The following is a 340,709-nucleotide window of genomic DNA, read 5'->3' as shown; positions in this document are numbered from 1 at the left end:
CCCTACACGCTTACACCAGTACTACCACTAACTGGCCCAGCTACCTTCCTGCGTCACCCCATCGCTTGGCTACTACCAGCTCAGGTTCCGTGCATCCACACCCAGGTTCCCCGAAGGGAAGTAAGAGCGCTTCAGGACGGTTAGTATCACTGATTCACCATTGACGCGTTCACACGGGTACGGGAATATCAACCCGTTGTCCATCGGCTACGCCTGTCGGCCTCGTCTTAGGTCCCGACTCACCCTGGGCGGATTAACCTGGCCCAGGAACCCTTGGTCATTCGGCGGACAAGTTTCTCACTTGTCTTTCGCTACTCATGCCTGCATTCTCACTCGTGCAGCCTCCACAGCTAGTTCACACTGCTGCTTCCATGGCTGCACGACGCTCCCCTACCCATCCACACACCTGGCTCGACCCCCGTAAGGATCAAGCGGGCTTATGTGAATGCCGCGGCTTCGGTGGTGTACTTGAGCCCCGCTACATTGTCGGCGCAGGATCACTTGACCAGTGAGCTATTACGCACTCTTTCAAGGGTGGCTGCTTCTAAGCCAACCTCCTGGTTGTCTTCGCGACCCCACATCCTTTTCCACTTAGTACACGCTTAGGGACCTTAGCCGGCGATCTGGGCTGTTTCCCTCTCGACTACGAAGCTTATCCCCCGCAGTCTCACTGCCACGCTCTCACTCACCGGCATTCGGAGTTTGGCTGATTTCGGTAAGCTTGTGGGCCCCCTAGACCATCCAGTAGCTCTACCTCCGGNGAGAAACACGTGACGCTGCACCTAAATGCATTTCGGGGAGAACCAGCTATCACGGAGTTTGATTGGCCTTTCACCCCTACCCACAACTCATCCCCTCAGTTTTCAACCTAAGTGGGTTCGGGCCTCCACGACGTCTTACCGTCGCTTCACCCTGGCCATGGGTAGATCACTCCGCTTCGGGTCTAGAACATGCCACTAAAACGCCCTATTCGGACTCGCTTTCGCTACGGCTACCCCACACGGGTTAACCTCGCGACATGCCACTAACTCGCAGGCTCATTCTTCAAAAGGCACGCCATCACCCCCAGCAGCAAGCTGCTCGAAGGCTCTGACGGATTGTAAGCGCACGGTTTCAGGTACTATTTCACTCCCCTCCCGGGGTACTTTTCACCTTTCCCTCACGGTACTAGTCCGCTATCGGTCACCAGGGAGTATTCAGGCTTATCGGGTGGTCCCGACAGATTCACAGCAGATTTCACGGGCCCGCTGCTACTTGGGCATCACCTACGACAGTCACCATGTTTTCGTCTACGGGACTCTCACCCTCTACGACAGGCCGTTCCAGACCACTTCGACTAACACGATGATTTCTTACTGTCGGCCAATCCGGCAGAATTGACAAAGATGACCCCACAACCCCACGCACACAACCCCTGCCGGGTATCACATGTACATGGTTTGGCCTCTTCCGCTTTCGCTCGCCACTACTCACGGAATCACGGTTGTTTTCTCTTCCTGTGGGTACTGAGATGTTTCACTTCCCCACGTTCCCTCCACACACCCTATATATTCAGGTGCGGGTAACACGACATCACTCGTGCTGGGTTTCCCCATTCGGAAATCCTCGGATCTCAGCTCGGTTGACAGCTCCCCGAGGCTTATCGCAGCCTCCTACGTCCTTCATCGGCTCCTGGTGCCAAGGCATCCACCGTACGCTCTTCATTACTTACAACAAAGATGCTCGCGTCCACTGTGCAGTTCTCAAACAACACACAAACAAGAAACCAACCTGCAGACACCAGACCAGTGAAGGCTCACACCCTCACCGCGGTTTGACCTGCGGCTTCCCGCTCGTCGTTTACCCTAGAGACAAACACTCGCGTGTTCTCTCAGGACCCAACAGTGCACCGATATAACTCTCTTCCCACCAGCACTCGGGCCGGCGGTAATGAAGAAAATGNTTGTCAGCGTTCCACCCATGAGCACCACCGGATTACATGTGAATCCGAAGTGGCTCTGCCCTCACACGCTCCCCGACTCTTCGGGGTGTGTGGGGAGATGCTCCTTAGAAAGGAGGTGATCCAGCCGCACCTTCCGGTACGGCTACCTTGTTACGACTTCGTCCCAATCGCCGATCCCACCTTCGACGGCTCCCTCCACAAGGGTTAGGCCACCGGCTTCGGGTGTTACCGACTTTCATGACGTGACGGGCGGTGTGTACAAGGCCCGGGAACGTATTCACCGCAGCGTTGCTGATCTGCGATTACTAGCGACTCCGACTTCACGGGGTCGAGTTGCAGACCCCGATCCGAACTGAGACCGGCTTTAAGGGATTCGCTCCACCTCACGGTATCGCAGCCCTCTGTACCGGCCATTGTAGCATGTGTGAAGCCCTGGACATAAGGGGCATGATGACTTGACGTCGTCCCCACCTTCCTCCGAGTTGACCCCGGCAGTCTCCTGCGAGTCCCCGCCATTACGCGCTGGCAACACAGGACAAGGGTTGCGCTCGTTGCGGGACTTAACCCAACATCTCACGACACGAGCTGACGACAGCCATGCACCACCTGTATACCGACCACAAGGGGGGCCGTATCTCTACGGCTTTCCGGTATATGTCAAACCCAGGTAAGGTTCTTCGCGTTGCATCGAATTAATCCACATGCTCCGCCGCTTGTGCGGGCCCCCGTCAATTCCTTTGAGTTTTAGCCTTGCGGCCGTACTCCCCAGGCGGGGTACTTAATGCGTTAGCTACGACACGGATCCCGTGGAAGGGACCCACATCTAGTACCCACCGTTTACGGCGTGGACTACCAGGGTATCTAATCCTGTTCGCTACCCACGCTTTCGCTCCTCAGCGTCAGTTACTGCCCAGAGACCCGCCTTCGCCACCGGTGTTCCTCCTGATATCTGCGCATTTCACCGCTACACCAGGAATTCCAGTCTCCCCTGCAGTACTCAAGTCTGCCCGTATCGCCTGCAAGCCAGCAGTTGAGCTGCTGGTTTTCACAGACGACGCGACAAACCGCCTACGAGCTCTTTACGCCCAGTAATTCCGGACAACGCTCGCACCCTACGTATTACCGCGGCTGCTGGCACGTAGTTGGCCGGTGCTTCTTCTGCAGGTACCGTCACTTTCGCTTCGTCCCTGCTGAAAGAGGTTTACAACCCGAAGGCCGTCATCCCTCACGCGGCGTCGCTGCATCAGGCTTTCGCCCATTGTGCAATATTCCCCACTGCTGCCTCCCGTAGGAGTCTGGGCCGTGTCTCAGTCCCAGTGTGGCCGGTCACCCTCTCAGGTCGGCTACCCGTCGTCGCCTTGGTAGGCCATTACCCCACCAACAAGCTGATAGGCCGCGGGCCCATCCTGCACCAGTAAACCTTTCCACCAAAAGCCATGCAGCCTTTGGTCATATCCGGTATTAGACCCAGTTTCCCAGGCTTATCCCGAAGTGCAGGGCAGATCACCCACGTGTTACTCACCCGTTCGCCGCTCGTGTACCCCCGAANGGGCCTTACCGCTCGACTTGCATGTGTTAAGCACGCCGCCAGCGTTCGTCCTGAGCCAGGATCAAACTCTCCGTTGAAGACTCTAGATTTCGCGGCAAGCCGCTAATCAGTCATAGACATCGAGTCAAATCACTAGCATTCAAAAACTCAAACTAGCATTCAAACACTGACCCCGAATCCGACGGAAGAAGGACCGGAGCCAGCAATACCCACCCCATACAAATGATGGAGTGGAGTACCAAAAAATTTGGCACTGACATTCATCGGCACACTGTTGAGTTCTCAAAGAACACGCACACACCATCACCACCNAGAAACTCGNTCTCGGCCGCTCCGGGGCAACTGTTCCAGCCTAACCCATCTCCCCCACCGGCGCAAACCGTTGAAGTCGAGACAATTGATTGAGGCTTTGTCAGGCGCCTTCGTCCAACCTCGTGTCCGGCCCTTCCGGGCTGGTCGGTGTCCGTGTCGCTCTGACTCGACAAAAGTTACGTGGCCGTGAACGCCACCGCAAATCCGCTGGTCACACCACATCACGCCACCCAAAGACGCAGGTCAACACCCCGCCAACCGACCCAAACCCCCAAATCACGTCCATGTGACGCCCGACACCATGCCCGTCCGCCGCATACGAGAAGGGCCTCGGCGCCTCGCTTACGCGAGGCGCCGAGGCCCAAAGGTCATGGTTGCCGGCTGGTCGTCACTCCGTTCCCGGCACCCGCTCGATGTCTCCCCCGAGCTCGCTGAGGTCCTCGACGAACCTCGGATAACCCCTGTCGATGTGGTAGACGTCGTGCACTTCGGTCGTCCCGTCGGCGACCAGTCCCGCGAGCACCAGACCGGCACCCGCGCGAATGTCCGAGGACCACACCGGCGCACTGGACAGGCGTGGGATTCCGCGCACCACCGCATGGTGGCCATCAGTCCGCGCATCCGCACCGAGCCGAATCATCTCCTCGACGAACCGGAACCGCGCTTCGAAGACGTTCTCGGTGATCATCGACGTGCCGTCGGCAACCGCCGCCAATCCGATGGCCATCGGCTGCAGGTCGGTCGGGAATCCGGGGAACGGCAACGTCGCGAAGTTGACGGCGCGCGGACGCTCGGCCTGAACGACGCGGAATCCGTCCGGTTCGCTCGTGACATCGGCGCCTGCAGCCCGCAGCTTGTCTAGGACGAGCGCGAGATGTCGCGGGTTGACGCCGCGAACCCGTACGTCACCGCGGGTCATCGCGGCCGCGACACCCCACGTTGCCGCGACGATGCGATCGCCGATGACGCGGTGCGTCGTCGGACGCAGGGTCCGCACACCTTGGATCGTCAGGGTCGACGTTCCTGCGCCCTCGATCTGCGCCCCCATCCGGCCGAGCATGTTGCACAGGTCGACGATGTCGGGTTCGCGGGCAGCGTTGTCGATGACGGTCTCGCCGTTGGCGAGAACCGCCGCCATCAGGATGTTCTCGGTCGCCCCGACCGACGGGAATGCAAGCCGAATACTCGCTCCGTGCAGGTCCGCGGCTTCGGCGACGACGCATCCGTGCTGAATTTCGCTGGTCGCACCCAGCAGGCGCAGTCCGCTCTGATGCATGTCGAGCGGCCGTGAACCGATTGCATCGCCACCCGGTAGTGCAACGACTGCACGCCTGCACCGTGCGACGAGCGGCCCGAGGACACACACCGACGCCCGGAACTGGGTGACTGCGGGAAAGTCTGCGTGGTACTCGGGTTCCGCCGGCGTCGTGATGGCGACCTGGTCGCCTTCCAGGACGACTTCGCAGCCGAGTCCCCTGAGAACCTCCGCCATCAAGGGCACGTCGAGGATGTCCGGACAGTTCGTGATGGTCGTCGTGCCCTCGGCGAGCAACGCCGCTGCCATCAACTTCAGGACGCTGTTCTTTGCGCCGCTGACCGAGACCTCACCCGACAGTCGGTTGCCGCCGGTGACCAGAAAGCGTTCACTCACAGTCGCACAGCCTAGTCAGGCCGCCTCGGCGGTCCGTCGGGGCGCGGTACGGTGACCCCATGGCAGTCCACCTGACCCGCATCTATACGCGCACCGGCGACGACGGAACCACCGGTTTGAGCGATTTCTCGCGGGTGTCGAAGAACGATCCCCGGCTCGTGGCGTACGCGGACTGCGACGAGGCGAACGCCGCGCTCGGAGTTGCGTTGGCCGTCGGAAACCCCGACGAGAAACTGGCCGCGGTCCTCCGCCAGGTCCAGAACGACCTCTTCGACGCGGGGGCCGATCTCTCGACGCCGGTTGTCGAGGATCCGAAGTATCCGCCGCTGCGGATCACCCCGGAGTACATCGAGCGACTCGAGGGTTGGTGCGACGAGTTCAACGAGCAACTGGCTCCACTCAACTCGTTCATCCTGCCGGGCGGGACCGCGCTCGCCGCGCAGCTCCATGTCGCCCGCACCGTCGTACGCCGCGCCGAACGCGCCGCGTGGGCCGCGGTCGACGCCGCGCCCGAGGACACCAACGTCGCCCCCGCGAAGTACCTCAACCGCCTGTCGGACCTGCTGTTCATCCTCGGCAGGGTCGCAAATCCGGATGGGGACGTGCTCTGGAAACCGGGCGGCGAACAGTCCTGAGACGACGAAACCCCGGCCCATCGGGCCGGGGTTGTTCGTATCCGGACTCAGTCGCCCATTCCAGGTGGGCGTCCCCGCAGCGATCTACCCGACGGACGGGATTCGATCCACGACAGGAACGCCGTCAGCGAACCTCTGTCGAGCGCGAACTCGAACGCGCGTTCCGAGTCCTCGTCGCGCACCGAGACGATGACGATGTCGTCGGTCATGATGTCGAACTCGGTGTCCTGCGGCGATCGCCTGCCTGCGATCTCGATGCCCTGCCGCGAGATCCTCGAGTCGGGTCCGGGACGCAGGCTCGACAGCTTGAAGAACTGCAGCGTCTCCTCGCCGTAGCGGATGATCCCGTGACGCCACCCGAGGCCGGCATCGTTCGGAAGGCACCGCAGGATCGCGGCCGTCCCACCTCGACGCAGCACCACCAGTCGATACACGAAAGCCGCGACGAGGGCCGCGAGCAGCGCAACCAGAATCGAAAGAACGATCACTCCGGTGGTCACTACTCGTCGGCCTACTCGTCGCGGCTTGTCGTAATACCTGTCAGGCCCGCTCGACAGCGCGGAGCTGGCCCTTGGCGACTGCGATCGCCTCGTCGCTTGCGGTGGTGTCGGCGAGGACGGCCTTCGCGGCGTCGACGTCGATGTCTCCGGAGAAGTCCGCGGACTCCGCCAGGATCGTCACCGTCTTGCCGGTCACCGAGAGGAAGCCACCGTGCACCGCGACGACGAGACGCTCGCCCTCGGTGGTGATGGCAACGGTCCCACCCTCGACCAGCTGGCCGAGGACGGGCTCGTGGCCGTACATGATGCCGATCTCACCCTCGGTGGTCTGGGCGCTGACGAGAGTCGCCTGCCCCGACCACAGCCGCCGCTCGACGGCGACGAGCTCAACGGTCATCTCAGCCATCGTCGACTACTTTCCGGCGATCTTGGCGGCAGCGGCCTCGACGTCGTCGAGTCCACCACAGCTGTTGAACGCCTGCTCGGGCAGGTGATCGAACTCGCCCTTGCAGACGCGGTCGAACGCCTCGATGGTGTCACGCAGCGGCACCACGGAGCCGGCCTCGCCCGTGAACTTCTCGGCGACGATGAAGTTCTGGCCGAGGAACTTCTGCAGACGGCGGGCGCGGCCGACGAGGACCTTGTCCTCTTCCTGCAGCTCGTCCATACCGAGGATCGCGATGATGTCCTGCAGTTCCTTGTACTTCTGCAGGATCCGCTTGACCTCGTTCGCGACGCGGAAGTGCTCGGCACCGACGATGCCGGGTTCCAGGATGCGGGAGGTCGAGCTCAGCGGATCCACAGCGGGGTAGATACCCATCTGCGAGATCGGGCGCGAGAGCTCGGTGGTCGCATCGAGGTGCGCGAAGGTCGTGGCCGGCGCCGGGTCGGTGTAGTCGTCGGCGGGGACGTAGATCGCCTGCAGCGAGGTGATCGAGCGGCCACGGGTCGAGGTGATGCGCTCCTGGAGCTCACCCATCTCGTCCGCCAGCGTCGGCTGGTAACCCACGGCCGACGGCATACGACCGAGCAGGGTCGAGACCTCGGAACCGGCCTGGGTGAAGCGGAAGATGTTGTCGATGAACAGCAGCACGTCCTGGCCCTGCACATCGCGGAAGTACTCCGCCATGGTCAGTGCGGACAGGGCGACGCGCATACGCGTTCCCGGCGGCTCGTCCATCTGACCGAAGACAAGGGCGGTGTCCTGGAGGACGCCCATCTCTTCCATCTCGAGGTGAAGGTCGGTGCCCTCACGGGTGCGCTCACCGACGCCTGCGAACACCGAGGTTCCGGAGAACTCGCGGGCGATACGGGTGATCATCTCCTGGATCAGAACGGTCTTGCCGACGCCGGCGCCACCGAACAGACCGATCTTGCCGCCCTTGACGTACGGGGTCAGCAGGTCGATGACCTTGATGCCGGTCTCGAGGATCTCGGTCTTGCCCTCGAGCTGGTCGAAGGCCGGGGGCTTGCGGTGGATGCCCCACTGCTCGCCGTCGCGACCGAGGCCCGGGGTGTCGAGGCAGTCACCGAGGGCGTTGAACACGTGGCCCTTGACGACGTCGCCGACGGGAACCGAGATCGGACGACCGGAGTCGACGACCGCGGCGCCACGGACCAGGCCGTCGGTGGGCTGCATCGACACCGTGCGCACCAGGTTGTCGCCCAGGTGCTGCGCAACCTCGAGGGTCAGCGTCTTCGCGACAGTCGGCAGAGTGATCTCTGCGTTCAGCGCGTTGAACAGGGCGGGAACGGCGCCACGCGGGAACTCAACGTCCACAACGGGACCGATGACCCGCACGACCCGGCCGGCCGTGGCGGCCGCACCGTTCGCGTTGGTTTGGGTTACTGCTGCGGTCATGTGCTAGTCACTTCCTGCGCTCGAGGCCAGCGCATTCGCGCCACCGACGATCTCGCTGATTTCCTGGGTGATCTGGGCCTGGCGCACCTGGTTGGCCTCACGGCTCAGGGTGTTCACCAGCTCATTCGCGTTGTCGGTGGCCGCCTTCATGGCGGTACGACGCGCGGCCGACTCCGACGCCGCGGCATCGAGCAGCGACGAGTAGATCCGGGTGTTGATGTACTTCGGCAGCAGGGCGGACAGCAGCGTCCCGGCCTCCGGCTCGAAGTCGTACTGGGCCGTCGGCTCAGCACCGTTCGAGTCGGAGAGCATGTCCTCGCCGAGCTCGAAGTTCGAATCCTGGTAGCTGACCTCCAGCGGCGCCATGCGGCGGACCTCGGGAGACTGCGTCAGCATCGACACGAACTTCGTGTAGACGATGTGCAGCTCGTCGACGCCCTCGACCGTGCCCTCGCCGTTGTAGGCCTGGATCGTGTTACCCGATCCCGCCATGAACAGCTCGACGAGGTGCTTGCTGGCGCGTGCCGCGTCGGCGTAGCCGGGATCCTGGGAGAACCCGGTCCAGGCACCCTTCACGTCACGGTCGCGGAACGTGTAGTAGGTCAGGCCCTTCGTGCCCAGCACGTAGAGCACCGGCTCCTTGCCCTCGCTGCGCAGCAGCTGGAACAGCTCCTCCGCTTCCTTGAGGACGTTGGAGTTGTAACCACCACACATGCCGCGATCGCTGGTGACGACCAGCACGGCGGCACGCTTCGGGTTCGCCCGCTCGTTCAGGAGCGGGTGATCGAGAGATCCCGAGGCACTCGCCAGCGCGGAGAGCACCTTGGTGATCTCCTCGGCGTACGGCTTGGAGGCCGCGACCCGAATCTGCGCCTTGGTGATGCGGGAGGTCGCAATGAGCTCCTGCGCCTTGGTGATCTTCTTGGTCGAGTTGACCGACTTGATGCGGGAGCGCAATTCGCGCAAGTTCGCCATCTACTCAGTCCCTCCTTCCCAATTGGTGTCCGTCACGGCCGCCGCGCTCACTTGGCGACGTGCTTGCGGGTGACGGAAACCTGCTCCTGGCTGACCTCGTCGGCACCGAGAGCGGCAGCCTCGGCCTCGTTGACCACACGGCTGCCGTCGGAAGCGAGGAAGCCCTGCTTGAACTTGTCGGTCGCGGCGTTGAGCGCCTCGATCGAGTCGCCGTCGAGCGCCTTGCCGCCAGCGATCTGCTCGTACACGCCGGCGGCGTTGCGGTGCAGATCCTCGAGCAGCTCGGACTCGAACCGACGGACGTCGCCGACCGGCACGGAGTCGAAGACACCTTCGCCCGCGAGGTAGATCGAGATGATCTGGTCCTCGACGGCGATCGGGCTGTACTGGTCCTGCTTGAGCAGCTCGACCAGTCGCTGGCCGCGCTCGAGCTGAGCCTTCGAGGCGTCGTCCAGGTCGGAGGCGAAGGCGGAGAACGCCTCGAGCTCACGGAACTGAGCGAGCTCCAGACGCAGCGAACCGGAGACCTTCTTCATGCCCTTGGTCTGCGCGGCGCCACCGACTCGGGAGACCGAGATACCGACGTTGATCGCGGGGCGGATGCCCTTGTTGAACAGGTCGGACTCGAGGAAGACCTGGCCGTCGGTGATCGAGATGACGTTGGTCGGGATGTACGCCGAGACGTCGTTGGCCTTGGTCTCGATGATCGGCAGCGCCGTCAGCGAGCCGCCGCCGAGCGCGTCGGACAGCTTGGCCGAGCGCTCCAGCAGACGGGAGTGCAGGTAGAAGACGTCACCGGGGTAGGCCTCACGTCCCGGCGGACGACGCAGCAGCAGCGAGATGGCGCGGTACGCCTCGGCCTGCTTGGTCAGGTCGTCGAACACGACGAGGACGTGCTTGCCCTGGTACATCCAGTGCTGGCCGATGGCCGAACCGGTGTAGGGAGCGAGCCACTTGAAGCCGGCCGAGTCGGAAGCCGGGGCAGCGACGATGGTGGTGTACTCCATCGCGCCGTTCTCCTCCAGAGCCTGCTTCACGCCGGCGATGGTGGAGCCCTTCTGGCCGATCGCGACGTAGATGCAGCGGACCTGCTGCTTCGGGTCGCCGGTCGCCCAGTTGGCCTTCTGGTTGAGGATCGCGTCGATGCAGACCGCGGTCTTGCCGGTCTTGCGGTCGCCGATGACGAGCTGACGCTGTCCGCGGCCGATCGGGGTCATCGCGTCGATGGCCTTGATGCCGGTCTGGAGCGGCTCCTCGACGGGCTGACGCTCGAGCACGGTCGCGGCCTGCAACTCGAGGGCGCGGTTCTCGGTCGACTCGATCTCGCCCAGGCCGTCGATCGGCTGGCCGAGCGGGTTCACGACGCGGCCCAGGAAGGCATCGCCGACGGGGACGGACAGGACGTCGCCGGTCCGCTTGACCTGCTGGCCCTCTTCGATGTCCTGGAAGTCACCCAGGATGACGGCACCGATTTCGGTGGCATCCAGGTTCAGCGCCACACCGAGGACGCCGCCGGGGAACTCCAGCAGCTCGTTGGCCATCGCCGAAGGCAGGCCGGTGACGTGCGCAATGCCGTCGCTGGTGTCGGACACCGTGCCGACCTCCTCACGGGAGGCCTCCGGGGAGTAGCTCGCGGTGTAGTTCTCGATCGCGCTACGGATCTCGTCGGAGGAGATCGTCAGCTCCGCCATGTTCTTCCTGCTCTCGGTATCTGGTCTCGAAAATGGTTCTGGGTGGGTGCTGCGGGGCGCAGCGTGGACGCCGGCTACTTGAGGTTCTTGCGCAGCGATGCGAGTCGTCCCGCGGCGCTGCCGTCGATGACCTCGTCACCCACGCGGACCACGAGTCCACCGAGGAGTTCGGGGTCGACCTCCACGTGCACCGTGACCGGCTTCCCGTAGGTCCTGGTCAGCGTCTCGACGAGCCGTTCGGTCTGGGCCTCGGACAGCGCGGTGGCGCTGCGCACGTGTGCGACCGCCTTGTCACGCCGCGCCGCGGCCAGCTCGGACAGTTCGTTGAGCGCATCCGCCGGAGCCGACTCGAGTCGGCCGACGGCCTGGGTTGCCAACGCCTCGGTGACCGCCGTGACCTTGCCGTACAGCAGCTTCGACAGCAGCTCACGCTTCGCCGATGCAGGACGGGCACGGTCGGACAGGCTCTGCTCGAGGTCGGGGTTACCCGCCACGATGCGTCCGAGCCGGAACAGCTCGTCCTCGACGGTGTCGAGCTGGTTCTGGTCGTCCGCTGCACGCAGCAGCGACTCCCGCCCCAGCAGGACCAGCGAGTTGCGCAGGTCTGCGGTCGTCGACCAGTCCTGACCTGCTGCGGCGTCGATCGTCGCCAGGGTCTCGGCGGAAACCTTGCCCGAGAACACCTGGCCGGCGAGTGCCTGCCGGACGGACGCGGGAGCCGACGGATCGGCCAACGCGGCGCGGAGCGTGCGCTGGCCGTCGAGAACCTCGACCGCCGTGAACAGCTCCGCGCCGGTCTGTGCCGCAGCCGCAGTCGCCGCACCGGCCGAAACCCCGGCCAGCGCTGATTCCAGGGCGCTCCTCGTCTGAGTCAGCGCCTCACGGCTTGCTGCGTACATGGGTGCTCACTTTCCGTTTGCGGAGTCAGCGCTGACGGTGTCCAGTTCACTGAGGAAACGGTCGATCGTGCCTGCCCGCTTGACGTCGTCGGCGAGGGACTCGCCGATGACCTTCTCGGCCAGGTCGACCGCGGTGCGGCCGAGGTCGCTGCGGAGCTCCGCAACGATCTGCTGACGCTGTGCGGCGAGCTGGCTGCTGCCTGCGGCGACGATCCGGTCGCTCTCCTCCTGAGCCTGCACCTTCATCTCGTTGATGATCTGCTGACCCTGGGTGCGGGCATCCTCGCGGATGGCCGCTGCCTCGGTGCGCGCGTCGGCGAGCTGGGCGCGGTACTGCTCGAGTGCCGCCTTCGCCTCGGTCTGCGCTTCCTCAGCCCGCTTGATGCCGCCTTCGATCTGGTCGGAACGATCGGCGAGAACCTGCTGGAACTTCGGAAGGATGTACTTCCAGAAGAAGAAGCCGATGACAGCAACACAGACCAGCGACCAGACGATGTCATAGGTCTCGGGGAGCAGAGGGTTGATGTCCTCGCTCTCCGAGGCCGCGATCACGGTGATGTTCGACATCGCGTGATCAGGCGAAAACGAAGCCGGCAACGAGGCCGATCAGCGCCAGGGCCTCGGTGAACGCGATACCGAGGAACATGTTGGTACGGATCTGGCCGGAGAGCTCGGGCTGGCGCGCGATGCCCTCGATGGCCTTGCCGACCACGATGCCCACGCCGATGCCGGGGCCGATCGCCGCGAGGCCGTAGCCGATGGCGCCGAATCCGTTACCGGTGACCTCGGAGGTGGCCTGGGCCAGGTACGAGAGGCTCATGTGGTTTTCCGTTCCCTTTCTGTTGCCCGTCGCCGGGTTCGGCGCAGGGTCAGTATGTGTGGTGCTAGGTGGTCGATGCCCTCAGATGCCGACAGTGCGGCGTCGGAGGTCAGTGCGAGTCGGCGTGCAGTGCCAGGTCGATGTAGACGGCGGTCAGCAGGGCGAAGACGTACGCCTGCAGGAAGATCACCAGCATCTCGAACAGCGTGAAGCCGAACCCAGCCGCCAGTGAGAAGATCCCGAAGACCTTCATTCCGGCCGCGGCCTCGAAGAAGAAGTACTGGGTGGCACTGAAGAACAGCACGAGCATGACGTGACCGGCCAGCATGTTGGCCATGAGTCGGACGGTCAGCGTGAACGGCCGCAGGATGAACGTAGAGAGAAACTCGATCGGGATCAGCAGGACGTGCATCGCGATCGGCACATTCGGAACGACGATGCTCGACTTCACGTACTTGAAGAAGCCGTACTTCTTGATTCCGACGTAGTTGAACACCACGTACGCGAGCGCGGCGAGCACGATCGGCATGCCGATGCGGGCGTTCGAGGAGATGTTCAGGAACGGGATCACACTCGACGCGTTCAGGAACAGGACCGTGAAGAAGATCGTGACCAGGACGGGCAGGAACCGCTTGCCCTGTTCCTTGCCGAGGACCTCGTCTGCGATCTGGTCCTTGACGAACGCCAGTCCCATCTCGGCGACGTTCTGCGCGCCACGGGGGATGAGCTTCGGGCTGCGCATCGCAACCGCGAAGAAGCCGAGCAGGACGACCGTCATGAGGATGCGGATCAGCATCAGACGATCGAGTTCGAACGGCGTGCCCTCGAACAGCACGGCGGGAGGGAAGAAGTCTGTTAGTGACGGCGGATGGAATTCCGCGGCCAGGGTGGTGACGCTCAGCGGTCTCTCCCGTAGTCGTGGCCGCAGGCGGCATCGCCTACGGTTCGATCGGACATTGACGAACTAACAAGTCGACCAGGTCGGCTCGCTTATTCGTCAGCCGCTGCGGCTCGCCCGGGCACGTGGAAGTGCTCGAGTGCGTTGCGTCTGTCGGTGTCGGCGACTGTCGTCGACTCGGCGGTCCCACGATGTGCGGTTTCGATGCTCGAAACACCCAGTATGGGAGTCACCTTCGCGGCTGCCAGCCCGGTGCAGATTCGTCTGATTCGCACCGTTCCAGCACTCACGTGACCCTGACCTTATCAACACAACTACGACGTTGTGTAGACGGGGTCTTCGGGCCCAGGAAAACTACTGGTCGTAGTACTACCTCGTATCGGATTCGGGGTCCGTGGAGTCGACGTACGGCACTTTCACACGAACCAGTCCGATCGTCTCGGCTCCGAGCACGATGATCAGCGCGAGCACCAGGACCGCGACCAGGGCACCCTTGCTGTAGAAATCCATCCCCCTGAGCACACCGAGGACCACGACCGCCAGAATCATCTTGAGCAGCCAGCTGCCCAGCAGGATGAGGCCTGACGTCGCAGGAGGCATCTTCTCCGTGAACAGCACTGCCAACGCCGTGCAGAGGACGAACCCACCACCGACCGCGACACCGATCAGCGCTCCCCACAGACCGGCCCACCCCGCGAGAAGCGAGGCGACGATCGAACCCACGACAGCGAGCGCGATCAGGCCGACGATTCCCCACCGCACAGCGGCGCGAAGGGGTGCAGACGGGTCGGGCAGGGGTTCGGGAGAGAAGCTCACAAGCGTCCAGGGTAGCTGGCGGTCACGGCGAGTCGCCCCATACCTCAGGCGGCACCGCCGCCGTATACCTCAGGCGGCACCGCCGCCGTACACCTCAGGCGGCACCGCCGCCGTACACCTCAGGCGGCACCGCCGCCACCACCACGAACCTTCTGCACCCGCAGCGACGGGACCGCGGTGACGACCAACGCGAACACGAGCCCCCCAGCGACGAGGAGCACGACCATCCTCCGGTCGAACAGGGCCGTCCCGACCGCGCCGAATGCGAGCACGCCGACCCACAAGTAGATCAACAGCACGACCCGGCGGTGCGAATGTCCGATCTCGAGGAGCCGGTGGTGCAGGTGCATCTTGTCGGGGGCGAACGGGCTGCGCCCCGCCATCGTCCGCCGCACGACGGCGAGGAGCAGGTCGAGGATCGGAATGAACATCACGGCGCCCACCAGCAGCAGCGGCGACAGCAGGCCGAGCATGTCGCGAGATCCGTACGCGTTCAGCGTGATCCGGCCCGAGGCACTCGTCGAGATCGCGGCGAGCATCAGCCCGATGAGCATGGACCCGGAGTCGCCCATGAAGATTCGTGCGGGCTGGAAGTTGTGCGGCAAGAACCCGAGGCACGCCCCGGCGAGCGCTGCCGCGAGCATCGCGGGCGGATAGGCGCTGACGTCGCCGCCCTGTTCGTGGAGAAGACCGACCGAGAAGACCAGGATCGCCAGCGCTGCGATCAACCCCAGCCCGGCGGCGAGTCCGTCGAGTCCGTCGACGAAGTTCATCGCGTTGATCATCACCACGGCGACGAGCACGGTGAACAGTCCGCCCTGGAGCTGGTCGAGCACCCAGGTCGTACCCCCACCGAAGGGCACGTAGACCACCAGCCAGCTGACACCCATCACGACCATCACGCCGGCCGCAGTGACCTGGCCGACGAACTTGGTGAGGGCGTCGAGGCCCCACCGGTCGTCGACGAAGCCGACGGCGACGATCACCGTCGCCGACACCAATGCGGCGGGGATGTCCTTGGTGTTGTACTCGAATCCCCTGGTCAGCGCTGGCAGCTGCTGCGCGAACAGGAGCGCGGCCGCGAAGCCGAAGTAGATGCCGAGTCCACCGAGCCGCGGGGTCGGCGTGACGTGGACGTCGCGGTCACGAGGAACGGCGACCGCACCGAACTTGAGTGCGAACAGTCGCACTCCCCCGGTGGCGAGAAACGTGATGACTGCAGCGGTGAAGAGCACCAGAAGGAGCTCGCGGAGCGGCACACCCGCCCCTCGAGCCGCCGGTGCCTCCGCCGCGAGCATGAGCGTGGCATCGGCGACGGTCACGGTGCGGTGCTCATCCTCGCGCGCTTCCGAGCAGACTCTCGACGGTTACGCCGAGAACCTCGGCGACGTCGGCTGTCGGGACGGCGCCCTCGCGAAGAACCCGCGGGACGTCGGAGGTCAGGTCGACGATCGTCGACGCGACGGCGTGCACGGCGGGCCCGCCGTCAAGGTAGACGGCCGCGCCGCCCCCGAGCTGATCACGCGCCTGCGCGACGGTGGTGGCCGGCGCGTGACCCGAGATGTTCGCGCTGGACACCGCCAGCGGGCCGACCTCGCGCAACAGTTCGAGTGCGACGGGATGCAACGGCATGCGCAGCATCACCGTTCCCCTGGTGTCCCCGAGATCCCATGCCAGCGACGGCGCCTGCTGGACGACGAGACTCAGGCCACCCGGCCAGAACGCGCGAACGAGCTCCCGCGCCTCCGGCCGGACCGTGAACACCAGCCCGTCGATGGTGTTCCAGGAACCGACGAGCACCGGTACCGGCATGTCACGTCCGCGACCCTTGGCCCGCAGGAGGCCTGCGACGGCATCACTGTCGAACGCGTCCGCGGCCAGGCCATACAGCGTGTCGGTCGGCATGACGACGAGACGCCCTGCCTTGAGCGCGTTTCCGGCAGCCCGGATTCCGGCCTCGCGTGTGTCTGGTTGCCCGCAGTCGTAGACGATGCTCACCTGTTCATCCTTTCACCCGGCTCGTTGAACCGGTGTCGCCGCCACCGGTGAGGTGGCCGGGCCGCCGCCGTGGTAGGTCAGTGTCCTCGCGCAGCTTCCGTGGCAGTCGCGACGCGCCGGGCGACGACGAACCGCGGTTTGCCCGCCAGGTCGTTGTGTTCCGAGACCTCACCGAACACGCGACGTTCCCGCAGGAGTGCCGCCACCTGCGCACCGTTGGAATCGTCGTGCTCGATGGCGAGGGCACCGCCGATACGGAGCCAGCGCGCGATGTTCGACACCATCGGTGTGATCACCGAGAGCCCGTCCGGACCGCCGAACAGCGCGGTCGACGGGTCGTGGTCCGCCACCTCCGGCTCGAGCTGCGCTCCCACGGGGATGTACGGCGGGTTCGACACGACCAGATCGACCCCACCCTCGAGGTCGGGCAGCAACGCACGGTCGGTGACGTCGCCGTGGTGGAGCACGATCGGCGTGTCCCCCATCGCCGCACGGGTGTCGGCGTTGCGCCGTGCCCACGCCAGTGCCGCGGTCTCGAGTTCGACCGCATGGACGACGGCATCCGGCCGCGCCTGGGCGATCGCGAGCGCCAACGCACCGGATCCCGTGCACAGGTCCAGGACCACCGGCGGTCTCGTCGGGGTGGCCTCGAGTACCGCGATCGCCCACGCGAGAAGCAGCTCGGTCTCCGGACGCGGGACGAACACCCCCGGACCGACCGCCAGGTCAATCGCACCTATCGCCGCGACACCGGTGATGTGCTGCAACGGAATTCGCTCCGCACGACGCGCGACGAGGCCTCGGTAGGTCTCGATCACATCGGGATCGACCAGCGGGATAAGGCCAAGTCGTCCGCGGTCGACGCCGACGACGTGCGCAGCGAGCAGTTCCGCGTCCGTGCGCGGGCTGGGAACCCCTGCATCCTCGAGTGTGCGAGTGGCGTCGAGGATCGCCAGGCGCAACGGTTGTCGTGTCACGCGTTCAGCCTGCCATGTGGTGTCGGAACGGATGCGACGACCACCGTGCCTCACCCGTCATTCGGCGGCGAGTCGCGCTTCCCGGTCGGACTTGCCGAGAGCGTCGAGCAGCGCGTCCATGTCGCCGTCGAGGACCGCGTCGAGGTTGTGGGCCTTGAACCCGATCCGGTGATCGGTGATGCGGTTCTCGGGGAAGTTGTAGGTCCGGATCCGCTCGGACCGGTCCACGGTGCGAACCTGGCTGGCGCGGCCTGCCGACGCCTCCGCGTCTGCGGCCTCCTCCGCGGCGGCCTGCAGCCGAGCCGCGAGAACCTGCATTGCGCGGGCCTTGTTCTGCAGCTGGGAACGTTCGTTCTGGCAGGTGACGACGATGCCGGTGGGCAGGTGGGTGATGCGGACCGCGGAGTCGGTCGTGTTGACGCCCTGACCGCCCTTGCCGGAAGAGCGGTAGACGTCGATGCGCAGGTCGCCCTCGTCGATCTGAACTTCCTCGACCTCGTCGGGTTCGGGGTAGATGAACACGCCCGCCGCCGAGGTGTGGACGCGGCCCTGCGATTCGGTGACCGGAACCCGCTGCACGCGGTGCACGCCTCCCTCGAACTTCAGCCGTGACCACACGCCGTCGCGGACGTCGCCCTTCGACTTGATGGAGAGCGTGACGTCCTTGAATCCACCGAGATCGGAGTATGTCGCTCCGAGAACCTCGACGCGCCACCCCGCGTTCTCCGCGCTGCGGGTGTACATCCGCGCGAGGTCGGCCGCGAACAACGCGGACTCCTCGCCACCTTCACCGGACTTCACCTCGAGCACCACGTCGTCGCCGTCGTGCGGGTCACGAGGCGCGAGCAGGTCGGTGAGCGTGACGTCGAGTTCCTCGACCAGCGCCTCGAGTGCGGGCAGTTCCGCAGCGAAGGACGCGTCATCGGCCGCCAGTTCGCGGGCGGCGTCGAGGTCCTCACGTGCGGCGACCAGCTTCGCGTGGGTCGCCATGATCGGCGCGAGCTCGGCGAATCGCTTGCCCACCCGTCGTGCTGCGGCCGGATCGTTGTGCAGCGACGGGTCCGCCAGCTGCAGTTCGAGGCCGGCGTGCTCGGCCAGGATGTCGTCGATCGCCGAGGGCTGGGTGGTGCCCGCCATGATGCGCTCCAGGTGTGCGTTCGAATCGGGTTAACGAAGGTGGGGATGCAAAAAAGCCGACGCCCGGCCTGCAAGGTGCACAGGACGGGCGTCGGCGATGTCGCTAGCTGTCGGCGTCGGCCTTCTTCGACGCGCGCTTGCCGTAGCGAGCCTCGAAGCGGGCAACGCGTCCGCCGGTGTCGAGGATCTTCTGCTTGCCGGTGTAGAACGGGTGGCACTGCGAGCAGACCTCGACGGTGATCCGTCCGGACTCCTTGGTGCTGCGGGTCTCGAACGTGTTCCCGCAACCGCAGACGACGGTGGTCGCCACGTACTCGGGGTGGATTCCTGCCTTCATGGTGTCCCTTTCGTGGTCGCCGGGTCGGCTTCGCGAATCGAAGCCGTGAACCGGAACCGGACATTGAGTTTCCAACATTCGGCGAACGCCGGATGCGCGGTCGTTCATTCTGCCAGAGGCTGCCGACGTTCTCCTAAACGCCGTCGGCAGCCGATCTGTTCCCTGCTAGTCGTTGCCCATCGAGCCCGGCGCGGTCTTGGTGACCTGCATCAGGAACTCGACATTGCTCTTCGACTTCTTGAGACGATCGACGAGGAGGTCGATCGCCTGGTGCGTGTCCAGACCCGACAGCACCCGGCGCAGCTTGTGCACGACGGCGAACTCGTCCGGGCTCATCAGCAGTTCGTCCTTGCGGGTACTCGACAGGTTCACGTCGACGGCCGGGAAGACGCGGCGCTCGGCGATCTTGCGGTCGAGCTTGAGCTCCGCGTTACCGGTGCCCTTGAACTCCTCGAAGATCACGGTGTCGCCGGTGGAACCGGTCTCGACCAGCGCCGAAGCGATGATCGTCAGCGAGCCGCCGTTCTCGATGTTGCGGGCAGCACCGAGGAAACGCTTCGGCGGGTACAGCGCCGTCGAGTCGACACCACCGGACAGGATGCGTCCGGACGCGGGCGACGAGTTGTTGTAGGCGCGGCCGAGTCGGGTGATCGAGTCGAGCAGGACGACCACGTCGCGGCCGTTCTCGACGAGCCGCTTCGCGCGCTCGATGGCCAGTTCGGCCACCGAGGTGTGGTCTGACGGCGGCCGGTCGAAGGTCGAGGCGATGACCTCACCCTTCACCGAACGCTGCATGTCGGTGACCTCTTCGGGCCGCTCGTCGACCAGGACCACCATCAGGTAGCACTCGGGGTTGTTGACCGAGATCGCGTTCGCGATGTCCTGCAGGACCGTCGTCTTGCCAGCCTTCGGCGGGGAGACGATCAGCGCACGCTGCCCCTTGCCGATCGGCATGACGAGGTCGATGACCCGGGTGGTCAGGATGTTCGGCGTGGTCTCGAGACGCAGCCGCTGGTTCGGGTACAGCGGGGTGAGCTTGTTGAACTCGGGACGACGCTTCGCTGCCTCGACGTCACCGCCGTTCACCGTGTCGATGCGAACCAGCGGGTTGAACTTCTGACGCTGCGAGCCAGCGGACTCCCCCTCACGGGCGACGCGGACGGCACCGGTGATGGCGTCGCCACGACGAAGCCCGTTCTTGCGAATCAGGTTCATCGACACATAGACGTCGTTCGGTCCGGCGAGGTAGCCCGACGTGCGCACGAACGCGTAGTTGTCGAGCACGTCGAGGATGCCCGCGACCGGCTGCAGGACGTCGTCCTCGCGGATCTCGACGTCTCCGCCGCCACCGCCGACTCCGCCTTCGCCGCGGTCACGTCCACGCCTGCGCTCACGGAATCGGCGACCGCGGCGACCGCGTCCCTCGCCGTCGTCGTCGCGGTTGTCACGCGAATCGTTGCGGGGACCGTTCCCCTGACCACGCTCGTCCTGGTTCCGGTCCTGGCTGCGGCCACCCTGACTGCGGTCGCCCTGGTTGCGGTCGCCCTGGTTGCGGTCGCCCTGGTTGCGGTCGCCCTGGTTGCGATCACCACCCTGTCCACGCTCCCGGCGCGGACGGTCACCGCCCTGTTCCTGGCGCGGCTGCTGCTCCTGGCGCGGCTGCTGCTCCTGGCGCGCAGGCTGCTGCTCGGAGGACTCCGCCTGGTCGGGGGCCGCACCGCCCGCGGGCCTCGACGCACCGCGACGCTGCCTGCCGCGGCGACCGCCCTGGTCGCTATCGGCCTGCGCGTCCGTGATCTCGATCGCGGTCTGCTCACCTGCGTCGGCCGACTCGGCCTTCGAGGACGTGGCGGGCGCGGTCTTCACCGGCGCTTCGGTCTTCACCGGCGCTTCGGCCTTCGCCGGCGCATCGGCCTTGGCCGTCGTGTCCCCCTGTGGGGCCGCCTTCTCGGACTTGGCGGACTTGGGTGCGGCGCCGCCCGTCTGCCGCTCCTTGATGGCTGCGATCAGGTCGCCCTTGCGCATCCCGGAGGTGCCCTTGATGCCGAGCTCGCCTGCCAGTACACGCAGTTCGGTCAGCACCATGCCGGAGAGTCCGGCACCGCGGCGAGCGTCGGCGCGCTTCGTCGCGGCAGTGACGGCCGAAGCCGTCGAAGAAGTCTGTGAACCGCCGGTCGTGCCCGACGCGGTGGACACCGCATCGTCGAGCGCATTGGTGGCGATCAGGTCCGTATCGGTCACGGAGGTCCTTTCCTTCCCTCGCCCGCGCGGCGCTGAGTCGAGGGTTCGTTCCGCAGTTCAGTTACTGAACTCGGATGTGCCGGACATGTTTCGGAAAATGTCGGGCTGTTCGCCGGCTCCGGCACAGGCACCTTCCGCGCCTTCTCCACGAACGATTCCACCATTGCCTCGACGACCTCGAAGCACACGGATTCGGGCGGAAAAAGCGCAGTCCGGAACTCGGGGCTGATCCGTGAATTCCGAGCTTCGCGACCGCGAAGGCACGGTCAGGAAGCTCCTGCATCGGGAGTTGATTGCCCTATAGAGCACCGGCGACTGATACGCACGATGGGCGAACGCCCTCAGGATAGCCGTGAACGCGAATACGGGCAAGAACAACCGGGGTGGTGTGCGTCATCACACCACCCCGGTCGGTCAGACTGTGCGAACGCCGTCCGCGATCTCGAGATCGAGGACTCGCAGGCCCTCCGACTCGGCCGCCGCGCGCAGGTCGGCGGGGAACGGCGCGGTGGTCAGCGCGAGCACCGTCGGCCCTGCTCCCGACACCACGGCGGCGATTCCGCGTTCCCGCAACGCCGCGATCCATCGGGTCGTCACGGGCAGTGCGGCAGCACGCTGCTGCTGATGCAGTCGGTCCTCGGTCGCAGCGAGCAGCAGATCCGGGCGAGAGGTGAGGGCCACCACGGCGAGCGCCGCCCGGCTCACGTTGAAGGCCGCATCGCCGTGCGGAACCGTCTCGGGCAACAACCCACGCGTGTGCGACGTCGACGAGCGATCCTCCGGCACCAGTGCGACAACACCGATGGACGGATGCACATCGAGCCGAACAGCTCCGAACCGACGCGGGCAGTCGTCGTCGACGAGGTCGGCGCTCCACGAGACGACAGCGCCGCCGAGGACACTCGCCGCGGCGTTGTCGGGGTGACCCTCGAACTCGGACGACAGTTGCACCATCTGCGCTTCGTCCAGCGCGAGGTCGGGATCGAGCAGCGCGACGAGGCCGTTCGCGGCGGCGAGGCCACCGACTGCGGCGGACGCCGACGAGCCCAGTCCCCGCGAGTGCGGAATGACGTTGCGGCACACCACGTCCAGCCCGCCTGCCCACACGCCCGCGGCCTCGAGCCCACGCTCGATCGCACGCACGACCAGGTGCGACGGCCCCCAGGGAACGTCTTCTGCGCCCTCGCCCTCGACGCGAACGGACAGTCCCGACTCGGTTGTGGTCACGGAAATCTCGTCGTACAGACCGAGCGCCATACCCAGCGAGTCGAAACCCGGGCCGAGGTTGGCCGTGGACGCGGGCACGCGCGTCGTCACGGTCAACCCCACCGGCAACGTCTGAGTCATCGCTGTGTCGTCGATTCGCGTAGGTGCCACTACACCAACTCGAGAGCCGTAGCCACGGCGACCGGGTCGACCGGGATCGGCTGGACCGCAGGCATTCCCAGCAGCGCCGTATCCGGGTCCTTGAGCCCGTTGCCGGTGACGGTACAGACGACGGTCTGGCCTCGGTCCAGCCAGCCTTCCTTGTGGGCGGCGAGGAGGCCGGCGACGGACGCTGCGGACGCGGGCTCGACGAAGACACCTTCGGTCCGTGCGATCAGGCGGTACGCCTCGAGGATCTCGTCGTCGGTCGCGGCGCGGAAGGCGCCGTTCGACTCCTCCTTGGCGGAGACGGCCCCGTTCCAGGACGCGGGCGAACCGATCCGGATGGCGGTCGCGATGGTCTCCGGATCCTTGACCGGCGCACCGTGCACGAGCGGCGCGGCACCTGCAGCCTGGACTCCGAGCATCCGCGGCCGCGACGAGGAGATGCCGTCGGCGTGGTACTCCGAGTAGCCCCTCCAGTACGCGGTGATGTTGCCCGCGTTACCGACCGGCAGGGCATGGATGTCGGGGGCCTTGCCGAGCGCGTCGACGATCTCGAACGCCGCCGTCTTCTGTCCCTCGATGCGCACCGGGTTCACCGAGTTCACGAGACCGATGGTCGGGAACTCGGCCGTGGTCTTGCGTGCCAGTTCGAGGCAGTCGTCGAAGTTGCCCTCGACCTGGATGATCTTCGCGCCGTGCATGACGGCCTGGGCGAGCTTGCCCATGGCGATCTTGCCCTGCGGCACCAGGACCGCACACGTCATCTTCGCGACAGCGGCGTATGCGGCCGCCGAGGCCGACGTGTTGCCGGTGGAGGCGCACAGAACGGCCTTCTGGCCGCGAGCGAGGGCGTCGGTGACCGCCATCGTCATTCCGCGGTCCTTGAACGAGCCGGTCGGGTTGAGACCTTCGACCTTGAGGTACACCTCGCAGCCCGTCAGCTCGGACAGGTGCCCGGCGGGGATGAGCGGGGTACCACCCTCGAGCAGGGTGACTGTCTTCCAGTTCTCGCCGATCGCGAGCCGGTCACGGTACGCCTCGATCAGGCCCGGCCAGGGCGTGTGAACGGGGGTGTGCTGACGGGGGCTATTCACTGGAACCTTCCAATCGGAGAACGCTGGTGACCGCGGTGACGAAATCGAGTTGGGCAAGCGACGCAACGGTTTCCGACAGTGCGGCGTCGGTCGCACTGTGCGTGACGACGATCAGCCTCGCTCCGTCGCCCGCGCCCTCCTGCCGAACGGTCGAGATCGAGACGTCGTGCTTGGCGAACTCGGCGGCGACGGCGGAGAGCACGCCTGCGCGGTCTGCGACCTGCATGTTGACGTAGTAGCGAGTCGGGATCTCCCCGATCGGTGCGATCGCCAGGTCTGCGTAGCTCGACTCACGAGGACCGCGTCCGCCGTTGACCTTGTTGCGGGCCGCCATCACCACGTCGCCCATCACGGCGGATGCGGTGGGGGCGCCACCTGCGCCCTGCCCGTAGAACATGAGCCTGCCCGCGGCCTCGGCCTCGACAACGACGGCGTTGAACGCCCCGTTCACGGAGGCCAGCGGATGGTCGAGGGGAACCAGCGACGGGTAGACGCGCGCCGACACTCGCTCGGTGCCGTCCGCGGCGACGATCCGCTCGCAGATCGACAGCAGCTTCACGGTGCAGCCCAGCGACTTCGCGGCCTCGAGATCCGCAGAGGTGATCGACGAGATGCCCTCGCGGTACACGTCGGCAGCGGTGACGCGGGTGTGGAAGGCGATGGACGCCAGGATGGCGGCCTTCGCCGCGGCGTCGAAGCCTTCGACGTCCGCGGTCGGGTCGGCCTCCGCGTAGCCCAGGCGACCCGCCTCGGCGAGGGTGTCGGCGTAGTCCGCACCCGTCTCGTCCATCGCGGACAGGATGAAGTTGGTGGTGCCGTTGACGATTCCCGCGACCTTGTTGACGCGGTCACCCGCGAGTGACTGCGTCAGCGGTCGGATCACCGGGATTGCACCAGCGACCGCGGCCTCGAAGTACAGGTCGGCGTTCTGCTTCTCGGCGGCCTCGGCGAGCTCGCCGGTGTACTCCGCCAGGAGCGCCTTGTTCGCGGTGACGACCGACTTCCCGGAGTTCAGTGCGGCGAGGATCAGCTTGCGCGGCACCTCGATACCACCGATGACCTCGACCACCAGGTCGACGTCGGACCGGGCGACGAGCGAGTCCGCGTCGGTGGTCAGCAGTCCCTCGGGCACGCCACGGTCCCCGTCGATCCGACGAACCGCGATACCTCGCACCACGAGTGGCGCGCCGATCCGCGACTCGAGATCGGCAGCGTTCTCGCGGATGATCCGCACGACCTCGCTGCCGACGTTGCCGAGGCCGAGGACCGCCACGCCGATCGCGGCGGTGTTCGGTTCAGTCATCTTGCTGTACCTCCAAGCTGAGCAGGTCTTCCACAGTTTCCCTGCGCAGCACGAGGCGGGACTTCCCGTCGCGTACCGCAACCACCGCGGGGCGGGTGAGCAGGTTGTAGCGGCTGGACATCGAATAGCAGTATGCGCCGGTGGCGGCGACCGCCAGGAGATCCCCGGCGCCGACGTCCTCAGGCACCCAGACATCGCGGATCACGATGTCGCCGCTCTCGCAGTGCTTCCCCACGACGCGTGCGACAACGGGCTCCGCTCGACTGTCCCGCGAGACCAGCCGACAGTCGTACTCGGCTTGGTACAGCGCAGTGCGGATATTGTCACTCATTCCGCCGTCGACGCTGACGTAACGCCGAGTTGCGTTGCCGTCCAAGCGGACATCCTTCGTGGTGCCCACCTCGTAGAGGGTGACGGTGCCCGGGCCTGCGATCGCGCGACCCGGCTCGACCATCAGCGTCGGAACGGGGAGTCCGGCTGCGGCGGACTCGGTGGCGACGATGTTCGTGAGCTTCGCGGCGAGGTCGTCCACCGGTGGCGGGTCGTCACTCTCGAGGTACGAGATACCGAGTCCTCCACCGAGGTCGATGATGTTGACCTGCGAGCTCTTCTCGACACCGAAGCCGTCGACGATCTGACGCAGCAGCCCGATGACGCGGTGCGCCGCCAGTTCGAAGCCGTCGACGTCGAAGATCTGCGATCCGATGTGGCTGTGCAGGCCGACGAGCCGCAGGTTGTCGGTCTCGAACACCCGGCGCACGGCGTCGAGCGCCGCGCCACCGGACAGCGAGAACCCGAACTTCTGGTCCTCGTGGGCGGTGGCGATGAACTCGTGGGTGTGTGCCTCGACACCGACGGTGATCCGGATCAGCACGTCCTGCACGACGCCGAGCTCGCCCGCGACCGCGTCGAGGCGGTCGATCTCCTGCGTCGAGTCCAGCACGATGTGTCCGACGCCCGCAGCGACCGCGGCGTGCAGTTCGGCAACGGACTTGTTGTTGCCGTGCATGGTGATCCGCTCGGCGGGGAAGCCGCCGTGCAGGGCCACCGCCAGCTCGCCACCGGACGCGACGTCCATCGACAGTCCCTCGTCGGCGACCCAGCGCGCGATTTCGGCGCTCAGGAAGGCCTTCGACGCATAGTGCACGCGCTCGGCGGACCCGAAGGCCCGTGCCATGTCCCGGCAGCGGGACCGGAAGTCGTCCTCGTCGATCACGAAGAGCGGAGTCCCGTACTCGGCGGCGAGCTCGGTGACGGGAACGCCCGCGAGCCGGACGACGCCGTCGTCGCCGCGAGCCGCGCCACGGGGCCACACCGCGGTCGGGAGGGTCGTCATCTGCGCGGGGTCGGTCGGCCGTGGGGGCAGTCCGGGGGCGTGCTGGATGTCCGCGTGCCGCGGACCGGCAGGGTGCGCGCTCACATCCGCTCCGGTGCGCTCACGCCGAGCAGGCCGAGGCCGTTGGCGAGGACCTGGCGGGTGGCTCCGCACAGCGCCAACCGCGCGGTGTGCAAGTCGCCTGCGGGCTCGTCACCCTGCGGCAGGACACGGCAGTCGGTGTAGAAGCGGTGATAGGTGCCCGCGAGTTCCTCGAGGTACCGGGCGATGCGATGCGGTTCCCGCAGGTCCGCGGCGGCGGTGACGACCTTCGGGAAGTCGCCGATCGTACGGATCAGGTCGCCTTCGCGATCGTGGGTCAGCAACTCGAACCTCGGGTTCTCGGTGGTCAGACCGAGATCGGCGGCGTTGCGGGCCAGGGACGCGAGCCGGGCGTGCGCGTACTGCACGTAGTACACCGGGTTCTCGCTGGTCGTGCTCGCCCACAGTTCGAGATCGATGTCGAGGCTGGAATCGACCGACGACCGGATCATCGCGTACCGGGCGGCGTCCACGCCGATCGCCTCGACGAGGTCGTCGAGCGTGATGACGGTGCCTGCGCGCTTGCTCATCTTCACCGCGACACCGTCACGGACCAGGTTGACCATCTGGCCGATGAGGACCTCGACCGTCGCCGGGTCGTCGCCGAACGCGGCGGCCGCGGCCTTGAGCCGGCCGATGTAGCCGTGGTGGTCGGCGCCGAGCATGTAGATGCACAGGTCGAAGCCGCGGGAGCGCTTGTCCTGGAAGTAGGCGATGTCGCCTGCGATGTACGCGGCGTTGCCGTCGGACTTGATGACGACGCGGTCCTTGTCGTCACCGAAGTCGGTGCTCTTGAGCCACCAGGCGCCGTCCTCCTCGTAGAGGTTGCCGCTGCCCTTGAGGGTCGCGACGGCCTTCTCGACGGCTCCGGACTCGAACAGCGAGTTCTCGTGGAAGTAGACGTCGAAGTCCGTGCCGAACTCGTGCAGGGTCCGCTTGATGTGGTCGAACATCATCGCGACGCCAACCGAGCGGAACGTCTCCTGCTGCTCGTCGGCGGCCAGCTCCAGAGCGTCGGGCCGCTGCCGCAGCACCTCGGCGGCGATGTCGACAATGTAGGCGCCCGCGTAACCGTCCTCGGGCGTCGGCTCGTTCTTGGCCGCCGCGATCAGCGACCGTGCGAACCGGTCGATCTGGGCGCCGTGATCGTTGAAGTAGTACTCGCGGGTGACGTCGGCGCCCTGCGCGGCCAGGATGCGGCCGAGCGCGTCGCCGACGGCGGCCCATCGGGTGCCACCGAGATGGATCGGACCGGTCGGGTTCGCGGAGACGAACTCGAGGTTGATGCGCGTTCCGGCGAGCTTCGACGCGCTTCCGTACGCCTGACCTGCGGCGATAGCCTTCTCGACGATGGCACCCTGGGCTGCGGCGGCGAGCCGGATGTTCAGGAAGCCGGGACCGGCGACCTCAGCGGAATCGATGCCCGCATCGGCCGTCAGCGCATCGGCGATCCACGTCGCCAGCTCGCGGGGGTTCGTGCCGGCCTTCTTGCCGACCTGCATTGCCACGTTGCTCGCGTAGTCCCCGTGTTCGGGGTTGCGGGGCCGCTCGACGGCCAGTGTCGCGGGTAGCACGGAGGCGTCGAGGTCGTGCTCGGTGAGGACCTTCGCAGCGGTGACGCGAAGGAGTTCGGCAAGGTCTGCGGGAGTCACGGGTATTCATCCTATGGGCTGGCCATTCAAACCCTGCGCTCAGGCACGGAACGTACAGTGGTGCGACCGCGGGTACGCCCGTCACGCCGGCCGCATCATCCGTCATCCGACGAGGCGCCCGGCGTGGTGCGACCCCGAGACAGTCCCGACGTCCACATCAGCGAAAGAGCCTCACAGATGCCGAGCGGTTCGGAAAATCGCGGCGCCAAGAGCGGCGCCAAGTCAGCCAAGGCCATCAAGGCAGCCAAGAAGAGCTCCGGCGGATCCGCAAAGGGCGGCCTGCCGAAGCAGCGCAACATCCCCTGGCTGACGATCGGCGCCATCGCCGCAGTCGTCGCGCTCGTCGCACTGCTCGCCGTGAACCTCGTGCCGAAGTACCAGGACAAGGCGGAGGCCGACAAGTTCGCGCCGAGCACGTCGAACACCGATCCGTCCACCGGGATCGACGGCGTCGTCAAGATCGACTACGAGGCCGCTCTGCACGTGTCCGCGGACCAGCGAGTCGCATACGACCAGACGCCCCCCTTCGGTGGTCCGCACGACGGGACGTGGGCGACGTGCACCGGCGTCGTGTACCCGGACGCGATCCGCACCGAGAACGCCGTCCATTCCCTCGAACACGGCGCCGTGTGGATCACCTACAACCCTGACACCGTGTCCGACGACCAGCGAGAACTGCTCGCCGACCGGGTCGACGGCAAGTCGTACATGCTGATGTCGCCGTACCCCGGCCAGGACACTCCGATCGCGCTGCAGAGCTGGGGACACCAGCTCAAGCTCGACAGCGCCGACGACGAGCGCATCAACCAGTTCATCGCCGCATTGCGCCTGAACAACTTCGGCGTGTACCCGGAGATCGGCGCGTCCTGCTCGACGATTCCGGGGGCATTCGACCCGGACAACCCGCCGGCGTTCGATCCGTCCGATCCCGGCCCGAACGCCGTCTCGATGGACGGTGCGGGCCTGACCCCGGATCCCTCGGAGATCGGCGGTACCGGACTTCCGATGGCACCGCAGCCGGCACCGGCGAGCTGATGGTTCGACTGTGTCGACCGGATCCAGCGAGGACAGTAAGGACGTGGACATGACCTCCACCGACACGGCAGGCTCCGCGCCACGCAGCCAACGCACCGCGCTCGCGATTCTCGGGCTCGTGGCGGCGATCGCAGTCGGCTTCGGACTGGGGTTCCTGGCCAACCAGTTCCTGCACGACGATTCCGTCACCCCGGTGGCCGGTTCCGTCGACGTCGGGTTCGCGCAGGACATGATCGAGCACCACGACCAGGCTGTGGAGATGTCGGCGATCGCGATCGCGAACGCGTCCGACCCGCTGGTCCGCGACTTCGCCTACGACCTGCTGACGACGCAGCAGAACCAGATCGGTCAGATGACCGGGTGGCTCGCGCTGTGGAATCAGCCGGTGGTGTCGACGGCCGACCACATGGCGTGGATGAGCGACGAGCACGGTGGCATGGACCACGGCACCGGGACGACCGAAACGGAGGCGGCCACGTCGGGCAGCGCGCAGATGCCCGGTATGGCGACGTCCGCGGAGATGTCGGCGCTACGGCAGGCCAGGGGCGAGGCGGCAGACGTGATGTTCCTGCAGCTGATGCTGCGGCACCACCAGGGTGGACTCCAGATGATGGAGTACGCCGCACAGAACGCCGAGGTCCCGGCCGTGCGCACCCTGGCGCAGACCATGGTGAACACCCAGGCGAGCGAGACAACCCGGATGACCCAGATGCTCGCCGAGAAGGGCGCCGCTCCGCTCCCCTTCCCCTGACCGGTCCGCTGTCGTCAGTGGGACTCGGTGGATCCCCACGTCCAGTCGCGCACCTCGGGCATGTCCTCGAGGTGCGCGACGACGTGGGCGCGGTGCCGATCCAGCTGAGCCCGGCAGTACGCCTCGAGTTCGTCCCCACGCTCGGGGACCCGCCTGCTTCGGCGGAGCGCTTCGAGCACCAGGTGGTAGCGGCTCATCCTGTTGAGCACCACCATGTCGAACGGTGTGGTCGTGGTGCCCTGCTCACTGAAGCCGCGGACATGGAAACGCGCGACCTCGGGGCGCCCGTGGAGTAGTTCGTGCACCGCTCGCGAGTAGCCGTGGAACGCGAAGACGACGTCGGTGTCGGCGGTGAACAGGTCGACGAAGGTCGCATCGGAGAAGCCGTGTGGGTGTTCCCCGGGTGGGAGCAGCGCCATGAGGTCGACGACGTTGACCACCCGCACCCTCAGATAGGGAACCCAGACCCGGAGCAGTTCCGCGGCGGCGAGCATTTCTTGTGTGGGAACGTCCCCGGCCGCGGCCAGGACGACGTCGGGTGGGTCGCCGGCATCCGCCTCCGTTCCCGCCCAGTGCCACACCGACGCTCCGGCGGCGCAGTGCTCGGCGGCCTCGCTCAACGTGAGGTACTGCAGGTGCGGCTGCTTGTCGACGACGATCAGGTTGACGTGGTCGGTACTGCGCAGACAGTGGTCGGCGATCGACAGCAGGGTGTTGGAGTCAGCTGGCAGCCAGATCCGCACGACGTCGGGTGCGAGCGGGATCGCGGAGTCGATCATGCCGGGACCCTGGTGACTGAAGCCGTTGTGGTCGTTTCGCCAGCAGGTGCTGGTGAGGAGCACGTTCAGCGAGGACACCGGCTCGCGCCACGGCAGCGTCAGCGCGTGCTGGAGCCACTTGGCGTGCTGGATCAGCATCGACACGCTCACCATCGCGAACGCCTCGTAGCTGGCGAAGACACCGTGTCCGCCCGCGAGCAGGTAGCCCTCGAGCCACCCCTCGCAGAGATGTTCGCTGAGCACCTCCATCACGCGCCCGTCGGGGCCCAGCCCGTCGTCGTGGTCGGTGACGGGCAGTTGCCAGCAGCGGTCGGTGACCTCGAAGACGGCTCCGAGGCGATTGCTGGCGGTCTCGTCGGGGCAGAAGAGCCGGAAGTCGCCGCCACCGTCCGGACGAGTTCCGTCGGCGTACAGGTCGCGCATCAGTTCGCCGAACACGCGCGTCGTTTCGTGGAAGGTGGTCCCGGGGGTCGTGATGTCGAGCGCATAGCGTTCGAGGGCAGGGATGCGGAGCGGCCGGCGCAGGCGACCGCCGTTGGCGTACGGCGTCGAGCCCATTCGCTTGTCCCCCACTGGCGCGAGACCGGCCAGCTCCGGCACCAGCGTCCCGTCGGTGTCGAACAGGGCCTCCGGCTCGTAGGACCTCATCCATTGCTCGAGCAGCGCCAAGTGGTCCGGGTTGTCGCGCACCCCGGACAGCGGCACCTGGTGAGCGCGGTGGGTGCCCTCGACGAGGACCCCGTCGACGGTGTGCGGACCGGTCCATCCCTTCGAGGTGCGCAGCACGATCGCCGGCCACCGCCGGTGGCTGCCTTCCCCGCCGGAGCGCGCGACCTCCTGGAGCCCGGTGATCGCGGTGTAGGCGCTGTCGACTGCTGCTGCGAGGGCACGGAACACCGTCCTCGGATCGTCGCCCTCGACGAATATCGGGGCCCATCCCTGCCCCGCCAGGTACGCCGCGACGTCCTCGTCGGTGCTGCGCCCCAGGACGGTGGGTCCGGCGATCTTGGCGCCGTTGAGGTGCAGGACGGGTAGCACCGCGCCGTCGCGGCGTGGGTTGAGAAACGCGGGGAGCTTCCACGACGCGGACAGTGGCCCGGTCTCGGCCTCGCCGTCCCCGATGACACAGGCCACCAGCAGATCGGGACGATCGAACGCGGCCCCCGCCGCGTGCGCGAGCGCGTAGCCCAGTTCGCCGCCCTCGTGAATGCTCCCGGGAGTCTGCACGCTGACGTGACTGGGTATTCCGCCCGGTGTCGAGAACTGCCTGCAGAGCCGTTCGACGCCGGCGGCGTCGGTGCCGATGTGGGGGTATGTCTCCGAGTAGGTGCCCTCGAGGTAGGTCGCGGCGACGAGGGCGGGTCCGCCGTGACCGGGACCGGTGACGTACAGCCAGTCCGCGTCGGTGCGGCGGATGTGGCGATTCAGAACGGTGTATATCGCGGACAAGCCGGGGCTGGTCCCCCAGTGACCCAGCAGTCGCGGTTTGACGTGTTCGGCGGCCAGTGGGGCACGCAGCAGGGTGTTCGCCTGCAGGTAGATCTGTGCGACCGTGAGGTAGTTGGCCGCGGCCCACCATCGCAGGTCCAAGTCGAGTTCGTCGTCGGTGTATTCGGCTCCGGTCTCGTCGACCATCGGCTCGCGCCTTCCCTCGGTACCGTCGTGGGATCTCGACTGTCGGCTTCATGCTGCGGGCTACCTGGGACTTTGTCCACACGACGGGTGCGAATGTGGATTCCGCCTCGGCATGCGCTACGCTGAGCCAGCCCAACAGGCACACCGGGTGTTGTTTCTCGGTGCGCCCCCGTAGCTCAGGGGATAGAGCGTTCGCCTCCGGAGCGAAAGGCCGCAGGTTCGAATCCTGCCGGGGGCACTCGCATTTCGAGTGCACCACTTCACGAGAGAACCCCGGTCGACCACGTCGACCGGGGTTCTCTCGTTGTACGGCGTTCAGCCGAGTGCGCTGAGCGGTGCCATGTCGAAGTAGTCGCGCCATCCGGCGATCTTGCCCTCGTCGGTGACCTCGAAAACCCCCATCACGGGCAGTTCGATGGTGGTGCCGTTGATGGTGAAGACGTCCGTGCGTTCGTTCATGACGACCGAGCCACCAGACACCTGCCGGTGCACGCGGAAGTCGATGCCGCCGAACTGGCCGAGGAACCCGGTGAGGAAGTCCTTGATCGCGTCCTTGCCGACGACCGGCGCCATCGGAATGTTGTGGTACACCGCGTCTTCGGTGAAGTACTCGGCGAGGGTCGCGGCGTCGGCGTCCTTCCAGCGGGCGCAGAACTCGGTGACGATGCTGTCGGCGTTCATGCCGGGTCTCCTTCGTGTCGATGTGGTGGTGCGGTCTTCTGAAGTTCGGCGACGACCCGGGCCATCAGGTGGTCGTCGGCGGGATCGACGGGCAGGGCGAGAGTGACGCCGTCGACGAGGCCCCCGACTCGTTCGGCGACGACCCCCGCGAGGTCCACGTACCGGGCCGTCGGTACCAGTGCGGCGAGCACGTCGTCGGTCACGACGTCGGGCAGGTCGGTCCAGTCGTCCTGGCGAACCATCCGGGCGAGGTTCGCCTGCAGGTGGCCGATGCCTGCGTGGTCGAGTGCGACCCGGTAGGCAGGGGTGGAGTACAGGAAGGCGAACTGACGTCGCTGCCGTTCCCGTGCCCGGGACAGTACGTCGTCGGTGGCTCCGGTGATCACCTGCACACCCGCGACCACCTCGAGGTCGGCGAGGCGGCGACCCGCACTCGCCGCTCCCTCCGCCAGTGCGGGCACGACGTCCGCGACGAGGACGGCGCGTCCGGAGTTGGTGGGGTGACCGATGTAGCCGTCGGCGACCTCCCCCGCCGCCCGGCACATCCTGCGGCCGACGCCGCCGAGCAGGATTCGCGGATCCGGCGGCGGGGCGACGCCGTCGTCGGGGTTGAAGTACGGCTGCATGCGGGTGAACCGGTAGTGCTCGCCGACGAACGGCACCAGGCTGCCGGTACGGAAGGTCGCGAAAGCGGCCCGGACCACCTGCACGTACTCACGCATCCGCGATGCGGGCTCCGACCACGGCATCGCGTAGCGCTCTTCGACGTTCTGCCGGATCTGGCTGCCGAGGCCGAGTTCGAAGCGTCCGCCGGACAACCGGGCCAGGTCCCACGCCGTGTAGGCGACCGCGACCGGGCTGCGGACGAACGCCAGCGCGACCGAGGTTCGTACGACGATGCGGGACGTCGCCTGCAGCGCCGACATGGCGAGCAGGAACGGGTCGTGCACGGTTTCACTGACGTGCATTCCGTCGTATCCGGCGCCCTCGACGCGGCGGGCGAGGTCGGCGATCTCACGCGGCCCGAGGCGCGGGTCGGTGTTCGCGTAGACCCTCACCGCGCGCCGGGTTCGATGATCGCGGTGATGGCGGCGATCTCGGCTCCGGGGATGGCGAAGTGCTCGGTCAGCGACACCGTGTGGGTCTCGTCCCCGACGCTCATGTCGAGCTGGAAGCGCGCGACCACGTCGGTGCCGAATTCGCTGAAGCTCAGGTCGCGGATCGCGGTCAGCGGCAGGTACTGCGCACCGGTCTCGAGCTCGCGGACGATCTCGGATCCGGATTCTCCTGTCCTTCGGCCGTTCTCGACACGGAAGCAGTCCGCGGCGAGACGCACCTTGCTCGCGTCGTGGCTGAGCAGCGACCCGAGGTACTCACGCGCCATCGCCACCCGAGGGCTGTCGGCGGCGCCACCGGTCAGGTCCGCGATCCCGGACAGCAGCGCCGAGGCCAGGTCCGGCCGGCAGATCAGCAGATCCGGCAGGTACGGGTGCGGTTCGTTGTAGAGCAGCGGCGTTCCGTCGATCCGCGAGCAGTGCAGGCCCGCGGCGAGCGCGACACCGACCGGTGCGGCGGAGTCCCACTCCCACTGTCCCCCTGCGTGCACGTAGGCGTCGGCCTCGCCGCGCAGCACCGCCATCGCCTTCGCACCTGCCGACCCCATCGGCTCGAGTTCTCCGGCGATCCGCTCGGCGAGCGGTGCGGCGAACTCGGGTGGGCGACTGTCGCTGACCAGGATCCGCGGCCGCGTGCGCTCGCCGACCGCCGCGCTGCACGTGTCACTGCGGTACACCCGGCCCAGGGCGGGTTGCGCGACCGCGGCGGCGGTGATGCCCCGGTCCCGTTCCCACAGCGCGACGTGAACGGCCCAGTCGACGCGTCCGGGCAGCCCGAACTCGCGGGAGCCGTCGAGGGGGTCGATGATCCAGACCCGCGGCGCTGCCAGGCGGGCGGTGTCGTCGGCGGACTCCTCGGACAGCACGGCATCGCCCGGCCGGTGCTCGGCGAGCATCCGCAGCAGCAGGCCGTTGGCGTCGGTGTCGCCGCGGCGGCTCAGGTCCCGGGCGGCCTCTTTCGACAATGGGGTCTCGGCGAGTTCGCGCGCGCGCAGCTCGAGCAGCAGGTCGCCCGCTCGGGCCGCGAGATCGGCCGCGAGCTGGGCGTCGTCGAGTTCGTATTCGGTGCTCATCGAGTCAGATACTCCATGATCGCGGCGGCCTGTGCGACGGGATCGCCGTCGTCAGGCGTCAGGACGAGTTCGGCGCGCTCGGGACGTTCGTAGGGATCGTCGATTCCCGTGAATCCGGTGATCTCCCCCGCCCGCGCGCGGGCGTACATGCCCTTCGGGTCCCGGGCTTCGCACTGCTCGAGCGGGGTGTCGACGAACACCTCGACGAATCGCAGGCCGGCGGCCTCGTGCGCCGCGCGCACCCGGTCGCGGTCCTCGCGGTACGGGCTGATGAGTGAGGCGACCGCGACCATGCCCGCGTCGGCGAACAGTTGTGACACGGCGCCCACCCGGCGCACGTTCTCGGCGCGGTCGTCGGCCCCGAATCCCAGATCGGCGTTGAGTCCGTGACGCAGGTTGTCGCCGTCGAGGCGGTACGCGGGGATTCCGGCGGCGACGAGTCGGCGCTCCAGTTCCGCGGCGACGGACGACTTGCCCGACGCCGACAGCCCGGTCAGCCAAACGGTGGCGCCCGCGGTGGCGCGGTCGCTGCGATCGATGGTGGCGCTGTGCCAGACCACCGCGGACTCACGCAGTGTCGGTCCGGTGATCATGCCCGCGGCCACCGTGTTGCCGGTGGCGTCGTCGACGAGGATGAAGCTGCCGGTCACCCGGTTGCGCCGGTAGGGGTCGAAGAGCAGCGGCTGCTGGGTGCGCAGCTGAACTCGTCCGATTTCGTTGAGCCGCAACGACTGCGCCGACTCGTCGCGGTGCAGCGTGTTGACGTCGAGGCGGTAGTCCAGGCGCTGCACCCTGGCCTTGGTGGAGCGTGTCGTGTGCAGCAGCGTGTAGTTGGCGTCCGGCGAGAGCTCGGACTGCTCGGTCAGCCAGCAGACCATGGCGTCGAGTTCCTGACCGACCTGCGGACGATTGTTGGGACGACACAGGGTGTCTCCGCGCGCGATGTCGATGTCGTCGGTCAGCCGGACACAGACGGCCGCGGGTGCGAACGCCTCCGCGAGTGGCGCACCACCCGGTGCGTGGATCTCCGCAATCCGCGAGGTGTGGCCGGACGGCAGCACGACCACCTCGTCACCGGGCTTGAACACTCCGCTGGCGATGGTGCCCGCGTACCCGCGGAAGTCGTGCAGGTCGGCATCGGTCTGCCGCTGCGGCCGGATCACGTACTGCACCGGGAAGCGGGCATCGATGAGGTTGCGGTCGGACGCGACGTGCACCTCCTCGAGCAGATGCAGCAGCGAGGAGCCCTCGTACCACGGCATGCTCTCGGTGCGCGTGACGATGTTGTCGCCCTTGAGGGCGGAGACGGGGACGAAGGTCAGATCGTGCACGTCGAGTTTGGCTGCGAACTGACGGAATTCTTCGCAGATCGTCTCGAAACGCTCCTGCGACCAGTCGACGAGATCCATCTTGTTGACGCACACGACGAGGTGGGGAATCCCGAGGAGGGTGGAGAGGAACGCGTGCCGCCGAGTCTGTTCGAGGATGCCGTTGCGGGCATCGACGAGGATGAGCGCGAGGTCGGCCGTGGACGCACCGGTGACCATGTTGCGGGTGTACTGCTCGTGACCGGGGGTGTCGGCGATGACGAACTTGCGCCTCGGCGTGGCGAAGTAGCGGTGCGCGACGTCGATGGTGATGCCCTGCTCACGCTCGGCGCGGAGTCCGTCGGTGAGCAATGCCAAGTTCGCGTGCTCGTCGCCGCGTTCGCGACTGCTGCGTTCGACCGCTTCGAGCTGGTCTTCGAAGATCGACTTCGAGTCGTAGAGGAGGCGGCCGATGAGCGTCGACTTGCCGTCGTCGACACTGCCCGCGGTGGCAACCCGAAGTAGCTGCTGTTCGTGCGTCATCAGAAGTACCCCTCCTTCTTGCGGTCTTCCATGCCTGCCTCGGAGATGCGGTCGTCGGCGCGGGTGGCGCCCCGTTCGGTGATGCGGCTCGCCGCGACCTCGAGGACGACGTCGTCCGGTGTGGTGGCGGTGGATTCGACGCAGCCGGTGCAGGTGGCGTCGCCGACGGTCCGGAAGCGGACGAGCTCCTCGTACGACTCCTCCCCGGGGAGAAGTGTCAGGAACCTGGTGTGCGCCAGCAGCATCCCGTCCCTCGGCACGACGGGTCTGCGGTGCGCGTAGTAGATCGACGGCAGCTCGATCCGCTCGGCGGCGATGTACTGCCAGATGTCGAGTTCGGTCCAGTTGGACAGCGGGAACACCCGGATGTGCTCGCCCTTGCGGTGCCTGCCGTTGTACAACTGCCACAGTTCGGGACGCTGGGCGCGCGGGTCCCACTGCCCGAACTCGTCCCGGAAGCTGAACACGCGTTCCTTGGCCCTGGCCTTCTCCTCGTCCCGGCGGGCGCCACCGAACACCGCGTCGAAGCCGCCGTCGCGGATGCCGCGCAGCAGGGCGTGGGTCTGCAACCGGTTGCGGCTCGCGCGCGGCCCCGTCTCCTCGACGACGCGGCCCGCGTCGATGTCGTCCTGCACGCTGGCCACGACCAGACGCAGTCCGCGCTCGGCGACGACGCGGTCGCGGAACTCGATCACCTCGTCGAAGTTGTGTCCGGTGTCGACGTGCATGACGGCGAACGGCAGGGGCGCGGGCCAGAAGGCCTTGACGGCGACGTGGAGCATCACGACGGAGTCCTTGCCGCCGGAGAAGAGCAGGACGGGTCGTTCGAAGGTCGCGGCGACCTCGCGGAAGATGTGCACCGCTTCGGCTTCCAGCGCCTCGAGGTGGGTCAGCTGGTAGCTGGGCGGCGAACTGGCAGGCGGGGACTGTGTCGTCATCGGGCCTCCGAGGCTACGGTCGGTACATTTTTGTACCGCATCGGTACCAAAGTGGAATTGTGAAGCCGACTGTAGAACGCGTTCCAGTACCGGTCAATGCCGATCAGCGGCCCGATTCGGCGCCCGCCCACCGAGCTCGGCCGTCACTGCGTCCGCCACACCGACCAGGGCCAGTCCCCTACGTTCGATCTCGGCACCGCTGATCGACCCGCCGACGTCGAGGGTGAGCACCATCGACTGCCCTCCGTCCGCGTCGTAGGTCGGAGCAGCGATGAGGCTGACCGGATAGTCCGAGTCCGCCGCGGTCTCACGCCCGAGATAGACCCGTTCACCGAGACTCGAGACCATCTCCCCCACCAGTTCACGCAGTTCGGCGGGGAGCGTGCGATCGGCGACCCCCGCCATCAGCGAGAACAGCCGGCGACCGGTCGGTGTGAGCCGCTCGACGAGATATCCGGACTCCCGGCAGTCGTCGACGACGCGGCGGAGCAGATCGTGGTCCAAAACCACCGGGAACGCCGGATCACGTCGCAGCCAGCGCGCAAATTCGTCGTCGTGGCTCCACAGGACGTACATCAGCCCCACCGGTGGCGCGAAGGGGTACACCTGCCCCACCCTGGCGGCGGCGCGACCCGCCGCGGCCCCGGGCGGGGGCGCGACCTCGAGGATCATCACCTGGTCCCCGACCACGGCGGACGCGGTGCACACCGAACCGAATTCGCGGGCGAGCGCGTCGAGATGCGGGCGGACGATCGATCCGACCGCGAACCCTCGCTGCGCCGCCCGGCCCGCCGCGATCAGCGCCGGGCCGAGCCCGTAGCGGGCGTCGGGATCACGGGTGAGATACCCGCCGCCGACGAGCGCGGTGAGGATGCCGAGGCAGGTCGGCTTGCTGATCCCGAGGTCGCGGGCGAGCTCGGAGAGCCCGAACCGGCTGTCGGGCCGGGCGACGAGATGGTCGAGCACCTGGATCACCCGCTCGGTCGGGGGTGAGCGACGCCCGGTCACACTGTCCGGTTCGGCGGCCATTGACCACTCCTTAGAACACGTTCTATGGTCGGAGCACAATTCTCCTACCACTTAGGTACATATTTGTACCACCAGCACGCGAGGAGCGGGAGCGTGACAGATCAACTGGGTGCGACGGCGCCGTCCACGGCCACCAGCACACTGACGGGGCCACTGACGGACGCGATCGCCGAAGCCGAGGCGCTCGTCGCCGCGGCGCCCCACATCCGTTCGGAGCAGGACCTGCTCGAGGGCTACCAGTACCTGGCGGGCGGGATCCTGGCCTGCACACACGCGGCATGGGCGACCGAGAAGACCCACCCGAGTTTCATCCAGGGCACCGGGCCGTACACGAAGATGGGCCTCGACAACCCCGACACGCTGTACTTCGGCACCCGCGTCAACGACGACGCCGAGTACGTCGTCACCGGCGTCCGCGGCAGCACTTGCGATCTGAGCTTCCAGGTACTCAGCGGCAACTACACCGACTCGAACGTCCCCGGCAGCGAGTCCGCCTTCGACGACCGCGCCATCGACATCGACCCGGACGGGCACTTCGAGGTGCGCTTCGGCCCGGCACAGGCGGACGGGTCGCCGTACGGCGGTGGCCGACGGAACCACTTCACCCTCGCCCCCGGGGCGTCCCAGCTGGTGGTCCGCGAGGTGTACAGCGACTGGTCCCAGCGACGCGGATCGATCCGCGTCGAACGGGTGGACCGCATCGGCGTCGCCTTCGACGCGCTGACGCCCGAGGAGACGGCGAAGCGCTTCGCGCGCGCGGGCAAGGCCCTCGTCAGCCGGGTCAAGACGTGGCTGCAGTTCCCGGAGTGGTTCTACCTCAAGCTGCCGGTGAACACGATGACGGCGCCGCGGCCGACGCCGGGCGGACTTGCCACCCAGTTCTCCTCGGTGGGTCACTACGAACTCGGCGACGATCAGGCGATGATCATCACCGTCCCGAAATCCGATGCGCCGTATCAGGGTTTCCAGCTCGGCAGCATGTGGTACATCTCCCTCGACTACACCGGGCACCAGACGTCTCTCAATCACAACCAGGCCCAGGTCGACCCGGACGGCATGATCCGCATGGTGATCTCCGAGCGCAATCCCGGGATCACCAACTGGATCGAGACCGTCGGGCACCCCCGCGGCATCCTGCAGTTCCGCTGGCAGCGGACCTCCCGCGACCTGACCCCCGAGGACGGTCCCACCGTCGAGGTCGTCGGCATCGACGAGGTCGCCGCGAAACTCCCCTTCCACGACCAGAACCGGATCACCGACGAGGACTGGGCCACGCGCATCGGAGCCCGTCAGGCTGCGATCGCCGACCGGATGCTCGGCTAGACAACACGACTCGACAGAAACCAGACAAGGACAAGCATGTCTTCACTTCTGCAGGACAAGATCGTCGTCATCTCCGGTGTCGGCCCGGCACTGGGCCGTACGCTGGCGCTGCGCTGCGCCGAGGCGGGCGCCGATCTGGTGCTCGCCGCCCGCACCCAGTCGCGCCTGGACGAGGTCGCGAAGGAGGTCGCCGACCTCGGCCGCCGCGCGGTGACCGTCGCCACCGACATCACCGACCAGGCCTCGGTGGAGAACCTCGTCGCCGCCACCGAAGACGCGTACGGCCGGGCCGACGTGCTCATCAACAACGCCTTCTCGGTTCCGTCGATGAAGCCGTTGGAGCGCACCGACTTCCAGCACATGCGGGATGCGGTCGAGCTGACGGTGTTCGGCGCGCTACGCATGATCCAGCTGTTCACCCCGGCACTGGAGGCGTCGAAGGGCGCGGTGGTGAACGTGAACTCGATGGTGCTGCGGCACTCGCAGGAGCGGTACGGCAGCTACAAGATGGCCAAGTCCGCTCTGCTCTCGGTCTCGCAGTCGCTCGCGACGGAATTGGGCCCCAAGGGCATTCGGATCAACTCGGTCGCACCCGGCTACATCTGGGGCGACACGCTTCAGCAGTACTTCGCGCACCAGGCGAACAAGTACGGCACGACCGTCGAGCAGATCTACGAGCACACCGCGGCGAGCACCGACCTCAAGCGCCTGCCCACCACCGACGAGGTGTCGGATGCGGTGATCTTCCTGGCGTCCCCGATGGCGAGCGGCGTGACGGGGCAGTGCCTCGACGTCAACTGCGGCGAATTCCACCACTAGAGGATCCGGGACACATGACTGACAGCACCGAACGCACCACGGTCGGCACCGTCGAGGACTTGCACGCCTCGGCCACGAAGATGACCGGCATGACCGACTTCGGCGTCGACGACTACACCGAGGCCCTCGGAGTCCTGCTCGACTCGTATGCCCGGGACGAGGACCTGACGCCGTTCGGCAGCAAGATCTCCCGCGTGTTCCTGCGGGGCGCCCTCGTTGCGCGACTGCTGTCCGAGGCGGCGTGGAAGGCGAATCCCGAGCATGCCGACGTCGCGATCGAGCGCCCGATCTTCGTCACCGGATTGCCCCGCACCGGCACCACCGCACTGCATCGCCTGCTCACTGTCGATCCCGCGCATCAGGGGCTGGAGATGTGGCTGACGGAGATGCCGCAGCCCCGTCCCTCACGGGACACCTGGGAGTCGAACCCGGTGTTCCAGGGCATCGAGTCGCAGTTCAGCCAGCATCACATCGAGCATCCCGAGTTCATGGGTGTGCACTACATGTCGGCCGCGGAGGTCGAGGAGTGCTGGCAGTTGCTCCGGCAAACCTTCAAGTCGGTCTCGTACGAGTGCCTGGCGAATTTGCCGACGTACTCGAAGTGGCTCGAAGGCCAGGACTGGACGAACGCCTACGCGCGACACAAGAAGAACCTGCAGCTGATCGGCCTGCCCGACCAGGATCGGCGTTGGGTGCTCAAGAACCCGAGCCACCTGTTCGCGCTCGACGAGTTGATGGCGGTGTACCCGGACGCGTTGATCGTCCAGACCCACCGTCCGCCGAGCACGATCATGGCATCGACCTGCAGCCTGGCGGAACAGGCCACCGAAGGCTGGTCGAACACCTTCAAGGGTGACGTGATCGGCCGTGGTCAGCTCGAACTGTGGGCGCGTGGACTGGAGACGTTCACCGCGGCGCGCTCGAAGTACGACCCGGCGCAGTTCGTCGATGTCGACTTCGGCGACTTCCACGCCGATCCGCTCGGCACCGTCGAGGGCATCTACTCGAGCTTCGGGATGTCGCTGAGTTCGGCGGCGCAGCAGAACATGGAGGCCCTGCACGCGGAGTCCCAGACGGGTGACCGCAAGCCGGTGCACCGCTACACGCTCGAGGAGTACGGCCTCACGGCCGAGGAAGTGGACGAGCGCTTCGGCGTCTGATCCCACCCGCCAAAAGGTGAGGGGAACCCTTGACCGGTCCGCCCGGTCGAGGGTTCCCCTCACCCGTCGGTGGCCGCCGTTTCAAGATCAAAAAATTGGGTTAGCCTAGCCTTCCCCTGTGCGCCGTCATTAGTGTAGCCTCACCTGAGGAAGCAGGGTTGGAGGATCACGACGATGTACGTCTGCGTATGTGAGGGCACCACCGAGGAAGTGGTGCACCAGTGCATCTCGGCCGGCGCGAGCACGCCCAAGCACGTTGCGATGGGCTGCGGCGCGGGGCGTGGGCGCGGCTGTGGCCTGTGCCGCGACCGCATCAAGTCGATGATCGAACAGCACTATTCCGCCGTGGAATGCGACCCGGAACCGATCAGCGCCTAGGAGCGACACCAGACCGAGACGACGCGCGCAAAAATTACACCGTGTGAAACCACCCGGTGAGGGTTAGGCTGATTTGACTTCCAGCCCACCCCCATCGGAGGTGTCATGCGCGGCGACGACGAGGTCATTGCTCTGCTCAACGAGCAGCTGACAAGCGAACTCACGGCCATCAACCAGTACTTCCTTCATTCGAAGATGCAGGCGAACTGGGGCCTCACCAAGATTGCGGAGAAGACTCGTCAGGAGTCCTTCGAAGAGATGCAGCACGCGGAGATCCTCACGGACCGCATCCTCATGCTGGAGGCGCTGCCGAACTACCAGCGCATCCTCCCCCTCCGGATCGGCCAGACCATCCGAGAGCAGTTCACCTCCGACCTGGCGATCGAAGTCGAGGTCGTCGAACGGCTCCGCCCCGGCATCACGCTGTGCCGGGAGAAGGGCGACCACACCACGGCGGGCATCTTCGAGCGAATCCTCGCCGAGGAGGAGGACCACGTCGACTACCTCGAAACCCAGCTGGAACTGATCGACAAGCTCGGCGAGCAGCTGTACCTGGCCCAACTGGTAGACCAGCCCCCGTCGGCAGGGTAGTTCGAGACCACTCGAGCCCGGCAGGTCGGTGACCTGCCGGGCTCGTCGAGCGGATGACGGGATTCGAACCCGTGTGAACGGCTTTGCAGGCCGGTGCCTGACCACTCAGCCACACCCGCATCACCGATGACAGTGCCGGAGCGCCACGCCTGCCGCGAGGGTTGCGCTCACCGTGATTCGAACTCTCAGCTGCGATGTGTCGCGAGCAGCGCACTGAACCCGGCGGCGAGCAGCGCGAACGCCACCGAACAGGCCGCGAAGGCGGTGCTGCCGAGGGTCGTGAATCCGAGGATCGTGGTACCTGCGCCCGTGCCGATGTAGAGCACCGAGTTGTTCCACGACACCGCAGGCGCCCGGCGTTCCGCCATCACCGTCGTCAGGTACACCTGCGCGGTACTGAAGAAGCCGGTGCCGGAGAAGAACGACAGCACGAAGCCGGCCAGCGCGAGTTGCCACGTTGTGGCGGTCGTCGCGACACCGAGCCCGACCGCCATGAGCAGACCCCAGCCGACGGTGAGAACCGAGACGTGCCGACCGGCCGAGGTCCATCGGTCGATCAGTGGCCCCGACACCAGCGACCCGATGAGCGACCCCACCCCGACGACCATGCCGACGAGTCCGAGCACGCTGGTTCCGAACCCGAACCGGGTGGAGAACAGCGCACCCGCGTAGGCGTACGTGCCGAGCCGTGCGGCCTGGACGAAGAAGTTGCCGGCCATGATCGTGCGGAACACCCCGACCCGCCACAGCGTGAGCGACGACGCGAGCGCGGCGAACGGACTCTTCCGGGTACGGGCGGCTGGGACCGATTCGCGCAGCCGCAAGGCGATCAGGCTGCCTGCCACCACGAGTCCCACCGCGACGGCCGCGAAGGCGAACCTCCAGCTCAGCGCCGCCGCGGCAACCGTCGCGAGCGGCACACCGACGATCTGTCCGCCCGCGTACGCTGCGGTGCCGCCCGCGATGGCGCGACCGCGTTGCCGCGGTGCTGCGGTTTCGGCGAGGTATGCCCACATGGCCGGACCGACGAGCGCGCCCCCGACACCGCCGACGGCGCGGGCGGCGAGCAGCCAGCCGAGTCCCGGCGACAACGCGCACAGCATCTCCCCGACCGCGAACACGGCGACGCCGGCCAGGATCACCCGCTTGCGGGGCAGGTGTTCGGTGAGCGCCCCGAGCACCGGGCTCGCGACCGCGTAGGCCAGGCCGAACACCGTCACCACGCAGGCCGTCGACGCGATCGTGGTGCCGAAGTCCGCGGAGATCGTGGGCAGCAGCGGCGACGCGAGAAAGAGTTCCGCGCCCATCAGGAAGAACACGGCCTGGATCAGGGCGTGCTGAGCCCAGGGCGTACGGGTGTCACTCAACTGCTTACCTCCGCGAAGGAAGGTACCCCGGCGACCTCGTGGGATGATGACGGGCATGCCGTCACAACCGTTGCCGCTCGACCCCATCGAGGAAGCCCACCGCCAGTGGGAAGCTCACGGCTGGGGTGACGTCGCCGACGGGATGGCGGCCGTGACGTCGGTGATGCGCGCACAGCAGATCATGATCGCCCGCGTCGAAGAGGTCCTCAAGCCGACCGGGCTGACGTTCTCACGCTACGAACTGCTCGCCCTGCTGACCTTCACCCGGACGGGTGCTCTGCCGATGGCGAAGGCCAGTGCGCGGCTGCAGGTTCACCCGACCTCGGTGACGAACGCGGTCGACCGGCTGGAGAAGGCCGGCCTGGTCCGACGCGTCCCCCACCCCAGCGACCGACGAGCCACGCTGGTCGAGATCACCCAGGAGGGAAGGGATTTGGCGGTCGAGGCCACCGAACTCCTGAACAGCAAGGTGTTCGCGAACCCCGGCCTGCCCGCGGAAAAGCTCGACACCCTGGTTCGCATCCTCGCGGAACTGCGCCGGGACGCAGGCGACTTCGACACCGGCGACGCCCCCACCAGGTGGTGACCCGCCCTCCCGCCTGAACATAGGCGCTCCCTAACGATCCGTGCGGCGTCACGTCTTTGCCGACGGCAACGGTCCGGTGGTCGACTGGGGTGCGGGCGCGGTAGCGCTTCGCACTCAGCGACGAGGAGCGTGATGTGACCGGCCTGCATCTTCCCGAACGTGTGCGCGCCCGCGCGGCGGACGCACCGACCGCACAGGCAGTCAGCGACGGCGACCGCACCCTGACGAACGCCGAGTTCGACGCGAGCACCACCCTGCTCGCGTCCGCGCTCGCGTCCGTCGCGGCGCCGCGGGGCCGGGTCGGAGGGCTGCTCCGAATGGGTGTCGAGGGCGCCGAGACGTTCGTCGCCTCCGCCAAGGCGGGGCTGGTGTTCGTCCCGCTGAACTGGCGTCTGAACCCCGACGAGGCGGCCGCCATCGCGGTCGACGCCGAGCTCGACGTCCTGATCGCGGACCCCGAGTTCGCCGCCGCGGCCGGCGCGATCGTCGCGGCGTTGCCGACGCTGCGGGTGGTGGTCCTCGGACCCGATCCCCAGGTGGTGCCCGGGGCGCGCACCTGGGGCGACTTCGTCGCGACCGGCGACGGCGTCGACCCCGGGCACGGCTCCGATCTCGACGCCGAAGTCCTGCAGCTGTACACGTCGGGGACAACGGGTCGTCCGAAAGGTGTTGTGTCGACGCATCGCAACCTGCACAACGACCCCGAGGGTCTGACGATCTATCACTTCGGCGCCGATTCGGTTGCGCTGGACGCCATGCCGCTGTTCCACATCGCGGGCGCGGGCTTCCTGAGCACGTGCCTGTCCGCGGGGGTACACGTGGTGCTGCTGGGCGAGTTCTCGCCGTCGGCCGTCGCGGCCCTGATCGAGCGGCACCGCATCACGCATGCGTTTCTGGTCCCGACGACGATCGCAGCGATACTCGACCTCCCCGACCTCGCGGACCACAACCTGTCGAGCCTTCGGGTCGTCGCCTACGGATCCTCCCCGATCACGCCCGCGCTGCTCCGGCGGGCCATCGACGTCCTGAAATGCGGATTCGTCCAACGGTACGGAATGACGGAGACGACGGGGTCGGTGACGGCGCTGCCCGTCGAGGACCACGACCCGACCGGTGACCGCGCGGGCCTGCTGCGTTCGGCCGGCCGTGCGATGCCGGGAACCGAGGTCGAGATCCGTGACCTGGTCACCGGCGAGCGTCTGCCGGTAGGCGAGACCGGCGAGATCGTGTGCCGGTCCCGCAACAACGTGGCCGGCTACTGGCGGCGCGGCGACGACGGACTCTTCACCGACGACGGTTTCCTGCGCACCGGCGACGCCGGACATCTCGACGAGGACGGCTACCTCTTCGTGACGGACCGGGTGAAGGACATGATCATCACCGGCGGTGAGAACGTGTATCCCGTCGAGGTCGAGGCCGTGCTCGCCGAGCATCCGGCGGTCGCGGAGGTCGCGGTCGTCGGAGTGCCGGATGCGCGCTGGGGAGAGTCGGTGACCGCGGTGGTGCGACTGGCCGAGGACGAGAAGCCACCCACCGAAGCCGAACTCGTCGCGTTCACCACGGCCCGCCTGGCGTCGTACAAGAAGCCGCGGCGCATCCATTTCGTCACCGCACTGCCGCGCAATGCGAGCGGGAAGGTGCTCAAGAAGTCGCTGCGCGAATCCCTCGGTGCCGGGAGCGGATCGTGACCGCCCCGGCCGTGGTCGGTACCGCCCAGCGGGAATCGTGGCTGAGGGGTGTCCTACCGCCCGTGGAGCAGGTACGCCCCGGACTGTGGTCGATTCCCGTGCCGATGCCGCGAAACCCGTTGCGGTACGTGCTCGTCTACGCTCTCGCCCTCGACGAAGGCCTGGCGCTGATCGACGTCGGCTGGGACGCCGAGGAATCGTGGCGGGCTCTCGTCGACGGCATCCGCGCGACCGGGCACGACATCACCGAGGTCCGGTACGCGGCGATCACACACCTGCATCCCGACCACTTCGGACTCGCACCGCGTCTGCGCGCGGTCAGTGGCGCGACGCTGGCGATGCACGCCGCGGACGCGACTCTGCTCGGCCACCACACACCGACCGATCACTCGCACACCGAGGAGGCCTGGGCTCGGCAACTCACACGCCTCGGAGCGCCGCGTCCGGTGATCGACGCCGACCCCGTCGACCTGGTTCGGTTCGGTCCGGGCGAATCGGTGGACGTCGTCCTCGGGGACGGTGACGACCTCGGCCTGCCGGGATGGAACCTGCGGGCACTGTGGACGCCGGGCCACACGGCCGGGCACCTGTGCTTCGTCGACGACACGGCCGGTGTGCTCGTGAGCGGGGACCACATGCTGCCGCGGATCAGCCCGAACATCTCCACCGTGCCAGGCGAGTTGGAACATCCACTGCACCGCTATCTGCTCTCGCTCGCCGCGACGGCGACCCTGCCCGACCACGAGGTGCTTCCCGCGCACGAATACCGTTTCAGCGGCCTCGCGGACCGGGCCCGCGGCCTGCTCGGGCACCACGAGGAGCGGTTCGCCGAGATCCTGGCGGATGTGCACGCGCACCCGGAGTCGACCACCTGGGAGGTCACCACCCGCATCACCTGGTCGCGACCCTTCGACGAGATGCGTCCGCGACTGCACCGACTCGCGGTGCGCGAAACCGACGCCCATCTGCTCGTCCTCGCGGATCGCGGCGAGGTACACCGAACCGGGTGCGACCCGGACCGGTGGACCACGGCGGCTCCCGTTCCCGCACCGTGACGGGGGACGAGAGCAGCCGGCCGCGGCGTGCACGACCGTAGACTGGCCGGGTGGACCTGCACCTCGTGACCTACTTCGTCGCCGTCGTCGATCACGGTGGGATCACGAAGGCCGCTCAGGCCCTGTACATTTCGCAGCCGTCACTGTCTCAGGCGATCCGCACCCTCGAACGTCGACTCGGGACCACCCTGTTCGACCGGTCGGGACGCCGGCTGGAGCTCACGGAGGACGGCAGACGACTCGACGTGGCCGCCCGACGCATCCTCGCCGACGTGGATCGAGCGAAGGCGACGGTCGCCGCGGTCCGCGAGCTGGAATCCGGGCGGGTGGACGTGGTGACCTACTCCGCGTTCTCCCTCGACCCGCTCGTCGACCTCATCAGCCGATTCCGCTTGCGGTACCCGGGAATTCTGGTGAACGTCGTCGACGCCGAAGGGCCCGCAGCGGTGCACACCGCGTTGCGTCGCGGTGCGGCCGAAGTGGGCGTGACGGACCTGTCGGTCGAGTACCCGGGGATGGTGACCATCCCACTCGCAGAGCAGGAACTGGCCCTCGCCATGCACCGTGACATCGCCACCGAACTTCCGAACCCTCTTCCCCGTGAACGGATTCGGGACGTGCCACTGATCGTCGACCTCAGCGACACGGCGTCGTCCATGCGTGTCGGGTCCCTCGTCGGCGACGGCGCACCGAACGTCGTGGTGGACTGCGCGCACCCGATGGCGGCGTCGGAACTGATGCTGCGGGGCACCGGGGCGATCTTCACGTCGAGCCGTATCCCGCAGGGGCGGTCCGCCGACGTGGCACTGCTGACCTTCGAACCTCCCCTGCGCAGGCCGATCGGCCTCCTCCTGCGGTCCGGCGAGCCGTCCCCCGCGGCGGCGGCCTTCGTCACCACGTCCACTGCCGGCCCCCTGGAGGTATGACCGGTGGATTTCCGTCAGCTCGAGTACTTCCTCGCCGTCGTCGAACGCGACGGCATCAACGGCGCAGCCTCCGGGCTCGGTGTCGCGCAGCCGACGGTGTCGCAGTCGCTCCGTGGGCTCGAACGTGAACTCGGCGTGGAGTTGTTCCACCGCATCGGACGGGGCATGGTCCTCACCGCGGCGGGACGCAGCCTCGTCGGTCCGAGCCGGCAGGTGCTGCGCGACGTCGTCGCCGCGCGGGACACGCTCACCGGCGGGTCCGCGGAACTCGCGGGCCGACTCGACGTGATGGCCTTTCCCGCGCTCGCCACCGGGACGATCGTCGACCTCGTGGCTCGCTTCCGTGCCGAGCACCCGAAGGTGACCGTCCAGCTGTCCGAGCTGCGGGACGAATCCGCGACCGCGACCGTGATCCGGGACGGGCACAGCGAATTCGTGGTGGCGCACCTGCCCTTCGACGGCCACGACAGCCTCGAGGTCGTCGAACTCGGCGAGCAGGAGTTCTGGCTCGTGTACCCGGCGGGCACTCGGCTTCCGGAGGGCGCGGTGAAACTCTCGGAGCTACCGGACATTCCGATGGTGTTCGTACCGCGCGGCGGGTCACTCGGCGACACCATCGAGGAGGCGATCCGCGACGCCGGTGCTCGCCCGCCTCTGGCGGTGCTGACCGAACACCGGGAGGCCCGACTGCCGCTCGTCCTGGCGGGTGTAGGCGGGTCGTTGATGGAGCGGTGTGTTGCCGAGTCGGTCCGCGACCGCGCGGTGGTGCGACCCTGCGACCCCAGCTTCACCCGGGCGTTCGCGTTGGCGTTCGACCCGGCCACCCTCTCGCCCGTGGGCAGGGCCTTCGTCGACTTCGTCCGCGCCGCACCACCCGACCTGTGACGCGAGACCGGTACCGGACGGCGCCCGGTACCGGTCCACTGTCAGTGCGCGACCGCCTCCTGCAGTATCGCCCGCAGATCCGTCTTGAGCACCTTGCCCGCCGCCGACGTCGGCAGCGCATCGATCACGACGACCTCGCGAATCTTCTTGTACGGCAGCACCTGTTGCGCCACGAACGCCATCAACTCCGCGGCATCGACCGCGACACCGGGCACCGCGACGACGAACGCGACGGGCTCCTCCCCTACTGCTCCTGCGCCGCGCCCGATCACCGCCGCGGTCGACACCGCCGGATGGGTGGCCAGGATCTCCTCCAGCTCGCGCGGATACACGTTGTAGCCCTTGTAGATCAGCATGTCCTTCGCACGATCGCAGATGTAGAGGTAGCCGTCGGAGTCCCGGTACGCGATGTCTCCGGTGTCCAGCCAGCCGTCCACGAACTGCTGCGCCGTGATCTCGGGGTGCCCCAGGTAGCCACCGGTCACCTGGGGTCCGCGCACCCACAGCGCGCCGCGTTCGCCCGCGGCCAGCTCGGTAGCCGGGTCGTCCTGGGCACGGATCTGCACCTCGGTGTCGAACACCGGCAGCCCGACGCTGCCGAGCCGGTACGCGGTGCCGACGCCGAGCGGGGCGGCGGTCACGACACAGGTGGCCTCGGTCAACCCGTAGCCCTCGGTGACGCGGGCCTGCGGAAACGCCACCGACAGCGCTTCGAGGGTCACCCGGTCGATGGGAGCGGCGCCCGACGCGACGACGCGAACCGAGGTGGTGTCGCGTCGGGCGGCGTCGGGGTGCGTGGCGAGGGTGTGCCACATCGCGGGGCTACCCGTGACGTAGCTGGCTCGGTGCCGTTCGATCAGCTCGAGCATCCGGGCCGGATCGAAGCGGCCCGCCATCACCTGGGTGACGCCGCACAGCAGCAGGAACGACGCGTTGATCAGTGCGTGGGCGTGGAACAGCGGCGACACGACGATCGTGCACCCGACGCCCGGCGTCACCCCGTAGACGTCCAGGTCGGGGATCGGCCGGAGGTCGACGAGGCCCCCGTCGGTGCTCACCACCGCCTGGCCGGCCCTCCACCCACACATCTGGGTGACGTTGGCGACCACGTTGCGATGCAGTACCCGGACGCCCTTGGAGATGCCGGTGGTGCCACCGGTGAACGCGACGTGGGCGACGTCGTCGCCTCTCACCTGCACCGGTGCGAACACGGTCTGGCGGCCCTCGAGGAACCGCTCGAAGCCGATCACGCCGACGCCCGTGTCCCCGGGCGAGCCCCCGACCAGGACGACGGTGCCGACGGTCGTTCCCGCAGCCGCGGCTCGGAGGGTGCCGAGCTGCGGCGGCTGCGTGACCGCGACGACCGCCGACGTCTCCTCGATCTGCCTGCGCAACCCCGGCTCGGGCTGCAACGGGTTGACGAGCGTAACGGTCGCCCCCGCACGGAGCGATCCGTAGTACGCGACGAAGAACTCGATCCCGTTGCCCAAGTGCAGCAACACGACATCGCCCGCCTGCACGCCTGCGGCGACGAGGCCCCCGGCGAACTGCGCCGACCGCTCGTCGAGCTCCAGGTACGAGCAGGATCGGTCACCGTCGACGACGGCGGCACGGTCACCGTGGACAGCGGCCATGCTCGGTGCCCACACCGCCATCGACACGTCCGGGTAGGTCAGGTGGAGTCCGGCGAAGGTGTTCGCATCCATTGCGTGATTCGTTCCTTGTCTGAGGAGTGCGGTCAGAGCAGTTCGAGGATCGTCGCGTTCGCCAGTCCACCCGCCTCGCACATCGTCTGGAGTCCGTAGCGAATCCCGTTGTCCCGCATGTGATGCGCCAGCCTCGTCATGAGGACGGCGCCGGAACCGCCGAGCGGGTGCCCGACGGCGATCGCACCACCGAGGGGATTGAGCCGGTCGGCGGCGGCGCCCGTTTCGATCTGCCACGCCATCGGGACCGGAGCGAACGCCTCGTTCACCTCGAACGCACCGATGTCGTCGATGCCGAGGCCGGCTCGCGTCAGCGCCTTGGCCGTCGCGGCGATCGGACCGGTGAGCATGACGACGGGGTCGTCGCCCGCGACGACAGCGGTGTGGATGCGCGCGATCGGCGTCCACGCCCGCGATGCCGCGTACTCGCTGGTGGTGACGAGCAGGGCGCCGGCGCCGTCGGAGATCTGCGAGGAGTTCCCGGCGTGGATCACCCCGTCCTCCTTGAAGACGGTTCGCAGCGTGCCGAGAGATTCGAGTGTGCCGCCGCGGCGGATGCCCTCGTCCTGCGTGAGGCCGGCGATCGGCGCGAGCTGCCCCTCGAACGCACCGGCCACCGTCGCGGCGTCGGCGAGCTCGTGCGACCGCAACGAGTACTCGTCGAGCGCGGTTCGCGACAGCCCCCACTTCTCGGCCATAATCTCGGCGCCGGTGCCCTGGCTGAATCCCTCGACGCCGTACCGGTCCAGGACCGACGCCGGGAAGTGCTCGCCGTTCTTGCTGGCGGAGCCCATCGGGACCCGCGTCATCATCTCGACACCACCGGCCACCACGACGTCGTACTGCCCGGACATCACGGTCGCCGCGGCGAACGACACCGCCTGCTGGCTGGAACCGCACGCTCGGGTGAGGGTGGTGCCGGGCACCGACTCGGGCCACCCCGCGGCGAGGACCGCGGTGCGGGCGACATTGCCCGCCTGCTCACCGGTCTGACTGACGCATCCCCACACGACGTCGTCGACGAGTTGGGGGTCGATCCCCGTACGCGCAGCGAGCGCCGTCAGTACGTGCGCGGACAGGTCGGCGGGATGAACGTCGGCAAGGGCGCCTCCCCGACGTCCGATGGGAGTGCGGACTGCATCGACGATGACGGCATCGCGCATGGTTACCTCCAGAACTGGAATGGACGGCCGACCGAACGGGCCTCGACATCGAGTCGATCACGTGCCCGGCCGTCGGACAAAGACTTTCGGTGGATACCACCGACAGCCGGACGCTATGTCGGTCAGGCGAGGTGGCGAATCCGGGCACGGTCGCGATCGGGGTTCGCGAAGACCAGCACCAGGACCGCGGCGATCGCCGCGAGGACACCGATCGACTGGAACGCCATCGCGTAGCCGTCGGCCTTCGAGGCGGCGTTGTCGACGACGATGCCCGTCGTGTACGGCGCGACAAGGCCGCCGATCGCCATCAGCGCGAGGAAGACGCCCATCGTTCCTGCGGTCTGCTGCGGCGGGCACAGCTCGGAGATGGCGGCGTTGACGAGAGGGAACACGATCGCACCGAAGCCGTAACCGACGGACAGTGTCAGCACCGCCACGATGGGCGCGTCGATCATCGGGAGCATGGTCAGTACGCCACCGCAGATCAGCACACCGACGCAGGGAACGATGATGCGGACGACGCGGGACTTCGCTCCGCGCTGGATCATTCGGTCGGTGACGGCACCGGAGACGATCATCAGCACCAGCCCGACGATGGAGGGCAGCGCGAACATGGAGCCGGCCTGCAGCGCCGAGTAGCCGAGACCCACCTCGAAGTACGACGGCAGCCAGGTCAGCACCACGGTGGTGAGCGCGTACACGACCATCACCAGGAAGGCACAGCTGAGGAATGTTCCGCTGATGAAGATGGACCGCCACGGAACGCTCGGTTCGGCTTCGACGGTCGCCGGCTCACCCGCGGTCGCCCCTTCCGCGTCAGCTTTGATCGCCTTGGCGGTGAACGGCCCCTCGGACCACCCGGTCAGCCACACCACCACCCAGGCCGCGCCGAGCAGTGACAGCGAGACGATCGCCGCGCGCCACCCCCACTGGACGGTGACGTAGGCGAGAACAGGTGCGAGGGCGATCTTGGCGACCGACGCGGACCCGACGAGGAACGCACCGGGGAGTCCGCGCTTGGCCGGCGCATGCCACGAGTAGGTGGCGGTGTGCATGAGCGCCGAGCTCGGACCCTCTGCGAGGCCGAGCAGCATGCGGCAGACGATCAGCATGACCAGGCTCGCCGACACCACCAGCGGCAGCATCACGACGGACCACGTGACACCGAGCACGAGCAACGCCCACCGCAGTGTCAGGTACTTGTTCATCGGTCCGGCGAGGAAGCCGCCGATCGTGAACGTGAGGAAGAACAGTGAGCCGACGAGTCCGATCTGGGCCGAGGTGAGGCCGAGTTCGCGCGCCAGCGGCTGCGCGATGATGCCGAGCACCGCCTTGTCGGCGTAGTTGACGACGTAGAGGAAGACGACCAGTCCGGTCATCCCCCAAGCCCGCTTGCTGCTGACGAGTGAGGTGGCCGCGGTGCCGACGGAGGAGGCCGGTCGACCGGGTGCCAGATTGCCTGTTGTCACGAGAATCCTTCGAAGTCGAGGACGTGGACGGACGCGCTGAGGAGGTGGGGTGGTCGGCGTGGGCGCCACACTCACCGACCACTCCATTCAAGGTGACCCAGATCACTCCCGCAATCCGCACTTGGTGAACCGTTCGATAGCCGAAACCTATGCAGACCCGGTATGGGCCGAAGCAGTCATTGGCTACCGCGATGAGTGCCATAGCCGATCGGTCCTGGTACCCGAACACCACGCGAGGCATGCTGATGCGAGCGCGCCCCGCGACACTGCACCACCCGGACCCGAACAGGAGATTCCCGTGCAACGAACCATCTTCGGCGAGGACCACGAAGCATTCCGCAAGACCATTCGTGAGTTCATCGCCAAGGAGGTCGTACCCGTTCACCACGACTGGGAGGTCGACGGCCACCCCCCGCGCGACTTCTACCGTCGCCTCGGCGATCTCGGCATCCTGGGTATCCAGACTCCCGAGGAGTACGGCGGTGGCGGCGAAGCGAGCATCAAGTTCAACGTGGTTGTCGCAGAGGAGGTTGCGGCCGCAGGAGCGTCGTTCGGCAGCTACTCGGTGCACAGCAATCTGATCCTGCCGTACCTCGTCGAGCACGCGACCGAGGAGCAGAAGCAGCGTTGGCTCCCCGGATTCGCGTCCGGCGACCTGATGTTCGCGATCGCGATGACGGAGCCAGGCACCGGGTCGGACCTCGCGAACATCGCGACGGCCGCAAAGCTGTCCGACGACGGCAGCCACTACGTCCTGAGCGGCGCCAAGACCTTCATCACCGGCGGCGCACTCGCCGACCGGATCCTGGTGGTGTGCCGCACCGCGGCCAGCACCCCGGAGGACCGGCGCGCCGGCCTGACGATCCTGGTCGTCGACACCGCGTCCGAGGGTTTCGCGGTGGGCCGCAAGATCGAGAAGATCGGCCTCAAGACCTCCGACACGGCCGAACTGTCCTTCACCGACGTCAAGGTTCCCGTCACCGACCGGCTCGGCGAGGAGGGTGCCGCCTTCTCGTACCTGACGCACAACCTCGCGCAGGAGCGGCTGACGATCGCGTTCGGCGCAGCGGCCACCGCGACCGCCGCGATGTCGCACGCCCTCGCCTACGTCAAGGAGCGCACCGTGTTCGGCAAGCCGGTCGCGGCGTTCCAGAACACGAAGTTCGTGCTCGCCGAGTGTGCGACCGAGGTGCAGGCGATCCAGCTGATGGTCGACCGCGCCATCGAACTGCACGATGCCGGTGAACTCACCGTCGCCGACGCCGCGAAGGCGAAGCTGTTCTGCACGGAGGCCGCCGGACGCGTCATCGACAAGTGCCTGCAGTTGCACGGCGGCTACGGCTACGTCACCGAGTACCCGATCGCGCGCCTCTACGCCGACACCCGGGTCACCCGGATCTTCGGCGGCACCAGCGAGGTCATGAAAACGATCATCGCGAAGGATCTCGGTCTCTGATCCGTCTACGGACACTGCGGCGGCGCTGGTCCGGACAGCCCGAACCGAGAGCCCGGACGCGACGAGGGTCCGCGAAGCGAGCGCTTCGCGGACCCTCGTCGGTATGGCAGAGGAATGTCAGCCGTTCACGAACTTGGGGGCGCGCTTCTCGACGAACGCCGCCATGCCTTCCTTCTGGTCGGCGGTCGCGAACGTCGAATGGAACACGCGCCGTTCGAACTTCACGCCCTCGGCCAGGGTGGTCTCGAAGGACCGGTTGACGGCCTCCTTCGCCATCCGCGCGATCGGCAGCGACATCGACGCGATGGTGGTGGCAGCCTCCAGCGCAACGGTCTGCAGTTCCGCGACCGGAACGACGCGGGCGACGAGTCCGGCGCGCTCGGCTTCGTCGGCGTCCATGTTGCGTCCGGTCAGGCACAGGTCCATCGCCTTCGCCTTGCCGACGGCACGGGTGAGTCGCTGCGATCCGCCGATGCCGGGGATGACGCCGAGCTTGATCTCCGGCTGACCGAACTTGGCGGTGTCCGACGCGATGATGAAGTCGCACAACATCGCCAGTTCGCAACCGCCGCCGAGCGCGTAGCCCGACACCGCGGCGATGATCGGGGTGCGTACCGACGAGAGCCGATCCCACTGGGAGAAGAGATCTTCCGCGTAGACCTCCGCGAAGGTCTTGGGCTGCATCTCCTTGATGTCGGCGCCCGCCGCGAAGGCCCGCTCCGACCCGGTGAGCAGGATCGCGCCGATCTCGGTGTCCGCGTCGAACGCCTCGACCGCGGCGACCACCTCGGCCATCAACTGGCTGTTCAGCGCGTTGAGCGCCTTCGGCCGGTTCAGCGTGACGACGCCGACGCGACCATTTCGCTCGGTCAGGATGGTTTCGTACTCGCTCACTTGTTTCCCTCGGATCGGGTGCGGATGTCGTTGACGATGGCGGAGAAGTCCAGTCCCCCATTGCCTTCGGCGTTGAAGCGGTGATAGAGCTCGGCCGCACGCAGACCGAGGCCGTCCTCGACCCCGTTGGCGCGCAGCGCGTTCGACGCCAGGCCGAGGTCCTTGTCCATCAGCGCAGCCGCGAAGCCCGGCTGGTAGTCGTTGTTGGCGGGGCTGGTCGGCAGCGGCCCGGGCACGGGGCAGTAGCTGGTCAGGGACCAGCACTGACCGGACGCGTTGGACGCGACGTCGAAGAGCGCCTGGTTCGTCAGCCCCAGCTTCTCGCCGAGCACGAACGCCTCGCTCACGGCGATCATCGAGATGCCGAGGATCATGTTGTTGCAGATCTTCGCGGCCTGCCCGACACCGGAACCACCGCAGTGCACGACCTTCGCGCCCATGACGTCGAGCAGGGGCTTGGCGGAGTCGAAGTCGGCCTCGCTGCCGCCGACCATGAACGCCAACGTGCCCGCAGCCGCACCCGCGACACCGCCCGAAACGGGTGCGTCGACCGCCCGGTGCCCGGCCGCGTGCGCTTTGTCCGCGGCGGCCTTGGCGTCAGCCACGTCGATGGTCGAGCTGTCGACGAACAGCGTGTTCGCCTTGGCCAACGGCAGGATCTCACCGTAGAGGTCGAGGACCAGTTTGCCGTTCGGCAGCATCGTGATCACCACGTCGGCATCCGCGACGGCGGCGGCGGCGGTGTCGGCGACGGTGAGTCCGTCCTTGAACGCCTGTTCCTGTGCCGCGGGGACGGGATCGAACCCGGTGACGTCGTAGCCCGCCTTGACCAGGTTCGCGGCCATCGGGCCACCCATGTGGCCGAGACCGAGGAACGCGACGGTGGGAAGTGTGCTCATGGTCGGACCCCTTCGAGGTCGGGTGCGGCGAGCCCGAGGTCGAGGTCGCCGAGCGGCTGGAAGTAGCGGTCCACGTCGGCCGCGGTGACATCGGCCAGGGTGGCGGGTGCCCACTGCGGGTTGCGGTCCTTGTCGATGACCTGCGCCCGGATGCCCTCGACCAGGTCGTGGGATGCGAGAGCCGCGACGGAGACCCGGAACTCCTCGTTGAGTACCTCTTCGAGGCTGCCGAGTTCGCGTGCCTGACGGAGCGAGCGCAGCGTGACCTTGAGCGCGACCGGCGACTTGCCGAGGATCTGGTCGGCGGCCTTCGCGGCCTCCGGCACGTCGGCTGCCTGCAACCGGGCGACGATCTCCTCGACGGTGTCGGCGGAGTACGCCGCGTCGATCCAGGACCGCTGCGCGAGCAGCGGCGATTCGGGTGCGGGCTGGGCGAACCGGGAGAGAGCGTCCTCCACCGAGACGGACGCGATCGCGGCCACGAACTCCGGCAGCGACTCGGACGGCACGAAGTGGTCGGCGAAGCCGAGCGCGATCGCGTCACCCGCGTTCAGTCGCCCGGTCGTCAGGGCGATGTGGGTGCCGATCTCGCCGGGTGTGCGCGAGAGCAGGTGGGTGCCGCCGACGTCGGGCACGAAGCCGATGCCCGTCTCCGGCATCGCGATCGTCGACCGCTCGGTGACGACGCGGACGCTGCCGTGCGCGGAGATACCGACACCACCGCCCATGACGATGCCGTCCATGATCGCGACGTACGGCTTCGGATACCGGCCGATCGCGGCGTTGAGGACGTACTCGTCACGCCAGAACTCGCGCGATCCGGTGCCTCCGAACTTGGCATCGTCGTGGATCGCGACGATGTCGCCGCCCGCGCACAGTCCGCGCTCGCCCGCACCGTCGACGACGACGGCCGTAACAGTGGGATCCGACTCCCACTCGAGGAGCGCAGCGGCCATCGTCCGCACCATCGCGTGGTTGAGGGCGTTGATCGCCTTCGGCCGGTTCAGGGTCAGTCGCCCGACCCCACCGGACCGTGTGACGAGAACTTCCTGTTCGTCGGCCTGGCTCATACGGTTCCCACCTTTCCCGCAATGACACTGCGGGCGATGACCACCCGCATGATCTCGTTCGTGCCCTCGAGGATCTGGTGCACACGCAGATCCCGGACGATCTTCTCCAGACCGTACTCGGAAAGGTAGCCGTAGCCACCATGCATCTGCAGGGCCCGGTTCGCGACCTCGAAGCCGGTGTCGGTGGCGAATCGCTTCGCCATCGCGCACAGTTCGACCTTGTCCTCGGCGTCGGAGTCGAGCGCGTCCGCGGCTCGCCACAGCAGGGTGCGGGCCGCTTCGAGTTCGGTGCGCATGTCCGCGAGCTGGAACTGAAGAGCCTGTGAATTCACCAGCGGCGCACCGAATGCGCGACGCTCACCGAGATATGCGACGGCCTTCTCCAGTGCGGCCTGCGCACCGCCCACCGAACACGCAGCGATGTTGAGACGACCGCCGTTGAGCCCCGCCATCGCGATGCGGAATCCGTTGCCCTCACCGCCGAGCAGGTTCGCCGCGGGCACCCGGACGGCGTCCATGATCACCTGGCGGGTCGGCTGGGCGTTCCAGCCCATCTTCTTCTCGTTCGCGCCGAACGAGAGCCCGTCGGAGTCCTTCGGAACGATGAACGCCGACACCCCGCGCGCACCGGAGTCCCCGGTCCGCGCCATGACCACGTACACGTCGGAGGCGCCCGCACCGGAGATGAACTGCTTGACACCGGTGAGCAGGTAGTCGTCGCCGTCGCGGACCGCCTTCGTCGACAGGGCCGCGGCGTCCGATCCGGCTCCCGGCTCGGTCAGGCAGTAGCTGCCGAGCCGTTCCATCGAGCACAGGTCGGGCAGCCACTGGTGGCGCTGCTCGTCGGTGCCGTAGGTGTCGATCATCCACGCCACCATGTTGTGGATGGAGATGTACGCGGCGATCGACGGGTCACCGGTCGCGAGCTGCTCGAAGATGCGAACCGAGTCGAGCCGCCGCAGACCCGAGCCGCCCACGTCCTCCCGGATGTAGATGCCGCCCATGCCGAGCGCGGCGGCCTTGCGCAGCACGTCCACCGGGAAGTGCTTGGCCTGGTCCCACTCGATGGCGTTGGGAGCCAGGTACTCGTCGGCGAAGTCGCGGGCGGTGTCGCTGATCGCCCGCTCGTCGTCGGTGAGGGTGAACATCGACTCGCCCCTAGTTCATCGTCGGGATGACGAAGTGGTTGGTCTCTTCCTTCTTGCCGGAGGGCCAGCGCTGCGTGACCGTCTTCGTCTTGGTGTAGAAGCGGAACGAGTCCGGGCCGTGCTGGTTGAGATCGCCGAAGCCGGACCGCTTCCAGCCACCGAACGTGTGGTACGCGATCGGGACCGGGATCGGGACGTTGACGCCGACCATGCCGACGTTGACGCGGGCGACGAAGTCGCGAGCGGTGTCGCCGTCGCGGGTGAAGATCGCGACGCCGTTGCCGTACTCGTGCTCGGTGGGCAGGCGCAGCGCCTCCTCGTAGTCCGCGGCGCGGGCGACGAGCAGGACGGGACCGAAGATCTCCTCCTTGTAGACACGCATGTCGGTGGTGACCTTGTCGAACAGGGTCGCGCCCGCGAAGAAGCCGTCCTCGTGGCCGTCGAGGGTGAACCCGCGGCCGTCGACGACCGCCTCGGCGCCCTCGTCGATGCCGATCTGGATGTAGCTGTTGACGCGGTCGAGAGCGTCCTTGCTGACCAGCGGACCGAAGTCGGCGGCCTCGTCGTCGGAGCGGCCGATCTTCAGCTTCGCCACCCGCTCGGTGAGCTTCGCGACCAGCGCGTCGGCGGTCTCCTGTCCGACCGGGACGGCGACGGAGATCGCCATGCAGCGCTCACCGGCCGACCCGTAGCCGGCCCCGATCAGGGCGTCCGCGACGTCGTCGAGGTCGGCGTCGGGCATGACGATGGCGTGGTTCTTCGCGCCGCCGAAGCACTGCGCGCGCTTGCCGTGCGCGGCCGCGGTCTCGTAGATGTACTGCGCGATCGGGGTCGAGCCGACGAACCCGACGGCCTTGATGCGGTCGTCGGTGAGCAGGACGTCGACGACCTCCTTGTCGCCGTTGACGACGTTGAAGACGCCCGGCGGCAGTCCGGCCTCGAGGAACAGTTCGGCCAGACGCAGCGGCACGGAGGGGTCGCGCTCGGAGGGCTTGAGGATGAACGCGTTGCCCGCGGCGAGTGCCGGGCCTGCCTTCCACAGCGGGATCATCGCGGGGAAGTTGAACGGGGTGATGCCCGCGACGACGCCGAGCGGCTGACGCATCGAGTAGACGTCGATGCCGGTGCCCGCGGACTCGGTGTACTCGCCCTTGAGCAGGTGGGGTGCACCGAGCGCGAATTCGATGACCTCGAGGCCGCGCTGGATGTCGCCCTTGGCGTCGGGGACGGTCTTGCCGTGCTCGGACGAGAGCAGGCGCGCGAGCGAATCCATCTCCGCCTGCGCGAGCTGCAGGAACTTCATCAGGACGCGGGCACGCTTCTGCGGGTTGAACGCCGCCCATTCCCGCTGCGCGGCTTCAGCGTTGGCGATGATGGCCTCGGTCTCGGCCTTGTCCGCGAGCGGCACGCGGGCCTGGACCTGACCGGTGTTGGGGTCGTAGACGTCGCCGAACTTGCCGGAAGTACCGGGGACGCGCTTGCCGTCGACGAAGTGGGTGAGTTCCTGAACCATTTTTCCTGTCCTGACCGATCGAAGACCAACTGCGGACTCCGCGCCCGGTCCCGGGCACGGCTGAACGTCTCGAATATGTCGCTCATCCTATAGTTGGATGTCCATGTATGTCTAGGGGTGAGTCCCCTGTAACCGATGTCGGCGGGCCCTCCGCAGTCCATCGCAAGGCTCCACCGGCCCCCGATCATGGCGAGAACCCGTGCCCGCACTCAACGCGTCACGTTCACCTAATCGAAACCGGATCGCGGCAGTGTTTCCGTCGCGCGTGTCGCCTGCGGGGTGGGAAAATGTCGACGCTGATCCGGGTTGTTCGCCGCTCCTCGAGGCGGCGAGTGCCGTTCGACGTGTTTCGCTCGTGTCGTCGGTGAAAGGTCAAGACAGTGACGAGAACCTGTTTCGACATCGCACGACCCAGCCTCCATCCCGGGTCTCGGCGCATCTCCCCCGGTTGCCGGGGCCGAGGCCGGAGGCCGATCTCGGGACGATCCCATCGCGAGGACGGTGATCGGGATGAGTGACACCCAGGTTCCGTCGGAGTCGGTCCCCACCGGGGGTCGACCGCCCGCAGTGACATGGATTTCGTGGATCGCCCTGGCGCTCATGACAACCAGTTCGGTTGCCAGCCTTCGGCCGTCCCCGACGATGGCGGTCTACGGACTCGCCTGCGTCTTCCTGTACGTGGTGCCGGCGATCGTCTTCCTGCTCCCCACCTCACTGGTCTCGGCGGAGTTGGCCTCGGGCTGGAGCGGCGGTGTCTACAACTGGGTCGCCCTCGGAATCTCCAAACCCATGGGCTTCCTGGCCGTGTGGTGCCAGTTCGCGATGACGATCTTCTACTACCCGAGCCTGCTCGGATACGTCGCAAGCACCCTCGCGTACGTCATCAACCCGAGCCTGGCGAACAACGGCGTGTGGACCGCGTTGGTCATCATGATCGCCTACTGGGCCGGCGTGTTCATCTCCTCCCGCGGAACGAAGGGGGTGGCCGGGCTGGCCAGCGGCGGACTGATCATCGGCACCCTCGTTCCCGGGGCACTGCTGGTCATCCTCGGCATCGTCTTCCTCGGACAGGGAAACCCGTCGGCAGCACCGATGACCGCGGACAACCTGCTGCCCGCCTGGGCCGGAATCGCCAGCCTGGTCCTGATCGTGAACAACTTCCTGTCCTACTCGGGCATGGAGATGAACGCGGTGCACGTCTCGTCGCTGCGGAATCCGGCCAAACAGTTCCCCCGGGCGATGTTCTTCGCGATGGCGTTGGTGCTGCTGATCTTCATCCTGCCCGCACTTGCCATCAGCTGGGTCGTCCCGGCCGAGCAACTGTCCCTGACCGCAGGAGTGATGCAGGCGTTCGATGCGGTGTTCGCCCAATTCGGCTGGCAGTGGCTCACTCCGGTGATCGGCATCATGCTGGTGACGGCCTCGCTCGGAGGAATGCTGACCTGGCTCGCCGGGCCGTCGAAGGGCCTGCTGCTCATCTCCCGCCAGGAAGGTTATCTGCCACCATTCCTTCAGCGGGTCAACAAGCAGGGTGTGCAGCAGAACATCCTCGTCACCCAGGGGCTCGTCACCACCGTCATCGCGCTGCTGTATGCCTTCATCCCCGACGTGTCGAGCGCGTACTGGATCTTCTCGGTGATCACCACGCAGTTGTACCTGATCATGTACCTGCTCATGTTCGTCGCCGCTGTCCGGCTCCGCCGCAAGTTCCCCGACCACCCGCGCGGCTACCGGGCCCCGATGCTCGTCGGGCTCTGCGGAGTCGGGTTCGCGGCGTCCCTGGCCGCACTGCTCATCGGATTCGTTCCGCCCTCCCAGTTCGGCGGTGGCAATGCAGGGGTCTACTTCCTGTTCGTCGCCGCAGGCGCTCTGGGGCTCGGTCTCCTGGTGCCCTTCCTGTTCTACCGACTGCGCAAGCCCTCCTGGAAGCAAGCAGAGTCGACGGAAGGGAGCCCGTCATGACGACCGACACCGAATTCTCGCCACCCAGCGAGCGAGCAGCGCTGTACATCTCGGTCGGCGTCATCATTCTCGTCCTGCTGATCATCGCGCTACTGACCTATAGCGCAGCGGAATCCTCTCAGCAGGCCGACGACAAGGCGGACCAGCTCACCTCCGAACTCCAGGCGGCAGGCCTGACCGCTCCGTCGCACGATCAGATCGTCCGGGTGCTCGGGGACGACGGCGGTGCGGTGTGCGAGAACCCGAACGGGTCCCTCTCGCGAGCCACGCTCGCGGCGCAGCTGGCCAACGGTTCGGGCGGACCCGGAACCCGCCCGGTCATCGCCGACAGCCGATTGCTGCAGGGACAGCTCCTCGTGATCAAGACCTACTGTCCCGACGAGCTCGCAGACTTTCAGCAGTTCGTCGACGAACTCAAGACCGCAGGCGTCGTGAAGAACTGAGCAGGGCAGACGGTCATGCGCGGCGCGCTCGTAGCCGATCCCAGACCAGTTCGAGGATCGCAGCCAATGCCAGGATCGCCACCATGCCTGCGAACGTCTGCGGCGAGGTCCGCAGGGTCTGCACTGCGAACACGGCGAGGACGACCGCGGTCAGCACGATGCCCACGACCAGGATCGACGTGTTGGCCCCGATGTCCTTCCTGAGCCGGAATGCGCCGATCGACGTCACCATGAAAATCGCCAGGGCCACCACACTCCCGAGCGACGCGATCGCCGTCAGATCGACGAACAGGGACAACAGCATGATCAGCGCGGCCGTGATGACCAGCCCACCCGTGGCCCCGAACCGAACAGACCTGCCGAATACCGGTGGGAACGAACCGGACTCGGCCAGTTTGGCGGTCGAACCGACCGCCGCGTAGAGGTTGGCATTCGCAGAAGACGAGGTCGCGAGGAGCGCCGCGAAAGCCATGATGGCGAACCCGGCGTCTCCGAGCGCGGGCTTGGCCGCGACGGCGAGGGCGGTCTCACCGTTGGCGATCACCTCGTCCACCGTCAGTGTGCCGAACACGCCGATCGAGATCAGGACGTAGAGGGCGATGGTGATACCCAGCGCCAGGTACATCGCGCGCGGCAGGTTCCGGCTCGGATTTGGCAGATCGCCGCCGGTGAAGCTGACCACGGTGAAGCCGAGGTACGCGAAGAAGGTCAGCGCCACACTAGAGACGATGTCCACCGCCGGCGGATACGTGGAGCGGGCCAGCAGAGCAGGATCGACCTGCGCGAGCGTGACGACGACGAAGACCGCGAACACCGCCAGCAGGAGCACGACGATCGTGGTCTGGACGCGGTCGAGGAGTTTCGTACCGACGATGTTGACCGCGGCCACCACGACGACAACCGCAGCCGTGAGGATCCTGCTCCACGCCACGGAGTCGTCGAAGAGGAGCGCAGCGCCGTAGCTGCCGAACGACACGGCAACCATGGCGGTGACGATGACGGCGGCAAAGTAGAGCAGCCATGAAGCGATCGCAGTGGTGTGACCACGACCGTAGGCCTGCAGCAGGAAGGTCACGATGCCACCCGAGGACGGGTACCGCGCACCCAGCTTCGCCACGGCGTATCCCTGGAGGGTCGCAACGATCCCCGCGACGAGGAACGAGACCCACACCGCAGACCCGGCCACCGCTCCGGCTTCCCCGAGGAGAGCGAAGATCCCCGCACCGACCATCGAGCCGACGCCGAGGAACGCGGCTCCGCGGACGGTCATCGCCTTCGACGCATCGCTCGCCTCTCGACCGCCGAGACGATCGGCCCCGTCGCCGATGCCGCCAGGCCCATCGGAACCCTGGCTGTCCATACCCATCATTTTCCCCGTTCCCGCTCATCGTGGGCCGAACTTCGACGGATCTTTCGCAGCGGCGGCTGTCGAAGCAGGCGGGCCGATCGACGCGTCACCGTGGCGACCGGACCCGTCCCCTTTCCCACGACCGATCGGTCCCGTGCACGACCCCCTCACGCGCCCACCTATTGTCCGGCGCCGTCGATCAAATGTCCTGTTGTCGAGACCGTTTCGTTCTTGACCCCCCCTTGCCTGCCGCGGACCATGAGGTGATGACGGGCGACAACGAGATGATCGAGATCGAGCGGATCATCGGCCGGATGATTGCCCGGTACCCCGAGCTTCCGCCCGATACCGTCGAGCACACGGTGTTGGCGATCTACGGACGACTCGAGGGTGGCCGCATCCGCGACTACATCCCACTCCTGGTCGAGAAGGCCGCTCGCAAGGCCCTGACCGAACCCCGGACGTCCACGGCGCACCTCGAGACCGGACTCCAACCGACTCCCGTCCCGCACTGACACCGGCATTCCGCTGACGCGCCGGAGCAACTCGTCCACCTGGGTTGCCGCGCGGAACGCTGCACTCGGGTTGTCGCGCTGGTCGACGCCTAATCGCCGGCCAACGCCCGATACAGCGCGTCGAGGTCTCGGACGGCTCGGCGGGCAGCGTCCTCGTCGGGGGTGATCGCCCGCAGCGCGGCACGCAGGTGCACCGGGTTGAGGTCCTGCGTCGCCGGCACGACCGCGGGCCGCGGCAGTGCGGGGAGCACGGCGTCGTCGCCGAACCAGTCCGCCGTGTCGTCGTCGACCTCGACGCCCTGGTCCACCCCGCCGATCAGGGTGTCGAGGTCGATTCCCCGCAGGGTGAGCAACAGCGTCGGATCGTCCTCCAACCGATCCGCGATGACCGTGACCAGCGCCGCCGCGTGCCTGCACGGCCAGCCCTCGTCGGGGCACGTACAGCCGAAGTCGACGTCCGACGAACCGGACGGCAGCAGCAGCTCGCCGAGTTCGAGAGGCATCGTGCCGCCCGCGACGGCGGCGAGCACCCCGGGCGTCCCCCGTACCCGCCCCACGACCGCGTCGATCGCCTCCCCGTCCAGGACACGCACCGTGACGGTCGCCGTGAACGGCTCGTTCTGGCTGCCCTGCACCTCACCGATCACCAGTCCCGGCGCGACGCGGAACGACAGCACCTGCCCGGCCCGCACGTGACTGCGGCCACGACCCAACCGCGCACCGCCGGAAGACTTCTCGACGGCCGCCGTCAGCGCGCGGCCCCAGCCCTCGCCCGCGCCGCGCCGCGCCACCCGTCTCACTCGCCCACCGCCCTATTCACCGACCGCATCGTCGCCGAGCATCATCAGCGCGGCCAACTCGTTGTCGCTCATCTCGGTGATCCACTTCTCCCCGACGCCGACCGCGAGATCCGCGAGTTCCGCCTTGCCGGTGAGCATCGCGTCGATGCGCTCCTCCAAGGTACCGACGCACAGCAGCTTGCGGACCTGCACGTCTCGCCGCTGACCGATGCGGAACGCGCGGTCGGTGGCCTGATTCTCGACGGCAGGGTTCCACCAGCGATCCAGGTGTACAACATGATTCGCTGCCGTCAGATTCAAACCGGTGCCACCGGCCTTGAGGGAGAGCAGCATGACCGGCGACGGCGACCCGTCGCGCTGGAAGTCGCGGACCATCTCGTCGCGCGCGGTCCGCGCCACCCCACCGTGCAGGAACGGCACCTCCACCCCGAACCGTTCCGCCAGGTAGGGGGCCACGATCGACCCGAACTCACGGAACTGCGTGAACAGCAGTACCCGCTCGCCGTCGGCCAGAACCGACTCGACGATGTCCTCGACCAGCGCGAGCTTCCCCGAGCGGTGCCGACCGCGGCGGATCGCGGGCGAACCGTCCGCCAGGAAGTGCGACGGGTGGTTGCACACCTGCTTGAGCCTGGTCAGCGCAGCGAGCACGACGCCCTTACGTGCGCGCGGATTGTCCGTGTCCCGCAGGCGCCGCGTCATGTCGTCGAGCACCCCGCGATACAGACCCGCCTGCTCGGCGGTGAGATTGGCCCGCACCGTCATCTCGAACTTCTCGGGCAGGTCCGCGATCACCGTCGGATCCGTCTTGACCCGCCGCAGCACGAACGGCGACGTCACCGCCTTCAGCCGCGCCAACGCGCCCTCGTCCTGCAGTCGTTCGATCGGCACGGCGAACCGAGCCCGGAACTGCTGCGGCGACCCGAGCAGGCCGGGGTTGGCGAAGTCGAGGATCGACCGCAGTTCCTCCAATCGGTTCTCGACGGGGGTGCCGGTGAGCGCGAGACGATGCCGCGCAGGGATGGCACGCACTGCCCGCGACTGCGCCGTCGCCGCGTTCTTCACGTGCTGGGCCTCGTCGAGAACAACTCTCCCCCAGCCTGTTTCCCGCAGCATCTCGACGTCGCGCGCCGCGACCGCGTAGGTCGTGACCACCAGGTCCGACCCGGCGACCACAGCCGCGAACCCGTCGCCGCGCAACCGGGCGGGACCGTGGTGGACGTGCACCCGCAGTCCCGGCGTGAACGACGCGGCTTCGCGCTGCCAGTTCCCCACCACCGACATCGGGCACACCAGCAGGGTCGGCGCCACGGTGCCTGCACGCTCCCGCTCGTGCGCCAGCAACGCCAGCAACTGCACCGTCTTCCCGAGCCCCATGTCGTCGGCGAGAATCCCGCCGAGCCCGAGATCGCTCATGAACGCGAGCCACTCGAGGCCGCGCTGCTGGTACGGGCGCAGCGTCGCGTTCAGTCCGTGCGGCGTCGGAACGGGATCGGGACGCGACGCACCACCGAGCAGCGCCGACACCCACCCGGTCGAGGTGATCGCGTCGACGGGGACCGGCGGCGGGTCGGCCGCCGTCAACAGCGCCAGCAGCCCGCCGAGCGTCGAGGCATCGCCCAACTCGTGGGCGCCGACATACTTCGCTGCCTTCGCGAGCGCCGCGCCGTCCGCCTGCACCCACTGCCCCCGAAGCTGCACCAGGTCCGCCGCCGACCGAGCCAGCCGCTCGATCTCGGTGGCCGTCAGTACCAGGTCGCCGATGGCGAGTTCCCAGTTGTAGGACAGCAGTTGGTTCATCCCGACGTCGCGTTCATCGGTGTCGAGGAGCACGGGCGGGCTGGCGACTGCCAACCGCAGCGACGGCGCCGCCACCACCCACGCCCGCGGCAGCAGCAGCGTCACGCCCGACGCCGCCAGCGCCCGCGCCCCGTGCGCCACCAGGTCCATGACCACCGCGAGCGGCAGCAGCAGATCGAGTCCGTCGGGATCCGACGGAACCGCGCGCAGTCGCGGGTACGCCTCCATCGCCTTCCCGAGCAGCCGCAGGGCCACCCGCAGCCCCTCGGGGTCCGAGTGGCGGACCGGCATCGGCGCCTCCCCCGAGGGTCGCAGGCACACTTCGAGACGCCACAGCAGTACATCCGAGCCCGGCTCGGCGAGGTCGTCGGATTCGTCCGGCTCCACTAGCCGCAGGACGAGGTCCGGTTCCTCCACGGCAAGCGATTCACGCCACCGCTCGAGCCGTGACTCCGCGACTGCGACACCCCGGATCGGTCCGTCCTCGGGCTCCGGGATCGGCGTGTCGGTCAGCAACGCGTGCAGCATCGGGTGGTCGCTGTCGCGGCCGCCGAGCCGGTCGCGCACGATCGGATCGGTCAGCGCGAGGACGAAGTCGTCGAGGGCCTGCCTGCCTCCGGCGCGGCGAAGCATCCCCGGCATCGCGGCGCCAAGTTCCGCGAGCCACGCCCGCTGCCGATCGCCGCCGAGCAGCCGCCACCGCACCCACCACCGGCCGTCCTCGCGTCCCAGTTCGGGGACCACCCGGCCCGCCTCCGCCCAGCGTCGGATGCCGCGCGCGACATGGACGAGGTAGCGCAGGTCGCCGGGCAGCCGGGGGTCCGCCGCGGGCAGGTCGAGGAGCAGCGATGCGGCATCGGCAGGCGCGAGCGCCAAAGCAGGCACCGTGGTCTCGGAGAGGCCACCGAGCGCGTCGGGCACGGTGACGGTCACGCGATGCCGGAACCGCCGTCCGAGCAACCCGGGCAGCGGCGACGGCAGACCGTCATGGTCGTGCGGCGCATCGGAGGCAGCGGTCCACAGCATCAGCCCCGAGCCGGGAGACCACACCGCATGCACCACCGGACCATCCAACCACCCGACTCGGACAGCCTGGCTTCACGGCGCCGACCAGCGGAATAATGGGCGTCGACACCGTTCGCAGACGGGAGGTTCGATGACCATCCTGATCCAGGTGCTCGAACAGGGGTACTCGCTCAGCACCCCGTGGGAGCAACGCAAATACCAGTACGTCGACGTCGCCCACATCCTCGGGATGCGGCTCGACGGGAACAAGGGTGTGTGGCTGGACATGTCCCGGCCCGGCGAATCCCATCAGCTTGCGCTGGCACCGACCGCGGAGGACGCGATCCTCTTCATGCTGAAGGCGTTCGACGCCGTCGCCACCTGCCGGCAGCAGGGCGGTTCGTGGATCGTCGGGCACGACGGGACCGAATACGGCTCGATCGCCGCGACCCGCTTCCCCCTGCCCTGACCGTCAGACGTACTCGACGACGACGGTCTCGATGGTGCCCTCGAACGGGAACGGTGCCCGGTCGAAGTAGTCCAGCGACACCGGCGAACCCAAGCAGGTGCCGATGTCGAGGCAGTCGTTGGCGGTGAAGAGCAGCGGCGCGCTCACCGGCACCGTGGACCGACCCACCTCCTGCCCGTCGACCGACAGCACCACGTCGAGCGGACCACCCGGCCGCTCCTGCGCGTACACCGTCGACACCTCGACGGTGTGGGCACCGGGGACGATCGGCTGCGCGGATCGGATCTTGGTCCGCATGAGAATGAAAAGGTTGTACTCGAAGCAGAGGTAGCCGTCGTCGAGGTAGCAGGTCAAGCCACCGCCGTTGCCACCGAGTGCGTACAGGACACCCGAACCGGACTCCGGGACCGTCAGTTCGATCGTCACCCGATTGTTCTTGTTGCCCAGCGCCGGAGCGCAGAACTCGGGCATGCGGGTGACGTCACCGGTGAACCGCCAACTCGTGTACGGGGTGGAGATGCGCTGCTCCGGATGCATCGCGACCACCCACAGCCCGCCACCGACGGGCAGGACCTTGTTCTTGGCCGCCTCGATCGCGAACAGTTCACGCAACTGCGCCAGCTTCTTCGGATGCTCGTCCGCGAGGTCGTTGTTCTGCGTCCAGTCCTCGTCGAGGTGGTAGAGCTCCCACGTGTCGTCGTCGGGGTTCCAGTCGTGGATGCCTGCGGGCATACCTGTCGCCCACGGGGCGCGCGGTCCGAACGCGGACGCCATCCAACCGTCGTGATAGATCGCCCGACTACCCATGATCTCGAAGTACTGGGTTGTCTTGCCCGCCTTCGCGTCCCGATCGACGAGCGTCGCCGCGAAACTGGCACCGTCGATCGGGTCCTGCGGAATGCCGTGCACCATCCGCGGCGGCGTGATGCCGAGCAGGTCGTACAAGGTCGGCACGAGATCGTTGCAGTGCAGGAACTGCGTTCGCGGAACTGGGTCCGGTGCGACCTTTTCGGGCCAGCGGACGACCATCGGGTTCCGCGTCCCACCGAGGTGCGAGGCGAGGAGCTTCATGCCCTTGTACGGCGTACTCCCCGCCCACGCCCACCCCGCGTGATACATGTTGTCGGTCTTCGGGGAGCCGAGGACATCGAGTCCGCCGAGTTCCTCCAATGCCGCGATGTGTTGAGCCGTGGTGGTCGGAATGCCGTTCTGGGCGAGCAGTTCGCTGATCGTGCCGTTCTGCCCCTCGCCCGACGAGCCGTTGTCACCCCAGATGTAGAGAACCAGCGTGTTGTCCCGGTAGCCGAGGCTGTCAAGTTCGTCGAACAGGCGCCCCACCTGCACGTCGCAGTGCTCGGCGAAACCCGCGGCGACCTCCATCAATCGCCGCTGGAACGGCTTCTCGTCCTCGGGGATGTCGTCCCACGCCGTCATCGTCGGGTCACGATCGGTCAGTTCGGATTCCGGCGGAATCCAGCCCGCCTCCTTCGCCCGCGCGAAAACCCTCTCGCGGTAGGCGTCCCAGCCGTCGTCGAACTTGCCGGAATAGCGGTCCGCCCACTCCTTCATGATGTGGTGCGGACCGTGCAGGCAGCCGCTGGCCCAGTACATGAAGAACGGCCGGTCCGCGTCGAGGGCCTTGTGCCTGCGGAGCCACCCGATCGCGTCGTCCGCGAGGTCCTCGCTGAGGTGATAGCCCTCCTCCGGCGTCTTCGGCGGCAGCACGACCGTGGTGTTGCGGACCAGATGCGGTTCGTACTGGGACGCCTCCCCGGCGAGGAAACCGTAGAAGTAGTCGAAGCCGACACCGGTGGGCCAGTTGTCGAACGGTCCGGCCGCCGTCGTCTCCTCGGCGGGAGTGTTGTGCCACTTACCGAACGCGGCCGTCGTGTAGCCGTACTGCCGCAGCACCTCGGCACCGGTCGCGCTCGACTTCGGAATGTGGCCGGAGTACCCGTCCCAGTCGTTGGCGAGTTCCGCGATCTGGCCGTTCCCGACCCGGTGATGGTTCCGACCGGTGAGCAGTGAGGCTCGGGTAGGTGAGCACATCGCGGTGGTGTGGAAGCGGTTGTAGCTGACGCCCTCCCCCACCATCTGCGACAGCGTCGGGGTGTTCACCTCGCCGCCGAACGCGCTCGGCAGACCCGGGCCCGCGTCGTCGATCAGGACGACCAGGACGTTCGGCGCGTCGTCGGGCAGCCGCCGCGACTTCGACCGCGGGCTGTACACCGACTCCTGCATCGTGCGACCCGCGACGCTCCCCGACGGTGTCGGCGGGAAGGGAAGCGAGTCGCCGCCCGGTATCCGCTCTCCCCTGACGTCACCGTTCACGTGCGGACTCCCTTCGCTAACGGACGAGACCGCACCCAGTGCAGCATTCGCACTCGGCCGGTGGCCTCACCCTGCGCGGGTGAAAGCCCGGCTACCCCGCGATTTCGGCATGTTCGGGGTCGTCGGCCGACTCGGTGACCCGCGGTCGAACGAAACGCAGGTACGCGGCCGTCAGGCCGGCGAGCCACACCGCGCCGACGATCAACGCGACGCGGGTATCCGCGTCGAAGGCCAGCACGACGATGACGAAGCCGAGGAACGCGAGCGCGGCGAGTGGCGCGTACGGCCAGAACGGAACGGGGAACTGCAGCTCCGCCTGCTCCTGCGTGCTCATGCGCCGACGCGCCCGGTACTGCGACAGCAGAATCATCACCCACACGAACACCGTCGCGAAGGTCGCGATCGACGCGATGACGAGGAACACCGACTCGGGAATCAGGTAGTTGAGAAGGACCGCGAGCAGCAACGCCACCGTCATCACGACCACCGTCATCCACGGCACGCCGTTGCGCGACACCTTCGTCATCACCGCGGGCGCCTGACCGCGCTGCGCCATCCCGTACATCATTCGGCCCGCACCGAAGACGTCACTGTTGATCGCGGACAGCGCCGCGGTGATCACGACGACGTTGAGCACGGCCGCGGCCGGTCCGACTCCGATCGCCTCGAAGATCTGCACGAATGGACTGCTGCCGGTGCCGATGGTGTGCCACGGGATGATCGCCATGATCACGGCGAGGGTCGCGATGTAGAAGAGCATGATCCGCACCGGAACCGTGTTGACGGCCCGGGGAATGGTGCGGGCGGGATCTTCCGCCTCACCCGCGGTGATACCGATGATCTCGCTGCCCCCGAACGCGAACATCACGATCGCGAAGCAGGCGACGAACCCGCCGAATCCGCCCGCGAAGAAGCCGCCCTCGCTCCACAGATTGCTGACGCCCTGCGAGGTGTCGTGCACGCCGAACCCGAAGATCAGGATGGCGACACCCGCGGCGATCATCGCGAGAATCGCAGTCACCTTCACAACGGTGAACCAGAACTCGAGCTCACCGAACACCTTGACGCTGAGCAGGTTCAGCGCACCGATGAAGAAGACGATCGCCAGCACCCAGATCCAGCGCGGCACGTCCGGGTACCAAAACCCCATGTAGACGCCGAACGCCGTGACGTCGGCGAGGCAGACGACGATCATCTCGAACGTGTACGTCCAGCCCGTCATGAATCCGGCGAGAGGCCCGAGGTTCTTCGCGGCGTACTCGCCGAACGAGCCGGAGACGGGATTGCGGACGGCCATCTCACCGAGCGCACGCAGCACCACGTACACGGCGGCACCGCCGATGAGATACGCCAGCAGGACCGACGGGCCCGCCTTCTGGATCGCCCCCGCCGAGCCGTAGAACAGGCCGGTGCCGATGGCGGATCCGAGCGCGATGAAGCGGATGTGACGGGCCGACAGACCTCGGGTCAGCGCCGTGGCGGCGTCTTTCACTTCGGGTCTCCCAGCTCGTCCTGCACGATTGCGACCAGCAGTTTAGTGCTGTTGCGCAGGTCACTCGCGGTCGGGCCACGCGGCGAGGTGCCGTGGCACCGTCCCCGTTTCGGTGAGGGCGGACACAGCGGTTAAGATCGCTGCCAGGTCATGAGTGCCAGCATCAAGCCCCGGCTCGCTGGCCGGCAACCCTCCATCCGCGGTGGGGTGCCCCGGGTGATGACCTGGTTCTCCGCACAGTGGAGGACAAGCGCGGGTCCGCTGGGACGGACCCACCAACAGGGCCACGACCCACCGGAGGTTTCACCATGTGTTGCTGTCGCAGATAGGCCCCATCAGCCAGGGCGCCCCGTCGCGCCTCATCTTCGGAACACAACCTGGAGCAGAGCCAACCCATGAGCGAGAACACGATCGATCCGACCGCGAGCTGGAGCTTCGAGACGAAGCAGATCCACGCGGGACAGACGTCCGACGCCACGACCAAGGCCCGGGCACTGCCGATCTACCAGACCACCTCGTACACGTTCGACAACACCGATCACGCTGCAGCGCTGTTCGGCCTCGCCGAGCCCGGCAACATCTACACCCGAATCATGAACCCGACGCAGGACGCCGTCGAGCAGCGGATCACCGCTCTCGAGGGCGGCGTCGCCTCGCTGCTGCTGTCGTCGGGGCAGGCAGCGTCGACGTTCGCGATCCTCAACATCGCGAGCGCGGGCGATCACGTGGTGTCGAGCCCGAGCCTGTACGGCGGCACGTACAACCTCTTCCACTACAGCCTCGCGAAGCTGGGCATCGAGGTGACGTTCGTCGAGGATCCCGACAACCTCGACCAGTGGCGTGACGCGATCCGCCCGAACACCGTCGCGTTCTACGGCGAGTCGATCTCGAATCCGCGCAACGACATCCTCGACATCCCCGGCGTCTCCGCCGTCGGACACGAAGCGGGGATTCCGCTGATCGTCGACAACACCGTCGCGACGCCGTACCTGCTGCGCCCGCTCGAGCACGGCGCGGACATCGTCGTGCACTCGGCGACGAAGTACCTCGGCGGCCACGGCACGGCGATCGCGGGCGTCATCGTCGACGGCGGCACCTTCGACTGGACGCAAGGTCGCCACCCCGGCTTCACCACCCCTGATCCCAGCTACCACGGCGCGGTGTTCGCCGACCTCGGCGCTCCCGCGTACGCACTCAAGGCGCGGGTGCAGTTGCTGCGCGACCTCGGGTCGGCCGTCTCCCCGTTCAACGCGTTCCTGATCAGCCAGGGCATCGAGACGCTGAGCCTTCGGGTCGAGCGTCACGTGCAGAACGCGCAGCGGGTCGCGGAGTTCCTGGAAGGACGCGACGACGTCGTCCGCGTCGCGTATGCGGGGCTGCCGAGTTCACCGTGGTACGAGCGGGCGCAGAAGCTCGCACCGAAGGGCGCAGGCGCCATCGTCGCGTTCGAGCTGGCGGGCGGCGTGGATGCGGGCAAGAAGTTCGTCGACGCCCTCACCCTGCACAGCCATGTGGCTAACATCGGCGACGTGCGTTCGCTCGTGATCCACCCCGCTTCGACCACCCATTCGCAGCTGACACCCGCGGAACAGCTCGCGTCCGGCGTCACCCCGGGCCTGGTGCGTCTCGCGGTCGGCATCGAGGGCATCGACGACATCCTGGCCGACCTCGAGGCCGGTTTCGCGGCGGCGGCGTCTTGACAGTCGGTTCCGTCTCCAGCCCCCGTCCGGCCGGGTCCCGAGAGGTGTTCCCGTTGCCGGACGGGCGGCTGACCACAATTCCCATCGGTTCGCTGACGCTCGAGGACGGGACCCTGTTGCCCGACGTCACCCTCGCCGTTCAGGCGTGGGGCGAACCGAGCGCGACCCGGGACAACGTGGTGCTCGTCGAACACGCATTGACCGGCGACTCGCACGTCACCGGACCGGCGGGCGAGGGTCATCCCTCGCCCGGCTGGTGGGACGGCATGGTCGGCCCCGGCGCACCCATCGACACCAACGAGTGGTGCGTCCTGGCCACCAACGTGCTCGGCGGCTGCCGCGGCACCACCGGACCCGCCTCCCTCGCGCCCGACGGACGGCACTGGGGATCCCGGTTCCCCGGCATCTCCATTCGCGACCAGGTCGCCGCCGAGGCGGCCCTCGCGGATCTGCTCGGCATCGAACGGTTCGCCGCCGTCCTGGGCGGATCGATGGGCGGCATGCGTACCCTCGAGTGGATCATCGAGCACCCCGAAAGGGTAACGGCCGCACTGGTTCTCGCTGTCGGCGCACGGGCCAGCGCCGACCAGATCGGAACCCAGACCACCCAGATGGCGGCGATCACAGCGGACCCGGATTGGCAGGGCGGGGACTACCACGGCACCGGACGTAGCCCCGATGCCGGCCTGAGCGTCGCACGCCGCATCGCGCACCTGAGCTACCGCACCGAGGGTGAGCTCGACGCCAGATTCCACAACGATCCCCAGGACGGCGAAGACCCGCGCACCGGGGGCCGTTACGCGGTGGACAGCTACCTCCAACACCAGGCGTCCAAACTGGTGGCCCGCTTCGACGCGGCCACCTACGTGCTCCTCACCGAAGCAATGAACCGGCACGACGTCGGACGCGGGCGCGGCGGGGTCGAGGCGGCACTGGCGTCGTGCACGGTGCCGACGATCGTCGGCGGCGTCGACTCGGACCGCCTGTACCCGCTGTGGCAGCAACGTGAGATCGCGACCCACCTCGCGGGGTGTGAGGGACTTCGAGTGGTGAACTCGAAGGACGGCCACGACGGCTTCCTGACAGAGGCCGCGTGGGTGACCACCCTGCTCGGCGAGACGATGGAGTTGGCCAGGACCCACCGTGATGCGCGGAGCGTCCACCGCACATCACCCGATCGCGATTCGTGATCCCAGTTTCGCCATTGCCCCCATCGGCCGTGTTTCAAGTCGATAACATCGCGCCGTGCTCCCTATAGCAACAGATTCGACCACGACACCCTCGCTCTCCGGCGGCATTGACCTGCGCCCCGCGGGGGCCGCCGGATCCTCCGCGGCTACCACCACGTCGCCCGACACCCGGCCCGTCCTGGAGTTCCCTCCGACCGACGGGACCATGGTCCATCTCTCGATCGGCACGCTGGCCCTCGAGTCGGGCGACCAACTGCCCGACGTCACGGTCGCCGTTCAGTGTTGGGGCGAGCCGAGCCCCGAACTGGACAACATCGTGTTGATCGAGCACGCACTCACCGGGGACTCCCATGTGGTCGGCCCGGCCGACGACGTGCACCCGACCCCCGGCTGGTGGGAGGGCATGGTCGGCCCTGGTGCGCCGGTCGACACCGACGAATGGTGCGTGCTCGTCACCAATGTGCTCGGCAGCTGCCGCGGCACGACCGGTCCCGCCTCACCCGCACCGGACGGCCAGGCATGGGGCTCTCGATTCCCCGCGATCTCGGTGCGCGACCAGGTCGAAACGGAACGCGTACTCGCGGACAAGCTGGGGATCGATCGGTTCGCGGCCGTCATCGGCGGCTCACTCGGCGGCATGCGCGCCCTCGAGTGGATCATCGCCCACCCGGACCGGATCGCCTCGGCCCTGCTCCTCGCGGTCAGCCCCCGCGCGACGGCGGACCAGATCGGCGGCCACACCGCCCAGATCGACGTCATCTCCGCCGACGTGAACTGGCACGGCGGCGACTACTACGGCACCGGCACCTCCCCGGACAACGGGCTGAACATCGCCCGCCGGTTCGCCCACCTGACGTATCGCGGCGCGGCCGCCCTCGACGACCAGTTCGAGAATGCCCCCCAGAATGGCGAGGACATCTGGAACGGCGGCCGGTACGCGGTCCACAGCTACCTCGACTACTGCGCGAACAAGCTCGTGGCGACCTTCGACGCGGGCTCGTTCGTCGCCCTGACCCACTGCGCGAACAAGCACGACGTCGGCCGTGGCCGCGGTGGCATTGCCGCCGCTCTCTCCTCGACCGCGGTTCCGACCATCGTCGGCGCCATCGACTCCGACCGGATCATGCCACTGCACCAGATCATGGAGATGGCGGAGCTGCTCCCCGGTTGCGACGGCACGCGGATCGTGAATTCGCCCGCCGGGCACGACGGCTTCCTCACCGAGGTCGAGTGGGTGACAGGTTTGATGGGCGAGACCCTCTCCATGGCCAGGGCTGCACGCGCGGACCGCTAGTCGACGCCCGGCCGGTGCCGTCACGCCGACGACACCGGCCGGGTAGTTCGACAAGACCGGAGCGGCTCAGCCGGTCCCGAGCGGGTCGATGGACACCGCGAGCCACACGATGGCTCCGCCGACGAGGGTCAACGCCGTGACATCGAACGCCTGCCCGCGCACGGCGAGCAGGCCGACCTCCTCGGTCCTGAAGCAGAGCCGGAACCCGGCTGCGACGAGGGTCGCGATCCCGAACACGAAAGCTCCACGCCGCCACCGGTCCGCAAGCACGAACCCGATGGCGACCAGGACGATCACCGCGACCACGATCAAGGGCAGGTTCCTCCGCGCGAACCGAAGCCACCGGTTCGCCGGCTCCGCGGCGGCCGTCACCGTGGTCAGGCCGACTCGGCCGCGAGCTGTTCGGCGCGCTCGACCACGTTGCTCAGTAGGAACGCGCGCGTCAGCGGTCCGACACCACCCGGATTCGGGGAGATGAACCCGGCGACCTCGCGAACGTCGTCGGCGACGTCACCGCGCAGGCCGTCGGGGGTGCGGCTGACTCCGACGTCGAGGACGGCGGCACCCGGCTTGACCATGTCGGCGGTGATCAGACCCGCGACTCCGGCGGCTGCGACGACGATGTCGGCACGGCGGACCTCAGCGGCGAGATCCTTGGTGCCGGTGTGGCAGAGGGTGACGGTGGCGTTCTCACTGCGACGCGTCAGCAGCAGACCGATCGGCCGGCCGATGGTGACGCCGCGACCCACGACGGTCACGCGTGCACCGTCGATCGGGACGTCGTAGCGACGCAGCAGGTGCACGACACCGCGCGGGGTGCAGGGCAGCGTCGCTTCCTTGCCGAGAACCAGACGGCCCAGGTTGACCGGGTGCAGTCCGTCCGCGTCCTTGTCGGGGTCGATGCGTTCGAGCGCGGCGTTCTCGTCGAGGTGCTTCGGCAGCGGCAGCTGCACAATGTAACCGGTGCACTCCGGGTTTGCGTTGAGTTCGTCGATGACGGCCTCGAGCTCGGCCTGGGTGATGTCGGCGGGCAGATCGCGGCGCAGCGAATTGATGCCGACCTTCGCGCAGTCGGCGTGCTTGCCACGCACGTAGGACGCCGAACCGGGGTCGTCGCCGACGAGCACCGTGCCCAGTCCGGGGGTGATGCCCTTGGCCTTCAGTTCGTCCACCCGAGCCTTCAGGTCGACGAAGATCTCGTCACGGGTTGCCTTGCCATCGAGAATCGTCGCAGTCACGGCGCCCATTCTTTCAGGTAACACTGGACACATGGCACACAGTCCTGAACTCGCGCCCGAATTGCGCGGTCCGCGGGTCGTGTTGACACCCCTTCGGCCGGAGCATCGTCGACGACTGCGGGAGATCCACCGGGAGCCGGAGGTCCGGCGCTGGTGGCAGATGCCCGACGACGACTGGCCGGAGGCCCTCGAGCCCGACACCACCGGCTACACCGTCTTGACGGACGACCGGATCGTCGGGTTCGCGCAGTGGTACTTCGAGGCGGACCCCCAGTACCGGCACGCCGGCCTGGACCTCTTCCTGTCCGCCGAGGTGCACGGCCGCGGGCTGGGCACGGAGGTGATCCGGGTGCTGTGCACGCACCTGATCGACGACCACCACCATCACCGGCTCGTGATCGATCCGAACGTCGCGAATGCCGCGGCCATCGCCTGCTACCGCAAGGTCGGGTTCACAGAGGTCGGGGTGATGCGGGAATACGAGATGCGCCACGACGGCACCTGGGATGACGGACTGCTGATGGACCTGTTGGCCCGCGAGTTCGTCCGCTGACCCGCCCGGTCACGCGAGCACCGCGGCCAGCGCCCGCCAGCGCCGGTGGCGGTGCCGGAACAACAGGTGGGCAACAGGGCCGACCACCGCGCCGCGCCAGCCGTCGTCGATCTCGATCTCGTCGGTGTACCGACAGGAGTGCTCGCCCGTCGGAGTGAACGTCAGGTGGTGATTCCACGTTCGAACGAGACCGCCGTGTTCTCGGGTGAGGATCTCGGTGGCGTCCAGTCGCAGCAACGTCAGGTGATGGGTCCACGCGGGGATCACCCCGAACCACCACAGCCGGCCCGAGACTCGGGAGCCGGGCCCGATGTGGTCGGGCCGCTGCAGTGTGCGAATTCGGAGGATCGGCCGGAGTACGAAGTCGAACAGTTCGGGTTTCTGCGCGAGCGCGCACGCTGTATCCGCGGCGATCGGCAGGTCAATGGACCTCGTGACCGTTCCCATTGCCACAGCATGGTGGCGTCCGCGGGCCCGGGCAACCCGTCACTGCTCGACAACGAGTCCGTTGGCCGCGGCCATCGCGACGGCCTGGGTGAGGTCGATCTTCGCGCCGGTCAGCTTCGCGGAAGTCCACAGCGACGCGTCGACGTGGGCACCTCGCAGGTCCGCGTCCTCGAGGCGAAGCCCGAAGGTCCGGGCGCCGTGCAGGTCGACGGCCCGCAGGTCCGCCTTGCGCAGATCCGCCTCGACGAGGTTCGCCTCGCGCAGCCGGCAGTCGGTGAAGTCGATGCCGCGCAGGTCTGCTCGCCCGAGGGAGGCGAGCGTGAAGTCGACCTCGTCGAAGTCGACGGGCCGCATCCGACACTGCTCGAACGTCGACCCCATCAAAGTTGAGCTTCGAAACTGGCTGTGCCACAGGGTTGTCCGAGCGAACGTGCAGGATCGAAATGCCGTCACGGTGTGCACCCCGTCGCTGAGGTCGGCGCCGGTGAAGTCGCAGTCCGTGAAGACCACGTGCTCGGTCCGCAGCTCGCTCAGGTCCGCGTCGCGGAACGTGCACCCCGTGTAGTGCCGCCGAATCCAGTGCTGCCGCGGCAGCCGCGCATCGGAGAAATCCTCACCGACGAACTCTTCGATCTCCTCAGCCATACCCCGATCCTGCCCGCCGCCCCCGACACGGCACAGCCGTGCACGTCAGCGGCCCGCAGCGGGTCCCCTGGTGCCCCATCGGAGGTTGCCGAGCGACCCACACGCCGGAGGTCGTGCCTGGTCCGCACGCCTGACCCGGGTCGGCAACCGGCCGGGCAGGGCGGATGGCAAGCTTGTGCCGTGTTCCGTCTCCTGTTTCACGAGCCCCGCATCCCCCCGAACACCGGCAACGCCATCCGGTTGGTCGCCGGGACGGGAAGTGAGCTGCACCTGGTGGAGCCGCTCGGCTTCGACCTGTCCGAGCCGAAGCTGCGGCGGGCGGGCCTGGACTACCACGACCTGGCTTCGGTGACGGTCCACGCGGACCTCGAGGCGGCATGGGCGGCGCTGGCGCCGGAACGGGTGTTCGCGTTCACCGCACACGCCGACACCTCGTACGCCGACATCGAGTACCTGCCCGGCGACGTGCTGCTGTTCGGTCCGGAACCGACTGGCCTGTCGGACGAAGTGCTCGCCGACCCGCACGTCACGAGCCGGGTGCGGATCCCGATGATCCCGGGACGGCGGTCACTGAACCTGTCGAACGCCGCTGCCGTGGTGACGTACGAGGCATGGCGCCAGCACGGGTTCGCCGGCGGCGTCTGATTCAGAGCACGGCCAGCCGTCGGCGGAGGTCGACGCCCCCCGATTGTCGGGACAGGGTCGCCCTGCCTCACCCACGGGCGCCGTCGCGGCTCAACTCGACGCGCATCTGACTGAACCGGAACAGTCCCGGCCTACCCGCGACCGCCTCGTACGCGGCGACGACGTCGGCCATGAACCGGGCGGCACGGTCGGGTTCGAGGCGTCGCGTCCAGTCTGTGGACCCCACCGTGCACCACCGCAGGAAATCCCAGCGAGAACCGAAGTCCCACTCCACTTCCCACGTCCGTCGCCCCGTCACCGCTAATCCCGCCGCCTCGGCGAGCGCCGCGTACTCGTCGGGCGCGGGGTGCACGTAGGGCGCCTCGAACCCCACGAAATCCGTCGCCCACTCAGGCCGGCGGGCGACCTCCATCTCGATGCCTTCGACACTGGAACGCTCACTGGCACAGACCATCTGGACCACCGCCCGGCCACCCGGCCGAAGCGCGTGCGCAAGGGACTCCAGAGCGCGACGCTGCTCGGGTACCCAGTGCAGCGCATTGAACGACACCACCAGGTCGAACTCGTCGGCGAACGGCAGGTCGCGGGCATCGCCGACCAGGAACCGCGCCGACGCACCCGCCGGAACCGGGCGTGCAGTGGCCGTCTCGATCATCCGCGGTGACGCGTCGATCCCGACGACCGACCCCCGCGGCACCCGCGCCGCCAGTTCGAGACTGACCAGGCCGTCCCCGCAACCGATGTCGAGGACCTGCTCGTCGCCGCGCAGGCTGAGGCCGGCCAGCGCCTGCCCGGCGAGCGTGCGTTGCAGCGCACTCACCTCGGCGTACTCGTGTCCGTCCCACAGGGGCACGGACTCAGCATACGGAGGATTCGCCGCAATGACGGCCTATCGCTCCTGGCCTCGGCCCGCCTCGTACCGGCCGAGGACGTCGAGTACGCGTCCGGCCAGGTCGTCGATGTCGGCGCCGGTCGTATCGACTCAGCGCAGACCCCGGAATCCTCGACGTCGTGCAGAGCGACGGCTGACGCCGACCTCGGTGTGTCTGCGGTGCAACGGCATCACCGCGCACCGGCCGCGATGTCGAGGAACTCCCGTGCGGAGCCCCGCAGCCCGCTGGCGTGATCCCACACGGCGAGCAACCGTCTCGGCAGACGAAGTCCCTCGAGTTCGACGGCGACGAGCCTGCCGTCGACGATGTCGGCGGCCACGGCGAGCGACGACACGACGGCGGGCGCGTTGCCTGCGACAACGGCAGCCTTGACCGCGGTGCAGGACGTCAGCTCGAGCAGCGGTGCCACACATCCGGGGACGGCCCGCTCCAGGGTGTTGCGGGTGCCCGACCCGAATTCACGCTGGATCAACGGCGTTCGCGCGAGTTCGGCAGGCGCGATCGGCCCCGATCGCGCCCACGGGTGTGCGGGCGGGACCACCACCACCAGTTCGTCGCGCGCAACTTCCCGGGAATCGAGACGGGCGGGCACCTCAGGCCCCTCGACGAATCCGAGTTCGGCCTGTCCGGAGAGCACCTGGGCGACGACGTCGGTGGAGTTGAGCAGGCGGACGGAGGTAACGACCGTCGGATGCTTGCGTCGCATGGTGACGGTCCAGCCGGGCACCAGGTACTCGGCGATGGTCATGCTCGCCGCGACGGTCAGGTTCGCTTCCCTCTCGCCGCGAAGGGCGGAGATTCCGGAGGCGAGTTGCTCTGCGGCGGTCAGGGTTCCGGCGGCCCATTCGAGGACCAGTCCCCCCTCGTAGGTGGGGGTGACACCAGTGGTGGCGCGGTCGAACACCTTGATGCCGAGCTGACGCTCCGCGGACCGGACGCGAGCGCTGATCGCCTGCTGACTGAGTCCGTGTTCCCGTCCCGCGGCGCCCATGCTGCCGAGTCGCGCAACGGACAGGAGCACGTCGAGTGCAGCCAGTTCGGGGACGCGCGGAGACAGGGGCATGCGGCACACCCTACCCGGCCACAAAGCCTCATTGTGGGGAGACAAGGTGCCGTGGTGCCCGACGTCAGAGCAGCAGGAAGACCACGACAGCTGCCACGAGCGCGAGCAGGGCGACCACGACCAGCACCCTCAGCACTGTTCGTCCTGCCGAACCCCCGCCCTCCTCGGCTGTGTCCACTGCGGGCTCGGTGACGACCTCGACGACACCGGCCTCGGCCGGGTCCTCGATCGGGCCTTCGGCGACCTCCACCGCGGCGGACGCCGCCGAGAGGACTGTGTCGCCGTCCGTCACGACGTCGGCGGGCAGCAGTGGCCCGCGGATGGCCGTCAGCACCTCGGTGACGTCATAGGACGGCGGCAGCCCGATCGGCTTGTTCGGCCGAGTCGCACTGCGGAAGCCGGCTGCGACGATGGCGGCGCCGAGCGCTGCGGCCTGCTCCGGACCCGGACCCACCACGACGTGCACCCCGAACTTCGTGGCGAGTGCATCGGCGACGCCGCGCAACGCGACGACGTCCCGCGCGACGATGCCGTCACCCGTCACCACCACGGCGTCGAGGTTGGACGGTAGCCAGCCGAATGCGCCCAGGGCCGTGGACAACTGGGCCGTCGGCGACGAGCCGCGGGATGCGGCGAACCGAAACGACCGACCGCTGGAGACACCGGAACGCACGAGCGTGACCGTGGCCCCCGCGTCGTCCACGTGATAGGTGCCGATCAGCTGCCCGGGCTTCGCCGAGACCTCCGATTCGAACCACGCGCACACCGCTTCCGCGTCGGACAGCAGTGAAAGCTCGCCCAGTCCCGAATAGTTCAGCGAGTTACGGAGGTCTGCGATCTGGTCCGCCTCCCACATCGAGGGGTAGGACGCGACGACCGTCGGTGTGCCGCCGTCGCGACCACCGAAGGTGGGCAGCGGCTCGCACTCCCGCACCAGCGAACGCATCGCGGAGGCCACGACGTCCTCCGCCCGGTAGCGGGTACCGTCGCTGGCCGCCACACCTTCGGGATCTCCGACCCGGGCCACGAACCCCGTCACGGTGCCGACGAACTCGCCGCCCTCCGGTGGGTCACCGCCGCCGAGAAGAACGTCACCGTCGGAGCCGACGTAGAGGACGGTGTCACGGACGATGACTATCGGGTCGGGAGTGCCCGGTTCGTTCGAGGCAACGACGAGCGTCGAGACGAGGCTGCCGATGCGGAGCCCAATTCCCACAGACATGCGTACTCCATTCGAGCGACGAACATCAAAGCAATCTACGCGCTCGGCGGAGCCATTCCCGAAACCCGGACGCCGGGACACTCCCTGTCGCGCCGAACATCTCGTACGCGACCCCGGAGAGTCAGGAAGTCAGCGAACCGACGGCGGCCCGCAGCAAACCGGCAGCTTCCTCGGCGACGGCCGCCAGCTCCGGATTGCCCGTCACCTCGACCATCAGTTGCGGGTTCATCGCTTCCACGACGACGGCGGATGAGCCCTCGGACCGCACCACGACGTTGCACGGCAGCAACAGCCCGATCTGCGGATCCGCACCGACGGCGCGGTTCGCGAGCCCCGGATTGCATGCGCCGAGGATCAGGTACCTGTCCAGGTCGGCCCCGATCTTCTCCTTGAGCGTCGTTTGCAGGTCTATCTCCGTGAGCACACCGAATCCCTGCTCCTGCAGTGCTGCACGTGTCCGGGCCACCGCATCGTCGAAGTCGGCGGTCAGTGTGGTTCCGATTCCGAGTTCCATGTGTGCGATCCCTTCCCTTGGTTCCGTTCGGTATGCCGTTCAGCGATGCTCGAGCAACTGCCAGGGCGACGCGTCGAGCAGGACGTCGACGGCAGTCCCGTCACCCTGCGGGCGCAGTACGTGCTCGAGCGCGTGGATGCGCAGACCCGCCGAGGCCGACGCGAGATCGGAGATGCCCGGCAGGATCGCCGGGTCGGGCGGCCCGCCGACCCCGCGGTGATAGTTCTCGATCGAATGCCCGAGATACAGCAGGCGACCACCCGGGGCGAGCCAGCCCGCGGCCCGGGCGACGAGCGCCCGCAGATCGTCCGTCGGCAGGTGCAGGAAACTGAGCAACGCCAGATCGACCTGCCGGCCGGGCGCCCAGTCCGTGACGTCGGCGACCCGCCAGTCGATCAATCCGTCGGCGTCCTTCTCCCGGGCCTGCTCGATCGCGACCTCGGAGTGGTCGACCGCGGTGACGGTCCACCCCATGCGGGCCAGCCACCGAGCGTGCCTTCCGTCTCCACACGCCAGGTCGACAGCCGTGCCGGGCGTCGCCCCGCCGAGGCGCTGCCGGATCGTTTCGGCGGGTTCACTGCCCCAGGGGTCGGGGCGGTCGCGATAACGGGCGTCCCAGTCCGAGGCGTCCATCGTCACGCCAACGCCAGGAAGAGCTTCTCGAGCTCCGCCTCGGTCATCGGTTCCTGATTGTCGCGCGTGGTCCCGTCGAGGCAATCACGCAACCCTGTGGCGACAATCTTGAATCCGGCCCTGTCCAGCGCACGGGACACCGCCGCCAACTGAGTCACGACGTCCTTGCAGTCACGTCCCGCCTCGATCATCGAGATCACGCCCGCAAGCTGCCCCTGCGCGCGGCGCAGCCGGTTCAGGACCTGCGCGATACTTTCTTCGTCGCCTGTCATCGACACACCTGCTCTTTCTCGACACGCATTCGGATCGAACTCCTTCAGTTTACCCCTCGGGGTATATCCCGGGTTTCGTGGCGAAACCGGGGTCCACGCGGCCACACTGGAAGGTGAAGCGGGCGACACCGCCCACCCACGACAGGAGAAGTCCATGAGCGAGAACCGGCCCTTCGGCTTCGACCCCGAGGATCTCGACCGCATGGCCCGCCAGGTCGGGGAGGGCATCCGCGACACGGTCGACAGGATCGGCAGCATCATCAGCGACGCCGGCTTCGAGATCGTCACGGAGTCCCGCCCCGGCGTGACGTATGCGTACCCGCGCCGTAAGCAGACCCAGACCACCGGCGACACCGGCGGCGGCGTGTGGGCGATCTTCGTCGTCGACGACGACGGCACGGCCACCGTCGAGCAGGTGTACGCCACCGAACTCGACGCGTTGCGCGCCAACAAGACCAATACCGACGCCCACCGCCGCGTCCGCTTCCTGCCGTACGGCATCACTGTCAGCGCGCTCGACGCCGACACCGACGGCGGCTCCGGGCTGGACGCGGATGTCGAACCAGACCCGGAGCACTGACCGCCCGTCAGCCGTGCGAGAAGCTGATCTCGGGTAGCAGCCGGCGCAGCCACGCCGGTGACCACCACGCTGCCCGGCCGGCGATCCGCAGCAGCGCGGGCAGCAACACCAGCCGGATCAGCACCGCGTCGAGCAGGACCGCGACGCCGAGGATGATGCCCATCTCCTTCGGCGGCAACGGCTCGGCGAGCGCGAAGCTGAAGAACACGCCCACCATCACCGCGGCGGCGGCGAAGATCACTCGGCCCGAGTGCGCCATGCCCTCGACCTGCGCGGCGGCGGCGTCACCGGTGCGCTCGTAGTGCTCCTTGACGGTCGAGAGCAGGAACACCGTGTAGTCCATCGCGATCGCGAAGATCATCGCGAAGAAGAACACCGGCCCCCAGCCGTCGAGGAAGCCCTGCGGCTCGAAGCCGAGCAGTCCCGCGCCGTGACCGTCCTGGAAGATCAGCTTCGCCACTCCGAACGCGGCACCGGTGGACAGCAGGCTGACCACGGTGCCCATCAGCGCCACCAACGGCGCGCGCAGCGCGATCAGCAACAGCAGGAAGCCGAGCACCAGGATCACCGCCATCACGATCGGCAGGTAGTCGTTCAGCGCCTGCTGCAGGTCCAGGTTCTCGGCGGGGGCGCCGCCGACGATCGCGGACTCGGGCAGGTCGGCCCGCAGCCGGTCCAGGGTACCGGCCAGTGCGGGATCCGACGGGTCGACGTCCGGCACCGCCTGCAGCAGCACGTGATCGGAGCCGTCGAGGGAGGACATCGGCGGACTCACCATCGCGACGCCCTCGGTGGCGGCGGCGACCCGCGCGACCTCGTCGGCATCCTCAGCGGCAGCGACGATCTGCAGCGTGCCGGGCACACCGGCACCCATCTGTTCCTGCACGATCTCGTAGCCCTGCCGCACGGCGGCATCCTCGGGCACGACCTGGATCGACGGCATGGCCACCTTCAGGCCGAACACCGGGATCGAGAGCAACACCAGGACGATCAGCGCGCCGATGGCGAGCGGCCACGGCCGACGGTTCACCAGCGCACCCCAGCGGAAGAACACCGGCGACCGGTGCTCCTGACGCTTCGCGTACGGCAGCGCCCCCTTGTTCACCTTGCCGCCCAGCTTGCCCAGGACCGCGGGCAGCAGGGTCAGCGTCGCGGCGAGCACGAACAGCACGGCCAGCATGATGCCGACCGCCATGGTGCGCACCGCGGGGGCGGGCACCAGCAGCACCGCCGACAGGCTGACCAGCACCGTCAAGCCGGAGAGCAGCACCGCCTTGCCCGCGGTTGCCATCGTCTCGGCGACGGCCATCCGGGAGCTCGCGCCGTTACGCAGGGCGTCCCGGAAGCGGACGACCAGGAACAGCGCGTAGTCGATACCGAGGGCGAGGGCGAACATCATCGCGAAGTTCATCGCCCACACCGAGATCGGGGTGAGCTCGTTCAGCAGCACCAGCGCGCCTGCGGACGCGACCAGACCTGCCATCGTGAGCAGCAGCGGCAGACCCGCCGCGACGAGCGAGCCGAACGCGAGCACCATGATCGCGAGGGTGACCGGCCAGGAGAACAACTCGGCCTTGATCATCGCGTCGTGATTGGCGGCATTGAAGTCGCTCCACAGCGCGGACGCGCCTGTGGGGTGGATCTCGACCCCTTCCCCGGCGACCGCGGCCAGCGGGTCCGCGAGGTCGCCTGCGGCGGTGACCATCGTGTTCGCGTCGGCGCCCGCGCCGCCGAGCACGATCGCGGTGTGCCCGTCGGGACTGATCGTCATGCCCGGCTGCGGCGGCACCACCTGGGAGATCCGGGAGTCGGCGTCCAAGACGCCGGTGACGCCCGCGATCGCGGCGGCCATCTCGGGATCGTCCACGGTGTGCGTCTCGGAGTGCACGACGACCTGCAGGGCGTCGGACCCGGTGCCACCGAAGTGCTCCTGGGCGAGCTCGCGGACCTGGACGGACTCGGAGCCGTCGGCCTGCCAGCCCGCGCCGGCGAGTGAGCTGAACACGCTGGGCGCGGCGGCACCGAGCGCGACGACGACGGCAATCCAGGCGATGACAACGAGCTTGAAGCGGTCGGCCATCGTGGCGCCGAGTCGCGCCATCAGGCCGTGCACCTGCTCCCGCGGCGGGGTGTGCTTGTCGGTGTCGGTGGTGGTCATGGCATCGAACATCCTTCTCGGAAATACGGGTGGGGGTATATGAGCGGGCCGAGAAAACCCCCGGAGGCCGGGGGTGTTCTCGAAAGGTCAGACGAGGAGGTCGGCGTGGGCGCGACCCGCGAGCCAGGTGCGGTAGCCGCCGTCGAGGTTGCGGACGTCGCAGCCGAGCTGACGCAGGATGCGGGCCGCGGTGTGCCCGCGCTGACCTACCTGGCAGGTCACGACGATCTCGCCGCTGGGCAGTTCGGCAGCCCGCGACCGGAGCGCGTCGAGTTCGATGTTGACGGCACCGGGAATCGTGCCGGCCGCGAACTCGGACGGTGTACGAACGTCGACGAGCACCGCACCGGCGGCGTCCAGTTCGTGCCACTGAATGGTGGCAGCGGTGCCCACTCGCAGGTTGTCCGCGATGTAGCCGAGCATGTTCACCGGATCCTTCGCGGAACCGAACTGCGGCGCGTACGCCAGTTCCAGATCGGCGAGCTCCGACGCGGTGATGCCTCCGACCATGGCGGTGGCGATCACGTCGATGCGCTTGTCCACCCCGTCGCCACCGACACCCTGCGCGCCCAGGATGGCGTCGGTGTCCGGATCGACGAGCAGCTTCAGCGACATGCCCTGGGCTCCCGGGTAGTACCCGGCGTGCGACTGCGGATGCGTGTGGATCGCCCGGTAGGACCTGCCCGCAGCGCGCAGGCGCTTCTCGTTCCAGCCGACGGCGGCGGCCATGAGGGAGAACACTCCGACGATCGCCGTGCCGACGACGGGACGCGGACGCACCGGCAGTCCGGAGATCACGTCGGCGACGAGCCGACCCTGCCGGTTCGCCGGATTGGCGAGCGGCACGAGGCCGGGCTGCCCGGAGATCGCGTCGAGCTTCTCGACAGCGTCACCCACCGCGTAGACGTGCTCGGCGGAGGTCCGCATCTTCTCGTCGACGGCGATGCCGCCGCGCGGGCCCGTCTCGATGCCGGCCGCGACCGCGAGCGCAGACTCGGGCCGCACGCCGATCGCCATCACCACGACGTCTGCGGGCAGGACCCGGCCGTCAGTGAGGGTGACGTCGTCGGTACCGATCGAAGCGACCTGGGTGCCGAGTTCGATCCGGACCCCGTTGGAGCGCAACTCGTCCGCGACGGGCGCGGCCATCTCGGGGTCGAGCGGCGCGAGCACCTGATCGGCGAGTTCGACGACCGTGACGTCGAGGTCGCGGCGGCGCAGGTTCTCGGCGAGCTCGATCCCGATGAACCCGGCGCCGACGATGACGGCGGAACGCGCGGTCGATTCCAGCGCGGCGACGAGGCGGTCGACGTCCTCGACGTCGCGCAGGACCAGCGCACGGTCGACGCCGGGCAGGTCGGGGACGATCGGGCTCGCGCCGGGGCTGAGGACCAGTTCGTCGTAGGTCTCGACGGCCTCGACACCGGTGACCAGATCGCGCACGGTGACCGTGCGAGCGTCCGGGTCGATCGAGGTGACCTCGGTGCGAACACGGACGTCGAGTTCGAACCGGGCGGCCAGCGAGTCCGGGGTCTGCAGCAGCAGTGCCTCGCGCTCCCCGATCACTCCGCCCGCGTAGTACGGCAGTCCGCAGTTCGCGAACGAGACGTGTGCGCCCCGCTCGAACACCACGATCTGCGCATCCTCGTTCAGCCGGCGCAGCCTGGTCGCCGCGGACATTCCACCGGCGACGCCACCCACGATGACAACCTTCACGTCGACTCCCTTCGTCACAGCCAGAGGCAAGCATACCCCCTGGGGTATAGGAACCTGCTCGCGGCGAGAACTGTTCCCCCACCTCCCCGACCGTGGCGCGAGTCACCGCCGCGTCGCGCCCGATTCGGCGGTGATTCTCCCGTCGTGTGTTCCGTTGGCCGATCGACCTACGACCACCACAGTGCGACTCCAATCGGTGAGTCCGCTGTCAATCCCTGCGGATCCAGGCGGGCGTGATTCGTATCCCGCTGAGGCGCCAACCCGCAGTCATCCGTATTGCCGTGCAGGTCTGCCGGAGGCTGCCCGTCTGGTGGGGCGGCCGGCCGTCACGGTAGTAGTAGACAATCGAGTTCGACGAGGCGGTGGCCTGGTCGCCATTCACGTTCACCAGCAGGTCGGTGGTCGTGTGCTGCGTGTGTTCCCCATCGACCTCGGCCTGTCGCATGTAGTCGACGACCTTGTCGACACCACGGACTTGAATTCGGGGTGAGTCGACTTTCAGATCGTCGGCGAATACGGTTCCGACATCGTCCCGCCGTCGCTCGTCGAGCAGGCGGGCGAAGCGCGTGAACAGGTCGGCGATCTCGATGCGGTCGGCGGTCGAACTCGGGGTGGACATGGCATCCTCTTTCGTTGGCGTGGTGGTGATCTGGCTGTCGGTGCCGCGGCCGGCGGCGGCATCTCGGTTCAGGCGCGGGCAAGTTCCTCGGCCATCCGGGCGGTGATGATGGTCAGCACCCGGGCGGCGGTGGCCAGATCCTCGGGGGCGACCGCGCCGTAGGCGGCGGCCACGATCGCGCCCGATTCGCTCCGGACCTTGCCCGCGAGCGCCGTACCGCCCTCGGTGGGCTCGACCAGCTCACCGGAAGTCGATCGCAGCAGGCCGCTTTCGAGCAGTGCGGTCAGGGCGGCCCCCGTGTCGGCGGGATTCCACCGGGTCATGGCGGCGACGCGGGTGATGTGGACGGCCGGATCAACCGGCGCCCCGGCGGCCAGGGCCTGGTTGAGCACGATCCACTGCTTTTCGTCCAGCGAGGTACCGGCCAGTGCGCGAGCCAAGACCGCGGTGTGGTGCTTCTCGGCCTGACCGATGACCGACGGGTTCAGGGTGGGCGGGGCGGTGGTGTTCATTGCGATCTCCTTGTTCGGGTGGTGCTCGTTCACGCAACTGATTCTGCGATTCTGACACTGCGTCTCATAACTGCACAAGTATCAATTGCGACTGAGTGTCTTACGTGCTCGAGGTTCACATCGAGCTAGGATTCCGGCATGCCCATCGACGACCACGCTCTACCGCTGCGTGAACGCAAACGGCTCCGTACCCGCCGCGCCCTGGCCGACGCCGCGCTGCGGTTGTTCACCGAGAAAGGTTTCGCCGCGACCACCGTGGAGGAACTGGTCGATGCGGCGGAGGTCTCGCGCAGCACTTTCTTCCGGGCCTTCCCCACCAAGGAGGCCGTGGCCGTCGAGGCCGAAACCGAGCTGTGGACCGGCTATCTCGACGCCTTGACCGACCACGACCTCGCCGGCCCGGTGCTCACCGCGCTACGCGACGTCCTCACCGGCGCGGTTGCCGAGCTCCCGGACGACTGGGACGTCCGCTACGTCGCCACCCGCAAACTGGTCCTCACCGCCCCCAGCCTGCTCGGCCACGTCGACTACACCCGTTCCGGCGTGGAAACCCAAGTAGCCCAATGGATATCAGAGAGGCTGACCCTCCCCGACAGTGACCCGCGCCCCCGCGTCCTCGCCGAGCTGACCACGACGGCATGGAGCAGCGCGGGCCGCGGCTGGGTCGCCGCCGATGCGAGCGGGGGCCGAGCCGATCTCCTCGAACGCCTGCACCAGGCATTCGCCGTCATCCCCGAGGCACTTCAACTGTCGGCGTGAACAGGTGCCGCCCAGGCGAACGGGAGTCGGCAATCCGCCACGGCTGCCTGTCGATCCGGTCGCCACGCGGGGCGGTGGACCTGGTCCAACGTGCGTGGTGTGCTGGCCGACTCGAAGCACACCGGCCACCAGGTGGGGTTGGTCACCGAACTGCGGTAATACCCCACGTGATGTCGTGAACGGCAAGGGAATTCAGGAACTCAATGGGGTCGAAGGCTTCGGCGGGGGCCAGCGCACCGGGTGTGACGTCGCCGGCCGCGAGGCGGGTGGCCGCCTCGACCGCCATGATCGCGGTGTCGCGGTAGGCGTCCGGGCCGGTGAGTACACCGCGTACCGCAGTGCCGTCGGCGCCGATGGCGTCGACCACCAGCTCGTAGCGGAGGTCGGTGCTCGGCTCGGGTAGTGCATCCAGCAGTTCGGGGGTGAAACCGGCGAGCTGGGCGAGCATGTCGGCGTCGACGACGCCTGCCACGAAGGACACGTCGGTGTGGCGGGGGATGGTGAGAACCGGAGGCTGCTGGAATTTGGCGACCACGGTCGGCGCCGGGTCACCGGGGAAGGTCATCAGCGTGTGCCGGTCGATCGGACCGGTGCGCAGCGCGCCGTCCGCGTAGTGCCAGCCGCCCGAGCGGAACCAGTCCATCCCGGCCAGAACGGTTTCCGCGCTGCCCCGCGATCCTCCGCCCTCACCCCGGGTGACCAGGCTCATCACGACCTCGGCCGGCGCTGCCACCTGCGTCGCGGCCAGGTGACCGAGCAGGTCGCCGGGCAGGTTGCTGTTGGTGATGCCGCCGAGGATCGTCACACCGGCGGCTTCGGCGCGTGGGCCGTACTCGTCGAACACCTTCTGTAGGAACAGTTGCTCGCCGGAGGTATCGGTGTAGTGCGCACCGGCCGCGATGGCGGCGGCCAGCACCGGTTCGCCAAACGCGACGTAGGCGGGCAGGGTGCTGATGACCACGTCGACCTCGGCGAACGCGGCGGTCAGAGCGGCCAGGTCATCCAGGTCGGCGAGCCGGGTATCGGCGTCGGGCAGGCCCGCGGCGATGGCCGCCGCCTGCAGACGGGTTTCGTGGCGGCCCACAAGAAGCGGAGTGATGCCACGACGGCGGAGTTCGTGCAGGGCGTATCCGCCGGTGTGGCCGGTAGCTCCGTACACGGCGATGGTGGGGCGGTGGAGGTTCGAGTGCTGCGCGGTGTTCGTCATGCGTACGAAGTTATGGGGAAGCTGACGGCGATTGAATGGCTCATCGACTCACTCTGATGCCCGAATGACTCACTGGTCGATCGATCAGTAGATTGGCGGCGTGGACGTGCTCAGTGACACCATCACCGCCATCCGTACAGGTGCTCCGACCTGCGGCGTGTTCATTCGGCACGCCCCCTGGGGGCGCGGCTATCCCGCGGTGCCGGGCACCGGATTCCACGTGGTGCTCGCGGGTTCGTGCTGGCTGGTGCCACCCGCCGGTGCGCCGATCGCACTCGGCACCGGGGATGTGATCCTGATGCCGCGCGGGTCCGACCATGTGCTGGCGGACAATCTCGACAGCGAGGTGACCGAGCAGGCCCACATCGGAGAACCCCGCGAGATCAGCGGCCCCGGTGCGCGTAGCGAATTGATGTGCGGCGCCTACGCATTGGGTCGGCAGCGCAGTCATCCGCTGCTCGACGAGTTGCCCGATTTCGTGCACATCCCCGCGCGGCCGGGCGCCGATCCGGGGCTGCGAGGGCTCCTCGACATCTTGGCCGTGGAGCTGACACGGCCGCGCGCTGGAACCGATGCCGCCGTTCCGGCGCTGCTGGAGACGCTGCTGCTGTTCGCGTTGCGCGCCTGGTTCGAGAGTCACGCTCCGACCCCGACGGGCTGGGCCGGAGCGTTCACCGATCCGGGAGTGCTGGCCGCGCTCCGTGCCATGCACGCTTCGCCCGAACGCGCCTGGACGGTGCCCGATCTCAGCGCCGTAGCCGGGGTGAGCCGGGCGACCCTGACACGCCGATTCGCCGCCACGGTCGGTGAGCCGCCACTGTCCTATCTCACCCGCTGGCGCATGCTCACCGCGGCTCGACTGCTCCGCGACACCGACACCCCGTTGGCCGGCGTCGCACGCAAAGTCGGCTATCAGAGCGAGTTCGCCTTCGCGAAGGCGTTCAAGCGCGAATACGGGCTCGCGCCCGGACAGTACCGGCGCGGCGACGACGCCCCTGCCGTCGTCGCCGTCTGAGAACACAACTGCCCCAACACACGATCCGAATGCCCTGCCGGCCCCTGAAGGCCGGCGATCGGGCGGCGGGAACTGTGGTGGGGCACGTACGTCATTGACACTCCTCACTTCGGCGCCTCAACGGAAGTCCCTCGACTTCCCCGCCATCCGCAGGTCCATCCGCTGCAGCCGGTCCGCGACCACCGTCACCGCCCCCTCCGCGTTCTGCACCCGACCGCGGACCAGCAGCGCAGGCGCGGTGTGCGCGAGGGTGCGGTAGCGGGCCCACAGACCCACCGAGCAGACGACGTTCACCATCCCGGTCTCGTCCTCCAGGTTGATGAAGGTCACTCCTGCCGCGGTCGCGGGACGCTGCCGATGGGTGACGGCGCCGCCGACGAGTACCCGGTCCCCGTCCGGGACCGACAGCAGCCGCGACGCCGGGACCACTCCGAGCGCGTCGAGTTGCGGCCGCAGGAACTGGGTGGGGTACGAGTCCGGCGAGACCCCGGTCGCCCACACATCGGCCGCGGCCAGTTCCACGTCGCTCATCCCGGGCAGGGTCGGCGCGGAGACCGAGGCCCCGGTGCCGGGCAGCCGGTCCGGCCGCTCCCCCGCCGCCGCCCCGGCCGCCCACAGCGCCTGCCTGCGAGTTCCTGCGACACCGGCGAGCGCACCCGCCGTCGCCAGCGCCTCCGCCTGCGCCGTGGACAGTTCCACCCGGCCGGTCAGGTCGAGCAGCGAGGTGAACGGTCCCCCCTCCTCGCGCGCGGCGACGATCTTCTCCGCCAGCGCCGTCCCGATGTGCCGCACCTCACCGAGCCCGAGCCGGACCTCCATGCCGCCGGACTCCAGGCCCGCGTGGGCGAGGCTACGGTTCACGTCCGGGCCGTGCACCACGACACCGTGCCGCCGGGCGTCGGCGACGAGGGATTGCGGTGAGTAGAACCCCATCGGCTGCGCGCGCAGCAGTCCGGCACAGAACGCCGCGGGATGGTGCAGTTTGAACCACGCCGAATAGAAGACCAGGGAGGCGAAGGATTGTGAATGACTCTCGGGGAAACCGAAATTCGCGAACGCGTACAGCTTCTCGTAGATCCGGTCCGCGACCTCTCCGGTGATGCCGTGCAATTCCCGCATGCCGTCGTACAACCGACCCCTGAGCCGTTCCATCTTCTGCGGAGACCGCTTCGAGCCCATCGCGCGACGCAATCGGTCGGCCTCCGCGGCGGTGAACCCTGCGACGTCGACGGCCATCTGCATCAACTGTTCCTGGAACAGCGGCACGCCGAGGGTCCGCTCGAGCGAGTGCTCCAGGCTGGGATGGTCGTAGGTGACGGGTTCACGGCCGTTGCGACGCCTGATGTACGGGTGCACGGACCCGCCCTGGATGGGACCCGGCCGGATCAGTGCCACCTCCACCACAAGGTCGTAGAACGTGCGCGGCTTGAGTCGCGGCAGCGTCGCCATCTGGGCACGCGACTCCACCTGGAACACGCCCACCGAGTCGGCGCGGCACAGCATCTCGTAGACCGCGGCCTCGGACAGGTCCAGGTGCGCAAGGTCCACCTCGATGCCCTTGTGCTCGGCGACCAGGTCGATCATGTAGTGCAGCGCGGAGAGCATGCCGAGACCGAGCAGGTCGAACTTGACCAACCCGACCGCCGCGCAGTCGTCCTTGTCCCACTGCAGGACGCTGCGGTTCTCCATCCGCGCCCACTCGACCGGACACACGTCCGCGATCGGCCGGTCGCAGATCACCATGCCTCCCGAGTGGATACCCAGATGTCGTGGAAAACCCTCGATCTCACCGGCCAACTCGAGGACCGCCGGCGGAATACCTCGGGCGGAGCCTCGGGAAATGTCACCGTCGGTTCCCTTCTCGCCCTTGACACCGGTCCACCGGCTGACCTGCTTGCTCCACGCGTCCTGCTGTCCCGGCGAGTAGCCGAGAGCGCGAGCCATGTCGCGCACCGCCATCTTGCCGCGGTAGGTGATGACGTTCGCGACCTGCGCGGCGTACTCGCGGCCGTATCGGTTGTAGACGTACTGGATGGCCTCCTCACGCCGGTCCGACTCGATGTCGACGTCGATGTCCGGCGGACCGTCCCGCTCCGGCGACAGGAACCGCTCGAAGAGCAGTCTGTTGCCGACCGGGTCCACGTTGGTGATGCCGATGGCGTAGCAGACAGCGGAGTTGGCCGCCGAGCCGCGGCCCTGGCAGAGGATGTCGCTGCGCTTGCAGAACGACACGATGTCGTGGACCACCAGGAAGTAGCCCGGGAATCCCAGCTGCGCAACGATTCCCAGTTCGTGTTCGATCTGCCGGTAGGCGTCGGGCCGCTCACCGGGGGTGCCGTAGCGGCGTCGGGCACCGGCCATCGTCAACTCCCGTAGCCAGCTGTCCTCGGTGTGCCCGTCGGGGACATCGAACGGCGGCAGCTTCGGCGCGATCAGCGCGAGATCGAAGGCGCACTCGCGACCGAGTTCGGCGGCCGTCGGCACCGCGGAGGGGTGCGCGGCGAACAGTCGCGTCATCTCGGCCCCCGACCGCAGGTGGGCACCACCCGTCGGAGCGAGCCACCCGGCGGCCTCGTCGAGGGACTGCCGGGCCCGGACCGCGGCCATCGCCATCGCCAGCCGGGACCGGTCCGGTGCGGCGAAGTGGGCGGCGGTGGTCGCGACCACGGGAACCCCACAGCGGTCGGCGAGCCCGGCGAGCGCCGCGTTGCGCTCCTCGTCCTCGACCACCCCGTGCGCGGTGAGTTCGACGGCGACGCGGTCCGGGCCGAATCTCTCCGTCAGTTCTCGCAATTCGGTTTCGGCAGCGGAGGCTCCCCCGAGCACGAGCGCCGCACGCACGTGCCCCTTGCGGCATCCGGTGAGGATCTGCCAGTGCCCGCCTGCGGCCTCGGTGAGCGCGTCGAGATCGTAGGTCGGCTTCCCCTTCTCCCCACCGGCGAGGTGCGCGGCGGCGATCTGCCTGGACAGGCGCCGGTACCCCTCCTGGCCGCGAGCGAGCACCAGCAGGTGCACCCCACCCGGGTCGGGGGTTCCGGTACGCGGCGGAGCGAACGCGGCATCGACTGCGGGTAGGGACAATTCGGCTCCGAACACGGTTCGCATGCGCAGTTCCCTGGCCGCTTCCGCGAACCGCACCACCCCGTAGAGGCCGTCGTGGTCGGTCAACGCGATCGCCTCGAGTCCGAGCCGGACCGCTTCCTCGACCAGCTCCTCGGGCCCGCTGGCGCCGTCGAGGAAACTGAACGCGGAGTGGGCGTGGAGTTCGGCGTAGGGCACGACCGGACCACCGTCCACGGCGATCTCCTCTGCACGGTAGGCACCGCGCTTGCGGGACCACGCCGGACTGTCGCTGCCGTCGCCGGGGTACATGGCCTCCGGAGGATTTCGACCGGAGCGCCCGGAAAGGACCCGTTCCAGCTCCGACCAGGTCGGCGGCCCGTTGTTCCAGCCCACCACACACTCCTCCCACACCACTGACACGACCACGACCGAGCGGGGGAAGGACGCTTCGAACGTATGTTCTACCTTGCATCAGCGAGGCCCGCGTCGTCAACCGACACGAGCGCCCACATGTCCGATATGCACCTTGCGGAATTCTTCTCAACTCGGGGCTGCAGTCGATGGATTCCATTTGATGTAACTCGAATTCTTACCGCCCGGTAGCAGATCAATTCTGCTATCAAACCAGTCGAATAATTCTCATCGTGCCCATATATCAATCACACATATGCCAATTGCACATACCAGGAGGCCACCCCCCTTGGCCTCCCCAAGTGAAACCGATCCCATCGCAGGAACCCGACTTGAAGTGGACATATGTTCAATCAAACGGTTGAGCGCGCCCCCTCCATCCGTGAATTCCGTGCGTATATGCTGCGCTCGATCGAACCCGCGGAAAGCAATTGTCGTGAAGCCGGGTAACCGTAACCGGAACCGATTGATTGAATTGTTTACCGGGATCGATCAGTGCAATTCCTGGAACAGTTCACCAGTTCGGGTACCACTCGAACCCAAATGCAGGGACATGGGATGACCAGCGATACCACCACCAGCAGCAGCCGGGCGACGCGACGCGTCACCATGGCGGAGCTACCCGGACTCGTCGGCACGAGCCTCGGGTCGTCGTCCCGAGTCGTGATCACCCAGGAACAGATCAACCTGTTCGCCGATGCGACCAACGACCACCAGTGGATCCACGTCGACCCCGCACGAGCCGCCCGCGGACCGTTCGGGGCACCGATCGCACACGGCTACCTCACCCTGTCGCTGGCCGTCGACCTCTACTCGCAGCTGCTCGATGTCACCGACTGCGACCAGTTGATCAACTACGGACTCGACAAGGTCCGCTTTCCCGCCCCGGTACCCGTCGACTCGTCGGTCGGTGCCGTCGCCGAGGTGACCTCGGTCGAACCGTGTTCCGGCGGCTATCAGATCGCGGTCACCCTGACCTTCGACGCGCTCGGCGTCGATCGCCCGGTCTGTGTTGCGCAGATGATCCTGCGCTACCTCGGCAGCGCGGGCCAGGCCACGGGAGGCGACAATGCTTGATCAGGCCTTCCGTCAGGTGTCCGCCCGAGTCGACCCGGTCGGCTGGCTCGCCGCCAGTACCTCGGTCGCCAAGAGCGCGGCGCGCAACCCGGCCGGGGTCGCCGCCGCCACCGGCAGACTCGCGGTCGAACTGGCCCGGATCCCGACCGACGCCGCGCGAGTCGCGATCGGGGCGGACACGGACCCGCCTGCGCCGAACGACCCGCGTTTCCGCAACCCCGCGTGGCAGGAGAACCCGGCGTACTTCGCGCTCCTCCGCGCGTACCTGTGCGCTCGGTCCTACGTGGACGGACTGGTCGACGCGGGAACCGAGGACGCCTTCACTACGGCAAAGGCCCGCCAGTTCGCCCACCTCGTGCTCGACCTCGCCGCCCCGACCAACAATCCCGTCACCAACCCGGCGGTGCTCACGCGCGCATTCACCACCGGCGGCAAGAGCCTGACCAGGGGTGCGGCCCATCTGGTCGAGGACATCGTGACGCGACGCGGGCTGCCGAAGCGGGTCGACCCGAACGCGTTCACCGTCGGCGAGAACATGGCCGCAACCGAAGGCAAGGTCGTCTTCCGAAACGACCTGATCGAGCTCATCCAGTACGCACCCAAGACCGACCAGGTGCACGAGATTCCGCTCCTCGCCTGCCCGCCGTGGATCAACAAGTACTACATCATGGACATCGGCCCGGGGCGCAGCTTCGTCGAGTGGGCGCTCGAGCACAATCGGACCGTCTTCCTGATCTCCTACCGCAATCCGGACGAGACGATGAGCGAGGTGACGTTCGACGACTACCTCACCCACGGCGTTGCCGCGGCGATGGACATCGTCGGCGAAATCACCGGGGCACCCCGGATCGACATCGTCGGACTGTGCCTGGGCGGCGCGATGGCGTCGATCGCGGCAGGCCACCTGGCAGGCTCCGGTGACCACCGTCTCGGCACGCTGACGCTGGCGAACACCCTGCTCGACTACAGCAACCCCGGCGCGCTCGGACTGATGACCGACCCGGACACCCGCGCGAACCTGGACGTCCTGATGGCGGACAACGGCTACCTGTCCGGTGAGGACATGGCCCTGACGTTCGACATGCTGCGGGCCAACGACCTGATCTTCCGCTACTGGGTCAGCCGATGGATGCTCGGCGAGGAACCCGAGTCGTTCGACCTGCTGGCATGGAACGACGACTCGACCAGGATGCCCGCCGCGATGCACAGCACCTACCTGCGCACGCTCTATGCCGAGAACCAGCTGGCGCGTGGCGAGTTCGTCGTTGCCGGACAAGCGATCTCGCTGTCGAAGGTCGACAGCGACGTGTACCTGGTCGGCGCGATCGACGACCACATCGTGCCCTGGGAGTCGTCGTACGCGGGCGGCCGACTGTTCGGTGGACAGGTGCGCTTCGTGCTCGCGAACGGCGGGCACATTGCCGGCATCGTCAACCCACCGGGCAAGAAGAACTGGATCGAGGTGCAGGGCGCGCCCGACGAGTCGACGCAGGCACTGCCGTCGGACCCGGCGCTGTGGCGATCGTCGGCTCGACGCCAGTCGGTCTCCTGGTGGGAGGACTGGGCGCTGTGGTCGCAGCAGCGAGCGGGCGACCTACAGGCACCGCCGACCATGGGGAGCGAGCTGAACCCGGTGATCGGAATCGCCCCCGGCACTTACGTGTTCAGCTGAGGACCCGACTCCACCTAGCGCGTTAGCATTCATCGTGCTAACTTGCTAACAGCCGGGCATCGACCCCGACAGAAACCGAGGAGACATCCGATGGCAGCACGGACCACCACCACGAGCGACGCGGGCACCGCGACGACGACCGTCGCCGACGGCGTCGAATCACTCACCAAGTCGTTCGACGAAAACCTCGAACGGGTACAGGGATTCAACGAGAAGTTCGTCGACGCCGCAAAGTTGAGCGGCAACCTGACGGTCAACGCCTACGAGAAGACCGTGACCTCCGTGGTCGACTTCAACCGGTCGATCGCCGAGGCCACCCGGTTGGACTGGGTCACCGCGATCGTGGACGCACAGAGTTCGTTGATCACGGGCATCAGCACGGCAGCCACCACCGCGGCCCGCGAGATCCTCAAGTAGGCAGGCATCATCCGCATCGGCCCCGGACGGTCAACCGAACCGTCCGGGGCCGACGTGCGTCGCGACCCGGGGCTCCCTCAGGCGTCGTCCTGGCCGCCGGTGTCCGGGGCGGCGGCCCGATCGCCTGCCGCCGCTCCGCGACGCCGCTTCGCGACGGTCACCTCCCGGAAGGTGTCGTACATCTCCTCGAGTGCCGCCCGCTGCGCCTTCGTCAGATCGGGATCCCGGCGGATCGCGGCCACCACCTCCGACGCATCGCCGGAGTCCTCGCGGCGCGCCTGCGCTGTCAACATCTCCGCCGACATGTGCAGGTGCTCGGCGATCGCGTCGAGCACCTGATCGCTCGGTGCGCGCAGATTCCGTTCGATCTGGGAGAGATAGGGATTCGAGATCCCGACCATCTCCGCGAACTTGCGCATCGGGACGGCCGCGAGCTCGCGCTGCTGTCGGATCAGCTCACCGAGAGTCGGGGCCCGGCTGTCGTCCACCATGGCGTCAGCGTACTGAACCTCGGCGCCGCATCCGCTCGGCCGGCTGTCGAACACCGCTGGGCGATCGCCTCGGCCCAACCACACGGATCACCCGATCCGGGTGATCCGGACGCGACCGATCCGGAGACACACTTGCAGGACGGCCGCCGCGAGGCTGCCACCGTGACGAGAGCGGGGGCCGAACGAGATGACCAACGAAACCCGAGCCGTCGGCCCGGACACATCATCCCGTCGACGTTGGGTCTCACTCGGGGCGATCTGCACCACCGCCGGCCTCGTGTGGCTGGCGTTCGCCGACCTCGGCGTGGCCATCCCGACGATCGCGGACGACTTCGGCGCCGACATGTCCTCCCTCTCCTGGGCCAACAACGCGTTCAGCCTCGTGACAGGCGCGCTGGTGATCGCCGCGGGCAAGTTCGGCGACGTCTTCGGTAGACGCCGAATGCTGCAACTCGGTGTTCTGCTGTTCGCGGCGTGCTCCGTCGTCGCGGCGCTCGCCCCGAACGTCGAAGCGCTCATCGTCGGCCGCGGCCTGATGGGCATCGGAGCGGCGATGATCCTGCCCGCGACTCTGGCGCTGATTCCGCCCCAGTTCTCCGGGAAGGCCCAACTGACGGCATTCGGAGTGTGGCAGGGCGTCGCCTGGGGCGGGCAGGCGGTTGCCCCCACGATCGGCGGCGTCGTCACCGACACGGTCGGCTGGGCGTGGCTGTTCTGGATCAACGTTCCACTGGGGCTGATCGCGTACGCGGTGATCCGTTCGACCACACCCGAATCCGCGGACCCCGACGGGTCACGTCACGTCGACTGGCTCGGCCTGACCACGATCGGGCTCGCCGTGTTCGCCCTGTTGTACGCCCTGACCGACGGCCCCAGCGCAGGCTGGACGTCCCCGCTGATCATCACGCTGCTGATCGTGACGGTCGTGCTCGGCATCGCCTGGGTGGTGATCGAGAGCCGCGTTCGCGAACCACTGGTCGACCTCTCACTGTTCCGGCTGCGTTCCTTCGACGGAGCCCTGACCGCGAACCTCTCGATGAACCTCTCCTACGCCGGCCTGTCCTACCTGCTGGTGCTGTGGCTGCAGAATGCCCGCGGCTACAGCGCCGTGCAGGCCGGACTGCTGATGCTGCCTGCCGTCGTCGGCATCTTCGCGTTCATCCCGCTCGGGGGCAGGCTCGACGAGCGACTCGGCGGCCGCACCCCCGTCCTGGTCGGCCTGGGGACCATGGTGGTCGGATTCCTGATCCTCGGTCCACTGAACGCCGATTCCGGACTGTGGCTCGTCGCCGCAGGACTCGTCGTCATCGGCCTCGGCCTCGGCCTGCTGTCGACCCCCATCTCGAACGCCGCCGTCGGCGAGGCCCCGGCCTCGCTGTCGGGCACCGCGGCCGGGGTGTTCAAGATGTCCAGCATGGTCGGCGGGGCGCTCGGCGTCGCGATCCTCACCGCGTTCGCCCGCGGCTTCTCGATGGCCGACAGCGAGAACGCGATCGACACGGCGGGCCTGACACCCGGCGACGTCGACCAGGCCCACCAGGCACTGGTCAACTCGTCGTCCTTCGCGGACGCGCTCGCGTCACTCCCCGCCGACCTGCGTGACCATGTCACCGCTGCGGCAATCGACGCCTTCTCCACCGGCGTCGGCCGAACGATGCTCGTCACCGCGGCGGGAATGCTGGTGGCCACCGTCGGGGTCGCGTTCGTTTGGCCACGCCGCAGGGCTACCGTCGCCGACGCCGTCACCCTCCACGGCGTCTCGGAGTAGCGAACCTCGACGTCTCAAGGACTGTCGCGGCGCCGGAACCCGGCGAACCCGACAACCAGGAACGCGACGGTGACCAGGCTGATCCACCAGAGTCCCGACCAATCGGCGGCGCCGGACGCCACCTTCGGGACGTGATAGAAGGGGCTGATCCCGAGCGCCCAGTCGGGCAGTTTGAAGCTGGGACCGAGCAGGGTGAGCACGAAGGAAACGATCACTCCGAGCCAGGACGCCAACTGAACCTGCGGCCGGGCTCCGATGACCGCGGCCGCGAGGGCGACGATCGTCCACACCGCGGGCACCGTCCCCAGCGCCTGCAGCAGTGCGTCACCGAAACCGATGCCGATCTTCGCGGTGGCGGCGAAGACACCGATCACGGTTCCGGCGATGAGCACGAACACGGCGGGTGCGGCGAATGCCACGAGCACGTTGCCGCCGTAGTACCGATTGCGGGTGATCGCGGTGGCGAGCACGGGTTCGGTGCGGTCGTCGAGTTCTTCGGCGCGGACGCGGTTCACGATCTGCACGCCTGCGACCGAGGCGATGATCCCGACCAGGCTGAGGATGGTCGCGAGGAACGCGGAAACCAGGGTGGCGGGTGACGTCGCACCGGACGCGAATATCTGGGCCAGCGCCGGATTCGCGGCGAACAGATCCTTCACCGACCGCGTGAAGTACCCGAAGATCACGCCGAGTCCGACGAACGCGAGCGACCACGAGACGACCGGAGAGCGATTCAGTCGCGCCGCCAATGCCAGTGGGGTACGGGCGGTCCCGCGGCCCGGCCCGGGCCGGGGTGCGACGAGGCCCTGACCGAAGTCCCGCGAGGTCTGCAACACGAACGCGATCGCTGCGACGACGCAGGCCAACACCACGGCGAGCAGCAGCGGCCACCAGTGATCCCCGGTGGCCGGGCGCGTTTCCTCCACCCACCCGAGGGGGTTGATCCAGGTGGTCCAGCCGGGCGCCTCGACCGAGTACAGAAAACCCCGCAGTACGAACAGCACCCCGAGTGTCGCAACCGCGATCGACGTCGCGGTCCTGGCATCGGCGCCGATCTGGGCGCAGAGCGCAGCGACGGCGGCGAACATCCATCCGGTGACCGTGAACCCGGCGCCGAGCAGCATCGACGACTCCCACGCGCCACCGCACAGGCTGGTCGCCACACCCGCGACGATGCCGACCGCGACGGACAGGATCGCGGCCATGACCAGTGCGGTGAGCAGTCGTGACTGCCGGCCGAGCACCCCGGAGGCGAGGAGCTCGGCCTGACCGGAATCCTCCTGCCCGCGACTGGCTTTCACGGTGGTGAAGATCGCACCCAGCGCGGTGACGAAACCGCCGAGCGCGAGACTGCGCCAGGCGGTGAACCCGTCGACGGTCGACAGGTCGAACGCCGGACCGAAGATCAGGCCCAGCGCCGGGTTCGCGCCCACCGTCGCGGCGAACGCCTGACGTTCCTGCGGCTCGGGGAACAGCAGCGGATAGGCGATCACCGACGACACAGCCAGCAACGTGGGGAGCAGCACCCACGGCGCGAACGAGTGGGCTTCGTGCCGCAGCGACGCCCGCAGCAGCGGCCGCGTACCGACGAGTGCCGCGGGCGCCGTCATCGGGTGGTCTCGGTCTCGTCGTCATGCTCGTAGAGGCGCAGGAACAGGCTCTCCAGTGATGGTGGGGTGACGGTCAAACTCCGTAGACCGCACGCGGTGAGCGCTTCCATCGCCTCGCCGATCCGATCGGTGTCCACCGTCGCGGTCAGGTGGTTGCCGTCGAGGTGGACCTCGTGCAGCACCGCCACACGGTCGATGTCGTGAACGGTGGCCAGTTCGGCGCGCACCGTGGTGCGCATGTGGCCGCGCAACTCCGACAACGTCCCCGTCTCCACGATCACGCCGTCCCGGATGATGCTGAGTCGGTCCGCGAGGGTTTCGACCTCGGCCATGATGTGGCTCGACAACAGCACCGTGGTTCCGCGCGCCACGGCTTCCCCGACCACCTCCTGGAAGACGTTCTCCATCAACGGATCGAGCCCGGAGGTCGGTTCGTCGAGGATCAGCAGTTCGACATCGGAGGCCAGCGCCGCGACGATCGCCACCTTCTGCCGGTTTCCCTTCGAGTACTGGCGGCCGCGTTTGGTCGGATCCAGTTCGAAGCGCTCCACCAGATCCGCACGACGAGCTTCGTCGATGCCGCCGCGCAGCGACCCGAGCAGGTCGATCGCCTCACCACCGGTCATGCTCGGCCACAACGACACATCGCCGGGGACGTAGGCGAGCCGCCGGTGCAGGTCGACGACGTCACGCCACGGGTCGCCGCCGAGCAGTCGCACCCGACCACTGTCCGCGCTGAGCAGCCCGAGCAGGACACGAATCGTCGTGGACTTGCCCGCCCCGTTGGGGCCGAGGAAGCCGTGCACCCGACCGCGTTCGACCTGCAGGTCGAGACCGTTCAGCGCCCTGAACTTCCCGAACGACTTGTACAGTCCCGCAACATCGATAACGAGATCTCCGCTGACCACGGCGTCCTCCAGACCGACGGTGTTACCCCGATGGTTCCACGACGGTACAACCGAGTCCACGACGGCGACGGGAATCCGATCGCCGATGTTCGTCACCCGGCAATGAGCACCGCCGCCCCCACCACCCGACCCTCCCGGAGATCGGTGAGCGCACGGTCCGCCTCGTCGAGGGTGTAGGCGTTGGCGGTGACGAGCAGCCGGTGCCTGCCCGCGAAGTCGAGGAACTCACGGGCGTCGCTTCGGGTGTTGGAGGTGACCGAACGCAGCGTCCGCTCCTGGAACAGGTGCTCCTGGTAGTGGAGGCGGGTGATGTCGGTGAGGTGAATCCCCGCGACAGCGAGGGTGCCGCCGCGGTCGAGCGCGGAGAGGGCCGGTGGGACGAGCGTGCCGACGGGCGCGAACAGGATCGCCGAATCCAGCGGTACCGGCGGCGGGTCCGCCGGTCCCTGCACCGACGCCACCCCCAGTTCCTGGGCGAGACGCGTCGCTCGCTCCCCCCTCGTCATCACGTGCACCTCGATGCCGCGAGCCATGGCGACCTGCGCGGTCAGGTGGGCGCTGCCACCGAACCCGTAGATGCCGAGCCTGCCGCCGTCGGGCACGTCCGCCTTCTTCAGCGCGCGGTATCCGATGATCCCGGCGCACAGCAGCGGCGCGAGTTCCTCGTCGAGATAGCCGTCGGGCAGCCGGTGCGCGAACGCGGCGGGCACCACCGCGTACTGCGCGTACCCGCCGTCGACATCCCATCCCGTGTAGCGGGATTCGGGACAGAGGTTCTCGTCACCGCGCACGCAGTAGCGGCACACCCCACAAGTGGCCCGCAGCCAGCCGATGCCGACCCGATCACCCAAACCGAATCCGTCACCGACCCGATCACCCCACGCGACGACCTCGCCCACCACCTCGTGGCCGGGCACCACCGACACGCGGTGCACGGGCAGATCCCCTTCGGTGACATGAAGGTCGGTGCGGCACACTCCGCACACCCGGACCCGCACCAACAGCTCGTCCGGCCCCGGTTCCGGGACCGGCATGGTCAGCTGTGCGAGCGGCCGCGAGCGCATCGGGCCGGGCTCGCGAACCCGCCAACCCGTCATCGTGCCGGGGAGGTCCACCCGTCCACTGTCCCCTGTTCGTCGACCGTGCGCCACCGGAGAAGGTATGCCTCAGGTTCACCTCAGGATCGCGTCGGTAGAGTCGTGGCGCTCGAGCCCCTGACCTGACTCATGACACCCCTAGGATGCCGATTCAATGACGCGCTGGGCCGCTTTCGTCGTCGCGAGAAAATGGTTGGTTCTGGCTCTCGCCGTGATTGCCGTACTGGCAGCCGGAGTGTGGGGTCTCGGGGTGTTCGGGAAGATGAGCCAGGACGGCTACTTCGACCCGAACAGTGAATCCGCGCAGGTCAGTACCCTCATCAACCGGGAACTGGGTCAGCAGAGCCCGGACATCGTCGCGATCTACACCGCCCCCGAAGGCCGCACGCTCGCCGACATCGGCCCCGAGGTGCAGCAGACGCTGAGCGACTTCCAGGAGGATTGGCCGACACGTTCGGTCGTGTCCTACTGGTCCGTCGGGTCGAACGCCTCGCAGCCACTCGTCTCCGAGGACGGCACCAAGGCGCTGGCCACGGTCTTCGTCGACTGGGACGCCGGGCCGAAGCTCGCGGATCTCGACGCGATGACGGCCGCGCTCGACCCCCCGGGAATCGACGCCGAGTTCGCAGGCGGCACGCTGGTCGGGAACTCGTTCAACCAGCACCTGCAGCAGGACCTCGTGAAGGCCGAGGCCATCGCCATTCCGATCACGCTCCTGCTACTGGTGGTCATCTTCGGCACCGTCACCGCCGCCGCGGTCCCCGTGTTCGTCGGCATGCTCGCGGTTTTCAGCGCGCTGGGCACACTGCGGCTGCTCACCGAGATCACCGAGGTCTCCTCGTTCGCACTCAACGTTGCCTCCCTACTCGGGCTCGGTCTCGCCATCGACTACGGCCTGTTCATCGTCAGCCGGTTCCGCGAGGAACTCGCGTCGGGTAGCGAACCCGGCGAGGCGGTGCGCCGCACCGTTCTGACCGCGGGCCGCACGGTGATGTTCTCGGGCCTGCTGCTGGTGTGCGCGTTCGCGGGCATGCTCGTGTTCCCGCAGCCGGTGATCAAGTCGCTCGGCTACGGCGCCATCGCCGCGGTGACGAGCGCGGCGGTCCTGTCCCTGACGGCGGTGCCCGCGCTCCTGGCGATCCTCGGCCGACGGATCAACTCGCTCGCGTGGCGCCGCGGCGCCGTCGAGCGCGGCGAGGCTCGCGCCGAACGGTTCTGGGGCGGCGTGGTGACGAAGGTGATGAAGCGGCCGGTCGTCTTCTCCGTCACGATCATCGCGGGCCTGCTGGTGCTCGCGTCCCCCTTGCTGAAGGTGATGCTCGGCGAGATCACCTACACGGCGCTGCCGCCGAACGATCCTTCCCGCATCGCCACCGAAACCCTCGCCACCGAGTTCTCCTCCATGGGCGTCGGCGCCGGCGTCCTGTTGCGCGGCGAGGACGGCGCACCGCCGACCACGCCGCAGCTCGCCGAATTCACCCGCGACCTGCGTGCCCTCGACGGCATCGAGCAGGTGTCCCTGGTCGCGACCACCGGCGACGCCTCGGTCCTGAACGCGGTGTTCACCAACGGCGCAAATCCGGGCGAGATGGTGGTGGAGATCCGGGCGATCGATCCACCCGAGGGCACCGGCGTGATGGTCGGCGGCTCCGCCGCCCTCACCCACGACACGAACACCTCCATCGTCGACCATCTTCCGCTGATGATCACGATCATGGTGGTCTCCACGCTCGTGTTGCTGTTCCTCGCGTTCGGGTCCGTGGTGCTGCCGATCAAGGCGGTCGCCATGGCGGGCCTGAGCCTCGCCGCGACGTTCGGCATCCTCACCTGGATCTTCCAGTTGGGCCACGGCGCAAGCCTGCTCGGCGTCACCCCGAACCCTCTCGAACCGACGTTCGTGGTGTTGATCCTCGCGGTCGTCTTCGGCCTGTCCACCGACTACGAGGTATTCCTCATGTCGCGGATGGTCGAAGCCCGCGCGAACGGCGCCACCACCGAGGAGGCGGTGCGGATCGGCACCGCCCGCACCGGCCGAATCGTCACCGCGGCAGCGGCGTTGCTCATCGTCGTCACCGGTGCGTTCACCCTGTCCGGGCTGACGATCATGCGGTTCCTCGGCGTCGGCATGATCGTCGCGCTCATCATCGACGCCACCGTCGTCCGGATGCTCCTCGTCCCGTCGTTGGTGAAGCTCATGGGCGAAGCGAACTGGTGGGCGCCGGCGTGGATGAAGAAGATCCACGAGAAGGTGGGAATCGGGCACTGAGCCGCAGCGGTCCCGCGCTGCGCCGGACACCGGAGAAGCAGGTAGTCGACTACCCGTGCGACCGACATGGGTGTCACCGACAATGGAACCCGACCCCGAGTACTGGCTCGAACCTGGAGATCGGGAGGACCACCCATGACCGGATCGTCGGCAGAACTGACACAACCGAACTTCGTCCGTTACAGCGCCGAACTCGAACGACGCGATCCCGACGAGGACGCCCTGATCGAGACTATCGTTCGGTCCCTCCGCGGCAACAACGAATGGGCGGCCGCGAAGCACAAACATGCGATCCGCGACGCTCATGCCAAGGGGTTCGGCATCCTGCGGGGAGAACTCAGCGTGTATCCGAACCTCCCCAGCCACCTTCGGCAAGGATTGTTCTCGGCACCGGCAACGTTTCCGGTGGTCATCAGGCTTTCCAGCACGGCAGGCGCGATCCGTAGCGACCAGATCAGCGGAGTGCGGGGCATGGCGATCAAGGTCCTGGGTGTCGGCGGTGCACGAATCCGCCCCGACGACGGGAACTCCAACCAGGATTTCGTGATGGTCAACAGCGACACCTTTCCCTTCGGCGATGTGCGCTCGTACGCAGGCAAGGGAATGCGTCTCGCGACGATCCTCGCTCGCACCCCCGACCCGATCCTCAAGGCATCCTGCGTGCTCGCGCGTGTCGCTTCACGAGCACTCACTCCACTGCACGTCCGCATTCCCGAAGCGGTGCAATTGTTTGCACGTCCGAACGATCACGTTCTCGGCGAGACCTACCACTCCGCAGCGCCACTCCGGTACGGCGACCACGTCGCCAAGATCTGCGTCGCGCCACTGTCCGAATCGCTGACTAACCTTACCGGACAACATATTCCGCGTAGTGCCGGCGACAACGCCCACCGCACGGCCGTCGAAGGATTCTTCGCTCAGCACAGCGCCGACTACGAGGTGCGGGTGCAGCTGTGCACCGATCCCGCGCGGATGCCGATCGAGAATGCCACCGCCCGGTGGTCCGCCGAGGAGTCACCACACGTCCCGGTCGCCAGGATCACGCTGCCCCGTCAGGACACCACCAGCGACGCGCTCCGCACCTACGCCGAGGACGTGCTGTCGTTCAACTCCTGGAACGGACTCGCCGACCATCGCCCGCTGGGTTCCATCAATCGTCTCAAGCTCCGGGTGTACGACGAGTCGAGTAAATTCCGTCATCGCACCAACAAGATCGACGAAGTTGAACCGACGAGCTTGTCCGACGTCCCCGACTGAGCCACGTCAGCGACCACCGGACATCCTTCAATGGGCATTCTCGCATGCACCGCACTTATACTGATTCATTGTGATAGCCGACTGGCGGCTGATCGATCGTCCCGACGAGTTTGACGCGATCAGATCCGCCATGACGACCAACGGTCACGGGGCGATCCTGATCGGCGCCGCAGGCGTCGGCAAGACCACCCTGGCCCGCGTCGTCACCGAGTCGCTCGGTTCACCGGTGCAGTGGATCGCGGGTACCGAGTCTGCGCGGAGCATTCCACTCGGCGCATTCGCTCCCTTCATCGGCCCGTCCGGTGCGCACGATGCCGTCACCCTGGTCGCATCTGCGCGCGAATCTCTGCTGGCGAAAGGCACTGTCGTACTCGGCGTCGACGATGCGCACCTGCTGGACCAGCTCTCGGCCACCCTCCTCCAGCAACTCGCCATCGACCGCGCCGTACGGATCATCGCGACGATCCGTACGGGTGAGCCCGTCCCGGACGCGGTGACGGCGCTGTGGAAGAACGAGTACCTCGACCGCATCGAGCTACGTCCGTTCACGAAGGAAGAGAGCATTCGACTCGTCCAGTCGGTCCTCGACGGCCAGCTCGAGGATCTGAGCGCCGATGTCATGTGGGACATGTCGGGAGGTAACGCACTGTTCCTTCGACACCTCGTGGAAGGTGCTCTCGACACCGGTCACCTGATCCAGGTCGCCGGCGTATGGCAGCTTCGCGGGCAGACCACCGCGACCCCCGGACTCACCCAACTGCTGGAGCACCGCCTCGACCGAGCCGGACGGGAGGCACAGAGCGCACTCGGGCCACTCGCCCTGTGCGAGCCACTCGATATCGACATCCTGTGCCACCTGGCCGGGGAGGAAGCCGTGGACACGGCCGAGTTGCGCGGTCTGATCCGCATCGAGCCCGCGGGCTCGAGGCTCGACGCCCGATTCTGCCATCCCCTCCTGGGGGATGTGGTGCGCGGACGCCTCGGCACCGCGTCCGCCCGCAAGCTTCGTGGGCGACTCGTCGATGAACTGCAGCAGCGGGGAGCGGCCACCGCAGCGGAACGGATCCGGCTGGCCGAACTGTACATCGACAGCGACTGCCCACCCGACACCGAGCTTCTCGTCACGGCCGCGAAAGACGCGATTTCCCTGTCCAATCTTCCGCTCGGAGAACGCATTGCGCGTCGCGCGGTCGAGCGCGGCGGCGGCGTGGCCGCCGCCGAACTGCTGGCACGTGCACTCCTGTGGCAGGGCCATCCCGCGCTGGCGGAGAGAACTCTCGCCGCGTTCGATCCGGACGACCTGAACGAGCTCGAACTCGTCCAATGGGGCATCCCCCACGTATCGATCCTGTTCTGGTCCCTGGGCGATGTCCAGCACGCACACGAGATCCTCGGACTCCTTCGTGAACGCACACACCACCCTGCCCTGCAGTTGCTCGCAGAAGCCGTGGCGTCGGCGATCGCCGTCCACGAGAACCGGCTCGACGAGGGACTCACTCTCGCCGAGCGAGTCCTGTCGAACCCCGACTCCCCCTCACAGGCCATCGAGTGGGCCGCGTTCAGCACAGGCCTCGGTGCGCCGCTCGCCGGGCGTGGCAACGCGTTCGAGGCCATAGCCGCCCGCTGCCGCAACTCACGGAAATCGACCGACGGCATGATCCGGGCGATGATCCGGTACGGCGAGGTCCGCGCGCTCACTCAGGTCGGCAATCTGACGCTCGCGGAGCGGCGCGTCGCCGAGTACTCCAATTTCTCATCGGCAGGCCAGTTCCTGGCATGGGCAATCTCCAAGATCATGGCTGCCATGGTGGACACCAGCCGCGGCTGCTTCCCGGACGTCATATCCGAGGTCGAGCAGGCATTGGCAGCGTTTCGGGCCGAGGTTCCCCTTCCGTGGCGGTTGCCTGCGACGATTCTGCTGGCAAAGGCCTACGCCGCACTCGGACAACCGGAGCGAGCCCGCATCGTTCTCAACGCTGCACATGAACACACCGGCGAGCACATGGCGCTGCACAGGCCCAGCCGGCTGATCGCACAATCGTGGCTGGCCGCCGCCGAGAACTCCGCACGCCGCAGTGTCGAACTGGCCAACCTGGCCGCCGAGGCCGCGCACGCGTCCGGCCAATACGCCATCGAAGCGGACGCTCTCCACGATGCTGCCCGATTCGGCGATCGCACTGTCGCGGACCGCCTTGCCCAACTCGTCGAGCGTGTCGACGGACCGATCGTGTCCATCCTGGCACGCCACGCCGCGGCGGCGGCGGCCGCAGATGCCGCGTGCCTGGACACCATCAGCGACGATTTCGAGCGGCACGGCCTGCTCCTCCATGCCGCGGACGCCGCGGCTCTCGCTGCCGCTGCACACACTCACGACGGGAGCCGCAGGAAGAGCACGGAGTCCGGCGCCCGGGCATTCAGCCTGGCTGCACGCTGCGGCGGTGTTACCACACCAGCCATTCAGGTAGCGGCCCATCCGCTTCCGTTGACGGTCCGGGAACGGGAGATCGCCATGCTCGTCGCCGCCGGCCTGACGAACAAGCAGATCGCCGAGCGTCTGGTGGTGTCTGTTCGTACTGTCGAGGGTCACATCTACCGGGCGTGTATCAAACTCGACGTGACCGATCGGGATCAACTCGGGCGCCTGATGCGCGACGAGTAATGCCCTACTCACGACACCACGAGAACCGACCCGCACCCTGGATACTCGAGACCGAGCCGCACACGTCCGCGGCCGGTGACGCGGATCCCCGGGGAGTGCACATGATCACCGTCGCGACGTGGAACGTGGAGAACCTGTACCGGCCGGGAACCGTGTTCGGTCCCCTCAACGACGAGATCTACCGGCGGAAGCTCGATGTTCTCGCCGACACGGTCACCGAGATCGACGTCGACATCCTCGCTGTTCAGGAGGTCGGCGATCCCGATGCGCTCGCCGACCTCGTCGACTTGCTACCCGGCCGTTGGCACCATCGTCTGTCGGCATACCCGGACGCACGCGGAATCCGAGTCGGATTCGTCTCGCGCCTCTCGTTCCTCGACGGAGTCGACATCGTCGACCTCCCCGCACCGCTGTGCCCGGTGCGAACAGCCGATTCGCCGGCCGGCGGCAGTGCCATGAGGCGCATGGGGCGCGGCGCCCTGCAGGTTCACACCGAGACGGAGATAGGCACTGTTCACCTGATCAACGCTCACTTGAAGTCGAAGCTCCTCACGTTTCCCGGCAACCGGTTCGCGCCTCGCGACGAGGACGAACGGGCGCGATTCGGGGCGTACGCCCTCCACCGGCGCGCCGTCGAAGCCTCCACCGTGCGTATCGCAGCGACCGCCGCGCTCGGGGAGTCCACAGACGATCTGTCACCGGCACTCCCACCAGCGGTCATCGTGCTCGGCGACCTCAACGACACCGCCGACGCCGCAACCACTTTGATGCTGGAAGGGCCGCCAGGCTCGCGCATCGGAACCAGCGGACCGGACTCGCCGCGCCGCGACGAGGGCGTCCGCCTGTGGAACGTCGCCCCACTCATCCCGAGCGAACATCGATACTCGCGGATCTCGGAGGGCAGGTACGAGCTGATCGACCACATCCTGATCAGTCGTCGCCTCCTCGACCACATGCACTCCGCGGCCGCCGTCACTGCCGGTGTCGACGACATTTCCGCAGATCCGACATGTCGACGGGGTGCCACCGCCTCCGACCATGCACCTGTCGTCGCACGCTTTCTCTGACCTGCCGAAACCGGCTCACTCGACACGGAAGCTCGCGTACGCCTCCCGTGGATTCTGCGAGTTGCGAGCGACGATCTGCTGCAGGCAATGGGTCTGGTCGATGATCTCCTTGCCCACCTTCGTGAATGTCCGGTCGTTGTAGACGCGGCGAGCGAGCAGCGGATTTGTCAACGCCTGAGTGAACGCATCGTGGGCGACCATTGTGGTCATCAGGTTGCCCATCATGCGGTGCTCGGGGTAGTCCTCGGCGAAGATCCCGACGTACCACTCGACATTGTCGATATCCCCGTAGAGCGACTCCATCGTCTTCTGCAACGCGACGTCCTTCGTGAGGTCGGCAAAGCTTGCCAGTGCGCCGAGGCCGAACTCCTTGCGGTACGCGTTGTATGGACGCAGTCGCGCCTCGCGCATCAGGTGAACGGTCCGCTCTTCAACCGACGGGTAGGCGGGGAACCCCGGATGACGGTCCACCAGGAAGGCGGGCGTGTTCCGGAGACCGATCTTCGACGCCTTCTGCCGCGAGAACTGCGCGATGACGGTGTCGATCCCGCGGTCGAGCACAAACGGGTTGTTGTCGACGAGTTCTCGGGTGCTCATGCGCTTCGAGTCGAAGACAGTCGAATCCGGAATCAGCGAGTGCCACCGGTACAGAAGGTTGAATTCTATTGCACACCAATTGGTTCGATTCCAGCGTTCTTCCTCGGCAACGAACGGCACGAGCTCGATCGGGAAGTCGAACGGGCCGATGTGCGTGATGTACTCTTCGACGACGATCTTCAGCAGGAGCACGATCATGATGTTGCGGGTCGTTTCGAACAGCCGGTCGTCCTCCCACTTCGGGTACTGCTGCACCAACCGACGTGCGATCCGGTTGTGTTCACGGAGGAACAGCACGTTCAGAACCGTGTTGCCGATGGTGCTGTTGCCGTGTTCGAGGCCCACTGCGAACACCGAGTCCTTTCGTTCGTCCGGACACGCTCGGAGAATCGTGTTCAGGAGGTACTCGCGGTCGTGCAGGCCTTCGAACTTGGGATCGAAGAACAGTTCGCCACCCGGTTCCCGTTCTGCGAAAAGGAACTTCGGGAACTCCTCACCGTTGACGAACTGGCTGTCGAGGAGGCCTTCGTGTCCGGCCCGCAACATGTTCGTCTTGTGTTCGTTCACCCCGTAGATCTGGCAGAGGTCGATCTCGTGATTCGAGTCGTTCTTCCTCGGATCCAAGCGGTTGGTGCGCAGGAAACTGTCGGTGAACCACTGCGCGAAGAACGCGAACATCAGGCTGGTGTCGGTCGACGGGATTTCTTCCGACCGACGGAACAGTGCGACGACATCCTGCTCGGCCGGCAGTTCTTCGGGCGGCGCAGTGGACGGCGGGAGGTGCCGTCCGCTGTAGGTGCGGTCGGTCAGGCTCTTCCAGCTCGTGTAGTCACCGGCAAGCGTCAGCGGACGAGGACGGGGCGCGACTGCGTAGGCGTACTTGTTGATGGCGATTCTGCTGACGAGGCGCCGGGCCTGCGGAATCCGCCCGATCAGCCCGGCCGCGATCCATGGAATCGGCCTCGGGAGCCGGCCGAGATGCCGACGCGGGTCCAGCAGCGGAAGGAGCGTGTCCGTGAGCATCGTCTGTCCGATCGTCGAGGGCGAAGGCCAGGCGACACCCGGGTGGCGCTCGCATCGATCATCCGGTGCAACCGATGGACGTCGGCGCTCGAGGACTGCCCCGAATCCCACGTGCCGTCGGCGCGGTCGCCGATCTTCTTGGTCATGCGCCGATCATCTCGAGCCACTCGTAGGGGTGTCACGAGTAGAGCGCTACCTGCCTCTCGCCGCACGTTGATGCGATCTGCCGGTTAATTCGCGTAGCGCACTACTCGCGTCATCGCCGCAACGGAGATTCACCATCGATTCATGGCACCGGAATTTCGGTGGTGAGTGCTCCGCGCCAACCTCGACCGTCGCCACCCCCGCGACGGAACCCTCGGATTCTGACGGCCCGGGACCTGTAGGCAGTGCGGTCGAAGGCCCCGAACTCGAAGCCGAGGCGGTCACCGACGAGTTCGGGAGCACGCCGTGACCGAGTTGCGCTCCTGCGCAAGCGAATTCGTTCTCCAACTCGAGACCTCCTCGGAGACGGTCGTCCACAGCACCGAGAACCTCCCTGCACTCGGGTAATGCGCTACTCGCGACCACGGATGATCCGCTGCGGAGGATGAGATACCACCCATTCATACCGCGCCACCAGGAAGCGAGGGACCGTCATGCCTACCCCGTTCACCGGTGAATTGTTCACCTTCCACAACCCGGACGGGTCGGAGATCACCGTCCGCGGTTGGGGCAATCAGTTCGAAGCAGTTTTCGAGACGCTCGATGGTTACACGGTCGTCCAGGATCCCGGCACCGGCTTCTATCACTACGCCAGACTGTCGGAGTCGGGAGACGAACTGATCGCCACCGACACCCGTGCCGGAACCGACGATCCGCGAACTCTCGGCCTGCCCCGGCACGCCCGATTGTCTCGCACTGCCACACGTGCCCGCGCCGATGCGGCCCGGACCGAACTGGGACGACAACCACGTTGGATGAGCAGGCGCGCCGAGAGCCGCGCACAGCGCCAGGCCGAGGCCGATGGAGACGGGCCGAACCCGGCTCCACCACCTGCCGGAACGATCGGCGACTACGTGGGACTGCTTCTGCTCGTCGAGTTCCCGGATGTGCCCAGCACGATCAGCAGGCAGGAGATCGACGACTTCTGCAACAAGATCGGCTACCACGGATTCGGGAACAACGGGTCGGCCTACGACTACTTCCTCAGCGTCTCCGACGGCAAACTGCGGTACAAGAACATCGTCGCCGCGTACCACACCGCCAGTCACCCACGTGCCTATTACACCGACAGCACGGTCAAGTATGGGAAGCGAGCACAGCAACTCATCAAGGAAGCGCTCGATGCACTGGGCGCCAGGGGCTTCGACTTCTCGGAGCTGAGCAGCGATAGTGACGGCTTCGTGTACGCGCTGAGCCTGTTCTACGCGGGCAACCGGGTGAACAACTGGTCCGAGGGCCTGTGGCCGCACTCGTGGGCGCTGGCGAACCCGTACGCGGCGTCGGCCACGAAGTCGTTCTCCGACTACCAGATCACCGATATCGGCACCCAGTTGACGCTACGTACGTTCTGTCACGAAAACGGTCACATGGTGTGCGATTTCCCTGACCTGTACGACTACGACGCCGTCAGTGTGGGCAACGGTATCGGACACTACTCACTGATGTGTTTCGGCGGGTCCGACAAGAATCCCACACAGGTCGAGGCCTATCTCAAGCACGCGGCCGGGTGGACGTCCAAACTGACCACGCTCACTTCCGGTGTCTCCGCCACCGTCGAAGCCGGGAAGAACGATTTCCTGATCTATCGCCGGAACGCGACCGAGTACTTCATTCTGGAGAACCGGCGTCAGTCGGGCCGCGACGCGTCGCTTCCCGATGCAGGCCTGGCGATCTGGCACGTCGACGAGAACGGCAACAACAGCTTCGAACAGATGACGCCGAGCCAGCATTACGAATGCTCGCTCGAACAGGCCGACAACCGTTTCGACCTCGAACGCCGAGCCAACGGCGGCGATGCCGAGGACCTCTACGGAGGAATCGCGTCGACGTTCGGCCGCGCAACAGCGCCGAACAGCAATTGGTGGGACGGCAGCGCTTCGGGACTCGAGATCGAGCAGATCTCGGCGCCGAGTGCCGCCATCAGCGTCACGACGAAGGCATCGACACCCGGGCCGGACTGACGCCGCGTGATACCCGGACCAGCGTCACCGGAACCCGACAACACACGAAGGAGCAATGAGATGACATCCGAACAAAGCCCGGACACACCGCAACTCGGCGGAGGCGGCGACATGTTCACTGCAGGTCCCGCCGCGGCGGGAATAGTCGTGAGTCGGGACGATGCACTGAACACCGTGGCAAGCGAGGCACTGACCGCCCTCGCGTCTGCGGGCAGTGACGACGCCGAACGGAATTACCAACGGGCGCTTGCGGCGTTGCGTGAACGCGACTCGCAGGCAGGACCCTCGTTGGCCGACGCCTACCGAAGACTCGACGAGGACAGATACCAGGAACGATGGGCCGTGGTCCAACTCGTCACGGATCTGCGGACCCCAGCAGCAGTGGACTTTCTGGCGGACGTCCTCGCCGAACCGATCCCGGAGGAGCACGGGAGCGACCCGGTGCACGGACTCAGCACCGTCGCCGAGGAGGTCGTGATCCGGACGACCGCCCTGGAAGCCCTGTCCCGGCTCATTGCCGGCGGTAGTCCTGAAGCCGCTGCCGTCGTCTACCGCCAACTCGACAGCGATGTGCGGTCGATTCGGCGGGCGGCAGTGCAGGCGGCTACCGATGCCGCAGATGCGGACCTTGTCCGACGCGTGCGTGAACGTCTCACCGGCACGGACGACGAATGGATGCTGCGGGTCCGCCGGGTCGGCGTCGGCTCGGTGCCCCAGCCGAACCCCGACGGCGATCCGCATGCCGGCGGCGGCACGACGATCCCACCCGAACCGTTCAGCAAGTGAAGGCGAGAAGACAATGACAACGTGCAGCGCAAGTGCTCCCGACAAGAACGCGAGTGGCGACAACTTCTACGGTGCATCGATCTGCAACCAGACGTACATCGACTACTTTTGGAACACATACGGATTCGCCGGCAACAAGGAGTACTGGGACGACGGATTCGGCTGGGACGATTCGTGCAACACCGATCTGCCGCTGGCGCGGACGTTCAACGCCTGCTACGCGCTGACCTATTCGGCCGAGAACTGGCAGAACGACGACTATGCCGGCGCGATGCTGAACTGGGCCCGCCGCTATGTGCGCGAACACATCAAGAATCTGCGTGCCAAGTGCGGCAACGGCGGGGCAATCGCTGCCTCGTTCGGCGGCGGACTGGTCGAGTTGTATCTCGGTTGCTGGTTCGGCAAGGACGTTCCGGGACGCGTCGAGACGCTCGTTCACGAGTCACGGCACGAGGGCGGAAAACCACACAATGCCAACTTCCCGGCGGGGTCGGTTTTCGGCAGTGGTGGCGGCGCCGACACCACGTGGGCGTACGAGGGCGCGTGGATGTACGGCGCGCTGTACCTCTGGTGGTACTTCGCACAGGGCGCGCGGACGACCTCGGCGCTGCGCGAACGCGCGCGCCAGCGCGGAAATCTCGTAATCGACAACGCGTTCGCGACGCACCCGGGGTTCTCCATTTGAGCTGAGCCAAGGCGTCGTCCCGTGTGACCCGGGCACTGTGTCGGGCGGGTCAGACTACGCGGGCAGGATTGCGCGGAGTGCGTTCACGGGTTTGGGGTCGGCGCCGCAGCTCGCGGGGCGGGGCGGCAGGGCGACGGCGGCGACCGGGACGGTCCACGTGCGGCCGTCCCGATGCCGAACTACCGGACGGTCCTCCGGGCCGTCGACGGTGAGGTCGTCGGATCCCACCGAGACCCGTTCCCGGACCGCGGCTTCCGCGACCTGCCCGGCAGGAGACCAGCAGCTGCGACCGCGCAGCCCCGACAGGTGCACCTCACCCCGGCCTGCTGCCTCGATCGCCAGGACGGACTCCTCGACGCCGAGGCGCCCGTACGTGTAGCCGGTGGGGAGCAGGATCATCGACGGCGCAAACCGGTGTCCACCGGTGTGGGAGCACTCCCACACCGCGTCCCCGAACCGCTCCGCCAAGCCTGCCGCGACGGGCCTGCCGAGCACCGCGCAGCACTGGTCGCGTTTGCCGTGCGCGCACACCAACGCCACCGGCGCGGTGACGGACTCACCGAGGCCCGGCGGTTCGACAGCGGCGGTGAGGTCGAGGTCGAGCAGGTCGGCAGGCGAGGACACCTCGAAGCTCTCGCACCATGTTCCGTCCGGCGCGGACCGTGCGAACAGCACCGTCCGGGTGTGTTTCGCCGCCGCACGTCCGGGCCTGCGGATCAACAACAGTCGGACTCCAGCGGCGTCCACGTGTGCCTGCAGTCGTTCCGACAGCTGCGGACCGAACGCCTCGCCGGCGAACACGTCGCGGCCCCACGCCCCGGCATGTTCGAGACACAGCCACGCGGTCACCTGCGCGGCCGTCCCCGCCAGCGGTTCATCGAGGGCGGAGAGCGCCGAGCAGGTGTCCGCCTTCAGCGCGGTCGGTGCGGCGCTCATGCGATCCCCGGCGCGAGCCACCGAGTGAGGAACGCCCGCAGGTCGTCGTCGTCACGCAGCGCGGCGTCGTCGAAGCAGACCACCGACAGGCCGAGGTGGACGGCGATCTCGGCGAAGTCGTCGATCCGGTCGACGACATTGGGGAACAGCTCACCGATGGGCTGGAGCAGGACGCGCGCAACAACTTTCGCTCGAGTGACGGCACCGTCGTCGAAGAGTGGATTGTTGGTCTCGGATCGCAACAGTGCGGTGAGGACGGGATCGCTGCGCACGGCCCCGCGGCACGCGACGATGAGTTCGACGAGATACTCGCAGGGGTCGGCCGCGGAGGTCAGCTCGCGCTGGATCTCGGTGGCGACCTCGGTCAGGCGACTGACCATCGCCTGCGAGACCACTTCCTCGCGGCTGCCGAAGTTCGTGTACACGGTCTGCCTGGTCACGCCGGCCGCCTGCGCGACCGAGGCGATGGTGATCCCCTCGAAGCCGTTGCACCCGATCAGATCGAGCGTGGCATCCAAGATCCTCTTCCGTGACCGCATCGCGTCATTATCCCCGTCCGTCGTTGGCCAGGAACCCGACTACGGTCGATTCGAATTCGCGGGGCCGGTCACGGTGAACGCTGTGGCCGACCTCGATCGTCACGGCACGACTGTCCGGGATCGCGGCGACCGCAGCGTCCAACCGGGCCGGGTCGACCATTCCCCTCGGCCCACCGGTGATCATCAGCGTCGACGCGGTCATCGACGGCAACGCCGACCACCACGCGGGGTGCGGTGTGCGGAACTGTTCGAGCGCCGACCGCGTCATCGATCGGTCGAAGGCGAACGACGCCCGGGGGCTGCGAAGCAGGCTCGTCCCCGCATGCCACAGTTCCACCGGGCTCGGCAGTCGACGCGCGAGCGACCCCAACTCCTCACCTGTCCGCAGCGGCAGCGGTGCCTCCTCGAGGACGAGACGCCGCACGAGGTCGGGGCGCGACTGAGCGGCCAGCGACGCCGCGTGCCCACCGAGCGAATGCCCGACGACGTCGACGCGATCGAGGGCCAGGTGATCGCACAGTGCGAGCAGGTCCGCGCCGAACTCGTGGAAGCGGTAGCTCGGGGCGTGCGCGCTACGGCCGTGTCCGCGAAGGTCCGCGACGATCACCCGGCGTCCACGCGTGACGAGCGCCCGGGCGAAGCGGTCCCACGTCGCGCCGTCCCCGCCCATGCCGTGCACCAGCAGGACCGGCACCGGATCGGCGCCACGCGAGTCGCGGTAGTGGATGTCGACGTCGTCGAACGTCGCCGTCGCCGTCGTCATCATCGAGTCGTACCTGTCCTTCGCGCTGCTCAGCTTCTCTGCCGAAAGGGTAGTCGCCATCCCGCGGGACGGTCGCGGTGGGCTTCACTCGTACACCCCCTCGACACGCCAACCGGACCCGTCAAACCGCACCAGCAGCGCACGGGGGCCGCCCTCCCCTCCTGCGGGCGCGAGCAGAACCTGGGCGCGGGCGAGCCTGCGTGCGGAGGCCGGATCCCACCACCGCTCCTCCACCGGCCAGGGACCTGCGCACCCGAGCAGATCCCAACTCCGCCTCCCCCACCGCAGTCGGGCCGGTCGGGAATCGAACTCGCCGCGATCGGTGACCGACACCGGGCACCCCGCAGAATCCTCGAGCACGACGGGCGGCGGCTCCGGCAGCACCGCGGTGGGCGCCGGTTCGGGGAGACGCCCCGGCCACGGAGCCGCCGGGTCGGCGGCAGGCACCGGCTCGTCACCGAGAGGCACGACCGTGACCCGCTCCCCGGGTCCCCGGCCGCCACTGAGCACCCCGACCCGGACGGCGTCACCGCCCAGGAGTCCCTGCACCCGGACCAGGGCGCGGCGCGCGCGCTCGTCCTCGGCCCCGACCCCACCCCACAGGCCGAGTTGCAGCGCACCGGCCGCCACCACCTCGACCGGCTCCAGTCGCAGTACCTCGATTCCCGCGGTGGGCCTCGCCTCGCTGCGTCCGGTCAGCCAGCCGTCCAACTGCCAGCGCACCCGGTCCGCGGTGCCGTCCGGTGTCAGCGGCTCGGCGCACCGCCAGATCCGCGAAAGGCTTTGTCCGTGACCGGTACTCGCGTACACCTCCAGCCGTGTGCACGCCACCGAGGCGGCTGACAGTCGGGCGTGCAGTCGTTCGGCCAGAGTGCGGCCCGCGAACGCGGCCGCGTCCACCCGATCGACGGGCGGGTCGAGTTGCAACTCCACCGCCAGATCGGGCGGCAGGGCACGCGCCGACGGCGGACGCTCCGGCTGCGCCCGGGCACTGCGATGGGCCACGGCCGCGTCCGCCCCGAACCGGGAGGCCACCGCGACCGGGGTCAGCGCGGCGAAGTCCCCGACCGTGCGCAGACCGAGGCGACGCAACAGATCGATCAGATCGGTGCGGCCCTGGCCCGACAGCGCTGGCTCGGCCGCGAGTTCCGCGACGGGAAGTGGGGCCAGGAACCGCGCCCCCTCTCCGGGCGGGACCAGCACCCCTCTGCGCGCCGCGACAACCGCGGTGGACAACTCGTCGGCAATCCCGATCTGGCATTCCGTTCCCACCGCGGCCACCTCGTCCACCAACCGCTCCGCGGCAGCCTCCTCCGATCCGAAGTACCGGGCCGCGCCCCGCGCGGCGAGGACCAACAGCCCGGGACGCATCACCTCGACCCCGGGTGTGGCTGCGTCGACCGCCGCGGCCACCGGCTCGAACATCCGGGCATCACGCGCCTCGTCCGCGGCCAGCACGTGCAGTCGTGGGCATCGCCCCTGCGCGTCCCGGCGCCGCAGCCCCGGCACCACCCCGTCCGCCCTGGCCGGGGCGGTGCACGCGACGACCCGGCTACCGGCGAGCACCGCCACCGGTTCGGTCGGCGGCAGATCCTCGGACGCCGCCGCCGCGACCGCGGGCCAGTCCGCGCACCACAGCGCCAACACCCGCGGCGAGCTCACGCCGCACCACTCGGGACAAGCGAGATTGGCTGCGGTTCAACAGATTCAGGGAACCACTCCACACGACCGCGGCGCGGACACAGGTCGACGCGGGCGGTACGACGCTGAAACGCCCGCCCCTCGGCTCCGACCGACAACCGCAGTCCCCGCAGCCTGCCGCACCCCCTACCGAGCCCGTCGTACTCGTGCACGGTCGCATCGAGACGGATCTCCGCGCCGCCCCAGCCACCACCGGTCACCAGCAGGGTCGCCCCTTTGCTGCGGGCGCGCGCGACGACCGCCCGCGCCCGCGACGGCGGCACCACCAGAGCGCCGAGACCGAGCACCACCAGGTCGAGCCCGTCCAGGAGCACTGCCGCCACCTCGACCGGATCGGGACCCGGGTCGGGGATCACCGCCAGCCGTCCGAGTTCGGCACCCATCTCGGACGCCGCGAGCAACCCGAGCCGAGGGTGCCCGACCACGGCCGCGTGCCCACCGGACGCCGTCACCGCGGCGATGAGACCGACCAGCAGCGACGCCGCGCCCGAAACGGCGACAACCGATCCCCGAGGCAACCCGCCCTGCGGAAGCAGCACGGCCAGCGGCTCGGGCACGGGCAGCACCTCTCGCTCGGCTCCCGGAGCCAGGTCCGGACGAGTCGCGACGGACTCGCCACGCGCGGGCACTGCGGCGATCCGACTGCGCAACAGCTCGATTCGTTCCCGCCGGGAGAGCCCCGACGCCTCGAGTACCACCGGAACTTCCGGCGCGGCACCACTCGTCCCACCCACAGGCACACTCCGTCCACACATCCGCCCACGCACGACATCCACGACCATCGGTCGAGGCACCGCCGCGGGGAAGACGCGGACCACCCGAACCATTATCGAACACACATTCGATACCCGTTCAGTAAAGCCCGTCCCGACTGCGCCGTCAAGGCGTGGAGTATCCCCAGTTCAGGGCTCCGGGGAGCGGCCCCGACGACGCGTCGTCTACCCTCGCGGTGTGGCGCAGCAGGGGCAGCGAATCGTCGGACCGGACCATCTCGTGGCCGGGCGCTACCGACTGCGCTCGAAGCTCGGCGGGGGCGGTATGGGCTCGGTGTGGTTGGCGCACGACACCCGACTCGACCGCGACGTCGCCGTCAAGCAGATCTCCTTCCCCGCCGACCTCACCGAGTCCGCGGTGAAGGAGGCCCGCGCCCGCGCCATGCGCGAGGGCCGACTCGCGGGACGCCTCACCCACCCGCACGCCACCGCGATGTACGACGTCACCCTCGAGGGCGACGACCCGTGGCTGGTCATGGAGTACATGCCCTCCCGCAGCCTCGCCCAGGCATTGAACGTCACCGAATCACTGCCCCCGCTGCAGGTGGCCCAGATCGGGGCCCAGGTCGCCGATGCGCTCGCCGAGGCACATGCCGCGGGCATAGTGCACCGCGACGTCAAACCGGGCAACATCCTGATCGCCGATCGCGGCCCCACCGCGGGAACCGTCAAGATCAGCGACTTCGGCATCTCCTACGCCAAGGGCGAGACCCAGACCGGCTCGACCTCGGCGATCGTCGGTACACCCGCGTACTTCGCGCCGGAGGTGGCCCGCGGAGGCGACCACACCGAGGCCTCCGACGTGTTCTCGCTCGGCGCCACCCTGTACACCGCGACCGAGGGGCAACCCCCGTTCGGCATCGACGACGACGCCATCGCACTCCTCCACCGGGTCGCCAAGGCCGAGATCATGCGGCCGACGCGCAGCGGCCCCCTCACCGACGTCCTGCTGCGCATGCTCGAACCCGACCCCAGCAGGCGGCCGACGATGGCCGAGGCGCGTGACCTGCTGGCGTACAGCACGTCCGGTCCGGGCACCAGCATCGCGTACGTGCTCGGCGCACCCCTACGTGACCCGGACGGCACCGTTCCGTTCTGGGCAAGGCGCGGCGCCGCACCCGCCGCGCGCCGCCCGCATCACAGCACCGTGAGCGGGCTCCCCGCCGCACCTCAGACAGAACCACTGCACTCCGTTCGCCGGCCCGGCCCCGGCCTGCCGCAGCCTCCCGCGTTCGAGCCCAAGCGCGACACCGCGGGCCTGCCCACACCACTCGTCGTCGCGCTCGCCGTCGCGGCCATCCTGGTCGTCATCCTGGCAGTCGCCATCCTGGCCTGACGAGAACCACTTCAGCGCAACACATTTGACCACAGTGCTCCCACCCTGAGAACTGTGACCCACGTCCCATTCCTCTCGGGACCTTCGACTCTTTCACGCGCCGTCGATGCCGACGACCATTTCGTGTCATGCGTGAGCACAGAAGACCCGGGAGTCCGGCAGCAGTTCGACGCGGCCGAGTGAGCGTGCGGCATGGTTGATCTCGCCCCCCGCCCCGCCGCCGCGATCGACCCGGTCGATCCCACCCGACCCGCACCCACCGGCTCCGCGCCGAAGGGCTCGGCAATCGTCAAACTGCTCACCACCACCGATCACAAGACGATCGGTGTCATGTACATCGTCACCTCGTTCGCCTTCTTCCTCATCGGCGGACTGATGGCCCTGCTCATCCGCACCGAACTCGCCGTGCCCGGCATGCAGTTCCTGTCGAACGAGCAGTACAACCAGCTGTTCACGATGCACGGCACAGTCATGCTGCTGCTGTATGCGACACCGATCTTCTTCGGCTTCGCGAACTACATCATGCCGCTGCAGATCGGCTCCCCCGACGTGTGCTTCCCGCGCCTCAACGCCGTCAGCTACTGGATGTACCTGTTCGGCGGGTTGATCGCCTCCGCAGGCTTCGTCACCCCCGGCGGTGCCGCCGACTTCGGTTGGACCGCATACGTTCCCCTGACCGACGTGGCGTACTCCCCCGGAGCGGGCGCCGACCTGTGGATCATCGGCCTGACCCTCGGCGGCCTCGGCACCATCCTCGGTGCGGTCAACCTGATCTCGACGATCGTCTGCCTGCGGGCACCCGGCATGACCATGTTCCGCATGCCGATCTTCACCTGGAACACCCTCGTCGCGAGCCTGCTCGCCCTGATGATCTTCCCACTGCTCGCAGCGGCGTTGCTCGCGCTGTTCGTCGACCGTCACTTCGGCGCGCACATCTTCGATCCCGCCAACGGCGGAGTCATGTTGTGGCAGCACCTGTTCTGGTTCTTCGGACACCCCGAGGTGTACGTGCTGGCGCTGCCGTTCTTCGGCATCGTGTCGGAGATCTTCCCGGTCTTCTCGCGTAAGCCGATCTTCGGTTACAGCGGCCTGGTCTACGCCACGCTCGGCATCGCCGCCCTGTCCATCGCGGTGTGGGCGCACCACATGTACGCCACCGGCGCGATCCTGCTGCCGTTCTTCTCCTTCATGACGTTCCTCATCGCGGTTCCGACCGGTGTGAAGTTCTTCAACTGGATCGGCACCATGTGGAAGGGCCAGTTGACGTTCGAGTCACCGATGCTGTTCTCGGTCGGCTTCATCGTGACGTTCCTCTTCGGTGGCCTGTCCGGTGTGCTCCTGGCCAGCCCGCCGCTCGACTTCCAGCTGCACGATTCGTATTTCGTCGTCGCGCACTTCCACTACGTGCTGTTCGGCACGATCGTGTTCGCCACCTACGCGGGCATCTACTTCTGGTTCCCGAAGATGACGGGCCGGCTGATGGACGAGCGTCTCGCGAAGTGGCACTTCTGGTTGACGTTCATCGGCTTCCACGCCACGTTCCTCGTGCAGCACTGGCTCGGCAACGAGGGCATGCCCCGTCGCTACGCCGACTACCTGCCCACGGACAGCTTCACCACGTTGAACGCGATCTCCACGATCGGTGCGTTCGTCCTCGGTGCCTCGACGCTGCCGTTCATCTGGAACGTCTTCAAGAGCTACCGCTACGGCGAGGTCGTCACGGTCGACGATCCGTGGGGCTATGGCAACTCGCTCGAGTGGGCGACGAGCTGCCCTCCGCCGCGTCACAACTTCACCGAGCTGCCCCGGATCCGTTCGGAGCGCCCGGCGTTCGAGCTGCACTACCCGCACATGGTCGAGCGGATGCACGCCGAGGCCCACGTCGGACGCGGCCACACCCCCGTCGAGGCTGGGCGATGAGGGCGGGTCCGGCCCCGACCTGGCTGGACCAGCAGGTCGTACCGACCTACCGCCCCCACCCCGGTGCACTGCTGGTGCCGATGCTCGTCCTGGTGGCGACGCTGGCCTCGCCCCTGCTGATCCCCGTGCCCGCCGCACTGGCCTTCGCGGCCACGGCGCTCGCGTGGGTCGTGTGCCGCGCCCGCGCCGGAGGAACCACCACCGAATAGTCCCGATCGATGGTACGAACGGGCCGTTCAGTCCCTCCGGGGACTGAACGGCCCGTTCGCATCCCGCGTTGGAGGACATCGGGATTGGCGGACATCGGGGATCCTCGACCGGCCGCCGTCACTCGATGCGACGTCGGTGCGCCCAACGGGTGAGCGCGTTCCGGTTGGACTGCTGTGTCTTGCGGAGCACGTTGGACGCGTGCGTCTCGACGGTCTTCACGGAGATCACCAGCGTCTCGGCGATCTCCCGGTACGTGTAGCCGCGAGCGAGCAGGCGCAACACCTCGAGTTCACGCGGAGTGAGCGAATCGAGTTCCGGGTCGAGCGGCGGCTCGGGAACGGACGATCGCCCGGTGAACGAGTCGAGGACGAACCCCGCGAGACGCGGGCTGAACACCGCGTCTCCCCCGGCGACCCGCCGGACACCGTCTGCGAGTTCACGACCCGAGATCGTCTTGGTGACGTAACCCCGGGCACCCGCCCGGATCACCGCGATCACGTCCTCCGCCGCATCGGAGACGCTGAGCGCCAGGCACACCGGGCCCGGCGCGATCCCGGCCAGCACCGCGACGCCACCGCCGTCCGGCATGTGCACGTCGAGCAGGACCACGTCCGGTGAGGTGGCGTCGATTCCCGCGATCGCCTCCGCGACTCCGCCGGCCTCACCGACCACCACGATGTCGGGTTCCGTTGCCAGCTCGGCCCGCACCCCAGACCGGAACACGGCATGATCGTCGACGAGAAACACCCGGAAAGCGGTGTCAGAGGAAGCGGATTCGGGATTGTTTCCGGATGACGTCACCGAGGCTGCTCCTTGGGTCGGGCCGACTGCTCCGACCACTCTAGGTCGTCTGTGTCCTGGGTACCGAGCGGCATGTGGATGCGGATCTCGGTCCCCCGGCCGACGGCGGAATCGACGGTCACCTCTCCGCCGCGCCGCTCGACCCGCGCGCGAATCGACTTCGCCAGCCCCTGGCGGTCCCCCGCGATGGCGTCGACGTCGAATCCGACGCCGCGGTCGCGGACGAAGACGTTCAGCTCGGTGGATTCCGCCTCCGCGAAGACGTCGACGTTCGATTCACCGGAGTGCTTCGCCGCATTGACGAGCGCCTCGCGCGTGGCACCGAGGACCGCCGTGACCGCCTCCGGGGTGATCCCCGAATCGGCCTCGGGCAGGTCGAGTCGCACATCGCCGACGGTGACGGTCTCGACCGCGACCCCGTACTGGTCCTCGACCTCACCCGCGATCGTGCGCAACGCCTCCGCGAGACTCGCGTGCGCGGTCTCGCCCTCACCGAACAGCCACTTGCGCAGCTCCCGCTCCTGGCTTCGGGCCAAGCGCTGCACCTGCAGCGGCGAATCGGCCTGCTTCTGGATCAGCGCGAGTGTCTGGAGGACCGAGTCGTGCAAATGCGAGGCGATCTCTTCCCGCTCCTCGGTACGGATCCGCGCCGCCCGCTCGCGTCCGAGATCGCGCCACATCCGCAGCCACAGCGGCACGGTCAGCAGCCCGATCCCGACGAGGGTCACCACCACCGCCAGCACCGAGGACCGCAGCGACGCCAGGTCGACCTGCGCCAGAATCACCACACCGAGGCCGAGGACGATCAGCGAGATGCCACCGAGGACCCGCGCCCACGTGAGAACGGTCGGCCTCTGCGGCAGCCCGAACACCGAGCGCGGACCGTCGGAGTCGTACTCCCGCCACACCAATGCCGCACCGACCGCGACCACGACGACCGGGACCAGCACCTCGGCGGCGGTACCGCTCGCCAGCGCGCCCAGTACCGCGGCCAGCGCGAGACCGAGGACGGCGAGGCCGAGTGCCCGCTGCCGCTCGGCGCGGCTGGGACGTTCCGTGTCGGTGCCGGGCGGGGTGAAGATCCACAGCAGGCCGTATGCCGTGATCCCTGCGCCCGCGAGCGCACCGAGCAGCACGAACGCCACCCGAACCTTGAACACGTCGACCCCGAGGTGATCGGCAAGCCCACCGGCGACACCACCGATGACCCGGCCACCGACGCGTCGTTCGAGCCTGGGCGGCCCCTCCGGCGATGCCGGAGCGGTCACCGGCGTCTGGGCATGTGGGATCGGCTGCACACCTTCGATGGTGGCACGCGGTCGCCGCCGCGCGCATCAGGGTGCAACCCTGACAACAGAGCGTCCTCCGCGACCGAATATCAGGGTCGGTCCCTGATGTGCACGCACCCCCACGGGGTCGACGATGGACGGCATGAGCACAGCGACCTTCTCCGAACAGCTGAACCAGTTGTGGCGAACCCGGCCCGTGCGACTTCCCCGCCGAGGCCCGATCGCAGGCGTCGCGGCGGGCATCGGCCACCGCTACGACGTCGACCCCGTCCTCATCCGAGTCGCGTTCGTGGTCTCGACGATCTTCGGCGGCGCGGGGATCGTCCTCTACCTGGCGGGATGGCTGCTGCTACCGCGTGCAGGTGACGACGCGTCCGCTGCCGAGTCGCTGCTCGGTCGTGGGCGGAGTTCGGCATCGAGCACGAAGACCATCGTCCTGGTGGTCGCACTCGCTATCGCGGTCAGCGCCTTCGGTCCGATCGGCGTCGGATTCGGCGGGTCCGGGATGTTCAGCATGGCGCTGATGCTCGGCGGGCTGTGGCTGCTGTTCCAACGCCGGCCGAATCCGCCGGCCACCATCCCCGACGCGGAGCCGTGGGCGGGCATCCCGACACCCGGGTTCCCGCACGCCAACCCACGCGCGTGGTATGGCGACCACACCGGCTGGCCCGGCGCCACTCACACACCGCCAGGTGTCTTCGCGACGCTGCCGAAGACCTACGACCCGGGCTCCGCCACACCGTCCCCCGACGCGCCGACGACCGACGCCGCGACGGATCCGGACGTCGCGGTCACCCCGTCCTCCGACTCGAGTGCGGCCGGCGGTGTCCCACCGACCGACGTCACGACGCCGCCGGCGTGGGATCCGCTCGGAGTGGCACCGTTCGCCTGGGATCTGCCCGAGCCCACGCCCGCACCGAAGCCACTCGTCCCCGCCCCCGCCCGACCGAAGTCTCGGCTGACGTCGGTGGTGCTGGGATTGGCGATCCTCGCCACCGCCGCAGCATGGGCACTCGCCGCGGCGACCGGATGGGACTGGTTGTCGCCCGGCCGGATCGGCGCCGTCGGCCTCGCCGTCGTCGGTGTCGGACTCGTCATCGGTGCCTTCCTGCGACGCGGATACGGACTGCTCGTCGTCACCGGACCACTCGTCGGCTTCGTCATCCTCGCCTCGCTCGTCGGCCCCGTCGACTGGGAATCCGAGAACGTCGGCACCCGCACCTGGGCACCCGCCGCCGCCAGCGAGCTCGCTCCCGAATACACCGGGCAGCTCGGCGAGTTCACGCTCGACCTGCGTCAGATCACGCTGTCCGAGGACAAGACCGTCGACGTCACCTCAGGAGTGGGCAGCTTCACCGTGCTCGTCCCGGAGAACATGAACGTCGTCAATCACTGCTCGATCGCGGTCGGAGACACTTACTGCCTTCCGGACGGGTTGAGCGGCGGCGCCGACGGCACCGACGGACCGGTACTGACCCTGAACATGAACGGCCGCATGGGAAATCTGGAGGTTCACCGTGGCTGACAACACCGACACCGACACCGCCGCGACCGCCGGCACGCGCCGACGGCCGTCACCGGGCCTGCTGCTCGCCGGCCTGGCCGCGCTGCTCGTCAGCGTGTGGGCATTCATCGGACCGGACCGGCTCGGCGCCATCGGCGAAGGTCACCTCAAGTGGCTGTTCATCGCGGTCGCCGTCGTGGTCGGTGTGGTCCTCGTCATCTCCCCCGGCCGGCGGCGATGAGGGCCAGGGGCGCTACCCGCAGACGCGGACGTTCCGGAGCTTCTGCAGGGCCGAGTGCTGATCGCGGTGCACCTGCTCGACCGAACACCCCAACGCCTCACCTGCCTGGGCGGCACTGAGCCCCACGGCCGTTCGCAACACGAGCACATCCCGCTCGTGTCGCGCCAACCCGTCCATCGGGCCCGGCGGCGTCACGTACGGCCGGACGGCCTCCACACCGAGAACCGTCTCGGTGTAGACCACCCGCAGCGGAGATCGCGCCCGGTCGCTGAGCACCGCGGCGATCGCAACCGGAAGAACTCCCGCCGCAACGGAATCCGCAGCAGGCACGCCCAGCGCCGGGGCCAACTCGGCACGGCACATTCGCGTCACCAGCGCCCGGGTCGCGTCGCAGAGCAGGGTCACCGCGCCACGATCACCGACCCCCGTGCGGTGTGCTCCCCAGACACCGCGCTCGAGCACCCGGTACGCCGTACCGGAGCCTTCCCCCGTCATGTCGTTCTCCTCGCGACTCGCATCGAACAAGTGAACCCCGCGAACCTTGGAGCCCGCGGGCAGAACTCACAGCGTTACACAGCCCATTGACAGGGAGAATCCGTCCCACCACCGACGAGGGCCGCCGACGCTGTGCGTCGACGGCCCTCGCAGGCGTCAGTGGGTCACTCCCACTCGATGGTTCCCGGCGGCTTGCTCGTCACGTCGAGCACGACGCGGTTGACGTCGGCCACCTCGTTGGTGATCCGGGTGGAGATCCGTTCGAGAACGTCGTACGGCAGACGCGTCCAGTCCGCGGTCATCGCGTCCTCACTGGACACCGGGCGCAGCACGATCGGATGCCCGTAGGTGCGTCCATCGCCCTGGACACCGACACTGCGCACGTCCGCGAGCAACACCACCGGGCACTGCCAGATCTGGCCGTCGAGACCGGCCGCGGTGAGCTCCTCACGCGCGATCGCGTCGGCCTGGCGCAGCAGTTCGAGCCGCTCCCGCGTCACCTCACCCACGATGCGGATCGCCAGACCCGGACCGGGGAACGGCTGCCGGGCAACGATCTCCTCGGGCAGGCCGAGCGCGCGGCCGACCGCGCGAACCTCGTCCTTGAACAGCAGACGCAGCGGCTCCACGAGCTTGAACTGCAGGTCCTCAGGCAGGCCACCGACGTTGTGGTGGCTCTTGATGTTCGCGGTACCCGCGCCGCCGCCGGACTCCACGACGTCGGGGTACAGCGTGCCCTGGACCAGGAAGTCCACGGCCTCGCCGTGCGCGACGGACTCGCCGAGCACCTCCGTCACGGCACCCTCGAACGACCGGATGAACTCGCGCCCGATGATCTTGCGCTTGGCCTCCGGGTCGGAGACGCCGTCGAGTTCCGACAGGAACGTGTCGACCGCGTCGACGGTGATCAGCTTGGCACCCGTCGAAGCGACGAAGTCCTGCTGCACCTGCTCCCGCTCACCCGCACGCAGCAGGCCGTGGTCGACGAACACACACGTCAACCGGTCGCCGATGGCCCGCTGCACGAGGGCGGCCGCGACCGCGGAATCGACGCCGCCGGAGAGGCCACAGATCGCCTTGCCGTCGCCGACCTGCTCCCGGACCTGCTCGATCAGGGCCTCGGCGATGTTCGCCGCCGTCCACGTCGGCGCAATGCCCGCGATCTCGCGCAGAAAGCGGGTCAGGACCTGCTGGCCGTGCGGCGAGTGCAGGACCTCCGGGTGGTACTGGACGCCCGCCAGTCGCCGCGCCCGATCCTCGAATGCGGCGACCGGCGCGCCCGCGCTGGTCGCCGTGACCTCGAAGCCGTGCGGCGCGTCGGTGACGGCGTCGCCGTGGCTCATCCACACCGGCTGGGTGGTCGGCAGGCCCTCGTGCAGGACACCGCCGTCCACACTGAGCTGGGTGCGCCCGTACTCACGCGTGCCGGTGTGGGTGACCGTGCCACCCAGGGCACCGGCCATGGCCTGGAAGCCGTAGCAGATGCCGAACACCGGGATGTCGTGGTCGAACAGGCGCGGGTCGAGCTGCGGCGCGCCGTCGGCGTACACGCTGGACGGTCCGCCGGACAGGATCACCGCCGCAGGCTTGCGTGCCACGATCTCCTCGACGGTCGCCGTGTGCGGCACCACCTCGGAGTAGACGCTGGCCTCACGGACCCGACGTGCGATCAGCTGCGCGTACTGCGCCCCGAAGTCGACGACGAGTACCGGATTCTGCTGGCTGGGGCCGGAATGCTGGGTGTCTGCCACCCGCCCAGTCTAATGTGTGGCCGCGCCCACCCCGTCCTCACGCCCGCAGCTTCGCCCGCAGCTCGTGTTTGCGGGCCTTGCCGGTCGCGGTCTTCGGCAACTCGTCGACCACCAGGACCCGCTTGGGCACCTTGAACCCGGCGAGGTGTGCCTTCGCGTGAGCGATCACCGTCGCCTCCAACTGCTCGTCGGTGACGGCCGGATCCGATCCGACGACCACCGCGGTCACGGCCTCGCCCCACCGCTCGTCCGGCAGCCCGACCACCGAGCACTCGACGACGCCGGGAGCACCGGCGACGATTCGTTCGACCTCGACCGACGAGACGTTCTCGCCGCCCGACTTGATGATGTCCTTGAGACGGTCGGTGAACCACACGACCTGCTCGGAGTCGAGGTGACCGACGTCGCCGCTGTGGAACCAGCCGTGCGCGAACGCGGCCGTGTTGGCGTCCGCGTTGTTCCAGTAGCCGCTGCACACGTGGGGGCCGCGGTAGACGATCTCGCCGGTCTCCCCGACGGGCGTCAATTCGCCGTCAGCCATGATCCCGACCTGGACGGTCGGCGTCGCGGGCCCCCAGGAGTCGGGCTTGGTGTCGCGGTGCTCGGGCCACTGCAGCACGGTCGCGGGCACGACCTCGGTCTGACCCGACCCCAGGATCACTGCCGCATTCGGGAAGGCCGCATCGACCTGGTCGAGCAGGGTCGCGGGCATCGGGGCCATCGCGTAGATGGCCAGGCGCACCGACGACAGGTCGCGGGCCTGCTGCCCCTGCGCGGCAAGTGCGGCCGCGTACATGATCGGCAGCATCATCACCGTGGTCACCCGGTGCGTCTCCATCGCGTCCAGAACCGCACCCGGATCGAACGGTCCCGGCAGCACGACGGTGCCACCGATGAACAGCGTCGGCATGACCAGCGTGTTCAGTCCTGTGGTGTGGAAGAGCGGCAGCACGTTGAGCAGCACCGCGGGCTCGCTGCCCCACCCGGCGCCCTGCATCAGCGCATTGGTCAGTCCGCCGATCATCAGAGAGGTATGACTGGTCAGGACGCCCTTGGGTCGCGAGGTCGTGCCCGAGGTGTAGAGACACTGCGCGGTGTCGCGGTCGTCGACGAGGACTTCGAGCGGCCCGTCCACGGCGCGGGAGGCGATCTCCGTCCACGACAGGACCGGCCGCCCGGCGATCTCGGCGGGCGCACCCTCACCGGAGACGACGACGGTCGTCACCGCGTCGAGAGCCGGGAGGATCCTCTCGATCAGCGGCACGAAGGCGACGTCGGTGACGATCGTGGTGGTGCCGGAATCACGGAGGATCCAGACGATGTCCTCCGGCGCGAGGACGAGGTTGACGGGCATCGCGACGAGTCCGGCCTTCGCGCAGCCGAAGTAGGTGGCCAGGAACTGCCACGAGTTGCCCATCAGCATCGCGACCGGCTGCTGCCGCTCCAGGCCGGCGTCGAGCAGAGCCCGGCCGACGGACTCGGCGGCCGTGTCGAGGTCCCGGTAGGTGACGGTGGTGCCACGGTCGAGGACCGCAGCTCGCGCCCCGAACATCCGTGCGGAACGGGTCAGCGCGTCGCCGACCGACACGCGGCTCGCGAGATTGATCTCGAGCTCGGACAGTCCGGACATATCGGGCTTCATGGGTGCCAGCCTCCGCATCGATGGGTTGTTTCGGTCACTAAGCCATCACCGAGTGATGTCGGTCACTCGCGACTGTAGGGCCGGACGCCGAAACAATCAAGCATGATTGCTTGATTTCTGGTCAAAGAGACGAAGAAGGCCCCCGACCTCACCAGTCGGGGGCCACTCCTCCGAGGCAGGGTCAGGCCACGTCACTGCTGTTCGGCGACGCGGGCTTCCCGGAGCGGATCTCCACGATCGGCAGCACCAGCGCAGCGGGAGCACCGGCCGGGACCACCGGGGCGTTCGGCGCCACCGGCGCGAGACGCCGGTAGCCCTCCCCCTGCGCCGGACGCTCGTCCTGCTCGCCCTTGTTCGGCCACAGCGACGCCGCGCGCTCGGCCTGTGCACTGATGGTGAGCGACGGGTTCACGCCGAGGTTCGCCGACACGGCGGCACCGTCGACGACACTCAGCGTCGGGTAGCCGTACACCCGGTGATAGGGATCGATGACGCCCTGCGAGGCGTCCGCGCCGATCGCGCAGCCGCCGAGGAAGTGCGCGGTGAGCGGAATGTTGAACACCTCGCCCCACGTGCCGCCCGCGACGCCCCCGATCTTCTCCGCGATCCGCCGCGTCGCCTCGTTGCCGACCGGGATCCACGTCGGGTTCGGCTCACCGTGACCCTGCTTGCTCGTCACCTTGCGGCGCCCGAACAGGCCACGCTTCGTGTACGTGGTGATCGAGTTGTCGAGGTTCTGCATGACGAGCGCGATAATGGTCCGCTCGCTCCAGTTCTTGACGCTCAGCATGCGCAGCATCTGCCCCGGGTTGGCGGCAATCGTCTTGAGCAACTTCACGAACCGCGGAGTACTGCCGCCGCCGTCCGTCATCAGGGTCTGCAGCAGACCCATCGCGTTCGAGCCCTTGCCGTAGCGGACCGGCTCGATGTGGGTGTCGGAGGCGGGATGGAACGAGGAGGTGATCGCGACGCCGCGGGTCAGGTCCATGCCGGGGTCGACCGTCAGCTTGGCCGCGCCGAGCAGCGCCTCGGAGTTGGTACGCGTCAGCTCGCCGAGCGTCGGCGACAGCCTCGACAGTGCGCCGCTGTCCTTCATCGCGTGCAGCAGATGCTGGGTGCCCCACGTGCCCGCGGCGAGCACCACGTTGTCCGCGGTGAAGGTCCGATGCCCCTTGCGCAGCTTGGCGCCGGTGCGGCGGGTCTGCACGTTCCAGGTCCCGTCGGACGCCTCGGTCAGTCCGGTCACCGTCGTCATCGGGATCACCGTCGCACCCGCCCGCTCGGCGAGCCCTAGGTAGTTCTTGACGAGGGTGTTCTTGGCACCGTGGCGGCAGCCGGTCATGCACTCACCGCATTCGATACATCCGGTCCGCGCGGGACCCGCACCCCCGAAGTACGGATCGGCGACCGTCTCCCCCGGCTCACCGAAGAACACCCCCACCGGCGTCTGGATGAAAGTGTCGCCGACACCCATGTCGTCGGCCACGGACTTGATCACGTCGTCGGCGGGCGTCATGTGCGGGTTCTGCACGACACCGAGCATCTTGCGGGCCTGGTCGTAGAACGGGCTGAGCTCGGCGTCCCAGTCGGTGATGCCCTGCCACTGCGGGTCCTGGAAGAACGACGACGGCGGCTTGTAGAGGGTGTTGGCGTAGTTCAGCGACCCACCGCCGACGCCCGCACCGGCGAGGATCATCACGTCACGCAGCAGGTGCACCCGCTGAATGCCGTAGCAGCCGAGAGCGGGCGCCCACAGGAATCGCTTGAGGTCCCAGCTGGTCTTCGCGAAGTCGGAGTCGGCGTAGCGGCGTCCGGCCTCGAGGATTCCGACCCGATAGCCCTTCTCGACCAGGCGCAACGCGGTGACGCTGCCCCCGAATCCGGAACCGACGATCAGCACGTCGTAATCCGTCGCACGCTTACCCATCAGGAGACCTCCACTACCGTGAACCTGGTTGTTACCCGTCAGTATGCACCCCGGAGCTGTGACCGATCCCACAAGGGTGCCCTAACCGTAACGGGACGTACCAGAAACCCTGCGCATCACGACCCCGACAGACGTGAACGGACCGTTCGGACCCTCAGCGGGTCCGAACGGTCCGTTCACGACGAGCAGGCGGCGGGTCAGGCGCGGACCGTCAGGCCCACCTTCTGGAACTCCTTGAGGGTCGAGTAGCCCGACTTCGCCATCGAGCGGCGCAGTCCGCCCACCAGGTTCAGCGAACCGAACGGGTCGTTGGACGGACCCGTCAGCACCTGGTCCAGGCTCGGACGATCACCGAATGCGACGGGCAGCAGCGCGCCACGCGGCACCGACGGATGCGCAGCCGCCGACGGCCAGAACCAGCCGCCTCCCGCCGCTTCCGCCGATGCGGCGAGCGGGGCACCCAGCACGGCCGCGTCCGCGCCACACGCGATCGCCTTGGCCAGATCACCCGACGTCGCGATGTCGCCGTCCGCGATCACGTGGACGTACCGGCCACCGGTCTCGTCCAGGTAGTCGCGTCGCGCAGCGGCGGCGTCCGCGATGGCGGTCGCCATCGGGACACCGATGCCGAGCACCTCACCGGTCGTCGTCGCACCCTCGGTCGAGCCGTAACCGACGATGACGCCGGCAGCGCCGGTGCGCATCAGGTGCAGCGCCGTGCGGTGATCGCTGACGCCACCCGCGACCACGGGCACGTCGAGCTCCGAGATGAAGGTCTTGAGGTTGAGCGGCTCGCTCCCGCTGTTCGCGACGTGCTCGGCGGAGATGATCGTGCCGTGGATGACCAGCAGGTCGATACCGGCCTTGATCAGCTCGGGAGTGAGCGCACGAGCGTTCTGGGGGCTGACCCGGACCGCTGTCGTCACGCCCGCGTCACGCACCTGTGCGACCGCGGCCGCCAGCAGGTTCGCCTGGATCGGCGCGGCATGCAGCTCCTGCAGACGAGCGATCGGCGCATCCGGATCCTCGTCCGTCTCCGCGAGGTGCACGAGTTCGGCGAGCTTCGCCTCGACGTCCGCGTGCCTGCCCCACAGTCCCTCGCCGTTGATGACGCCGAGGCCACCGCGGCGACCCATCTCGATCGCGAACGACGGCGACACCAGCGCATCCGTCGGATGCGTCAGAACCGGGATGTCGAACCGGTAGGCATCGAGCTGCCAGGTGGTCGACACCTCCTTCGACGAACGGGTCCGACGGGACGGAACGATGTCGATATCGTCCAGCTCGTAGGTGCGACGGGCGGTTCTGCCCATACCGATCTCAACGAGGTCGCGCACGCGCGCCCCTTTCTTCGATGTGTAGTTGACGCAAGTGACGTGGGAAAGGGTCCGGTTACCGGGCCGCGTAGTTCGGGGCCTCGACCGTCATCGTGATGTCGTGCGGGTGGCTCTCCTTCAGACCCGCCGCGGTGATCTGCACGAACTGCGCTTCCTGCAGGTGCTCGATGGTGGTCGATCCGGTGTACCCCATCGCCGCGCGCAGGCCGCCGGTCAGCTGGTGGATGACCGAACCGAGCGGGCCGCGGAACGGAACCCGGCCCTCGATGCCCTCCGGCACCAGCTTGTCCTCGGACAGCACGTCGTCCTGGAAGTAGCGGTCCTTCGAGTAGGACTTGCCCTGACCGCGGCTCTGCATCGCGCCCAGCGAGCCCATGCCGCGGTAGCTCTTGAACTGCTTGCCGCCGACGAGAACCATCTCGCCGGGCGACTCCGCCGTGCCCGCCAGCAACGAACCGAGCATCGCCGTCGACGCGCCGGCCGCGAGTGCCTTCGCGATGTCTCCGGAGAACTGGAGGCCGCCGTCCGCGATGACAGGGATGCCGAGCGGCTTGCACGCCGCGACGGCCTCGAGGATGGCGGTGATCTGCGGTGCACCGACACCGGCGATAACGCGGGTGGTGCAGATCGAGCCCGGACCGACGCCGACCTTGACGGCGTCGACGCCCGCCTCGACGAGCGCCTGCGCGCCCCCGCGGGTCGCGACGTTTCCACCGATGATCTGTACCCGATCGCCGACCTCGGCCTTGATCTTCGCGATCATCTCCAGCACACCGACGGAGTGGCCGTGCGCGCTGTCGACGACGAGGACGTCGACGCCCGCGTCGGTCAGCGCCATCGCGCGCGCCCACGCGTCGTCGCCGACGCCGACGGCCGCACCGACCAGCAACCGGCCGTCGCGGTCCTTGGTCGCGTTCGGATGCTGCTCGGTCTTGACGAAGTCTTTGACCGTGATGAGTCCGGTGAGCTTGCCCTGGCCGTCGACGATGGGGAGCTTCTCGATCTTGTGACGACGCAGCAGCCCGAGCGCTGCGTCCGCCGTCACGCCTTCCTGGGCGGTGATCAGCGGGGTCTTGGTCATCACCTCGGACACCGGACGGCTGAGGTCGACCTCGAAGCGCATGTCGCGGTTGGTGATGATGCCGACGAGCTGACCGGCGTCGTCCGTGACGGGCAGACCGGAGATCCGGAACCGGGCGCACATGGCGTCGACCTCGGCGATGGTGTTCGTCGGCGAACAGGTCACCGGGTCGGTGACCATGCCTGCCTCGGACCGCTTCACGGTCTCCACCTGCGACGCCTGCGCATCGGTCGAGAGGTTGCGATGCAGCACGCCCATGCCGCCCGCGCGGGCCATGGCGATCGCCATCCGCGCCTCGGTGACGGTGTCCATCGCCGAGCTGACCAACGGCACCCGCAGCCGGATGTCGCGCGTGAGCTGGCTGGACGTGTCGACCTGACTGGGGATGACGTCCGACGCGGCGGGCAGCAACAGCACGTCGTCGAAGGTCAGTCCGAGCATCGCGACCTTGTCGGCGCGGTCTCCACCGGTGTGCACGTGCCCTCCGGAATTAGTCATGCGGCTGTCGAACCTTTCCATCGAACGTCGGTTGCACTGGACCGTCGGCCCCGGCGGCGCGCGTGGGAAACCCCGTGCAGCCACTCGCCCATGGGCCGAAATGTCGCGATTCTTCGGACAGAATCAATGCTCGATCCCCAGCGAAGTATTCCCTCGGACCGGTCACCATGGTATCGGCTGCGCGCGTGTGCAGGCGAACCCGGTTGACTCAGACGGGTGGCGCAGAGTGCCCCGCGCTGCGTACCGTGGTGCTGTGCGTGATCAATTGCCTCCCGGTCTGCCGCCGGACCCGTTCGCCGGCGACCCGTCCGACCCGTCCGCCGCGCTGGATGCACTCGAGCCGGGCCAGCCCCTCGACCCCCATGAGCGCCTCGCCGTCGAAGAAGACCTGGCGGACCTCGCGGTCTACGAGGCACTGTTGGCGCATCGCGGAATTCGCGGCCTGGTCGTCTGTTGCGACGACTGCCAACAGGACCACTACCACGACTGGGACATGCTGCGAGCGAACCTGCTCCAGCTGCTCGTCGACGGCACGGTCCGCCCCCACGAGCCCGCATACGATCCGGTCCCCGAGGCCTACGTCACGTGGGACTACTGCCGCGGCTACGCCGACGCGTCGATGAACGAGGCACTCCACGGAGACGGTTTCGACGCCTGACCGGGACGCGCACTCCGGCACTCGAACCGAGAACGGCCCGACGAGCAGTGCTCGTCGGGCCGTTCTCGGTTCTAGCTCGTGGGCGCCTCGGGCGACAACTGCCGCGTCTCGCTCTGCGTCTTCTCCGTCGTGGGGACCGCAGTGGTCGGCTTCGGTGCCGTCGAGCCGGTATCCGGGGTGAGAACGATCTCGGGTCCCGGGGGCGGCGACGTCGTCACGGGCGGAACGCCCGTGACGGTTGTCTCGAGGGGAAGCTCCGTCACCGGCAACGTCGGCCTGACGAGAGCGTCCGTCGGATACTCCGGCACCGTGGTCGGGGGGATCCCCGGCAGCGTCGTGACCACCGGAACCGGCAACGTCGTCGTGACGCCGGGAACCAGCGGAGGCGGAACGGGAAGCGCACTCGTGGCGGTGGCGGTGGCGTCGGCCATCAGACGGTCGTGCCAGGCGTTCAACTCGTCGCGCTTCGCCGAATCACTCACGGCACCGACGCGCTTGCTCGCGGACTCCAGCACGGCCATCGCACCCTCGGAGTCGCCGGAGCGGATCATCCGCTCGGCTTCCTCGAGGTTGTTCTTCGTGTCGATGCCGGCGACGGTCGAGTTGGCGCGCTCCGTGAAGACGACCGACTTGACCTTCCACAACGGATCACCGGGCTGGGCGTTGTACGACCCGACGGTGATTCCTGCCATCACGACCGCGATCGCCGCTGCGGCGCCCGCGACCGGGCGCAGCAGTCGGAGCGAACCGCGCCGCGGGGTCTGCTCGCGCGCGATCTCGGCGTCGACGGCCGCAGCGACCTCGTCGAGCGTCGGGCCCGCAGGGAGTTCGGGGGCCACTATCTCGGCCCTCCAGCCGGCCAGCAGCGAGGCGAGCCGGTACTCCTCCGCAGTGGCGGTGGGGACGTCACCACCGCTCGCGAGAGCGTCGATGAGGGCGTCGTCACGCTGTACCGCTGCAAGGTCGAACGGCTGACCGCCCGTCGTCTCCTCGGCAAACGGATCACCCTGCGACGGGGTGAGGTCGGCGTCGGACGCATTGTGTTGCCGTGACCACTTACCGTGGCCACGCCTGTTCCCCCTAGCCATACATCTCACCCGCTTTCGCTACTTCGGTCTTCAATTTCGCGAGCGCCCGGTGCTGGGCTACTCGTACTGCTCCCGCCGTACTCCCGACGGCGGCCGCCGTTTCCTCCGCGGACAGACCCACTACCAGTCGAAGGATGACGATTTCTCGATGCTTGTCGGACAGTGTGGCGAGCAGGGAGTTGACCTGCCTGCTCGTCTCGGAATCGAGGGCGAGTTGTTCCGGCCCTTCGTCAACCGAGACCACATCTGGTACTTCGGCCATCGACTCGGATCGGTTACGTCCCGCGCTTCGGTGTGCATCGGCCACCTTGTGCGAGGCAATCCCGTACACGAATGCCATGAACGGCCGCCCCTGGTCCCGATATCGGGGTAGGGCCGTCATCACAGCCAGGCACACCTCCTGCGCCACATCGTCCGCGGACAGGTGTCCCCGTTCCGCGGCTCCGACCCGTGATCGGCAATAGCGCACGACCATGGGTCGGACAAACTCCAGAACTCGAGCCAAAGCAACCCGATCGCCCTGCGCTGCCGCAGCGACGGCTGAGTCCAACTCCTCGCTCGTACTACTCATCGACAGACAAAGTCCTGGCGTTACAGTGGCGCGCCTGTGACGGAGCGCTCCCGACCGGATGGCGGAACGCTTGAAGGATAGCGACCTTCCGTCACGATTCTCGGAATCGCCCGCCTGCGGCCACAACCGAGGCCTCGGCGCGTTGGCGAACCTCCAGGAAGCGGGGCGCCGGCGCGACCCCGCACAGCAGCATCGAGGCGGCCCAGCGGAGAGGGACGAGATCGTGTTCGTCGCAGCGCGCGAGGACGCGGAGAGCCGGGTCGACGGCCGCGGCAGTGTCGGGTCCGGCACTGACGGCGGCCGCGACGAGCAGTTCCGACTTGACCTGGTGCCGCACCGAGGGTGACCCGTTCGCGAATTCGAGTGCGCGCCTCGCGTTCACGAGACCCTGGACCGCGTCGCCCGAGGCGAGGGACATCTCGGCCGTCACCCAGTGCAGTCTGATCCGTTGGCGCCACAGGTCGGGGCTTGCGTCGGCGAGGAGGTCTGCGCACCGTTCGAGCAGACGGAACCCGAGATCCAATCGGCCACATCCGAGGGCGTCGGCGGCCAGTCCGGTCACCGCGTCGCAGCGCGCGGCCCTGGCACCCGGAGCCTGCGAATCGCCGAGGACGGCGAGCGCGCGGCCGTCGTGGGCGGACGCGAGCCGGTGCCATCCGAGTTGCCGCAGCAGTGATGCCTCGGTACTTGCCACGAGCGAGTCGAGGACGGCACCGGCCCGACTGCGGCGCAGCACGGCGAGTTCGGTGCGGGCGGCGGCGTAACGACCCTGCCCACCCAGCGCGACGGCGCGCAACCACCGGTCGTGCGGCGCGACTGCGGGCGGGACGGCGCCACCCGGCACCGGTCCGAATGCGATGGCGTCGAGCGAGTCGACGGCGAGGGTTGCGAACACGACGTAAGGGTAGAGGTGCGTCGCAGCGAACCGACGCGGACACCGCGCCGTCACCAATTGTTACCGATGCGTTCTTCGACAGTTTCGGTCACATTACGATTTCGACTTGCGTAAATATTGAGCACATTTTATGGGGAGCCAATTGCCGATAACGACCAGGGCCGCCTCGGCAGGCGATCTCACCCGCAGGAGCGTCCCGAACACGTCGCTCGACGCCTTTCGGCTCGAGAACCCCGACGAACTCCCAGTACAGCGGCGGAAATCGTGCAGTACGCACGTACCGGAGGCGCACCCTTGGCGCCTCCTCGAAGAATCACGAAATAGTGTCAATGTCGATGAACAGAGCGTTAATTCCTCGCTGTGGAGGTATGTAAATCACCACGCGCAGAACTGTTGACTCGATTTCCACGCCGACTATAACGTTGCTGTTGAAATTGAGTACTTGTGTGAACGACCTTCACAGTCGTACTCGCGAACTGGGTTCCGCACCCACCGGGAGCACTCGCTGTGATGCAGGTGCAGACCCAGCCACGGTGAGAGCAGTGCCCGAGCCGCCGACGTCAGGAGATGGAATGCCGCAACCAAATCACCTCCCCGGCCCCAATGCCGACATCTGGGACTGGCAGATGCACGGACTCTGCCGCGGCGTCGACTCCGCGATGTTCTTCCACCCAGACGGCGAGCGAGGCCGTGCCCGCGCGCAGCGCGAGATGCGGGCAAAGGAGATGTGCAGGCAATGCCCGGTCCTGACCCAATGCCGCAACCACGCCCTCACCGTCTGTGAGCCCTACGGCATCTGGGGTGGGATGTCCGAAGCCGAGCGGGAGGCGCACACGCGCCGCTTCCGCCAGAAGATCGCCTCCTGACGAGCACCTGAACAACGACGAAGCCCCGGACGGTCGAACCCGTCCGGGGCTTCGTCGTGGTGAAACTTAGTGGCTGTGGCCGTGGCCGTGGCCTGCAGCCTCGTCGACGACGGGCTTGTCGACGACGGCAGACTCGGTGGTGAGCACCATCCGCGCGACGGACGCCGCGTTCACCACTGCCGAGCGCGTCACCTTGACGGGGTCGACGACACCGTCCGCGAGCAGGTCGCCGTAGGTGAGGGTTGCGGCGTTGAAGCCGTGTCCCTTGGGCAACTCTGCGACCTTGCTGACCACGACGGAGCCGTCGACGCCTGCGTTGGTCGCGATCCAGAACAGTGGCGCCTGAACGGCGGTCCGCACGACCTCGACACCGGTCGCCTCATCACCCGAGAGCGACGCGGCGAGCGCGGTCAGCGACTGCGCGGCCTGCACGATGGCGGAACCGCCACCGGGCACGATGCCTTCCTCGACCGCGGCCTTGGCTGCGTTGACGGCGTCCTCGACCCGGAACTTGCGCTCCTTGAGATCCGTCTCCGTCGCGGCGCCGACCTTGATGACGGCGACGCCGCCGGCCAGTTTCGCGAGACGCTCTTCGAGCTTCTCCCGATCCCAGTCGGAGTCGGTGTTCTCGATCTCGCGCTTGAGCTGACCGACGCGAGCGTCGATGTCGGCCTCGGTGCCTGCACCGTCGACGATGGTGGTCTCGTCCTTGGTGACGACGACGCGGCGCGCGGAGCCGAGCAGCTCGAGGCCGGCGTCCTTGAGCGTGACGCCCATGTCGGCGGTGATGACGGTGCCCGCGGTGACCACGGCGAGATCCTCGAGGAACGCCTTGCGGCGGTCACCGAAGAACGGCGCCTTGACGGCGACGGCCTTGATGGTCTTGCGGATGGAGTTGACGACGAGTGTCGAGAGGGTCTCGCCTTCGACGTCCTCGGCGATGATCAGGACCGGCTTGCCGGACTCGGCGATCTTCTCGAGCAGCGGCAGGAAGTCCGGCAGGGAGCTGATCTTCTCGCGGTACAGCAGCACCAGCGCGTCCTCGAGCACGGCCTGCTGCGCATCGATGTCGGTGATGAAGTACGGGGAGAGGTAACCCTTGTCGAACTGGACGCCCTCGGTGACCACGAGCTCGGTCGCGAGGGTCGAGGACTCCTCGACCGTGACGACGCCGTCGATACCGACGCGGGTCATGGCCTCGCCGACGAGTTCGCCGATCTCGGCGTCGCGCGAGGAGACGGTGGCGACCTGCGCGATCGCCTCCTTGCCCTCGACCGGGGTGGCCGCGGCGAGCAGGGCCTCGGCGACCGCGTCGGCCGCCTTGGAGATGCCGACGCCGAGCGCGATCGGGTTGGCGCCTGCCGCGACGTTGCGGAGGCCGGTCTTGACGAGCGCCTGGGCGAGGACGGTCGCGGTGGTGGTGCCGTCACCCGCGACGTCGTTGGTCTTGGTGGCGACGGACTTGACGAGCTGGGCGCCGAGGTTCTCGAAGGGATCCTCGAGCTCGATCTCGCGCGCGATGGAGACGCCGTCATTGGTAACGGTCGGACCGCCGAACGCCTTGGCCAGCACGACGTGCCTGCCGCGGGGGCCGAGGGTCACCTTGACCGCGTCCGCGAGCTGGTCGACGCCACGCTCGAGAGCGCGGCGGGCGGTCTCGTTGAATTCGATCTGCTTGGACATATGTGCTGTTACTCCTGGGAAGGTCGGCGAGCCGTACCTGCTGAAGGTGCTCCTGAACGCGATCCGCCCCGGGTCCGTGGACGGAACACCGGGGCGGATGCATGTGGCTACTTGGAGACGACAGCCAGCACGTCGCGAGCCGACAGGATCAGGTATTCCTGGCCGGAGTACTTGATCTCGGTTCCGCCGTACTTGCTGTAGATGACGGTGTCGCCCTCCTGGACGTCCAGCGGGATGCGCTTCTCGCCATCTTCGTCCCAGCGGCCGGGGCCGACTGCGACAACGGTGCCTTCCTGCGGCTTTTCCTTCGCCGTGTCAGGAATGACCAGGCCAGAGGCCGTCGTCGTTTCAGCCTCGTTGGCCTGGACGAGGATCTTGTCCTCGAGCGGCTTGATGTTCACGCTCGCCACGATGAGCCTCCACTTTCGGGGGATTCAGGCGCCCCGGGGCTGTTCCCCTGGGCGTGTCGTCTTTTCACGCATGTGGCCCTGTCCCCCGATCGCGTCGTCGCGGGTGCCGTGACCGGGTCAGCGCCAACTAGCACTCTATACATGCGAGTGCCAGCACTCAAGGGAGGAGTGTGCGGATGTGGCCCACCCGGGGTTCCCGACGTGTCCCGAAACGAAGAGACCGGTCCGCGCGACGTCCACTCGGGTTGCCAGAGGGTGACCTACAGTCATCCGAATGGTGAACGTGAACAGACGTGGTTTCCTCGGCCTTGCCGGTGTCGGCGCCGCGAGCGCACTCGGCGTCGGGGCGTTCGGAACCGCCCTCGGGCGCTCCCCGTGGGGCACGTGGCACGCCGGTGCAGCGGAATTGCCCGCGTCGTTCGCGGGCACGACGCTGGAAACCGTGGCGACCCCGGTCGGGTCGGGCGGCTACCGCAGGCTCACCGCGGGACCGGGGTGGCCGACGATCGTCCGAGGCGAACTCGCGGAGCCGAGATCCGGACGCGAGGATCGCCGGACGGCGATGGCGTCGCTGGTCCAGCTCACCGACGTCCACGTGATCGACGCGCAGTGCCCACTGCGGTTCGAGTACATCGCGCCGTTCAACGGTTCGGCGTTCCGCCCACACGAGACACTGACCACTCAGGGTCTGGTGTCGTTGGTACAGCGCGTCAACTCGGTCGCGGCCGGTCCGCACACCGGTCGCGCATTCGATGCGGTGGTGTCGACGGGCGACAACACCGACAACCACGAGCACGCCGAACTCGGCTGGTTCCTCACCGCGCTGAACGGCGGCACCTTCATCCCGAACACGGGGGCCGCGGACCGCTACGAGGGCGTGCAGAACTCGGGTTCGGACCTGTACTGGAATCCCGAATCACCGATCCCGGACGTGTACAAGCAGGCCGGCTTCCCCGAGATTCCGGGATTGCTCGGCGCGGCGCTGACGCCCGTGACGAGCCCGGGCCTCGACACCCCCTGGTTCAGCGTCTTCGGCAATCACGACGACTCGGTGTCAGGCACGCTCCCCAGCGGGATCGGGCCACTGGACGCCATGTACACCGGCAACCTCAAGATCGAGGTGCCCGGCTCGCCCGAGGAGGCGATGTCCGTCGCGATGGCCACGAAGTCGGGGCCGGGCGCCGTCCTGAACGCGCTCGCCGCGATCACCTCTCCCCCGCGCCACGTCACCCCGGACCCGTCCCGGGCGCCGTTCACGCCGCGTGAGTACATCGCCGCGCACCTCGATCCCGCCCAGACCGGCCCCGGTCCCGTCGGGCACGGATTCGCGCTGGACGCCGCCGAGACCGGAATCGGCTACTACTCCTTCGAGATCGCGCCCGGCGTCGTGGGGATCGGCATGGACTCGACGAACCCGGCGGGATTCGTCGACGGCTCGCTCGGCGAGGCCCAGTTCCGATGGATCGAACGGACCCTGATCGAGGGCAGCAGCCGGTACTTCGGTGTCGACGGGCGTGCGGTCGAGCAGAGCCGCGAGGACGTGCTGTTCCTGCTCTTCAGCCACCACACCAGCACCTCGATGGACAATCTGATCCCTGATCCGGCCCGCCCGCTCGAGGCGCGGCACAGCGGCGGCGAACTGGTGGCGCTGCTGCAGCGATTCCCGAACGTCCTCGCGTGGGTCAACGGACACACCCACGACAACCGGATCACGCCGCACCCGGGCCCGACACCCGCGCAGGGGTTCTGGGAGATCAACACCGCTTCACACGTCGACTTCCCCCAGCACGCGCGGATCGTGGAGGTCGTCGACAATGCGGACGGAACGCTGTCACTGCTGACCACGTTGATCGAGGCGGACAGCCCCTACGAGGCGAAGCACGGCGACTTCTCACCGGCGGGGCTGGCGTCGTTGTATCGCGAATTGTCGTTCAACGACATCCATGCCGATCCGGCGCGGTTGGGCGGCACGGTCGACCACAACACCGAGTTGCTCCTGTCCTCCCCCCGAGCGTGACCAGCGCAGATCACACTCGCCGAATGTTGCACGCAGAATGCAAGTAATATAGCGTTCTTAGCGTGCAGCTCACCAAGTTCACAGATCTCGGGCTGCGCGTGATGATGCGGCTTGCCGTGGCTCCCGGGGGCGGTGGCCTGACGACCGGTCAGGTGGCGGACGAGATGTCGATTCCGTATACGCACACCACCAAAGTGGTGCTCCGACTCAAGGAACTCGGCATGGTCGAAGCCCGCCGCGGCCGGGGCGGCGGGCTGAACATCACCGAAAAGGCCAGGACCACCTCCGTCGGCTGGCTCACGCGGCAGCTCGAGGGCAACGACGAAGTCGTCACGTGCGAAGGCACCACCCCATGCCCGCTCCGTCACGGCTGCCGACTGCGCGGTGCGCTCCGCCGCGCACAGGACGCGTTCTACTCCACACTCGACGACATCACTGTCGACGATCTGGTCCGCGAACCCGACGCCCGCGTCCTCCTCAGCCTCTCCGTCAGGCCCGCCCAGCAGGCCTAGGTTCCCAGGCGGGTTGCGAACCGGACCTCGGCGAGGTCAGCGCTGCCGCAGGGAGCCGAGCAGACGGTCGAGCGTCGCCAACGCCGAGTCCCGGTCCGGGTCGGGGGTCTCTGATTGCGCCACCCAGAGCACCGTCTCGTTCATCGCCCCGGACAGCAGGTGTGCGGCTGGCGCGGCGAGCCCGCGAGCGATCGTGCCCTCCGCCTGCAGCTCGTCGAGCACCTCCTTCAGCAGGCGACCCGAGTTGGCCGCGTCGAGTTCCCGCCAGCGTTGCCATCCGAGCACGGCGGGCGCGTCGATCAACATGATCCGATGGACTCTCGGGTCCGACCCGGCGCGGACGAACTCGTGGCAGCCCTCGACGAGTGCGTCCCACAGGTTCTCCGCCCCGGCCGCGGCGTGGCTCACCCGGTCGGCCACCTCGCGCTGCACCTGATCCACGACGGCGTCGAACAACCCGGCCTTGCTGCCGAAGTGGTGGTAGACCGCCCCGCGAGTGAGGCCGGACCGCTGCGCGACATCGTCGAGTCCAACCGCGCCGTATCCGCGATCGGCGAACATCTCGACGGACACCGCGAGCAGAGTTCGCGTCGTCGTAGCGCTCTGTTCCTTCTTCGACGGACTCAAGCCCACCCCTTCGATGACCCATTGATACGTACGCAGTGTATGCGTATGTTCAGATACATACATTGTGTACGTATCTATCTTGAACGGAGAGCTTCATGGCCAAGACGAGCTTCTATCCGGTGATCTGCACCGACACCGTCGCCGAGTCGGCGGAGTTCTTCCGCCGCTGGTTCGACTTCGAGTCGACGTTCGAATCCGATTGGTACGTGAGCCTTCGACGCGAACCCGACCTCGAACTCGCGATCCTCGACCACACCCACGAGACCATTCCCGACGGGCACCGATCGCGCGCGCAGGGCCTGATCCTCAATTTCGAGGTCGACGATGTGGACGCCGAGTACAAGCGGCTCGTGACGCTCGGGGGTCGCCGCGCGGTGCTCGACCTCCGAACGGAGGATTTCGGGCAACGGCATTTCATCATCGCCGGCCCCGACGGCGTCCTGATCGACGTCATCACACCGACCCCGCCGACCACTGAGTTCGCGCACCAGTACGTCGAGTAGGACCGGCCCGCGTCCAGCTTTCACCGACGATCGCAGGCGGGGCGTGCCGTTGATTCGTGCGTCCCGCCTCGTCTTCGTGGCCAAACCGTGATCGCTTTCGCTTTCGCGGCGTTCGTCATCGTCGGCGGCTTCTTCGCCCAGAGTTCAAACGGTCGATCTTCAGCCACGACTACCCGAACCCTTACGGGACCGAGTGGCTGACCGATCCCCGCTTCCTGATCGGCGTGGTGATCTGCCTGAGGCAGCCGGGCTTCTACGCGTTCTCGGTACCGCGACGCCGTTGGCCCGCCCGCACTGCGGCAGTGATGACCTTCACACCGATCCCCAGCAACACCAGGTTGAACACGATCTGCGCCGTGACCACCGCCCGCGCCACCTCCGTCTCGGCGACGATGTCGCCGAATCCGACCGTGGAGAAGCAGACGAGCGAGAAGTACAACGCGTCGAGCCTGGACAGCGGTTCGTTGAAGCTGCCCGCCGACGTCAACGACATCAGGTGGTAAATCGTGGCAACCACCAGCAGGTAGGTCGGGACCGTCACGGCCAGCGCCTCGACCGACTGCACAGCGGGATACTTCGCGTGGACGATCCGGCGGACCTGCCACACGAACAGTACGGACACCAGGACCGCGCACAACACCAGTGCGCCGATCGCGCCGACCGAGGCGATGTCGTTCATCGGGACCACGAAGTACACGACGAGCAGCAGCACCGCGGACATCACGGGCCGCAGGATTGCCCGCCGAATCAGCTCACGCTGCTCGGTTCTCGGCAGCGAGGCGAAGGCAAGCCTCGGCCCTTCGGCAGCGCCTTCAGTGGCCATCGCCGCGCACCGACGACTGGCTGACCGTGACGGACAGTCCTGGATCGGTGGCGACGGACAGCGGCGACGGAGTCGCGCCTCCGGCGATGACGTGGGCACCCAGTGCGGCGATCATTACGCCATTGTCGGTGCAGAGACGCGGTTTCGGGATGCGAAGCGTCAGACCGGCCGCGTCACACCGCTCCTGCGCGAGCGACCGGATGCGGGAGTTCGCGGTCGCACCGCCACCGAGGACGAGGGTGTCGACGCCGACATCGGTGGCCGCACGCACCGCCTTCATGGTCAACACGTCCGCGACGGCTTCCTGGAACGACGCCGCGACATCGGGGATGGACACCGGCTCACCGGCCCGCTCCTTGGACTCGACGTACCGCGCGACGGCCGTCTTCAGTCCGGAGAACGAGAAGTCGTGCCTGGCGTCGCGGGGCCCGGTCATTCCGCGGGGGAACGCGATGGCCTTCGGGTCGCCGTCGCGCGCGGCGGCGTCGAGCGCGGGCCCGCCGGGGAACCCGAGTCCGAGCAGGCGGGCGACCTTGTCGAATGCCTCCCCCGCCGCGTCGTCGACCGTGGTGCCGAGTTCCTCGATCGGCTTCCCGAGGTCGCGCACGTGCAGCAGGTGCGTGTGCCCGCCGGAGACCAGGAGCGCCACGCACGGCGGCATCGGTCCGTGTTCGAGGGTGTCGACGGCGACGTGCCCGCCGAGGTGGTTGAGCGCGTAGAACGGCACGTCCCACGCCGCGGCGTAGGCCTTCGCGGCAGCGGCACCGACGAGCAACGCCCCGGCCAGTCCGGGGCCGATGGTGACGGCGAGCGCGTCCGGCTTGGCGATCCCCGCCTGCGCGAGTGCGCGTCGCATCGTCGGCACGATCGCCTCCAGATGTGCGCGCGACGCGACCTCGGGAACCACACCGCCGTAGCGGGCGTGCTCGTCGACGCTGGACGCGACCTCGTCGGCGAGCAACTCACAGGTGCCATCGGCGTTCCACCGGACGATGCCGACTCCCGTTTCGTCGCAGGAGCTTTCGATTCCCATCACGATCACGACTGCTGCTCCTCGGGCACGGCGGAGGGGTGCGGACGGCGCATTGTGTATGCGTCCGCCCCACTGGGTTGGTAGTAGTTGCGACGGGTTCCCACGACCTCGAAACCCTCCCGCTCGTACAGCGCGAGCGCGGCATCGTTGTCGGTGCGGACCTCCAGGAACACCGGACCGCCGTGACGGTCGGCGAGGCGCAGCAACTCGGCGAGTAACAGCGACCCCAGTCCGCGTCGGCGATGCTCGGGGTCGACGCCGATGGTGTGCACGTCCGACTCCGGCGCGAACGTGTTGCCCAGCAACGCGATCCCGGCGTAGCCGATGACGACGTCGCTCTGGTCGCGGATCACGACGTACCGGTTGTGGGAATGGTCCAGTTCGGAGCGGAACGCGTCCGCGCTCCACGGGCCGTCGCCCGCGAACAGCAGCGACTCGAGTTCGGCGCAGCGCTCCGCGTCGGCGGGACGCATCGGGGAGAGGGTGTCGCTCATTTCTTGCGATCCGCGATCGCGACTGCGTCGGGCCGCCGAAGGTACAGCGGCACAAGAGGTTCCGGATCGGCGCCGGCGAGAATGTCCGATGCGGCCACCGCCACCAACCCGGCGGGCGACGGCGACGGCGCGCCGACCACGGGAAGATCGAAGAGTGCGGCGTGCGCTTCCGAACCCGCCACGACAACCGACGGCTGCGGCTCGAGGTCGGCAGGCTTGTCGACACCGGGGCCGGTCGCCCGGACGCCACCCGAGTACCGGGCCCAGTACACCTCGCGACGCCGGGCGTCGGTGACCACCAGGAGATCTCGTTCGTCGGCGGCGTCCACGGCGATCGCGTCGAGGCTGCACACCCCGTACACGGGGCGGCCGAGCGCATCGCCGAATGCCGCCGCGGTCGCCATTCCGACACGCAGGCCCGTGTACGGCCCGGGTCCGATCCCGACAACGACGGCATCGAGGTCGGCGGGCTCGACGCCCGCCTCACCGAGGCATTCCATGATGTGCGGGGTCAGGACCTCGGCGTGGGCACGAGCATTGACGGTGACCCGCGACGCCAGTGCGCGGGGGACACCGCCGTCCAGGCGGACCACCCCCGCGGTGACGGCAGGGGTGGCGGTATCGACGGCGAGTACGAGCACGGTTTACCAGAATACCCGCACGTCAATGTGGGTATTCACGAGACCCGACCCCATTGCGCCGTCCGGACGTCGGACTCGGGTTCGCGGCGCAGCCGAACCAGCAGGTGCCGGTCGGTGAGGTGCTCGACGATCCCCTCGCCCCACTCGACGACGACGACCGCGTCGGCGAGGTCGGTGTCGAGGTCGAGCGCGTCCAGTTCGTCGAAGGTCGCGGCGCGGTCGGCGCCGAGACCGAGGCGGTACGCGTCGACGTGCACCATCGCCACCGGCGCTCCCCCGCCGGGACGCTCCCCCGCCCGGTGTTCGCGCGCGATGATGAAGGTCGGCGAACTTACCCGGCCCTGCACCCCGAGTCCCGCGGCGATCCCCCTGGCCAGTGCGGTCTTGCCGGCACCGAGGGGACCGTCCAGGACGACCAGGTCACCTGCGACCAGGTCGACGGCCAGTCGACGGCCGAACGCCTCGGTGTCCTCGACGGTCGGCAGATGGATCACCGCGTGCTCACGCACGGCATCGTCCTCGTGCGCACGCACGGCGTCGTCCCGGTCAGCCACCGATCCCCACCTCCCACTCGTTGTCGCCGGCCTCGATCGCGCGCGTGACCAGTCGGTCGATCGCGTCGGTACATCGGATCGGGAACTCCAACTGCACCAGGTGACCAGCCGAAACCACCCGCACGAGTTCGCTGTTCGTCAACGCACCGGCCAGCGCCTCCGACTGGGCGAACGGGATGACCATGTCGGCATCGCCGCACAGCACGAGGGCGGGCAGGTCCGCGATCACGGGCAGCGCCGCCGACTCGTCGTGCAGTTCCAGGGACTTGAGGAAGTTGACGATGGTCGTCACCGAGGTCTCGTTGAGCATCCGGTCCGAGAACCCGTGCAGCGACGGACTGACCACGGTGCCGAACGACGCGGCGCGCATGATCGGCGCGATGATTGCGCGGGCCGCGCCCCTGCCGAACTGCACCAACCCGGGTGCGGTGCGAACGGCGAGCCGGAACGCGTCGATCACCGGGTTGTCCAGGTTGCGGCTCAGGCCCGTCTTGTTCAGGCCGGCTGCCGCCGTCGCGAGCAGCCCGACGCCGATCACCTGGGTGCCGAACAGTTCCGGTACCTGCCGCGCCATCGACAGGATGGTCATGCCGCCCATCGAGTGCCCGACGAGAACCACCGGGCCCGTCGGAGCCACCGCCCGCAGCACCGCGTGCAGGTCACGCCCCAACTGTCCGATCGTGCACGACTCGGCACTCGGGGTACCGGAGCGTCCGTGTCCGCGCTGGTCGTAGAACACCATCCGCACCGAGTCGCCCCACCGGCGCTGCAGGTGCTTTCGCTGGAAGTGCCAGGAATCCATCCGGAGGCAGTACCCGTGGACGAACACCACCGTCAGGGGCGCAGTCGCCGGCCCGACCTCACGAATCGCGAGCGTGACGCCGTCATCGGCGACGACGAGGCTGCCGCGGTCGCTGTCGAGCAGGCCGAAGTCCTCGTCAGCGTGCCTGTCACGGCGCCGCCGCGACGGCTCGGGCTTGGTGCGAACGGCTCGCACTCCGGCGAACGCGCCCACCGCGGTGGCCACACCCGCACCGCCGAGGACGCCCCGGCGACCGTGCGGCGTCACCGGACGCCCTCGTCGCCACCGACGTAGGTGCGCACGACCCGACCGCGCACACCCGTGACCACCTCGTAGTGGATGGTGTCCAGCATGTCGGCCCACTCCTGCGCAACGGGCCCACCGTCGTCGCCGGGACCGAACAGGATCGCGGTGTCTCCCTCCGCGATCGAACCGGGATCGGCGCCCAGATCGACCACGACCTGGTCCATGCACACCCGGCCGATCTGAGGGAACCGTCGAGAGCCGATCTGGACTTCGAATCGTCCGCTCAGCGACCTCGGCACCCCGTCCGCGTAGCCGACCGGCAGCAGCGCGACGGTGGTGTCGCGAGGCGCGATCCAGGTGTGCCCGTACGACACACCGGCCCCGGCCTCGACCTTCTTGACCAGGGCGATACGGGTTCGCAAGGTCATCGCGGGACGCAGGTCGAATCCGCCGAGCTCGGGCACCGGCGACAGCCCGTACAGCGCGATACCGGGCCGGACCATGTCGAACCGCAGGTCCGGCCGGGTCAGCGTCGCGGCGGAATTGGACAGGTGAACCCGGTCGGGGTGCAGTCCGAGCCGAGCCGCCCGCGCCACCGCATCGCGCAGTACGTCCGCCTGCCGGTCGATGACGGGGTGGTGGGGTTGGTCTGCGTGGGCGAGGTGGGAGAACACTCCACCGAACCTGACCGATCCCTCGGCCTGCGCACGGGCGAGCCCGGCCAGGACGTCGTCGAGTTCGACGGCGGAGACGCCGTTGCGGTTCAGCCCGGTATCCACCTTCATCGACACGACCGCCGTCGACCCGGTCGCGCGCGCGGCCAGGATCACCGAATCCAGGTGTCGCGGCGACGACACCGCGATCTCGACGCCGGCGGCGACCGCGGCACGGAAGTCGGTGTCGGGGGTGTGCAGCCAGGACACCACCGGCGCGGTGATCCCGGCCGCACGCAGCGCGACAGCCTCGTCGACGGTGGTGACACCCAACTCCGCGGCGCCTGCTGCCAGAGCCGCACGCCCGACCGCCACCGCCCCGTGGTTGTAAGCGTCGGCCTTGACGACCGCCATCACACCCGCGTCGCGCGCATGCTCACACAGCAGGCCGACGTTGTGGGCGATGGCGTCGAGGTCGATCAGGGCTTCCGCTTGCGGTGCAGGGTTGGGTGATCCCACCTGCGGCGCGGGTGCCGACGAGAAGGCACCCGCAGCGGGGGCGGGTGCCGTTCGGTCACTGTTCACGGCGATGATCATGATGCTTCGATACTGCCACCGAGGGCTGTTTCGCCCCAATGGCGTGGCTCACCGAGCTGGTCACATTCCGAGAACCTTCTGCGCGCGAAGAACTCGGATCGCGGACCTGACCTGCGACAACAAGGTTCCGGCCGAGATCGGTGCGGCCACCTCGGAGCCATCGCCCGCCGCGAGGGCCGCTGCCAGCGCATGCGCTCGGGCGCCCATGGCGGCAGCAGTCGCGGGGCTCGGTCCCGTGGACAGCAGCGCCCCGATCACGCCGGCGAGGACGTCACCCGAACCGGCTGTCGCTGCGGCCGACCCGCCTGCGTCGTTGACGAGAACCCTTCCGTCGGGGTCTGCGATCACGGTGGCGCGCCCCTTGAGCAAGACCGTCACACCCCACTCTGCGGCGAGGTCGCGGGTGCGCCCGACACGGTCGTCGGCGGGGTCGATGCCTGTCAGACGCTCGAACTCGCCTGCGTGCGGGGTGAGCAGGGTCGGCGCGGTGCGCTCACGCACGAGTGCGGGGTCGGCCGCGAGGACGGTGAGCCCGTCGGCATCCACGAGGACCGGAAGATCGGTCGCGAGTACGTCGCGCACCACCTCCTGCGCGCTCTTTCCCGTTCCGAGGCCAGGGCCGACCACCCAGGCCTGGACGCGGCCCGCCTCCGCGAATCCGTCGGCGGCGACGACTTCCGGCCACTGCGAGAGCACATGCGGTGCAACCGGTCCCACATAGCGCACCATGCCCGACGTCGCGGCGACCGCGCCGCCGCAACACAGGACCGCGGCACCCGGATAGCCGGCGCTGCCCGCCGCGACGCCGACAACTCCCTGGCTGTACTTGTCATCGACGGCGCCGGGAATCGGCCACCGCTCCCCCACCTCGTTCGGGGTGAGCGCGGCAATCGTCGTGACCGGAAGGTCCAGACCGATGTCGACCAGTTCGATTCGTCCACAACGACTTCCGGCCAACGCATGAACCGGCTTCAGTGCACCGAACGCCACGGTCACCGCTGCGGTGACCGCGGGCCCCGACACGGTTCCGGTGTCCGGATCGACGCCGCTGGGCAGGTCGACGGCGACGATCGGCGCGGTGATCGACGCGACGAGTGCGGCGGCGCCGGGACGAAGCGGCCCCCGCCCGGAGATCCCGACGATGCCGTCGAGCACGAGGTCCGGGTTCCCCACGTCGGCGACGATCCGGCCACCTGCCGACCGGAACGCCGAAAGCCCGGCAGCATGGGCCCGCGACGGGTCGAGCAGGACCGCGGTCACCGCGACCCCACGTCGTCGCAGGATCGCGCCTGCCCACAGCGCGTCACCGCCGTTGTCACCGGACCCGACGAGCAGCGTCACCGTCCGGCCCGCGACACCGCCGGTACACCCGCGGAGTTCGGCTGTCACGACCCGGGCGAGTCCGTGCGCGGCCCGCCGCATCAGCGTCCCCTCGGGCAGGGAGGCAAGCAGCGGAGCCTCGGCCGCACGAACCTGCTCGACAGTGTGGAACTCGCGCACGGACGTCCTCCCGATCGGTGTGTGAGTGATTGTCACCCCGATCGGGGTGACAATCACTCACAGGCGGCGGAGCCGCACGTCACTCGACGGTGACGGACTTCGCCAGGTTGCGCGGCTTGTCGACGTCGTAGCCGCGGGCGCGGGCGATCTCCGCCGCGAACACCTGCAGCGGCACCGTCGACAGCAACGGCTGCAGCAGCGTCGGCGCCGCGGGGATCTCGATCAGGTGATCCGCATGCGGACGCACCATCTCGTCGCCCTCCTCCGCGATCACGATCGTCCGGGCACCACGCGCCTTGATCTCCTGAATGTTCGAGACCAGCTTCGAGTGCAGGACCGCACGGCCCTTCGGCGACGGCATCACGACGATGACCGGCAGGCCCTCCTCGATCAGCGCGATCGGACCGTGCTTGAGCTCACCGGCCGCGAAGCCCTCCGCGTGCATGTACGCCAGCTCCTTGAGCTTGAGCGCACCCTCGAGCGCGACCGGGTAGCCGACGTGCCTGCCGAGGAACAGGACGGTCGACGCGTCCGCGAACTCCCGGGCCAGCGCACGCACCGGTTCGACGGTCTCCAGCACCCGCGTGACGAGGGCGGGCATCGCCTCGAGCTCGGCGTACTCGCGGGCCACCTCATCGGGGTACTTGGTGCCGCGCGCCTGCGCGAGGGCCAGCCCGACGAGGTAGTTCGCGGTCACCTGGGCGAGGAACGCCTTCGTCGACGCGACGGCGATCTCCGGACCGGCCCGCGTGTAGAGGACGGCGTCCGCCTCGCGCGGAATCTGGGCGCCGTTGGTGTTGCAGATCGCGAGCACGCGCGCCTTCTGATCCTTCGCGTGCTTGACGGCTTCGAGGGTGTCGGCCGTCTCGCCCGACTGGGAGATCGCGACGACCAGCGTCGAGCGGTCGAGGACGGGATCGCGGTACCGGAACTCGCTGGCCAGTTCGACCTCGACGGGCAGCCGCGTCCAGTGCTCGATCGCGTACTTCGCGAGGAGACCGGAATGGTAGGCGCTGCCACAGGCGACGACGAACACCTTGTCGACATCGCGCAGCTCCTGGTCGGACAGTCGCTGTTCGTCCAGGACGATCCGGCCGTTCTCGAAGTGCCCCAGCAGCGTGTCGGCGACCGCGGCGGGCTGCTCCTCGATCTCCTTCAGCATGAAGTAGTCGTGGCCGCCCTTCTCTGCGGCCTCGAGATCCCAGTCGATTCGGAAGGGGCGCCCGTGCGACTCGTTGCCCGCGAAGTCGGTGATCCGGTAGTCGTCTGCCGTGATGACGACGACCTGGTCCTGACCGAGCTCGATGGCATCGCGCGTGTGCTCGATGAACGCCGCGACGTCGGAGCCGACGAACATCTCGCCCCGGCCCACCCCGACGACGAGCGGCGTCGACCTACGGGCGGCGACGATCGTGTCGGGATGGTCGGCGTGCGTGAACACCAACGTGAACGCGCCTTCGAGGCGGCGCAGCACCTTGTGGGTGCTCGCGACGAAGTCTCCGGCGGTGTCGCCCTGGGCGTAGGCCTGGGCGACCAGGTGGACGGCGACCTCGCTGTCGGTGTCGCTGAGCAACTCGACTCCGGCCGACTCGAGTTCGTGTCGCAGCGGGGTGAAGTTCTCGATGATGCCGTTGTGCACCACCGCCAGCTTGCCGCTGGCGTCGCGGTGCGGGTGCGCGTTCCGGTCCGTCGGACGCCCGTGCGTCGCCCAACGGGTGTGTCCGATGCCCGCGTTGCCTGCGAACCTGTCGGGACCGGACTCGTCGAGTTCGGCGGTCAGGTTGTCCAGCTTGCCCGCCTTGCGTTCGACTGCGAGCCCGCCGACTCCGTCCAGGACCGCGATCCCGGCCGAGTCGTATCCGCGGTACTCCATCCGCCGCAGCGCCTTCACGACGACGTCGAGTGCCTGGCGGTGGCCGACGTATCCCACGATTCCGCACATGGTGGTCAAGCGTACTGGGAGGAACCGCCCGTGACCGCGTCGAGGTGGGAGGGCTGCGCCACAGGCGGTCAGCGTGGTCCTGCGGACCCCTTGGCGAACCGCGCGGTGCATACCCCGTCCTTGAGCGTGACGGCGATTTGCAGGATGTTCGCTCCGCCGTCGACCGGCAGCAGCGGCGAGCTGTAGTTCGCACAGGTGTTCGACTGCGGATCTGTGACGGGAACCGGGGCCGCGATCTCGAACCACGGACCCGACCCGAGGGTGTCGTTGACGAAGAGGACCTTCCCGCTGCGCGGATCGCGCTTACCGTCACGATCGACCAGTGCCTGTCCACCGAGGACGAGACGGGTGCCGAGGGCGCCACCTGCCAGTGCGGTCAGGTAGGGCGAGTGCTTGAGCTTGCTACCGTCGCCCGCCATGACCTGGATGCCCTGGTCGAGAACACCGTTGCCCCACCACAGGCCGGTGTCGGAGAACCTCAGGTAGGGCGTGCACCGATCGCGGCCGACCTCGCACATCTCGTGTGTGGATGCCAGGCGCCCGTCGGGCAGGCGCGCGATCGTGGCCATTCCGGGCCGTAGGCTGTGCTCACCGTTCGCCTGGACGACGTGCCTGCCCCACCAGTTCACACCGTCGATCGTGGCGACCCGGCTGATCACCTGCGAGTGGGCAGCCTCGGTCTCGTCGGCGTAGTACAGCCACAGCAGGCCTGCATCGACGGTGAACTCGGGTTCCCACACACCGCCGCCGCCGGCCGAGCGGGCCGCGACACCGAGCGGCGCCCAGGTGCGGCCGCCGTCGCCGCTGGACCAGACCTTGATGCCCACCTTCGCGGCAGGCCCGGGCAGATAGCCGACGGTTCCCGCCCACAGCAGCGTCCCCGCCGGAAGAGTACCGACCTGCTGCGGCATCTCGAAGAGGGTCGAACAGCACTGCCCCTGCACGGCCTCCGGGTCGCGGACCGCACCGATCGGATGGAAGCTCGCACCTTCGTCCGTGCTCTCCATGATCTGGGTGAAGTCGCCCTGCGCGTCACGTGTCGTCAGGGAGGCGACGATGGCGCCGGTGTCGAGACGAGCGAGGCGTGGGTACTGCCCGACTCCGAGCACCGCAGGTTCCGGCGGCGCCGGCTGCGCCTTGGCGGGAACCGCGGGTGCGGCGATCGCGGGCGCCGAGAGGGCGGGCGACGCGACGGCCGCACATCCGAGCGCAAGAACCAGAGCAAGACCACGAAGCACTCGCCGCATGTCCACCGTCTTTCACGTCCACGGCCACCGAAAAGTCGAACAGCCGCGTCATTCAAACAAAAGCGCGGATGCCACGGTGCCGTAACAGCGAATTCACCTCAACGCGAGTGTGTTTCGGACCCCGCCTCACAGTCGGCGAGAAAGCCCACGTAGGCAGGCCACATCGTGTCGCGGGCACTGCGCCCGGTGAGGACCCCGAGATGGCCGCCGGGGTACGCGCCGTACCGAACCTCCGGCGCACCGCCGACGAGATCCACGAGGTGCCGTACCGCGGATTCGGGCGCGAGGCCGTCACCCGTGCCGGCGACCACCATCACCGGTACGTCGATCGCGGTGAGGTCGACCGCTCGTCCCGCGATCTGCATACTCCCGGTCGCGAACTCGTTCGACCTCATGATGACGTGGTACAGCTGCCCGAAGGTACGGCCCGGATACGCGTACATGCTGTTCATGAATCGGTCGACCGCCTCGATCTGTTCGAGATGGTCCCGGTCGTCGAGGTTCGTCAGCACCACCCACGGCCGGGTGAGGTACTTGTCCACGCTGGCGATCTTGAAGCCGAGACTGGTGAGCGGGGCGGGAACGATACCGAGGAGCCGATAGAACGGGGCGACCGTGTACGGCCCGAACACCCGGTCCAGGGGACGCAACGTCGCGAACAGCGGCACGCGACGCAGGTCGAACGGGCTCGCGATCGGCGTCACCGATTTCAGCGGCAGATCAGGGTGCGCCGCCGCGGTGAACACCGCGAAGATGCCTCCGAGAGACCAGCCGGCCAGGTGCACGTCGACCCCACCCGCGTCGGCACTGACCACGCGGACGGCGTCCGGGATCACGTCGTCGACCCAGTGCTCGATGCCACGGGACCGGTCCGCGAAGTTCACCGGCCCGTAGTCGACGACGTAGACGTCGTGTCCCGCCTCCTTCAGGAATGCAACGAAACTGCATCCCCTGCGCAGGTCGAACGCGATCGACGTGGCCGCCAGCGGCGTCACCAACAGGATCGGCGCGCCGGTGATCACGCCGTTCGACGGCCGGAACCTCCGGATCGTCCGGTCGGCGGTCGAGTGGACCACCTCGGATTCGGTGGGACGAAGGTCCGCGAGCCCGTCCGAGCCGATTCGGGCACGCACGTTCGCCGCCGCCCGCGCCACGTGCCGGGGCACCGGAACCGTCAGTCCACCCACCGTGGTCACTCCTCCCTGTACTGCCGTCCAAACCATAGGACACGGGAACCCGGCCGCCACCGGCGCAGGCGCGTGGGGCCTCGCACCGTCGGTCGTGCATCGGATACGGTTTTGTTCGTGGCGCCGACTCCGAAAAACCTGGTCAACAGTTTGTCCAAGCGCGGACCGCATCCGGTTTTGCGCGGCGACCTGGCGCTGGCAGGACTGCCCGGGTCGGTATACACCCCTGCCGAGGGATTCTCGTTGCCCGCGGTGGTGTTCGGGCACGGGTGGATGACCCGCGCCGACCGCTATCGCGACACCCTGATCCACCTGGCGTCGTGGGGCATCGTCGCCGCGGCCCCGGACACCCAGCGTTCCCCTGTCGCATCACATCTCGCGCTCGCCGCGGACCTGCGCACCGCCGCCGACATCGTGACCGGGGTCCGTCTCGGGCCGGGAATGATCAGCGTCGCGGCCGACCGGGTCGCGTTCGCGGGGCACGGCATGGGCGGCGGCGCCGCGATCATCGCCGCCGCCGACCACGGCGCACCCGCGGTCGCCGCGGTCTTCCCCGCCCCCACCGCACCGCCGGCAGAAGAGTTCGCTGCCCGCCAGAACGGCCCCGCACTCGTCCTCGCCCCCGCCGAGGACCTCGACTCGATGAACTGCAACGCGCGCTCGCTCGCCGCGGCCTGGGGTGGACAGGCGATCCTGCGCAGCGTCGACAAGGCGTCGACCAGCGGCCTGCTCGAGGGTCGCGCGCTGCTCGGCGCGGTCGGGCTCGGACGGTCGGAGCGCGGAACCCAGCGCGTGACGCGGGCACTTCTCACCGGGTACCTGCTCTACCACCTGACCGGCGACACCCAGTACGCCCTGTTCGCGACGCCCGACGCCGCGATCCCGCACACGACGCTGGTTCCCGAAGAGCACGACGAGGATCAGACGAGCCAGCTGCTCCGGGGATAGTCCGTACCTGGGTCTGGCACCTCCTGCGGGGCGGCGGTCTCGTCCGCCTCGGCGGCGACGCAGACGAGGGCCGCCCTGTCTGCTTCCTCGATCGCCGCTTCCGCACGCCGAACGGCGGACGCCAGCGCCGAGCGCAACTCCTCGATGGTCACAGCGGACCTGCTCCGGCCAGTTCGGCGCCGGAATCGGTACCTGTTGCTGCGGTTGTGCCCGCAACGTCGTTCGCGACCGCCCCGGGAGCGCCGCGCCGGTCCCGCTGCGGGGACGATCCGGATCCCGGACCGAATGCGGACGATCCCCCACCGAACACGTCGGCGACGGGCGGGACAGGCGGAGCTGACGGGGCTGACGGGGCTGACGGGTCGATGCGGTGGACCGGAGCAGGAGGAGCCAACGGAGCGTCGACCGTGGGCCGCGCCGCCTCCGCGGGAGGCACCTCCGCCTGCCCGCAGATCGCGTCGATCGCCGACTCCACCGCGCATCGCGCCCCGTCGACGACGTCCTCGACCGCCGCAACGAATTCCGTCAGCGCGGTCAGACAGGCCTCGACATGCGCGGCGAGAACCGGACGCGGCCACCCGGCACCCGGTTCGTCCACCCGCTGCCCGAACGCCCTGCTGACGAATTCCGTTCTTGCGAGGGATGACTCGCGGATCAGGTCACCCGCCTCGTCGAGCGTACGCGCGGCTGCGAGAACGGCGACGCAGTCGGCACGGGCGAGGTCGAGATGCAGGCCCAGTGCGGCGAGCGCGGTGTCGGCCGCGTCGCCCGACCACGCCACACGCAGGCGCTCGACCGCTTGCTCCTGCGCGAGGAGGTGCGCACGCATGACCGCTGCCGTGGAGCGCAGGACATCGGCGTCGCCATGGAGCGCGTCCGGGTCGAGCGACAATGCGGCGCGGTAGCGTGCGACGACGCGGGCCATGTCGTCGTTCATCCCAGCGAGGCCGCCGAGGCGGGTGAGGTAGTCCAGACCCGACGATTCCCCGGCGAGCAGCGCGTCGTTCACGGGTCGACCCGCCCGATACTCTCCGCGGCGGCCCGGTCCTGCTCGCGGTAGCGGTCGGCTGTGGCCGACAGACGTGCCGCATCGGTCGCGGCTCGCCGAGCCCACGCCCGGATGCCCTCGGCCAGGACGCCACTCCGGTACTCCACCGTTGCGTCGACCCGGTCCGCGAGGAGCACGAGTTCCCCCGCCGAATCGACGAAGGCGGCGGCGACCGACCTCACCGTCTCGTCGTCGAACTTCAGTTCTCCGCCCACGTTCCACTCCCCTGCCTGCCGGTCACCGGTTCAGACGCAGCGGGAGCGGATTCGGTTCCGCAAACGGGTCGACACCTCGGACCGAGGCGACCGACAGAAACCTCAGACCGACGCGACTCGGTCCGCGAGCCCGTCGGCGAGAGTGCGCGCGATCTCGATCTCCGTCGCCTCGACCATCACGCGGACCAGCTGCTCGGTGCCGGACGGACGCAGCAGGACCCGGCCGGTGTCGCCGAGTCGACGCTCGGCGTCGGCCACCGCGGCGAGCACCTGCGGTGCGACGGCGACAGCTGCCTTGTCACTGACCTTCACGTTGACGAGGACCTGCGGGAGGGTCTGCATCACTGCAGCGAGCGCGGCGAGTGTGGAGCCGGTCTGGGCCATCCGCGCCATCAGACGCAGGCCGGTGAGCACTCCGTCGCCGGTGGTTCCGAAGCCGGGAAGGACGACATGCCCGGACTGTTCTCCGCCGAGACTGAAACTGCCCGAGCGCAGTTCCTCGAGGACGTACCGGTCGCCGACGGCGGTCGTCCGCACCTCGATGCCTGCTTCCCGCATCGCGATGTGCAGGCCCAGGTTGCTCATGACGGTGGTGACGAGGGTGTTGCCCGCCAGCTCGCCCGACTCCCGCATCGCGACCGCGAGGACCGACATGATCGCGTCACCGTCCACGATCGCACCGGTCGCGTCGACGGCGAGGCATCGGTCGGCATCCCCGTCGTGGGCCAGGCCCAGGTCGGCGCCGTGCGCCAGCACGGCGGCCTGCAGGTCCTCGAGGTGCGTCGACCCGCAGCCGTCGTTGATGTTGTAGCCGTCCGGGGTGTTGTGGAGCTCGACGACGGTGGCGCCTGCCGCGCGGTAGGCGGCGGGCCCGACGTCGGATGCGGCGCCGTTGGCGCAGTCCACGACGACGGTGATCCCGTCGAGGGCGCGGCTGTCGATCGCGCGGCCGAGGTGGGCCAGGTAGCGGGAGGCCGCGTCGTCGGCGTGGACGACACGACCGATCGCGGCACCGGTGGGCCGCGGGATCAGGTCACGGTCCGCGAGCGCCGCCTCGATGCGGTCCTCGGACTCGTCGTCGAGTTTGTGGCCGCCCGCGGCGAAGATCTTGATGCCGTTGTCGGGCATCGGGTTATGGGACGCGGAGATCATCACGCCGAGTGCGGCGTCGTAGGCGCCCGTGAGGTGGGCGACCGCAGGGGTGGGGAGAACTCCGACGTCGATGACATCGACGCCGGCGGAACACAGCCCTGCGGTGACGGCGGCTGCCAGCATCTCGCCGCTGGCACGAGGGTCACGACCGACGACCGCGGTCGGACGGGGAGCGCCCCGCTCGGACAGCGCGAGCACCGATGCTGCTGCCCCCGCGATGCGCAGCGCCAGTTCCGCGTCGAGGTCTGCGTTGGCGAGACCCCGCACACCGTCCGTACCGAACATTCGACCCATGAATGAAGACCCCTTGCCGTTCGTGGTGTTTCGGCGATTGTCGCTTTCCTACGCCAAGAGCAGGCGTCCGGTGTTGCTGGACGCCTGCTCTTGGTGAACAGGTCCCGGCCGCCACCTCGGAGGGCGGGGCCGGTGCCACATCAGCGCTTCGAGTACTGCGAAGCCTTGCGGGCCTTCTTCAGGCCGTACTTCTTGCGCTCGACGGCGCGGGCGTCACGGGTGAGGAAGCCGGCGCTCTTGAGAGCCGGACGATCCTCGGGGGTGACCTCGATCAGGGCGCGGGCGATGGCCAGACGCAGTGCGCCTGCCTGGCCGGACGGGCCGCCACCGTGCAGGAGCGCGGTGATGTCGAAGGACTCGGTCCGCTCGACGGTGACCAGCGGAGCCTTGATCAGCTGCTGGTGCACCTTGTTCGGGAAGTAGTCCTCGATGGTGCGGCCGTTGAGCTTGAACTCACCGGTGCCGGGGGTCAGGCGGACGCGGACGACCGCTTCCTTGCGACGACCGACGGTCTGGATCGGGCGATCGATGTAGATCGGGGCAGCGGGGGCGACAGCCTCCTCGACCACGTACTCCTCGACGGCCTCGGGCTCGGCGGCGAACTCCTCGACGACGACCTCTGCGGTCTCGACCTCGGGGGTCTCGTTCTGCTCGCTCACTGGGCCACCTGCTTGATCTCGAACGGAACCGGCTGCTGCGCGGCGTGGGGGTGATTCGGGCCTGCGTAGACCTTCAGCTTGCCTGCGATCGCGCGGCCGAGCTTGTTCTTCGGGATCATGCCGGTGACGGCCTTCTCCACGAGGCGATCGGGGTTGTTCGCAAGCACCTCACCGACGGAGCGGGACTTGAGGCCACCCGGATGTCCGGAGTGGTGGTGCAGGAACTTGTCCGTGCGCTTGTTACCGGAGATGGCAACCTTGTCGGCGTTGATGATGACGACGAAATCGCCTCCGTCAACGTTGGGGGCAAAGGTGGGCTTGTGCTTGCCGCGCAGCAGGGTCGCTGCCTGGACGGCAAGGCGGCCGAGCACCACGTCGGTGGCGTCGATGACGTACCACTGCCGGGTGACGTCACCAGCCTTCGGGGCGTAGGTAGACACAGCTACTTCCTCGTCAACTCGTTCACTGCTGGCCGTGGCGGACGATGCGGAGTCGCTCCCGGCGGCCAGTGGAGACCCGGGAACCCGCGGGACGACGGCACCCGAGAGTGCGCGACGTATCGCACGCCAGCAGACGACCTTACCGTCCAGGTCAGGGAGGGTCAAAGCGAGGTAGCGCGGCTCACGTCGAGGAATCGAGCCGACTTCGCGAATCGGCACGCAACTTCAGCAGGTAGAAGCCGGACAGCGTGGCGACGACGAGCCAGACGACGGCGGCAACGACGTCGAGTGTGTAGATGCCGACACCGGCGCCGACCAGGCCGACGAGGAACACCACGGTGCCGAGGATCTTCTTCGCGGGGGGAGGGTTTGTGGCCATCGAGAGCACCTACTCGGACGTTTCGGTGGGATGTATCAAACGGTAACGCGTGTCACTGTGCCATCCGGGGAGGCGCGCCAGGGACGGATCGCGCGACCGCAGGCGCGCCCGAGCCGCGTCATCTCGGGGCTGTCGCGCCGCGTTCCGCGAGCATCACCGTCAACAAACCGATCTCGCCGCCCTGCTCCTGGACTGCAGCGCGAGCGCTCTGCTTGACCGGACCGTCGACGAGCAGCGCGTCGGCCGCGCGGGCCATCTCGACACCTCCGAGGTGGTGGCGGAGCATCAACTGCAGGAACACCACCTCGGCGTCGCGTCCGTGCGCCGCGGACAGTGCGTCGAGTTCGGCCATCGACGCCATCCCCGTCATCGATGCACCCGGTTCTGCCGCGCTGCCGTCGTGTCCGGCGTGATCGGGTGCGATGTTCCAGGCCATCGGCCGAGGATTGGTCGGCGGTGCATCGGCCAGGCGCAGCCAGCCCAGCAGCGTGCCGATCTCGACTCGCTGGGTGTCCCCGATCTGCCGCGCCAGGGCGGCCACCGCGGGATCGACATCCGGGGCGAGCCGGAGCGTCATCGCCAACGCCTGCTGGTGGTGCTCGGCCATGTCCTGCACGAACCCGATCTCGGCGGCGCTCAGGACGGGTTCGGCAATGGACTCCACTGGCACGACGACCGGTCGAAGCGCGGCACCGACCACCAGCAGCAACACCGCCAGTGACGCCAACGCGCCCGCCCGAATCGCCGTGCCGCTCGTCATGACCCGATCGTCGATCGCTGGTTCGTGGGCGGCGTGTAGACGGACTCGTCGAGATGCAGGGCCATGAACCCGTTGTCGGAACACGTCACCCACAGCTCGTTGCCCCGCCATTCCGGAGGCGAGAGGCACCAGTCGGTGGAGAGATCGCCACCGACGACCATGCCTGCGCGAGAGGTGATCGCCTGGCCGAGGTCGAACTGTCCACCGGCGGCCGCCTGGAAAGCCGCGGGCGCGCTGAGGAGTGGCACGCCGAGCACCGAGGCGAGGGCGTGCGGGGAGTTCACGCGCTCCAGGTTGCGGTCCGTCATCGCGGGCGGGTTGTAGTAGGCGATCTCCCGGACGTCGAACGGGTCGCTGACGTCGAAGACCCGGATGCCGGACGAGATCCAGCCGCAGGCCAGTGCCGTCGGATTCGTCGGCCGGTCTGCCGCGCAGTAGTGCGACTCGTAGGAGAACGCCGAGCCGCCCATTCCGGAACCGATCTGGCTGTCGATGTTCTCCGGGAGGTTGATCTCGAGCTTGACGGAATTGACGATGCCCGGCTTGGTGTCGTCCTCGATGTCGATCAGCTTGACCCCACCGGACCCGCCCTCGTTCACGGTGAAGAGGTACGGATGCCCGTCGTAGGTGACGGGGATGCTGTGCTGGGTGGCCCAGCCGTCCGTCCACGACAACTGCGACACCTGCGGCACCCGAGGATTGGGGTCGCGCCGCTGCACGGCGCTGGTGTCGAGGACGGTCACGCCGCCGAAGTTGTTGGACACGTACATGCGGTTGCCGTCGGGACTGATCCCGAATCCGTGTGCGGAGATGCCGATCCAGCCCTGCCAGACCACACGCGGCTGCGACGGATCCGTGAGATCGACTGCGCTCACGACCCCCTCGGTGCCGGTCGACCAGTAGGTCTTCCCGTCCGGGGAGAAGCCTGCCTCGTGGGCGGTGATGGGCAGCGGCATCTGCAGACTGGTTCCCGGACCGGGATTGAGCAGTCGCGGATGCGCGCAGTCGGTGATGTCGTAGACCGACAGCAAGCCGGCTCCGACCAGGGCGGGAACACCGGTGCCCACGAGCAGCTTCCGGCCCGGGTGGACCTTGAGGCTCTCCCAGGTTCCGGCCATCATGGCCGGTTCGGTGAGGGTGACGGTGGGGACCGGGTTCGCAGAGTCGGAGACGTCGAGGACCTGCACGCCCTTGGAGTCCCCCACCACGCTGCCGGGGAACGTGGTGCCCATGTAGGCGCAGTCGTCGTACGAGGCGGAGACGATGCCGCCGCCCTTTCCTGCGAACCCGCCGACGCGGGAGATGTTGCACTGGTAGCCGTCTCGGCTTCGTCCGCTGTCCCGGTCGGCGGCGGGCACGTCGCCCTGCAGTCCGGTTTCGGGTCGCGAGCCGGGACCGCAGTCGGCGCGTGCCGCGGCGACGCGTCCGACGTCGTGGACTTCCCGCACGACTCCCGCGGTGTCCACTGCCGGGGCGGCGGCGACGTGACCGACCGGAATCAGCAGCGCCGCTGCAACGGCGACCACGGTCGATCGACGACCCCGAAGACCGTGTCCCCACAGCACATTGCCACCCACAGCACGGTTTCCCCACAGCACGATGACTCCCCCAATCGTCGGAGCATGGCTCCGGTCAACGGTAATCCGCGTCCCGCACGGCGCGGCGCGGATTCGACCACATCCGTTCGGACATCGGCGCCGGTCAGAAGACGGTGCCGACGTCCTGCGCGATGACGTTGTCGATGGCGCGTTCGGCGACCGCGGCGATCGTCATCGACGGGTTGCAGGCACCGGTCGTTCCCGGGATCAGGGCCCCGTCGAGAACGTAGAGACCGGGCTGTCCCTCGACGCGACCGTCGATGTCACAGACGGTGCCCATGGGGGCTCCGCCGAGCGCATGCCAGGTGGACGGCACGATCAGGTTCGTGTCGGTGAGCACGCTGCCCGGACCGGCGATCCTGTTGACGCTCGGACCGATCGAGCCGTTCTGGATGACCGAATCGCCGTCTGCGGGCCAGAACAGCGTCGCTTCGTCGCGCCCGGCGTCGTATCGGAACCGCCCGCGGCTGTCGCTGACTCCGAATCCGACGAGCATCGTGCTGGCCATGTCCCTCGAGATCGACGGAATGGACGCCTGGATGACGGAGTGCGCCCGGGTCGGGTCGTCCCAGTTCAGGCTGCCGTAGACTACGGGTCCGCCCTGCGTCACACCGAAACCCGCGGCCGGATTCGTCCACACGTAGATCCGGTCGGCGTTGGTTCCCCAGCCACCGCCGAGACCGTCCGGCATGTCCGGAATCTTCCCCGTCGCGGCCGACCGCACCAGCAGCTTCGTGGTGTTGACACTGCCCGCGGCCATGATCAGCGCATCCGTGGTGAGGACCTTGTTCTCGAGGACATTGCCCGCGGTGTCGATCCGGTTGACGTGGACCCGCCATCGACCGCCCCCTGCGCGCTCGATGTCGGTGACCTCGTGCAGCGTTTCGACGGTCACGTTGCCCGTCGCCTCCGCCGCGGCGATGTAGGTGACATCGACGGAGTGCTTCCCGCCGTTGTTGACGCCCATCGCTCCGGAACCGTCCGTGTAGGACGGCGCCATCTCGCCGCGAAGCTCGGCGAGGGCGTAGTTCCAGTCGATCGGCATCGGGATCTTCGACAGCGGCATTCCCGCGCGCCGCACGTGCTCGGCGAACACACGCGGAGCCTTGTACTGCTCACTCTCGATGAGTTCGTCGGGTGCCGTCGCGAGCTGGAGCATCTTCGCGACGCGGGGGTAGTGCACCCGGTTCATGGTCTGCCAGTCGAGCTCGTTCGGGAAGTAGGTGTTGAACACCGCCTCGGAGGGCTGTAGCGACATTCCCTGGTAGACAAGCGAACCGCCGCCGACGCCTGCCGGGCACAGCGCGGTCATGTTCTCACCGACGACGGCTTCCACGAGGCCGACGTACGGGTCGAACGCGACGGGCTTGCCGAAGAGTTGCGGTGCGGAGCGGTACCAGAGCAGGCGCTTGTCGGGCGCGGTCGGGTTCGGGAAGGTCTTCGCGTTCGGCCCGGTGTTCCACCGGATGCCGCGCTCGAGGACGAGAACCTTGACGCCTGCCTGGGCGAGGCGGAGGGAGGCGACGCCGCCGCCGAATCCGGAGCCGATGACGACGACGCGGTGATCCTCGTGTGTGAGCGGAACTCGCCGGACACCGCCGGCGGTACCGGTTCTCGTCGGAGCGGCATTGCCGGCCTGCGCCGTTGCGGTGGGTGCGGCGGCAAGCGCAGCACCGGCGGCCGCCGCCGCGGCGAAGAAGGACCGACGGTTTATCCCGGACACAGGTGTACCTCCCGAAGCGCGTGTGACATGACCCCCCGGAACGGATACGGCGTGAATGCCGTCACAGTCGATCCGAGACGGCTAAAACTAGACACTCTGACGCGAGAGTGTCAATAACCTGCTCAGGAAGTCGAGGCCAATCGGAGCAGGAGCACGGGCCGGTCGCCCGAGAGCGGTTGCAGTACCCGATCTCGTCGACGTCGAACGGGTCACCGAGCGGATGGCCGAGAGGCGGTACGTGGGGGTCGGCGGAGAAATCCGCCGACCCCCACCGTTGCGTCAGCCGCTAGACCAACTCGGCAATCCTCCCCTCGGCCACCGGATCGACGGGCGGAGTGCTCTGCTTGCGGCCGGTGAACCATTCGATGGCGATCACGCAGACCAGGGCGGCGGCGGCCCAGATCAGGAACGTGACCGCATGGCCTCCGACGCCGTCGCCGCCGAAGTAGAGGATCGAGCGGGCCGACTCGACCGCGGCGGGCATCGGCAGGACGTCGTGCAGCACCCGGAAGATCTCCGGCGACATGTAGATCGACAGACCGCCGCCGGAGGCGGGGACGCCGAGGAACATGACCACCAGGATCACCGGAAGCACGGCGAGCATGCCGAGCAGTCGCGCGAAGACGGCGGTGAACAGCGAGATGGTGAACGTCGCGAGTGCACCGATGCCGATCAGCTGCCACGCGTGTCCGGAGACGGCTCCGATGATCGGGCCCGCGATCGTCCACACCACAGCGGACATCGCGACGGCCCATCCAGCCATGATCGGTAGCAGTTTGCGCAGCGCCAGCAGTTCCGGCGCCGCCGTTCCCATGACGATGATGAGCATGAAGCCGGACATCATCCAGCCGATCGCGAGGTACATGCTCACGGTGCCGACGGTGTCGTTGGAGCTGAGCGGGGTGACGTCCTGCTTGGTCAGCGGCATGCCCTGCTGCTGCGCCACCTGCGTGAACACGGTGGTGACGGCCTGCTGCTGACTCATGCCTGCAGCGCCGGCGGTGATCAGCGTCGCCGTCGGGCGGTCCGCACTCGGCAGGACGAACGCGCCGACAACCGTGCGGTCGACGACCAACTGCTCGGCATCACCGGGTGCGGTGACCTGGAAATCGAACATGCCCTCCATGGACCTGTCCAGACCTGCGGCCATCTGCTCGGCCTGCGCCGGGTCGGACGCGGCCACGGCGACGGGCAGTTCACGCGGCGACGGCTGGTACATCGACGACGTCATGATCGACATCATCATCACGACCATGGCGAGCGGGAACAGCACGATGGTGGCGTAGCGGGCGCGGGTCGACTGCGGCCGGTTGCCGGTGAAGGACGCGAGCGTCGGTTCGGGCAGTGCCGCCTCGGGGTTCTTGCGTCGTTTGAGGGCGTCGACGAGCACCGTCAACGCGATGCCGACGAGGGCACCGACCGCGAGGACGACGAGGTGTCCGGCCAGTCCGTTGCTGCCGAAGTACAGGACCGAGCGCAACGCCTCACCGATGGCGGGTGACGGCAGGAATGTGTACAGGACGGAGAAGATTCCGGGCATCGTGTGCACCGACATGCCCAGGTTGGAGGCCGGGATGCCGAGCACCATCAGGAACAGCATGCCGACGAGCACGGCGAGCGGCCCGACGATGCGGGTGAGGAACAACTGCACGCACGAGATGGCGAACACGCCGAGCCAGCAGATGACGAGGACCGCGGCCGTGTGACCCTCGATGGCCCCGAGGATCGGGTTCGCAATGAACCAGACGACGGCCGAGATCAGGGCGGCCCAGCCTGCGAGCAGTGGGTAGATACGGCGCTTGCGCAGCAGTTCCGGAGCCGCCGAGAGGATGAGGCTCAGGGGCATGTATCCGGCGAGCACGAGTGCCGTGGTCATGAACATGACGCCGAGTCCTGCGCTGTCGTGGGCGGGCAGCGGCGCCAGGTCGTCGGTGGTGACGGCGGCGTCCTGGGATGCCACGAACGGCACCAGCAACTGGTTGACGGTCGACGCCTGGGATGCACCCGCGGCGCCCGCAGTGAGGACGGTGGCCTCGCCGGAGCCGGAGAACACGACGGCACCGACGACCTCACGGTCGGTGACGAGTGCCCGTGCCTGGCCCGCGCTGTCGGCGACGCGGACGTCGAGCGCCGGCCGATTCGAGGCCTCGAGAGCGTCTGCGAGTCGTGTGGCGTCGGCCTGCGAAGCCCCGACGACGGCGACGGGCAGATCGTGCGGCGTCGGCGCGTGCATCGCCCCGAGGTAGCCGGTCACCATCATCGAGACCATCAGGAACGGGAAGATCAGCATGCCCACATAGCGCGCGATCTTCTCCTTACGTGCCCGCGCCGCGTCCGCGGCCGCGGCATCCACCTGGTCCACCTCCTCGACAGGCGGTTGCACTTGGTTGCTCACAGCCACTCCTCAGTTCGCGTCACCAATGCCCGGCCGATGCCGAGCACTGAATCAAAATTACGCCACATGACTTAAAATGGGCAATGTGAGACCGGCATGACGTTGGTCTCAGCGCGCGCGAGATCATGGAATCCGGGCCATATCGGCGGACACATCAGCCGGTTTCACCGACGACGGGAGCGAGATGGCGCGCAAGAGCGAGCAGGCGCGTACGGCACTGATGGACGCGGCCGAGGAACTGTTCGGCCGATACGGCATCGACCAGGTCTCGAGTCGGCGCATCGCCGAGCGAGCGGGGAACTCCAACCACTCCGCGGTCGCCTACCACTTCGGTGACCGTGACGGACTGATCCGGGCCCTGTTCGAGCGGCAGGCCGAGAGCACCGACGAGTTGCGTGTCGCGATGTTCCGCGAGATCGGTCCCGGGGGCAGCCTGACCGATCACCTGCGCTGCATGATTCTCCCTGCCACGCAGTCTTTTTCGGATCTTCCGGTACCGTCGTGGCGCGCCCGGTTCATCAACCAGGCACGCCACAACCCGACCGCGGCCGCACTGCTCGCGCAGCGCGCGACGACCGTGTCGACCGCGTCGGAGGAGGTCCGGACGCTGACCATCGCCCATCTCGGCCACCTCGACCGCGATGTGCTGATCGGGCGCGCCTGGATCCTGAGCCGCATGATCTTCGAGGTCTGCGCCGAGTACGAGGCCGGCATCGCCGCGGGTAATCGCGAGGCAGACTGGGCGGCCCTCGGCAACTTTCTGACCGACGCGGCAGCCGGACTGCTCGCGGCGCCGGTGACCGAGCCGAGCCCCTTCCGCCCCACCCCCGAGTCGATGCCGTAGAGATCCTGACCGGACGAGATTCCGGTCGCGTCACAGACGGCGCGAAACAGAGCGCCCCCGCCGACCTGTCGGTCGGCGGGGGCGCTCTGTGAGGGGGAACCCCTTGCGGGTGAGCCTACTTGGCGAGCTCGACCATCTCGTGGTCGGCGACGACACCGGCGAGTACCCGCAGGTGGTCGTCGGCGCTGCCAAGAGTGTGGCCGATGGCCGTCAGACGGGACACGTAGTGCCCGACCGGGTACTCGGCGGTCATGCCGATGCCACCGTGCATCTGAATGGCCTCGAGACCGATGTGCCGGGCGGCACGGCTGACCTGCAGCTTGGCCCGCGAGGCGATGATCGGGTCGACGATGCCGTCGGCCAGGTTCATCGTCGCGTACAGGCTCATGCTCGACGCGAGTTCGAGCTCGACGTACATGTCGGCGGCGCGCTGCGTCAGCGTCTGGAACCGCGCCAACGGAACCCCGAACTGCTTGCGCTGCTTGAGGTACTCGGTGGTCAGGCGCAGCGTCTCCTCCATCGCGCCCACGGCCTCGGCACAGAGGGCGGCCTGGGTACGAACCTGGGCGGCGGTGATTGCGGCGGAGGCGTCGCCGCCGTCGCCGAGCTGCTGCGCCACGGCACCCGCGAACTCGACCTGCGCGGCGCGCAGCTCGTCGTGGGTCGCATACGGCTTGCGGGTGACGCCTGCCGCGCCCGCGGCGACGAGGAACAGGCCGATGCCGCCATCCGGAAGAACGGCGCTGACGACGAGCGTCTCCGCGCAGTCACCGTGCAGGACGGGGTTCTTCGTGCCGGTGAGCGTCCAGTCGTCGCCCGACTTCACGGCGGTGGTCGCGACGACCTCGTTCGGCCAGCGGCTACCGGGCTCGGCGTGTGCGAACGCCAGCAGGGTGTTGCCCTCGGCGAGCGCGGGCAGGATCTTCGCGCGCTGGTCGGCGGACCCGACCTCGGCGACGAGACCACCGGGGGTCAGGACACCGTCGAGGAACGGCTCCGGCGCGAGCGCGCGACCGATCTCGTTCATCACGGCCATCGTCTCGACGGGTCCGGCGCCCATGCCGCCGTCCTCCTCGGAGAACGGGAGGCCGAGCAGACCGATCTCGGCGAGCTTGCCCCACACGTCGTCGCTCCAGCCCTTGCCGTCGGCGGTGACGGCGTTGCGCTTTTCGGCGTCGTAGCTGCGGCTCAGCAGTTCGCGGGTGGTGTCCCGCAGCATGACCTGTTCGTCATTGAGTTCGAAATCCATGGCTGCTACTCACAATCCGAGAATCGAGGAGGAGATGATGTTGCGCTGAACCTCGCTCGAGCCGCTGTAGATGGACACCTTGCGGTAGTTCAGGAAGACGGGTGCGCTCCGCTGAGCCCACTCCGGGGACGCGATGTCGTCGCCGGCGTCGAACGCCAGCGAGTCGGGGCCTGCGACATCCATGAGGATCTCGGTTGCGGCCTGCTGCAGTTCGGAGCCGCGCAGCTTGAGCAGCGACGACGCCGGGTTCGGCTTGCCGTCGGCGGAGCTGGCGACGACCCGCAGCTGGGTCAGCTCGAGTGCGACGAGCTCGTTCTCCAGTTCGGCGAAGCGGGCGGCGAACAGCGGGTCGTCGAGGAGCGAGCCGTCGCCGACCTTGGTCTCGGCGGCGTACTTCTTCGCCTTCGCGAGCTTGGCCTTGCTGGCACCGGTGCGGGTGACGCCCGTCCGCTCGTTTCCGAGCAGGAACTTGGCGTAGGACCAGCCGGCGTTCTCCTCACCGACAAGGTTCTCGGCCGGCACGCGCACGTCCTCGAACCACACCTCGTTGACCTCGTAGCCGCCGTCGATCAGCTTGATCGGGCGGACGGTGATTCCCGGGGTCTTCATGTCGATCAGCAGGAACGAGATGCCCTGCTGACGCTTCGGGGCATCGGGGTCGGTGCGCACGAGGCAGAAGATCCAGTCGGCGTGCTGACCGAGCGTGGTCCACGTCTTCTGACCGTTGACGATCCAGCTGTCACCGTCACGGACGGCCTTGGTCTTGAGCGACGCCAGATCGGAACCCGCCTCGGGCTCGGAGAAGCCCTGGCACCACCAGATGTCGAGGTTCGCGGTACCGGGGAGGAACTTCTCCTTCTGCTCCTGCGAGCCGAAGGCCGCGATGACCGGGCCGACCATGTCGGCGTTGAAGGCCAACGGGTCCGGGACGGACGCGAGCTGCATCTCGTCGAGGTAGATGTGTCGCTGGACCGGCGTCCAGTTCTTGCCACCCCACTCGGCAGGCCAGTGCGGCACCGCGAGTCCGTTGGCGTTGAGGATCTTCTGCGTCGTGACGAAGTCGTCCTTCGTCAGCTCGCCGCCCGAGGCGCGCTCACGGATCTCCGCCGGGATCTCGGTGGCGAAGAAGGTGCGCAGTTCGTCGCGGAACTTCAGTTCCTCGTCGGTCAGTTTCAGATTCATGGCGTGCTTTCTGTGTCAGATCGAAGGCTGCCTTCGCCGGGGACGCGAGGGGCGGCCGCGTTTCGCCTGCCGGTGAGCGCCGAAAATAAGCGCTCGCTCATTATCTAAGCGCATGCTTATACTCACCCTGCAGTCTGCCGTTGTCAAGGCCGACAGGCGGAAGGGAGGGACCCGTGAGCGACACGAGCGCGGCGAGCACGAATGCGCATCACCTCACGACACCCAACACGGTGGTCAGTACCTCGAAGGCGGCCGCGCGCATCCGCGTCGCCGCCGCCGAGGCGTTCGCGGAGAACGGCTACGGAGGCACCACCACCCGCGACATCGCCGCCCGCCTCGGACTGTCGCCCGCCGCGATGTACCCGCATTACAAGTCGAAGGAAGAGCTCCTCTTCGCGATCAGCTACGAGGGCCACCTCAAATGCGTCGAACTCCTCACCGAGGCCGACGAACCGGGCGCCGCGCCCGCCGCCCGGCTGGTCTCCGTGGTCAGCGCGTTCACCAGCTGGCAGGCCACGCACCACATCCGCGGCATGGTCGTCCAGTACGAACTCACGGCGCTGTCCCCCGAGCACTACCGCGAGATCCTGACCCTGCGCCGGGAGATCAGCCGCATCATCGAACGGATCATCCGCGAGGGCGCGCGGGACGGCTCGTTCGTCGTCCCCGACGTCGCGGGCGTGAACCTCGCGATCAACTCCCTGTGCGTCGACGTGTGCCGCTGGTTCCCCGGCGGCGGGTTCACCGACCCCGATGCGGTCGCCGACCTCTACGCAGAACTCGCACTGCGACTGGTCGGCGCGACGCGCTGAGGCCAAGTCCGATCAACGGCCGGAGCGGGCCTGCAACGCGATGATGTCGCCGTGCAGCAGGGCCTGGTATCCGAGGATCAGTTCGTCGACCCCGCCAATCTGGTCGCCGACGTGATGTGTGTTCTCCGTGGACAATTCGCGATTCCCCGCGCGCGCGACGAGGTCGTCGATCCGCGAGTCCAGACTCATGGACCGCTGCACCGCGGCCACCGACCGCAGCTGCTCCTCGGCCTCGCCGAGCAGGTCACCGATGCGGGCGAGCGCGGCGACCCGTTCGACCAGCTGGTCCCACACCGGCGCGAGTGCCTGCTGCCGCGACCGGATCTGGTCGCGGGCCGCGTCGCCCCGTACCGCGGCCAGTGCCGCCGTCAGCTCGGCCCCGATCCCTCGCAGCGCGACGGTGTCGACCGCGATCTGCGTCAACTCGTCGGCGAGGTCGAGTTGCACCCGCTGCACCATGAAATGGTCGGAATGCCAGGCCGCCGAACCGTCGATCCGGTCGTACAGCGCGCCCGCCAGGAACAGCAGCGCATCGAAGCGGTCCTCGAACCGTTCCGGCTGACCGACGCCGACCGCACCGCCGAGCGCCTCCGCGGCGCGACGCCCCGCCGCCGCCCACGGCGTCCGTTCCGCCAGGCCCGCCAGGCGTTCCGCCGCGACCGTCACCGCGGCGGCCGTCGCCTGATCGGTCCGCTGCTCCGACACCGGCGCGGGCGTTCGCGCCAACGCGTCGAACAGGACTTCACGCTGCCGCGGCTCGAGGTGCACCTGATCCCGTCGGTCCCGCCGGATCGTCCGGACACCCGTCGCGTAGTGCGCGGGTGAGTGCACGAACTTCGCGCGCGCGGTGAGCAGCTTCCGCTCGACGTCGCCCGCCCGCGCCGCGGCCAGCACCTGCATGACGCCCGGACGCATCGACTTCGCCTTGTCGTCGAGCCGCACGTAGTCGTCCGCGAGCGCGCGCAGGCGACCGAAGCCTCCGATGTCGGGCAGGGGGCGGCCCTGACGGCGACGGTTGGCGAGCACGTCACGGGTGGGCTCGTCCAGGTAGCCGGCGGCGAGGAGCACCGCCGCGTCCGCCGACAGGTCCTGCCGGAAGCCGTCGACCCGCGCCTCCTCGCACCAGCTTCGCACCTGTGCGGTGATCCGCGCCCGCCGCTGCGTCGCGTCCATCGGTCCTCCCGGAGTCCATGCGTGGTCACTCCACTGTTCCAGAACTCGGCGACGGGCGCCCGTGCGAACTCCGGCCGGACGTCGACTCAGTCGCCGGGCAGGCGACGCCCGGCTCGCGCAGCCAGGACCATGTCGCATCCGAGGACATCCGCCACGGCAACCAGGACGTCCAACTGAACGGTGGCCCGGCCCGATTCGATGGCCTGCACACTCGAACGCGACACACCGGCCATCGCCGCGAGCCGGGTCTGGGTGAGGCCGAGTTGCAGGCGCCGTGACGTGAAGCCGTCGGCGATCTGGCCCGCGGGCGGCCGTGCACTCCGCCTCGGACGTGACTTCGTCGCCGCCGTCGGCGGGCCGGGTTCGGTCACCGCGAACCATCTCCTTGCGTCGATTCGTGCAGTCTGCGCCGGTCCTCTTCCCGTGTCCAGGTGCTAACCTGCGGCGACCATGACTTTTCTGGCGCTGGTCCGGCACGGCGAGACCGAGTGGAACGCGGAGCGACGACTGCAGGGCTCGTCCGACATTCCGCTCAACGACACCGGCCGCGCCCAGGCAGCGGAGGCCGCCGCACTGCTGACCGGAAGCACCTGGGACCTGCTGGTCAGCTCGCCGCTGTCCCGGGCAGCGGAGACCGCGGACATCATCGGCACCCATCTCGGTCTCACCCGGTCGGCCACCTTCCCCGGCCTGGTCGAGCGTCATTTCGGCGAGGCCGAGGGCGCCACCGACGAGGACCTGTGGGACCGCTGGCCCGATGGCCGCTACCCGGGGATGGAATCGCGGACCTCGATGACGAACCGTGGGCTCGGCGTCCTCGACGACCTCGCGACCCGGCATCCAGGGGCGTCGGTCGTCGCCGTCAGTCACGGCGGACTGATCCGGTCCGTGATCGGCGCGGTCAGTGGACTGTGGGCGCCGCGGATCCCCAACGCGGGCATCACCACCTTCCACCACGACGGACGGCAGTGGAACCTGCGCACCGTCAACGGATACGGCGTGGCGGAGCGCGCCCCCGCCGAATCGTGACCTCCGCGTGGGACACTCGTGCGGTGCGCCGAGTCCCCCTGGCCGCAGCGGCGGCCCTCCTGGCAGCGTTGTCGTTCACCCCGCCCACGTCGGCAGCCCCGGCGTCGACCCCTGCGGGCTGCGTCCCGTTCGGTACCGCACAACTGCCGCCGGGCGTCCCGTCCGGTGGCGGGCACCTCGGTCTGACCGCCCTTCCCGAGCATCTGGGCGCCGACACCCCATCGAGTGTCGAATTGCGCACCCCGACAACGCAGTTCAACAGGTTCTTCGACTTCGTCCTCGTCGGCAACGCTCTCCTGGTCAGGCCACGCGAATCCACGGAGCCGTGGCGATACGTGCCGATGCCGGAGTGCCTGCGTGGGCGCCTCGTCGGTATCTCGCTGGACGACGACGAACTGGTCGCGGTGGACGAGTCCGGGTGGATGTACACGATGGACAACGCGTCGCAGGACCCGATCTGGTGGAACTGGACGTCCGCGTGGGGCGCACCGCTGTGGCTCGACTCCGGGCAGCAGGTGCCGGACGCGCGGCCGGGCAGGTGGGCGCTGAGCGTCTCCTCCCCCACCGACAACCAGACGTACACCGACATCGCGGGCCGCATCCACTACGTCGGGTTGGGCAAGATGACGATGGTTCCGGCGCTGACTGGGGACGGCAGCCGCATCACCTATGCCGATCCGTGGCTGCCCAACGACGACAGTTACGAGATCGGCGGACCGCTCGGTGGCCGGTTCCGCGCGACCGCGCTGTCCGCGGCGGGATCGACCACCTTCGTGACCAACGAGTTCGGCGACATGTACACCCGCACCTTCGACTTCGACTCCTCCGGCTCCGACTCGATCTTCTTCCGCTACAGCTGGGACGACCAGAGCGGCAAGCCCACCGCACCGAACCTGATCGTGGAAACGCTGGACCGCAGCACCGCGGCCATCCAACTGCCCGCCCCGGCCTGGGTTCACCAACCGAAGATCCCCGGCGAGATCACGTCCGCGATCAGCGTGCACTCCACCGGGCCCGGCCCCGGTCGGCGCGAACTCCGAGTGGAGGGCAGCCGGGACGGCGAGGACGGGTTCTGGCACAAGGATCTCGACGCCCCCGCCTGGGAGTTCACCCCGACCGGCGCTGCCCGGCTCGGCACGCCGCTGCAGAACTCGCCGCAGGACCGATCCGCCGACACCCTCGCCCCGCCCGCTCCCTGGAACCTGAGCGGGTCGCTGCCTGCGCGGGACGGGGCCATCGACGCACAGGTGCTGGTCGACATCGGATTCCCGTACTCGGTGGTCGATCCGAGGATGCTGGACGCGGTGGGCAGCCACGCGACGCCGTCCGGATACCGCCTGGAGGTCACGGCCTTCGACCCCGCCGCGACCACCCGCCCGGCGACCGTCGTCGCGCCCAACGGTTCCCGGATACCGGTGCTGATGCACACCGCGGACGGCCTGCGGATGACCCCACGCGGGCCGGGTCTCGACGACGATCCGCGTCACCTGATCGGTGCGATCGAGATTCCCGAGGACAGCGAGGCAACCCCGGCACACGATGCGTTCGTCCGAGACTGGATGCGCGGCAAGATGATCGCCCCGATCACCCTCAGCGCCACCGACTCGGACCTGGTCGTGCGGTGACGAACCGGTGGTGTGCTGACGTCGTGCGGCCTACCCTGGACGGATGAGCGGACGGAATCTCCGTCTGTGGACGGCGATCACGGCGGCGGCACTCCTGGTTCCGATCGGGTGCGGCTTCGATGCCGACGGCGCCGTCGCCGATCCGAGCACCGGTGTCGCCGACCCGAGCACCAGCGTCACGGACCCGAGCACGACGGACCCGCCCACCACCGATCCGACGTCGAGCGAACCTGCTCCGACGACGCGCACGACCTCTGCGCCGAGAACCACGACCAGGAAGCCGACGACCCTCGAGCGTCCCGTCCTCCCCACCGGCCTGCCCGTGGTCGCCAACGCGTTTGCCGCACCGTCCGAGGCGGCCGCGTTGACGGTGACGGACATGCGAGTGGAATCGCAGGCGGGCATGGTCCGCGTCGTCTACGTGTTCGCCGGCACCGGAGCGCCCGGGTGGAACGTCCGCTACGTCGACAGCGCGGTCCAGGACGGCAGCGGCAACGTCCTCGACCTGGCCGGCGAATCGGTCATCGAGGTGTCGTTGACCGGGACGGGCTATCCGTTCGACACCGGCGTCACCCCGTACGCCGGTCCGAATCCGTTGCCCGGCACCGGTGTGGTGTCCGAGGTCCGGCTCGCGACCGTGTTCGAGGGCGTCACCCAGTCGTTCATCGGAGTCGAGACGTCCCCTCGCCCCGCCTCCGTGTCGATGGCGACCGACCCGGTACGGGTGGTCGTCGAGATTCAGCCGTAAGTTCGGAGTGTCAACACATTTCGTGGCGCTTCAGGCGGGTTCCGCGGGTTTCGCGAAACGAGTGTGCGCCGGCTCCGGGACGCCCGCTAGGGTCCACCCGTGGACAAGATCTCAGACCTGGATCGCTTCGTGCCCGTACCCGACCCGCGCCCGGTCGACGGCCCGTGGCCGGAACTGACGTGGCCGATCCCCGCCGATGCGGAGCTGACGGGCGACGTCGTGCACCTGTCGGTGCCCGACCCGGACGCCGATGCCGCCGAGTTGTTCCGGGCCCTCGACCACGACGTGGTGTGGGCACACATCCCCCTTCGGCCCGGCTGTGCCGAGGAACTCGCGGAACTGCTCACGACGTGGGCGGCGGCACCGGATTGGCACGCGTGGATCGTGCGTCTGAGGCGCGACGTCGGGGACACGCGCGCGGGTTCGATCGTCGGCATGACGTCGTACCTGAACGCGAATGTGCGCGACGCGGGCCTCGAGATCGGGGCCACGACCTTCACTCCGGCGGTGTGGGCGAGCGGTGAATCCGGAGTCCAAGCGGCTGCTGCTCGGCTACGCGTTCGACACCTTGCACGCCGGGCGTGTCCAACTCAAGACCGACACCCGGAACCACCGCTCACAGCAGGCCATCGCCCGGCTCGGCGCGCAGTACGAGGGAACGCTGCGGCGCCACTTCCGCCGCACGGACGGCAGCGTCCGCGACACCGTCATGTTCTCGATCACGGCGGAGGACTGGCCACAGGTGGACGAGCGCCTGGCCGCCCGCCTCCACAACCTGGCCTAGACGACGGTGCCGGCGGACGATTCGTCCGCCGGCACCGGTCGTGCATCGAGAACTAGACTCCCGCAATCGCTTCCAACGGCTTGGTGCGTGCGGCGCGAACGGCGGGCCACACGGCCGCCAGGACGCCGACGACGCCGGATCCGAGGAGCATCGCGACGACCTGACCCCACGGCACCGCGACGGTGCCGAGGCCCTCGTCGGCGAGGGTGCGGACGAAGCCCCACCCGAACGCGAGTCCCAGGAGCACGCCGACCGCGGCACCGAACACGGCGATGAGCACCGACTCGAGGTAGATGATCCGGCGAACCTGCGGGCGCTGCATGCCGACGGCGCGCAGCATGCCGATCTCGCGACGACGTTCGACCACCGACAGTGCGAGCGTGTTGACGATGCCGAGGACAGCGATCACCACCGCGAGTGCGAGCAGCCCGTAGAGGACCGCCAGCAGGGTGTTGATCTGCTGGGCCTGCTCACCCTTGAATTCCTCGCGGTCCTTGACCTGCACCACGAGGAACGGGTCGCTCACCTTCTCGAGTTCACCGCGCAGGGCCGGGATGTCGGTGCCCGGCGCCGCCTTCACGAGGACCGCCAGGTCGGCGCGCATCACGGCGGGCACCAGCTGCTCGTACACCGACTCGGACGTGAACCAGTTCCCGAGGATCTGATTGTCGACGAGGATTCCGGTGACGGGGGCGGTGACCACGACGCCGTCCTTGTTGGACATCGTGACGGGGGTTCCGAGGGCCCACCCCTTCTCGGCCGCGAACGACTCCGACGCGACGAGGACGTCACCGTCGAGTGCGGCGCTACCCGCACGAAGTTCGTAGTCGATGACGCCGTCCAACTGGCCACCGATTCCGGTGCCGAAGGTGTCCTCGTCGTCGATGGTGACGGGCAGTCCCTTCAGTGCCACCGCGTCCGCGACTCCGGGAACCTCGGCGACGGCGTCGGCGGCGCCGACCGGAACACCGATCTGCGGCGGCCCGGTGAGGATGTAGTCGGCCGAGATTCCGCTGTCGACGAGTTCGTCGACACTCGCCTTCGCGGACGAGCCGAAGACGCCGATCACGGTGACCAGCATCAGCCCGAGGGTGAGGGCGAAGGCGGTCGCGGCGGTGCGGCGCGGGTTGCGGACGGCGTTGGTCCGGGCCAGCCTGCCGACGGCCCCGAACGGCCGGGCGAACACCGCGCCGAGCGCGCCGACCACGGGGCGCGACAGTGCGGGCGAGCCGAGCAGGACCGCGAGGATCAGCACCGCGGCGCCCGCTCCGACGGTCGCTGCCGCACTGCCGCCGGTCCCCTGCGAACCGAGCACCAGCAGCGCGCCGCCGAGAACGGCGAAGACCACACCGACTCCGGTGCGCATACGCAGCGAGTCGCCCGTGGACGCGTGCTCTTCGCGCATCGCGGCGACCGGGGGGATTCGTGACGCGCGTCGCGCAGGCGCGTATGCGCTGACGACGGTGACGAGGACACCGATGACGATCGCGACGATGACCGTGCGGGGCTCGAGTTGCAGTGAGCCGGTGGGCAGTCCGACGTCGAACGCGTTGAGCATGGCGCGCAGGCCGTACGCGAGCAGGACGCCCGCGCCGATACCGATCAGGCTGCCGAGCAGACCGACGATGAAGGCCTCGGTGACCACCGACCGTCCCACCTGTCCGCGACTGGCACCCACCGCGCGGAGCAACGCGAGTTCGCGGAGCCGCTGAGCGACGATCATCGAGAAGGTGTTGTAGATGATGAAGGTGCCGACGAGCAGCGCGATCGCACCGAACGCGAGCAGGAAGTAGTTCATGAACTTGAGCGCGGAGGTGACCTCGGCCTTGACGTCCTCGCGGACCTCGGCGCCGGTCTGCACCTTCGCATCCGGCAGTGCGGCGGCGAGCTCGTCGCGCAACTGTTCCTGGCTCAGACTGCCGTCCCCCGCGACATCGACGTAGTCGACATGCGCGCCGTCGGTGAACAGTTCGGTGGCCTGGGCCGCCGGGAACAGTGCTCCGACGAATCCGCCGGTGTCGGTGGGTACGGAGTAGATGCCGCTGATCGTGACCCCGAGAACGCCGTGGGCGGGGACGAGCACCTGGGTGGTGTCACCGACCGTGAGACCGGCGCGTTCGGCACCGCCCTCGTTGAGCGCGATCTGACCCGGCTCGGTGGGCGGGGTGCCCGCGACGAACGTCTCGGGCTCGCCGAGCGCCTGGTCCGGGGGGATGTAGGAGGAGCCCATGCTGGGTGCGCCACCGGTCTGAACCGGGGCCTTGTCGGCGCCGAGCAGGACGATCTGGCCGTCGACGGCGGGCACGACTGCCCGCACCGACGGGAGCGCCTCGACGGTCGCGACGTCGGTCAGCGGGACACCGATCGACCCCTGCTCCTGGGCGGACACGCGGACGTCGACACCCTTCGCGGCATCCTCGAAAAGTCCGTTGAAGGTGCGCTGCAGGGTGTCGGTGAAGACGAACGATCCGGTGACGAATGCGGTGCCGAGAACGACGGCGAGCACCGTCAGTACGAGCCGCACCTTGTGGGCGGCAAGATTGCGCAAGGACACCTTGCGCATGGGGTTCTGCGTCAGGTTCGCCACGACTCAGCTCCGCACCCGGGCCCGGTCGTCGAGGCCCTTCATCCGGTCGAGCACGGTTTCGGCGGTCGGCTCGCGCAATTCGTCGACGATCTGACCGTCCGCGAGGAACACGACCCGGTCCGCGTAGCCCGCGGCACGGGGGTCGTGGGTCACGATGACGACGGTCTGGCGGAATTCGTCGACCGCCGCCCGCAGGATCGAGAGCACCTCACCGGACGAGTGCGAGTCGAGGTTGCCCGTGGGTTCGTCACCGAAGATGATCTCCGGCTGACCGGCCAGTGCGCGGGCGCACGCGACGCGCTGCTGCTGTCCGCCGGACAGCTCGCTGGGCCGGTGCCCGAGCCGGTCGGTCAGTCCGAGGCGGGTCAGGACGGAGTCGAGCCACTCCTGGTTGACCTTGCGCCCCGCGATGTCGAGCGGCAGCGTGATGTTCTCCAGTGCCGTCAGCGTCGGGACGAGGTTGAACGACTGGAAGACGAAGCCGATGCGGTCGCGGCGCAGCGCCGTCATCTGCTTGTCGGACAGTCCGGTGAGGTCGGTGTCGCCGATCACGACCGATCCCGACGAGGCTGCGTCCAAGCCGGCGAGGCAGTGCATCAGGGTGCTCTTGCCGGAGCCACTCGGTCCCATGATCGCGGTGAACTCGCCGCGCGCGAAGTCGACGTCGACACCGCCCAGTGCGGTGACGGCGGTTTCACCCGACCCGTACGTCTTGGTGAGGTTCACCGCGCGTGCGGCGACCTCCTCGGATGTCGGGTCGGGTACGGCGTGCGCGCTCATGACGGCCTTCCTGAAAGTCCAGGGGTCGCCGGACCGGCCGGCCCGACCCGTCCATCCTTACCGGCGACACCGACAGCCGCCATCGGGGACCACCCTGATCTTCGGGATCGGGGTGGCCCCCGGCCGGGTCAGGCCCGCGGCCGCAGCGTGGCGTAGGCGACGCCCGCCGACACGACCATGAGGACCGCACCGATTCCCGAGGTGAAGACGACTCCCGTGTCGAATGCGGCGTGCGCCGAGTCGAGCAGCGCGGAACCCTCCGCGGCCGGGAGTCCGGTCGCGACATGGTGCGCGCCGCCGAGGGTCTCGGCCGCGAGCGACGCCGCAGCGTCGTCGACGCCGGCGGGCACCGTCAGGTGCGCCCGGTACGCAGCCATGAGGATCGACCCGAGCACAGCGGTGCCCAGCACCGCGCCGAGCTCGTACGCGGTCTCGGAGACGGCCGACGCTGCGCCCGCCTTCTCCGGCGCGACGCTGGACACGATCATGTCGTTCGAGATCGTCTCGGCCGCACCGATGCCCGCACCCAGGAGCGCGAACGCAACCACGATCGCCGTCGTCGAGGTCGGCGACACGAACGCGAGCACCGTCAGGTACCCGAGCGACGACATCGACAGTGCGATCACGACCACGATCCACGGCTTGACGTGGCGGACCAGCGGGACGACGGCGAGTCCGACCGCAACGGTGAGAGCGAGGCCCGGCAGCAGCGCGACGCCGGCCTGCATCGGGCTGAGTCCGACCACCAGCTGGAGGTGCTGGGAGGTGAAGAACAGGAAGCCGACGAGGGAGAACACGCTGAGCAGGTTCACCGCGACGGCACCCGAGAACGTCGGAACCCGGAACAGGCGCACGTCGAGCATCGGGATGTCGCGCTGCAGCTGACGCCGGACGAACAGGATCGACGCGACGACACCGACGGCGGCGGGGATGACGGTCTGACCGAGCGGTCCGCCGTGGGCAAGGTTCTTGACCGCGTACACGATCGGGGCGAGGGCGACCAGTGACAGCAGGATGCTCGTCGGATCCACCGGACCCGGATTGGGGTCCTTGGATTCGGGTACGAAGATCGGCGCGAGGATCAGGAGCGGGATCAGGACGACCACGGCGAGCAGGAACACCGAGCCCCACCAGAAGTGCTCCAGCAGGAATCCGCCCACGATCGGACCGAGCGCGCCGCCTGCCGCGAAGCACGCCGCCCAGACGGCGATGGCGAGCCGGCGCTGGTTCGGCTCGAGGAAGATGTTGCGGATCAGCGAGAGCGTCGGCGGCATGATCATGGCGCCGAAGAATCCGAGTACGGCGCGCGCGGCGATCAGCGCCTCGGGCGTCGGCGCGTACGCGGCGAGGACGGAGACGGCGGCGAACCCGGTGGCGCCGATGAGCAGCAACCGGCGTCGACCGAAGCGGTCACCCATGCTGCCCATCGAGACGAGCAGGCCCGCGAGCACGAGCGGGTAGATGTCGACGATCCACAGCTGCTGGGCTCCGGTCGGGCCGATCGACGACGAGATCGACGGCAGGGCGAAGGCGAGAACGGTGTTGTCGACCGACACGAGCAGCACCGGCAGCATGAGCACTGCCAGCGCGACCCAGCCGCGCGCGCCCACCGAGGGTGCGTTCGTGGTCTGTTCGCGATGAATGAACGTGGTCGACATACTGTTCGGCTTTCTTCTTCGTGACGGCGCCCGACAGCGGCGAATCAGACTTCGTTACTGTACCAGCTGGACGGTACAGTAACCCGCTCGCAGCGGGGCAGTGTGGGTAGCATCTCCATTCGTGCCCCGTCCACCCGCTGCCCGCGCCAAGCTCCTCGACGCGTTCGTCACGATCCTCAACGAGCAGGGCGAGCGCGCCGCGACCCTCGAGGCCGTGGCCACCGCGGCGGGCGTCTCCAAGGGCGGACTGCTCTACCATTTCGGCTCCAAGGACGCCCTCGTCGACGGACTGATCGCGTACCTGATCGACCTGGCCGACGAGGATGTGGCAACGATGCGGCAGGCGCCCGAGGGCGCGGCCGTCTATTACGTCCGCAGCTCCAACTTCGAGGATTCCGCGCTGGACCGGGCCATCGTGGCCGCCACCCGGCTCAGCCAGGGCGACAACGCCGCCGCCCAGCAGGCACTGCTCCGCATGCAGCAGGGCTGGTTGGACGCACTCACCGACGAGGTCCGGGACCCCGCGATCGCCCGGGCGATCATCCTCCTCGGCGACGGCCTCTACTACCGGGCCGCGTTCGGCGGCAAGGCCCTCGTCGCGTCCGCCGAGGAGATGGACGACCTGCTCGGGATCGTCCGCCGGATCGTCGGCGGAGGCGCCACGGCCTAGGCTGGACGGCATGCGCATCGGAGCCCACGTACGCCAGGACGACGACCCGATCGGTGCCGGCGAGGCCCTCGGGGCCGACATCGTGCAGCTGTTCCTCACCGACCCGCAGAAGTGGAACAAGCTGACTCCGCACCCGAGGACGGAGCAGATCCTCGCCTCCCCCATCGACGTGGTCGTGCACTCGTCGTACGTCATCAACGTCGCGTCGCTGAACAACAGGATCCGCATCCCGTCCCGCAAGTCGGTCACCGAGCAGGCGAAGGCCGCCGCCGACATCGGCGCAATCGGACTGGTGGTGCACGGCGGTCACGTTCGCGACGGAGAAGACCAGGCCGAGGGATTCGCCAACTGGCGCAAGCTGTTCGAACGCGAAGCCGACAAGGGCGGGTTCGCGGTGCCGATCCTCATCGAGAACACCGCGGGCGGGGATGCGGCCATGGCGCGGCGCTTCGACGACATCGCCCGGTTGTGGGACGAGGTCGGCGACTTCGGCGCAGGCTTCTGCCTCGACACCTGCCACGCGTGGGCGGGCGGCGAGGACCTCGTCGGGGTCGTCGAGCGAGTCAAGGCGATCACCGGACGCATCGACCTGGTGCACCTGAACAACTCTCGCGACGAGTTCAACTCGGCGCGGGACCGACACGCCAACCTCGCGGACGGCACGATCGACGCGGAGGTGCTCGCCGAGGTCGTGCGGACCGCGCAGGCCCCGGTGATCCTCGAGACCCCCGCCGACGGCATCGCCGACGACCTCGCGTACCTCCGACGCTGACACGCGTGTGCGCCTTGTCGGTAGCTCCTGCCACCGACAAGGCGCACACGCACCGAAGACTCCTACAGGTTTTCGGCGATCTCCTTGATGCGTGCCAGTCGGGTGTCCCACTGCGCGCCGATGGCCTCGAGCCGCCTGCCGACCGCGCCGAGCACCGAGCCGAGCGCGCGGTAGCGGATCTCGCGGCCCACCGGAACCCGCTCGACCAGGCCCACCCCTTCGAGTGCGACGAGGTGTTTGGCGATCGCCTGCCTGCTCACCGGGAGGCGATCCGCCAGGGCCGACGCGGACAGGTCCTCACTGCCGAGCAGTTCGAGGATCTCCCATCGGGTGTCGTCGGCGAGCACCGCGAACACCGCCGTGGGCGAGTCCGACGCGCTCACACCGATGCGGCTTCCAGATAGGCGACGAGTTCGTCGAGTTCGCCGTCCCAGCCCTGCCGGTTGCTCTCGAGCTGACCGCGGCGAGTCTCCTCTTCGTCGCTGAGCCGGTCGAAGCCGGTCTCGACAACCGTGAGCACCGTGGTCTCCCCCTCCTCGACCAGGGTGAAGCGCGCCTCGGTGGCCCGGTCGAAGTCGAAGTCGCCACCCTGTGTGAACCACCGGTAGGCGAAGGTCTCCGGCTCGTCGACCTCGGTGATCTCGAGCGGGAACTCGCCGTGGCCGTCCCAGCCGAAGCTGCCGCGGGCGCCGACCTCGAGTGCGTCGATGCGCGCGGTCTGGCCGAACCACTTCGCGATGTGGGCGGGGTCGGTGAGTGCGCGCCAGACCTTGGCGCGTGGTGCGCCGACGACGACGGTGCGGCTGACGGTGTACCGATCGGTGTCGACGACTGCTGCCTGGGTGTTCGTCATGTCGTTCACTCCTGCCGTGCATGGGATGCGGACATTGAATGCAACCCAATGGTTGCACTTGACCGGACTATCCGCAACCCCCCGGTTGCATCAAATCTGCGACGGCGCCCCGGCATGTCCCTGTGCCCGGACGAGATCGGCATAGACGCCTGCCGCGGCGAGCAGGCTGTCGTGGTTTCCCCGCTCGACGATCCGGCCACCATCGAGGACGACGATCAGGTCGGCGTCGCGAATCGTGCTCAGCCGGTGCGCGATCACGATCCGGGTCTGATCGAGCTCGGCCAGGTTGGCGGTCACCGACGCTTCCGTCACCGAGTCGAGCGCGCTCGTCGCCTCGTCCAGCAGCACGATCCGCGGGTCGGCGAGCACCGCCCGCGCGATCGCGAGCCGTTGCTGCTGACCTCCGGACAGTCCGCCCCCGTCCCGGAGGACGGTGTCGTACCCCATCGGCATGGCGTCGATCTCGGTGTCGAGGCACGCAATCCGGGCCGCGGCGACGACGTCGGCTCGACTCGCAGCGGGCCGGCACAGGGCGATGTTGTCGGCGATGCTGCCGGTCAGCAGCGCGCACTCCTGCGTCACCACCCCGAATTGCGCACGCAGGGAACGCACGTCGAGGGTGGCCGCGTCGACACCGTCGTACGCGACGCCGCCGTCGGTGGGGGGCACGAGCCCGAGAAGGAGTCGCGCGAGGGTGCTCTTGCCGGATCCGGACCGCCCGACGAGGGCCACTGTCGACCCCGCGGGGACATCGAGGTCGAGGTCGCGCAACACCCACGGGGCGCGCGGGTCGTAGCGAAAACCGAGCCCGCGAACGGTGATCGCGCCCCGTAGCACAGGCGCCGGGCGGGTGTCGACACCGTGCTGTTCCGGCGGAGCGTCCAGGATGTCGCCGAGCCGGCGCAGATGCGCACCGGCGATCTGCAGTCTCTGCAGTGCCCCGACGAGCGACCCGATCGGGGCAAGTGCCGCGAGCGCAATTCCGTTGAGCGCGATCATGTCTCCCAGCGATCGCGTTCCCGCGACGACCTGGAGCGCACCGAGCGAGATGAGCACCGCGGGCGCAGCAACGCGTAGTGCCTGCAGGACGGCGTCGAGCCTGCCCTGCAGTCGCGCTCCCGCCGCCGCGTCACGGATCGACACCTCGAACAGCCACGCCCACCGCGCCGCGACGGCGTCCTCCGCTCCCGATGCCTTCACCGTCTCGATGCCGCTCACCGCTTCGATCAGACTGCCCTCCGCGGCCGCCGCAGACGCCAACTCCCGGTGCCCGGTCTCCGTGACGCGGCCCGCCGTCGCGAGCAGCAACGCGGCCTGGACCAGTGCGAACACGCACACGCCGACTCCGAGTAGCGGGGACCACCACAGCAGCACCACGATGTAGCCGACGGCGATCGGCGCGTCGAGGAGCGCGGCGAGCACCGGACCGGTGACGAGTTCCCGCAACGCCCCGGCGGAGGCGATCCGTGCGGTCACGTCACCGGTTCCCCTGCGCGTGAACCATCCGAGCGGCAGCCGCATCAGACGGTCGACGACGGTGGCGGTCAGATCGGTGTCGATTCGGGTGCGCAGCCGGACGAGAAGCGCACTGCGCACGAGTGCCGTCGCGAGATAGGCGGCCACCGCAACCGAGACGACGGCGACCACCACCCACCACAGGGTCAGGTCCGCGTCGGGAATCACGTGGTCCACGAGCACTCCGGCCGTCAACGGCAGTGCCATGCCGACTGACTGCAGGGCGAGCGACGCGAAGACCACCCCAGCCAGCAGGGCCCGGTTGCCGAGCATCATCTCGAGTACGCGACTGCTCCACGGCCCTCGCGCCGCGCGTGCCCTCGGTTCGACTGTCCCGCAGCCGAATTCGAGCACGACTCCCGAGTACCGGTCCGCGAACTCCGCGTGTGTCAGGCGGCGACGCCCACGCGCCGGATCGACGACGTGCACCACCTGCCGGGTGACGCGTTCGACGACGACGAAATGGTTGCCCGTCCAGTGCACGATCGCGGGGAGCGCCGCACCACCGTCGAGGATGCGCTCGGCGGGTGCCCCGACACCGCGGGCCTGCAGCCCGTACCGGCGAGCGGCCTGCACCAGCGCCAGCGCGGTCAGCCCGTCACGTCCGGCTCCCATCTCGTCTGCGACCTCCCCGGCGGTGGCGCGGTGGCCGTGATGACCGAGGATCATCGCCAGACATGCGGCACCGCAGTCCGTGAGCCCGTCCTGCACGACGACCGGCACGCTCACGGCGACACCACGGGCCCGGTGGGCGTCTTCGCCGCCGCCCCCCAGAACCATTCGATCCGCGCGTCCCGCCTGCGGTCGGCGACCCACCGCTCGAAGGCCATGTCGGCGAGAAGTTTGTCGGTGCGCGGACCCGAGGTCGCCGGGATCACCGCGACCACCTGGGTGACCGACCACCCGTCCCCGTCCGCGGTGGGGCCGAGGACGGTGCCGGGTTCGGCGCCGTCGACCGAGTCGGCCGACACCTCCAGGAATTCCGTTCCCGTCACCGCGGATGCCACGGCGAAGGCGCCTGCGGCCGCGGATGCGACCGCCCGGACGTCGGTGGGTTCGGATCGCCGCCCGACCATGTCGACGAACGCGTCCGCGAGGAGGCGTTCCGTGAAGCGGACGCGCACCACCCGTGCTCGATCGAGTTCGGTGGGATCGAGGGGACGCTCGGCGAGGATCCGGGCCTTGAGTTCCGCGATGGCGGCTTCGTGTTCGACGAGATCCTCGAACGCGTCCACACCGAGTCCACGTTCGCGCATCCACTGCTCGGTCGCGGCCGGTGTGAGCAGTCCGCGGGCGCGACGGAACGCGTCCATCGCGTGTTGCAGCGCGGCCGGCTCGATGCGCACGGGATTCTCGGCAAGTTCCTGCCGCACGAGGCACACCGTGACGAGGCGTTCGAGCAGTTCCGTCTTCTCCCACAGGACGTCGAGGTACCCCATCGCCTCCTCGATCGCGAGCGGTTCGCCGTTGACCCGCAACAGCATCGACTCGGCGGTGCGTTGACTACCCCGCAGCGACCACGGCACCGTCGACGTCGGCGTCCAGGACAGCGAAGTGGTGCCGACACCGGGTTCGGTGATGAGAAGCCCGTAGTGCACGGATTGATCGAGTGCCTCACGGTGCCGGAGCAGGCGCAGGCGACTTCCCGTGTGGCGGGCGCGCAGCGGCTCGAGTGCACGTTCGGCGGCGGGTTCGGCGGCGTCGAGCCCGCGCAGGATTCCGAGGGCGTCGGCGAGCAGGGTGTCGTGTGTCGTCGTCGGGTGGGTCATGACAGCGCTCCGCTCACGGGGTTCGGTAGGTGTCGGTCGGCGCCGGACCGCAACAGGTCCGCGATCGCCTCGGAGATGGGGAGGCCGGTGGCGTCCTCGATCCACAGCCACTGGCCGGACGGGTTGACCTCGAGGAACACGTAGCGGCCGTCCGGCGTGAGGATCAGGTCGATCGCCCCGTACCGCAGGCCGAGTTCCGCGACGAGCAGAACGCACCGCCGCATCACGTCACCGGGTAGTGCGTGCACACCGTGACGGGTGGTCGACGGGTCGTAGCAGCGCCAGTCGAGGCGGGTGTGATTGCTGTCCTGACTGTGGATCTCGGCTGCGAAGACGCGGGTGCCGACGACGGTCACCCGCAGTTCGACCCGTTTGGGGACGTAGGCCTGCACGATCAGCGGGCACAGTCGCATGGACTCCGCCGACGCGACGTCGACGGTGGTCGCGGATTCGGCCATCCGCGCATAGCTCTCGTCGCCGCGGATCAGCCACGACCGCTGCAGTGGCTTGGTGACGACCCGGCCCTCGTGGGCGTCCCAGAAGTCGAGGAACTCGTCGGGGTCCGTCGTGAGCAGCGTGGGTGGCAGTTCGAATCCGAGCCGGCCCGCGAGACGCAGTTGCGTCTGCTTGCGGCCCGCGAGCCGGATGTCGGCGCGGGTTCCGGGGACGGCGAGCGCGTCCAGGTCGTCCCACAGCGCTCCCGCGAATGCCTCACACTCCTGCTCGACGTACTCGCGGACCTCGGGATCGGTGATCTCGTCGTGGGGGCGCGGATCCTGCGGGCGACGGAACCACACCGCATCGACGCGATCGAGGTCGACGCGGTCCCGTCCACGCAGCAGCGTTCGGCGGATCGCACCTGCAGGCGACAGGTGCAGCGACAGTGTTGCCGCCGAGGGGAACTCGGCGGGATCGAAGGTCGTGACGGAAGCTCCGGACGCCACCAGTCGCCGCGTCACCGCGTCGGCATGAGTGTCACCGGGCTGGGTCAGGACGAGGACGTCGGTGGACATCGGTGTCTTCCTCGCAGTTGGTCGGGAACGGTGGGGCGGCAGCGGGCCGATCGGCGCCCGCCGGGAGCCGGGCCCAGGGGGTGCCACCCTTTCGGGCGGCACCCCCCGACGGTGCCTACCGATCAGAAGTCGGCGTCGGTTCCGGTCCAGCCGTCGACGACGTCGATCACCTTGCTGGAGCGGCCGCGGTCGCGCATGCCGCCTGCCACGGACGCCAGCTGCGCCTCGTTCAGCTCGGCGCCGGCCGGGGTGATCTCGGTGATGGTGGTGTTGCGCATGTCGTTCTCCTTCGTTGGACGGTGTCGGCGTTTCCGACACGACAGACGATGCCCGGCACCGTTTGGAATCGACTGGGCGTGCGCTTCGCCCCACTTGCAGTCCACTTGCAGTTCACTGGCAGACCGAAATCTATGCTGATCGCCATGTCCGAACCGAGTACTCCGCTGCCGCCACCGACCTCGGTCTACCTGCAGGTTCTCGGACCGGTACGGGTTCTGGTCGGCGACGCGGACGTGTCGGTCGGCGGGCCCGTCCCCCGGGCCCTGTTGTCGCGGCTGGCGGTCGCTGGCGGGGACGTCGTCACCGACGACGCCCTGATCGACGACCTGTGGGGCGAGGCGCCGCCGCGGACGGCGAAGCTGACATTGCAGGGGTACGTCGCGCGAATGCGCAAGGTGTTCGACCCGGCCCGTCCCGGTGCACACTCCCGCGTGCTCGTGCGACGCGGCAACGGATACGCACTCGATCCGGACGCCACCGACTGGCAGCAGTTCACCGCGCTTGCAGGTGAGGGACGAAACCTGTTGGCGCGGGGCGAGTCCGGCGCAGCCGCGGACACCCTCGACGCTGCACTCGACCACTGGCGCGGCGATGCCTACGCGGATGTCACCGAATCGGGCACGGTCACGACGGAGGCACGCCGACTCGACGCGCTCCGACTCGACGCCACCGAGGACCGCATGGAGGCGGCCTTGAAACTCGGTGAACATGCTTGGGCAGCAGCACAACTCGATGTCGTGACGCGCAGTCACCCACTCCGCGAGCGCGCCTGGGAACTGCTGGCGCGGGCGCACTACCTCGCGGGACGCCCCGGTGACGCGCTCGACGCTCTACGGCGGGCCCGGGAAACCCTCGCCGAGGAACTCGGCACCGATCCGAGGCCCAGCCTGCTCGCACTGCAGGCGTCGATCCTCGCCCACGACGCCCACCTGACACACCCGAACCCGGCACCCGTCACAACCCCGGTGCCAGTCACGACCCCGGCAACCGTCGCGGAGCCCGCCCCCTCACCGGCCCGGGCTCCGGATCCGTTCGCCCACAACATCCCGCTCGCCCTGACCCCGCTGGTGGGACGGCACACGCAACTCCGCGAACTGGCCGATCTGCTCGGTACGCACCGCCTCGTCACGCTCACCGGGCCCGGTGGCATGGGGAAGACGCGACTGGCGCTCGAACTGGCCAGGGCCCGGACCGACGCGGACGGTCCCTGGCTGGTGGAACTGGCGGGCGCCCGCGACACAGACCAGGTTGCCGACGCGCTCGCGACAGCGCTCGGGCTCACCGTGTCCGGCGGTGTCGACGGCATCGCCGAGGTCCTTCGTGGCCGCGACACGATCCTCGTTCTCGACAACTGCGAACAGGTCGTGGCCGAGGTTGCCGACGTCGTCACCGCGATCCTCACCCGCTGCCCGACCATCCGTGTCCTCACCACCAGTCGCGAAGCGCTGTTCGCCGCTGGGGAATTCGCCTACGAGGTCCCTCCCCTGGACGGCGGCGACGACGTCGCACTCTTCGTCACCCGCGCCGCCGCCCACCTCGGCACCTTCGACCCCGACGACACCGAGCGCGCACTGCTGACCCGGCTCTGCGCCGAACTGGACGGCATGCCCCTGGCGATCGAGCTCGCCGCCGCCCAGTGCCGCACGCTGTCGGTGCGGCAGCTGGTCGAACTCGTCGACGACCGATTCGCCCTGCTCCGCGGCGGCCCCCGTACCACCGCGCGCCACACCACGATGCTCGCCGCCGTCGAGTGGTCGTACCAGACGCTCACCGAACCGGAGCAGCGACTGTTCCAGTCGCTGGCAGTCTTCGAAGGCGGCTTCGATCTCGATTCCGCGCGGGTCGTCGTCGGCGATACCGGGTTGCTGACGAATCTCGCTTCCCTCGTGGACAAGTCGCTGGTCTCGGTGGTGGGCGGCGACCCCCGCCGATACCGGATGCTCGAGACGATGCGCGGCTACGCGGCACTCGTCCGCGCCCCCTCCCTGACCACCACCCTGCGTCGCGCGCACATCGACTGGATCTGCGAACTCGCCGATGCCGCCTTCGTCGGCCTCCGCGGACGCGACAGTTCACGGTGGATGCACCGGATGGAGCGGGAGATCGCGAACGTCCGTGCCGCGTTGACTGCCAGCGAGGACGAGATCGACACATACCTGCGTATCGCCGGCGGTGTCTACTGGTACTGGTACCGGGGCGGACACGTCGCCGAGGCGATCCGGTGGCTTGCCCCCGCGATGACGCCGCACGGCGCGGCATCGGCCGCGCTGCCGGTCCATGCGCGGGCCGTCGCGGGCGCGGTCGTCATCCACTACCTGGCAGGCGACCTCCCCGGCCTGTTCACCGCGTTCGGACTGCTGACCGACCTGGCCGCGCAGGTCACCGATCCGGTGGCCCGCGCCGACGCCGAGTCGACGCTCGCGTTCTTCGAAGCCGGTTCGGGCCTCGTCGACCAGGCTCGCGCGCACGCGAGGGCGTCGCTCGACTTCGGACTGGGTGCGGAGCGGCCGTTCACCGCCGCCGAGGCCCTGATGTGCCTCGGCACCGTCGACTTCCGGGCGGGCGACCACGCCTCCGCCGCACTGCACCTCGACGAGTCCGTCGCCGTCGCCGCCGGATGCGGCTACGGCTGGTGCGAGGCGTCGGCCCTGTGGATCGGTGCGAAGGTGGACCTCGCGCAGGACCGGCACGGCGGACCGGCCGAGGAGAAGCTCGCTCGCATGGTTCGCGTGTGCGTGGACAACGAGGACGTCACGTCGTGGCTCGTCGCGGTGGCGACACTCGCCTACGCAGCGCTACGCCGCGGCGATCGCGACCGGGCCGCGTTGCTCACAGGAGTCGTCGAGAACCGCGGTGCACCGATCGGGTACCGGCCCGCCGCGATGGATCCGATAGACCTGGCCCGCTACGACGCCGAGATCCGCGCGGCCCTGTCCCCCGCCGAACTCACGAACGGCTGGGAACGGGGTGCCGCGCTGACACGAGACGAGGTGACTGCGCTGGTGGCGACGACCCCGGTGTGACCCTCCGAGAGGTCAGTAGCGGTCGCGCTTGGGCTTGCCCTTGTCGAAACGCGGCTTGCCCTTGCCGTGCTGCGGCCGCTGCCCGGGCGGACCCGAGTCGGGGGTGAGCTGGATCAGGACACCGGAGATCCGGGTGCTGCGCAGCGCCTCGAGGGTCTCGTTCGCGAGGTCCGCGGGCAGTTCGACGAGGCTGTGGTCCGGCCGGATGCTGATGTGCCCGAAGTCGCTGCGACGCAGACCGCCCTCGTTGGCGATGGCACCGACGATCGCGCCCGGAACCACCCGATGCCGCTTGCCGACCGCGATCCGGTACGTCGCCAGCTCCTGACCGTCGCGGTTGATCTTCGGTCCCTCGTCGAACTTGCGCGGCGGTCGCTCGCGAGGTTCCCGTTCCTTGCGCGGCGGGGCCGGCGGCTCCGGTTCCATCAGGAACGCGTCGCCGTCACGGGACTGCACGGCGAGTGCCGCCGCGATGTCGGCGAGCGGGACGTCGTGCTCGCGCTCGTAGTCCTCGATCATCCGACGGAACAGTGCGAGGTTGTCGGAGTTCAGGGACGCGGTGATCGAGTCACCGAACTTCGAGACACGCTGCGCGTTGACGTCCTCGACGGTCGGCAACTGCATCTCGGTCAGCGGCTGCCGGGTAGCCCGCTCGATCGCCTTGAGCAGGTGCCGTTCGCGCGGAGCCACGAACAGCAAGGCGTCGCCGGTGCGCCCGGCTCGGCCGGTACGGCCGATGCGGTGCACGTACGACTCGGTGTCGTGCGGGATGTCGTAGTTGACGACATGCGAGATGCGGTCGACGTCGAGGCCGCGGGCCGCGACATCGGTGGCGACGAGAATGTCGAGGGCACCGGACTTGAGCTGGCCGATGGTCCGCTCACGCTGCGCCTGAACGATGTCGCCGTTGATCGCGGCGGCCGAGAATCCGCGTGCACGAAGCCGTTCCGCGAGGTCTTCGGTGGCCTGCTTGGTGCGGACGAAGATGATCATCGCCTCGAACGCCTCGACCTCGAGGATCCGGGTCAGGGCGTCGAGCTTGCGCTGGTGCGCGACCTGCACCCACCGCTGCGTGATGTTCGTTGCGGTCGACGTCTTGCCCTTGACGGTGATCTCGACCGGATCGTGCAGGTACTGCTTGGAGATCTTGCGAATCGCGGGCGGCATCGTCGCGGAGAACAGCGCGACCTGCTTGTATTCCGGGGTTTCCGCGAGGATCTTCTCGACGTCCTCCTGGAAGCCCATCTTCAGCATCTCGTCGGCCTCGTCGAGCACCAGGTAGTCCAGGTGCGAGAGGTCGAGGGTGCCCTTCTCCAGGTGGTCGATCACGCGACCGGGCGTGCCGACGATGACCTGCGCGCCGCGCCGCAGGCCGGACAGCTGGACTCCGTAGGACTGACCGCCGTAGATCGGCAGCACCTGCAGGCCGGGAATGTGCGCGGAGTACTTGCCGAACGCCTCGGCCACCTGCAGCGCCAGCTCGCGGGTCGGTGCGAGCACCAGCGCCTGCGGCCGCTTCTGGTCGGTGTCGATGCGGGACAGGATCGGGACGGCGAACGCGGCCGTCTTACCGGTTCCGGTCTGGGCGAGGCCGACAACGTCGTTGCCTGCCATCAGCGGCGGGATGGTGGCTGCCTGGATCGGCGACGGCGACTCGTACCCGACGTCGCTCAGTGCCCGAAGCACCCGATCGTCGATGCCGAGGTCGGCAAAGGTTGTGCTGTCGGTTTCCGGCTCGGGGTTCTGCTCGGTGTCACTCATTTCACCTGGAGTTTAGTCGATCGACCGGAGTGCGGCCGACTCGAAGCCACCCACCCCCGTTAACCCTGATCACGAACACCGGCACAATGCGGGTCAGCATCCGCCTCTCGACCACCCCCAGGAGCGCCCGTGTCCGACACGCCGATCCCCACCCACTGGTACAACATCGCGGCTGACCTGCCGGTCCCGCCGCCGCCGCACCTGCACCCGGGGACCAGGGAGCCGGTCACGCCCTCGGATCTCGAGGCCCTGTTCCCGTCCGCGCTCATCGCGCAGGAGGCGGCCACCGAGCAGTACATCGAGATCCCCGAGCCGATCCGTGAGGTCTACAAGACGTGGCGTCCCGCGCCGCTGATCCGGGCTCGCGAATTCGAGAAGGCGCTCGGCACCCCGGCACGGATCTACGTCAAGTACGAGGGCGTGAGCCCCGTCGGCAGTCACAAGACCAACACCGCGGTCGCGCAGGCGTACTACAACGCCCAGGACGGCGTCACCAAGATCACCACCGAAACCGGCGCGGGCCAGTGGGGCTCCGCACTGTCGTTCGCCTGCGCGAAGTTCGGCATCGACCTCGAGGTGTGGCAGGTGCGGGCGTCGTACGACTCGAAGCCCTACCGCCGCTTCCTCATGGAGACCTACGGCGGCACGGTGCATCCGAGCCCCTCGCCCCTCACCGCGTCCGGCCGCAAGATCCTCGAGGAGTTCCCGGACACCCCGGGCAGCCTCGGCATCGCCGTGTCCGAAGCCATCGAGGTCGCGGCATCGGACCCGCAGACCCGCTACGCACTCGGCAGCGTCCTCAATCACGTTGTCCTGCACCAGACCGTCATCGGCCTCGAAGCGGTCGAGCAGCTCCGCGCCGCGGGCGAGGAGAACGCCGACGTCGTGTTCGGGTGCGCAGGAGGCGGTTCCAACCTCGCCGGCCTGGCGTTCCCGTTCATCCGCGAGGTCCTGCACGGCCGCGCGAACACGCGGATCATGGCCGTCGAGCCGGCCGCGTGCCCGTCCATCACCAAGGGTGAGTACCGCTACGACCACGGTGACGTCGCGGGACTGACGCCGCTGATGAAGATGCACACGCTCGGCCAGGACTTCGTCCCGGACCCGATCCACGCGGGCGGGCTGCGCTACCACGGCATGGCGCCGCTGCTCAGCCACACCGTCGAGCTCGGCTACGTCACCGGCCAGGCCGTCGACCAGACCGACTCGTTCGCCGCGGGCGTCCAGTTCGCCCGTGCCGAGGGCATCGTGCCCGCTCCGGAGTCGTCGCACGCCATCGCGGCCTGCGCCGAGTACGCCAAGACGCTGACCGAACCCGAGGTCCTGGTCATCGGCCTGTCCGGACACGGCATGCTCGACCTGCCCGCGTACCACGCCTACATGGAAGGCAACCTCGTCTCCACTGCCGAGTGAGTGCCCCACCCGGATGAGCCTCGCTGCCGGGCGACCGACGACGGTCGCCCGGCAGAATGGGTCCATGGTCGAAATCGCAGTGGCCCAGTTCTGCTCCGGCACCGACAAGCACGAAAACCTCGCAGCGGTGCGCAACCTCGTCGGGGAGGCCGCGGCCCGCGGCGCACAGGTGGTCATCGCACCCGAGTACGCGATGTACACCGGAGCCCGGGTCGACGAACAGCTCGTCACGTCCGCCGAACCCCTGGACGGCCCGTTCGTCACCGGAATACTCGGCATCGCATCCGAGTTCGGCGTGCACGTCGTCGTGGGTGTCAACGAGTCGCTACCCGGTGACGACCACGTGTCCAACACCCTCGTGGCCGCCGCACCGGACGGCACGATCGCGGCCGTCTACCGCAAGATCCACCTCTACGACGCATTCGGCTACCGGGAGTCGGATGTCATTCGCGCCGGCGAGATCGCCACCCCGGCCACGTTCACCGTCGACGACCTCACCTTCGGCATGCAGACCTGCTACGACCTGCGATTCCCCGAGGTGACGCGGCGCATCGTCGACGCCGGCGCCGACGTCCTCGCACTACCCGCCCAGTGGGTTCCCGGTCCGCTCAAGGAAGACCACTGGACGACACTCGTCCGCGCCAGGGCGATCGAGAACACCATGTACGTCGCCGCCGCCGACCAGAGCGCCCGCGGCGGGTCCGGCAACTCGATGATCGTCGACCCGATGGGAGTGGTCCTCGCCTCGCTCGGCGAGCAGGTCGGCACGGCCCGCACCGAGGTGAGCGCAGCCCGGATCGCCGAGGCGAGGGCGAAGAACCCGGCGCTGGAACTGCGCCGCTTCGACGTGGTCGAACGGTAGGCACAGCGACGTGGTCGAACGTCGGGCACAGCGGCGTCGTCGAACGATAGGCCGCACACCCCGCGCGGCGTAGCGTCGAAGGCGACATGCTCTACGCGACCCGCGCCGAGGCCGGCCGCGAACTGGCCGCCTCCCTGACGCACCTGCGTGACACCCAACCGCTGGTGCTCGGGTTGCCGCGTGGCGGCGTCCCCGTCGCCGCCGAAGTCGCCCGCGCGCTCGGCGGCGACCTGGACGTGATCGTCGTCCGCAAACTCGGTTTGCCGTGGCAACCGGAGCTCGCGATGGGCGCGATCGGCGAGGAACACGTCCGCGTACTCAACGCGGACGTGATCGCGCAGTCACGCGTCGCCGAGTCGGCACTCGCAGACGTCGAGGTGTCGGAGCGACGCGAACTCGACCGCCGCGTGCGACTGCTCCGCGGTGACCGGCCTGCCGTCCCGGTCGCCGGACGGCTCGTGGTGATCGTCGACGACGGCATGGCGACCGGCGCGACCGCCGTCGTGGCGTGCCGGGTCGCGCGAGCTCGAGGCGCCGACCGGGTCGTGGTCGCGATGCCGGTGTCATCGGACGAGGCAGTGACGCGACTCGAGGACGAGGCCGACGAGGTCGTGTGCCCGCTCGTACCGCGCTGGCTCGGCGGCGTCGGCGGCGCCTATCGGGATTTTCACCAGCTCACCGATGCGGAGGTGAGGTCTGCATTGCGTTTGTGATCTACACCTCGCCCGACCTCGCCGAACGGGCCAACATGCCAGTTCCCGAGACTTTCAGTAACAGTAATCTCGTTTCTTCGAGATTACATCCGGTCAATCCGGACAACGAAGACTGTGCACCGTCCCCTACGATGTGATCCAATGCACACCCGTACCGATCAGTAGTTCCTGGAGGGATCCTCAGTGCGAGAGTTCGAAGTTCCGCAGTCGTTTACCGTTCCAGACGACATCTCGATGGCTGACACGGTGTTCCGCTACGAGAAGGAATGCCCGCAGCACGTCCCCTTCAAGAAGTTGGTGGGCGGCAAGTGGGTCAACGTCACCGCCGCCGAGTTCGCGGGCGAGGTCGCGGGCGTCGCCAAGGGCCTGATGGCGTCCGGCATCGAACTGGGCGACCGGGTCGCGATCCTGTCGGCCACCCGCTACGAGTGGGTCGTCCTCGACTACGCCATCTGGACCGCAGGCGGGTGCACCGTCGCGATCTACGAGACGTCCTCGCCCGACCAGGCGCAGTGGATTCTCGAGGACTCCGCGACCGCCATCCTCGTGGTCGAGACCGCGAAGCACGCCGAGGCCGTCAAGGACGTCGCCGAAGCGGCCCCCGCGTTGCGCGAGATGCTGCAGATCGAGGCGGGCGCCCTCGACGAGCTCACCTCCCGAGGCGCGACGATCACCGACGAGGCGCTGCACGAGCGTCGCGCGCAGGTCAATGCGTCCTCCCCCGCGACGCTGATCTACACCTCCGGCACCACCGGCCGCCCGAAGGGTGTTCAGCTCACCCACGGCAACTTCAACGCCGAGGCGAAGGCCGTGAAGTTGGCGCTCGACGACGCGATGGCCGAGGGCCAGTCGACGCTGATGTTCCTGCCGATGGCACACGTGTTCGCCCGCGCGATCTCGTTCGGTGCGTTCGAGAACAAGGTGACCGTCGGCCACACCGCGGACCTGACGACACTCGTCGACCAGTTCGCCGTGTTCAAGCCGAACTTCATCCTGTCCGTGCCGCGCGTGTTCGAGAAGGTCTACAACTCGGCCAAGCAGAAGGCCGAGGACGGCGGCAAGGGCAGCATCTTCGCCAAGGCCACCGAGACCGCCATCGCGTACAGCGAGGCGCTCGAGACGGGCGGCCCCGGCTTCGTCCTCAAGCTCAAGCACGCCCTCTTCGACAAGCTCGTCTACGGCAAGCTGCGCGCCGCTCTCGGTGGCGAGTGTGACCGCGCGGTCTCCGGCGGCGCGGCACTCGGCGCCCGTCTCGGCCACTTCTTCCGCGGCATCGGCGTTCCCGTCTTCGAGGGCTACGGACTCACCGAGACCAGCGCCGCGATCACCGTCAACACGACCACCGCGCAGAAGGTCGGCACCGTCGGCAAGCCGATCAACGGCCATGCCGCGAGGATCGCCGACGACGGCGAACTTCTGGTCAAGGGCCCGGTCGTGTTCAACGGCTACTGGCACAACGACGCCGCCACCGCCGATTCGATCAAGGACGGTTGGTTCCACACCGGCGACCTCGGGTCCATCGACGACGAGGGCTTCGTCTCGATCACCGGCCGCAAGAAGGAAATCATCGTCACCGCGGGCGGCAAGAACGTCGCCCCGGCTGTACTCGAGGACGCCCTGCGCGCCCATCCGCTGATCAGCCAGTGCCTCGTCGTCGGCGACGCGAAGCCGTTCATCGGTGCGCTCATCACCATCGACCAGGAGGCACTGCCCGGCTGGTTGGAGCGCAACAACATCGCGACCGACCTGCCGATCGCCGAGATCGTCAAGCACGCCGATCTGGTCGCAGAGATCGACGCAGCGGTCGCCGAGGGCAACAAGAAGGTCTCCAACCCGGAGCAGATCAAGAAGTACCGCATCCTCGATGTCGACTTCACGATCGAGACCGGTGAGCTGACGCCGACGCTCAAGCTCAAGCGCAACGTCATCCACGACTCGTTCGGAACCGCCATCGAGGCGATCTACTCCTGACGTTTCGCCCCGCACCGGGGCGGTGGTGTGACTGAATGGGTCGCCTCCCTCGGGAGGCGACCCATTCCCCGTTTCATGTGAGGAGTTCGGATGCTGACCCTGCAGGACATCCTGGTGTACGACCCGAAGGTCGAGTTCTACAACGCGCTCATGACCGCATTTGGATCGAGCGACAAGGTGATCAACACCTAGGGCGGCGGCGGCCGCTACGCGGCGACGAGAACCTCGTCCCGCGTGGCGCGCCGCGCGGACAGCGCGACGAGCGCCAGACCGACTGCGATCCACCCCCCGAGCACCACGAGTGCGGGCCCGGCCCCGGCGCCGTCGAAGAAGGCCGCCGAACGGATGGCGGTACCCGCGGCGCCGATCGGCAGGAACTGACCGATCGCACCCCACGGCTGTGGCAGCCACCAAGGACCGGTGGCGAGGCCGGACAGCGGGTTCGCGACGAAGACCATGATCACGGCACCGATCCCGAGGCCCGGATACCCGAACAGCGATTCCAACCCGAGGACGACGAGCGAGATCGCGGCGATGCCGAGTGCGACACCTGTCGCCGTGAGCCAGAACGAGCCGTCGATCGAGCCGAGCCAGAACTGCAGGATCGCTGTGATGGTGACGCCCGCGACCGCGGAGAACCCGATCGAGCCGACGACGCGCAGCGTCCGGCTGTGCTTGAAGAGGGTGACGAGCCCGACCGCCGAGATCATGCCACCGAAGGCGAGCGGGAGGGCGAGCGCCGACAACCCGGAGCCGGCCGGGTCGTCCTCGGTGAGCGGCACCAGGTCCGTGTACGTCATCGGCTGCCCCTTCGCCGCGAGGCCGGCACCGATGGACCGCAACAGGGGCGCGTACGGCGCTCCGGCCGCGGCCGCGGTCTGGATCAGGACTCCGTCCGGCGTGATCGAGATTCCACCGACCGCGTCACGTGCGGTGATCGCGTCGGCCACCGCGGCCGCGTCGGCGTAGCGCGTGACGTCGAAGCCGCCAGGACTGCTGGCGTCGAGTGCCGCCTCGAGATTCGCGAGCGCGGGGTCGGGGCCGGACACGGCGACAGGCAGGTCGTGGGCGCCGGAGTTCACGGCTGGGGCGGCGAATGCCAGCAGCATCAGGGACACGGCCAGCGTCAGCCCGGCGACGACCACGACGAGTACGCGCGGGCCGGGTGTCCGCTTCGTCCCCGAAGCAGAGGAATCATGTGCTGCGGTCATCACTGCTCCATAAGTGATAGATGTTTACTCCGATTAAGTGGGAGTGTAATACTCCGCTTGCGAGGTCACAATGGTGTCGTGGAGAAGAGGTCGACGTGAGAGCCGATGCGCAGGCCAACCGCGACGCCGTCGTTGCCGCTGCCCGCCGACTCGTCGCGTCCCGGGGCACGACGGTGTCCGTGAACACCATCGCCGCCGAAGCCGGAGTCGGAGTCGCCACTCTCTACCGGCACTTCGCCACGCGCGACGACCTGCTGTACGCGATTGCCGTCGACACCCGCGAGCGCATCGCCGCGATCATGGATCGGTACTGCACCGAGGTGACCCCCGACCCGGAGACGTGGTGGACGTCGTTCGTCCGCGAGGTCGCGGCCCTGCGCCCCGGCGCACTGATCTCGGTGGTGACGGATGCCCTCGCCGAGGGCGTCGACGTGTCGAAGTTCGTGGCACTGCGAACCGAGGCACTCACGTCCATCGACGCGGTCGTGTCACTCGCCAAGGACGCGGGAGTGGTGCGCGCAGACCTGACGGCCGTGCAGTTCCAACTGGGGCTGGCCACGATCACCCGGCCGCTGCCGACCGGCGTCGACCTTCCCGACCTCGCCGAACACGAGCGCTGGCTCGTCGAGATCTACATTCGCGGACTGCGTCCCTGACCCACCGCGGCGAGCACCGGCAGCGCCTGCGCAGCGGTGGCCCGCCACGAGTGGGTGACCGCGGACGACAGATCGGTTGGCTCGGGGTTGATCTCGACGACGGTCGCACCCGCTCGCAGCGCCCGCAGCGGCAGCTCGGCTGCCGGGTAGACCACCGCCGAGGTTCCGACCACGAGCATCAGGTCGCAGTGCTCCACCGCGTCGACGGACGCCTGCCAGGCGTCGGCGGGAAGTTCCTCCCCGAACCACACCGCACCGGGGCGGACCGGGGCCGTGCAGGACTCGCACGACGGCGGCGTGATTCGCTCCGCAGGCTCGTCGCGCAGGTCGGCGAAGCGGGCGTCGTCGAGGTCCGCGGCCAGCCCGCAGAGGCAGCAGCGCGGCGCGTAGAGACTGCCGTGCAGGTGCGCCGCCACCGTGGATCCGGCTCGCTCGTGCAGGTCGTCGACGTTCTGGGTCAGCACCGTCACCTCGGCTGTGTCCGCCCACTCGGCCACAGCCCTGTGCCCCGCATTCGGCTGCACCCGTCGCACCAGCGCGGCGCGCCACTCGTACCACGCCCACACCAGCGCCGGATCCTTCTCCCACGCCTGCGGCGTCGCCAGTTCGGTCGGGTCGAAACGTTCCCACAGCCCTGTCAACGCGTCCCGGAACGTCGGTACCCCCGACTCCGCGGACATCCCCGCACCGGAGAACACCGTGACCCGCTCGACGGAACGGACGACGTCGAGGAGTGCCGGGTCGGGTTGAATGAGCGCCATGTCGACGATTGTGCACCCCGTCCCCGAGGGCGACCGACCACTCGGGTTCGGCGACGGGTTCGCCAAGCTGCTGCTGGTGTCCCCCGATCCCGGTGCCGAACCCCGACTGTTTCGGGCCCTGCACGTGGCGGGGGTCGCCGCCAGGTCCGGCGGCCGCGATGACGCGGGCCAGAAGCTCTTCGGTGCCCGCATCGTCGGTGATCCGATCGCGGAGTGGCCGGAACTGCATCGGTGGGTGCGGGCGGTGGTGGCATTCGGTCCGGAGGCGTGGGCGGCGACGCTGGACGCCATGTCAGTCGACGGGCCCACATTCGCGCCCGGCAACTCTGTGTCCGACGGCGGGGTGACGATTCTCGGGCACGCGGCCCTCGACGACCCCGAGTTCACGGACTCGGCTCTCGCCGACGCCCTCTCCACCGCCCAGGACCGCGCCGGACTCACCTGGGGCTGCGGAGGCAGCTCCGTCCCCCGCAACCGGGAGGTGCCCCCAGCCCTCGCCTGATCTCGAAGCCCGAGGTGACCACACCCGCACACAAGCTAGGGGCCCCGAGCCGGCCCGCTCAGTTCGCCTGTCGGAGCAGGTCGGCCGCCTTCTCCCCGATCACCACGCACGGTGCGTGGGTATGGCCGCGGATGATGGTCGGCATGATCGACGCATCCGCCACACGCAGCCGGTCCACCCCGCGCACCCGCAGCTCGGGATCGACGACGCTGGCCGCGTCCTTGCCCATCCGGCAGGTTCCGGTGGGGTGATAGAGCGTGTGCGAGGTGCGCTCGAGCGCGGTTGCCAGCACGTCCTCGAGGGGCGTCGGGGAGGTCACGGCGGGCCGGATCATTTCGCCGAGCAGGGATTTCAGTGCCGGAGCGGAGGCGAGCGCCTCGCACAACCGCAGGCCCTCGAGCATCGCGCGGCGGTCGATGCCGCCCGCGTCGCTGAGGTAGCGCGGATCGATGATCGGCTTGTCCGCGTGGTCCGCCGACCGCAGCGTGATCTCCCCGCGGCTCTCCGGCTTGAGCAGGATCGCGCCGAGGACCGCCGCGTGTTCGGCGGCGGGCACGAGGCCCTCGTCGAAGAACGGCGCGGGCGCGAAGATCATCTCCAGGTCGGGCAGCGCGAGTTCCTCACGGCTGCGGGCGAACCCGTACGCCTCGCCCACATTCGACGTGAGCATCCCGCGACGCCGGACCAGGTAGTTGGCGAGCTCGGGGAGCTTCTCGGCCGCGAAGAGTGTGTCCGATTCGACGCGGTAGCCGAGCATCGACACCAGATGATCGGACAGGTTGCGTCCCACCTCCGGCAGGTGGTGCCGCACGGCGATGCCGTGCCTGCGCAGCTGCTCCTCGTCGCCGATGCCGGACAGCATCAGCAGCTGCGGTGTGTTGATCGCACCGCCTGCGAGTACCACCTCCTTGCGGGCGCGGACAGTGCGACGCACGCCGCCCTGCAGGTACTCGACCCCGACGGCAGCGGATCCCTCGAACAGCACCCGGGTTGCGGCGGCCTCGGTGAGCACGGTGAGGTTGGCGCGCTTTCGCGCGGGCGCAAGGTATGCGTCGGCCGTGCTCCATCGAGCGCCGCGCCTCTGGGTCACCATCGTCTGCGAGAAGCCCTCAGGCGCAGCGGCGTTCGCGCGCTCGACCGGGAACCCCGTCTCGCGCGCCGCCTCCAGGTAGGCACCGGTCAGCGGGCGTGGGCTGCGCTGGTGGCTCACCGTCAGCGGGCCGGTGGTGCCGGCGTCGTCGGCGCCCGCGCCGCCCTCGACGTTCTCGATCCTGCGGAAGTACTCCACCACCTTGCCGAAGGACCAGGAGTCGTCGGAGAGCTCGGCCCACTCGTCGTAATCGGCGGCGAACCCGCGCACCCACATCATGGCGTTCATCGACGAGGAACCGCCGAGGGTCTTCCCTCGTGGCCAGTAGATGCTGCGGCCGCCGAGCCCGGGCTGGGGCTCGGTCAGGTAGTCCCAGTCGACCTCGCTGCGGAACAGCTTGGAGAAGGCCGCAGGAATGTGGATGAACTTGTCCTTGTCCGGCGGCCCGGCCTCGAGGAGGACGACCTCGGCGCGCGGGTCGGTACTGAGCCGGCCGGCCAGCGCGGCGCCGGACGATCCCGCACCGACGATGACATAGTCGGCGACCGACGATTCCTGGATCATGCGTTCATCTCCACATCGAGAAGTGTTGGGGGGAAGTGCTTCCGCCGCGGTACGGAACCGTCGGCCCTCAGCCGCGCAGCGCCGAAACGAAGATCGCGGGCAGACGGGTCCACGACGGCTTGCCCGCGAACTCGGTCAGCCGCCGACCGGTACCGGCCGCGGTGCGGTTGGTGACGAACCACGGCGGCTTCGGCGAGATCGACCACTCCCGGTGCATTAGCGACCGCGGCGACGGCCGGAACGGGCCGCGCACCACGGTGCGCTCGGGCCGGTCGATCAGCAGCGCATTGTGGACCACCCCGATGCCGCTCTGCACGTCGCTGAGGGTGTGGCCGGGGAACGCGCCCCAGGTCGCCGCGGGGGTGAGGTAGCCGACCCCGGTCCACGCGTTCACCGCGATCGTCCCGTACCGCAGCGACTCGAGCAACGCGTCGAAGCGCGTTCCCATCGAGTCGATGGTGCCGGGCTCGGCGATGATGTTGACCCCGAGCGTCCCGACGAACTGATCGTTGACCACCTCGGCCGCGCGGGTCGCGAACTGCTCACCGTCGTGCGGCAGCTCGATCACCCCCAGCACCGGCCCGAAGTACTCGGTCTGCACCAGCGGGGCGAACTCGTCGGGCTGCAGGCCCGACACCAGCACCCGGCCGCCGCGCTCGCCCAGCCGCTCGGCCTTCGGGTAGGACTGCGCGGCCGAGGCGACCCGGTCGTCGCTGCCCGGGTAGTAGGCCGGGCGGGCGGGGGCGCGGTCGACGGCGGCGCGCAGCGCGGCGACGAACTCGTCGCGCTGCGGCCACCGCGAGGACAGCACGACCACCTGTGACGCGATGCAGTTGTAGCCGCCGTTGTGCAGACGCTGCGTCGCGATGTGCTCGGCCTGGAACTCGATGTCGGCGCGGCTCCAGGCGCCGGGCAGCACAATGGTCGGCGACACGCCGCCCAGCTCGCTGGTCATCCCCTTGTCGAGGACGGGCTCGCCCGCCGCCTTACGGCGCGCGCCCTCCTCGCCGGTGCCGAAGACGATCGCATCGTGGGTCAGCGCGCTGCCGGTCATGTGCACGTGGTCGACCAGCCGATGCCGGGTCAGGTAGGTGCCGACGTCGGCGCCGCCGGTCAGTATCCGGACCGCGCCGATCGTGATGAACGGCTCGAGCACCTTCTCGAAGACCGGCAGCATCCGATCCATGATCGGGTTGAGCTTGAGCGCGACGACGCGGTTGTGCGCGAACAGTTCGTACAGGGTGTCGAGCGGGGCGATCGAGGTGATGTTGCCGGCGCCCAGTACCACCCCGACGCCCTGCGTCCGGGTGGGATCGAGCTGGGCTAGGCCCGCCTCGCGTTGTGCCGTCGCACGATCGACGCCCGGCTGCAGCCAGACGTCGGCGCTGAACCCGCTCAGCAGCAGCCTGTCGAAGACGCTCATCGGCAGCGCCCGCACGGTGGTGCGACCGCCAGGGGCGGTGCCGAAGGTGGCGTCGGCGAGCGGACTGGTACCGGACTCGAGCCTTTCGAGGCTGGCGGACAGCGTCGTCGCGCCGGTGGCCACCGAGTACGGACCGGATATCCACTCCTCGCCGACCAGCGCGGAGTCGGGGTCGAGCCCCTTGATCTGCACTGCCGCTGCCACCCATAGGGCCGCGTGTCGCACCGTGAGATCGCGGACTCGGTCGAGCAGTTGCCGTCGGCGGCCCAGGGACAGGCCTGCCCAGGTCTTCTCGCCCTCGACGAGGTCGGCCAGGGCCTGATCGATGGCCGGGTGCGTGCTGGCAGGGTCGTGGTCGGACACTGGACAACTCCGTTCGATTCGAGGCAGGCGGGGGCCGGACTCGTCGGATCTTCTCCTGTGATCCTCGTCGCATCGTGGGCCGCGCGCCATAGGCGGACGGCGCCGAAGTCGACGACCCGCTTGTGCAGCCGCACAAGACCCTATGGCGTGGGTCACTTCAGGACGGCTACCCTGGGGCGATGTCCGTCAGTCCCGAACTCCTTCCGCCCGCGCCGACCGAGCTGCTGCACGACATGCGCGCCTCCGTGGACGATCTCGCCGACGAGCTGGTCGCTCGCATCGTGGCGGCCGAGCAGGATTACGCCGACGCCTCGCTGCTGACGCCGGAACAGCTGAGGTTCGCGTGCTGGGACAACCTGTCCTCGATGCTCGCGAACCTCGACGGCAGCGAGCCGGTCCGCCTGGAGTCGGCCCGCACGGCCGGGCGGATGAAGGCGGAGCAGGGCGTGTCGCTGGCCGCGTTGCTGCACGCCTTCCGGCTCGGCGGGCGGTTGATCTGGGAGGAGCTGACGGTGCGCTCGGACGGGCGCGCCAGCCAGTGGCTGCTGGACATGGCCGCGCAGGTCTGGGCGCTGGTCGACGTCTACTCGGACGCCGCGGCCGACGCTTACCGGGAGGCGGCCGACAGGCGGGCGCGCGAGGACGTCGAGGCGAGCAGGCGGCTGATCCGGACACTGTTCGCCGACAGTTCCGCCAATCCGGCAGGCACAGCGGATGCAGTGCGGGCGTTCCGCATACCCGAGCGGGCAGCTTTTCTCGTTGTCTCCGTTCGAGATTCGACGTCATGCCCGTCGGCGGACACGTTGCGATCGAGGCTGACCGGGATCGGTATCGACTCGGTGTGGGACACCGAGGTCGACGGCCTCCTCGGCCTGCTGTGGGCGCCGGCCGAGGAGGCGCTGGACGCAGCGCTGAGCGAGATGGGCGGTGCAGCGATCGGGGTGAGCCGCGGGTTCGGTCGGCCGGGCGGCATCGGGGAGGCGGTGGAGCAGGCCCGGCAGGCTCGGAGCTGCGCGCCCGACGGTGTGGGCGGACCGACGCGCTTCGACTCGGTTCCGGTCCCACTGCTGGTGATCCGGCAGCCGGACGCGGGGAAACTCGCCGCCCGTCAGGTCCTGGGTCCGGTGCTGGCCCTGCCCCTCGAAGAACAGCACCATCTCCTGACGACCCTCGACGCCTGGTTCGCTGCCCGCGGATCGACCGCGGCCGCCGCCGCGAAGCTGCACTATCACCGCAACACCGTGCTGTACCGACTACGCCGGATCCAGGAGCTGACGGGGCGAGATTTCGTCGATCCGGTGCATGCCGCCGAGTTGTACGTGGGCCTGTGCGCCCACCGGCTGCTCGGCACCGGGCAGGAGTGAGCGCGAATCCACGACAGCACGGTGAGGCGACCACCTGACTCGGTGGCGGACTTCTCGCAGCGCTGCTCGTTCACTCACCAGGAATCCGTCGCCGACGGACAGGCTCTACATGACCGCGGCGTCGACCATCCGGTGTGCGACGTCGATGTCGCCAAACATCTCCAGCGTGGCCAGGGGGCGGCGCCGCCACATCGTCAACAGCAGCTCCTGGGCGGTGCCGCGGATTGCGACGTCACCCTTCGCATGTCCGGCCTCGACCTTCACACCGTCCGGGCCGAACGTGAGCAACCACTCTGCGTCCGGGGTGTCGGTTCCGTGCAGGTGGACCGTCTTCCCGTGCAGTGGGGTGGGCACCTCCGGGAGTGCGCGGATCAGGACGAGCCGCGCCCATTCGTCGACGCCGTCCGCGGCACCGAGCGAGTCGACGGGTTCGGGAGCAACGCCACCAGCGGCATGGACCGCGTCCGCGGCGTCCACCCGGTGCACCGCGACTTCGTGCGCCTGCCTGCGCGCCCAGAATCGGACGGCTCCAGGACCGGTGAATGTCGGTGCGGGCCGATCGAAATCGTGCTTGTCGAACTCCGCGAGCAGTTCGTCGAGCGCGTCCCGGTACGCGGGCAGACAGTCGCGCCCGCGTGGCAACGACTCGGCCGATGCGGACGTCGCCATCGACGCATCCGGGCCTGCCGCGAGGGTTGCCGACACCCAGCGGTGCACCCTGCCCGTGTGCCGCACGACCCGCTCCAGCGTCCATCCGGGGACGGTGGGCACGGGCGCGTCGAGAGCATCGGGCGGCATCGCCGCGAGGCGCATGCCCTCGGTACGCAACATTGCGAGGTGTTCGTCCGGAGTCATGCCTGCACGCTAGACCGGATGAACGCGGCGACGTCGGACGTGACGCGGCGATGTACCGGCTCGTGCAGCAGATCGTGACCTGCGTCCTCGTACTCCCGCAGTTCGGCACCCGGCACCGCCGCCGACCATGCCCTGGCGCCGTCGATCGGGGCGCGTCGGTCGTCGACGCCGTGGACGACGAGAACCGGGGACCGGACGCCCGCGACCGCGTCGGGGTTCGCGGCCGCCGCGCGGGGCAGCCCGCACAGGACGACTGCCGCGAACCGCAGCGGCGCCCGGTTCACCGCCGCCACGGCAGTGGCGGCGCCGAGGGAATGCCCCATGATCGCCAGCGGCAGTCCGGGGCGGTCGCCTTCGGCGATGTCGGCGAGCAGCAGCGCGTTGGTGGCGAGGTCGTCGATCGGTCCCGGTTCGCCGGGTTCGCCTTCGCTGAGCCCGTGCCCGACGTGGTCGAGCGCCCACATCTCGATCCCGTCGGCGCCCAGTGCTCGCGCGAATCGGTGGTAGTGCCCGGTGTGCTGGCCCATCCCGTGCAGGAACACGAGTCCGGCGACGGGATCTGCGCACGGCCAGCGACGGTGGTGAACCTGCCCGGATGCGCCGTCGAAGAATCGGGAGCCGGTCACGAGACGTCCCTCGCGCGGACGGTCCACGTGCTCGCTGCCACGGTCCGGTCTCCCTTCGTCGGGTCCGGGGGTCCGGACGCTCCGTCACCGTACCGTCGGTGGTCTCTGCCATAGTCGGTCCGTGTTCCTCCTCGACGATCACATCGTGCACAGCACCAGCGACCTGGCGCGGGCAGCGGACTGCGAGTTCGCGCTGCTCCGCCGGTTCGATGCGAAACTCGGCCGCGGCGAGGCGGAGGACGCCGCCGACGGCGCCGACCCGATGCTGGCCCGGACGTCCGCGCTCGGCGACGCGCACGAGCATCGACGTCTGGTCGGGTATCGGGAGCGGTTCGGCGACGGCGTCGTCGTGATCGAGCGACCGAAACTCGTCGGCTCGGCGCTGACGGCCGCCGCGACCGCAACCCTCGACGCCGCGAACGCAGGCGCGGACGTCATCTACCAGGGCACGTTCTTTCAGCGCACGACTCTGGGCGGCCGATTCCTCGGGTTCTGCGACTTCCTGGTCCGCGGCGAGGACGGCTACCAGGTGATCGACACCAAACTGTCGCGGCATGCGCGGGTTCCCGCACTGCTGCAGCTCGCGGCATACGCGGACGCCCTCCGACGGTCCGGTATCCCGACGGCGCCGACGGCCGGCCTGGTCCTGGGTGACGAGACCACCGTCAGCGTCCCCCTCGCCGATGTGACGCCCGTGTTCGAGCGGCGCCGTGACGCCCTGGTTCGGCTTCTCGACGACCACCGACGCGGTGGGACGCCGGTGTCGTGGGGCGCGGTCCGCGCCTGCGGGCGCTGCGAGTCGTGCACGCCGGAGGTGACGCGCAGCCGCGACCTGGTACTGGTCGCGGGGTTACGGTCGACGCAGCGCGAGACGCTGATTCGCGGCGGTATCACCACGATCGACGCGCTGGCGACGGCGGATCGGCCGGTCCACGGAATGACATCGGCGACGTTCGACTCGCTGCGCGCTCAGGCGGCCGTGCAGGTCCGATCCGAACCTGGCGAGCCCGACTTCGAGGTGATCGGTGGCGGTGCGGCGCTCGCCGGAGTGCCCGCACCGGACCCGGGCGACGTCTTCTTCGACTTCGAGGGCGATCCGCTGTGGGCGGAGAACGGCTCAACCGACTGGGGTCTCGAGTACCTGTTCGGCGTGATGGAATCGGACGGGACGTTCCGGCCGTTCTGGGCGCACGACCGCGAGCAGGAGCGGCGCGCGCTGCTGGACTTCCTGGACTACGTCACAGAACGCCGGAAACGTTTCCCGCACATGCACGTCTATCACTACGCCGCCTACGAGAAGACGGCGCTGCTGCGGCTGGCCGGACGGTACGGGGTCGGTGAGGACGCCGTCGACGCCCTGCTGCGGGACAACGTCCTCGTCGACCTCTACCCGGTGGTGCGGGGTGCGGTCCGGGTCGGTGCGCCGTCGTACTCGATCAAGAAGCTCGAACCGCTGTACATGGGCGACCAGCTGCGCAGCGGCGATGTCACCGACGCAGGCGCATCGATCGTCGCGTACGCCGACTACTGCGATCTGCGGGATGCGGGCCGCGGCGACGACGCCGCGGTCCTGCTGAAGGGCATCGCGGCCTACAACGAGTACGACTGCCTGTCGACGCTTCGGCTGCGAGACTGGCTGCTCGGTCTCGCCGCCGACCGCGGGGTGCGGCCGCACCCGGCGCAGGAGGCGTTGGACGTCACCGTCGAGGAGCCCGATCCGAGCGAGGTGGCGCTGCGTGCGCACGTCGGCGATGCACTGGCGGGTGCGCGGTCGTCGGACCAACAGGCGGCCGCACTGATGGCGGCCGCGCTCGGCTACCACCGCCGCGAGCGGAAGCCGTTCTGGTGGGCGCACTTCGCGCGCCTGACCGCCCCGACCGACGAGTGGTCGGGCACCGCCGACGTGCTGGTCGCCGAGTCGGCGACGGTCGCCGAGGACTGGCACAAGAGCTCGCCGCGTCAGCGCAAGCTCCGCCGCCGGATCCGGCTCGTCGGCACGTGGGGCACCGGATCGACGACACGGGTGGGGGACGCGCCGTTCGCGCTGTACGACGCCGCGACGGGTGTCGGCTTCGGCGAGGCCGGCTCCCGCGGCACCGCGGGCGTCACCGTCGTGGCACTCGACTCGGAGCCGGGACCGGACGGAAGCCCGCGGGACGTGGTGATCGTCGAGGAGCTGCAGGGCGAGGGCACCCACGATCCCGTCCCGATGGCACTGGCGCCCGGACGCCCGGTACCCACCCGCCGGATCGAGGCGTCGATCGCCGAGCAGGCGTCCGCGATGGTGGCCGCGCTGCCGTCGATGCCGGGCACGGCGGCAGTGGACATTCTGCGGCGGATTCCGCCACGGACCCGGTCGGGTGCGGCGTTGCCCGTCGCCGATCCCGACAACCGCGCTCCCGCGATCGTCGCGGCGCTGCTCGACCTCGACGATTCGTACCTGGCGGTGCAGGGCCCGCCCGGTACCGGCAAGACCCACACCGGCGCAGCCGTTGTCGCGGACCTGGTGAGCCGGCACGGTTGGCGGGTCGGTGTTGTCGCGCAGTCGCATTCGGTGGTCGAGAACATGCTCGACGCCGTCGTCCGGTCGGGTGTTCCGGGCGACCGGGTCGCGAAGAAGCCCGGTTCCGGTGTCACCGCGGCCCCGGAGTGGACCGAGCTGGATCCGAGCGGGTTCCCGGAGTTCCTCCGTCAGCACGCGTCGACGGGTTGCGTGATCGGGGGTACCGCATGGGATTTCGCGCATTCCGACCGCGTTCCCCCGGGAAGCCTGGATCTGCTGGTCGTCGACGAGGCGGGACAGTTCGCGCTCGCCAACACGGTCGCCGTCGGGAATTCGGCACGGAACCTGCTGCTGCTCGGCGATCCGCAACAGCTGCCGCAGGTCAGTCAGGGCATCCATCCCGAGCCCGTGGACACGTCGGCGCTCGGCTGGCTGGCCCACGGGGACACTGCTGGGGAACTCGGCCTGATCCAGCACGGCGCCCTGCCGCCGGAACTCGGCTACTTTCTCGACGTCACGTGGCGAATGCACCCCGATGTGTGCGCGCCGGTGTCGGCGTTGTCGTACGACGGCAGGCTGCACTCCAAGGAATCGGTGACCAGGGCGCGGCATCTCGACGGAGTGGAGCCGGGCGTGCACGCCCACCTCGTCGACCACGTGGGTAACTCGACCTCGTCGCCGGAGGAGGCGGTGGCGATCACGGCGGCGGCGACCGCACTGATCGGCGCCCGGTGGACCGCGTCCGCAGACGCGGAGCCGCGTCCACTCACAGCGTCGGATCTCCTGGTGGTGGCGCCGTTCAACGCCCAGGTCACGCTGATCCGGGAGCATTTGACGGCCGCCGGACTCGGAGACGTCCTCGTCGGGACCGTCGACAAGTTCCAGGGCCGCGAGGCCGCGGTCGTGTTCGTGTCGATGACGGCGTCGTCGGCCGCGGACGTTCCGCGCGGGATCGGCTTCCTGCTGTCGCGAAACAGGTTGAACGTCGCCCTGTCCCGGGGCATGTGGCGCGCGGTGATCGTCCGCTCCCCCTCACTGACCGACTACCTGCCGACGACACCTGCCGGGCTCACCGAGCTCGGCGCGTTCCTGCGCACCCACCCCAGCGCCTGACGGAGGCGTTCGCGGATGGCTACGCCATCAGCCCGGTCACTCGGGGACGGCCGCGAGAACGAACTCGCACCAGCGCACGTTCTCGGCCTCGAAGGCGATCCCTCGGGTCAGTGTCAGGTAGGACCCGATGCTCACACCGTCGGCGAGGAACGCATTCTCGGTCCGGCCGGCCAACAGGTACTCGCGTCGCTTCTCGTATCGCTCGAGCTTCGCCTCCGACGCTTCGAGCATGCGCTGGACGTTGGCCCGCACCGCGGGGGCGGTCTCGGTGTCCATCGCCTCGACCTGAACCAGCAACTCGTCGCGGATGGCAGTGGGTTTCGGTGACCGCGAGGCGAAGTCACGCAGCGCGGTTCTGCCGGCCTCGGTCAGCGTGTACATCCGCTTGTTGGGCCGCTTCTCCTGCTCGACGGTCCGGGCGACGATGAGGCCCGCTTCCTGCATCTTGTCCAGTTCGCGATAGAGCTGCTGGGGGGTGGCGGTCCAGAAGTTCGCGACGGTCACGTCGAACGACTTGGCCAGGTCGTATCCCGAGTACTCGCCCGTGGTCAGGGCGGCGAGGATCGCGTCTTGGAGCGCCATGCCCTCATGGTAGGCGACCAACGGTGACTATTCACCAAGTTGAATAGGCACCCTGCTGGACAGGATGTTCCCGCCGCCATATCTCGGTCAGCCGAAGCACTGCCCCTCACCGCGGTAGGTCGGGACCGTGGTGACGGCGCCACCCGCGTCGACGAGGTGGACGGTGGTGAACCGCTCGCACAGCTCGCCCGCCTTGGCGTGACGGAACCACACCCGGTCGCCGATCCGCAGCGCGGACGCCGCGAGACCCGTCACCGGCGTCTGCACCTCGCCCGCACCCTCGTTGCGAAGCAGCTTGAGGCCCGCGGGCCACACCGGGGTCGGCACCCGGGACGCACCCGCCGGACCGGACGCGATGTAGCCGCCGGAGAACAGCGTCGCGATCTTCGGGGTGGGGCGGCGCACCGCATCGAGCGCGAAGAACATCGCCGGGCGCGGCGTGAACGCCCGGTACCGGTCGAAGAGGGTGGGAACGAACAGGCCCGATCCTGCGGTGACCTCCGTGACCGCAGGGTCGGCCGAACTCACTTCCAGCGAACCGGTGCCGCCACTGTTGACGATCTCGAGCCGACCCACCACGGAGGTCACGGCGTCGACGACCGCGCCCCGGCGGGTGGACAACTCGGACGCGGACGCCTTCTTCACCAGTCGCACGGCGGCGCTGGAATCGGGCAAGCCGGCGATCTGAGCCTCGTAGAACATCACGCCGACGACCTTGAAGGCCCGGGACGCCGCCACCCGCGCCAGCGTGGCGGCGGCGTCGGGGGTGCGCAGCGGCGAACGCCGGACACCGAGGTGCACGGGTCCGATGCGCAGTGAGGCGTCCACGTCGAGGCAGAGCCGGGCGCCGGTGGCCCCCGCGGCGGCGATGACGTCGAGGTGCTCGGCGCAATCGACCATCAAAGTGATCGCCTGCCGGGCGTCCGCGTCGGAAGCGAGGTCGGCGAGGGCCGCACGGTCGACCGTCGGATAACCCATCAGGACGTCACGGGCGCCCTTCTCGACGAGCCACAGCGCTTCCCGCAGCGAATAGGCCATGATTCCGCGGAAGCCACCGGATTCGGTGAGTCCGGCCCCGAGAGCACGTTCGAGGACCGCGCGGGCGCGTACGGACTTGCTGGCAACCCGGATCGGGGTCCCCGACGCGCGCCGCACGAGGTCGGCGGCGTTGGCGTCGAGTGTCGGCAGGTCGACGGCGGCGAACGGCGCGTCGAAGGCGCTGGTCGCGGCGTCGAGCCGGGCGACGACCGCCTCGGTGGTCGTTTCGGCAGGGGCAGGGCGGTCGATTGTCGCGGACACGGAAGCAGTCAACCATCGAGTTGGACGACTGTCCATGACGAGTTGTCCTCTCAGACCTCGACGGCCTTTCCGGTGACCAGCTGCACCAGGTCGTCCAGCTCCGCGATCACCGCTTCACTGTCTCGTTCGACAAGCCACCGCAGGACGATGCCGTCGATGACGGCAAGCGCGAAGGTGGCCAGGTGGCCGACCGGCTCTGTCCACCGCATCCCGACATGTTCAACGGAGCGCTCGAGGAACTCGACGGCCTCGGCGTCCATCGTCGCGTACTGCTTCGCGGCGATCGAACCGGCGAGTTCGGCGCCCGCGGCCTGCTGCCGCAGCCCGTAGGCGGTGATCTCGTAGGTGAGCAACTGCCGGTTCGGCGTCGCCTCGATGATCGGCCACATGGCCGACAGTCCGCTGTGCAGGAGTTCCCGCAGTCCGCGCGGACCGCTCTGCGCCTCCTCGGTGCGCGCCTGCCCGAACGCGTACCGCAGTGCCTGGCTCAGCTGCAGGACGAGCGCCTCACCCATCGCCGCGACCAGCGCTTCCTTGCTCTCGAAGCAGTAGTGCACGACACCGAGGGACACCCCCGCATCCTCGGCGACAGCACGGATGGTCACGGAGCTGACTCCGCCCCGTTCCGCGATACCCATCGCCGATTCCACGAGTTGTGCGCGGCGTTCGTCCGCCGGGAGCCTGTTCAGCATTCGACAATCGTAAAACGTCCGGATGGGAATCCGTGCGAAGTGTTGACCTGGACGGACGTCCAGGTAATAGTGAGTGAATGGATTCACAGACCTGGCACAACTGGGCCAACAGCGCCGGTGCCACCCCGCGGCGGTTCGCCACTCCGAGTTCCGTCGCGGAACTGAGTTCCGAGATCACCCGAGCCGCGAGCGAGGGCCTGCACGTCAAGTGCGTGGGCGCGGGCCACTCGTTCACCCCCATCGCGGTGACCGACGGCGTGATGATCAGTCTCGACAACCTGCAGGGCATCGAATCCGTGGTGCCGAACGCCGACGGCGCCCTCGTGACTGCGCTCGCGGGCACCCGCCTCCACGAGCTCAACCCGCGACTGTGGGACCTCGGCCTCGCGATGATCAACCTCGGCGACATCGACGCCCAGTCGATCGCAGGCGCGATCGCCACCGGAACGCACGGAACCGGCGCCCAGTTCGGCGGCCTCGCCACCCAGGTCCGCGCCCTGCAGATCGTGCTGGCCGACGGCGCGATCGTCGACTGCTCACTCGAGGACAACCCCGAGCTGTTCCACGCCGCCCGCATCGGACTCGGTGCGATCGGCGTGATCGCCAAGATGACCCTGCAGTGCGCACCGGCCTACATGATGCGTGCCGTCGAGGCACCCGCGCGCCTCAGCGAGACGATGGCGAACCTGGACGAGCACGTTCAGGGGACCGACCATTTCGAGTTCTACTGGTTCCCGCACACCGACCGGGTGCTCACCAAGCACAACACCCGCCTGCCCCTCGACGCCTCACCCCGGCCGGTGAGCGCGGTGCGCTCGTTCATCGACGACGAACTTCTGTCCAACACGCTCTTCGAGGGTGTCAACCGGGTCGCCGCCCGCGTGCCGTCGGCGATCCCGAAGATCAACGACGTCACCTCCCGCGCGCTCGGCGCCCGCGAGTTCGTCGATCGCAGCTACCGGGTGTTCGCGTCGCCGCGACGTGTGAGGTTCCGGGAGATGGAGTATGCCGTCCCCGCAGAGGCCCTGCCCGAGACCCTGCGCGAGATCGACCGGTGGCTGGAGACGTCCGGATTCACCGTCGCCTTCCCCGTCGAGGTGCGCTTCACCGCAGCCGACGATCTCTGGATGTCGACGGCGTCGGGCCGCGACACGGCGTACGTGGCCGTGCACCAGTACCACCGACGCGACCACCGCCCGTACTTCGACGCGGTCGAGGCGATCGCCCGCGCCGCCGACGGGCGCCCGCACTGGGGAAAGATGCACTCGCGCAACGCAGCCGACCTGCGTCCGACCTACCGTCACTTCGACGAGTTCCGCTCGGTCCGCGACAAGTACGACCCGGAGCGGGTTTTCGACAACACCTACCTGCAGCAGGTACTCGGCTGAGAATCAGCCGCCGAGGAGTTGGGCCTTGCGACCCTCGCTCGCGAAGGACGCATGGATCGAGTTGTGCGCCAGCGTCTCCCGCTCCTCGGCAGTGAGGCCGATCGCGGCGACGAGGCCGGCGAAGTTGTCGTCGACGTAGCCGCCGAAGTAGGCCGGGTCGTCCGAGTTGACCGACACGTTCAACCCGGCAGCCAACATCGCCCGCAGCGGGTGGTCGGCGAGCGTGTCGATCACCCGCAGACGCACGTTCGACAGCGGACATGCGGTGAGCGGAATCCGCTCCCGGGCGAGGCGCCGCACCAGATCCGGGTCCTCCAGGCAGCGGATGCCGTGGTCGATCCGCTCGACACCGAGCAGGTCGAGCGCTTGGACGATGTAGTCCGGCGGGCCCTCCTCCCCGGCGTGTGCGACCACGTGCAGCCCGGCGGCGCGGGCCCGCGCGAACACGTCGACGAACAGGGACGGCGGATATCCGACCTCGGCCGAGTCCAACCCGATCCCGATGATCGGCGCTCCCACCGCCAGCAGGTCGGTCAGCAGAGCGTCGGCTTCCGGGACGGGACGGTCACGCAGGATCCCCGCGATGAGACCGCTGGTGACACCGAATTCGGATTCGCTCGACGAGACCGCGTCCGCGAGACCGTCGAGGACCTCGGACAGCGGAACGCCCCGCGCCGTGTGTGCCTGCGGGTTGAAGAAGATCTCCGCATGCCCCACCCCGGCGCGGGCGGCGCGCTCGAAGTAGGCGCGGGTCATGTCGGCGAAATCCTGGGCGGTCCGCAGCACCGCCATGTTCGCGAAGTACAGGTCCAGGAACGACTGCAGGTCGGTGAACTCGTAGCGGGAGCGCAGGTCGTCGAGGTCCGCGTACGGCAGCTCGATCCGATTACGCTGTGCCAGTTCGAGAATCAGCTCGGGTTCGAGCGATCCCTCGATGTGCATGTGCAGTTCTGCGAGCGGTGTCATCACGGGTTCCCGTCGTGTCGGTTCGAATGGTCGTGTCATTCGGCGGGCTGCACGACCGGTGGCGACCAGGACCGGTCGGTCGGCAGGTAGGCGCGCAGCATGAGGACGAACTCCCCCTCTGGTGCGGGCAGCCAGTTCGTCCTCCCCTCCGGCGGCGGCGAACTGGAGATCCAGACGTCGAGCGAGCCGTCGTCCCCGCGGACCAGGCCGGGGGTCCGGTCTCCGATCGCGTAGCGGGCAATGCTGTTGGGCACCAGGAACATGTCGGGCCCGTACAGCGTGATCGACCAGAATCCCCTCGGGTCGACCGGCGGCAGCTGGTCCGCGTCGAAGTGCAGCGCGTAGCCCGTCGACCCCCGCAGCGTCTCGCCGTCCGTGTCCTCGCGGGTGACGTGGTACATCGACTCCTCGGGCACGTTCGCTCCGAGACCGATCTTCGCGACCGTAGCCCGGTGCAGGTAGTCGGTGCCGTACCGCCCGGCGTCCTCGAGAGAGGTCCACGATCCGGCAGGGCCGTCCGAGCCCTCGGCGATCAGGTCGTCGAGGCGCTGACCGCCGATCTCCACTCCGGACGCGAGCGCGGCGACGTCCTCGGGATCACCCGTGCTCGGCGTCGCTCCGGGTGTGACGCCGAGCTGCGCGATCTCGTCGAGCAGCGGCGCATCCGCCTCGGGCGCCGGGTTGGCGGCGAGCACCGCGGCCAGCTCGTCGAAGAACTCCGGACCCGACGCCGCCACTGCCTGCGGAGCAGGGTTGTTCCCGCAGTCGTTCGGCGGCAACGGCGGGGGCGTCGTCGTGGGTGCGGGGCCGACCACCCGCATGGAGTACTGCTTCTGCGCGGCCTGCGCGGCGGGCTGGTCGTCCATGGACTCGACCAGGGTCCGTCCGATCATCCACGCGTCCCAGGTCGGCGACTCGACGACGGCGGTGCCGTCCGGTGTGACGGCGGCGGCGGCACCGTCGGGCGCCAACCCCGTCCATCCCGGCGGCACGATCAGGAACGACCCCGCGGACGAGCCGGTCTCCCTGGTCCCGATGTTTGCGAAGACGTTGCTGTAGATGTCGAGGAGCTGGAATCCGAAGTACCGCTCCCCCATGTCCGGATGCGCGAGCAGGATCGGCCCCGACCTCAGGTCGAGCCAGGCGACGGAGTACAGGGTGTCGACGTTGGGCGCGACGACGGTCCGCGAATCCGGTCCCGACATCTGCGGCTGGTTGTAGAGCTGGTTGATCGGCAACAGGCAGGTCATGTTGGCCCGCGTCCTGGTCAGCACCACCGGCGCGTACCCGTAGACGAAGCCGTCGGCGGCGGTCTCGGCGCGGTCGCGTTGCTCAGTTGCCGCGGCGTCCTCGGGGGACGACCCACACGCGGCGATCATTGCAGCACCGAGGATTCCGGCCGTCGTCGCCGCCACCATCCGGATGAACGACCGCCGTCGCACCTCACAACCCATGGTGACACTCTAGATTCACCGGCCCGTGTAGTGCGCCTTTCCCGGCCCCACCTTGAGGAAGCTGCGCACGGCACCGCGCAGGTCCTCGGTGCCGAACAGTGCGCCGGACACGTCGGGAGTGATCGAATCCGCGTGCGCCACACCGCCGGACCGCCACGCCTCGATGATCCGTTTGGTCGCGGCGTGCGCACGCGTCGGCCCGTCCGCGAGCCGCACGACGAGCGCCTTCGCCGCGGCGTCGACGTCGTCGTGGATCGCGTTGACCACACCCCAGGACCGCATCGTCTCGGCGTCGTAGAGGTCGCCCGTCATGACGAATTCACGCGCCCGGCCCGACCCCGCGCGTTCCGCGAGGCGCTGCGGGCCACCCATCGACGGCGTCAGCCCGACGACGGTCTCGACGAGGCCGAACTTCGCCTTCGGCGCGGCGAGGAGGATGTCGCATGCGAGGGAGATCTCGAACGCCGCTGTGAGCGTCAGGGCGTGCGCCGAGTAGACGACGGGGCACGGCAACGCCTCGATCTGGTGGATGATCTCGGCGAACAGGGTCCGCCACAGTTCGGCGCCCTGCTCCTCGGTGAGCCCGTCGAACAGGTGCACGTCGACACCCCCGGACACGACCCGACCCTCGGCCCGTAACAGCACGGCTCGCGGCGGCGCCGCCGTGAGCGCGTCGAGGTCGGCGGTGAGCGAGTCGAACATCGCGCGATCGAAAAGGTTCAGCGCCCCGTCGTCGAACGTCAGGACGGCGACCTCCGCGCCTGCGTCGGTGGTGATGCGTTCGAGCCGGGTGGGGCGTGCGGTGTCGGTCATGGATGTCAGCCTGCCACAGGGTCGGGCCGATCCTCCGATTCCCGGGCCGGGGCCCAGCCTGCGTTGTTCGTGGGACGCGAGAAGCACAGTGACGCAACGAAACCGACCAGCAGGACCGCGGCGGGAAGGAGCACCGACTGACTCATGGCCGAACTGAATCCGTCCTTGATGAAGTCGGGCATCGCGGTGGCCATGCCCTCGTGCGCGCCGCCACCGGAGGGCACGCCGTTCGCGGTGAGACGGGAGGTGATGAGCGCACCGATGCCTGCGCTGCCGAGCACCGCGCCCACCTGCCGTGTCGTGTTGTAGACGCCCGATCCCGCGCCCGCCTGATGCTGCGGCAGATTCCTGGTCGCGGTCGCCGCGAGCGGCGACCAGATGAACGCGTTGGCGACGCCCATCAGCGCGATCGGCAGCAGCAACTCCCAGATCGCGGTGTCCGGCTTCATCACCACCGCCAGCCAGGCCAGCGAGATCGAGAGCATCAGGAAGCCGGGCGCGGCGATGTAGCGCGGATGCGTGCGGTCGACCAGCTTGCCGACGTTCGGCGCGAGCACGCCCGTCAGCACCGCCATCGGCACCATCAGCAGTGCCGAGCCTGTCGGGGACAGGCCACGCACCGCCTGCGCGTAGAACATCAGCGGCAGCACCATCGCGGTGATCGCGAAGCCCATCGACGTGATCGCGATGTTGGCGAGCGAGAAGTTCCGGTCCCGGAACAGGTCCAGGGGCAGGAGTGGTTCGTCGTGGTTGCGGGACTGATTCCAGACGAACACGCCGAGCAGCAGGACACCGCCCGCGATCATCAGCCAGATCCGCGCCGACCAGTCGTAGGTGTTGCCCTCCTGCAGACCGAACACCAGGAAGAACATGCCGGCGGCACTGAGGATCACACCGGGGATGTCGAACTTGTGCTCGTGCGTCTCGAGCGTCGGGACGAACCGCATCGCGGCCACGAACCCGATGATGCCGACCGGCACGTTGACGATGAAGATCCACTGCCACCCGAGACCGTCGACGAGAACGCCGCCCGCGAGCGGGCCGACCAGCGTCGCGACGCCCGCGACAGCGCCCCACAGACCCATCGCGGTTCCGCGCTTGTCGGGCGGGAAGATTCGCGTGATGACCGCCATCGTCTGCGGCGTCATCAACGCGGCACCGAAGCCCTGGAACACGCGTGCGACGATCAGCATCTCGATGCTGCCGGACAGGCCGCACCACAGCGAGGCCGCGGTGAACAGGGTCAGGCCGAGGAGGTAGAGGCGTTTCGGCCCGAAGCGGTCACCGAGGCGGCCGGTGATGAGCAGTGGCACCGCATAGGCGAGAAGGTATGCGCTGGTCACCCATACGACGCTGTTGATGTCGGTCTCCAGGCTTTCCATGATCGCCGGGTTCGCGACCGCGACGATCGTGGAGTCCACGAGGATCATGAAGAAACCCAGACACAGCGCCCACAGCGCGGGCCACGGCCTGATGTCTGTGCGCTGGGCGATCTCGGTCTCTGTCATGGTTCGTTCCCTGTCTGTCGGGTGAGGCGGGTCAGGTCTGTTGCGGGGCCGGCGTCGGACATCCGTCCGATCCCACCCACGGCAGCGCGCCGCTGCGGAGTTCGTCGACGGTGGCCAGCAGCCAGTCGATCTCGGTTCGCGTCATCGCACGCTGGTAGTCGACGTGGAACCAGAAGGCCCGCGGTTTGCCCGGCGCGACAACCGCGGCACGGTAGGCGTCGAGGGTGTCGAGATCGTGTTCGAGCAGCGCGATGCGTTCGAGGAGCAGTCGGGCGACGGTGTCGCCGTCGAGGTTGTGCGCTTCGGCGAGGGCGAGCGGGAACTGCGGATACTCGCGGGCCGGTGTTCCGAGCATCTCCGTCACGTGCGCTGTCAGGGTGCCGCGCCCGGTGTCGGTGATCGTGTACGTGGTGCGTTCCGGCCGGTTGCCGTCGCGATCGGTGCCGATCACGGTGACCAGTTCGTCGCGGTCGAGGCGGGCGACCGTGTGGTACAGCGAGCCGGGTCGGAGCTTGACGAGACGGTCCCGGTGTCGCTGCCGGAGGAGCTGGACCATCTCGTACGGATGCATGTCGCGCTCGTTGAGGAGTGCGAGGACGGTGATCGCGAGAGGCGTGACCGTCACGGTCACCTCCCTTCCATCAAATAGTCCAGACGGAATATACGGCGTGGAGCAACTGGGCGGCAAGCCCTCCGACTCCGGTACCGATAGCGTCGACGTGTGGACTCGCACCAACTCGACATCGTCTCCCTCGCCTGGTGCCGGGAACTCGGCCTGCCGCACGACGCACTACGCCGACCCGGTACCCGCACCGTACGACCGGACACCGACACCGTCCGGTTCGTCCGCCTCGGCGACGCGAGTGCACTCGTCGGACCCGAATGGCTGCTCGACCGTGCCGCCGACCTTGACGACGACACCCTCGCGGCGCGCGCGACGCTCGTCGAACTCACCCGGGACCACCGCGGCCGCGTCGCCGGCCCCCGCCTGCTCTCGTTCGCCGGACAGGTCGGCGGCGACGTCGACGCCGAGGACCCCCTCGTCTCCCACGACCTGCAGCACGTGCAGGCACTGGAGGCGCTGTGCCCACCCGACGACGTCGCCGAAGCACGCCTCACCAGTCGTCGCGCCTGGTTCACCGTCGTCGACGAGACCCGCAGGCCGCTCGCAGGCGCAGGCTACGACGAGTGGCAGGGCATCGTCGCGCGCATCGGAGTCCTGACCGCACCGCAGTTGCGGCGTCGCGGCCACGGATCGGTCGCCGGGCGACTGTGCACCAACGACGCCATCGACGAGGGCATGATCCCGCAGTGGAGCAGCCACCCCGAGAACACCGCGTCCCGTCGGCTCGCCGCACACCTCGGATACGAGGAACTGGGCTCGGTCACCGAAGTCGCGCTGCCCTGAACACACGCGTCATCACCTGACGGACCACCTCGTGCGCCGTAACGTAGCCGGGGTGACCGAAGAGAACAGCACCAGTGGCGCCTACGTCGAACCCGGCAAGGAGTTCGTCCGGGACACCCGGTACATCGAAACCCGGATCACCGCCGACGGACGCGACGGCTACCCCGTCGAACCCGGCCGCTACCGACTCGTCGTCGCTCGCGCGTGCCCGTGGGCGAACCGGGCGATCATCGTCCGCCGACTGCTCGGCCTCGAGGACGTGCTGTCGATGGGCATGTGCGGACCCACTCACGACAAGCGCAGCTGGAGCTTCGATCTCGACCCGGGCGGCGTCGACCCGGTCCTGAAGATCCCCCGACTCCAGGACGCCTACTTCGCCCGCGACCCGCAGTACCCGCGCGGCATCACCGTCCCCGCGATCGTGGACGTCCCGACCGGCAAGGTCGTCACCAACAACTACCCTCAGATCACCCTCGACCTGTCGACGGAGTGGAAGCAGTATCACCGCGCCGGTGCCCCCGACCTCTACCCCGAGCACCTGCGCGCCGAGATCGACGAGGTCGCCGACCTGGTGTTCCGCGACGTCAACAACGGCGTCTACCGGTGCGGGTTCGCCGGGTCGCAGGAGTCGTACGAACGCGCCTACGATCGCCTGTTCGCGCGACTCGACTGGCTGACGGACCGCCTCGCCACTCAGCGATTCCTGGTGGGCGACACCATCACCGAGGCCGACGTCCGCCTGTTCACGACCCTCGCGCGGTTCGACCCCGTCTACCACGGCCATTTCAAGTGCAACCGGTCGAAGCTCGACGAGATGGACGTCCTGTGGGCGTACGCCCGAGACCTCTTCCAGACACCCGGATTCGGCGACACGATCGACTTCACCCAGATCAAGCAGCACTACTACATCGTGCACACCGACATCAATCCGACGCAGATCGTGCCGAAGGGCCCCGACCTGTCCGGCTGGCTGACGCCCCACGGCCGGGAGTCGTTGGGCGGCAGGCCGTTCGGGGACGGCACCCCGCCACCTCCCCCGAAGCCCGCCGAGGTCGTGCCCGCGGAGCACTGGGCGCGCTGAGCGACTGCCCCATCCCGACCGCCACCCCACCCTCGCCCGACGTGGTCGGGTGGCGCAGGGATGCGGCGGGCGGAGCGGAGTGCGATACGGGCGGACGGACTACTCGCCCGCGTAGGTGCCGAAGCTCCAGAACACGCCTTCCGGGTCGCGGCAGGTGAACCCGCGTGAGCCGTAGTCCTCGTCGGTGAGGCCCTTCACGATCGTCGCACCCGCGGCGCGGGCGCGGTCGTGAAGCTCGTCGGGGCGGTCGGTGACGAGGTAGACGGACCCGACGCCGGTCGGCAGTTCGGCGAGAACCGAGTCGTCGCGACGGCTGCCGAGCATGATGCCGCCGCCCTCGGGCCAGTCGAGTTGGGCGTGATCGACGCGATCGCCTTCGCCGTACACGGCCTTCTCTACGAATCCGAACACGCCGACGAGGAACGCGATGGCCGTTCGGGCATTCGCGTAGGTGAGCGTGGGCCAGACGTGGGTGACGGTCATTGTGGTACTCGATTCTGTGGTCATGCCCTCGACGATGCGCGCTGCAGGTCCTCGGCGTCTTGTACGAGTGGGAACTGTTCGTCGGCCCGCCAGGTCGACGGGGGAACACCGGCGAGTGAGCGCCACTCGCGGGCGAGGTGGGACTGGTCGGCGAATCCGCAGTGCGCAGCGACTGCGGCGAGGGTCATGCCGGGCGACCTGCGCTGGAGCCGTTTGGAGCGGTCGAATCGGGCGACCCGCATGGCGTCCTTCGGTCCGATCCCGTACTCGGCGGTGAACCGGGTGATCAGGTGACGTCGACTCCAGCCGACGTCGTGGGCCACGTCGGTGACGCGCGGGGCGTCTGGGCCGGTGAGCAGGTGCCAGGCCCGTTGCAGGTGGGGGTCGATCGACGACTCGCCGCCGGACGCTCGGCGGAGCAGGATCTCGTCGAGGATCGCGAACCGCCGTGGCCACAGCGGCTCAGCTGCGATCCGGTCGACGAGTTCGGTTGTGTCCGAACCGAGTACATCGCCGAGATCGACGATCCAGGCACCGAGCGCTGCCGAGGGAACGCCGAGCAGCGCTCGGGACCCGGCCGGCGTCAGCGCGAGTTGGATGCCGTGCTGATTGCCGTCGTGCGCGATGGTGACGGCGGTGGTCGCGAGCCCGCTGGCGAGCGCGCCCCACGACCCTTCCGACTGATCGGGATGAGAGGTGGTGGTGATGACGACGGGCGCGTCCAGGGACAGTACGACCGTCACCTCCGGGGCGGGTGTACCCAGATGAAGGCCCGGCCCGTACCCGACCAGTCGGTAGCCTTCGTACGGCCCGAGGTACGGCCGCAACGGCGTGGCGGGCGCGGCCCGCATCCCCTCGGAGACACCGGTCACCCTTCCGAGGCTAGCCGGGTGTCCGGAACAATCGCGACAAGCCGGGCGTTGGGATTGTGTTCGGCGGCCGCCCGTGCGCATCCGAACAGGAGGATGGACCCATGAACATCACCGAACGCGTGGAATCGGCGATCGCGTCCCTACTCGACAACGGCACCCGGCTGCAGGGGCCTGCCGTCGAGACGTATGTGTCGCGGTTGCGGCGCGCACATCCCGACGAGACGCCGCAGCAGATCGTCGAGCGGCTCGAGCGGATGTTCCTGACGGCGGTCACGGGCAGCGGCGGTGCGGTCGGTGCCGCGGCGGCGGTCCCCGGGATCGGAACCGTGGGGTCCATCGCGGCCGTCAGCGCTGAGACGGCCTTCTTCCTGGAGGCGAGCGCACTGTTCACCCTCGCGGTGGCGTCGGTCCACGGAATCCCGGTCGAGAACCACGAGCGCAGGCGCGCACTGGTGCTGTCCGTCGCGCTGGGTGCAGCGGGCATGGAGATCGTCGAGAAGGCAGTCGGCACCACCACGAAGAACTGGGGACTGCTGCTGTCGGGGAAGCTGCCCGCGCAGACGATGACCGGCATGAACCAGACCCTGCTGCGGACGTTCGTCACCAAGTACGCGGCCAAGCGCAGCGCGTTGATCCTCGGCAAACTCGTTCCCGCGGGTATCGGCGCCGCGATCGGCAGCATGGGCAACCGGACGATCGGCAAGGGGGTCGTCGCGAACGCCCGTGACGCGTTCGGTCCCGCGCCGGCCCACTGGGTGATCACCGTCGAGGCATATCCCGATGCCTACCCCCAGGGGGTATGATCGTGGCATGACCCGGGACATTCAGTCGAGTACGGGGCCGCGCCGCGCGGTCCTGTTGCTCGCCATGATCCTCGGGATACTGGCCATGCACCATGTGGCGACCGCGATGCCGGTGTCGAGCCACGACTCCGCCCACGACATAGCCGCCGCGGCCGTCGTCGACGCCGTCACCGACCCCGCGATGCCCGACCACGAGGGCGGCGGAGGCCACGGCGGTGACCAGCACATGTTCGCCGCGTGCCTGGCCGTCGTGTCGGCGGGCGTTGTCCTGGTTCTCGTTCTGCTGCTGTTCGGGACGTTCACCGGTACCGGCATCGGGGGCGACCGACGACGCGTGATCCCGGTCCGCTCGGGACGTGGACCGCCGTTCGCTCGGCCGACCTCGACCCGTCTCGCAGCTCTCTGCCTCCTTCGGGTCTGACAGGGCCACTGCGCCGTGCGCGCAGTCCGGTCCCATCGGAAACACTCGTAAGTAGAAGGCAGACAAATGAACACACGTACCAGGACCGCCGTATTCGTCGCAGCCGTTGCCGCGGGCGCGCTGATCGTCGCGGGCTGCAGCAACGACGACAACCAGGGTCATTCGATGGACTCGATGGACTCGATGGGCTCGATGTCGATGACCATGTCGGCGCAGCCCTCGGAGAATTCCTCCGACCGGAATGCCGCCGACGTGATGTGGACTCAGATGATGATTCCGCATCACCAGCAGGCGGTGGAGATGGCCGCGCTTGCGCAGGGGCGCACCGACAACGCGGAACTGCTGGAGTTGGCCTCGCAGATCCAGGCCGCGCAGGACCCCGAGATCGAGCAGATGACCGGCTGGCTCACCGCATGGGGCGAGCCGACGATGATGAACGAGGGCATGGACCACTCGTCGATGGGCACCATGGGTCAGATGGGAGACATGGGCGGCATGATGACCGCCGAGGACATGGCCCGTCTCGAGAACTCCACCGGCGCCGAGTTCGACCGGGCGTGGCTGGAGATGATGATCGCCCACCACCAGGGCGCGATCGACTCCTCGCAGCAGATCCAGGCGAACGGCCGCAGTGAACAGGTCGACGAACTGGCAGGGAAGATCATCTCCGGCCAGCAGGCCGAGATCGAGCAGATGAAGTCCATGCTCGGGCAGTAGCAGTCAGGTGGCGCGTCCCCAGGCGAGTGCACGAAGGCGAACCCAGTCCAGGGTCACCTTCGGGGGACGCGCCCCCGGCCGGTTCCGCGGCACCCGCACCCGCAGTGCGCCGGGGACGACGACGCAGTGGACCGGCGTCCGGATCATCAGGGACTCCCCGTCGACACCCACCGGGATCTCGTCGACGTCGGCGTCGATCTCGGCGGCGGTGACGGCCAGCTGCGTCAGGCCGCGTTCGTGCGTGCGACCGAACAGGCCGACGGCGTCCCGGGCGCTGTTGACGGACACCGTCACCACGCCGAGCACACCGTCGTCCAGCGCGGTCCGCTGTCCGAGCCCCGCGAGATCGTTCGTCCGGTACGTGCCGTTGCTGACCAGAATCGCCTTCGGGCCGTCGACGGTGACATTGCCGGCTCGCACCGTGAGCCGGGCGCCGCCACCCTCACCGAGGAGATCCGGCAGCATCCGTAGCACGGTGCCGCGCTTGTCGTCCCGGTAGGCGGGGCTGCGCACGATCTCCGCGTACACCCCGAACGAGGCGTTGTTCACGAACGCCCGGTCCCCGAGCTTGCCGAGGTCGACGCGGATCTCGACGCCGTCCCGCAACGCGTCGAGGCAGGCGACGGGGTCGCCGCGGTCGAGGCCGAGATCGAGTGCGAAGTGGTTGCGGGTGCCCGCACTGACAACGAGGAACGGCAGGTCGTGCTCGGCGGCGACCGCGGCGACGAGGGCCTGCGTGCCGTCGCCGCCCGCCGCGCCGAGCAGGTCGGCGCCTCGGGCGACCGCCTGCCTGGCCAATTCCGCGACATCGATGATCTCGGGTCCGTCGAGGAGCGCCACCTCCGCGCCGAGTTCCTCGGCCCGTCGGACCAGATCATGCTTGACGACGGTGCCGCCGCCGGAGTGCGGATTCATCACCAGGAAGGGACGTTTCGGTGGCGGAACGTCGTGCTCCACCACCAAGCGCTCCTGCCCGCCTTCACCGAGCGCGAGGCGACCGCACGCGCCCGCGACGACCACGGCTGCCGCGACCACCAGCACGACCCACAGCAGGTTCTGCTGAACGAACAGAATCAGTACCGCGATCGGCGTCAGCAACGCCACCGCGAGGCAGATCCATCGCGCCACGCCATGGCCCGTGAGGAACCAGTAGCCGAACGCGACCATGATGGCGACCCCACCGAACGCCGACGCGAGCAGAGCCAGCGTGCCGAACAGTCCGGCAACGACGACGGGCAGCAGAACTGCGACGATCAGCGCGGCGAAGGCAACCCGCGCCCACCAGCGTCGTGCTCGGATGGAGCGCTCTCCCGTGATGGTTCCCATCGGACGATTCTCCGCCGCGGGTAGCGGTGCCGCACCCCGACGCGCGGACCCGCTCAGGATGAAACGAGCGGACCTTTGCGTCGCAGCAGGGTTGTCCGATTCCGGACCGCGGGAGCCTCGGCGGTGCGTGCCAGTGCGACGAGTTCCGCCTCGTCGGTGATCTTCACCCGGACCCGGCCCGACTCCGCGCCCCGGCGGCGTTCCTCTGCGTCGATGACCTGCCATCCGGCCCGGTCGATGACCGCGGGCTGCCGCTGTCCGACCAGGTTGCGGAGTGCCGCCGCGTCCGCCGTCGGTCGCGCCAGCAGTCCGGCGTTGAAGTCGTCGACCAGGTGCCGCACCGTGACCTGCGCGCAGGACTTGTTCGTGCCGATGAATCCGCTGGGACCCCGCTTGATCCAGCCGGTGGCATAGACGCCCGCGGCGATGGCACCTCCCGGTGCATCGAGGACGCGGCCGTCCTCGTTGGGGACGACTCCCCGGCTGTCGTCGAACGGCACCCCGTCGATCGGCACCCCGCGATAGCCGATCGAGGTGAGGACCAGTCCGGCGTCGATCGTCTCGGTGTCGGCGGTCGCCTTGACCTGGACGGTGCCGTCGTCGCCGACGACGATCTCGTTGCGGGCGAACGTGATTCCCGTGACGTGATCGTCGCCGACGATCTCCGTGGGTGAGAGCAGGTAGCGGAAGACGATGCGGCGCCGTCCCTCGGCGGGCTCGGTGAGCTTCGCGAGGAGTCGCAGCTTCTGCGTCACGGCGTGGTCGAGTTCACCGCGCTCGGCGAGCCCCTCCGAAACCGGATCGAGCCCGGCCTCGTCCGCCGGGACGACAACGTCGACGTCCGGCGCGTCGAGCAGGCCCGCGAACTCCGGAACGGTGAACGCCGACTGCGCGAAACCGCGACGCGCCACGATCACGACCTCCTCGACGCGACTGGCCCGCAACGCTTCCAGCGCGTAGGGCGCGATGTCGGTGCCCGCCAAGGTGTCGGGGTCGGTGGTCAGGATGCGGGCGACGTCGAGCGCGACGTTGCCATTGCCGACGATGACGGCCCGACGATGTGAGAGGTCGTAGCGGTCGTCCGCGTGATCGGGATGCCCGTTGTACCAGGCGACGAAGTCGGTGGCCGAGGTACTGCCCGGCAGGTCCTCCCCCGGCACACCGAGGGTGCGGTCACGGGACGCACCGACCGCGTAGATCACCGCATGGTGGTGCGCCAGCAACTCGTCGTGGGTGACGTGCCGACCGACCTCGACGTTGAGGAAGTACTCGAAACCGGCCTGCTCGGAGATCGTGTCGTACAGCCGGGCCACCTGCTTGGTCTTCTGGTGGTCGGGCGCGACCCCGGCGCGAACGAGCCCGTGCGGCACGGGAAGTCGATCGAACACGTCGACCGTGACGCCCGGCTGGGTGAGCAGTTCGTCGGCCGCGTACATCGCCGCCGGACCCGACCCGACGATTGCCACGCGCAGTGGGCCGCGCTTCGCGTCGACCCGAGGCGCCGCGGTGACCCTCGCGAGCGCGGGACGAGTCGCGCTGCCACCGATGCGGGACCGGTCCTCGTGGGGTTCCTTGTAGTAGTCGGCGTTGATCTGCAGGTACTGAACCTGGGGCTCGGTCAGCTTCTTCTGCGGCACGATCGCGTCGACCGGGCATGCCGACACGCAGGCACCGCAGTCAACGCACGCGGCCGGGTCGATGTGCAGCATCTCGGCCGTGAGGAAGTCGGGTTCGTCCGGCGTCGGGTGGATGCAGTTGACCGGGCAGGCGTAGACGCACGAAGCGTCGCTGCAGCAGGACTGGGTGACGACGTGGGGCATGGCGAGGTGTTCCGATCTGGTGTGGTCGGGTGCGGCGGGCGGTCAGGCCGCGCGGCGGACCGGTTCGCTGCGGAAGCGCGAGACGTCGCCGTCGATCTTGCAGGCCTTCCACACCCGCTTCGAGAAGCGGTTCATCAACCCTGCGTCCTGCGCGAGCATGCGCACGTCGCCGAAGTAGTTGCGCAACATCGCCCGGGTCTCGGGGCTGCCCCAGAAGAGTTCCTTCCGCACCGACTTCGGGATGTCGAACCGCTTCCAGAACGACTTCGGCGGCACCACGATCGCGTCGCAGAGGATACGCATCGTGATCGGCATCGCGATGGAGAGCGCGAAACGTCCGACGCGGGACATCTGCGGCACCCGGCGATTCAGGTACTGATGGGCGAACGAGATGTGGCGAGCCTCTTCGGCGACGTGGATCGCCATCACGCTCTTCATGATCGGATGCATGTTCCCGCTGCCACGCAGGAACGTCTTCTGGATGTGGTCGATGGGCTCTTCACCGGCGAGGACGCCGACGAAGAACAGCTCGGGCAGAGGTCCCGCCGCGAGCGGGATGAACGGGGACAGGCCCCGAAGCACCGGACCCATTCCGGGGGCGTCGACGCCGATGCGGTTGACCATCTCCTGGAACATCAGGGTGTGGTTGCCCTCTTCGATGCACTCGTGGGTGCAGTACCGGTACTCGGCGGAACCGTTGGGCAGGGAGAAGACGTACTGGGTCATGCCGCGAATGAGGATGTTCTCGAACTGCAGACCGACCTTCGCGACGTTGGCCTGCCGCCACATGCCGATCTCGATCTTCTTCTCGTCGGGCAGGGCCTGGTACCAGGGGTGCGAGCCGAGAGGATCGTCCTGCGGGTTGAGGATCCAGCGCGGGTCGTTCGGGGTGACCGCGAACTCGGGCGAGTCCCAGGCGATGTCGACGTAGGGGTCGAAGTGCTTGTCCACGGATGCCTCGGACAGCCGACGCAGGACGTCGTCGTAATCGGCCTGGTCGAGGTCGTTCCGAGTCGTAGACAGTGTCATCGCTACTCCCGTGTGTGGTGCCGAGCAGTGGATGGGCCGGTGGCCCGCAACACGAGTAACTGTAACTGCTAGTTTCATTCAAATCCAGGGGTCGGCCGAAATCCCTGCGACCAGCGCCTACACCGCGCGATCGGCTCGCAACACCGGAATCATGCAGAGGGCTCCCGCCGCGATCACCGCCGCCGCGAGGCCGAGCGCGGCGGCATAGCCGCCACCGAGCAGGGGCGCGACGGCCAACGGCCCGAGCACCTGCCCGAGCCCGTAGACAGAGGTGAGGATCGCGGCAGCACGCGGTCCGGCCAGTCGCGCACCCTCCCCCAGCGCGAGCATCACGATCGCGATCATGGTGCCGCCGAAGCACAGGGCGGCGACCATCTGGACCGCGCCGTCGCCGATCACCGCGGACACCGCGACCGCCGCGGCCTGCACGACCAGTGCCACCGTCATCATCGACGCGGGCGAGTACCTGCGGGCCAACCGCATCCACAACACGCACGAGGGCACCACCGCGACACCGACCGCGATCCACACCGCCGACCCGAGCCAGTGCGCCGATCCGGAGGCGGCGACCGCGGCGACCAGGAACGTCGCGGACACGATGTATCCCATGCCTTCGCAGAAGTAGGCCGCGGTCAACCACACGAAGCCGCGCCGCCCGGCCCGGGACTCCGCGGGCCGCGGCGCCGCCGTGTGCTCCACCGTCCGAGGTTCCCCCGGCAACGTCCAGGCAGCGACAGCGAGGACAGCCGCGAGGACGGCCGACACCAGCCACGCGACCCGCCAGTCCGCGGTCTCCCCCAACACCAGGACCGCTGCCGCCGACAGCACGATTCCGCCGCCGACACCGCCGAACACCCACCCGACCCCGTCGCCGTCGGCGCGGACCCGTTGGTGCGCGACCCGGGTCGTGAACACGAACACCGCGGCACTCGCCGCGCCCGCCACGAACCGCAGCACCAGCCACGCCGTCACCGACTCGGTGGCCGCCATCACGGCGATCGTGGCGACCAGCGTCACCAGCGAGATCCGAAGCGACAGCACGGACTGCGCGATGCGGTGCACCGCGATGGCGGCGACCGCGCCCGCCAGGTAGCCGAGGTAGTTCGCGGTGGCCAGCGTCGCGGCCGACTCGGGACTCAGGCCCGCCTGGTCGAGCATCAGCGGCAGGATCGGAGTGAAGGCGAACCGACCCAATCCCATCGCCACCGACAGCGCGACGAACGCCCGCGCCACCACGAACCGATCACGCATGCCAGCCTCGACCATTCGTCACACGCTACGACCGGAATGAGTTTCGGCCGACGGCGGTTACAAGTGATCGTGACCACCACCACACCAACACCCGACCTCGGACGATTCGGCGTCTGGCGCCACGCCTACGGCCTGACACCCGATTTCGTGTCGACCCTCGAGAGCTTCGGCTACGGCACCTTCTGGCTCGGCGGATCACCGCCCGCGGATCTGAAGATCCCCGAGCAGGTCCTCGACGCGTCCAGCACACTCGTCGTCGCCACCGGCATCACCAACATCTGGACCGCGCCAGCGGCCGAGGTCGCCGAGTCCTTCCACCGACTCGAGGCCAAGCACCCCGGCCGATTCCTCCTCGGCATCGGCGTCGGCCACCCGGAGGCGTCGCAGGACGTCTACCGCAAGCCCTACGACGCGGTGGTCGAGTACCTCGACGTCCTCGACGACGCGGGCGTTCCAGCGTCGCGCCGCGTCCTGGCCGCCCTCGGTCCCCGCATGCTGAGACTCGCCGCCGACCGCTCGGCGGGCGCACACCCCTACCTGACCACGCCGCAGCACACCCGGGAAGCCCGCGAACTCCTCGGTCCCGGTGTCCTGCTCGCACCCGAGCAGAAGTTCGTGCTCGACACCGATCCGGTCGCGGCCCGCGAGGTCGGCCGCCCGCCGGTGGCCAATCCGTACCTGCACCTGCGCAACTACGTCAACAACCTCAAGCGCCTCGGCTTCACCGACGCGGATGTCGCGAACGGCGGCAGCGACGCCGTCATCGACGCCCTCGTCGCGCACGGTGACGCCGTCACCGTCGCCGCCCGAATGCACGACCACCTCGACGCGGGCGCCGATCATGTCTGCGTGCAGTCGCTTCCGCCCACCGGTGACGCGCTGCCCCCGCTCGGCGAACTCGCCACCGCACTGGGCCTGCGCGGGTAACCAGCGCCGATCGACCCGGCCGGACACATTAGGGTTCTGGCATGAATGCTGGAGTTCCGGCCATCGAGGCCGTGGGCCTGACGAAACAGTTCGGCCCCTCGCATGCGGTCTCGAACCTCAGTTTCCAGGTTCCCGCCGGGTCGATCACCGGGTTCGTCGGCCCGAACGGTGCCGGGAAGACGACGACCCTGCGGATACTGCTCGGTCTCGTCGCACCCACCTCGGGCCACGCCACGATCGGCGGCGTCCCGTTCCGAGACCTGACTCACCCGGCGCGAACACTCGGTGCGGTGCTCGACTCCCTGAGCGTGCACCCCAAGCGCACCGCGCTCGACCACCTCCTCATCTATGCGGCGGCGATCGGCGTCCCCGACGGGCGGGCCCACGAGGTGCTGTCGCTGGTCGGACTCGCCTCCGCCGCGCACCAGAAGGTGGCGACGCATTCCCTCGGCATGCGGCAGCGACTCGCGCTCGCGACGGCACTGCTCGGCGACCCGCAGATTCTCGTCCTCGACGAACCCGCCAACGGCCTCGACCCCGAGGGGATGGCCTGGCTGCGCGAGTTCATGCGCGCCTTCGCCGCTGCCGGCCGCACCGTGCTGGTGTCGAGCCACCTGCTGCGAGAACTCGAACAGTCGGTGGATCGCCTGGTGATCGTCAACCGCGGTTCGCTCGTCTACCAGGGCGAGATGGAGGAACTGCGGGCACGCCACAGCGCGCGGGTGTTCGTCACCAGCTCCGATCCGTCGGCACTGGCACTCGCGCTCGCCTCGCAGGGCCTCACCGACGCGCAGATGATGCCCGACGGCCGGCTGGCGGTCCGGGGAGCGCCGGTCCCGACGATCGCCGCCGTCGCGGTCTCGGCGGGGGTGACGGTGTTCGGTGCCGACACCGAGAACGTCGACCTCGAACAGGTCTTTCTCGCGATGACGTCGGGACAGTACGCGGCGCAGCAGTTCGCGGCACCCACCCAGTTCCCACCCGCACAGTTCCCACCCGCACAGTCCCCGCCTGGCGGATATCCGCAGGTGCCGCCTCCCGGCTACCCGACTCAGGGGCCGCCACCCGGCCAGTACCCGCCCACCACCCATCCCGGAGGTCCTCGATGAGCACCCTGGTCACCTCCGAACTTCGCAAGGTCCTGACGCTGCGCTTCTGGTGGGCGCTCGCGTTGCCGCCCCTGTTCATCGCCCTCTTCACGGGGGCGATCTACGGCACCGTCGCCGAAGGTCTCGATTCGCTCGACTCGTCGGACCCGGTCGCCGCCGCGACGATCGCCCTGATGATCGCGATGATGGCCACCTCGCTGGCCGCCGCGGTGTTCGGTGCGGTCAACGCGGGCACCGAGTTTCGTCACCACACCTTCACCCCCACCTTCCTGACCACCCGCGGACGCGATTCGGTTCTCGCCGCGAAACTCGGCGTGACCGCCCTGTTCGGATTCGGCTACGCCGTCGCGGTCGAAATCGTCACCGTCGCCTGCATGCTCGTCTTCGGCGGCGACAACGTCAGCATCGGTTCGGAGATCCTCGCGCTGCTCCCAGTCGCCGCCGTGGTCACCGCCCTCTGGGCCCTGATCGGGGCGGGCCTGAGCCTGCTGTTCGCGTCGTCCACCGCGGCATCGGTGACACTGCTCGCCTGGTTCCCCGTCGGGGAACTGATCGCGGGAGCGATCCTGCGCAACGTCGGCGCCGAGGACACCGTCGGCTGGCTACCCGGGGCACTGACCCTGTCGACGCTGACCTTCCCCGCCGGGATCGAGTGGTTGCCGCCGTGGCAGGCATCGCTGGTCGGGCTGGCCGTGTGGACGGCCGCCGCCGTGGGGCTGGGTTGGTGGACGACGAGGCGCCGCGACATCACCTGACTCCGTCGGGGCGTCCGACACGAGGTTTACGGTGGGAAGCAATGGCTTCCACCACGAATCACCCCGGCTGGATCCGGCGGCTGACCGCCGAGTGCTGGCGGCACCGATCACTGACACTCGGTGCCCTGGCGGTCACCATGGTGGCGGCGGTCATCGACATCACCTTCCCGTTGCTGACGCGGACGGCCGTCGACGACGCGAGCGCGGGCATCACCGACGGCATCGCCGCGATCGCGGCCACCATCGCCGCCCTCGGTGTAGTCCGCTTCGGCTGCCAGTTCGGACGGCGAATGCTCGCGGGCCGGCTGTCCCTCGACGTCCAGCACGACCTTCGGCTCGGACTGCTCGCGTCTCTGCAGCGACTCGACGGCGCCGGCCAGGACCAGATCCGCACCGGCCAGGTGGTCTCGCGCTCCATCACCGACCTGCAACTCGTCCAGGGCCTCCTCGCGATGGTGCCGCTGTCGGCGGGGGCGCTGCTGCAGTTCGTGCTCACGCTGGTCGTGATGGCCTGGCTGTCGCCGCTGCTCACCGTCGTCGCGCTCCTCGTCGTGCCTGCTGTGTCGCTGGTGGTGTGGCGGATTCGACCGACCCTGTTCGCCGCGACCTGGTCGTCGCAGCAGCGTGCCGCCGACCTCGCCCAGCACGTCGAGGAGACGGTGACGGGTGTGCGCGTCGTCAAGGGGTTCGGGCAGGAGACCCGCGCCGTCGGCAGGCTCGAGACACTCGGTCGCACCCTCTACGCGGAGCGCATGCGGGCCGCGCGCATCAATGCCCGCTTCACCCCGACGATGGCGGCGCTGCCGCAGTTGGGGCTGGTCGGGGTCATCGCGCTCGGCGGGGTACTCGCACTGAACGGCGTCATCACGATCGGCACGTTCCTCGCGTTCGCCACCTACGTCTCGACCATGTCGAGCGTGACGCGGTTGCTGTCGTCGGTCGTGATCACCGCGCAGATGACGAGGGCCGCCGTCGAGCGGGTCCACGAGGTGATCGACACCGAACCCGGTGTCGCGGATCCACCACACCCGACACCGCTGCCGGACGGACCGCTCGGTGTCCGGATGCGCGATGTCACCTTCGGATTCGACGCGGACCGCCGCGTACTGGACGGGTTCGACCTCGACATCGCACCGGGCGAAACCCTCGCCGTCGTCGGCCGCGCCGGATCCGGCAAGACCACGCTGTCGCTGCTGCTGCCACGGTTCTACGCACCGAGCGCGGGCAGCGTCGCGCTCACCGTCGGTGGTCGCGCCCACGACCTCGCGACGCTGAGTGCCGATCAGCTGCGCGAGGCCGTCGGGCTCGTGTTCGACGAGCCGTTCCTGTTCTCCGACACCGTCTCCGCGAACATCGCACTTGGTAGGCCCGACGCGAGCGCCGAGGAGATCCGGACCGCGGCACGGATGGCCCAGGCCGACGAGTTCATCGCGGGCCTCTCCGACGGCTACGACACGGTTGTCGGCGAACGGGGCCTGACACTCTCGGGCGGGCAGCGGCAACGTGTCGCACTGGCCCGGGCGCTGCTCGTCGATCCGCGCCTGCTGATCCTCGACGACGCGACGTCCGCGGTCGACGCCGCCACCGAGGCCGCGATCTTCGACGCTCTTCGGGACCGCCGGGACCGCACCACCCTGATCCTGGCGCACCGCCGTTCGACGCTCTCGCTCGCCGACCGGGTCGCGGTACTCGACGGGGGCCGCGTCATCGACACCGGCACCGTCGCGGAACTCGACGACCGCTGTTCCCTCTTCCGGGAACTGCTCGCCGACCCCGAGGTCGACGCCGAACCCGAGCCCGTGCCTGCCCCGATGCCCGCGGCGGAACCGGACCCGTCGCGACTGTGGCCGGACACCGTCCCCGGCTTCGCGTTCGACGCCGTCGTCACCGACGCGGTGCCGAACCGGAGTCTCACCGCGGGGGCCGGCCGCGGCGGCGGACTCGGCGGCCGTGGTGGACCGACGACGATGGGAGACGTCGCCGCCACTCCGGAACTGCGCGCCGCAGTCGCCGAGCTGCCACCCGCCACGGAACAACCGGGCCTCGACGACGCCGAATTGCGTCGCCCTCACACGGAATTCAGGCTGACGTCGATCCTGCGACCTGTGCGCTGGATCCTCGTCGCGGTCATGGCGTGCCTGGCCGTCGACTCGCTCATCGGCATCGCGTTCCCGTCGATCGTCCGCTTCGCGATCGACCACGGCGTCACGCCCGATGATCCCGCCGCACTCTGGTCGGCGACGGCGGCCGGAGTCGGCCTGGTCGCGGTCGGCTGGGCGGTCGTCGCGGTCATGACCGTGATCACCGCACGCGCCGGTGAGAAGGTGCTCTACGGACTGCGCGTGCGCAGCTACGCGCACCTGCAACGACTCGGCCTCGACTACTACGAGCGCGAACTGTCCGGCCGGATCATGACCCGCATGACGACAGACGTCGACGCGCTGTCGACGTTCCTGCAAACGGGTCTGTCAACCGCCGTCGTCAGTGTGTTGACCGTGGTCGGGATCTCGGTGGCGCTGCTGCTGACGGACGCGGTGCTCGCGCTCGTCGCACTCGCGGCCGTGCCACCCCTCGCGGTGGCGACGCTGGTGTTCCGGAAGGTGTCGTCGACCGCGTACACGGTGTCGAGGGAGAGGATCTCGGTGGTCAACGCCGACTTCCAGGAGAACGTCACCGGACTGCGGGCGGCCCAGGCCTACCGCAGGGAGGACTTCGCGGCGCAGCGGTTCGCGGAACGCGCGGACGACTACCGCCGGGCCAGGATGCGCTCCCAGACCGCCATCTCCCTGTACTTCCCGCTGATCACGCTGCTGTCCGATCTTGCCCTCGCGGCGGTGGTGTACGTCGGCGCGACGCAGATCGCGGACGGCCACACCACGGCCGGAGTCCTGGTGGCGTTCGTGCTGTACCTCGGGTTGCTGTTCGGTCCGATCCAGCAGCTCTCCCAGGTGTTCGACGGGTACCAGCAGGCCCGCGTCGGGTTGCGTCGGATCGGCGATCTGCTGCGCACCCCGAGCTCGATCGAGACCGCCGCAAGCACCGACGCGACGGCGATCGAAGGCCATCTGGCGGGAACGGTCGATTTCGACACTGTGACGTTTCGGTATCAAGGTGCTGACACCGATGCACTGGACGCCGTGAGATTGCGAATCGAGCCGGGCACCACCGTCGCCCTGGTCGGCCGCACCGGCGCGGGCAAGTCCACGGTCGTCAAACTCCTCGCCCGCTTCTACGACCCCACCGCGGGCGAAGTCCGGGTCGACGGCGTCGACCTGCGGCGTTACCCCCTCCACGAGTACCGCGGCCGACTCGGGGTGGTTCCGCAGGAAGCACACCTGTTCTCGGGGGACGTCGCCTCGAACATCGCGTACGGCCGGCCGGACGCCACCCGGGACGACATCACCGCCGCCGCCCGCGCCGTCGGCGCCCTCGACACCATCGCAGCGCTGCCCGGCGGAATGCTCACGCCGATCGGCGAGCGCGGGCAGGGGCTGTCCGCGGGGCAGCGGCAGCTCGTCGCGCTCGCCCGCGCCGAACTCGTCGACCCCGACCTGCTGCTTCTCGACGAGGCGACCGCGACCCTCGATCCCGCCACCGAGCGCACCGTGCTGGACGCCGGGAGCAGGCTGACCCGCAGGCGCACCGCGGTGGTGGTGGCGCACCGTCTCGCCACCGCGGCACGCGCGGACGTCGTCATGGTGGTCGACCGCGGACGCATCGTCGAGATCGGATCGCACTCGGCACTGCGTCACACCGGCGGACCGTACGAGGAACTGTGGCAGGCGACGCTCGACCGCGTGGGGAATAAACGTGTCGCCGAAGCTGTCCTCGAATAGGAGAGCTGAATGTGCCCCAGTGACGCAGCTCACTCGTATCGCGCCCGGTGCGCAGGCGTCACGCCGGGGGACTAGCCTCGAAGTACATGCGCCGTTCGGGGACAAGAGAGAAACGAGGCGAACACCTGCCGTGAGCAGCAGTTCTACGTCACAATTCGGACAGAACCAGTGGCTTGTCGACGAGATGTACCAGCGCTTCCAGGATGATCCCTCATCCGTGGACGCGAGCTGGCACGAGTTCCTCACCGACTACAAGCCGGAAGCGCCGGCCGCGAACGGGCAGATCCCCGTGACCGCCGCCGCTACCACCACCAGCAACGGATCCGCCACCAACGGTGCCGTCACCGCACCGGCGCCGGCCGCCGCCCCGCCGGTCGCCACGCCCGCTGCGACTCCGCCGCCCGCTCCGGCCCCGACTCCCCCGGCCCCCGCGGCTGCCAAGCCCGTCGTGGCTCCGGCACCGGCCGCGAAGCCCGCCGCCGCGAAGCCCGCGACCACCGCCTCCGAGCCCGACTCGAAGGTCCTGCGTGGCGCTGCCGCCGCGGTCGCGCGCAACATGTCCGCCTCGCTCGCGATCCCCACCGCCACCAGCGTGCGCGCCATCCCCGCGAAGCTGATGTTCGACAACCGGATCGTCATCAACAACCACCTCGCCCGCACGCGCGGCGGCAAGATCTCGTTCACCCACCTGCTCGGCTACGCGATCGTGCAGGCGGTCAAGGCGTTCCCGAACATGAATCGGCACTTCGCCGAGATCGACGGCAAGCCGAACGTCGTCACCCCCGCGCACACGAACCTCGGTCTGGCGATCGACCTGCCCGGCAAGGACGGCAGCCGCGCGCTGGCCGTCGCCGCCATCAAGGGCACCGACGAGATGAACTTCGTGCAGTTCTACGGCGCGTACGAGGACATCGTCCGCCGTGCCCGCGACGGCAAGCTGACCGCCGAGGACATGTCCGGCGTCACGATCTCGCTGACCAACCCCGGCGGCATCGGCACCGTGCACTCCGTGCCGCGCCTCATGCAGGGCCAGGGCGCGATCATCGGTGCCGGCGCGATGGAGTACCCGGCCGAGTTCCAGGGGTCGAGCAACGAGAAGATCGCCGAGATGGGCGTCGGCAAGCTGATGACCCTGACGTCGACCTACGACCACCGGATCATCCAGGGCGCCGAGTCCGGCGATTTCCTGCGCACCATCCACAACCTGCTGATCAGCGACGAGTTCTACGACGAGATCTTCCACTCGCTGCACATCCCCTACGAGCCGGTCCGCTGGCGTCAGGACGTGCCGGAGGGCTCGGTCGACAAGAGCACCCGCGTACTCGAGCTGATCGCGGCGTACCGTCACCGCGGCCACCTGATGGCCGACACGGACCCGCTGCAGTTCGTCAAGGACAAGTTCCGCAGCCACCCCGACCTCGACGTCACCACCCACGACCTGACGCTGTGGGACCTCGACCGGGAGTTCAACGTCGGCGGCTTCAACGGCAAGGACCGCATGAAGCTGCGGGACGTGCTGTCGATCCTGCGCGATGCGTACTGCCGCCACATCGGTGTCGAGTACACGCACATGCTCGACCCCGAGCAGATGAAGTGGCTGCAGGAGCGGGTCGAGGCCAAGCACGTCAAGCCGACGGTCGCGCAGCAGAAGTACGTGCTGAGCAAGCTCAACGCCGCCGAGGCCTTCGAAACCTTCCTGCAGACCAAGTACGTCGGCCAGAAGCGCTTCTCGCTCGAGGGCGCCGAGTCCGTGATCCCGATGATGGACGCCGTCATCGACCAGTCCGCCGAGCACGCACTCGACGAGGTCGTCATCGGCATGCCGCACCGCGGTCGCCTCAACGTGCTCGCGAACATCGTCGGCAAGCCGTACTCGAAGATCTTCACCGAGTTCGAGGGCAACATGAACCCGGCGGCCGCCCACGGCTCCGGCGACGTGAAGTACCACCTCGGCGCCGAGGGCACCTACATCCAGATGTTCGGCGACAACGACATCAAGGTCTCGCTCACCGCGAACCCGTCGCACCTCGAGGCGGTCGACCCGGTCCTCGAGGGTCTGGTCCGCGCCAAGCAGGACATCCTCGACAAGGGCGAGGGCGGTTTCACCGTCCTGCCGCTGATGCTGCACGGCGATGCGGCATTCGCGGGCCAGGGTGTCGTCGCGGAGACGCTGAACCTGTCGCTGCTGCGCGGCTACCGCACCGGCGGCACCGTGCACATCGTCGTCAACAACCAGGTCGGCTTCACCACGGCGCCGGAACACTCGCGTTCGTCCGAGTACTGCACGGACGTCGCGAAGATGATCGCGGCACCGGTGTTCCACGTGAACGGTGACGATCCCGAGGCCTGTGTGTGGGTTGCCCAGCTGGCCGTGGACTTCCGTCAGAAGTTCAACAAGGACGTCGTCATCGACATGATCTGCTACCGCCGCCGCGGCCACAACGAGGGCGACGACCCGTCGATGACGCAGCCGGCGATGTACGACCTGATCGACACCAAGCGCAGCGTCCGCAAGAGCTACACCGAGAACCTGATCGGTCGCGGCGACATCTCGCTCAAGGAAGCCGAAGACGCCCTGCGCGACTACCAGGGTCAGCTGGAGCGGGTGTTCAACGAGGTCCGTGAACTCGAGAAGTTCAAGCCGGAGCCGTCGGAGTCGGTCGAGCTCGACCAGACCCCGCCCGCGCGTCTGCAGACCTCCGTCGACAAGGAGACGCTCGCCCGGATCGGCGACGCGTTCGTCAACGTCCCCGAGGGTTTCACCGTGCACCCGCGCGTCAAGCCGGTCATCGAGAAGCGCCAGGAGATGTCCCGCGAGGGCAAGATCGACTGGGCGTTCGCGGAACTGCTGGCATTCGGCTCGCTGGTCGAGCAGGGTGCGCTCGTCCGTCTGGCCGGGCAGGACTCGCGTCGCGGCACGTTCACGCAGCGGCACTCGGTGCTGATCGACCGCAAGACGGGCGACGAGTACAACCCGATCTCCCGGGTCGCGGCGGACGCCGACAATGGCGGCAAGTACATGGTCTACGACTCCGCACTCACCGAGTACGCCGGTGTGGGCTTCGAGTACGGCTACTCGGTCGGCAACCCCGACGCCCTGGTGCTGTGGGAGGCGCAGTTCGGCGACTTCGTCAACGGCGCGCAGACCATCATCGACGAGTTCATCTCGTCCGGCGAGGCCAAGTGGGGTCAGCTGTCCGACGTCGTGCTGCTGCTGCCGCACGGTCACGAGGGTCAGGGCCCGGACCACACCTCCGGCCGCATCGAGCGCTTCCTGCAGCTGTGCGCGGAGGGCTCGATGACGGTGGCGGTGCCGTCCACCCCGGCGTCGTACTTCCACCTGCTGCGTCGCCACCACCTCGACGGCATCCGTCGTCCGCTGATCGTGTTCACGCCGAAGTCGATGCTGCGCAACAAGGCCGCGGTCTCGGACCTCGCGGACTTCACGACCGGCAAGTTCCGCTCGGTGTTCGAGGAGCCCACCTACGAGACCGGCGGCGGCGACCGCAACGCGGTCAAGCGGGTGCTGCTGGTCAGCGGCAAGCTGTACTGGGAGCTGCTGGCACGCAAGCAGAAGGACGGCCGCGACGACGTCGCGATCGTGCGGATCGAGCAGCTGTACCCGCTGCCCGCCCGCCGTCTGCGCGAGACCCTCAAGCAGTACCCGAACGCCACCGAGTTCCGCTGGGTCCAGGAGGAGCCGGCGAACCAGGGTGCGTGGCCGCTGTTCGGCCTGGCCCTTCCGGAGCTGCTTCCCGAGGTGCTGAGCGGCATCAAGCGGATCTCGCGTCGCGCCATGTCGGCGCCGTCGTCGGGTTCGAGCAAGGTGCACGCCGTCGAGCAGCAGGAGATCATCGACGAGGCGTTCCGCTGAACGCCTGAGTGATCCAGTGCTTCCACTGAGCCGGGTCGAGTTCGCTCCACAGGAGCGGTTCGACCCGGCTTCGTGGTATCTGGAGGTCCCCGCGATCGCCGAACTGTGCCGTCGCGGCATCGAATTCACCAGTCCGGTGACGGTGATCGTCGGCGAGAACGGGGCCGGGAAGTCGACCCTGGTCGAGGCCGTCGCCGGCGCATGGCAGGCCGGGTTCACCGGTGCGCAGGACTTGATGTGGTCGGCGGGTGGCAGCGCCGAGGACACCGACCTGCCGTGGCACCTGCGGTGCGTCGGCGCCCGACCACGTCCGCACGGCGGCTGCTTCCTGAGGGCCGAGTCCATGCACGCGATGTTCTCCGCCGCGGACGCCAACCGCATCCGTGTCTCCGATCAGGGCTTCAACGAGCTGTCGCACGGGCAGTCATTCCTGCACTACGTCGCCGAGCGGCCGGTCGGCGTGGGCCTGTGGATCCTCGACGAACCCGAGGCAGCGCTGTCGTTCCAGTCCTGCCTGGCGTTGCTCGGCGTCATCGGCGACCTCGTCGCGGAGGGCTCACAGGTGATCATGGCAACGCACTCCCCAGTCCTCGCGGCCTGCCCCGGAGCCGAGATATGGGAGCTGACCGAGGACGGCATCGAGCACGCAGCCTGGCCGGAACTCGACCTGGTCCGGAGCTGGCGGTCGTTCCTCGACGCGCCGGATCGCTTCCTGCGGCACCTGTGACGCGACCCGTCACAGCCGCTTGAGCGCCCGCAACACCTTCAGGAACGGACCCGCCGTGAGCATGCCGGCGCGCACGCTCGTGTGGCACATCGGCCCGGCGTTCAGCAGGACGGGGTAGCGCAGTCCGTGATCGTGCCATTCCGCGAACTGGTCGAGGATGTCGGCAGGCGTCCCGCAGATGGCGCACTCCCGAAGCAGCGATTCCGGAACCTGGTTCGCACAGGCGAGCGCCTGCTCCTCGCTCAACGTCTGCGGCAGGAGATCCTGCACGCCACTGAAATTCGCACCCATCGGATGCTCGGCGCCGTGCCGAGCCCACACGTCGGCGGAGACGCACAGCGCGAGGACCCTTGCGCCCACGGACCCGAGCATCTCGTCGGCCTCGGCGCGGGAACGTGCCGGGGCGACCGCGAACCATCCCGCAGGCGTGATCGCGTCCGGGGACCGCCCCGCATCCGATGCGGCCGTCCGTATCCGCGTCAGCTTCGCGCCGTAGTCCTTGGGTCGCTGCGGAAACCCCGGGAACCACGCGTCCGCATACCGGCCCACAGACCGGAGCATCCGGGAGCCGTGCGCGCCGATCCAGATCTGGGGCCGGGTCCCGCGGTGCGGCGGGACGTCGAACACCGCGTCGCGCAGTGGGAAGAAGTCCGAGTCCCGGCTCACCGGCCGTCCACCGGAATCCCACAGCAGCCGAATCGTCGCCAACGCCTCCTCGAACCGGGCAACCGGCTTCGACCATTCGACTCCGTAGGGCTGGTTTCCCTCCCGCTCTCCCGGTCCGATGCCGAGAATGGCCCGGCCACGGGTCAGCAGATGCAGGGTCGCGGCGGCCTGGGCGGTCACCGCCGGATTGCGGCGACCGCTGTCGGTGACGCCCACCCCCAGTCTCAGCCGTGAAAGTCGGTTGCGCGCCGCCAGGTATCCGAGCGCGGTCCACGGCTCGTAGTAGCCGTCGCCGCGCTGCACCACGCGGGCGACGGCCATGTGCCGTGGTGCCCAGATCGACGCGGGCACGATTCCGATCAGATGGTCCGGAAGCCACATCGAATCGGCGCCCGCCGCCGTAGCGAGCAGTCGGCTCGCGCGCAGCAGGGAGTCCGGAGCTCCCCGCGGGTGAAGCCCCATTTCCACGATTCCGGTTCGCATGATGTCGCACTCCTTCGAGCACGAGCGCCGCGCCGTGTGCCGACGCCGGTCCGTCGTGCCCTTCCGACTCTGCTCCGGGGTCGTCGGCCGGGCGCGAGTAGCGGACTACCCGATATCCGCCCGACGAGTCGTGTACTCGGACCAATCCAGGTCAGTCACCGCGCTCGACCTCCCGCAGACGCACTCGCAGGTGGTCCCGCTCTGGGTCGGTGCCTGCCAGTTCGAGGGCGTCTCGGTAGGCCACGGCGGCCTCGGTGTTCCGGCCGAGCCGGGCCAGCAGCTCCGCTCGGGCCGCCGGGTACGGGTGGTGGCCGCGCAGCTGCGCGTCCCCTGCCAACGTGTCGAGCAGCTCCAGCCCGGCCTCGGGCCCGTCCTGCATCGCCACCGCGACCGCGCGGTTCAGCTCGACGATCGGCGACGGCGCCAGCGTGCGCAGCACGTCGTACAGCGCGACGATCTGCGGCCAGTCCGTGCCGGGGACGTCGGGCGCCTCGTCGTGCAGGGCGGCGATCGCGGCCTGTACCCCATACTGCCCGGCCGGACGACCGGTCAGTGCGGTGACCACCAGCCCGGCACCCTCGTCGATCATCGCGCGATCCCAGCGGCCCCGGTCCTGGTCCGCCAGCAGCACGAGTTCGCCGCCGCTCCCGGTGCGGGCCTCCCTCCTGGCGTGGATGAGCAACATCAGCGCGAGCAGTCCCGTCACCTCGCCTTCCTCGGGGAGCAGGCGGTGCAGGATCCGCGTCAGCCGGATCGCCTCCTCCGCGACGTCGGGGCGCTGCAGGTCCGGTCCCGCACTGGCGACGTACCCCTCGGTGAAGATGGAGTAGAGGACCCGCAACACCCCCGGAAGCCGACCGGGCAGCTCGTCCGCTCCCGGCACCCGGAAGGGTATTCGCGCGAGCCGAATTTTCTTCTTCGCCCGCACGATTCGCTGCGCCATCGTCGCTGCGGGAACCAGATACGCCCGAGCGACCTCCGGAGTCGTCAACCCCGCGAGGCACCGCAGGGTCAGGGCGCCGCGATCCTCCTCGGGGAGTGCGGGATGAGCGCAGGTGAAGAACAGTTGAAGCCGCTCGTCGGGCAGGCCCCCGTCGGCATCGGCAGGCGGCGCCGGATCGGCGCGGTCCGCCTCGACCTGCAGCACCGCCAGCCGCGCCGCGTAGGTCTGGTCGCGGCGCAACCGGTCGACGGCCCGACGCCTCGCCGTGGTCACCAGCCAGGCACCGGGCTTGGTGGGGACGCCGTCGACCGGCCACCGCACCAACGCGACCTCGAGCGCGTCGGACGCGACCTCCTCCGCCAGGTCGAGGTCACCGAACCTGCGGACGAGGGTCGCGAGCAGCCTGCCGTACTCCTCACGGAAGACGGCTTCCACGGATGCCCGCGCCCGCGTCTGCTCGGCCATCGGGTCAGCCGAAGTCGGCGACCGGACGGACGACGACGGTGCCGCCGCCACGGGCACCCGGGCAGCGCGCCGCCCAGTCCAACGCGACGTCGAGATCGGGGACGTCGATGACGTAGAACCCACCGAGCACCTCGCGGGACTCGGCGAACGGCCCGTCCGTCGTGATCGTGCGCTCCCCCGACGCGTCGACCCGAACGGCGGTGGCCGTGACGAGGTCGGCGAGGGATTCACCGGAGACGAAAATCCCCGCGTCGTGGACCTGCTTGTCGTAGGCCATCCAGTCCGCGGGCGTGCAGTCGGCCGAGCCGCCAGCCTGCTCGTCGATCTGATCGGCGGCTGCGTTGATGAGCATCAGGTACTTCATGGTTCGACTCCTGTCGTGTCCGTGAGCGTGCGGCGGTTGCCGTACACCATGACGACGAACGAGATCCGGCCGAATCGACCGGCCCTGTCGAAAACTCTCCCATCCCGACCGTAGACCGGCCGGATCACCGCGCGGCCAGGAGCGCCTCCAGTGCCGCGGCCGTCGCGGGGTGCTCGGTGAGGAGGCCGACGCTGCGGGACGGTTCGGAGTCCTGCGCCCACGCGCCGTCGTAGCCGAGCAAATCCGCGGCAGCGTCGCACGTCGCGGGGTGTGCCGCGAGCAGGGCCACCCTCTCCCCCGCCGCGGCGCGCACCGGGACGGCCTCGCTCTGCAACCACGGCGGAATCCACGCGTCGAGCGCGGGTAGTGCGGCGGGGAACGTGCGGGCTGCCTCGCGGGTGAGCCGGGGCGCCAGGTGCGTCCCGCTCTTCCGGAGAGTGGTGATCAGGGTGGGCAACCACGGGATCAGCACACCGTCGGGCAGCCGCGCGAAGGCGGTGGAGACGGCTTCGACCACGAAGTCGACGAGACCGGGGACCGGGTCGAGTGCGTGGACGAATCCACTGAGGTAGCGCGGATACGCGGGCAGCGTCAACAGATTGGCCAGCAGGTCGTCACATCGGTCACGCAGCTCCGCGCGGGTCAGCTCACCCAGCTGAATCTGTGCCGCCCACAGCAGGGCGATCCGGCTCGGCTCATCCGGATGCGACTGCCGGACAGCCAGTTCCAGCTGGCTGCGGTCGCAGCCGAGGGAGAGGGCGAGCGACTCCATGCCGAACAGGAAGCCGAGCATCGCGGCCACCTGCGGTGCGGTGGCGTCCTCATCGGTGAAAGCGGTCGGCAACAGGGTGCAGTAGTGCGCGTAACCGGCCTTGACGAACGCCTCGATCCACGCCGGAAGCACGGGGTCGGCCGTGCGGTGGTACGCGAGCAGACGCCGGATCCGAACCAACACCTCCGGCGCGCCCTCCACCCCGCGTTCCGTGGACAGCGCCTCGAGCGCGCGGGCGCCCAGCTCACCGGCGAGACGGGGACTTCGCAGGTACAGCGTCGCGTCCTCGACCGTCCCCAGAACCACCGCAGCGGTCGCGCGGGGGTCGTGGGCCGTGCGCCGCAGCCGCTGCTCCAGCACCTGTTCGATGCTGACACCCTCGTAGCCGAGTTCGATCAGTGCCCGCTGGTGGGTACCGAGCGCCAGATCCCAGGACTCCTGAATCGGCCGCTCCCCCAGCCTCCGCTCGCCCATGATCGGGCGGGCCGCTCCGTGCGGCATCAGGTACCGGAGCATCCAGAGCAGGTCCGAGCACCGTTCCAGCTGCGGGTTCGCGGCGATGTCGAGCAGGGCCCGGCGCACTCCGCGCTGCTGCAGCGGCAGGTTCAGCGGGGCCAACCTGTCGTGAACGTCCCGGGCGAGCGGCGGCAGCGCGTCGTAGCCGACCCGGCCGACCCGGTCGCCGCCCATCATGATCTCGACGAGTCGCCGCACGTCGCGGCGCCCGGGAACCACATCCTTCTCGATGCAGGTGATCGCCGCGTCCTGGAAGTCGTACGGCGTCGGCTTCGCGCGGTCACGCATACCGGCCAACAGGATCGACGTCTCGAACACCGCGATGGCGTCCGCCGTGGATGCCAGATAGCCGTTGCGACGTGCGGCGCGCACGATCTCGACCGACCAGCCGAGCAGTTCGGTCTCGTCGAGATGGTCGAGCGCCGGCGGACGCTGCAGGAACCCGGTGAGCGCATCCGCGGGGACCGCGTCCGGGATCGGAGCCGGAAGCTCCTTCTGCGGAACACGTTTCGTCCCCGCCTGCCCATCGAGGCGGAACGGACGGACGCGCGTTCGCTTCACGTTCTTCGCCCACTCGGTCGCGGCGATCGACACCGAGCCGCCCGCGAGGCCGAACTGCGCCTCGATCGCGGCGTGACTCGACGGGATGAGTCCGTGCTGCCACACGCTTCCGCTCGGCGGGGAGATCTCGAAGGTGTCGGTGCCCTCGACGCCGAACTCGGCCACCCTGCTGGCGGCGTGGAAGGCGCCGCACACGTACAGGCAGTCCGCGGGGTCGGTGCCCGTCGCGGCGAGGTGCTCGCGCATCCGCGTCCACATGTACCGTTCCCGGTCCTCGTCGACCCGGACGCTGCGCGCGTCACCGGGGGCGAGGCGCCGGAACAGGCTGCCGATCAGCGTCATGACCTGCCGGTACGTGTCGTGGTCACTGTCCCCGAGCGGCACCTCCACGTACTGGTGCCACCACTCCGACCAGTGCCGCACCTTCCCGTGCCGCAGCAGGTGCTCCTCGAGTTCCGCGAAACGCGGTCGCAGGTCGCCGATCTCGATACCGATCGCATCGCCGTGCAGGACCGCCTCCTCCTCGGGCGGCGCTGCGTCGGGGTCCGATTCGGCGCTCTCCTCCGGCGGAGTGTCGCGGGGGCCCCACTGGAAGACGTGGTCGGACGATCGGTCCACCAGCACCAGTTCGACGCCAGGGGTGTCGAGTGCGTAGGCGATCGCCTGGTACTCGGCCGACGCCTCGGTGATGGGGGCAACCACCGACAGCGGCGCCCAGTCCTGCGGGAACCCCACGACCTCGGTCGCGAAGGCCTGCACCGCGACCGGCAGCCGGCAGTTGCGCAGTTCCGTCAGCAGCGGCGCCATGTCCTCGCACAGCTCCAGGTACACCACCTTCGGCTGCTTCTCCCGCAGACGCCGCGCCATCGCGATGGCCGAGGCCGGTGAGTGGTGACAGACCGGAAAGATCTCCAGGGGCTCCGCGACCGCCCGGTCGACGTCGTCGACGATGCCGAGGAGGATTCCGGACAGTGCATCGGAACCTCCCGCGAAAGCGTCTGCAGCGCTCCGTAACTGGGTGCGGAGCGCATCGAACTCCCCCCGAACGTCCGGAACGTCGATCGACCCGGTCACGACAGAGTGGCGATGGTGTCGCGGCCGCCTTCGAGGAACTCCGGCCACTGACCGCCCTCGTCCTTGCTACGCGGCTCCACCACCCCGTGCAGGTACTTGTTGAGGATCGCGAGATCCTCCGGCTGGCGCCGGGCCAGCGACCCGACGAGCGATGACGCCAGTGTGCGGGCGGACAACTCGCTGTCGCCGAAGAAGTTGCTGTGCAGGATCGCGTCCTCGAGGACGCCGATCTGCTCGGCGGTGGACAGCGCGGACTCCAACTTCTCGTCGTCGCTGCCCGCGGCGGTCGCGGCGGCACGCAGGTCGGCGAAGCTACGCAGCAGCACGTCGAGGAGCGTCGGAGGAACGTCGAGTTCGATCTCGTGGCGGCGCAGGAGCTCCTCGGTACGGAAGCGGACGATCTCGGTTTCGCTCTTCTTGTTGGTCACCACCGGGATCCGGACGAAGTTGAAGCGCCGCTTGAGGGCCGACGAAAGGTCGTTGACGCCGCGGTCGCGACTGTTGGCGGTCGCGATGATCGAGAAGCCGGGCTTGGCGAAGACGATGTTGTCGCTGTCGAGTTCCGGCACCGAGATGTACTTCTCCGACAGGATCGAGATGAGGGCGTCCTGCACGTCGCTGGTGGAACGGGTGAGCTCCTCGAACCGGCCGATCGCGCCGGTCTCCATCGCGGTCATGATCGGCGACGGGATCATCGACTCCCGTGACTGTCCCTTCGCGATGACCATCGACACGTTCCACGAGTACTTGATCTGATCCTCGGTGGTGCCCGCGGTGCCCTGCACCACGAGCGTCGAGTTGCGGCTGATCGCGGCGGCCAACAACTCGGCGAGCCAGCTCTTTCCGGTGCCCGGGTCGCCGATCAGCAGCAGTCCACGGTCGGACGCGAGGGTGACGATGGCGCGCTCGACGAAACTGCGGTCACCGAACCACTTCTGGGCGATCTCGCGATCCAGTCCGTCGGAACGGTCGGAGCCGAGGACGAACAGCCGCACCATCTTCGGGGACAGTCGCCACGCGAACGGTTTGGGGCCGGTGTCGATGGACTCGAGCCAGTCCAGCTCCTCGGCGTATTTGTGCTCGGCGGGGGCGCGCAGCAGGTCGGACATGTCGTTGCCTTTCTAGGTCAGGAAAGTCTTGAGCTCGTGGACGAGCTTGCCGATGTGGCCGGAGACGACCGGGGCACCGAGGTCCTTGAACCGGTCCCGGAACCACGGGTTGACGTTGCCGCGGCCCCCGCTGGTGACCGAGCCGACCGGGATGAACTTGGCGCCGGAGCGGTGGATCGCGGCCATGGACTCGAAGAGTTGCTCGACCCTGGTCTCGTAGAAATCGGAGATCCACACCACGACCGTGTTGCGCGGTTCGGCGATCTTCGGCTGGGTCAGCGACATCGCGACCATGCCGTCGTTTCCGCCACCGAGTTTGGTGCGCAACAACATCTCGAACGGGTCGCGCACCCACGGGGTGAGGTCGAGTGCCTGCGTGTCGTATGCGATCAGGTGCACGTCCACCTTCGGCAGACCCGCGAAGATCGACGCGAGGATCGCGCAGTTGACCATCGAGTCGACCATCGACCCGGACTGGTCGACGACCACGATCAGCCGTTGCGGCGTCGTCCGCCGGGACGTGTGACGGTAGTAGAGGCGGTCGACGTACAGCCGCTCGTCCTCCGGGCTCCAGTTCGGGAGGTTCTTCCACACGGTGCGGTCGAGATCGAGATTGCGGTAGACGCGTTTGGGTGGGATCGAGCGGTCGATCGTGCCCACCGTCGCACTCTCGACCTCGTTGCGAAGCACCTCGGCGACCTCGTCGACATACCGGCGGATGAGGGACTTCGCGTTGGCCAGCGCGACACCGGACAGGTTGCTCTTGTCCCGCAGCAACTGCTCGATCAGCGACATGCTCGGTGTCAGCCTCGCGGCGAGGGCAGGGTCGGCGAGCACCTCGCGCAGCTGCATCCGATTCACCAGATCGGCCTCGAGGGAACCCAATTCGGGTCCGAGCGGACCGCCGCGGTCGCCGGGCGCCGCTCCGAGCGCGCGCTGGAGCCACCCGGCATCGGACTGCCACCGGCCCAGTTGCTGTGCGGTGACGTTGCCGGACCCGGTCGCGAAGACGTTCAGGAGCACCTTCGACACCAGCGCGGCGCGGCGCACCTCGGCCTCCCCGTCCCGCTCGGTGTCGGTGTCCGCGACCATCAGCCCGTCGAACTCGGTGGCCAGGTCCGGGTGACGCTGCACCACGGAGTCCACGGACGCCTGTGGGTCGAGCAGGGCGGCCGGCAGACCGATGTCGTCGACGACGGCGAGGCTCGCCGATTCGAGCGACGCCTGCTCCTCGGGGTCGAAGAGCCGGGAGAGCAGGCGCCAGTAGAGAACCTGACGGCGATTGTCGTCGGCGGTCATGCGCGCAGCAGCTTTCCGGCCCGCTCGCGGAGCGCGTCGACCGCTGCAGTGGCGGCCTTCTCCGCCTTCGCACCCACCTTGTCGGTGGTGCCCGCGGCCCAGGCGCCTGCGTGGACGGCGACCGTCTTGCGCTTCACTACGGCGAGGACGGCCAGCGGTTGCACCACGAACGAACCGTCGTCCCACCGGAGAAGACCGATGCACGCGGTCGACGCCGCGACCGCCGAGGGCGTCAGCGGGCTCGCCGCGGGAATGCGATCCGTGTCGACCGGAATCCGTTGTCCGGCAACGGCGAATGTCAGTTCCTCCGGTTCACCGTCCACGGTGTAGCCGTCCAGGAAGACCGGCTCCGCGATCCGCGCGGGGTGCCGGTCGAGCGGCGCGACCGCCGCCGCGGTGGCGGTGGGCAGGACGAGCCGGGCCGTGGCGAACGGATCGGCGGCGGCGCCGCGCGTGGCCAACTCGTCCTGCCAGAGCAGGTCCCCCTCCGCGGTGATCGGCATGTCCGCGACCTCGACCGCGTGGTGGTCGCCGGCAGCGGCGAGCAGGGACAGGTGCGGCCGGAGCAGTTGCCACACACCGGCACCGACGACCGTTTCCGGTTTCGGCACCGACACGCTCGCCCGCACCAGTCGCGGTGCGCCCCCGTCTGCGGGTTCGAACACCGCGTGAACCTGGGCCTGCGCCGCCGTCGCGTGCTCCTGCAGGTCGACGCCGAGCGGGAGGAGACGGCCCGAGACCGTTCCTGCGGCGGGCGAGTCGGCGACACCGGACCGGGTCAGGAGCATCGCCCGGGACCACAGGTCGCCCCACCGGCGGGCCGGAATCCGATCCAGCGACGCCCCCGGACACGAGGCTGCGAGTTCGCCGGCGAAACCGTCGAGGACAGTGGCGAGTCGTCGCAGTGCCGGGTCCGGCAGCATCGCGCTGACGACCGGCGTCGCGCCCGCGACGAGATCGGAGTCGATGCCCTGCCAACCGGTGCGCGCCAGGTCGGACAGCCACGCGCAGGCGGCGTCCTGCAGATTCGACGGGATGGCCGCGGCGGGGGGTGCGGACTCCCACTCGCCCACCACCCTGCCGATTGCGGCAGCGACCCTGTCCGTCAGCGCGTCGTGGACGGAGCCGAGCAGCGCGGTACGCGCGGCGGCAAGCGCGAGAAGGTGTTCCGGGCCCGCGGTGCCCGCCGCGGCCTTGTCCGCTGCCTCCGCGACGCGTGCGGCCAGCGGCGTTCCGGCGACACTCGCGGCGAGCCGGGTGAGGTCGGCGGCCTGCGCGGGCTGGGGCCGCAGCAGACCGGCGACGAGCACCCGATCGACGGCGTCGACGACAGCCAGTGCGTCGTCCAGACCCGCGACGGCGAGGAGGTCGGCGCGCATCAGCGCACCGCCCCGGCCGTCGGGAACCAGTGCAGTTCCGGCACCGGCGTGGTGGTCGGCGGGTGTTCCAGGTAGGTGAGGTGACGCAGGAACTGGCTGAACACTGCGGCAGCGGCAGTGCCGTCGGCGCGAGCCGGGCCCGCGTCACGCATCCGCTCGGCGATGTCCCGGCCGGTCGGCTGCTCGCCGGACACGTCGCCGGTGACGTCGACTCGCAGGTAACGCGCCACCCGGTCGACGCCGTACTGGAGCGCGGCCTCGTCGATCAGGGTCGCGATGTGCTTGCAGAAGGTGCCCCGGGCCCCACCACAGGGTCGATTGTTGTTGGTACTGCACGCGAATTCGTAACTGCCGGCGGACACCGACGAGACGTAGACCCGTCCAATGTCCGAACCACTCGACACGACCCCCTGCAGACGTCCGTCGGCGAGTTCGACGAAGGGCACCTTCGCCAACGTCCGGGGACGGGCGGGCGGCAGCACCCGCGCCATGCTGGAGGACTCCCAGTCGGTCAACACACCACTCCTCGGCTCGGTTCGGCGAACTCCCGCAACGTAGCGGAGTCGTCCGACAACTCAGCCGAGGAGTCCGATCGCCGCCGAGGCACCGAGCGCGACGGCGGGTAACGCGGCGACGTGCAGATCGATCAGTTCGTCGCGCGGAATCCGCGGGTCTCGAAGCCAACTGATGGTGGCCTCCTCCACGAAGGCGATCCAGCCGCGCACAGCGAGGACGATGCGGGCGTCGGGTTCGATACCGAGTCGCGGCAGGTGGGTGACGATGCGCTCAGCCATCACGGCGCGGGTGTTCTCGAACTCCTCGCGCATCGCCTCGTCGCCGCTCGCGCTGCCCCGCAGCATCGAGACGTAGGTGCCGCGGTTCTCGGTGACGTAGTCGACGTAGGCCGTGACGGCGCCGCGAAGCATGTCCATCGGTTCGAGTGTGGGGTCGGGTTCGGTGTGAGCGAGCATGTCGGCGCTGGTGTACCGGACGATCGCCAGGTGGAAGTCGTGCTTGGAGGAGAAGTAGTGGAACAGCAGTCCGCGTGACACACCTGCCTGGTCGGCGATCTCCTCGACCGAGATCTGTTCGAGCGGCCGCTCCGCGAGCATCCGGGCGCCGAGGTCGAGGAGCTGGGCACGCCGCTCGTCCGGGCTCATGCGCGTGCGCTTGATCGCCTCCATGACGCAGAATCCTACTGAACAATGCTCAACAGACTGTTGACCAACGCTCAGTAGCCCCATATCCTTCGATACATGAGTCTTCCAGTTACAGGTACTGCCGCGACGCCGGAGACCACACCGCGCGAGGTCGACACTCTGATCATCGGCAGCGGATTCGCCGGCCTCGGCGCCGCCGTCAAGCTCAGCCAGGAGGGCAAGACGAACTTCCTCGTCCTCGAACGGGGCTCGGACGTCGGCGGCACCTGGCGCGACAACACGTACCCCGGCGCAGCCTGCGACGTCCCGTCGCACCTGTACTCCTACTCGTTCGCGCTCAACCCGGACTGGACGCGCTCCTTCTCGCCGCAGCCCGAGATCCAGCGCTACATCGAGTCGGTTTCCCGCAAGTACAACGTGCTCGACAAGCACGTCTTCAACTGCGACGTGCGGTCCGCGATCTGGAACGCGGACACAGCGCGGTGGGTCGTCGAGACGTCGAAGGGCACCTTCTCGGCGAAGATCGTGGTCAGTGCCGTCGGTGCGCTGTGCGAGCCGTCCCTGCCCGACATCAAGGGCATCGAGGGCTTCACCGGCGAGATCTTCCACTCCGCTCAGTGGAACCACGACTACGACCTCACCGGCAAGCGCGTCGCCGTCATCGGCACCGGTGCATCCGCCATCCAGATCGTCCCGCAGCTGGCGGCCAAGGTCGGCCAGCTCGACGTCTATCAGCGCACCGCGCCGTGGATCCTGCCGCGTGCCGACCGCGAGTACACCGCCGTCGAGAAGTTCGCGTTCAAGTACGTGCCCGGCTTCCAGCGCCTGTCGCGCCTCGGCATCTACCTGATGCGCGAGACGCAGGTCGTCGGACTGGCGAAGGCCCCGGTGTTCATGAAGCCGCTGCAGATCGCGGCGGAGCAGCACCTGCGCAAGCAGATCAAGGACAAGACACTGCGGCGCAAGGTGACCCCGAACTTCCAGATCGGTTGCAAGCGCATGCTGATCTCGAACAACTACTACCCGGCGCTCGCGCAGCCCAACGTCGACCTCGTCACCGACGGCATCACCGAGGTGACCGCCACCGGCGTCATCGACGGCACCGGCCGCACCCGCGAAGTGGACGCGATCGTGGTCGCGACCGGCTTCCACGTGACGGACTCGCCCACGTTCGCAGGGATCTTCGGCCGGGACGGCCGCTCGCTCGCCGAGGTCTTCGACGCCACCGGCCAGCAGGGCTACAAGGGGTCGAGCATCGCGAACTTCCCCAACATGTTCTTCCTGGTCGGCCCGAACACCGGCCTGGGCCACTCCTCGATGGTGTTCATGATCGAGTCGCAGCTGAACTACGTCGTCGACGCGATCAACGTCATCGAGCGCAACGACATCGGCACGATCGAGGTGCGCCAGGACGCGCAGGACCGCTACAACCGCGAGGTCCAGGACAAGCTCGGATCCAGCGTGTGGAACAACGGGGGCTGCGCCAGCTGGTACCTCGACAAGCACGGCAACAACACCACGCTCTGGCCCGGGTTCACCTTCGAATTCCGCAACATCACACGGAAGTTCGACCTCGAGGCGTACGACAGCGTCAACGTGGCCGACCTTCCCGCCCCCTCCCCGGTCGCGGTGCCGACCGCATCCGACAACGACGACGACAAGGTGAGTGTCCAATGAGTGAGTTCGCAGGCAAGGTCGTCGTCATCACCGGCGCCGGATCCGGCATCGGCCGGGCGCTCGCGCTGAATCTGGCGAAGCAGGGCGCGAAGCTGGCCCTGTCCGACCAGAACAGCGTCGGACTCGCCGAGACCGTCACGCAGGTCAAGGCATTGGGCGCCGACGTCAAGGCCGATCACCTCGACGTCACCCAACGCGAAGCCGTCCTGGAGTACGCGGACGCGGTCATGGCACACTTCGGCAAGGTCAACCAGATCTACAACAACGCGGGCATCGCGTACCACGGCGAGTTCGTCAAGTCCGAGTTCAAGGACATCGAACGCGTCATGGACGTCGACTTCTGGGGAGTCGTCAACGGCACCAAGGCCTTCCTGCCGCACCTGATCGCATCCGGCGACGGTCACGTCGTCAACGTCTCCAGCCTGTTCGGCCTGCTCGGCATGCCGGGTCAGAGCGCGTACAACGCCGCGAAGTTCGCGGTCCGCGGATTCACCGAGTCATTGCGCCAGGAGATGCTCATCGCGAAGAACCCCGTCAAGGTGACTTGCGTGCACCCGGGCGGCATCAAGACGGCCATCGCCCGGAACGCGATCGCGGGCCCGGGCGAGGATCTCGCGACGTTCTCCGAGTTCTTCGATCGCAAGCTCGCGCGCACCTCCCCGGAGGAGGCGGCGAACGTCATCGTCAACGGCGTGCGCAGGGGCAAGGCGCGGGTGCTGATCGGTGCCGACGCCAAATTGCTCGACGCGTGGGTGCGTCTGGTCGGCTCCGGCTACCAGCGGATCGTCGCCGACATCGCGGGACGCGTCATGCCGAAGGGACGATAGGCGATGGTGTATCTGCCGTTGCCGCTGGTGGCCGCCTCGCTCGCGCCGTTCTACCGGCTCGCACTGCACCCGTCGCTCCCCGCTACGGCGGCGCGACGCGTCATCGATGCCGGTTCGGCGCTGCAGGCCCTGCCGCGGGACACGGTGGTCCGGAAGCTGACCCTTGCGGGTAGGCCCGCAGAGCGGATCACGGTCGGCGCGACGGAACGTCGCTCCGCGATCCTCTACCTGCACGGCGGCGGGTACACCCTCGGATCGCTCGCGACGCACCGGTCGGGGGCCGCGCACCTCGCGAAGGAATCGGGTGCGGCGGTCTTCGTTCTCGAATACCGGCTCGCACCCGAGAATCCGTTCCCGGCCGGTCTCGAGGACGCGGTCGCCGCCTACCTCGAGCTGCTCGGCGAGCACGGCTTCACGCCGGACACCCTTGCGATCGCCGGGGATTCGGCAGGCGGCGGACTCACGCTCGCCACCGCGAGGCGACTCGTGGACCGGTACACGGTGAAGCCCGCGGCCCTCGGCCTGATCGCGCCGTGGGTCGATCCCGGTGCGCGCGATGCCCCGTTCGACCGCGACACCGTCATCAACACGGGATGGTCATACAAGGCAGCGGAGGCCTACCTCGGCGGCGGTGACGCCACCGACCCCGGGTACGCGCCACTGCTCGGAGACCTGTCCGGACTACCGCCGACGATCATCCACGTCGGCACAACCGAGGTGCTGTACCCGCAGGTCGTCGAACTCGTCGCCAAGATGCGGGCGGCGGGAACAGCCGTCGAGTTCACCGAGTACCCGACGCTGTGGCACGTTGCGCATCTGCAGGCGTCCCTGGTCCGAGAGGCCGCGGAGGCGGTGCACGAGATGGGCGACTTCCTCCGGACCCGGCTCGCGTCCCAGCCCGTCTGACGGATCAGCGCGCGGCGAGCCAGTCACCGGCCACCTGGCCGGGGCTGCGCTCGCCGCCGCGGACCTCGTCACCCATGTCGGCGAGGTCCGTCGACGTCAGCTCTCCCGCAACGACATTGAGCGCCTTGATCTGCGTCGTCGTCAGCGCACCGGTCCGCATCAGTGGTACGACGTTCTCCGCCGCCCGGTCCCCCACCTCGCCGGTCACCGAGGGATCCTCCGCCAGTCCGTAGTCCGACACCGAAACCCCCTGGGGAAGAGACCTGTTCAGCTCGTCGAACACGTCGTCGGGGTCGGTCACGGTAGCGGACGGATTCAACTGCAGGAGCAGCGACCCGGTGTACTCGGGCACCAGCGTCACCTCCCCGGAGTCCAGCAGTGCTAGGGTCTCCTCGTCGCCGAGGCCGAGCCGGGTCTGCACCGGCGAACCGGTCCCCCGCAGCACGCCGGCGTAGATCTCGGCGAGGACCCTGCTCTCGGCGGACTCGCCGGAGCCGACGGTGATCGAACCCGGCGCTGGGTCGTCGGTGAGCGCACTGCCGGAGCACCCGGCGACGGCCGCCGCCACGACCAGCGCCCCCACCACCACACTCAACGCCCGCATCTCCACCGTCCGTCACGCCCCTCTCGTCACCGTGCGCGGTCCTACCCCGGGTCCCGTCGCTCTGCTCGCCCACCATCGTCGCACCGCGCCTGCTCTGCGAGAAACGCCAGTATGCGTTCGTTGACCGCCCCCGGCTGCTCCAGGTGCAGGAAGTGACCCGCTCCGCGAACGAGGTGAACCTGGCTGCCTGCCGGGAGCGATTCGCCGACGAGCGCCGCGAATCGGGGATCGATGCAACCGTCGTCGGCTCCGTGCAGGTAGAGGGTCGGGACCACCGGGAGCCGCATCTCCGCACCGGCCCAGCGCCGGTAGCGCGCGGGAACCCGAGGCAGCGGCCGCGCCACGCACCGGTAGTAGCCGATGACCGCGCGGCGGTGGGCGGCGTCGTCGATCGCCGCCATGACCGCGGGCAGATCGGCGCATGCGTCGTAGCCCGGCGACCAGTCCGACCACAGCCGGCGAATCAACGGTTGCGCGTAGCGTTCGGGAAGTACCGGGATCTGGTTGAACAGCGTGTACCAGCTGTTGCGCACCTGCCGCGGAAGCATCGGCAGCGCGGCCCTCTTCCGCAGCGATTCGAACGGCGGGACCGCGAGCGCCACCGATGCCACGAACGGCGAATCGGGGTGTGCGGCAAGCGCATTCGCGGTGATCGCACCCCAGTCGTGGCCGACGACCACCGCATCGGTTCCGCCACCGAGATGCGCATGGATCGACGCGGCGTCGTCCATCAGCGCGGCGATGTGTCCGCTGCGGTCGGCAGGCACCGCCGAGGGTGCGTAGCCGCGGGTGAAGGGGGCCACCACCCGCCGGCCCGCGTCGGCCAGCGCAGGGCCCAGGTGCCGCCAGGTGTGCGCGGTGTCCGGGAAGCCGTGGAGCAGGACGACCAGGCGCCCCGTCTCGGGGCCCCAGGTGAGGGCGCGGAGACGGACGGCGTCCAGATCGAGGGTGATCTCGCGCATGACAACCATCCTGATGCCGCATGCACCGACGAGTGAGGGGAATCCTCGACCCGGATCACGCCGGACGAGGATTCCCCTCATCGTGTGGTTGCGCCGGAACCGGGCGCACCCTGGAAGTGCTACTGCGCGGCGACACCCTCGTCGCGGGCCGCCTTCGCGACGGCCTCGGCGACCGCCGGAGCGACCCGCGGGTCGAGCGGGCTCGGGACGATCTTGTCGACGGCGAGCTCGTCCGCGACAACGGACAGGATCGCCTCGGCGGCGGCGAGCTTCATGCCCTCGGTGATCCGGCGAGCGCCTGCATCCAGGGCGCCCTTGAACACGCCGGGGAAGGCCAGCACGTTGTTGATCTGGTTCGGGAAGTCGCTGCGGCCGGTCGCGACGATCGCGGCGTGCTTGCGCGCGATGTCGGGGTGGATCTCCGGGTCCGGGTTGGACATCGCAAAGATGATGGCGTCGTCGGCCATCGTCGCGATGATCTCCTCGGGCACGGTGCCCGCGGAGACACCGAGGAACACGTCGGCGCCGTCGAGGGCCTCGACGATGCCACCGGTGCGGCCTGCCGGGTTGGTGCGAGCCGCGAGGTCCGCCTTGATCTCGTTCAGGTCGTCGCGACCGCTCGAGACGATGCCCTTCGAGTCCAGCACCGTGATGTCGGCGATCCCGGCGAGGAGCAGGATGTTCGCGCAGGCCACACCGGCTGCACCTGCGCCGGAGATGACGACGCGCAGCTTCGTGATGTCACGGCCCTGGACCCTGGCCGCACCCTTGAGTGCGGCGAGCGCGACGATCGCGGTGCCGTGCTGGTCGTCGTGCATGACGGGGCAGTCGAGTGCCTCGATGACGCGCTTCTCGATCTCGAAGCAACGCGGAGCGGAGATGTCCTCGAGGTTGACGGCGCCGAAGCTCGGGCGCAACCGGATCAGGGTCTCGACGATCTCGTCGGGATCCTTGGTGTCGAGGACGAGGGGGATGGAGTTCAGGCCCGCGAAGTTCTTGAACAGGGCCGACTTGCCCTCCATGACCGGCAGCGACGCGCGAGGACCGATGTCGCCGAGGCCGAGGACGGCGGAGCCGTCGCTCACGACCACCACGAGGCGGTTGGTCCACGTGTAGCGGTCGGCGAGCGTCTCGTCCGCGGCGATGGCGCGGCTCACCTGGGCGACGCCCGGGGTGTACGCGATCGACAGCGCGCGCTGGGTGTCGAGGGGGGCAGTCGTCTCGACCGAGAGCTTGCCGCCGACATGGCCGGAGAAGATCTCTTCGTCGGTCAGCTCAACCTTGGCCGGGGTGGTTGCTTCAGTCACGAGAGACACGATGACACTCCTACTTACGGCGCCACCACTCGGGGGCGGGTTACTGGGAAGTAGCAGCGGCGAAGGGTGTTTTTCGACGCAGCCGCAGGTTTTCGTACTTTCTGGTGAACGCTCAGAGGGTGCATGATCGGAGCCCGATCGGTCTACTGGATGGGCACGCGCCAGTGAGGTTCGATGACGCCGAGCGGGGTGGGCTCGGGTACTGAAATCTGCTGCTTGTTGAAATCGACTTCGCGCCCCCGCCGGGCGGTGGCACCGGCTCTGGGGTGCAACAAGTCTGCCATCGACTGCTCACCGCTGGCAAATCTCACTGGTGAACACGGAATTCGGTGAGCTAACCCCACCACTGCGTCCACAGCAGGGCCCCTGTGACCAAGAACACCAGCAGTGACCCGATGACGGCCACGCCACCCCGGCGATGGTCGGCGTACCGCTGGGCCACGACGACCGTGGCCGCCGCGACGACGTGCGCGACCACCGACTCCGTGCCCGGCCCCGGAAACCCGCGACGCGGGCCCAGCCAGGCCGTCACCACGACCACCAGTGCGAGCACCACGACGCCCGCCGCGACCGAGCCGCTGAGCCCCTGCAGTGCGCGGGCCGGGCCACTGCGTCGACGCGCCCCGCCCCCGGCCCGGCCCGGCGCAGGCCGTCCGGGGGTGCGAATGACATCTGTCGGCGGCTCGCGGTCGGGGTCGTACTCGTCGACCCGGTACCCGTTCATCCGGTCACCACGTCGACCCCGGACGCCGACGTCACGATCCGGTCGTACTGGTCGGGGTCGGTGACGAACTCACCGAGGACCACCGACTTGTTACGGCCGTGGTAGTCCGAGGAACCGGTCACGATCAGGTCCAGGTCGGCCGCGATGCCGCGCAGAATCCGCTGGTCCGCGGCACCGTGGTCGTGGTGCGCGATCTCCACCCCGCCGAGCCCGTCGGCGACGAGTTCGCCGATCTGGTCCATGTCCATCAGCCTGCCGCGTGACGACGCCCGCGGGTGGGCAAGGACGCTGACGCCGCCTGCCTGCGCGACCATCCGGACCGCGTCCCGCAGCGGGGTGTCGTCCTTGTGCACGTAATACCGGCCACCGGTCCGCAGCAGGTCGGCGAACGCCTCGTCGACGGACCCGACGACACCCGCGTCGACCAGCGCACGGGCCAGGTGCGGGCGCCCCACCGCCGGGCCCGCGGCGGCCATCACCGCGGCCGGGTCGATCGGCAGTCCGTCCGCCGCCATCTTCTCGGCCATCGCGCGCAGCCGCGAGGTCCGCTCGGCGCGGAGCCGCTCACGTTCCCGGGCGAACGCGTCGTTCGTGGGGTCGAACAGGTATGCCAGCAGGTGCACGGCGACCGGCCTGCCGTCCTCGCCGCGTCCCGTGCAGGACATCTCCATGCCCCGAACCAGGGCGACTCCCGACGGGAGGGCCGCAGCCGCCTCGGCCCATCCGGCGGTGGTGTCGTGATCCGTCAGCGCGACCACGGCCAACCCTGCCTCCGCGGCACCGCGAACCACCTCGGCGGGGCTGTCCGTGCCGTCCGAAGCGGTCGAATGGGTGTGGAGGTCGATACGCACCCCGCCATTGTTCCAGGCCGGTCGGCCCGGCCGCCCGGCGCCGCACCGCGACACTGCGCGACATAGGATGAGCAGCAACAATCCCCGCGACCGGGAGGTGCCGCCCGTGCCGTCCATGCCGCCGATCTCGTCGCTCCGGTCGTCGCGCAGCGCAGCGCGTCCTCCCCTGCCCGCCATCCGCGTTCCCGCCGCCCGCGCCATCGTGGACTGCGGGGTCTACGTCGACGGACACCGCCTGCCCGGACGGTTCACCCACTCGGCCGCGCTCGCGGAGGTGCGTGAGCGCAGAGCCGGCTTCGTCTGGGTCGGCCTGCATGCTCCCGATGTGCACCAGATGAATTCCGTCGCAGAGGTTTTCGGACTGCACGAGCTGATGGTCGAGGATGCGGTGCACGCCCACCAGCGACCCAAGCTCGAGGTGTACGACGATGTGCTGTTCCTGGTGTTGCGCACCGTGAACTACGTCGAGCACGACTCCATCTCCACGGCCCGGGAGATCGTCGAAACCGGGGAGATCATGATCTTCCTCGGTCGCGACTTCGTCGTCACCGTCCGGCACGGCGACCATTCCGGGCTAGCGGGGGTGCGCGCCGCGATGGACGCGGATCCGTCCCGGCTCTCCCGTGGCCCGAGCGCCGTCCTGCACGCGATCGCCGACCACGTCGTCGACAGCTACCTGGCCGTCACCGATCTCGTCGAACACGACGTCGACCTCCTGGAGGAGGACGTGTTCAGCGTCCGCCAGATCGACGTCGATTCGATCTACCTCCTCAAGCGGGAGATCGTCGAGTTGCGCAAGTCGGTCACACCGCTCGGCACACCACTGCAGCGACTGAGTCAGGAACCGAGTCTCGGTGTGCCGAAGGAGGTTCGGCGATACCTGCGCGACGTGCAGGACCACCACACGATCGTCGCCGAGCGGGTTTCGGAGTTCGACGAGATTCTGAGCACCCTGGTGGAGGCGGCGCTCGCGAAGGTCGCGGTGCAGCAGAACACCGACATGCGCAAGATCTCGGCATGGGTTGCGATCGCGGCGGTCCCGACGATGCTCGCGGGTATCTACGGCATGAACTTCGAGCACATGCCGGAGTTGGGGTGGACGCTGGGCTATCCCGCGATCCTGACGATCATCGCCGCGTCGTGCATCGGACTGTTCGTCACCTTTCGGCGCAACAACTGGCTATAGGGACGCCTGGCCACGTCGCGGATCGCGGACGTCGATCCCCGCTTCTGCCCATGCGTCGCGGAGCGCCGCCGCACCGCGCAACCGAACCCATGCCGCCTCGGTTCCCGTGATCGGCACCGCGTCCAGGAACTGCACCGGGTCCGCAGGCTCCGGCAGGGAAAGCGGTTCGACACCACTGTCCCCCAACAAAATTGCGGTGAAGGGGGCGCCCTTCCACAGCGGCTCGCCGAGGTCGAGGAGCCCGTCGACGGCGAGGACGACACCCTCCACCGCAGGCGCCGCGGCGAGTATGGCGAGGGACCGGTGCACACCCGACGCCACGTCGAGTCCGCCGCGCAGGGTCAGGACCAACTCGGCCCTCGGGCCGCGTACCGGATCGGCGACCAGGTCACTGGGATCGGCCATCGGGTGCCGGGAGCAGCCGAGGGTGGCATAGCGGACGACGTCCTCGGAATCGGCGGGGAACCGGAGCACCTCGAGCGGTTCGAGGCCGAGGAACGTCACCGAGGCCGCGGACGGCTCGGGTCCACCGAAGCTCTCGACCAGGTGAGCGCGCACTGAGGTCAGGACGTTGTCGATCACCATCCCATCTAACACCCGGTGACCGTTTTGCCCGCTCACGGGCGGTGTGACCCGCATCTCACAGCGAGGCGGCCGGCACGTGAGGTCATACCGAACCCACGCGCACCTCGTGATCGAGCCCCGGATGGGCGAACGCGAGCAAACGCAACGCCTCTGCTTCGACCGACGCCACCACCCGCGCCGACAACGACCGCAGGGGCGTGACGTCGACGGCCGCACTGCTCCGGTTCGCGCTCAGCGTGACGTGGCCGGCGACGCTGCCGTCCACGAGCAACGTCGGTTTCACGATGCCGTTGACGGTGAACAGAACCCGACGGTACGCGTCGTCGAACACCCGGGAACGGTTCGCGTGCGAGAGCAGCAGACTGTCGAACGGTGCGAGAATCCGGACCGGCGCGGGAACGTCCCCGCCCGGACGCGGCGCGTCGGGCAGGTCGAACAGTTCGGCACCGTCCGGGCCGCCGAACATCCGCAGCCGGGCACGTAACCTGTCGAAAACCTCACCGAGACGCGTCAGACCCGACCACGCCTGCGCATCGGCCACCGATGCCGGACCGTACGACGCGAGGTAGCGGAGCACGATCCGCTCCGGATCCGGTTCGGCGAGAACAGATCCCGTCCAATGCTCCAACGTCGTGCAGGCCGGCTGCCCCGACCGACCCCACAGTCCGCGCGGCGGAACCTGCACCAGCGGGAGCACATCCCGCACGGCGTGGGCAAGCGCCGCCGGGTCGCGGTCCGGCCACCGCTGCGCGAGTTGCGGCCGCAGGGCCGCCAGCGTCGACGGGGTCTCCTCCAGCAGTGCCCGCGACCAGGACTCCAGTGCCTCGCGGTCGAAACCGGCCAGGGCCTTGGAGTGCTGCGTGTTCGTCCTGAGGTCGCGGTCCATGATCGGCTGCGTCCAGGGCCGCAGTTCCAGTGCATCCGCTGCCGTCAGCGCGTGCACCGTCCCGCGCATCGACACCATGCGCACGACCGCGCGGTCCTCGATCAACCCCGACAGCTGCTCGGGGCGGAAACCCGCCACCCGCGCCCACAACGCGAAGTACGGCGCGGTCGGCGACTGTGCCTGCAGGCCGTACAGGTGCCGCACCACCTTCTCGACCGGCGTGTCCGTCGGTTCGAGCAGGTACTGCCGCGCGAGGGTCGCTCGACCCAACTCACGGACGTCGAGTGTGGTCCGCACGCCGCTCCCCACGCGCCGTCAGAGCGCCAGCTTGGCCAGCATGTCGCGGGCCCGTTCCGCCGTCTTCGGTTCACAGAGCACGTCGTAGCGTCCCGCCACCAGTTGCATGGTCGAGGCGAAGTCGCGGGTGCCCCGCGTCGCCGCGTACGGGATGGTCGTCGAGATGACACCGAACACGATGCCGCCGAGGATGCCCGCGATCAGCGGACCGAGCAGGTTGTCGGTGAACAGGCCGAGAAGCAGGCCGAGGAACACGCCGAGCCAGGCACCCGAAACGATGCCGCCACCAATGACTTTCGCCCAGCTGAGGCGCCCGAGCACCCGCTCGACCTGCATCAGGTCGACACCGACGATGGTCACATCCTCGACCGAGAACTGCTGATCCGACAGGTAGTCGACGGCGCGCTGCGCCTCTGCGTACGTGGGATAGGAGCCGATCGGCCAGCCCGTGGGCGGCGTCGGAAGTCCGCCCCGTCCGGGCTGATTCGGCGTTCCGAGTGGATTGGGCATCGACTCCTGCTTTCGTCCGGGCGGACACACCCCGGCGGGCGTGCCCATGTCCAGTTTACGGAGATTCCGGATCGAATCGCGTCGTGCGTGTCATCCGGGCGGCGCGGCCTTTCGCAGCGATCACCTGAGCCATCTTCGCGCTCGCCTCGTCGATCATCTCGTCGCCGAGCATGGCGGCACCGCGCGCACCACCCGCGGCGGAGGTGTGGAACTCGTACGCTTCCAGGATCATCTCGGCCTTGTCGTAGTCCTCCTGACGCGGACTGAAGACCTCGTTGGCGGCGTCGATCTGCGTGGGATGCAGCACCCACTTGCCGTCGAAGCCGAGCGCGGCCGACCGGGCAGCGGCCCGCCGGAACGCATCGACATCACGAATCTGCAGGTAGGGACCATCGATCGCCTCGAGGCCGTGTGCCCGGGCCGCCATGAGAATCGTCATGAGGATGTGGTGGTACGCGTCACCGGTGTCGTAGCCCTCGGGCTGCTCGCCTACGACGAGGGTGCGCATGTTGATGCTCGCCATGAAGTCGGCGGGTCCGAACACCAGCGTCTGCACCCGCGGGCTCGCGGTCGCGATCCGGTTGATGTTGGTCAGGCCGATCGCGTTCTCGATCTGCGCCTCGATCCCGATTCGTCCGACCTCGAGACCGTTCTCCTTCTCCACCTGGGTCAGCAGCAGGTCGAGTGCCTGTACGTGGCTGGCGTCGACCACCTTCGGCAGCAGGATCGCGTCGACGTGCGCACCGGCCGCCGACACCACGTCGACCACGTCGCGGTGGGTCCACTGCGTCGTCCAGTCGTTGACGCGCACCACCTTGATCTGGGAGCCCCACCCGTCCGACGCGAGCGCGTCCGCGATCTCGGTGCGCGCCTGCGCCTTTGCGAGCGGCGACACCGCGTCCTCGAGGTCGAGGAACACCTCGTCGGCGGGCAGGCCCTTCGCCTTCTCGATCATCTTGCGACTGCTGCCGGGAACGGCGAGTACCGATCGCCGCGGACGTGCCTGCACCATCGTGGACCTCCGACCGTGAACCGTGGCAGCGTCCGCGATCCCACGATCGGACACCGCGCCAATTAGCCTTGTCATCATGGCAGCAGTCAACAAGGTCTTCGCAGCCAGGCTCGCAGGCCTGGTCGTGCTCGGACCCGACGGCGAATCCATCGGCCGCGTCCGCGATGTCGTCATCACCATCCGCGTCGGACGCCAGCAGCCCCGGGTACTCGGGCTGGTCGTCGAACTGGTGACGAGGCGTCGCATCTTCGTCCCGATGCTGCGTGTCACCGCCGTCGAACCCGGATCCGTCACGCTGACCGGCAGCGTCAGCCTTCGCAAGTTCACGCAGAAGCCCGGTGAGGTCCTCGCGCTCGCCCAGGTCGTCGACACCAGGGTCCGCGTCGACGACCCCGAACTCGACGATCTCGCCGGCGTCGACGTTCTCGTCGTCGACCTCGGCATCGAGCTGACGCGAACCCGCGACTGGGTGGTCAACCGCGTCGCCGTCCGCAAGCCGAGAGCCGGGCTGGCCCGACGCTCACCGATCCACGTCGTCGCGTGGCAGCACGTCCAGGGCCTGACTAACTCGCAACTCGACCTCCCGGGGCAAGGAGTGTCACAACTACTCGCGCAGTTCGAGGGCATGCGCCCGGCGGACGTGGCGAACGCGATGCGGGACCTGCCCGACAAGCGCAAGCACGAGGTCGCACTCGCACTCGACGACGAGCGCCTCGCGGACGTGCTGCAGGAGCTCCCCACGGACGACCAGACCGACCTGCTGACACACCTCGAAGTCGAACGCGCCGCCGACGTCCTCGAGGCGATGGACCCGGACGACGCGGCCGACCTGCTCGGTGAACTTCCGGAGACCGAAGCCGAATCGCTGCTGCAGTTGATGGACCCGGAGGACTCGGAGCCGGTGCGCAGGCTGCTCGAGCACTCCCCCGACACCGCGGGCGGCCTGATGACCCCGGAGCCGGTGATCCTCACCCCCGCGACGACGGTCGCGGAGGCGTTGGCCAGGGCACGCCACCCCGACCTGACGCCCGCGCTGGCGAGCATGGCGTTCGTGGTGCGCCCGCCGATCTCCACCCCGACCGGACGCTATCTCGGCTGCGTGCACATACAGCGGTTACTGCGAGAACCGCCCGCGTCGCTGGTCGGCGGGCTGCTCGACACCGACCTGATCCGACTCTCCCCCGAGGATCCCCTGGCACAGGTGACGCGCTACTTCGCGCGTTACAACCTCGTCTGTGGGCCCGTGGTCGACGACGAGGGCCACCTCCTCGGCGCCGTCGCCGTCGACGACGTCCTGGACCACCTGCTGCCGGAGGACTGGCGCGAGGAGGAGAGCGTCGATGAGTGACAAGCGTCCGTCCGCGTCGCAGAGCGCCCGGGCCCGCCTCGAGACACCGGGCGGGGGCTGGCGCGGGTTCCACATCGACGTCGAGGCCGTGGGCCGCGTCAGCGAATCCATCGCCCGATTCCTCGGCACGGGCAAGTACCTGCTGATCCAGACGGTGGTAGTGATCGTCTGGATCATTCTCAACGTCGCGGCGATCGGCCTGCAGTGGGACCCGTACCCGTTCATCCTGCTGAACCTCGCGTTCTCCACGCAGGCGGCGTACGCGGCGCCGCTGATCCTGCTGGCACAGAACCGGCAGGAGAACCGGGACCGTGTCTCGCTGGAGGAGGACCGGGCGCGGGCCGAGCAGACGAAGGCGGACACGGAGTTCCTGGCGCGCGAGCTGGCGTCGCTTCGCCTCGCGGTCGGGGAAGTCGCGACCCGCGACTACCTGCGCCGCGAGCTGGAAGAGATCAAGTCGCTCCTCGCCGCACGCGACGACGACGAGGAGCCCCGGCCGAGCCGGTGAACCCCGAGGCTTCGCCCGAACGTCCGGCGAGCAACGTTTCCGTTATGTAACCTCGGTCACATAACGGGTGGGGTGCCCGGCGCGACGAGACCCGGGGGATTGCGAATGCAGGTGAGGAGCCTGGCGGGAATCGCCACGGCGGCGCTGCTCTGCGGCGTGACGGTGGGCATGTCGGTCGTGGGAGCCGCGGGGACCGAGGTCGCGCCGATGGCGGTCACCTCCGTCGCATCCGCTGACACCCCGCCCGGGGGCGTCGTCGGGGTGCTCGAACCCGCGCCGCAGCTTTCTCGCGCACCACATGCCTACACCCCGCCACCACCTGTGACGTTCAGCCTGCCGCCCGCGGTCGCGGAACGGCTCGCATCGCCGAGCGGCTCACTGACGCCGATTCCGGTAACCATCGGATCGCTCGGCATCCCCGAACTGGTGCTCGGCGCCTACCGCTCGGCGGAGGCGACGCTCGCGGCGGACACGCCGGGCTGCGGCGTCACCTGGCATCTGCTGGCGGGCATCGGTCGCATCGAGTCGGGTCATGCGGGCGGCGGCCGCACGGATGCCGCAGGGACGACGGTGACGCCGATCCTCGGTCCGCGGCTCGACGGGACCCTCGCCGGCAACAACGTCATCCTGGACACAGACCGCGGCGCCGTCGACGGCGATCCGGCACACGATCGCGCGGTCGGGCCGATGCAGTTCATCCCCAGCACGTGGGCGCGGTACGCCGCGGACGGCAACGACGACGGCCGCGCCGACCCGAACAACGTGTTCGACGCCTCGCTCGCCGCCGCCCGCTACCTGTGTTCGGGCGGACTCGACCTGCGCGAGCCGGACCAGGAGCAACGGGCCGTGCTGCGCTACAACAACTCCCTCGCGTACGCCTCGAACGTGATCGGGTGGTCGTCGGCCTACGCCGACGGCGGTACGCCGGAGCCCGGTGAGATCCGTGACGTGCCTGTCGAACCGGGACTGCCTGCCGAACCGACACCCACCCCGGCGCCGGCTCCGGCGCCGGCTCCGGCTCCGGCTCCGGCTCCGGCTCCGGCTCCGAACGATCAGGACCTGCTGCGCGACGCCGCCGCGGCGCCGGGTGCCGCGGCGCCGCCGCTGATTCCGGGGCTCCCGGCGCTGCCGACGCTGCCACCCCTGCCCTGCCTGGCCTTCTGCCCGCCGGCCTGACGACGACGTCGTAATCTCTGCGTCATCGGAAACGCGCGTGTCGAGATAATTTTGAGACCCTAGTTTTTACCGTCTCAACCTGGAGATTCGTGGCGAAATTCCGCGCGGAAAGGTCACGACTACATAACGGCAATGTTGCGAATCGGGTAGCGTCGCCTGCGTTCACCAACGACTGGCCCCGTACCTGCGGGAGCCCCAGGAGGTACGACGTGGGTCGCCACACCAAACCGACGGAGTCGAAGGCAAAACGCAACTCGGTCATCGCACTCGCCGGACTCGTCCCGACCGGACTGGTCACGGCGGCCAATGCCGGCGGCGCGACCATCACCCTGCCGTTCCTCACGACAGCGAAGGCGTCGCCACTGACCGACGCTCCCGCGGAACAAGCACCGGCACCGGAGCCGGAGGCCATCGTTCCGGAGCCCGCTACCGCGACTCCCGCATTCGCCGCCGCTCCCGCGCCCGCCCCGGCAGCCGCGCCCGAACCGCTGCCGGAGGGCCCGCTGGGAATCCCCGCGATCAACTACGACGCCTATCGGTCGGCGGAACGCGTACTCGCCGAACGCAACCCCACGTGCGGCATCTCCTGGATGCAGGTCGCCGGCGTCGGCCGGGTCGAGTCGAGCCACGCGAACGGCGGCAAGGCCGACGAGCGCGGCAACCTGATCGAACCCATCATCGGCCTGCCCCTCGACGGCAGCCTCCCCGGCCAGGCCGTCATCATGGACACCGACGGTGGCGCGCTCGACGGCGACACCGTCTACGACCGCGCAGTCGGCCCCACCCAATTCATTCCGTCCACGTGGGCCCTCTACGGCACCGACGGCAACGGTGACGGCGTCGCCGACCCCCAGAACCTCTACGACGCGGCCGCGTCCACCGCCACCTACCTGTGCGACGGCGGAACCAACATGCGCGACATCGTGTCGGCCACCAAGGCGATCCTGCGCTACAACAACTCGATGGCCTACGTCGCGAACGTGACCGCCTGGTCACTCGCCTACTCGACGGGCGTCAACCCGAGCTCGGCCGACCTGCCGCGAATCCACTGAGAGGGCGGCACCTACCATTGGTGGCATGTCTGCAGTGACCGAGTCCGACGTTCGTGGTGCCCTCGCCAAGGTGCTCGACCCGGAGATCCGCAAGCCCATCACCGAACTGGGCATGGTCAAGAGCGTCACGCTCGAGGACGACGGCAGCGTCGACATCGTCATCTACCTGACCACTGCGGGCTGCCCGATGCGCACCGAGATCACCGAACGGGTGACGAAGGCCGTCGCGGACGTCGCGGGCGTCGGCGCGATCCGCGTCGAACTCGACGTGATGAACGACGAGCAGCGCACCGAACTACGCAAGTCGCTGCGCGGGGAGTCGACCGAGCCGGTCATCCCGTTCGCGCAGCCCGGATCGCTCACCCGCGTCTACGCGGTGGCGTCCGGCAAGGGCGGTGTCGGCAAGTCGTCGGTCACCGTCAACCTCGCCGCCGCGATGGCCGCCAAGGGCCTGTCCGTCGGCGTCCTCGACGCGGACATCTACGGTCACTCGATCCCCCGCATGCTCGGCACCGATGCGAAGCCGACCCAGGTCGAGCGGATGATCATGCCGCCCATCGCGCACGACGTGAAGATGATCTCGATCGCGCAGTTCACGCAGGGCAACACCCCCGTCGTGTGGCGCGGACCCATGCTGCACCGCGCGCTGCAGCAGTTCCTCGCCGACGTGTTCTGGGGCGACCTCGACGTCCTCCTGCTCGACCTGCCGCCGGGTACCGGCGACGTCGCGATCTCCGTCGCGCAGCTCATCCCCGGCGCCGAGATCCTCGTGGTCACCACGCCGCAGCAGGCGGCCGCCGAGGTTGCCGAGCGGGCGGGTTCGATCGCGCTGCAGACCCGTCAGCGGATCGTCGGTGTCGTGGAGAACATGTCCTGGATGGAGCTGCCGGACGGCACCCGCATGGACGTGTTCGGGTCCGGAGGAGGTCAGACCGTCGCCGATCGCCTCACCCGCGCGGTCGGCGCGCAGGTGCCGCTGCTCGGTCAGATTCCGCTGGAGCAGTCCGTACGTGAAGGCGGCGACGCCGGCGTCCCGATCGTTCTGTCGGAACCCGACTCCGCCGCGGGCGCCGCACTGCGCAGCATCGCGGACAAGTTGTCCGTCCGCGCCCGCGGCCTGGCGGGCATGTCCCTCGGCATCGACACCACCCGGCACCTGTAGCCCGAAACCTGATATCCCGAGAAACTGTTACCTCTCGACACCGACAAATGTCCGATTCGCTCCCTGCGAATCATCGTCATTGTTACCTTCTGTTCCGAACCATCGGTCGATGGTTCACTCCACGGTGTCGCGGCGATCGCGACATCCAGCGACAAGGAACGGATCGGGTATGACGACACTCCTCGTGCGCACGGCTCTCACCGCAGCCGCGGCCGCACCCTTGCTCCTGCTCTCCACCGGCGCCGCGTCGGCCGCGTCGATCACCTCGACCGCCGACGTGATCGAGAACGACGTGACCGCATCGGTCGAGGGTGTTCCGCTGGGCACCCTGTGCGGCGCGACGCTGTTCGATCAGACCACCGGGAACGTCGTCGAGGACGTGGCGCCCACCTCCCCGGGTGACGACGGCTGGCAGGGGTACTCGTGGGGCGGCGTGCCTGACGGCACCTACGAGGTTCGGCACGTGTGCACCGTGGACGACGAGGTGGTCTACACGATCACCTACCGCGACCTGGTCGCCCCCGCGGAAGTCCGTCCGCTCTTCGGCTCGCTCGACACTGGTAGCGGCTGGGTCGGCGAGCCGGGCCTGATCGAGCAGCTGTTCGGCTCCTGATCCCCAACATGCGACGAGCCCCGTCCCGGTTGCCCGGGCGGGGCTCGTCGCATGTCGCGGGACGCCGTCAGGTGGCGTCGACGTCGATGGGGGGCGTGTCGCCCTCGGCGAGCGGAGTCGTCGGCTTCTGCTTCGGCGCGGATCCCGATCCTCCGGACGACGTACCGGACGACTTCGTGTCGTCGAAGTTCCCGGTGAAGATCGAGTCGTCACCGTCGAGGAGATGCTTGGTGATGGCTGCGCGCGGCGTCATACCGCGCAGCTGGTTCAGTTCGGAGAGCGGCTTGCGCAGGTCGTCGAACTCGGGACCGAGTTCGTCCTTCAGCTGCGCCGTGGCGCCGCCTGCGTAATCGCGCACCTGACGCAGCGCCTTGCTGACCCAGGAAATGGCGCCAGGAAGGCGCTCGGGTCCGAGGATCACGAGCGCAGCGACGAGCAGGATCATGAACTCGCCCCAGCCGATATTGCCAAACACGTGACCAGACTACGTGCCACCCGGCCCGGACGTACCCCCGAACCCGGAATTCACCGGAGAGTCACAGCCGACGCCCGGGGTGTCAGTCCGAGACGGGCGTGACCTGGACCTCGACTTCCCGACCCGACCGGATCAGCTTCACCGCGACCGGCTGGCCCGCTTCGGTGCTGTGCACCGCGACGACCAACTCGTCGGCATTGGCCACGTCGCGGTCGCCCACCCGCACGATCACGTCGCCTTCGACGATGCCCGCCTGCTGCGCGGGACTGCCCGACTGCACGTTCGCCACCTGGGCGCCCGTGGTCTGCTCGTTGGTCACCGATCGCGCGTTGACGCCGATCTCGGGATGGTGCATCACGCCGTTGCGGATGAGTTCCTGGGCGACGCGGGTGACGTCGTCGACCCCGATCGCGAACCCGAGGCCGACCGAACCGCCGCTCTCGGAGCGGATCGCCGAATTGATGCCGATGACCCGGCCCTCCGCGTCGACGAGCGGTCCACCCGAGTTGCCCGGGTTGATCGCGGCGTCCGTCTGGACCGCGTCGATCACGGCGTCGGTGTCGGTGCCCTCTCCGCCGAGCCGCACCGGCCGGTGCAGTGCGCTGACGATGCCGCTGGTGACGGTCTTGCTCAGGCCGAGAGGCGAGCCGACGGCGACGACGTCGTCACCGACCTGGATGTCCGAGGACTTGCCCAGCTGCGCGACTGTCAGGTTCCCGACGTCGACCTTGAGGACGGCGAGGTCCGTCTTGGTGTCGCGGCCGACGATCGTCGCGGGCGTGCGGGTTCCGTCGGAGAACACCACCTGGAGGGTGGCGTTGGCGGTATCCGTCGCCGCCATCGAGATGACGTGATTGTTGGTGACGATGTAGCCGGCGCCGTCGACGACGACACCGGAGCCGGTGCCCGCCTGGTCCCCCAGCGCGACCTGGATCGACACCACCGACGGCAGCACCGCTTCGGCAACCTTCGCGACCTGCCCCATCTCGCGGTCGTCGCCGGTCGACTGCGTCAGCTCGACCTTCTGACTGGTCAACGCACCGACGTTCTCCGCCGTCATCCGCCCGACGATGCCACCCGCCAGCCCGATCACGAGTGCGACCCCGGCGAGCGCCGCGAGTGCCCGCGGTGCGACACGGTCACCCAGAAGCACTTCCCGCACACCAAGTTTCGGGCCAGGCGCCAGCGGAGCCGGTGCGGGAGTGTCGACCGCCGCACCGCCGAGGCGGACCGCGGCGGTCGGGTCACGCCACGGATCCGCCGGCGGGCCGGCGACGTCGCCGTGGTCGTCGGCGGCGGGTCCACGTTGAATCGTCTGTGTTTCGCCTTCGGGACGGCCGTACGCCTCCGCGATCGACGGGTCCGGCGGGCGGACCGCCAGGTTCGGTTCGGTTGCGGGGCGGGTGGGGGCGAACGAGTCCGCGACGCCATCGGGACGCCCGAACGCGGCGGCCGAAACAGGGTCGACGGTGGGCCGGTACAGCGGCCGCGGTGCCAGACGCCGGGATGCCCCGTCCTCGGCCTCGGTCGTCGCGTTCACCGGACTCGCATCGGGCTGCTCCGACTCGGGCGCCCGCGATTGCGTCCCCTCCGGCTCCATGGCGTCAGTCACGGCACCCAGTATCACCGACGTGCCCGGTGACACAGACCAGCGCCAGGTCCCCGCGGTGCACGGTGTGCCGCGTCAGCGGCGCCGACGCCACGTCGGCAGCGAATAGGAGGATGCGGTGAACCCCGCGCGGCGCCTGGTCCGGGCGGCATCGGCGGCCGGTTCGTCGGCGGGCTGGCAGGTCGGAATCCGGCTGAGAACACCGAGCAGGGACACCGGCATCGTGATCTCGCCGGACTGCCGGAGCGCGACCCGGGCATGTTGCTGGGCATCGACCGCAGCCGCGCACTCCGCGCACTCGGACAGGTGCTGGGAGGCCCGGAGGTAGGCGTTCATCTGCAACTCGCCGTCGACGTACGCGGCAACGGCCTCGCTGGCCAGATGTTCTGTCGAACCGAACCGGCGCGGCCCGCGGCCCTGCGTCATCCGCTCCTCCTGCACACTCACGCGACTGTCGTCCCTGCCTCGAGTTCGCGCGCCACCTGCGCCGCGGACAGGTGGTCCCGCAGCGCCTGGCGGCCGCGGTGGATCCGGCTGCGCACGGTCCCGAGCTTGACGCCCAGTGTGGCACCGATCTCCTCGTAGGACAGGCCTTCGACGTCACACAGTACGACCGCGGCGCGGAACTCCGGCGCGAGGGAGTCCAGTGCGGCCTGCAGGTCGGGGTCGAGCCGGGCGTCGTGGTAGACCTGCTCGGGGTTCGGGTTCTGAGACGGCACCCGCTCGTAATCCTCGGGCAGCGCCTCCATCCTGATGCGGTTGCGGCGCCGAACCATGTCCAGGAACAGGTTCGTCGTGATGCGGTGCAACCACCCCTCGAAGGTGCCCGCCTGGTAGTTGGACAGCGAACGGAACACCCTGATGAAGGTGTCCTGGGTCAGATCCTCGGCGTCCTGGGCGTTGCCGGACAGCCGGTAGGCCAGCCGGTACACACGGTCTCCGTGTTCGCGAACGAGGTCGTCCCAGGACGGCATCGCCGACTGGTCTCCGCTGGCGTCGAACGCGGCGGTGCCGCTGAGGACCTCACCGGCGGTGCTGCTCAGGAACTCAGCGGCGGTGCTGCTCAGGACCTCGGAGTCGATGTCGGCGGATGTGGTGTCGACGTCGGACGGGGCGTTGACCATCGAGATGGATGACCTCCTGCTCGGGACAGCTGGAAGCGAAATGCGCGGGCGTCGCGCTACGTGACCTGACAACTCCTGGAGTGTCCGTTTTGTTCCCGGCGCTGCGATTCCTGCTGTCTGCCGATCGGCGGGTGTGCTGATCAGCGTGTGCCCTCACTGTTGTCGACCGGCGTATGTGGGACGTGTGAGCAACCTGAGTTCCGGCTGAGAATGTGCGGCCGCACGTCCCGTCCAGCAGCGCGAGCATGCGCGCCTCGACACGCCCGAACCTCGACAGCGATAACCTCGTGCTCGTGTACACCAACGGCGACCAGATGCTGGCCCACACCGAGGAGTCCGTCCTGGAGGACGACGTTCTCGTTTCCGCACGTGAGCGGGCCGAAGACCTCGGTGCCGACCCGGTACCCCCGTCGGTAGGCGCGCTGCTGAGCCTGTTCGCGCAGATGCTGTCCGCGCGGACCGTCGTCGAGATCGGGACCGGCGCAGGTGTGAGCGGGCTGTGGCTGCTCGACGGGATGCGTCCTGACGGCGTACTCACCACCATCGACCCCGAACCGGAGCATCAGCGCGCCGCGAAGGAGGCGTTCCGGTCCGCGTCGATCGCGACGGGCCGCACGCGTCTCATCAACGGCTGGGGGCTCGACGTGCTGCCACGGCTCGCCGACAGCTCCTACGACCTGGTGTTCGTCGACACGGTGCCCGCCGACCATCCGCTCTACGTCGAGCAGGGTGTGCGCCTGCTGCGTCCGGGCGGGGTGATCGTGTTCCACAACGCGCTTCTCGGCGGGAGGGTCGCGGACCCCGCAGCACGCGACGCCGTCACGCTCGCCGTGCGGGCCGCGGCGCGCGCCATCGCCGAGGACGACCGGCTCACCAAGGTGCTGCTGCCCGTAGGCGACGGCCTGCTCTGCGCATCACGAGGCTGACAACACGTTGACGACATCTTGACGCGGCGAACCCTTCCCCTGGGCTGAACGCTCGTTTAACGTCCTGAACATGCGTTCAAGCCTGAACGGATACACCGCCATCGGCACACCGGACCCGGACCTGACCACTCGGGCCCGGATCAGGGACGCAGCGATCGTCGTGTTCGGCGACCGCGGCTTCCGCACCGGTGTGCGGGAGGTTGCGGCCGCCGCCGGGGTGTCGCCGGGCCTCGTCAACCACCATTTCGGATCCAAGAACGGCCTCCGCGAGGCCTGTGACGAGTACGTCCTCGGAGCGATCCGGGCGGCCAAGACGGAGACACTGACCCGGCCCAGCGCCGCCGGACTCCTCCATCAGCTCGCCGACATCGAGGAGTACGCCCCCCTGGTCGCCTACCTCGTCCGCAGCTACCAGTCGGGCGGTGATCTGGCCCGAACCATGTTCGACCACCTCGTCGCCAACACCGAGCAGTACCTCGAGGAGGGCGTCACCGCCGGAACCCTCAGACCGAGCCGCGATCCGGCGGCTCGTGCCCGGTACCTCACCATGCAGTCGTTGGGCAGCACCATGCTCTTCCTGCAGATGCGCGGAGAACAGGACGGCCCCGTCGACTGGGGCCGCGCCCTCCGCGAACTCACGGACGAGGTCATGCTCCCGGCCCTCGAGCTCTACACCGAGGGCCTCTTCACCGACACCACCTTCCTGGACACGATCGTCGCCCAGCGTCCCGACAACGCCGGCGACACCAACCACGAGGAGTTTCGATGACCGGAATCATCGAAGTCCGTAACCTGCACAAGCACTTCGGGCGCACCCGCGCACTCGACGGCCTGGACCTGAACGTCGGTGAGGGCGAGGTGCACGGATTCCTCGGCCCGAACGGCTCGGGGAAGTCGACCACCATCCGGATCCTGCTCGGCAGTCTGCGCGCGACGTCCGGAACGGCGACCGTGTTCGGACGTGATCCGTGGTCCGACGCTGTCGACCTGCACCGCGACCTCGCGTACGTGCCCGGTGACGTGACGCTGTGGCCGTCGTTGACCGGCGGCGAGACCGTCGACCTGCTCGGCCGGATGCGCGGCGGCCTCGACACCGCCAGACGCGCCGACCTGATCGCGCGATTCGAACTCGACCCGACGAAGAAGGCCCGTGCCTACTCGAAGGGCAACCGGCAGAAGGTCGCGCTGGTGTCCGCGTTCTCGTCGCATGCCCGCCTGCTGCTGCTGGACGAGCCGACCTCGGGCCTGGATCCATTGAAGGAAGAGGTCTTTCGCGAATGCATCGCCGAGGCTCGCGGCCGCGGCGCGACCGTACTGCTGTCGAGTCACATACTTTCCGAGGTCGAGGCGCTCTGTGAGCGGGTGACGATCATCCGCGCGGGCACCACCGTCGAATCCGGATCGCTCGCAGACATGCGGCATCTGCGGCGCACCTCCATCACCGCCGAATTGCTTGGCGATCCAGGCGATCTCGACCGGCTCCCCGGGGTCGCCGACGTCCACCTCGACGGCACCACCCTGCGGTGCCAGGTCGACGCCGACAACCTGGGTGCACTGATCCGGGTACTCGGCGACACCGGCGTCCGCAGCCTCGTCTCCACGCCGCCGACGCTCGAAGAGCTCTTCCTGCAGCACTATCGGACCGAGTCGGGCCCGGAGCGGGACACGGAAGCGGAGAGGGTGAGGGCATGACCACCACCGCGACTCGCCCCGCTCCCCCGCCACGCACGACCACGACCACCCGTGACCTGACCGGTACCACCGCTCTGCTGCGCCTGTACCTGCGCCGTGACCGGATCTCCCTACCCCTGTGGGTGCTGCTGTTCGCCGTCGCTCCGTCGCTGTACGTGGCCAGTATCGAAGGGATCTACACCACTCAGGCCGAGCTCGCCCGGTTCGCCGCCGCGACGAACGCCAGCCCCGCGCAGCTCGCGATGTACGGGCCGGTCTTCGGCACCGACATCGGGTCGGTCGGAATCTGGAAGGCGAGCGCCTACTTCACGCTGATCGCGATCGCCACGATCCTGACGGTGGTCCGGCACACCCGCGCCGAGGAGGAGACCGGACGCGCCGAACTGCTCGACTCCACCGCGATCGGACGGTTCGCCGGCCTGACGGCAACACTGGTGATGACGTTCGGGGCCTGCGTGGTCACCGGTGTGCTGTGCACTGCGGCGCTGCTGGCCAGGGGCCTGCCCGTCGGCGGATCCGTCGCATTCGGTGTGTCACTGGCGCTGTCCGGTGCGGTGTTCGCCTCGGTTGCCGCGGTGGCCGCCCAGCTCAGTGCCAGCGCCCGGATCGCCCGGGGCATCGCCTTCGCGGCGCTCGGCACCGCATTCGCCCTGCGTGCGGTGGGGGACGCGGGCAACGGGACGCTGTCCTGGTTCTCACCGCTCGGGTGGGCAATTCGGATGCGCCCGTATGCCGACGAGCGCTGGTGGGTGGTCACGCCCCTGCTCGCCACTGCGGTCGGGCTCACCGCACTCGCATATCTGCTCGCCAACCGGCGTGACCTCGGCGCGGGAATGATCGCGCCCCGACTGGGCCCGCCCAACGCTGCGCCCGCCCTCGCCGGACCGCTCGGCCTGGCGTGGCGCATGCAGCGCGGCACCCTCGCCGCGTGGACCGCGGGGCTGGGGCTGTACGGACTGCTGATCGGCGGCGCGGCGAAAGGCGTCGGCGACCAGCTCGGCGACAGCGAGACGATCCGCGACCTGGTCATGCGCATGGGGGGGTCGGAGTCGCTCGAGCTGTCGTTCATCGGGTACGCGATGGTCATGCTCGGCATCGCCGGCTCCGCCTACGCGATCTCCGCGGCGTTGCGCCTGCACTCCGAGGAGTCCGCAGCGCGCATCGAACCGGTCCTGGCCGGACCGGTAGGCCGAATCCGTTGGGCCGCAGGGCATACACTCTTCGCAATCCTCGGTCCCGCGGTGGCGATGACCGTGGCCGGACTGGGCGCCGGACTGGCATACGGAGCCGCCGTCGGCGACATCGGTTCGGTGCTGTGGCGAATCCTCGGCGCGGCGCTGGTGCAGCTGCCCGCGATCTGGCTGCTGGCGGGCGTCACGGTCGCCCTGTTCGGTCTGGTGCCCCGGTTCGCCCCGGTCGCGTGGGGCGTTCTGGTCGCGTTCCTGACGGTGTTCCTGGTCGGCTCCGTCGCCGACTTCCCGCAGTGGGCGCTGAACCTCGAACCCTTCAGCCACGCGCCGAAGTTGCCCGGCGGCGAGTTCAGCGCGACTCCGCTGCTCTGGCTGACCGCGATCGCGGCCACCCTGATCGCGGTGGGATTCCTCGCCTTCCGCCGCCGCGACCTGCGTTAGGGCGGTGCGCGGTCAGATCCAGACGCCCTTGCCGACTGTGACGACACCGCCGTTGCTGACGGCGAAGCGTTGCTTGTCGCGTTCGGTGTCGACACCGATGATCTCGCCCTCACCCACGACGACGTTCTTGTCCAGGATCGCGCGGCGGACGACGGCACCCTTGCCGATACGCACGCCCGGCATCAGGACGCTGCCTTCGACCGTCGCGCCGTCCTCGACCATCACGTTGGAACTGAGGACCGAGTTCCGGACCGTCGCCGCGGACAGGATGCACCCCGACCCGACGATCGACTCCTGAGCCAGGCCGCCCTTCACGAACTTGGCGGGGGCGAGGTTCTCGGCCGCGCCTCGGATCGGCCAGCGACGGTTGTAGAGGTTGAACACCGGGTGCACCGACACCAGGTCCATGTGCGCATCGTAGAACGCGTCGATGGTGCCGACGTCCCGCCAGTAGCCACGGTCGCGGTCGGTAGCACCCGGGACTATGTTGTCGGCGAAGTCGTAGACGTGCGCGGCGCCCTCGCGGACGAGTTTGGGGATGATGTCGCCGCCCATGTCGTGGTCGGAGTCCGAGTCCTCCGAATCCGCCCGGATCGCGTCGACGAGAACCTTGGTCGTGAAGACGTAGTTGCCCATCGACGCGAACGTGACGTTGGGGTCGTCGGGAGTTCCCGGTGGGTGCGCGGGCTTCTCGAGGAACTGCGTGATCCTGCCCGACTCGTCGGAGTCGATGCAGCCGAACGCGAATGCCTCGCTGCGCGGCACGCGAATGCCTGCGACGGTGACTCCCGCCCCGGACTCGATGTGGTGGCGGACCATCTGCTCGGGGTCCATCCGGTACACGTGGTCGGCACCGAACACGACGATGTACTCGGGATCCTCGTCGTAGACGAGGTTCAACGACTGCAGGATCGCGTCGGCGCTTCCCGTGTACCAACGAGGGCCGAGGCGCTGCTGCGCGGGTACCGGAGTGATGTACTCCCCCGCGAACCCGGACAGCCGCCACGTCTGCGAGATGTGGCGATCGAGGGAGTGCGACTTGTACTGCGTGAGAACACAGATCCGGAGGTAGCCCGCGTTCACCAGGTTGCTCAACACGAAATCGATGAGCCGATAGGCCCCACCGAACGGGACGGCGGGCTTCGCCCGGTCGGCTGTCAGGGGATACAGACGCTTCCCCTCGCCGCCGGCGAGCACTATTCCAAGCACGTGCGGCTGACTCCTCACCCTGTCAACCTATCGGCACCGGGGTGCCCCCGCCACAGCAACCACGATCAACTCGGGGGCGTGCCCGGTGCGGTGGCCGGTTACCCGCCCGACGGTTACGTTAGGCGCGTGCGTGTGGCGATGATGACCAGGGAGTACCCACCGGAGATCTATGGCGGGGCGGGGGTCCACGTCACCGAACTCGTCGCACAACTCGCCCGACTGTGCACAGTTGACGTGCACTGCATGGGTGCGCCCCGCGAGGGCGCACAGGTACACGACCCCGATCCGGTACTGGCATCGGCCAATCCATCGCTCGGCGTGCTGTCCGCGGAACTGCGGATGGCAGCGGCCGCGGCGGGCGTCGACGTGGTGCACTCCCACACCTGGTACACCGGCCTGGCCGGGCACCTCGCCGGACAGCTCCACGGGTTGCCACACGTCCTCACCGCGCACTCCCTCGAACCGCGGCGGCCGTGGAAAGCCGAGCAACTCGGAGGCGGCTACCGGGTCTCGTCCTGGTCCGAACGCAACGCTGTCCAGTACGCGGACGCGATCGTCGCGGTCAGCGCGGGCATGCGATCCGACCTGCTCGACGCCTACCCCTTCGTCGAACCCGGCCGAGTACACGTGGTGCGCAACGGAATCGACACCGACGTCTGGTACCCGGAGGAGGACCCGTGGGCGTCCGAGGTGCTGCGCGACCTCGGCGTGGACCCGGGACGGCCCCTGGCGGTGTTCGTCGGCCGCATCACCCGACAGAAGGGTCTCGGACACCTGGTCGCGGCGGCGCACCGGTTCGACCCGGACATTCAGCTCGTGCTGTGCGCGGGAGCACCGGACACCCCCGAGATCGGTGCGGAGACAGCGCGCACCGTCGAGGAGTTGCGCGGCGCCCGCGACGGCGTCCACTGGGTTCGCGAGATGCTTCCGACCGCATCGGTCCGTCAGATTCTCTCCGCTGCAACCACATTCGTGTGCCCTTCGGTGTACGAGCCGTTGGGAATCGTGAACCTCGAGGCGATGGCCTGCGAGACGGCCGTCGTGGCGTCCGATGTCGGCGGCATTCCCGAGGTCGTCGAGGACGGATCGACGGGGCGACTCGTGCACTACAACGAGTACGAGCCGGAGGCGTACGAGGAGACGCTCGCCGCCGCGGTGAACGCGGTGTGCGCGGACCTCACCGGTGCCGCCGCGATGGGCCGCGCGGGACGGAAGCGGGCGATCGCGGAGTTCTCGTGGGCCGAGATCGCCCGCCAGACGCTCAGCGTCTACGAGAGCGTCGTCGACGACTACCGGGGTCGATAGCGGCTCACGGTGACCGACGCCGTCACCGTCACCGGTTCGGGGAGCTCGCCGATCGCGTCGGCGAGCGCCACTGGCCCCAGATGCCGCGCCGACGGACCCATCCCGACCAGGTGCCGGGCCTCGGCGTGCGACAACGTCATCGGGTACTCGACGGCGACACGCGAGACCCGGTCGAAGTGTCCGGCCAGGGCCGCACCCAGACGTTCCGTCTTGTTCTCGTCGACCCGCACCATCGACAGGTGGGCGACCAGCTCGTGCAGGTGCCGGTCCGTCGGCGTCAGGACAACGAGTTCGCCGTCCGCCCGGAGCACACGGTGCAGTTCGCCCGCATTACGCGGAGCGAAGATCGACAGCGCGTGGCTGACCGCGCCGTCCTGCACGGGAAGCTGGGTCCAGACGTCGGCGACGACCGCCGCTGCTCGGGGGTGGCTGCGGGCGAGTCGGCGCGCTGCCGCCTTGGACACGTCCACGCCGATGCCGACCGCACCGGGCAGGGCGTCGAGAACCGTCGCGAGGTAGTGGCCGGTTCCGGCGCCGACCTCCAGTACTGCGGGGGCGTCCACCCCGGCAGCAGCGGTCGCGTCGGCGACCGCGGCGCGCAACCCGTCGAAGTGACCCGCGTCGAGGAACTCGGCCCGGGCGGCGATCATCTCGGCGCTGTCCCCGGTGATCTTCGAGGCCCCGGCCAGCAGACTCACGTAGCCCTGGCGGGCGATGTCGAAGCTGTGCCCGCTGCCGCAGAGCAGGGCAGCGTCGGCCTCGTCGAGGTGAGCACCACAGTGCGGGCAGGCGAGCAGAGTCACGGCGTCGGCGAGCATCGTCCGCCTTCCTTCCGGATTCTCGGGTGTAGGCACCGGGTCATCTCAGCACCGGGTCATCTCAGCACCGGGCCCCGCCCGCCGATGTGGCGATGCGGGGCCAGGTTGGTCGAACCCTGCGGGAGGTCAGCTGGTGACGCCCTTGAGCTCGTCGCCGAGCGCAGCGGCTTCCTCCGGGGTCAGCTCGACGACCAGTCGACCTCCGCCCTCGAGAGGAACCCGCATGACGATTCCCCGTCCTTCTTTGGTTGCTTCGAGGGGACCGTCCCCAGTCCGGGGCTTCATGGCCGCCATTCCTGCTCCCTCCAGATCTGCATCGTCGGACCCGGGCTTTTTCCGGGTCCACTCGTTCATTCTTCCCTATCGTCCAAATCGCCGGGAACCGGAGTCGCCATTTCGGTGCCCGCGACGTGCCCGGACGCACCCGTGATCACCGTGTCGGCACCCAGCAGTCGGCCACGTGATCGTCGACCATTCCCGTCGCCTGCATCAGCGCATACGCCGTGGTAGGGCCTACGAATCGAAATCCGCGACGCTTGAGTTCCTTCGCGAGCGCAACCGACTCGTCGGTGACGGCAGGCACCTCCTGCACGGACGTCACCCGGCTCGGGCGTGGCGGCGGCGCAAACGACCACAGCAGGGAGTCGAGATCGGTGTCCCCCAGAGCCAGCACGGCACGCGCATTCGAGATCGAGGCCTCGATCTTCGCCCGGTTGCGAACGATGCCCGCATCGGCGAGCAATCGCTCGACGTCCGCCTCCCCGAACGCGGCAACGGCGTCCACCGAGAACCCCGAGAACGCGGCCCGGAACGCCTCCCTCTTGCGCAGCACCGTGATCCACGCCAACCCGGACTGGAATGCCTCGAGGCAGATCCGCTCGAACAGCGCGTCCCGGCCGTGAAGCGGAACACCCCACTCGTAGTCGTGGTAGTCGCGGTACAGGGTGGAGCCCGCCGCGTCGACGGCCCACGGACACCGGAACCGGTCCTCGCTCATGCCGGATCCTTCGGGGTGGTCGCCGCACCCGCGGGCTCGACGTCGGCGGCCGCGCTGCCTTCGACCGGAATGCCCGCCGCGCCCCGGGTGGCCTCGGCGAGCTGGGCGCGCAGCACGTCGATCTCGGTTCCCAGCCGGTCGAGCGCCCAGTCCACCTCACTGGCCTTGTACCCGCGCAGCGTCTGCTGGAACCGAAGCTCCTGCACGTCCGCGCCCGTCACCCCATGCGACGGCAGCGCCGTCACCGTGGTCGCGGGTGGCAACGCCGCCATCTCCTCGCCGCGTCCGAACACGACGGACGCCGCGAAGAACAGTGCGCCGCCGACGAGAGCCATGACGATCAGGTACAGGAGGACGGTGAGCATGCCCCGATCCTGTCACGGCACTGCGACACGGTCGCCCTGCGGACGACACCGACACGGTCGCCCTGCGGACGACACCGACACGGTCGACCTATGGACGGGCGGCGCTCCGAGGGCGAAGTGTGTTCATCGCCGGCCGGTCGGCGAGCGAGACGTCCGTGGTGACGGGCAGGAAGGTGTCCCCCTCCGACCGGAACTGTGTCAGTCCCGCACCGGAGTCGGGCACGCCGCAGCGGTTCAGCATCGTGCCGATGATCTGCCTGCTCATCACGCCGAGTTCGACGAGCGGCCGGTTGCGATGCTTGCGGACACCGAGGTTGACCTGCCCGATCGCACTCAGCCCCAGCCGGTCGTAGGTGTCGAGCAGCAGTCCGATCTCTACCCCGTAGCCGGGCGCGAACGGGACCGCGGACAGCAGTTCACGGGTGCCTGCGTACTCGCCGCCCAGCGGCTGCAGCACCGACGTCAGTTCCGGACGCAGTGCCGACAGGAGCGGTCGCGCGACGAGTTCGGTGACCCGGCCGCCGCCGTTCGCGTCCTCGGTGCCGCTGACCCGCAGCGGCCTGCGGTAGTAGCCCTTGACCAGGTGGATGCCGTCCACGGTGAGCAGTGGGCCCAGGAGCTTCGGCACGAAGGCCGGGTCCGGGTTGATCAGATCGGAGTCGACGAACGCGATGATGTCGCCGCTGGACGCGGCGATCGACCGCCACAGGACCTCACCCTTGCCCGCGACCGGGGTCAGTTCGGGGACCGCCTCCTCGCGACTGACGACGGTGGCCCCCGCCGCCCGCGCACGGTCCGCCGTCTCGTCGGTCGAGCCGGAGTCCAGCACGATCAACTCGTCGACGAGCCCACCGAGCAGCGGGTGGATGCTGTCCACCACCGCTGCGACGGTCTTCTCCTCGTTCAGTGCGGGCAGCACCACCGACACCGTGCGGCCCGCCTTGGCGGCCTCCAGCTCGGCGACGGTCCACTCCGGGTGATCCCAGCTGTTCGCCTCCGACCAGACCCGCTCCCCGATCCTCGGTGCACTCATGCCAGCCCCCGTACGGTCCGGACCGGGGCCCTGGTGCCGGTGATCGCCGCGATCATGTCGACGACGCGCCGCGTGGACGCGACCTCGTGTACGCGGAAAACTCGGGCGCCGTTCGATGCCGCCCATGCAGTCGCTGCCAACGTGCCCTCCAACCTCTCGGCGAGTTCCACACCCAAAGTCTCCCCGATGAAGTCCTTGTTGCTCAGTGCCATCAGCACTGGCCACCCGGTTTTTACGAGATCGTCTATTCGACGCAACAACTCGAGCCCGTGGAAGGTGTTCTTCCCGAAATCGTGGGTCGGATCGACGAGGATTCCGTCGCGGGGCACCCCGAGTGCCAGTGCCCGTTCCGCCGCCGGAACCACCTCGGCGACCACGTCGGCGACCACGTCCGCGTACCGAACGCGGTGCGGCCGGGTCCGCGGCACCGCTCCCCCGGTGTGGGAGCACACGTAGCCGGCGCCGAGTTCCGCAGCGACCGCGACGAGGTCCGGGTCGGCGCCCGCCCAGGTGTCGTTGACCAGGTTGCCGCCGACCGCGCACGCCAGCCGTGCAACCTCGGAACGCCAGGTGTCGACCGAGATGATGAGGTCCGGGTATCGGCTGCGGATCGCCTCGACGAACGGCACGACGCGGCGGATCTCCTCGGCAGCGTCCACGACGTCACCCGGACCGGCCTTGACGCCACCGATGTCGACGAGGTCGGCGCCCTCGTCGACGGCCCGCGACACAGCAGCCATCGCGGCCTCGTCCGTGAAGGTCGCCCCCTGGTCGTAGAACGAATCGGGGGTGCGGTTGACGATCGCCATCACCAGCGCACGGTCCGTCGCGACGGGCCGACCGCACAGCGTCGGCGAGGGCACCGGCGCGGGTCGGTGCCCGGACTCGGTGCCGGACGTGAGCTCGATCATGGCTTCATAGTGGCATGCAGGCGTCGAGCGCCCGACCGACGTCCTGGGTGACGACGAGGGCATCCAGCGCCCGCTGCTGCACGAAGCCGCCTTCCCGCAATCCGTCCAGCCATTGCAGCAGTCCGGTGAAATGTCCGACGGGGTCGAGGAGAACCATCGGCTTGTCGTGCATGCCCAGGTAGCCGGCGGTCCACGTCTCGAAGAGTTCCTCGAGGGTTCCGATGCCGCCGGGCAGGGTGATGAACGCATCCGCCCGGTCCTCCATGACCTTCTTGCGTTGACGCATGGTGTCCGTGACGATCAGCTCGTCCGCGTCGACGTCGGCGACTTCCCGGTGCACCAGCGCCTTCGGGATGACTCCGACGGTCCAGGCACCGTGCCGTCGGGCCGATTCGGCGACCGCGCCCATCATCGACACGTTTCCGCCGCCGGACACCAGCGTCATGCCGCGGCGACCGATCTCGGCGCCGACCTCCGTGGCGAGCGACAGGAACGACGCGTCGACGGGTCCGGATGCGCAGTAGACGCACACCGCGACCGGGCGCGGCGTCACCATTCCTCCACGCCCTCGCCGACCTCGTCGAACTCGTCGAGTTCGTCCGGCTCGGCCGATTTCTGCGACTCCACCACGATGCGCACCGCCTCGTCGACGCTGTCCGTGACGTGCAGGAGGTCGACGTCGGTGGCGGAGATCTTCCCCGTGGCGACCAGTGTGGTGCGGATCCAGTCGACGAGCCCACCCCAGAACTCGGTGCCGAACAGCACGATCGGGAATCGGGTCACCTTGCCGGTCTGGACGAGGGTGAGTGCCTCGAACAGTTCGTCGAGGGTGCCGAACCCGCCGGGCAAACAGATGAACGCCTGCGAGTACTTGACGAACATCGTCTTGCGGGCGAAGAAGTAGCGGAAGTTGATACCGAGGTCGACCCACTCGTTGAGGCCCTGCTCGTGGGGTAGCTCGATGCCGAGGCCGATGGAGTAGCCGTCGTTCTCGACCGCCCCTCGGTTGGCGCCCTCCATGATCCCGGGACCGCCGCCGGTGATGACAGCGAAGCCCGCGGCCGCCAGGGCCGAACCGAGTTCCCGGGCGGCGTCGTACTCGGGCGACCCGTCAGGTGTGCGCGCCGACCCGAACACGGTGACCGCCCGCGGCACCTCGGCGAGCGCCCCGAATCCCTCGATGAACTCACTCTGGATACGCAGTACCCGCCACGGGTCGGTGTGTACCCAGTCGCTGGGTCCGCGCTGGTCGAGCAACCTGCGGTCGGCGTTGGCGACCTCGGCCTTGCGCTCGCGCCGCAGCATGATCGGTCCGCGATGTTTCACCGCGGATGCGCTGCCCCGCTTTCCGGTGCCGCGCGGTCCGCCTGGAATCTTGTCCGGTGCCATGCCGCCAGGCTATCGGCCGCCGGCTCGACCGCGGGCAACCGTCAGTTGCTGAGGTAGCCCCGCAGCACCGCCGCGACATCGGTGATCTGCTGCACCGGCACGCGCTCGTCGCGCTTGTGGGCGAGGTTGGGGTCGCCGGGACCGTAGTTCACCGCGGGAATGCCGAGCGCCGCGAATCGCGATACGTCGGTCCAGCCGTACTTGGCCCGCACCTGGCCACCCGCCGCGGCGATGAGTTCCGCGGCAGCGGGCGCGGACAGGCCCGGCAGCGCGCCGGGCGAGCTGTCGGTGACCTCGAAACCGAGCCCCAGTCCGTCGACGACTTCCCGCACGTGGTCGACGGCCTGCGCGACGCTGCGGTCGGGCGCGAAGCGGAAGTTCACGTCGACCTCGGCCGCGTCGGGGACCACGTTGCCCGCGACCCCGCCGGAGATGCGGACCGCGGACAGGCCCTCGCGGTAGACGCAGCCGTCGATGTCCACGGAACGCGGCTGATACTCCGACAACCGCTGCAGCAGCGGTGCGAACTTGTGGATCGCGTTGTCCCCCAGCCAGGATCGCGCCGAGTGCGCACGGGTTCCGCTCGTCGACAGCCGGACGCGCAGCGTGCCCTGGCAGCCGGCCTCGATGAATCCGCCGGACGGTTCACCGAGGACCGCGACGTCGGCCCGCAGCCAGTCGGGCAGCTCCCGCTCGATGCGACCCAGCCCGTTGTACTTCGCGGCGATCTCCTCGCAGTCGTAGAACACCAGTGTCAGATCGTGTGCCAGGTCCTCCACGGTCGCCGCCAGGTGGAGGAACACCGCGTCACCGGACTTCATGTCGACGGTGCCGCAGCCGTGCAGCACGTCGCCTTCGGCGGAGTCGCGCTCACGGCGACTGGGGACGTTGTCGGCGATCGGGACGGTGTCGAGGTGCCCGGCGAGCATCACCCGGCTCGGCAGTCCCAGGCCGGTGCGGGCGAGGACGGCGTTGCCGCTGCGGATCACCTCGAACCCGATGGTCTGCTCCCGCAACGCCAATTCGACGGCGTCCGCGATGAGCGCCTCGTCGTGGGACACGCTCGGAATGTCCACGAGTGCGGCGGTCAGGTCGATCGGGTCGGCGTGCAGGTCCAGGTACGGCAGCGCAGTCACGCATCCAAGACTATGCGGCTTCGCCTACACCTCGAAGATCTGGCCGTCGAAGCCGGAGCGGAAGAGTCGTCCGGTCGAGAACCCGGCGTCGCCGTTGCCATGGGTGAGGACACTCGACATCGGCAGCCCGGAGGCGATCGCGCAGTACCGGTCGGGGCCGTCGACGCGCAGGATCTGCCCCGAGACGTCGGTCGGGACGATCGGCCGGCCCTGCGGGTCGAGGGTCAGCCCGTCGGGCGCGGCGAACACGTCCCCGCCGGTGAAGGTGACCACCGATTCGGGGGCGCCGGGGTTCGCCGTCGGGATCCGGCTCACACCCGGGTTGGTGAAGGTTCGCGACACGTAGAGGTACCGGTCGTCGGCGCTCAGTGCGGCGCCGTTGGCGCTGGGCAACACCGCCCAGTCCGGCTGGACGACGCCGTTCGGCAGCACCCGCCCGACGAGCGAACCGAAGTCGTTGGTGGCGTACACGGTGCCGTCGCGGGCGACGGCGAGCCCGTTGGCGGCGCTCAGCCCCGACGCGAACGGGCGGACCGCGCCGGTGTTCACGTCGACGGCCACGATCCCCGCGGAGCGCGTGACATCGCCGGTGAAGACCCGCGCGTCCGCGCCGTACCCGACCAGCAGCGACCCGTCGCGCGCCCACGCCAACGCGCCCGCACCGCCGCTGGGGACCGTCGCGATCGGGACGGCAGGCGCACCGGGCCGGTCGAGCCGGAACACGCGGCCGGAGATCAGGTCGGTGACGTACATCCGGCCCGCGCCGTCGACGGCGGCGCCCTCGAGGATGGCGCCGGGGACGCTGCCCACGAGCACCGGGGACCGGGCATCCGGGCAGGCCGGCGCAGCAGCGGCGGTCGGGGTGGTGATCGTGGCGGTGACAGTGACGACGAGCGCGCTCAGAGCAGCGGCGACGATCGAACCTCGGCGCATGGAATCCACGTCCCTTCGGGTGCGGTGACTCCTTCGTAGCGTTGCACAGAAATACCGTCGGGCACAGGCGTCGAACTGAGCGGGGTTGCGCCGCACGCCAATGACCGATTCGCCCCTGCCGCTCAGCCCGGGTTCCGCCGGTCGCGCGTGGTTGGCAGGTCCCCGAGCCCGCCAACCACGCACGAACGCGATACGTCTCGCCTAGTTGTTGGTGATCTGGAAGCCGCTGCCTGTGATGCCGCGCGGGTTCAGGTCATCGAGGATCGTCTTGGCCGAGGTGGCGGCACCGTACTCGAAAAATGTTGGGTTCACCCAGAAGTTCCTGTACCGCCAGGAAGTGATTCCGGCCCACTCGTTCGGGCGACTCTTGTCAATTACGGGACCTCCGGAGTCGCCGCCCGGCATGGAAACATCAGCCAACATCACACCAGGGGTAACAAGTCCGTCAGTCCCCTGAGCCGGGAGCCCGCCACCAGTGCTGATGAACTTGAGGGGGCCACACTGCATGTTGAAAGCCGAGTCCGTCTGAACATACCTTTCATTCGTGGTGGAACCGATATTGCAGATGGTGGAGCCGACCGGCGGGATCTGCACCACTCCGGCGGAGTTGGAGTAGATCGTGTTGATCTTGTGCAGAGGCTGAGCAGGAACAAGTATTTGGCTGCGGTCGAGTTTACCGTCGGATGCCTGGAAGTACTTCGGTGCGCGCATCAATTGACTCGACAAAACGACATGGGGCGCGAACTCGATCACCATGTAGTCGAGTTTCCCGAGGTATCCATTGTTCGTCTGCCTGCCGTCATTGGAGACCCAGCGGATCCATCCAATAGGGCCACCATTTGGGTCGCGCCAGTCCCACACCTTGTAGTCGTTGGTGAGGGTATGGGTCCGCACCGGGGCACCGTCATAGGTCGGGTCCCCGTGATTGTCTGGATTTTCGTTGTACTTCTGATGCGAGTTGCAGTGCCCAGCCGTGATACCGACTTTGCGTCCAGCGGAGTCGGTGCCGACCGCGCCGAGAGTGCACAATCCCTGATAGTCAGGGTAGGTGACCGGGTCGAGGAAGGTGATCCGCATCCCCGGCATCACCGTCTTCGCGGTCGAGGCGGGAACTTCGTCCGCTTGAGCAGTACCGACGCCCAGACTGGCGACAAGACTGGCAGCGGCAAGCAGACCGGTGAGGTACCGGATCGTGCGTTTCACGTGGTGCTCCTTGATCGTTCGTGCGGCCATTACAAACGCGGACCGTAAACCACGCGGTTGGTTTGTATCTGGTTTCAGCGGAAGTCAAGTCAATCGGCATCTGACGAAGCTCGACGGAACCGTTGTTCACCGCCGTCGGTACAGGTTCAGCGCTGCCTGGTCCCCGCTCACGACAACGTCGCTCGACCGAGCCCACAGGCATCAGCCGAGACAGGCGGCCACACAGGTTCACCTGGCCGGACGGTAACCTGGACGCCCGTGAGCATTCAGGGAGCTACCGCAGTCGGTATTGCCAACGTGACCACGGGCGGGGTCGTCCTCGACACCTGGTACCCGGAACCCGCGCTCGGCGAGGTCGCCGAGACCGGCACCGTCGTCCTGACCGGCGCCGATGTGCCCGCCGAGTTCGCGGCGCTGACCGGAGAGGACGCCGATCGCGGCGTCACCCGCGTCGCTGTCCGCACCTCGATCGCGGACCTGTCCGCCGCACCGGTCGACGCCCACGACGCCTACCTTCGCCTGCACCTGATCTCCCACCGCCTCGTGCAGCCGCACGGCCTGAACCTCGACGGCGTGTTCGGCCTGCTCGCGAACGTCGTGTGGACGAACTACGGCCCGTGCGCCGTCGACGGCTTCGAGCTGGTCCGCGCCAAGCTGCGCGCCCGCGGTCCCGTCACCGTCTTCGGCGTCGACAAGTTCCCCCGCATGGTCGACTACGTCGTCCCGTCGGGCGTCCGCATCGGTGATGCCGATCGTGTCCGCCTCGGTGCCCACCTCGCGTCCGGCACCACCGTCATGCACGAGGGCTTCGTCAACTTCAACGCGGGCACCCTCGGCAATTCGATGGTCGAGGGCCGCATCTCCGGTGGCGTCGTCGTCGACGACGGTTCCGACGTCGGCGGCGGCGCCTCGATCATGGGCACCCTGTCCGGTGGCGGCAAGGAGGTCATCTCCGTCGGCAAGCGCTGCCTGCTCGGCGCGAACTCCGGCCTGGGTATCTCCCTCGGCGACGACTGCGTCATCGAGGCGGGCCTCTACGTCACCGCGGGCACCAAGGTCACCGGCCCGGACGGCACCGTCGTCAAGGCGAAGGAGCTCAGCGGCACGTCGAACCTGCTCTTCCGCCGCAACTCGGTCACCGGTGGTGTCGAGGTGGTCGCGAAGTCCGGCACCGGTGTCGAACTGAACGCGGCGCTGCACGCGAACGACTGATTCACCCAGGCCGTCACCACGGGCGGCTGTCTATTCGAACGTCTGGATTCATGAAGCACTCCCAGGAACACTCCCCGTCCTCCGCCAGTTCCACAGCCGAGGAGGGGGATGCGTCCCACCTCGGTCACGGACTCAAGGTTCGCCATCTGACGATGATGGGCCTCGGGTCCGCGATCGGGGCGGGGCTGTTCCTCGGCACCGGCGTCGGCATCGCCAAGGCGGGCCCGGCGGTGCTCGTCTCGTACGTCATCGCGGGCATCATCGTGATCGCCGTGATGCGGATGCTCGGCGAGATGGGCGCCGCGATCCCGGCGTCCGGCTCGTTCAGCCACTACGCCCGGATCGGCATCGGCGAATGGGCCGGCTTCACCCTCGGATGGCTGTACTGGTTCATGCTGATCATGGTGCTCGGCGCCGAGATCACCGGCGCCTCCGCGATCGTGCACAGTTGGCTGCCCGGCCTCCCGCAGTGGGTGGTGGCACTGGTGTTCGTGACCTTCTTCGCGGTGGTCAACCTGTCCAAGGTCCGCAACTTCGGCGAGTTCGAATTCTGGTTCGCCGCAATGAAGGTCACCGTCATCATCGCCTTCCTGGTGATCGGTGTCCTGCTGGTGTTCGGACTGCTCCCGGGCACCGACCCGGTCGGCACCACCAACCTGTTCGGCGAGGGCGGTTTCATGCCGAATGGTGTCGCGGGTATCGCCGCGGGACTTCTGGTGGTGGCGTTCGCGTTCGGTGGAATCGAGATCGTCACCATCGCCGCGGCGGAGTCGAAGGACCCGGAACGCTCCATCGCGTCGGCGGTCCGCAGCGTGGTGTGGCGGATCAGCGTCTTCTACCTCGGCTCCATCGCGATCATGGTGCTCGTGCTGCCGTGGAACTCCGAGCAGTTGCAGAGCGGCCCGTTCGTCGCGGTCCTGAACGAGGCGAGCATCCCGTACGTCTCCGGGTTCATGGAACTGGTCGTCGTGGTGGCGTTGCTCTCGGCGTTCAACGCCAACGTGTACGGCACCTCGCGGATGGCGTTCGCCCTCTCCCGGGACGGCGACGGACCGTCCGCGTTGGGCAAGCTCTCCCCGACCGGCGTGCCGACCAACGCGGTGCTGGTGTCGGTGTTCTTCGGCTTCGTGTCGGTGCTGCTGAACTGGCTGCTGCCCGACTCGCTGCTCGAGATCCTGCTCAACGCCGTCGGCGCCGCACTGCTGGTGGTGTGGATCTTCATCGTGGTCGCGCAGCTGCGACTGCGCCGACGCCTCGAGGCCGAAGGCAGGTTGACCGTGAAGATGTGGGGCTTCCCGTACCTGAGCTGGCTGACGCTCGCGGCACTCGGCGGCCTGATCCTGCTGATGCTCACCGACACCGACGCCCGCAAGCAGTTGATCTCGACGGCGATCCTCACCCTGTTCATCGCCGGGTTGTCGGTGCTCAACGCGAGGCGGCGCAAGGCCGCGGTCTGATCGCTTCGCCGGACGGATCGTGCATGCGGCCCGGACCGGACTCCGGACCGGGCCGCATGTGGCGCGTCCGGCTCAGCGCGCGGTGAAGCCGCCGTCGATCGAGAGAGCCGCGCCGGTGACGAACGATGCCTCGTCGCTCAGCAGGAACGCGACGAAGGGTGCGATCTCCTCCGGCCGTGCGACACGGTTCACCGGGTGCAGGGCAGCTATCTGCGCCATCGCCTCGTCGGTGGGGGCCATGGACCCGCGGGAGAGCGGAGTGTCGACCCCTCCTGTGGTGATGGCGTTGACGCGGACGCCCCGCTCGGCAACCTCCAGCGCGACGGACCTGGTCAGGCCCACGACGGCGTGCTTGGCGGCAACATAGGGCGCGACCTCGGGCAGCGCGACGACACCCATGTTCGACGCGTTGTTGACGATCGCCCCGCGGGTGTCGAGGACTGCAGGAATCTGGTGCTTGAGGCAGTTGAAGACACTGGTGAGGTTCTGCGCGATCTCTGCGTCCCAGTCGGCACCGTCGATTCCGCACACCGAGCCGGACGCGTTGATGCCGCCGGCGTTGTTGAATGCCCCGTCCAGTCGCCCGAACTCGGCGACCGCGGCGGAGACCAGTGCCGCGGCATCCGCTTCGACAGACACGTCCGCCGGTACGAATGTCGCCGTGCCGCCCGCGGCGCGGATGCTCGCCGCAGCGTCCTCCCCGACGTCCTTGCGGCGAGCACCGATCACGACGGCGGCGCCCTCCGCCGTGAGCCGCCGGGCAACAGCGAGACCGATGCCGGATGTGCCGCCGGTGACGATGAAGACCTTGGAGTCGAGGCGCGAAGACATGACGAGTCCTTTCGGAAGTTCTGCTGGAGGTGGCGACGTGGTCGCCTGAATCAGACTGCAGAATCACGAGACTCGGCGCTGGCGGGAATCGGACGACGCGTTGGGCGTGCGATTCTGTCGAGTGGCCTTCGCTCCGACGACCGTCAGGACAGCAGGCTCGCGGTCGGCTGCACCCGGCCGGTCAGTGCCGAGATCAGCGTGAGCGCGACGGCGTGCTGACGCTTCGTGTAGTCGGCGGTCGACTCGACACCGACGAAGCACTGGATGTCGCGGGCGAATGCGTCGTAGCTGGTGGCCAGGACGCCTGCCGTGGCGAACACCCCGGCAACGATCAACTGGTCGCGTCCGCGTCGACGCAGTTCCTCGGCCAGATCCGTTGCGAAGAACGCGCTGTAGCTGCGCTTCTTGACCCACACGACGTCAGGCGAGACGAGCTCGTCGAGCGCCGTCTCCTCCGCCTGACGCGGGTCGGGCCCCAGCCCCCACATCGAGCCGAGCAGTCCGCGCTGCACGGGCTCGGTGGCCGGCCGAGGACCGCTGCCGAGGATCGGAACACCAAGGTCCACTGCACGTTTCAGAAGGGCCGACACCTCCGACAGGAGCCGCGACCTGACCTGCGCAGCGAGCACATCCAGGTAGTAGGGCTGCATGTCGTGCACGAGAATCGCGACCCTCGTCGGGTCCGGTGTCCAGTCGGGACCGCCGGCCAGCTCGACGAGATCACTCGCGTCGTAGTCCTCCACCTCGGCCTTGAACGTTGCCATGGAGACATTGTCCGCGACATCCCGAAGGGCTGTGCTCATCGCCGATCGTTCGACCCGTCGAGGCCCAGCACCGAACCGGTCGAGGCGACTGACTCGGCGACCTCGGCGGCGTCCCGGTCCGCGGCACCACAGGCCGGCATCGCCTCGGTCATGGTGGCGCTCCAGGAGGTGTGCCACCGGTCAGGAAAGCACCGCTCGAGCAGTTCGAGCATGATCGGTACGGCCGTCGACGCCCCTGGCGAGGCTCCGAGGAGGCCGGCGATGGTCCCGTCCCCTCCGACGACGAGTTCGGTGCCCTGATGGAGTACGCCGACGCGGCGCCGGTCCGGCGTCACCAGCTGCGCGCGCTGGCCTGCCGGCACGAGCTCCCACTGACGAATGTCCGCGTTCGGGTAGAAGCGCTGCAACTTGGCGAACTTCTTTCGGGGCCTCGCCGCGAGTTCGCCCACGAGATAGCGCACCAACGACAGGTTCTGGACGAGTGCGGCCACGATGACGAGCAGGTTGTGCCACCGGAGCGTCGTGAAGACGTCGCTCAGGCGTCCGTGCTTGAGCAGTTTGGTACTGAACGTCGCGTACGGACCGAAAAGGAGGTGCTCGGTTCCCTCGATGAACCGCCGGTCGAGGTGCGGCACCGACATCGGCGGCGCTCCGATCGCGGCCTGGCCGTAGACCTTCGCCTCGTGACGAGTGACGACGTCCGGTTCCGAGCAGCGAAGGAAGGCCGCGCCGACCGGCAGCACGGCGTACCCGCGAACCTCGGGAAGGCGAGCTCGCTGCAGCAGACGCAGTGCCATTCCGCCTGCACCCACGAACACGTGCCGCCCGCGCAGCTCGAACGTGCCGGAACCGGAACTCCCTCCCACAACCCACGCTCCGCCGGGTGACCGACGCAGCGAACGCACCTCGTGTTCGAACAAGACCTCCCCACCGGCGTCGGCGACGATTCGCGTCAACCCCTCTGTCAGAGAGCCGAAATCGACGTCGGTCCCTCCGGCATGTCGCGTGGCCGCCATCGGCTCGCCCGGAGTTCGTCCCTCGATCAACAGCGGTGCCCACCGGCCGATCGTGGCGGGGTCGTCGCTGTACTCCATCCGGTCGAACAGTGGGTCACACGTCAGCGTCTCGAATCGCTCACGGAGGTAGTCGATGTCGCGACGCCCGAAGACGACGTCCATGTGCGGGGTCGCGTGAACGAAGGCATCCGGGTCCAGCAACCCCCTGGCCGTGAGGTACCCCCACCATTGGCGACAGACATGGAACTGCCGCGCGATGGTCGATGCCTTGCGTCCGTCTTCCGGGTCGGGCATGTAGTTCAGCTCGCAGAACCCGCTGTGCCCGGTGCCGGCGTTGTTCCACGGCCCACTGCTCTCGGTGGCCAGCCCGGTTGCCCTCTCCAGCAGGACGATCCGCCAGTCGGGCTCCAGGATCGCGAGCATCGATCCCAACGTTGCGGACATGATTCCGCCACCGATCAGGATCACATCGGCATCCCGCCCATCGGGCGAGTCCGGCACGGCATTCGACGGTCGACCCATGTGACGCACACTCCCGACGTAGAGGGTTGGTGCAGCCAGAATTCGCCCGCGACACACCATCCGTCCAATGAACGAGTGCGGTATTACGATCCAGTTATGGATCAGTGGACGAATCGACTGGCCCCACAGCTGCGGGCGCTGGTCGAACTGGCCGCGCACGACGGTCACATGACCCAGGCAGCGGCGGCACTCGGCGTGCCGCAGTCGTCGATGAGTCGGCGCATCCACGCCCTGCAAGAGGACTTGCGGGTTCCGCTGCTGATTCATGACGGCCGGATCGTCCGCCTCACCGCCGCCGCCGAACGCTTGGCGCGACAGGTCCGTGACCCGCTGCACCAACTGGATCTGGCGATCGCCGAGGTGACCGGAGCAGCCGATCCCGACCAGGGGACCGTTCGATTCGGGTTCCCCCTGACGATGGGATCCGGTCACGTTCCCGACCTTCTCGCCGCGTTCCGTCGCCACCATCCCGGCATCAAGGTGATTCTCAAGCAGGCGCACGGATCAGCCCTCGGCACGGATCTCGTGACCGGAGAACTCGACCTGGCGATCGTCATCCCCGCGCCCGACCGCCTCAAGCACGTCCGCATCGGTTCCCAGCAGATTCACGTGGCGGTTCCCGAAGATCACCGCCTGACGACGAGGAAGCACGTCGAACTCACGGACCTGAAGAACGAGACCTTCATTGCCAACCCACCGAGCTATAACCTTCGGCAACTCACCGAGAGCTGGTGTCACGACAAGGGATTCGAGCCGGACGTCGCGTTCGAGGTGACCGAGTTCGCCACCATCCGCGAGCTGGTCAGCCGTGGCCTCGGAATCGCACTGCTCCCCCACGACGAACGAACAACGCCGGGCCTGGCCGAACTGCCACTGACCGGCACGCGATACAGGCGAGACGTCACCCTTGCCTGGGGCTCGACAACCGAGGCGCCTGCGACACAACGCCTCAGCAGCTTCCTCCTCCGCCATTTCGGCTGAGGACGCGCGCGTCCGCTACTCCCCCGGCAGTACTCGAGCACGGGTGGAGACGGCACCGACGACGGCGGACACGAGCCTGTTGGCCTGGACGAGGCGTACCGATTGGGGCATGGTCGATGCATGGGCTCCGACGATCACGACATCGGCGAGGAAAACACGCGGCCGGTCGAGCCGGGGATCGTCACCGACTTCCGGGACCGGATGAGCTACGGGTCCTACCTCGACCTCGGCACGCTGCTCGGCGCGCAGCATCCGGTCAGTGCGCCGGAGCATCACGACGAACTGCTGTTCATCATTGCGCACCAGACGAGCGAACTGTGGCTGAAGCTGACGCTGCACGAACTGAGTGCGGCGAAGGCGGCGCTCGCCCGGGACGACATCTCGGTCGCGCTCAAGTGCATCGCCCGCGTCAAACACATCCAGAAGTCGTTGACCGAACAGTGGTCGGTGCTCGCGACACTCACTCCGACGGAGTACTCGCAGTTCCGTGGCTTCCTCGGCAACGCGTCGGGATTCCAGTCGTTCCAGTACCGGGCCGTTGAATTCATCCTCGGCAACAAGAACGCCGGGGTGCTGCCGGTGTTCGAGTCGGACCCCGAGGCGCATGCCCTGCTGTCGCGGGTGCTGGCGGAACCGAGCCTGTACGACGAGTTCTGGCGACACCTGCACCGGGTCGGACTTCCGGTGCCGGAGTCGGCATTGCAGCGGGACCCCGCGAGCGCGTACACCCTCAACCGCGACCTCATCCCGCTGGTCAAGCACGTCTACGAGAACCCGCACGAGAACTGGGAGGCGTACGAGTCGTTCGAGGAGTTGGTCGATCTGGAGGAGAACTTCCAGCTGTGGCGGTTCCGGCACATGCGGACGGTGCTGCGCGTCATCGGAACGAAGCCCGGCACCGGCGGTTCGAGCGGCGTCGGGTTCCTCCAGCGCGCCCTCGACCTCACGTTCTTCCCCGAATTGTTCGCGGTCCGAACCGAAGTCGGTCGGTGACGTGCCGACTGGAACGGTCGCAGCCGACGAGTCCTGGCTCGGGCGGTGGAGCGGACCGATCGGATTCACCCTCGACGGCGGACGGATGCGGCCGGGTGCGAGCGGCCGCGACGCCGACCTGCACCTCGGCGGCACCGTGTTTCCCGGGTTCCGCGACGCCCACGTCCACCTGGAACTGGTCGATGCCCGAGCACTGTTCGCGGGCGGCCTCGACGAGGTGTACGACCTGGGTGCCGGGCTCGACGCCGTCGCGACGTGGCCGTCACCGGACGGTCGCCCGGTCGAGGGAATGCCGCGGGTGCGCTTCGCCGGCCAGTTCCTGACGGCGCCGGGCGGCTACCCGAGCGACCGGCCGTGGGCGCCCGCGGGCTCGGTCCGGGAGGTCGACTCCGCCGAGGATGCGGCAGCGGCGGTACGCGAACAGGTCTGTGCGGGATCAGCTTTCGTGAAGGTCACTTTGAACGCTGCCGCGGGACCGGTGTTCGATGACGACACCCTGACGGCGGTGGTCTCCGCCGCCCGCGCCGCGGGCCGCGGGGTGATCGCGCACGCCGAGGGGCCGGGACAGGCAGCCCGTGCCCTCGCTGCGGGCGTCGACGTCCTCGCGCACACCCCGTGGACGGAAGCTCTCGACGATTCCGTCATCCACACGGCAGCACGGTCGATGCTGTGGATCAGCACACTCGCCATCCACCGCGGCCCCGAACTCAATGTGGCCGTGGACAATCTGCGCCGGTTCCACGCCGCTGGCGGACGCGTCCGGTACGGAACCGATCTCGGAAACGGTGACCTACCCGAGGGGCCGAACCCGGCGGAGGTGCTGTCGCTGCTCGACGCCGGACTCGGCCGTGCGGAAGTTCTGGACGCGATGATCGACGGTGGCGCCGCCGCGCGGTTCGCCGCGGGCCTGCAGCGGTTCACCTGGATCCCCGGGACCCCGCCCGCGGCTGACGCCGATTTCGCCGACTGGCTGGCGGGCGCGCGGATCGTGGCCGTCAGCGATCTCGACCTCGCCCCGGACATCGAACGAGGAGGCATGCAGTGACCGTCGACGACCTGGACCGTGACGCCGCCGCGCGAGATGCGGCAGATCCGTTGGCCCACTACCGCTCCCTCTTCCACTCGACCGAAGGCTCCGATCTGGTCTCCTACCTGGACGGCAACTCGCTGGGCCGCCCGACGATCGCGGCGACGGAGGCGATCACCGCTGCCGTCGCACAGTGGTCGGGGCGACTGATCCGGGGTTGGGACGAGCAGTGGATGGACCTGCCGCTCACCATCGGCGACCGGCTCGGCGCCGCGGCACTCGGCGCCGCACCGGGACAGACGACGATCGGCGATTCGACGACCGTGCTGCTCTACAAGCTCGCCCGCGGCGCCCTCGCGATGCGGCCGGGCCGAACCGAGATCGTCCTCGACAGCGACAACTTCCCCACCGACCGCTACGTCCTCGAAGGCATCGCGGACGAGCTCGGCCTGCACCTGCGTTGGATCACGGTCGATCCCGCATCCGGTGTCGAGGTGGCCGCCGCTCGCGACGCGATCACCGATCGCACGGCACTGGTGGTGCTCAGTCACGTCGCGTACCGGTCGGGCTTTCTCGCCGAGGTGGACGCGATCACACGCTGCGCCCACGATGCAGGCGCCCTGGTCCTGTGGGACCTGTGCCACTCCGTCGGGAGTGTCCCGATCGAACTCGATTCGTGGCACGTCGATTTCGCGGTCGGCTGCACCTACAAGTATCTGTGCGGCGGTCCGGGATCGCCCGCGTTCGCCTATGTGCGCACCGAGCACCAGGACGACTTCCGGCAACCGATCCAGGGGTGGATGGGTCGCCGCGACCCATTCGAGATGGGTCCGGGTTACGTGCCCGCCGAGGGTGTCCGGCGGGTTGTCAGCGGCACTCCGGCGATCCTCGGGATGATCGCGATGCAGTCGACGATCGACATGATCGAGCGCGCGGGCATCGACGCGGTGCGCGCGAAGTCGGTGCAGTTGACCGAGTACCTGATCGACCTGGCGCGCGAACTCCTCCCCGGCGTCGCGATTTCGTCACCCCTCGATTCCGGCCGCCGCGGCGGGCACGTCACCCTCGACCACCCCGGATTCCGCGACGCATTGTCGCGACTGTGGGCTCGCGGCGTGATCCCCGACTTCCGCGCACCGCAGGGCCTGCGCCTGGGACCGAGCCCCCTGAGCACGGGGTTCGCCGAATCCCTGGCAGGGGTCCGGGCGATCGCGGACGAGGTGGAACGCTAGGGGAATCTCACGATCACCGGCTTTCGCGGCGGGCAAGCTCGCCGAACACCAGGGTGGCCACCATGAAGAACACCGCACCGACCCACGGCGCGAGCAGCAGCGCGGCGAGCAGTCCGCTGATCGCGAACAACACCACCTCCGCCGCGAACCGGCGTGGATTCGCGAGCCGACGCACGGACGTCGGCGCCATCCACACCGCCCAGATCGCCGCGGCGACAACGGGAAGCGCAACGGCCGCCAGCACCTGAACCACCAGGCTGTCGCTGGACGCGGCACCGGACAGCGCCAGGATCGTGAGCATCATCAGTTCGAGGAGAAACGCCGCCGCGTGCAGCGGACCGTAGTCGGAACGCTCGCGCGCCGAGCTCGTCACTGCGCGACCTTGATCAGCAACTTTCCGAAGTTCTGACCTTTCAGCAAACCGATGAAGGCGGCGGGAGCGTTCTCGAGACCGTCGACGACGTCTTCCCTGTGTTTCACGCGGCCGTCCGCGATCCAGCCGGACATGTCGGCCAGGAAGTGCACGAACTGATCCTTCACGAACTCCGACTGGATGAAACCCCGCACGGTGAGGCTCTTCGTGAGGATCCGACCCATCAGTGCCGCGGACCGGTCCGGGCCCTCCGGCGCCGACGTCAGGTTGTAGTTCGCGATCAGGCCACAGACCGGCACCCGGGCGTAGGTGTTCAGCAGCGGCAGCACCGCGTCCCACACCTTGCCGCCGACGTTCTCGAAGTACACGTCGATTCCGTTGGGGCAGGAAGCCTTCAGTTGCGCCGCGAAGTCGGGCGCACGGTGGTCGAGGGCCTCGTCGAAGCCGAGCGCACGCAGGTGCGCGACCTTGTCGGGCCCACCGGCGATTCCGACGGCGCGGGCGCCCTTGATCTTCGCGATCTGCCCGACCGCGGAGCCGACGGGACCGGTGGCCGCCGCAACCACCACGGTCTCGCCGCGCGCCGGCTTGCCGATCTGGAGCAGCCCCGCGTACGCCGTGAAACCCGGCATGCCGAGTACCCCGAGCGCCGTCGACAGGGGCGCCGCCGCCGGATCCAGCTTCCGCACGTGCCGCGCGTCCGCGATCGCGTGGGACTGCCAGCCCGAGAACGACAGCACCACATCACCTTTCACGAACGAGGGGTCCTTGGACTCGACGACGCGACCAACCGTGCCGCCGACCATCACGGCGCCGAGCGGGACGGGGTCGGCGTACGACTCGGCCTCGCTCATGCGGCCGCGCATGTACGGATCGAGCGACAGGTAGAGGGTTTCGAGGAGCAGTTCACCGTCGGCAGGCTCAGGGAGGGGCGCCGTTTCGATCCGGAAGTCGGACGGGGTCGGCTCGCCTACGGGGCGGGCGGCGAGCACGACGCGAGTGTTCTCGGCAGGCAGGCTCATGCCTGTCGAGGCTAGTCTTCTGTGACGGAGGTCGCACTCGACGCGCGGAGAGCATGGAGGACCGACGATGAACGCCGTCAACCTGAGCAAGCAACATCCGAGCCTCTATCAGCAGTTGCTGACCCTGAGCGCTCAGGCCGACGCCGCGATCATGGACGCGGGGCTGGACCCACTCCTCGGCGAGCTGGTCAAGATCCGGGTTTCCCAGATCAACGGCTGCGCATTCTGCCTGCGTATGCACACCCGTGACGCTGTCGCGAAGGGCGAGACCACCGATCGCCTGGCGGTCGTGGCGGCGTGGTGGGAGTCGCAGTACTTCACGGAACAGGAGAGGGCTGCGCTCGCGCTGGCCGAGCAGGTCACCGAACTTCCCGTGCCGGCACGCCAGGGCTGGCGCGACGGCTCCCTCACGGACGCACAGGCGTCGGCGGTCAGCTGGCTCACCGTGGTGATGAACGCATGGAACCGTGTCGCGGTCACGAGCCACTATCCGGTTGCACCCTGACCCCTGGAGTTTTATACCCCCTGGGGGTATGGTCGGGGCATGAGCATGCGACCCGAACACCCTGTATCGGCCGCCCCGCACACGCACCACGACGCAGTCGGGACGCATCATGAGCACACCAACCATTCCGGCCACGACCACATGGGCCACGGCGCGCCCGATGCCGCGCACGATCCAGGCGCGGGACACTCCGGGCACGGGGATCATGGTGGCCACGCCGGACACGGCAATCACGTCGACCAGTTCCGCCGGCTGTTCTGGATCATGCTTGTCCTCGCCGTCCCGACCGTCGCGTTCAACGACATGTTCGCGGACCTCATCGGGTATCAGCTGCCGGATGCCGACTGGGTGCGGTGGGTCTCGCCGATCCTCGGCACGGTCATCTACTTCTGGGGCGGTCGCCCCTTCCTGACCGGCGCGGTCAGTGAAATCCGTTCACGCAAGCCGGGAATGATGCTGCTGATCGCCCTCGCGATCACCGTCGCCTTCGTCGCCTCATGGGGTTCGACACTGGAACTGCTCCACCACGAACTGAACTTCTGGTGGGAGCTGGCGCTTCTCGTCGTGATCATGCTGCTCGGGCACTGGATCGAGATGCGATCTCTCGCCCAGACCACCTCCGCGCTGGATTCGCTCGCCGCGTTGCTGCCCGACGAGGCCGAGAAGCTCGTCGGGGAGGACGTCGTGACGGTCTCCCCCGCCGAACTGACCGTCGGCGACATCGTGATCGTGCGCCCCGGCGCATCGGTACCGGCCGACGGCACCATCGTCGACGGCACCGCGAGCATGGACGAGGCGATGGTGACCGGCGAGTCGAAGCCGGTCCAGCGTGAGGCCGGCGACACCGTCGTTGCGGGCACGGTCGCCACCGACTCGGGTCTGCGCGTTCGGGTCACGGCCACCGGGGACGACACGGCACTGGCCGGCATCCAGCGACTGGTCGCCGACGCGCAGGCGTCGTCCTCGCGCGCACAGCGCATCGCCGACACCGCCGCCGGTTGGCTGTTCTGGTTCGCCCTCGGCGCCGCCGCGATCACCGCGGTCGTGTGGACCGCGATCGGTATGCCCGACTCCGCGGTCGTGCGAGCCATCACCGTCCTCGTCATCGCCTGCCCCCACGCCCTCGGCCTCGCGATTCCGCTCGTGGTGTCCATCGCGACCGAACGCGCCGCCCGCGGAGGCGTTCTCGTCAAGGACCGACTCGCGCTCGAGTCGATGCGCACCGTCGACGCGGTCCTCTTCGACAAGACCGGCACGCTCACGAAGGGTGAGCCCTCGGTGCTCGCCGTTGAACCGGTCGCCGGGTACAGCCCGGACCGGGTGCTGGCCCTCGCGGCCGCCGCCGAATCCGACAGCGAACACCCCCTCGCGAGGGCCATCGTCCGGAAGGCGGAGTCGAGCGGCATCACCGTCCCGGCGTCGTCGGACTTCTCCTCTTCGCCCGCGGTCGGCGTAACGGCCACCGTCGACGGTTCCCGCATCCGGGTCGGCGGCCCGCACCTGCTCACCGAGCACGACCTCGCCGAACTGCCGGTCGCCGACGAATGGCGCAGGACCGGCGCGATCATCCTGCACGTGCTCTCCGGCGACGACGTGATCGGCGCGCTGCGCCTCGCCGACGAGATCCGCCCGGAGTCGCGTGACGCCGTCGACGCGCTGCACGCTGCCGGAGCACAGGTCGTGATGATCACCGGTGACGCGCAGGCGGTCGCCGAGAGCGTGGCGGCGGACCTCGGCATCGACCGGGTGTACGCCGGCGTGCGACCCGAGGAGAAGGCGGCGAAGGTCGCCGAACTCCAGCACGAGGGTCGCAAGGTCGCGATGGTCGGCGACGGCGTCAACGATGCTCCGGCGCTCGCGCAGGCCGACGTCGGCATCGCCATCGGCGCGGGCACCGACGTCGCGATCGGATCGGCCGGCGTGATCTTGGCGTCGTCGGACCCCCGCTCGGTGCTGTCGGTGATCGAACTGTCCCGCGCGAGCTACCGCAAGATGAAGCAGAACCTGTGGTGGGCAGCCGGTTACAACCTCGTTGCCGTACCCCTGGCCGCCGGCGTCCTCGCCCCGATCGGGTTCGTGCTGCCGATGAGTGTCGGTGCGATTCTCATGTCGGCGTCGACGGTCGTCGTCGCGCTCAACGCGCAGTTGCTCCGACGCCTCGATCTGACGCCGCAGCACAGCACCGACCGGTTCCTCGGGCGGAGAGGAGTCCGCGAGGACGATCGCGGCTCCCGGTGACCCGGGCCGACGACCTCCGAGACCGAATTCGAGCGCCTCTCGGCCGACACCGGCGCGGTACCCGTGAAGTCCGCGTGGGTCCCGGTCCCGCCGCCACCGCAGTAGGGTCGTCTGGTGTCGCGATTCACTGGATGAGCCGCGGCGCAGCTTCGAAGAGGTGACCTTCTGCCGAAACGAGGAAGACATGCCGCTCGTGAACGCCGGAACACGAATCGTGGTCGGGGTCGACGGATCCGACACCTCACTGGGGGCCGCGAAATGGGCCGCCGTGGTGGCAGAGAAACTGGGGCAGCCACTGCATGTCGTGCATTCGGCGCCGAAACCCAAGCGTACGTCCGGCCGCGGCGAGCCATCCCCCTCTCAACAGCTGATCGACAGTCTCGACGCGGAGGGAGTCGAAGTTCTCTCCTCTGCGGTCGACGCCATTCGTGAACACGCCTCCGACATTCGTATGACGACGGAACTCGACAACGAGCCTGCCGCAGCCGCACTGCTCACTGCCGCGAACGACGCCACCATGATCGTGCTCGGCGCCACGGGACGAGGGACGGTCGAGCGGTGGCTGCTCGGATCGACCGCGGTGCGGGTGGCCAACCAAGCCCCCTGCCCCGTCGTCGTCTGGCGAGGCGACCCTGCCGATCCCGGGCCCGACACGCGCCCGCTCGTCGTCGGCATCGACGGCAGCACCATCTCCGCAGCCGCAACCGAGCTGGCATTCACGTTCGCGGACCTGCTCGGTGCACCCGTCACTGCGGTGCGGTCCTGGACGGACGAGTACGCGATCGGTGCGGCCACCCCCGAAATGCTGCGCCAGTCGGGACCGACGGCACTGCTGGTCGACTGGGAGGCAGTCGCTCGTGCCGAGGAGCAGCATCTGGCGGACATCCTCGCCCCGTTCCGGGACCGCTTTCCCGGCGTGACCGTCAACGCGGTGTCGTCCCGCGGATCGGCACCCCGAGAACTGCTGCGTGCCCTTGATGACGGCCAGCTGGCCGTGGTGGGGAGCAGGGGCCTCGGCCGAGTCGCAGCGGCCCTGCTCGGCTCGACGAGTCAGAACCTGCTGCATCGCGCCGACAGGACCGTCATCGTCCACCGCGATCCGGACGCGTCGTAGGCAGAGCGCTGCCGGGTCGACGGCGGGCAGGGACGAACGCCGGACTGCGCCTCGGCGTTGCCTGCCCGTGCATAGCTCAGGGGGTATCGGCCTGCGCAGCCTGGCGGGTAGGCAGCAGTGGCCGCCACGGCCAATGCCGAGCGAGGCGCGCGCGGGCCCGCAGAAATCCGAGACCGAGGACGAGCCCGAAGATCAGGTGCCCGATCAGGGACAGCACGATCGTGGTGGGAGTGAGCGGGAACATCTTCTGCTGTCCGCCCGGTGACAGCGCGACCGTGCCGATCAACCCGGCCCACACCGGGGCCACCGCGAAGGCGACGAAAGCGACCAGGACGGTGCGGCGCGATCGGTGCTGCAGGCCGAAGGTGAGGGCCAGGAGGAAGAACCCGATCCCGATCCCACCGCCGTCGCCGAGGTACCGCCACAGGTAACCCACGATCGCACCGGTGCGGGCGTCGCTGCCCGCGTGCACCCACGTGCCCATCCGCGGGATGAAGTCGCCCCACAACCCGAGCAGGTACACGGTGTCGAGGCGGAACACGTCGTACACCAGGCACGCGAACATGCCCCAGAAGAGACCGTGTCCGACGATCCGGTCAACCGGGTGCGGCGCGAAAACGCACAGCACGACGAGGATCGCGGCGAGCGGGATGATCACCAGCGCACCCGTCGCGTTCATCGAGACCACCCCGAACACCTGCGCCGAGATCGCCAGCAAAGGCAACGACGCCAGGAGGAGGTACAGCCCGATGCGGGTGAACGCCCAGTGATGGCGGACCCTGCCGGTCGAGGGAGGAGCGTGCTCCAGCTCGTCGGGGACGGTGGGATCGAGGATGTGCGGCATGGTGCGGTGTCCTTCCAGTCCGGTGGCCACCTCGTCGGGTGGTCCTGGTCCAGACCAGCGTCCGCCGGGCGCCGCGGCGCCGACAGGCACCCGAGGGTGAGGAAAGACGCCACCCTCGACGTGGGGCCATCCCGGCAGCCCCGACTTCGCTGCCCGAGGCCGTCCACTCCCCGCAGAACTACAGACCGGTTCCTCGGTCGTCGGAACCGCCTGACTGGCGACGGCGATGTTGTCGAGACGAGGATCGTCCTTCCGAGAGGCGGTCAGATCCGCGTGTCGACGTCGACCCAGTAGTTGTCCCGCAACGACCGCTTCAAGACCTTGCCGGCGCCGCTGCGGGGAAGACTGTCGACGAAGTCGATCCGCTTGGGTGTACGTACACTGCCCAGCGCGTCCTTCACCAGCGCGATGAGTTCCGACTCGCCGACGTCACGACCGGGCGAGAGCTCGACGACGGCGATCACCTTTTCGCCCCAGTCGGGGTCGGGTACGCCGATCACGGCACAGTCGCCGACGCTGGGATGTCCCCAGATGACCTGCTCGATCTCACTGGGATACACGTTGAAGCCGCCAGTGATGATCATGTCCTTGGTCCGGTCGGTGATGTAGAGGTAGCCCTCGTCGTCGAGGTGTCCGACGTCACCGGTGCGGAGCCAACCGTCGATGATCGTCTCGGCGGTCTTGTCGGGCTGCTTGTAGTAGCCCTTCATCACCAGATCGCCGCGGACGCAGATCTCACCGCTCTCACCGCGCGGTACGGCTTTGTCGTCCGTGCCGCGGATCTCGACGGTGATGAGCGGGTACGGGCGTCCACAGGAGTCGAGTCGACTGTCCGACACCGGGATTCCGTCGCGGATGCGTTCGTCGGGACGCGCGAACGCGACTCCGGCGAACGCCTCGGTCTGTCCGTACGCGGCCATCATCACCGGGCCGAAGACCTCGATCGCTCGCTTGACCTTCTCCACCGACATGGGCGCAGCCCCGTGCACGAAGTAGCGCAACGAGGAGAAGTCGAAGTCACGTCCGGCCACCCAGTCCAGCATGCGATAGATGACCGTCGGAGGCAGGAACAGGTCTGTGACCCGATGCGACTCGATCGCCTCGACGATCGACGCGGGGTCCGCTCGCGGAACGATCACGACGGTGCCGCCGCGCGCCGTGGTCGGGAGGGTGATGATGCCCGCCGAGTGCGTGAGGGGCGCCGCCGCCAGATTGACGATCGACTCGGCGTGGCCGTATTCGAACGCCATCAGCAGATGCGCGCACGTGTTGGCAAGCGTGCGATGGGTGTTCATGACGCCCTTCGGCAGCCCCGTGGTGCCACCGGTGGGAGAGATCATCACGACGTCGTCCATCGAGTACGGGACGGCCGGTCGGGTGACCGGCCGGCCGTGGATCCACGTGGCGAGCGACGGGTACGAGCCGTCGAGGTCGGAATCGATGCAGATCATCAGGGCCAGGTCGGGCACCGACGCACACAGCTCCTCGGCCTCGGAACGCATCGAGCTGTGGAAGAAGAGAGCTTCGCAGTCGAACTGCCGGATCAGCCCCGCCGACGTGCTGGGCGGCTCGCCCGGGTGCAGCGGCACCCAGGCTCGGCCGGCACGCCATATGCCGAGGACACACAGCCACGCCACGGGATCGTTCGGGGAGAGCACGGCCGCGTGTCCGGTCGACGTCACTTCGGTGTCGAGGAGCGCCGATGCGATCTGGCAGGTGAGTTCGCCCGCTTCCTGATAGGTCCACGAGCGCTCGCCCATGATGAAAGCGGTACCGGAGGCATTCTGATCCCACCCGCGGTCGAAGAAGTCGATGATCGCCATCAGACCGCCTCGAGGACGGTCACCACTGCGACGGCTTCCTCACCTGTCGAGAACGGGCTGAATCCGCCGCCGTTCTCGGCGAGAGCGATCCGTGCGCCCTCAACCTGACGACTACCTGCTTCGCCACGCAACTGGCTGACGAGCTCGAAGATCTGGCCGAGACCGGTCGCAGCGAGGGGATGCCCCTTCGATTCGAGGCCGCCGGAGGTGTTGATCGGGATGCGTCCTCCGATCGAGGTGACTCCCGACTCGGCGGCCGCGCCGCCGCCCCCCAACTCGACGAAACCGAGGAGTTCGCTGATGAACAGTTCGCCGAAGGCGGTCGCGTCGTGGACCTCGGCGACGGAGACATCGCTCGGCGCGATGCCGGCCCGCTCGTAGGCACGCTCGCCTGCGAGCTTCGTGACGTGCCTCGAGTAGTCGGTCATCGCGCGCTCCACGCCGGTGCCGACGACGGACGCGAGCACACGGACCTGCCGCTTCGACCCCACCCGCGCGGCCACCTCTGCGTTGCAGACGATCACGGCCGAGGCGCCGTCGGTGAGGGGCGAGCACATCGGAACTGTCAGCGGGAAACTCAGCGCGCGTGCCGCGAGGATCTCGTCGACGCTCATGTCCTTGCGGAAGTGCGAGAGCGGATTGTCGACCGAATGCCGGTGGTTCTTTGCCGACACCGCCGCGAGCTGGCGCTGCGTGGTGCCGAACCGGTCCATGTGGGCTCGGGCCATCGCCGCGTAGATGTCCATGAAGATGCTGCGCCGGCCCGCCTGACTGGCGTCGACGGTGCCGCCGAGTTGGTCGAGCGTCCGCTGCAGTGCGGCGGGGTCGGAGAGATCGTAGGCGCCGTCGAAGACGCTCATCGTCTTCGCGCGGTCGCCGGTGTTCATCTTCTCCGCGCCGACCGCCAGCGCGACGGCCGACTCCCCGGCCCGCACGCTCGTGACCGCCAGACTCAGCGCCGACGACCCGCTCGCGCACGCGTTCTCGACGTTGAAGACGGGGATCCGCTCGAGTCCTGTTCCGCGCAGCGCGATCTCGCCGGCGATCATGGCCTGGCCCTCCAGCGGGCCCTGGGTGGTGTTGCCGAAGTAGGCGCTGTCGACCTCGGCGGGATCGACGCAGGCGTCGGCGAGTGCCTCTCGGACCGCCCGAGTGGCCAGGCTCGGGACGGTCTCGGACGGATGCACTCCGAACGGGGTCATGCCTACCCCGATGATGAAGACGTCGTTCATGTTTCGCGTCATTCCTGCGTGCTCACAGGCCCGAGGGACGCCGTGAGGGAATCGGTGGGATGCCGGTGCACGGACTCCACCATCCGTTCGGCGCCGAGCACCTGGAGGGTGTCGCCCGCGGCCTTGAGCAGTCCGGTCGGCATGTCGGCGCGACCGACGAACGAATGGCTCGCCAGGATCGCCGGGATGTCGAAGATCGGACTCTCGGCGATGATGTCCTGCGCGCTCAGGCCTGCGCCGTCTCGTTCCCGAACCGTGTCGAGGGTCGCCAGCAGCATGGTGCGCCACGTGTGCAGGTCCTCTCGCCGCATCGGATCCATGTGTCCCTGGACGTACCAGTCGACGTCGAGCGTCTCGAGCAGCGCGAGAGTGGTGAGCCAGGCGACGGGATCACCGGACTGGATGGCCGGGGTCATTCCGAGGTCGGCGATGAAGGCCACGCGGTCGTCGACCGCATGCACCACCGTCGAGCCCATGGTGTGGCCGGGCGCCTCGAAGAGGACGAAGCGCTTGCCGCCGAGCTCGAGGTTGAGGCGCCCACGGTAGGTGAGCGTCGGGTACGCCATCGTGTAGTTCTCGACAATCGCCGGATCGACATCCGGGTACTCGCCCCAGGTGCGCAGCGCCTCGCGGGCCATCTCGTCGGTGTCCATCACACCGCGCGTCGTCTCCGAGGAGATCAGGACCTCGGGCTCGAGGTAGGGCGCGGAGATGGTGTGGTCGGAGTGGTGTTCGCAGTACACCTGGTAGCGCAGCGGGCCCTTGCTGTCGATGAACTCCTTCCACGGTGCGCAGATGTTGACGGACATCGGGCCGTCGACGGCGATGCAACCTTCGTCGGTGACGATCAGGCCGCTGTACGGGTACGTGCCGAAGACGTAGACGTCGTCGGAGAGCTGGAGGAGGCGCGGGTCGCCGTCGAGGGCGAGGCGGGACGTGGTCATGGTGTGTGTGCTCGCTTCTTCGGTGGGATCAGAGTTCGGGGACGACGTAGTGCGAGAGGACGCCGATGCGCTCGATCTCCAACTCGACGAACGCCGGCCGTGGCAGGTGCTTGCCGAGTTCGAAACTGGAGCCGTCCGGGACCGTTCCGGTGCCCCACACCTCGCCTGCGACGATCTCGTCGCCCTTGCTGAGCGAGACGACCGCGTCGTCGAAGCCGTGGAGCATCTCCGACGTCGAGCCCTCGCCCCACACCTGTCCGTTCACACGCACCGTCATCGCGAGATCGCGCACGTCCGGGATCTCGTCCTTGGTGACGACGCACGGTCCGAAGCTGTTGCCGTTCGGGAAGTCCTTCGAGTCGCCGTGGATCGAGCCACTGCCCGCGATGATGCGGGCCTGGACGTCACGGAGCGTCCAGTCGTTGTAGACGGCGTAGCCGAAGATGTGGTCGTCGGCGACGCTCGGGTCGATGTCGCGCCCGGACCTGCCGATCACCGCACACAGCTCGAGTTCGTAGTCCAGCCAGTCACTTCGACCCGGCCAGGTCAGGACGCTTCCGGGCGCCGAGACGGTCCCGGCGTCGCGTTCGGCCGCGAACGGCGGAGCGGTGGGCTCGTAGAGCAACGACACGAGCGGGTCGACCGCCGCCATGATCTCGGCGACGGCTCGCGGATCGTCGGTGTTCGCGGCGATCCACTGTGCCGTCCTCGCCACGCTCGGACGGAGGTGGTTGACGATCAGCGAGACGTCGCGCAGGCGGCGGGGACGGAAGGGAGCCAGGAGGCCGGCGGTGCGCTGCTCGACGAGGTGCGCCGCGTCGAGCGTGGTGTAGGCGGCCCACGCCTTGTCGAGTGCGGCCTGCCCGCCGTCGATCAGCGCCAGCATGGACGCGAAGTCGGGATCATCGGGGAACCGGCTCGTCAGGTCGGTGTAGCTGTGGTTGTCGCGGTTGTCGATGCCGAGCCGCGGAGTGGGGTCGTCGGGGGTGCGGAAGGTGACGAATTTCATCGGTTCTTCTCTCGAAAGTGGTTCGGTGTGAGGGTGATTCGACCGAAAAGGCGGCGGGCGCCATGGGCGCCGCCGAAGGCTTCCGTCCGCGCTGGTCAGATGCGCGAACGCCGATCAACCTCGAAGCTAGTGCGCTGCATCACGCAGGTGTTATCGATTCATATCGATAGCCGGTATCACTGCTGTTGATAGTTGAGGGCCTCGGCGGCGTCGCGCATGCGCTGTCGCAGCCAGCGGTGCGAAGGGTTGTCGTCATGGCGGGCCGACCAGAACATCGTTTCGGTCAACGGGGCGAATGTCATCGGTGGCTCGACGAGCCGGATGCGAGCCTGCGGGGCGAGGCAGTACGCGAGCCGCTCCGAGATCACGGTGAAGAACGGGGTGTCGCGGAGGAACAGCGACGCCGCGGAGAAGCTCTGAGTCGAGACGTCGACGGGGCGGTCCATGCCCATCGCCCGCATCTGGAGTCGCGCGACCGTCTGCACCGCGTGGCCCTCGTACCCCAGGTAAGGCAGAGTGAGGAACTCCTCGGCGGTGAGTGCGTCCCCGACCTCGGTGTTCTCCGAATCGACCGCACAGACCAATCGATCACCGAACAGGTCTTCACTGTTCAGTGGAACACCCGACGGCTGGAGTTCCCGTGGCGCGATCAGCAGGTCGAAACGGCCCCGCTGCAGGAACTCCGCGTAGTCCTCGGTCACAGGGCGGACGTGGATGCTGACGGCGGGCGCTTCGCGTCGCAGATGGGCAAGGAGCGGCCGCAGGAACACCAACAGGACGTAGTCGCTGGCGACGATCGTGAAGGTCCGATGCTCGCGGGTCGGATCGAACGCGCGACGCTGCCCCAGGGCGTTCTCCATCAGCGCGAGCGACTGTTGGATCGGGCCGATGAGCGATTCGGCCACCGGAGTCGGCACCAGGGTGCGTCCCTCCCGGACGAGCAGGGGATCGTCGAACAGCTTGCGCAGACGCGCAAGGGATGCGCTCATCGCGGGCTGGCCCACCTGCATCCGCTCGGCGGCACGCGTCACACTGCGCTCCGACATCAGGGCGTCGAACGCGACCATCAAATTCAGGTCGACGCTCTGTAGATCCCGGGAGGTCACGACGGGACTCCTGCATTCGGGGGACAGGTTCTCCACATGGTAGAACCCGCCTGCCGTCCTCTCCCGTGGGCTACGCGACGAGTCCTCATTCCCACCGTCTGGTTCTCGGCCGTGGTACGTCGAGATACTCGCCGCCCCAACGCTTCACATCCCCACTACCCCAGCAGCTTCTTCTGGACCTTCCCCATCGCGTTACGGGGCAGCGACTCCACGAACCGCACCTCCCGCGGGCGCTTGTGCACGGACAGTTCGGACGCGACGTGCGCGATCAGCTCGTCGGGGTCGGTGTCCGGCCCGACGACGAACGCGACGATCCGCTGCCCGAGGTCGTCGTCGGGCAGTCCGACGACGGCAACCTCCTTGACGCCGGGATGTCCGAGCAGACTGGTTTCCACCTCGCCCGCGCCGATCCGGTAGCCGCCGGACTTGATGAGGTCGGTCGACGCGCGGCCGACGATGCGATGGAAGCCGCCGTCGTCGATCGCGGCGACGTCGCCGGTGACGAACCAGCCGTCCTCCGTCCACGATTCGGCGGTCGCGTCGGGACGGTTCAGGTAGCCGTCGAACAGCATCGGACCGCGTACCTGCAGCCCTCCGATGGATTCGCCGTCATGCGGAACGAGCGTCCCGTCCTCGGCGACGAGCCGCGTCTCGACTCCTTCGACCGGCAGCCCGACCCATCCGGGCCTGCGTTCCCCGTCCGCGCGGGTACTGAGGGTGATCATCGTTTCGCTCATGCCGTACCGCTCGACGGGCGCGAGTCCGGTGAGCGCGGTGAGCTTCTCGAACACCGGAACCGGTAGCGGCGCACTGCCCGACACCAGCAACCGGGCTCCGGACAGTGCCCGAGCGGATGCCTCGTCCTCCGCGATCCGCGACCACACCGTCGGAACACCGAAGTACAGGCTGCCCCCCGCCTCCGCATAGGCGGCGGGCGTCGGCTTGCCGGTGTGCACGAGCCTGCTGCCGACGCGCAGCGGTCCGAGCAGCCCGAGGATCAGACCGTGCACGTGGAACAGGGGAAGCCCATGGACCAGAGTGTCCTTGCCGGTCCAGTGCCAGGCCCGCGCGAGCGCGTCCAGCCCGGCCGCGATGGCGCGACGTGACAGCAGCACACCCTTGGGGGCGCCGGTCGTACCGGAGGTGTACAGGACGAACGCCGTCGACGACGGATGTGGCTCGGGGTGTCCGTGCCAGTCTCGGGCGTTCACCCGCACCGGCACGACGGGAAGGTCGCTCCCCTCGGGCGCCTTCCCCAACCACGCCTGCGCGCCCGAGTCGGTCAGGATGTGCGCGAGCTCCGCCGGTCCGGAGTCCGGCGGCACCGGAACCACGGTGACCCCGGCGAAGAGGCAGCCCACGATCGCGACGACGGTCGCGGGAGTGGGTTCGGCGAGCACGGCGACGCACCGAGCACCGGCGATGCGACGCGCCAGCGCGCCGGCGCCACCGACGATGTCACTGCGCGAGAGGGTGTGCCCGTCGATGCGCACGGCGTCGGGGAGGTCGTCGCCCTGGGCGACGGCGAGGGGGTTCAGGGAGCTCAGCAGCACGCCTGCCAGCGTCTCACATCAGGTCCGGCGCCCGTCACGTCCGCGTCGTCAGCGACCGTAGGAAGAACGTGAGGTTCGCGGGACGTTCCGCGAGGCGGCGCATGAAGTAGCCGTACCACTGCGCGCCGTACGGCACGTACACCCGCATGCGGGCGCCACTGTCGGCGAGACGCTGCTGCTCGACGTCCCGGATCCCGTACAACATCTGGTGCTCGTAGCGATCCGGGCCGCGCCCGGTGCGCCGGGCCTCGGCCGTCGCGGCGTCGATCATCGCCGGGTCGTGGGATGCGACCATCGGGTAACCGTCGCCGTCCATGAGAATCGCCAGGCACCGACGGTACGAGTCGTCCACCTCCGCCGCCGACTGGAACGCCACCGACGCCGGCTCCCGATAGGCGCCCTTGCACAGCCGGACTCGTGACCCCGGTCCCGCGAGATCACGGCAGTCGCTCTCCGTGCGGCGCAGGTACGCCTGTAGCACCGCCCCCACCCACGGATAGTCGGCGCGGAGCGCGGAGACGATCGACAGCGCCCCGTCGGTGGTGGTGTGGTCCTCCGCATCGACGCTGACCCACACACCCGCGGCCAGCGCGGCCTCGCACAGCTCCCGCGCGTGGTCGAGCGCGATCTTGTCGCCGTCGACGGGCAGCGCCTGCCCGAGCGCCGAAAGTTTCACCGACACTTCCAGCCTGTGCGATCCCGGCGCCTCGTCCAGCTCGGCGAGATCACCCAGCAGACTGCGGTATTCGGCGACGATCGCGCGCGCCTGCTCGGCGTCGGTGGTGTCCTCGCCGAGGTGGTCGATGCTGACGGCGCGTCCGGAGTCGAGCAGGGCACGCGTCGCGACCAGCACATCGTCGCGGGCCTCCCCCGCGACGAATCGGGTGACCAGCGAGCGGGTTCCGGGGGCATGGGTGATCGCCGACTTGATCCGAGACGAGCGCGCTGCGGCCAGGATCGCGGGCCGCAGCAGGTTCGCCATCGCTACACCTCCGGTCCCATGTGCGGGTAGCGGTGGTCGGTGGGCGGCACGAACGTCTCCTTGATCGTGCGAGCCGACGTCCAGCGCAGCAGGTTCAGCGGCGAGCCCGCCTTGTCGTTGGTACCGGACGCCCGCGCCCCACCGAACGGCTGCTGCCCCACCACGGCACCGGTCGGCTTGTCGTTCACATAGAAGTTTCCCGCAGTGAATCGCAGTGCCGCCGTGGCCTTCTCCACCGCAACCCGGTCGTCGGCGATCACCGCCCCGGTCAGGGCGTACGGCGCGGTCCTGTCGACCACGGTGAGCACGTCTTCGAACGCGGTCGGGGCGGCGTCGTCGTACACATGCACCGACAGGATCGGCCCGAAGTACTCGGTCGCGAACGCCTCGTCGCCGGGGTCGTCGGCGAGCAGAACCGTCGGTCGCACGAACCAGCCGACGGCGTCATCGTAGGTGCCACCGACCGCGACCTTGACGCCGGCGGCTCCGCGCGCCCGCTCGATGGCCGCGACGTTTTTGTCGTAGGCCCGCTGATCGATCAGTGCCCCGCCGAAGTTCGCCAGGTCGGTGACGTCCCCATAGGCGAGCTCGTCCGTCTCGGCGAGGAAGTCCTCCCCCATCTCCTCCCACACCGACCGCGGCACGTAGGCGCGAGACGCCGCCGAGCACTTCTGCCCCTGGTACTCGAACGCGCCGCGAATCAGTGCGGTACGCAACGTGTCCGGGTTCGCCGAGGAGTGCGCGACGACGAAGTCCTTGCCTCCGGTCTCGCCTACAAGTCGGGGATAACCGTGGTATCGGCCGATGTTCGACCCCACCTCCTGCCACAGGTGCTGGAAGGTGCGGGTCGAGCCCGTGAAGTGGATGCCTGCGAGGCGAGGGTCGGAGAGGACGACGTCCGACACCGCGGGACCCGTCCCGGTGACGAGATTGATCACCCCAGGCGGCAGCCCGGCCTCCTCGAGAATCCTCATCGTCCAGTACGCCGAAAGCGTCTGGGTGGGAGACGGTTTCCACACCACGGTGTTCCCCATCAACGCGGGCGCGGTCGGCAGGTTTCCGGCGATCGCGGTGAAGTTGAACGGCGTCACCGCGTAGACGAAACCTTCCAGCGGCCGGTACTCCATCCGGTTCCACACCCCCGGACTCGACACCGGCTGCTCGGCGAGAATCTGCCGCGCGAAGTGCACGTTGAACCGCCAGAAGTCGACCAGTTCGCACGGCGCGTCGATCTCTGCCTGCTGCACGGACTTCGACTGTCCGAGCATCGTTGCCGCCGCGAGGGTTTCGCGCCAGGGGCCGGACAGCAGGTCGGCGGCGCGCAGGATCACCGCGGCGCGCTCGTCGAACGGCAGCGACCGCCATCCCGGCGCCGCTGCGACGGCCGCGGTCACGGCGTCGTCGGCGTCCTCGTGGGTGGCGTCCGTGATCGTGCCCAGGACCGCGGTCCGGCGGTGCGGCTGCACGACGTCGATCCGCTCCCCCGCACCCATCCGGTGCACGCCACCGATGACGTGTGGGAGGTCGATCGGAGCCCCGGCGATCTCGGCGAGCTCGCCGGCGAGGATGATGCGCTCGCGACTGCCCGGAGCGTACGAGTGCACCGGCTCGTTGGCCGGCGCGGGAACCTGCGTGACGGCGTCCATGCTGCCTCCTGTCCCGAGGTGGGACCGGGGCGGAACCCCGGTACCGAGGAACTGAAGTCCAGCGTAAGGCGCCGTCGGCGCTCGTGCGTGTTGTGGAGGTCCACAGACCCCCGAAACGCACACGAGCTGGGGCACCTCCCGCTTGCGGGAGCCGAAGCTGCCTACAGGCGGGACGCGGCCGCGGCGATGCGCTCGTCGGTCTCGGTCAGCGCCATCCGCACGTGGCGGCGGCTGCCGGGACCGTAGAAGTCGCCGGGGGCGACGAGGATGCCACGCTCCGCGAACCAGTCGACGGTGTCACGGCACGCCTCCTCGCGGGTCAGCCACAGGTAGAGGCCGGCCTCGGAGTTGTCGACGGTGAATCCGGCGCCGCGGACGGCACCCAGCAGAACCTCACGACGCTTGCGGTACCGCTCACGCTGCTCGTTCTCGTGCTCGTCGTCGTTCAGTGCCGCCGTCATCGCGGCCTGCACGGTGAGCGGCATGATCATGCCCGCGTGCTTTCGCACCTCGAGCAACTCGGCAACGAGTGCCGGGTCGCCGGTGACGAAGCCGGCCCGGTAGCTGGCCAGGTTCGACGTCTTCGACAGCGAGTGCACCGCAAGCAGATTGGTGTGGTCGCCGTCGCAGACGCGCGGATCCAGGATCGAGTACGCCTCGGCCTCCCAGGTCAACCCCAGGTAGCACTCGTCGGACACGACGATCGCGTTCCGGCTGCGCGCGAACTCGACGACCTTGCGGAGGTGATCGATACCGAGCACCTTGCCGGTCGGGTTGGACGGCGAGTTGATGAAGATCAGCTCGGGCCGCTCGGGACCGAGACGCGTCAAACCGTCCGCCCGCAGCACGCGGCAGCCTGCCAGCAGCGCGCCCACCTCGTAGGTCGGGTACGCGACCTCGGGGATCACCACCAGATCACCCTTGCCGAGCCCGAGGAGGGTCGGCATCCAGGCGATCATCTCCTTCGTCCCGATCGCGGGCAGCACCGCCACCGGATCGACACCGGTGATGCCGTACCGCCGGGCGAGCGCCGCCACCGCGGCCTCCCGCAGCGCGGGTTCACCGTGAGTGGTCGGGTACCCGGGCACCTGGGACACCGACGCCAACGCGTCCCGGATCAGGGGCGCGACGGGGTCGACCGGGGTACCGACGGACAGGTTGACGATGCCGTCGGGATGCGACTGCGCCGTGGCCTTCGCGCCGGCGAGCGAGTCCCACGGGAAGTCGGGCAGGCCGCGAGAGACGGCGTTACGGGGCACGGTCGGGAACCTCGACGCTCAGTGCTCGCCCATGGGCGGGAGCGCCTTGATGAACGGCGGGTCGTAGTCGACCTTCCCGAGCTTGGCGGCACCGCCCGGTGATCCGAGCTCGACGAAGAAGTCGACGTTTGCGGAAACGTAGTCGTTCCACTGATCCGGGACGTCGTCTTCGTAGAAGATGGCTTCGACGGGGCAGACGGGCTCACAGGCGCCGCAGTCCACGCACTCGTCGGGGTGGATGTAAAGCATCCGGCCGCCCTCGTAAATACAGTCGACGGGGCATTCTTCGATGCATGCCTTGTCGAGCACATCCACGCACGGTTCAGCAATCGTGTAGGGCACTGCCGCTGCCTTTCTGACACGGACCTTCTTTGCAGGACACCACGAGGCGTGGTACCCGGGTAACAAGTATCACCCCTCCCCCGGACGACGGTCAGGTAAGGGTGCCCTCAGACAGTGGTGATTCCGTGCACACCCTGCCCCGCGACAGCGGTCCGCACGGTGTGCCCGTCGATCCACCGTTTCCCCTGCACCGCGGCATCGAACAGGGCGCCCCGCTCGCCGAGATATCCGGCGATCGCACCCACCAGCGGCACGTGACCGAGTACCCGAAACACCCGTATCGGCTGGGGCCTGCGGTGCAGTTCGTCGGGGATGGCCCGCACCGTCCGCGCGGTCGACCACAGACCGCCGATCGCGGCGAACGGTCGCCAGCCGGCGGGCTGGTCGTCGACGCGTTCAGCGGTGTCGGCGAGCAGGGTGCGTGCATCGATCTCCCGACCGCAGAGCACCGACGCCAGCAACTCCACCTGCGCGGTCCGGTCGGTGACGCCCAGTTCACGGGCGACCGCCACGAGAACCAGTGTCTGGTTCGCGAACCCGAGCAGGTCCTGCAGCGGCAGACGCTTCGCAACCGGTCCGAGGACACCCGGGAACGCCACGACCATCGTGTTCAGGGTCCCGAGGCGTGTCAGCCACCAACTCGCCCGACGCTCGTCCCCGGCCCGCTCCCACGCCGCGGTGCCCGGCACTTCGGCGAGGTCCAGCAGCCACGCCACCCCGTCGAGGACGCGGTCGAGCGCCGACCCGCCCTCGACCGGGGGCAGGAAGGTGCGCGCCTTGATCCCGAACGGGTCGACGGACGCCAGATCGAGAATCGGATTCACGCCCCACGCCGCGCGGTCGAGAACCGCGACGACCCGCTCGTCGCCGATCGGGTCCCCGCCGCTCATGACACGACCACCCGCTCGGCGTAACTGGTCGTGCGTTCCCGGGCGGGCCTGCCGATGCCCTCCGCGATGGAGCGCAGTTCGGCGACGGTCTTCTCCGACCCGTGCTGCGAGCCGGCCATGCGGGATATGGTCTCCTCCATGAGCGTGCCTCCGAGATCGTTGGCACCGCCCTGCAGCATCGCCTGGGTGCCCTCGATCCCCAGTTTGACCCAACTCGTCTGAATATTGTGGATACGGCCGTGCAGCATCACCCGCGCCAGCGCGTGCGCGGCCCGGTTGTCCCGCATTGTCGGCCCCGGACGCGACGCCCCCGCCAGGTACAGCGGCGACGACTGGTGCACGAACGGCAGCAGCACGAACTCGGTGAAACCGCCGGTGCGGTCCTGGATTCCGCGGAGCACGTTCAGGTGGCCCACCCAGTGGTGCGGTTGGTCGACGTGGCCGTACATCATCGTCGAACTCGACCGCAGACCCACCTCGTGCGCCGTCGTGACCACGTCGACCCAGGTGCTCGTCGGCAGCTTGCCCTTGGTGAGGACCCAGCGGACCTCGTCGTCGAGGATCTCCGCTGCCGTTCCGGGGATGGTGTCGAGGCCCGCTGCCCGCAGTTCCGTCAGCCAGTCCCGCACCGACTGCCCGCCGCGCGAGGCGCCGTTGACGATCTCCATCGGGCTGAACGCGTGCACGTGCATCGACGGAACCCGTTCCTTGACCGCGCGCACCAGGTCGGCGTACCCGGTGACCGGCAGTTCCGGGTCGATACCACCCTGCATGCAGACCTCGGTCGCCCCGGCGACGTGCGCCTCCCACGCCCGGTCCGCGACCTCGGATGCCGACAGGGTGAACGCGTCCGCGTCCCCCTTGCGCTGCGCGAACGCACAGAATCGGCAGCCGGTGTAGCAGATGTTGGTGAAGTTGATGTTCCGGTTCACCACGTAGGTGACGTCGTCGCCGACCACCTCGCGACGCAGGCCGTCGGCCAGCGCGACGAGGGCTTCGAGGCCGGCACCGTCGGCGGTCGCGAGTGCGCGGTAGTCGTCGTCGGAGCAGCCCGCCGGGTCGCGCTCCGCGTTGCGGAGCGCGGTCAGCACGTCCGAATCGACCTTCTGCGGGGCGCTGAGCGAGAGCACCTGCTCGCGGACCGTGTCCCAGTCGCCGAACGCGCTGCCCAGGTCGCTCCGGGTCTCGGTGTTGCGGCCGTCGGTGTCGATGGCGGTGTTCAGGTCGATGCGGCCGCTCGACGACCACATCTCGTCCGGTTCCTGCCACGGCAGGCCTGCCGGAATCACGTCGACGCGGGCCATGCCGGTGGCCGGGTCGGCGAGTGCCTGGACGTGCCCGGCGATGCGCGGGTCGATCCACGGCGAGCCTGCCAGCACGTACTGCGGCTGGGCGGCCGTGCGCTCGACGAGCGTGTATCCGGCCTCGGCGGTGATCGCGGCGAGCGTGTCGAGGTTCGGCCATGGGCGTTCCGGGTTGACGTGGTCGGGCGTCAGCGGCGACACCCCGCCCCAGTCGTCGACACCGGACGCGATCAACGCCAGGCACTCGTCCGCCGACACCAGGTTCGGCGGCGATTGGATCCGCATCGCCGGTCCGAGCACCAGCCGGGTGACGGCGATCGCGGCCCGGAACTCCTCGATCCCCGCGTCGGGCGTCTCCCGCATCGCGGTGTCGTCCTTGGCCAGGAAGTTCTGCACGATCACTTCCTGAACGTGACCGAACGCCTTGTGCGACTTGCGGATCGCCATGATCGTCTCTGCGCGATCGACCATCGTCTCGCCGATCCCCACCAGCAGTCCGGTGGTGAATGGCACCGACAGCCGACCGGCGTCCGTCAACGTCCGCAGGCGAACCGCCGGATCCTTGTCGGGGCTGCCGTGGTGACATTGCCCCTTCTCGGTGAACAGCCGCGTCGACGTCGTCTCGAGCATCATGCCCATCGACGGCGCGACGGGCTTGAGCCGCGAGATCTCCTCCCAGCTCATCACGCCCGGATTCAGGTGCGGCAGCAGACCGGTCTCCTCGAGCACCCGGATCGACATGGCCCGCACGTAGTCCAGGGTCGAGTCGTACCCCCTCGATTCGAGCCACTCCTGTGCCTCTGGCCACCGTGCCTCCGGACGGTCACCGAGCGTGAAGAGCGCCTCCTTGCAGCCCAGTTCGGCGCCCCTCCTGGCGATGTCGAGCACCTCGTCCGGGTCCAGGTACATCCCGTGTCCCTCGGCGCGCAGCTTGCCGGGCACGGTGACGAACGTGCAGTAGTGGCACTTGTCGCGGCACAGCCGGGTAAGCGGGATGAACACCTTGCGGGAGTAGCTGACGGTCTTCGGCCTGCCCGCCGCCTCCAGGCCGGCGTCCCGGACACGCGCCGCCGAGGTACACAGATCGTCGAGGTCGCCGCCCTTGGCGTGCAGCAGCACCGTCGCCTCGTCGACGTTGAGCGTCGCCCCGTCCCGGGCACGTCGCAGCGCACGTCGCATCGCGGACGCCGGCGGTGCCGGCAATTCACGCACCGTCGACGGTGCCGCGCCCGGCATCGTCGGGTCGGGCAGCATCGAGGAAGTGGCGTCGTCAGCAGTCACGCAGTCGATCATGCGCCATTGCCGGAGATCTACGCCAGGGCAGGTCAGCTGCGGGGGTAGTCCTCGTCGTCGGGAACCGCACGGGACTGCTCCACCGCGTCGGCCTCGTCGACCTCCCTGGTGCCGACCGTCTCGACCTGCGCCGCATCGTCCTGCTCGTCGTCCGGCACCACCGGGTCCGCCTGCTCGGCGCGGTCGACGTCCGGTACCTCGTTCTCGAGTCGATCCACGGCACGCTCCTTCCGCTCCTGTCCAGGTTAGGCGCCTTCGGCGCTCGTGCGCGGTTCACGGGTCCGGTGACACGCAAAGCGCCCACGAGCGCCGTTGGCGTCCGGTGCGGCAGTGTGGAGGGGTGATGAGCACCCCGGCCTTCTCCTCCCCCGTCACGATGGCCGACCCGCGGTGGAAGCCGAGCTCGCGGGCTCCGCTGCTGTGGGCGGTGAACGCTGCCCTGATGTGGATCCCGGTTTTCGCCGCGCAGGCCGTCTGGGCTGTCGTCGACGGCGCGTGGACGTCGTGGCCGCACGTGACGGTGTTCGCGGCGTCGGCGGCGCTGGCGCTGGCGCACGTGCTGGTCGTGCCCGGCTGGCGCTACCGGGTGCACCGCTGGGAGGTCAGCGACACCGCCGTCTACACGCGCTCCGGGTGGTTCACCCAGGAACGTCGCATCGCGCCGATCAGCCGCGTCCAGACCGTCGACACCGAACGCGGCCCGGTCGACCGCCTGCTCGGACTCGCCACGGTCACCGTCACCACCGCCTCGTCCGCGGGTGCGGTGCGGATCGCGGCGCTCGACACCGAGATCGCCGACGCCACCGTCACCCGACTCACCGAGATCGCCGGACACAATCGCGGGGACGCGACATGACCGTGCCGCGGTCACCGGCCCCCGGCACCGCCCCGCCGGAACAGTCGGGTCCGGACGCCCTCGCCGCCGAACAGGAGCAGCCGTGGCTGCGCCTCGACAAGCGGATGTTGCTCGTTCATCCCGTCGACGAAGCGGTCAAACTCCTCCCGGTGCTGCTGATCTCACTGGTCGTCGGCACCCAGAGCGGCAACCACTACTGGGGTCTGCTCGTGCTGACCGGGCTGGTCGCGTACGCGATTGCACGGTGGTTGACGACGAGTTACCGCATCGGACCCGTCCACGTGCAGTTGCGGACCGGGGTGTTCCAACGCAAGGTCCTGTCCGTTCCGCGGAACCGGATCCGCTCGGTCGATGTCGAGGCCGGACTGCTGCACCGCGTCCTCGGTCTCTCGGTTGTCCGGATCGGGACGGGGCAGCGGGCCGAGAAGCCGGGCGAGTCGGCCAGGTTCGAACTCAACGCCCTCGACGCCCGGCTCGTCCCCGCGCTGCGCGAGGCGCTGCTGTTCGCACACGGGAGCACGGACTCCCCCGGGGCATCCGAACCCGCGCCGGCACCGCCTGCCGTCGAGATCGCACACTGGTCACCGTCCTGGGTTCGGTACGCCCCGCTCTCGACGACGGGCGTCCTCACCGTCGCCGCCGCCGTCGGCCTGGTGTTCCAGTACGGGTTGGGCCAACGCGTCGCCGACTCCGACACGATCTCCGAGGGCCTGGACGTGCTGCGCGGCTGGGGTGTCGCGGCGGCGGTGACGATCGGCGTGGTCGCACTCGTCGCGATTGCGAGCGCGCTCGCCTGCGTCCGCTACCTGCTGACCTTCGGCAACCTGACGGTGACCGACGACGGACGAGTCCTGCACGTGAGTCACGGACTGCTCCGCACCCGGCAGACGACACTGGACCGGGCACGCCTGCGTGGCACCAGCCTCCGTGAGCCGCTGCTGCTGCGAATGGCGGGTGCGGCGCGACTCGACGCCGTGATGACCGGGGTCTCCGCGGATCAGAGGTTCTCCTCGATGCTGCTGCCGCAGGCGCCGCACGCCGAGGTGCGGCGCATGGAGTCCCTGGTGTTGCGCGCGGACGACTCCACGCCACTGAGGATGCACGGACCGGCCGCGCGGCGCCGCAGATACAGTCGCGCGCTCCTGCCGTTCGCCGCCCTCGCCGCGGCGGCCGGTGTCGCGGGCGCGGTCGGTGCGCCCATCGGCTGGCCGGTGTGGACCGCGGTCGCGATCCTGGCCGTCGCCGCGGGCCTGCTCGCCCACGACCGGTATCGCGGTCTCGGGCACGCCACCCCGCCGGGCCGGTTGGTGACGCGGCACGGATCACTCGACCGCGGCAGGCACACGGTCGACGCCGACGGCATCGTGGCGTGGACGGTGCGGCAGACGTTCTTCCAGCGCCGCGCCGGGGTCGCGACTGTCATCGCGGCCACCCCGGCAGGGACGGGCCACTACGACGTGATCGACCTGCCGGCCGACGAGGCGTGGGCACTGGTGGAAGCAGTCACCCCGGGCGCCGGTGACGCCTGGACCCGGTCCGTGTGACGCCGACTCGATCCGCGGCATCTCACCGGCGTCGTGACGGACTAGTCACCCTGTTCTGCCTCGCCGATCTCGTCCGTGCTGCTAGATATGACCGCTGCACCTATTCCAGCTTGCACGACCATCCACAGGGGGACTCGAGTGACACAACGGAACCGCACTTCCGCGACCGGCCTAACGGCCCTCGCCGCACTCCTGCTTGGGTTCTCGATCGTCCCGGGGGCGGCGACGGCATCGGCGCAGTCCTCGAACCCGGTGATCGTCGAGAGCTTCAAGAACCTCACGGGGTCGGTGATGAGTCAGGAGTTCGTCCAGGGTGAACTCCCGGGTGTGAACGAGGAATGCACGCCGTCGCCGGAACACCCTCGGCCGGTCGTACTCGTTCACGGCACAGGGCTGAGAATGCAGAAGACGTGGGGGAACGTCTTCGATCCCAGCCTGCCTGGGCCGATGGTCACGGCGCTTCGCGACGACGGGTACTGCCTGTACGCGTTGAACTACGGATACGACACGGTGATTCGGATCGCCGGGTTCGCGGGCCCCAGTGGGTGGGGAAACGGCTCGATCGCGGAGTCCGCGAAGGAACTGTCGACGTTCATCGACTCGGTGCGGGACCTGACCGGCACACCCCAGGTCGATATCGTCGGGCACTCACAGGCTGGGCCGCTCACTCGGCGGTACCTCCTCGCCGAGGGCGGAGCAGACCCGGCGAACCCCGAGAACAACAAGGTTCACAGCCTGGTCCTGCTCGCGCCCAGCACCAACGGCACGACGTTCTGGGGTAAGACCGAGGAAGGGGCCAAGAAGGGGGGGCACTCGATCGCCGCTCAACAGCAGACCGTGGGATCGTCGTTCCTGACCGAACTCAACGCCGGCCCGGGAACATTGCCCGGAATCGAGTACACCGTCATCGCGTCGACCAACGATGATCGGATCTTTCCGTACGAGAACTCCTTCTTCACTCCGGCGCCGGGCACCGAGCAGTCTGTCCGTCAGATGACAGTGCAGGACGTGTGCGACGACCCGGATCTGGCCATCTCGCACGGCAGGTACTTCCCGCCGGGAGCGGGCAACTCCGTCGGCCTCCTCGACCATGAGGTCCCCCGTTTCCTCGTCCGCCAGGCCCTCGATCCGACGTTGCCCGGGACGGCACCCTGCTGAAACCCGGTGCGGGGGTAGCGTCGAATCGATGGAACGTCACTCCACTCTCACCTCGATGGACGCTGATCTCATCGAGTGCAGACGCTGCCCCCGCCTCGTGGCGTGGCGAGAGAAGGTTGCACGCGAGAAGCGGGCCTCCTTTCGTGACGAAACCTATTGGGGCCGTCCGGTACCCGGGTTCGGACCCTCCGACGCCTCACTCCTGATCGTGGGGTTGGCACCCGCCGCCCACGGCGCCAACCGAACTGGGCGCATGTTCACCGGAGACCGCAGCGGTGACGTGCTCTACGCGGCGCTGCACGCCGTGGGCCTGGCGAATCAGCCGACCGCGGTGTCCATCGACGACGGACTCGCCCTGCTCGGCACCAGGATCACCTCGCCCGTGCACTGCGCACCTCCGGACAACAAGCCGACCCCCACCGAGCGCGACACCTGCCGCCGCTGGCTCGACGACGAGTTGCGCCTGCTCTCCCCGACGTTGCGGTCGGTGGTCGTGCTCGGTGGATTCGGTTGGCAGGCATTACTTCCCGTATTCGCCGACGCCGGGTGGACGATCCCGCGTCCACGACCGAGATTCGCGCACGGCGCCCATGTCGAACTCGCGGGCAAGGGCAGCCCGCTGCATTTGTTCGGCTGCTATCACGTCAGCCAGCAGAACACCTTCACCGGCAGGCTCACCCCTCCCATGATCGAGAGCGTTCTCCGGGATGCGGCGCGCGCCGCGCATTTACCTGTCCGATAGCCGAATTCGTTCGCACCCTTAACAAGGTGGCACCGCGCTCGAGTTGTCGCCCACGATGTTCGGCGCGACAATTGCGGTAGTCAGGGGCCCTTACCTCCAATGAGGGATTGCCATGTCGAAACGACTCATCGTGTGCTGTGACGGCACATGGAACAGCGCGGACGACGAGAACCCGACCAACGTTTCGAAGATTGCTCTGGCCGTCGCCGCACAGGACGGCACGGGGAAAGAGCAGCGCACGTATTACCACCGCGGCGTCGGAACGGACAAGAGGGAGAGAGTTCGCGGAGGCGCATTCGGTGTGGGTCTCTCTCGCGACGTCCGGAACGCCTATCGGTTCCTCGTCGAGAACTACGAGCCGGGCGACGAGATCTACTTCTTCGGCTTCAGTCGCGGCGCCTTCACCGCGAGAAGTACCGCCGGCTTCGTCGGCAACTGCGGCGTCCTGCGCCGAGAACACACCCACCGCCTCGACGAGGCGTACGCGCTGTACCGCAACAAGAGCAAGACCACCATGAGGAAGGGAACCGAGGCCATCCTCTTCCGGCGCTCCTTCTCCCACGAAGCCCACATCGAGTTCATCGGCGTTTTCGATACGGTGGGATCGCTCGGAATTCCGCTTCACCTGTGGAATCTGACCAGGATGATCAACCGCCGCTGGGCGTTTCACGACACCACCCTGAGCCCGACGGTCCGCTCGGCCTACCACGCCCTGGCGATCGACGAGAAGCGCAGACCCTTCCGTCCGACGCTGTGGACCCCGAACACGGATGCGGCACCCGGGCCGAAGGATCCACCTCCCGAGAACCAGGAGGTCGAACAGGTCTGGTTCGCCGGGGTCCACAAGGACGTCGGCGGCGGCTACGAAGTGCACGGCCTCAGCGACATTTCACTGTTGTGGATGGTCGACCGCGCCCGCGCATGCGGCGTGAAATTCCGACCCGATGCCTTTGTGGACGCCTCGTCGCGCGAGGGCGCTCCACCAGTGGGCGATCCGGCCCTCCGTGCGTACACCGCCGTCAACCCCAACACGTTCGGCAAACTGAACGAGTCCCGCAAAGGGCTCTTCAAGATCTTCCCGGGGTACAGCCGGCGGTTCGGCGAGGGCCTACCTGGAACCGAGTACCTCTCGTCGACCGCGGAGGCCCGATACGACAGGAATGACGGCTACGCTCCGCGAGGCCTGGTCGACTATCTCGAGGGCGCGCCGCAGTTCAAGACCGTTCGTTAGGGACACCGACCTCAGCGCCGCGTCGCCTGCCCACGCTCCACCGCGGCGTCGGCTCCCCATTTGAACAGCATCGCGATCGGCGGAAGCAGCCCGACGGCGAGCAGCAGTAGCGTGCGCCAGTCCGCAGGGAGCAGTCGGTCCCCGCCGGGACCACCGACCATGCACACGAGAAACCCCACGAACCAGGCGACGAGCGGCCACGTCGCCTGCCCGACGCTGCCGGTGACGGACCTCGCCCCGCGGACGAGCAGCACATTCACGACACCCGCGACCAGAGCGCTCACCGGCACCGCCACCGCCCCGATGTGCGTCGGCAGGAACAGCACGGCCAGCAGCGCCGTCAGGAACCCGTCGAACACCAGCAACGCCAGGATCAAGCGGTCGACGGTCCCGTGGTCGGCGGCGGGTGCGGTGGTCATGCCGTCGATCGTAGGCGCCGGGCACTCACCCCACGGGCGGGTACCCGAGCATCGTCAGGAGGTTCGACTGCATGTGGACGAATCCGTGCAGCGCGTTCATGTACTGATCGTGATGCATCTGCGAATTGGGCCGCAGTGAGTCCACGAACTCCACGATCTGGTTCTGCACGCTCCAGTTCACGCCGGCACCTCCGAGCCATCCCCCGCAACTATGATCCAGATCACAGACTAGAGGGAATGGCGCTGCCCGTCACCTGCCCGGCGAGAAATCGACTCAGTGATGGAAACTCGTGCGCTCGCTGGCCGTGGGGGCCCCGCCGCCACTCAGCGTCGCGACCGTCTCCTCGATGTCGCGGGCGAGCAACTCGATCACGTCACGAGAAATGCCGTGCCGCACCAGAACCCGCTGGATCACCGTGTTCTCCCGGTTCGCGGGCAACGGATAGGACGGCACCTGCCAGCCACGCATCCGCAGGCGGTCGCTCAGGTCGTACAGCGAGAATCCCGCGTTCTCCGGATCGGTGAGCGTGTACGACACCGCAGGCAGTCCGCCGGTGCCGTCGTAGAGGATGGTGAACGGGCCCATCTCCCGGATCTCGTCGGCAAGGTGCTTGGCCGTGTCCGCGCACGCCTGCTGGATCCGGCGGTAGCCCTCCCGCCCGAGACGCAGCAGCAGGTAGTACTGCGCGACGATCTCCCCGCCCGGCCGGGAGAAGTTCAACGCGAAGGTCGGCATGTCACCGCCGAGGTAGCTGACCCGGAACACCAGGTCCTCTGGGAGCAGGTCCGCGCTCCGCCAGATCGCCCAGCCCACTCCGAGCGGCGCCAGCCCGTACTTGTGACCGGACGAGTTGATCGACGCGACACGCTCGATCCTGAAGTCCCACACCAGCTCCGGCTGAACGAACGGCGCAATGAAGCCACCACTCGCGGCATCCACGTGGACAGGAACGTCCCAACCGTGATCCGCCTGGATCGCGTCGAGTTCGGCGGCGATCTCCGCGATCGGCTCGTAGTCGCACGTGTAGGTGACGCCCAGGATCGCGACGACACCGATGGTGTTCTCGTCCACGTACTCCCTCAGCTGGTGCGGCTGCATTCCGGTCGCACCCTCCTCCACCGGGACCTGCCGCAGCTCGACGTCGAAGTAGCGGGCGAACTTCTCCCAGCACACCTGCACCGGACCGCACACCAGGTTCGGGCGGTCGGTCGACTGCCCTGCCGCGCGCCTGCGTTCCCGCCACCGCCACTTCAGTGCCAGTCCGCCGAGCATCGCGGCCTCGCTGGACCCCGTCGTCGAACACCCGACCGTGTTGCGGCCGTCCGGACTGTTCCACAGGTCGGCGAGCATGTGCACACAACGCGACTCGATCTCCGCGGTCTGTGGGTACTCGTCCTTGTCGATCATGTTCTTGTCCATGCACTCGTCCATCAGACGATGCACCTCGTCCTCCGACCACGTGGAACAGAAGGTCGCGAGGTTCTGCGAGGAGTTTCCGTCGAGGGCCAGTTCGCCGTGGATCAACGCTCGGACGATTCGCGGATCCGACGACCCCTCGGGCATTCGATACTTCGGAAGCTCCGCTTCACTCAGCGGCGTCGAATAGATGTCGTCCGTGATGTCGGATCGGTCACCGACCTTGTGCAGTGCCATCAGCACTCGTCCCTTCGTGGGTGAAGCTCACACACACTTGGAAGTCACACAGGTGAATCGACCACAGCGTAGCCCGCGCAAGGCCGTTTCACAGTCCGGAGAACAGATCCCGTTCGCGTCCGTCGGCGGCCACGTCACCGAGCGTCCCGCGCACCAGAACGTAGTGCTCGTCGACGAGGATCGGCTGCACGATGTCGTTCGACAGCGCGTACTCCGTCCCGCTCGGCGACACCGTCACCTGCGTCGCATGCGCCTCGAAGGCCGCCACCTTCGCCGCCAGGTGCTCACGAACGTCGACCGTCGTCGTGACCTCGGAGTCCGGAACGCACGGCAACTCACCGGGTTCGGGCAGACGCCAGCTCGCCGGGAACTCGGTGATGCACTCGAGACCGGCAGCCAGAGACGTCTCCTCGGTCACGGTCCAGTACAGCTTCGCCACGTCCCACGGAGCCCCCGCTCCAGCATCCGACGCGGCCGACTCGACAGCCGCCGTCACGACGTCGTGCACCCGGATGTGGTCGGGATGGCCGTACCCGCCCTGCGGGTCGTAGCAGACGACGACCTGCGGTCGACGCTCCCGGATCACCCGGACCAGCGCCTCGACCACCTCGTCGGCATCGGCGTTCACGAACGCCCGCGGATTCCGTGCGGCCGGGGTGCCCGCCATCCCGGAGTCACGCCATCGACCGGCGCCGCCGAGGAACAGCGGCGAGGACACCCCGAGGCGGCCGAGTGCCGCGGTCAGTTCCAGGATCCGGTATCCCCCGAGTTGGTCGGCCTGATCGGCGACGAGACCGGCCCAGCTCTCCCCGATGACCTCGCCCTCCTCGCCGAGAGTGCAGGTCACCACCGTGACCTCGGCGCCCTCCGCCGCGTACCGGGCGATGGTGCCGCCGGTCGTCAGCGACTCGTCATCGGGGTGCGCGTGCACCAGCAGCACACGTCGGGCCGGCGTCGAATCGTCCACGGCAGTCATGTGTTGCGTCGTCATCCCTGAGTCCTCGACCAGTTCGCAGCGTCACCGAAGATGCCGACCTCGATCGCCCCGGACAGCGTCACGCCGTCCACGTCCGGCCCCGCCGCGACCACCGTCGTGTCCTGCAGGATCGGCAGCACCGCAGCAAGTTCCCACAGGCGCGGCTCGGCCTGGGAGATCACCTGCCCGACGTCGCCGACGCCACGCAGTGCGGCATCGATCCCCTGCTGCAAGGCGGGATCACACAGGCCCGAAATGTTGCTCGGGGCTTCGAGATTCGGAGCGTCTTCCGAATCCTCGTCGGAAGCTTCCGGCGCTTCGGTCGCCGCGGTGCCTGCGGCTGCACTCGGCTCGCCCGTCGGCTCCGCCTCGGGTGCAGCGGGCAGGGGGCACCCGTATCGGGACGCCAGCACGGTCGCGGGATCCGCGCCCGCACGCGCCCAGCCGACGACCGCGTCCACACGACCCTCGACCAGTGCCTGCCCGTACAGTTCCTCCGCACGCATCGTCGTGACGTCGACCAGGACACCCGCGCCGCGCAACTGGTCGGCAACCGTGTTCGCAACCGCGATCGCGGAGTCGTCACCGGTGGTCGCACCGATCGTCAACGCCAGCTGTTCGCCGTCGCGAACCAGACGCACCTCGTCCTCCCGACCGTCCGCGGAGTCGTCGGGCTGCGCCTGCGGGACGTCGAGAATCCACCCGGATTCCGCGAGCAGACGCAGCGCGTCGTCCCGGGTGAGCGCGGGCGGAGCCGTCGGAACGTAGCCGGGTGCGGACGGTGCGAGCACCTGAGCTCGGGCGACCGTCGCATTCGCGCCCGACGGCGACCCCACCGATGCGAGCAGATCCGTGTTCAGCAGGCCGGTGAGGGCACGCCGCACACGCTGATCCGCGACGGCATCGGTGCGGCCGTTGAACGTCAGGTCCAGGACTCGCGGTTGCGGTGTCGTGCCCGCCCGCACCCCGGGGACCGCGGCGAGCTGCGCCTGCAGGGAACCGGCCCCGCGCACCTGCACGACCTGGGTGTCACCGGACCGGACGGAATCGGTGAGCTGGGCGTTCGATCCACCGCGCCGCATCAGGATCTGATCGGGCGTCGCAGGCGTTCCCCAGAAGCGGTCGTTGCGTTCGAGCAGGATCTCGTCACGCCCACGGTCGACGCTCTTGATGTGGAAGTGCCCACCGGAAACCGGGATGTTCTCCGCGAGCCCACGGGCGAAACCGCCCGGGGTGTCCTTGACGAGATGCGACGGCAACAGGTCCGTGAAGAGTTCGCGCCATGCCGGATAGGGCGACGTCAGGGTGACGGTGACGGTCTTGCCGCCCGCCGACGAGGCGATGTCGTCGATCAGCGCGTAGCCGGCGGGGTCGACGACGCCGGGCTGGCTGATCATCTGCCGCCACAGGTAGCGGAAGTCCTCGGCAGCGATCGGTGCGCTGTCCGACCACTGGGCTTCGTTGCGGAGTTGATAGGTGATCGTGAACGGCGCCTGCGACGTCACGTCCGCTGTCACGACCAGCGACTCGTCCGGCACCCAGTCCGTCCCGCCCGGCACGGTCGGACTCTGGATCGGCCGGAAGGGACTCGGCAGCACCATCGAGGTGACGGCCGCATTGACCGGCGACTGGTCCGACAGCAGGTGCGGGTTGAAACCCTGCCCGATCTCGTCGATCCCGACGACGACGGTGTTCTTGGTGGGAACGGTGGTGGTGGGTTTCGGACTGTCCGTGCTCTCCACCGGGGGTGGAGGGTTCGCCGTGCAGCCCGCCAGGGCCAGTCCGGAGACCAACACGGTCACCATCCGCAGGATCGCTCGCACCCACCGTTCCCTTCGTAAGCGGCTACGTCGCCTGTGCGCCTTCGCGGTAGTCGGAGCTACCGCGAAGGCGCACAGGCACGTCAGCGCACTTTACAGCGCAGCCTTGTCACGGGACTTCGCGCGCGAACGCTCGCGGGCGCGCTCGGTCGCGTTCAGGTGCACCTTGCGGACGCGGATGGCCTCCGGGGTGACCTCGACGCACTCGTCGCCTGCGCAGAACTCCATCGCGGACTCGAGGGTCAGCTCGATCGGCTTCGCAAGAGTCTCCGTGACGTCGGCCGTCGCCGAACGCATGTTGGTGAGCTTCTTTTCCTTGGTGACGTTGATGTCGAGGTCCTCGGCACGCGGGTTGATGCCCACGACCATGCCCTCGTAGGTGTCGGCACCCGGGTCGACGAAGAACGTGCCGCGATCCGACAGCTGGATCATGGCGAACGGGGTCACGGTGCCGCTCCGGTCCGAGACGAGCGAGCCGGTGTGGCGCGCGCGGATCTCGCCGGCCCAGGGGCCGTAACCGTGCGAGACGGCGTTGGCGATGCCGGTGCCGCGGGTTTCGGTGAGGAAGTCGGTGCGGAACCCGATCAGGCCACGCGACGGGACGATGAACTCCATACGGACCCAACCGGTTCCGTGGTTGGTCATCTGGACCATCTTGCCCTTGCGGTTGGCGAGCAGCTGCGTGATCGCGCCGAGGTGCTCTTCCGGGGTGTCGATGGTCAGCTCCTCGAACGGCTCGTGCAGCTTGCCGTCGACCTGACGGGTGACCACCTGCGGCTTGCCGACGGTCAGCTCGAAGCCCTCACGGCGCATCTGCTCGACGAGGATGGCCAGCGCCAGCTCGCCTCGGCCCTGCACCTCCCAGGCGTCCGGGCGGCCGATGTCGAGGACGCGCAGCGACACGTTGCCGATCAGCTCGGAGTCCAGGCGCGTCTTGACCATGCGCGCGGTGAGCTTGTGGCCCTTCACCCGGCCGACGAGCGGCGAGGTGTTGGTTCCGATGACGACCGAGATCGCGGGCTCGTCGACGGTGATGGTCGGCAGTGCGACCGGGTTCTCGGTGTCGGCGAGGGTGTCACCGATCATGATCTCCGGGATGCCCGCGACGGCGACGATGTCGCCTGCGCCTGCGCTCTCGCCGGGCTCACGGGTGACGCCGACCGTCTTGAGCAGTTCGGTGATCTTGACGGTCTTCACGCCGTCGGCATGCATCCATGCGACGTTCTGGCCCTTGCGGAGCTGGCCGTTGTGGATGCGGACCAGCGCGAGACGACCGAGGAAGTCGGAGGCGTCGAGGTTGGTGACGTGGGCCTGCAGGGGTGCGTTCTCGTCGCCCTTGGGCGCCGGGACGTGCTCCATCAGCACGTCGAAGAGCACGTTGAGGTTCTCGGTGTCGGGCGCCTGGCCGTCCTCGGGACGGTTCAGCGACGCCTTGCCCTCACGGCCCGACGCGTACAGCACCGGGAGGTCGAGCAGCGCCTCGGCGGCCTGAGCGGCCTCGTCGTCGAGATCGGACGCCAGGTCGAGGAGCAGGTCCTGGGCCTCGGTGACGACCTCCTCGATACGGGCGTCGGGGCGGTCCGTCTTGTTCACGACGATGATGACCGGCAGGGACGCCGAGAGGGCCTTGCGGAGCACGAATCGGGTCTGCGGCAGCGGGCCCTCGGACGCGTCGACGAGCAGGACGACGCCGTCGACCATGGACAGGCCGCGCTCGACCTCACCACCGAAGTCGGCGTGGCCCGGAGTGTCGATCACGTTGATGACGGTGACGGTGCCGTCTTCGTTGTGGCGGTGAACCGCGGTGTTCTTCGCGAGGATGGTGATGCCCTTTTCGCGCTCCAGGTCACCGGAGTCCATCACGCGGTCGACCAGCTCGGCGCGCTCGGCGAAGGCGCCGGACTGGCGCAGCATCGCGTCGACGAGGGTGGTCTTGCCATGGTCGACGTGCGCGACGATGGCGACGTTGCGGAAATTGGTGGTGCTCACGCGGGGCGTTCTCCTGGCTGCTGATGGGGCCACACGAATTTGGGGTCGCACGGCTTCTGGCTGCCGCTACGCGCATGCGTGATTTCCATTCGCGACCCCCGTCAAACCGAACGTCGCGTGCCAAATCGACATTTTGCGCTGGTGCAGGGACTGCGGCCAGCGAACATCCTACCCGCCCGCGCCCCGGTTCCACACATCACAATCCTCGATCACGGCCCCTGACCAGGGAATAGTGATCTGCGACACTGGTGGCGTTCAGGGCTGGGCGAACCACCCGGACGGCCCCACCCGGGAGTCCTTACGTGGGGCGTAGTGGTCGAAGAACACCCGAGCGCTGAGTTCCTTCCGGTTCGAGACGCCGGCCTTGTCGAAGACGACCTTGAGGTGGTCCTGCACCGTGTACGGGGACAGATGCAGTGCTTTGGCGATCTCGGCGGTGCTCGCCCCGCGCAGAACCCCGTCCACGACGTCGCGTTCCCGCGGCGTCAGCCCGAACGCCGCCACCACCAGCGGCACCACCTCGGGTGCGCCTGCCGGCTCGATCGTCACCACGACCTGCGTGGGATGACCCGCGCGCCCGGTGAGCGCGGCGGCGTGGACGGCCAGCCACTGGCCGGTCCCCGAGCGGACCCGCACACGCGGAGGAGCCGACGTCCGCCCCGCCGCGAACGCCCGCGCACCCGCCAGCGTCGCCAACACCGGCTGGGGAAGCTCCGCCCAGAGGTCCCCACCGAGTTCCTCGACGCGCGCTTGCGCGGCCTGGGTGGCCTGGCACAGCT

306 protein-coding genes, 2 tRNA genes, 2 rRNA genes and 1 riboswitch (1 of these 311 only partly in view) are annotated in these 340,709 nt (G+C 68.5%); of the genes, 107 read left to right on the top strand and 203 right to left on the bottom strand.

Annotated elements, in window-relative coordinates; all coding sequences use genetic code 11:
- The 3 genes from RHCRD62_RS04345 to murA all read right to left on the bottom strand — a co-directional run.
- Positions 1-1,713: ribosomal RNA gene (locus RHCRD62_RS04345) — 23S ribosomal RNA — on the bottom strand; the annotation flags it as partial.
- Between the two features lie 337 nt (positions 1,714-2,050).
- Positions 2,051-3,568: ribosomal RNA gene (locus RHCRD62_RS04340) — 16S ribosomal RNA — on the bottom strand.
- A gap of 623 nt (positions 3,569-4,191) precedes the next feature.
- A complete protein-coding gene (gene murA / locus RHCRD62_RS04335) occupies positions 4,192-5,454 on the bottom strand; it encodes a UDP-N-acetylglucosamine 1-carboxyvinyltransferase (protein ID WP_172670994.1) in 1,263 nt (420 codons plus the stop codon).
- Between the two features lie 59 nt (positions 5,455-5,513).
- On the opposite strand from murA, the gene RHCRD62_RS04330 reads away from it, so the two are divergent.
- Entirely contained in the window at positions 5,514-6,089 is a 576-nt protein-coding gene (locus tag RHCRD62_RS04330) for a cob(I)yrinic acid a,c-diamide adenosyltransferase (RefSeq protein WP_050063358.1), read from the top strand.
- 47 nt (positions 6,090-6,136) lie between these two features.
- Here the strand turns inward: RHCRD62_RS04330 and RHCRD62_RS04325 are convergent, their stop codons facing one another.
- The 21 genes from RHCRD62_RS04325 to argS all read right to left on the bottom strand — a co-directional run bounded on the left by RHCRD62_RS04325 (position 6,137) and on the right by argS (position 28,076).
- Positions 6,137-6,589 (bottom strand): DUF2550 domain-containing protein, encoded by a 453-nt coding sequence (locus RHCRD62_RS04325; RefSeq protein ID WP_050063357.1) that lies wholly within the window; start codon positions 6,587-6,589, stop codon positions 6,137-6,139.
- A gap of 40 nt (positions 6,590-6,629) precedes the next feature.
- Entirely contained in the window at positions 6,630-6,995 is a 366-nt protein-coding gene (locus RHCRD62_RS04320; protein WP_050063356.1) for a F0F1 ATP synthase subunit epsilon, read from the bottom strand.
- 6 nt (positions 6,996-7,001) lie between these two features.
- Positions 7,002-8,450: a F0F1 ATP synthase subunit beta gene (gene atpD, locus RHCRD62_RS04315; protein WP_050063355.1), complete on the bottom strand. Its 1,449-nt coding sequence runs from the start codon at positions 8,448-8,450 to the stop codon at positions 7,002-7,004.
- A gap of 3 nt (positions 8,451-8,453) precedes the next feature.
- Positions 8,454-9,425 (bottom strand): F0F1 ATP synthase subunit gamma, encoded by a 972-nt coding sequence (locus RHCRD62_RS04310; protein ID WP_050063354.1) that lies wholly within the window; start codon positions 9,423-9,425, stop codon positions 8,454-8,456.
- Positions 9,426-9,472: 47 nt separating this feature from the next.
- The gene (gene atpA, locus RHCRD62_RS04305; protein WP_050063353.1) at positions 9,473-11,116 is read right to left on the bottom strand and encodes a F0F1 ATP synthase subunit alpha; all 1,644 of its coding nucleotides are present in this window, start codon (positions 11,114-11,116) and stop codon (positions 9,473-9,475) included.
- Between the two features lie 74 nt (positions 11,117-11,190).
- Entirely contained in the window at positions 11,191-12,015 is an 825-nt protein-coding gene (locus RHCRD62_RS04300) for a F0F1 ATP synthase subunit delta (RefSeq protein ID WP_050063352.1), read from the bottom strand.
- A gap of 6 nt (positions 12,016-12,021) precedes the next feature.
- Entirely contained in the window at positions 12,022-12,582 is a 561-nt protein-coding gene (locus tag RHCRD62_RS04295) for a F0F1 ATP synthase subunit B (RefSeq protein WP_050063351.1), read from the bottom strand.
- A 7-nt stretch (positions 12,583-12,589) separates the two neighbouring features.
- Positions 12,590-12,835 carry an ATP synthase F0 subunit C gene (locus tag RHCRD62_RS04290; protein WP_050063350.1) on the bottom strand — a complete coding sequence of 82 codons (246 nt, stop codon included), beginning with the start codon at positions 12,833-12,835 and terminating at the stop codon, positions 12,590-12,592.
- A gap of 109 nt (positions 12,836-12,944) precedes the next feature.
- Entirely contained in the window at positions 12,945-13,721 is a 777-nt protein-coding gene (gene atpB / locus RHCRD62_RS04285; protein ID WP_253277194.1) for a F0F1 ATP synthase subunit A, read from the bottom strand.
- A 381-nt stretch (positions 13,722-14,102) separates the two neighbouring features.
- Positions 14,103-14,549, bottom strand: a complete 447-nt coding sequence (locus tag RHCRD62_RS04275) for a Cg1360 family ATP-synthase-associated protein (protein ID WP_050063347.1) — start codon at positions 14,547-14,549, stop codon at positions 14,103-14,105.
- Between the two features lie 119 nt (positions 14,550-14,668).
- Entirely contained in the window at positions 14,669-15,847 is a 1,179-nt protein-coding gene (locus tag RHCRD62_RS04270) for a glycosyltransferase family 4 protein (RefSeq protein WP_050063494.1), read from the bottom strand.
- Between the two features lie 34 nt (positions 15,848-15,881).
- Complete coding sequence (locus RHCRD62_RS04265) at positions 15,882-16,547, bottom strand: L-threonylcarbamoyladenylate synthase (protein WP_050063346.1); 666 nt, start codon at positions 16,545-16,547, stop codon at positions 15,882-15,884.
- 77 nt (positions 16,548-16,624) lie between these two features.
- Entirely contained in the window at positions 16,625-17,524 is a 900-nt protein-coding gene (gene prmC / locus RHCRD62_RS04260; protein ID WP_050063345.1) for a peptide chain release factor N(5)-glutamine methyltransferase, read from the bottom strand.
- A 57-nt stretch (positions 17,525-17,581) separates the two neighbouring features.
- Positions 17,582-18,661, bottom strand: coding sequence for a peptide chain release factor 1 (prfA, locus tag RHCRD62_RS04255; RefSeq protein ID WP_050063344.1), 1,080 nt, complete (start codon positions 18,659-18,661; stop codon positions 17,582-17,584).
- Between the two features lie 103 nt (positions 18,662-18,764).
- On the bottom strand, positions 18,765-18,998 hold the full coding sequence (gene rpmE / locus RHCRD62_RS04250) for a 50S ribosomal protein L31 (protein WP_050063343.1): 234 nt from the start codon (positions 18,996-18,998) through the stop codon (positions 18,765-18,767).
- A 165-nt stretch (positions 18,999-19,163) separates the two neighbouring features.
- Positions 19,164-21,194 carry a transcription termination factor Rho gene (gene rho / locus RHCRD62_RS04245; protein ID WP_253277193.1) on the bottom strand — a complete coding sequence of 677 codons (2,031 nt, stop codon included), beginning with the start codon at positions 21,192-21,194 and terminating at the stop codon, positions 19,164-19,166.
- Between the two features lie 459 nt (positions 21,195-21,653).
- The gene (thrB, locus tag RHCRD62_RS04240) at positions 21,654-22,586 is read right to left on the bottom strand and encodes a homoserine kinase (RefSeq protein ID WP_050063493.1); all 933 of its coding nucleotides are present in this window, start codon (positions 22,584-22,586) and stop codon (positions 21,654-21,656) included.
- A 29-nt stretch (positions 22,587-22,615) separates the two neighbouring features.
- A complete protein-coding gene (gene thrC / locus RHCRD62_RS04235) occupies positions 22,616-23,704 on the bottom strand; it encodes a threonine synthase (protein WP_050063341.1) in 1,089 nt (362 codons plus the stop codon).
- On the bottom strand, positions 23,697-25,007 hold the full coding sequence (locus RHCRD62_RS04230) for a homoserine dehydrogenase (protein WP_050063340.1): 1,311 nt from the start codon (positions 25,005-25,007) through the stop codon (positions 23,697-23,699). Before RHCRD62_RS04230 ends, thrC begins: the two co-directional genes overlap by 8 nt.
- Complete coding sequence (lysA, locus tag RHCRD62_RS04225) at positions 25,000-26,427, bottom strand: diaminopimelate decarboxylase (RefSeq protein WP_050063339.1); 1,428 nt, start codon at positions 26,425-26,427, stop codon at positions 25,000-25,002. The genes RHCRD62_RS04230 and lysA overlap by 8 nt, the downstream gene beginning before the upstream one ends.
- Positions 26,424-28,076, bottom strand: a complete 1,653-nt coding sequence (gene argS, locus RHCRD62_RS04220) for an arginine--tRNA ligase (protein WP_050063338.1) — start codon at positions 28,074-28,076, stop codon at positions 26,424-26,426. The genes lysA and argS overlap by 4 nt, the downstream gene beginning before the upstream one ends.
- Before the next feature lie 177 nt (positions 28,077-28,253).
- Here argS and RHCRD62_RS04215 point away from each other — a divergent pair, with 177 nt between their 5' ends.
- Complete coding sequence (locus RHCRD62_RS04215) at positions 28,254-29,111, top strand: thioredoxin-like domain-containing protein (RefSeq protein WP_050063337.1); 858 nt, start codon at positions 28,254-28,256, stop codon at positions 29,109-29,111.
- 49 nt (positions 29,112-29,160) lie between these two features.
- Entirely contained in the window at positions 29,161-29,862 is a 702-nt protein-coding gene (locus tag RHCRD62_RS04210; RefSeq protein WP_050063492.1) for a DUF305 domain-containing protein, read from the top strand.
- A gap of 14 nt (positions 29,863-29,876) precedes the next feature.
- On the opposite strand, the gene RHCRD62_RS04205 is transcribed toward RHCRD62_RS04210, so the two are convergent.
- Complete coding sequence (locus RHCRD62_RS04205) at positions 29,877-32,276, bottom strand: phosphoketolase family protein (RefSeq protein ID WP_050063336.1); 2,400 nt, start codon at positions 32,274-32,276, stop codon at positions 29,877-29,879.
- Positions 32,277-32,441: 165 nt separating this feature from the next.
- On the opposite strand from RHCRD62_RS04205, the gene RHCRD62_RS04200 reads away from it, so the two are divergent.
- Positions 32,442-32,514 (top strand) — tRNA-Arg (locus RHCRD62_RS04200).
- Between the two features lie 77 nt (positions 32,515-32,591).
- Here the strand turns inward: RHCRD62_RS04200 and RHCRD62_RS04195 are convergent.
- The 6 genes from RHCRD62_RS04195 to RHCRD62_RS04170 form a co-directional block, all read right to left on the bottom strand.
- Positions 32,592-32,957 (bottom strand): limonene-1,2-epoxide hydrolase family protein, encoded by a 366-nt coding sequence (locus RHCRD62_RS04195; RefSeq protein WP_050063335.1) that lies wholly within the window; start codon positions 32,955-32,957, stop codon positions 32,592-32,594.
- Entirely contained in the window at positions 32,954-34,015 is a 1,062-nt protein-coding gene (locus RHCRD62_RS04190; RefSeq protein ID WP_050063334.1) for a TIGR03617 family F420-dependent LLM class oxidoreductase, read from the bottom strand. The genes RHCRD62_RS04195 and RHCRD62_RS04190 overlap by 4 nt, the downstream gene beginning before the upstream one ends.
- Complete coding sequence (locus tag RHCRD62_RS04185) at positions 34,012-35,145, bottom strand: 3'(2'),5'-bisphosphate nucleotidase CysQ (RefSeq protein WP_050063333.1); 1,134 nt, start codon at positions 35,143-35,145, stop codon at positions 34,012-34,014. Before RHCRD62_RS04185 ends, RHCRD62_RS04190 begins: the two co-directional genes overlap by 4 nt.
- The gene (gene cysC / locus RHCRD62_RS04180) at positions 35,142-36,995 is read right to left on the bottom strand and encodes an adenylyl-sulfate kinase (protein ID WP_050063332.1); all 1,854 of its coding nucleotides are present in this window, start codon (positions 36,993-36,995) and stop codon (positions 35,142-35,144) included. Before cysC ends, RHCRD62_RS04185 begins: the two co-directional genes overlap by 4 nt.
- Positions 36,995-37,933 carry a sulfate adenylyltransferase subunit CysD gene (cysD, locus tag RHCRD62_RS04175; RefSeq protein WP_050063331.1) on the bottom strand — a complete coding sequence of 313 codons (939 nt, stop codon included), beginning with the start codon at positions 37,931-37,933 and terminating at the stop codon, positions 36,995-36,997. Before cysD ends, cysC begins: the two co-directional genes overlap by 1 nt.
- A gap of 93 nt (positions 37,934-38,026) precedes the next feature.
- Positions 38,027-38,962: a helix-turn-helix domain-containing protein gene (locus tag RHCRD62_RS04170; protein WP_050063330.1), complete on the bottom strand. Its 936-nt coding sequence runs from the start codon at positions 38,960-38,962 to the stop codon at positions 38,027-38,029.
- A 141-nt stretch (positions 38,963-39,103) separates the two neighbouring features.
- On the opposite strand from RHCRD62_RS04170, the gene RHCRD62_RS04165 reads away from it, so the two are divergent.
- The 5 genes from RHCRD62_RS04165 (at position 39,104) to bfr (ending at position 43,233) form a co-directional block, all read left to right on the top strand.
- Entirely contained in the window at positions 39,104-40,285 is a 1,182-nt protein-coding gene (locus tag RHCRD62_RS04165) for a hypothetical protein (RefSeq protein ID WP_050063491.1), read from the top strand.
- Between the two features lie 36 nt (positions 40,286-40,321).
- Positions 40,322-41,104 carry an SDR family oxidoreductase gene (locus RHCRD62_RS04160; protein ID WP_050063329.1) on the top strand — a complete coding sequence of 261 codons (783 nt, stop codon included), beginning with the start codon at positions 40,322-40,324 and terminating at the stop codon, positions 41,102-41,104.
- Positions 41,105-41,118: 14 nt separating this feature from the next.
- Positions 41,119-42,264, top strand: coding sequence for a sulfotransferase family protein (locus RHCRD62_RS04155; RefSeq protein WP_050063328.1), 1,146 nt, complete (start codon positions 41,119-41,121; stop codon positions 42,262-42,264).
- Positions 42,265-42,438: 174 nt separating this feature from the next.
- Entirely contained in the window at positions 42,439-42,642 is a 204-nt protein-coding gene (locus RHCRD62_RS04150) for a (2Fe-2S)-binding protein (protein WP_050063327.1), read from the top strand.
- A gap of 105 nt (positions 42,643-42,747) precedes the next feature.
- Positions 42,748-43,233 (top strand): bacterioferritin, encoded by a 486-nt coding sequence (bfr, locus tag RHCRD62_RS04145; RefSeq protein WP_050063326.1) that lies wholly within the window; start codon positions 42,748-42,750, stop codon positions 43,231-43,233.
- Between the two features lie 48 nt (positions 43,234-43,281).
- Here the strand turns inward: bfr and RHCRD62_RS04140 are convergent.
- Both RHCRD62_RS04140 and RHCRD62_RS04135 read right to left on the bottom strand, forming a co-directional pair.
- A tRNA-Cys gene (locus RHCRD62_RS04140) sits at positions 43,282-43,352 on the bottom strand.
- Between the two features lie 66 nt (positions 43,353-43,418).
- Positions 43,419-44,600, bottom strand: a complete 1,182-nt coding sequence (locus tag RHCRD62_RS04135) for an MFS transporter (RefSeq protein WP_050063490.1) — start codon at positions 44,598-44,600, stop codon at positions 43,419-43,421.
- A gap of 55 nt (positions 44,601-44,655) precedes the next feature.
- Between RHCRD62_RS04135 and RHCRD62_RS04130 the strand changes: the two genes are divergently transcribed.
- The 5 genes from RHCRD62_RS04130 (at position 44,656) to RHCRD62_RS04110 (ending at position 49,740) form a co-directional block, all read left to right on the top strand.
- The gene (locus RHCRD62_RS04130) at positions 44,656-45,186 is read left to right on the top strand and encodes a MarR family winged helix-turn-helix transcriptional regulator (RefSeq protein WP_050063325.1); all 531 of its coding nucleotides are present in this window, start codon (positions 44,656-44,658) and stop codon (positions 45,184-45,186) included.
- A 134-nt stretch (positions 45,187-45,320) separates the two neighbouring features.
- Entirely contained in the window at positions 45,321-46,874 is a 1,554-nt protein-coding gene (locus RHCRD62_RS04125) for an AMP-binding protein (protein ID WP_050063324.1), read from the top strand.
- Complete coding sequence (locus RHCRD62_RS04120; protein WP_050063323.1) at positions 46,871-47,929, top strand: MBL fold metallo-hydrolase; 1,059 nt, start codon at positions 46,871-46,873, stop codon at positions 47,927-47,929. The genes RHCRD62_RS04125 and RHCRD62_RS04120 overlap by 4 nt, the downstream gene beginning before the upstream one ends.
- A gap of 50 nt (positions 47,930-47,979) precedes the next feature.
- Positions 47,980-48,855, top strand: a complete 876-nt coding sequence (locus tag RHCRD62_RS04115) for a LysR family transcriptional regulator (protein WP_050063322.1) — start codon at positions 47,980-47,982, stop codon at positions 48,853-48,855.
- Positions 48,856-48,858: 3 nt separating this feature from the next.
- On the top strand, positions 48,859-49,740 hold the full coding sequence (locus RHCRD62_RS04110; protein ID WP_050063321.1) for a LysR family transcriptional regulator: 882 nt from the start codon (positions 48,859-48,861) through the stop codon (positions 49,738-49,740).
- Between the two features lie 41 nt (positions 49,741-49,781).
- Here RHCRD62_RS04110 and RHCRD62_RS04105 read toward each other — a convergent pair whose 3' ends face one another.
- The 3 genes from RHCRD62_RS04105 to RHCRD62_RS04095 form a co-directional block, all read right to left on the bottom strand.
- On the bottom strand, positions 49,782-51,446 hold the full coding sequence (locus RHCRD62_RS04105) for a class I adenylate-forming enzyme family protein (protein WP_050063320.1): 1,665 nt from the start codon (positions 51,444-51,446) through the stop codon (positions 49,782-49,784).
- A gap of 32 nt (positions 51,447-51,478) precedes the next feature.
- Positions 51,479-52,609, bottom strand: coding sequence for a thiolase family protein (locus RHCRD62_RS04100; protein WP_050063319.1), 1,131 nt, complete (start codon positions 52,607-52,609; stop codon positions 51,479-51,481).
- Positions 52,610-52,731: 122 nt separating this feature from the next.
- The gene (locus RHCRD62_RS04095; RefSeq protein WP_050063318.1) at positions 52,732-54,078 is read right to left on the bottom strand and encodes an MFS transporter; all 1,347 of its coding nucleotides are present in this window, start codon (positions 54,076-54,078) and stop codon (positions 52,732-52,734) included.
- 298 nt (positions 54,079-54,376) lie between these two features.
- On the opposite strand from RHCRD62_RS04095, the gene RHCRD62_RS04090 reads away from it, so the two are divergent.
- Positions 54,377-55,534, top strand: coding sequence for an acyl-CoA dehydrogenase family protein (locus RHCRD62_RS04090; RefSeq protein WP_050063317.1), 1,158 nt, complete (start codon positions 54,377-54,379; stop codon positions 55,532-55,534).
- 117 nt (positions 55,535-55,651) lie between these two features.
- On the opposite strand, the gene RHCRD62_RS04085 is transcribed toward RHCRD62_RS04090, so the two are convergent.
- From RHCRD62_RS04085 to RHCRD62_RS04065, 5 genes are read right to left on the bottom strand one after another with little or no spacing between them, the layout of a single operon-like run.
- The gene (locus RHCRD62_RS04085; protein WP_050063316.1) at positions 55,652-56,428 is read right to left on the bottom strand and encodes an enoyl-CoA hydratase; all 777 of its coding nucleotides are present in this window, start codon (positions 56,426-56,428) and stop codon (positions 55,652-55,654) included.
- Positions 56,425-57,327 (bottom strand): 3-hydroxyisobutyrate dehydrogenase, encoded by a 903-nt coding sequence (gene mmsB / locus RHCRD62_RS04080; RefSeq protein ID WP_050063315.1) that lies wholly within the window; start codon positions 57,325-57,327, stop codon positions 56,425-56,427. The genes RHCRD62_RS04085 and mmsB overlap by 4 nt, the downstream gene beginning before the upstream one ends.
- Positions 57,324-58,397, bottom strand: a complete 1,074-nt coding sequence (locus tag RHCRD62_RS04075) for an enoyl-CoA hydratase/isomerase family protein (protein WP_050063314.1) — start codon at positions 58,395-58,397, stop codon at positions 57,324-57,326. Before RHCRD62_RS04075 ends, mmsB begins: the two co-directional genes overlap by 4 nt.
- On the bottom strand, positions 58,394-59,545 hold the full coding sequence (locus tag RHCRD62_RS04070) for an isobutyryl-CoA dehydrogenase (protein ID WP_050063313.1): 1,152 nt from the start codon (positions 59,543-59,545) through the stop codon (positions 58,394-58,396). The genes RHCRD62_RS04075 and RHCRD62_RS04070 overlap by 4 nt, the downstream gene beginning before the upstream one ends.
- 10 nt (positions 59,546-59,555) lie before the next feature.
- A complete protein-coding gene (locus tag RHCRD62_RS04065; protein ID WP_050063312.1) occupies positions 59,556-61,058 on the bottom strand; it encodes a CoA-acylating methylmalonate-semialdehyde dehydrogenase in 1,503 nt (500 codons plus the stop codon).
- Positions 61,059-61,568: 510 nt separating this feature from the next.
- Between RHCRD62_RS04065 and RHCRD62_RS04060 the strand changes: the two genes are divergently transcribed.
- Entirely contained in the window at positions 61,569-63,020 is a 1,452-nt protein-coding gene (locus RHCRD62_RS04060) for a glutamate/gamma-aminobutyrate antiporter GadC (RefSeq protein WP_050063489.1), read from the top strand.
- On the top strand, positions 63,017-63,463 hold the full coding sequence (locus tag RHCRD62_RS04055) for a hypothetical protein (protein WP_050063311.1): 447 nt from the start codon (positions 63,017-63,019) through the stop codon (positions 63,461-63,463). The genes RHCRD62_RS04060 and RHCRD62_RS04055 overlap by 4 nt, the downstream gene beginning before the upstream one ends.
- Before the next feature lie 13 nt (positions 63,464-63,476).
- Here the strand turns inward: RHCRD62_RS04055 and RHCRD62_RS04050 are convergent, their stop codons facing one another.
- A complete protein-coding gene (locus RHCRD62_RS04050; RefSeq protein ID WP_084734057.1) occupies positions 63,477-64,823 on the bottom strand; it encodes an APC family permease in 1,347 nt (448 codons plus the stop codon).
- A 254-nt stretch (positions 64,824-65,077) separates the two neighbouring features.
- On the opposite strand from RHCRD62_RS04050, the gene RHCRD62_RS04045 reads away from it, so the two are divergent.
- Positions 65,078-65,326: a three-helix bundle dimerization domain-containing protein gene (locus RHCRD62_RS04045; RefSeq protein WP_050063310.1), complete on the top strand. Its 249-nt coding sequence runs from the start codon at positions 65,078-65,080 to the stop codon at positions 65,324-65,326.
- Between the two features lie 89 nt (positions 65,327-65,415).
- Here RHCRD62_RS04045 and RHCRD62_RS04040 read toward each other — a convergent pair whose 3' ends face one another.
- Together RHCRD62_RS04040 and RHCRD62_RS04035 are read right to left on the bottom strand one after the other, a co-directional pair.
- Complete coding sequence (locus RHCRD62_RS04040) at positions 65,416-66,126, bottom strand: SWIM zinc finger family protein (RefSeq protein ID WP_050063309.1); 711 nt, start codon at positions 66,124-66,126, stop codon at positions 65,416-65,418.
- 12 nt (positions 66,127-66,138) lie between these two features.
- Positions 66,139-68,952, bottom strand: coding sequence for a DEAD/DEAH box helicase (locus tag RHCRD62_RS04035; protein ID WP_084734081.1), 2,814 nt, complete (start codon positions 68,950-68,952; stop codon positions 66,139-66,141).
- 130 nt (positions 68,953-69,082) lie between these two features.
- On the opposite strand from RHCRD62_RS04035, the gene RHCRD62_RS04030 reads away from it, so the two are divergent.
- Positions 69,083-69,400, top strand: a complete 318-nt coding sequence (locus RHCRD62_RS04030; RefSeq protein WP_050063307.1) for a hypothetical protein — start codon at positions 69,083-69,085, stop codon at positions 69,398-69,400.
- Positions 69,401-69,403: 3 nt separating this feature from the next.
- On the opposite strand, the gene RHCRD62_RS04025 is transcribed toward RHCRD62_RS04030, so the two are convergent.
- Together RHCRD62_RS04025 and RHCRD62_RS04020 are read right to left on the bottom strand one after the other, a co-directional pair.
- On the bottom strand, positions 69,404-71,731 hold the full coding sequence (locus RHCRD62_RS04025) for a sulfatase-like hydrolase/transferase (protein ID WP_050063306.1): 2,328 nt from the start codon (positions 71,729-71,731) through the stop codon (positions 69,404-69,406).
- A 91-nt stretch (positions 71,732-71,822) separates the two neighbouring features.
- Complete coding sequence (locus RHCRD62_RS04020) at positions 71,823-73,223, bottom strand: amino acid permease (protein WP_050063305.1); 1,401 nt, start codon at positions 73,221-73,223, stop codon at positions 71,823-71,825.
- Positions 73,224-73,369: 146 nt separating this feature from the next.
- Positions 73,370-73,482: riboswitch (SAM riboswitch) on the top strand.
- A 136-nt stretch (positions 73,483-73,618) separates the two neighbouring features.
- Here RHCRD62_RS04020 and RHCRD62_RS04015 point away from each other — a divergent pair.
- The 3 genes from RHCRD62_RS04015 (at position 73,619) to RHCRD62_RS04005 (ending at position 77,407) form a co-directional block, all read left to right on the top strand.
- The gene (locus RHCRD62_RS04015) at positions 73,619-74,923 is read left to right on the top strand and encodes a bifunctional o-acetylhomoserine/o-acetylserine sulfhydrylase (protein ID WP_050063304.1); all 1,305 of its coding nucleotides are present in this window, start codon (positions 73,619-73,621) and stop codon (positions 74,921-74,923) included.
- A 53-nt stretch (positions 74,924-74,976) separates the two neighbouring features.
- Positions 74,977-76,113 carry a homoserine O-acetyltransferase MetX gene (locus tag RHCRD62_RS04010; RefSeq protein WP_050063487.1) on the top strand — a complete coding sequence of 379 codons (1,137 nt, stop codon included), beginning with the start codon at positions 74,977-74,979 and terminating at the stop codon, positions 76,111-76,113.
- A gap of 205 nt (positions 76,114-76,318) precedes the next feature.
- The gene (locus RHCRD62_RS04005) at positions 76,319-77,407 is read left to right on the top strand and encodes a homoserine O-acetyltransferase MetX (RefSeq protein WP_050063303.1); all 1,089 of its coding nucleotides are present in this window, start codon (positions 76,319-76,321) and stop codon (positions 77,405-77,407) included.
- Positions 77,408-77,473: 66 nt separating this feature from the next.
- Here RHCRD62_RS04005 and RHCRD62_RS04000 read toward each other — a convergent pair whose 3' ends face one another.
- Positions 77,474-77,779 (bottom strand): DUF3017 domain-containing protein, encoded by a 306-nt coding sequence (locus tag RHCRD62_RS04000; protein ID WP_050063302.1) that lies wholly within the window; start codon positions 77,777-77,779, stop codon positions 77,474-77,476.
- Between the two features lie 5 nt (positions 77,780-77,784).
- Positions 77,785-78,645, bottom strand: coding sequence for a bifunctional methylenetetrahydrofolate dehydrogenase/methenyltetrahydrofolate cyclohydrolase (locus tag RHCRD62_RS03995; RefSeq protein ID WP_212744383.1), 861 nt, complete (start codon positions 78,643-78,645; stop codon positions 77,785-77,787).
- Between the two features lie 31 nt (positions 78,646-78,676).
- On the opposite strand from RHCRD62_RS03995, the gene RHCRD62_RS03990 reads away from it, so the two are divergent.
- Complete coding sequence (locus RHCRD62_RS03990) at positions 78,677-79,198, top strand: GNAT family N-acetyltransferase (RefSeq protein ID WP_050063300.1); 522 nt, start codon at positions 78,677-78,679, stop codon at positions 79,196-79,198.
- 9 nt (positions 79,199-79,207) lie between these two features.
- Here RHCRD62_RS03990 and RHCRD62_RS03985 read toward each other — a convergent pair whose 3' ends face one another.
- Complete coding sequence (locus tag RHCRD62_RS03985) at positions 79,208-79,645, bottom strand: hypothetical protein (RefSeq protein ID WP_050063299.1); 438 nt, start codon at positions 79,643-79,645, stop codon at positions 79,208-79,210.
- 39 nt (positions 79,646-79,684) lie between these two features.
- Complete coding sequence (locus tag RHCRD62_RS03980; RefSeq protein ID WP_050063298.1) at positions 79,685-80,290, bottom strand: pentapeptide repeat-containing protein; 606 nt, start codon at positions 80,288-80,290, stop codon at positions 79,685-79,687.
- 180 nt (positions 80,291-80,470) lie between these two features.
- Between RHCRD62_RS03980 and RHCRD62_RS03975 the strand changes: the two genes are divergently transcribed.
- Positions 80,471-80,935 carry a tRNA (cytidine(34)-2'-O)-methyltransferase gene (locus RHCRD62_RS03975; RefSeq protein WP_050063297.1) on the top strand — a complete coding sequence of 155 codons (465 nt, stop codon included), beginning with the start codon at positions 80,471-80,473 and terminating at the stop codon, positions 80,933-80,935.
- A 67-nt stretch (positions 80,936-81,002) separates the two neighbouring features.
- Here RHCRD62_RS03975 and RHCRD62_RS03970 read toward each other — a convergent pair whose 3' ends face one another.
- From RHCRD62_RS03970 to RHCRD62_RS03945, 6 genes are all read right to left on the bottom strand, one after another.
- A complete protein-coding gene (locus RHCRD62_RS03970) occupies positions 81,003-81,788 on the bottom strand; it encodes a class I SAM-dependent methyltransferase (protein WP_050063296.1) in 786 nt (261 codons plus the stop codon).
- Between the two features lie 209 nt (positions 81,789-81,997).
- On the bottom strand, positions 81,998-82,891 hold the full coding sequence (locus tag RHCRD62_RS03965; protein WP_050063295.1) for a LysR family transcriptional regulator: 894 nt from the start codon (positions 82,889-82,891) through the stop codon (positions 81,998-82,000).
- 64 nt (positions 82,892-82,955) lie between these two features.
- Positions 82,956-84,113: a hypothetical protein gene (locus RHCRD62_RS03960; protein WP_050063294.1), complete on the bottom strand. Its 1,158-nt coding sequence runs from the start codon at positions 84,111-84,113 to the stop codon at positions 82,956-82,958.
- Between the two features lie 121 nt (positions 84,114-84,234).
- Entirely contained in the window at positions 84,235-84,627 is a 393-nt protein-coding gene (locus RHCRD62_RS03955) for a DUF302 domain-containing protein (protein WP_050063293.1), read from the bottom strand.
- A 39-nt stretch (positions 84,628-84,666) separates the two neighbouring features.
- Positions 84,667-85,260 carry a class I SAM-dependent methyltransferase gene (locus RHCRD62_RS03950; protein ID WP_050063292.1) on the bottom strand — a complete coding sequence of 198 codons (594 nt, stop codon included), beginning with the start codon at positions 85,258-85,260 and terminating at the stop codon, positions 84,667-84,669.
- Positions 85,261-85,262: 2 nt separating this feature from the next.
- On the bottom strand, positions 85,263-85,532 hold the full coding sequence (locus RHCRD62_RS03945; RefSeq protein ID WP_050063486.1) for a metal-sensitive transcriptional regulator: 270 nt from the start codon (positions 85,530-85,532) through the stop codon (positions 85,263-85,265).
- Between the two features lie 154 nt (positions 85,533-85,686).
- Here RHCRD62_RS03945 and RHCRD62_RS03940 point away from each other — a divergent pair, with 154 nt between their 5' ends.
- A complete protein-coding gene (locus tag RHCRD62_RS03940; protein ID WP_050063291.1) occupies positions 85,687-86,112 on the top strand; it encodes a hypothetical protein in 426 nt (141 codons plus the stop codon).
- A 7-nt stretch (positions 86,113-86,119) separates the two neighbouring features.
- Here RHCRD62_RS03940 and RHCRD62_RS03935 read toward each other — a convergent pair whose 3' ends face one another.
- The 4 genes from RHCRD62_RS03935 to RHCRD62_RS03920 form a co-directional block, all read right to left on the bottom strand.
- Complete coding sequence (locus RHCRD62_RS03935) at positions 86,120-88,270, bottom strand: MMPL family transporter (protein ID WP_084734080.1); 2,151 nt, start codon at positions 88,268-88,270, stop codon at positions 86,120-86,122.
- Positions 88,271-88,357: 87 nt separating this feature from the next.
- Positions 88,358-89,986, bottom strand: coding sequence for an FAD-dependent oxidoreductase (locus RHCRD62_RS03930; RefSeq protein WP_050063289.1), 1,629 nt, complete (start codon positions 89,984-89,986; stop codon positions 88,358-88,360).
- A gap of 208 nt (positions 89,987-90,194) precedes the next feature.
- Positions 90,195-90,605, bottom strand: a complete 411-nt coding sequence (locus RHCRD62_RS03925) for a nuclear transport factor 2 family protein (RefSeq protein WP_050063288.1) — start codon at positions 90,603-90,605, stop codon at positions 90,195-90,197.
- Between the two features lie 68 nt (positions 90,606-90,673).
- On the bottom strand, positions 90,674-91,117 hold the full coding sequence (locus RHCRD62_RS03920) for a hypothetical protein (RefSeq protein WP_157050790.1): 444 nt from the start codon (positions 91,115-91,117) through the stop codon (positions 90,674-90,676).
- 138 nt (positions 91,118-91,255) lie between these two features.
- Here RHCRD62_RS03920 and RHCRD62_RS03915 point away from each other — a divergent pair, with 138 nt between their 5' ends.
- A complete protein-coding gene (locus RHCRD62_RS03915; RefSeq protein ID WP_050063286.1) occupies positions 91,256-91,876 on the top strand; it encodes a TetR/AcrR family transcriptional regulator in 621 nt (206 codons plus the stop codon).
- A 142-nt stretch (positions 91,877-92,018) separates the two neighbouring features.
- On the opposite strand, the gene RHCRD62_RS03910 is transcribed toward RHCRD62_RS03915, so the two are convergent.
- Positions 92,019-93,083 carry a saccharopine dehydrogenase NADP-binding domain-containing protein gene (locus RHCRD62_RS03910; RefSeq protein ID WP_050063285.1) on the bottom strand — a complete coding sequence of 355 codons (1,065 nt, stop codon included), beginning with the start codon at positions 93,081-93,083 and terminating at the stop codon, positions 92,019-92,021.
- A 100-nt stretch (positions 93,084-93,183) separates the two neighbouring features.
- Between RHCRD62_RS03910 and RHCRD62_RS03905 the strand changes: the two genes are divergently transcribed.
- Positions 93,184-94,098 carry an AraC family transcriptional regulator gene (locus tag RHCRD62_RS03905; protein WP_050063284.1) on the top strand — a complete coding sequence of 305 codons (915 nt, stop codon included), beginning with the start codon at positions 93,184-93,186 and terminating at the stop codon, positions 94,096-94,098.
- 117 nt (positions 94,099-94,215) lie between these two features.
- Here the strand turns inward: RHCRD62_RS03905 and RHCRD62_RS03900 are convergent, their stop codons facing one another.
- Positions 94,216-97,554, bottom strand: a complete 3,339-nt coding sequence (locus RHCRD62_RS03900) for an error-prone DNA polymerase (protein ID WP_050063485.1) — start codon at positions 97,552-97,554, stop codon at positions 94,216-94,218.
- Positions 97,555-98,130: 576 nt separating this feature from the next.
- Between RHCRD62_RS03900 and RHCRD62_RS03895 the strand changes: the two genes are divergently transcribed.
- From RHCRD62_RS03895 to RHCRD62_RS03885, 3 genes are all read left to right on the top strand, one after another.
- Positions 98,131-98,649: a MaoC family dehydratase gene (locus RHCRD62_RS03895; RefSeq protein ID WP_084734054.1), complete on the top strand. Its 519-nt coding sequence runs from the start codon at positions 98,131-98,133 to the stop codon at positions 98,647-98,649.
- Entirely contained in the window at positions 98,642-100,321 is a 1,680-nt protein-coding gene (locus tag RHCRD62_RS03890; protein ID WP_050063283.1) for a PHA/PHB synthase family protein, read from the top strand. Before RHCRD62_RS03895 ends, RHCRD62_RS03890 begins: the two co-directional genes overlap by 8 nt.
- Before the next feature lie 90 nt (positions 100,322-100,411).
- Positions 100,412-100,738 (top strand): hypothetical protein, encoded by a 327-nt coding sequence (locus RHCRD62_RS03885; RefSeq protein ID WP_050063282.1) that lies wholly within the window; start codon positions 100,412-100,414, stop codon positions 100,736-100,738.
- Positions 100,739-100,815: 77 nt separating this feature from the next.
- Here the strand turns inward: RHCRD62_RS03885 and RHCRD62_RS03880 are convergent, their stop codons facing one another.
- Positions 100,816-101,229 carry a helix-turn-helix domain-containing protein gene (locus RHCRD62_RS03880; RefSeq protein WP_050063483.1) on the bottom strand — a complete coding sequence of 138 codons (414 nt, stop codon included), beginning with the start codon at positions 101,227-101,229 and terminating at the stop codon, positions 100,816-100,818.
- Positions 101,230-101,416: 187 nt separating this feature from the next.
- Here RHCRD62_RS03880 and RHCRD62_RS03875 point away from each other — a divergent pair, with 187 nt between their 5' ends.
- Complete coding sequence (locus RHCRD62_RS03875) at positions 101,417-102,997, top strand: MFS transporter (protein WP_050063281.1); 1,581 nt, start codon at positions 101,417-101,419, stop codon at positions 102,995-102,997.
- A gap of 14 nt (positions 102,998-103,011) precedes the next feature.
- Here the strand turns inward: RHCRD62_RS03875 and RHCRD62_RS03870 are convergent, their stop codons facing one another.
- The 3 genes from RHCRD62_RS03870 to RHCRD62_RS03860 form a co-directional block, all read right to left on the bottom strand.
- Positions 103,012-104,607, bottom strand: a complete 1,596-nt coding sequence (locus tag RHCRD62_RS03870; protein WP_050063280.1) for an ABC transporter permease — start codon at positions 104,605-104,607, stop codon at positions 103,012-103,014.
- Entirely contained in the window at positions 104,604-105,515 is a 912-nt protein-coding gene (locus tag RHCRD62_RS03865; protein WP_157050806.1) for an ABC transporter ATP-binding protein, read from the bottom strand. The genes RHCRD62_RS03870 and RHCRD62_RS03865 overlap by 4 nt, the downstream gene beginning before the upstream one ends.
- Positions 105,516-105,607: 92 nt before the next feature.
- Positions 105,608-106,612 carry a zinc-binding alcohol dehydrogenase family protein gene (locus tag RHCRD62_RS03860; RefSeq protein WP_050063481.1) on the bottom strand — a complete coding sequence of 335 codons (1,005 nt, stop codon included), beginning with the start codon at positions 106,610-106,612 and terminating at the stop codon, positions 105,608-105,610.
- A 154-nt stretch (positions 106,613-106,766) separates the two neighbouring features.
- Between RHCRD62_RS03860 and RHCRD62_RS03855 the strand changes: the two genes are divergently transcribed.
- The 4 genes from RHCRD62_RS03855 to RHCRD62_RS03840 all read left to right on the top strand — a co-directional run bounded on the left by RHCRD62_RS03855 (position 106,767) and on the right by RHCRD62_RS03840 (position 113,861).
- Positions 106,767-108,878 (top strand): MMPL family transporter, encoded by a 2,112-nt coding sequence (locus RHCRD62_RS03855; RefSeq protein ID WP_050063279.1) that lies wholly within the window; start codon positions 106,767-106,769, stop codon positions 108,876-108,878.
- Positions 108,879-109,013: 135 nt separating this feature from the next.
- Entirely contained in the window at positions 109,014-110,135 is a 1,122-nt protein-coding gene (locus tag RHCRD62_RS03850) for a catalase family protein (protein ID WP_050063278.1), read from the top strand.
- A gap of 130 nt (positions 110,136-110,265) precedes the next feature.
- Positions 110,266-112,794, top strand: coding sequence for a helix-turn-helix transcriptional regulator (locus tag RHCRD62_RS03845; protein ID WP_050063480.1), 2,529 nt, complete (start codon positions 110,266-110,268; stop codon positions 112,792-112,794).
- Between the two features lie 101 nt (positions 112,795-112,895).
- Entirely contained in the window at positions 112,896-113,861 is a 966-nt protein-coding gene (locus RHCRD62_RS03840; RefSeq protein ID WP_050063479.1) for an endonuclease/exonuclease/phosphatase family protein, read from the top strand.
- Between the two features lie 15 nt (positions 113,862-113,876).
- On the opposite strand, the gene RHCRD62_RS03835 is transcribed toward RHCRD62_RS03840, so the two are convergent.
- Entirely contained in the window at positions 113,877-115,481 is a 1,605-nt protein-coding gene (locus RHCRD62_RS03835; protein ID WP_084734053.1) for a peroxidase family protein, read from the bottom strand.
- A gap of 638 nt (positions 115,482-116,119) precedes the next feature.
- On the opposite strand from RHCRD62_RS03835, the gene RHCRD62_RS03830 reads away from it, so the two are divergent.
- From RHCRD62_RS03830 to RHCRD62_RS03820, 3 genes are read left to right on the top strand one after another with little or no spacing between them, the layout of a single operon-like run.
- Entirely contained in the window at positions 116,120-117,646 is a 1,527-nt protein-coding gene (locus RHCRD62_RS03830; RefSeq protein ID WP_050063277.1) for a M6 family metalloprotease domain-containing protein, read from the top strand.
- A gap of 60 nt (positions 117,647-117,706) precedes the next feature.
- Positions 117,707-118,432 carry a hypothetical protein gene (locus tag RHCRD62_RS03825; RefSeq protein ID WP_050063276.1) on the top strand — a complete coding sequence of 242 codons (726 nt, stop codon included), beginning with the start codon at positions 117,707-117,709 and terminating at the stop codon, positions 118,430-118,432.
- Between the two features lie 13 nt (positions 118,433-118,445).
- On the top strand, positions 118,446-119,117 hold the full coding sequence (locus RHCRD62_RS03820; protein WP_050063275.1) for a hypothetical protein: 672 nt from the start codon (positions 118,446-118,448) through the stop codon (positions 119,115-119,117).
- Positions 119,118-119,171: 54 nt separating this feature from the next.
- Here the strand turns inward: RHCRD62_RS03820 and RHCRD62_RS03815 are convergent, their stop codons facing one another.
- From RHCRD62_RS03815 to RHCRD62_RS03795, 5 genes are all read right to left on the bottom strand, one after another.
- Positions 119,172-120,053 carry a ferredoxin family protein gene (locus tag RHCRD62_RS03815; RefSeq protein WP_050063477.1) on the bottom strand — a complete coding sequence of 294 codons (882 nt, stop codon included), beginning with the start codon at positions 120,051-120,053 and terminating at the stop codon, positions 119,172-119,174.
- Positions 120,050-120,592, bottom strand: a complete 543-nt coding sequence (locus RHCRD62_RS03810; RefSeq protein ID WP_050063274.1) for a TetR/AcrR family transcriptional regulator — start codon at positions 120,590-120,592, stop codon at positions 120,050-120,052. The genes RHCRD62_RS03815 and RHCRD62_RS03810 overlap by 4 nt, the downstream gene beginning before the upstream one ends.
- Before the next feature lie 7 nt (positions 120,593-120,599).
- The gene (locus tag RHCRD62_RS03805) at positions 120,600-121,358 is read right to left on the bottom strand and encodes an alpha/beta fold hydrolase (protein ID WP_050063476.1); all 759 of its coding nucleotides are present in this window, start codon (positions 121,356-121,358) and stop codon (positions 120,600-120,602) included.
- A gap of 81 nt (positions 121,359-121,439) precedes the next feature.
- Positions 121,440-123,017, bottom strand: coding sequence for a DNA polymerase Y family protein (locus RHCRD62_RS03800; protein ID WP_050063273.1), 1,578 nt, complete (start codon positions 123,015-123,017; stop codon positions 121,440-121,442).
- On the bottom strand, positions 123,014-123,790 hold the full coding sequence (locus RHCRD62_RS03795) for a hypothetical protein (RefSeq protein WP_157050788.1): 777 nt from the start codon (positions 123,788-123,790) through the stop codon (positions 123,014-123,016). The genes RHCRD62_RS03800 and RHCRD62_RS03795 overlap by 4 nt, the downstream gene beginning before the upstream one ends.
- Before the next feature lie 217 nt (positions 123,791-124,007).
- Between RHCRD62_RS03795 and RHCRD62_RS03790 the strand changes: the two genes are divergently transcribed.
- The 3 genes from RHCRD62_RS03790 to RHCRD62_RS03780 all read left to right on the top strand — a co-directional run bounded on the left by RHCRD62_RS03790 (position 124,008) and on the right by RHCRD62_RS03780 (position 127,294).
- Positions 124,008-125,165 carry a serine/threonine-protein kinase gene (locus RHCRD62_RS03790; RefSeq protein ID WP_253277178.1) on the top strand — a complete coding sequence of 386 codons (1,158 nt, stop codon included), beginning with the start codon at positions 124,008-124,010 and terminating at the stop codon, positions 125,163-125,165.
- A gap of 192 nt (positions 125,166-125,357) precedes the next feature.
- Positions 125,358-127,085, top strand: a complete 1,728-nt coding sequence (gene ctaD / locus RHCRD62_RS03785; protein WP_050063272.1) for an aa3-type cytochrome oxidase subunit I — start codon at positions 125,358-125,360, stop codon at positions 127,083-127,085.
- Positions 127,082-127,294 (top strand): hypothetical protein, encoded by a 213-nt coding sequence (locus tag RHCRD62_RS03780; RefSeq protein WP_050063271.1) that lies wholly within the window; start codon positions 127,082-127,084, stop codon positions 127,292-127,294. The genes ctaD and RHCRD62_RS03780 overlap by 4 nt, the downstream gene beginning before the upstream one ends.
- 118 nt (positions 127,295-127,412) lie before the next feature.
- Here the strand turns inward: RHCRD62_RS03780 and RHCRD62_RS03775 are convergent, their stop codons facing one another.
- Both RHCRD62_RS03775 and RHCRD62_RS03770 read right to left on the bottom strand, forming a co-directional pair.
- Positions 127,413-128,096, bottom strand: coding sequence for a response regulator (locus RHCRD62_RS03775; RefSeq protein ID WP_050063270.1), 684 nt, complete (start codon positions 128,094-128,096; stop codon positions 127,413-127,415).
- A complete protein-coding gene (locus tag RHCRD62_RS03770; RefSeq protein WP_050063269.1) occupies positions 128,093-129,394 on the bottom strand; it encodes an ATP-binding protein in 1,302 nt (433 codons plus the stop codon). Before RHCRD62_RS03770 ends, RHCRD62_RS03775 begins: the two co-directional genes overlap by 4 nt.
- 133 nt (positions 129,395-129,527) lie before the next feature.
- Here RHCRD62_RS03770 and RHCRD62_RS03765 point away from each other — a divergent pair, with 133 nt between their 5' ends.
- Positions 129,528-130,910: a PspC domain-containing protein gene (locus RHCRD62_RS03765; RefSeq protein WP_050063473.1), complete on the top strand. Its 1,383-nt coding sequence runs from the start codon at positions 129,528-129,530 to the stop codon at positions 130,908-130,910.
- The gene (locus RHCRD62_RS03760) at positions 130,903-131,130 is read left to right on the top strand and encodes a hypothetical protein (RefSeq protein WP_050063268.1); all 228 of its coding nucleotides are present in this window, start codon (positions 130,903-130,905) and stop codon (positions 131,128-131,130) included. Before RHCRD62_RS03765 ends, RHCRD62_RS03760 begins: the two co-directional genes overlap by 8 nt.
- Positions 131,131-131,142: 12 nt before the next feature.
- Here RHCRD62_RS03760 and RHCRD62_RS03755 read toward each other — a convergent pair whose 3' ends face one another.
- From RHCRD62_RS03755 to guaB, 6 genes are all read right to left on the bottom strand, one after another.
- Positions 131,143-131,625, bottom strand: coding sequence for a sigma factor-like helix-turn-helix DNA-binding protein (locus RHCRD62_RS03755; protein WP_050063267.1), 483 nt, complete (start codon positions 131,623-131,625; stop codon positions 131,143-131,145).
- Positions 131,626-131,789: 164 nt separating this feature from the next.
- Positions 131,790-133,376: a glutamine-hydrolyzing GMP synthase gene (gene guaA, locus RHCRD62_RS03750; RefSeq protein WP_050063266.1), complete on the bottom strand. Its 1,587-nt coding sequence runs from the start codon at positions 133,374-133,376 to the stop codon at positions 131,790-131,792.
- Positions 133,377-133,413: 37 nt separating this feature from the next.
- Positions 133,414-135,018 (bottom strand): AMP-binding protein, encoded by a 1,605-nt coding sequence (locus RHCRD62_RS03745; RefSeq protein ID WP_253277177.1) that lies wholly within the window; start codon positions 135,016-135,018, stop codon positions 133,414-133,416.
- Positions 135,019-135,199: 181 nt separating this feature from the next.
- Positions 135,200-136,945 (bottom strand): FAD-dependent oxidoreductase, encoded by a 1,746-nt coding sequence (locus RHCRD62_RS03740; RefSeq protein ID WP_050063264.1) that lies wholly within the window; start codon positions 136,943-136,945, stop codon positions 135,200-135,202.
- A gap of 197 nt (positions 136,946-137,142) precedes the next feature.
- Entirely contained in the window at positions 137,143-138,282 is a 1,140-nt protein-coding gene (locus RHCRD62_RS03735) for a GuaB3 family IMP dehydrogenase-related protein (protein ID WP_050063263.1), read from the bottom strand.
- Positions 138,283-138,337: 55 nt separating this feature from the next.
- Positions 138,338-139,861, bottom strand: a complete 1,524-nt coding sequence (guaB, locus tag RHCRD62_RS03730) for an IMP dehydrogenase (protein ID WP_050063472.1) — start codon at positions 139,859-139,861, stop codon at positions 138,338-138,340.
- A 253-nt stretch (positions 139,862-140,114) separates the two neighbouring features.
- On the opposite strand from guaB, the gene RHCRD62_RS03725 reads away from it, so the two are divergent.
- A complete protein-coding gene (locus RHCRD62_RS03725) occupies positions 140,115-140,519 on the top strand; it encodes a DUF5319 domain-containing protein (protein WP_050063262.1) in 405 nt (134 codons plus the stop codon).
- A gap of 71 nt (positions 140,520-140,590) precedes the next feature.
- Here the strand turns inward: RHCRD62_RS03725 and RHCRD62_RS03720 are convergent, their stop codons facing one another.
- The 3 genes from RHCRD62_RS03720 to RHCRD62_RS03710 form a co-directional block, all read right to left on the bottom strand.
- A complete protein-coding gene (locus RHCRD62_RS03720; RefSeq protein ID WP_050063261.1) occupies positions 140,591-141,607 on the bottom strand; it encodes an anti-sigma-D factor RsdA in 1,017 nt (338 codons plus the stop codon).
- On the bottom strand, positions 141,600-142,178 hold the full coding sequence (locus RHCRD62_RS03715) for a sigma-70 family RNA polymerase sigma factor (RefSeq protein WP_050063260.1): 579 nt from the start codon (positions 142,176-142,178) through the stop codon (positions 141,600-141,602). Before RHCRD62_RS03715 ends, RHCRD62_RS03720 begins: the two co-directional genes overlap by 8 nt.
- A gap of 91 nt (positions 142,179-142,269) precedes the next feature.
- Positions 142,270-143,073 (bottom strand): hypothetical protein, encoded by an 804-nt coding sequence (locus RHCRD62_RS03710; RefSeq protein ID WP_050063471.1) that lies wholly within the window; start codon positions 143,071-143,073, stop codon positions 142,270-142,272.
- Between the two features lie 572 nt (positions 143,074-143,645).
- Here RHCRD62_RS03710 and RHCRD62_RS03705 point away from each other — a divergent pair.
- Positions 143,646-143,939 (top strand): WhiB family transcriptional regulator, encoded by a 294-nt coding sequence (locus RHCRD62_RS03705; RefSeq protein WP_050063259.1) that lies wholly within the window; start codon positions 143,646-143,648, stop codon positions 143,937-143,939.
- Between the two features lie 66 nt (positions 143,940-144,005).
- Here the strand turns inward: RHCRD62_RS03705 and groL are convergent, their stop codons facing one another.
- On the bottom strand, positions 144,006-145,622 hold the full coding sequence (gene groL, locus RHCRD62_RS03700; protein WP_050063258.1) for a chaperonin GroEL: 1,617 nt from the start codon (positions 145,620-145,622) through the stop codon (positions 144,006-144,008).
- 107 nt (positions 145,623-145,729) lie between these two features.
- On the bottom strand, positions 145,730-146,032 hold the full coding sequence (gene groES, locus RHCRD62_RS03695; protein ID WP_050063257.1) for a co-chaperone GroES: 303 nt from the start codon (positions 146,030-146,032) through the stop codon (positions 145,730-145,732).
- A 274-nt stretch (positions 146,033-146,306) separates the two neighbouring features.
- Between groES and RHCRD62_RS03690 the strand changes: the two genes are divergently transcribed.
- Positions 146,307-148,049 (top strand): TIGR03767 family metallophosphoesterase, encoded by a 1,743-nt coding sequence (locus tag RHCRD62_RS03690; RefSeq protein ID WP_050063256.1) that lies wholly within the window; start codon positions 146,307-146,309, stop codon positions 148,047-148,049.
- Between the two features lie 62 nt (positions 148,050-148,111).
- On the top strand, positions 148,112-148,561 hold the full coding sequence (locus tag RHCRD62_RS03685) for an RrF2 family transcriptional regulator (protein ID WP_050063255.1): 450 nt from the start codon (positions 148,112-148,114) through the stop codon (positions 148,559-148,561).
- Between the two features lie 36 nt (positions 148,562-148,597).
- On the opposite strand, the gene RHCRD62_RS26585 is transcribed toward RHCRD62_RS03685, so the two are convergent.
- On the bottom strand, positions 148,598-149,188 hold the full coding sequence (locus tag RHCRD62_RS26585; RefSeq protein WP_050063470.1) for a TetR/AcrR family transcriptional regulator: 591 nt from the start codon (positions 149,186-149,188) through the stop codon (positions 148,598-148,600).
- Positions 149,189-149,283: 95 nt separating this feature from the next.
- On the opposite strand from RHCRD62_RS26585, the gene RHCRD62_RS03675 reads away from it, so the two are divergent.
- Complete coding sequence (locus RHCRD62_RS03675) at positions 149,284-149,691, top strand: VOC family protein (protein WP_050063254.1); 408 nt, start codon at positions 149,284-149,286, stop codon at positions 149,689-149,691.
- 253 nt (positions 149,692-149,944) lie between these two features.
- On the opposite strand, the gene RHCRD62_RS03670 is transcribed toward RHCRD62_RS03675, so the two are convergent.
- The 11 genes from RHCRD62_RS03670 to RHCRD62_RS03620 form a co-directional block, all read right to left on the bottom strand.
- Positions 149,945-150,514 carry a potassium channel family protein gene (locus tag RHCRD62_RS03670; RefSeq protein WP_050063253.1) on the bottom strand — a complete coding sequence of 190 codons (570 nt, stop codon included), beginning with the start codon at positions 150,512-150,514 and terminating at the stop codon, positions 149,945-149,947.
- Entirely contained in the window at positions 150,504-151,556 is a 1,053-nt protein-coding gene (gene tsaD, locus RHCRD62_RS03665) for a tRNA (adenosine(37)-N6)-threonylcarbamoyltransferase complex transferase subunit TsaD (RefSeq protein WP_050063252.1), read from the bottom strand. The genes RHCRD62_RS03670 and tsaD overlap by 11 nt, the downstream gene beginning before the upstream one ends.
- Entirely contained in the window at positions 151,553-152,041 is a 489-nt protein-coding gene (gene rimI / locus RHCRD62_RS03660) for a ribosomal protein S18-alanine N-acetyltransferase (protein ID WP_050063251.1), read from the bottom strand. Before rimI ends, tsaD begins: the two co-directional genes overlap by 4 nt.
- Entirely contained in the window at positions 152,038-152,682 is a 645-nt protein-coding gene (gene tsaB / locus RHCRD62_RS03655; protein WP_050063250.1) for a tRNA (adenosine(37)-N6)-threonylcarbamoyltransferase complex dimerization subunit type 1 TsaB, read from the bottom strand. The genes rimI and tsaB overlap by 4 nt, the downstream gene beginning before the upstream one ends.
- Before the next feature lie 35 nt (positions 152,683-152,717).
- A complete protein-coding gene (gene tsaE, locus RHCRD62_RS03650) occupies positions 152,718-153,215 on the bottom strand; it encodes a tRNA (adenosine(37)-N6)-threonylcarbamoyltransferase complex ATPase subunit type 1 TsaE (protein WP_084734079.1) in 498 nt (165 codons plus the stop codon).
- Between the two features lie 13 nt (positions 153,216-153,228).
- A complete protein-coding gene (locus tag RHCRD62_RS03645) occupies positions 153,229-154,305 on the bottom strand; it encodes an alpha/beta fold hydrolase (RefSeq protein ID WP_050063249.1) in 1,077 nt (358 codons plus the stop codon).
- Positions 154,302-155,534 carry an alanine racemase gene (gene alr / locus RHCRD62_RS03640; protein WP_084734051.1) on the bottom strand — a complete coding sequence of 411 codons (1,233 nt, stop codon included), beginning with the start codon at positions 155,532-155,534 and terminating at the stop codon, positions 154,302-154,304. The genes RHCRD62_RS03645 and alr overlap by 4 nt, the downstream gene beginning before the upstream one ends.
- Positions 155,535-155,594: 60 nt before the next feature.
- Positions 155,595-157,034, bottom strand: coding sequence for an NAD(P)H-hydrate dehydratase (locus tag RHCRD62_RS03635; RefSeq protein ID WP_050063467.1), 1,440 nt, complete (start codon positions 157,032-157,034; stop codon positions 155,595-155,597).
- Between the two features lie 79 nt (positions 157,035-157,113).
- Complete coding sequence (glmS, locus tag RHCRD62_RS03630) at positions 157,114-158,976, bottom strand: glutamine--fructose-6-phosphate transaminase (isomerizing) (RefSeq protein WP_050063466.1); 1,863 nt, start codon at positions 158,974-158,976, stop codon at positions 157,114-157,116.
- A 68-nt stretch (positions 158,977-159,044) separates the two neighbouring features.
- Positions 159,045-160,223 (bottom strand): hypothetical protein, encoded by a 1,179-nt coding sequence (locus RHCRD62_RS03625; RefSeq protein ID WP_084734078.1) that lies wholly within the window; start codon positions 160,221-160,223, stop codon positions 159,045-159,047.
- A 98-nt stretch (positions 160,224-160,321) separates the two neighbouring features.
- The gene (locus RHCRD62_RS03620) at positions 160,322-161,419 is read right to left on the bottom strand and encodes an alpha/beta fold hydrolase (RefSeq protein ID WP_253277176.1); all 1,098 of its coding nucleotides are present in this window, start codon (positions 161,417-161,419) and stop codon (positions 160,322-160,324) included.
- Between the two features lie 108 nt (positions 161,420-161,527).
- Between RHCRD62_RS03620 and RHCRD62_RS03615 the strand changes: the two genes are divergently transcribed.
- Positions 161,528-162,358 (top strand): dienelactone hydrolase family protein, encoded by an 831-nt coding sequence (locus RHCRD62_RS03615; RefSeq protein WP_050063247.1) that lies wholly within the window; start codon positions 161,528-161,530, stop codon positions 162,356-162,358.
- On the opposite strand, the gene RHCRD62_RS03610 is transcribed toward RHCRD62_RS03615, so the two are convergent.
- The 11 genes from RHCRD62_RS03610 to RHCRD62_RS03560 form a co-directional block, all read right to left on the bottom strand.
- Entirely contained in the window at positions 162,331-162,510 is a 180-nt protein-coding gene (locus RHCRD62_RS03610) for a hypothetical protein (protein ID WP_050063246.1), read from the bottom strand. The two genes, RHCRD62_RS03615 and RHCRD62_RS03610, sit on opposite strands and share 28 nt — an antisense overlap.
- Positions 162,507-163,367, bottom strand: a complete 861-nt coding sequence (locus tag RHCRD62_RS03605) for a hypothetical protein (protein WP_050063245.1) — start codon at positions 163,365-163,367, stop codon at positions 162,507-162,509. Before RHCRD62_RS03605 ends, RHCRD62_RS03610 begins: the two co-directional genes overlap by 4 nt.
- On the bottom strand, positions 163,364-163,621 hold the full coding sequence (locus RHCRD62_RS03600; protein ID WP_050063244.1) for a hypothetical protein: 258 nt from the start codon (positions 163,619-163,621) through the stop codon (positions 163,364-163,366). Before RHCRD62_RS03600 ends, RHCRD62_RS03605 begins: the two co-directional genes overlap by 4 nt.
- 102 nt (positions 163,622-163,723) lie before the next feature.
- Positions 163,724-165,067 (bottom strand): phosphoglucosamine mutase, encoded by a 1,344-nt coding sequence (gene glmM / locus RHCRD62_RS03595; protein WP_050063243.1) that lies wholly within the window; start codon positions 165,065-165,067, stop codon positions 163,724-163,726.
- Positions 165,068-165,207: 140 nt separating this feature from the next.
- Positions 165,208-165,726, bottom strand: a complete 519-nt coding sequence (gene rpsI / locus RHCRD62_RS03590) for a 30S ribosomal protein S9 (RefSeq protein WP_050063242.1) — start codon at positions 165,724-165,726, stop codon at positions 165,208-165,210.
- Positions 165,723-166,166, bottom strand: a complete 444-nt coding sequence (gene rplM / locus RHCRD62_RS03585; protein WP_050063241.1) for a 50S ribosomal protein L13 — start codon at positions 166,164-166,166, stop codon at positions 165,723-165,725. Before rplM ends, rpsI begins: the two co-directional genes overlap by 4 nt.
- Before the next feature lie 181 nt (positions 166,167-166,347).
- Positions 166,348-166,545: a hypothetical protein gene (locus RHCRD62_RS03580; protein WP_137875371.1), complete on the bottom strand. Its 198-nt coding sequence runs from the start codon at positions 166,543-166,545 to the stop codon at positions 166,348-166,350.
- 118 nt (positions 166,546-166,663) lie between these two features.
- The gene (locus RHCRD62_RS03575; RefSeq protein WP_050063239.1) at positions 166,664-167,305 is read right to left on the bottom strand and encodes a DUF305 domain-containing protein; all 642 of its coding nucleotides are present in this window, start codon (positions 167,303-167,305) and stop codon (positions 166,664-166,666) included.
- Positions 167,302-168,771: an LVIVD repeat-containing protein gene (locus RHCRD62_RS03570; protein WP_253277191.1), complete on the bottom strand. Its 1,470-nt coding sequence runs from the start codon at positions 168,769-168,771 to the stop codon at positions 167,302-167,304. The genes RHCRD62_RS03575 and RHCRD62_RS03570 overlap by 4 nt, the downstream gene beginning before the upstream one ends.
- A gap of 235 nt (positions 168,772-169,006) precedes the next feature.
- A complete protein-coding gene (locus RHCRD62_RS03565) occupies positions 169,007-170,626 on the bottom strand; it encodes a GMC oxidoreductase (protein WP_050063238.1) in 1,620 nt (539 codons plus the stop codon).
- A gap of 286 nt (positions 170,627-170,912) precedes the next feature.
- Complete coding sequence (locus RHCRD62_RS03560) at positions 170,913-173,021, bottom strand: hypothetical protein (protein WP_050063237.1); 2,109 nt, start codon at positions 173,019-173,021, stop codon at positions 170,913-170,915.
- A 184-nt stretch (positions 173,022-173,205) separates the two neighbouring features.
- On the opposite strand from RHCRD62_RS03560, the gene RHCRD62_RS03555 reads away from it, so the two are divergent.
- Positions 173,206-173,865 (top strand): TetR/AcrR family transcriptional regulator, encoded by a 660-nt coding sequence (locus RHCRD62_RS03555; protein ID WP_050063236.1) that lies wholly within the window; start codon positions 173,206-173,208, stop codon positions 173,863-173,865.
- Between the two features lie 115 nt (positions 173,866-173,980).
- Here RHCRD62_RS03555 and RHCRD62_RS03550 read toward each other — a convergent pair whose 3' ends face one another.
- On the bottom strand, positions 173,981-175,114 hold the full coding sequence (locus RHCRD62_RS03550; RefSeq protein ID WP_050063235.1) for an acyl-CoA dehydrogenase family protein: 1,134 nt from the start codon (positions 175,112-175,114) through the stop codon (positions 173,981-173,983).
- A 9-nt stretch (positions 175,115-175,123) separates the two neighbouring features.
- Complete coding sequence (locus tag RHCRD62_RS03545; RefSeq protein WP_050063234.1) at positions 175,124-176,296, bottom strand: acyl-CoA dehydrogenase family protein; 1,173 nt, start codon at positions 176,294-176,296, stop codon at positions 175,124-175,126.
- Between the two features lie 173 nt (positions 176,297-176,469).
- Between RHCRD62_RS03545 and RHCRD62_RS03540 the strand changes: the two genes are divergently transcribed.
- Positions 176,470-177,108 carry a TetR/AcrR family transcriptional regulator gene (locus RHCRD62_RS03540; RefSeq protein ID WP_050063233.1) on the top strand — a complete coding sequence of 213 codons (639 nt, stop codon included), beginning with the start codon at positions 176,470-176,472 and terminating at the stop codon, positions 177,106-177,108.
- Positions 177,109-177,120: 12 nt separating this feature from the next.
- Here RHCRD62_RS03540 and RHCRD62_RS03535 read toward each other — a convergent pair whose 3' ends face one another.
- Both RHCRD62_RS03535 and RHCRD62_RS03530 read right to left on the bottom strand, forming a co-directional pair.
- Positions 177,121-178,281, bottom strand: a complete 1,161-nt coding sequence (locus tag RHCRD62_RS03535) for a hypothetical protein (protein WP_050063232.1) — start codon at positions 178,279-178,281, stop codon at positions 177,121-177,123.
- Positions 178,282-178,367: 86 nt separating this feature from the next.
- Positions 178,368-178,652 (bottom strand): helix-turn-helix transcriptional regulator, encoded by a 285-nt coding sequence (locus RHCRD62_RS03530; RefSeq protein ID WP_050063231.1) that lies wholly within the window; start codon positions 178,650-178,652, stop codon positions 178,368-178,370.
- Positions 178,653-178,731: 79 nt separating this feature from the next.
- Between RHCRD62_RS03530 and RHCRD62_RS03525 the strand changes: the two genes are divergently transcribed.
- The 3 genes from RHCRD62_RS03525 to RHCRD62_RS03515 all read left to right on the top strand — a co-directional run bounded on the left by RHCRD62_RS03525 (position 178,732) and on the right by RHCRD62_RS03515 (position 181,683).
- Entirely contained in the window at positions 178,732-179,310 is a 579-nt protein-coding gene (locus RHCRD62_RS03525) for a histidine phosphatase family protein (protein WP_050063230.1), read from the top strand.
- A gap of 68 nt (positions 179,311-179,378) precedes the next feature.
- Positions 179,379-180,935 carry a hypothetical protein gene (locus RHCRD62_RS03520; protein WP_084734077.1) on the top strand — a complete coding sequence of 519 codons (1,557 nt, stop codon included), beginning with the start codon at positions 179,379-179,381 and terminating at the stop codon, positions 180,933-180,935.
- A gap of 43 nt (positions 180,936-180,978) precedes the next feature.
- Positions 180,979-181,683, top strand: coding sequence for an AMIN-like domain-containing (lipo)protein (locus RHCRD62_RS03515; RefSeq protein ID WP_050063229.1), 705 nt, complete (start codon positions 180,979-180,981; stop codon positions 181,681-181,683).
- A gap of 111 nt (positions 181,684-181,794) precedes the next feature.
- Here the strand turns inward: RHCRD62_RS03515 and RHCRD62_RS26295 are convergent, their stop codons facing one another.
- Positions 181,795-182,058 (bottom strand): hypothetical protein, encoded by a 264-nt coding sequence (locus RHCRD62_RS26295; protein ID WP_253277175.1) that lies wholly within the window; start codon positions 182,056-182,058, stop codon positions 181,795-181,797.
- Positions 182,059-182,203: 145 nt separating this feature from the next.
- On the opposite strand from RHCRD62_RS26295, the gene RHCRD62_RS26290 reads away from it, so the two are divergent.
- Positions 182,204-182,467: a GNAT family N-acetyltransferase gene (locus RHCRD62_RS26290; protein WP_253277174.1), complete on the top strand. Its 264-nt coding sequence runs from the start codon at positions 182,204-182,206 to the stop codon at positions 182,465-182,467.
- Positions 182,468-182,519: 52 nt separating this feature from the next.
- Here RHCRD62_RS26290 and RHCRD62_RS03505 read toward each other — a convergent pair whose 3' ends face one another.
- The 3 genes from RHCRD62_RS03505 to RHCRD62_RS03495 form a co-directional block, all read right to left on the bottom strand.
- Positions 182,520-185,030 carry an ABC transporter permease gene (locus RHCRD62_RS03505; RefSeq protein ID WP_050063462.1) on the bottom strand — a complete coding sequence of 837 codons (2,511 nt, stop codon included), beginning with the start codon at positions 185,028-185,030 and terminating at the stop codon, positions 182,520-182,522.
- A gap of 27 nt (positions 185,031-185,057) precedes the next feature.
- Positions 185,058-185,834, bottom strand: coding sequence for an ABC transporter ATP-binding protein (locus RHCRD62_RS03500; RefSeq protein WP_050063228.1), 777 nt, complete (start codon positions 185,832-185,834; stop codon positions 185,058-185,060).
- A 128-nt stretch (positions 185,835-185,962) separates the two neighbouring features.
- On the bottom strand, positions 185,963-187,492 hold the full coding sequence (locus RHCRD62_RS03495) for an MFS transporter (RefSeq protein ID WP_050063227.1): 1,530 nt from the start codon (positions 187,490-187,492) through the stop codon (positions 185,963-185,965).
- Between the two features lie 121 nt (positions 187,493-187,613).
- Between RHCRD62_RS03495 and RHCRD62_RS03490 the strand changes: the two genes are divergently transcribed.
- Both RHCRD62_RS03490 and RHCRD62_RS03485 read left to right on the top strand, forming a co-directional pair.
- Positions 187,614-188,162: a TetR/AcrR family transcriptional regulator gene (locus RHCRD62_RS03490; protein ID WP_050063226.1), complete on the top strand. Its 549-nt coding sequence runs from the start codon at positions 187,614-187,616 to the stop codon at positions 188,160-188,162.
- A gap of 10 nt (positions 188,163-188,172) precedes the next feature.
- Positions 188,173-188,934, top strand: coding sequence for a deoxyribonuclease IV (locus RHCRD62_RS03485; RefSeq protein ID WP_050063225.1), 762 nt, complete (start codon positions 188,173-188,175; stop codon positions 188,932-188,934).
- Between the two features lie 62 nt (positions 188,935-188,996).
- Here the strand turns inward: RHCRD62_RS03485 and RHCRD62_RS03480 are convergent, their stop codons facing one another.
- The 6 genes from RHCRD62_RS03480 to RHCRD62_RS25340 all read right to left on the bottom strand — a co-directional run bounded on the left by RHCRD62_RS03480 (position 188,997) and on the right by RHCRD62_RS25340 (position 194,362).
- Positions 188,997-189,317, bottom strand: coding sequence for an ArsR/SmtB family transcription factor (locus RHCRD62_RS03480; RefSeq protein ID WP_050063224.1), 321 nt, complete (start codon positions 189,315-189,317; stop codon positions 188,997-188,999).
- Complete coding sequence (locus RHCRD62_RS03475) at positions 189,314-189,787, bottom strand: SRPBCC domain-containing protein (protein WP_050063223.1); 474 nt, start codon at positions 189,785-189,787, stop codon at positions 189,314-189,316. The genes RHCRD62_RS03480 and RHCRD62_RS03475 overlap by 4 nt, the downstream gene beginning before the upstream one ends.
- Before the next feature lie 90 nt (positions 189,788-189,877).
- Positions 189,878-192,031, bottom strand: coding sequence for a peptidase domain-containing ABC transporter (locus RHCRD62_RS03470; RefSeq protein WP_253277173.1), 2,154 nt, complete (start codon positions 192,029-192,031; stop codon positions 189,878-189,880).
- Positions 192,028-193,071: a TIGR04500 family putative peptide maturation system protein gene (locus RHCRD62_RS03465; RefSeq protein WP_050063221.1), complete on the bottom strand. Its 1,044-nt coding sequence runs from the start codon at positions 193,069-193,071 to the stop codon at positions 192,028-192,030. Before RHCRD62_RS03465 ends, RHCRD62_RS03470 begins: the two co-directional genes overlap by 4 nt.
- Positions 193,068-194,084 carry an MvdC/MvdD family ATP grasp protein gene (locus RHCRD62_RS03460; protein ID WP_050063220.1) on the bottom strand — a complete coding sequence of 339 codons (1,017 nt, stop codon included), beginning with the start codon at positions 194,082-194,084 and terminating at the stop codon, positions 193,068-193,070. The genes RHCRD62_RS03465 and RHCRD62_RS03460 overlap by 4 nt, the downstream gene beginning before the upstream one ends.
- A 122-nt stretch (positions 194,085-194,206) precedes the next feature.
- A complete protein-coding gene (locus tag RHCRD62_RS25340; RefSeq protein ID WP_084734049.1) occupies positions 194,207-194,362 on the bottom strand; it encodes a putative ATP-grasp target RiPP in 156 nt (51 codons plus the stop codon).
- A 144-nt stretch (positions 194,363-194,506) separates the two neighbouring features.
- On the opposite strand from RHCRD62_RS25340, the gene RHCRD62_RS03455 reads away from it, so the two are divergent.
- A complete protein-coding gene (locus tag RHCRD62_RS03455) occupies positions 194,507-197,386 on the top strand; it encodes an AfsR/SARP family transcriptional regulator (protein ID WP_172670993.1) in 2,880 nt (959 codons plus the stop codon).
- A gap of 12 nt (positions 197,387-197,398) precedes the next feature.
- Here the strand turns inward: RHCRD62_RS03455 and RHCRD62_RS03450 are convergent, their stop codons facing one another.
- Positions 197,399-199,147, bottom strand: a complete 1,749-nt coding sequence (locus RHCRD62_RS03450) for a DEAD/DEAH box helicase (protein ID WP_050063218.1) — start codon at positions 199,145-199,147, stop codon at positions 197,399-197,401.
- A 129-nt stretch (positions 199,148-199,276) separates the two neighbouring features.
- Between RHCRD62_RS03450 and RHCRD62_RS03445 the strand changes: the two genes are divergently transcribed.
- From RHCRD62_RS03445 to RHCRD62_RS03430, 4 genes are all read left to right on the top strand, one after another.
- Positions 199,277-200,560: a TrpB-like pyridoxal phosphate-dependent enzyme gene (locus tag RHCRD62_RS03445; protein WP_050063217.1), complete on the top strand. Its 1,284-nt coding sequence runs from the start codon at positions 199,277-199,279 to the stop codon at positions 200,558-200,560.
- A 64-nt stretch (positions 200,561-200,624) separates the two neighbouring features.
- The gene (locus RHCRD62_RS03440; RefSeq protein ID WP_050063216.1) at positions 200,625-201,422 is read left to right on the top strand and encodes a carbon-nitrogen hydrolase family protein; all 798 of its coding nucleotides are present in this window, start codon (positions 200,625-200,627) and stop codon (positions 201,420-201,422) included.
- Positions 201,423-201,508: 86 nt separating this feature from the next.
- Positions 201,509-202,135, top strand: coding sequence for a phosphoribosyltransferase (locus RHCRD62_RS03435; RefSeq protein WP_050063215.1), 627 nt, complete (start codon positions 201,509-201,511; stop codon positions 202,133-202,135).
- Between the two features lie 183 nt (positions 202,136-202,318).
- Positions 202,319-204,106 (top strand): AMP-dependent synthetase/ligase, encoded by a 1,788-nt coding sequence (locus RHCRD62_RS03430; RefSeq protein ID WP_050063214.1) that lies wholly within the window; start codon positions 202,319-202,321, stop codon positions 204,104-204,106.
- Positions 204,107-204,312: 206 nt separating this feature from the next.
- Here the strand turns inward: RHCRD62_RS03430 and RHCRD62_RS03425 are convergent, their stop codons facing one another.
- Complete coding sequence (locus RHCRD62_RS03425; RefSeq protein WP_050063213.1) at positions 204,313-205,317, bottom strand: hypothetical protein; 1,005 nt, start codon at positions 205,315-205,317, stop codon at positions 204,313-204,315.
- 95 nt (positions 205,318-205,412) lie between these two features.
- Here RHCRD62_RS03425 and RHCRD62_RS03420 point away from each other — a divergent pair, with 95 nt between their 5' ends.
- On the top strand, positions 205,413-205,973 hold the full coding sequence (locus tag RHCRD62_RS03420) for a TetR/AcrR family transcriptional regulator (RefSeq protein ID WP_050063212.1): 561 nt from the start codon (positions 205,413-205,415) through the stop codon (positions 205,971-205,973).
- Here the strand turns inward: RHCRD62_RS03420 and RHCRD62_RS03415 are convergent.
- The gene (locus tag RHCRD62_RS03415) at positions 205,949-206,734 is read right to left on the bottom strand and encodes an SIR2 family NAD-dependent protein deacylase (RefSeq protein ID WP_084734046.1); all 786 of its coding nucleotides are present in this window, start codon (positions 206,732-206,734) and stop codon (positions 205,949-205,951) included. The two genes, RHCRD62_RS03420 and RHCRD62_RS03415, sit on opposite strands and share 25 nt — an antisense overlap.
- On the opposite strand from RHCRD62_RS03415, the gene RHCRD62_RS03410 reads away from it, so the two are divergent.
- The gene (locus RHCRD62_RS03410) at positions 206,733-207,236 is read left to right on the top strand and encodes a uracil-DNA glycosylase family protein (RefSeq protein WP_050063211.1); all 504 of its coding nucleotides are present in this window, start codon (positions 206,733-206,735) and stop codon (positions 207,234-207,236) included. The genes RHCRD62_RS03415 and RHCRD62_RS03410 overlap by 2 nt on opposite strands.
- Positions 207,237-207,294: 58 nt before the next feature.
- Here RHCRD62_RS03410 and RHCRD62_RS03405 read toward each other — a convergent pair whose 3' ends face one another.
- Together RHCRD62_RS03405 and RHCRD62_RS03400 are read right to left on the bottom strand one after the other, a co-directional pair.
- The gene (locus tag RHCRD62_RS03405) at positions 207,295-208,890 is read right to left on the bottom strand and encodes a GMC family oxidoreductase (protein ID WP_050063210.1); all 1,596 of its coding nucleotides are present in this window, start codon (positions 208,888-208,890) and stop codon (positions 207,295-207,297) included.
- Between the two features lie 67 nt (positions 208,891-208,957).
- Complete coding sequence (locus tag RHCRD62_RS03400) at positions 208,958-210,676, bottom strand: aldehyde dehydrogenase family protein (protein WP_253277172.1); 1,719 nt, start codon at positions 210,674-210,676, stop codon at positions 208,958-208,960.
- A 179-nt stretch (positions 210,677-210,855) separates the two neighbouring features.
- Here RHCRD62_RS03400 and RHCRD62_RS03395 point away from each other — a divergent pair, with 179 nt between their 5' ends.
- Positions 210,856-212,040: a PucR family transcriptional regulator gene (locus tag RHCRD62_RS03395; RefSeq protein WP_050063209.1), complete on the top strand. Its 1,185-nt coding sequence runs from the start codon at positions 210,856-210,858 to the stop codon at positions 212,038-212,040.
- Positions 212,041-212,145: 105 nt separating this feature from the next.
- Here RHCRD62_RS03395 and RHCRD62_RS03390 read toward each other — a convergent pair whose 3' ends face one another.
- Both RHCRD62_RS03390 and RHCRD62_RS03385 read right to left on the bottom strand, forming a co-directional pair.
- Positions 212,146-212,895, bottom strand: a complete 750-nt coding sequence (locus RHCRD62_RS03390; protein ID WP_050063208.1) for a maleylpyruvate isomerase N-terminal domain-containing protein — start codon at positions 212,893-212,895, stop codon at positions 212,146-212,148.
- The gene (locus RHCRD62_RS03385; protein WP_050063459.1) at positions 212,892-213,521 is read right to left on the bottom strand and encodes an alpha/beta hydrolase; all 630 of its coding nucleotides are present in this window, start codon (positions 213,519-213,521) and stop codon (positions 212,892-212,894) included. The genes RHCRD62_RS03390 and RHCRD62_RS03385 overlap by 4 nt, the downstream gene beginning before the upstream one ends.
- Positions 213,522-213,642: 121 nt before the next feature.
- Here RHCRD62_RS03385 and RHCRD62_RS03380 point away from each other — a divergent pair, with 121 nt between their 5' ends.
- The gene (locus tag RHCRD62_RS03380) at positions 213,643-217,137 is read left to right on the top strand and encodes a TM0106 family RecB-like putative nuclease (protein WP_050063207.1); all 3,495 of its coding nucleotides are present in this window, start codon (positions 213,643-213,645) and stop codon (positions 217,135-217,137) included.
- A gap of 36 nt (positions 217,138-217,173) precedes the next feature.
- Here the strand turns inward: RHCRD62_RS03380 and RHCRD62_RS03375 are convergent, their stop codons facing one another.
- The 3 genes from RHCRD62_RS03375 to RHCRD62_RS03365 form a co-directional block, all read right to left on the bottom strand.
- Positions 217,174-217,719 carry a PadR family transcriptional regulator gene (locus RHCRD62_RS03375; RefSeq protein WP_050063206.1) on the bottom strand — a complete coding sequence of 182 codons (546 nt, stop codon included), beginning with the start codon at positions 217,717-217,719 and terminating at the stop codon, positions 217,174-217,176.
- 87 nt (positions 217,720-217,806) lie between these two features.
- Positions 217,807-219,018 (bottom strand): amino acid deaminase/aldolase, encoded by a 1,212-nt coding sequence (locus RHCRD62_RS03370; protein WP_253277171.1) that lies wholly within the window; start codon positions 219,016-219,018, stop codon positions 217,807-217,809.
- Between the two features lie 50 nt (positions 219,019-219,068).
- Positions 219,069-219,710, bottom strand: a complete 642-nt coding sequence (locus tag RHCRD62_RS03365; RefSeq protein WP_050063205.1) for a TetR/AcrR family transcriptional regulator — start codon at positions 219,708-219,710, stop codon at positions 219,069-219,071.
- A gap of 77 nt (positions 219,711-219,787) precedes the next feature.
- Here RHCRD62_RS03365 and RHCRD62_RS03360 point away from each other — a divergent pair, with 77 nt between their 5' ends.
- Positions 219,788-221,098 (top strand): D-arabinono-1,4-lactone oxidase, encoded by a 1,311-nt coding sequence (locus RHCRD62_RS03360; RefSeq protein WP_050063204.1) that lies wholly within the window; start codon positions 219,788-219,790, stop codon positions 221,096-221,098.
- A gap of 3 nt (positions 221,099-221,101) precedes the next feature.
- On the opposite strand, the gene RHCRD62_RS03355 is transcribed toward RHCRD62_RS03360, so the two are convergent.
- From RHCRD62_RS03355 to RHCRD62_RS03335, 5 genes are read right to left on the bottom strand one after another with little or no spacing between them, the layout of a single operon-like run.
- Positions 221,102-222,067, bottom strand: a complete 966-nt coding sequence (locus RHCRD62_RS03355; protein ID WP_050063203.1) for an adenosine deaminase — start codon at positions 222,065-222,067, stop codon at positions 221,102-221,104.
- A 32-nt stretch (positions 222,068-222,099) separates the two neighbouring features.
- Positions 222,100-223,518: a DUF1254 domain-containing protein gene (locus RHCRD62_RS03350; RefSeq protein ID WP_084734043.1), complete on the bottom strand. Its 1,419-nt coding sequence runs from the start codon at positions 223,516-223,518 to the stop codon at positions 222,100-222,102.
- Positions 223,519-223,533: 15 nt separating this feature from the next.
- The gene (locus RHCRD62_RS03345; RefSeq protein WP_050063201.1) at positions 223,534-224,331 is read right to left on the bottom strand and encodes an enoyl-CoA hydratase/isomerase family protein; all 798 of its coding nucleotides are present in this window, start codon (positions 224,329-224,331) and stop codon (positions 223,534-223,536) included.
- Positions 224,332-224,336: 5 nt separating this feature from the next.
- On the bottom strand, positions 224,337-225,839 hold the full coding sequence (locus tag RHCRD62_RS03340) for an MFS transporter (protein ID WP_050063200.1): 1,503 nt from the start codon (positions 225,837-225,839) through the stop codon (positions 224,337-224,339).
- Positions 225,840-225,870: 31 nt separating this feature from the next.
- Complete coding sequence (locus RHCRD62_RS03335) at positions 225,871-226,464, bottom strand: PadR family transcriptional regulator (RefSeq protein WP_157050787.1); 594 nt, start codon at positions 226,462-226,464, stop codon at positions 225,871-225,873.
- Positions 226,465-226,560: 96 nt separating this feature from the next.
- Here RHCRD62_RS03335 and RHCRD62_RS03330 point away from each other — a divergent pair, with 96 nt between their 5' ends.
- The gene (locus tag RHCRD62_RS03330; protein ID WP_050063198.1) at positions 226,561-227,247 is read left to right on the top strand and encodes a GNAT family N-acetyltransferase; all 687 of its coding nucleotides are present in this window, start codon (positions 226,561-226,563) and stop codon (positions 227,245-227,247) included.
- Between the two features lie 52 nt (positions 227,248-227,299).
- Entirely contained in the window at positions 227,300-228,328 is a 1,029-nt protein-coding gene (locus RHCRD62_RS03325) for a glutathione S-transferase family protein (RefSeq protein WP_050063197.1), read from the top strand.
- Between the two features lie 99 nt (positions 228,329-228,427).
- On the opposite strand, the gene RHCRD62_RS03320 is transcribed toward RHCRD62_RS03325, so the two are convergent.
- Together RHCRD62_RS03320 and RHCRD62_RS03315 are read right to left on the bottom strand one after the other, a co-directional pair.
- Positions 228,428-228,835, bottom strand: a complete 408-nt coding sequence (locus RHCRD62_RS03320; protein ID WP_050063196.1) for a VOC family protein — start codon at positions 228,833-228,835, stop codon at positions 228,428-228,430.
- Positions 228,832-229,683 carry a helix-turn-helix domain-containing protein gene (locus RHCRD62_RS03315; RefSeq protein WP_050063195.1) on the bottom strand — a complete coding sequence of 284 codons (852 nt, stop codon included), beginning with the start codon at positions 229,681-229,683 and terminating at the stop codon, positions 228,832-228,834. The genes RHCRD62_RS03320 and RHCRD62_RS03315 overlap by 4 nt, the downstream gene beginning before the upstream one ends.
- Positions 229,684-229,784: 101 nt before the next feature.
- On the opposite strand from RHCRD62_RS03315, the gene RHCRD62_RS03310 reads away from it, so the two are divergent.
- From RHCRD62_RS03310 to RHCRD62_RS03300, 3 genes are all read left to right on the top strand, one after another.
- Positions 229,785-230,486 carry a YbdD/YjiX family protein gene (locus tag RHCRD62_RS03310; protein WP_050063194.1) on the top strand — a complete coding sequence of 234 codons (702 nt, stop codon included), beginning with the start codon at positions 229,785-229,787 and terminating at the stop codon, positions 230,484-230,486.
- A gap of 7 nt (positions 230,487-230,493) precedes the next feature.
- On the top strand, positions 230,494-230,907 hold the full coding sequence (locus tag RHCRD62_RS03305) for a DUF6153 family protein (RefSeq protein WP_050063193.1): 414 nt from the start codon (positions 230,494-230,496) through the stop codon (positions 230,905-230,907).
- Between the two features lie 66 nt (positions 230,908-230,973).
- Positions 230,974-231,624: a DUF305 domain-containing protein gene (locus tag RHCRD62_RS03300; RefSeq protein ID WP_050063192.1), complete on the top strand. Its 651-nt coding sequence runs from the start codon at positions 230,974-230,976 to the stop codon at positions 231,622-231,624.
- Between the two features lie 3 nt (positions 231,625-231,627).
- Here RHCRD62_RS03300 and RHCRD62_RS03295 read toward each other — a convergent pair whose 3' ends face one another.
- From RHCRD62_RS03295 to RHCRD62_RS03280, 4 genes are all read right to left on the bottom strand, one after another.
- Positions 231,628-232,950 carry a diacylglycerol/lipid kinase family protein gene (locus tag RHCRD62_RS03295; protein ID WP_050063191.1) on the bottom strand — a complete coding sequence of 441 codons (1,323 nt, stop codon included), beginning with the start codon at positions 232,948-232,950 and terminating at the stop codon, positions 231,628-231,630.
- 53 nt (positions 232,951-233,003) lie between these two features.
- Complete coding sequence (locus RHCRD62_RS03290; RefSeq protein ID WP_050063190.1) at positions 233,004-234,770, bottom strand: FAD-dependent oxidoreductase; 1,767 nt, start codon at positions 234,768-234,770, stop codon at positions 233,004-233,006.
- Positions 234,771-234,812: 42 nt separating this feature from the next.
- Positions 234,813-235,799 (bottom strand): AurF N-oxygenase family protein, encoded by a 987-nt coding sequence (locus RHCRD62_RS03285; RefSeq protein WP_050063189.1) that lies wholly within the window; start codon positions 235,797-235,799, stop codon positions 234,813-234,815.
- 117 nt (positions 235,800-235,916) lie between these two features.
- Entirely contained in the window at positions 235,917-237,065 is a 1,149-nt protein-coding gene (locus RHCRD62_RS03280; protein WP_050063188.1) for a YbfB/YjiJ family MFS transporter, read from the bottom strand.
- Positions 237,066-237,116: 51 nt separating this feature from the next.
- Between RHCRD62_RS03280 and RHCRD62_RS03275 the strand changes: the two genes are divergently transcribed.
- From RHCRD62_RS03275 to RHCRD62_RS03250, 6 genes are all read left to right on the top strand, one after another.
- Positions 237,117-237,977 carry an LLM class F420-dependent oxidoreductase gene (locus RHCRD62_RS03275; RefSeq protein WP_253277190.1) on the top strand — a complete coding sequence of 287 codons (861 nt, stop codon included), beginning with the start codon at positions 237,117-237,119 and terminating at the stop codon, positions 237,975-237,977.
- A gap of 41 nt (positions 237,978-238,018) precedes the next feature.
- A complete protein-coding gene (locus tag RHCRD62_RS03270) occupies positions 238,019-239,086 on the top strand; it encodes an ABC transporter ATP-binding protein (protein ID WP_050063186.1) in 1,068 nt (355 codons plus the stop codon).
- Positions 239,083-239,841, top strand: coding sequence for an ABC transporter permease (locus RHCRD62_RS03265; RefSeq protein ID WP_050063185.1), 759 nt, complete (start codon positions 239,083-239,085; stop codon positions 239,839-239,841). Before RHCRD62_RS03270 ends, RHCRD62_RS03265 begins: the two co-directional genes overlap by 4 nt.
- Before the next feature lie 41 nt (positions 239,842-239,882).
- Positions 239,883-243,677: an ABC transporter ATP-binding protein gene (locus tag RHCRD62_RS03260; RefSeq protein WP_050063184.1), complete on the top strand. Its 3,795-nt coding sequence runs from the start codon at positions 239,883-239,885 to the stop codon at positions 243,675-243,677.
- Between the two features lie 130 nt (positions 243,678-243,807).
- Positions 243,808-247,551, top strand: a complete 3,744-nt coding sequence (locus RHCRD62_RS03255) for a multifunctional oxoglutarate decarboxylase/oxoglutarate dehydrogenase thiamine pyrophosphate-binding subunit/dihydrolipoyllysine-residue succinyltransferase subunit (protein WP_050063183.1) — start codon at positions 243,808-243,810, stop codon at positions 247,549-247,551.
- Positions 247,552-247,576: 25 nt separating this feature from the next.
- On the top strand, positions 247,577-248,278 hold the full coding sequence (locus tag RHCRD62_RS03250; protein ID WP_253277189.1) for an AAA family ATPase: 702 nt from the start codon (positions 247,577-247,579) through the stop codon (positions 248,276-248,278).
- Positions 248,279-248,287: 9 nt separating this feature from the next.
- Here RHCRD62_RS03250 and RHCRD62_RS03245 read toward each other — a convergent pair whose 3' ends face one another.
- From RHCRD62_RS03245 to RHCRD62_RS03205, 9 genes are all read right to left on the bottom strand, one after another.
- Positions 248,288-249,427, bottom strand: coding sequence for an LLM class flavin-dependent oxidoreductase (locus RHCRD62_RS03245; protein WP_050063181.1), 1,140 nt, complete (start codon positions 249,425-249,427; stop codon positions 248,288-248,290).
- Positions 249,428-249,578: 151 nt separating this feature from the next.
- Positions 249,579-250,835, bottom strand: coding sequence for an RNA polymerase sigma factor (locus RHCRD62_RS03240; protein ID WP_050063457.1), 1,257 nt, complete (start codon positions 250,833-250,835; stop codon positions 249,579-249,581).
- A gap of 4 nt (positions 250,836-250,839) precedes the next feature.
- On the bottom strand, positions 250,840-251,199 hold the full coding sequence (locus RHCRD62_RS03235) for a YciI family protein (protein WP_050063180.1): 360 nt from the start codon (positions 251,197-251,199) through the stop codon (positions 250,840-250,842).
- A 124-nt stretch (positions 251,200-251,323) separates the two neighbouring features.
- A complete protein-coding gene (locus RHCRD62_RS03230; RefSeq protein WP_216596606.1) occupies positions 251,324-254,122 on the bottom strand; it encodes a DUF5682 family protein in 2,799 nt (932 codons plus the stop codon).
- Complete coding sequence (locus tag RHCRD62_RS03225; protein WP_050063179.1) at positions 254,119-255,231, bottom strand: ATP-binding protein; 1,113 nt, start codon at positions 255,229-255,231, stop codon at positions 254,119-254,121. Before RHCRD62_RS03225 ends, RHCRD62_RS03230 begins: the two co-directional genes overlap by 4 nt.
- Before the next feature lie 12 nt (positions 255,232-255,243).
- On the bottom strand, positions 255,244-256,530 hold the full coding sequence (locus RHCRD62_RS03220) for a vWA domain-containing protein (protein ID WP_050063178.1): 1,287 nt from the start codon (positions 256,528-256,530) through the stop codon (positions 255,244-255,246).
- Positions 256,527-257,909 carry a hypothetical protein gene (locus RHCRD62_RS03215; protein ID WP_050063177.1) on the bottom strand — a complete coding sequence of 461 codons (1,383 nt, stop codon included), beginning with the start codon at positions 257,907-257,909 and terminating at the stop codon, positions 256,527-256,529. The genes RHCRD62_RS03220 and RHCRD62_RS03215 overlap by 4 nt, the downstream gene beginning before the upstream one ends.
- Positions 257,909-258,424, bottom strand: a complete 516-nt coding sequence (locus tag RHCRD62_RS03210) for a hypothetical protein (protein ID WP_253277170.1) — start codon at positions 258,422-258,424, stop codon at positions 257,909-257,911. Before RHCRD62_RS03210 ends, RHCRD62_RS03215 begins: the two co-directional genes overlap by 1 nt.
- Positions 258,425-258,484: 60 nt before the next feature.
- Complete coding sequence (locus RHCRD62_RS03205) at positions 258,485-259,093, bottom strand: TetR/AcrR family transcriptional regulator (protein ID WP_050063176.1); 609 nt, start codon at positions 259,091-259,093, stop codon at positions 258,485-258,487.
- Positions 259,094-259,165: 72 nt separating this feature from the next.
- Here RHCRD62_RS03205 and RHCRD62_RS03200 point away from each other — a divergent pair, with 72 nt between their 5' ends.
- Genes RHCRD62_RS03200 through RHCRD62_RS03190 form a run of 3 tightly spaced genes read left to right on the top strand, consistent with a single transcriptional unit; the run spans position 259,166 to position 262,479 of the window.
- Complete coding sequence (locus RHCRD62_RS03200; RefSeq protein WP_050063175.1) at positions 259,166-260,746, top strand: flavin-containing monooxygenase; 1,581 nt, start codon at positions 259,166-259,168, stop codon at positions 260,744-260,746.
- Positions 260,743-261,573, top strand: a complete 831-nt coding sequence (locus tag RHCRD62_RS03195; RefSeq protein ID WP_050063174.1) for an SDR family NAD(P)-dependent oxidoreductase — start codon at positions 260,743-260,745, stop codon at positions 261,571-261,573. The genes RHCRD62_RS03200 and RHCRD62_RS03195 overlap by 4 nt, the downstream gene beginning before the upstream one ends.
- 3 nt (positions 261,574-261,576) lie before the next feature.
- Positions 261,577-262,479, top strand: coding sequence for an alpha/beta hydrolase (locus tag RHCRD62_RS03190; RefSeq protein ID WP_050063173.1), 903 nt, complete (start codon positions 261,577-261,579; stop codon positions 262,477-262,479).
- 4 nt (positions 262,480-262,483) lie between these two features.
- Here RHCRD62_RS03190 and RHCRD62_RS03185 read toward each other — a convergent pair whose 3' ends face one another.
- The 5 genes from RHCRD62_RS03185 to RHCRD62_RS03165 form a co-directional block, all read right to left on the bottom strand.
- On the bottom strand, positions 262,484-263,083 hold the full coding sequence (locus RHCRD62_RS03185; protein WP_084734075.1) for a glycine betaine ABC transporter substrate-binding protein: 600 nt from the start codon (positions 263,081-263,083) through the stop codon (positions 262,484-262,486).
- Between the two features lie 41 nt (positions 263,084-263,124).
- Positions 263,125-264,045: an alpha/beta fold hydrolase gene (locus tag RHCRD62_RS03180; protein ID WP_050063171.1), complete on the bottom strand. Its 921-nt coding sequence runs from the start codon at positions 264,043-264,045 to the stop codon at positions 263,125-263,127.
- A 119-nt stretch (positions 264,046-264,164) separates the two neighbouring features.
- Positions 264,165-265,361, bottom strand: coding sequence for an NAD(P)-dependent malic enzyme (locus RHCRD62_RS03175; protein WP_050063170.1), 1,197 nt, complete (start codon positions 265,359-265,361; stop codon positions 264,165-264,167).
- 334 nt (positions 265,362-265,695) lie between these two features.
- Positions 265,696-266,085 (bottom strand): hypothetical protein, encoded by a 390-nt coding sequence (locus RHCRD62_RS03170; RefSeq protein ID WP_172670992.1) that lies wholly within the window; start codon positions 266,083-266,085, stop codon positions 265,696-265,698.
- The gene (locus RHCRD62_RS03165; RefSeq protein WP_050063453.1) at positions 266,082-266,936 is read right to left on the bottom strand and encodes a PHP domain-containing protein; all 855 of its coding nucleotides are present in this window, start codon (positions 266,934-266,936) and stop codon (positions 266,082-266,084) included. The genes RHCRD62_RS03170 and RHCRD62_RS03165 overlap by 4 nt, the downstream gene beginning before the upstream one ends.
- Before the next feature lie 115 nt (positions 266,937-267,051).
- Between RHCRD62_RS03165 and RHCRD62_RS03160 the strand changes: the two genes are divergently transcribed.
- Complete coding sequence (locus tag RHCRD62_RS03160; RefSeq protein ID WP_050063169.1) at positions 267,052-268,122, top strand: magnesium and cobalt transport protein CorA; 1,071 nt, start codon at positions 267,052-267,054, stop codon at positions 268,120-268,122.
- On the opposite strand, the gene RHCRD62_RS03155 is transcribed toward RHCRD62_RS03160, so the two are convergent.
- The 4 genes from RHCRD62_RS03155 to RHCRD62_RS03140 form a co-directional block, all read right to left on the bottom strand.
- The gene (locus tag RHCRD62_RS03155; protein WP_084734041.1) at positions 268,117-268,707 is read right to left on the bottom strand and encodes a suppressor of fused domain protein; all 591 of its coding nucleotides are present in this window, start codon (positions 268,705-268,707) and stop codon (positions 268,117-268,119) included. The two genes, RHCRD62_RS03160 and RHCRD62_RS03155, sit on opposite strands and share 6 nt — an antisense overlap.
- A gap of 82 nt (positions 268,708-268,789) precedes the next feature.
- A complete protein-coding gene (locus tag RHCRD62_RS03150) occupies positions 268,790-269,890 on the bottom strand; it encodes a winged helix DNA-binding domain-containing protein (RefSeq protein WP_050063168.1) in 1,101 nt (366 codons plus the stop codon).
- An 18-nt stretch (positions 269,891-269,908) separates the two neighbouring features.
- Positions 269,909-270,400, bottom strand: coding sequence for a YflT domain-containing protein (locus tag RHCRD62_RS03145; protein WP_050063451.1), 492 nt, complete (start codon positions 270,398-270,400; stop codon positions 269,909-269,911).
- A 55-nt stretch (positions 270,401-270,455) separates the two neighbouring features.
- Positions 270,456-271,412: an HpcH/HpaI aldolase/citrate lyase family protein gene (locus tag RHCRD62_RS03140; RefSeq protein ID WP_050063450.1), complete on the bottom strand. Its 957-nt coding sequence runs from the start codon at positions 271,410-271,412 to the stop codon at positions 270,456-270,458.
- 76 nt (positions 271,413-271,488) lie between these two features.
- On the opposite strand from RHCRD62_RS03140, the gene RHCRD62_RS03135 reads away from it, so the two are divergent.
- From RHCRD62_RS03135 to RHCRD62_RS03110, 6 genes are all read left to right on the top strand, one after another.
- Entirely contained in the window at positions 271,489-272,760 is a 1,272-nt protein-coding gene (locus RHCRD62_RS03135) for a magnesium transporter MgtE N-terminal domain-containing protein (protein ID WP_050063167.1), read from the top strand.
- A complete protein-coding gene (locus RHCRD62_RS03130; RefSeq protein ID WP_050063166.1) occupies positions 272,753-273,268 on the top strand; it encodes a DUF1003 domain-containing protein in 516 nt (171 codons plus the stop codon). The genes RHCRD62_RS03135 and RHCRD62_RS03130 overlap by 8 nt, the downstream gene beginning before the upstream one ends.
- A 105-nt stretch (positions 273,269-273,373) precedes the next feature.
- Entirely contained in the window at positions 273,374-274,444 is a 1,071-nt protein-coding gene (locus RHCRD62_RS03125) for a lytic transglycosylase domain-containing protein (protein ID WP_050063165.1), read from the top strand.
- 209 nt (positions 274,445-274,653) lie between these two features.
- A complete protein-coding gene (locus RHCRD62_RS03120; protein ID WP_050063164.1) occupies positions 274,654-275,496 on the top strand; it encodes a lytic transglycosylase domain-containing protein in 843 nt (280 codons plus the stop codon).
- A 25-nt stretch (positions 275,497-275,521) separates the two neighbouring features.
- Positions 275,522-276,658 carry an Mrp/NBP35 family ATP-binding protein gene (locus tag RHCRD62_RS03115; RefSeq protein ID WP_050063163.1) on the top strand — a complete coding sequence of 379 codons (1,137 nt, stop codon included), beginning with the start codon at positions 275,522-275,524 and terminating at the stop codon, positions 276,656-276,658.
- 169 nt (positions 276,659-276,827) lie between these two features.
- Positions 276,828-277,271: a hypothetical protein gene (locus tag RHCRD62_RS03110; RefSeq protein ID WP_050063162.1), complete on the top strand. Its 444-nt coding sequence runs from the start codon at positions 276,828-276,830 to the stop codon at positions 277,269-277,271.
- Positions 277,272-277,338: 67 nt separating this feature from the next.
- Here the strand turns inward: RHCRD62_RS03110 and tatB are convergent, their stop codons facing one another.
- The 4 genes from tatB to sigE all read right to left on the bottom strand — a co-directional run bounded on the left by tatB (position 277,339) and on the right by sigE (position 280,479).
- Positions 277,339-277,746 carry a Sec-independent protein translocase protein TatB gene (gene tatB / locus RHCRD62_RS03105; protein WP_050063161.1) on the bottom strand — a complete coding sequence of 136 codons (408 nt, stop codon included), beginning with the start codon at positions 277,744-277,746 and terminating at the stop codon, positions 277,339-277,341.
- Between the two features lie 82 nt (positions 277,747-277,828).
- Positions 277,829-279,346, bottom strand: coding sequence for a S1C family serine protease (locus RHCRD62_RS03100; RefSeq protein ID WP_050063160.1), 1,518 nt, complete (start codon positions 279,344-279,346; stop codon positions 277,829-277,831).
- A gap of 84 nt (positions 279,347-279,430) precedes the next feature.
- Positions 279,431-279,781 (bottom strand): anti-sigma factor, encoded by a 351-nt coding sequence (locus RHCRD62_RS03095; protein ID WP_050063449.1) that lies wholly within the window; start codon positions 279,779-279,781, stop codon positions 279,431-279,433.
- A gap of 17 nt (positions 279,782-279,798) precedes the next feature.
- Positions 279,799-280,479, bottom strand: a complete 681-nt coding sequence (gene sigE, locus RHCRD62_RS03090; RefSeq protein ID WP_253277169.1) for an RNA polymerase sigma factor SigE — start codon at positions 280,477-280,479, stop codon at positions 279,799-279,801.
- 287 nt (positions 280,480-280,766) lie between these two features.
- Between sigE and RHCRD62_RS03085 the strand changes: the two genes are divergently transcribed.
- The 4 genes from RHCRD62_RS03085 to RHCRD62_RS03070 all read left to right on the top strand — a co-directional run bounded on the left by RHCRD62_RS03085 (position 280,767) and on the right by RHCRD62_RS03070 (position 284,728).
- Positions 280,767-281,405: an O-methyltransferase gene (locus tag RHCRD62_RS03085; protein ID WP_283235420.1), complete on the top strand. Its 639-nt coding sequence runs from the start codon at positions 280,767-280,769 to the stop codon at positions 281,403-281,405.
- Between the two features lie 70 nt (positions 281,406-281,475).
- Positions 281,476-282,174, top strand: a complete 699-nt coding sequence (locus tag RHCRD62_RS03080) for a TetR/AcrR family transcriptional regulator (RefSeq protein WP_050063159.1) — start codon at positions 281,476-281,478, stop codon at positions 282,172-282,174.
- Positions 282,171-283,097 carry an ABC transporter ATP-binding protein gene (locus RHCRD62_RS03075; protein ID WP_050063158.1) on the top strand — a complete coding sequence of 309 codons (927 nt, stop codon included), beginning with the start codon at positions 282,171-282,173 and terminating at the stop codon, positions 283,095-283,097. Before RHCRD62_RS03080 ends, RHCRD62_RS03075 begins: the two co-directional genes overlap by 4 nt.
- Positions 283,094-284,728: an ABC transporter permease gene (locus RHCRD62_RS03070; RefSeq protein WP_050063157.1), complete on the top strand. Its 1,635-nt coding sequence runs from the start codon at positions 283,094-283,096 to the stop codon at positions 284,726-284,728. The genes RHCRD62_RS03075 and RHCRD62_RS03070 overlap by 4 nt, the downstream gene beginning before the upstream one ends.
- Positions 284,729-284,740: 12 nt before the next feature.
- Here RHCRD62_RS03070 and glgC read toward each other — a convergent pair whose 3' ends face one another.
- A complete protein-coding gene (gene glgC, locus RHCRD62_RS03065; protein ID WP_084734040.1) occupies positions 284,741-285,955 on the bottom strand; it encodes a glucose-1-phosphate adenylyltransferase in 1,215 nt (404 codons plus the stop codon).
- 108 nt (positions 285,956-286,063) lie between these two features.
- Here glgC and glgA point away from each other — a divergent pair, with 108 nt between their 5' ends.
- On the top strand, positions 286,064-287,242 hold the full coding sequence (gene glgA / locus RHCRD62_RS03060; protein ID WP_050063155.1) for a glycogen synthase: 1,179 nt from the start codon (positions 286,064-286,066) through the stop codon (positions 287,240-287,242).
- Here glgA and RHCRD62_RS03055 read toward each other — a convergent pair.
- The 11 genes from RHCRD62_RS03055 to RHCRD62_RS03010 form a co-directional block, all read right to left on the bottom strand.
- Complete coding sequence (locus RHCRD62_RS03055) at positions 287,227-288,060, bottom strand: putative RNA methyltransferase (protein WP_050063154.1); 834 nt, start codon at positions 288,058-288,060, stop codon at positions 287,227-287,229. The two genes, glgA and RHCRD62_RS03055, sit on opposite strands and share 16 nt — an antisense overlap.
- Before the next feature lie 126 nt (positions 288,061-288,186).
- Positions 288,187-288,354: a DUF3117 domain-containing protein gene (locus RHCRD62_RS25335; protein ID WP_003931055.1), complete on the bottom strand. Its 168-nt coding sequence runs from the start codon at positions 288,352-288,354 to the stop codon at positions 288,187-288,189.
- A 136-nt stretch (positions 288,355-288,490) separates the two neighbouring features.
- Positions 288,491-289,057 (bottom strand): DNA-3-methyladenine glycosylase I, encoded by a 567-nt coding sequence (locus tag RHCRD62_RS03050; protein ID WP_050063153.1) that lies wholly within the window; start codon positions 289,055-289,057, stop codon positions 288,491-288,493.
- Positions 289,054-289,422, bottom strand: a complete 369-nt coding sequence (locus RHCRD62_RS03045) for a DivIVA domain-containing protein (RefSeq protein WP_050063152.1) — start codon at positions 289,420-289,422, stop codon at positions 289,054-289,056. Before RHCRD62_RS03045 ends, RHCRD62_RS03050 begins: the two co-directional genes overlap by 4 nt.
- Before the next feature lie 88 nt (positions 289,423-289,510).
- Entirely contained in the window at positions 289,511-290,455 is a 945-nt protein-coding gene (locus RHCRD62_RS03040) for a glucosyl-3-phosphoglycerate synthase (protein ID WP_050063151.1), read from the bottom strand.
- Positions 290,452-291,366, bottom strand: coding sequence for a dihydropteroate synthase (folP, locus tag RHCRD62_RS03035; RefSeq protein ID WP_050063150.1), 915 nt, complete (start codon positions 291,364-291,366; stop codon positions 290,452-290,454). The genes RHCRD62_RS03040 and folP overlap by 4 nt, the downstream gene beginning before the upstream one ends.
- Before the next feature lie 4 nt (positions 291,367-291,370).
- Positions 291,371-291,919, bottom strand: coding sequence for an LOG family protein (locus tag RHCRD62_RS03030; protein ID WP_253277168.1), 549 nt, complete (start codon positions 291,917-291,919; stop codon positions 291,371-291,373).
- The gene (locus tag RHCRD62_RS03025; protein WP_050063148.1) at positions 291,916-292,755 is read right to left on the bottom strand and encodes an LOG family protein; all 840 of its coding nucleotides are present in this window, start codon (positions 292,753-292,755) and stop codon (positions 291,916-291,918) included. Before RHCRD62_RS03025 ends, RHCRD62_RS03030 begins: the two co-directional genes overlap by 4 nt.
- A 41-nt stretch (positions 292,756-292,796) precedes the next feature.
- Complete coding sequence (dapE, locus tag RHCRD62_RS03020) at positions 292,797-293,882, bottom strand: succinyl-diaminopimelate desuccinylase (protein WP_157050800.1); 1,086 nt, start codon at positions 293,880-293,882, stop codon at positions 292,797-292,799.
- A 33-nt stretch (positions 293,883-293,915) separates the two neighbouring features.
- Positions 293,916-294,824, bottom strand: a complete 909-nt coding sequence (locus tag RHCRD62_RS03015) for an SMP-30/gluconolactonase/LRE family protein (RefSeq protein ID WP_050063446.1) — start codon at positions 294,822-294,824, stop codon at positions 293,916-293,918.
- Positions 294,825-295,025: 201 nt separating this feature from the next.
- Positions 295,026-296,027 carry a trypsin-like serine protease gene (locus RHCRD62_RS03010; RefSeq protein ID WP_172670991.1) on the bottom strand — a complete coding sequence of 334 codons (1,002 nt, stop codon included), beginning with the start codon at positions 296,025-296,027 and terminating at the stop codon, positions 295,026-295,028.
- A 258-nt stretch (positions 296,028-296,285) separates the two neighbouring features.
- Between RHCRD62_RS03010 and dapD the strand changes: the two genes are divergently transcribed.
- Both dapD and RHCRD62_RS03000 read left to right on the top strand, forming a co-directional pair.
- On the top strand, positions 296,286-297,239 hold the full coding sequence (gene dapD / locus RHCRD62_RS03005; protein ID WP_050063145.1) for a 2,3,4,5-tetrahydropyridine-2,6-dicarboxylate N-succinyltransferase: 954 nt from the start codon (positions 296,286-296,288) through the stop codon (positions 297,237-297,239).
- A 152-nt stretch (positions 297,240-297,391) separates the two neighbouring features.
- Positions 297,392-298,696, top strand: a complete 1,305-nt coding sequence (locus tag RHCRD62_RS03000; RefSeq protein ID WP_050063445.1) for an amino acid permease — start codon at positions 297,392-297,394, stop codon at positions 298,694-298,696.
- 72 nt (positions 298,697-298,768) lie between these two features.
- Here RHCRD62_RS03000 and RHCRD62_RS02995 read toward each other — a convergent pair whose 3' ends face one another.
- From RHCRD62_RS02995 to mqo, 3 genes are all read right to left on the bottom strand, one after another.
- The gene (locus RHCRD62_RS02995) at positions 298,769-299,527 is read right to left on the bottom strand and encodes an SDR family NAD(P)-dependent oxidoreductase (RefSeq protein WP_050063144.1); all 759 of its coding nucleotides are present in this window, start codon (positions 299,525-299,527) and stop codon (positions 298,769-298,771) included.
- 143 nt (positions 299,528-299,670) lie between these two features.
- Complete coding sequence (locus tag RHCRD62_RS02990; RefSeq protein ID WP_172670990.1) at positions 299,671-300,291, bottom strand: isochorismatase family protein; 621 nt, start codon at positions 300,289-300,291, stop codon at positions 299,671-299,673.
- 35 nt (positions 300,292-300,326) lie between these two features.
- Positions 300,327-301,829: a malate dehydrogenase (quinone) gene (mqo, locus tag RHCRD62_RS02985; RefSeq protein WP_050063142.1), complete on the bottom strand. Its 1,503-nt coding sequence runs from the start codon at positions 301,827-301,829 to the stop codon at positions 300,327-300,329.
- A gap of 96 nt (positions 301,830-301,925) precedes the next feature.
- Here mqo and RHCRD62_RS02980 point away from each other — a divergent pair, with 96 nt between their 5' ends.
- The 4 genes from RHCRD62_RS02980 (at position 301,926) to kynU (ending at position 306,062) form a co-directional block, all read left to right on the top strand.
- Complete coding sequence (locus RHCRD62_RS02980; protein WP_050063141.1) at positions 301,926-302,810, top strand: LysR family transcriptional regulator; 885 nt, start codon at positions 301,926-301,928, stop codon at positions 302,808-302,810.
- A 141-nt stretch (positions 302,811-302,951) separates the two neighbouring features.
- Entirely contained in the window at positions 302,952-303,803 is an 852-nt protein-coding gene (locus RHCRD62_RS02975; protein ID WP_216596610.1) for a tryptophan 2,3-dioxygenase, read from the top strand.
- Position 303,804: 1 nt separating this feature from the next.
- Positions 303,805-304,848 (top strand): amidohydrolase family protein, encoded by a 1,044-nt coding sequence (locus RHCRD62_RS02970; RefSeq protein WP_050063139.1) that lies wholly within the window; start codon positions 303,805-303,807, stop codon positions 304,846-304,848.
- Positions 304,845-306,062, top strand: coding sequence for a kynureninase (gene kynU, locus RHCRD62_RS02965; protein ID WP_050063138.1), 1,218 nt, complete (start codon positions 304,845-304,847; stop codon positions 306,060-306,062). The genes RHCRD62_RS02970 and kynU overlap by 4 nt, the downstream gene beginning before the upstream one ends.
- Positions 306,063-306,075: 13 nt before the next feature.
- Here kynU and RHCRD62_RS02960 read toward each other — a convergent pair whose 3' ends face one another.
- A complete protein-coding gene (locus RHCRD62_RS02960) occupies positions 306,076-306,435 on the bottom strand; it encodes a YrdB family protein (RefSeq protein WP_253277167.1) in 360 nt (119 codons plus the stop codon).
- The gene (locus tag RHCRD62_RS02955; protein WP_050063137.1) at positions 306,432-307,457 is read right to left on the bottom strand and encodes an NADP-dependent oxidoreductase; all 1,026 of its coding nucleotides are present in this window, start codon (positions 307,455-307,457) and stop codon (positions 306,432-306,434) included. Before RHCRD62_RS02955 ends, RHCRD62_RS02960 begins: the two co-directional genes overlap by 4 nt.
- A 67-nt stretch (positions 307,458-307,524) precedes the next feature.
- Between RHCRD62_RS02955 and RHCRD62_RS02950 the strand changes: the two genes are divergently transcribed.
- The 3 genes from RHCRD62_RS02950 (at position 307,525) to RHCRD62_RS02940 (ending at position 311,314) form a co-directional block, all read left to right on the top strand.
- The gene (locus RHCRD62_RS02950) at positions 307,525-307,962 is read left to right on the top strand and encodes a carboxymuconolactone decarboxylase family protein (protein WP_050063136.1); all 438 of its coding nucleotides are present in this window, start codon (positions 307,525-307,527) and stop codon (positions 307,960-307,962) included.
- A gap of 141 nt (positions 307,963-308,103) precedes the next feature.
- The gene (locus tag RHCRD62_RS02945) at positions 308,104-310,200 is read left to right on the top strand and encodes a heavy metal translocating P-type ATPase (protein ID WP_050063135.1); all 2,097 of its coding nucleotides are present in this window, start codon (positions 308,104-308,106) and stop codon (positions 310,198-310,200) included.
- A 184-nt stretch (positions 310,201-310,384) separates the two neighbouring features.
- Complete coding sequence (locus tag RHCRD62_RS02940; RefSeq protein ID WP_050063134.1) at positions 310,385-311,314, top strand: universal stress protein; 930 nt, start codon at positions 310,385-310,387, stop codon at positions 311,312-311,314.
- A gap of 76 nt (positions 311,315-311,390) precedes the next feature.
- Here RHCRD62_RS02940 and RHCRD62_RS02935 read toward each other — a convergent pair whose 3' ends face one another.
- The 14 genes from RHCRD62_RS02935 to RHCRD62_RS02870 form a co-directional block, all read right to left on the bottom strand.
- Positions 311,391-312,158, bottom strand: a complete 768-nt coding sequence (locus tag RHCRD62_RS02935; RefSeq protein WP_050063443.1) for a hypothetical protein — start codon at positions 312,156-312,158, stop codon at positions 311,391-311,393.
- Between the two features lie 263 nt (positions 312,159-312,421).
- Complete coding sequence (locus RHCRD62_RS02930; protein ID WP_050063133.1) at positions 312,422-313,981, bottom strand: class I adenylate-forming enzyme family protein; 1,560 nt, start codon at positions 313,979-313,981, stop codon at positions 312,422-312,424.
- Positions 313,981-315,213, bottom strand: a complete 1,233-nt coding sequence (locus RHCRD62_RS02925; RefSeq protein WP_050063132.1) for a thiolase family protein — start codon at positions 315,211-315,213, stop codon at positions 313,981-313,983. The genes RHCRD62_RS02930 and RHCRD62_RS02925 overlap by 1 nt, the downstream gene beginning before the upstream one ends.
- Positions 315,214-315,221: 8 nt before the next feature.
- Positions 315,222-316,157 (bottom strand): MBL fold metallo-hydrolase, encoded by a 936-nt coding sequence (locus tag RHCRD62_RS02920; protein WP_050063131.1) that lies wholly within the window; start codon positions 316,155-316,157, stop codon positions 315,222-315,224.
- Positions 316,158-316,185: 28 nt separating this feature from the next.
- The gene (locus RHCRD62_RS02915; protein WP_050063130.1) at positions 316,186-317,166 is read right to left on the bottom strand and encodes a fumarylacetoacetate hydrolase family protein; all 981 of its coding nucleotides are present in this window, start codon (positions 317,164-317,166) and stop codon (positions 316,186-316,188) included.
- A gap of 176 nt (positions 317,167-317,342) precedes the next feature.
- The gene (locus RHCRD62_RS02910) at positions 317,343-318,272 is read right to left on the bottom strand and encodes a LysR family transcriptional regulator (protein WP_157050782.1); all 930 of its coding nucleotides are present in this window, start codon (positions 318,270-318,272) and stop codon (positions 317,343-317,345) included.
- Between the two features lie 155 nt (positions 318,273-318,427).
- Positions 318,428-319,825 carry an acyl-CoA synthetase gene (locus RHCRD62_RS02905; RefSeq protein WP_050063128.1) on the bottom strand — a complete coding sequence of 466 codons (1,398 nt, stop codon included), beginning with the start codon at positions 319,823-319,825 and terminating at the stop codon, positions 318,428-318,430.
- A gap of 34 nt (positions 319,826-319,859) precedes the next feature.
- The gene (locus RHCRD62_RS02900) at positions 319,860-320,807 is read right to left on the bottom strand and encodes a proline dehydrogenase family protein (protein WP_050063127.1); all 948 of its coding nucleotides are present in this window, start codon (positions 320,805-320,807) and stop codon (positions 319,860-319,862) included.
- A gap of 2 nt (positions 320,808-320,809) precedes the next feature.
- On the bottom strand, positions 320,810-322,453 hold the full coding sequence (gene pruA, locus RHCRD62_RS02895) for an L-glutamate gamma-semialdehyde dehydrogenase (protein WP_050063126.1): 1,644 nt from the start codon (positions 322,451-322,453) through the stop codon (positions 320,810-320,812).
- A 161-nt stretch (positions 322,454-322,614) separates the two neighbouring features.
- Positions 322,615-323,712, bottom strand: coding sequence for a succinyldiaminopimelate transaminase (gene dapC, locus RHCRD62_RS02890; RefSeq protein ID WP_050063125.1), 1,098 nt, complete (start codon positions 323,710-323,712; stop codon positions 322,615-322,617).
- 18 nt (positions 323,713-323,730) lie between these two features.
- Positions 323,731-324,054 (bottom strand): ferredoxin, encoded by a 324-nt coding sequence (gene fdxA, locus RHCRD62_RS02885; RefSeq protein ID WP_050063124.1) that lies wholly within the window; start codon positions 324,052-324,054, stop codon positions 323,731-323,733.
- Between the two features lie 107 nt (positions 324,055-324,161).
- Positions 324,162-324,944 carry a hypothetical protein gene (locus tag RHCRD62_RS02880; protein WP_050063123.1) on the bottom strand — a complete coding sequence of 261 codons (783 nt, stop codon included), beginning with the start codon at positions 324,942-324,944 and terminating at the stop codon, positions 324,162-324,164.
- Positions 324,941-327,541 carry a bifunctional FO biosynthesis protein CofGH gene (locus RHCRD62_RS02875; RefSeq protein WP_050063122.1) on the bottom strand — a complete coding sequence of 867 codons (2,601 nt, stop codon included), beginning with the start codon at positions 327,539-327,541 and terminating at the stop codon, positions 324,941-324,943. The genes RHCRD62_RS02880 and RHCRD62_RS02875 overlap by 4 nt, the downstream gene beginning before the upstream one ends.
- A gap of 32 nt (positions 327,542-327,573) precedes the next feature.
- Positions 327,574-327,759 (bottom strand): hypothetical protein, encoded by a 186-nt coding sequence (locus RHCRD62_RS02870; RefSeq protein WP_050063121.1) that lies wholly within the window; start codon positions 327,757-327,759, stop codon positions 327,574-327,576.
- A 125-nt stretch (positions 327,760-327,884) separates the two neighbouring features.
- Here RHCRD62_RS02870 and RHCRD62_RS02865 point away from each other — a divergent pair, with 125 nt between their 5' ends.
- From RHCRD62_RS02865 to RHCRD62_RS02845, 5 genes are all read left to right on the top strand, one after another.
- A complete protein-coding gene (locus tag RHCRD62_RS02865) occupies positions 327,885-328,397 on the top strand; it encodes a PH domain-containing protein (RefSeq protein ID WP_050063120.1) in 513 nt (170 codons plus the stop codon).
- Entirely contained in the window at positions 328,394-329,941 is a 1,548-nt protein-coding gene (locus RHCRD62_RS02860) for a PH domain-containing protein (RefSeq protein ID WP_050063119.1), read from the top strand. Before RHCRD62_RS02865 ends, RHCRD62_RS02860 begins: the two co-directional genes overlap by 4 nt.
- Before the next feature lie 138 nt (positions 329,942-330,079).
- Positions 330,080-331,099, top strand: a complete 1,020-nt coding sequence (locus RHCRD62_RS02855) for an esterase/lipase family protein (RefSeq protein ID WP_050063118.1) — start codon at positions 330,080-330,082, stop codon at positions 331,097-331,099.
- 28 nt (positions 331,100-331,127) lie between these two features.
- A complete protein-coding gene (locus RHCRD62_RS02850; RefSeq protein WP_050063117.1) occupies positions 331,128-331,841 on the top strand; it encodes a uracil-DNA glycosylase in 714 nt (237 codons plus the stop codon).
- 112 nt (positions 331,842-331,953) lie between these two features.
- The gene (locus tag RHCRD62_RS02845; RefSeq protein WP_050063116.1) at positions 331,954-333,072 is read left to right on the top strand and encodes a DUF2235 domain-containing protein; all 1,119 of its coding nucleotides are present in this window, start codon (positions 331,954-331,956) and stop codon (positions 333,070-333,072) included.
- A gap of 11 nt (positions 333,073-333,083) precedes the next feature.
- Here the strand turns inward: RHCRD62_RS02845 and RHCRD62_RS02840 are convergent, their stop codons facing one another.
- The 7 genes from RHCRD62_RS02840 to RHCRD62_RS02815 all read right to left on the bottom strand — a co-directional run.
- Positions 333,084-333,491, bottom strand: coding sequence for a hypothetical protein (locus RHCRD62_RS02840; RefSeq protein WP_050063115.1), 408 nt, complete (start codon positions 333,489-333,491; stop codon positions 333,084-333,086).
- A 25-nt stretch (positions 333,492-333,516) separates the two neighbouring features.
- Positions 333,517-333,672, bottom strand: coding sequence for a hypothetical protein (locus RHCRD62_RS26025; RefSeq protein WP_171018704.1), 156 nt, complete (start codon positions 333,670-333,672; stop codon positions 333,517-333,519).
- A gap of 93 nt (positions 333,673-333,765) precedes the next feature.
- A complete protein-coding gene (locus tag RHCRD62_RS02835; RefSeq protein WP_050063442.1) occupies positions 333,766-335,145 on the bottom strand; it encodes a glutamate decarboxylase in 1,380 nt (459 codons plus the stop codon).
- 88 nt (positions 335,146-335,233) lie between these two features.
- Positions 335,234-336,136, bottom strand: coding sequence for an N-acetyl-1-D-myo-inositol-2-amino-2-deoxy-alpha-D-glucopyranoside deacetylase (gene mshB / locus RHCRD62_RS02830; RefSeq protein WP_253277166.1), 903 nt, complete (start codon positions 336,134-336,136; stop codon positions 335,234-335,236).
- Entirely contained in the window at positions 336,133-337,926 is a 1,794-nt protein-coding gene (locus RHCRD62_RS02825; RefSeq protein WP_050063441.1) for an ABC transporter family substrate-binding protein, read from the bottom strand. Before RHCRD62_RS02825 ends, mshB begins: the two co-directional genes overlap by 4 nt.
- 108 nt (positions 337,927-338,034) lie before the next feature.
- On the bottom strand, positions 338,035-339,930 hold the full coding sequence (gene typA / locus RHCRD62_RS02820) for a translational GTPase TypA (protein ID WP_050063113.1): 1,896 nt from the start codon (positions 339,928-339,930) through the stop codon (positions 338,035-338,037).
- A 255-nt stretch (positions 339,931-340,185) separates the two neighbouring features.
- A protein-coding gene (locus tag RHCRD62_RS02815; RefSeq protein ID WP_050063112.1) for a LuxR C-terminal-related transcriptional regulator crosses the window boundary here: on the bottom strand, positions 340,186-340,709 show its 3' end. 625 nt of this gene lie beyond the right edge of the window; only the last 524 of its 1,149 coding nucleotides appear in the window; its start codon lies off the right edge, out of view; it ends in the stop codon at positions 340,186-340,188.

The organism is Rhodococcus sp. RD6.2 (assembly GCF_001040705.1).
Taxonomy (GTDB): Bacteria; Actinomycetota; Actinomycetes; order Mycobacteriales; family Mycobacteriaceae; genus Rhodococcus_G.
Note: the sequence above shows the minus strand (reverse complement) of the source record. Positions and strands in the feature narration are given on the sequence as shown.

Excerpts from the sequence above, each read along its gene's own strand:
- RHCRD62_RS03130 (WP_050063166.1), top strand. The coding sequence starts at position 272,753 with ATGAGTGACAAGCGTCCGTCCGCGTCGCAGAGCGCCCGGGCCCGCCTC.
- glmS (WP_050063466.1), bottom strand. The coding sequence starts at position 158,976 with ATGTGCGGAATCGTGGGATACGTCGGCCACCGCCAGGCACTCGACGTC.
- RHCRD62_RS04050 (WP_084734057.1), bottom strand. The coding sequence starts at position 64,823 with ATGGACAGCCAGGGTTCCGATGGGCCTGGCGGCATCGGCGACGGGGCC.
- RHCRD62_RS03860 (WP_050063481.1), bottom strand. The coding sequence starts at position 106,612 with ATGACGGGTTGGCGGGTTCGCGAGCCCGGCCCGATGCGCTCGCGGCCG.
- mmsB (WP_050063315.1), bottom strand. The coding sequence starts at position 57,327 with ATGAGCACACTTCCCACCGTCGCGTTCCTCGGTCTCGGCCACATGGGT.
- RHCRD62_RS02945 (WP_050063135.1), top strand. The coding sequence starts at position 308,104 with ATGGGCCACGGCGCGCCCGATGCCGCGCACGATCCAGGCGCGGGACAC.
- RHCRD62_RS04045 (WP_050063310.1), top strand. The coding sequence starts at position 65,078 with ATGACGGGCGACAACGAGATGATCGAGATCGAGCGGATCATCGGCCGG.
- RHCRD62_RS03225 (WP_050063179.1), bottom strand. The coding sequence starts at position 255,231 with ATGTCCGACCTGCTGCGCGCCCCCGCCGAGCACAAATACGCCGAGGAG.
- RHCRD62_RS04320 (WP_050063356.1), bottom strand. The coding sequence starts at position 6,995 with ATGGCTGAGATGACCGTTGAGCTCGTCGCCGTCGAGCGGCGGCTGTGG.
- atpD (WP_050063355.1), bottom strand. The coding sequence starts at position 8,450 with ATGACCGCAGCAGTAACCCAAACCAACGCGAACGGTGCGGCCGCCACG.
- RHCRD62_RS03375 (WP_050063206.1), bottom strand. The coding sequence starts at position 217,719 with ATGGCGCTCCAAGACGCGATCCTCGCCGCCCTGACCACGGGCGAGTAC.
- RHCRD62_RS03880 (WP_050063483.1), bottom strand. The coding sequence starts at position 101,229 with ATGGTGGACGACAGCCGGGCCCCGACTCTCGGTGAGCTGATCCGACAG.
- RHCRD62_RS04060 (WP_050063489.1), top strand. The coding sequence starts at position 61,569 with ATGAGTGACACCCAGGTTCCGTCGGAGTCGGTCCCCACCGGGGGTCGA.
- RHCRD62_RS04330 (WP_050063358.1), top strand. The coding sequence starts at position 5,514 with ATGGCAGTCCACCTGACCCGCATCTATACGCGCACCGGCGACGACGGA.
- RHCRD62_RS04310 (WP_050063354.1), bottom strand. The coding sequence starts at position 9,425 with ATGGCGAACTTGCGCGAATTGCGCTCCCGCATCAAGTCGGTCAACTCG.
- RHCRD62_RS03180 (WP_050063171.1), bottom strand. The coding sequence starts at position 264,045 with ATGCGCGAGATCACCCTCGATCTGGACGCCGTCCGTCTCCGCGCCCTC.
- RHCRD62_RS02915 (WP_050063130.1), bottom strand. The coding sequence starts at position 317,166 with ATGAAATTCGTCACCTTCCGCACCCCCGACGACCCCACTCCGCGGCTC.
- RHCRD62_RS03115 (WP_050063163.1), top strand. The coding sequence starts at position 275,522 with ATGTCTGCAGTGACCGAGTCCGACGTTCGTGGTGCCCTCGCCAAGGTG.
- RHCRD62_RS03475 (WP_050063223.1), bottom strand. The coding sequence starts at position 189,787 with ATGACGAACACCCAGGCAGCAGTCGTCGACACCGATCGGTACACCGTC.
- RHCRD62_RS04005 (WP_050063303.1), top strand. The coding sequence starts at position 76,319 with ATGGTCCATCTCTCGATCGGCACGCTGGCCCTCGAGTCGGGCGACCAA.
- RHCRD62_RS03720 (WP_050063261.1), bottom strand. The coding sequence starts at position 141,607 with ATGGCTAGGGGGAACAGGCGTGGCCACGGTAAGTGGTCACGGCAACAC.
- rimI (WP_050063251.1), bottom strand. The coding sequence starts at position 152,041 with ATGAGCGACACCCTCTCCCCGATGCGTCCCGCCGACGCGGAGCGCTGC.
- RHCRD62_RS03095 (WP_050063449.1), bottom strand. The coding sequence starts at position 279,781 with ATGACGCAGGGCCGCGGGCCGCGCCGGTTCGGTTCGACAGAACATCTG.
- RHCRD62_RS03405 (WP_050063210.1), bottom strand. The coding sequence starts at position 208,890 with ATGATCCAGGAATCGTCGGTCGCCGACTATGTCATCGTCGGTGCGGGA.
- RHCRD62_RS02880 (WP_050063123.1), bottom strand. The coding sequence starts at position 324,944 with ATGAGCGGCGGGGACCCGATCGGCGACGAGCGGGTCGTCGCGGTTCTC.
- RHCRD62_RS02930 (WP_050063133.1), bottom strand. The coding sequence starts at position 313,981 with ATGGCGATCATCGACTTCTTCGACCGCGGGTGGGATCAGAATGCCTCC.
- RHCRD62_RS03170 (WP_172670992.1), bottom strand. The coding sequence starts at position 266,085 with ATGAACGGGTACCGGGTCGACGAGTACGACCCCGACCGCGAGCCGCCG.
- RHCRD62_RS02835 (WP_050063442.1), bottom strand. The coding sequence starts at position 335,145 with ATGGCACTGCACAAGGTCGGTGACCGATCCGACATCACGGACGACATC.
- RHCRD62_RS03390 (WP_050063208.1), bottom strand. The coding sequence starts at position 212,895 with ATGACTCCGGACGAACACCTCGCAATGTTGCGTACCGAGGGCATGCGC.
- RHCRD62_RS04210 (WP_050063492.1), top strand. The coding sequence starts at position 29,161 with ATGACCTCCACCGACACGGCAGGCTCCGCGCCACGCAGCCAACGCACC.
- RHCRD62_RS03625 (WP_084734078.1), bottom strand. The coding sequence starts at position 160,223 with ATGCGGCGAGTGCTTCGTGGTCTTGCTCTGGTTCTTGCGCTCGGATGT.
- RHCRD62_RS03575 (WP_050063239.1), bottom strand. The coding sequence starts at position 167,305 with ATGACGAGCGGCACGGCGATTCGGGCGGGCGCGTTGGCGTCACTGGCG.
- RHCRD62_RS03875 (WP_050063281.1), top strand. The coding sequence starts at position 101,417 with ATGACCAACGAAACCCGAGCCGTCGGCCCGGACACATCATCCCGTCGA.
- RHCRD62_RS03855 (WP_050063279.1), top strand. The coding sequence starts at position 106,767 with ATGACGCGCTGGGCCGCTTTCGTCGTCGCGAGAAAATGGTTGGTTCTG.
- RHCRD62_RS04070 (WP_050063313.1), bottom strand. The coding sequence starts at position 59,545 with ATGTTCACCCTCACCGACGACGAGCGGGCGATCAGCGACACCGCCCGC.
- RHCRD62_RS03715 (WP_050063260.1), bottom strand. The coding sequence starts at position 142,178 with ATGAGTAGTACGAGCGAGGAGTTGGACTCAGCCGTCGCTGCGGCAGCG.
- RHCRD62_RS04030 (WP_050063307.1), top strand. The coding sequence starts at position 69,083 with ATGACCATCCTGATCCAGGTGCTCGAACAGGGGTACTCGCTCAGCACC.
- RHCRD62_RS03055 (WP_050063154.1), bottom strand. The coding sequence starts at position 288,060 with ATGCTCGCCGACGCCGTGACTCTGCTCGCCTGCCCGCACTGTGGTGCT.
- mqo (WP_050063142.1), bottom strand. The coding sequence starts at position 301,829 with ATGGGTCGACCGTCGAATGCCGTGCCGGACTCGCCCGATGGGCGGGAT.
- RHCRD62_RS03000 (WP_050063445.1), top strand. The coding sequence starts at position 297,392 with ATGATGGGCCTCGGGTCCGCGATCGGGGCGGGGCTGTTCCTCGGCACC.
- RHCRD62_RS03205 (WP_050063176.1), bottom strand. The coding sequence starts at position 259,093 with ATGGAGGCGATCAAGCGCACGCGCATGAGCCCGGACGAGCGGCGTGCC.
- RHCRD62_RS03410 (WP_050063211.1), top strand. The coding sequence starts at position 206,733 with ATGTCGACGATTGTGCACCCCGTCCCCGAGGGCGACCGACCACTCGGG.
- RHCRD62_RS03980 (WP_050063298.1), bottom strand. The coding sequence starts at position 80,290 with ATGGCTGAGGAGATCGAAGAGTTCGTCGGTGAGGATTTCTCCGATGCG.
- RHCRD62_RS03455 (WP_172670993.1), top strand. The coding sequence starts at position 194,507 with ATGTCCGAACCGAGTACTCCGCTGCCGCCACCGACCTCGGTCTACCTG.
- RHCRD62_RS02865 (WP_050063120.1), top strand. The coding sequence starts at position 327,885 with ATGAGCACCCCGGCCTTCTCCTCCCCCGTCACGATGGCCGACCCGCGG.
- RHCRD62_RS03815 (WP_050063477.1), bottom strand. The coding sequence starts at position 120,053 with ATGAGCGCCGCACCGACCGCGCTGAAGGCGGACACCTGCTCGGCGCTC.
- RHCRD62_RS03535 (WP_050063232.1), bottom strand. The coding sequence starts at position 178,281 with ATGGACGCGACGCAGCGGCGGGCGCGGATCACCGCACAGGTGCGAAGC.
- RHCRD62_RS03145 (WP_050063451.1), bottom strand. The coding sequence starts at position 270,400 with ATGCCCAATCCACTCGGAACGCCGAATCAGCCCGGACGGGGCGGACTT.
- RHCRD62_RS03235 (WP_050063180.1), bottom strand. The coding sequence starts at position 251,199 with ATGAAGTACCTGATGCTCATCAACGCAGCCGCCGATCAGATCGACGAG.
- RHCRD62_RS03580 (WP_137875371.1), bottom strand. The coding sequence starts at position 166,545 with ATGGCCACAAACCCTCCCCCCGCGAAGAAGATCCTCGGCACCGTGGTG.
- RHCRD62_RS04215 (WP_050063337.1), top strand. The coding sequence starts at position 28,254 with ATGCCGAGCGGTTCGGAAAATCGCGGCGCCAAGAGCGGCGCCAAGTCA.
- RHCRD62_RS03465 (WP_050063221.1), bottom strand. The coding sequence starts at position 193,071 with ATGACCCACCCGACGACGACACACGACACCCTGCTCGCCGACGCCCTC.
- RHCRD62_RS03285 (WP_050063189.1), bottom strand. The coding sequence starts at position 235,799 with ATGACACTGTCTACGACTCGGAACGACCTCGACCAGGCCGATTACGAC.
- RHCRD62_RS04150 (WP_050063327.1), top strand. The coding sequence starts at position 42,439 with ATGTACGTCTGCGTATGTGAGGGCACCACCGAGGAAGTGGTGCACCAG.
- RHCRD62_RS03845 (WP_050063480.1), top strand. The coding sequence starts at position 110,266 with ATGACGACCAACGGTCACGGGGCGATCCTGATCGGCGCCGCAGGCGTC.
- RHCRD62_RS03280 (WP_050063188.1), bottom strand. The coding sequence starts at position 237,065 with ATGGTCGAGGCTGGCATGCGTGATCGGTTCGTGGTGGCGCGGGCGTTC.
- RHCRD62_RS03910 (WP_050063285.1), bottom strand. The coding sequence starts at position 93,083 with ATGACGAACACCGCGCAGCACTCGAACCTCCACCGCCCCACCATCGCC.
- atpA (WP_050063353.1), bottom strand. The coding sequence starts at position 11,116 with ATGGCGGAGCTGACGATCTCCTCCGACGAGATCCGTAGCGCGATCGAG.
- RHCRD62_RS03835 (WP_084734053.1), bottom strand. The coding sequence starts at position 115,481 with ATGCTCACGGACACGCTCCTTCCGCTGCTGGACCCGCGTCGGCATCTC.
- RHCRD62_RS03515 (WP_050063229.1), top strand. The coding sequence starts at position 180,979 with ATGAGCGGACGGAATCTCCGTCTGTGGACGGCGATCACGGCGGCGGCA.
- RHCRD62_RS03075 (WP_050063158.1), top strand. The coding sequence starts at position 282,171 with ATGACCGGAATCATCGAAGTCCGTAACCTGCACAAGCACTTCGGGCGC.
- RHCRD62_RS03525 (WP_050063230.1), top strand. The coding sequence starts at position 178,732 with ATGACTTTTCTGGCGCTGGTCCGGCACGGCGAGACCGAGTGGAACGCG.
- RHCRD62_RS04055 (WP_050063311.1), top strand. The coding sequence starts at position 63,017 with ATGACGACCGACACCGAATTCTCGCCACCCAGCGAGCGAGCAGCGCTG.
- RHCRD62_RS03920 (WP_157050790.1), bottom strand. The coding sequence starts at position 91,117 with ATGAACACCACCGCCCCGCCCACCCTGAACCCGTCGGTCATCGGTCAG.
- RHCRD62_RS03890 (WP_050063283.1), top strand. The coding sequence starts at position 98,642 with ATGCTTGATCAGGCCTTCCGTCAGGTGTCCGCCCGAGTCGACCCGGTC.
- rpmE (WP_050063343.1), bottom strand. The coding sequence starts at position 18,998 with ATGAAGGCAGGAATCCACCCCGAGTACGTGGCGACCACCGTCGTCTGC.
- RHCRD62_RS03310 (WP_050063194.1), top strand. The coding sequence starts at position 229,785 with ATGAACATCACCGAACGCGTGGAATCGGCGATCGCGTCCCTACTCGAC.
- RHCRD62_RS03705 (WP_050063259.1), top strand. The coding sequence starts at position 143,646 with ATGCCGCAACCAAATCACCTCCCCGGCCCCAATGCCGACATCTGGGAC.
- guaB (WP_050063472.1), bottom strand. The coding sequence starts at position 139,861 with ATGACTAATTCCGGAGGGCACGTGCACACCGGTGGAGACCGCGCCGAC.
- RHCRD62_RS03395 (WP_050063209.1), top strand. The coding sequence starts at position 210,856 with ATGTCCGTCAGTCCCGAACTCCTTCCGCCCGCGCCGACCGAGCTGCTG.
- RHCRD62_RS03050 (WP_050063153.1), bottom strand. The coding sequence starts at position 289,057 with ATGAGCGAGGACCGGTTCCGGTGTCCGTGGGCCGTCGACGCGGCGGGC.
- ctaD (WP_050063272.1), top strand. The coding sequence starts at position 125,358 with ATGGTTGATCTCGCCCCCCGCCCCGCCGCCGCGATCGACCCGGTCGAT.
- RHCRD62_RS04300 (WP_050063352.1), bottom strand. The coding sequence starts at position 12,015 with ATGTACGCAGCAAGCCGTGAGGCGCTGACTCAGACGAGGAGCGCCCTG.
- sigE (WP_253277169.1), bottom strand. The coding sequence starts at position 280,479 with ATGGTCAACGCCCCGTCCGACGTCGACACCACATCCGCCGACATCGAC.
- RHCRD62_RS03825 (WP_050063276.1), top strand. The coding sequence starts at position 117,707 with ATGACATCCGAACAAAGCCCGGACACACCGCAACTCGGCGGAGGCGGC.
- RHCRD62_RS02925 (WP_050063132.1), bottom strand. The coding sequence starts at position 315,213 with ATGAACGACGTCTTCATCATCGGGGTAGGCATGACCCCGTTCGGAGTG.
- RHCRD62_RS03200 (WP_050063175.1), top strand. The coding sequence starts at position 259,166 with ATGAGTCTTCCAGTTACAGGTACTGCCGCGACGCCGGAGACCACACCG.
- RHCRD62_RS03840 (WP_050063479.1), top strand. The coding sequence starts at position 112,896 with ATGATCACCGTCGCGACGTGGAACGTGGAGAACCTGTACCGGCCGGGA.
- bfr (WP_050063326.1), top strand. The coding sequence starts at position 42,748 with ATGCGCGGCGACGACGAGGTCATTGCTCTGCTCAACGAGCAGCTGACA.
- alr (WP_084734051.1), bottom strand. The coding sequence starts at position 155,534 with ATGATCATCGCCGTGAACAGTGACCGAACGGCACCCGCCCCCGCTGCG.
- RHCRD62_RS03550 (WP_050063235.1), bottom strand. The coding sequence starts at position 175,114 with ATGGATTTCGAACTCAATGACGAACAGGTCATGCTGCGGGACACCACC.
- RHCRD62_RS03435 (WP_050063215.1), top strand. The coding sequence starts at position 201,509 with ATGCTCTACGCGACCCGCGCCGAGGCCGGCCGCGAACTGGCCGCCTCC.
- RHCRD62_RS03870 (WP_050063280.1), bottom strand. The coding sequence starts at position 104,607 with ATGACGGCGCCCGCGGCACTCGTCGGTACGCGGCCGCTGCTGCGGGCG.
- RHCRD62_RS03290 (WP_050063190.1), bottom strand. The coding sequence starts at position 234,770 with ATGCCCCACGTCGTCACCCAGTCCTGCTGCAGCGACGCTTCGTGCGTC.
- RHCRD62_RS03820 (WP_050063275.1), top strand. The coding sequence starts at position 118,446 with ATGACAACGTGCAGCGCAAGTGCTCCCGACAAGAACGCGAGTGGCGAC.
- RHCRD62_RS03070 (WP_050063157.1), top strand. The coding sequence starts at position 283,094 with ATGACCACCACCGCGACTCGCCCCGCTCCCCCGCCACGCACGACCACG.
- RHCRD62_RS03195 (WP_050063174.1), top strand. The coding sequence starts at position 260,743 with ATGAGTGAGTTCGCAGGCAAGGTCGTCGTCATCACCGGCGCCGGATCC.
- RHCRD62_RS02825 (WP_050063441.1), bottom strand. The coding sequence starts at position 337,926 with ATGGTGACCGTGTTGGTCTCCGGACTGGCCCTGGCGGGCTGCACGGCG.
- RHCRD62_RS03670 (WP_050063253.1), bottom strand. The coding sequence starts at position 150,514 with ATGGCCACTGAAGGCGCTGCCGAAGGGCCGAGGCTTGCCTTCGCCTCG.
- groL (WP_050063258.1), bottom strand. The coding sequence starts at position 145,622 with ATGTCCAAGCAGATCGAATTCAACGAGACCGCCCGCCGCGCTCTCGAG.
- RHCRD62_RS03505 (WP_050063462.1), bottom strand. The coding sequence starts at position 185,030 with ATGCGCAAGGTGTCCTTGCGCAATCTTGCCGCCCACAAGGTGCGGCTC.
- RHCRD62_RS03080 (WP_050063159.1), top strand. The coding sequence starts at position 281,476 with ATGCGTTCAAGCCTGAACGGATACACCGCCATCGGCACACCGGACCCG.
- RHCRD62_RS03320 (WP_050063196.1), bottom strand. The coding sequence starts at position 228,835 with ATGACCACAGAATCGAGTACCACAATGACCGTCACCCACGTCTGGCCC.
- RHCRD62_RS03160 (WP_050063169.1), top strand. The coding sequence starts at position 267,052 with ATGCCGCCGATCTCGTCGCTCCGGTCGTCGCGCAGCGCAGCGCGTCCT.
- RHCRD62_RS03675 (WP_050063254.1), top strand. The coding sequence starts at position 149,284 with ATGGCCAAGACGAGCTTCTATCCGGTGATCTGCACCGACACCGTCGCC.
- RHCRD62_RS03135 (WP_050063167.1), top strand. The coding sequence starts at position 271,489 with ATGGCAGCAGTCAACAAGGTCTTCGCAGCCAGGCTCGCAGGCCTGGTC.
- RHCRD62_RS03810 (WP_050063274.1), bottom strand. The coding sequence starts at position 120,592 with ATGCGGTCACGGAAGAGGATCTTGGATGCCACGCTCGATCTGATCGGG.
- pruA (WP_050063126.1), bottom strand. The coding sequence starts at position 322,453 with ATGGACGCCGTCACGCAGGTTCCCGCGCCGGCCAACGAGCCGGTGCAC.
- RHCRD62_RS03450 (WP_050063218.1), bottom strand. The coding sequence starts at position 199,147 with ATGAGTGACACCGAGCAGAACCCCGAGCCGGAAACCGACAGCACAACC.
- RHCRD62_RS02950 (WP_050063136.1), top strand. The coding sequence starts at position 307,525 with ATGAACGCCGTCAACCTGAGCAAGCAACATCCGAGCCTCTATCAGCAG.
- RHCRD62_RS04230 (WP_050063340.1), bottom strand. The coding sequence starts at position 25,007 with ATGACTGAACCGAACACCGCCGCGATCGGCGTGGCGGTCCTCGGCCTC.
- mshB (WP_253277166.1), bottom strand. The coding sequence starts at position 336,136 with ATGACGACGCAACACATGACTGCCGTGGACGATTCGACGCCGGCCCGA.
- RHCRD62_RS03295 (WP_050063191.1), bottom strand. The coding sequence starts at position 232,950 with ATGGGAACCATCACGGGAGAGCGCTCCATCCGAGCACGACGCTGGTGG.
- RHCRD62_RS03440 (WP_050063216.1), top strand. The coding sequence starts at position 200,625 with ATGGTCGAAATCGCAGTGGCCCAGTTCTGCTCCGGCACCGACAAGCAC.
- RHCRD62_RS03045 (WP_050063152.1), bottom strand. The coding sequence starts at position 289,422 with ATGCTCACCGTCCTCCTGTACCTGATCGTCATGGCTCTCGTCGGCGGC.
- RHCRD62_RS03300 (WP_050063192.1), top strand. The coding sequence starts at position 230,974 with ATGAACACACGTACCAGGACCGCCGTATTCGTCGCAGCCGTTGCCGCG.
- RHCRD62_RS25340 (WP_084734049.1), bottom strand. The coding sequence starts at position 194,362 with ATGCGCAACACCACCATCACCGAGATCACCCCGGCCGGCGCCGAGCTG.
- RHCRD62_RS02845 (WP_050063116.1), top strand. The coding sequence starts at position 331,954 with ATGTCGAAACGACTCATCGTGTGCTGTGACGGCACATGGAACAGCGCG.
- RHCRD62_RS03885 (WP_050063282.1), top strand. The coding sequence starts at position 100,412 with ATGGCAGCACGGACCACCACCACGAGCGACGCGGGCACCGCGACGACG.
- RHCRD62_RS04035 (WP_084734081.1), bottom strand. The coding sequence starts at position 68,952 with ATGCTGTGGACCGCTGCCTCCGATGCGCCGCACGACCATGACGGTCTG.
- RHCRD62_RS02920 (WP_050063131.1), bottom strand. The coding sequence starts at position 316,157 with ATGACCACGTCCCGCCTCGCCCTCGACGGCGACCCGCGCCTCCTCCAG.
- RHCRD62_RS04155 (WP_050063328.1), top strand. The coding sequence starts at position 41,119 with ATGACTGACAGCACCGAACGCACCACGGTCGGCACCGTCGAGGACTTG.
- RHCRD62_RS03265 (WP_050063185.1), top strand. The coding sequence starts at position 239,083 with ATGAGCACCCTGGTCACCTCCGAACTTCGCAAGGTCCTGACGCTGCGC.
- RHCRD62_RS02900 (WP_050063127.1), bottom strand. The coding sequence starts at position 320,807 with ATGGCGAACCTGCTGCGGCCCGCGATCCTGGCCGCAGCGCGCTCGTCT.
- RHCRD62_RS04100 (WP_050063319.1), bottom strand. The coding sequence starts at position 52,609 with ATGCGCGATGCCGTCATCGTCGATGCAGTCCGCACTCCCATCGGACGT.
- RHCRD62_RS03190 (WP_050063173.1), top strand. The coding sequence starts at position 261,577 with ATGGTGTATCTGCCGTTGCCGCTGGTGGCCGCCTCGCTCGCGCCGTTC.
- RHCRD62_RS03545 (WP_050063234.1), bottom strand. The coding sequence starts at position 176,296 with ATGAATCTGAAACTGACCGACGAGGAACTGAAGTTCCGCGACGAACTG.
- RHCRD62_RS04295 (WP_050063351.1), bottom strand. The coding sequence starts at position 12,582 with ATGTCGAACATCACCGTGATCGCGGCCTCGGAGAGCGAGGACATCAAC.
- RHCRD62_RS02940 (WP_050063134.1), top strand. The coding sequence starts at position 310,385 with ATGCCGCTCGTGAACGCCGGAACACGAATCGTGGTCGGGGTCGACGGA.
- RHCRD62_RS03260 (WP_050063184.1), top strand. The coding sequence starts at position 239,883 with ATGGCTTCCACCACGAATCACCCCGGCTGGATCCGGCGGCTGACCGCC.
- RHCRD62_RS03960 (WP_050063294.1), bottom strand. The coding sequence starts at position 84,113 with ATGTCTGTGGGAATTGGGCTCCGCATCGGCAGCCTCGTCTCGACGCTC.
- thrB (WP_050063493.1), bottom strand. The coding sequence starts at position 22,586 with ATGACTCAGACGTTGCCGGTGGGGTTGACCGTGACGACGCGCGTGCCC.
- glmM (WP_050063243.1), bottom strand. The coding sequence starts at position 165,067 with ATGGGTCGAATGTTCGGTACGGACGGTGTGCGGGGTCTCGCCAACGCA.
- RHCRD62_RS03360 (WP_050063204.1), top strand. The coding sequence starts at position 219,788 with ATGGATTCACAGACCTGGCACAACTGGGCCAACAGCGCCGGTGCCACC.
- RHCRD62_RS03140 (WP_050063450.1), bottom strand. The coding sequence starts at position 271,412 with ATGGTGCAGGCACGTCCGCGGCGATCGGTACTCGCCGTTCCCGGCAGC.
- RHCRD62_RS04065 (WP_050063312.1), bottom strand. The coding sequence starts at position 61,058 with ATGGTTCAGGAACTCACCCACTTCGTCGACGGCAAGCGCGTCCCCGGT.
- RHCRD62_RS03755 (WP_050063267.1), bottom strand. The coding sequence starts at position 131,625 with ATGACGGGGGAAGGCTCCGGTACGGCGTACCGGGTGCTCGAGCGCGGT.
- RHCRD62_RS04290 (WP_050063350.1), bottom strand. The coding sequence starts at position 12,835 with ATGAGCCTCTCGTACCTGGCCCAGGCCACCTCCGAGGTCACCGGTAAC.
- RHCRD62_RS03740 (WP_050063264.1), bottom strand. The coding sequence starts at position 136,945 with ATGGGTAAGCGTGCGACGGATTACGACGTGCTGATCGTCGGTTCCGGA.
- RHCRD62_RS02980 (WP_050063141.1), top strand. The coding sequence starts at position 301,926 with ATGGATCAGTGGACGAATCGACTGGCCCCACAGCTGCGGGCGCTGGTC.
- RHCRD62_RS02850 (WP_050063117.1), top strand. The coding sequence starts at position 331,128 with ATGGAACGTCACTCCACTCTCACCTCGATGGACGCTGATCTCATCGAG.
- RHCRD62_RS02955 (WP_050063137.1), bottom strand. The coding sequence starts at position 307,457 with ATGAGCCTGCCTGCCGAGAACACTCGCGTCGTGCTCGCCGCCCGCCCC.
- RHCRD62_RS03985 (WP_050063299.1), bottom strand. The coding sequence starts at position 79,645 with ATGGGAACGGTCACGAGGTCCATTGACCTGCCGATCGCCGCGGATACA.
- RHCRD62_RS03950 (WP_050063292.1), bottom strand. The coding sequence starts at position 85,260 with ATGGACGCCTCGGACTGGGACGCCCGTTATCGCGACCGCCCCGACCCC.
- RHCRD62_RS03460 (WP_050063220.1), bottom strand. The coding sequence starts at position 194,084 with ATGTCCACCGACGTCCTCGTCCTGACCCAGCCCGGTGACACTCATGCC.
- RHCRD62_RS03945 (WP_050063486.1), bottom strand. The coding sequence starts at position 85,532 with ATGACAGGCGACGAAGAAAGTATCGCGCAGGTCCTGAACCGGCTGCGC.
- RHCRD62_RS03125 (WP_050063165.1), top strand. The coding sequence starts at position 273,374 with ATGCAGGTGAGGAGCCTGGCGGGAATCGCCACGGCGGCGCTGCTCTGC.
- RHCRD62_RS03025 (WP_050063148.1), bottom strand. The coding sequence starts at position 292,755 with ATGGCACCGGACAAGATTCCAGGCGGACCGCGCGGCACCGGAAAGCGG.
- RHCRD62_RS03155 (WP_084734041.1), bottom strand. The coding sequence starts at position 268,707 with ATGGTGATCGACAACGTCCTGACCTCAGTGCGCGCTCACCTGGTCGAG.
- RHCRD62_RS03895 (WP_084734054.1), top strand. The coding sequence starts at position 98,131 with ATGACCAGCGATACCACCACCAGCAGCAGCCGGGCGACGCGACGCGTC.
- RHCRD62_RS03955 (WP_050063293.1), bottom strand. The coding sequence starts at position 84,627 with ATGGAACTCGGAATCGGAACCACACTGACCGCCGACTTCGACGATGCG.
- RHCRD62_RS04130 (WP_050063325.1), top strand. The coding sequence starts at position 44,656 with ATGCCGTCACAACCGTTGCCGCTCGACCCCATCGAGGAAGCCCACCGC.
- RHCRD62_RS03495 (WP_050063227.1), bottom strand. The coding sequence starts at position 187,492 with ATGTCGACCACGTTCATTCATCGCGAACAGACCACGAACGCACCCTCG.
- RHCRD62_RS03245 (WP_050063181.1), bottom strand. The coding sequence starts at position 249,427 with ATGCGAACCGGAATCGTGGAAATGGGGCTTCACCCGCGGGGAGCTCCG.
- RHCRD62_RS03110 (WP_050063162.1), top strand. The coding sequence starts at position 276,828 with ATGACGACACTCCTCGTGCGCACGGCTCTCACCGCAGCCGCGGCCGCA.
- RHCRD62_RS03925 (WP_050063288.1), bottom strand. The coding sequence starts at position 90,605 with ATGTCCACCCCGAGTTCGACCGCCGACCGCATCGAGATCGCCGACCTG.
- RHCRD62_RS25335 (WP_003931055.1), bottom strand. The coding sequence starts at position 288,354 with ATGGCGGCCATGAAGCCCCGGACTGGGGACGGTCCCCTCGAAGCAACC.
- RHCRD62_RS04270 (WP_050063494.1), bottom strand. The coding sequence starts at position 15,847 with ATGCTCGCGGCGGAGGCACCGGCGGCTCGAGGGGCGGGTGTGCCGCTC.
- RHCRD62_RS03990 (WP_050063300.1), top strand. The coding sequence starts at position 78,677 with ATGGCACACAGTCCTGAACTCGCGCCCGAATTGCGCGGTCCGCGGGTC.
- RHCRD62_RS03270 (WP_050063186.1), top strand. The coding sequence starts at position 238,019 with ATGAATGCTGGAGTTCCGGCCATCGAGGCCGTGGGCCTGACGAAACAG.
- RHCRD62_RS03425 (WP_050063213.1), bottom strand. The coding sequence starts at position 205,317 with ATGACCGCAGCACATGATTCCTCTGCTTCGGGGACGAAGCGGACACCC.
- RHCRD62_RS03485 (WP_050063225.1), top strand. The coding sequence starts at position 188,173 with ATGCGCATCGGAGCCCACGTACGCCAGGACGACGACCCGATCGGTGCC.
- RHCRD62_RS03965 (WP_050063295.1), bottom strand. The coding sequence starts at position 82,891 with ATGCCCCTGTCTCCGCGCGTCCCCGAACTGGCTGCACTCGACGTGCTC.
- RHCRD62_RS04170 (WP_050063330.1), bottom strand. The coding sequence starts at position 38,962 with ATGGCCGCCGAACCGGACAGTGTGACCGGGCGTCGCTCACCCCCGACC.
- RHCRD62_RS03040 (WP_050063151.1), bottom strand. The coding sequence starts at position 290,455 with ATGAGTGCACCGAGGATCGGGGAGCGGGTCTGGTCGGAGGCGAACAGC.
- RHCRD62_RS03555 (WP_050063236.1), top strand. The coding sequence starts at position 173,206 with ATGGCGCGCAAGAGCGAGCAGGCGCGTACGGCACTGATGGACGCGGCC.
- RHCRD62_RS03500 (WP_050063228.1), bottom strand. The coding sequence starts at position 185,834 with ATGAGCGCGCACGCCGTACCCGACCCGACATCCGAGGAGGTCGCCGCA.
- RHCRD62_RS03940 (WP_050063291.1), top strand. The coding sequence starts at position 85,687 with ATGAGCGAGAACCGGCCCTTCGGCTTCGACCCCGAGGATCTCGACCGC.
- RHCRD62_RS02875 (WP_050063122.1), bottom strand. The coding sequence starts at position 327,541 with ATGATCGACTGCGTGACTGCTGACGACGCCACTTCCTCGATGCTGCCC.
- RHCRD62_RS02935 (WP_050063443.1), bottom strand. The coding sequence starts at position 312,158 with ATGCCGCACATCCTCGATCCCACCGTCCCCGACGAGCTGGAGCACGCT.
- RHCRD62_RS03240 (WP_050063457.1), bottom strand. The coding sequence starts at position 250,835 with ATGGCCGAGCAGACGCGGGCGCGGGCATCCGTGGAAGCCGTCTTCCGT.
- RHCRD62_RS03185 (WP_084734075.1), bottom strand. The coding sequence starts at position 263,083 with ATGCGGGCGTTGAGTGTGGTGGTGGGGGCGCTGGTCGTGGCGGCGGCC.
- RHCRD62_RS02840 (WP_050063115.1), bottom strand. The coding sequence starts at position 333,491 with ATGACCACCGCACCCGCCGCCGACCACGGGACCGTCGACCGCTTGATC.
- RHCRD62_RS03935 (WP_084734080.1), bottom strand. The coding sequence starts at position 88,270 with ATGACCACCACCGACACCGACAAGCACACCCCGCCGCGGGAGCAGGTG.
- RHCRD62_RS03015 (WP_050063446.1), bottom strand. The coding sequence starts at position 294,824 with ATGCGCCGAGGTTCGATCGTCGCCGCTGCTCTGAGCGCGCTCGTCGTC.
- RHCRD62_RS03305 (WP_050063193.1), top strand. The coding sequence starts at position 230,494 with ATGACCCGGGACATTCAGTCGAGTACGGGGCCGCGCCGCGCGGTCCTG.
- RHCRD62_RS03765 (WP_050063473.1), top strand. The coding sequence starts at position 129,528 with ATGAGCACAGCGACCTTCTCCGAACAGCTGAACCAGTTGTGGCGAACC.
- RHCRD62_RS02990 (WP_172670990.1), bottom strand. The coding sequence starts at position 300,291 with ATGGCAACGTTCAAGGCCGAGGTGGAGGACTACGACGCGAGTGATCTC.
- cysD (WP_050063331.1), bottom strand. The coding sequence starts at position 37,933 with ATGACGACACAGTCCCCGCCTGCCAGTTCGCCGCCCAGCTACCAGCTG.
- RHCRD62_RS03745 (WP_253277177.1), bottom strand. The coding sequence starts at position 135,018 with ATGAAGCCCGATATGTCCGGACTGTCCGAGCTCGAGATCAATCTCGCG.
- folP (WP_050063150.1), bottom strand. The coding sequence starts at position 291,366 with ATGATCGAGCTCACGTCCGGCACCGAGTCCGGGCACCGACCCGCGCCG.
- RHCRD62_RS03850 (WP_050063278.1), top strand. The coding sequence starts at position 109,014 with ATGACCGGATCGTCGGCAGAACTGACACAACCGAACTTCGTCCGTTAC.
- RHCRD62_RS03830 (WP_050063277.1), top strand. The coding sequence starts at position 116,120 with ATGCCTACCCCGTTCACCGGTGAATTGTTCACCTTCCACAACCCGGAC.
- RHCRD62_RS03690 (WP_050063256.1), top strand. The coding sequence starts at position 146,307 with ATGGTGAACGTGAACAGACGTGGTTTCCTCGGCCTTGCCGGTGTCGGC.
- RHCRD62_RS03915 (WP_050063286.1), top strand. The coding sequence starts at position 91,256 with ATGCCCATCGACGACCACGCTCTACCGCTGCGTGAACGCAAACGGCTC.
- cysC (WP_050063332.1), bottom strand. The coding sequence starts at position 36,995 with ATGACGCACGAACAGCAGCTACTTCGGGTTGCCACCGCGGGCAGTGTC.
- RHCRD62_RS03215 (WP_050063177.1), bottom strand. The coding sequence starts at position 257,909 with ATGCGCGCCGACCTCCTCGCCGTCGCGGGTCTGGACGACGCACTGGCT.
- RHCRD62_RS03365 (WP_050063205.1), bottom strand. The coding sequence starts at position 219,710 with ATGCTGAACAGGCTCCCGGCGGACGAACGCCGCGCACAACTCGTGGAA.
- RHCRD62_RS04195 (WP_050063335.1), bottom strand. The coding sequence starts at position 32,957 with ATGAACGCCGACAGCATCGTCACCGAGTTCTGCGCCCGCTGGAAGGAC.
- RHCRD62_RS03780 (WP_050063271.1), top strand. The coding sequence starts at position 127,082 with ATGAGGGCGGGTCCGGCCCCGACCTGGCTGGACCAGCAGGTCGTACCG.
- prfA (WP_050063344.1), bottom strand. The coding sequence starts at position 18,661 with ATGGCGGGCACCACCCAGCCCTCGGCGATCGACGACATCCTGGCCGAG.
- RHCRD62_RS03415 (WP_084734046.1), bottom strand. The coding sequence starts at position 206,734 with ATGGCGCTCATTCAACCCGACCCGGCACTCCTCGACGTCGTCCGTTCC.
- RHCRD62_RS04105 (WP_050063320.1), bottom strand. The coding sequence starts at position 51,446 with ATGGATGCGAACACCTTCGCCGGACTCCACCTGACCTACCCGGACGTG.
- RHCRD62_RS04075 (WP_050063314.1), bottom strand. The coding sequence starts at position 58,397 with ATGAGCCAGGCCGACGAACAGGAAGTTCTCGTCACACGGTCCGGTGGG.
- RHCRD62_RS03345 (WP_050063201.1), bottom strand. The coding sequence starts at position 224,331 with ATGACCGACACCGCACGCCCCACCCGGCTCGAACGCATCACCACCGAC.
- RHCRD62_RS03100 (WP_050063160.1), bottom strand. The coding sequence starts at position 279,346 with ATGGAGCCGGAGGGGACGCAATCGCGGGCGCCCGAGTCGGAGCAGCCC.
- RHCRD62_RS03350 (WP_084734043.1), bottom strand. The coding sequence starts at position 223,518 with ATGGGTTGTGAGGTGCGACGGCGGTCGTTCATCCGGATGGTGGCGGCG.
- RHCRD62_RS04185 (WP_050063333.1), bottom strand. The coding sequence starts at position 35,145 with ATGAGCACCGAATACGAACTCGACGACGCCCAGCTCGCGGCCGATCTC.
- RHCRD62_RS03220 (WP_050063178.1), bottom strand. The coding sequence starts at position 256,530 with ATGACCGCCGACGACAATCGCCGTCAGGTTCTCTACTGGCGCCTGCTC.
- RHCRD62_RS03340 (WP_050063200.1), bottom strand. The coding sequence starts at position 225,839 with ATGACAGAGACCGAGATCGCCCAGCGCACAGACATCAGGCCGTGGCCC.
- RHCRD62_RS03805 (WP_050063476.1), bottom strand. The coding sequence starts at position 121,358 with ATGATGACGACGGCGACGGCGACGTTCGACGACGTCGACATCCACTAC.
- RHCRD62_RS04015 (WP_050063304.1), top strand. The coding sequence starts at position 73,619 with ATGAGCGAGAACACGATCGATCCGACCGCGAGCTGGAGCTTCGAGACG.
- RHCRD62_RS02860 (WP_050063119.1), top strand. The coding sequence starts at position 328,394 with ATGACCGTGCCGCGGTCACCGGCCCCCGGCACCGCCCCGCCGGAACAG.
- RHCRD62_RS04205 (WP_050063336.1), bottom strand. The coding sequence starts at position 32,276 with ATGGTCGACGAGACCGGAGCCGAATACACCGACGACGAACTCGACTTG.
- RHCRD62_RS04160 (WP_050063329.1), top strand. The coding sequence starts at position 40,322 with ATGTCTTCACTTCTGCAGGACAAGATCGTCGTCATCTCCGGTGTCGGC.
- RHCRD62_RS02995 (WP_050063144.1), bottom strand. The coding sequence starts at position 299,527 with ATGTCTTCGCGCCTCGACTCCAAGGTCTTCATCGTCACCGGCGGCACA.